Source organism: Hydrogenophaga sp. PBL-H3, assembly GCF_010104355.1.
Lineage (GTDB): Bacteria > Pseudomonadota > Gammaproteobacteria > Burkholderiales > Burkholderiaceae_C > Hydrogenophaga.
This window is the reverse complement of sequence record NZ_CP044972.1, coordinates 892,772-1,341,452: the sequence shown is the minus strand read 5'-3', so window position 1 is coordinate 1,341,452 and position 448,681 is coordinate 892,772. Positions and strand designations below refer to the sequence as shown.

Annotated in this window: 426 protein-coding genes, 4 tRNA genes, 3 pseudogenes and 2 riboswitches (2 of these 435 cut by a window edge); of the genes and pseudogenes, 261 read left to right on the top strand and 172 right to left on the bottom strand. The window is 65.0% G+C overall.

Features of this window, described 5'->3' with window-relative positions:
* Positions 1–599 carry the 3' portion of an SAM-dependent methyltransferase gene (locus F9Z44_RS06430; protein ID WP_159608607.1) on the top strand. It extends 136 nt beyond the left edge of the window, so 599 of the gene's 735 nt are visible here — the last part of the coding sequence; the start codon falls outside the window, past its left edge; its stop codon occupies positions 597–599.
* Between the two features lie 4 nt (positions 600–603).
* Here the strand turns inward: F9Z44_RS06430 and galU are convergent, their stop codons facing one another.
* Positions 604–1,488, bottom strand: a complete 885-nt coding sequence (gene galU / locus F9Z44_RS06425; RefSeq protein WP_159604533.1) for a UTP--glucose-1-phosphate uridylyltransferase GalU — start codon at positions 1,486–1,488, stop codon at positions 604–606.
* A 140-nt stretch (positions 1,489–1,628) separates the two neighbouring features.
* Here galU and F9Z44_RS06420 point away from each other — a divergent pair, with 140 nt between their 5' ends.
* Together F9Z44_RS06420 and galE are read left to right on the top strand one after the other, a co-directional pair.
* Positions 1,629–3,065, top strand: a complete 1,437-nt coding sequence (locus F9Z44_RS06420) for a mannose-1-phosphate guanylyltransferase/mannose-6-phosphate isomerase (RefSeq protein ID WP_159604531.1) — start codon at positions 1,629–1,631, stop codon at positions 3,063–3,065.
* A 9-nt stretch (positions 3,066–3,074) separates the two neighbouring features.
* Entirely contained in the window at positions 3,075–4,106 is a 1,032-nt protein-coding gene (galE, locus tag F9Z44_RS06415; protein ID WP_159604529.1) for a UDP-glucose 4-epimerase GalE, read from the top strand.
* On the opposite strand, the gene F9Z44_RS06410 is transcribed toward galE, so the two are convergent.
* Genes F9Z44_RS06410 through F9Z44_RS06385 form a run of 6 tightly spaced genes read right to left on the bottom strand, consistent with a single transcriptional unit; the run spans position 4,094 to position 8,583 of the window.
* A complete protein-coding gene (locus F9Z44_RS06410; RefSeq protein WP_159604527.1) occupies positions 4,094–5,077 on the bottom strand; it encodes a S49 family peptidase in 984 nt (327 codons plus the stop codon). The two genes, galE and F9Z44_RS06410, sit on opposite strands and share 13 nt — an antisense overlap.
* A gap of 13 nt (positions 5,078–5,090) precedes the next feature.
* Positions 5,091–5,471 (bottom strand): Rieske (2Fe-2S) protein, encoded by a 381-nt coding sequence (locus tag F9Z44_RS06405; RefSeq protein ID WP_159604525.1) that lies wholly within the window; start codon positions 5,469–5,471, stop codon positions 5,091–5,093.
* Between the two features lie 7 nt (positions 5,472–5,478).
* Positions 5,479–6,138 carry an HAD family hydrolase gene (locus F9Z44_RS06400; RefSeq protein WP_159604523.1) on the bottom strand — a complete coding sequence of 220 codons (660 nt, stop codon included), beginning with the start codon at positions 6,136–6,138 and terminating at the stop codon, positions 5,479–5,481.
* A gap of 3 nt (positions 6,139–6,141) precedes the next feature.
* Positions 6,142–6,987, bottom strand: a complete 846-nt coding sequence (gene fghA / locus F9Z44_RS06395) for an S-formylglutathione hydrolase (RefSeq protein ID WP_159604521.1) — start codon at positions 6,985–6,987, stop codon at positions 6,142–6,144.
* Positions 6,987–8,093: an S-(hydroxymethyl)glutathione dehydrogenase/class III alcohol dehydrogenase gene (locus F9Z44_RS06390; RefSeq protein WP_159604519.1), complete on the bottom strand. Its 1,107-nt coding sequence runs from the start codon at positions 8,091–8,093 to the stop codon at positions 6,987–6,989. Before F9Z44_RS06390 ends, fghA begins: the two co-directional genes overlap by 1 nt.
* Positions 8,094–8,139: 46 nt before the next feature.
* Positions 8,140–8,583, bottom strand: coding sequence for a MarR family winged helix-turn-helix transcriptional regulator (locus F9Z44_RS06385; RefSeq protein WP_236574279.1), 444 nt, complete (start codon positions 8,581–8,583; stop codon positions 8,140–8,142).
* Positions 8,584–8,674: 91 nt separating this feature from the next.
* Between F9Z44_RS06385 and F9Z44_RS06380 the strand changes: the two genes are divergently transcribed.
* Positions 8,675–10,384 carry an FAD-dependent oxidoreductase gene (locus tag F9Z44_RS06380; protein ID WP_236574278.1) on the top strand — a complete coding sequence of 570 codons (1,710 nt, stop codon included), beginning with the start codon at positions 8,675–8,677 and terminating at the stop codon, positions 10,382–10,384.
* Positions 10,385–10,388: 4 nt separating this feature from the next.
* Here the strand turns inward: F9Z44_RS06380 and F9Z44_RS06375 are convergent, their stop codons facing one another.
* Together F9Z44_RS06375 and xdhC are read right to left on the bottom strand one after the other, a co-directional pair.
* Positions 10,389–11,585: a urate hydroxylase PuuD gene (locus tag F9Z44_RS06375; protein WP_159604515.1), complete on the bottom strand. Its 1,197-nt coding sequence runs from the start codon at positions 11,583–11,585 to the stop codon at positions 10,389–10,391.
* 140 nt (positions 11,586–11,725) lie between these two features.
* Positions 11,726–12,586, bottom strand: coding sequence for a xanthine dehydrogenase accessory protein XdhC (xdhC, locus tag F9Z44_RS06370; RefSeq protein WP_159604513.1), 861 nt, complete (start codon positions 12,584–12,586; stop codon positions 11,726–11,728).
* A 173-nt stretch (positions 12,587–12,759) separates the two neighbouring features.
* Here xdhC and F9Z44_RS06365 point away from each other — a divergent pair, with 173 nt between their 5' ends.
* Positions 12,760–13,320: an energy transducer TonB gene (locus F9Z44_RS06365; protein ID WP_236574277.1), complete on the top strand. Its 561-nt coding sequence runs from the start codon at positions 12,760–12,762 to the stop codon at positions 13,318–13,320.
* A 117-nt stretch (positions 13,321–13,437) separates the two neighbouring features.
* Here F9Z44_RS06365 and uraH read toward each other — a convergent pair whose 3' ends face one another.
* On the bottom strand, positions 13,438–13,791 hold the full coding sequence (uraH, locus tag F9Z44_RS06360) for a hydroxyisourate hydrolase (protein WP_159604511.1): 354 nt from the start codon (positions 13,789–13,791) through the stop codon (positions 13,438–13,440).
* A 72-nt stretch (positions 13,792–13,863) separates the two neighbouring features.
* Here uraH and F9Z44_RS06355 point away from each other — a divergent pair, with 72 nt between their 5' ends.
* The 10 genes from F9Z44_RS06355 (at position 13,864) to F9Z44_RS06310 (ending at position 26,114) form a co-directional block, all read left to right on the top strand.
* The gene (locus tag F9Z44_RS06355; protein WP_159604509.1) at positions 13,864–14,529 is read left to right on the top strand and encodes a GntR family transcriptional regulator; all 666 of its coding nucleotides are present in this window, start codon (positions 13,864–13,866) and stop codon (positions 14,527–14,529) included.
* Entirely contained in the window at positions 14,526–15,473 is a 948-nt protein-coding gene (gene puuE, locus F9Z44_RS06350) for an allantoinase PuuE (RefSeq protein WP_159604507.1), read from the top strand. Before F9Z44_RS06355 ends, puuE begins: the two co-directional genes overlap by 4 nt.
* Before the next feature lie 3 nt (positions 15,474–15,476).
* Complete coding sequence (gene uraD / locus F9Z44_RS06345) at positions 15,477–17,258, top strand: 2-oxo-4-hydroxy-4-carboxy-5-ureidoimidazoline decarboxylase (RefSeq protein ID WP_159604505.1); 1,782 nt, start codon at positions 15,477–15,479, stop codon at positions 17,256–17,258.
* 107 nt (positions 17,259–17,365) lie between these two features.
* Entirely contained in the window at positions 17,366–18,613 is a 1,248-nt protein-coding gene (locus tag F9Z44_RS06340) for a M20/M25/M40 family metallo-hydrolase (RefSeq protein WP_159604503.1), read from the top strand.
* A 67-nt stretch (positions 18,614–18,680) separates the two neighbouring features.
* Positions 18,681–20,978 (top strand): NADP-dependent malic enzyme, encoded by a 2,298-nt coding sequence (locus F9Z44_RS06335; protein WP_201450018.1) that lies wholly within the window; start codon positions 18,681–18,683, stop codon positions 20,976–20,978.
* Between the two features lie 176 nt (positions 20,979–21,154).
* A complete protein-coding gene (locus F9Z44_RS06330; RefSeq protein WP_159604501.1) occupies positions 21,155–22,636 on the top strand; it encodes a nucleobase:cation symporter-2 family protein in 1,482 nt (493 codons plus the stop codon).
* A gap of 281 nt (positions 22,637–22,917) precedes the next feature.
* The gene (locus F9Z44_RS06325) at positions 22,918–23,949 is read left to right on the top strand and encodes an ABC transporter substrate-binding protein (protein WP_159604500.1); all 1,032 of its coding nucleotides are present in this window, start codon (positions 22,918–22,920) and stop codon (positions 23,947–23,949) included.
* A 69-nt stretch (positions 23,950–24,018) separates the two neighbouring features.
* Positions 24,019–24,855: an ABC transporter ATP-binding protein gene (locus tag F9Z44_RS06320; RefSeq protein ID WP_159604499.1), complete on the top strand. Its 837-nt coding sequence runs from the start codon at positions 24,019–24,021 to the stop codon at positions 24,853–24,855.
* A 12-nt stretch (positions 24,856–24,867) separates the two neighbouring features.
* Positions 24,868–25,641 carry an ABC transporter permease gene (locus F9Z44_RS06315; RefSeq protein WP_159604498.1) on the top strand — a complete coding sequence of 258 codons (774 nt, stop codon included), beginning with the start codon at positions 24,868–24,870 and terminating at the stop codon, positions 25,639–25,641.
* Positions 25,638–26,114 carry a nucleoside deaminase gene (locus tag F9Z44_RS06310; RefSeq protein ID WP_159604497.1) on the top strand — a complete coding sequence of 159 codons (477 nt, stop codon included), beginning with the start codon at positions 25,638–25,640 and terminating at the stop codon, positions 26,112–26,114. The genes F9Z44_RS06315 and F9Z44_RS06310 overlap by 4 nt, the downstream gene beginning before the upstream one ends.
* 184 nt (positions 26,115–26,298) lie before the next feature.
* On the opposite strand, the gene F9Z44_RS06305 is transcribed toward F9Z44_RS06310, so the two are convergent.
* Positions 26,299–27,318, bottom strand: a complete 1,020-nt coding sequence (locus tag F9Z44_RS06305; RefSeq protein WP_159604496.1) for an aromatic ring-hydroxylating dioxygenase subunit alpha — start codon at positions 27,316–27,318, stop codon at positions 26,299–26,301.
* A gap of 290 nt (positions 27,319–27,608) precedes the next feature.
* Between F9Z44_RS06305 and F9Z44_RS06300 the strand changes: the two genes are divergently transcribed.
* The 4 genes from F9Z44_RS06300 (at position 27,609) to F9Z44_RS06285 (ending at position 31,875) form a co-directional block, all read left to right on the top strand.
* Entirely contained in the window at positions 27,609–28,637 is a 1,029-nt protein-coding gene (locus F9Z44_RS06300) for an ABC transporter substrate-binding protein (RefSeq protein WP_159604494.1), read from the top strand.
* A 41-nt stretch (positions 28,638–28,678) separates the two neighbouring features.
* A complete protein-coding gene (locus tag F9Z44_RS06295) occupies positions 28,679–29,134 on the top strand; it encodes a nucleoside deaminase (protein WP_159608604.1) in 456 nt (151 codons plus the stop codon).
* Positions 29,135–29,252: 118 nt separating this feature from the next.
* Positions 29,253–30,080, top strand: a complete 828-nt coding sequence (locus tag F9Z44_RS06290; protein WP_159604492.1) for an urease accessory protein UreD — start codon at positions 29,253–29,255, stop codon at positions 30,078–30,080.
* Positions 30,081–30,195: 115 nt separating this feature from the next.
* Positions 30,196–31,875, top strand: a complete 1,680-nt coding sequence (locus F9Z44_RS06285) for a response regulator (protein ID WP_159604490.1) — start codon at positions 30,196–30,198, stop codon at positions 31,873–31,875.
* Between the two features lies 1 nt (position 31,876).
* On the opposite strand, the gene F9Z44_RS06280 is transcribed toward F9Z44_RS06285, so the two are convergent.
* The gene (locus F9Z44_RS06280) at positions 31,877–32,785 is read right to left on the bottom strand and encodes a LysR family transcriptional regulator (RefSeq protein WP_201450054.1); all 909 of its coding nucleotides are present in this window, start codon (positions 32,783–32,785) and stop codon (positions 31,877–31,879) included.
* Between the two features lie 110 nt (positions 32,786–32,895).
* Here F9Z44_RS06280 and F9Z44_RS06275 point away from each other — a divergent pair, with 110 nt between their 5' ends.
* Genes F9Z44_RS06275 through F9Z44_RS06265 form a run of 3 tightly spaced genes read left to right on the top strand, consistent with a single transcriptional unit; the run spans position 32,896 to position 37,720 of the window.
* Positions 32,896–35,061, top strand: a complete 2,166-nt coding sequence (locus tag F9Z44_RS06275; protein ID WP_159604486.1) for a thiamine pyrophosphate-dependent enzyme — start codon at positions 32,896–32,898, stop codon at positions 35,059–35,061.
* Positions 35,062–35,063: 2 nt separating this feature from the next.
* Positions 35,064–36,674 (top strand): indolepyruvate oxidoreductase subunit beta family protein, encoded by a 1,611-nt coding sequence (locus tag F9Z44_RS06270; RefSeq protein ID WP_159604484.1) that lies wholly within the window; start codon positions 35,064–35,066, stop codon positions 36,672–36,674.
* A 47-nt stretch (positions 36,675–36,721) separates the two neighbouring features.
* Positions 36,722–37,720, top strand: coding sequence for a Bug family tripartite tricarboxylate transporter substrate binding protein (locus F9Z44_RS06265; protein WP_159604482.1), 999 nt, complete (start codon positions 36,722–36,724; stop codon positions 37,718–37,720).
* A gap of 294 nt (positions 37,721–38,014) precedes the next feature.
* Here the strand turns inward: F9Z44_RS06265 and F9Z44_RS06260 are convergent, their stop codons facing one another.
* The 3 genes from F9Z44_RS06260 to F9Z44_RS06250 all read right to left on the bottom strand — a co-directional run bounded on the left by F9Z44_RS06260 (position 38,015) and on the right by F9Z44_RS06250 (position 40,590).
* Entirely contained in the window at positions 38,015–38,908 is an 894-nt protein-coding gene (locus tag F9Z44_RS06260; RefSeq protein WP_159604480.1) for a dienelactone hydrolase family protein, read from the bottom strand.
* 74 nt (positions 38,909–38,982) lie between these two features.
* Positions 38,983–39,444 carry a MarR family winged helix-turn-helix transcriptional regulator gene (locus F9Z44_RS06255; RefSeq protein ID WP_159604477.1) on the bottom strand — a complete coding sequence of 154 codons (462 nt, stop codon included), beginning with the start codon at positions 39,442–39,444 and terminating at the stop codon, positions 38,983–38,985.
* Between the two features lie 843 nt (positions 39,445–40,287).
* The gene (locus tag F9Z44_RS06250) at positions 40,288–40,590 is read right to left on the bottom strand and encodes a putative quinol monooxygenase (protein WP_159604475.1); all 303 of its coding nucleotides are present in this window, start codon (positions 40,588–40,590) and stop codon (positions 40,288–40,290) included.
* Between the two features lie 109 nt (positions 40,591–40,699).
* On the opposite strand from F9Z44_RS06250, the gene F9Z44_RS06245 reads away from it, so the two are divergent.
* From F9Z44_RS06245 to F9Z44_RS06230, 4 genes are all read left to right on the top strand, one after another.
* On the top strand, positions 40,700–41,662 hold the full coding sequence (locus F9Z44_RS06245; RefSeq protein ID WP_056314654.1) for a GlxA family transcriptional regulator: 963 nt from the start codon (positions 40,700–40,702) through the stop codon (positions 41,660–41,662).
* A 131-nt stretch (positions 41,663–41,793) separates the two neighbouring features.
* Positions 41,794–42,557 (top strand): IS5 family transposase gene (locus F9Z44_RS06240; protein ID WP_159604473.1). Its coding sequence is split into 2 segments (ribosomal slippage): positions 41,794–42,109 and positions 42,109–42,557, totalling 765 coding nucleotides; the frame shifts between segments, so codons are not numbered across the junction.
* A gap of 121 nt (positions 42,558–42,678) precedes the next feature.
* Positions 42,679–43,554: a tyrosine-type recombinase/integrase gene (locus F9Z44_RS06235; RefSeq protein WP_159604471.1), complete on the top strand. Its 876-nt coding sequence runs from the start codon at positions 42,679–42,681 to the stop codon at positions 43,552–43,554.
* Positions 43,555–43,572: 18 nt separating this feature from the next.
* Complete coding sequence (locus F9Z44_RS06230) at positions 43,573–44,775, top strand: IS91 family transposase (RefSeq protein ID WP_159604469.1); 1,203 nt, start codon at positions 43,573–43,575, stop codon at positions 44,773–44,775.
* Here F9Z44_RS06230 and F9Z44_RS06225 read toward each other — a convergent pair.
* Positions 44,753–44,965, bottom strand: coding sequence for a hypothetical protein (locus F9Z44_RS06225; RefSeq protein WP_159604467.1), 213 nt, complete (start codon positions 44,963–44,965; stop codon positions 44,753–44,755). The two genes, F9Z44_RS06230 and F9Z44_RS06225, sit on opposite strands and share 23 nt — an antisense overlap.
* Positions 44,966–45,202: 237 nt before the next feature.
* Between F9Z44_RS06225 and F9Z44_RS22890 the strand changes: the two genes are divergently transcribed.
* From F9Z44_RS22890 to F9Z44_RS22880, 3 genes and pseudogenes are all read left to right on the top strand, one after another.
* Positions 45,203–45,505: a dienelactone hydrolase family protein gene (locus F9Z44_RS22890; protein WP_236574276.1), complete on the top strand. Its 303-nt coding sequence runs from the start codon at positions 45,203–45,205 to the stop codon at positions 45,503–45,505.
* A gap of 208 nt (positions 45,506–45,713) precedes the next feature.
* Entirely contained in the window at positions 45,714–46,715 is a 1,002-nt protein-coding gene (locus F9Z44_RS22885) for a tyrosine-type recombinase/integrase (protein ID WP_236574275.1), read from the top strand.
* Positions 46,615–47,105, top strand: a pseudogene (locus F9Z44_RS22880) (ketopantoate reductase C-terminal domain-containing protein). The gene F9Z44_RS22885 and the pseudogene F9Z44_RS22880 overlap by 101 nt, the downstream one beginning before the upstream one ends.
* Positions 47,106–47,228: 123 nt before the next feature.
* On the opposite strand, the gene F9Z44_RS06205 reads toward F9Z44_RS22880, so the two are convergent.
* The 4 genes from F9Z44_RS06205 to F9Z44_RS23125 all read right to left on the bottom strand — a co-directional run bounded on the left by F9Z44_RS06205 (position 47,229) and on the right by F9Z44_RS23125 (position 50,517).
* Complete coding sequence (locus F9Z44_RS06205; protein ID WP_159604465.1) at positions 47,229–48,269, bottom strand: alpha/beta fold hydrolase; 1,041 nt, start codon at positions 48,267–48,269, stop codon at positions 47,229–47,231.
* A 28-nt stretch (positions 48,270–48,297) separates the two neighbouring features.
* A complete protein-coding gene (locus F9Z44_RS06200) occupies positions 48,298–48,744 on the bottom strand; it encodes a TOBE domain-containing protein (protein WP_159604464.1) in 447 nt (148 codons plus the stop codon).
* 280 nt (positions 48,745–49,024) lie between these two features.
* A complete protein-coding gene (locus F9Z44_RS23130; protein ID WP_159604463.1) occupies positions 49,025–49,798 on the bottom strand; it encodes a transposase in 774 nt (257 codons plus the stop codon).
* On the bottom strand, positions 49,765–50,517 hold the full coding sequence (locus F9Z44_RS23125) for a transposase zinc-binding domain-containing protein (protein WP_159604462.1): 753 nt from the start codon (positions 50,515–50,517) through the stop codon (positions 49,765–49,767). The genes F9Z44_RS23130 and F9Z44_RS23125 overlap by 34 nt, the downstream gene beginning before the upstream one ends.
* A gap of 509 nt (positions 50,518–51,026) precedes the next feature.
* Between F9Z44_RS23125 and F9Z44_RS06185 the strand changes: the two genes are divergently transcribed.
* Positions 51,027–51,269, top strand: coding sequence for a glutaredoxin domain-containing protein (locus F9Z44_RS06185; RefSeq protein ID WP_159604461.1), 243 nt, complete (start codon positions 51,027–51,029; stop codon positions 51,267–51,269).
* A 9-nt stretch (positions 51,270–51,278) separates the two neighbouring features.
* On the opposite strand, the gene urtE is transcribed toward F9Z44_RS06185, so the two are convergent.
* The 5 genes from urtE to urtA form a co-directional block, all read right to left on the bottom strand.
* Positions 51,279–51,971 (bottom strand): urea ABC transporter ATP-binding subunit UrtE, encoded by a 693-nt coding sequence (gene urtE, locus F9Z44_RS06180; RefSeq protein WP_159608603.1) that lies wholly within the window; start codon positions 51,969–51,971, stop codon positions 51,279–51,281.
* 16 nt (positions 51,972–51,987) lie between these two features.
* Positions 51,988–52,863: an urea ABC transporter ATP-binding protein UrtD gene (gene urtD / locus F9Z44_RS06175; protein WP_159604460.1), complete on the bottom strand. Its 876-nt coding sequence runs from the start codon at positions 52,861–52,863 to the stop codon at positions 51,988–51,990.
* Complete coding sequence (gene urtC / locus F9Z44_RS06170) at positions 52,860–54,053, bottom strand: urea ABC transporter permease subunit UrtC (protein ID WP_159604459.1); 1,194 nt, start codon at positions 54,051–54,053, stop codon at positions 52,860–52,862. The genes urtD and urtC overlap by 4 nt, the downstream gene beginning before the upstream one ends.
* Positions 54,050–55,648 carry an urea ABC transporter permease subunit UrtB gene (gene urtB, locus F9Z44_RS06165; protein ID WP_159604458.1) on the bottom strand — a complete coding sequence of 533 codons (1,599 nt, stop codon included), beginning with the start codon at positions 55,646–55,648 and terminating at the stop codon, positions 54,050–54,052. Before urtB ends, urtC begins: the two co-directional genes overlap by 4 nt.
* 160 nt (positions 55,649–55,808) lie before the next feature.
* Complete coding sequence (urtA, locus tag F9Z44_RS06160; RefSeq protein ID WP_159604457.1) at positions 55,809–57,098, bottom strand: urea ABC transporter substrate-binding protein; 1,290 nt, start codon at positions 57,096–57,098, stop codon at positions 55,809–55,811.
* Between the two features lie 187 nt (positions 57,099–57,285).
* Between urtA and F9Z44_RS06155 the strand changes: the two genes are divergently transcribed.
* Positions 57,286–58,320, top strand: a complete 1,035-nt coding sequence (locus F9Z44_RS06155) for a virulence RhuM family protein (RefSeq protein ID WP_159604455.1) — start codon at positions 57,286–57,288, stop codon at positions 58,318–58,320.
* A 77-nt stretch (positions 58,321–58,397) separates the two neighbouring features.
* Here F9Z44_RS06155 and F9Z44_RS06150 read toward each other — a convergent pair whose 3' ends face one another.
* Positions 58,398–59,357 (bottom strand): alpha-E domain-containing protein, encoded by a 960-nt coding sequence (locus F9Z44_RS06150; protein ID WP_159604453.1) that lies wholly within the window; start codon positions 59,355–59,357, stop codon positions 58,398–58,400.
* A gap of 62 nt (positions 59,358–59,419) precedes the next feature.
* Positions 59,420–60,859, bottom strand: a complete 1,440-nt coding sequence (locus F9Z44_RS06145) for a circularly permuted type 2 ATP-grasp protein (protein WP_159604451.1) — start codon at positions 60,857–60,859, stop codon at positions 59,420–59,422.
* A 193-nt stretch (positions 60,860–61,052) separates the two neighbouring features.
* Between F9Z44_RS06145 and F9Z44_RS06140 the strand changes: the two genes are divergently transcribed.
* Together F9Z44_RS06140 and F9Z44_RS06135 are read left to right on the top strand one after the other, a co-directional pair.
* A complete protein-coding gene (locus F9Z44_RS06140) occupies positions 61,053–62,972 on the top strand; it encodes a sigma-54-dependent Fis family transcriptional regulator (protein WP_159604450.1) in 1,920 nt (639 codons plus the stop codon).
* A 172-nt stretch (positions 62,973–63,144) separates the two neighbouring features.
* Positions 63,145–64,950, top strand: coding sequence for an NAD(P)/FAD-dependent oxidoreductase (locus F9Z44_RS06135; protein ID WP_159604449.1), 1,806 nt, complete (start codon positions 63,145–63,147; stop codon positions 64,948–64,950).
* Here the strand turns inward: F9Z44_RS06135 and F9Z44_RS06130 are convergent.
* The gene (locus tag F9Z44_RS06130; protein WP_159604448.1) at positions 64,883–67,369 is read right to left on the bottom strand and encodes a DNA internalization-related competence protein ComEC/Rec2; all 2,487 of its coding nucleotides are present in this window, start codon (positions 67,367–67,369) and stop codon (positions 64,883–64,885) included. The genes F9Z44_RS06135 and F9Z44_RS06130 overlap by 68 nt on opposite strands.
* 152 nt (positions 67,370–67,521) lie before the next feature.
* Here F9Z44_RS06130 and F9Z44_RS06125 point away from each other — a divergent pair, with 152 nt between their 5' ends.
* The 4 genes from F9Z44_RS06125 (at position 67,522) to F9Z44_RS06110 (ending at position 75,331) form a co-directional block, all read left to right on the top strand.
* Complete coding sequence (locus F9Z44_RS06125) at positions 67,522–71,028, top strand: transglutaminase family protein (RefSeq protein ID WP_159604447.1); 3,507 nt, start codon at positions 67,522–67,524, stop codon at positions 71,026–71,028.
* Positions 71,029–71,123: 95 nt separating this feature from the next.
* The gene (locus F9Z44_RS06120) at positions 71,124–73,724 is read left to right on the top strand and encodes a circularly permuted type 2 ATP-grasp protein (RefSeq protein ID WP_442907257.1); all 2,601 of its coding nucleotides are present in this window, start codon (positions 71,124–71,126) and stop codon (positions 73,722–73,724) included.
* Positions 73,725–73,816: 92 nt separating this feature from the next.
* Complete coding sequence (locus tag F9Z44_RS06115; RefSeq protein WP_159604446.1) at positions 73,817–74,794, top strand: transglutaminase family protein; 978 nt, start codon at positions 73,817–73,819, stop codon at positions 74,792–74,794.
* 69 nt (positions 74,795–74,863) lie between these two features.
* Positions 74,864–75,331 carry a RidA family protein gene (locus F9Z44_RS06110; protein ID WP_159604445.1) on the top strand — a complete coding sequence of 156 codons (468 nt, stop codon included), beginning with the start codon at positions 74,864–74,866 and terminating at the stop codon, positions 75,329–75,331.
* Between the two features lie 123 nt (positions 75,332–75,454).
* On the opposite strand, the gene F9Z44_RS06105 is transcribed toward F9Z44_RS06110, so the two are convergent.
* Genes F9Z44_RS06105 through F9Z44_RS06095 form a run of 3 tightly spaced genes read right to left on the bottom strand, consistent with a single transcriptional unit; the run spans position 75,455 to position 79,977 of the window.
* On the bottom strand, positions 75,455–75,634 hold the full coding sequence (locus F9Z44_RS06105) for a hypothetical protein (protein ID WP_159604444.1): 180 nt from the start codon (positions 75,632–75,634) through the stop codon (positions 75,455–75,457).
* A gap of 2 nt (positions 75,635–75,636) precedes the next feature.
* A complete protein-coding gene (gene parC / locus F9Z44_RS06100) occupies positions 75,637–77,988 on the bottom strand; it encodes a DNA topoisomerase IV subunit A (protein ID WP_159604443.1) in 2,352 nt (783 codons plus the stop codon).
* A gap of 18 nt (positions 77,989–78,006) precedes the next feature.
* Positions 78,007–79,977: a DNA topoisomerase IV subunit B gene (locus F9Z44_RS06095; RefSeq protein WP_159604441.1), complete on the bottom strand. Its 1,971-nt coding sequence runs from the start codon at positions 79,975–79,977 to the stop codon at positions 78,007–78,009.
* A 167-nt stretch (positions 79,978–80,144) separates the two neighbouring features.
* Here F9Z44_RS06095 and F9Z44_RS06090 point away from each other — a divergent pair, with 167 nt between their 5' ends.
* The 5 genes from F9Z44_RS06090 (at position 80,145) to bamC (ending at position 84,227) form a co-directional block, all read left to right on the top strand.
* Positions 80,145–81,380 (top strand): MFS transporter, encoded by a 1,236-nt coding sequence (locus F9Z44_RS06090; RefSeq protein WP_159604440.1) that lies wholly within the window; start codon positions 80,145–80,147, stop codon positions 81,378–81,380.
* Entirely contained in the window at positions 81,377–81,505 is a 129-nt protein-coding gene (locus F9Z44_RS23120; RefSeq protein WP_268894206.1) for a hypothetical protein, read from the top strand. Before F9Z44_RS06090 ends, F9Z44_RS23120 begins: the two co-directional genes overlap by 4 nt.
* Positions 81,505–82,059: a class I SAM-dependent methyltransferase gene (locus tag F9Z44_RS06085; RefSeq protein ID WP_159604439.1), complete on the top strand. Its 555-nt coding sequence runs from the start codon at positions 81,505–81,507 to the stop codon at positions 82,057–82,059. The genes F9Z44_RS23120 and F9Z44_RS06085 overlap by 1 nt, the downstream gene beginning before the upstream one ends.
* A 72-nt stretch (positions 82,060–82,131) precedes the next feature.
* On the top strand, positions 82,132–83,028 hold the full coding sequence (gene dapA, locus F9Z44_RS06080) for a 4-hydroxy-tetrahydrodipicolinate synthase (RefSeq protein WP_159604438.1): 897 nt from the start codon (positions 82,132–82,134) through the stop codon (positions 83,026–83,028).
* Between the two features lie 59 nt (positions 83,029–83,087).
* Positions 83,088–84,227: an outer membrane protein assembly factor BamC gene (gene bamC / locus F9Z44_RS06075; protein WP_159604437.1), complete on the top strand. Its 1,140-nt coding sequence runs from the start codon at positions 83,088–83,090 to the stop codon at positions 84,225–84,227.
* A gap of 57 nt (positions 84,228–84,284) precedes the next feature.
* Here bamC and F9Z44_RS06070 read toward each other — a convergent pair whose 3' ends face one another.
* Together F9Z44_RS06070 and F9Z44_RS06065 are read right to left on the bottom strand one after the other, a co-directional pair.
* Positions 84,285–84,803, bottom strand: coding sequence for a hypothetical protein (locus F9Z44_RS06070; protein ID WP_159604436.1), 519 nt, complete (start codon positions 84,801–84,803; stop codon positions 84,285–84,287).
* Positions 84,804–84,844: 41 nt separating this feature from the next.
* A complete protein-coding gene (locus tag F9Z44_RS06065) occupies positions 84,845–85,996 on the bottom strand; it encodes a cupin domain-containing protein (protein ID WP_159604435.1) in 1,152 nt (383 codons plus the stop codon).
* Between the two features lie 14 nt (positions 85,997–86,010).
* Here F9Z44_RS06065 and F9Z44_RS06060 point away from each other — a divergent pair, with 14 nt between their 5' ends.
* Positions 86,011–86,562 (top strand): FKBP-type peptidyl-prolyl cis-trans isomerase, encoded by a 552-nt coding sequence (locus F9Z44_RS06060; protein WP_159604434.1) that lies wholly within the window; start codon positions 86,011–86,013, stop codon positions 86,560–86,562.
* A gap of 45 nt (positions 86,563–86,607) precedes the next feature.
* On the opposite strand, the gene dut is transcribed toward F9Z44_RS06060, so the two are convergent.
* From dut to xseB, 7 genes are all read right to left on the bottom strand, one after another.
* On the bottom strand, positions 86,608–87,057 hold the full coding sequence (gene dut, locus F9Z44_RS06055; RefSeq protein ID WP_159604433.1) for a dUTP diphosphatase: 450 nt from the start codon (positions 87,055–87,057) through the stop codon (positions 86,608–86,610).
* Positions 87,058–87,080: 23 nt separating this feature from the next.
* On the bottom strand, positions 87,081–88,883 hold the full coding sequence (locus F9Z44_RS06050; protein WP_159604432.1) for a TRAP transporter large permease: 1,803 nt from the start codon (positions 88,881–88,883) through the stop codon (positions 87,081–87,083).
* A gap of 2 nt (positions 88,884–88,885) precedes the next feature.
* Complete coding sequence (locus F9Z44_RS06045; protein WP_159604430.1) at positions 88,886–89,485, bottom strand: TRAP transporter small permease subunit; 600 nt, start codon at positions 89,483–89,485, stop codon at positions 88,886–88,888.
* A gap of 168 nt (positions 89,486–89,653) precedes the next feature.
* Positions 89,654–90,733 (bottom strand): TRAP transporter substrate-binding protein, encoded by a 1,080-nt coding sequence (locus F9Z44_RS06040; RefSeq protein WP_159604428.1) that lies wholly within the window; start codon positions 90,731–90,733, stop codon positions 89,654–89,656.
* A 166-nt stretch (positions 90,734–90,899) separates the two neighbouring features.
* Positions 90,900–92,795, bottom strand: a complete 1,896-nt coding sequence (gene dxs / locus F9Z44_RS06035; protein WP_159604427.1) for a 1-deoxy-D-xylulose-5-phosphate synthase — start codon at positions 92,793–92,795, stop codon at positions 90,900–90,902.
* Positions 92,796–92,831: 36 nt separating this feature from the next.
* Entirely contained in the window at positions 92,832–93,743 is a 912-nt protein-coding gene (locus F9Z44_RS06030) for a polyprenyl synthetase family protein (protein WP_159604426.1), read from the bottom strand.
* Complete coding sequence (xseB, locus tag F9Z44_RS06025) at positions 93,740–94,000, bottom strand: exodeoxyribonuclease VII small subunit (protein WP_442907284.1); 261 nt, start codon at positions 93,998–94,000, stop codon at positions 93,740–93,742. The genes F9Z44_RS06030 and xseB overlap by 4 nt, the downstream gene beginning before the upstream one ends.
* A 229-nt stretch (positions 94,001–94,229) precedes the next feature.
* On the opposite strand from xseB, the gene F9Z44_RS06020 reads away from it, so the two are divergent.
* Genes F9Z44_RS06020 through F9Z44_RS06005 form a run of 4 tightly spaced genes read left to right on the top strand, consistent with a single transcriptional unit; the run spans position 94,230 to position 99,795 of the window.
* Positions 94,230–95,378, top strand: coding sequence for an aromatic ring-hydroxylating oxygenase subunit alpha (locus F9Z44_RS06020; protein ID WP_159604425.1), 1,149 nt, complete (start codon positions 94,230–94,232; stop codon positions 95,376–95,378).
* A gap of 57 nt (positions 95,379–95,435) precedes the next feature.
* Complete coding sequence (locus F9Z44_RS06015; RefSeq protein ID WP_159604424.1) at positions 95,436–96,326, top strand: DMT family transporter; 891 nt, start codon at positions 95,436–95,438, stop codon at positions 96,324–96,326.
* Positions 96,327–96,358: 32 nt separating this feature from the next.
* Positions 96,359–97,216 (top strand): sulfurtransferase, encoded by an 858-nt coding sequence (locus F9Z44_RS06010; RefSeq protein ID WP_159604423.1) that lies wholly within the window; start codon positions 96,359–96,361, stop codon positions 97,214–97,216.
* Positions 97,180–99,795: a PAS domain-containing sensor histidine kinase gene (locus F9Z44_RS06005; RefSeq protein WP_159604422.1), complete on the top strand. Its 2,616-nt coding sequence runs from the start codon at positions 97,180–97,182 to the stop codon at positions 99,793–99,795. Before F9Z44_RS06010 ends, F9Z44_RS06005 begins: the two co-directional genes overlap by 37 nt.
* 116 nt (positions 99,796–99,911) lie before the next feature.
* Here F9Z44_RS06005 and F9Z44_RS06000 read toward each other — a convergent pair whose 3' ends face one another.
* The 4 genes from F9Z44_RS06000 to polA all read right to left on the bottom strand — a co-directional run bounded on the left by F9Z44_RS06000 (position 99,912) and on the right by polA (position 105,765).
* On the bottom strand, positions 99,912–100,724 hold the full coding sequence (locus tag F9Z44_RS06000) for a ZIP family metal transporter (RefSeq protein WP_159604421.1): 813 nt from the start codon (positions 100,722–100,724) through the stop codon (positions 99,912–99,914).
* Positions 100,725–100,796: 72 nt separating this feature from the next.
* The gene (locus F9Z44_RS05995) at positions 100,797–101,696 is read right to left on the bottom strand and encodes a dienelactone hydrolase family protein (protein ID WP_159604420.1); all 900 of its coding nucleotides are present in this window, start codon (positions 101,694–101,696) and stop codon (positions 100,797–100,799) included.
* A 48-nt stretch (positions 101,697–101,744) separates the two neighbouring features.
* The gene (locus tag F9Z44_RS05990) at positions 101,745–102,938 is read right to left on the bottom strand and encodes a serine hydrolase domain-containing protein (RefSeq protein ID WP_159604418.1); all 1,194 of its coding nucleotides are present in this window, start codon (positions 102,936–102,938) and stop codon (positions 101,745–101,747) included.
* Position 102,939: 1 nt separating this feature from the next.
* Entirely contained in the window at positions 102,940–105,765 is a 2,826-nt protein-coding gene (gene polA / locus F9Z44_RS05985; protein WP_159604416.1) for a DNA polymerase I, read from the bottom strand.
* A 115-nt stretch (positions 105,766–105,880) separates the two neighbouring features.
* Between polA and F9Z44_RS05980 the strand changes: the two genes are divergently transcribed.
* The 4 genes from F9Z44_RS05980 to F9Z44_RS05965 are packed head-to-tail and all read left to right on the top strand — an operon-like array spanning position 105,881 to position 108,823.
* Positions 105,881–106,216 carry a hypothetical protein gene (locus tag F9Z44_RS05980; protein WP_159604414.1) on the top strand — a complete coding sequence of 112 codons (336 nt, stop codon included), beginning with the start codon at positions 105,881–105,883 and terminating at the stop codon, positions 106,214–106,216.
* 26 nt (positions 106,217–106,242) lie between these two features.
* Positions 106,243–107,274, top strand: coding sequence for a homoserine kinase (locus F9Z44_RS05975; protein ID WP_159604412.1), 1,032 nt, complete (start codon positions 106,243–106,245; stop codon positions 107,272–107,274).
* Positions 107,271–108,071, top strand: a complete 801-nt coding sequence (locus F9Z44_RS05970; protein WP_159604410.1) for a BPSS1780 family membrane protein — start codon at positions 107,271–107,273, stop codon at positions 108,069–108,071. Before F9Z44_RS05975 ends, F9Z44_RS05970 begins: the two co-directional genes overlap by 4 nt.
* A complete protein-coding gene (locus tag F9Z44_RS05965; protein ID WP_159604408.1) occupies positions 108,068–108,823 on the top strand; it encodes an iron dicitrate transport regulator FecR in 756 nt (251 codons plus the stop codon). The genes F9Z44_RS05970 and F9Z44_RS05965 overlap by 4 nt, the downstream gene beginning before the upstream one ends.
* 6 nt (positions 108,824–108,829) lie before the next feature.
* On the opposite strand, the gene F9Z44_RS05960 is transcribed toward F9Z44_RS05965, so the two are convergent.
* Together F9Z44_RS05960 and F9Z44_RS05955 are read right to left on the bottom strand one after the other, a co-directional pair.
* Positions 108,830–109,300 (bottom strand): tetratricopeptide repeat protein, encoded by a 471-nt coding sequence (locus F9Z44_RS05960; protein WP_159604406.1) that lies wholly within the window; start codon positions 109,298–109,300, stop codon positions 108,830–108,832.
* A 135-nt stretch (positions 109,301–109,435) separates the two neighbouring features.
* Entirely contained in the window at positions 109,436–111,667 is a 2,232-nt protein-coding gene (locus F9Z44_RS05955) for a PhoX family protein (protein ID WP_159604405.1), read from the bottom strand.
* A 213-nt stretch (positions 111,668–111,880) separates the two neighbouring features.
* On the opposite strand from F9Z44_RS05955, the gene F9Z44_RS05950 reads away from it, so the two are divergent.
* A complete protein-coding gene (locus tag F9Z44_RS05950) occupies positions 111,881–114,034 on the top strand; it encodes a PhoX family protein (protein WP_159604404.1) in 2,154 nt (717 codons plus the stop codon).
* A gap of 135 nt (positions 114,035–114,169) precedes the next feature.
* Here F9Z44_RS05950 and F9Z44_RS05945 read toward each other — a convergent pair whose 3' ends face one another.
* On the bottom strand, positions 114,170–116,644 hold the full coding sequence (locus F9Z44_RS05945; protein WP_159604403.1) for a UvrD-helicase domain-containing protein: 2,475 nt from the start codon (positions 116,642–116,644) through the stop codon (positions 114,170–114,172).
* 225 nt (positions 116,645–116,869) lie between these two features.
* On the opposite strand from F9Z44_RS05945, the gene F9Z44_RS05940 reads away from it, so the two are divergent.
* On the top strand, positions 116,870–117,847 hold the full coding sequence (locus tag F9Z44_RS05940; RefSeq protein WP_159604402.1) for a GMP reductase: 978 nt from the start codon (positions 116,870–116,872) through the stop codon (positions 117,845–117,847).
* 29 nt (positions 117,848–117,876) lie between these two features.
* On the opposite strand, the gene F9Z44_RS05935 is transcribed toward F9Z44_RS05940, so the two are convergent.
* Positions 117,877–118,761, bottom strand: a complete 885-nt coding sequence (locus F9Z44_RS05935) for an alpha/beta hydrolase (RefSeq protein WP_236574272.1) — start codon at positions 118,759–118,761, stop codon at positions 117,877–117,879.
* 210 nt (positions 118,762–118,971) lie between these two features.
* Here F9Z44_RS05935 and F9Z44_RS05930 point away from each other — a divergent pair, with 210 nt between their 5' ends.
* The gene (locus tag F9Z44_RS05930; protein WP_236574330.1) at positions 118,972–119,811 is read left to right on the top strand and encodes an NAD(P)-dependent oxidoreductase; all 840 of its coding nucleotides are present in this window, start codon (positions 118,972–118,974) and stop codon (positions 119,809–119,811) included.
* 34 nt (positions 119,812–119,845) lie between these two features.
* The gene (locus F9Z44_RS05925) at positions 119,846–120,610 is read left to right on the top strand and encodes an SDR family oxidoreductase (RefSeq protein ID WP_159604399.1); all 765 of its coding nucleotides are present in this window, start codon (positions 119,846–119,848) and stop codon (positions 120,608–120,610) included.
* A 52-nt stretch (positions 120,611–120,662) separates the two neighbouring features.
* Here F9Z44_RS05925 and F9Z44_RS05920 read toward each other — a convergent pair whose 3' ends face one another.
* Positions 120,663–122,771, bottom strand: coding sequence for a transporter substrate-binding domain-containing protein (locus F9Z44_RS05920; protein WP_159604397.1), 2,109 nt, complete (start codon positions 122,769–122,771; stop codon positions 120,663–120,665).
* A 232-nt stretch (positions 122,772–123,003) separates the two neighbouring features.
* Here F9Z44_RS05920 and F9Z44_RS05915 point away from each other — a divergent pair, with 232 nt between their 5' ends.
* On the top strand, positions 123,004–124,305 hold the full coding sequence (locus F9Z44_RS05915) for an ABC transporter transmembrane domain-containing protein (protein ID WP_201450016.1): 1,302 nt from the start codon (positions 123,004–123,006) through the stop codon (positions 124,303–124,305).
* A gap of 75 nt (positions 124,306–124,380) precedes the next feature.
* Positions 124,381–125,733: an HlyD family type I secretion periplasmic adaptor subunit gene (locus tag F9Z44_RS05910; protein WP_159604395.1), complete on the top strand. Its 1,353-nt coding sequence runs from the start codon at positions 124,381–124,383 to the stop codon at positions 125,731–125,733.
* Between the two features lie 38 nt (positions 125,734–125,771).
* Here the strand turns inward: F9Z44_RS05910 and F9Z44_RS05905 are convergent, their stop codons facing one another.
* Together F9Z44_RS05905 and F9Z44_RS05900 are read right to left on the bottom strand one after the other, a co-directional pair.
* A complete protein-coding gene (locus F9Z44_RS05905; protein ID WP_201450015.1) occupies positions 125,772–127,016 on the bottom strand; it encodes a flavin-dependent oxidoreductase in 1,245 nt (414 codons plus the stop codon).
* Between the two features lie 2 nt (positions 127,017–127,018).
* Positions 127,019–128,002: a tripartite tricarboxylate transporter substrate binding protein gene (locus F9Z44_RS05900; RefSeq protein WP_159604392.1), complete on the bottom strand. Its 984-nt coding sequence runs from the start codon at positions 128,000–128,002 to the stop codon at positions 127,019–127,021.
* A gap of 90 nt (positions 128,003–128,092) precedes the next feature.
* On the opposite strand from F9Z44_RS05900, the gene F9Z44_RS05895 reads away from it, so the two are divergent.
* The 14 genes from F9Z44_RS05895 to F9Z44_RS05830 all read left to right on the top strand — a co-directional run bounded on the left by F9Z44_RS05895 (position 128,093) and on the right by F9Z44_RS05830 (position 139,797).
* The gene (locus F9Z44_RS05895; RefSeq protein ID WP_159604391.1) at positions 128,093–128,662 is read left to right on the top strand and encodes a MarR family winged helix-turn-helix transcriptional regulator; all 570 of its coding nucleotides are present in this window, start codon (positions 128,093–128,095) and stop codon (positions 128,660–128,662) included.
* Between the two features lie 149 nt (positions 128,663–128,811).
* Positions 128,812–128,910: riboswitch (guanidine-I (ykkC/yxkD leader) on the top strand.
* A gap of 53 nt (positions 128,911–128,963) precedes the next feature.
* Positions 128,964–129,980: an ABC transporter substrate-binding protein gene (locus F9Z44_RS05890; protein WP_159604390.1), complete on the top strand. Its 1,017-nt coding sequence runs from the start codon at positions 128,964–128,966 to the stop codon at positions 129,978–129,980.
* Positions 129,981–130,054: 74 nt separating this feature from the next.
* Complete coding sequence (locus tag F9Z44_RS05885) at positions 130,055–131,065, top strand: fatty acid desaturase family protein (protein WP_159604389.1); 1,011 nt, start codon at positions 130,055–130,057, stop codon at positions 131,063–131,065.
* Position 131,066: 1 nt separating this feature from the next.
* A complete protein-coding gene (locus F9Z44_RS05880) occupies positions 131,067–131,897 on the top strand; it encodes an SDR family NAD(P)-dependent oxidoreductase (protein ID WP_159604388.1) in 831 nt (276 codons plus the stop codon).
* On the top strand, positions 131,894–132,655 hold the full coding sequence (locus tag F9Z44_RS05875; RefSeq protein ID WP_159604387.1) for an SDR family NAD(P)-dependent oxidoreductase: 762 nt from the start codon (positions 131,894–131,896) through the stop codon (positions 132,653–132,655). The genes F9Z44_RS05880 and F9Z44_RS05875 overlap by 4 nt, the downstream gene beginning before the upstream one ends.
* 9 nt (positions 132,656–132,664) lie before the next feature.
* A complete protein-coding gene (locus F9Z44_RS05870) occupies positions 132,665–133,564 on the top strand; it encodes a DMT family transporter (protein WP_159604386.1) in 900 nt (299 codons plus the stop codon).
* Entirely contained in the window at positions 133,565–134,350 is a 786-nt protein-coding gene (locus F9Z44_RS05865) for a creatininase (RefSeq protein WP_159604385.1), read from the top strand. It abuts the gene before it with no gap.
* Between the two features lie 8 nt (positions 134,351–134,358).
* The gene (locus F9Z44_RS05860) at positions 134,359–135,072 is read left to right on the top strand and encodes a cysteine hydrolase family protein (RefSeq protein ID WP_159604384.1); all 714 of its coding nucleotides are present in this window, start codon (positions 134,359–134,361) and stop codon (positions 135,070–135,072) included.
* A gap of 15 nt (positions 135,073–135,087) precedes the next feature.
* Positions 135,088–135,894, top strand: coding sequence for an N-acyl homoserine lactonase family protein (locus F9Z44_RS05855; RefSeq protein ID WP_159604382.1), 807 nt, complete (start codon positions 135,088–135,090; stop codon positions 135,892–135,894).
* Positions 135,891–136,658, top strand: coding sequence for a hypothetical protein (locus F9Z44_RS05850; protein ID WP_159604380.1), 768 nt, complete (start codon positions 135,891–135,893; stop codon positions 136,656–136,658). The genes F9Z44_RS05855 and F9Z44_RS05850 overlap by 4 nt, the downstream gene beginning before the upstream one ends.
* A 174-nt stretch (positions 136,659–136,832) precedes the next feature.
* Entirely contained in the window at positions 136,833–137,678 is an 846-nt protein-coding gene (locus tag F9Z44_RS05845) for a transporter substrate-binding domain-containing protein (RefSeq protein WP_159604378.1), read from the top strand.
* A gap of 13 nt (positions 137,679–137,691) precedes the next feature.
* Entirely contained in the window at positions 137,692–138,339 is a 648-nt protein-coding gene (locus tag F9Z44_RS05840) for an amino acid ABC transporter permease (protein WP_159604376.1), read from the top strand.
* Positions 138,336–138,992: an amino acid ABC transporter permease gene (locus tag F9Z44_RS05835; protein ID WP_159604374.1), complete on the top strand. Its 657-nt coding sequence runs from the start codon at positions 138,336–138,338 to the stop codon at positions 138,990–138,992. The genes F9Z44_RS05840 and F9Z44_RS05835 overlap by 4 nt, the downstream gene beginning before the upstream one ends.
* 19 nt (positions 138,993–139,011) lie before the next feature.
* The gene (locus F9Z44_RS05830) at positions 139,012–139,797 is read left to right on the top strand and encodes an amino acid ABC transporter ATP-binding protein (protein ID WP_159604372.1); all 786 of its coding nucleotides are present in this window, start codon (positions 139,012–139,014) and stop codon (positions 139,795–139,797) included.
* A gap of 11 nt (positions 139,798–139,808) precedes the next feature.
* Here F9Z44_RS05830 and F9Z44_RS05825 read toward each other — a convergent pair whose 3' ends face one another.
* Together F9Z44_RS05825 and F9Z44_RS05820 are read right to left on the bottom strand one after the other, a co-directional pair.
* Positions 139,809–140,735: a S8 family serine peptidase gene (locus F9Z44_RS05825; protein ID WP_159604370.1), complete on the bottom strand. Its 927-nt coding sequence runs from the start codon at positions 140,733–140,735 to the stop codon at positions 139,809–139,811.
* A gap of 30 nt (positions 140,736–140,765) precedes the next feature.
* Complete coding sequence (locus F9Z44_RS05820; protein WP_201450014.1) at positions 140,766–141,407, bottom strand: hypothetical protein; 642 nt, start codon at positions 141,405–141,407, stop codon at positions 140,766–140,768.
* A gap of 190 nt (positions 141,408–141,597) precedes the next feature.
* On the opposite strand from F9Z44_RS05820, the gene F9Z44_RS05815 reads away from it, so the two are divergent.
* Positions 141,598–142,392 carry an alpha/beta fold hydrolase gene (locus F9Z44_RS05815; RefSeq protein ID WP_159604368.1) on the top strand — a complete coding sequence of 265 codons (795 nt, stop codon included), beginning with the start codon at positions 141,598–141,600 and terminating at the stop codon, positions 142,390–142,392.
* Positions 142,393–142,436: 44 nt separating this feature from the next.
* A complete protein-coding gene (locus tag F9Z44_RS05810) occupies positions 142,437–144,467 on the top strand; it encodes a spermidine synthase (protein ID WP_159604366.1) in 2,031 nt (676 codons plus the stop codon).
* Between the two features lie 7 nt (positions 144,468–144,474).
* Here F9Z44_RS05810 and F9Z44_RS05805 read toward each other — a convergent pair whose 3' ends face one another.
* From F9Z44_RS05805 to F9Z44_RS05790, 4 genes are read right to left on the bottom strand one after another with little or no spacing between them, the layout of a single operon-like run.
* The gene (locus F9Z44_RS05805; protein WP_236574271.1) at positions 144,475–145,596 is read right to left on the bottom strand and encodes a DUF1513 domain-containing protein; all 1,122 of its coding nucleotides are present in this window, start codon (positions 145,594–145,596) and stop codon (positions 144,475–144,477) included.
* Positions 145,580–146,656 carry an imelysin family protein gene (locus F9Z44_RS05800; protein ID WP_159604362.1) on the bottom strand — a complete coding sequence of 359 codons (1,077 nt, stop codon included), beginning with the start codon at positions 146,654–146,656 and terminating at the stop codon, positions 145,580–145,582. The genes F9Z44_RS05805 and F9Z44_RS05800 overlap by 17 nt, the downstream gene beginning before the upstream one ends.
* The gene (locus tag F9Z44_RS05795) at positions 146,656–148,092 is read right to left on the bottom strand and encodes a di-heme oxidoreductase family protein (protein WP_159604360.1); all 1,437 of its coding nucleotides are present in this window, start codon (positions 148,090–148,092) and stop codon (positions 146,656–146,658) included. Before F9Z44_RS05795 ends, F9Z44_RS05800 begins: the two co-directional genes overlap by 1 nt.
* Positions 148,089–149,243: an imelysin family protein gene (locus F9Z44_RS05790; RefSeq protein WP_159604358.1), complete on the bottom strand. Its 1,155-nt coding sequence runs from the start codon at positions 149,241–149,243 to the stop codon at positions 148,089–148,091. The genes F9Z44_RS05795 and F9Z44_RS05790 overlap by 4 nt, the downstream gene beginning before the upstream one ends.
* A 120-nt stretch (positions 149,244–149,363) precedes the next feature.
* A riboswitch (TPP riboswitch) is annotated at positions 149,364–149,478 on the top strand.
* 121 nt (positions 149,479–149,599) lie between these two features.
* Between F9Z44_RS05790 and thiC the strand changes: the two genes are divergently transcribed.
* Positions 149,600–151,507 (top strand): phosphomethylpyrimidine synthase ThiC, encoded by a 1,908-nt coding sequence (gene thiC, locus F9Z44_RS05785; RefSeq protein WP_159604356.1) that lies wholly within the window; start codon positions 149,600–149,602, stop codon positions 151,505–151,507.
* 10 nt (positions 151,508–151,517) lie between these two features.
* Here thiC and F9Z44_RS05780 read toward each other — a convergent pair whose 3' ends face one another.
* The gene (locus F9Z44_RS05780) at positions 151,518–151,988 is read right to left on the bottom strand and encodes a helix-turn-helix domain-containing protein (protein ID WP_159604354.1); all 471 of its coding nucleotides are present in this window, start codon (positions 151,986–151,988) and stop codon (positions 151,518–151,520) included.
* A 69-nt stretch (positions 151,989–152,057) separates the two neighbouring features.
* On the opposite strand from F9Z44_RS05780, the gene F9Z44_RS05775 reads away from it, so the two are divergent.
* Entirely contained in the window at positions 152,058–152,456 is a 399-nt protein-coding gene (locus F9Z44_RS05775; protein ID WP_159604352.1) for a hypothetical protein, read from the top strand.
* Between the two features lie 92 nt (positions 152,457–152,548).
* Positions 152,549–153,517 carry a tripartite tricarboxylate transporter substrate binding protein gene (locus tag F9Z44_RS05770; protein ID WP_236574270.1) on the top strand — a complete coding sequence of 323 codons (969 nt, stop codon included), beginning with the start codon at positions 152,549–152,551 and terminating at the stop codon, positions 153,515–153,517.
* 25 nt (positions 153,518–153,542) lie between these two features.
* Here F9Z44_RS05770 and F9Z44_RS05765 read toward each other — a convergent pair whose 3' ends face one another.
* Together F9Z44_RS05765 and F9Z44_RS05760 are read right to left on the bottom strand one after the other, a co-directional pair.
* Positions 153,543–154,538 carry a response regulator transcription factor gene (locus F9Z44_RS05765; RefSeq protein WP_159604348.1) on the bottom strand — a complete coding sequence of 332 codons (996 nt, stop codon included), beginning with the start codon at positions 154,536–154,538 and terminating at the stop codon, positions 153,543–153,545.
* A complete protein-coding gene (locus F9Z44_RS05760) occupies positions 154,531–158,106 on the bottom strand; it encodes a hybrid sensor histidine kinase/response regulator (RefSeq protein ID WP_442907251.1) in 3,576 nt (1,191 codons plus the stop codon). The genes F9Z44_RS05765 and F9Z44_RS05760 overlap by 8 nt, the downstream gene beginning before the upstream one ends.
* Before the next feature lie 105 nt (positions 158,107–158,211).
* Between F9Z44_RS05760 and F9Z44_RS05755 the strand changes: the two genes are divergently transcribed.
* From F9Z44_RS05755 to F9Z44_RS05720, 8 genes are all read left to right on the top strand, one after another.
* Positions 158,212–158,514, top strand: coding sequence for an urease subunit gamma (locus F9Z44_RS05755; RefSeq protein WP_159604346.1), 303 nt, complete (start codon positions 158,212–158,214; stop codon positions 158,512–158,514).
* Between the two features lie 20 nt (positions 158,515–158,534).
* Complete coding sequence (locus F9Z44_RS05750) at positions 158,535–158,705, top strand: hypothetical protein (RefSeq protein ID WP_159604343.1); 171 nt, start codon at positions 158,535–158,537, stop codon at positions 158,703–158,705.
* A gap of 11 nt (positions 158,706–158,716) precedes the next feature.
* The gene (locus tag F9Z44_RS05745; protein ID WP_159604341.1) at positions 158,717–159,022 is read left to right on the top strand and encodes an urease subunit beta; all 306 of its coding nucleotides are present in this window, start codon (positions 158,717–158,719) and stop codon (positions 159,020–159,022) included.
* Positions 159,022–160,767 (top strand): urease subunit alpha, encoded by a 1,746-nt coding sequence (ureC, locus tag F9Z44_RS05740; protein WP_159604339.1) that lies wholly within the window; start codon positions 159,022–159,024, stop codon positions 160,765–160,767. The genes F9Z44_RS05745 and ureC overlap by 1 nt, the downstream gene beginning before the upstream one ends.
* An 11-nt stretch (positions 160,768–160,778) precedes the next feature.
* Positions 160,779–161,351, top strand: coding sequence for an urease accessory protein UreE (gene ureE / locus F9Z44_RS05735; protein ID WP_159604337.1), 573 nt, complete (start codon positions 160,779–160,781; stop codon positions 161,349–161,351).
* A complete protein-coding gene (locus tag F9Z44_RS05730; protein WP_159604335.1) occupies positions 161,338–162,057 on the top strand; it encodes an urease accessory protein UreF in 720 nt (239 codons plus the stop codon). Before ureE ends, F9Z44_RS05730 begins: the two co-directional genes overlap by 14 nt.
* Positions 162,054–162,737, top strand: a complete 684-nt coding sequence (gene ureG / locus F9Z44_RS05725; protein WP_159604333.1) for an urease accessory protein UreG — start codon at positions 162,054–162,056, stop codon at positions 162,735–162,737. Before F9Z44_RS05730 ends, ureG begins: the two co-directional genes overlap by 4 nt.
* A 24-nt stretch (positions 162,738–162,761) precedes the next feature.
* A tRNA-Ser gene (locus tag F9Z44_RS05720) sits at positions 162,762–162,849 on the top strand.
* Positions 162,850–162,898: 49 nt separating this feature from the next.
* Here the strand turns inward: F9Z44_RS05720 and F9Z44_RS05715 are convergent.
* A complete protein-coding gene (locus tag F9Z44_RS05715; protein ID WP_159604331.1) occupies positions 162,899–163,831 on the bottom strand; it encodes a LysR substrate-binding domain-containing protein in 933 nt (310 codons plus the stop codon).
* Positions 163,832–163,931: 100 nt separating this feature from the next.
* On the opposite strand from F9Z44_RS05715, the gene F9Z44_RS05710 reads away from it, so the two are divergent.
* From F9Z44_RS05710 to F9Z44_RS05685, 6 genes are all read left to right on the top strand, one after another.
* On the top strand, positions 163,932–164,942 hold the full coding sequence (locus F9Z44_RS05710; RefSeq protein WP_159604329.1) for a tripartite tricarboxylate transporter substrate binding protein: 1,011 nt from the start codon (positions 163,932–163,934) through the stop codon (positions 164,940–164,942).
* A gap of 4 nt (positions 164,943–164,946) precedes the next feature.
* A complete protein-coding gene (locus F9Z44_RS05705; RefSeq protein WP_159604327.1) occupies positions 164,947–166,470 on the top strand; it encodes a UxaA family hydrolase in 1,524 nt (507 codons plus the stop codon).
* Between the two features lie 41 nt (positions 166,471–166,511).
* Positions 166,512–167,996: an NAD-dependent succinate-semialdehyde dehydrogenase gene (locus F9Z44_RS05700; protein ID WP_159604325.1), complete on the top strand. Its 1,485-nt coding sequence runs from the start codon at positions 166,512–166,514 to the stop codon at positions 167,994–167,996.
* Entirely contained in the window at positions 167,993–168,790 is a 798-nt protein-coding gene (hpaI, locus tag F9Z44_RS05695) for a 4-hydroxy-2-oxoheptanedioate aldolase (protein ID WP_159604323.1), read from the top strand. The genes F9Z44_RS05700 and hpaI overlap by 4 nt, the downstream gene beginning before the upstream one ends.
* Before the next feature lie 10 nt (positions 168,791–168,800).
* A complete protein-coding gene (locus F9Z44_RS05690; protein WP_159604321.1) occupies positions 168,801–170,234 on the top strand; it encodes an FAD-binding oxidoreductase in 1,434 nt (477 codons plus the stop codon).
* 151 nt (positions 170,235–170,385) lie between these two features.
* Entirely contained in the window at positions 170,386–170,724 is a 339-nt protein-coding gene (locus F9Z44_RS05685) for a hypothetical protein (protein ID WP_159604319.1), read from the top strand.
* A 133-nt stretch (positions 170,725–170,857) separates the two neighbouring features.
* On the opposite strand, the gene F9Z44_RS05680 is transcribed toward F9Z44_RS05685, so the two are convergent.
* Entirely contained in the window at positions 170,858–171,313 is a 456-nt protein-coding gene (locus F9Z44_RS05680; RefSeq protein ID WP_159604318.1) for a DUF4148 domain-containing protein, read from the bottom strand.
* Positions 171,314–171,519: 206 nt separating this feature from the next.
* Between F9Z44_RS05680 and F9Z44_RS05675 the strand changes: the two genes are divergently transcribed.
* Together F9Z44_RS05675 and F9Z44_RS05670 are read left to right on the top strand one after the other, a co-directional pair.
* Positions 171,520–172,200, top strand: coding sequence for a heavy metal response regulator transcription factor (locus F9Z44_RS05675; protein ID WP_159604316.1), 681 nt, complete (start codon positions 171,520–171,522; stop codon positions 172,198–172,200).
* Positions 172,197–173,588 (top strand): heavy metal sensor histidine kinase, encoded by a 1,392-nt coding sequence (locus F9Z44_RS05670; RefSeq protein WP_201450013.1) that lies wholly within the window; start codon positions 172,197–172,199, stop codon positions 173,586–173,588. The genes F9Z44_RS05675 and F9Z44_RS05670 overlap by 4 nt, the downstream gene beginning before the upstream one ends.
* Before the next feature lie 12 nt (positions 173,589–173,600).
* Here the strand turns inward: F9Z44_RS05670 and hemW are convergent, their stop codons facing one another.
* From hemW to F9Z44_RS05645, 5 genes are all read right to left on the bottom strand, one after another.
* Complete coding sequence (hemW, locus tag F9Z44_RS05665) at positions 173,601–174,782, bottom strand: radical SAM family heme chaperone HemW (protein WP_236574328.1); 1,182 nt, start codon at positions 174,780–174,782, stop codon at positions 173,601–173,603.
* A gap of 89 nt (positions 174,783–174,871) precedes the next feature.
* Positions 174,872–175,477: an RdgB/HAM1 family non-canonical purine NTP pyrophosphatase gene (gene rdgB / locus F9Z44_RS05660; protein ID WP_159604312.1), complete on the bottom strand. Its 606-nt coding sequence runs from the start codon at positions 175,475–175,477 to the stop codon at positions 174,872–174,874.
* Positions 175,474–176,211 (bottom strand): ribonuclease PH, encoded by a 738-nt coding sequence (gene rph / locus F9Z44_RS05655; protein ID WP_159604310.1) that lies wholly within the window; start codon positions 176,209–176,211, stop codon positions 175,474–175,476. Before rph ends, rdgB begins: the two co-directional genes overlap by 4 nt.
* Before the next feature lie 9 nt (positions 176,212–176,220).
* Positions 176,221–177,120, bottom strand: coding sequence for a PP2C family protein-serine/threonine phosphatase (locus F9Z44_RS05650; RefSeq protein WP_056272039.1), 900 nt, complete (start codon positions 177,118–177,120; stop codon positions 176,221–176,223).
* On the bottom strand, positions 177,117–178,124 hold the full coding sequence (locus tag F9Z44_RS05645) for a serine/threonine protein kinase (RefSeq protein ID WP_056272041.1): 1,008 nt from the start codon (positions 178,122–178,124) through the stop codon (positions 177,117–177,119). The genes F9Z44_RS05650 and F9Z44_RS05645 overlap by 4 nt, the downstream gene beginning before the upstream one ends.
* A 60-nt stretch (positions 178,125–178,184) precedes the next feature.
* On the opposite strand from F9Z44_RS05645, the gene F9Z44_RS05640 reads away from it, so the two are divergent.
* From F9Z44_RS05640 to F9Z44_RS05625, 4 genes are all read left to right on the top strand, one after another.
* Complete coding sequence (locus tag F9Z44_RS05640; protein WP_159604308.1) at positions 178,185–179,117, top strand: YicC/YloC family endoribonuclease; 933 nt, start codon at positions 178,185–178,187, stop codon at positions 179,115–179,117.
* Positions 179,118–179,119: 2 nt separating this feature from the next.
* Positions 179,120–179,740, top strand: a complete 621-nt coding sequence (gene gmk, locus F9Z44_RS05635; protein WP_159604306.1) for a guanylate kinase — start codon at positions 179,120–179,122, stop codon at positions 179,738–179,740.
* A gap of 28 nt (positions 179,741–179,768) precedes the next feature.
* Positions 179,769–179,972, top strand: a complete 204-nt coding sequence (rpoZ, locus tag F9Z44_RS05630) for a DNA-directed RNA polymerase subunit omega (RefSeq protein ID WP_069047262.1) — start codon at positions 179,769–179,771, stop codon at positions 179,970–179,972.
* Between the two features lie 146 nt (positions 179,973–180,118).
* Positions 180,119–182,377, top strand: coding sequence for a RelA/SpoT family protein (locus tag F9Z44_RS05625; RefSeq protein WP_159604304.1), 2,259 nt, complete (start codon positions 180,119–180,121; stop codon positions 182,375–182,377).
* Here F9Z44_RS05625 and greB read toward each other — a convergent pair whose 3' ends face one another.
* On the bottom strand, positions 182,378–182,941 hold the full coding sequence (gene greB / locus F9Z44_RS05620) for a transcription elongation factor GreB (protein WP_159604302.1): 564 nt from the start codon (positions 182,939–182,941) through the stop codon (positions 182,378–182,380).
* A gap of 426 nt (positions 182,942–183,367) precedes the next feature.
* On the opposite strand from greB, the gene F9Z44_RS05615 reads away from it, so the two are divergent.
* The gene (locus F9Z44_RS05615) at positions 183,368–183,520 is read left to right on the top strand and encodes a DNA-binding protein (RefSeq protein ID WP_159604300.1); all 153 of its coding nucleotides are present in this window, start codon (positions 183,368–183,370) and stop codon (positions 183,518–183,520) included.
* A gap of 154 nt (positions 183,521–183,674) precedes the next feature.
* On the opposite strand, the gene F9Z44_RS05610 is transcribed toward F9Z44_RS05615, so the two are convergent.
* Positions 183,675–184,445: an IclR family transcriptional regulator domain-containing protein gene (locus tag F9Z44_RS05610; protein WP_236574269.1), complete on the bottom strand. Its 771-nt coding sequence runs from the start codon at positions 184,443–184,445 to the stop codon at positions 183,675–183,677.
* A gap of 152 nt (positions 184,446–184,597) precedes the next feature.
* On the opposite strand from F9Z44_RS05610, the gene F9Z44_RS05605 reads away from it, so the two are divergent.
* From F9Z44_RS05605 to F9Z44_RS05560, 10 genes are all read left to right on the top strand, one after another.
* Positions 184,598–185,857 (top strand): aromatic ring-hydroxylating oxygenase subunit alpha, encoded by a 1,260-nt coding sequence (locus F9Z44_RS05605; protein WP_159604298.1) that lies wholly within the window; start codon positions 184,598–184,600, stop codon positions 185,855–185,857.
* A complete protein-coding gene (locus F9Z44_RS05600) occupies positions 185,854–186,330 on the top strand; it encodes an aromatic-ring-hydroxylating dioxygenase subunit beta (RefSeq protein WP_159604296.1) in 477 nt (158 codons plus the stop codon). Before F9Z44_RS05605 ends, F9Z44_RS05600 begins: the two co-directional genes overlap by 4 nt.
* 7 nt (positions 186,331–186,337) lie before the next feature.
* Complete coding sequence (locus F9Z44_RS05595; protein WP_236574268.1) at positions 186,338–187,372, top strand: 2Fe-2S iron-sulfur cluster-binding protein; 1,035 nt, start codon at positions 186,338–186,340, stop codon at positions 187,370–187,372.
* A gap of 25 nt (positions 187,373–187,397) precedes the next feature.
* Positions 187,398–188,618 carry a cytochrome P450 gene (locus F9Z44_RS05590; RefSeq protein WP_159604294.1) on the top strand — a complete coding sequence of 407 codons (1,221 nt, stop codon included), beginning with the start codon at positions 187,398–187,400 and terminating at the stop codon, positions 188,616–188,618.
* Between the two features lie 110 nt (positions 188,619–188,728).
* Positions 188,729–188,980: a 2Fe-2S iron-sulfur cluster-binding protein gene (locus tag F9Z44_RS05585; protein ID WP_236574267.1), complete on the top strand. Its 252-nt coding sequence runs from the start codon at positions 188,729–188,731 to the stop codon at positions 188,978–188,980.
* Positions 188,980–190,155 (top strand): NAD(P)/FAD-dependent oxidoreductase, encoded by a 1,176-nt coding sequence (locus tag F9Z44_RS05580; RefSeq protein WP_159604290.1) that lies wholly within the window; start codon positions 188,980–188,982, stop codon positions 190,153–190,155. Before F9Z44_RS05585 ends, F9Z44_RS05580 begins: the two co-directional genes overlap by 1 nt.
* A gap of 52 nt (positions 190,156–190,207) precedes the next feature.
* A complete protein-coding gene (locus F9Z44_RS05575; RefSeq protein WP_056272082.1) occupies positions 190,208–190,963 on the top strand; it encodes an SDR family NAD(P)-dependent oxidoreductase in 756 nt (251 codons plus the stop codon).
* A 14-nt stretch (positions 190,964–190,977) separates the two neighbouring features.
* Positions 190,978–192,426 (top strand): NAD-dependent succinate-semialdehyde dehydrogenase, encoded by a 1,449-nt coding sequence (locus tag F9Z44_RS05570; RefSeq protein ID WP_159604288.1) that lies wholly within the window; start codon positions 190,978–190,980, stop codon positions 192,424–192,426.
* 75 nt (positions 192,427–192,501) lie between these two features.
* Positions 192,502–193,554 carry a TRAP transporter substrate-binding protein gene (locus F9Z44_RS05565; protein WP_056272088.1) on the top strand — a complete coding sequence of 351 codons (1,053 nt, stop codon included), beginning with the start codon at positions 192,502–192,504 and terminating at the stop codon, positions 193,552–193,554.
* A complete protein-coding gene (locus F9Z44_RS05560; protein WP_056272090.1) occupies positions 193,551–194,501 on the top strand; it encodes a PdxA family dehydrogenase in 951 nt (316 codons plus the stop codon). The genes F9Z44_RS05565 and F9Z44_RS05560 overlap by 4 nt, the downstream gene beginning before the upstream one ends.
* Positions 194,502–194,546: 45 nt before the next feature.
* On the opposite strand, the pseudogene F9Z44_RS05555 reads toward F9Z44_RS05560, so the two are convergent.
* A pseudogene (locus F9Z44_RS05555) lies at positions 194,547–194,849 on the bottom strand (ATP-binding protein); the annotation flags it as partial.
* 310 nt (positions 194,850–195,159) lie between these two features.
* Between F9Z44_RS05555 and F9Z44_RS05550 the strand changes: the two are divergent.
* The 9 genes from F9Z44_RS05550 to F9Z44_RS05510 all read left to right on the top strand — a co-directional run bounded on the left by F9Z44_RS05550 (position 195,160) and on the right by F9Z44_RS05510 (position 204,204).
* Entirely contained in the window at positions 195,160–196,212 is a 1,053-nt protein-coding gene (locus F9Z44_RS05550; protein WP_159604286.1) for a TRAP transporter substrate-binding protein, read from the top strand.
* Positions 196,213–196,221: 9 nt separating this feature from the next.
* Complete coding sequence (locus tag F9Z44_RS05545) at positions 196,222–197,004, top strand: SDR family NAD(P)-dependent oxidoreductase (protein ID WP_159604284.1); 783 nt, start codon at positions 196,222–196,224, stop codon at positions 197,002–197,004.
* A gap of 8 nt (positions 197,005–197,012) precedes the next feature.
* Entirely contained in the window at positions 197,013–198,479 is a 1,467-nt protein-coding gene (locus F9Z44_RS05540) for an aldehyde dehydrogenase family protein (protein ID WP_159604282.1), read from the top strand.
* A gap of 48 nt (positions 198,480–198,527) precedes the next feature.
* Positions 198,528–199,562 carry an aromatic ring-hydroxylating dioxygenase subunit alpha gene (locus F9Z44_RS05535; RefSeq protein WP_056272099.1) on the top strand — a complete coding sequence of 345 codons (1,035 nt, stop codon included), beginning with the start codon at positions 198,528–198,530 and terminating at the stop codon, positions 199,560–199,562.
* A gap of 34 nt (positions 199,563–199,596) precedes the next feature.
* Complete coding sequence (locus tag F9Z44_RS05530) at positions 199,597–200,784, top strand: ABC transporter substrate-binding protein (RefSeq protein WP_056272102.1); 1,188 nt, start codon at positions 199,597–199,599, stop codon at positions 200,782–200,784.
* Positions 200,785–200,871: 87 nt separating this feature from the next.
* Positions 200,872–201,735 (top strand): branched-chain amino acid ABC transporter permease, encoded by an 864-nt coding sequence (locus tag F9Z44_RS05525; protein ID WP_159604280.1) that lies wholly within the window; start codon positions 200,872–200,874, stop codon positions 201,733–201,735.
* A complete protein-coding gene (locus F9Z44_RS05520) occupies positions 201,732–202,724 on the top strand; it encodes a branched-chain amino acid ABC transporter permease (protein WP_159604278.1) in 993 nt (330 codons plus the stop codon). The genes F9Z44_RS05525 and F9Z44_RS05520 overlap by 4 nt, the downstream gene beginning before the upstream one ends.
* Positions 202,721–203,482 (top strand): ABC transporter ATP-binding protein, encoded by a 762-nt coding sequence (locus tag F9Z44_RS05515; protein ID WP_159604276.1) that lies wholly within the window; start codon positions 202,721–202,723, stop codon positions 203,480–203,482. The genes F9Z44_RS05520 and F9Z44_RS05515 overlap by 4 nt, the downstream gene beginning before the upstream one ends.
* Positions 203,482–204,204, top strand: coding sequence for an ABC transporter ATP-binding protein (locus F9Z44_RS05510; RefSeq protein ID WP_159604274.1), 723 nt, complete (start codon positions 203,482–203,484; stop codon positions 204,202–204,204). Before F9Z44_RS05515 ends, F9Z44_RS05510 begins: the two co-directional genes overlap by 1 nt.
* A gap of 36 nt (positions 204,205–204,240) precedes the next feature.
* Here the strand turns inward: F9Z44_RS05510 and F9Z44_RS05505 are convergent, their stop codons facing one another.
* A complete protein-coding gene (locus F9Z44_RS05505) occupies positions 204,241–204,990 on the bottom strand; it encodes an IclR family transcriptional regulator (protein WP_159604272.1) in 750 nt (249 codons plus the stop codon).
* A gap of 152 nt (positions 204,991–205,142) precedes the next feature.
* Between F9Z44_RS05505 and F9Z44_RS05500 the strand changes: the two genes are divergently transcribed.
* The 4 genes from F9Z44_RS05500 to F9Z44_RS05485 are packed head-to-tail and all read left to right on the top strand — an operon-like array spanning position 205,143 to position 209,246.
* Positions 205,143–206,417, top strand: a complete 1,275-nt coding sequence (locus tag F9Z44_RS05500) for an aromatic ring-hydroxylating dioxygenase subunit alpha (protein ID WP_056272119.1) — start codon at positions 205,143–205,145, stop codon at positions 206,415–206,417.
* A gap of 46 nt (positions 206,418–206,463) precedes the next feature.
* Positions 206,464–207,444 carry a Bug family tripartite tricarboxylate transporter substrate binding protein gene (locus F9Z44_RS05495; protein WP_069047274.1) on the top strand — a complete coding sequence of 327 codons (981 nt, stop codon included), beginning with the start codon at positions 206,464–206,466 and terminating at the stop codon, positions 207,442–207,444.
* A 6-nt stretch (positions 207,445–207,450) separates the two neighbouring features.
* Positions 207,451–208,230, top strand: coding sequence for an SDR family NAD(P)-dependent oxidoreductase (locus tag F9Z44_RS05490; RefSeq protein WP_056272130.1), 780 nt, complete (start codon positions 207,451–207,453; stop codon positions 208,228–208,230).
* A gap of 44 nt (positions 208,231–208,274) precedes the next feature.
* Complete coding sequence (locus tag F9Z44_RS05485) at positions 208,275–209,246, top strand: PDR/VanB family oxidoreductase (RefSeq protein ID WP_159604270.1); 972 nt, start codon at positions 208,275–208,277, stop codon at positions 209,244–209,246.
* Between the two features lie 319 nt (positions 209,247–209,565).
* Here the strand turns inward: F9Z44_RS05485 and F9Z44_RS23115 are convergent, their stop codons facing one another.
* Positions 209,566–209,691: a hypothetical protein gene (locus F9Z44_RS23115; RefSeq protein WP_268894205.1), complete on the bottom strand. Its 126-nt coding sequence runs from the start codon at positions 209,689–209,691 to the stop codon at positions 209,566–209,568.
* A gap of 1,368 nt (positions 209,692–211,059) precedes the next feature.
* Here F9Z44_RS23115 and F9Z44_RS05480 point away from each other — a divergent pair.
* Together F9Z44_RS05480 and F9Z44_RS05475 are read left to right on the top strand one after the other, a co-directional pair.
* Positions 211,060–211,932: an ABC transporter substrate-binding protein gene (locus tag F9Z44_RS05480; RefSeq protein WP_159604268.1), complete on the top strand. Its 873-nt coding sequence runs from the start codon at positions 211,060–211,062 to the stop codon at positions 211,930–211,932.
* Between the two features lie 243 nt (positions 211,933–212,175).
* Positions 212,176–213,189, top strand: a complete 1,014-nt coding sequence (locus F9Z44_RS05475) for an ABC transporter substrate-binding protein (protein WP_159604266.1) — start codon at positions 212,176–212,178, stop codon at positions 213,187–213,189.
* A gap of 191 nt (positions 213,190–213,380) precedes the next feature.
* Here F9Z44_RS05475 and F9Z44_RS05470 read toward each other — a convergent pair whose 3' ends face one another.
* Positions 213,381–214,634, bottom strand: a complete 1,254-nt coding sequence (locus tag F9Z44_RS05470) for a citrate synthase (protein WP_159604264.1) — start codon at positions 214,632–214,634, stop codon at positions 213,381–213,383.
* A gap of 85 nt (positions 214,635–214,719) precedes the next feature.
* Here F9Z44_RS05470 and F9Z44_RS05465 point away from each other — a divergent pair, with 85 nt between their 5' ends.
* The 5 genes from F9Z44_RS05465 to F9Z44_RS05445 all read left to right on the top strand — a co-directional run bounded on the left by F9Z44_RS05465 (position 214,720) and on the right by F9Z44_RS05445 (position 221,534).
* Entirely contained in the window at positions 214,720–215,721 is a 1,002-nt protein-coding gene (locus tag F9Z44_RS05465; protein WP_159604262.1) for a Bug family tripartite tricarboxylate transporter substrate binding protein, read from the top strand.
* Complete coding sequence (locus F9Z44_RS05460) at positions 215,721–217,550, top strand: thiamine pyrophosphate-binding protein (protein ID WP_159608594.1); 1,830 nt, start codon at positions 215,721–215,723, stop codon at positions 217,548–217,550. Before F9Z44_RS05465 ends, F9Z44_RS05460 begins: the two co-directional genes overlap by 1 nt.
* The gene (locus F9Z44_RS05455; protein WP_159604260.1) at positions 217,551–219,086 is read left to right on the top strand and encodes an aldehyde dehydrogenase family protein; all 1,536 of its coding nucleotides are present in this window, start codon (positions 217,551–217,553) and stop codon (positions 219,084–219,086) included.
* 131 nt (positions 219,087–219,217) lie between these two features.
* Complete coding sequence (locus F9Z44_RS05450; protein WP_159604258.1) at positions 219,218–220,537, top strand: Rieske 2Fe-2S domain-containing protein; 1,320 nt, start codon at positions 219,218–219,220, stop codon at positions 220,535–220,537.
* Positions 220,538–220,544: 7 nt separating this feature from the next.
* Positions 220,545–221,534, top strand: a complete 990-nt coding sequence (locus F9Z44_RS05445) for an ABC transporter substrate-binding protein (RefSeq protein WP_159604256.1) — start codon at positions 220,545–220,547, stop codon at positions 221,532–221,534.
* Here F9Z44_RS05445 and F9Z44_RS05440 read toward each other — a convergent pair.
* From F9Z44_RS05440 to F9Z44_RS05430, 3 genes are all read right to left on the bottom strand, one after another.
* Positions 221,527–222,039 carry a MarR family winged helix-turn-helix transcriptional regulator gene (locus tag F9Z44_RS05440; RefSeq protein WP_159604255.1) on the bottom strand — a complete coding sequence of 171 codons (513 nt, stop codon included), beginning with the start codon at positions 222,037–222,039 and terminating at the stop codon, positions 221,527–221,529. The two genes, F9Z44_RS05445 and F9Z44_RS05440, sit on opposite strands and share 8 nt — an antisense overlap.
* A complete protein-coding gene (locus tag F9Z44_RS05435) occupies positions 222,032–223,177 on the bottom strand; it encodes a Gfo/Idh/MocA family protein (RefSeq protein ID WP_236574265.1) in 1,146 nt (381 codons plus the stop codon). The genes F9Z44_RS05440 and F9Z44_RS05435 overlap by 8 nt, the downstream gene beginning before the upstream one ends.
* A 77-nt stretch (positions 223,178–223,254) precedes the next feature.
* Entirely contained in the window at positions 223,255–224,223 is a 969-nt protein-coding gene (locus F9Z44_RS05430) for a PDR/VanB family oxidoreductase (RefSeq protein ID WP_159604253.1), read from the bottom strand.
* 726 nt (positions 224,224–224,949) lie between these two features.
* On the opposite strand from F9Z44_RS05430, the gene F9Z44_RS05425 reads away from it, so the two are divergent.
* The 4 genes from F9Z44_RS05425 to nadC are packed head-to-tail and all read left to right on the top strand — an operon-like array spanning position 224,950 to position 228,061.
* Positions 224,950–225,924, top strand: coding sequence for a Bug family tripartite tricarboxylate transporter substrate binding protein (locus tag F9Z44_RS05425; protein ID WP_159604252.1), 975 nt, complete (start codon positions 224,950–224,952; stop codon positions 225,922–225,924).
* Between the two features lie 37 nt (positions 225,925–225,961).
* On the top strand, positions 225,962–226,693 hold the full coding sequence (locus F9Z44_RS05420; protein ID WP_159604251.1) for a sulfite exporter TauE/SafE family protein: 732 nt from the start codon (positions 225,962–225,964) through the stop codon (positions 226,691–226,693).
* Positions 226,694–226,698: 5 nt separating this feature from the next.
* A complete protein-coding gene (locus F9Z44_RS05415; protein WP_159604250.1) occupies positions 226,699–227,178 on the top strand; it encodes a bacteriohemerythrin in 480 nt (159 codons plus the stop codon).
* A gap of 7 nt (positions 227,179–227,185) precedes the next feature.
* Complete coding sequence (gene nadC / locus F9Z44_RS05410) at positions 227,186–228,061, top strand: carboxylating nicotinate-nucleotide diphosphorylase (RefSeq protein ID WP_201450012.1); 876 nt, start codon at positions 227,186–227,188, stop codon at positions 228,059–228,061.
* Here the strand turns inward: nadC and F9Z44_RS23265 are convergent.
* From F9Z44_RS23265 to F9Z44_RS05400, 3 genes are all read right to left on the bottom strand, one after another.
* A complete protein-coding gene (locus F9Z44_RS23265) occupies positions 227,997–228,353 on the bottom strand; it encodes a WYL domain-containing protein (RefSeq protein WP_442907248.1) in 357 nt (118 codons plus the stop codon). The genes nadC and F9Z44_RS23265 overlap by 65 nt on opposite strands.
* A gap of 949 nt (positions 228,354–229,302) precedes the next feature.
* Entirely contained in the window at positions 229,303–229,788 is a 486-nt protein-coding gene (locus tag F9Z44_RS05405; protein WP_159604249.1) for a hypothetical protein, read from the bottom strand.
* 229 nt (positions 229,789–230,017) lie between these two features.
* Positions 230,018–231,205: a tyrosine-type recombinase/integrase gene (locus tag F9Z44_RS05400; protein WP_159604248.1), complete on the bottom strand. Its 1,188-nt coding sequence runs from the start codon at positions 231,203–231,205 to the stop codon at positions 230,018–230,020.
* Between the two features lie 704 nt (positions 231,206–231,909).
* Between F9Z44_RS05400 and F9Z44_RS05395 the strand changes: the two genes are divergently transcribed.
* The 3 genes from F9Z44_RS05395 (at position 231,910) to F9Z44_RS05385 (ending at position 236,591) form a co-directional block, all read left to right on the top strand.
* Positions 231,910–234,162, top strand: a complete 2,253-nt coding sequence (locus tag F9Z44_RS05395) for an argonaute/piwi family protein (protein WP_159604247.1) — start codon at positions 231,910–231,912, stop codon at positions 234,160–234,162.
* Positions 234,162–235,445 (top strand): hypothetical protein, encoded by a 1,284-nt coding sequence (locus F9Z44_RS05390; protein ID WP_159604246.1) that lies wholly within the window; start codon positions 234,162–234,164, stop codon positions 235,443–235,445. The genes F9Z44_RS05395 and F9Z44_RS05390 overlap by 1 nt, the downstream gene beginning before the upstream one ends.
* Positions 235,446–235,523: 78 nt before the next feature.
* Complete coding sequence (locus tag F9Z44_RS05385) at positions 235,524–236,591, top strand: hypothetical protein (protein ID WP_159604245.1); 1,068 nt, start codon at positions 235,524–235,526, stop codon at positions 236,589–236,591.
* A 374-nt stretch (positions 236,592–236,965) separates the two neighbouring features.
* On the opposite strand, the gene F9Z44_RS05380 is transcribed toward F9Z44_RS05385, so the two are convergent.
* From F9Z44_RS05380 to F9Z44_RS05365, 4 genes are all read right to left on the bottom strand, one after another.
* Positions 236,966–238,540 carry an HNH endonuclease family protein gene (locus F9Z44_RS05380; protein WP_159604243.1) on the bottom strand — a complete coding sequence of 525 codons (1,575 nt, stop codon included), beginning with the start codon at positions 238,538–238,540 and terminating at the stop codon, positions 236,966–236,968.
* Between the two features lie 305 nt (positions 238,541–238,845).
* On the bottom strand, positions 238,846–239,694 hold the full coding sequence (locus F9Z44_RS22855; protein WP_236574264.1) for a hypothetical protein: 849 nt from the start codon (positions 239,692–239,694) through the stop codon (positions 238,846–238,848).
* 194 nt (positions 239,695–239,888) lie between these two features.
* Positions 239,889–240,320: an HU family DNA-binding protein gene (locus tag F9Z44_RS05370; protein WP_159608591.1), complete on the bottom strand. Its 432-nt coding sequence runs from the start codon at positions 240,318–240,320 to the stop codon at positions 239,889–239,891.
* Between the two features lie 299 nt (positions 240,321–240,619).
* The gene (locus F9Z44_RS05365) at positions 240,620–241,042 is read right to left on the bottom strand and encodes a Cd(II)/Pb(II)-responsive transcriptional regulator (protein ID WP_159604241.1); all 423 of its coding nucleotides are present in this window, start codon (positions 241,040–241,042) and stop codon (positions 240,620–240,622) included.
* Positions 241,043–241,122: 80 nt separating this feature from the next.
* Between F9Z44_RS05365 and F9Z44_RS05360 the strand changes: the two genes are divergently transcribed.
* The 11 genes from F9Z44_RS05360 (at position 241,123) to F9Z44_RS22850 (ending at position 247,196) form a co-directional block, all read left to right on the top strand.
* Positions 241,123–241,779 (top strand): cation transporter, encoded by a 657-nt coding sequence (locus F9Z44_RS05360; RefSeq protein ID WP_159604239.1) that lies wholly within the window; start codon positions 241,123–241,125, stop codon positions 241,777–241,779.
* A complete protein-coding gene (locus F9Z44_RS05355; RefSeq protein WP_159604237.1) occupies positions 241,763–242,140 on the top strand; it encodes a DUF3703 domain-containing protein in 378 nt (125 codons plus the stop codon). The genes F9Z44_RS05360 and F9Z44_RS05355 overlap by 17 nt, the downstream gene beginning before the upstream one ends.
* Positions 242,141–242,170: 30 nt before the next feature.
* On the top strand, positions 242,171–242,638 hold the full coding sequence (locus tag F9Z44_RS05350; protein WP_159604235.1) for a hypothetical protein: 468 nt from the start codon (positions 242,171–242,173) through the stop codon (positions 242,636–242,638).
* A gap of 46 nt (positions 242,639–242,684) precedes the next feature.
* Entirely contained in the window at positions 242,685–243,059 is a 375-nt protein-coding gene (locus F9Z44_RS05345) for a hypothetical protein (protein WP_137922102.1), read from the top strand.
* 95 nt (positions 243,060–243,154) lie between these two features.
* Positions 243,155–243,679, top strand: a complete 525-nt coding sequence (lspA, locus tag F9Z44_RS05340) for a signal peptidase II (protein ID WP_137922103.1) — start codon at positions 243,155–243,157, stop codon at positions 243,677–243,679.
* Complete coding sequence (locus tag F9Z44_RS05335; protein ID WP_137922104.1) at positions 243,676–244,092, top strand: disulfide bond formation protein B; 417 nt, start codon at positions 243,676–243,678, stop codon at positions 244,090–244,092. The genes lspA (F9Z44_RS05340) and F9Z44_RS05335 overlap by 4 nt, the downstream gene beginning before the upstream one ends.
* The gene (locus F9Z44_RS05330; RefSeq protein ID WP_159604233.1) at positions 244,089–244,745 is read left to right on the top strand and encodes a DsbA family protein; all 657 of its coding nucleotides are present in this window, start codon (positions 244,089–244,091) and stop codon (positions 244,743–244,745) included. Before F9Z44_RS05335 ends, F9Z44_RS05330 begins: the two co-directional genes overlap by 4 nt.
* On the top strand, positions 244,742–245,374 hold the full coding sequence (locus tag F9Z44_RS05325; RefSeq protein WP_159604231.1) for an SCO family protein: 633 nt from the start codon (positions 244,742–244,744) through the stop codon (positions 245,372–245,374). The genes F9Z44_RS05330 and F9Z44_RS05325 overlap by 4 nt, the downstream gene beginning before the upstream one ends.
* Positions 245,375–245,389: 15 nt before the next feature.
* Positions 245,390–245,713, top strand: coding sequence for a YnfA family protein (locus F9Z44_RS05320; protein WP_137922107.1), 324 nt, complete (start codon positions 245,390–245,392; stop codon positions 245,711–245,713).
* 85 nt (positions 245,714–245,798) lie between these two features.
* Complete coding sequence (locus tag F9Z44_RS05315; RefSeq protein WP_137922108.1) at positions 245,799–246,452, top strand: DsbA family protein; 654 nt, start codon at positions 245,799–245,801, stop codon at positions 246,450–246,452.
* A 480-nt stretch (positions 246,453–246,932) separates the two neighbouring features.
* Complete coding sequence (locus F9Z44_RS22850; RefSeq protein ID WP_236574263.1) at positions 246,933–247,196, top strand: hypothetical protein; 264 nt, start codon at positions 246,933–246,935, stop codon at positions 247,194–247,196.
* A 338-nt stretch (positions 247,197–247,534) separates the two neighbouring features.
* Here F9Z44_RS22850 and F9Z44_RS05305 read toward each other — a convergent pair whose 3' ends face one another.
* Complete coding sequence (locus tag F9Z44_RS05305; protein ID WP_274382139.1) at positions 247,535–249,730, bottom strand: heavy metal translocating P-type ATPase; 2,196 nt, start codon at positions 249,728–249,730, stop codon at positions 247,535–247,537.
* Between the two features lie 138 nt (positions 249,731–249,868).
* Between F9Z44_RS05305 and F9Z44_RS05300 the strand changes: the two genes are divergently transcribed.
* From F9Z44_RS05300 to F9Z44_RS05275, 6 genes are all read left to right on the top strand, one after another.
* Positions 249,869–250,060 (top strand): heavy-metal-associated domain-containing protein, encoded by a 192-nt coding sequence (locus tag F9Z44_RS05300; RefSeq protein ID WP_137922110.1) that lies wholly within the window; start codon positions 249,869–249,871, stop codon positions 250,058–250,060.
* 100 nt (positions 250,061–250,160) lie between these two features.
* Positions 250,161–250,808 (top strand): MerR family DNA-binding protein, encoded by a 648-nt coding sequence (locus F9Z44_RS23230; protein WP_328793965.1) that lies wholly within the window; start codon positions 250,161–250,163, stop codon positions 250,806–250,808.
* Positions 250,809–250,888: 80 nt separating this feature from the next.
* Positions 250,889–251,302, top strand: a complete 414-nt coding sequence (locus F9Z44_RS05290; RefSeq protein ID WP_159604227.1) for a hypothetical protein — start codon at positions 250,889–250,891, stop codon at positions 251,300–251,302.
* 131 nt (positions 251,303–251,433) lie between these two features.
* Positions 251,434–251,910, top strand: a complete 477-nt coding sequence (locus tag F9Z44_RS05285) for a hypothetical protein (RefSeq protein ID WP_159604225.1) — start codon at positions 251,434–251,436, stop codon at positions 251,908–251,910.
* A 103-nt stretch (positions 251,911–252,013) separates the two neighbouring features.
* Positions 252,014–252,262, top strand: a complete 249-nt coding sequence (locus F9Z44_RS05280; RefSeq protein ID WP_159604223.1) for a DUF2933 domain-containing protein — start codon at positions 252,014–252,016, stop codon at positions 252,260–252,262.
* Between the two features lie 10 nt (positions 252,263–252,272).
* On the top strand, positions 252,273–254,603 hold the full coding sequence (locus F9Z44_RS05275; protein ID WP_159604221.1) for a heavy metal translocating P-type ATPase: 2,331 nt from the start codon (positions 252,273–252,275) through the stop codon (positions 254,601–254,603).
* A 220-nt stretch (positions 254,604–254,823) separates the two neighbouring features.
* Here the strand turns inward: F9Z44_RS05275 and F9Z44_RS05270 are convergent, their stop codons facing one another.
* The 4 genes from F9Z44_RS05270 to merT all read right to left on the bottom strand — a co-directional run bounded on the left by F9Z44_RS05270 (position 254,824) and on the right by merT (position 256,143).
* A complete protein-coding gene (locus F9Z44_RS05270; protein WP_159604219.1) occupies positions 254,824–255,108 on the bottom strand; it encodes a CopK family periplasmic copper-binding protein in 285 nt (94 codons plus the stop codon).
* 128 nt (positions 255,109–255,236) lie between these two features.
* On the bottom strand, positions 255,237–255,461 hold the full coding sequence (locus F9Z44_RS22840; RefSeq protein ID WP_159604217.1) for a GDCCVxC domain-containing (seleno)protein: 225 nt from the start codon (positions 255,459–255,461) through the stop codon (positions 255,237–255,239).
* Positions 255,458–255,739 (bottom strand): mercury resistance system periplasmic binding protein MerP, encoded by a 282-nt coding sequence (gene merP, locus F9Z44_RS05260; protein WP_236574262.1) that lies wholly within the window; start codon positions 255,737–255,739, stop codon positions 255,458–255,460. Before merP ends, F9Z44_RS22840 begins: the two co-directional genes overlap by 4 nt.
* Positions 255,740–255,753: 14 nt before the next feature.
* On the bottom strand, positions 255,754–256,143 hold the full coding sequence (gene merT / locus F9Z44_RS05255; RefSeq protein WP_159604213.1) for a mercuric ion transporter MerT: 390 nt from the start codon (positions 256,141–256,143) through the stop codon (positions 255,754–255,756).
* Between the two features lie 42 nt (positions 256,144–256,185).
* On the opposite strand from merT, the gene merR reads away from it, so the two are divergent.
* The gene (gene merR / locus F9Z44_RS05250; protein ID WP_201450010.1) at positions 256,186–256,620 is read left to right on the top strand and encodes an Hg(II)-responsive transcriptional regulator; all 435 of its coding nucleotides are present in this window, start codon (positions 256,186–256,188) and stop codon (positions 256,618–256,620) included.
* 54 nt (positions 256,621–256,674) lie between these two features.
* Here the strand turns inward: merR and F9Z44_RS05245 are convergent, their stop codons facing one another.
* From F9Z44_RS05245 to F9Z44_RS05225, 5 genes are all read right to left on the bottom strand, one after another.
* Complete coding sequence (locus tag F9Z44_RS05245) at positions 256,675–257,085, bottom strand: DUF305 domain-containing protein (protein WP_236574261.1); 411 nt, start codon at positions 257,083–257,085, stop codon at positions 256,675–256,677.
* A gap of 212 nt (positions 257,086–257,297) precedes the next feature.
* Complete coding sequence (locus F9Z44_RS05240) at positions 257,298–257,660, bottom strand: copper-binding protein (RefSeq protein ID WP_201450009.1); 363 nt, start codon at positions 257,658–257,660, stop codon at positions 257,298–257,300.
* Positions 257,661–257,699: 39 nt separating this feature from the next.
* Entirely contained in the window at positions 257,700–258,191 is a 492-nt protein-coding gene (locus F9Z44_RS05235; RefSeq protein ID WP_159604211.1) for a cupredoxin domain-containing protein, read from the bottom strand.
* Between the two features lie 48 nt (positions 258,192–258,239).
* The gene (locus tag F9Z44_RS05230; RefSeq protein ID WP_159604209.1) at positions 258,240–259,628 is read right to left on the bottom strand and encodes a multicopper oxidase family protein; all 1,389 of its coding nucleotides are present in this window, start codon (positions 259,626–259,628) and stop codon (positions 258,240–258,242) included.
* 30 nt (positions 259,629–259,658) lie between these two features.
* Positions 259,659–260,702, bottom strand: a complete 1,044-nt coding sequence (locus F9Z44_RS05225) for a TolC family protein (RefSeq protein ID WP_159604207.1) — start codon at positions 260,700–260,702, stop codon at positions 259,659–259,661.
* A 206-nt stretch (positions 260,703–260,908) separates the two neighbouring features.
* Here F9Z44_RS05225 and F9Z44_RS05220 point away from each other — a divergent pair, with 206 nt between their 5' ends.
* Both F9Z44_RS05220 and F9Z44_RS05215 read left to right on the top strand, forming a co-directional pair.
* Positions 260,909–261,592 (top strand): heavy metal response regulator transcription factor, encoded by a 684-nt coding sequence (locus F9Z44_RS05220; protein ID WP_159604205.1) that lies wholly within the window; start codon positions 260,909–260,911, stop codon positions 261,590–261,592.
* Positions 261,592–263,037, top strand: coding sequence for a heavy metal sensor histidine kinase (locus F9Z44_RS05215; protein WP_159604203.1), 1,446 nt, complete (start codon positions 261,592–261,594; stop codon positions 263,035–263,037). Before F9Z44_RS05220 ends, F9Z44_RS05215 begins: the two co-directional genes overlap by 1 nt.
* Here F9Z44_RS05215 and F9Z44_RS05210 read toward each other — a convergent pair.
* Complete coding sequence (locus F9Z44_RS05210; RefSeq protein WP_201450008.1) at positions 262,974–263,510, bottom strand: hypothetical protein; 537 nt, start codon at positions 263,508–263,510, stop codon at positions 262,974–262,976. The genes F9Z44_RS05215 and F9Z44_RS05210 overlap by 64 nt on opposite strands.
* A 110-nt stretch (positions 263,511–263,620) precedes the next feature.
* Here F9Z44_RS05210 and F9Z44_RS05205 point away from each other — a divergent pair, with 110 nt between their 5' ends.
* From F9Z44_RS05205 to F9Z44_RS05190, 4 genes are all read left to right on the top strand, one after another.
* Positions 263,621–263,983 carry a hypothetical protein gene (locus tag F9Z44_RS05205; protein WP_159604201.1) on the top strand — a complete coding sequence of 121 codons (363 nt, stop codon included), beginning with the start codon at positions 263,621–263,623 and terminating at the stop codon, positions 263,981–263,983.
* 93 nt (positions 263,984–264,076) lie between these two features.
* A complete protein-coding gene (locus F9Z44_RS05200) occupies positions 264,077–265,351 on the top strand; it encodes a TolC family protein (protein ID WP_159604199.1) in 1,275 nt (424 codons plus the stop codon).
* The gene (locus tag F9Z44_RS05195) at positions 265,348–266,952 is read left to right on the top strand and encodes an efflux RND transporter periplasmic adaptor subunit (protein ID WP_159604197.1); all 1,605 of its coding nucleotides are present in this window, start codon (positions 265,348–265,350) and stop codon (positions 266,950–266,952) included. The genes F9Z44_RS05200 and F9Z44_RS05195 overlap by 4 nt, the downstream gene beginning before the upstream one ends.
* Positions 266,949–270,095 carry an efflux RND transporter permease subunit gene (locus tag F9Z44_RS05190; RefSeq protein ID WP_159604195.1) on the top strand — a complete coding sequence of 1,049 codons (3,147 nt, stop codon included), beginning with the start codon at positions 266,949–266,951 and terminating at the stop codon, positions 270,093–270,095. Before F9Z44_RS05195 ends, F9Z44_RS05190 begins: the two co-directional genes overlap by 4 nt.
* Before the next feature lie 477 nt (positions 270,096–270,572).
* Here the strand turns inward: F9Z44_RS05190 and F9Z44_RS05185 are convergent, their stop codons facing one another.
* The 5 genes from F9Z44_RS05185 to F9Z44_RS05165 all read right to left on the bottom strand — a co-directional run bounded on the left by F9Z44_RS05185 (position 270,573) and on the right by F9Z44_RS05165 (position 275,133).
* Complete coding sequence (locus F9Z44_RS05185) at positions 270,573–271,778, bottom strand: IS91 family transposase (protein ID WP_159604193.1); 1,206 nt, start codon at positions 271,776–271,778, stop codon at positions 270,573–270,575.
* A 19-nt stretch (positions 271,779–271,797) separates the two neighbouring features.
* Complete coding sequence (locus F9Z44_RS05180) at positions 271,798–272,673, bottom strand: tyrosine-type recombinase/integrase (RefSeq protein ID WP_159604191.1); 876 nt, start codon at positions 272,671–272,673, stop codon at positions 271,798–271,800.
* A 274-nt stretch (positions 272,674–272,947) separates the two neighbouring features.
* A complete protein-coding gene (locus F9Z44_RS05175) occupies positions 272,948–273,124 on the bottom strand; it encodes a hypothetical protein (protein ID WP_159604189.1) in 177 nt (58 codons plus the stop codon).
* 53 nt (positions 273,125–273,177) lie between these two features.
* A complete protein-coding gene (locus tag F9Z44_RS05170) occupies positions 273,178–274,110 on the bottom strand; it encodes a type IV toxin-antitoxin system AbiEi family antitoxin domain-containing protein (protein WP_236574260.1) in 933 nt (310 codons plus the stop codon).
* 573 nt (positions 274,111–274,683) lie between these two features.
* The gene (locus F9Z44_RS05165; protein ID WP_159604185.1) at positions 274,684–275,133 is read right to left on the bottom strand and encodes a hypothetical protein; all 450 of its coding nucleotides are present in this window, start codon (positions 275,131–275,133) and stop codon (positions 274,684–274,686) included.
* Positions 275,134–275,367: 234 nt separating this feature from the next.
* On the opposite strand from F9Z44_RS05165, the gene F9Z44_RS05160 reads away from it, so the two are divergent.
* The 3 genes from F9Z44_RS05160 to F9Z44_RS05150 all read left to right on the top strand — a co-directional run bounded on the left by F9Z44_RS05160 (position 275,368) and on the right by F9Z44_RS05150 (position 277,638).
* On the top strand, positions 275,368–275,964 hold the full coding sequence (locus tag F9Z44_RS05160; protein WP_159604183.1) for a DUF6088 family protein: 597 nt from the start codon (positions 275,368–275,370) through the stop codon (positions 275,962–275,964).
* A complete protein-coding gene (locus F9Z44_RS05155; RefSeq protein WP_159604181.1) occupies positions 275,957–276,982 on the top strand; it encodes a nucleotidyl transferase AbiEii/AbiGii toxin family protein in 1,026 nt (341 codons plus the stop codon). Before F9Z44_RS05160 ends, F9Z44_RS05155 begins: the two co-directional genes overlap by 8 nt.
* A gap of 176 nt (positions 276,983–277,158) precedes the next feature.
* The gene (locus F9Z44_RS05150; protein WP_159604179.1) at positions 277,159–277,638 is read left to right on the top strand and encodes a helix-turn-helix domain-containing protein; all 480 of its coding nucleotides are present in this window, start codon (positions 277,159–277,161) and stop codon (positions 277,636–277,638) included.
* A gap of 466 nt (positions 277,639–278,104) precedes the next feature.
* On the opposite strand, the gene F9Z44_RS05145 is transcribed toward F9Z44_RS05150, so the two are convergent.
* Both F9Z44_RS05145 and F9Z44_RS05140 read right to left on the bottom strand, forming a co-directional pair.
* Positions 278,105–278,752: a hypothetical protein gene (locus F9Z44_RS05145; protein ID WP_159604177.1), complete on the bottom strand. Its 648-nt coding sequence runs from the start codon at positions 278,750–278,752 to the stop codon at positions 278,105–278,107.
* 355 nt (positions 278,753–279,107) lie between these two features.
* Positions 279,108–280,586 (bottom strand): tyrosine-type recombinase/integrase, encoded by a 1,479-nt coding sequence (locus F9Z44_RS05140; protein WP_159604175.1) that lies wholly within the window; start codon positions 280,584–280,586, stop codon positions 279,108–279,110.
* A gap of 1,695 nt (positions 280,587–282,281) precedes the next feature.
* On the opposite strand from F9Z44_RS05140, the gene F9Z44_RS05135 reads away from it, so the two are divergent.
* The 8 genes and pseudogenes from F9Z44_RS05135 (at position 282,282) to F9Z44_RS05100 (ending at position 290,576) form a co-directional block, all read left to right on the top strand.
* Positions 282,282–283,367: a ParM/StbA family protein gene (locus tag F9Z44_RS05135; RefSeq protein ID WP_159604173.1), complete on the top strand. Its 1,086-nt coding sequence runs from the start codon at positions 282,282–282,284 to the stop codon at positions 283,365–283,367.
* Positions 283,368–283,856: 489 nt separating this feature from the next.
* Positions 283,857–284,345: pseudogene (locus F9Z44_RS05130) on the top strand (IS21 family transposase); the annotation flags it as partial.
* Positions 284,346–284,384: 39 nt separating this feature from the next.
* Positions 284,385–284,870: a hypothetical protein gene (locus F9Z44_RS05125; protein WP_159604171.1), complete on the top strand. Its 486-nt coding sequence runs from the start codon at positions 284,385–284,387 to the stop codon at positions 284,868–284,870.
* Positions 284,871–284,886: 16 nt separating this feature from the next.
* Positions 284,887–285,291 carry a hypothetical protein gene (locus F9Z44_RS05120; protein ID WP_159604169.1) on the top strand — a complete coding sequence of 135 codons (405 nt, stop codon included), beginning with the start codon at positions 284,887–284,889 and terminating at the stop codon, positions 285,289–285,291.
* A gap of 885 nt (positions 285,292–286,176) precedes the next feature.
* Positions 286,177–286,365: a hypothetical protein gene (locus tag F9Z44_RS05115; RefSeq protein WP_159604167.1), complete on the top strand. Its 189-nt coding sequence runs from the start codon at positions 286,177–286,179 to the stop codon at positions 286,363–286,365.
* A 96-nt stretch (positions 286,366–286,461) separates the two neighbouring features.
* Entirely contained in the window at positions 286,462–287,370 is a 909-nt protein-coding gene (locus F9Z44_RS05110; RefSeq protein WP_159604165.1) for a hypothetical protein, read from the top strand.
* Positions 287,367–288,647 carry a hypothetical protein gene (locus F9Z44_RS05105; protein WP_159604163.1) on the top strand — a complete coding sequence of 427 codons (1,281 nt, stop codon included), beginning with the start codon at positions 287,367–287,369 and terminating at the stop codon, positions 288,645–288,647. Before F9Z44_RS05110 ends, F9Z44_RS05105 begins: the two co-directional genes overlap by 4 nt.
* Positions 288,648–289,451: 804 nt before the next feature.
* Positions 289,452–290,576, top strand: a complete 1,125-nt coding sequence (locus F9Z44_RS05100; RefSeq protein WP_137917480.1) for a tyrosine-type recombinase/integrase — start codon at positions 289,452–289,454, stop codon at positions 290,574–290,576.
* Between the two features lie 103 nt (positions 290,577–290,679).
* On the opposite strand, the gene F9Z44_RS05095 is transcribed toward F9Z44_RS05100, so the two are convergent.
* From F9Z44_RS05095 to hrcA, 3 genes are all read right to left on the bottom strand, one after another.
* A tRNA-Arg gene (locus F9Z44_RS05095) sits at positions 290,680–290,756 on the bottom strand.
* A gap of 27 nt (positions 290,757–290,783) precedes the next feature.
* Positions 290,784–290,860: transfer RNA gene (locus tag F9Z44_RS05090), tRNA-Ile, on the bottom strand.
* Positions 290,861–290,902: 42 nt separating this feature from the next.
* Entirely contained in the window at positions 290,903–291,925 is a 1,023-nt protein-coding gene (gene hrcA / locus F9Z44_RS05085) for a heat-inducible transcriptional repressor HrcA (RefSeq protein WP_159604161.1), read from the bottom strand.
* Positions 291,926–292,019: 94 nt separating this feature from the next.
* On the opposite strand from hrcA, the gene F9Z44_RS05080 reads away from it, so the two are divergent.
* From F9Z44_RS05080 to rapZ, 3 genes are read left to right on the top strand one after another with little or no spacing between them, the layout of a single operon-like run.
* A complete protein-coding gene (locus tag F9Z44_RS05080) occupies positions 292,020–292,937 on the top strand; it encodes an NAD kinase (protein ID WP_236574259.1) in 918 nt (305 codons plus the stop codon).
* Between the two features lie 44 nt (positions 292,938–292,981).
* Complete coding sequence (gene recN / locus F9Z44_RS05075; protein ID WP_159604159.1) at positions 292,982–294,625, top strand: DNA repair protein RecN; 1,644 nt, start codon at positions 292,982–292,984, stop codon at positions 294,623–294,625.
* A gap of 14 nt (positions 294,626–294,639) precedes the next feature.
* On the top strand, positions 294,640–295,554 hold the full coding sequence (gene rapZ, locus F9Z44_RS05070) for an RNase adapter RapZ (protein ID WP_159604157.1): 915 nt from the start codon (positions 294,640–294,642) through the stop codon (positions 295,552–295,554).
* Here the strand turns inward: rapZ and mutY are convergent.
* From mutY to mutM, 3 genes are all read right to left on the bottom strand, one after another.
* Positions 295,551–296,654, bottom strand: coding sequence for an A/G-specific adenine glycosylase (mutY, locus tag F9Z44_RS05065; protein WP_159604155.1), 1,104 nt, complete (start codon positions 296,652–296,654; stop codon positions 295,551–295,553). The two genes, rapZ and mutY, sit on opposite strands and share 4 nt — an antisense overlap.
* The gene (locus F9Z44_RS05060) at positions 296,651–298,594 is read right to left on the bottom strand and encodes a dynamin family protein (RefSeq protein WP_159604152.1); all 1,944 of its coding nucleotides are present in this window, start codon (positions 298,592–298,594) and stop codon (positions 296,651–296,653) included. Before F9Z44_RS05060 ends, mutY begins: the two co-directional genes overlap by 4 nt.
* A 93-nt stretch (positions 298,595–298,687) precedes the next feature.
* The gene (gene mutM / locus F9Z44_RS05055; RefSeq protein ID WP_159604150.1) at positions 298,688–299,503 is read right to left on the bottom strand and encodes a bifunctional DNA-formamidopyrimidine glycosylase/DNA-(apurinic or apyrimidinic site) lyase; all 816 of its coding nucleotides are present in this window, start codon (positions 299,501–299,503) and stop codon (positions 298,688–298,690) included.
* A 91-nt stretch (positions 299,504–299,594) separates the two neighbouring features.
* Here mutM and F9Z44_RS05050 point away from each other — a divergent pair, with 91 nt between their 5' ends.
* The 7 genes from F9Z44_RS05050 to pth all read left to right on the top strand — a co-directional run bounded on the left by F9Z44_RS05050 (position 299,595) and on the right by pth (position 305,506).
* The gene (locus F9Z44_RS05050; protein ID WP_159604148.1) at positions 299,595–301,409 is read left to right on the top strand and encodes a tetratricopeptide repeat protein; all 1,815 of its coding nucleotides are present in this window, start codon (positions 299,595–299,597) and stop codon (positions 301,407–301,409) included.
* On the top strand, positions 301,406–301,879 hold the full coding sequence (locus tag F9Z44_RS05045) for a lipoprotein insertase outer membrane protein LolB (protein ID WP_159604146.1): 474 nt from the start codon (positions 301,406–301,408) through the stop codon (positions 301,877–301,879). The genes F9Z44_RS05050 and F9Z44_RS05045 overlap by 4 nt, the downstream gene beginning before the upstream one ends.
* A gap of 14 nt (positions 301,880–301,893) precedes the next feature.
* Positions 301,894–302,784: a 4-(cytidine 5'-diphospho)-2-C-methyl-D-erythritol kinase gene (ispE, locus tag F9Z44_RS05040; RefSeq protein ID WP_159608584.1), complete on the top strand. Its 891-nt coding sequence runs from the start codon at positions 301,894–301,896 to the stop codon at positions 302,782–302,784.
* A 96-nt stretch (positions 302,785–302,880) separates the two neighbouring features.
* Positions 302,881–302,957 (top strand) — tRNA-Gln (locus F9Z44_RS05035).
* Between the two features lie 100 nt (positions 302,958–303,057).
* Positions 303,058–304,032, top strand: coding sequence for a ribose-phosphate pyrophosphokinase (locus F9Z44_RS05030; RefSeq protein WP_056269363.1), 975 nt, complete (start codon positions 303,058–303,060; stop codon positions 304,030–304,032).
* Positions 304,033–304,132: 100 nt separating this feature from the next.
* A complete protein-coding gene (locus F9Z44_RS05025) occupies positions 304,133–304,762 on the top strand; it encodes a 50S ribosomal protein L25/general stress protein Ctc (RefSeq protein WP_159604144.1) in 630 nt (209 codons plus the stop codon).
* Between the two features lie 90 nt (positions 304,763–304,852).
* Complete coding sequence (gene pth / locus F9Z44_RS05020; RefSeq protein ID WP_159604142.1) at positions 304,853–305,506, top strand: aminoacyl-tRNA hydrolase; 654 nt, start codon at positions 304,853–304,855, stop codon at positions 305,504–305,506.
* Here pth and F9Z44_RS05015 read toward each other — a convergent pair.
* Genes F9Z44_RS05015 through F9Z44_RS04995 form a run of 5 tightly spaced genes read right to left on the bottom strand, consistent with a single transcriptional unit; the run spans position 305,461 to position 309,722 of the window.
* Positions 305,461–305,754: a YfhL family 4Fe-4S dicluster ferredoxin gene (locus tag F9Z44_RS05015; protein ID WP_159604140.1), complete on the bottom strand. Its 294-nt coding sequence runs from the start codon at positions 305,752–305,754 to the stop codon at positions 305,461–305,463. The two genes, pth and F9Z44_RS05015, sit on opposite strands and share 46 nt — an antisense overlap.
* Before the next feature lie 16 nt (positions 305,755–305,770).
* Positions 305,771–306,289, bottom strand: coding sequence for a pantetheine-phosphate adenylyltransferase (gene coaD, locus F9Z44_RS05010; RefSeq protein ID WP_159604138.1), 519 nt, complete (start codon positions 306,287–306,289; stop codon positions 305,771–305,773).
* Between the two features lie 36 nt (positions 306,290–306,325).
* Positions 306,326–306,940 carry a 16S rRNA (guanine(966)-N(2))-methyltransferase RsmD gene (rsmD, locus tag F9Z44_RS05005; protein WP_159604136.1) on the bottom strand — a complete coding sequence of 205 codons (615 nt, stop codon included), beginning with the start codon at positions 306,938–306,940 and terminating at the stop codon, positions 306,326–306,328.
* 35 nt (positions 306,941–306,975) lie between these two features.
* Complete coding sequence (locus tag F9Z44_RS05000; protein ID WP_159604134.1) at positions 306,976–308,322, bottom strand: M16 family metallopeptidase; 1,347 nt, start codon at positions 308,320–308,322, stop codon at positions 306,976–306,978.
* Positions 308,319–309,722: a M16 family metallopeptidase gene (locus F9Z44_RS04995; protein WP_159604132.1), complete on the bottom strand. Its 1,404-nt coding sequence runs from the start codon at positions 309,720–309,722 to the stop codon at positions 308,319–308,321. The genes F9Z44_RS05000 and F9Z44_RS04995 overlap by 4 nt, the downstream gene beginning before the upstream one ends.
* Before the next feature lie 29 nt (positions 309,723–309,751).
* Between F9Z44_RS04995 and ftsY the strand changes: the two genes are divergently transcribed.
* The gene (gene ftsY, locus F9Z44_RS04990) at positions 309,752–310,777 is read left to right on the top strand and encodes a signal recognition particle-docking protein FtsY (protein WP_159604130.1); all 1,026 of its coding nucleotides are present in this window, start codon (positions 309,752–309,754) and stop codon (positions 310,775–310,777) included.
* Positions 310,778–310,781: 4 nt separating this feature from the next.
* Here ftsY and F9Z44_RS04985 read toward each other — a convergent pair whose 3' ends face one another.
* Together F9Z44_RS04985 and F9Z44_RS04980 are read right to left on the bottom strand one after the other, a co-directional pair.
* Complete coding sequence (locus F9Z44_RS04985; RefSeq protein WP_159604128.1) at positions 310,782–310,991, bottom strand: zf-HC2 domain-containing protein; 210 nt, start codon at positions 310,989–310,991, stop codon at positions 310,782–310,784.
* Positions 310,988–311,572 (bottom strand): sigma-70 family RNA polymerase sigma factor, encoded by a 585-nt coding sequence (locus F9Z44_RS04980; RefSeq protein WP_159604126.1) that lies wholly within the window; start codon positions 311,570–311,572, stop codon positions 310,988–310,990. The genes F9Z44_RS04985 and F9Z44_RS04980 overlap by 4 nt, the downstream gene beginning before the upstream one ends.
* Before the next feature lie 59 nt (positions 311,573–311,631).
* On the opposite strand from F9Z44_RS04980, the gene F9Z44_RS04975 reads away from it, so the two are divergent.
* The 9 genes from F9Z44_RS04975 to F9Z44_RS04935 all read left to right on the top strand — a co-directional run bounded on the left by F9Z44_RS04975 (position 311,632) and on the right by F9Z44_RS04935 (position 318,954).
* Positions 311,632–312,156, top strand: coding sequence for a TlpA family protein disulfide reductase (locus F9Z44_RS04975; protein ID WP_159604124.1), 525 nt, complete (start codon positions 311,632–311,634; stop codon positions 312,154–312,156).
* 135 nt (positions 312,157–312,291) lie between these two features.
* Positions 312,292–312,570, top strand: a complete 279-nt coding sequence (locus F9Z44_RS04970; RefSeq protein WP_159604122.1) for a BufA1 family periplasmic bufferin-type metallophore — start codon at positions 312,292–312,294, stop codon at positions 312,568–312,570.
* A 28-nt stretch (positions 312,571–312,598) separates the two neighbouring features.
* Positions 312,599–313,510, top strand: a complete 912-nt coding sequence (locus tag F9Z44_RS04965) for a DUF692 domain-containing protein (protein ID WP_159604120.1) — start codon at positions 312,599–312,601, stop codon at positions 313,508–313,510.
* Complete coding sequence (locus tag F9Z44_RS04960) at positions 313,507–314,325, top strand: HvfC/BufC N-terminal domain-containing protein (RefSeq protein ID WP_159604118.1); 819 nt, start codon at positions 313,507–313,509, stop codon at positions 314,323–314,325. The genes F9Z44_RS04965 and F9Z44_RS04960 overlap by 4 nt, the downstream gene beginning before the upstream one ends.
* Positions 314,322–314,810 (top strand): DoxX family protein, encoded by a 489-nt coding sequence (locus tag F9Z44_RS04955; RefSeq protein ID WP_159604116.1) that lies wholly within the window; start codon positions 314,322–314,324, stop codon positions 314,808–314,810. Before F9Z44_RS04960 ends, F9Z44_RS04955 begins: the two co-directional genes overlap by 4 nt.
* 38 nt (positions 314,811–314,848) lie before the next feature.
* Positions 314,849–316,063 (top strand): ABC transporter substrate-binding protein, encoded by a 1,215-nt coding sequence (locus F9Z44_RS04950; protein ID WP_159604114.1) that lies wholly within the window; start codon positions 314,849–314,851, stop codon positions 316,061–316,063.
* 5 nt (positions 316,064–316,068) lie between these two features.
* Positions 316,069–317,712 carry an ABC transporter permease gene (locus F9Z44_RS04945; RefSeq protein WP_236574258.1) on the top strand — a complete coding sequence of 548 codons (1,644 nt, stop codon included), beginning with the start codon at positions 316,069–316,071 and terminating at the stop codon, positions 317,710–317,712.
* The gene (locus F9Z44_RS04940; protein ID WP_159604111.1) at positions 317,709–318,359 is read left to right on the top strand and encodes an ATP-binding cassette domain-containing protein; all 651 of its coding nucleotides are present in this window, start codon (positions 317,709–317,711) and stop codon (positions 318,357–318,359) included. Before F9Z44_RS04945 ends, F9Z44_RS04940 begins: the two co-directional genes overlap by 4 nt.
* Positions 318,349–318,954 (top strand): CDP-alcohol phosphatidyltransferase family protein, encoded by a 606-nt coding sequence (locus tag F9Z44_RS04935; RefSeq protein WP_159604110.1) that lies wholly within the window; start codon positions 318,349–318,351, stop codon positions 318,952–318,954. Before F9Z44_RS04940 ends, F9Z44_RS04935 begins: the two co-directional genes overlap by 11 nt.
* A 9-nt stretch (positions 318,955–318,963) precedes the next feature.
* Here the strand turns inward: F9Z44_RS04935 and F9Z44_RS04930 are convergent, their stop codons facing one another.
* On the bottom strand, positions 318,964–321,669 hold the full coding sequence (locus F9Z44_RS04930) for a cation-translocating P-type ATPase (RefSeq protein ID WP_201450007.1): 2,706 nt from the start codon (positions 321,667–321,669) through the stop codon (positions 318,964–318,966).
* A gap of 227 nt (positions 321,670–321,896) precedes the next feature.
* On the opposite strand from F9Z44_RS04930, the gene F9Z44_RS04925 reads away from it, so the two are divergent.
* Genes F9Z44_RS04925 through F9Z44_RS04915 form a run of 3 tightly spaced genes read left to right on the top strand, consistent with a single transcriptional unit; the run spans position 321,897 to position 326,058 of the window.
* Complete coding sequence (locus tag F9Z44_RS04925) at positions 321,897–324,092, top strand: FAD-dependent oxidoreductase (RefSeq protein WP_159604108.1); 2,196 nt, start codon at positions 321,897–321,899, stop codon at positions 324,090–324,092.
* Positions 324,089–324,844 (top strand): DUF3047 domain-containing protein, encoded by a 756-nt coding sequence (locus tag F9Z44_RS04920; RefSeq protein ID WP_236574257.1) that lies wholly within the window; start codon positions 324,089–324,091, stop codon positions 324,842–324,844. The genes F9Z44_RS04925 and F9Z44_RS04920 overlap by 4 nt, the downstream gene beginning before the upstream one ends.
* Before the next feature lie 23 nt (positions 324,845–324,867).
* The gene (locus tag F9Z44_RS04915) at positions 324,868–326,058 is read left to right on the top strand and encodes an FAD-dependent oxidoreductase (protein ID WP_159604106.1); all 1,191 of its coding nucleotides are present in this window, start codon (positions 324,868–324,870) and stop codon (positions 326,056–326,058) included.
* On the opposite strand, the gene F9Z44_RS04910 is transcribed toward F9Z44_RS04915, so the two are convergent.
* The 5 genes from F9Z44_RS04910 to senB all read right to left on the bottom strand — a co-directional run bounded on the left by F9Z44_RS04910 (position 326,031) and on the right by senB (position 329,734).
* Entirely contained in the window at positions 326,031–326,441 is a 411-nt protein-coding gene (locus F9Z44_RS04910) for a low affinity iron permease family protein (RefSeq protein ID WP_159604105.1), read from the bottom strand. The two genes, F9Z44_RS04915 and F9Z44_RS04910, sit on opposite strands and share 28 nt — an antisense overlap.
* 67 nt (positions 326,442–326,508) lie before the next feature.
* The gene (locus F9Z44_RS04905; RefSeq protein ID WP_159604104.1) at positions 326,509–327,204 is read right to left on the bottom strand and encodes a haloacid dehalogenase type II; all 696 of its coding nucleotides are present in this window, start codon (positions 327,202–327,204) and stop codon (positions 326,509–326,511) included.
* Positions 327,205–327,269: 65 nt separating this feature from the next.
* The gene (locus F9Z44_RS04900; RefSeq protein ID WP_159604103.1) at positions 327,270–327,653 is read right to left on the bottom strand and encodes a RidA family protein; all 384 of its coding nucleotides are present in this window, start codon (positions 327,651–327,653) and stop codon (positions 327,270–327,272) included.
* A gap of 3 nt (positions 327,654–327,656) precedes the next feature.
* Entirely contained in the window at positions 327,657–328,730 is a 1,074-nt protein-coding gene (gene selD, locus F9Z44_RS04895) for a selenide, water dikinase SelD (protein ID WP_159604101.1), read from the bottom strand.
* A 38-nt stretch (positions 328,731–328,768) separates the two neighbouring features.
* Positions 328,769–329,734, bottom strand: a complete 966-nt coding sequence (gene senB / locus F9Z44_RS04890) for a selenoneine biosynthesis selenosugar synthase SenB (RefSeq protein WP_159604099.1) — start codon at positions 329,732–329,734, stop codon at positions 328,769–328,771.
* On the opposite strand from senB, the gene senA reads away from it, so the two are divergent.
* Positions 329,733–330,947 carry a selenoneine synthase SenA gene (gene senA, locus F9Z44_RS04885; RefSeq protein WP_159604098.1) on the top strand — a complete coding sequence of 405 codons (1,215 nt, stop codon included), beginning with the start codon at positions 329,733–329,735 and terminating at the stop codon, positions 330,945–330,947. The two genes, senB and senA, sit on opposite strands and share 2 nt — an antisense overlap.
* Before the next feature lie 3 nt (positions 330,948–330,950).
* Here the strand turns inward: senA and F9Z44_RS04880 are convergent, their stop codons facing one another.
* Positions 330,951–331,751, bottom strand: coding sequence for an AraC family transcriptional regulator (locus F9Z44_RS04880; RefSeq protein ID WP_159604097.1), 801 nt, complete (start codon positions 331,749–331,751; stop codon positions 330,951–330,953).
* Between the two features lie 96 nt (positions 331,752–331,847).
* Between F9Z44_RS04880 and F9Z44_RS04875 the strand changes: the two genes are divergently transcribed.
* A complete protein-coding gene (locus F9Z44_RS04875; RefSeq protein ID WP_159604096.1) occupies positions 331,848–332,774 on the top strand; it encodes a DMT family transporter in 927 nt (308 codons plus the stop codon).
* 63 nt (positions 332,775–332,837) lie between these two features.
* Complete coding sequence (locus F9Z44_RS04870; RefSeq protein ID WP_159604095.1) at positions 332,838–335,867, top strand: PAS domain-containing hybrid sensor histidine kinase/response regulator; 3,030 nt, start codon at positions 332,838–332,840, stop codon at positions 335,865–335,867.
* 1 nt (position 335,868) lies between these two features.
* Here the strand turns inward: F9Z44_RS04870 and egtD are convergent, their stop codons facing one another.
* Positions 335,869–336,870 carry an L-histidine N(alpha)-methyltransferase gene (gene egtD, locus F9Z44_RS04865; protein WP_159604094.1) on the bottom strand — a complete coding sequence of 334 codons (1,002 nt, stop codon included), beginning with the start codon at positions 336,868–336,870 and terminating at the stop codon, positions 335,869–335,871.
* Positions 336,871–337,040: 170 nt separating this feature from the next.
* Here egtD and F9Z44_RS04860 point away from each other — a divergent pair, with 170 nt between their 5' ends.
* From F9Z44_RS04860 to phnE, 4 genes are read left to right on the top strand one after another with little or no spacing between them, the layout of a single operon-like run.
* Entirely contained in the window at positions 337,041–337,904 is an 864-nt protein-coding gene (locus tag F9Z44_RS04860) for a putative selenate ABC transporter substrate-binding protein (protein WP_159604093.1), read from the top strand.
* A 16-nt stretch (positions 337,905–337,920) separates the two neighbouring features.
* On the top strand, positions 337,921–338,754 hold the full coding sequence (locus F9Z44_RS04855) for a phosphonate ABC transporter ATP-binding protein (RefSeq protein WP_159604092.1): 834 nt from the start codon (positions 337,921–337,923) through the stop codon (positions 338,752–338,754).
* A 2-nt stretch (positions 338,755–338,756) separates the two neighbouring features.
* Entirely contained in the window at positions 338,757–339,599 is an 843-nt protein-coding gene (locus F9Z44_RS04850; protein WP_159604091.1) for a PhnE/PtxC family ABC transporter permease, read from the top strand.
* Entirely contained in the window at positions 339,596–340,420 is an 825-nt protein-coding gene (gene phnE, locus F9Z44_RS04845; RefSeq protein WP_159604090.1) for a phosphonate ABC transporter, permease protein PhnE, read from the top strand. Before F9Z44_RS04850 ends, phnE begins: the two co-directional genes overlap by 4 nt.
* Positions 340,421–340,423: 3 nt before the next feature.
* Here the strand turns inward: phnE and F9Z44_RS04840 are convergent, their stop codons facing one another.
* The gene (locus tag F9Z44_RS04840) at positions 340,424–341,074 is read right to left on the bottom strand and encodes a GntR family transcriptional regulator (RefSeq protein ID WP_159604088.1); all 651 of its coding nucleotides are present in this window, start codon (positions 341,072–341,074) and stop codon (positions 340,424–340,426) included.
* 125 nt (positions 341,075–341,199) lie between these two features.
* On the opposite strand from F9Z44_RS04840, the gene F9Z44_RS04835 reads away from it, so the two are divergent.
* Genes F9Z44_RS04835 through F9Z44_RS04795 form a run of 9 tightly spaced genes read left to right on the top strand, consistent with a single transcriptional unit; the run spans position 341,200 to position 349,174 of the window.
* Complete coding sequence (locus F9Z44_RS04835; protein ID WP_236574256.1) at positions 341,200–341,730, top strand: TRAP transporter small permease; 531 nt, start codon at positions 341,200–341,202, stop codon at positions 341,728–341,730.
* 16 nt (positions 341,731–341,746) lie between these two features.
* Positions 341,747–343,036, top strand: coding sequence for a TRAP transporter large permease (locus F9Z44_RS04830; RefSeq protein ID WP_159604084.1), 1,290 nt, complete (start codon positions 341,747–341,749; stop codon positions 343,034–343,036).
* A 33-nt stretch (positions 343,037–343,069) separates the two neighbouring features.
* On the top strand, positions 343,070–344,080 hold the full coding sequence (locus F9Z44_RS04825; RefSeq protein WP_236574255.1) for a TRAP transporter substrate-binding protein: 1,011 nt from the start codon (positions 343,070–343,072) through the stop codon (positions 344,078–344,080).
* Between the two features lie 8 nt (positions 344,081–344,088).
* Positions 344,089–345,045: a C-terminal binding protein gene (locus F9Z44_RS04820; RefSeq protein ID WP_159604082.1), complete on the top strand. Its 957-nt coding sequence runs from the start codon at positions 344,089–344,091 to the stop codon at positions 345,043–345,045.
* A 30-nt stretch (positions 345,046–345,075) separates the two neighbouring features.
* A complete protein-coding gene (locus F9Z44_RS04815; protein ID WP_159604080.1) occupies positions 345,076–345,723 on the top strand; it encodes an RraA family protein in 648 nt (215 codons plus the stop codon).
* The gene (locus tag F9Z44_RS04810) at positions 345,723–346,658 is read left to right on the top strand and encodes a sugar kinase (protein ID WP_159604078.1); all 936 of its coding nucleotides are present in this window, start codon (positions 345,723–345,725) and stop codon (positions 346,656–346,658) included. Before F9Z44_RS04815 ends, F9Z44_RS04810 begins: the two co-directional genes overlap by 1 nt.
* Positions 346,659–346,690: 32 nt before the next feature.
* Complete coding sequence (locus F9Z44_RS04805) at positions 346,691–347,905, top strand: L-dopachrome tautomerase-related protein (RefSeq protein ID WP_159604076.1); 1,215 nt, start codon at positions 346,691–346,693, stop codon at positions 347,903–347,905.
* Positions 347,906–347,925: 20 nt separating this feature from the next.
* Positions 347,926–348,654 (top strand): SDR family NAD(P)-dependent oxidoreductase, encoded by a 729-nt coding sequence (locus tag F9Z44_RS04800; RefSeq protein ID WP_159604074.1) that lies wholly within the window; start codon positions 347,926–347,928, stop codon positions 348,652–348,654.
* 25 nt (positions 348,655–348,679) lie between these two features.
* Complete coding sequence (locus F9Z44_RS04795; protein WP_159604072.1) at positions 348,680–349,174, top strand: 2,4'-dihydroxyacetophenone dioxygenase family protein; 495 nt, start codon at positions 348,680–348,682, stop codon at positions 349,172–349,174.
* On the opposite strand, the gene F9Z44_RS04790 is transcribed toward F9Z44_RS04795, so the two are convergent.
* From F9Z44_RS04790 to F9Z44_RS04755, 8 genes are all read right to left on the bottom strand, one after another.
* A complete protein-coding gene (locus tag F9Z44_RS04790) occupies positions 349,150–350,466 on the bottom strand; it encodes a type II toxin-antitoxin system HipA family toxin (RefSeq protein ID WP_159604070.1) in 1,317 nt (438 codons plus the stop codon). The two genes, F9Z44_RS04795 and F9Z44_RS04790, sit on opposite strands and share 25 nt — an antisense overlap.
* Positions 350,463–350,759, bottom strand: a complete 297-nt coding sequence (locus F9Z44_RS04785; RefSeq protein ID WP_159604068.1) for a helix-turn-helix domain-containing protein — start codon at positions 350,757–350,759, stop codon at positions 350,463–350,465. The genes F9Z44_RS04790 and F9Z44_RS04785 overlap by 4 nt, the downstream gene beginning before the upstream one ends.
* A gap of 92 nt (positions 350,760–350,851) precedes the next feature.
* Positions 350,852–352,147 (bottom strand): ergothioneine biosynthesis protein EgtB, encoded by a 1,296-nt coding sequence (egtB, locus tag F9Z44_RS04780; protein ID WP_159608582.1) that lies wholly within the window; start codon positions 352,145–352,147, stop codon positions 350,852–350,854.
* Positions 352,148–352,187: 40 nt separating this feature from the next.
* Complete coding sequence (locus tag F9Z44_RS04775) at positions 352,188–353,315, bottom strand: PQQ-dependent sugar dehydrogenase (RefSeq protein ID WP_159604066.1); 1,128 nt, start codon at positions 353,313–353,315, stop codon at positions 352,188–352,190.
* 1 nt (position 353,316) lies between these two features.
* Entirely contained in the window at positions 353,317–353,904 is a 588-nt protein-coding gene (locus F9Z44_RS04770; protein WP_159604064.1) for an NnrU family protein, read from the bottom strand.
* Positions 353,905–354,000: 96 nt separating this feature from the next.
* The gene (locus F9Z44_RS04765) at positions 354,001–354,978 is read right to left on the bottom strand and encodes a DMT family transporter (RefSeq protein WP_236574254.1); all 978 of its coding nucleotides are present in this window, start codon (positions 354,976–354,978) and stop codon (positions 354,001–354,003) included.
* The gene (locus tag F9Z44_RS04760) at positions 354,945–356,417 is read right to left on the bottom strand and encodes an aldehyde dehydrogenase (NADP(+)) (protein WP_159604062.1); all 1,473 of its coding nucleotides are present in this window, start codon (positions 356,415–356,417) and stop codon (positions 354,945–354,947) included. Before F9Z44_RS04760 ends, F9Z44_RS04765 begins: the two co-directional genes overlap by 34 nt.
* Positions 356,414–357,184, bottom strand: coding sequence for a FadR/GntR family transcriptional regulator (locus F9Z44_RS04755; RefSeq protein ID WP_159604060.1), 771 nt, complete (start codon positions 357,182–357,184; stop codon positions 356,414–356,416). Before F9Z44_RS04755 ends, F9Z44_RS04760 begins: the two co-directional genes overlap by 4 nt.
* Before the next feature lie 168 nt (positions 357,185–357,352).
* Between F9Z44_RS04755 and F9Z44_RS04750 the strand changes: the two genes are divergently transcribed.
* The 8 genes from F9Z44_RS04750 (at position 357,353) to F9Z44_RS04715 (ending at position 364,957) form a co-directional block, all read left to right on the top strand.
* Positions 357,353–358,162 carry an NAD-dependent epimerase/dehydratase family protein gene (locus F9Z44_RS04750; protein WP_159604058.1) on the top strand — a complete coding sequence of 270 codons (810 nt, stop codon included), beginning with the start codon at positions 357,353–357,355 and terminating at the stop codon, positions 358,160–358,162.
* A 5-nt stretch (positions 358,163–358,167) separates the two neighbouring features.
* The gene (locus tag F9Z44_RS04745; RefSeq protein ID WP_159604056.1) at positions 358,168–359,070 is read left to right on the top strand and encodes an SMP-30/gluconolactonase/LRE family protein; all 903 of its coding nucleotides are present in this window, start codon (positions 358,168–358,170) and stop codon (positions 359,068–359,070) included.
* Between the two features lie 73 nt (positions 359,071–359,143).
* Positions 359,144–360,106 carry a TRAP transporter substrate-binding protein gene (locus F9Z44_RS04740; protein WP_159604054.1) on the top strand — a complete coding sequence of 321 codons (963 nt, stop codon included), beginning with the start codon at positions 359,144–359,146 and terminating at the stop codon, positions 360,104–360,106.
* A gap of 69 nt (positions 360,107–360,175) precedes the next feature.
* A complete protein-coding gene (locus F9Z44_RS04735; RefSeq protein WP_159604052.1) occupies positions 360,176–360,664 on the top strand; it encodes a TRAP transporter small permease in 489 nt (162 codons plus the stop codon).
* Entirely contained in the window at positions 360,655–361,944 is a 1,290-nt protein-coding gene (locus F9Z44_RS04730; protein WP_159604050.1) for a TRAP transporter large permease, read from the top strand. The genes F9Z44_RS04735 and F9Z44_RS04730 overlap by 10 nt, the downstream gene beginning before the upstream one ends.
* A 19-nt stretch (positions 361,945–361,963) precedes the next feature.
* Positions 361,964–362,941, top strand: a complete 978-nt coding sequence (locus F9Z44_RS04725; RefSeq protein ID WP_159604048.1) for a Bug family tripartite tricarboxylate transporter substrate binding protein — start codon at positions 361,964–361,966, stop codon at positions 362,939–362,941.
* Positions 362,942–362,978: 37 nt separating this feature from the next.
* Positions 362,979–363,890: a 5-dehydro-4-deoxyglucarate dehydratase gene (kdgD, locus tag F9Z44_RS04720; RefSeq protein WP_159604046.1), complete on the top strand. Its 912-nt coding sequence runs from the start codon at positions 362,979–362,981 to the stop codon at positions 363,888–363,890.
* Between the two features lie 5 nt (positions 363,891–363,895).
* Positions 363,896–364,957, top strand: coding sequence for an aldose epimerase family protein (locus tag F9Z44_RS04715; protein WP_159604044.1), 1,062 nt, complete (start codon positions 363,896–363,898; stop codon positions 364,955–364,957).
* Positions 364,958–365,071: 114 nt separating this feature from the next.
* On the opposite strand, the gene F9Z44_RS04710 is transcribed toward F9Z44_RS04715, so the two are convergent.
* The 5 genes from F9Z44_RS04710 to F9Z44_RS04690 form a co-directional block, all read right to left on the bottom strand.
* Complete coding sequence (locus F9Z44_RS04710; RefSeq protein WP_159604042.1) at positions 365,072–366,328, bottom strand: Hsp70 family protein; 1,257 nt, start codon at positions 366,326–366,328, stop codon at positions 365,072–365,074.
* Positions 366,329–366,483: 155 nt separating this feature from the next.
* Positions 366,484–366,975, bottom strand: coding sequence for a VOC family protein (locus F9Z44_RS04705; RefSeq protein WP_159604040.1), 492 nt, complete (start codon positions 366,973–366,975; stop codon positions 366,484–366,486).
* Positions 366,976–367,112: 137 nt separating this feature from the next.
* Positions 367,113–367,355: a DUF2789 domain-containing protein gene (locus tag F9Z44_RS04700; protein ID WP_159604038.1), complete on the bottom strand. Its 243-nt coding sequence runs from the start codon at positions 367,353–367,355 to the stop codon at positions 367,113–367,115.
* Positions 367,356–367,411: 56 nt separating this feature from the next.
* Positions 367,412–367,786, bottom strand: coding sequence for a hypothetical protein (locus F9Z44_RS04695; RefSeq protein WP_159604036.1), 375 nt, complete (start codon positions 367,784–367,786; stop codon positions 367,412–367,414).
* Entirely contained in the window at positions 367,783–368,151 is a 369-nt protein-coding gene (locus F9Z44_RS04690; RefSeq protein WP_159604034.1) for a glutaredoxin domain-containing protein, read from the bottom strand. Before F9Z44_RS04690 ends, F9Z44_RS04695 begins: the two co-directional genes overlap by 4 nt.
* A gap of 140 nt (positions 368,152–368,291) precedes the next feature.
* Between F9Z44_RS04690 and rpoH the strand changes: the two genes are divergently transcribed.
* Both rpoH and F9Z44_RS04680 read left to right on the top strand, forming a co-directional pair.
* A complete protein-coding gene (gene rpoH, locus F9Z44_RS04685; protein WP_159604032.1) occupies positions 368,292–369,239 on the top strand; it encodes an RNA polymerase sigma factor RpoH in 948 nt (315 codons plus the stop codon).
* Positions 369,240–369,357: 118 nt separating this feature from the next.
* On the top strand, positions 369,358–371,142 hold the full coding sequence (locus F9Z44_RS04680; RefSeq protein WP_159604030.1) for a sensor domain-containing diguanylate cyclase: 1,785 nt from the start codon (positions 369,358–369,360) through the stop codon (positions 371,140–371,142).
* Positions 371,143–371,233: 91 nt separating this feature from the next.
* Here F9Z44_RS04680 and lysS read toward each other — a convergent pair whose 3' ends face one another.
* From lysS to F9Z44_RS04635, 9 genes are all read right to left on the bottom strand, one after another.
* Positions 371,234–372,787: a lysine--tRNA ligase gene (gene lysS, locus F9Z44_RS04675; protein WP_159604028.1), complete on the bottom strand. Its 1,554-nt coding sequence runs from the start codon at positions 372,785–372,787 to the stop codon at positions 371,234–371,236.
* A gap of 145 nt (positions 372,788–372,932) precedes the next feature.
* Positions 372,933–373,649 carry an ABC transporter ATP-binding protein gene (locus F9Z44_RS04670; protein WP_159604026.1) on the bottom strand — a complete coding sequence of 239 codons (717 nt, stop codon included), beginning with the start codon at positions 373,647–373,649 and terminating at the stop codon, positions 372,933–372,935.
* A gap of 16 nt (positions 373,650–373,665) precedes the next feature.
* Positions 373,666–374,436: an ABC transporter ATP-binding protein gene (locus F9Z44_RS04665; RefSeq protein WP_159604024.1), complete on the bottom strand. Its 771-nt coding sequence runs from the start codon at positions 374,434–374,436 to the stop codon at positions 373,666–373,668.
* Between the two features lie 14 nt (positions 374,437–374,450).
* Positions 374,451–375,536, bottom strand: coding sequence for a branched-chain amino acid ABC transporter permease (locus F9Z44_RS04660; RefSeq protein WP_159604022.1), 1,086 nt, complete (start codon positions 375,534–375,536; stop codon positions 374,451–374,453).
* Positions 375,537–375,553: 17 nt separating this feature from the next.
* A complete protein-coding gene (locus F9Z44_RS04655) occupies positions 375,554–376,483 on the bottom strand; it encodes a branched-chain amino acid ABC transporter permease (RefSeq protein ID WP_159604020.1) in 930 nt (309 codons plus the stop codon).
* Positions 376,484–376,714: 231 nt separating this feature from the next.
* A complete protein-coding gene (locus tag F9Z44_RS04650; RefSeq protein ID WP_159608579.1) occupies positions 376,715–378,016 on the bottom strand; it encodes a replication-associated recombination protein A in 1,302 nt (433 codons plus the stop codon).
* Complete coding sequence (lolA, locus tag F9Z44_RS04645; protein WP_159608580.1) at positions 378,013–378,648, bottom strand: outer membrane lipoprotein chaperone LolA; 636 nt, start codon at positions 378,646–378,648, stop codon at positions 378,013–378,015. The genes F9Z44_RS04650 and lolA overlap by 4 nt, the downstream gene beginning before the upstream one ends.
* A 44-nt stretch (positions 378,649–378,692) precedes the next feature.
* On the bottom strand, positions 378,693–381,041 hold the full coding sequence (locus F9Z44_RS04640; protein ID WP_159604018.1) for a DNA translocase FtsK: 2,349 nt from the start codon (positions 381,039–381,041) through the stop codon (positions 378,693–378,695).
* 79 nt (positions 381,042–381,120) lie between these two features.
* Positions 381,121–381,795 (bottom strand): Crp/Fnr family transcriptional regulator, encoded by a 675-nt coding sequence (locus F9Z44_RS04635; RefSeq protein ID WP_159604016.1) that lies wholly within the window; start codon positions 381,793–381,795, stop codon positions 381,121–381,123.
* A gap of 152 nt (positions 381,796–381,947) precedes the next feature.
* On the opposite strand from F9Z44_RS04635, the gene trxB reads away from it, so the two are divergent.
* From trxB to rpmG, 3 genes are all read left to right on the top strand, one after another.
* Positions 381,948–382,895, top strand: coding sequence for a thioredoxin-disulfide reductase (trxB, locus tag F9Z44_RS04630; RefSeq protein WP_159604014.1), 948 nt, complete (start codon positions 381,948–381,950; stop codon positions 382,893–382,895).
* A 189-nt stretch (positions 382,896–383,084) separates the two neighbouring features.
* On the top strand, positions 383,085–383,318 hold the full coding sequence (rpmB, locus tag F9Z44_RS04625; protein WP_056269541.1) for a 50S ribosomal protein L28: 234 nt from the start codon (positions 383,085–383,087) through the stop codon (positions 383,316–383,318).
* Positions 383,319–383,330: 12 nt separating this feature from the next.
* Positions 383,331–383,501: a 50S ribosomal protein L33 gene (gene rpmG / locus F9Z44_RS04620; RefSeq protein ID WP_056269543.1), complete on the top strand. Its 171-nt coding sequence runs from the start codon at positions 383,331–383,333 to the stop codon at positions 383,499–383,501.
* Positions 383,502–383,619: 118 nt separating this feature from the next.
* On the opposite strand, the gene F9Z44_RS04615 is transcribed toward rpmG, so the two are convergent.
* Positions 383,620–384,846, bottom strand: a complete 1,227-nt coding sequence (locus tag F9Z44_RS04615; RefSeq protein WP_159604012.1) for a DesA family fatty acid desaturase — start codon at positions 384,844–384,846, stop codon at positions 383,620–383,622.
* Between the two features lie 167 nt (positions 384,847–385,013).
* Positions 385,014–386,282, bottom strand: coding sequence for an RsmB/NOP family class I SAM-dependent RNA methyltransferase (locus tag F9Z44_RS04610; RefSeq protein WP_159604009.1), 1,269 nt, complete (start codon positions 386,280–386,282; stop codon positions 385,014–385,016).
* 148 nt (positions 386,283–386,430) lie between these two features.
* Between F9Z44_RS04610 and F9Z44_RS04605 the strand changes: the two genes are divergently transcribed.
* The gene (locus F9Z44_RS04605) at positions 386,431–388,050 is read left to right on the top strand and encodes a peptide chain release factor 3 (protein WP_159604007.1); all 1,620 of its coding nucleotides are present in this window, start codon (positions 386,431–386,433) and stop codon (positions 388,048–388,050) included.
* Here the strand turns inward: F9Z44_RS04605 and purN are convergent, their stop codons facing one another.
* Positions 388,051–388,641 carry a phosphoribosylglycinamide formyltransferase gene (gene purN, locus F9Z44_RS04600; RefSeq protein ID WP_159604005.1) on the bottom strand — a complete coding sequence of 197 codons (591 nt, stop codon included), beginning with the start codon at positions 388,639–388,641 and terminating at the stop codon, positions 388,051–388,053.
* Positions 388,642–388,655: 14 nt separating this feature from the next.
* Between purN and F9Z44_RS04595 the strand changes: the two genes are divergently transcribed.
* From F9Z44_RS04595 to F9Z44_RS04580, 4 genes are all read left to right on the top strand, one after another.
* Positions 388,656–389,387, top strand: a complete 732-nt coding sequence (locus tag F9Z44_RS04595) for a YceH family protein (RefSeq protein ID WP_159604003.1) — start codon at positions 388,656–388,658, stop codon at positions 389,385–389,387.
* Positions 389,388–389,465: 78 nt separating this feature from the next.
* A complete protein-coding gene (locus F9Z44_RS04590; protein ID WP_159604001.1) occupies positions 389,466–390,647 on the top strand; it encodes an acyl-CoA dehydrogenase family protein in 1,182 nt (393 codons plus the stop codon).
* Positions 390,648–390,659: 12 nt separating this feature from the next.
* A complete protein-coding gene (locus F9Z44_RS04585; RefSeq protein WP_159603999.1) occupies positions 390,660–391,775 on the top strand; it encodes an acyl-CoA dehydrogenase family protein in 1,116 nt (371 codons plus the stop codon).
* A gap of 76 nt (positions 391,776–391,851) precedes the next feature.
* Positions 391,852–393,228 carry an alpha/beta fold hydrolase gene (locus F9Z44_RS04580; protein ID WP_159603997.1) on the top strand — a complete coding sequence of 459 codons (1,377 nt, stop codon included), beginning with the start codon at positions 391,852–391,854 and terminating at the stop codon, positions 393,226–393,228.
* Positions 393,229–393,303: 75 nt separating this feature from the next.
* Here the strand turns inward: F9Z44_RS04580 and F9Z44_RS04575 are convergent, their stop codons facing one another.
* Positions 393,304–393,861, bottom strand: a complete 558-nt coding sequence (locus F9Z44_RS04575) for an HNH endonuclease (protein WP_159603995.1) — start codon at positions 393,859–393,861, stop codon at positions 393,304–393,306.
* 191 nt (positions 393,862–394,052) lie between these two features.
* Between F9Z44_RS04575 and F9Z44_RS04570 the strand changes: the two genes are divergently transcribed.
* From F9Z44_RS04570 to F9Z44_RS04550, 5 genes are all read left to right on the top strand, one after another.
* Positions 394,053–395,132, top strand: a complete 1,080-nt coding sequence (locus F9Z44_RS04570; protein WP_159603993.1) for a bifunctional riboflavin kinase/FAD synthetase — start codon at positions 394,053–394,055, stop codon at positions 395,130–395,132.
* 119 nt (positions 395,133–395,251) lie between these two features.
* On the top strand, positions 395,252–398,119 hold the full coding sequence (gene ileS / locus F9Z44_RS04565; RefSeq protein WP_159603991.1) for an isoleucine--tRNA ligase: 2,868 nt from the start codon (positions 395,252–395,254) through the stop codon (positions 398,117–398,119).
* Positions 398,119–398,628 carry a signal peptidase II gene (lspA, locus tag F9Z44_RS04560; protein WP_159603989.1) on the top strand — a complete coding sequence of 170 codons (510 nt, stop codon included), beginning with the start codon at positions 398,119–398,121 and terminating at the stop codon, positions 398,626–398,628. Before ileS ends, lspA (F9Z44_RS04560) begins: the two co-directional genes overlap by 1 nt.
* A gap of 70 nt (positions 398,629–398,698) precedes the next feature.
* Positions 398,699–400,360, top strand: a complete 1,662-nt coding sequence (locus F9Z44_RS04555; protein WP_159603986.1) for a Na/Pi cotransporter family protein — start codon at positions 398,699–398,701, stop codon at positions 400,358–400,360.
* 92 nt (positions 400,361–400,452) lie between these two features.
* The gene (locus F9Z44_RS04550) at positions 400,453–401,601 is read left to right on the top strand and encodes an aminotransferase class V-fold PLP-dependent enzyme (RefSeq protein ID WP_159603984.1); all 1,149 of its coding nucleotides are present in this window, start codon (positions 400,453–400,455) and stop codon (positions 401,599–401,601) included.
* 92 nt (positions 401,602–401,693) lie between these two features.
* Here the strand turns inward: F9Z44_RS04550 and F9Z44_RS04545 are convergent, their stop codons facing one another.
* Entirely contained in the window at positions 401,694–402,617 is a 924-nt protein-coding gene (locus F9Z44_RS04545) for a quinone oxidoreductase family protein (RefSeq protein WP_442907283.1), read from the bottom strand.
* Between F9Z44_RS04545 and F9Z44_RS23260 the strand changes: the two genes are divergently transcribed.
* The 7 genes from F9Z44_RS23260 to F9Z44_RS04515 all read left to right on the top strand — a co-directional run bounded on the left by F9Z44_RS23260 (position 402,570) and on the right by F9Z44_RS04515 (position 409,125).
* Positions 402,570–402,755, top strand: a complete 186-nt coding sequence (locus tag F9Z44_RS23260) for a DUF3093 family protein (protein WP_442907244.1) — start codon at positions 402,570–402,572, stop codon at positions 402,753–402,755. The two genes, F9Z44_RS04545 and F9Z44_RS23260, sit on opposite strands and share 48 nt — an antisense overlap.
* A 60-nt stretch (positions 402,756–402,815) precedes the next feature.
* Positions 402,816–403,751 carry a DMT family transporter gene (locus F9Z44_RS04540; RefSeq protein WP_159603980.1) on the top strand — a complete coding sequence of 312 codons (936 nt, stop codon included), beginning with the start codon at positions 402,816–402,818 and terminating at the stop codon, positions 403,749–403,751.
* 71 nt (positions 403,752–403,822) lie between these two features.
* Positions 403,823–404,491, top strand: a complete 669-nt coding sequence (locus F9Z44_RS04535) for a response regulator (RefSeq protein WP_159603978.1) — start codon at positions 403,823–403,825, stop codon at positions 404,489–404,491.
* Positions 404,488–405,984 carry a sensor histidine kinase gene (locus F9Z44_RS04530; RefSeq protein ID WP_159603976.1) on the top strand — a complete coding sequence of 499 codons (1,497 nt, stop codon included), beginning with the start codon at positions 404,488–404,490 and terminating at the stop codon, positions 405,982–405,984. The genes F9Z44_RS04535 and F9Z44_RS04530 overlap by 4 nt, the downstream gene beginning before the upstream one ends.
* Positions 405,985–406,090: 106 nt before the next feature.
* Entirely contained in the window at positions 406,091–407,080 is a 990-nt protein-coding gene (locus F9Z44_RS04525; RefSeq protein WP_159603974.1) for a Bug family tripartite tricarboxylate transporter substrate binding protein, read from the top strand.
* Between the two features lie 88 nt (positions 407,081–407,168).
* Entirely contained in the window at positions 407,169–407,615 is a 447-nt protein-coding gene (locus F9Z44_RS04520; RefSeq protein WP_159603972.1) for a tripartite tricarboxylate transporter TctB family protein, read from the top strand.
* Position 407,616: 1 nt separating this feature from the next.
* Positions 407,617–409,125: a tripartite tricarboxylate transporter permease gene (locus F9Z44_RS04515; RefSeq protein WP_159603970.1), complete on the top strand. Its 1,509-nt coding sequence runs from the start codon at positions 407,617–407,619 to the stop codon at positions 409,123–409,125.
* A gap of 25 nt (positions 409,126–409,150) precedes the next feature.
* On the opposite strand, the gene F9Z44_RS04510 is transcribed toward F9Z44_RS04515, so the two are convergent.
* Together F9Z44_RS04510 and F9Z44_RS04505 are read right to left on the bottom strand one after the other, a co-directional pair.
* Complete coding sequence (locus F9Z44_RS04510) at positions 409,151–409,948, bottom strand: SDR family oxidoreductase (RefSeq protein ID WP_159603968.1); 798 nt, start codon at positions 409,946–409,948, stop codon at positions 409,151–409,153.
* A gap of 22 nt (positions 409,949–409,970) precedes the next feature.
* Positions 409,971–410,888, bottom strand: a complete 918-nt coding sequence (locus F9Z44_RS04505; RefSeq protein WP_159603966.1) for a DMT family transporter — start codon at positions 410,886–410,888, stop codon at positions 409,971–409,973.
* Positions 410,889–411,096: 208 nt separating this feature from the next.
* Between F9Z44_RS04505 and F9Z44_RS04500 the strand changes: the two genes are divergently transcribed.
* The gene (locus F9Z44_RS04500; protein WP_159603964.1) at positions 411,097–411,489 is read left to right on the top strand and encodes a type III secretion system chaperone; all 393 of its coding nucleotides are present in this window, start codon (positions 411,097–411,099) and stop codon (positions 411,487–411,489) included.
* Between the two features lie 15 nt (positions 411,490–411,504).
* On the opposite strand, the gene F9Z44_RS04495 is transcribed toward F9Z44_RS04500, so the two are convergent.
* Positions 411,505–413,322, bottom strand: coding sequence for a GspE/PulE family protein (locus tag F9Z44_RS04495; RefSeq protein WP_159603962.1), 1,818 nt, complete (start codon positions 413,320–413,322; stop codon positions 411,505–411,507).
* A 1-nt stretch (position 413,323) separates the two neighbouring features.
* Positions 413,324–414,106 carry a spermidine synthase gene (locus F9Z44_RS04490; RefSeq protein WP_159603960.1) on the bottom strand — a complete coding sequence of 261 codons (783 nt, stop codon included), beginning with the start codon at positions 414,104–414,106 and terminating at the stop codon, positions 413,324–413,326.
* A 140-nt stretch (positions 414,107–414,246) separates the two neighbouring features.
* Here F9Z44_RS04490 and F9Z44_RS04485 point away from each other — a divergent pair, with 140 nt between their 5' ends.
* A complete protein-coding gene (locus tag F9Z44_RS04485) occupies positions 414,247–415,062 on the top strand; it encodes a mechanosensitive ion channel family protein (RefSeq protein ID WP_159603958.1) in 816 nt (271 codons plus the stop codon).
* A 78-nt stretch (positions 415,063–415,140) separates the two neighbouring features.
* Here the strand turns inward: F9Z44_RS04485 and F9Z44_RS04480 are convergent, their stop codons facing one another.
* Both F9Z44_RS04480 and F9Z44_RS04475 read right to left on the bottom strand, forming a co-directional pair.
* Positions 415,141–415,638, bottom strand: coding sequence for a DNA-deoxyinosine glycosylase (locus F9Z44_RS04480; RefSeq protein WP_159603956.1), 498 nt, complete (start codon positions 415,636–415,638; stop codon positions 415,141–415,143).
* Positions 415,635–416,498 carry a TatD family hydrolase gene (locus tag F9Z44_RS04475; RefSeq protein ID WP_236574253.1) on the bottom strand — a complete coding sequence of 288 codons (864 nt, stop codon included), beginning with the start codon at positions 416,496–416,498 and terminating at the stop codon, positions 415,635–415,637. The genes F9Z44_RS04480 and F9Z44_RS04475 overlap by 4 nt, the downstream gene beginning before the upstream one ends.
* Positions 416,499–416,548: 50 nt before the next feature.
* Between F9Z44_RS04475 and F9Z44_RS04470 the strand changes: the two genes are divergently transcribed.
* Positions 416,549–416,965, top strand: a complete 417-nt coding sequence (locus F9Z44_RS04470) for an META domain-containing protein (RefSeq protein WP_159603954.1) — start codon at positions 416,549–416,551, stop codon at positions 416,963–416,965.
* A gap of 82 nt (positions 416,966–417,047) precedes the next feature.
* Here the strand turns inward: F9Z44_RS04470 and lolD are convergent, their stop codons facing one another.
* Positions 417,048–417,722 (bottom strand): lipoprotein-releasing ABC transporter ATP-binding protein LolD, encoded by a 675-nt coding sequence (gene lolD / locus F9Z44_RS04465; RefSeq protein WP_159603952.1) that lies wholly within the window; start codon positions 417,720–417,722, stop codon positions 417,048–417,050.
* On the bottom strand, positions 417,715–418,971 hold the full coding sequence (locus F9Z44_RS04460; protein WP_159603950.1) for a lipoprotein-releasing ABC transporter permease subunit: 1,257 nt from the start codon (positions 418,969–418,971) through the stop codon (positions 417,715–417,717). Before F9Z44_RS04460 ends, lolD begins: the two co-directional genes overlap by 8 nt.
* Positions 418,972–419,013: 42 nt before the next feature.
* Here F9Z44_RS04460 and F9Z44_RS04455 point away from each other — a divergent pair, with 42 nt between their 5' ends.
* The gene (locus F9Z44_RS04455; protein WP_159603948.1) at positions 419,014–420,009 is read left to right on the top strand and encodes a phosphoglycerate mutase; all 996 of its coding nucleotides are present in this window, start codon (positions 419,014–419,016) and stop codon (positions 420,007–420,009) included.
* Positions 420,006–421,742: a single-stranded-DNA-specific exonuclease RecJ gene (gene recJ, locus F9Z44_RS04450; protein ID WP_159603946.1), complete on the top strand. Its 1,737-nt coding sequence runs from the start codon at positions 420,006–420,008 to the stop codon at positions 421,740–421,742. Before F9Z44_RS04455 ends, recJ begins: the two co-directional genes overlap by 4 nt.
* Before the next feature lie 103 nt (positions 421,743–421,845).
* Here the strand turns inward: recJ and F9Z44_RS04445 are convergent, their stop codons facing one another.
* Both F9Z44_RS04445 and F9Z44_RS04440 read right to left on the bottom strand, forming a co-directional pair.
* Complete coding sequence (locus F9Z44_RS04445; protein WP_159603944.1) at positions 421,846–422,580, bottom strand: LytR/AlgR family response regulator transcription factor; 735 nt, start codon at positions 422,578–422,580, stop codon at positions 421,846–421,848.
* A gap of 35 nt (positions 422,581–422,615) precedes the next feature.
* Positions 422,616–423,677 (bottom strand): sensor histidine kinase, encoded by a 1,062-nt coding sequence (locus F9Z44_RS04440; RefSeq protein ID WP_159603942.1) that lies wholly within the window; start codon positions 423,675–423,677, stop codon positions 422,616–422,618.
* 174 nt (positions 423,678–423,851) lie between these two features.
* Between F9Z44_RS04440 and argH the strand changes: the two genes are divergently transcribed.
* The 4 genes from argH to F9Z44_RS04420 all read left to right on the top strand — a co-directional run bounded on the left by argH (position 423,852) and on the right by F9Z44_RS04420 (position 428,632).
* Positions 423,852–425,303 (top strand): argininosuccinate lyase, encoded by a 1,452-nt coding sequence (argH, locus tag F9Z44_RS04435; protein ID WP_159603940.1) that lies wholly within the window; start codon positions 423,852–423,854, stop codon positions 425,301–425,303.
* A gap of 6 nt (positions 425,304–425,309) precedes the next feature.
* A complete protein-coding gene (locus F9Z44_RS04430) occupies positions 425,310–426,854 on the top strand; it encodes a bifunctional aminoglycoside phosphotransferase/ATP-binding protein (RefSeq protein WP_236574252.1) in 1,545 nt (514 codons plus the stop codon).
* Positions 426,855–426,962: 108 nt separating this feature from the next.
* Positions 426,963–428,123 carry an alpha-hydroxy acid oxidase gene (locus tag F9Z44_RS04425; RefSeq protein ID WP_159603938.1) on the top strand — a complete coding sequence of 387 codons (1,161 nt, stop codon included), beginning with the start codon at positions 426,963–426,965 and terminating at the stop codon, positions 428,121–428,123.
* Positions 428,120–428,632, top strand: a complete 513-nt coding sequence (locus tag F9Z44_RS04420) for an anti-sigma factor domain-containing protein (protein ID WP_159603936.1) — start codon at positions 428,120–428,122, stop codon at positions 428,630–428,632. Before F9Z44_RS04425 ends, F9Z44_RS04420 begins: the two co-directional genes overlap by 4 nt.
* Before the next feature lie 7 nt (positions 428,633–428,639).
* Here the strand turns inward: F9Z44_RS04420 and F9Z44_RS04415 are convergent, their stop codons facing one another.
* A complete protein-coding gene (locus F9Z44_RS04415; RefSeq protein WP_159603934.1) occupies positions 428,640–429,365 on the bottom strand; it encodes an SIMPL domain-containing protein in 726 nt (241 codons plus the stop codon).
* A gap of 64 nt (positions 429,366–429,429) precedes the next feature.
* On the opposite strand from F9Z44_RS04415, the gene F9Z44_RS04410 reads away from it, so the two are divergent.
* Both F9Z44_RS04410 and F9Z44_RS04405 read left to right on the top strand, forming a co-directional pair.
* Entirely contained in the window at positions 429,430–430,737 is a 1,308-nt protein-coding gene (locus F9Z44_RS04410) for a Y-family DNA polymerase (protein WP_159603932.1), read from the top strand.
* Entirely contained in the window at positions 430,697–431,539 is an 843-nt protein-coding gene (locus F9Z44_RS04405; protein ID WP_159603930.1) for an enoyl-CoA hydratase-related protein, read from the top strand. Before F9Z44_RS04410 ends, F9Z44_RS04405 begins: the two co-directional genes overlap by 41 nt.
* Before the next feature lie 9 nt (positions 431,540–431,548).
* On the opposite strand, the gene F9Z44_RS04400 is transcribed toward F9Z44_RS04405, so the two are convergent.
* Genes F9Z44_RS04400 through F9Z44_RS04390 form a run of 3 tightly spaced genes read right to left on the bottom strand, consistent with a single transcriptional unit; the run spans position 431,549 to position 432,886 of the window.
* Positions 431,549–431,962, bottom strand: a complete 414-nt coding sequence (locus F9Z44_RS04400) for an isochorismatase family protein (protein WP_236574326.1) — start codon at positions 431,960–431,962, stop codon at positions 431,549–431,551.
* A gap of 34 nt (positions 431,963–431,996) precedes the next feature.
* Positions 431,997–432,482 (bottom strand): GNAT family N-acetyltransferase, encoded by a 486-nt coding sequence (locus tag F9Z44_RS04395; RefSeq protein WP_159603926.1) that lies wholly within the window; start codon positions 432,480–432,482, stop codon positions 431,997–431,999.
* Entirely contained in the window at positions 432,479–432,886 is a 408-nt protein-coding gene (locus F9Z44_RS04390; protein WP_159603924.1) for a PPC domain-containing DNA-binding protein, read from the bottom strand. Before F9Z44_RS04390 ends, F9Z44_RS04395 begins: the two co-directional genes overlap by 4 nt.
* 83 nt (positions 432,887–432,969) lie before the next feature.
* On the opposite strand from F9Z44_RS04390, the gene F9Z44_RS04385 reads away from it, so the two are divergent.
* From F9Z44_RS04385 to F9Z44_RS04375, 3 genes are read left to right on the top strand one after another with little or no spacing between them, the layout of a single operon-like run.
* The gene (locus tag F9Z44_RS04385; RefSeq protein WP_159603922.1) at positions 432,970–433,221 is read left to right on the top strand and encodes a type II toxin-antitoxin system Phd/YefM family antitoxin; all 252 of its coding nucleotides are present in this window, start codon (positions 432,970–432,972) and stop codon (positions 433,219–433,221) included.
* Positions 433,218–433,472, top strand: coding sequence for a Txe/YoeB family addiction module toxin (locus F9Z44_RS04380; RefSeq protein WP_159603920.1), 255 nt, complete (start codon positions 433,218–433,220; stop codon positions 433,470–433,472). Before F9Z44_RS04385 ends, F9Z44_RS04380 begins: the two co-directional genes overlap by 4 nt.
* Positions 433,473–433,505: 33 nt before the next feature.
* The gene (locus F9Z44_RS04375; RefSeq protein ID WP_159603918.1) at positions 433,506–434,567 is read left to right on the top strand and encodes a histone deacetylase family protein; all 1,062 of its coding nucleotides are present in this window, start codon (positions 433,506–433,508) and stop codon (positions 434,565–434,567) included.
* Between the two features lie 45 nt (positions 434,568–434,612).
* Here the strand turns inward: F9Z44_RS04375 and F9Z44_RS04370 are convergent, their stop codons facing one another.
* Positions 434,613–435,212: a ferritin-like domain-containing protein gene (locus F9Z44_RS04370; protein WP_159603916.1), complete on the bottom strand. Its 600-nt coding sequence runs from the start codon at positions 435,210–435,212 to the stop codon at positions 434,613–434,615.
* A gap of 226 nt (positions 435,213–435,438) precedes the next feature.
* On the opposite strand from F9Z44_RS04370, the gene F9Z44_RS04365 reads away from it, so the two are divergent.
* From F9Z44_RS04365 to F9Z44_RS04345, 5 genes are all read left to right on the top strand, one after another.
* Positions 435,439–436,386, top strand: a complete 948-nt coding sequence (locus F9Z44_RS04365) for a DUF3034 family protein (protein ID WP_159603914.1) — start codon at positions 435,439–435,441, stop codon at positions 436,384–436,386.
* Between the two features lie 23 nt (positions 436,387–436,409).
* Positions 436,410–436,892, top strand: a complete 483-nt coding sequence (locus F9Z44_RS04360; RefSeq protein WP_159603912.1) for a group I truncated hemoglobin — start codon at positions 436,410–436,412, stop codon at positions 436,890–436,892.
* 20 nt (positions 436,893–436,912) lie between these two features.
* Positions 436,913–437,572 (top strand): cupredoxin domain-containing protein, encoded by a 660-nt coding sequence (locus tag F9Z44_RS04355; RefSeq protein ID WP_236574251.1) that lies wholly within the window; start codon positions 436,913–436,915, stop codon positions 437,570–437,572.
* Between the two features lie 68 nt (positions 437,573–437,640).
* Complete coding sequence (locus F9Z44_RS04350) at positions 437,641–438,213, top strand: RNA polymerase sigma factor (protein WP_159608575.1); 573 nt, start codon at positions 437,641–437,643, stop codon at positions 438,211–438,213.
* Between the two features lie 9 nt (positions 438,214–438,222).
* The gene (locus F9Z44_RS04345; RefSeq protein ID WP_159603910.1) at positions 438,223–439,002 is read left to right on the top strand and encodes an anti-sigma factor; all 780 of its coding nucleotides are present in this window, start codon (positions 438,223–438,225) and stop codon (positions 439,000–439,002) included.
* Between the two features lie 18 nt (positions 439,003–439,020).
* On the opposite strand, the gene queF is transcribed toward F9Z44_RS04345, so the two are convergent.
* The 7 genes from queF to F9Z44_RS04310 all read right to left on the bottom strand — a co-directional run bounded on the left by queF (position 439,021) and on the right by F9Z44_RS04310 (position 445,006).
* Complete coding sequence (gene queF, locus F9Z44_RS04340) at positions 439,021–439,872, bottom strand: NADPH-dependent 7-cyano-7-deazaguanine reductase QueF (RefSeq protein WP_159603908.1); 852 nt, start codon at positions 439,870–439,872, stop codon at positions 439,021–439,023.
* On the bottom strand, positions 439,869–440,762 hold the full coding sequence (locus tag F9Z44_RS04335) for an alpha/beta fold hydrolase (RefSeq protein WP_159603906.1): 894 nt from the start codon (positions 440,760–440,762) through the stop codon (positions 439,869–439,871). The genes queF and F9Z44_RS04335 overlap by 4 nt, the downstream gene beginning before the upstream one ends.
* Positions 440,763–440,772: 10 nt before the next feature.
* The gene (locus F9Z44_RS04330; protein WP_236574250.1) at positions 440,773–441,639 is read right to left on the bottom strand and encodes a 2OG-Fe(II) oxygenase; all 867 of its coding nucleotides are present in this window, start codon (positions 441,637–441,639) and stop codon (positions 440,773–440,775) included.
* A 10-nt stretch (positions 441,640–441,649) separates the two neighbouring features.
* Positions 441,650–442,426 (bottom strand): peroxide stress protein YaaA, encoded by a 777-nt coding sequence (gene yaaA / locus F9Z44_RS04325; RefSeq protein WP_159603904.1) that lies wholly within the window; start codon positions 442,424–442,426, stop codon positions 441,650–441,652.
* 92 nt (positions 442,427–442,518) lie between these two features.
* Positions 442,519–443,109: a DUF3501 family protein gene (locus F9Z44_RS04320; RefSeq protein WP_159603902.1), complete on the bottom strand. Its 591-nt coding sequence runs from the start codon at positions 443,107–443,109 to the stop codon at positions 442,519–442,521.
* Between the two features lie 11 nt (positions 443,110–443,120).
* Positions 443,121–444,470, bottom strand: a complete 1,350-nt coding sequence (locus F9Z44_RS04315; RefSeq protein WP_159603900.1) for a (Fe-S)-binding protein — start codon at positions 444,468–444,470, stop codon at positions 443,121–443,123.
* A 113-nt stretch (positions 444,471–444,583) separates the two neighbouring features.
* On the bottom strand, positions 444,584–445,006 hold the full coding sequence (locus F9Z44_RS04310; RefSeq protein WP_056269717.1) for a rubrerythrin family protein: 423 nt from the start codon (positions 445,004–445,006) through the stop codon (positions 444,584–444,586).
* 289 nt (positions 445,007–445,295) lie between these two features.
* On the opposite strand from F9Z44_RS04310, the gene F9Z44_RS04305 reads away from it, so the two are divergent.
* The 4 genes from F9Z44_RS04305 to F9Z44_RS04290 form a co-directional block, all read left to right on the top strand.
* Entirely contained in the window at positions 445,296–445,907 is a 612-nt protein-coding gene (locus tag F9Z44_RS04305; RefSeq protein WP_159603898.1) for a VOC family protein, read from the top strand.
* Between the two features lie 70 nt (positions 445,908–445,977).
* Positions 445,978–447,714, top strand: a complete 1,737-nt coding sequence (locus F9Z44_RS04300) for an FAD-dependent oxidoreductase (RefSeq protein WP_159603896.1) — start codon at positions 445,978–445,980, stop codon at positions 447,712–447,714.
* A complete protein-coding gene (locus F9Z44_RS04295; RefSeq protein ID WP_159603894.1) occupies positions 447,711–447,923 on the top strand; it encodes a DUF2783 domain-containing protein in 213 nt (70 codons plus the stop codon). Before F9Z44_RS04300 ends, F9Z44_RS04295 begins: the two co-directional genes overlap by 4 nt.
* Positions 447,924–447,992: 69 nt before the next feature.
* Positions 447,993–448,681: the 5' end (the start) of a valine--tRNA ligase gene (locus F9Z44_RS04290; protein ID WP_159603892.1), read on the top strand. The gene runs 2,272 nt beyond the window's last position; 689 of the gene's 2,961 nt are visible here — the first part of the coding sequence; it begins with the start codon at positions 447,993–447,995; its stop codon lies off the right edge, out of view.

Here is a 448,681-nt window from a genome sequence, read left to right as displayed (position 1 = left end):
GCATCGCAGCTCCGGTGCAGGGTCACCACATCACCGAGCTGCCACGCGCAGCACACAAGAAGGGTGACCACACACCGCAAGCCGACAGTGACGCTCAGGCGCGCGAGCTGCTTGCGCCTGCCTTGCACGGTCACGACATCGGGCTGGTGAGTGAAGCCGGAATGCCGGCCATCGCCGACCCGGGCAGCGCGGTGGTGCGGGCTGCACACGCAATGGGATTGCGGGTGGTGCCGCTCACGGGTCCGGTGTCGTTGATGCTGGCGCTGGCGGCCAGCGGCCTCAACGGGCAGAACTTTGCGTTTGTCGGCTATGTGCCGCAAGAGGCCACGGAACGGGGAAAGCGTGTGCGCGAACTGGAAGCCCTGGCCTTGAAGACCGGCCAGACGCAAATACTGATCGAGACGCCCTACCGCAACACCGCGCTGCTGCAGGCGTTGCTGCAGAACTTGCACCCGCACACCCGGCTGGCAGTGTGCTGCGCGATGTCGCTGCCTCACCAAGTCAGCCGCAGCGCGCTGGTGAGCGATTGGAAACGCGCTCAGGGCCTGCTCAGCGGCTTGCCGCTGGACGCGCCTGCGGTGTTTCTGCTCGGTCGCTGAAGCCTCAGCCCATCACGCGCTTGAGGTGGGCGCGCACCGAGGCGCCGAGCTCGACGTTGGCCAGCGCCAGATCGATCGTGGCTTCCAGGAAGCCCTCCTTGCTGCCGCAGTCGTAGCGTTTGCCGTCGTAGCGAAACGCCTGGACCTTTTCGGTGCCGATCAAGGCGGCAATGCCATCGGTGAGCTGAATCTCGCCCCCCGCGCCGCGCGGCTGGCGCCGGATGCTCTCGAACACCGCCGGCGTGAGGACATAGCGGCCGGCCACGGCCAGGGTGGACGGCGCCACATCGGGCGCCGGCTTCTCGACCATGGCGAACACCTCGGCCAATCCAGCGCTGACACCATGCACATCGACCACGCCGTAGCGACGGGTGTCTGCACGCGGCACGTCCTGCACGGCCAGCACGGTTCCAGGACTCGATGCATACGCCTGCACCATCTGCTGCAACACGGTCGGGCCACCCTCGCCCTGGCGAGCACCCATCATCAGGTCATCGGCCAGCAGCACGGCGAACGGCTCGTCACCCACCAGACGCTCGGCGCACAGCACCGCGTGACCCAGGCCAAGAGCACGAGGCTGTCGCACATAGACGCAATCCATGTCGTCGGGCTTGATGGAATGCACCAGTTCGAGCAGCGCCGACTTGCCGGCCGCTTCAAGCTCCATCTCCAGTTCATAGGCGGTGTCGAAGTGATCTTCGATGGCCCGCTTGTGGCGCCCGGTCACGAAGATCATTTCGCGAATGCCGGCGGCGTAGGCCTCCTCCACTGCGTACTGGATCAAAGGCTTGTCCACCACCGGCAGCATTTCCTTGGGAATGGCCTTGGTGGCAGGAAGAAATCGGGTGCCCAGGCCACCCACGGGGAAAACAGCTTTTCGAATCGTCATGGCTTGTCTTTGATGAATGCGTTGTTGACCGCTGATAGCACATGGTAACGGCGCATGATGACGACACATTCAAGGGCTAAACTGCGGCGGTCTTCAAGGCAGGTCTCCCCTCTCACAGCCCACCTCACACACTCCAGAGCATGAGCATCACCCCCGTCATCCTTTGCGGAGGCTCCGGCACCCGCCTGTGGCCCCTGAGCCGCCAGAGCTTCCCGAAGCAGTTCGTGCCGCTGGTGGGCGACCAGAGCCTGCTGCAACTGACGCTGGCACGCCTGGCCTGGTGCGACAACCCGCCCGTGTGTGTCGCCTCGGAAGACCACCGCTTCCTGGTGGCCGATGCCATGGAATCACAGGGGTCGGCGGGCCAGGTGCTGCTGGAGCCGGCCGCGCGCAACACGGCTGCGGCCATGGCGCTGGCTGCCCTGCTGGCCACCAGCCCGCAAGATGCCGATCCGCTGTTGCTGTTCTGCCCGTCCGACCACCACATCCCCGATGTCGAGGCTTTCGCGCACACCATCCGCCAGGGCGTGCCGGCGGCCGAGGCTGGTGCCATCGTCACCTTTGGTGTGGTGCCCAGTTTCCCCAGCACGGCCTATGGCTACATTGAGCAAGGCGATGCCCGAGCCGACGGCAGCCGCCGCGTGGCGCGCTTCATCGAAAAGCCCGCCCCCGCTGCCGCCCAGGCTCTGCTGCTGCAGGGCAACGTGCTGTGGAATGCCGGTATCTTCCTGACCCGCGCCAGCACGCTGCTGGCGGCACTCGGTCAACACGCCGACGACATCCTGCAATCGTGTCGCCAGGCCATGACCGGCCCGAAGCAGGACACCGTGGGCCAGATCGATTTCGTGCGGCCCGACGCCGTGCCTTTCCTGGCCTGTCGCTCGCAGAGCATCGACTATGCCGTCATGGAGCGCCATGCCGATGTGGCCGTGGTGCCGTTCCAGGGCCAGTGGAGCGATGTGGGTAGCTGGAATGCGGTGGCCGAACTCAGCCCGGCCGACGACGACGGCAACCGCATCACCGGACAGGGCCACACCCTGCACGCGAGCAACACCTTCATCCACGCGCCAGGGCGCACCGTGGTGGCCCTGGGCACACGCGATCTGCTCATCATCGATACGCCCGACGCGCTGCTGGTGGCCCAACGAGACCACGCGGAACAGGTCAAGGACGTGGTGGCTCACCTTACCCGCCTCCAGGTGCCGCAAGCCGCCATGCACCGCCGCGTCGCCCGCCCCTGGGGCTGGTACGACAGCGTCGACATGGGCGAGCGGTTCCAGGTCAAGCGCATCGGCGTCAAGCCCGGCGCATCCCTCAGCCTGCAGAAGCACCACCACCGTGCCGAACACTGGATCGTCGTCAAGGGCACGGCCGAGGTCACGCGCGGGCAAGAGGTCTATCTGCTGTCCGAGAACCAGTCCACCTACATTCCCATCGGTGAAGTGCACCGCCTGCACAACCCTGGCAAGCTGCCGCTGGAGATGATCGAGGTGCAGTCGGGAAGCTACCTGGGTGAAGACGACATCGTTCGCCTGGAAGACAAGTACGGCCGCCAGCCCGATGCCGCCAAACCCTGAGAATCCGACATGAAAATCCTGCTCACCGGCGGTGCCGGTTACATCGGCAGCCACACCGCCGTGGCCCTGGTTGCGGCTGGGTTCGACCCGGTCGTTCTGGACAACTTCGCCAACAGCCATCCGGTGGTGATGGACCGCCTGGCCACGATCACCGGCAAGCGCATTGCGCTGGAACGCGGGGATGTGCTGGACACACCCTGGGTCGAAGATGTGCTGCGTCGCCACCTGCCGGCGGGCGTGGTGCATTTCGCGGGCGACAAGGCGGTGGGCGAGAGCGTGGCGTTGCCACTCAAGTATTTCCACAACAACATTGGCGGTGCGGTGAGCCTGCTGCGCGCCATGGAAACGGTGCGCGCACAAAACCCGGACGCCGCGCCCACGCTGGTGTTCTCCAGCAGCGCCACGGTGTACGGGGACCCCGCCACTGTGCCGATCACCGAAGACTTTCCGCGCAGCCACACCAACCCGTATGGGCACAGCAAGCTGGTGATCGAGGACATGCTCTCAGCCTTGCGCACGGCCCATCCGGCCTGGCGCGTGGGCGTGCTGCGCTACTTCAACCCGGTGGGAGCGCACCCCAGCGGGCTGATCGGCGAGGACCCGGCCGGCATTCCCAACAACCTCATGCCCTTTGTTGCGCAAGTGGCCGTGGGCCAGCGTGAGCACCTCAATGTGTATGGCAACGACTACCCCACGCCCGATGGCACCGGTGTGCGCGACTACATCCACGTGCAGGACCTGGCAGCGGGCCACGTGGCCGCCATCCAGGCGCTGCTGGGCCGCGGTGAGAGCTTCACGGTGAACCTGGGCACCGGCCGCGGCCACAGCGTGCTGGACGTGGTGAAGGCCTTTGAAGCCGCCAGCGGCAACCCGGTGCCTTACCGAATAGCGTCGCGCCGCGCGGGCGATGTGGCGCAGTGCTGGGCCGACCCCGCGTTGGCCCTGCGGCTGCTGGGCTGGCAGGCCCTGCATACGCTGGACGACATGTGCGCCGATGCGTGGCGCTGGCAGAGCGCCAACCCCAACGGTTACCGGAGCTGAACACCCGCTGAGCGCGCCGCGAGGAACATGCCCTCGCCCACGCTCGCGCCGAAACGTTTGGCCAGTCGCAGACCCACGTTTTCCCGGCGGGTGTAGTCCACCAGCTCCTCGGCCTTGACGATCTCGCGCGCTACATAGTCGAGGTTGCCCAGGCCATCGGCCAGGCCCAAGGTCACGGCTTGCTGGCCGTTCCAGACCAGGCCACTGAAGGTGTCGGGCGTTTCCTTGAGGCGGTCGCCACGGCCCTTCTTCACCACCTCGATGAACTGGGTATGGATCTCGCCCAGCAAGTTCTGCATGAACTGGCGCTGCGACTCGTCCTGCGGGCTGAATGGATCAAGCAGGCCCTTGTTGGCACCCGCCGTCATGAGGCGGCGCTCAATGCCCAGCTTCTCCATCAAGCCCGTGAAGCCGAAGCCGTCCATCAGCACGCCGATGCTGCCGACCAGGCTGGCCTTGTCCACATAGATGTTGTCGGCAGCCGCCGCGATGTAGTAAGCGGCCGATGCGCAGGTCTCCTCAACCACCGCATAGACCTTCTTCTCGTGCAAACCCTTGAGGCGCGTGATCTCGTCGTTGATGATGCCGGCCTGCACCGGGCTGCCGCCGGGAGAGTTGATCAGCAGCACCACCGCCTGGGCGCCCTCGTCGTCAAAGGCCGAGCGCAACGCGGCCACCACGTTCTCGGCACTGGCTTCGGCGCCGGATGCGATCTCGCCCTTGATTTCCACCACGGCTGTGTGCGGCGTGCTGGTGGCCGACGAAACGCTGTCGCTGGTGTAGACAAACCAGACCAACGCACCCAGGATAGCCAGCCACATGAAGCGGGTGAACATCTTCCAGCGGCGCGCCGCCTGCTGCTCGCGGATGGTGGCGAACACCAGCTTCTCCAGCGTGGCACGCTCCCAGGCCCCGCCATTGTTGCGGTCGTTGCCGGCGGGCGTGGTCGCGCCCAGGTTGTCGTCGTTCATGGTGCGTGTGTTCTCAGAATTCAACGGGTTTGAGGTGGTATTGTGACCGCCAGTGAATCACCCCATCGAGCTCCAGCAGTTCGATCTTGAACAGTCCGCCGCGGCACGGTCCGCCCCGGCATTCGCCAGTGGAGGGTTCGTACACCGCTCCGTGCGTGGCACACATCAGCCAGCGGCCCGTGTCGTCGAAAAAGCGGTCGGGCTGCCAGTCGAGTTCCATCGCCACATGCGCACAGCGGTTCAGGTAAGCGTGCGGCTGGCCCTGGAAACGCACCGCAAACGCGCGGCAGGTCTGGCCCGCGTAGTTCACATCAAACGAGACCGCCCTCCCCCCGTCGACCAGATCGCGGCTGTTGCACAGCGGGTGGATCGGATCAAGGGGCTGCGATGTCATGGTGGACTCAGGCGTGTTCGGTGAGCCAGTCGTGCAGTTCGCGCACCGAATGCGCCACGTGCAGGGGCTTGAGTTCGTGGAAGGCGTCGGGCTCGTGCGCGCCGTAGCTCACACCCACGCTCGCACAGCCCGCGTTCAGAGCCATCTGCAGGTCGTGCGTGGTGTCGCCGATCATGAGCGTGCGCTCGGGCGCCACACCGAACTCGCGCATCAGCTCAAGCAGCATCAGCGGGTGGGGCTTGCCCGCGGTTTCATCGGCGGTGCGCGAGCCGTCGAACAGGCCGGCCAGCTCCACCGTCTGCAGCACCTCGTCGAGCCCGCGGCGGCTCTTGCCAGTGGCCACGGTCAGCCAGTGCTGGCGGCCCTTGAGCTCGGCCAGCAGAGGCAAAACACCATCGAACAGGCTCAGGTCGTGTTGGCGCGTCGTGTAGTGATGGCGGTAGCGCTCGCCCAGCTGCGGGTATTTCTCGGGAGGCACGTCGGGCGCGGCGTGGGCCAGGGCCTGCATCAGCCCCATGCCGATCACGTAGCTGGCGGCCTGGGTGGTGGGCGTTGCCCCTCCCACGTCGGTCACCGCCAGCTGGATGCAGCGGGCGATGAGCGCCGTGGAATCAAACAGGGTTCCATCCCAGTCGAAGGCAATGAGGTCGTATTGGCGCGCGTGCATGGTTCAGTGATTCGCCAGTGCCTGCGCGTGGTGGCGCAGGTGGTCGTCGATGAAGCTGTTGATGAAGTAGTAGCCATGGTCGTAGCCAGTGTGGCGGCGCAACGTGAGCGGCTGGCCGGCTTGCTGGCAAGCGGCTTCGAACAGGTGCGGATGCAACTGCGACACGAGGAAGTTGTCGGCCAGACCCTGGTCGATCAGCAACGGAGGCAGCTTGCCACCGGCCTTCAACAGCTCGGTGGCGTCGTGAGCGGCCCAGGCCGCGTGGTCCGCGCCCAGGTACCCCGTGAACGCCTTCTCACCCCAGGGGCACTGGCTCGGTGCTGCGATCGGTGCGAAGGCCGACACACTCTGATAGAGCTCCGGGTGGCGCAGCGCCAGCGTGAACGCGCCGTGGCCACCCATGGAATGGCCGAAGATGCCCACGCGATCAGGCCGCGCCGCAAAGCTCGTCAACACCAGCGCACGCAGCTCCCGGGTGATCCAGCTTTCCATGCGGAAGTGCTTGGCCCAGGGTGCCTCTGTGGCGTCGAGGTAGAAGCCGGCACCATGGCCGAAATCCCATGCGGCGTTCGCGCCTTCGATGCCGGTGTCGCGCGGGCTGGTGTCGGGCGTGACGATCATCAAACCGAGTTCGGCCGCCACGCGTTGGGCACCGGCCTTGATGGCAAACGTCTCCTCGGTGCACGTCAGTCCCGCCAGGAAAAACAGCACCGGCACCGGCCCAAGAGCCGCTTGCGGCGGCACGAACACGCCGAACTTCATCGGCAGCCCGACCTCTGTGGATGCGTGGCGGTAAAAGCCCTGCACGCCGCCGAAGCAGCGGTGCTCGCTGAGCGTCTCCACCGCCATCAGAACTCCACGACCGCTCGGATCGATTCGCCGCGCTTCATCAGCGCAAAGCCCTCGTTGATGTCGGCCAGCTTGAGCTTGTGGGTGATGAGGTCGTCGATGTTGATCTTGCCTTCCATGTACCAGTCCACGATCTTGGGCACATCGGTGCGGCCACGCGCGCCGCCGAAGGCCGAGCCTTCCCACTTGCGACCGGTGACCAGCTGGAACGGGCGCGTGCTGATCTCGGCACCCGCCTCGGCCACGCCGATGATGATGCTGCGGCCCCAGCCCTTGTGCGTGCACTCCAGTGCGTCGCGCATCACCTTGGTGTTGCCGATGCACTCGAAGCTGTAGTCGGCGCCGCCGTCGGTGAGCTGGACGATGGCGTCCACCACATTCGGCACTTCTTTCGGATTGATGAAGTGCGTCATGCCGAACTTGCGCGCCATGGCTTCACGCGCGGGGTTGAGGTCGACACCGATGATCTTGTCGGCACCCACCATCTTCGCGCCCTGGATCACGTTCAGGCCGATGCCGCCCAGGCCGAACACGACCACGTTGGCGCCTGCCTCGACCTTGGCCGAGAAGATCACCGCGCCGATGCCGGTGGTGACACCACAGCCGATGTAGCAGACCTTGTCAAACGGTGCGTCTTCGCGGATCTTGGCCAGCGAAATTTCAGGCGCCACGGTGTAGTTGCTGAAGGTGCTGGTGCCCATGTAATGAAAGATGGGCTGACCATCCAGGCTGAAGCGGCTGGTGGCGTCGGGCATCAGACCCTTGCCTTGCGTGCCGCGGATCAGCTGGCACAAATTGGTCTTGCGGCTCAGGCAGAACTTGCACTGGCGGCACTCAGGCGTGTAGAGCGGGATGACGTGGTCGCCCTTCTTGAGCGAGGTCACGCCAGGGCCGACGTCCACCACGATGCCCGCGCCTTCATGGCCCAGGATGGCGGGAAAGATGCCTTCGGGGTCGGCGCCCGAGAGCGTGTAGTAGTCGGTGTGGCAGATGCCAGTGGCCTTGATTTCCACCAGCACTTCGCCGAACTTCGGGCCCTCGAGATCGACAGTTTCAATGGTGAGGGGCTGGCCTGCTTTCCAGGCGACGGCGGCTTGCGTTTTCATGGTGTTTTCGGTGGATTGATTCGATCGGCGTCGAGGGTACCGCAGATCAGTTCGTGCCGTCCTGCGCACCGAGGGATTCCACCACGCCCGCATACCCTGCCAGCGCGTTGAGCAGCGTTGCTGCAGCGTCTTCACCGATCTCCTCAAAAAGCTCCCGCTCGGCTTTCTTCAAAGCCCTGGCAAACGCGGCCAGCCACAGCCGGCCCGCATCGGTGAAGCTCACGATGCGCACCCGCCGGTCTGACGGATCGGCGAGCCGAACCACCAGCCCGAGGCCCTCGCACTGGTCGATCAGCTCGGTCATGGCCGCGTTCGTCATGTTCGCGCGCTGGGCCAGCACGGTGATGCGGGTGCCCTCCAGGTCGAGGTGGCGGGTGAGGTTGATGTGGGGCAGCCGCGTCTGGGCATGACCCGACTGGGCCATCAACGCCAGCACCCGGGCCTCGAAGCGCGTCAGCGCATTGCCCAGAACACGACCTGCGTTGTGCATGCGCCAGGCGTCTGTCGCACGGCGAGGTCTGGACGCTGTCTTGTTTTTCGGTACACTCAAAGTATTTAGGCAACCTAAGCAAATAACCGACATGGCTGGTCAATTATCGATGAGCGCGGCGGATGAGCCGGGCGAGAAAGTCCGGACCGACGTGCTCATTGTGGGCGGCGGGCCCTGCGGCCTCATGCTGGCCAACGAGCTCGGGCGACGCGGCGTGCGCACACTGCTGGTGGAGCCCAAGCCTGGAACCGCCTTCAACCCGCAGGCCAACGCGACACAGGCTCGCACCATGGAGCATTTCCGCCGGCATGGCTTTGCGGCCGAGATCCGGGAACAAGGTCTGCCAGCCGATCACCCAACCGACATCGCCTACTTCACGCGGTTCAGCCAACACGAACTGGCGAGGCTTCGCTTGCCGACAGCCCGAAATGCCGCAACAACCATCAAGGGCCTGAGCGGCTCGTGGAGCGCGGCGGAGCTGCCCCACCGCGTGTCGCAGAAGTTCGTCGAGGCGACCCTGCTGCGCCACGCCAACCGCTGGCCCGGCATCGGCATCAGGCACGGCTGGAAACTTCTCGAGTTCACCGACAAAGGTCACGAGGTGGAGGCGCACATCACCTCGGTGGATGGCGCAGCCTCCTGCACGGTGACGGCGAGTTACCTCATCGGCGTCGACGGCGCCCGCAGCACGGTGCGCCAACAACTCGGCATCGGGTATGGCGGCACCACCGGCTTCAAGCGCGATTTCATGGGCGGGAAGATGTTCGCCGTGTACTGCCGTGCGCCCACGTTCTATGACGCGCTGCCCCATGACAAGGCCTGGATGTACGTGTCCGTGAATTCGCAGCGACGCGCCTTCATGGCCTCCGTTGATGGTCAGAGCGAATTCGCCTTCCACGCCGCCATTCACGAGGGCGAAGACGCCGACGCCTGGACCGAGGACGATGCCCGGCGCATCTTCTCGCAGGCCATGGGATGCGAGCTTCCCATCGACGTGTTGTCCATGCTCACGTGGACGGCTGGGCATGCGCTGGTCGCGGAGAAATTCCAGCACGGCCGGGTCTTCCTCGGCGGCGACGCGGCGCATCTGTTCACGCCGACCGGAGGCCTGGGCTACAACACGGCGGTGGAAGACGCCGTCAACCTGGGCTGGAAGCTGGCCCATGTCCTGCAAGGGCGCGCGCCCGCATCGCTGCTCGACACCTACGAAACCGAGCGCAAGCCGCTGGCGCAGCGCAACACCGGCTACGCCCGACACTTTGCCGACTCCATCGGTCTGTTCCAGGTCACGCCAGAACTCGAACAGGACACAGCTGGCGGTGAAATGGCCCGCCAGGCCGCCGCAGTGCACCTCAACGCGCACGTGCGGCTGGAATTCAACATTCCAGGCGTGACCTTCGGTGGTCGCTACGACGGGTCGCCCATCATCGTCCCCGATGGATCAATACCGCCAGTGGACAAGCCCAACGAGTACGTGGCCACGGCCTGCCCGGGCGGACGCCCACCACACGCATGGCTGGAAGACGGGCGATCGCTCTACGACACGTTCCACTTCGAATGGACCTTGCTGGCGCTGGGGCCAGACGCACCCGACACGTTCGCCTTCGAGCAAGAGGCCCTGCGGGCGGGGCTGGACCTGCGGGTGGTGCGCCACGCCGCACCGGAACTGCTGGCGCTGTACGAGGCGCCGCTCGCGCTGATACGGCCTGACCAGATGGTCGCCTGGCGCGGAGAGGATGCCACACAGGCCTCTCGGGTGCTGGGCACCTGCACTGGCCGGCTCGCCAGTGCGCCGTCCTGAACGCTCAATCGACCTTGGCGCCACCCTTGAACCACTGACCCACCAGCGCGCGCTCCGCCTCGGTGATGCCCGTGGCGTTGTTCATCGGCATGATGCGCGTCACCACCACCTGCTGGTGGATCGCCTGCGCGTGCTGCTTCACCGACTCGGCTGAATCGAGCCGCACGTTCTTGGACTGCAGGGCTTCGCCATGGCACATGACGCAGCGCTGCTCGATCACCGGCTTGAGCAGCGCGTAAGTCACGGTGTCGGGCACCGCCACCACCTGCACCGGCGCAGGCTTGAGCCACACGATGAGCGCGACCAGCACCACCACACCCGCTGCCGCATAGGGCCAGGGATGCGGATTGCGGCCCAGCTTGAAGCCGTGGCGCATGACGAAGAACTGGCGGATCGCCGCGCCCGCGAACATCATGCCGATCAAGATCAGCCAGTTCTGCGGGTGCGTGTAAGTGAAGCTGTAGTGGTTGCTCAGCATCGCGAACAACACCGGCAATGTGAAGTAGGTGTTGTGCACGCTGCGCTGCTTGCCACGCTTGCCGTGGATCGGGTCGACCGGCCGGCCCGCCTTGAGGTCGGCCACCACGGTGCGCTGGCCCGGGATGATCCAGAAGAACACGTTGGCGCTCATGGCGGTGGCGATCATCGCGCCCATCAGCAAAAAGGCCGCGCGCCCGGCGAACAGCTGCGTGGCCAGCCAGGCCGCCACGCACACCAGCACCAACACCAGCGCGCCCACCTTGGCGTCACCGTTGTCGCTTTGCCCGAGCGTGCGGCAGATCGCGTCGTACAGCAGCCAGAACACCACCAGAAAGGCCAGCGCACCGGCGATGGCAGCGCCCGGACTCCAGACAAACACGTTGGGATCAATCAGGTAGACGCTGGGACTCCAGAGATACGAGATGAGGAACAGCGCAAAGCCCGAGAGCCAGGTGGAGTAACTCTCCCAGTAGAACCAGTGCAGGTGCTCCGGCAGCTTGGGCGGCGACACAGCGAACTTCACCGGGTGGTAGAAGCCACCGCCGTGCACGGCCCAGAGTTCACCGCTGACACCGTCCTTCTTCAGCTGTTCGTCCTCGGGCGGCGTGAGGCTGCTGTCCAGAAAAACGAAGTAAAAAGATGAACCGATCCAGGCAATGGCCACGATCACGTGCAGCCAGCGCAGCAGCAAGTTGGCCCAATCAAGCAGGTAGGTTTCCATGGCACCTCAAGGCAACGTCAAGGGTTGCGACTCACCACCGCGGGCGCTCTGAGCCGACTGAGGGCCGCGATTGGGTGGGCTTGCACCCACCTGCTCCGCTGCGACCAAGTTGGCAAAGTGTATACAACTCTTGAAGACAATCAAGCTGTTTTCGGGGTGGCTGCATTGCCACCCACGACTAGCAACAACTGCGCCACGACCGACGCGGCGATCACCGCCGGCACCTTGCTTTCAATGCCCGGCAGGCCGATCGGGCAGGTCACGCGGCCCAGCTCCTCGGCCGAGAAACCACGCTCGATCAACCGATGACCAAAGGTCGCCCACTTGGTGCGGCTGCCAATCAGACCGATGAAAGCCAGGTCGTTGCGCGCCCGCTGGCGCAGCAGGCAGGTGGCCACCACGTCCAGGTCTTCGGCGTGCGAGAAGCTCATGATCAGCACGCAGGACCCTGCCGGCACATCGCGCACGGCGGCATGCACAGGGTCGGAATGTTCGGTGATCACAGGCGCCGGCAGGTACTCGGGAAACACGCCATCGCGGCTGTCGATCCAGTGCACGTCGAAAGGCAGCGGCTCCAGCGCCCGCACGATGGCCCGCCCGACATGGCCGCCACCGAACAGCGCCAGCGGCGTGTGCGCGGACCGCAGACGGGTGCGCAGCCCATCGCCGTGCGATGCACTCACCGGCTCGAAGCGCAACACCAAAGAACCACCACAACATTGGCCCAGGCTGGGCCCGAGCGTGACCCGCTCCCGCCAGGCCGGGGGAGCCGCGTGGGGATGTGCAGCCCAGCGCGCCAGAGCTTCGCGGGCCTGCTGTGTGGCTTTCCACTCAAGGTGCCCGCCGCCGATCGTGCCCACTTCGCCGCGTGTCGCGTCTGCGAAGACCGCCATCCACGCACCCGCCTCGCGAGGAACGGAGCCCCGTGTTTCCTCAACGGTGACGAGCACAGCCGGAAGGTGCGCCAGATTCAGCAGAAAGGTTTCAAGTTCGCTGGCCATGTGTGGCGTCGGGGTCAAAAAATGTGTATGCAGAAGTAAGGGCAAAGCAGGCACGTCAGTATCGAACGTACTGTGCGAAACGTCGCAGTCGATCCACAATACAGCCCATCCACCCGTTCGTATGCGCCCGCTTGGCCACACCGGGTTCCAGACAGATCAAACAGGTTTGCCCCATGAGAGACATCGAACCCGCACCCCGCTCAGATGCAACCGCCGCGCGCGACCCGGTCGATCGTGGCTTGTGGGCCTGGATCGGCGTGGCGAGCGCCGCGTTGCTGGCCTCATGCTCCACCCCTGTGCCCCCACCCGCTGTGCCCGCGCCACCCATCGCCGTGGTGCCGGCACCCGCACCTCCACCCGTGAGCGCCCTGCCTGCACCCAGTCTCATCTCGCAGGCGGGCTCGCCACTGGAATACCGCAAGGACGGTGCGCGGCACATTTACGAGCGCAACAGCGCCCGCATCTACAAGGGCCAGCTGCCACCGCTCATGCACGCGGTGGGCGTGTTGCAGGTGGACGTGGACAGCCGCGGCAATGTGCGCAACGTGAACTGGATGCGCGCACCCAGCCATGTGCCCGATGTGATGCGCGAGATCGAGCGCACCGTGCGAGATGCCGCACCCTTCCCGGCGCCGGTGCGCATGGGTGGCGTGACCTACACCGATATCTGGCTGTGGGACAAGAGCGGCAACTTCCAGCTCGACACGCTGACCGAAGGCCAGCGCAGCAAGTAACACCCCCGCGCCGCCTGCGGCGTCACCCCCTCAAGGGGGCAACGCGGTGCGGCCTGGCGAAGCCAGTTCCGCCGCGTTCTGGGTTCAGGCACGCTCTCCTGCGAGGGAGGTGCAACGTCAACTCCCCCGATACGTCGAATAGCTCCACGGGCTCACCAGCAGCGGCACGTGGTAGTGCTGGTCGGTGTGCGCCACGCCGAAATCCAGTGAAACGCGGTTGAGGAAATTCGGCTCGGGCAGTGTCACGCCCCTGGCCGCAAAGTAGCCCTTCACGTCGAACACCAGCCGGTAGGTACCCACCTTCAGGCTAGCGTTGTCGTACAGCGGCCCGTCCGGGTTGCGGCCGTCCTGGTTCAACACAAAGCGCTTGACCAGCGTGGCTTGGTCGCCTTGCGTGGTGTGCAGTTCCACCTGCATGCCGGCAGCGGGACAGCCGTGCATGGTGTCCAGAACGTGTGTACTCAAGCCCATGGTCGTCCTTTGAAAGATGGTCAGTCGACCGAAATTGTATACACTTTTTGTTTTTCTGGATATGATGATTCCATGGAAACATCCAGCACCCTGCACATCGTCGAATCGCTCACCCGGGCCATCGTCGAGCACCGTCTGCACCCGGGCACCAAACTGGCCGAGCAAAAGCTCGCCGACCATTTCGGGGTGTCGCGCACCCTGGTACGCCAGGCGCTGTTTCAGCTCTCGCAGAACCGGCTGATCCGGTTGGAGCCCGCGCGCGGCGCCTTTGTGGCCGCGCCCTCGGTGGAAGAAGCGCAGCAGGTGTTTGCGGTGCGGCGCATGCTGGAAGCAGAAATGACCCGCGCCTTCGTCAAGACCGTGACCAACGCCAAGATCAAGGCGTTGCGCGAGCACGTGGCCCAGGAAAAGCTCGCGGTGAACAACGAAGACGTGGCCGGGCGCACCGAGCTGCTGGGTGACTTTCACGTGCGCATGGCCGAGCTCATGGGCAACCAGGTGCTGGCCGAACTGCTGCGCGAACTCATCTCTCGCTGCGCGCTGATCACGCTCATGTACCAGAGCAACCAGGCCGCCGAACACTCCAACGACGAACACGCCGACATCGTGAAGGCGCTGGCCGCGCGCGACGAAGAACTGGCCGTGCGCCTGATGAACGAGCACCTGCAGCACGTCGAGGAAAACCTCACTTTCGACCGCAAGCTGCCCACCAACGACATATCGATGGCCCTGTCATGACCTACGACGCCACCCTTCCCTACCCGCGCGACCTGGCCGGCCACGGCCGCAACCCGCCGCACGCGCGCTGGCCCAACGGTGCGCGCATCGCCGTGCAGTTCGTGCTGAACTTCGAAGAGGGCGGCGAAAACAGCGTGCTGCACGGCGACGACGCATCCGAGCAGTTCCTCTCCGAGATGTTCAACCCGGCGGCCTACCCGGCGCGGCACATGAGCATGGAAGGCATCTACGAATACGGCTCGCGCGCCGGCGTGTGGCGCCTGCTGCGCGAGTTCGAGCAGCGCGGCCTGCCGCTCACGGTGTTTGGCGTGGCCACCGCGCTGCAGCGCTGCCCCGATGTGACAGCCGCCTTTGTCGAGCTCGGGCACGACATCGCCTGCCATGGCCTGAGGTGGATCCACTACCAGCACGTCGACGAGGCCACCGAACGTGCCCACATGGCCCAGGCCATGCAGATCATCCAGGACCTCACCGGCAGCCGGCCACTGGGCTGGTACACCGGGCGCGACAGCCCCAACACGCACCGCCTGGTGGCCGACTTTGGCGGCTTCGAATACGACAGCGACTACTACGGTGACGACCTGCCGTTCTGGATGAAGGTGAAGAAGACCGACGGCAGCAACACCCACCAGCTCGTCGTGCCCTACACGCTGGACTGCAACGACATGCGCTTCGCGCTGCCTCAGGGCTTCTCGCACGCCGACCCGTTCTTCCAGTACCTCAAGGACAGCTTCGATGTTCTCTACAAAGAGGGCGACCCCGCTGGCCTGGACTGCCCCAAGATGATGAGCATCGGCATGCACTGCCGGCTGCTCGGCAAGCCCGGGCGCATGGCAGCGCTGCAGCGCTTCCTGGATCACATCGCGCAGCACGACCATGTGTGGGTGGCGCGGCGCATCGACATTGCCCGCCACTGGCGGCAACACCACCCGGCACCCATCTGACCCATGACACTCAACCTGCAACATCTCAACAGCGCCCCGCCAGCCGATGCGCTGAACCTGCTCGACGGCCTGTACGAACACTCGCCGTGGATCGCCGAGCAGGCGCTGGCGCAACGACCTTTTGCCTCGCTGGCTGCGCTCAAACACGCGATGGTGACCGTGCTGGCCCAGGCCAGCGTGGACGCGCAGCTGGCCCTCATCCGCGCCCACCCCGAACTCGCCGGCAAGGCCATGGTGAGCCAGTCGCTCACCGCAGAGTCCACCAACGAGCAGACCAGAGCCGGCCTCACGAACTGCACGCCCGAGGAGTTCGCGCACATCCAGCAGCTCAACGCGCAGTACAACGCGAAGTTCGGTTTTCCCTTCATCCTGGCCGTGCGCGGCCCGCGCGGCACCGGCCTGGCCAAGCGCGAGATCATCGCCACGTTTGAGCGCCGCCTGGGCAACCCGGTGGACTTCGAGCGCGCCGAGTGCCTGCGCCACATCCACCGCATCGCCGAGATCCGGCTCAACGACAAGTTCGGCTTCGAGCCAGCGCTCGGCAACGCCGTGTGGGACTGGCACGAGAACCTGGCCCGCCACAGCGACCCCGAGTTCGCCGAGCGCGGCGAGCTCACCGTGACGTACCTCACCGATGCGCACCGCGCCTGCGCCGCCGACCTGGTGATGCGCATGCGGGAGTGCGGGTTTGACGAGGTGACGATCGATGCGGTGGGCAACGTGGTGGGGCGCTACCACGGCAGCGCCGCCGATGCACCCGCCCTGCTCACAGGAAGCCACTTCGACACCGTGCGCAACGGCGGCAAGTACGACGGGCGCCTGGGCATCTTCGTGCCCATGGCCTGTGTGAAGCAGCTCCATGCGGCTGGCAGACGCCTGCCGTTCGCCATCGAGGTGGTGGGCTTTGCCGAAGAAGAAGGCCAGCGCTACAAGGCCACCTTTCTCGGCTCGGGCGCGCTCACCGGCCACTTCAACCCGGCCTGGCTCGACCAGCAAGACGCGGACGGTGTGACCATGCGCGCAGCCATGCAGCACGCCGGCCTGCCGGCCACGCTGGAGGCCATCAAGGCGCTCAAGCGTGATCCTTCCAGGTACCTCGGCTTCGTCGAGGTGCACATCGAACAGGGCCCGGTGCTCAACGAGATGGACCTGCCGCTGGGCGTGGTCACCTCCATCAACGCCAGCGTGCGTTACCTGTGTGAAACCATCGGCATGGCCAGCCACGCCGGCACCACCCCCATGAACCGAAGGCGTGACGCGGCCAGCGCGGTGGCCGAGCTCGCGCTCTACGCCGAGCAACGCGCCACCGCCGACGGTGACTCGGTCGCCACCATCGGCATGCTGCAAGTGCCTGGCGGCTCGATCAACGTGGTGCCCGGGCGCTGCCGCTTTTCGCTGGATTTGCGCGCGCCCAGCAACGCGCAGCGCGATGCGCTGGAGCGCGACATCCTGGCGCAGCTGCGCGCCATCTGCGAGCGCCGGGGGATCGGCCTCAGCCTTGAAGAAACGATGCGCGCAGCCGCCGCGCCCAGCGCACCCGCCTGGCAGGTCCGCTGGGAACAAGCGGTGAACGCCCTGGGCGTGCCGCTGCACCGCATGCCCAGCGGCGCCGGCCACGATGCCATGAAGCTGCACGAGGTGATGCCGCAGGCCATGCTCTTCGTGCGTGGCCTCAACAGCGGCATCAGCCACAACCCGCTGGAGTCCACCACCAGCGACGACATGGAGTTGTGCGTCAACGCCTTCTCGCACCTGCTCGACCAACTCGCCATCGGACAGCGCTGAAAAACCACCGTGCCTGCGAGCCCTTCGACAGGCTCAGGGCGAACGGACACCACCTTCCACAACAACCTCCTCCGTTCGGGCTGAGCTTGTCAAAGCCCTCACCAACCATGACCCTTCATACCCAACTCGACGCCTGGATCGACGCCCACTTCGACGAGGAAGTGCGCTTCCTGCAGGAGCTCGTGCGCGTGCCTACCGACACGCCGCCAGGCAACAACGCACCGCACGCTGAACGCACCGCCGAGCTGCTCGCCGCCATGGGCCTGAACGCCGAGAAGCACGCGGTGCCCGCCGCCGAGGTGCAGGCCGCCGGCCTGCAGAGCATCACCAACCTCATCGTGCGCCGCCCCTATGCACCGGGCAATACGATCGCGCTCAACGCACACGGCGACGTGGTGCCGCCCGGCGAAGGCTGGACGCACGACCCCTACGGTGGCGAGATCGTGGACGGCAAGATTTACGGCCGCGCCACCGCGGTGAGCAAGTGCGACATCGCCAGTTTCACCTTCGCGATCCGTGCGCTTGAATCGCTGGGCACGAAGCTGGCCGGTGGCGTGGAACTGCACGTGACTTACGACGAGGAGTACGGCGGCGAGGTCGGCCCCGACTGGCTGCTCAAGAAAGGCCTCACCAAGCCCGATCTGATGATTGCCGCCGGTTTCAGCTACCAGGTGGTGGTGGCGCACAACGGCTGCCTGCAGCTGGAGGTGACGGTGCACGGCGACATGGCGCACGCCGCCATTCCGGACAGTGGCACCGACGCGCTGCAAGGGGCCACGCACATCCTCAACGCGCTGTACGCGCTCAACACCGACTACCTGTTGGTCACCTCCAGCGTCGAGGGCATCACCCACCCCTACCTCAACGTGGGCCAGATCAGCGGCGGGACCAACACCAACGTGATCCCCGGCAAGGTTGTGCTCAAGATCGACCGCCGCATGATCCCCGAGGAAGACCCGACCGAGGTGGAAGCGGCGCTGCGCCGCACCATTGCCGATGCCGCTGCCAGCTTCAACCCACCACGCGGGGGACGCGCGATCCGCGTGGACGTGAAGCGTATTCTGTTGGCGCGCGCACTAAAGCCCCTGCCCGGCAACCGGCCGCTGGTCGATGCGATCCAGAAGCACGGCCAGGCGGTCTTCGGCGAAACCATTCCCGCTGTGGGAACGCCGCTCTACACCGATGTGCGCATCTACGGCGAGCACGGCATTCCCGGCGTGATCTATGGCGCAGGCCCACGAACGGTGCGCGAGTCGAACGCCAAACGCGCTGACGAAAACCTGGTGCTTGAAGACCTGCGTCGCGCCACCAAGGTGATCGCGCGCACGCTGTTCGACCTCTTGCAACCCAGCTGAAACCCGAATGGCGCGAGCCCCTGCCGAGGGCACAATGAAATCCACAAAAACGGCCACAGGAGACAACATGACACCCGCTGAAGAAGCCCTGCGCGACGCCGCGTTCGAATACCACCGCCTGCCGCGCCGCGGCAAGATCTCCGTCAACCCCATCAAACCGCTGTCCAACCAGCGCGATCTCTCGCTGGCCTACTCGCCCGGCGTGGCCTACCCCTGCCTGGCCATCGAGGCCGACCCCACGCTCGCGGCCGAATACACCAGCCGCGGCAACCTGGTCGGCGTGGTCACCAACGGCACCGCCGTGCTCGGCCTGGGCGACATCGGACCGCTGGCCAGCAAGCCGGTGATGGAGGGCAAGGGCTGCCTGTTCAAGAAGTTCGCCGGCATTGATGTGTTCGACATCGAGCTGGCCGAGAAGGACCCTGACAAGCTGGTCGAGATCATTGCCGCGCTGGAGCCCACGCTGGGCGGCATCAATCTGGAGGACATCAAGGCGCCCGAGTGCTTCTACATCGAGAAGAAGCTGCGCGAACGCATGGGCATTCCCGTGTTCCACGACGACCAGCACGGCACCGCCATCATCTCGGCTGCCGCGCTGCTCAACGGCCTGGAGCTGGTGGGCAAAGACATCGGCACGGTCAAGCTCGCCGTCAGCGGCGCGGGCGCTGCCGCCATTGCGTGCCTGGACGTGATGGTCGGCCTGGGCGTGGCGCGCGAGAACATCTTTGTGTGCGACTCCAAGGGCGTGATCCATGAAGGCCGCCCAGGCGGCTATGACGAATCGAAGGCGCGCTACGCGCAGAAGACAGACAAGCGCACGCTGGCCGATGCGGTCAGTGGCGCCGATGTGTTCCTCGGCTGCTCGGCCCCGGGCGTGCTCACCGCCGAGATGATGAAGACCATGGGCCCCAAGCCCATCGTGCTCGCGCTGGCCAACCCGGAGCCCGAGATCCGGCCCGAGCTGGCCAAGTCCGTGCGGCCCGACTGCATCATCGCCACCGGTCGCAGCGACTACCCCAACCAGGTCAACAACGTCCTGTGTTTCCCCTACATCTTCCGGGGCGCGCTGGACTGCGGCGCCACCAGGATCACCGAGGAAATGAAGCTCGCCTGCGTGCGCCAGATCGCCGATCTGGTGAAGAGCGAGACCAGCGAGGAAGTGGCCAACGCCTACGCCGGTCAAGACCTCTCCTTCGGACCCGACTACATCATCCCCAAGCCGTTTGACTCGCGCCTGATCCTGCGCATTGCGCCCGCCGTGGCGCAGGCCGCCGCCGACTCCGGCGTGGCCACGCGGCCCATCCAGGACATGGAGGCCTACCGGCAGGAACTCAGCCGCTTTGTCTACCAGACCGGCCTGCTGATGCAGCCGGTGTTCAACACGGCGCGCGCCATCGCATCCAACGCCAAGCGCGTGGCCTACGCCGACGGTGAAGACGAGCGTGCGCTGCGGGCGGCGCAGATGGTGATCGACGAAGGCCTGGCCACACCGATCCTGATCGGGCGCCCTGCGGTCATCAAGATGCGCATCGAAAAAGCCGGCTTGCGCATCCGCCTGGGCACCGACGTTGAGAACGTCAACCCCGAGGAAGATCCCCGCTTTCGCACCTACTGGGAGCACTACCACGCGCGCATGGGACGCGACGGCGTCACGCCCGAGATGGCCAAGGCCGCCGTGCGGCGTTCCAACACGCTGATCGCGGCCCTCATGGTCTCGCTGGGCGACGCAGATGCCATGCTGTGCGGCCTGGTGGGCAGCTTTGACACCCACCTGGAGCGCGTGCGCAACGTGATCGGCCTGCGCACAGGCGCGAGCACCTTTGCCACCCTCAACGCCATCATGACCGAGCAGAGCACGCTCTTCATCGCCGACACCTTCGTCAATGACGATCCCGACGCCGAGCAGCTCGCCGAGATCGCGGCCATGGCCGCGCAGCAGGTACAACGCTTCGGCCTGCCGCCCAAGGTGGCCTTCCTCTCTCACTCCAGCTACGGCTCGTCCGCTCGGGCTTCCGCCCGCAAGATGCGCCGTGCGCGCGACCTGTTCGTGGCGGCGCACCCCGAGATCGAATGCGACGGCGAGATGCATGGCGATGCGGCCCTGTCGGAAGACGTGCGCAAGGCATACCTGCCCGCCACCGCGCTTCACGGCTCGGCCAACCTGCTGATCTGCCCCAATCTTGACGCGGCCAACATCCTGTTCAACGTGCTCAAGACCACCAACAGCCACGGCGTGACAGTGGGCCCCATGCTGCTGGGCGCGGCTGCACCGGTGCACATCCTCACACCCTCGGCCACCGTGCGCCGGGTGCTCAACATGACGGCGCTGGCGGCGGCCAGTGCACAAGGTGCCAGCAGGACCTGAGCGCTCGCGCTCATGACGACAAAGGGACGCTGCGGCGTCCCTTTTTTTGGCCTGCACCCAACGACCAGACGCCGACGAGGCTATCCACCCGTCAGAAACCGGGTTTCCCCTAGCTATCTCCATAAAAACGTACACATAAACTGTATACACATTTGCATGCATCAAAGGAAGAATCCATGTCCACCGCTGTCCACCCCGTTGATGAAGTCCTGCCCGCGGGCAAGCTCACCGCCCTCGGCCTGCAACACGTGCTGGTGATGTACGCCGGCGCGGTGGCGGTGCCGCTGATCGTGGGTCGCGCGCTCAAGCTCAGCCCCGAGCAGGTCGCCATGCTCATCTCTGCCGACCTGTTCTGCTGCGGCCTGGTCACGCTGATCCAGGCGCTGGGTGCCACGCAGTGGTTCGGCATCAAGCTGCCGGTGATGATGGGCGTGACCTTCGCCTCCGTCGCGCCCATGGTGGCCATGGCCAACAGCAACCCCGGCATGCAGGGCGCGGGCCTGATCTTCGGCTCCATCATCGGCGCGGGCGTGGTCTCCATCGCCATCGCGCCCGTCGTCAGCCGCATGCTGCGTTTCTTCCCGCCCGTGGTCACCGGCACCATCATCGCGGTCATCGGCATCAGCCTCATGCGCATCGGCATCAACTGGATCTTCGGCAATCCTGTGGGTCCCACCGCGCCCAGCATCACCAGCCCCGAACACCTGCAGTGGCTCGACGCGGTCAGGCAGGCCGCCGCCAGCGGCGCCGTGCCCGAGCTGCCCAAAGGCCTGGCCATCGTGGGCAGCGTGCCCAACCCTGCCTACGCGCAGATGCCCCACATCGCCATCGCTGCCGTCGTGCTGGCCGCCATCCTGCTGATTGCCAAGTTCGCGCGCGGCTTCATCGCCAACATCTCGGTGCTGCTGGGCATCGTCATCGGCGGCGTCATCGCCACCGCCGCCGGTCTCATGAATTTCGACAAGGTGGGCAAGGCCAACTGGTTCGACCTCGTGCTGCCGTTCGAGATTGCCGCGCCGGTCTTCGACCCCATCCTCATTCTCACCATGAGCCTGGTGATGATCGTGGTCATGATCGAATCCACCGGCATGTTTCTCGCGCTGGGCGACATGACCGACCGCAAGATCGACCAGAGAGCGCTCACCGCAGGTCTGCGCACCGACGGCCTGGGCACGCTCATCGGGGGCATCTTCAACACCTTCCCCTACACCAGCTTTTCGCAGAACGTCGGCCTGGTCGGCGTGACCGGCGTCAAGAGCCGCTTCGTCTGCGTGGCCGGCGGCGCCATCCTCATCGTGCTGGGCCTGCTGCCCAAGATGGCGGCGCTGGTCGAGTCGCTGCCGACCTTTGTGCTCGGTGGCGCGGGGCTGGTGATGTTCGGCATGGTGGCCGCCACCGGCATCCGCATCCTGGCCGGCGTGGACTACAAGGGCAACCGCAACAACCTCTTCATCGTGGCCGTGTCCATCGGCTTCGGCATGATCCCGCTGGTCGCCCCGAGCTTCAAGCAGTGGATGCCGCACGCCATCCACCCGCTCATCGAATCGGGCATCCTGCTCGCATCCCTCAGCGCCGTGGCGCTCAATCTGTTCTTCAACGGCAGCCAGGGCGACATGGCGGCGACCGTCCACGCGGCCCGGCAGGCCGAAGCGCACTGACCGTCGCCAGCACATCCCACCAGGCCCCGATCGGGGCCTTTTTCATGGGCAGCGATGCCTCATCATGGTGCACACCAAACCGGTGCGCACCATTCAGGGTTACCCATGTAGACGCAGGCAGCCTGCGAAACCAGAATCTGTATACACATTCTGTGTTCAAACGGCTCCCCGGCATCTGTTTCCAAGGGTAAGCACGGCTGGCACCCTTATTGCTGATGAACAACCATGCCCGGGCGCTCCATCCACGGACCCTTGCAACCCTTCACCCCTCAGGAGAACCCATGAACAAACGCCATTTCCTCCAGACCGCCGCCGCCCTGGCCACCCTGGCCGCCATGGGAACCGCCCAGGCCCAGACCGCCGTGAAATTCCAGCTCGACTGGCGCTTCGAAGGCCCGGCCGCGCTGTTCCTGCAGCCGGCCGCCAAGGGTTACTTCAAGGCCGCCGGTCTGGACGTGACGATCGACTCCGGCAACGGCTCGGGCGGCACTGTCACCCGCGTGGCCTCGGGCACCTACGACATGGGCTTTGCCGACATGGCCGCACTCATGGAGTTCCACGCCAACAACCCGGACGCCCCCAACAAGCCGGTGGCCGTGATGATGGTCTACAACAACACGCCAGCCGCCGTGCTCGCACTCAAGAAGAGCGGCATCGCCAAGCCGGCCGACCTGAGCGGAAAGAAACTCGGCGCCCCGGTGTTCGACGCTGGCCGCAAGGCATTCCCGATTTTCCAGAAGGCCAACAGCGTGAGCAACGTGGCCTGGACCTCGATGGATCCACCGCTGCGTGAAACCATGCTGGTGCGCGGCGACATCGACGCCATCACCGGCTTCTCGTTCACCTCGCTGCTCAACCTGGAAGCGCGTGGCGTGAAGGCCGAAGACGTGATCATCCTGCCCTACGCGGACTACGGCGTGAAGCTGTACGGCAACGCCATCATCGCCAGCCCCAAGATGATCAAGGAGAACCCGGCTGCCGTGAAAGCCTTCCTCACGGCGTTCGCCAAGGGCGCCAAGGAGGTCATGGCCAACCCGGCTGCCAGCATCGAGAGCGTGAAGGCGCGCGACGGCATCATCAACGTGCCACTGGAGACCCGCCGCCTGCAACTCGCCATCGACTCGGTGGTGGCCAGCCCCGACGCGCGCAAGGAAGGTTTCGGCCTCATCAACCCCGGCCGCATGAGCCTGATGGCCTCGCAGGTGTCTGACGCCTACGCCACCAAGACCCGCATCGACCCGACCGCCATCTGGAACGGCTCCATGATGCCGGCCGCCGCCGACCTCAACGTGCTGCCACCCATCAAGAAGTAAGGCTGGCCCGGCACCTCTGGCCCAGGCCAGCCACCCCACGGCGGCTGGCCTTTTTTTCAGGAATTTTTCATGCAAACCGACCCGAGTTCCGACGCTGCCAGCGACAAACCCTTTGTGGATTTCGACCAGGTCTGGCTGGCCTACAACGACGATCTGCTGGCGAAGAACCTCTTTGCGGTCGAAGACATCAACCTCAAGGTCAAGCGCGGTGAGTTCATCGCCATCGTCGGCCCCTCGGGTTGCGGCAAGTCCACCTTCATGAAGCTCACCACCGGGCTGAAGATGCCCAGCATGGGCAAGATCCGCATCGACGGCCAGCCCGTGACCGGTCCGCTGAAGATCTCGGGCATGGCGTTTCAGGCGCCCTCGCTGCTGCCCTGGCGCACCACGCTCGACAACGTGCTGCTCCCGCTGGAAATCGTCGAGCCCTACCGCAGCCAGTTCAAGGACCGGCGCAAGGAATATGTGGAACGCGCAGGCCGCCTGCTGGCCAGCGTGGGCCTGGGCGGCATGGAGAAGAAGTTTCCCTGGGAACTCTCCGGCGGCATGCAGCAGCGCGCCAGCATCTGCCGCGCCCTGATCCACGAGCCCAAGATGCTGCTGCTCGACGAGCCCTTCGGCGCGCTCGACGCCTTCACCCGCGAAGAACTCTGGTGCACGCTGCGCGACCTGTGGGAGGCGCAGCGCTTCAACGTCATCCTGGTCACGCACGACCTGCGCGAGTCGGTGTTTCTGGCCGACACGGTGTATTGCATGAGCAAGAGTCCCGGGCGCTTCGTGGTGCAGCGCGAGATCCCGATTCCGCGCACGCGCGACCTGGAGGTGACCTACACCAAGGAGTTCTCCGACATCGTGCTGGAACTGCGCGGCCACATCGGTGCCATGCGCACGCCAGTCAACCAATAACGGAGCCACACCATGAGCCTGAACAAGAAACAGATGGAGCGCTGGTCGCCGTTTTTGCTGCTGCTGGCCATCGTCGTCATCTGGGAAGTCATCACCAGCGGTTTCGGGGTCTCCGAATTCATCTTTCCCAGCCCCTCGCGCATCTGGGAACAGACCGTGGAGCACAAGACCACCATCCTGGGTCATGCCTGGCGCACCTACTGGGTGACCATGGCCGGCTTCGGCATTGCCATCGTGGTGGGCGTGTTGCTGGGCTTTCTCATCGGCAGCTCGCGCCTGGCCTATGCGGCGGTCTACCCGCTCATGACGGCCTTCAACGCCCTGCCCAAGGCGGCGTTTGTGCCGATCCTGGTGGTGTGGTTCGGCATCGGCGTGGGCCCGGCCATCCTCACGGCGTTTCTCATCAGCTTCTTCCCGATCATGGTGAACATCGCCACGGGTCTGGCCACACTGGAGCCCGAGCTGGAAGACGTGTTGCGCGTGCTGGGTGCCAAGCGCTGGGACGTGCTGACCAAGGTTGGCCTGCCGCGCTCCATGCCCTACTTCTTCGGCTCGCTCAAGGTCGCGATCACGCTGGCGTTTGTGGGCACCACGGTGTCGGAGATGACGGCCTCCAACGAAGGCATCGGCTACCTGTTGATCTCGGCCGGATCGTCCATGCAGATGGGTCTGGCCTTCAGTGGTCTGCTGGTGGTGGGTGCGATGGCGATGGTGATGTACGAGCTGTTCAGCTGGATCGAAAAACACACCACGGGCTGGGCACACCGGGGTTCGCAGAACGCATGAACGCGGACCAGGTCGCCAAACACCTGCGCCGCGCCAACGAGGTGGCACGGCGCGCGGCGAGCATGGGACGCCATCCGTTCGGTGCCTTGCTGGTCGCGCCCGATGGTGAGACGGTGCTGGCCGAGCAGGGCAACATCGACACGGTGAACCACGCGGAGTCGACGCTCGCGCGCACGGCGGCGGGCAACTGGCCGGGTGAGTACCTGGCGCGTTGCACCTTGGTGACCACTTTCGAGCCGTGTGCCATGTGCACCGGCACGATTTACTGGGCCAACATCGGGCGGGTGGTGTACGGGGCCAGTGAAGAAGTCCTGCTCGCGCTCACCGGCAGCCACGAAGAAAACCCCACTCTGTCCTTGCCTTGTCGTGAGGTGTTGGCTCGGGGGCAGAAGGTGGTTGAGGTCATTGGGCCTGTGGCTTCTTTGGAGGCTGAGATGTTGGAGCCGCATCTCGGGTTTTGGTCTTTGCGCTGAGTTGTTTTCGCCGGTGAGTCCGGTCGCTCGTCAAGGCTCACTCCAACATCACTTCAGCTCGCGGGCGCGGTGTGCGCTGCGCAGCGGCATCAAGGAGGAGGCGGCACCAGCCGCCGGGGGACAGCCGCGGAGCAGCGCACACCGCGTCCGCGAGCCCACGAAATGCAGGCGTGCAGCGCAACGATCAGCGATGAACTTCCACCTCACCCGCGGACGACAACAGCGCCATCAGCTTGCGACGAATCAGGATCCCCGGCCGATCCGAGTCCATCGAATACTCAACCCCACGTCGACGCAAATCCACCACCGCATCCGGGTCGGTCGATTCCAGGATGTCCTTGTCTTCCCGCGTGATCTCGTCGTCGAAATCGATCAGCATCTGCGCCGGGCAATCAGCTTCGGTGTCGTTGCGGAACAGCCATTGGCACAATTGCATGCGACCGTCGTCGATGGGCGTGAAGGCGTTGATGATGATGTGGCGAATGCCGCTCGGATATTCAATATCAAGCCGGCGTGAAAACGGCTGGTAATACGCGTTGCGCATGTGCCGCTGCGTGATCGCATCCTTCACCCCGCTGATGCGCTGGAAGCGCTCCGGATTCGCCGCATCGATCACCGTCTCGGCGTAGAAGCCCGCATCGTTCTCCACCAGCTCGTACTTGCTCGGCGCCGGCGACGCAGCCACTCCAAAGGTGGCGCGGTGCACGAAGCTGAAGTGCGAGTTGTCGAAGGAGTTTTCCAGCGCGCGCACCGGGCTGGTGTTCCACGTTTCGTAAAACTGGAAGATGGTGCGCCAGCCCTCGGCCTCGAATTCCGGAATCACCGGGATCTCGGCCACCGGGTCTTCAAGGGCCACCCAGGCATAACCGTAGCGCGCCGTGCAGTGGTAGGCCGTGGTGCCGTAGTCCTTGGGAATTTCGCGCTCGGGTGGGTACTGCGGAATCATGATCACGCGGCCGCTGCGGTTATAGACCCAGCCGTGGTAGCCGCACTGGATGTTGCCGTCCTTGCACCAGCCTTTGCTGAGTCTGGCGGTGCGGTGGCAACAGCGGTCCTTGAGCGCAGCGGGCTCGCCGTGTTCGTCGAGAAAGAGAACGATGTTTTCACCCAGCAGGGTGAAAGGCTTGGGGCCGTCGGCCAGCAGACTCAGCGGCATGACGGCGTGCCAGTAGCGGCGGAAGACGGGCTGTTGGGTGACCAGCATGGAAGCGCTCCTGAATGAAATGGCTTGAGGAATCTCAAGAGCAATTTCCTGCCCCGCATGGCGCGGGACTGAACGCTTCTACTCTGGGCAAGGATGCTAGCAAAACGCAGGCCATGGTGGCGCACCGCTTTGGAGAATCCCGGTTGGCATGCGTCGTGCGTACAGACCCTTCGCAGAGTAGAAGCGTTCAGCGGATGCCCCGTCACCCGCCCGGAAATTGCTCTTGTACGTCCCCTGTGGCCAAGCGGCCCAAGGGGTTGAAACAAGCCCATTTTTTCTGGAGCCACGCCATGCAACGCCGCCTCTTCATCGCATCTTCCGCCGCCCTCGCCTCACTGGGCGCGCCCACCGTGTGGAGCCAGTCGGCCCCCAAGCTCATCCCCATCAAGTTCACGCTGGATTTCCGCATCACCGGCCAGACCTCGCCCTTCTTTCTGGCGCAGCAGCGCGGTTACTACAAGGACGAAGGCCTGGACGTGAGCATCGATGTGGGCGCGGGATCGGTCGCGTCCATCACGCGCATCGCCAGCGGCGTCTACCAGATGGGTCTGGGCGACATCAGCTCGCTGATCGAGTTCCAGGCCAGCCAGAGCGGCACGCCTTTGGTGCAGGCGGTCTACCAGTACTACAACCGCGCACCGTTTGCGATCATTGGTCGCAAGGACCGTGGGATCACCAGCGACTGGCGCAGCCTGGAGGGCAAGAAGATCGCCGCCGCAGCGGTGGAATCCACGCGCCGCGCCTGGCCCATGGTGGCGCGCAAGCTGCGCGTGAAAGACGACTATTTCCAGTGGGCCACCACCGATTTTTCCTCGCGCGACAACGTGGTGGTGCGCGGCGACGTGGACGGCGCCACCTACTTCCACGACTCGGCCGTCTCGCTGTTCGCGCGCATGAAGCTCGACGACCTGTCCATCCTGCAGTACCAGCAGGCTGGCGTGAACCTCTATGGCAACGCCATCCTGGCGAGCAACGCCATGACCACGCAGAACCCGGCCGCCGTGGCCGGTTTCCTGCGCGCGACCAACCGGGCCATTCTGGAGAGCATGGTCGACCCGGCCGCTGCGATTGCCTCCACCAAGGTGCGCGAGCCCATCCTGAATGAAACGGTGGAGCTGGAGCGCTGGCGCATCACGCAGCAGTACATCGCCGCGGCCGACACCAAGGGCCATGGCCTGGGCGATGTGCTCAAGCGCACGCTCGAAGAACAGGTGGACGAGGTGGTCAGCGTGTACGGGTTGAAGACACGCCCCGGCGTGGAAGGCGTGTTCAACCGCGCCATGCTGCCGGCAGCGAACCAGAGAATGGTGAAGGCGTGAAGGACGCACAAACGCCCATCGACGAACGCGATGGCCTGTACATGCGCCAGGCCATTGCCTGGTCGCGCGTGGCGCGCGATCGTGGCAACCGGCCGTTTGGCGCGGTGGTGGTGGCCGACGACGGTCGCGTGCTCGCCGAGGCGTGGTGCAACACCAGCGAAACAGGCGACTGCACCGGCCATGCCGAGACCAACGCGGTACGCCAGGTGAGTCCGGTGGTGGACCGCGAGACGCTCGCGCGGGCCACGCTGTACTCGTCGGCCGAGCCGTGTGTGATGTGTGCCGGCGCGATCTTCTGGAGCAACATCGGGCGCGTGGTGTTCGGCATCGATGCGGTGCGACTGCGGGTATTTCGCGGTGAAGTTGCGGCACAGCGCGATGCGGCGTTGTCGTGTCGCGATGTGTTCCATGCGTCACCGCATCCGATCGAATGCATTGGGCCGGTGTTGATCGAGGAAGCGAGTGAACCGCATCTTGGTTTCTGGGCTTCTCGGTAGGTTTTCTCTGGTTGGTTTTCGCCGGCTGCTCCGGTCATGGGCGAGCAAACATCACTTCAGGCTCGCGGGCGCGGTCCAAGCCAGAAATCCCCCCTACCCAAGCCCCTAAACTCAAAGCATGCCCTGGCACGCCCAACTCGACCTCCATTACCGCCGCGACCACCAGCGCACCGTGCTGCAGCACCGCCACACCGGCCCGCTGCGCATCTTCAAAAGCCTCTACCCCGAGGGCGACGGCATCTGCCACAACGTCATCATTCATCCGCCGGGTGGGCTGGTGGGCGGTGACGTGCTGGAAGTCAACGTGCACGCGGCAGCGCAGTCCCACGGTCTGCTCGCAACGCCCGGGGCCACGCGTTTTTACCGGTCCGACGGACCCGCCACCACACAGCAGGTGACGCTCACGCTGGACGAAGGCGCCCGGCTCGAATGGCTGCCCCTGGAAGCCATCGCCTACCCCGGTTGCCTGGCGCACAACACACTGGCGGCCACGCTGGCAGACGGCGCCGAGATGATCGGCTGGGACGTGTGCGCACTTGGTTTGCCCAACGCCAACCAGCCATTCGATCGGGGCAGCCTCACGCAGCACCTGGAAATTCCAGGCCTCTGGCTGGAGCGCTCGCGCATCGACGCGGCCGACACACGGCTGCTCGAATCACCCTTGGGACTGGGCGGGCACAAGTGCATGGGCACGCTCTGGCTGGCCTGCGGCACACCGATCACGCGCGAACGCCGCGAACACCTGCTGGAGACGGTGCGCGCGGTGCTGGGCAGCGGGCACGGCGTTCAGGTGGGGGCTACCTGCCCCAACCCGCGCATGCTGGTGGTGCGCGCCGTGGCACCGCTGGTGGAGCCGCTCATGGCGCTGTTCCAGCAGGTCTGGGCCACCCTCAGGACCGAAGCCTGGGGCCTGGGCCACACGCCGCCGCGCATCTGGAACGTCTGAAGGGCACCAAACTGGGGTGGAAACACCCCGCTGATCGGCGCACCAACCGCACGCCTCCCTGCGCAGAATGGGAAAGCCATTGATGGGCGAGCAAACCGCGCGCCCTGAAGCACCCATGCCCATTGCCGCGAACCACCTGCAAGACGCCCACGCACTCGTGATCGAGGGCAACGTGCAGTCGCGCTCGATCCTGGTGTCGCAACTGCGCGAGCTCGGCGTGGGCACGGTCTCGCAGTGCTCGCGGCTTGTGGACGCCCGGCGCAAGCTGGAGGTGAACCGCTACGACGTGGTGATCTGCGAACAGCACTTCGACCGCGACTCGATGTCGGGACAGGACCTGCTGGACGACCTGCGGCGCAACCAGCTGCTGCCCTTCTACACGGTGTTCATCATGGTCACCGCCGAGGCCTCTTACGCCAAGGTGGCCGAAGCCGCCGAGTCCGCGCTCGACGCCTACCTGCTCAAGCCCCACACCGGCGCGCGCCTGTTCGAACGCATCAGGATGGCACGCGAGCGCAAGAAATCGCTGGAAGCCATCTTCACCGCCATCGACGCCGAGCAGTTCGCTCAGGCCGCGCTGCTGTGCCTGGAGCGGTTCGAGACCCGCGGCACCTACTGGCTCTATGCCGCGCGCATCGGCGCCGAGCTGTTGCTGCGCAACGGCGAGATTGGTGACGCCCAGAAGCTCTACGAAGCCGTGATCGCCGCCAAGACCCTGCCCTGGGCGCGCCTAGGCGTGGCGCGCGCGCAGCTCGAAGGTGGCCAGCCCGCCAAGGCCGTGACAACGCTGGAGAGCCTGATACAGGACGACAACACCTACGCCGATGCCTACGACGTGATGGGCCGCGCGCAGTTCGAGCTGGGCAATTTCCAGAGCGCGCTGACCACCTACCAGATGGCCACCAAGCTCACGCCCTCCTCCATCAGCCGCCTGCTCAAACACGGCATGCTGGCTTACTACACCGGGGAAAAAAGCGAAGGCGTGGAGCTGCTCGACCGCGCCACGCGCCTGGGGCTGGACTCCAAGATGTTCGATGCCCAGGCCCTGCTGCTGCTGGCCTTTGCGCGCCTGGACAACAACGACCTGCGCGGCCTGGCGCGCACGGTGGACCAGCTCACCCGCCTGCGCGATCGCAGCCACGCGCCGGCCCGGCCCCACCGCCTGCTGGCCATTGCCGAGAGCCTGCTCGCATTGCAGCAGCAAAACACCTCGCGAGCACTCGACGACGTGCGCCGCATGACCAAGGACATCCTCAGCCCCGACTTCGACTTCGAGACCGCCTGCAACCTGCTCGCCCTCATGTGCCGGCTGCAGATGCGCTCGATCGCGCTCGACGAAGCCGATGGCGTGGTGGACGCGCTGGCGCTGCGCTTCTGCACCAGCAAGGCCATGAGCGAGCTGATGGCCTGTGCCGCGTCGGGTAGCCAGGGCATTGCCGATCGTGTGCGCAGCGCGCACGGCCAGATTCTGAAGATGACCGAACAGGCGATGACGTTGAGCATCAAGGGCGATCCGCAGGGCACGGTGGTGAAGCTGCTGGACGACGGAGAGCGCACGCTCAACGCCAAGCTGATCGAGTCGGCCCACCAGGTGCTGCAGCGCTACACCGTGCGCATCGCCGACTACACCGCCCTGAGCGAGCGCACCGAGGCGCTGCGCGAGCGCTACCGCACCTCCGTACAGCACTCCCGCCTGGGCGAACACACCGGCGCCGTGGCCTCGCCAGGTGGCGTCTCGCTGCCGGCGGGCTACAAGCCACCAAGCGCCGACGGCCTGCTCAGCAGCGCCGCCTGACTCAACGGGCCGCGAACAGCGAGAGCACCTGCTCGCGAAACCAGCGGTTGTCCGGGTCGCCCTCAAAGCGGTGGCTCCAGTGCAGCGACACGGGAAAGTCCCGGTCAAGAAACGGCGGCTGCACGATCACGCAGCCACCTGTTTCCACGAACCCCTGCGCAATGTTGCCCGGCATCACCACGCACAGGTCGGTGGCCTGCACGATGGAAGGCAGCACCATGAAGTGCTCGGTGGTCAGGCGCAGGCGCTCCTGCAGGCCGGCCTGCGCCAGGATGCGCAAGGTGTCGCTGTGCGTGCGCACCGCCACAAAGTCGAGCTGGTGCAGGGCTTTCAGCAAGGCCGCGCCGCGCAGGCGCTCCAGCGCCTCGTGCATGGGGTGGCCGCTGCGCATGAGCACCACATAGCGGTCTTGCAGCAGCTCGGTGCGCTGGGTGTCCTTCACCTGCGGCAGAAAGCCAAACGCAAAGTCGATCACGCCGCTGTCCAGGGCATCCGTCAGCCCGGCGTGGGGCACTGGCCGCGTGGCCACGCGCACACCGGGCGAACTCTGCTGCAGGTGGGCCATGAGCTCGGGCAAAAAACGGCTCTCGCCGATATCGCTCATGTGCAGGCGGAACAGGCGGCGCGAGCTGCCCGGGTCGAAGCCGCTCGATTCGCTCAGCGCACTGGCCAGCGTGGCCAGCGCGCCCTGCACCGCCTCGGCCAGCGCCACCGCCTTGGGCGTGGGCTTCACACCACCGGGTGCGCGCACGAACAGCGGATCCTTCACCAGCAGGCGCAGGCGCGTGAGGCCGTGGCTCACCGCCGGCTGGGTCAGGCCCAGGTGTTCAGCGGCCCGGCTCACGCTGCCGGCGCGGTACACCTCGTTGAAGAGGCGCAGCAGATTCAGGTCCAGATCTTTGATATGCATGACGTTCATGTCGCTTAGTCCGTTCATTGTATTGATCGATGACGCCGCGATCCCGATACTCCATGGCAAAGCCGGGCCCGGGAGGCCACGGCGCACCGGAGACAAACACCTTGGAAGTTTCATTCACCCAGGAAATCGAGTCCCTGCGGCTCGGCGACGGCCAGACCTTTCACGGCGAGGGCATCCTCGCCATCACCAAGGCCTTGCTGCAATCGGGCGTGGCCTACGTGGGTGGCTACCAGGGCGCGCCGGTCTCGCACCTGCTCGACGTGATGGTGCAGGCCAAGCCCTACATGGACGAGCTTGGCGTGCACGTGGAAGCGTGCTCGAACGAAGCTTCCGCCGCGGCCATGCTGGGCGCTTCCATCCACTACCCGCTGCGTGGCGCTGTCACCTGGAAATCCATCGTCGGCACCAACGTGGCGGCCGATGCGCTGTCCAACCTCGCCTCGCCCGGTGTCACCGGCGGCGTGCTGGTGGTCGTGGGCGAGGACTACGGCGAGGGTGCCAGCGTGATCCAGGAGCGCACCCACGCCTACGCGCTCAAGTCGAGCATGGTGCTGCTCGATCCCCGGCCCGACCTGGGGCGCATGGTGCACATGGTCGAGCAGGGGTTCCGCTTGTCCGAAGCGTCGAACATGCCCGCACTCATGGAGCTGAGGATTCGCGCCTGCCACGTGCGCGGCAGTTTTGTGGCCAAGGACAACGTCAAGCCCGCGCTCTCGCGGCACAACCTCATCGACGAGCCCGCCAGCTTCGACTACAACCGCCTGGCCCACCCGCCGGTGACCTTCCGCCACGAGAAGCTCAAGGGCGACGAGCGCATCCCGGCCGCGCGGCGCTACATCGTGGAGAACGAACTCAACGAGTTCTTCGACGGCGAGCACCAGGACCTCGGCCTCATCGTGCAGGGCGGTCTGTACAACACCCTCATCCGCGCGCTGCAGCAGTTCGGCCTGGCCGACGCGTTTGGCGAAACCGCCATTCCCATGCTGGTGCTCAACGTGACCTGCCCGCTGGTGCCCGAGCAGCTCACCAACTTCTGCCTGGGCAAACGCGCAGTGCTGCTGCTCGAAGAAGGCCAGCCCGAGTACATCGAACAGGAGCTCGCCACGCTGCTGCGCCGGCTGGACATCCAGACCCCGCTGCACGGCAAGGACATGCTGCCCAACGCGGGCGAGTACACGGCCGAGGTGATGGCCAACGGCCTGGCCAAGTTTGTGGGCCGGTACCTGCAGGACCCGGCCACACAGGGCATTGTTGATACCGCCCGCGCCTGGCTGCAGGGCAATCAGACACGGCGCGCCGAATCGGTGCAGCAGCTCTCTGCTCCGCTGCCCGCGCGCCCGCCCGGCATGTGCATCGGCTGCCCGGAGCGCCCGGTGTTCTCGGCCCTCAAGCTCGCGCAGCAGGACACCGGGCCGGTGCACATTGCCGGTGACATCGGCTGCCACGCGCTGGCCACCTTCGAGCCGTTTTCCTTCGGCCACTCCATCCTCGGCTACGGCATGAGCCTGGCAAGCCGTGCGGGCGTGTCGCCGGTGATGAAGCGGCGCGTGTTGTCGGTCATGGGCGACGGCGGCTTCTGGCACAACGGCCTGCTCACCGGCGTGCAGAGCGCGCTCTTCAACGGCGACGACGCGGTGCTGCTGATCTTCAAGAACGGCTACACGTCGGCCACCGGCACGCAGGACATCATCTCCACCCCCGGCGAGGCCGCCAAGGACGCGGCGCACGACAAGGCCCAGAGCCTGGCCCACACCGACCAGACCATCGAGAGCACGCTCAAAGGCCTGGGCGTGAAGTGGATGCGCACCGTGAACACCTACGAGGTGGACACCATGCGCGCCACGCTCACCGAGGCTTTCGGTACCGAGTTCCAGGGCCTCAAAGTGATCGTGGCCGAAGGCGAGTGCCAGCTGGAGCGCCAGCGCCGCATCAAGCCCTGGATTGCGAACCTGCTCAAAAAGGGCAAGCGTGTGGTGCGCGTGAAATACGGGGTGGACGAAGACGTGTGCAACGGCGACCACGCGTGCATCCGCCTCTCGGGCTGCCCCACGCTCACGCTGAAAGACAATCCCGACCCACTCAAGGTCGACCCGGTGGCCACCGTCATCGACGGCTGCGTGGGTTGTGGCCTGTGCGGTGCCAACGCGCACGCGGCCACGCTGTGCCCATCGTTCTACCGCGCCGAGGTGGTGCAGAACCCCAAGTGGCACGAGCGTTTGATCCATTCCCTGCGCGCGAGCGTCGTCCGCATGCTGCAACCGGCTTGATCATGGCAACAAACCAACAACCCATCTCCCTGCTGCTCTGCGCCCTCGGCGGCGAAGGCGGCGGCATCCTGACCGACTGGCTGGTGGAGGCCGCGCGCCACGCGGGCTTTGCGGCGCAGGCCACCTCCATCCCCGGCGTGGCGCAGCGCACGGGCGCCACCACCTACTACATGGAGGTGTTCCCGGTGCCCATGGCCCAGCTGGGTGGGCGCAAGCCGGTGTTCGGCCTGAACCCATTGCCCGGCCGGCTGGATGCGCTGGTGTCGTCGGAGCTGCTGGAGACCGGCCGCCAGATCACCAACGGCCTGGCCTCGGACTCGCACACGCTGGTCATCACCTCGTCGGCCCGGGCGCTGACCACCGGCGAGAAGATGGTGATGGGCGACGGCCGGCGCGACGCGGCCGAGCTGATCGACCTGGTGAACACCCACAGCCGCGCGCGCCACGTGCTCGACATGGCCGCGCTCACAAAGCAAGCCGGCACCGTGGTGAGCGCGGTGATGCTGGGCGCCATTGCGGGCAGCGGCCTGCTGCCGTTTGCACGGCAAGACTTTGAAACCGTCATCGGCACCGGCGGCGCCAGCGCCAAGGCCAGCCTGCGCGGATTTGCGCTCGCGTTCGACGCGGTGCAGGCGCAGCGCGCGCAGGCTGCGTATGTGGAGCAGGTGCTCGCACCCGCGCCCATCTCCGCCGGTCCAAGCCTGCATGCGGCCCTGGCGCGTGAGTTCCCACCCGAAGTGCACCCGCTCATGGCGCTGGGCCATGCCCGGGTGTGCGAGTACCAGAACACAGCCTACGGCGTGCACTACGCGGCGCGGCTGCGCCGCGTGCTCGAAGCCGAGAAACGCACCGACCCACAAGGCGAGCACGGCTGGAGCACCACGGTGGAAATGGCGCGCTGGGTCGCGCTGTGGATGGCGTTCGACGACATCGTGCTCGTGGCCGACCTCAAGAGCCGCGCCAGCCGCCAGACCCGCGTGCGCCTTGAGGCGAAAGCCGGCAACGACGACCTGCTGCGGGTGTATGACCATTTCAAGCCCGGCGCCCCCGAGTTCGCCGCCATGCTGCCCACCGGCATGGCACAGCGGGTGCTGGCCTGGGACCGCAAGCGCGTGGCCGCCGGCAAAGCGCCCTGGGCGCTGCCGCTGAAGATCGGCACCCACTCGGTGCTGGGCATGCTGGCGCTGCGCGGCCTGGCCGCGGCCAAACGCCTGCGCCCCATGGGCAGCCGCTTCCAGGCCGAACAGGCGCTGATCGACCGCTGGCTCGCCGCCGTGGTGCAGCTCACCTCCATCCACTGGCAGCTGGGCCACGAGGTGGCGCTGTGCGGCCGGCTCATCAAGGGCTATGGCAGCACCAACGAGCGCGGCAAGGACAACCTGCTGCACATCATCGACCACCTGGCCCTGCCCGCGCTGAACGACCCCGCCAGCGCCGCACAACGCTGCCGCGCCGTGGCCGCGGCCCGCACCGCCGCGCTGAGCGACGAAGCCGGCAAGGCACTCGACCTCGCCCTGCAGCAACACGGCGCACCCGCGCGCCCCGTGAAGGCCCAGCCGATCCGGTGGCAGCACAACCCCCGATTGAAAGTGAAGGCGGTTGCGCCACACTGACCACGTCCTTTCACCGCTGATTTGCCCATACCTACAAGGAGACAGACATGACCCGAACCCCCGCCAACCCTTCCCGCCGCTGGCACCTGGCCGGTGCCGCCGCCCTGGGCCTGATGACCCTGGCCGCCGTGCCCACTGCCCTCGCGCAGGCCTGGCCCGACAAACCGCTCAAGATCGTGGTGGGCTTCCCCCCCGGCGGTGCTGCCGACCAGATTGCGCGCCTGGTGTCCACACCCCTGGCCACCGCGCTGGGCCAGCCCGTGGTGGTGGAAAACCGCGCGGGCGCCAACGGCAACATCGCCGGTGACGCGGTGGCCAAGGCACCCGCCGACGGCTACACCCTGCTCATGGGCTCGGGCGGCATGGTGTCGGTGAACCCGCACATCTACCCGCGCATGCCCTTCGACCCGGCGAAAGACCTGGTGCCCGTGGCCTCGGCCGCTCGCGTGCTGGTGTACCTCATGGGCAAGCCCACGCTGGAAGCCAACAACGTGCAGGACCTCATCAAACTCATCAAGGCCAACCCCGGCCGCCTGGTGTATGGCTCGGCCGGCAACGGCAGCTCGCCGCACCTGGCGGGCGAAATGTTCAAGAGCCAGGCCGGCCTGTTTGCCGTGCACGTGCCCTACCGCGGCGCCGCCCCCGCGCTCACCGACCTCATGGGCAACCAGATCGACTACTACTTCGACCCGGGCATCGGCCTGGCACACGCCAAGGCCGGGCGCACCAAGCTGCTGGCCGTGGGCAGCATGAAACGCTCGCCCCTGTTCCCCGACGTGCCCACGCTCGATGAAGCCGGCCTGAAGGGTTTTGACGCCGACTCCGTGTTCGGCTTCTACGCCCCCGCCGCCACGCCGCAGAGCGTGATCACCAAGCTCAACACCGAGATCAACAAGATCCTGGCCACGGCCGCTGTGAAGGACCGCATCACGGCGCTGGGTGGCGAAGCGCTGGCGCTCACGCCGGCCGAGTTCGGCAAGCGCGGTGCGGACGATTCGCAGCGGTTTGGCGCGATCATCAGGGAGCGCAAGATCACGGCGGAGTGAGGGGGTACGGCGAGATGCGATGTCTCGCCCACCGTGTGCAGGGACGACTTTCGAGAGGTCGTCGTCAACTGACCGCTGGAGGCCGCGGGCAGCCATACCGAGCGACCGCTTGAATCCGCCACTGATCTCGGACGTTCGTAGCAAGAGCTCCATGCGTCCCGCTGAGGACCAGTATTCGATGCGGGAGCCTGCCCTCAAGCGACCGCAGTGCCACCGAAACCGGCCGCACCCTCGTCTTTTTGCCACTGCACGGTCCGCGGCCTGGTTGCAGTGGCAGCCGCATCGGCCGAGACCTCAGACCTTGTGCTTTTTCAGCCAGTCGTTGGCCAGCTTCTGGGCGTACGTGGCAGCCGACTTGTCGTAGCTGGGTCGGTAGTCGGCGTTGAAGCCGTGGTCGACGTTGGGAAACACCACGATCTCCGAGCCGCTTCCGCCCTTGTTGATCAGGCCGCGCATCTTGGCGATGGTCTCCTGCTTGACGAAGGCATCGATGCCGGAATACAGGCCCAGCACCGGCACCTTGATCTGGTCGGCAAAGTCGATCGGATCTTCAGGACGCAGGTCGGGCGTCTTCAGACCTTCGAGCAAACCGTAGTACGCCACCGCAGCGTTCAGCTTGCTGTTGTGCCGCGCGTAGACCCACGCCGTGCGGCCACCCCAGCAGTAACCCACCAGACCCGTGCGCTTGGCATCGGCCTTGCCGCTGGCGCGTGCGAAGGCCAGGGTGGCATCGAGGTCGGCGCACACCTGGGCGTCCGGCACTTTGGAGACCACCTGCGAGAGGATCGACTGAATGTCGGTCATCTTCGACACGTCGCCCTGGCGTGCAAACATTTCCGGGGCAATGGCGTAGTAGCCCTGCTTGGCGTAACGCCGGCACATGTCTTTGATGTGCTCGTGCACGCCAAAGATTTCCTGCACCACGAGGATCACCGGGAACTTGCCAGGCCCTGCGGGCATGGCCCGGTAGGCGGGCATCTTGCCGTCGGCCACAGGCACGCTGACCTCGCCAGCCACCAAGCCCTTGCTGTCGGTGACGATGGCCTGGGCCAGCACCGGATTGGATGCCAGGGCGAAACCCGATGCGAGGGAGGTCATGACGAATCCACGGCGCGAGGGGTGGACGGATGCGGCTTGAGGGGGGTTCTGGAAGTCGATTGGCTTGAGGCCGTAGTCCATCAGTTTCATGAAAGCTCCTTGGGTTGCTGGCGGTTGCGGGTTGGAAAATCTTGGTGCATGGAACGCGGTGCGTGCCATGCACTTCAGGGGGATTGGGTCAGCGCCGCACGCAATACCTGGAGCTGAGCGGTCAACGCTTGGCGTTGCTGGAGCGAGCACTGCGTTGCGCATGCGGCCTGGGCATACACGGCATGGGCACGTTTCTGGAGCGCTTTGCCTGCGGGTGTGAGGGAAATGATCACCGAGCGATCGTCTTCCGTGCTGCGTTCCCGCTGCAGTAGACCCTGGACGACCAGCTTGCGCACCAGTGGGACCAATGTGCCGGCGTCCAGTGCCACTGTTTGTGCCAGTGCGCCGGCAGTGAGTTGTTTGTGCTCCCAAAGCGCCATCATGACGACGTATTGAGGGAAGGTGAGACCCAGGGGCGCCAACAGCGGCCGGTAGGTCTTGCTCATGGCCAAGGACGCGGCATACAGCGCAAAGCACAGCTGGTTGCCGAGGAACAGAGCGGAATCTTCTGGGGCAGCTGACTTGGTCTTGGTCATGGGAAAAAGCTTGCACACATGTTTGATCCAATTATATTGGATCAAAGATATTTGTCCATTGAATTCGAAACCAGTTCGATCAGTCTGGCAATCATTGATGTGGAGAAGAGCCAGAAAGTCGCGTCCATGGAGGTGACATGCTGGGCTTTTCGGACCATTCATTCCAGTGAGACTGGACAGGGCGGCAATCGTTGGTGGTGCCGCTCGTGCTGCTTGAACTCATGAGGGGACATGTTGAACTGCCCCGGGAACTGTGGAGGTCGGCTTGATGGCGCATACCGTGGGTACCCTCGGCCGCGGCGCCCTGGTCCTGGCGCTGCAAAGACGCAGACCCGGTTGAGAGGCAATTGAAGACTGGGTGTGGTCACTCAGACTCGAAGCTCGAGCGGCGGCTTTGGCCGCAAGCGTCCATACGCTGGCAGGCAACACCGATGACTTCAAAGTGCTCGTGACCGGTCACTCGCTCGATGCCACGGGCCCTGCAGCGGCCGAATGACTGCTGCTGTGCTGAGCGACGGGCAGAACCCGACCCTGAACCGACATCCACGGCCCTGAATCCGGCGTCACGAAGCGGTCGGATCGGTACGCCGGCCGCCCCGTGGACGGCACACGCGGGTAGACGGTAGTCAGCGCGATGGAGGCGCAACGCGCGGGTTAAGACGGTGCGGCCTAGCCGCCCTCTCCCAGAGGCGGTTTGTGGCAGCGACGACTTGGTTGCGACCACCGCCGGCAAGAGCGGTTCAATCGGGATCGGTTTGAAGGAGCGGCGCACGAGGACAGGACCTCTTCATCCCGATCACTCAAGCCATGTGGAGCTTCACATTTGCCGCCGCGGACAGCTCGTCAGCCAGGCAATTTCGCCGCCAGCAGCTCGATCTTCTCGATGTTAGGCGGTGTACTGAGCAAGGCGGCTGCGTTCGCCATCAACGCGGCGGCGATCGGGCCGTGCAGGTGAGCCTCGCGGCCGGCCTCGTCCGCAAAAGCGTCAAAGACGCCGAACGTCGATGGGCCGAACTTCAATGCGAACCAGGCGGTGGTGCCCGATTCGGCGTTGGCGAGCGGCAACGCGCTTCCCAGAAAATCGGCAACGGCGGCTTCCTGGCCAGGCTTGGCTTCGAGGCGGACGAACAGGGCGAACTTGGTCATGGAGTGATCCTCTGGTTGAACGGGTGAAAGCTTTGGCGAGTCCGAAGTCTCAGGTGCCACGGCAGTTTTTGCTAGTGGCAGGAATGACAACATTGATATCATTTCCGCCATGAATCTGCACCTTCTTGTTCTCGATGGCGTGTTCGACCTGGGTCTTGCTGCACTCATGGACACACTGAGCACGGCCAATGAACTGGCAGGCTCGCTCGCACAGGCGCCGCCGCCCATCAACGTCACGTTGGTCGGCGTTCGGCGTCGCGTGCGCACCGCGCACGGTCTGGCGGTACCGGTCGTGCCAGTGCACCGCGTGCAAAACCCTGACGTTGTTCTGGTGCCCGCACTCGGCGCCAAGATGCCAGACGCACTCGCCGCGCGTCTCGCGCATGCGGACGTGGCCGACGCGGTCGTCGCGTTGCAGCAATGGTCAAGCGCCCGCGCGGCCGCTGGCGCCGCCTGCACTGGCACGTTCTTGCTGGCGGAAAGCGCGCTGCTAGATGGCCAGCGCGCCACAACTTCGTGGTGGCTGGCGCCAATGTTTCGGCAGCGCTATCCGCACGTGGTGCTCGACGAGTCCCGCATGCTTGTGAATTCGGCCGGCTTCACCACGGCCGGCGCCGCCTTGGCTCATCTCGACCTGGCATTGAGCGTCGTGCGCAGCCGTAGCCCAGCGCTGGCGGCTCTGGCGGCGCGATACCTGCTGGTAGAGGCCCGCGGCTCGCAAGCTGAGTTCGTGATCCCCGATCACCTGGCCCATGCCGACCCGGTGGTCGAGCGCTTTGAGGGCTGGGCCAGGCAGCAACTCGCGCACGGGTTCTCTCTCGCCGATGCGGCCATCGCAGCGGGCGCCAGTGAACGCACCTTGGCGCGGCGCGTGCAAAGCGTATTGGGCAAGACACCCCTCTCGTACTTCCAGGATCTGCGCGTCGAGCGTGCGGTGCATCTGCTGCGAACCGGCAGCGAGAGCGTCGACCAAATCGCCGCACAGATCGGCTATTCCGACGGTGTGACCCTTCGCAACCTGTTGCGACGCAAGCTGGGCCGCGGCGTGAGGGAGTTGCGTGCACGTGCCTGATCGGCGCCGCGTGGTGCAGCTCAATGAAGTGCCCGAATGCTGCCGGTACTGAACGTCTGCAGATGGCCGACTGGACTAGGGCGTGTTAACACTAATAGCGATCGTGTCGTTTGCGCTGGACAATATCCGGCATGGAGATCACGCCCGCACAATTCGCCACCATTGAGCACTGCCTGCCCAAGCAGCGTGGCAACGTAAGCCTGAGTAACCTGCAGGTGGTCAATGCGATCCTTTATGTGGCCGAGCATGGCTGCAAGTGGCGCGGACTGCCCAAGCGCTTTGGCAACTGGCACACGATTTACACCCGCATGAACCGCTGGACCAAAGCCGGCGTCCTGGATCGCATGTTCGAGGAGTTGCAGCGTGCACAGGTCGTGCGAATCAAGATCGAAGCGGTCTCTCTGGACTCCACAAGCATCAAGGTCCACCCTGACGGCACGGGGGCACTAAAAAAAACGGCCCACAAGCCATCGGAAAATCCCGAGGCGGATGGAACACCAAGATTCATATGGTTGCCGCGGATGCTCGAACGGCCGTGACGTTCTGCCTCTCGCCTGGACAGGCGCACGACGCGCCTGAAGGCCGGCGCCTGCTCAGCAGTCTTGGGCCGACCAGTAGACCAGTGCACTTGTTGATGGACCGTGCCTACGAGGGCAATGAGACACGGCAGTTGGCATTGGATCTGGGTTTCATTCCAGTGGTGCCACCAATGAAGACGCGCATTGAGCCTTGGGAGTACGACCGCGAGATGTACAAGCGTCGCAACGAGGTCGAGCGCTTGTTCCGTCGGCTCAAAGGCTATCGGCGCATCTTCTCGCGGTTCGAGAAACTCGACCTCATGTTCCTGGGCTTCATCAGTTTCGTACTCGTCGCTGATGGTCTGCGATTGTGTTAACAGGCCCTAAACCGCTCGCGCGGTAACCCTCCGACGGGCGCCGTGGCGTACCGGCACACCGTGAGTTCTGCGAAGTTGATCGACGAGGCAATCCGCCTCGTTCATCAACGGAGCTGCAACCATGGACACCATCACCCCGGCGGTCTCGCCGCTGCGTCAACGCATGACCGAAGACATGCGCATGCGCAAGCTGGAGCCCCGAACCCAGGAAGCCTACATCCGCGCCGTCCGCAAGCTGACTGTCTATCTGAAGCGCCCGCCCGACACCGCCACAGTCGAGGACCTGCGCAACTTCCAGCTGCACCTGGTCGACACCGGCACCTCGCCCATCACGCTCAACGCGACGCTGACCGGGCTGAAGTTCTTCTTCGACATCACCCTGTGCCGCGGCGAACTGATGGCGCGCATGCAGCCGGTGAAGCTGCCGCGCACGGTGCCGGTCGTGCTCAGCGTGCAGGAGGCTGCGGCATTGCTGGCGGCCACCCGCAACATCAAGCACCAGGCGGCGCCGTCGGTGGCCTACGGCGCGGGTCTGCGCGCCAGCGAGGTGTGCAGGCTCAAGGTCGGTGACGTCGACAGCCAGCGCATGGCGCTGCGTGTCGAGCAGGGCAAGGGCGCCAAGGACCGCTACGCCATGCTCAGCCCGGTGGTTCTGGCTCGGCTGCGCAGTTGGTGGCGGGTGGGTCGCGCCCAGGGCAAGATGCTGCCCGGGGGCTGGCTGTTCCCGGGCATGGACCCGATGGATCCGCTGACGATCCGCCAGCTCAACCGCGCGGTGCACGATGCCGCATCGGCTGCCGGCATCGCCAAGCGCGTGACGACGCACACCCTGCGCCACTCGTTCGCCACCCACCTGCTGGAGCGCAAGGTCGACATCCGCGTGATCCAGGTGCTGCTCGGGCACAAGAAGCTGGAGACCACGTCGATCTACGCCCACGTGGCCACTGACTTGCTGCGCGAGGTCATCGGGCCGCTGGAGGAACTGCCGCCGTCCTGAAGCACGCCGGGGTTGTCGATGAAGGGGCGGCCCGCCCTGGAGGTCGCCGACATCTTCCGCGTGCACGGCCCGGCCTGGCGCGAGGCGCAGCGAGGCCACCTGAGCCTGGGCCAGCTCAAGGTGATGTCGGCCATCACCCAGTGCCGCACGGCGGCACTGGGTGGCCATGTGCTGCGCTGCGATGGCTGCGGCACCGACGCTGTGTCCTACAACTCCTGCCGCAACCGGCACTGCCCGAAGTGCCAGAGCACGGCCGCGCAGCGCTGGCTCGACGCCCGGCAGGCCGACCTGCTGCCGGTGGAGTACTTCCACGTCGTCTTCACCCTGCCGGCGCCCATCGCCGACATCGCCTACACGCACAAGGCCGCCATCTATGGCCTGCTGTTCGACATGGCCGCAGAGGTGCTGCAGACCATCGCGATGGACCCCAAGCACCTGGGCGCCCGCATCGGCGCGACGCTGGTGCTGCACACCTGGGGCTCGGCGCTGACGCACCACCCGCACGTGCACGGCATCGTGCCCGGCGGCGGGCTGGCGCCGGACGGCACGACCTGGGTGGCCTGCCGGCCGGGCTTCTTCCTGCCGGTGCGCGTGCTCTCGCGGCTGTTCCGGCGCCGGTTCCTCGAAGAACTGCAGCGGCTGCACCAGGCCAGCCGGTTGCAGTTCTTCGGCGAGCATGCCGGCCTGGCGGACGCAGCGCAGTTCAAGGCCTGGCTGGCGCCGCTGCGCAAGGCCGAGTGGGTGGTCTACGCCAAGCCACCGTTCGCCGGGCCGAAGGCGGTGCTGGCCTACCTGTCGCGCTACACGCACAGGGTGGCGATCTCCAACAGCCGGCTCGTGGCGATGGACGACCAGGGCGTGTGCTTCCGGTGGAAGGACTACCGGGCGGACAAGGGAGATCATGCAGGGCGCACGCGCTACAAGACCATGACGCTCGCGCCGCAGGAGTTCATGCGCCGCTTCCTGCTGCACGTGCTGCCCGGTGGCTTCCACCGTATCCGGCACTACGGGCTGCTGGCCAACGGCAGCCGCCGCGCCGACCTCGCGCGGGTTCGCGAGGCATTGCAGGTCGAAGTCAAGCCGCCGTCCGTGGACGCCGAAGCTACGCCATCTGCCATGCAGCAGGCACCGGTCTTCGTCTGCCACCACTGCGGTCGGGCGCTGCTCGTCGTGCAGACGATCCTGCGCGGCGAGGTCATCAGGGGGCCACCGGCATCGTGAGTGCGTCCACCACCAACATCGCCGTGATGTCGACAGGCCACGTGGGCACGTCGGCTGGGGATGCCTGCGTCTCGATGCGTCCAAGGCCCTCGCCGGCCCACCTTGAGCTGGCGAGCACGGGCATCGAGACAGGCAGCAGCGCCGATGTCAGCGCCACGCGGCCAGCCGACCGCCGCGATCGGTGCAGCATGGGCCGTCTGGCCAACCGGCAATCGCCATAGGCATCCGAGCGTCAAACCTGCCGCAGTGGCCTTCGCCGCGGTTTCCTCCCTCGAGGCTTGTGCGACACCTGCCCTCAGGTTGCCGCCGCTCGGCGCATTGCCGCTGTCGCGGGCAGGTGTCCCACAACCCTAAACAGTCTGAGCCGTTCGTAGCCCGGCCAGCAAGCGGTCACCGGGTTCGAGGCGGTGGGACGTCAAAGACCGCTGTGGAGCGCAAGCCCAGCCGACTCAGTTCGCCCGAGCTCCGTCCACAGGATCCGATCGACTTTGCCAGTGAGATCAAGGTGCCGGTTCTGGGGCTTTATTCCGGGATAGACGCCTTCGTCAAGCAGGAGACCATCGCGAAGATGCGTGGCCTGATGAACCAAGGCGGTAGTGGTTCGGAGATCGTGGTCTTCCCGAACGTCGACCACGGCTTTAATGCCGACTACCGGCCCAGCTACGACAAGGCTGCGGCAACTTACGCGCAGAAACTGGCGAGCGACTGGTTCAAGAAGCACCGCGTCTGAGACCAAGTCGCCCGGCCCCGCCCGGCGGGAGTGCGGCCGGCGGCTTCAGGGCAGATAGGTCAGGACGGCCTATGTCTCTTCTGGGTCGCAGGACTAAACCGCTCGCGCGGTAGGCGCCTCGGTAACGCTGTGGTGGTTCGTTGCGGGCGCGGTTCTGCGAAGTTGGCGAGCGAGGCAATCCGCCTCGTTCACCAACGGAGCTGCAACCATGGAAACGATCACCCGAGTGGGTACGCCGCTGCGTCAACGCATGATCGAAGACATGCGCATGCGCAAGCTGGAGCCGAAGACCCAGGACGCCTACGTCCGCGCCGTCCGCAAGCCGACCGTCTTCCTCCAGCGCTCGCCCGACACCGCCACCTTCGAGGACCTGCGCAACTTCCAACTGCACCTGGTCGACACCGGCACCTCGCCCATCACGCTCAACGCGACGCTGTCCGGGCTGAAGTTCTTCTTCGACACGACCTTGGGGCGGGGCGAGCTGATGGCGCGCATGCAGCCGGTGAAGATGCCGCGCACCGTGCCGGTGGTGCTGAGCGTGCAGGAGGCCGCCGCGCTGATCGCGGCAGCTCGCGATATCAAGCACCAGGCGGCGCTGTCGGTGGCCTACGGTTCGGGCCTGCGCGCCAGCGAGGTCTGCCGGCTGAAGGTCGGTGACGTCGACAGCCAGCGCATGGCCCTTCGGGTCGAGCAAGGCAAGGGCGCCAAGGACCGCTACGCCATGCTCAGTCCGGTCGTGCTGCAGCGGCTAGCCGAGCCAGTGCACGATCGTGTGTTCGTCTTCGGCGATGTCGGTGTCGCGCGCTGTCATGGACGGGGGCGGTGGCTTCAAGGCCGGAAGGCGGCCGGACGGACGGCATCGGCCTGCGCAAGCCAACGCGCCAGGACGAACGGCTGCTTGGGAGGGTGCCCCTTGTGGGGCGCAGGGCGTCGGCGTCCGCTGTTCGTGGCCTGCCGCGGCTGGCACCTAAACTGCGGCATCGGTGGACCCCGGCGATGCCCAGTGGAATGCCTTTGGTCCCGACCGCATGCTGGGCTGTGTCGTCTATCCTGCGGCAGAGGTCAGCGAACCCGGCACCATCACCCATGTCGAGGGCAACCGGTTCTCGGTGGGCGAGCCCTCGGGCGAAAAAAGCCCGCGCGCCGAAGCCTTGTCCAAGGCGCTGTCCACCGCCGGCCTGAGGGCGCCCGTCAGGCCCCGCCTGCGTGACGAGATCTGGGTGAAACTCCGGGGCAACCTGTCGTTCAACCCGATCTCTGCCCTCACCCACGCCACGCTGGACGTGCTGTGCACCGACCCCGGCACCCGCGCCGTCGCCCGCGCAATGATGGTCGAGGCGCAGACCATCGCCGAAAGCTGGGCGTCACCTTTCCCATCGACGTCGACCGCCGCATCGACGGCGGGGCCGCCGTGGGCGCGCACCGCGCGTCGATGTTGCAGGACCTGCTGGCGGGCCGCCCGCTGGAGATTCACGCGCTGATAGGGTCGGTTGCCGAACTGGGCCGCCTGACCGCCACCCCCACCCCCAGCATCGACGCCGTTCTGGCACTGTTGCGGTTGCGGGCACGCGTGGCGGGGCAGGGTCAGGGCAAGGGGTAAGACAGCGATCCCGGTGCAGGTCGATCCGGTCAGGCAGGCAAACGGTGCGGGTGACAAAAGGCGGCCTCGCGGCTGGTCACTGCTTGGCGCGACCGCCACGCAGGCCAGGGACAGGTGCGCGGGCTACGCCGGTTCGGCCAGCAACCCGCCAAGCGCCGCGTTGATCTGCGGCATATAGTCGGCCTCGACCGCGAACAGCCCCAGATGCCCCGCGTTGCCCGCAATGACGGTCACACGGGCACCGGGGATAAGCGCAGCCTCGTCGCGGCATGTCGCCACCGGAAAGATCTGGTCGGACGCAATGGGCATCAGCACCACCTTCGACGTGACCCGCGCATAGGCCGCCTTTGCGTCGCCCCCGGCATTGCCGCCCACATCCGCGCGCTGCCACTTGCCGACCTGCGCCAGCAGGTTGTTGGCGTCCATCGGCGCAAAGTAGCCTTGCATGAACTCGGTCAGGAAAGCATCCAGCGACGCAAAGCCCAAAGGCTCCCACCCCTTGCGGTCCAGGAAATCGGGGCACCAGGCCAGGTTGGTCCAGTACAGGGCGTGCTGGCGCAGGGCCGCGTCCATGTCGCCGGGGCCGTAATTCCCGCCGTTGAACCTGTGCGCCGAGGTCAGGATGTCCTGCACGATCCTGCCGATCACCACGGCATGCGGGCGCGTGGTGCCCACCCCCGCCAGTGCCGCCACCCGCCGCGCGAAACCGGGGAACCGGCAGGCCCATTCCAGCGCCTGCCCCGCCCCCATCGACCCGCCGAACACCAGTGCCAGATGATCGAGGCCGAACGCCTCGGTCAGCAGCCGGTGCTGCGCATTCACATCGTCACCCATCGACAGCGCCGGAAACGCCGCCCCGCCTTGGGTGGCGGAGTTGGAGGGCGAGGATGACAGCCCCGACCCCAGCTGATTGGCCAGGATGATGAAGTACTTCGCCGGGTCCAGTGCGTGGCCCGCACCGACATAGATCTGTTCCATGATCTTGGTGGTGCCGGTGTACCAGGTGGTCACCAGCACGGCATTGTCGCGGGCCGCGTTCAGGGTGCCTTGCGTGGCATAGGCGATCTGCGCATCGCGCAGCACCTGTCCCGATGTCAGGGTGAAATCCCCGAGGGCATGGGTCTGGTACGGCCCGTGGTTTTCCTGGCTGTAATAGTCGGTCACCGCGATCTTCCCTTTACTGTCATGGATATCAGGACACAAAGCGGCCCCGATTGTACAGGCGCAGACGGTCCTCGGGCACGCCGAAGGCCACCGTCGCCCCCGCGGCATCCGCCCCTGCCGCAACCCTGATGCGCAGCGTGCCCGCCCCCAGCGATAGCGCCAACACCTGATCCGCGCCCTCGTACCACACGCGGGTGACGGTGCCGGTCAGGCCGCCGCCGCGCACCGCGTGTTCGGGGCGAAAGCCCAGCGTCAGGCCGTCGGTCGGGGCATCGCCGGGCAAGGCGCGCGACAGGCCGGTGCCCGGCACGCCGCCCCGGTCGCCGTCACGCACGGCGGGCAGAAAGTTCATGGCGGGCGACCCGATGAAGTACCCGACATAGTCGGTCGCCGGGCGGTCGAACAAATCCTGCTGACTGCCCGCCTGAATCACCTCGCCGTGGTTCATCACGATCACGGTCTTCGCAAAGGTCATCGCCTCGTTCTGGACATGGGTGAGGATAGTCTTTTCAAACGCTCATTTCCTTACCTGCGGCACCCCGAACGCGGCGCCCGACGCGCTCGAGTCGGTGTTTGAAGGTGGCAGAGATCCGCTGAGCGTTGACGGCGCAGCCGAAACCCGTCTCTCTTGGGCGTCGTCTGCGGGTTATGCCTTGTCACCAGGCCGATTCCATCGGTCTCGCAAACCTCAGGCGCAGCCCATCCCCACGGCTCGTGGAGCCGGGGGCCGCTCGATCGATGGTGGTTGACTTCGCTCAGGCCGCTTGAAGCGCCTGGCCACGAGCTGGCGCCCGAGGGGGTGCCCGGGCCTGCAGGCCCAAGTGCGTGAGGATCTTCTCGATAACCGGTTGCTCCAGGATGGCCGCAATGATCTTGAGTTGACCGCCGCAGTTCGGGCAGGGCCCCATATCTATCTCGAACACGCGCTTGAGCAGCTTGGCCCAGCTCAGCCGCACCGGTCGGTGGTGCGCACAGTTCGCCTCGCACTCGGCGGGCTTTGCTTCCTGTGCGGGCGCTTTGGCCTCTTGCGGCACCACCAGCGCGCGCAGCTTGGCTTTGGGCGCCAGCACACCATGGAATCGGATCAGGTGTAGACGTGGCCGTGGCACAAGCGCGGCGAGCCGCTGCATGAACTCCAGCGGCGACATGACCAGATGCGTGGTGCCGTCGCGCCAGGCTGTCTTGAGCTTCAACACCACCTGTCCGACGGCGTTGGTCTGCACGCGCTCGTAAGCCAGCGCCGGGCGGGTGATGTAGCGGCAAAGTTGTTCCAGTGCCTGGCGGTCGTCGGCGCCGCAGCGCACGGCAGCGTGCAGGCTGAAACCGCTGATGTCGGCGCACAGCGATTGCTTGAAGTCCGTCTCCCTGGGCATGGCGCCCTGCACAGTCAGCACCTTCTGGCCGGCGCGAGGGCCGAAGGCGATGCGATAAGGACAGGCCGCAACCTGCAGCGGCCTGAGCGCACGGGCCTCGTCCGAATCGCTGTCGTTGTCGGCTATGTAAGTCGAACCCTCCTCTTCGACCAACACCCCCGACAGGTGAGCAGCTTCATCATGCGCATGATGACTTTGTGCAACACCGTCTGCAGCGCTTCGTCGGTCGGCGCTGGTACTTCGACGAACTCCGGCGCACCGTCGGTGCCGCGCCGGAACACGCCATCCAGCACCAGGCAGTGAAGGTGGATGTTGAGATTGGCCGCGGACCCAAATCGTTGAACCAGCATGACCGCGCCGCTGTCGGCCTCGTCTGTCTTTACGCCGGCCTGTTTGAGCAGGAACCGCGTGATCACGCGGTGCACGACCTGCAGCACGGGTGTCACCCGCTTGGGCTGTGCGGCCAGCAGCAGGCGCAGCGGGAGCGGCAGCGACAGCACCCACTGCCGCACCGGCACATGGGGAATGACATGGTCCAGCAAGTGCGCCGCGGTCTGCGACATCCGCCGGGCCCCGCACGAGGGGCAAAAGCCGCGCCGCTTGCAGCTGAAGGCGACCAGCTTGTCGTGGCCGCAGTCGCCGAAGCGCAGGCGCAGGAAGCCGTGGGCCAAGATGCCGCATTCTAGGAAGGCGTCGAACTCGTCCTTGACGAGTTGCGGCAGGTCGGCGCCCGCAGCATCTTCGGCCTGGGCGAAGAAGGTTGCGGCGTGCTGCTGCACCAGGCGGTACAGCGTGGTCAGTTCCGGGCGGTGCCGCTCGTAGTGGACCGGGGCGCCATCCGGCGCCCGCTGGGGCTGCCGGCTGATGGCTTGCACGAAGGGCCCCGAAGTGGTGAGCGCGCACGGTCTCAAGCCGTGCGCCGCGCCTCAATCGCCCTGAGTGCCGCCTACCTGTGTGTGCCCACCATTACGGGGTCATCTTCGGGGGCCGCGGTGCATGTGCGACCGACCGCTTCGAGGCGACGGGTTCACGGCAGCGTATGTCGCTGAAGGGTCGGTAGTACCTGTTCGAGCCATGCCGAAGCGGTCGTCGACATCTTGAACTGCGCCGAACCGGCCGAGGACCGCTGTGCCTCGAAAGGCAGCCTTTCATGGTGGAGCCAGCCACCGCGGCCAACGGCAGCTTGGTGTCAGTCAGCGTGAGTTCGGCGCCGGGCGTCCACTGACGGCACTCGCTGCAACGCCGCCACTCACTGGACCTTGCAGGATTCACACATCGGGTCCGAGCAGCTGATGTCGGCGTCTTGTAACGCGGAACTCAGCCCATACGTTCCATCACAGAAGCGCCGGGATGATGCCAGCGCCCGGCCCCGTAAACTGCGCTCATGCAACCCAAAATCACCGTCTACTCCAAGTCCGCCTGCCCGCAATGCGAGTCGGCCAAGATGCTGCTCAAGTCCCGTTCGCTCGGGTTTGAGGAGATCCAGATTGATGACGAGACCGAGCGCCTCGCGTTCTACGAGCGCTGCGGCCCGTCGGTGCGGCAGATGCCGCAGATCTTCATCAACGACCAGCGCGTGGGTGGCCTGTCGGGCTTGCAGGCGGCGCTGGCTCAGCTGGGCCAGTAGTCCACGCGTTCAGATCGCCACGAGCTGGCGCACGCCCTTGGCCTGCATCTCGCTGCCGGGACCACTCGCAATCACTTCACCGCGCTCCATGACCACGTAGCGGTCGGCCAGGGCTTCGGCGAAGTCGTAGTACTGCTCCACCAGCACGATCGCCATGTTGCCGCGGTCGGCGAGCATGCGGATGACGCGGCCGATGTCCTTGATGATGTTGGGCTGGATGCCTTCGGTGGGCTCGTCCAATATCAGGAGCTTCGGCCCGGCCGCGAGCGCGCGCGCAATCGCCAGCTGCTGCTGCTGACCGCCCGACAAGTCCCCGCCGCGCCGGCCCAGCATTTGTTTGAGCACCGGGAACAACTCGAACAGCTCGGGCGGGATGGGCGTGTTGCCCTTCTTGTAGGCCAGGCCCATCAGCAGGTTCTCCTGCACGGTGAGGCGGCCGAAGATCTCGCGCCCTTGCGGCACGAAACCCATGCCCATGCGGGCACGCTCGTAGGGTGTGGCGCCTGCAATGGGCACGCCGTCAAGCGTGATGCTGCCGCTCTTGATGGGCACCAGGCCCATGAGCGATTTGAGCAAGGTGGTCTTGCCAACGCCGTTGCGGCCCAGCACCACGGTGACCTGGCCGAGTTCGGCAGAGAGGTTCACGTTGCGCAGGATGTGGCTGCCGCCGTAGTACTGGTTGATGTCTTTGACTTCGAGCAGGCTCATGTGTTTGTCCTCAACGACCCAGATAGACCTCGATCACCCGTTCATCCGCCTGCACCTCGTCCAGCGTCCCCTCGGCCAACACCGCCCCGTCACACAACACCGTGACCTTCTCCGAGATCGTGCGGATGAAGCTCATGTCGTGCTCCACCACCATCAGCGAATGTTTGCCCTTGAGCGTGAGGAACAGCTGTGCGGTGCGCTCGGTTTCTTCGTCGGTCATGCCGGCCACGGGTTCGTCGAGCAGCAGCAGCTTCGGGTCCTGCATCAAGAGCATGCCGATCTCCAGCCATTGCTTTTGCCCGTGACTCAGGTTGCCGGCCAGACGCGCCGCACTGTCGGCCAGGTGGATGGTCTGCAGCACCTCGCCCAGGCGGTCTTTCTCCTGCCCGGTGAGGCGGAACACCATGGAGCGGCGAACGCCCTTGTCGGTGGCCAGCGCCAGTTCGAGGTTTTGAAACACGGTGAGGTATTCGAACACCGTGGGCTTCTGGAACTTGCGGCCGATCCCCATGGCCGCGATCTCGGCTTCGCGGTAGCGCAGCAGGTCGATGGTGCTGCCAAAGAACACGCTGCCCGAGTCGGGCCGGGTCTTGCCAGTGATGATGTCCATCATCGTGGTCTTGCCCGCGCCGTTGGGGCCGATGATGCAGCGCAGTTCGCCGGGTGCAATGTCCAGGCTGAGGTTGTTGATGGCCTTGAAGCCGTCAAAGCTGACGTTCACACCGTCGAGGTACAGGATGCGGCCGTGGGTGGTGTCCACCTGCCCCGGGGTCACCAACCGCGAGAAGCCCGCCGCGCGGCCACCCGATTCGGTGTTGCCGCTCGCGCCGGCGGCTGCAATCTTCTCCAGGCGCCGCGCGCCCTCTTCCATCAGGTCGGGTGTCATGCCTGGCCCCCTTTCTGACCACGCAGTTTTTTCACCAGACCCACCACGCCTTGCGGCATGAAGAGTGTGACCACGATGAACAGCACGCCCAGGAAATACAGCCAGTACTCGGGGAAGCTCACCGTGAGCCAGCTCTTGGCGCCGTTGACGATGAAGGCGCCAACGATGGGGCCGATGAGTGTGGCGCGGCCACCCACCGCCGCCCAGATCGCGATCTCGATGCTGTTGGCCGTGCTCATCTCGCCGGGGTTGATGATGCCGACCTGAGGCACATACAGCGCGCCGGCAATGCCGCACATCACGGCCGAGATGGTCCAGATGGTGAGCTTGTAGGGCAGCGGGTTGTAGCCGCAAAACATGACGCGGCTCTCGGCATCGCGCACAGCCTGCAGCACGCGGCCAAACTTGCTGTTGACCAGCCAGCGCGCCCACAGAAAGAAGCCCAGCAGCGTGAGGCCGGTGATGATGAACAGCGTCATGCGCATGCTGGGCGTGGCCAGCGGAATGCCGAGGATGCGCTTGAAATCGGTGAAGCCGTTGTTGCCACCAAAGCCGGTCTCGTTGCGAAAGAACAGCAGCAGCGCGGCGAAGGTGAGCGCCTGCGTGATGATGGAGAAATACACACCCTTGATGCGCGAGCGAAACGCGAAGTAGCCGAACACAAACGCCACCACACCGGGCACCAGCACGATCAGCAGCAGCGTGGCGATGAAGCTGTCGGAGAGCGCCCAGTGCCAGGGCAGTTCCTTCCAGTCGAGGAAGACCATGAAGTCGGGCAGTTCGCTTTTGTAGTTGCCGTCCAGCCCGATCTGGCGCATGAGGTACATGCCCATCACGTAACCACCGAGCGCGAAGAACAGGCCGTGGCCCAGGCTCAGGATGCCGGTGTAGCCCCAGATCAGGTCCATGGCCAGCGCGCAGATGGCGTAACACATGATCTTGCCGAGCAGGCCGACCATGTAGTCGCTCAGGTGGAAGGTGCTGCCTTCGGGCGCGAACAAATTCAGCAGCGGCGCCACGGCGCAGACCACCAGCAGGGCGACGACAAACGCGCCCCAGCCGGTGCGGGTGAGCAGCGGGCCTGGCGAGGGCAAGACGATCTCCGTTCGCCCTGAGCCTGTCGAAGGGCTCACCAACACCTTGGCCGGGGCTTCGACAAGCTCAGCCCGAACGGCATTTTGGATACTCATGTGGCCTCCCTGCCTTTCATGGCGAAGATGCCCTGGGGCCGTTTCTGGATGAAGACGATGATGAAGACCAGCACCGCGATCTTGGCCAGCACGGCGCCGGCCCAGCCTTCGATGAACTTGTTGAGCAGGCCCAGGCCGAGTGCGGCGTACACCGTGCCCGCAATCTGCCCCACACCACCGAGCACCACCACCATGAACGAGTCCACGATGTAGCTCTGGCCGAGGTCGGGGCCGACGTTGCCGATCTGGCTGAGCGCGCAACCGGCCAGGCCGGCAATGCCCGAGCCGAGTGCAAACGCATAGGTGTCGATGCGCGCGGTGTTGACGCCCATGCACGACGCAATAGGCCGGTTTTGTGTGACGCCGCGCACGAAGAGACCCAAGCGCGTTTTGGTGATCATGAGCGTCACACCCACCAGCACCGCCACCGCAAAGCCGATGATGATGATGCGGTTCCACGGCAGGTTGAGGTTGCCCAGAAAGGTGACGCCGCCGCTCATCCAGCTCGGGTTTTCAACACCCACGTTTTGCGCGCCGAAGAGGCTGCGAACGGCCTGCATCAACACGAGACTGATGCCCCAGGTGGCCAGCAGCGTCTCCAACGGTCGGCCGTACAGAAAACGAATCACCGAGCGCTCCATCGCCGCGCCCACCAGGGCAGACGCGGTGAACGCGATCGGCAGGGCGGCCAGCAGGTACCAGTCGAAGTACTCGGGCAGCGACTGGCGAAAGAACACCTGCACCAGCCAGGTGGCGTAGGCGCCGATCATGATGAGCTCGCCATGGGCCATGTTGATCACGCCCATGAGCCCGTAGGTGATGGCCAGGCCAAGTGCTGCCAGCAGCAGGATGGAGCCCAGGCTGATGCCGGTGAAGGCCTGGGCCAGCGTGTTGCCCAGGGCCAGCATGCGGTCGATGCCCTTGAGCGAATCGGCCAGCGCGGCCTTCACGCCGGCGTCGGTCTCTTTCTCCATCTGTTGCAACAGCAGCGGACGCACGATGGGCTGTTTGGCCTCGCCCAGTTTTTGTGCAGCGGCCAGACGTTGGGCGGGGTCTTCACTTGCGAGCAAGACCGCAGCCTGTGCGAGCTCCAGGCTCTGGCGCGCTTGAGCATCCAGGTTGCCCGCCAGCGCCTTGTCGATCAGCGCGAGCTGGCTGATGTCGGGTTCTTCAAACGCACTGCGCTGCAGGGTGCGTGCGGCTTCGCGCTGGCGTTCGGGCGGCGCGCCCACCAGCTCCATGCCGGCCAGCGCGCTCTCCATGGCGCTGCGCAGGCGGTTGTTGATCATGATGTCGGCGGCCTCGTCGGGCAGCGCCGCCAGTTTCTCGCCCGTGACGGCGTCGATGGCACCCTCGCCCTCGACGATCAGCACACGTTCGCCCTGCACACGCACGGACTCGTCAGACATCGCCTTGATCAGCGCAGAAGCCTTGTCGTCAGGCTCTGCCGCGAGGCGGTTCAAGGTGTCGATGCGCACATCGGTGTCGCCATCCACCAGCGCCAAGGCATCGGCCGGCGTGAGCGCGTGGGCCGTGCTCAGCGACATCCACAGCACCAACCCCAGCCCCAACCAGCGGAGCCACCAAGTCTTCATATCAATCCCTACCGAAGTAAACAGCCACCATGGCGCACCAGGCACGCCCATACCAGAGACATCAAGGGTCCGGCTCCGCCGGCCCGAGATGTCGTCCCCCCTCGAAGCGCCGAAGGAGCGCCACAGAGGGGGGAAGCCGCGTCAGCGGCGCAGGGGGGTGTTACTTTTTCTCAGGAACGTTCTTCTTGCCCTTGTTCTCGGCGATGTAGTCGCTCCACGGATCGGCAACCACCGGGCCAGGCGTCTTCCACACCACGTTGAACTGGCCGTCGGCCTTGATCTCGCCGATGAACACCGGCTTGTGCAGGTGGTGGTTTTCCTTGTCCATGGTGCTGGTGAAGCCACCCGGTGCCTTGAAGGTCTGGCCGGCCATGGCGGCGATCACCTTGTCGGTGTCGGTGGACTTGGCCTTGGTCACGGCCTGCGCCCACATGTTCACGCCGATGTAGGTGGCTTCCATCGGGTCGTTGGTGAGCGGCTTGTCCTTGTGGCCGGGGATGTTCTTGGCCTTGGCGTATGCGGCCCATTTCTTGGTGAACTCGGTGTTGGCCGGGCTCTTCACGCTCATGAAGTAGTTCCAGGCGGCCAGGTGGCCCACGAGCGGCTTGGTGTCCACGCCGCGCAGCTCTTCTTCGCCCACCGAGAAGGCGACCACAGGCACGTCCTTGGCGGACAGGCCGGCGTTGCCCAGCTCTTTGTAGAAGGGCACGTTGGAGTCGCCGTTGATGGTCGAGACCACGGCCGTCTTCTTGCCTTCGGACGAGAACTTCTTGATCTTGGCAATGATGGTCTGGTAGTCGGAGTGACCGAACGGGGTGTACTCCTCCATGATGTCGGCATCGGCCACGCCCTTGGCCTTCAGGAAGGCGCGCAGGATCTTGTTGGTCGTGCGGGGGTACACATAGTCGGTGCCCAGCAGCACCCAGCGCTTGGCCGAACCGCCGTCCTTGCTCATCAGGTACTCCACCGCAGGAATGGCCTGCTGGTTGGGCGCGGCACCGGTGTAGAACACGTTCTTGCTCAGCTCTTCGCCTTCGTATTGCACGGGGTAGAACAGCAGGCCGTTGGCCTCTTCCACCACCGGCAACACCGACTTGCGCGACACCGAGGTCCAGCAGCCGAAGATCACGGCGGCTTTGTCCTGCGTCAGCAGCTGTTTGGTTTTTTCAGCGAACAGTGGCCAGTTGGAAGCCGGGTCCACCACCACGGGTTCGAGCTTCTTGCCCAGCAGGCCACCCTTGGCGTTGATCTCGTCAATCGCCATCAGCACCGTGTCCTTGAGCACGGTTTCCGAAATGGCCATGGTGCCCGAGAGGCTGTGCAGCACGCCGACCTTGATGGTCTCCTGGGCGTGGGCCGGCAAGGCCGAGAGGCCACCGAGCGTGGCGACCACGGCAGCGGCCGAGAGGGTCTTGAGGGTAAAACGGCGGGCGTTCTGGGTTGTCGACATGGCGCTTCTCCTGAGTTCCTGGGGTCCCGTGAGGGGTTGGTGTTGGCGCCGCCGGCTGCCCTCTTCGGGCGTGGCTCAGCGGACAACTGGATGCTAGGGAAGACTCCCGGGGGCGTATGTACGCCGGGTGGCGTACGTGGGTGGCGCGGGGTGGCCTTCGCTATCATGGCGCGCAACCATTCCAGCCATGAGCAACAACCACAAACTCATCCGCAACAGCACCGCCGAGTTCCTGATCTTCACGGGCCAGGCCGGAGAGAAGAGCATTGAGGCGCGGTATGAAGATGAAACCGTCTGGCTGACGCAAAAACTGATGGCCGAGCTGTTTGCCGTGGATGTGCGCACGGTCAGCGAGCACCTGAAGAACATCTACGAATCGGAGGAACTGGCGCGTGAGGCAACCCTCCGGAAATTCCGGACAGTTCAAATCGAAGGCATCCGGGAGGTGGCGAGGAACGTGGATTTCTTCAACCTCGACGCCATCATCTCGGTGGGCTACCGGGTCAACTCGGTACGGGCCACACAGTTTCGCCAGTGGGCCACGGGTGTGCTGCGCGAATTCGCCATCAAGGGCTTTGTGCTCGACAGGAAGCGCCTGGAGAACGGCAGCTTTCTGGGAGTGGACTACTTCGAGCAGTTGCTGGCCGAGATACGCGAGATTCGACTCTCGGAGCGCAAGTTCTACCAGAAGGTGACGGACATCTACGCCACGGCGGTGGACTACAACCGCGATGCGCCGACCACCCAGGCCTTTTTCGCCAAAGTTCAGAACAAGCTGCACTTTGCCATTCACGGCCACACGGCGGCTGAGCTGATCGTGCAGCGCGCCGATGCCGACAAGCCCCACATGGGGCTGACCAGTTGGGAGAAGGCACCTGACGGCAAAATTGTCAGAACCGATGTGGCGGTGGCCAAGAACTACCTGAATCAGGACGAGCTTGCATCGCTAGGCCGTTTGGTCAACAGCTACCTGGACATCGCCGAAGACCGCGCTCTTCGCAAGATTCCGATGACGATGGAAGACTGGGCTCAGCGGCTGGATGCATTTCTGGAGTTGACTGATCGCGACATTTTGCGGGATGGGGGCAAGGTGTCGACGGACATGGCCAAGGCGCATGCGGAAACCGAGTTTGAACGCTATCGAATCGTTCAGGACCGTCTGTTTGAAAGTGACTTTGACCTGATGGTCAAGCAGATTGAGCGAGACGACAAACCAGATTGAGGTTCTGACGACTCGGTCAAGCCTCAAATACAAAGGCCAGCACGAAGCTGGCCTTTGTTCTTGGAGTCAGAGGCCCCTCAGCCCGCCGGCACCAGAAAGTCCTGGCTGATGCGCCCGCCCAGTTCGTTCACCCGGTCCAGGAACTGCGTGAGGAAGGCGTGCAGGCCGGTGGAGAGGATCTCGTCGATGCGGGCGTACTGCAGATCGGCCTTGAGCTTGCCGGCGCGGCGCAGGGTTTCGGTGGAGAGGTCGTTGGACACCACCTCGAGGTTGTTGACCACTTCGTTCAAGCTGGCGGCCAGGCTGCGCGGCATGTCGGCGCGCAGGATCAGCAGCTCGGCCACGCGCTCGGGCGAGATCACGTCGCGGTAGACCTTGCGGTAAACCTCGAAGCCGCTCACGCTGCGCAGGATGGCGCTCCAGTGGTAGAAGTCGTACTCCTGATCGAGCTCGCTGGCGTTGCCGAAGAAGTCGCTGTGCACGGCGTGAAACTTCACATCGAGCAGGCGCGCGGTGTTGTCGGCCCGCTCCAGGAAGGTGCCCATGCGGTAGAAATGGAAGGCTTCATCCTGCAGCATGGTGCCGATGGCCACGCCGCGCGAGAGGTGCGAGCGGAACTTGACCCACTCGAAGAACTGGCTCGGGTCGCGCTCGAACTCCTTGCCCTTGAGCATGCGGCTGAGTTCCAGCCAGGTCTGGTTTTGTGTTTCCCAGAACTCGGTGGTGAGCGCGCCGCGCACGGCACGGGCGTTTTCACGCGCGGCCTTCAGGCAGGTGGCAATGCTCGACGGGTTGGACTCGTCGCGCACCATGAAGTCGAGCACATTGCGTGGCGTGATTTCCTGGCCGTATTTCTTGTTGTAGGCGGGCATGAGCTCGCTGATGACGAGCAGACCTTCCCAGCCGACCTGGGCCACGGCGGCGGACTGCGGCAGCAGCGAGGTCTGGTAGTTCACGTCGAGCATGCGGGCGGTGTTCTCCGCGCGCTCGGTGTAGCGGGACATCCAGAAGAGGTGGTCGGCGGTGCGTGACAGCATATGGGGTCCCTATGTTCAGATGGGGTCAGAGCTGAAGATCCGACCCCAGGTCAATTCGATGTTCAGTCTTCGAGCACCCAGGTGTCCTTGGTCCCGCCACCCTGTGAAGAGTTGACAACCAAAGATCCATCCTTCAGCGCCACGCGCGTGAGGCCGCCGGGCACCATCTGCACCTCCTTGCCGCTGAGCACGAAGGGGCGCAGGTCGATGTGGCGCGGGGCCACGCCGCTTTGCACATAGGTGGGGCAGGTGGACAGCGAAAGCGTGGGCTGGGCGATGTAGCCGCTGGGGTTGGCCTGCACGGCCTGGCGGAAGTCCTCGATCTCGGCCTGGGTCGACGCCGGGCCGACCAGCATGCCGTAGCCCCCGGCGCCATGCACTTCCTTGACCACCAGATCCTTCATGTTGGCCAGCATGTACTTGAGGTCTTCGGCGTCGCGTCCCATGAAGGTGGGCACGTTGTTCAGGATGGGTTTCTGGCCCAGGTAGAACTCGATCATCTTGGGCACGTAGGGGTAGATCGACTTGTCGTCGGCAACGCCGGTGCCCACCGCGTTGCAGATGGCCACGTTGCCGCTGCGGTACACGCCCAGCAGGCCAGCGCAGCCGAGCGTGGAGGTGGGGCGGAACACCAGCGGGTCGAGGAAGTCGTCGTCGACGCGGCGGTAGATCACGTCCACCCGCTTGGGGCCGCGCGTGGTGCGCATGTAGACGAAGTTGTCCTTGACGAACAGGTCTTGCCCCTCGACGAGTTCCACGCCCATCTGCTGCGCGAGGAAGGCGTGTTCGAAGTAGGCGCTGTTGTACATGCCGGGCGTGAGCACCACCACCGTGGGCTCGGCCGTGGTGGCCGGGCTGCTGGCGCGCAGGGTCTCCAGCAGCAGGTCGGGGTAGTGGGCCACCGGGGCCACGCGGTTGGAGCCGAAGAGTTCGGGGAAGAGCCGCATCATCATCTTGCGGTCTTCGAGCATGTAGCTCACGCCGCTGGGCACGCGCAGGTTGTCCTCCAGCACGTAGTACTCGCCCACGCCGTCGGCGTTGGGGGCGCGCACGATGTCGATGCCCGCGATGTGCGAATAGATCTGGTGCGGCACGTCCACGCCCATCATCTCGGGGCGGAACTGCGCGTTCTGGAAGATCTGCTCGGCCGGCACGATGCCGGCCTTGATGATTTCCTGCCCGTGGTAGACGTCGTGGATGAAGCGGTTGAGCGCGGTGACGCGCTGCACCAGGCCTTCTTCCATGCTGTGCCACTCGTGCGCCGGAATGATGCGCGGGATGAGGTCGAAGGGGATGAGGCGCTCGGTGCCGGAGCCGTCCTCGTCCTTGGCGCCATACACCGCGAAGGTGATGCCGACGCGGCGGAAGATCATTTCCGCCTCTTCGCGCCGGGAGGCCATGACCTCCTCGGGCTGCTGAGCGAGCCAGCGAGCGTAGTTCTCGTAATGGGCCCGAACCTCGCTGGGCGAGGCGTTCATTTCGTCAAACATCGGTCTGCTCATGGGCTGTTTTCTCCTGATCACAGCATAGCAAGGAGTGGGCCAGCATTGGCCAATGCTGGGGGTTTCCAGCGTGTTTCCTGCCTCCGGGCACTAACGGAAAACCCTGAGAACCGGGGCGCCCGGGTCGGCATTTAATCGAAAGTCGCGTTGGCCCGGTCCAACTTCTGCAACTGGCCGAACCGGGAGCCCGACCATGAATGCAAGCCAGCATCAACACATTGCAGCGGTGATGCAGGTCGCTGAAAACGGCCTGGGCGCGCCGGTGGCTGCGGGCAACGAGCAGGTCATCCGCGAGTCCTGGCACCGCTGCGTGCACGAACACCAGCTCGACCCCACCCGCATGCAGGAGGCGGTGATCCTGCCGCAGGCCCGTCTGCGGGAACACCAGGACCAGATGGAGGCCTTCCTGCACATCGCGCGCCACGGTCTGGAATCGCTCTACACCAAGGTGGCGGGCCTGGGCTATGTGGTGCTGCTGACCGACGCGCGCGGCGTCACGGTCGATTTCCTGGGCGACCTCGTGTTCGAGCCCAGCCTGCGCAAGGCCGGCCTGTACCTGGGCGCCGACTGGAGCGAACAACGCGCCGGCACCTGCGGGGTGGGCACCTGCATCACCACCGGCCAGGCACTCACCGTGCACCTGGACGATCACTTCGACGCCACCCACATTCCGCTGACCTGCACCACCGCGCCCATCTTCGACAGCCGGGGCGTTCTCAGCGCGGTGCTCGACATCTCTCAGCTGAGCTCGCTGCAGCCCAAGGCCAGCCAGCACCTGGCGCTGCAGCTGGTGCAGATGTATGCGCACGACATTGAAAACGCCGCGTTTCTTCACCAGCACCGCCGCGACTGGATCCTGCGGCTGTCGGCTGCTCCCCAGTTCCTGGATGTGCAGCCCGAGTACATGCTGGCGCTGGACGCCAACGGCCGCGTCATCGGGCACAACCGCCGAGGCCAGCTGGCCTTCCAGCGCCACGCGGGTCAGCCCCTGACCGGCCTGCACTTCGAGGACCTGTTCGATGTGCCGTTTTCCCGCATCGGGGACTTCGTGCAGGCGCGCCCCTCGGACCAGCGCGCGCTCATGCCCATTGGCAAGCGCCAGCTGCTGTTTCTCTCCGCATCGCCCCCGCCCTCGCGCCTGGCCACCGCCCAGACCACCCCGCCCTCGCCACTGCCGCATCCGCTGCGCGCCCTGTCGGCGGGCGACGCCGCGCTCGAACGCCAGATCCACCGCGCCGCGCGGCTGGTGAACTCGCCCATCAGCCTGCTGGTGACCGGCGAGACGGGGGTGGGCAAGGAGTATTTCGCCAAGGCGGTGCACGCCAGCAGCGAGCGGCGCCACCGCCCATTCGTGGCGGTCAACTGCGCCGCCATCCCGGAGAGCCTGATCGAGAGCGAGTTGTTCGGCCACCTGCCGGGCAGCTTCTCCGGTGCCGCGCCCAAGGGCAAGCGGGGCCTGATCCCCGAGGCCGACGGCGGCACCTTGTTCCTGGACGAGATCGGTGACATGCCCCTGCCCTTGCAGGCCCGCCTGTTGCGGGTGCTCTCGGAGCGCGAGGTGCTGCCGGTCGGCGCGCTCAAGCCCGTTCCCGTGAACATCCGCGTGATCGCCGCGACCCACGCGCCGCTGGAGGCGCTGGTGAAGGCCGGGCGCTTCCGCGACGACCTCTACTACCGCCTCAACGGGGCCCACATCGACCTGCCGCCCCTGCGCGAACGCTCGGACCTCGGCGCCATGATCGACCGCATGCTTGACGGCAAGACGCTGACACCAGGTGCGCGCGCCCGGTTGCTGGCCCACCCCTGGCCCGGCAACCTGCGCGAACTGCGCAACGCGCTGGACTTCGCGGTGAGCGTGAGCCGCACGCACACCATCGAGCTGGACGACCTGCCCGAGCTGAGAACACGGGAACCCTTGTCAGGCACCACCGGCTCGGCTGTGCGCCCCACCGCAGACCCGACCTCGGACGAGGCCCTGCTGGAAGCGCTCAGCCTGGCGCAGTGGAACGTCAGTGCCGTGGCGCGGCAACTGGGGCTCTCGCGCATGACGATGTACCGGCGGATGAAGCGCGCGGGCATCGTCTCGCCCAACCGGCAGACCACGCTGCAGTGACACCTGTCACTGGCAAGGTGTCACACCGAGACAGGTGCAACACCCCCGCAATGTTGAAAATATCCCGTTGAATCAACGACTTGAGATCGCCGCCGCCCTGGCACGGGTCTTGTGATGTCTGCACCGGTCGAACCTTCATGTTGAAGGCGACCCACAACAGGAGACAAGACACATGACCCCAACCCCTTCTCAAAGGGCTTCGAGCTGGCTGTCCGATTTCGAGACCGCCTTGTCCACTGGCGACGTCGACGGAGCCACGTCCGCTTTTGCCGAAGACGGTTTCTGGCGCGACCTCGTGGCCTTCACCTGGAACATCCGCACCCAGGAGGGCCGCCCCGCGATCGCGGCCATGCTGCGCGATCGCCTCGCCGACACGGCGCCCAGCCACTTTGCGCTGGAAGGCGAGGCCACCGAGGCCGATGGCATCGTCGATGCCTGGTTCACCTTCGAGACGAAGGTGGCCCGGGGCCGCGGGCACCTGCGCCTGAAGGCCACGCCCGCTGGCGACCAGGCCTGGACCTTCCTCACCACCATGACCGAGCTCAAAGGCTTCGAGGAAAAGCGCGGCGAGAACCGCATCAAGGGCGCCGAGCACGGCTCGAAAAAAGCGCGCAAGAGCTGGCTGGAACTGCGGCAGGACGAAGAGGCGACGCTGGGTTACGAGGAACAGCCGTATGTGGTGATCATCGGCGGCGGCCAGGGCGGCATCATCCTCGCGGCGCGGCTGAAAAAACTGGGTGTGCCCACCATCGTGGTGGAGAAAAACGCACGGGCCGGCGACAGCTGGCGCAACCGCTACAAATCGCTCTGCCTGCACGACCCGGTGTGGTACGACCACCTGCCCTACATGCCCTTTCCGGACGACTGGCCAGTGTTCGCGCCCAAGGACAAGGTGGGCGACTGGCTGGAGATGTACACCAAGGTCATGGAGATCAACTACTGGGGCTCGACCACCGCCAAAAAGGCGCAGTTCAACGAGGCCAAGGGCGAGTGGGAAGTGGTGGTGGTGCGCGACGGCCAGGAAGTGACCTTGCGACCCAAGCAGCTGGTGTTTGCACTCGGTGTGTCGGGCTACGCCAACGTGCCGAAGATCGCGGGCGCCGAGACCTTTCTGGGCGACCAGCACCACTCCAGCAAACACCCCGGGCCCGAGGCCTGCCAGGGCAAGAAGGTCGTGGTGCTGGGCTCCAACAACTCGGCGCACGACATCTGCGCGGCGCTGTGGGAGAACGATGTCGATGTGACCATGGTCCAGCGCAGCAGCACGCACATCGCGCCCTCGAATTCGCTGATGGAGCTGGCCCTGGGCGGGCTGTATTCGGAGCAGGCGGTCAAGAGCGGCATCGACCACCACAAGGCCGACCTGATCTTCGCCAGCGTGCCCTACAAAATCATGCACAGCTTCCACATCCCTGTGTACGACGAGATGAAGAAGCGCGATGCCGACCTGTATGGACGCCTGGAGAAGGCCGGCTTCATGCTCGATTTCGGCGACGACGGATCGGGCCTGTTCATGAAGTACCTGCGCCGGGGTTCGGGCTACTACATCGACGTGGGCGCCTGCGAACTGGTGGCCGACGGCAGCATCAAGCTCAAGAGCGGCGTCAACATCGAACGCATCAACCCCAAGTCGGTCACCCTGACCGATGGCACGGAGTTGCCCGCCGATGTGCTGGTCTACGCCACGGGTTTCGGATCGATGAACCACTGGCTGGCCGACCTGGTCTCGCCCGAGGTGGCGGACCGCGTGGGCAAGGTCTGGGGCCTGGGCTCGGCCACCACCAAGGACCCGGGCCCATGGGAAGGTGAGTTGCGCAACATGTGGAAGCCCACGAACCAGCCGCAGCTGTGGATCCACGGTGGCAACCTGCACCAGAGCCGCCACTACTCGCAGTTCCTCTCGCTGCAGCTCAAGGCTCGCTACGAGGGCTTGTCAACTCCGGTGTACGAGCAGGCGGCGGTGCACCACCTGCGCTGAGCCCGGCGGCCGCAGCAGGACCGGTGTGGTGCCAGTACCGCCGGTCTTGCTCCCGGTGGCAGCGCACGGCATCGGGCTCGGCGCTGCGCCAGGTGGCCGCGCCGCAGTCGGGTGAAGTCACCCAGCGCATGCCGCGCTGCTGGTAGCGCTCCAGCACCGCGGGCGCGGGGTGACCAAAGCGGTTGCGGTAACCCGACTGCACCAGCACCCAGCGCGGTTGCAAGGTATTGAGCAACACCGGGCTGCTGGACGTGAGGCTGCCGTGGTGAGGCGCGAGCAGCACAGTGGCACGGTCATCGGGCCGTGCCAGCGCGAGTTGCACTTCGCGCGCGGCGTCGATGTCGCCACCGAGCCAGGCGCTGTGCTGCGCGCTGGCCACACGCAGCACGCACGACATGGCGTTCGTGCTCAGCAGGCCTTGCCCTTCGGGGCCGTAATCTTCTGGCAGGGGACGCAGCACCTCGAAGCGCACGCCATCCCAGGTCCAGCGCTGACCCGCCAGGCAGCGTTCTGCCGCTTCGGTGCTGTAGGAAGAAAGCCACCGCGCCTGCGGGTGCGCCGCGCGCACCGCCTCGGCGCCACCGGCGTGGTCGCTGTCGCGGTGACTCACCACCACCGCGTCCAGCCGCTCGCCCAGCGCGCGCAGCAGCGGCAGCACCACGCGCTCGCCAGCATCGCTGTCGGGGCCGTAGCTCGGGCCGGTGTCAAACAGCAGGCTGTGCGCTTCGGTGCGCACCAGCACCGCGCTGCCCTGCCCCACGTCCAGTGCGATCAGCTCGAACTGCCCCGGCGCCGGGCGCGGCGGCGCGTACAGCAGCGCGGGCGCCAGCAGCAACAGGCCCGCCGAACGCACCACCCACGGCAGGCGCAGCACCAGCAGCGCACCGCCAGCCACCGCCGCCACGGCCAGGGGCCAGGGCGCGGCGGGGCGGAACACAGCCGCCCAGGACCATTGCCCCAGCCACTGCAGGCCGACCGACATGCCCTGCACCACCCACGCCGCAGCGTCCCACAGCGGCGGCAGCGCCACGCCCAGCAAGGCCAGCGGCGTGATCAGCAGCGTCACCAGCGGAATGGCCCCCAGGTTGGCCAGCAAGCCCACCACCGAAAACTGCCCGAACAGCAGCAGCGTCAGCGGCGCCAGGGCCAGCGTGACCACGCCCTGTTCACGCAGCAGGTTCACCAGCGCCCGCACCGCCCGCCGATGCAGTGGCCCACCCGGCGCAGTGCCCCGCGAACGGCCGGGGTCGGTGGCAAACAGAATGCCCACCGCCACAAAACTGAGCCAGAAGCCCGGTTGCATGAGCGCCCAGGGGTCGAGCAGCAACACCGCCGACATGGCCAGCAGCCACACCACCGGCCACGGCCAGTGCCGCACACCCAGGCGCAGGCCCACCACCACGGCCAGCATGACCACGGTGCGCTGCGCCGGCACGCCCCAGCCGGAAAACAGGGCATAGGCCACCGCCAGCACCACCCCGCCCAGGCCGGCCACCACCGGCACGGGCACCGACAGCAGCGCCTGCGGCCACACCGGCGCCAGGCGACGCCAACCCCAGGCGAGCAGGGCCGTGGCCAGCCAGGCGAACATGGTCACGTGCAGGCCCGAGATGCTCATGAGGTGGGCCACACCGGTGGTGCGGAACAGCGTCCAGTCGGCCCGGTCGATCGCGGACTGGTCGCCCACCACCAGGGCGGCCAGCACACCGGCGCTGCGCGGGTCGTCCACGCGTTCGTCGATGCGCTCGCTCACACTCTGGCGCAGGGCGTCCATGGGATGCAACCCGCTGGCGCCCAGCCGCTGGGGCGCCGGGTCGCGCGGCCCAAGCTTCACATGGCCGGTGGCCTGGAGGCCCTGCTCCCAGAGCCAGCGCTCCCGGTCGAAACCGTGGGGGTTGGACAAGCCGTGCGGGCTGCGCAGGCGCACCGTGAAGCGCCAGCGGTCCCCGGCGCGCACGCCCGGGCCCTGGCGGGTGAACTCCCGCGGCGGCTCACCGGCGGCTGACCCAAAGCCGCTGATCCAGCCCAGCTGGACGCGCTCGGGCAGGTGCACCGGCGCCCCTGCGCGCGCAGCCGACTCCACGATGAAGTCGAACCGCTCGCCCTGCCCCAGGCGCTGCGGCAACGAGGCCACGCGCCCGGTCAGCTCGATGTCGGCCCCTTGCTGGGCCGGGTCCAGCGCCTGGCTGGCGAAGTGCACGGCACGCGCGCCGGTAAGCCCAAAACCGATCAGGCCACCCGCAAGAACAGCCAGTGCCAGGCCCTGGGCACGACCCCTGAAGCGAGAAACAGCCCACAGCGCCATGGGCGCGCACAACAGCAAGGCATACGCCCACCAGGGCCACAACGCCGCCTGCTGCAACTGCAGCGCCACGCCCAGCACCCAGCCCGGCAAGCCCGCCAGCCAAGCCCAACGCATGGTCAGCGCAGCGAGCGCGGCAGCGCCGCAAACGCAGCGCTGGCGCTGCCTTCATCGTTCTTTGGCGCAAGACTTGCTAGGATGAGATCCAGCGCCCACGGTCCCGCCGGTGTCCGACGATTCATTGTTTCCTCCCCGTTGAAAGCCCCCACATGGCCATTCATGTCGCTCTGAGCCACATCACGCATTATCGATACGACCGGCTGGTCAAACTGGGCCCGCAAGTGGTTCGCCTGCGGCCCGCGCCGCACAGCCGCACCAAGGTGCTGTCGTACTCCCAGCGAATCGAGCCCGAAGGCCATTTCATCAATTGGCAACAGGACCCGTTCGCCAACTACCAGGCCCGCCTGGTGTTCCCCGAGCCCACCACCGAATTCAAGGTCACCATCGACCTGGTGGTGGAAATGGCGGTCTACAACCCGTTCGACTTTTTCCTGGAGCCGCGCGCCGAAAACTTCCCGTTCAGCTACGACGAAGAGCAGAAAAAGGAACTCGCGCCCTACCTCGTCACCGCGCCGGTGACCCCGCTGCTCAAGGCCTACCTCGCCACGGTGGACCGCAAGGAGCGCCGCACGATCGATTTCCTGGTCGACGTGAACCAGAAGCTGCAGCACGCCATTGCGTACACCATCCGCATGGAGCCGGGCGTGCAGGCGCCTGAGGAAACGCTCAAGCTGGGCAGCGGCTCCTGCCGCGACACGGGCTGGCTGCTGGTGCAGATCCTGCGCCACATGGGCCTGGCCGCGCGCTTCGTCTCGGGCTACCTGATCCAGCTCAAGTCGGACGTGAAATCGGTCGACGGCCCCAATGGCCCCGAGCAGGACTTCACCGACCTGCACGCCTGGTGCGAGGTGTTCCTGCCCGGCGCTGGCTGGATCGGCCTGGACCCGACCTCGGGCCTGCTCGCCGGTGAAGGCCACATACCGCTGGCCTGCACGCCGCAGCCCTCCAGCGCGGCGCCGGTGGAAGGCGCCATGGACAAATGCGAGGCGGAGTTCAGCCACCACATGGGCGTGACCCGCGTCTACGAATCGCCCCGCGTGACCCTGCCCTACACCGACGACCAGTGGGCCGGCGTGGTGGCGCTGGGCGAGAAGGTTGACGTGGACCTGAAGAAACACGACGTGCGCCTGACCATGGGCGGTGAGCCCACGTTTGTCGCCACCAGCGACCGCGACGCGGGCGAATGGAACACCGACGCGCTCGGTCCGACCAAACGCGGTTACGCCACCGAACTGCTGGACCGCCTGCGGGTGGAATACGGCACCGGCGGCTTCGTGCACATGGGCCAGGGCAAGTGGTACCCGGGCGAACAGCTGCCGCGCTGGGCGCTCTCGATGTTCTGGCGCGCCGATGGCGAAACCATCTGGAGCAACCCCGCGCTGCTGGCCGACGAGCGCGACGAGAAGCACTACACCAGCGACGATGCGCGCCGCTTCACGCAGGCCCTCGCGCGCAAGCTCGGCCTGTCCACGCAGTACATCACCCCCGGTTTCGAGGACACCTGGTACTACCTCTGGCGCGAGCGCCGGCTGCCGGTCAACGTGGATCCTTTCGACGCCAAGCTCGACGACGAACTGGAGCGCGCTCGCCTGCGCCGCGTGTTCACCCGGGGCCTGGAGGCCACGGTGGGCTATGTGTTGCCGCTGCAGGCCTCGGGCCCCAACGGCGCCTTGTCCAACAACGGCAAGAGCAACTACGCGCGCATCTCGGGCACGGTGTGGTCCACCGGGCCCTGGTTCTTCCGTGATGAGCGCATGTACCTGGTGCCGGGCGACTCGCCCATGGGCTACCGCCTGCCGCTGGACTCCCTGCCCTGGGTCTCGGCCGGCGACTACCCGTACCACATCGAACAAGACCCGCACACCGCGCGCGACCCACTGCCACGCGGCGCCGCCGTGAAGCACCAGGTGTCACCGCACCAGGTGGGCGGTGGCTTTGCCGAGGGCGGCACGGTGTCGATGCAGGGCATGGATTTCGATCCCGACAGCGAGACCGTGGAAGGCCTGCGCCCGGGTCAGCCAGGCCCCGGCGCAGCACCGGCGCAGGCCTTGTCGGCACGCTTTCCGCAACGCGCCGAATCGGCCGCCTGGCTCACCCGCACCGCGCTGTGCGTGGAAGCCCGCGACCCGCACCGCGCCAACGGCCCCAAGGCCGAGAAGGCCGGCGGCGGCAAGATTCAGCACCTCTACATCTTCATGCCGCCCATGGCGCACCTGGAGGACTACCTCGATCTGCTGGCTGCGGTGGAAGCCACGGCAGAGCGCCTGGGCGTGACCGTGGTGCTGGAAGGCTACCCGCCACCGCGCGACCCGCGCCTGAAGATGTTGCAGATCACGCCCGACCCGGGCGTGGTGGAGGTCAACATCCACCCCGCCCACACCTGGGGCGAACTGGTGGAGCACACCGAGTTTTTGTACGAAGCCGCGCACCAGACCAAGCTGTGCGCCGAGAAGTTCATGACCGATGGCCGCCACACCGGCACCGGTGGCGGCAACCACTTCGTGATGGGCGGCGCCACGCCGGCAGACTCGCCGTTCCTGCGCAAGCCCGAGCTGCTCGGCAGCCTGATTGCCTACTGGCACAACCACCCCTCGCTGTCGTATTTGTTCAGCGGCCTCTTCATCGGCCCGACCAGCCAGGCGCCGCGCGTGGACGAAGCGCGCAACGACCAGCTGTACGAGCTAGAGATCGCGCTGGCCCAGATCGAGAAAAACCGCACCACGTATGGCGACCACATGCCGCCGTGGATGGTCGACCGCACGCTGCGCAACATCCTGATCGATGTGACGGGCAACACGCACCGCAGCGAGTTCTGCATCGACAAGCTGTACTCGCCCGACACACCCACCGGCCGCCTCGGCCTTCTGGAACTGCGCGCGTTTGAAATGCCGCCGCATGCGCGCATGAGCATCGCGCAGCAGCTGCTGCTGCGCGCCCTGGTCTCGCGCTTCTGGCAGCAGCCCTGGCACGGCCGCCTCACCCGGTGGGGCACCGAACTGCACGACCGCTACCTGCTGCCCACCTATGTGCGCATGGACTTCGAGGACGTGCTCACCGACCTGGCCGACTTTGGCTACAAGTTCGATATGGCCTGGTTCGACCCGCACTTCGAGTTCCGCTTCCCCATGGTCGGCCAGGTCGCCGCGCGCGGCATCGAACTCACCTTGCGCAGCGCGCTGGAGCCCTGGCACGTGATGGGCGAAGAAGGCGCACCGGGCGGCACCGTGCGCTATGTGGACTCGTCGCTGGAGCGCATCGAAGTGCGCGTGAACGGCTGGAACGACAGCCGCCACGTGATCACCTGCAACGGCCGCGCCATTCCCATGCAGACCACCGGCACCGCCGGCGAGTATGTGGCCGGTGTGCGCTACAAGGCGTGGAGCCCACCCTCGGCGCTGCACCCGTCCATTCCGTCGCACGCACCGCTCACGTTCGACATCGTCGACACCTGGATGAAGCGCTCCATGGGCGGATGCCAGTACTTTGTTGCCCATCCGGGCGGACGCAACTACGACACCTTCCCGATCAATGCCTACGAGGCCGAGAGCCGCCGCATGTCGCGCTTCTTCCAGATGGGCCACACGCCCGGCCACATGGATGTGAAACCGGCCAGCAGCAGCCGCGAGTTCCCGACCACGCTGGACCTGCGTTACTGACCGGGCACCGGGTGAAATGCCCTGTGTGACGCAAGCAACAAGGCGGTCACCCGGGCGGGGTACCGCCTGCGGGCCAGCGGGCATACTCGGGTGCAGTGAACAACGACGCCTCCGACTCCCTGTTTGACGAGTTCAGTCCCGACCATCCCGGCGACTGGGCTTTGTCGTTGTCGGTCCCGGCCGATATGGGTCACCGAGACGAGTTGCGCGCTGGTGGCAAGCCCGGGAGCGATGAACTGGCGCCGCACTGGGCCAGCTTCTTCGAGCACATCGGTACCGACGGATTCAAGGACCTGAATCGCCGCAGCGACAACCTGCAACGCCAGATCCGTGACAACGGCGTCACCTACAACGTCTATGCCGACGCGTCGGCCGGCCTGCAGCGCCCCTGGGCGCTCGATCTTTTCCCCACACTGATCGGCCCCCAGGACTGGGCACAGATCGAAGCCGGCGTGTTGCAGCGCACGCGCCTGCTCAACGCCATCATGGCCGACCTGTACGGCGAGCGCGAACTGCTCAGGCGCGCGCTGCTGCCCGCCGCGCTCGTGCAGGGCCACCCCGGTTATCTGCGCTCCATGCAGGGCGTGAAGCCGCCGGGCGACACCTGGCTGCACATCGTGGGCTTCGATCTGGCCCATGGGCCCGATGGCCGCTGGTGGGTGGTGGGCCAGCGCACCCAGGCGCCCTCGGGCCTGGGTTACCTGCTGGAAAACCGCATCGCCATCGCGCGCCAGTTCCCCAAGGCCTTTGCGGGCATGAAAGTGCAGCGCCTGGCCGCAAGCTACCGCGCGCTCATGGACGGCATCAAGCGCATGGCGCCCGAAGGCGAAAACGCGCGCATCGCGCTGCTCACGCCCGGCCCCTACAACGAAACCTATTTCGAACACGCCTACCTGGCGCGCTACCTCGGCCTCACGCTGGTCGAGGGCAGTGACCTCACCGTGCGCGACCAGCGCCTGTACCTCAAGACGCTCAGCGGCCTGGAGCCGGTGCACGCGCTGATCAAGCGGCTGGACGACGAGTGGCTCGACCCGCTGGAGCTGCGCTCCGACTCGCGCCTGGGCGTGCCCGGCTTGCTGCAGGTGCTGCGCGCGGGCAATGTGCTGCTGGCCAACGCGCCGGGCTCGGCGCCACTTGAATCGAGCGCCATGCTCGGCTTCCTGCCGGCCATCAGCCGCCACCTGCTGGGCGAGGAGCTGGCCATGCCTTCCCTGGCCACCTGGTGGTGCGGCGAAGATGCGGCCTTGCGCGAGGTGCTGCCCCTCATCAAGAGCAGCGTGATCAAGCCAACCTACCCACGCTCGGGCCTGGACACCGCCATGGGACAAAGCCTGAGCGAGCGTGAACTGGACGAGTGGTCCGGGCGCATGGCGCGCCACCCCGACAACTACACCGTGCAGTCGTGGTTGCCGTTGTCGCAAACGCCCACTTGGTCGGGCGAGCGGCTCATGCCGCGCTCGTCCATGCTGCGGGTGTTCGCGCTGGCCGATGGCGCCGGCTCCTGGCGCGTGCTGCCCGGTGGCCTGGTGCGCCTGGCTCAGCGCGGTGAACTCATCGCCGCCATGCAGCGCGGTGGCAGCAGCGCCGATTGCTGGGTGCTCACCGAAGGCCCGGTGGACCACACCAGCCTGCTGCAGTCGGCCCCCAGCACGCTGGCGCTGGCACAACAAAAACGCCCTGTGACGAGCCGAGCCGCTGAAAACCTGTTCTGGCTGGGCCGCTACACCGAGCGCGCGGAAAACAGCGTGCGCCTTGCGCAGATCGTGCTCAACCACCTCGGTGGCGAAGAACCGAATTCACGCCCGCTCATGGCCTGGCTCACGGCCACCGCCACCGAAAACGCACTGGTCCTCTCCGAAGCCCCGGCCGCCACCGTCTCACCGCGCGTGTTTGCGCGCAGCCTGATCGCCGCCCTCGCTCCCAAGGCCTCCGACCCCCTTGCCGCCAGGTCGCACAGCGTGGGCTTCAACCTGCGCGCGCTCAAGGCAGCGGCGGCACAGGTGCGCGAGCGCCTGTCGCAGGAACACTGGCACCTGATCGAACGCACCGAAACCGGCTTTGCCCGCGATTGCGCAGCCCTCTCGGCCGAGGCCGAATACACAACTGCAGAAGCCCTGACCGCACTGCAGAACGCCAGCGAACTGCTCGCCGCCATCACCGGATCGCAGACCGACCGCATGGTGCGCGACGACGGCTGGCGCCTGCTCTCCATGGGCCGCCACATCGAACGCCTGGTCACGCTGTCGCGCGCGCTGTCGCTGGCGCTCGAACATGGCTGCGTGCACGACCAGGCGGGCTTCGAGGCCGTGGTGGCGCTGTTCGACAGCACCATCACCTTCCATGCGCAGTACCAGCAGCGGCGTGACATGGTGGCGCTGATCGACCTGCTTGTGATGGACCGCGACAACCCACGTTCGCTGGCCTGGGTGGTGCAGACGCTGCGCTCGCGCCTGGCCAAGCTGGCCAACAGCGCCACGCCGCAAGACGCCGTGCTGGCGCAGGGCCTGCCCAACCCCGACACCTGGGTGCTGCAAGACCTGAGCAACTGGCAACGCAGCCCAGAAGGCTTGCGCACCTGGAGCGAGCTTGCCGAGCTGCTGGACGGCTGTGAGATCGCGGCGGTGGAACTCTCCAACGAACTCAGCCGCCTGCATTTCAGCCACGCCGATCTGCGCAATCAGTCCCTCGGAGTCTAGGAACATGAGCCCCCGCGCTCCGCACTTCGTGTCGTCGCTGCCCCCCGAGGGGGCGCTGGCCCTCCTTGGGACGGCCCGGCGGAGGTCCTGACATGCTCCTGCGCATCCTCCACCGCACCCGCTACCGCTACCACGGCTCGATCGACCTGGCGCAGCACATGGTGCACCTGTGCCCGTTGAGCACGCCGAGCCAGCGCCTGATCGAGAACGAACTGCGCATCGATCCGATGCCCGCCGCGCGCAGCCAGACCACCGACGTGTTCGGCAACCAGCGCACCTTCTTTTCGCTGCAGGCCGCGCACAACGTGCTCACCGTTGAGGCCGACAGCCTGGTGGAGACCCGCGCGCACCAGCCGCTGCCCCAGGCACCGCCCTGGCGTGGCATGACCTGGGAACGTGTGCGCGAGCATTTCCGCTACCGGGCCAACGCCCCCTTTGATCCGGCCGCCGAGTTCCTGTTCGCCTCGCCTTACGTGCCGCGCGACGATGCCTTTGCGGCCTTCGCACGCCCCGCGTTCAAACCTGGCTTGCCCGCGCTGGCCGCGGCCCAGGCGCTGATGGAGCTCATCCACACCGAATTGACTTACGAGACCGCCAGCACCGAGGTCAACACACCCGCACTCGTTGCCCTGGCCCAAGGCAAGGGCGTGTGCCAGGACTTCGCCCACATCATGCTGGGCTGCCTGCGCACGCTCGGCCTGCCGGCTCGCTATGTGAGCGGCTATCTGCTCACGCGCCCGGCCCCCGGCAAGGTGCGCCTGATCGGTGCCGATGCCTCGCATGCCTGGGTCTCGGTCTACGTGCCCGTGGTCAACGAGCTGGATGAAGGCGAAGAACACGTGACCAGCGGCGCCTGGTTCGACTTTGACCCCACCAACAACCGCTGCGGCTGGGGCAGCCCCGGCGAGGACTACGTGACGCTGGCCACCGGGCGCGATTTTGGCGACGTCTCGCCCATGCGTGGCGTGATCCAGAGCGGCGCAGAGCACACGCTTCAGGTGGCGGTGACCGTCGCACCGCCTGACGAACTGAAAGTGCTTGAAGCGCGAGAGACGGAACCCAAAGCCTGAGTCCCGCGCAGACTGCCCCGCACGGGGGTCGTCATTAGAATGGGCCGCTCATTCTTCTGGAGCCTTCCCATGAGCATTTACGACAAGCTGTCCCAACTCGGCATCGTGCTGCCGCCCGTCTCGGTGCCCGCAGCGGCCTACGTGCCCTTCGTGCAGACCGGCAACCTCATCTTCCTGAGCGGCCACATCGCCAAACAAGATGGCAAGCCCTGGGTCGGCCAGCTCGGTCTGACCATGACCACCGATGAAGCCAAGCCCGCTGCTCGCGCCGTGGCCATCGACCTGCTCGGCACCCTGGCCGCAGCCTGCCTGGCCGCCGGCAAGACGCTTGACGACGTCAAGCGCATCGTCAAGGTGCTCAGCCTTGTGAACTCCACCGCCACCTACACCGAGCAGCACCTGGTCACCAACGGCTGCAGCGAACTCATCGGTCAAGTCTTCGGCCCGGTCGGCGCGCACGCGCGCAGCGCGTTTGGCGTGGCGCAGCTGCCCATGGGCGCTTGTGTGGAGATCGAGCTGATCGCAGAGCTCGGTTGACCCCAAGAACTTGTTGCCCCCCGCGCGCCTCACGGCGCTCCCCCCTGAAGGGGGGCGGCATCTGGGGCCGGCGGAGCCGGACCCGCGATGCCCTTTGGCGGGGCCAATTCACTCGAACAGCGCTTACCGCTTCCTGCGTTCGCTGGCTCGCCGCACCTGACGGCTCTGGGTGACTTGTGCAGCGACCTCATCCTGGGTTGCACGCTTTCGCGCAAAGTGGCGCACCGCCATTCGGGTGACGCCGAACGCGAGCACCGCCACGGCGGCGGCGATCACGATCCCGGTCAGTTCTCCGCTGCTCATGGTCACTCCACCCGCGTGACGCGGCTGGGTTTGAAACCCAGGTCGGCAGCCTTGCCTTTGCGACCGCGCGCCGCACGTGCGTTGTTCAGACTGCGGATTTCCAGCGTTTCGTCGCGTTCCTTGCCGCCGCGTCCGATGCCTTCGATCTTCACGCTGCGGGTGTAGGCCGCCGCACCGGCCAGCGTGTCCTTGGGTTCGAGGTCGATCAGCATCAGCCCGCGGCCACCCTTCTCCATCAGCTTGAGTTCGCCGATCTCGAAAGTGAGGATGCGCCCGCCCGTAGAAGCGCAACACACGTGTGTAGCGGCATTCAGCGGTTGACTGCCTGAGGTGAACGCCGCGTGAGACGGCGCGCAGGGCGTTTCACCCTCGCCCAGGTTCAGGAAGGTCTTGCCGCCGCGCTGGCGCGAAACCATGTTCTCCACCGTCGCCAGGAAGCCGTAACCCCCCGAGCCGGAAAGCAGCAGCGCGGCGTTGGCCGGGCCGGCGAAGTAGTGCAACGGCTGCGTGCCACTTTCCAGTTCGATCAGGGTGGTGATGGGCTGACCATCGCCGCGTGCGCCGGGCAGGCTGGCCACCGGCACGCTGTAAACGCGGCCGTTGCTGCCGAAGACGATCATCGTGTCCACCGTGCGGCATTCAAAGGTGCCGTACAGGCCGTCGCCGGCCTTGAACGCGAAGCTGCCGGCCTCGTGGCCATGGCCGGTGCGTGCGCGCACCCAGCCCTTGCTCGACACCACCACCGTCACCGGCTCGTCCACCACCTTGATCTCGGCCACGGCCTTCTTCTCGGTCTGGATCAGCGTGCGGCGCGCGTCGGCGAAGGTCTTCGCATCGGCCTCGATCTCTTTCACCATCAGTCGCTTCAGACTGCCGGGGTTGCCCAGAATGTCTTCGAGCTTGCCCTGCTCTTCCTTGAGCGACTTGAGCTCCTGCTCGATCTTGATGGCCTCCAACCGCGCGAGCTGGCGCAAGCGGATTTCAAGAATGTCCTCGGCCTGCCGGTCGCTCAGCTTGAAGCGTTCGATCAGCGCAGCCTTGGGATCGTCCGCCTGGCGGATGATCGCGATCACCTCGTCGATGTTGAGCAGCACGAGCTGCCGGCCCTCCAGGATGTGGATGCGGTCCAGCACCTTGGTCAGGCGGTGCTGCGAACGGCGCGTGATCGTGCCCTGGCGGAACTCGATCCACTCGCCCAGCATCTGCCGCAGCGACTTCTGCGTCGGCCGGCCATCGATGCCGATCATGGTGAGGTTGATCGGCGTGGAGCTTTCCAGGCTGGTGTGGGCCAGCAGCGCCGTGATGAGTTCCTGCTGCTCGATGCGGCTGCTCTTGGGCTCGAACAGCAGGCGCACCGGCGCATCCTTGCTCGACTCGTCGCGCACGCCGTCCAGCACCATCAGGATGCTGGCCTTGAGCTGTGTCTGCTCCTGCGTCAGCGCCTTCTTGCCGGCCTTCACCTTGGGGTTGGTGAGCTCTTCAATTTCTTCCAGCACGCGCTGCGTGCTCACGCCGGGCGGCAGCTCGGTCACGACCAACTGCCATTGGCCGCGCGCAAGTTCTTCGATCTTCCAGCGCGCGCGCACCTTGAGGCTGCCGCGCCCGGTGCGATAGGCGTCCACGATGTCGCTGGCCGGGCTGATGATCTGGCCGCCGCCGGGGTAGTCGGGTCCGGGCAGGATGGCGAAGAGTTCGTCGTCGGTGAGCTTCGGCGCCTTGATCAGCGCCACGCAGGCGTCGGCCACCTCGCGCAGGTTGTGGCTGGGGATCTCGGTGGCCAGGCCGACCGCAATACCCGAAGCGCCGTTGAGCAGGTTGAACGGCAGGCGCGCCGGCAGCTGCTTGGGCTCCACTGTGGAGCCGTCGTAGTTGGGCACGAAGTCCACCGTGCCCTCGTCGATCTCGTCGAGCAGCAGCGTGGTGATCTTGGCCAGCCGCGCTTCGGTGTAGCGCATGGCGGCGGCACCATCGCCGTCGCGCGAACCGAAGTTGCCCTGCCCGTCGATCAGCGGGTAGCGCTGCGCAAAATCCTGCGCCATGCGCACCAGCGCGTCGTAGGCGGCCTGGTCGCCGTGCGGGTGGAAGCGGCCGAGCACATCACCGACCACGCGCGCACTTTTCACCGGGCGCGCGGCCGTGTTGTTGTTGGGTCCGCTGAAGCCCAGGCCCATGCGGTCCATGCTGTAGAGGATGCGCCGCTGCACCGGCTTCTGGCCGTCGCACACGTCGGGCAGCGCGCGGCCCTTGACCACCGACAGCGCGTACTCGAGATAGGCGCGCTGCGCGTAGTTCGCGAGGTTCAGGCCGTCGTCCGGTTCGGACAAGGGCAGTTCAGGATTCAGGATGTCGGACATGCGTCGGTTCTAAAAGGGTCAGATGTCCACGTCGACCGAGTCGCCGTGCAGTTCCATGAGCTCGCGGCGCGAAGCGGCTTCGCCCTTGCCCATGAGTTTGGTGATGAGGGCTTCGGTGTCCGCGAAGTTGATCGCTCCCAGCACCACCGGCATGAGGCGGCGTGTGTCGGGGTTGAGCGTGGTGTCCCAGAGCTGTTCGGCGTTCATTTCGCCCAGGCCCTTGAAGCGGCTGATCTGGCATTTGTCGCGCGCCACGCCGTCCTTTTCGGCCTTGTCGAGGATGGCGTGCAGCTCGCCGTCGTCCAGCGCGTATTGCTTGAGCGCAGGCTTCTTGCCGCGCGCAGGCACGTCCACACGGAACAGCGGCGGGCGCGCCACGAACACGTGGCCGGCTTCGATGAGCTTGGGGAAATGGCGGAAGAAAAGCGTGAGCAGCAGCACCTGGATGTGCGAGCCGTCCACGTCGGCATCCGACAGGATGCAGACCTTGCCGTAGCGCAGGCCACTCAGGTCGGGCGTGTCGTTGGGGCCGTGCGGGTCGACGCCGATGGCCACCGAGATGTCGTGGATTTCGTTGTTGGCAAACAGCCGGTCGCGCTCGACCTCCCAGGTGTTGAGCACCTTGCCGCGCAGCGGCAGCACGGCCTGGCATTCCTTGTCGCGGCCCATCTTGGCGCTGCCGCCGGCCGAATCGCCCTCGACCAGAAACACTTCGTTGTGCGCCAGGTCCTTGCTCTCGCAGTCGGTCAGCTTGCCGGGCAGCACGGCCACGCCCGAGCCTTTGCGCTTCTCCACCTTCTGGCCCGCCTTCTGGCGCGTTTGTGCGGCCTTGATGGCCAGTTCGGCGAGCTTCTTGCCGTAGTCCACGTGCTGGTTGAGCCAGAGCTCCAGCGTGGGCCGAACGAAGCTGCCGACCAGGCGCACCGCGTCGCGCGAGTTCAGGCGCTCCTTGATCTGGCCCTGGAACTGCGGGTCGAGCACCTTGGCGGAGAGCACGTAGGAGGCGCGCACGAACACGTCTTCCGGCAGCAGCTTCACGCCCTTGGGCAGCAGCGCGTGCAGTTCGATGAAGCCCTTGACCGCCTGGAACAGGCCGTCGCGCAAACCGCTTTCGTGCGTGCCACCCGCGCTGGTGGGGATCAGGTTCACATAGCTCTCGCGCACGGGCTGTCCGTCTTCGGTGAAAGCCACGCACCAGGCCGCGCCCTCGCCTTCGGCAAAGCTGTCGTGCGCGCTGTCGGCGAAACCTTCGCCTTCAAACAGCGGGATCACCGGATCGCCGTTGAGCGTCTGCTGCAGGTAGTCGCGCAGGCCGCCTTTGTAGAGCCACGTTTGAACGTCCTTGGTTTTTTCGTTCACCAGGGTCACCGTCACGCCGGGCATCAGCACCGCCTTGCTGCGCAGCAGGTGGGTGAGCTCGGCCATGGGAAGGGTGGCGGATTCGAAATATTTGGCGTCGGGCCAGGCGCGCACCGTGGTGCCCTGCTTGCGGTCACCTTCGCCTTTGGGGCTGATGACCAGGGCCTCGATGACGTCGCCGGCCGAAAACGCGAGCTTCGCCACCTGACCTTCGCGGTAGCTGACCACTTCCAGCCGGGTCGAGAGCGCGTTGGTCACGCTCACACCCACGCCGTGCAGGCCGCCCGAAAAACTGTAGGCGCCGCCCTTGCCCTTGTCGAACTTGCCACCGGCGTGCAGGCGGGTGAACACGAGTTCGACCACCGGCGCCTTTTCTTCGGGGTGCAGACCGAACGGGATGCCGCGGCCGTCGTCTTCTACACTCACCGATCCGTCGGTGTGCAAGGTGACCTTGATTTTCTTGCCATGCCCGGCCAGGGCCTCGTCGGCCGCGTTGTCGAGCACCTCCTGGATGATGTGCAGCGGGTTGTCGGTCCGGGTGTACATGCCCGGCCGTTGCTTGACAGGCTCCAGGCCCTTGAGGACACGGATCGAACCTTCGGAATAAACAGGGGGAGTTTGGGTGGCCATGGGGGCGGATTGTAAGCACGGCGGCCTCGAAAGACTGTATGAAAATACAGATACCCGTTCACCGTATGGCCAGCAATTCCGCAACGGCATCAATCGAGCAGACCGATATCAAGAGCGGATGCCACGGGCGACAGGCAAGCCAAGGGCTTCTTCGCTACAGTCGCCGCATGTCTTCTGCCCCACCCCCCCGCGCTCCGCTCTCCACCTTCCAGGTCCTGGCCTGTGGCGCCATGATCGTCACCCTGTCCATGGGCATTCGCCACGGTTTCGGCCTGTGGCTGCAGCCCATCATCCAGGCGCAAAGCTGGACCCGCGAAAACTTTGCTTTCGCGCTCGCCATTCAAAACCTCTCATGGGGCCTGTTCGGCATCTTCGCCGGCATGGCGGCCGACCGCTTCGGCGCGTTTCGTGTGCTGGTCGGTGGCGCGGTGCTCTATGGACTGGGCCTCACCGGCATGGCCCTGACCACCACGCCCATGACGTTTGCGCTCACCGCCGGCGTGCTGATCGGCGCCGCGCAGGCGGGCACCACCTACGCGGTGATCTACGGCGTGATCGGGCGGCAGATTTCGGCCGAGAAGCGATCCTGGGCCATGGGGGTGGCCGCCGCTGCGGGCTCGTTCGGCCAATTCCTCATGGTGCCGGTGGAAGGCTGGCTCATCAGCAGCTTCGGCTGGCAGGAGGCGCTGCTGGTTCTGAGCGCCGCGGTCCTGCTGATCGTGCCGCTGGCCTGGGGGCTGCGCGAACCCGGTTTTGCAGGCGGTACCGCGCCAGCGCGCGAGCAGACCATCTTGCAGGCGCTGCGCGAGGCCTTCCGCTACCGCAGCTTCCAGTTGCTCATGGCGGGTTACTTTGTGTGCGGCTTCCAGGTGGTGTTCATCGGCGTGCACATGCCCAGCTACCTGAAAGACCATGGCCTCTCGCCTCAGGTGGCCAGCTATGCGCTGGCACTCATAGGGCTCTTCAACGTGTTCGGTACCTACGCGGCTGGCGTGCTCGGGCAGCGTCTGGCCAAGCGGCACATCCTGTCGTTCATCTATTTCGCGCGCGCCGTGGTCATTGCCATCTTCCTCATCGTGCCGCTGTCGCCCATGAGCGTGTACGTGTTCGCCAGCGTCATGGGCCTGCTGTGGCTCTCCACCATCCCACCGACCAACGCAGTGGTGGCGCAGATCTTCGGTGTGGCCCACATGTCCATGCTGGGCGGCTTCGTGTTCTTCAGCCACCAGATCGGCAGCTTCATGGGCGTGTGGCTGGGCGGCGTTTTGTACGACCGCACCGGCAGCTACGACATCGTCTGGTACATCTCGATTGCGCTGGGCGTGTTCGCCGGCCTCATCAACCTGCCGGTGCGCGAGACGCCCATCGTGCGCGGCCCTCAGCGCATGGAGATGACCGCATGAAACCGCTGGCGATCCGCGCGCTGGTGTGGACTGGCGTCTTTGCAGTGCTGCTGGGCACGCTGACGCTGTACAACCGCCCGGGTTTCCTGGTGAGCCTGGCCGACCAGCTCTGGAGCTGTTTCTGATGCACGGCACGGAAGCGCCATCGGCGTGGGTGCAGCGATGGTCGCACCTTGTAGCCCCCCGCGGCTCGGTGCTGGACGTGGCCTGCGGCCAGGGTCGCCACCTGAAATGGTTCGCGCAGCGCGGCAACACCGTCACCGGGGTCGACCGCTCGCCGGAGGCCATCGATTCCGTGAAGCCGTGGGGCCGGGCGGTGCTCGCAGACATCGAGAACGGGCCCTGGCCGCTGGAGGGTGAGACCTTCGACGCGGTGGTGGTGACCAACTACCTCTGGCGAGCGCTGCTGCCCGTGATCACGCGCAGCGTGGCGCCGGGCGGCGTGCTCATCTACGAAACCTTTGCCACCGGCAACGAAAGCGTGGGCAAGCCCTCGCGGCCCGATTTCCTGCTGCAGCCCGGCGAACTGCTGCGCGCCTGCGAGGGCCTGCGGGTGGTGGCGTATGAAGACGGTTTCTGCGACCGCCCGGAGCGCTTCGTGCAGCGCATCGCGGCGGTGCGAAAACACCCGGGAACACCCGACTCGCCGCCCCGGTATCCGCTGGATGCCACTGGGTAGAATGCACGATCCGCGCAGATGCCGCGCCCCACGGGGCGGCCCAGACAAGCGCCCCCAATTGAGCCTGCAGCAATGAACACCATCACCGGCAGCATCGTGGCCCTGGCCACCCCCCTGCATGAAGACGGCAGCGTGGACTACCCCACCCTGCGCAAACTCATCGACTGGCACATCACCGAAGGCACCGACTGCATCGGTGTGGTCGGCACCACCGGCGAATCGCCCACCGTCACGGTCGAAGAGCACTGCGAGATCATCCGCGTCTCGGTCGAGCAGGCCAAGACGCACGGTGCCAAGCGTGTGCCCATCATGGCCGGCTGCGGCGCCAATTCCACCCGCGAAGCCATCGAGCTCGCCCGCTTCGCGCAGAGCGTGGGTGCCGACTGCCAGCTGCAGGTCGTGCCTTACTACAACAAGCCCACGCAAGAAGGCCAATACCAGCACTTCAAGGCGATTGCCGAAGCCGTGGGCGACCTGCCCACCGTGCTGTACAACGTGCCCGGCCGCAGCGTGGCCGACATGCACCACGAAACCGTGCTGCGCCTGGCGCAGGTGCCCGGCATCGTCGGCATCAAGGAAGCCACGGGCAACATCGAGCGGGCGCAGTGGCTGATCCGCGAAGCACCCAAGGGGTTTGCCATCTACTCGGGCGACGACCCCACCGCCGTGGCCCTCATGCTGTGCGGCGGCCATGGCAACGTGAGCGTGACGGCCAACATCGCGCCACGCCTGATGCACGAACTCTGCGTGGCGGCCATCGCGGGTGATGTCAAGCGCGCCATGGACATCCAGTTTCGTCTGATGCCGGTGCACAAGCAGCTGTTCTGCGAAGCCAATCCGATTCCCTTGAAATGGGCCATGGCCCGCATGGGTCTTTGCCGTGAGACCATGCGCCTGCCGCTCACGCCCATGTCGCGCCACCTGGTGCCGGTTGTCGAGGGCGCGCTGCAACAAAGCGGTCTGATCTGACTCCCACCGAACCGCCTTCTGTCCACCCCACACATTCCCGGTACCGACCGAGCTCCTTCATGTTCAATTCCACCCTGAATCAGACCTCCCGCCCCCAGACCTGGGTCGGTGCTGCCGCGTGGTCCCGCCTGGGCCTGTTGACCGCTGCCGCCCTCATCGTCTCGGGCTGCTCCATGCTCCAGGAAGACAAGATCGACTACAAGAGCGCCCAGCGCGGCAGCACGCTGGACGTGCCGCCCGACCTGACCCAGCTCAGCCGCGACTCACGCTACAACGTGCCGGGCACCACGGTGACGGCCAGCGGCTACCAGGCAGCCCAGCCGACCCAGGCCACCGCAGCCACCACGGCCATGGGCAAGGTGGGCGACGTGCGCATCGAACGCGCTGGCAACCAGCGCTGGCTGGTGATCGACCGCCCGGCCGACAAGCTCTGGAGCCCCGTGCGCGACTTCTGGCAGGAAAACGGCTTCCTGCTCGACATCGACCAGGAAACGCTGGGCATCATGGAAACCGACTGGGCCGAAAACCGCGCCAAGCTGCCACAGGATTTCATCCGCTCCACCATCGGCAAAGTGTTCGAGAACCTGTACTCCACGGGCGAACGCGACCGTTTCCGCACCCGCCTGGAGCGCACCGCCAACGGCGGCACCGAGGTCTACATCAGCCACCGCGGCATGGTCGAGGTGTATTCCACCAAGGAGAAAGACCAGACCGTCTGGCAACCCCGGCCGGCCGACGTGGAACTCGAGACCGAGTTCCTGCGCCGCCTGATGGTCAAGCTCGGCGTGACCGAAGCCCAGGCCAAGGCCGTGACCGCATCTGCTCCGGTGCAGGCGGCGGCCAAGGTGGTCATGGTGAACAACACGCCCGTGGTGCAATTTGAAGACAACTTCGACCGCGCCTGGCGACGTGTCGGCCTCTCGCTGGACCGCACCGGTTTCACGGTGGAGGACCGCGATCGCACCAAGGGCATCTACTTCGTGCGTTACGTTGAACCAGTGACCGACGCCAAGGAGCCCGGCTTCTTCGGCAAGCTGTTCGGCGGCGCCAAGAAAGAGGCGGCCACCGAGCGCTACCAGGTGGTGGTGCGCAGCGCCGACACCGCCACCACAGTCTCGGTGCTGGGTGCGCAAGGTCAACCGGACAGCTCGGCCAACGCCCGTCGCATCACCCAACTGCTGGCCGACGACCTGAAGTAAGGTCCGGGTCGCTGCTCATCGATCGGCCGCCCTCGGGCGGCCTTTCTCATGGGAAGACTACAGCCCCAGCTGGCTGGCCGGGAACGCTGGCGTGCTCCTGAGCCAGCACTCGTTCACACGCTCCCGCAGCGCCACACGCCGCTCGGCATCCACACTGGCCACCAACGTGTTGCGCAGCGGGTCCAGACGCTCCAGCGTCCAGACCGGTGAGGTGATTGCGCTGGGCAGCTCGGCACCCGCCGCACCGTGGCAGGCGTGCGCCTCGATCAGGTGCGACCACGTCACCCGCCATTGCACAAAACGCGGATGCAGCAGGCGCAACTGGTCGTAGTTGCGAGCCAGCATTTTCAGCGTGCGCCCCCGGTGTGCCCAACGGTTGAGCGCATCCACCACGACACGTTCACCCAGAGGCCAGTCGGCAAAGTCGGGGTCGCTCAAGGTGATGTGGTTCCAGCCTTGTTCGGCAGCCGCAGCGAACGCCTGACGCACGGTGTCAAGAAAGACCTGACGGCCCTGCAAGCGCCCGGTGGGCAAGGACGGCAGCGGCGCGGGGTCTGCAGCCTGGGGGTCGGTCATGGCGAGCTCCTGAAAGGGTGATCAACAAGACCACGATGGCTTCACACGCGGTGCAGCCAGCCGGCCTCGAACCAGTCCTGCAACAGCGACTGCGCTCCATCGCTGGCGCGCTGCACCTGCCTTGCCTCCAGGCCGCGCTGATCCGCCAGCCGCTGCATCAGGCGCGCATCGGCGCCCCCGGCTCGAAAGCTTTCACCATTGATGAACACATGGCGGGGGTCGTACATCATGCGGGTGCGGCGGTCCAGCCGCACGGCGCCCGCCACCCAGTCCGTTTGCGCCTCGTCAAAAAAGATGCGCGGCTTGGGTTCGGTCATGACCTCGCCCAGGGCACAGGCCAGTGACTGCCGCTCGGCCAGCAGCCGCTGCAGCGCATCCACGGCAAACGCTTCAAGTCCGGTGGGCATGGCGCCCGGGTGGGCTGTCGCAACCTGGCCCGGGTCGCGGTAGAGCGTCTCATCGTCGAGTTCATCGGCCATGCGCTGCAGCAATTCACCCGCCAACCCGCCGCGCTGCGGCGCACGAAAGCCGATGGAGTAGGTCATGCAGTCTTCGCCCATCGCATCTCCGTCGTGCGCCCAGCGGGGCGGCAGGTAGAGCATGTCGCCCGCTTCGAGCACGTGCTCTTCCTCGGGCTCGAAGTTCTGCAGAATCTTCAGCGGCACATCGGGCTGCAGGGTGAGGTCTTTCTGGCGACCAATGCGCCAACGCCGCTGACCACTGGCCTGCAGCAGGAACACGTCGTAGCTGTCGAAATGCGGGCCCACGCCGCCCCCCTCGCTGGCCCATGAAATCATCAGATCGTCCAGACGCGCGTCGGGCACGAAACGAAAGCGCTGCAAGAGTTCGTGCACGGCATCAATGTGTTGATCGACACCTTGCACCAGCAGGGTCCAGCCGGGCTGCCTGAGCGGCGGCAAGCCGCTGCGCTTGAACGGACCTGGCTTGAGCGTCCAGCCTTGAGGCTTGCGCACGATCAAACGCGATTCCACAGCCTCACGGCCAGCCAGCTCAAACAGCTGCGCTCGGCTCAGGAGCGGTTGGAAGCCGGGAATGGCCTGGCGGATCAGCAAAGGTTTCTTCTGCCAGTGACGGCGCATGAACTGCGCTGGCGACAGACCGCCCAGCAGGCTCACGGGGGTTTCGGGGGCGCCGGTCGTGGCCTGGAGCCCAAGGGTTTCGGGTTTGAACATGGGACAATTGTCGGATGAAAATCACCCAACAATGCGTCGTGGCGCTGACCTGGACCCTGAAGGACACGCTGGGCGAGACGCTCGATGTGCTCGAAGAACCCGTGGAGTTTCTGGTGGGCGGCAGCGACCTGCTGGCCAAGATCGAAGAAGGCCTGCTCAACCATTCACCAGGCGACACGATCGAGCTGCACCTGGAGCCGGTGGACGGCTTTGGGGACTACGACGACACGCTGCTCTTCCTGGAGCCGCGCCACCTGTTTCCCGACGAGCTTGAAGAGGGCATGGGCTTCGAAGGCCTGCCCCCCGGCTGCAACCCGGCCGCACCGCGCGGTCGGCTCTACTTCGTGAGCGACATCTATCCCGAGCACGTGGTGCTCGACGGCAACCACCCGCTCGCGGGGATTGCGCTGCGCATCTCGATGAAGGTGCATGCGGTGCGCGAAGCGACCGAAGCCGAGGTCGGCAAGGGCTCGATGGGCACTGGCTTCTTCCGCATGCAGGTGGACGAACCCGACGAACTGCAAGGACCGGGCATCACACCGCCCGGCCCGCGGACATTGCACTGAAGTGATGATGCTCGCGCGCTCCGCCGCTGCGCGGGTCGCCGAGGATCACCCCCGTCCGGTGGAGCCGTAGCCCCCAGCGCCGCGCTCGCTCGCGGAACCGAAGTCGTCCACCACGTTGAACTGTGCCTGCACCACCGGCACGATCACCATTTGCGCGATGCGCTCCAGGGGCTCGATCGTGAATGGCACGCCGCTGCGGTTCCAGGCACTGACCATGAGTTGGCCCTGGTAGTCGCTGTCGATCAGGCCCACCAGGTTGCCCAGCACGATGCCGTGTTTGTGGCCCAGCCCCGAGCGCGGAAGGATCATGGCGGCAAAGCCTGGGTCGGCGAGGTGGATGGCCAGCCCGGTGGGCACCAGTTGCCAGGCGTTGGGCGCGAGGGTCAGCGGGGCGTCGAGGCAGGCGCGCAAATCAAGACCCGCACTGCCATCGGTGGCATACGCCGGCAGCTGATCCGCCATGCGCGGGTCCAGCACTTTCACATCGATGCGCATTCAGCAAACTCCTGTCTGGCGGCTCATGGTTTTTTCTTCATCGACTCTTCGAGCGCTTTGCCGGGATCGAGCTCGGGCTCCGGTGGAGGCGGCTCCAGGCCGGGTGGCGAGGCAGGCGCACCTTCTTCAGCCGCAGGCTCGGTGCTCTCCGGCTCGGGCACCCCGGGCTCTTCTTCCATGTCGGGCATGTTGCGCAGCATGTCGGTCACGGCGGCGTCGTCCACCACCACCTTGGCGCCCAGGCTGCCCGTGACGAGCGTGGGGTACGCGATCACCACCACCACCATGATCAGCTGCAGGACGATGAAGGCGATGGAGCCTTTGTAGATCTGCGCGGTGGTCACGGCCGGAATGCGCTGCTGGGTCACGTGGTCGGTGTAATCGCTCCGCGCGGCCACGCTGCGCAGGTAGAACAGCGCAAAACCAAACGGCGGCGTGAGGAACGAGGTCTGCAGGTTCATGGCCAGGATCACACCGAACCAGATCAGGTCGATGCCCAGCTTGTCGGCCACTGGCGCCAGCAGCGGGATCACAATGAAAGCGATCTCGAAGAAGTCGATGAACATGCCCAGCACAAACACCAGCAGGTTCACCACCAGCAAGAAGCCCATCTGGCCGCCGGGCATCTTGTCGAACAGGTGCTCAACCCAGATATGGCCGTCGGCTGCGTTGAAGGTGAAACTGAAGACGGTGGAGCCGATCAGGATGAACAGCACGAAGATGGCGAGCTTGGTGGTGCTCTCCAGCGCCTGCTTGAGCAGGTCGATCGTCAAGGCGCGGCGCGCGCTGGCCATGATCAAGGCGCCCAAGGCACCCATGGCGCCGCCTTCGGTGGGCGTGGCGATGCCCAAAAAGATCGTGCCCAGCACGAGGAAGATCAGCACCAGCGGCGGGATCAGCACAAAGGTGACCTGCTCGGCCAGCCGGGACAACAGGCCCAGGCGGAACAGTCGGTTGAGCAGGGCCAGCGTCAGCGCCAGGATGGACCCCACCGTGATGGACATGATCACCACCTCGTCACCCGCCGGGCTCATCTCGCGGCCAATCAGCGGGTTGATGATGGACTCATGCACCTGCGACCACGCCACGCTGGCGGCCGCGCACAGCACCAGCAATACCAGCAGCGACCTGTGGCCGCTGCTGCCGTCGGGCTCGTTGTAGATGCGCGCCTCTACCGGCAAAGCCGGCACCCATTTGGGTTTAACGATCGCCACCACGGCGATGAACACGAGGTAGAGACCCACCAGCAGCAGGCCGGGGATCAGCGCACCGGCGTACATGTCTCCGACCGAACGGCCCAGTTGGTCGGCCAGCACGATCAGCACCAGAGACGGCGGGATGGCCTGCGCCAGAGTGCCCGAGGCGGTGATGGTGCCGGTGGCAATGGTGCGGTTGTAGCCGTAGCGCAGCATGATGGGCAGCGAGATCAGGCCCATGGAGATCACGGCGGCAGCGACCACGCCGGTGGTGGCCGCCAGCAAGGCGCCCACCAGGATCACCGCCACCGCCAGGCCACCGCGCACCGGACCGAACACCTGCGCCACGGTGGAGAGCAAGTCCTCGGCCATGCGGCTTCGCTCCAGGATGATGCCCATGAGCGTGAAGAAGGGAATGGCCAGCAGCGTGTCGTTCTGCATGATGCCGAACACCCGCAGCGGCAAGGCCTGGAACAGGTTGGACGGGAACAGCCCGGCTTCCATACCGATGAAGCCGAAGAACAGGCCGGTGGCCGCGAGCGCAAAGGCCACGGGAAAGCCGGACAGCAGGAACACCAGCAGGCCCGCGAACATCAGCGGGACAAAATTGGCAGCAATGAAGGCGGTCATGATCAGTGGGCTCCCTTGAGGCGCTTGTCGGCTTCTTCGAGCAGCTGCTGGGCCAGCAACTCTTCATCGCTCGGGCCGCCCTGGGCCAACACGTCAGGTCCGTTGCCAGTGAGGAAGGCGATGCGTTTGATGAGCTCACTCACGCCTTGCAAAGACAAGATGGCGAATCCCAAGGGAATCAGGCCATACACCGGCCAGCGGATGAGTCCGCCAGCGTTGGACGACATCTCGCCAGTGCTCCACGCCCGCTCGAACAGCGGCCAGCCCAGCGTTGCCATCATGTAGCACAGCGGGAACAGGAAGATCAGGATGCCGACCACGTCGACCCAGTTGCGTCCGCGCGGGCTGAACTTGGATGAGATGAAGTCGATGCGCACGTGCGCGTTGCGCAGAAAGGCGTAGCCGCTGCCCAGCATGAAGACCGCAGCGAACAGGTACCACTGGATCTCCAGCAGGGCGTTGGAGCTGTTGTCGAAGAGCTTGCGCACGATGGCGTTGCCGGCGCTGATGAGGGTGGTGGCCAGAACGAACCACATGACCAGCTTGCCTATCAGATCGCTCATGGCGTCGATCAGGCGAGAGATTTTCAACAGGAATGACATGAAGTTTCCCCTGAGGGAGTGAACGCAAAAAGAGTCGCAGAGTCTACCGAACCGGCACGCGCGGCATCCGGGAGATGCCGACCCAGCGCGGGCAACCGGGGAGGCACATCACGATCCGAGCAAAAAACCCCGCCAGGGCGGGGCTTCTTGCTCGGATCGCAATGCCGTTCACAGCTTGGCCGCTTGCATGTAGCGATCAAACTGGGCTTCGGTGAAACGGAACCAGAGGTTCTGCTCCTTGCGGAAAGCCGAGTAGTCCGAGTAGATCTTTTTCCACTTCGGGTTCTTCCCACTGATGTCCGCGTAAAGCTCCATGGAATTCTTGAATGCGGCATCCAGCACGGGCTTGGGGAAAGCCAGCACTCGGGTGCCTGCGGCCACCAGTTGCTTGAGGGCGGCGGGATTCAGCGCGTCGTAGCGGGCCTGCATGGTTGTGTGGGCGATGGCCGCGGCGCATTCCACGATGGCCTTGTTCTCGGGCGACAGCGAGCTGTAGGCCTTGTTGTTGACGTACAGCGAGAGCTGTGGACCACCCTCCCACCAGCCGGGGTAGTAGTAGTTCTTCGCCACTTTGTTGAAGCCCAGCTTCTGATCATCGTAGGGGCCAACCCACTCGGTGGCGTCGATGGTGCCTTTCTCCAGCGCCTGGTAGATCTCGCCAGCGGGGATGTTCTGCGGCACGCCTCCCATGGTGCCAAACACCTTCCCGGCAAAGCCGCCAATGCGCATCTTCAGGCCTTTGATGTCGGCCAATGTCTTGATGTCCTTGCGGTACCAGCCGCCCATCTGGGCGCCGGTGTTGCCCATGGGGAAGTTCACGATGTTGTAGTCCGCGTAGAACTCGCGGAACAGCTTCATGCCGTTGCCTTCGTACATCCAGGCTGTCATCTGCCGGCTGTTGAGGCCGAAGGGGATCGCGCAGTCCAGCGCAAAGGTGTCGTCCTTGCCGAAGAAGTAATAGGGCGCGGTGTGCGCGCATTCCACGGTGCCTTCCTGCACACCATCCACCACGCCGAAGGCGGGCATGAGCTCACCCCCGGGATGCACCGAAATCGAGAATTTGCCGCCCGACATCTCGCCCACCTTTTTGGCAAACACATCGGCCGCACCATAGATGGTGTCGAGCGCTTTGGGGAAGCTGGAGGCCAGCCGCCAGCGGATGGCTGCCTGGGCATGTACCGCGGGCGCGGCACCAGCTGCCAGCACGCCAGCCACGCCGGCGTGCTTGATCATTGAACGACGATCCATTTTGTTTGACTCCATGGTTGATGGGGGGACATCCGACCCGACAGAACCGAACAAGGCCTTGTCAAGTCCATGGGAATTGTAGGAACGGCCCCTCGACAAAGCCCCGGGGTTTTCCCTCGAACAACGGCCCTCGCCCGGGACCGCGTTCAGAAGCAGACCAACCTGCTCAGCCCACCGCCTTCAGGCCAGGCGTTGCACGCAGCAGACTTTCGAACCTCACACGGATCGACGCCTCGATGCCGGCAGCGTCCAGGCCCAGCGCGCTGAGCAACTTGGCAGGATCGCCATGCTCCGAGAATTCGTCAGGCAGACCCAGCGACAGCACCGGCACCTGCAGGCCTTCGGACTGCAAGGCTTCCATCACTGCACTGCCGGCGCCACCGGGCAGGCAGCCCTCTTCCACCGTCACCAGTGCCTCGTGCGTGCCAGCGAGTTCGCGCAGCAGGTCCAGATCGAGTGGCTTGGCCCAGCGCATGTTGGCCACGCTGGCGCCCAGCTTCTCACCGGCGGCCAGCGCCGGATGGAGCAGCGTGCCGAAGGCCAGGATCGCAATGCCCTTGCCCTGGCGACGCAGCTCGCCCTTGCCAAAGGGCAAGCCATCCAGGCTGGCCGGGATGGCAGCGCCCACACCCGCGCCGCGCGGGTAGCGCACGGCCACCGGCTGGTTCTGGGCATGTGCGGTCGACAGCAGTTGGCGGCACTCGGCCTCGTCGGCCGGGCAGGCAATGGCCATGTTGGGAATGCAGCGAAGGTAGGCGATGTCGTAGGCCCCCGCGTGGGTGGCGCCATCGGCCCCCACCAGACCTGCTCGGTCCAGGGCGAAAACCATGGGCAGGTTCTGCAGCGCCACGTCGTGGATGAGCTGGTCGTAGCCGCGCTGCAGAAAGGTGGAGTAGATCGCCACCACCGGCTTGAGGCCTTCGCAGGCCAGGCCGGCCGCGAAGGTCACGGCGTGCTGCTCGGCAATGCCGACATCGAAATACCGCTTGGGAAAACGGCGCTCGAACTCGACCATGCCAGAGCCCTCACGCATGGCGGGCGTGATGCCCACCAGACGTTCATCGGCCGCGGCCATGTCGCACAGCCACTGGCCAAACACCTGGGTGAACGTGGTCTTGGGGGCCGAAGCCGCCTTGACAATGCCCACGGCTGGATCGAACGTACCTGGGCCGTGGTAAGCAATCGGGTCGTTTTCGGCCAGCTTGTAGCCCTGGCCTTTTTTGGTCACCACATGCAGGAACTGCGGCCCGCTGTCGGTCTCGAGCAGGTGGCGGATGTTCTCCAGCGTGGGGATCAGCGAGTTCAGGTCGTGCCCGTCAATGGGGCCGATGTAGTTGAAGCCGAACTTCTCGAACAGAGTGGCCGGCACCACCATGCCCTTGGCCTGTTCTTCAAGCCGCTTGGCCAGTTCAAACAAGGGCGGCGCCCCTTTGAGCACCTGCTTGCCCACGTTCTTCGCTGCAGCGTAGAACTGCCCGCTCATGAGCTGGGCGAGGTAGCGGTTGAGCGCACCCACTGGCGGCGAGATCGACATGTCGTTGTCGTTGAGCACCACCAGCAGGCGACCTTCGGCCACACCAGCGTTGTTGAGCGCTTCAAAGGCCATGCCGGCGGTCATGGCGCCATCGCCAATGATCGCCACGGAATTGCGGCTTTCACCTTTGATCTTGGCCCCCATGGCCATGCCGAGCGCGGCCGAAATGCTGGTGGACGAGTGGGCCGTGCCGAAAGTGTCGTATTCGCTCTCGGATCGGCGCGGGAAGCCGCTGATGCCGCCCAGCTGGCGCAGGGTGCTCATGCGGTCGCGGCGACCGGTCAGGATTTTGTGCGGGTAGGTCTGGTGGCCCACGTCCCAGACCAGGCGGTCTTCGGGTGTGTTGAAAACGTAGTGCAGCGCCAGCGTGAGCTCGACCGTACCGAGGTTGGAACTCAGGTGGCCACCGGTGCGTGCCACGCTTTGCAGCAAGTAGCTGCGCAATTCGTCGGCCAGCGGCAGGAGCTGGGCGCGGGTGAGGCGGCGCACATCGGCTGGGGACTCGATGGATGAGAGCAAGGAACTCATGGGCAGGGTCGCTCGGGTCATGAATGAAGGGGCACCTCAGGAGGCGCGACGACCGACCCAGTCGGCCAGGGCATGCAAGGTATCGGGTCGCTCGATGCCACTGCGTCGCAAAGCTTCGTGAGCCTGGTCCAGCACACGGTCCGCATAGGCTTGTGCGGATGCCAGCCCCATGAGGGACACGAAAGTGGGTTTGTCCGCTGCAGCGTCTTTGCCTGCTGTCTTGCCCAGGGTAGCCGAATCGGCAGTCACGTCAAGGATGTCGTCCACGACCTGAAAGGCCAGGCCCACGCTGGCGCCGTACTCGGACAGTCGTGCTTCTGTGCCTGCAGACACCTGCGTGGTGGCTGCCCCCATCATCACGCTGGCCTGGAGCAGCGCGCCTGTCTTGTGCCGGTGCATGGCCTCCAGCGCCGGCTGGTCCAGCGCATGGCCCACGCTGGCCAGATCGATGGCCTGGCCCCCGGCCATGCCACCGGCTCCCGCCGCCAGGGCCAGCTGCCTGCACAGCCGGGCGGCCATGGCGGGCTGCACGCTGCCGTCGTCGGGCACCAGCAGCTCGAAAGCCAGCGCCTGCAGCGCATCACCGGCAAGCAGCGCCTGGGCTTCACCGAACCGCACATGCACCGTGGGCTTGCCACGGCGCAACACGTCGTTGTCCATGCAAGGCATGTCGTCGTGCACCAGCGAATACGCGTGGATCAGCTCCACCGCGCAGGCCGCGCGCATGGCCGCGTCAGGCTGTCCACCCACGGCCTCGCAAGTGGCGAGCACGAGCAAGGGGCGCAGCCGCTTGCCTCCATCAAGCACCGCGTAGCGCATGGCGTCACCCAGGCCGGCGGGCGCCTCGGACGGAACCCACCGCGACAGCGCGTTCTCGACCGCGCTCTGCCGCGATTCACGCCAGTTGACGAAACCCGCTGTGATTTCAGAGCCCAGCACAGCGTTCATGTCGCGTCCCAAGGTTTGAGTTCGCCACCTTCAAGCACCTTGATCTGGTTTTCCACCGCTTCCAGCCGGGCGCGACAGAACGCCAGCAACTCGGCTCCGCGCTGGTAGCGCGTGAGCAACTGGTCCAGCGGCAATTGGCCCGCGTCGAGCTGGGACACGAGCTGTTCCAGTTCCTGCAGCGCGGCTTCGTAGCTGGCGGCGATGGACGGTGTATCGGCCGTGGAAGCGGCTGCGGTGTTTTTGGGGGTACGGGGCACGGCGGGGATTGGATCGTTCACGTCGTTCATTCTAAAGTGGGCACGCTTTTGCACACCGGCGCTGGCCAGCGGGTACTGCCCTGGGGGGTAGAATTCGCCCCTTTTCATCACTGACGGGCCACCAACGCCCGGAGGGACGCACCACTCCACCCATCCCGCGCGAATTCGTCTCACGAGCACAGCGCTTACCCTGCCCCTTCATAGGGGGAGTCTCTAGGTCAGGACCACGATGTCTGATTTAAGTCTTCAACTGCAGCAGGCCGCAAGCCAACTTCAGGTTTCCAGTTACTTCGACGAAGCGCTGTTCCAGCGCGAAAAGGAAGTCCTCTTCCAGCGCGGGCCCCGGTATGTGGGGCACCAACTCGCCGTTCCCCATGTGGGGGACTACCACGCCCTCCCGCAAGAAGCCGGCGGGCGTGCTCTGGTGCGCACCGCCAGCGGTGTTGAACTGGTGTCCAACGTCTGCCGCCACCGCCAGGCCATCATCCTCAAGGACCGTGGCAACCTGCAGGAAACCCGCAGCGGCAGCGCAGGCGGCAACATCGTGTGCCCTCTGCACCGCTGGACCTACAGCGGCATCCAGGGCGGACACGCTGGCCAGTTGCTGGGCGCGCCCCACTTCGACAAAGACCCCTGCCTGAACCTCAACAACTACCCGCTGCGCGAGTGGAACGGCCTGCTGTTTGAAGACAACGGCCGCGACGTCCAGGCCGACCTGGCGAACATGGGCCCGCGCGCCGCGCTTGATTTCGACGGCATGGTGCTCGATCACGTGGAGTTGCACGAGTGCAACTACAACTGGAAGACCTTCATCGAGGTTTACCTGGAGGACTACCACGTGGCGCCCTTCCACCCGGGGCTGGGCGGCTTCGTCACTTGCGAGGACCTGCGCTGGGAGTTCAAGCCCGAGTACTCCGTGCAGACGGTCGGCCCGGCCAACCTGCTGGGCAAGGCCGGCAGCCCGGTCTACCAGCGCTGGCACGAACAGCTCATGCAGTACCGCCAGGGCCGGATGCCCGAACACGGCGCGATCTGGCTGACCTACTACCCGCACATCATGGTGGAGTGGTACCCGCACGTGCTCACCGTCTCGACCCTGCACCCGGTGAGCGTGGACAAGACCATCAACATGGTCGAGTTCTACTACCCCGAAGAGATCGTCGCCTTCGAGCGCGAGTTCGTCGAAGCGCAGCGCGCGGCCTACATGGAGACCTGCCTGGAGGACGACGAGATCGCCGAACGCATGGACGCCGGGCGCAAAGCGCTGCTGGCACGCGGAGACAACGAAGTGGGCCCCTACCAGAGCCCGATGGAAGACGGCATGCAGCACTTCCACGAGTGGTACCGCCGCCGGATGGCGGCGGATCTCGCGGGCTGACGGGTGCGCGCCATCGACCTGCTGATCCACCGCCAGCGCACCTCGGGAGCCTGATACGTGCAAGCTCTGTGGATGGTGCTCGCGTCGCTGTTTTTTGCCACCATGGGCGTGTGCATCAAGTTTGCCTCGACCCACTTCAACAGTTTCGAGATCGTTTTCTACCGCGGACTGGTGGGTGTCGTCTTCCTGATCGGCCTCACCCGCTTGCAAGGCGTCTCGTTGCGCACGCGTCTGCCCATGATGCATGTCTGGCGCAGTGTGGTGGGCGTGACCGCGCTCACCGCCTGGTTCTACGCCATCGCCATCCTGCCGCTGGCCACGGCCATGACGCTGAACTACATGAGCAGCGTGTGGATCGCCGCTTTCCTGCTTGGTGGTTCGCTGCTGGTGCAGGGCCGCAACGCGCCCGTCCGCCAGCAAGCGCCGCTGTTTCTCGCCGTGCTGGCAGGCTTTGGTGGCGTGGCCATGATGCTGCGGCCGTCGCTGGGCGAAGACCAGGTGGTCGGCGCGTTCGTGGGCCTGATGTCGGGCATCTTCTCGGCATTCGCGTACCTGCAGGTGGCGGCCCTGGCGCGTGCCGGTGAGCCCGAGAGCCGCACGGTCTTCTATTTCTCCATTGGCGCGGTGTTGGCGGGCGCCCTGGGCATGCTTTTCGTGGGCGCCAGCGAATGGCGCTGGCCCAGCGCGCTGTGGTTGCTGCCGATCGGCTTGCTGGCGGTGTTCGGGCAGCTGTGCATGACGCGCGCCTACTCCAGTGGCGCCACCATGGTGGTGGCCAACCTGCAGTACTCGGGCATTGTCTTTGCCGGCCTCTACAGCCTCATCATCTTCGGCGACCAGCTGCCCTTGATCGGCTGGCTGGGCATGGGCCTGATCATTGTCAGCGGCGTCATTGCAACGGCGTTGCGCACCCGGGCCGTACCCAATGCGCCCGCCGAGGAACACTGACACCCCTCGTCCCCCTGAAGCACAATGCGCGCATGTTCACCACCCTGATCTCAGCCTCCGAACTGCAGCAACTCATGTCCTCCGGCACGCCGCTGCGGGTGTTCGACTGCAGCTTCGAGCTCATGAAGCCCGACGCGGGCGCCACGCAGTTTGCCGACGAGCACATCGCAGGTTCGGTGTACGTGCACCTGGATCAACACCTCAGCGACAAAACGGGCACCGACCGCGCCAGCGGCGGACGCCACCCCTTGCCCTCGCGCGAGACATTCGCCCGCCGCATGGCCGCGCTGGGCCTGTCCGACGGCGTGCAGGTGGTGGTGCTGGATCGCCAGGGCGCCAATTACTGCGGGCGCCTTTGGTGGATGCTGAAGTGGTGCGGACACGAAGCGGTGGCCGTGCTGGACGGCGGGTTGGCGGCCTGGAAAGCGGCCGGTGGTGCGGTGGTCGGTGGACCATCGCCACAGCCCGAACCCGGGCACTTCACGCTCAAGCCGACAGCTGCCGCCACCGCGTCCACCAGCGCCATCATGCAGTCGCTCGGCCGCCCCGCACAAACGTTGATCGACGCACGGGCTGCTGCCCGCTTTCGAGGCGAGGTCGAGCCGCTCGACCCGGTGGCCGGCCACATCCCGGGTGCATTGAACAGGCCATTCGCCGAGAACATCGGACCCGACGGCCTGTTCAAGCCCGCTGCGCAATTGCGCGCCGAGTTTGAGCACCTGCTTGCCGGTCGCGACCCCGCCAGTGTGGTGCACCACTGCGGCAGCGGTGTCAGCGCCATCCCCAACCTGCTGGCCATGGAAATTGCCGGCCTGGGCCGCACAGCGCTCTACCCTGGCAGCTGGAGCGAGTGGTGCAACACGCCCGACGCGCCCTGCGCCGCTGGCTGACGGACCACTCGCCATCCCATCCCAGCCCTTGCTCCATGCAGCAGTACGACGACGCAGCCTTCAGCATTCTGGGTAACCAGGACCGCACCGCCGCACTGGCCTTGACATCGCTCGTGATCGGCATCGCGGGTCTGCTGATGCTGTTGATGGAACTGGTTCTCCAAGCTCCGGGCAAGCACGAGACCTGGGTCGCGGCTGGGCTGACGGTCGTGGCCTGGTTCTGCTACGGCCTCGCTCGCACCGGTCGCACGCGCTATGTGGCGCATGTCATCGTGGCGGCGGTGCTGGCCGCCGCCATCTTCTCGGCCCTTGCCTACGGTTCGGTGCGCACCGCCGTCGGCTTCCTGTTCATGGGTTCGGTGGTGGGCGCCGGCATCTTCCTGGGGCGCACGGCGCTCATTGTCACCACGGTCGCCAGCATCGGATCGCTGGGTGTGCTGACCTGGGCGGAAGCCACCGGCCTGCTCACAGCCCAGCCGGATTTCAATGTCAGCCTGCGCGTGTGGATCACGCACTCGGCCACGGTCCTGGGAGTCGCACTGATGGTGCACCACAGCCGGCTGAGGACCAACCGGGCGCTGCAACTGCAGGCCCAGGAATTCGAACGCCGCAAGGCCACCGAGCAGGAGCGCGACCGCAGCCTGGAGCGGTTTGCCCGAATTTTTCGCACCAGCCCCAGCCCCATGCTGGCCCAGTCAGCACGCACTGGCTCCATCCTCGATGTGAACCCGGCGTTCGAGCGCGCCTACGGCTACGCACGTGACCAGGTGCTCGGTCGCCAGGAAGGCTTCCTGTGGGCAGACGCGGCCCAGCGCGACACCTACCTGCAGCAGCTCTATGCACAGCGCCACATGGATCAGTTTGCCTGCCAGGGCCGACGCGCCGACGGCAGCGTGTTCCAGGCGCTCATTTCCAGCGAAATGGGCACCGACCGCGAAGACAAGCTCATCATCACCAGCATCACCGACGTGAGTGCACAAGCCCAGGCCATGGAGCGGCTGCGGCGCTCCGAAGAGCGGTTTGCCAAGGCTTTCAACTTCAGTCCGCTGAACCTCACCATCACCCGCCTGGCAGACGGCAGCCTGGTGGAGATCAACCAGGCACAGAGCTTTCGACTCGAAGATCAGCTGGGCAAAACATCCATCGACACCGGTGTCTGGCTCACGCCCGCCGACCGCGAACAGTTTGTGGCGCAGCTGCTGCGCGACGGCCGGATCGACCACTACGACACCCGCCTGCGCCACAAAGATGGTGGCGTGGTTGATGCCCGGCTGTGGGCCGAACTCATCGAAATCGACGCAGAGGCCTGCATCCTGTCCTGCACGGTGAACATCACGGCCGAGAAAAGACGCGAGGCCCTGCTGCTCCAGGTGGCCAAAGGCGTGGCGGCGGAAACCGGGGAAGCCTTCTTCAGCGCGCTCACCCGCCACCTCAGTGACACCATTGGCTGCGACATGGTGATGATCGGGGAGTGCAGCACGCCAGAGCGCGTGCGTGCACTCTCCATCTGGAGAGACTCGCAAGAGACTCCCACGTTCAGTTTCGACACGGTGGGCACACCCTGCGCCGAAACCCTGAAGCAGAAAGACGTGTTCCTGTGTCCGCAAGGCTTGCCCCTTGAGTTTCCGCAAGCCAGGGGCATCAACCGGGAAGGCTTCCAGGCCTACCTCGGACAGGCCTTGCGCGATGCCGATGGCACACCCATCGGCATCCTGTATGCCATGTGGCGCAAGCCCCTGACACCGCGCGACGACATGCTCGCGCTCGTCTCCATCTTTGCCAGCCGCGCCACCGCCGAGCTTGTGCGCCTGCGACGCGATCGCGAGATCCAGCGCTTGAACGAAACGCTGGAGCAACGGGTGCGCGAACGCACGGCTGATCTGCAAAAACTCAACGCCGAGCTCGACTCCTTTGCCTACACCGTGTCGCACGACCTGAAGTCGCCCCTGCGCTCCATCGACGGCTTCACCCGCCTGCTCGACGAACAGCTCGGTGAGCGCATGAGTGCAGACGAACGCGAGATGTTCGACCGTGTGTTGTCGTCCACCGCGCGCATGGGCTCGCTCATCTCCGCGCTGCTGGCGCTGGCCCGCGTGAGCCAGGCGCCGCTGGCGCGCCAGAGCGTTGACTTGAGCGAACTCGTGCGCAGCATCCTGGCCGAGCAGCTCGGCAAACAGCCCGAACGCCTGGTGCAATGCCACGTCGCCGAAGGGCTGCATGTGGAATGCGACCCGCAGCTCGCGCGCATTGCTCTGGAGAACTTGCTGGGCAATGCCTTGAAGTACAGCCGCGACCAGCCGCAGACTGTGATCGAATTCGGGCACTCCGGGCCCGGGAGGAGCACGGCACCGCGGTATTTCGTGCGGGACAACGGCGTGGGCTTCAACATGGCCTACGCCGCCAAGCTGTTCAAACCCTTCCAGCGACTGCACTTGCCCAGCGAGTTCGAAGGTACGGGCATCGGCCTGGCCACGGTGCGCCGCATCATCGAGCGCCACGGCGGCGACATCACCGCCAACAGTGCGCCCGGCGCAGGGGCCACATTCAGCTTCTCGCTCGGCGAAACAGCTGGGTCGTAGTGCCCAGCGTGCCTTGACCAGAAATACCGCAGAACCGGCTCTGCCGGGGCGCAGGTGTTGCCCCCTTGAGGGGAGATGCGGCTACACGCAGTGAGCAAGCGACGGGGATGGGCGTTTCAATGCGCCAGGCTGCTCACCAGGGTGACCAGTGCGATACCCGCCAGCAACCACGCCACTTGCGACACCGTGTCCCGAAAGCCCAGCTGCTTCTGCAGTTGCGGGATCAGGTCGGCCAGCGCCACATAAACAAAGCTGCTGGACGCAGCCACCAGGAAGAACGGCAGGTAGTCCTGCAACTGCGTGACAAGGAAATAGCCCACCACGCCACCCAGCGCGGTGACAGTACCCGCCATGGAGACCTTGACCAGCGCCGCGCGCGAGGTGCGCGATGTGTGGCGCAGCACCACCAGGTCGCCGATGTGGTGCGGCACCTCGTGCGCCAGCACCGCCAGCGAGGTGATCACGCCCAGACGCATGTCGGCCAGGAAGGCCGAAGCGATCAGGATGCCGTCGCCAAAGGCATGCACGCTGTCGCCAGCCAGCACGGCCCAGCCGCCCGAACGTGGGCCGTGGTCATGGTGGGCATGGCCATGCCCATGACCGTGGTGGTGGGCATGATCCGCTAGCGCCCCTTCCTGCGCAGGCCCGTGGTTGTGCTCGTGTCCGTGGTGCCACAGCTCGGCCTTGTCGAGCAGGAAAAAAAACACCAGGCCACCCAGCAGCATGGCAAAGAGCTCGTGCGCGCCGGCTTCGCTCTCGAACGCCTCGGGCAGCAGATGCATGAAGGCCGTGGCCATGAGCGCGCCCGCGGCCAAGCTGAGCATGTGCTGTGTGAAGCGCGCCAGCATTGCAAACGCCATCAACGCGGCCAGCCAGACACTGCCCACGCCCGCCGCCACCGTACCCATCAAGATCGCCAACAAGGTCATGTCGTTCTTTTTTCAGTTTGTCCACAAAAAAGGCCGCTTTGCAGCGGCCTGGGGTCCCCGGAACAGCGCGGCTCAGGCCACGCCGTGCCGCTTGAGCCACGCCAGTGCACGGTTCCAGCCATCTTCGGCCGGCTCCTTGCGGTAGCTCGGACGGTAGTCGGCATGGAAGGCGTGGGGTGCCTCGGGGTAGACCACAAAAGTCGAGGCCCTGGCAGCCGGACTGCCCGCTGCCAATGCAGATTTCATCTTAGCAACCGTGTCAAGGGGGATGCCGGTGTCGGCACCGCCATACAGACCCAGCACCGGCGCCTTGAGCCGGGCGGCCACGTCCAACGGGTGCCGGGGGTTGAGCGGCGTGGCATCGCCCAGCAGGCGGCCGTACCAGGCCACGCCGGCCTTGACCGCCGGGTTGTGGGCCGCGTAAAGCCACACATGGCGCCCGCCCCAGCAAAAGCCGGTCACACCCACCCGGGAGCCGTTGCCGCCGTTGGCTGCGGCCCACTTCACCGTGGCATCCAGATCGGTCATCACCTGCGCGTCGGGCACCTTGGTGACCACTTCATCGATCAGCTTGGCCAGCTCGCCATAGCTCTGTGCGTCACCCTGACGCACGAACAGCTCGGGCGCGATCGCCAGGTACCCCGCCCTGGCGAAGCGGCGCGTGGTGTCAGCGATGTACTCATGCACGCCGAAAATTTCCGAGAGCACCAGCACGACCGGCAGCCCTGTTTTTCCAGCAGGCGCCGCGCGGTAAGCGGGCATGTTGTACCCGTTGACGTCGATCATCACCTCGCCCACGGTCAGACCATCGGACGGCGTTCTGATCGCTGTCTGAGCCGCCAGGGGCAAGGCCGACGCGGCATAACCCACGCCGAGTGCGGCCTTGAGGGCGGTTCGGCGGGTGGTGCCGTTTTCACTCGACTGGCCGGGCAGCAATGCGCCGAGGTCCAGGGCGTGCTGGTCGTTGAGCATGCAGGCGTCTCCTGATCTGGATGATGTCAGGCCAGTCTGCCACGGGCATCAAACCCGCGTGGCGGCGTCGAACATGTCCAGCAGTTCCTGCTCCCACTGCCCCTGCTGGTCCACAGCCGTCTGCACGAGCACAGTGCGGGTGGGCAGGTCGATCAGCACGCGCTGGCCATGGTGTCCGTGCATGGCGGGTCGCGAGCCATCCGCGCGCGAATGCCAGAACAAGGCCTTGTAGCCCACCGCCGGCCGCGCCCAGCCGTAGCGCACCGCATCATCGCCACGGCCCCACGAGGTGCATTCGTTGATCCATGCTTCGCTGACGATGATTTGGCCGTCGGGGCCTCGGCCCCGCTGCGCGACCAGCTGGCCCAGTCGCGCCCAGTCTCGCAGCCGCGCGGCAAAGCCGATGCAGTTGAACTCGGCGCCACGCGCGTCGGTGAACCAGGTGGCCGGCGCCTCGGTGCCCAGGGGCCTCCACAGGGCCTGTTCGGCCAACGCCGAGAGCGATCCCCCGGTGACACGGCGCATCACCATGCCAAGCGCCAGCGGGCACAGTTCGTTGTAGTTGAAGCGAGCCCCTGCAGGCTCGCGGCGCTGGTTCCAGCCCGTCACCGTGCGCGCGATGTCCGGGTCCCGGCCCAACAGTGCGTCGGGGTAAAGGATGGCGTTGTCCCGCGCGTGCATCACGTCGGCGCCGCTGCACATGTTGGCCAGCTGGCGCAGCGTGGTCTCGCCGTGCAGGGTGCCCTCCAGCTCGGGTAGGTATCGGGCGGCCAAGTCGTCCAGCGACGCGATGAGTCCACGGTCCAGGCAGATGCCCAGCAGCAGCGAGCTCACGCTTTTGGCCATGGACCAGCTCTGCAGGCGCATGGAGGACTGGCGGGCGAAGCCGTAGCGCTCCAGCAGGATGTGGCCATCCCGCGCGATCAGCAGACCGGTGACGGGCCACTGCGCCAGATACTCGTCGGGCGTCTTGCGAAACGGCCCCCAGCGGTAGTGGAAATCGTTCAGGGGCGACTCGCGCCAGGGAGAGGCAGCGGTCCCTGCGCGAATCACATGGTGGCGAATCGATTGTTCGTGACCCCCCGAGTAATTGCCCACCCGGTATTCGGGTGCGCGCTCGAAGCTGGACATGCTGCTGGGGTAAGCGCGCAGCGCCCCCCATTTGTCGTTGGTCTGTGCCCATGCCGGACCACCCGCCGCCGCCAGACCTGCGCACAGGAATGCGCGTCGGGAGCGCTGCATGTCAGTGCGCCTGATCCCAGTTCGGACCGACACCCACCTCAGCCAGCAGCGGCACCTTGAGTTCGGCCACGCCCGCCATCAGGCGCGGGATCTCGACCTTGAGCCAGTCCACCTCGCCCTCGGGCACCTCGAACACCAGTTCGTCGTGCACCTGCATGATCATCTTGGTGCCGCGCTGCTGCGCGTCCAGCGCCCTCTGCACCACCACCATGCTGAGCTTGATCAGGTCGGCCGCCGTGCCCTGCATGGGCGCGTTGACGGCCTGCCGCTCCAGCGAAGACAACAGCGCACCTTTCGCCGACTGGATGCTCGGAAGCACCAGACGCCGACCGAACACTGTCTCCACGTAGCCTTGCGCTTTGGCGCTCTTGCGCGTGTCGTCCATGTAGCGCTTCACGCCCTCGAAGCGCTCGAAGTAACGGGTGATGTAGTTCTTGGCCGCCGTGTTGTCGATGGCCAGTGCCTTGGCCAGCCCGAACGCGCTCATGCCATAGATCAGGCCGAAGTTGATCACCTTGGCGTAGCGGCGCTGCTCGTTGCTCACCTGGGCGGCCTCCACGCCGAACACCTCGGCGGCGGTGGCGCGGTGCACGTCGATGCCTTCGTGAAAGGCGCGCAAGAGCGCTTCGTCCCCGCTGATGTGGGCCATGATGCGCAGCTCGATCTGCGAGTAGTCGGCGCTCGCGATCACATGGCCGGCCGGTGCCACGAAGGCCTCGCGCACGCGCCGGCCTTCGGGCGTGCGGATCGGGATGTTCTGCAGGTTGGGGTCGTTGCTGGACAGGCGCCCCGTGACGGCCACGGCCTGTGCGTAGTGGGTGTGCACCCGCCCGGTTTTCGGGTGCGCCAGCTGCGCGAGCTTGTCGGTGTAGGTGCCCTTGAGCTTGGAGAGGCCCCGGTGCTCGAGGATCTTGGCTGGCAGGGGGTAGTCCTCGGCGAGCTTCTCCAGCACCTCTTCGTCGGTGCTGCGCGCGCCGGTGGCGGTTTTCTTGATCACCGGCAGGCCGAGCTTGTCGAAGAAGATCTCGCCGAGTTGTTTCGGGCTGCTCAGGTTGAACGGCTGGCCCGCAATCTCATAGGCCTCCTGCTCCAGCGCGTGGATGCGCGATCCCAGCTCGTGGCTTTGCCTGGCCAGCGTGGGCGCGTCGATCAGCACGCCGTTGCGCTCGATGCGGTAGAGCGCTTCGCTGCTCGCGATCTCGAGTTCGTAGATGAACTTCAGTTTGTCGTCGGCCTGCAGTTGCGGCCACAGCACCCGGTGCACATCCAGCGTCTGGTCGCTGTCTTCACACGAATACTCGGCCGCCTTGGCCACGTCGACCTGCGCAAACGGGATCTGGTGCGCGCCCTTGCCACACAGGTCTTCGTAATTGATGCCCTGGCGGCCCAGGTGGCGCTCGGCCAGACTGGCCAGACCATGCGGTTTGTGCACTTCCAACACGTAGCTCTGCAGCATGGTGTCGTGTACATAGCCTTGCACCTCGATGCCGTGGTTGGCGAACACGTGGCGGTCGTACTTCACGTGCTGGCCGAGTTTGGCGTGTTTCGGGTTCTCGAGCCAGGGCTTGAGTCTGGCCAGCACTTCGTCGAACGGCAGCTGCTCGGGCGCGTCGGGCCCGCTGTGGCGCAGCGGGATGTAGGCCGCCTCGCCCGGCTTCACACTGAAGCTGATGCCCACGATCTCGGCGCGCATCTCGTCGAGCGAGGTGGTTTCGGTGTCCAGCGCCACCAGGTCGGCCGCCAGCAGGCGGGCCAGCCAGGTGTCGAAAGCGTCCCAGCTGAGGAGCGTGTCGTAGTTCAGGTTGCTGGTGCGCTGCGTGCTTCCGCTGAGGTCGGGTTCGTCGAACAGACCGGGCGAACCATCGCCGGTCGTGCCCTTGCCATTCGCCTTGGCCGGGTGCGCCTCGATGCGCTCCGGCGGCACTTCGTGCTGCACCAGGGAGCGCACCAAACCCTTGAAGCCGTACTTTTCGCCGAACGCCTTGAGGGCCTCGGAATCCTGCCCGCTGATCGTGATGGCCTCCAGCGAGGGCAGCCCCTCAATGTGATCCTTCAGGTCGCAATCGGTCTTGATGGTGAGCAGCTCGCGACCCTTGGGCAGCCACTCGAGCGCGTTGCGCAGGTTCTCGCCCGCCACACCCTTGATCTCTCCGGCGCGCGCCACCAACGCCTCCAGCGAGCCGTATTCCTGCAGCCACTTCACGGCGGTCTTCGGACCCACCTTGGGCACACCGGGCACGTTGTCCACCTGGTCGCCCACCAGGGTCTGGTAGTCCAGCATCAGGGTGGGGGGCACGCCGAATTCGGCCGTCACGCCAGCCACATCACGCCTGCGGTCGTTCATGGTGTCGATCACCGTGATGTGTTCGTTGACGAGCTGGCTCAGGTCCTTGTCGCCGCTGGAGATGATGCACGTGATGCCCTGCTGCGCGGCGGTGTGCGCCAGGGTGCCGATCACGTCGTCGGCCTCCACACCGGGCACGTCCAGCACCTTCCAGCCCAGCAACTTCACCACCTCGTGGATGGGCGGTATCTGCGCGCGCAGGTCGTCGGGCATGGGCGAGCGGTTGGCCTTGTAGTCCGGATACAGCGCATCCCGGAAGGTCGGCCCCTTGGCGTCGAACACGCAGGCGGCGTAATCGGCCCGGACGTCCTTGCGCAGCTTCTGCATCATGTTGATCATGATGCGGATGGCCCCGGTCTTCAGGACGGTGCCATCGGGCAAGGTCGTGCTCAGGGATTCGCCGCCGGCAAAGAACGCGCGGTACAGGTAACTGGAGCCGTCGACCAGCAACAGGGTGGGGGCAGGGGATGAAACGTCGGACATGCGCGCATTGTCGGGGAGATCGCGCCACATCCGCTGGCCCGTGGGCTGCGTATCCAGTGGCAAGGTGCATCTCCCTGCGTGCACCCCATGGAGCCCTCCCTGCCTACAATGACGCATGACCGCCCATACCCCACGCCTGCTGTCCGCCCTCGCCCTGGTGGCGGGTATCACCCTGGCCTCGGCCGCCCGCAGCCAGACAGCCCCGGTGGAGCAAGCTCCCCAGCCCGCTTCACCGCGCGACCGCATCGAGCGCATCACCAACGAGGACGCCCTCACCCGGATCGACGAGGTGCGCGTGGGCGGCGAGACGAAAAGCATCGAGGTGCAGCCCAAGAACGGCGCACCGGCCTACCAGATCAACCCCGAGACGAACGGTTCGACCACCGGCGAGGTGGGTGGCAAACGCACCGGCAACGCCGGTCGCAGCAGCTGGCGCATCCTGAATTTCTGATTGTTTCCTTCCTGATTGCCCGCCTCATGGCCGTTTACACCGAAGTCGCGTTTGCGGAAGCCTCTGCCCTGCTGCACACCCTGGATCTGGGAGATCTCACCGACCTGCGGGGCATCCAGGGCGGCATTGAAAACACCAACTACTTCGTGACCAGCGAGCGCGATGGCGCCACGCTGGAACACGTGCTCACCGTGTTCGAGCGGCTGGGCTTCGAGCAGTTGCCGTTTTATTTGCACCTCATGAAGCATCTGGCGGGCAAAGGCATCCCGGTACCCGACCCGGCCGCCACCGCCAGCGGCGAGATCCTGCACACGCTGCAGGGCAAACCCGCTGCCGTGGTGGACAAGCTGCGGGGAAAGAGCGAACTGGCCCCCGGTGTGGCGCACTGCGAAGCGGTGGGTGCCATGCTGGGGCGCATGCACCTGGCCGGGCGCGACTTCCCGCTGAACCAGCCCAACCTGCGCGGTCTGCCGTGGTGGAACGAGACCGTGCCGGTGGTGCTGCCCTTTCTGAGTGCTGAGCAGTCCGACCTGATCCGCACCGAACTGGCCTACCAGAACCACGTGGCGGCCAGCCCGGCTTTCACCGCCCTGCCCCGTGGACCCATCCACGCCGACCTGTTCCGCGACAACGTGATGTTCGAAGCCGGTGAACTCACCGGCTTCTTTGACTTCTACTTCGCCGGCTGCGACACCTTTCTGTTTGACATCGCGGTCTGCCTCAACGACTGGTGCGTGCACCACAGCCTTGATGCCACCGACGGAAGCCACGATGCTCAGCGCGCCCAGGCGCTGCTGGCGGCCTACCAGGCGGTGCGGCCGCTGAGCGCTGCCGAGCGCAGCCTTCTGCCGGCCATGCTGCGCGCCGGTGCACTGCGTTTCTGGATCTCCCGCCTGTGGGACCTGCACCTGCCGCGCGAGGCCGCCATGCTGCAAGCCCACGACCCCGCCCATTTCGAACGCGTGCTGCGCGACCGCGCCACCCACGCTGGCCAACTGTCAATGCAGCTTCTGGACGCTGCAGCCCCGGCAGCAGCGCCCCAACCCGTGACCGCATGAAACTCCATCTCGTTCCCGCCAGAGTCGGCCTGCATTGGGTCAAGCTGGGCGTGAAGACCTTCTTTCGCCAGCCGCTGGCCATGTCCGGCCTGTTCTTCATGTTCATGGCCACCGTCTCGGTGCTCTCGCTCATCCCGCTGCTGGGCACGGTGATCTCGCTGGTGCTGGTGCCGGCCGCCACGCTGGGCCTGATGGCGGCCACGCGCGAAGCCGTGCAGGGTCGCTTTCCCATGCCCTCCGCGCTGATCTCGGGCCTGCGGGGCAAACCCGTGCAGACCCGCAACATGCTCATCCTCGGCGCCCTGTATGCCGCTGGCCTGCTGCTGGTGCTGGGCGTGGCCACACTGTTTGGCGGCGAGGCACCACCGCCGGTGGACCCGAACGCCGCCGACGTCACGGCCGAGATGGTGCGCGCCTCGCTGGCCAACCAGGGCCTGCTGGCCGGCCTGGTGATCTACCTGCCGGTGCTCATGGCCTTCTGGCATGCGCCTGCCCTGGTGCACTGGCACGGCGTGAGTCCGGGCAAGAGCCTGTTTTTCAGCTTCATGGCTTGCTGGGGCAACAAAGGCGCCATGCTGTTCTACACACTGGGCTGGGTCGGCGTGTTCATGCTGGTGGGACTGTTCATGAGCTTGCTCGGCGCCCTGTTCGGCGGCGCGGGCGCACTCAATATCGTGCTGTACCCGGCCGTGCTTTTCATGGCCTCCATGTTTCACACCTCGATTTATTTCACCTTTGTTGACAGTTTTGACCCCGCCGAGCGACTCGCCCCCACCACCACCGGAGAAGATGCATGAGCCAACACACCCTGCAAGGCCGCGTCGAGAGCGAAGTGACCTGGTTTCAGCGCCGCGACACCCTCAAGGCCGCTGCGGCGTGGGTGGCCATGGGCGGTCTGCCGGCTGCCATGGCGCAGCAACGCAGCAACGTGGTGGAGCTGGTCGGCGACGTGCTGCTCAACGGCCGGCGCATGCTGCCGGAGCAGACCATCCAGACCGGTGACGAGATCTTCACCGGCCCGGCGTCGCGACTGATCTTCGTGTTGGGCAATGCCTCGTTCAACGTGCGCCAAAACTCGCGCATGACGGTGGAGCGTGGCGCCACCCTGCACACCGTGAGCCTGCTGCGACTGCTCACGGGCGCGGTGGTCAGCGCGTTTGGCCGTGGCAGCAACCGCGCCATCGTCACCCCCACGCTGACCGCCGGCATCCGCGGCACCGGCGTCTACACCGAGGTGTTTGCCGAACAGGCCAACCGCAGCTATTTCTGCAACTGCTACGGCACGGTGGACATGCAGGCTGGCGGCAACAAGGCGCTGTCGGTGTCGAGCTACCACCAGTCGTTCTGGGGCGAAGCCGAACCCAAGGCCGGGCGCTTCCTCACGCCGGCACCGGCCCTGAACCACACCGACGAAGAGCTGGAGTTCCTGGCCCGCCTGATCAACCAGCGCACCGCCTGGCAGATCGCCGGGCGCACCGGCGTGAAGGACGGACGCGGCTACATGGAGCAGCGCCCACCCGAAGCGCACCCAGCCGTGCCGCGAAGCTGATCGGATTCAGCCCGGTGCCCTGGCCTTGTAGGCCGCGATTGCCTTGGCCAGGTCCGCGTATTCCTCGCAAGTCTGGTTGCCACAGATCCGGGCCAGTTCGGCCAGGTGTTTCTCGGCATCGGCGGGTCGCTTGTCCATGAGATAGGCCTCGCCGATGTACTCGTGTGCGCCCTTGTGCCCGGGGTCGATCTGAAGCGCCAGCTTGTAGTGCTCGAACGCCTTGGCCAGATCGGGCCTGGCCTGTTTGCGGTGGCTGTAGCCCAACAGGTTGTGCGCGTCGGCGTTGCGCGGCTCGGTCTTCACCGCAGCGTTGAGTTCGGCAATCGCCTTGGTCCAGTTCTTCGCTGCCATGGCAGCGCGCGCCGCGACCATGTGCTCTTGCGCGTTGGGCCCCATGTTGCTGGGTGTGTCTGCGGCCCAGGCCACCGGCAGGGCACACACGAGGGCCAGCAGTCCGGTCATGGCGGTGTTTTTCATGGCGTCTCCAAGGTTCGGGTGTCGGATTGGAGCACGGCGACAGCGCAAGGAGCGCCATCTCCCGAGGGTTTGCGTCAACCAAACACAAAGGCCTCTGCCGACTTGCGCCGGCAGAGGCCCTGGATGCTCAGTGGATCAGAGGCCGATCACGCCGCCGTCTTCCCGGGTGATCACGATGGTTGCCGAGCGCGGACGGCCGGCTGGGCCATGGCCTTCGTTGCCTGGCCACTGGCTCTGGAACTTGAACGGGCCCGCACCCAGTGCCGGGGTGTTTTCACCCGGGTGCTGGATGTTCACGAACAAGGTCCGACCGTCGTCCGTTTCGGTCAAGCCGGTGATCTCGGCGCCTTTGGGGCCCACCAGGAACCGGCGCAGGCGCGCTTCGCCCAGCGTGGCGCCGATGAAGGTGTTCTTGCTGCCAGAGGCACCGCCCAGGCTGTTGTTCACCGTGATCGCTCCGCCATCGCCCACCTGACCGGGGAGCGCCGCCAGCAACATGCAATTGGTCTCGTCGGTGTAGGCACCGTCGTCGGTCTGGATCCAGCAGATGCCGGTGGCCTGGCTGAACCACAGACCATCGGGTGACGAGAAGTCGTTCTTGTCGGTCAGCTCGGAAAGGTTGATGCCGGCGCCCGCGTCTTCTTCGGCGCCGAAGAGGAAGATGTCCCAGGTGAACTGGACGGCGGTGGCAACGCTGCCGAGTTCGCGGAACCGGATGATGTGGCCATTGGGGTTGCCCGAGCGGGTCAGACCGTCGTTGTCGGCGTAGGCGCGTGGGTTGGCTCCGTCGGTATTGGCCACGGTGCGGCTGCTGTTGTTCGTCATGGTGAAGTAAACCTCACCGTTCTTGGGATTGATCGCGCCCCACTCCGGGCGGTCCATGCGGGTGGCGCCCACGGCGGTGGCCGCGTGGCGGGTGTTGACCAGCACGTCGGCCTGGTTGGCAAACGTGTAGGTGGCGGCATAACCCGGGTTCAATGCGGAGACGTTGGCGGTGTTGAGCTCGATCCAGACGCCACTGCCGTCATCGTTGAACTTGGCCACATACAGCGTGCCTTCGTTCAGGTACTTGTCGCCAGCGGCCATGCCGCGGCCCTCGTCGCGTGGGTCCCACACGGCCGTGGTGACGAACTTGTAGATGTACTCGTTCTGCGAATCGCAGCCCATGTAGAAAGCCAGCGGCTTGCCCTTGACGGGGATGCTGCAGACGGCTGCTTCGTGCGCGAAACGGCCCATGGCCACGCGCTTGGCGGGCACGGCATCCGGGTTCAGCGGATCGATCTCGACGTTGAAGCCGAAGGTGTTGGGTTCGTTGCGGAAGTCTTGCGCCGCGCTGGCTCCCGGTGCTGACACATCCCAGCGGGCAAAGCGGTCGTCCGTGGCCTTGGTGGCCACCGCCGACCAGCCCTGGCCAGGTGCGCCGGTGGTGCCGGTGAACGGGGCACGGATCACGCCGTAGCGCTGGCGCGAGGCCTTGGTTTTCGCATCCACGTCGACCGAACCATTGGGCATGTAGAAGTAGGTGGCCCAGTTTTCCTCGCAGGCCAGGTAGGTGCCCCAGGGCGTCTTGCCGTGGCCGCAGTTGTTCAAGGTGCCGCGCGAAGTCTTGCCGGTGGTGTCGTACCGGGTGACCATGAAGCGGTGAATGTCGGCCAGGTGGGCGTCCGGGCCGGCCATGCGCACCGGCGTCTGTCCGTTCACGCGGCGGTTGAGTTCGGAGTCCACCACATATTCCCAGCGACCATCACGACCGCGGCGCACTTCAACGATCGACACCCCGTGGTGGTTGATTTCCTTGAACACTTCGGATTCCAGGCGCGTGCCCAGATCCCAGCCACCCGACGACGCCGAGAACTGGGAGAACTTCTTGCCCGACACACCGTTGGTGGTCTGACCTTTTTCGTGGAAAAAGTGGGCATCGGCCGAGCTCTCGTGGTTGACCACCAGCACGGCGCGGCGGGTGTCGCGCTCGGTGTAACGGCCACGTGGGCCGACATGGAAGATGTCCATGCCATCGTGGTGGTCGCCGATGCGCAGGCTCCAGTCATCGGCTTCCGTGCCCTGGTTGCTGTAGTCCGGAACGTCGCTGGAGATGCGGTCGCCAGTGGCGTGCAACACCGTGAAGGTGAAGCCGGCAGGCAGCACGATCTGGTCGGCGATGCTTTTGGCAACGGCGTCGAAGTCCAGCTCGGCTGGTTTTTGCTCGGCCCGGGCTTCGGACATGCCCATGAGAGGGATGCTGGAGACAGCAACCAGCCCCAGGCCACCCTGGATCAGGTGCCGGCGCGACAGGCGGCCGCGTGCCAGCACCTCCTGGAAATGCTCGGCGTCGGAATGGTTGCAATCGTCAATGGGGTGGTGGGCCATGGGGCGTCCTGTGGGTGGGTTATATGAGCCACCCAGTGTCCAAAGGCTGCGTGACCGTTCCTTGACGAACGAGCCACACGGCATGGTCCGTTTGGATGTCCCTCTGTCATCAACGCTTCACGCAAATTCTTTCCGCGCGCCTGCGGGGTTGTCACGCAACGGTCACGCGACTTGCACATCATCGGCTGCGACCAACAACCCGAGCACGAGCCCATGACCACAAACTCCCAGCGCCCCAGCGACATCTTTCACGACGAAGACTCCAACACCAGCAACAACCCCAGTTTCGACAGCGTGCTGTCCACGCGCCTGAGCCGCCGCAGCCTGCTGGGCGCCGCCGGCGTTGCCACGCTGGGCGGCACGGCGCTGACCGGGTGCGCCACCAGTGGCCCCGCAGCGCCGGTGAGCAGCCTGGGCTTCAAGCCCGTGGCCAAGTCCACGGCCGACCAGGTGACCGTGCCCGAGGGCTACACCGCGCGCGTCATTTACGCCCTGGGTGATCCGCTCAATGCCGCGACGCCGGCCTTCAAGAACGACGGCACCGACGCCGAGTTCGGCAACCGCGCGGGCGACCACCACGACGGTATCGAGTGGTTCGGCCTGGACGCATCGGGCAAGCCCTCGGACAGCTTCAACTCGCGTGGCCTGCTGGCCATGAACCACGAAGCCACCACCGACGAAAAACTCAGCTCCTTCTTCATCCACGCCAACGGCGGCACGGCCACCCTGCCCCGCCCGGCGGCCGAAGTGGACAAGGAACTCATGATCCACGGCCTGTCGGTCGTGGAAGTGCAGACCGACGGCAAGGCCTGGGCCACGAAGCCAGCCTCGGCCTTCAACCGCCGTGTGACCACGATGACGCCGGTGACCATCCACGGTCCGGCGCGCGGCAGCGAACACCTGGTCACCAAGTACAGCCCCGACGGCACGCAGGCGCGCGGCACGCTCAACAACTGCGGCACCGGCCGCACACCCTGGGGCACCTTCATCTCGGGCGAAGAGAACTGGTTCGGCTACTTCTTCCGCGACGCCAAGGACGACGACGCGCGCAAGAAGGACAAACAGGTGCAAGCCCTCAACCGCTACGGCCGCAAGGCGGGCACGGCCAGCCGTCACGGCTGGGAATCGGGCGGCAGCGCCGACACCTACACGCGCTGGAACAACGGCGCTGTGGCCGCCAGCGCGAAGGACGACTTCCGCAACGAGATGAACACGTTCGGCTACATCGTCGAGCTTGACCCCTACGACAAGACCACCACGCTGCGCAAGCGCACCGCCCTGGGCCGCATGGGTCACGAAAACGCCACCTTCGCCCGCGCCGTGGCCGGCCAGCCGGTGGTGGCCTACATGGGCGACGACGCGCGCGGCGAGTACATCTACAAGTTCGTCTCCGCAGCCAAGTGGGACCCGGCAGACGCCAACCCCGCCAACCGCCTGGCCGCGGGCGACAAGTACCTGGACAAGGGCACCCTGTTCACCGCCCGCTTCAAGGGCGACGGCACCGGCGAGTGGCTGGAACTCTCGATGGACAACCCGGTGATCGCCGGCAGTTCGTACTTCGAGTTCAAGAGCGAGGCCGACGTGGCCGTGTTCACCCGCCTGGCAGCCGACGCGGTGGGTGCCACGCGCATGGACCGACCCGAATGGGGTGGCGTGAACCCGAAAAACGGCGAGGTCTACATCACGCTGACCAACAACAGCGCGCGTACCGTGGCCACCGTGGACAGCGCCAACCCCCGCGTGTACACCGACCTGAAGGCCGGCAAGGAGCAGAAGGGCAACGTGCACGGCCACATCGTGCGCATGTCGCAAAAGAACCCGGCCGATGACGCCTTCCAGTGGGACATCTACCTTTTTGCCTCGGAAGCCGACTCCGACAAGTCGCAGGTCAACCTCTCCAGCCTGACCGACGACAACGATCTGTCATCGCCCGATGGCCTGGTGTTCAGCAAAGCAACTGGTCTCTGCTGGATCCAGACCGACGACGGCGCCTACACCGACAAGACCAATTGCATGTTGCTGGCTGCCCTGCCGGGCCAACGCGGTGACGGCGGCGCCAAGACGCTGACCCACGGCGACAAGCAGGTGACCACCCACGTGGGCAAGCCGCAGACGCCCGCCACGCTCAAGCGTTTCCTGGTCGGCCCCAAGGGTGCCGAAATCACCGGCATCACCGAAACGCCGGATGGCCGCGCGATCTTCGTGAACATCCAGCACGCGGGTGAAAACACGAAGATGGCCGATGTGAACGACCCGTCGAAATTCGAGAGCCGCTGGCCGGCGAACGCGGGTTACGGTGCGGGCCAGCGCCCACGCTCGGCCACCATCGTCATCACCAAGAACGATGGCGGAATCATTGGAAGTTGACCCCCCGCGTCGCCTTCGGCGCCTCCCCCCTTGAAAGGGGGGCGACACCTGGGGCCGGCGGAGCCGGACCCGCGGTGTCCCTGGGCTGGACCGCTTCAAGCGATCCCGGTCACGCTCCGACTGGCTTGAGCATCTTCAGACGATTTGCGTGAGTTTCGCGACGCTGAGCGCGAGCCACTTCGTACCATGGCGGCTGAAGTTCACCTGCGCGCGGGCGTCATCGCCCGCGCCCTCGATGGACAGCACCTTGCCCTCGCCGAACTTGTTGTGAAACACCGCCATGCCGGCCTTGATGTCGGTGCCGCGGTCGGGCTCGGGCGCCTGCTGGCCCAGGCCTTTGGGGTCGCCCTTGTCGTTGAAGCCGGGTGACCACGAGGGCTGCAGCGCCGGCGGCGCGCCGAAGTTGCGCCGTCCGTTCTGCCACTGGCCGCCGCCTCCGCCCGCACCACCCGGCGCACCCCAGGCCGGCTGTTGCGGCGTCAGCCACTTCAGGCAGGCTTCGGGCAGTTCGTCGAAGAAGCGGCTCTTCATGTTGTAGCGCGTCTGGCCGTGCAGCATGCGCGTCTGTGAGTGGCTGAGGTACAGGCGCTTGCGCGCACGCGTGATCGCCACGTACATCAGTCGGCGTTCTTCTTCCAGCCCGTCGCGGTCGCTCATCGAGTTCTCGTGCGGGAACAGGCCCTCTTCCATGCCGGTGATGAAGACCACATCGAATTCGAGCCCCTTGGCGGCGTGCACCGTCATGAGCTGCACCGCGTCCTGCCCGGCCTGCGCCTGGTTGTCGCCGGACTCGAGCGCGGCGTGCGTGAGGAAGGCGGCGAGTGGGCTCATGGTCTCGCCGGTGTCGGGTTCGACAACATCCGTTCGGTCTGAGCTTGTCGAAGACCCTGATTCCCGATCATCCTGAGCTTGTCGAAGGACAGGCTCAGGGCGAACGGACATCTCGGGATCCAGCCCCTGGCTCGCCGGGCTCTGCGTCAAGGCCGCACCATCCCCCGTGCGAGCCACTGCATCACGCCCAAAGCCCTCAATGCCCACGAAGCTCTTGGCCGCGCTCACCAGTTCCTCCAGGTTCTCCACCCGGTCCTGCCCTTCGCGCTCGGCGCGGTAATGCTCCACCAGGCCGCTGTGGTCGAGCACCAGCTCGATGATCTCGGCCAGCGTCATGCCCTCGGAGCGTTCACGCAGCACATCAAGCTTGGCCACAAACGCGCCGATGGCCACCCCGGCGCGCCCGGTCACCGCGCTCACGGCGTCGTGCAACGAGCAGCCCGAGGTGCGCGCGACGTCCTGCAGCTGCTCGATGCTGCGCGCGCCGATGCCGCGCGGCGGGAAGTTCACCACGCGCAGGAAGCTGGTGTCGTCGTTGGCGTTCTCCAGCAGGCGCAAATACGCCAGCGCGTGCTTGATCTCGGCGCGCTCGAAGAAGCGCAAGCCGCCGTACACGCGGTAGGGCATGGCCGCGTTGAACAGCGCGGTTTCCACCACGCGGCTTTGCGCATTGCTGCGGTAGAGGACAGCCATCTCCACCTTGGGCACACCCTCGCGCGCCAGCTGCTTCATCTCGTCGACCATCCACTGCGCTTCGGCAAAATCGCTCGTGGCTTCATGCACCCGCACCGGCTCGCCCGCGCCGGCGTCGGTGCGCAGGTTCTTGCCCAGGCGGTTCGTGTTGTGGCTGATGAGTTCGTTGGCCGAGTCGAGGATGTTGCTGCAGCTGCGGTAGTTCTGCTCCAGCTTGATCTGGTGGCGCACGTTGAACTCGCGCACGAAGTCGGCCATGTTGCCCACGCGCGCACCGCGAAACGCATAGATGCTCTGGTCGTCGTCGCCCACTGCAAACACGGCGTTGCCCGAGCCCGGCAAGCCTTCGAGCGGCGGCGCGCTGAACATCTTGATCCAGGCGTACTGCAAGCGGTTGGTGTCCTGGAACTCGTCGATCAGGATGTGGTGAAAGCGGCGTTGGTAGTGCTCGCGCACCGGATCGTTGTCGCGCAACACTTCGTAGGAGCGCAGCATGAGTTCGCCGAAGTCCACCACGCCTTCGCGCTGGCACTGCTCTTCGTACAGCGCGTACAGCTCGACCTTCTTGCGCGTCTCTTCGTCGCGCGCCACCACATCGCGCGGGCGCTGGCCGTCTTCCTTGCAACCGCTGATGAAATACTGGATCTGCTTCGGCGGATAACGCTCGTCGTCCACGTTGAACTGCTTGCACAGCCGTTTGACGGCCGAGAGCTGGTCTTGCGTGTCGAGAATCTGGAACGTGGCGGGCAGACCCGCGAGCTTGTGGTGCGCACGCAGGAAGCGGTTGCACAGGCCGTGGAAGGTGCCGATCCACATGCCACGGACGTTCACCGGCAGCATGCTGGAGAGCCGCGTCATCATTTCCTTGGCGGCCTTGTTGGTGAAGGTCACCGCCAGCACACCGCCGGGCGTGACCTGCCCGGTCTGCAGCAGCCAGGCAATGCGGGTGGTGAGCACACGGGTCTTGCCCGAGCCCGCCCCGGCCAGGATGAGCGCGTGCTCGGCCGGCAGCATCACGGCAGCGCCTTGTTCGGCATTGAGACCCGCGAGCAGCGGGGACGGAACAACGGGTTCTTCAAACAGCATGGCTCGATTGTAGGAAGCGCCCTGCGCCGCGCGCCGTATACGGTCATGCGTATGGCAGCCATACGGTGTGGCCAGCGCGCAAAGCCGCCCCCAAGAGGCCCAAGGCGCCTAGAATCAGTCACCGGGCCCAAGATTCTTGCGCCCGGTTTTTTGTGCCTGACGCACAAAGCCGGCCAAGCCAAGCGCTCTCCCTGTTCAACAACAGTTTTCTGGAGCCTGGTTCTTATGGAGATATTCGACTACGACAACGTTCTGCTGCTGCCGCGCAAGTGCCGCGTGGAGAGCCGTTCTGAATGCGACGCTGGTGTGGAGCTCGGCGGTCGCAAGTTCAGGCTGCCGGTGGTGCCGGCCAACATGAAGACGGTGGTGGACGAGTCCATCTGCGTCTGGCTGGCGAAGAACGGCTATTTCTATGTGATGCACCGCTTCGATCTGGACAACCTGAAGTTCGTGCGCGACATGCACGCGCAGGGTGTGTTTGCCTCGATCTCGCTGGGCGTGAAGGCCCCCGACTACGCCACGGTGGACCAGCTGGTGGCCGAGGGCCTGGCGCCCGAGTACATCACCATCGACATCGCGCACGGTCATGCGGACAGCGTGAAGAACATGATCGGTTATTTGAAGGAGAAGCTGCCTTCATCGTTCGTGATCGCGGGCAACGTGGCCACGCCGGAAGCCGTGATCGATCTGGAGACCTGGGGCGCGGACGCGACCAAGGTGGGCGTGGGTCCGGGCAAGGTGTGCATCACCAAGCTCAAGACGGGCTTTGGCACCGGTGGCTGGCAGTTGAGTGCGCTGAAGTGGTGCGCGCGCGTGGCGACCAAACCCATCATTGCCGACGGCGGCATCCGCAGCCATGGCGACATTGCCAAGAGCATTCGCTTCGGTGCGTCGATGGTGATGATCGGCTCGCTGTTCGCGGGCCACGAGGAGTCACCGGGCCAGACGGTGGAGGTGGATGGCGTGCTCTACAAGGAGTATTACGGCTCGGCGAGCGACTTCAACAAGGGTGAGTACAAGCACGTGGAGGGCAAGCGCATCCTGGAGCCGATCAAGGGCAAGCTGGCCGACACGCTGGTGGAGATGGAGCAGGACGTGCAGAGCTCCATCAGCTACTCGGGCGGCACGAAGCTGATGGACGTGCGCAAGGTGAACTATGTGATCCTGGGTGGGGACAATGCGGGGGAGCATTTGTTGATGTGAGGGGCTTTGGGGGCCACCGGAGAAAAACATCAACCCGAGAGCAGCCCAAGCGCCAAGCGATGCAACCGATGCTTGGGCTGCGCCAGAGCCTCGACGATGCTGAAGTGGTTGAGACCCGGCAAAGCCTCGCACACCGGCACCACTTCCGACCCCCAGGCCTGCTGGATGAGGCGGTTGTGACGCAGGAACTCGCTGCTCTCATCGGCACCCGCGGCCGCATACAACTGACCCCGGCCCTCACGCACCAGCGGCGCAGGCAAGCGCGCCGGGCTCGCCTTCTTCACCTGGGCCGGCGTCAAATTCAACGACGACTGCACGAACGGCGTGAGCCGCACCGGCTCCAGGTCGTACAGGCCCGAAATGGACAGCGCGTTCTTCACCAGCGCTTCGGGCAGATCGTCACCCACGCGCTGCCATTCACAGGCCAGCATCATGGTGGCCAGGTGCCCACCCGCCGAGTGGCCCACCACCGAAATGCGGTGCGGGTCGCCACCGTGCGCGGCGATGTGGCGAAACGTCCAGGCCAGGGCCTGCACCATCTGCATCACGATCTCGGGAATGGTCACCGCCGGACACAGCGCGTAGTTGGGCATCACCACACAGGCGCCGTGCTTCGTGAACGCGGGTGCGATGAAGGAGTGGTCGGACTTGTCCAGGCTGCGCCACCAGCCACCGTGGATGAACACCATCACCGGCGCCAGCGGCGCACCCGCCTTGCGCGGCGCGGGAAAGATGTCCAGCGTCTCACCGGGGCCGTGGCCATAGCTCACATCGAGCAGCGGACGGCTGCTCCGGCGGGCCTGCGCGGAGGTCTGCGCCCAGCGCTCGAAATGCACCGCATGTTCGGGCACCCGCGCCCGGTTGTTGTACTCCTGGTCCAGCCAGACAGGGTCGGTCGAAGGTGTTTTTTCCATGGTCGCGCATTGTGTCATGGGGGTCGTTTTCAGCGTGTCCTGACGGGCTCATCAAACGCCGTTATTCTGTATACAAATGTGCGTCGCGATGGCGGACACCGCCTCCACACAAGCTTCTTCAACGCCTCTGCAACCCACCCAGTGAACACCTCCGCCTCCTCCACCCCACCCACCCCCGCCTTGCAAGTCGCCGTGCTCGGCATCGGCCTGATGGGTTTCCCCATGGCCCGCCGCCTGTGTGAAGCCGGCTGCGCCGTCAGCGCATGGAACCGCTCGCGCAGCAAGGCCGAGCGCTTGCAGCCTTTCGGTGCGCGCGTGGCCGACACGCCCGCCGACGCCGTGGCCCAGGCCGACATCGTCATCACCCTGCTTGAAAACGGCGACATCGTGGAAGACGTGTTGTTCACCCAGGGCACCGTGGCCAGTCTGCGCCCTGGCAGCGTGGTGGTCGACATGTCGTCCATCCTGCCGCGCCAGGCGCGTGACCACGCCGCGCGCCTGGCGGCCGCCGGCCTGCACCACCTGGACGCGCCCGTCTCGGGCGGCACGGTGGGCGCCGAGGCCGGCACGCTGGCCATCATGGTGGGCGGTGAGGTGGCCGATTTCGAGCGCCTGCGCCCTGTGTTCGAGCTGCTGGGACGCCCGGTGCACGTGGGCCCGCACGGCGCGGGGCAGTTGGCCAAACTCGCCAACCAGATGATCGTGGGCATCACCATCGGCGCGGTGGCCGAAGCGCTGCTGCTGTGCGAAAAAGGCGGCGCCGACATGGGCAAGGTCAAGCAGGCCATCACCGGTGGTTTTGCCGACAGCCGCATCCTGCAGGTGCATGGTCAGCGCATGGTTGAACGCGACTTCACCAAGCGCGCTGCGGTGGCGGTGCAACTCAAGGACATGCGCAACGCACTGACCACGGCCAGCGAAATCGGCTTCGATGCGCCCATCACCGGTTTGTTCGAGCAGCTCTACGCCCAGTCGGTCGATCACGGCCTGGCCGACCTGGACCACTCGGCGCTGTTCGTCGAACTGGCCAAGCGCAACGGCATGGTCTGAGCAACTTCATTCACTCCCAGCACAAGGCGTCTTCATGGCTTCTGAACCCTCGCAACGGATTGCCCTGGTCACGGGCGCGGGCAGCGGCATTGGCCGCGCGGTGGCACTGGGCTTGCTGCAAGACGGCTTTCACGTCGTGCTCACCGGACGCCGCCCGGAACCTCTGACTGCGGTGGTCGAGACGGCAACAGCGGCCGGCCAGCACGCGCTGGCGATACCTGCTGACGTGCGCGATCCGCAGAGCGTGCAAACCCTCTTCGACGAAATTGAGAAGCGCTACGGTCGCCTGGACCTGCTGTTCAACAACGCGGGCGTCAATGCCCCGGCCGTGCCGATCGACGAGCTTCCCATCGAGCGCTGGAAAGACGTGATCGACACCAACATCACGGGCGTGTTCCTGTGCGCGCGTGCCGCCTTCGGCCTGATGCGCCGGCAGACCCCGCAGGGCGGGCGCATCATCAACAACGGCTCGATCTCGGCCCATACGCCCCGCCCCTTCAGCAGCCCCTACACAGCGAGCAAGCACGCGGTGCTGGGCCTGACCAAGACCATTGCCCTGGACGGGCGCGACTTCAACATCGTGTGCAGCCAGATCGACATCGGCAACGCGCTGACTGAGCTCTCCGCGCGCATGACGCAGGGTGTGCGCCAGGCCAACGGCACCGTGGCCACCGAACCCATGATGGACGTGCAGCACGTGGCGCAGGCCGTGCGCTACATGGCCAGCCTGCCGCTCTCCACAAACGTGCTCAACATGACCGTGATGGCCAGCCAGATGCCGTTCGTGGGCCGGGGCTGAACCTGTGCGCAGGGGCTTTGCAGCCCCCGCTTTGAGCGCAGTGCCACCGCGCTCAGGCTGACGGATCGAGCGTGAATTCGGCCACCGTGCCCACGCCGCTCTGGCTGCGCACACGCACCTTGCCACCATGGTGGCGCACGATGCGCTGCACCATGCTCAACCCGATGCCGCTGCCTTCAAACTGCGACGCCGAGTGCATGCGTCGAAACGGCTGGAACAGGGCTCGGGCGTGTGCCATGTCGAAGCCCGCGCCGTTGTCGGCGACGCGGTACCAGGTGCGCCGTCCCTCCTGAAAGCTGTCCACCCGCACGCGCGCCAGTGGCACGCGCGCGGTGTACTTCCAGGCGTTGTGCAGCAGGTTCTGCCAGACCTGCGCCACCAGATCGGCGTCGCCCTGCGCGGGTGGCAGGGGATCGAACCGAATCTCGATGGACCGCGCCATGTCACCGCTGCACACCAGCGTCCAGGTGTCCTGGGCAAGGGCGCTCATGTCGATGGTGCTGCGCCGGAGGGCGTGCTGATCGATCTGTGCCAGGTTGCACAGCGCCTCGATCATGGCGTTCATGCGCCGCGTGGCCTTGTCCACCTGCTCGCTGTACTCCAGCGCCTCTTCGGTGTGACCCAGCTTCAGACGCTCGCGCATCAGCCCCATGAACCCCTGGATGGCCAGCAACGGCGCGCGCAGATCGTGCGCCACGGCGCGGGTGAACTCACGCAGGCGGTCCTCGCCCGTGTCGCTGGGCGGCACCGACTCGGGCGCGTCACGGCGGTCTTGCGCCAGCTCATCGTTCAAGGCCTGGTAGCCCTGGCGGAACACAGGGTCCTGCGCCAGGCGCTCGGTCACGTCGCGCACGATGCACAGCACGATGGTGAGCTCGCCCACGCGCAGCTTGTCGGCGCTGATCAGGCAGGCGCGCTGCTGGCCATCGGCGCGGGTCACGGCCACCGGCATCGCGTCCAGCAGCCCGTCCAGGTCGATCGCACGCGCCATGCGCTTGAGGTTGTCCATGCCGATGTGGTGGGCCAGGGCTCGCAACGGCTGACCCACCACCTCATGCTCGGGCAAACCCAGCAGGGCCGCGACCGCCGGATTGGCGTCCTGCACGACGCCACTCGCATGGTCGATCACCAGCATCGGTTCGGGGTTGCGCTGGAAGGTGTGGTCCAACAGCTCCTCGGAGCGGCGCAACGACTGCTCGGCCGCCTGGCGACGCGCGCGCTCGGTGGCCACTGCACGCCCGCGCTGGCGCAGCAGGTACACAGCCGCGAGCAACAGCAGCGACCCACCCACGGCGATCCACCAGGTCCACTGCAGCTGCTGCGCGAGGTCGCGCTCCATCGCCTGCCGTTCGGCGTTCGCGGGCTTGTCGCTGAGCCAGCGCTCGCGCAGCGCAGGCAGGGTGCCGTTGGTCTCCAGCCGATCCAGTGCGCCCTGCAGGTGCTGCCGCAGTTCGTCGTTGTCACGCACCACCGCCAGCGAATACGTTTGCAGGCTCAGGTTGGTCAAGCCGGCGACCAGGCCCGGCACGGCACCTGAGGCCACCACCGGATCGGCATAGGCGCGTGGCAGCAAGGCCATGTCGGCAAACCCGAGTTGCACCGCCTTCAAGGCCGACAGCGCGTCGGGCGTGCGCACGTAAATGGCGTCGATGCCGGAGAGCCACTTGCGCAAGCTCTCGCGCATGGGTTCGTGGTCCAGCACGGCAATGCGCGAACCCTGCAGATCCTGCAGGGCGCGCGGCGCAGGTTTGCCCACAGGCAGGTACACCGCAAAGGCCGGCGCGGCGTGGCCTTCGAGAAATTGGGCATAGGCACGCCGCTCGGTGGTTTCCACCATCGCGATCACGTCCACCCGTCCAGCCTTGAAGGCCTCTACCGTGGCAGGCCAGGCTTGCAGGCTGATGGAGACCTCCACACCCAGCTCGCGCCCGACAGCCTGCATCAGCTCGATCTGGAAGCCCTCGGGTTGACCGCTGGCGTTGAGCGACTCGAAAGGTGCGAACGCGGCGTCACCGCCGTAGCGCAGCGTGGTCTGTGCCCCGGCCACCGGGCAGGCCGCAACCCAGGCCAGGACCAGCGCGCACAGCCAGCGCCCGGCACGCCCGCCGAGCCATGAGCCATCTCCCCTCTGGTCTGATTTCGCGTGTGTGGATCGCGGCATGCTGGGTTGCGCAGGGTGGGTGAGCGGTCCACCATGGACCACACCCTGCCAGACAGTGCCACAAATCCGCTCCTGGCAGGTGTCAGCGGCGCGGCAAGCCACCCACTTGTCAGATACCCCCCACAACTTCTCCCCCCCAAATTACTGCATCGGTGGTATTTCCGGCATCCCCTCGCCCTCCCTAGCCTCGTTCGGTCTTGCGCCAGGAGCGCGCCACGAGGGAGGACCGGAATTGTCATCACACCACGATGTGGGGCTCATGCACGCGCTGAGCACAGAAGAAGCCGTCTGGCTGCTGGGCAGCCTGGCGGGCTTGCACCGCAAGCCCTTTGACGTCGAACTGCTGATCAAGCGTTTTGCCCCGCCGTGGGATCTGCCTACGCTGATCGAAGCCCTGGCCGGTCTCGGGCTCAAGGCGCAGACCGTTCCCTGGCCAGACCCCGCGCATCCACCCCCACCTTTTCCAGTGGTTGCCTTTGCGCGCACCGCCGGCCAAGACAGCGCCGGTACGCCGCTGCTGATTGCAAGCCGAAGCGACGGGCAACTGGGCTTGTTCCGCCCGGGCGAAGCACCGAGTGAACTGGACGACCTAAACGACCTGCACGCACTGAGCCCTGAGGTCCAGCCCTGGCTCTTGCTCTGCGCCGCGCAAGACCCGGCCACCCCAGCAGGGCCAGACGAAGACGGTGCCGCCAGCCCAGGCAAACGCCCGGCCTTCGGCTTCGCCTGGTTCATCCCCGAACTGCTGCGCCACCGCCGCCTGTGGCGCGATGTACTGCTGGCCAGCCTGGCCATTCAGCTGGTGGGCCTGGCCACGCCGCTTTTCACGCAGGTCATCATCGACAAAGTGATCGCTCACCACAGCGTGAGCACGCTCTGGGTGCTGGGCTTGGCGCTGGTGGTGTTCATGCTGTTCACCAGCACCATGAGCTGGCTGCGCCAATACCTGGTGCTGCACACCGGCAGCCGCATGGACGCGGTGCTGGGCGAGCAGGTGATGCGCCACCTGCTGCGCCTGCCCCTGCCCTACTTTGAAGCGCGCCCCACCGGCACGCTGGTGGCGCGGCTGCAGGGGGTGGACCCACCACCACCGGGGCACGACACCAACCTCAATGACGGTGCGCAGACCGGAACTCTGCAAAGCGGAGGTGACCTGCGAACCACGCAGATCCTCAGCGACCTGGCTTCGCCGCAACCAGTCCCGTTTGCGCCGGTGGACTGGTCCGCATGGAACGCCCGCCAGGCAACGCCGCCCTCCGCCCCCGAAATGGCGTCGATCCACGCGGGCGCCCAGATCGAACGGCACTGGCAACAACTGTTCGCCACCTTGCAGCAGATGGACGCTGAGCGAAGTGCCAACGACCTGTGGAGCGATTCGAGCCTGGGCACGGGTCACGCTCTGGCGGGTCTGACGGCGGGAGGCCAACAGGTCGATCTGGCGGGCGCCAGTGTCATCGGACTCGCGGTGGGCTCGGGCACGCACCTGGCCAGCTTCCATGGACTCAAGGAGGGGCTGGCCAGTCTGGCCGCCTGATGCCCATGACAACGGTGACCCGGAGGCAATGCCCGGGTCATCGTGGCCGTGCCCCCACCTTGAAGCAACAACACGATGACCGACACCCGCCACCCCGACCCCGCCCACCTCGCCTTCCACCCACCCCTGATCCGCCTGCAGCAACAAGCCCCCTCCCCCATCGGCCGGCGCGTGCTGTGTTGCCTGCTGGCTCTGCTGGTGTTCCTCATCGTCTGGGCTTCGGTAGGTCGGCTCGACATCGTGGCCGTGGCCGAAGGCAAACTGGTGCCCGAGGACTACCTCAAGATCGTGCAGCCCTCAGAGGCGGGCATCGTCAGCGCCATCCTCGTGCGTGAAGGGCAAACGGTACACAAAGATCAAGTGCTCATGCGCATGGACGCGCTCACCACCGAAACCGATCTCAACGCGCTGACCACCGAGCGTGGGCGCAAGCGGCTTGCGCTGCGCCGCCTGGACGCTGAACTGGCCGAGCAACGGCTGACCATCGACGCAGATGAACCGCAACCCCTGGCGCAAGAGGCCGTAGCCCAACAACTGGCGAACGAAGCGGCACTGGCCAGCGCACTGGCCGAAGAACGCAGCCGCATGCTCAAGGCGCAGCAAGAGCTGGCTGCCGCTCAGCAGCAAAGCCAGCGGCTGCAGGCGGTGCTGCCCCACTTCCAGGCCCAGGAAACCGCCTACGCACAGCTCGCCGACCAGGGGTTCACCGGCCAACTCATGGTCAGCGACAAGCGCCGCGAGCGCATCGAAAAAGAACAGGAACTCGCCACCCAGCAGCACGTGATCGCCTCAGCGCGGGCGAGCATCGACCAGTCGCTGAAAAAGCTGGAGCAAATCAAGGCCGAGCACCGCCAGCGCCTGCACACCGAGCGCGCGGAGACCCGTTCGCAGCTGGAACGGCTGGAGGCGGACTGGCAGAAACAGCAGCACCGCCGCGCCCTGATGGAGCTGCGCGCGCCACACGAGGGAATCGTGAAGGAGTTGGCCACGCACACCGTGGGCACAGTGGTGCAACCCGGCACCGTGCTGGCCACGCTGGTGCCGCAGCAGGCACCGCTGAAAGTGGAGGTGTGGGTGTCCAACGAAGACGTTGGTTTTGTGCGGCCGGGTCAGCCGGTCAAGCTCAAGTTCGCCGCATATCCGTTCCAGAAGTACGGCATGGCGCACGGCGAGTTGCAGTGGGTGAACGCCGATGCACAAACCGAAGAGCCGGGTCGATCGACCGCACCCGACGGCGCCCTGCCACCCCCGCGCTACAAGGCCACGGTGAGCCTGCGCGACGCGGCGCTGGTGCGCGACGATCGACGCCACGAACTCACCGCAGGCATGCAGGCCCAAGCCGAAATCCTGCTGGGACAACGCACCGTCTTGCAGTACCTGCTGTCGCCCGTGCAGCGGGCTTGGCACGAGGCTGCGCGCGAGCGTTGAAACGATAGCGCCTGAAAGTCAGGCCTGAACTCTGACGATCAACCCTTCAACGCAAAGCCCGCGATCTGCTTGTAGTTGTCCGAAATGGCGCGCAGTTCGTCCTGGCTGATCAGGTCATCGATGTTGTCGAATGGCTGTCCACCGCTGAGTTCGTCGGCCTTCATGATGATGAAATCCGGCGGCAGGGTGCGGTTGGTTTCCACCACGCGGGAGGTAGCGGGCAGGCGCGCGGCCTGGTAGCGCTGCAGGGCGGCGCGCAAGTCGCCACCCGCAGCGCGCTCGGTGGCGATCTCGTCGGCCAGCGTGCGGGCATCGATCAGCGCCTGGGCTGAACCATTGGAGCCGCGCGGGTACATCGGGTGGGCGGCGTCGCCCATCAAGGTCACACGCTCGAAGCTCCAGCGCGGCAGGGGGTCCTTGTCGACCATGGGGTACTCGAACACGTGCTCGGCCGAGCTGATGAGCGCGGGCACGTCGAGCCAGTCGAACCGCCAGTCGGCAAAGGTGGGGAGGAAGTCCTCGGTGCGGCCGGGCCGGTTCCAGTCGTTCATGCGGGCTTCGCTGTCGCGGATCTCGGCCACCCAATTGATGAGCTGGTTGCCCTGGGCGTCCACGTTGTCCACGATGGGATAGATCACCATCTTGCCGGTGTCGATGGAGCCAATGCGGATGTAGCTCTGGCCGCCCAGGATCGGTTTGTGCACCGAGGTGCCGCGCCAGGTGTTGATGCCGCCGTAGCAGACGCGGTCCTGCGGATAGAAGTGCTTGCGAACGCCCGAGTTCACGCCGTCGCAGGCCACGACCCAGGGCGCGCGCACCGGCGCTACAGGGCCTTGGGCGTTGTCGGCAAACGAGAGCGTGACGCCGCCGGCGTCTTGCGCCAGACCGTTGCAGCGGTGGCCGGTGTGCACATGCTCCGGGCCCAGGCGCTGGAGCGCCGCTTCAAACAGAATCCGGTGCAGCTTGCCGCGGTGGATGCCGAGCTCGGGCAGCTCGTAGCCCGCGTGGCGCCCACGCGCCTCGCTGTACACGCGCTGTCCGAAACGGTTGAAGAACACGCTCTCGCGGTTCTCGATGCCCACCGCCTCCAGCTGAGGCAGCAAGCCCAGCGCGGTCAACTCCCGCATGCCGTGCGGCAGCAGCGTGATGCCCACACCCAGCTCCTTGACCTCGGGCACGCCCTCATACACGTCGCAGGCGATGCCACGCTGGTGCAGCGCCAGTGCGAAGGCCAGCCCGGCGATGCCGCCACCCACCACCGCGATCGCGGTCTGATCTGCCATGGTCATTCCGCTTTGATGTTCTGCGCCTTGATCAGCGTGGCCCAACGCTCGGCGTCTTTCTGCACCAGCTGGCCAAACGCCTCGGGCGTGCCGGTGCTCGGGTCCATGCCCTGGGTGGAGAACGCTTTCTTCACGTCGTCGCTGTCCAGGATGCTGTTGATCTCGCGGTTGAGCGTGGCCACCATGGCCGGCGCCATCCCCTTGGGGGCAAACACGCCGTACCACATGTCCACGTTCACGTCGGCGGTGCGCGACTCGGTGAGCGTGGGCACATCGGGCAGCAGGGCATGGCGCTTGTCGCTGCCGATGGCCAGGGCCACCAGGCGCCCGCTGCGGATCTGCGGCAGCGCCACATGGATCGGCAGGAACATCGCATCCACCTGGCCACCCAGCATGTCGGTGAGCGCCGGGCCGGTGCCGCGGTAAGGAATGTGGGTGATGAAGGTCTTGCTGGTGTTCTTGAACAGCTCCATCGACAGGTGGTGCGGCGTGCCCACGCCGGGGGATGCGTAGTTGAACTTGCCGGGGGCCTTGCGGGCGGCGTCCACCAGGTCGGCAGCGGTCTTGAAGCCTGTCCTGGGATGCGTCACCAGGAGAAGCTGGCCCCAGCTGGTGAGGCTCACCGGCGTGAGGTCGCGCAGCGGATCGAACGGCACGGCGGGATAGAGGCTGCGGTTCATCACCAGGGTGTTCACGCTCACCAGCAGGGTGTTGCCGTCGGGCGCGGCGCGCACCACCGCCTCGGTGCCGATGTTGCCCGAGGCGCCGGCCCGGTTGTCCACCACCACCGGGCGCTTCAGGCGCTCGGACAGCTTGGGTCCGATGGTGCGTGCGATGAGGTCGATGCCGGTGCCCGGGGTGAAGGGCACGATCAGGCGCAACGGCGTGTCCGTCGGCTGTGCATGGCTCAGGCCGGTGCCGGCGAACACCACCAGGGCCAGCAATCCGCGACGCGCGCGGCAGGCGAGGGTTTTCGAGCGTGTCATCCGTTGTCTCCTATCGTTAGCATGCGAACCATTATGGAAGTCACACTTGGTTGGCCGCCATTCGTAGAATCCCGAGTTTGCCGACCATTCATGACCCTGAACGACCTGTACCAGCGCCCGGGCTTTTTGCTGCGCCGCACCCACCAGATTTCGGCGGCGGTGTTCGAGAACGCCTGTGCCAGCGTGGGACTGACCCCGGCGCAGTACGGCGTGCTCACGGTACTGGCCAACGAGCCCGGCCTGGACCAGACCCGACTGGCACGCGCGCTGGCCTTCGACAAGGTCACCGTGATGCGGGTGTGCAAGGGGCTGGAGGAGCGCGGCATGATCGAACGGCGGGTCTCCGAGCACAGCCGCCGGCAAATGGCCGTGGTGCTCACGCCGGCCGGCAAGAAGCTGCTGCTGCAGGCACGGGGCCCGGCGGAACAGGCCTACCAGCGCCTGCTCTCTCCGTTGACGCTCCCACAGCGGCAACAGCTGATCGAGATCCTTGAAACCCTCACCCAGGGCCTGGCCGACGACGCGCGCGCACCGTTTGTGCCACTGCTGCCCCCGCCGGCCACCGACAAACCGGTCGAATCGGCTGCCGCACCCCAGGCGCGAGCGCCGCGCAAACCCCGCACCAACACAGGGCGCAGCGCGCCGGCCAAGCGCGGCTGAGCGTCCCGCCGCCATCTGCTTTTGGTGCAGAACCCGCGCCCGGGCGGCGCGAAAGAGGGCGTGTCACCGGCAAACAGGCTGGCACGCTTTCTGCTGATACCCCACTTGCAAGAAGAGCGATCTGGGGTCCGCCCCCGAGACGGCTCAGCACTCAGGTGCACTAGGGTTCCGACCGCGTTCGCGGTGTCTGGTCCGAGAGTGTGCCGGCCTCATCGCAGGCTCCACGGAGGGACAAAAGCCCGGGAGAACGATCACAGATCGGTTCTTCCTGCGCGTCCTTTCAACCCATGGAGCCTCAATGATGAAAACCTCTGCCCCCACCCCGACGAGCCGGCGCAACCACTTCCTCAAGCCGGCCCTGGGCCTGGCGCTGTCGCTGGCAACACTCACCTCGTTCGCCCAGAGCGCCCCGTCCATGAAGATCGCCACTGTGGTGTGGATCGGCTATGGCCCGTTCTATGTGGCCGAGGCGCTGGACCTCTACAAAAAATACAACCTCAAGGTCTCGCTGCAGGTCTTCAACGACCCGGCGCTGATCCCCGCGGCCATCGCCTCGGGCGCGGTGGATGGCGGCATGCTGACCTACGACCAGGTGGTCGGGCAAGTCGCGGCCGGCCGCAACATGAAGGTGGTCATGCCCATCGACTACTCCAACGGTGGCGACGCCATCGTGGCCGACAGCAGCATCACCAAGGTCGCGGATTTCAAGGGCAAGAAGATCGGCTACAACCCGCTCTCCCCTTCGGACTTCCTGCTGTCTTACGCGCTCAAGACGGTGAACCTGAGCGAGAAGGACATCACGCCCGTGAGCATGACGCCCGAGGCGGTGCCCGCGGCCATGGCCTCGGGTCAGTTGCCCATCGGCGTGACCTATGAGCCCAGCCTGTCGCAGATCCTTGGCCAGGGCGGCGGCAAAAAATTCAAGGTGGTGTTCTCCTCGAAGAACGCGCCCGGCCTGATCGCCGACGTGCTGGTGTTCGACGACAAGGTCATCAAGGCCAAGCCGGCCGAGATCACCAACATCATGAAGGCGTACCTGGACGGCATGGCCTACATGAAGGCCAAGCCGGCCGAGGCGCACAAGATCATCGGCAAGTTCATGGGTGTGTCCGCCGCCGAGGTGAAGGAACAACTCACCGGCGTCTACAACATCCCGCTGGCCGAGATGCCCAAGGCCTTCGCGCCCGCGAAGGAAACCACCTCGTACTACGCCAGCGGCGACATCATCGGCCAGTTGCTCAAGGCCAAGGGTCAGATCACCACGGTCCCGGCGATTGAAGCCACTTTCGACGCCAGCCTGGTCAAGGGCCTGAAGTAATCCCCCGGGTGGCCGCACCGGTGCCCGCGCGGGCACCGGTGCGGTGGCAACCGCACTCCATTGAAGGCAACTCCATGAAACCGGTTTTCCGATATGAGGACGGCGTGTGGCCGAACGTGGCCGCCCTCGGCTTCACCCTGCTCGGCTGGCCAGCTGGCATCGCCCTGCTCGGGCAAGCGAGCTGGCTGCTGAATGCGCTGGGCGTGCTGCTGGTGGCGCAGACGCTGGTGTGGTCGGCCTACTTCATCCACGAGTTCGCGCACAACGCCATCTTTCGCACCGCGCAGGCCAACGACCGCTGGGGCACGCTCATGAGCTGGATCAACGGCAGCTGTTACGCCAGCTTCGCCGACATGCGCCGCAAACACATGCGCCACCACGTCGAGCGCGCCGACGTGATCACCTTCGACGCGCAGGCCTTCCTGCGCGCCCACCCCGCCGTGCGCCGCGTGGTGCTGGCGCTGGAGTGGGCCTACGTCCCGGCGGTGGAGTTCGTGATGCGCGGCTTCGTCATGGCCATGCCTTTCATGGGCGAGAAAAAGAAGGAAGCGCGCGCCCGCGTGATCGGCGTGGCGCTGGTGCGCGTGGCCGCGCTCGCGCTGCTGGGCTGGTGGTCACTCAAGGCGCTCGCCTTGTACTTCGTGGCGTTCCTGACCTTCATCACGGTGCTGCGCTTTGCCGACTGCTTCCAGCACACCTACGACGCCTACCCCATCCTGGACGACACACCGATTCCGAAGGACAAACTGCGCGACCGGGCCTACGAACAGGCCAACACCTACAGCGACGTGGTGAGCCTGGACGCCAAGTGGTTCAACCTGGTCTGGCTCAACTTCGGTTTCCACAACGCGCACCACGAACGCCCCACCGCGCCCTGGTACCGACTGCCCGCGTTCCACCGCGAGCTCTACCCCGACAACTACGCGCAGGTGATCACCGTGAGCGAGCTGCTGAAGAGTTTCCACGTCAACCGCGTCAAGCGCGTACTGGCCAGCAACTACGGCGCGGTGCAACCACCGGGCACGCCGGGGCGCGCGGATGGTTTCCTCGGCGCCGTCGGCGTTTCCTTCCTGACGGCCGTTTGACATGGCCACCGACCACGGCCTGCGGGGCAAGACCGTGCTCATCACCGGCGCGGCCGGTGGCATCGGCCAGGCGCTGGCGCGGGCCTTTGCGGCGCAGGGGGTGCGCTTGATGCTGCTGGACCGCGTGGATGCAACCAACACCCTGGATCTGATCCGGCAAAACCAGACCAACGCCGTTCGGACTGCGCCCACCACCGTTCGGGCTGAGCCTGCCGAAGCCCTCAGTGCGATCTGCGACCTCGGTGACGCCTCGCAAGTGGCCGCCATCGCCGAGCAAGTGCGCCAACACTGGGGAGCACTCGACGTGCTGGTGAACAACGCCGGCACCGAATACCCCACGCCACTGGACGACAACGCGCCCGATGCCATGGACCGCTGGGCCAGCCTGCTCGACAACAACGTCACCTCCATGGTGCGGCTCACGCAGGCGCTGCTGCCCCTGCTGCCGCGTGGCGCCAGTGTCATCAACCAGTCGTCCATCTGGGGCCGCATCGGCGTGGCCGGCTTCTCGGCCTACGCGGCGAGCAAACACGCCGTGGTGGGCCTCACGCGCTCGCTGGCGCTGGAGCTCGGGCCGCGCGGCATCCGCGTGAACGCGGTCTGCCCGGGCTGGATCCGCACCGAGGCCGCGCTGCGCTCGCTCACCGCCTTGGCCCTTGAGCAAGGCCTCAGCGAGGCCGAGGTGGAGCGCGAGATCCTCTCGCGCCAGGCCGTGCCCGAGATGCTTACACCGGCCGACATCGCCGGCGTGTTCCTGTTTCTCGCCAGCACCGATGCCCGCTCGCTCACCGGCCAGTGCCTCGTGGCCAGCCACGGCGAGGTGATGGCATGAACGCAGCGATCTCTCTGGAAGGCCAGACCGCCCTCGTCACGGGCGCGGCCACCGGCATCGGCCGCGCCATCGCGCTGACGCTCGCGCAAGCCGGCGCCCGCGTGGTCGTCAACCACCTGAACCAGCCGCAACAGGCCGCCACCCTGGTGCAGACCATCAGGAGCGCAGGCGGGCATGCCGTGGCGATCAGCGCCGACGTGAGCGACGGCGCGGCGGTGCAGCGCCTGGTGGACGAAGCCCTGCACGCCGTGGGCGACCTCCACATCCTCGTCAACAACGCCGGCATCATCCAGGAGAAGCCCTTCCTGGACACCACCGAAACCGATTGGGACCGCATGCTGGCCACCGACCTCAAGTCGGTTTTTCTGGTATCGCGCGCCGTGCTGCCGGGCATGGTGGCGCGCGGCAGTGGTGTCATCGTCAACCTCGCGTCCGACCTCGGCATCCTGGGCCGCGAGAACTACGCACCCTACTGCGCGGCCAAGGCCGGCGTGATCGGCCTGACCAAGTCGCTGGCGCGGGAGTTCGCGCCGCACGGTATCCGCGTCAATGCCATCGCGCCCGGCCCGGTCAACACCGCCATGGTCTCGCTGGAGAGCATGAGCCCCGAGTGGATGGAGAAGGAGCTGGCGATCCCGCAACACCGCGTGGCCGAGCCCGAGGAAATCGCCGCCACCGCGCTCTTCCTCGCCAGCGACTTGTCGCGCTTCTACTGCGGCCAGATCCTGGGGCCCAATGGCGGCTCCGTCATGCCCTGATCACCCGCCATGTCCCTGCTCACCCAACCGTCCAACCGTGTCGCCACCGGCGTGCTGCTGTTTTCCGCCTCGCTCTGGGGCTTGTCGTGGATGCCGCTGAAGTGGTTCATCGCGCAGGGGCTCACCGGTCCCATGGTGTCGCTTTTGTCCTACGGCGTGGTGGGCTTGTTCACCAGCGTCTTCATCTGGCGCCAGCGCGCCGCGTGGCGCCCCCAGTGGGGCCTGCTGCTGGCGCTGGCCGTGGTGGGTGGCTGGGCGAACACCTCGTTTGTCAATGCGCTGATGCTGGGCGACGTGGTGCGGGTGATGTTTTTGTTTTACCTCTCGCCCGTGTGGTCGGTGCTGGGGGGCTGGCTGTTTTTGAAAGAGCGCATCCCGCCTCTGCGCTGGGCTGCTGTGGTGGTGGCGCTGCTGGGCCTGTGGCTCTTTCTCGGCGGCCCGGGTGGGCTCGATCTGTCCTTCACCTTCGTTGACTTTCTCGCGCTCTCGGCGGGCTTCTGCTTCCCGGCCAACAACGTGATCGCGCGCGCCTCGCAGCAGGTGCCCATGGTGAGCAAGACCTTCGCGGTGTTTGTGGGTTGCGGTGTCATCTCGCTTGCGGCCACCAGCGCGCTGGGCCACGCCGTGCCCGCGAACATGGGCATCGGCGTGTGGCTGGCCGTGCTGGCCTATGGCTTCGTCTGGCTGCTGCTGGCCACCGCCACCTGGCAGTTCGGCGTCACCCACATCGAGAGCAGCAAGGCCGGTGTGATCCTGCTGGCCGAGCTGGTGGTGGCGGTGATGAGCGCGCTGTGGTTCGGCGACGAATCCATGACCGGCCTGGAGTGGGCTGGCGGCGCGCTGATCGCCATGGCCGCGTTCGCCGAAGCGCTGGACACCTCGCCTCAACCCAAACCCCAAGGAGCCTGAATGAACCCCACCGTGTGGATGAACGAACTCTCGTGGGTGGACTACCAGTCGCGCGTCCTGCAAGACCAGCCGCCCGTGCTGCTGCCAGTGGGCGCGCTCGAACAACACGGCCCGCACCTGCCGCTGGGCACCGACGGCCTGCTGTCGAGTGCCGTGGCCGCCGACACCGCCGCGCTCGTGGGCGGGCTGGTGGCACCCACGCTGTCGTATGGCTACAAGTCGCAGCCCAAATGCGGCGGCGGCCAGCATTTCTGCGGCACCACCAGCGTGGACGCGGCCACGCTGGTGGGCCAGGTGCGCGACGCGGTGCGCGAATTCGCGCGGCACGGTCTGACGAAGCTGGTGATCGTGAACGGCCACTATGAGAACCAGTGGTTCCTGATCGAAGGCATCGACCTCGGCCTGCGCGACGCCAAGGCCGCCGACCCGACGAACCAGTTGCAGGTGATGCGCCTGGAGTACTGGGACTTCATGACGCCTGACACCCTGGGCGATGTCTTCCCCGACGGGTTTCCCGGCTTCGCGCTGGAACACGCGGCCGTGCTGGAGACCTCGATGATGTTGCACTTCCACCCGAATCTCGTGCGCATGGACCTGCTGCCCGACGACGGCCCGGCCGACTTTCCACCCTACGACATGTACCCGCCGCGCACCGACTGGGTGCCGGCCTCGGGCGTGCTCTCGTCGGCCAAGGGGTCTGACGCCATCAAGGGCCGGCTGCTTGCCGATGAGGTGGCGCGCCGCATGGCCGAGGCCATCACCACCGGCTTCACGCGACCCGCCTGAGCCTGAGCATGGACGCCGCGTTCGACCCCACCCACACCGCGCTGGTCGTGATCGACCTGCAGCGCGATTTCTGCAGCCCCGGCGGCTACGCCGACAAAGCTGGCATCGACATCGGACCCATGCAGGCGGTGGTGGCCAACACCGTGCGGCTGCTGCGGGCCGCGCGCGCCGCCGGCCTGCTGGTGGTGCACACCCGCGAAGGCCACCTGAGCGACCTGAGCGACTGCACCGCCGCCAAACTGCAACGCAGCGTGGATGCGGGTGCCCCCATCGGCAGCCTCGGGCCGCTGGGTCGCTTGCTGGTGCGTGGCGAACAAGGCCACGACTTCGTGGACGCCGTGCGCCCGGTGGCGGGCGAAGAAGTGATCGACAAGCCCGGCTACGGCGCCTTCCACCGCACGCGGCTGGCGCAGGTGCTGGCCGCGCACGACATCGAGCGCCTCATCGTCTGTGGCGTGACCACCGAGGTCTGCGTGCACTCCACGCTGCGCGAAGCGGTGGACCGGGGTTTCCTCTGCACCACCGTGGGTGACGCCACCGCCGCGAGCAACCCCGCGCTGCAGGCCAGCGCGCTGGCCATGATCTCGGTGGAAGGCGGCATCTTCGGGCGTGTGTGCGGTACCGACGAGGTGGTGGTTTCGCTCCAAGACCTGGCCACCGCCGGGCCCACGCGCCTGGACGCGAGGGTCGACACCTGGGTCAAAGCCTTCACCGGCGCCTGAATCTCGGGAACCACCATGACCCAGGCACTTCGCATCTGGCCGCTGCTCACCGCCACCCACCGCTACGACAAGGCCATCTCCACCTTCAACCGAGGCCGTGGTCAGACCATCGAGGCGCCGATCCTCGCTTACCTCATCGAAACGAAACACGGCCGCATCCTCTACGACGTGGGCTGCGACCACGCCAAGATCCACACGCCTTCGCTGCGCGAGCGCCACTACAACCCCGCGACCTTCGAGATGGGTGCGCCCGACATGCGCGAGGAGCACCGCATACCGAACCACCTCGCGCGCCTGGGGCTGAGCGCGAGCGATGTGGACGTGATCTTCATCGGCCACCTGCACTTCGACCACGCCGGTGGACTGAAGGAGTTGAAACGCTGCGGCTGCGGCGCCGAGATCCATCTGCAGCGCGACGAATGGAACGCCGCCTGCAGCGGCCTGGACGGCGCGGTGTTCGAGGACGACCTGCTCGACGACGAAGGCCGTGCCTTCCAGTTCTGCCTGAAGCACGGCGAGTACAGCGTGCTGCCCGGCGTGCAGGCCGTGGCCACACCGGGCCACACCGCCGGTCACATGTCGATGCTGATCGAACTGCCCACCGGCGCGCCGGTGCTGCTGGCGGGTGATGCGGCCGACCTGCAGGAGAACATCGACGACGAAGTGGCGCCCGGCACGCTGTGGCAGGGCCGCGAACAGCAGGCTGTGGAGAGCATCCGAAAGCTCAAGGCGCTGGCCATTGATACCGGCGCCCAGCTCTGGCCCAACCACGACATGGCCTTCTACCGGCAGTTGCCCGTCTTCCCGAACGCCATCACATGAACCTTTCCGATCCAGTTCCCGACCGCTACCACGGTGTGTGGCAACGCACCCTTTTGCAGACCCCCACGCTGCGCGACACCACCACCTGGGTGCGCTGGCTGCAGACCGGTCTGTGCCACGGCGACCTGCGCGTGCCGCTTGAGGCCGACCGCAGCACACCCGCTGGCCGCGCCGAGCAGCAGGGCTTTGGCGGCATCACGCTCATCACCCGCCCCAGCGCCGACCACGCCGAGGTCTGCACCTGGCAACGCCAGATCGACCTGCAGCCGCCACGCAGCACGCCGGACGCTGGCCACATGGTGTTCGAGTCACCCGACTGTGTGCACGAGACGGGCATCCACGGTCGGTATTTCGAGGTCTGGGAACGCTTGCCCGGCTCCACGGGCAGGCGCATCGCACTGGCAGCGCTCGACGCCAACGGTGCGCCCACCAACGATCGCTTGCTGGTGGCCGGGCGCTACCTCATGCACCTGCGGCCACGCAGCACCGCATGGCCCCTTGAGATCGCACCCGATGACACCCTGGCCGACACGGTGGCCCGCCATCCCCGGCAGGCCGAAGCCCTGCTCGACTTCGAGATCAGCTTCGGTGTGCTGGAGCATGGCGTGTGGACCGTCGAGCGCGCCACCTTGCCGTCCCTCGAAGGGCAGGCGCCAGGCTTGCATGTGGAACGCGAGAGCGAACACCTGGCTGTGGTCGAGAGCACACACCTGCCGCGGCGCTGGCAGGTGCTGGAGTGGCACGCCGCGCCCGCACCGGACTGAGGCACTCGCGCCGCACCGCTGAAGTGCGCTCGAACTCCCATGCACCGGGCTTGCGGCCGGTGGCGCCGCCGTGTCTCTCGTTCTGCGGATTTTCAGGGGCTCGACCGGGCACGCTCCTTGCGCTTTCCAGGCAGCGTTCATGTTCTTCCTCCCACCTCCTTCAGGAATCTCACCATGTCCAGACACCTTGCTTCCTCCACCCGCCGTGGCGTGCTCGCCGCGCTCCTGCTGGCCCCGGCCCTCTGGGGTGCCGCGGGCACCGCACACGCCGCCAACCTCGACGAGATCAAGAAGCGCGGCTACATGACCGTGGTCACCGAAGACGACTTCCGCCCGTTTGAGTTCGTGAAAGACGGAAAGCCCACCGGCTTCAACAACGAGATGGTCGACGCGCTGCGCAAATACGCGCCGTTCGAGATCCGCCAGGAGATCCTGCCCTGGCCCGGCATCCTGGCCGGCGTGGCCACCGGCAAGTACGACATCGCCATCACGGCCGTGCTCATGACCAAGGAGCGCACGCAATCGCTCGACTTCACCAGCCCCATTGCCGACGCCACGCACTACTACGTCAAACGCAAGGACGACAGCAGCATCAAAAGCATCAAGGACCTCAATGGCAAGACCGTGGGCGTGCAGACCGGCAGCGCGTTTTTGAGCCGCCTGCCCGAGCTGCAGGCCATGCTGGCCAAAGAAGGCGGCAAGCTCGGCAAGGTCGTGGAATACGCCTCGTACCCCGAGGCCTACCAGGACCTCGCGCTCAAGCGCACCGACTTCGTGGTCAACACCGTCATCAACCTCAAGGCGCTGGTGGCCGAGCGCCCCAACGTGTTCGAACTGGGTCAGCCAGTCTCGGGCAACTCGTACCCGGCCTGGGCAGTGAAAAAGGGCAACACCGACCTGCAGAAGTTCATGAACGACTTCATCGCCGCGCAAAAGGCCAACGGCGTGATGCCCGGCCTGCAGAAGAAGTGGTTCGGCGAAGCGTTCACGCTGCCGGTGAGCTACACGCCCGAGCAGTGACACCGTTCAGCACATGACTCATGCCGATGTCCTGTCGATCTTCAGCGGCGCACTGACCACGCTGCTGCTGTCCATCGCCGGCATCGCACTGGGCCTGCCGCTGGGGCTGGGTCTGGCGCTGGTGCGCTGGGCCCGGGTACCGCTGCTGGGCACGGTGGTGGCCATCTACGTGAGCCTGCTGCGCGCCACACCGCTGGTCACGCTGGTGCTGCTGATCTTCTTTGCGCTGCCCACCGCAGGCCTGTCGGTTGGCCCGGTGCAGGCGGGCCTGATCGCGCTGGTGCTCAACACCGCCGCCTTCAACGCCGAGGTGTGGCGCGCGGCGCTGCTCGATCTGCCCAAAGACCAGATCGAGGCCGCGCAATCGGTCGGCATGGGCCAGACGCTGCGCTTTCGGCGCATCGTGCTGCCGCAGGTCTGGCGCACCGCCCTGCCCGGCCTCATCAACGAGATGTCGCAACTGGTCAAGCTCACGCCGGTGCTGGCGGTGGTGGGCGTGGTCGACATCACGCGCGCGGCCGTGCGCATCGGCGCACAGACCTACGAACCACTGCCGCCGTTCCTGGTGGCGCTGGCGATCTACATTCCCATCGTCTATGCGCTGGTGAGCGTGCAGCGCTGGGTGGAGCGGCGCACGCTGCTGGCGGGAGCCGCCGCATGATGCGCGACTTCGCCACCGTGTGGTCCGAGCGCGGTTTGCTGCTCTCGGGCCTGGGCAACACCGTGCTGCTCTCGGTGCTGGCGGGTCTGGTGGCGCTCTTTCTGGGTGCCCTGCTGTCCATGCTGCTGATGTCGCCGAAACGCGCGCTGTCGCTGCCGGCCAAGGCGCTGGTCGATCTGGCGCGCTGCACACCCTTTCTGCTGTTCGCCTACATCGTCTACTACGGCCTGCCGTCGCTGGGCCTGCAGTTCGATGCCTGGAGCGCAGGCCTCTTTGCACTCAGCCTGTACCACGCGGCCTACATGGCCGAAATATGGCGCGCGGCCTGGGCTGCGCAACCGCGTGCGCCGATCGAGGCCGGCGTGGCGTTTGGCTACAGCGGTTTTGGCCTGTTCCGGCGCATCGTGCTGCCGCCGCTGGCACTGTCCAGCGCGCCGGTGCTGGGCAACCAGCTGATCCAGATCATCAAGGACAGCGCCTTCCTCACCATCATCACGCTGCCCGAACTCACCCACGCGGTGAGCTCGATCCAGTCGCGCCACTTCATTCCATTCGCCGCCTTCCTGAGTGCCGTGCTGCTGTACTGGGCCCTGTGCCTGGTGGTGGAAGCCGGCGTGGCCAGCGTGGGCCGCCTGGCCGAGGCGCGGCGCTGATTCACCACCTGCCCACACCATGCCCACACGCATCCCCCTCCTCAGTGTCCAGTCACTCAGCAAGAGTTTCGGCAAGCTGCGCGTGCTCGACAACATTTCGTTCTCGGTGGCACCGGGCGAAACGGTCTGCCTGCTCGGCCCTTCGGGCTCGGGCAAGTCAACGCTCTTGCGCTGCATCAACTGGCTGGAGCGCCCCGACAGCGGTCGCATCCTGATCGACAGCCAGCCCATCGGCATCACCTCGGGCGGTGTGGTCATGAACGACAAACAGCTCGCGCAGGTTCGCACGCGCATCGGCATGGTGTTCCAGCAGTTCGCACTGTGGCCCCACCTGACCGTGTTGCAGAACGTGATGGAGGCACCGGTGCACGTGCAGCGCCGCCCGAAAGACGCCGTGCGCGCCGAGGCCGAAGCGCTGCTCCAGCGCGTGGGCCTGTTCGACAAGCGCGACGTGTTTCCCGCGCGCCTCTCGGGCGGGCAGAAGCAGCGCGTGGGCATTGCGCGAGCGCTGGCCATGAAGCCCGCGCTGATGCTGTTCGACGAGCCCACCAGCGCGCTCGACCCCGAGCTGGTGGGCGAGGTGCTGGCCGTGATGCGCGACCTGGCCGCCGAGGGCATGACCATGGTGGTGGTGACGCACGAGATGGCCTTTGCCCGCGAGGCCGCTCACCGCGTGGTCTTCATGGACCACGGCGTGGTGGTGGAGACCGGCTCGCCCGATGCGTTCTTTGATGCGCCCAGCACCGAGCGCGGCCGGCAGTTCCTGCAGCGGTTCTCGGAAGGACGAACTTCCCTGCCGGCCTGATCCGCCGGGGGCTACCGGATGGCCACCGGTGCCAGCGCGCGCGTGATGCTGGCCTCACCGCGGCCATGCAACTGGGCCTGGTAACCCTTGACCGTGTCCTGTCGCGCGGTGTTGAGCAACTGGTTGGTCACCTGCAGCGGCGTGGCGCTGGTGAACTTGCTGCCCAGGATGGCGGCATAGCCCGTGATCACGGGCGCGGCGAAAGAGGTGCCGTACAGACCGGTCTTGCTGCCTTCCACGCCGACCACCAGAAACTGTTTCTGCACCGCCGCATCCAGTCCGGCGGTGTTGGAGTACGAGGCCAGGGTCGCGGGCGCGGCGGTGGTGCCGTTGGTGTTGAGCGCACCCACGTAAATGGCGGTGCCGGTGCCCTTGAGGGCCAGGTTGAGGTAGTCGGTCTGGCCACGGGCGTTCTTGCCCAGCACGGCAATGCCGTCGTTGCCCGCGGCCTTGGCAATCACCGCGCTGCCACTTTTGGCGTAGCTGATGATCGAGCTTTCCTGCGCGCTCCAGCGAATCTGGCTGGCGGTGTAGCCAGCAGCGGCCATCATCCCGTAGCTCAGGTTGAGCACGTTGAGGCCCTTGTAGAGCTTGACGGTGGTGCCGCTGTTGAAGTCCTGCGTGGCCACGCCGGCCAGCGGCGCGATCATGCCGGCCTCCAGGGTGGTCCATTGCCCGTGGCGCAACTTCTGGCTGCCCGAGCCCAGATTGCCGCCGAGCAGTGAACTGCTCTTGAAATCATCGACCACGGTGATGGTCACGCCCTTGCCTTTGTAACCTTTGGCCCAGGCATCGCCCACCTCCTTGCTCATCCAGCCGGGTGTGACGGCCGAGGCGGCCAGTGAGGAGTCGACAGTGGCCTCGCTTTCCTGGGCCAGGGACGGGACAGCGTTCAGCGCGCCACAGATGGCGAGTGCGAGGGGGGCGTGTTGTTTCATGGGCGTCTTTCGGTGGTGGACAGGAGGAAGCTAGAACGCGTGGTTCAACGACACCGACAGCTGGTGGCGTTCACTGGACTTGGCGTTGAAGAGGTAGCGCAGCGTCTCGGCGGGCTCCAGCGTGGAGGCCGCCAGGCGGCAGTTCACGGTCTGGACGCCACCGATGTCGCCGTAGTCGGCGGTGCAGGTTTTTTCGCGCAGGCGCCCACCCAGCGTGGTGGTGGCGCGCAGCGTGAGCAGGGTGCGGCGGTCGATGCGCGCCTGGTGGATGAAGCCGATCTTGAGGCTCGGCGCAATGCTGTACTTGCGGCCATGCTCGCCCGTGCCCAGGCCCCAGATGAATCCGGTGCTGGCCGAGAGCGGGGTCATCCAGGTCACGCGCATGTCGGTCCAGTTCGATTCGTACCAGGCCGAAAACGCCACCTGTTCACCGCCCGCCGATTCGAAGCCCTGGCCGCGCAGTCCCCGGACGCGGCGGGACAGGTCCGTGCCTTGCTGGACCTCGATCAGGCTGGTGGTGCCGGGTGCGGCCAGCGCGGCACCGGCCCAGCCGGGCTCGTTCCAGCCGGCGGCCTGGGTCGAACCGCACACGCCGGCGAGCAGCCAGGCACAGACCCCTGCGGCGACGGGTCGCGACGCGGGCTTCTCGGATCGGTAGCGGAAGGTGGCCATGGGCTGAAGCAGTCGACTCGCGCAAACCGGCTCTGGCGGTTCGCTTGTTGTCGTGTCTTTCGACCATCCACGGTCAGGCTTGAGCCTTGTTGAGCCGGCCCCTCCACGCAACACAGGCAGGTGTGTCGTGCTTCACGCAAACCCGCGTCGGCTCGGTACCATCGGGCAGTCCCAACGACCTGGAACACCCATGGCCCAGCCCCACACCCGCGAAGCCGGCACCGGCCCGGCCGTCGTCTGTCTGCATTCGAACGCCAGTCACGGTGGTCAGTGGCGCGCCCTCATGGCCCGGCTGGCACCCAGCCACCGCGTGCTGGCACCCGATTCGTACGGCTCGGGCTCCAGCCCCGAGTGGTCGTCGGACCGCACCATCAGCCTGGCCGACGAGGTGGCGTTTCTGGCGCCGGTGTTGGCCAGTGCTGGCGAGCCGTTCGGCATGGTCGGCCACTCTTATGGTGCGGCTGTGGCGCTGCGCGCCGCGCTGCAGCAGCCGCAGCGCGTGCGCGCCCTGGTGCTGTACGAGCCCACGATGTTCTCGTTGATCGAAGCGGACGGCCCGGCGCCCAACGAAGCCGACGGCATCCGCAACACCGTGGCGGCCGCTGCAGCCGCGCTGGACGCGGGCGACAAGAACCTGGCCGCGAAGTGCTTCATCGACTACTGGATGGGTCCCGGCAGTTGGGATGCCACGCCGCCAGAGCGGCAGCCGGCGATCGCGAACTCCACTGTCAACGTGCGCCGCTGGGGTCACGCCCTGATGACCGAGCCCACGCCACTGGCGGCCTTTGCCAGCCTTGACGTTCCGGTGCTGCTCATGACGGGCGGTCGCTCGCCAGCGTCGGCGCAGGGCGTGGCCCGCCGTCTGCTGGGCGTGTTGCCGCGGGTCGAACACCAGGTGTTCGAGAAGCTCGGCCACATGGGGCCGATCACGCACCCGGAGCCGGTGAACGAAGCGATTGAAGCGTTTCTGCAACGCCACGCCTGAGCGCGCGGCCATACTCCAGCATCCCAGGCCAGCCACGCTTTCTCATGCCCCTCTTCGCCACCACGGTTTTCCTCTCCGCCTTCCTGCTGTTCCAGATCCAGCCCGTCGTGGCCAAGATGATCCTGCCGTGGTTCGGTGGCTCGTCCTCGGTGTGGACGTTGTGCATGGTGTTCTTCCAGGTGGAGCTGCTGCTGGGCTACGCCTATGTGCACCTGCTGCACGAAAAGGTCAGCGCCCGGCGCCAGCCCTGGGTGCACGGTGTGCTGCTGCTGATCAGCCTGGCCACCCTGCCGGTGGTGGCCGACCCGTCGTGGAAGCTCGACGCGCAGGCCTACCCGACCTGGAGCGTGCTCGGTGTGCTGGCCACCACCGTGGGCGTGCCCTACCTGCTGCTCTCCACCACCGGCCCGCTCATGCAAGCCTGGTATGCGCGCAGCTTCGTGAGCCAGGGCGTTCAGCCTTACCGGCTGTATGCGCTGTCCAACCTGGCGTCCATGCTGGCCTTGCTCTCGTACCCGGTGCTGGTCGAGCCGCTGCTGGCGGTGAAGCCGCAAGCCTGGGTGTGGTCGACCGGCTATGCGCTGTTCGTGCTGGTGTGCGTGGCCACGGCGGCCTACACGGTGCGGCGGCACAGCGGTGCCTCGGCCACCCAGACCCCGCCGCTGGAAGACGCGCCCCGCCCCGGCTGGCGCGAATGCCTGATGTGGGTGGGCCTGGCCGCCACCGCCTCCATGCTGCTGCTGGCCATCACGCGCCACCTCACGCAAGACGTGGCTCCCGTGCCTTTTCTCTGGGTGCTGCCGCTGGCGCTGTATTTGCTGAGCTTCATCTTGTGTTTTGACGCACCGCGCTACTACGTGCGCCCGTTCTTTTTGTTCATCGCCCTGCCACTGGCCTTCGTGGCGCTGGACTTCGCCATGAACGAAGGCCTGGACGTGCCCGTGCTCGTGGGCCTGCTGTGCGCAGCGGTGTTTGTGTTCTGCATGGTCTGCCACGGCGAGCTCGTGCGCCGGCGCCCACCGTTGCGCCACCTCACGTTGTTCTATCTCATGCTCTCGGTGGGCGGTGCGCTGGGTGGCCTGTTCGTGGGCCTGGTGGCGCCGGTGATCTTCAACGCCTACTTCGAGCTGCCGCTGGGCCTGTTTCTCTGCGCGCTGCTGGTGGTGCTGGTGCTCTGGCCCGAGCTGCGGGCCAAGCGGCCGCGCTGGCTGCGCGGTGCCTTGCTGCTGGCGCTGCTGCTTTATGGCGCGCGCCTGTCCAGCATTTCGCTGGACTACGTGCAGGGCTACACCGAGGTGGTGCGCAACTTCTACAGCCAGACCCGCATTGAAGACAGCGTGGACGAAGACGGCCTGGGCCCTGTGCGCAGCATGGTGCACGGCAGCATCACGCACGGCGAGCAATACCTCAACCACCCGAAACGCGCCACCGCCTACTACTGCGAACGCACCGGCATCGGTCGCGCGCTGCAAAGCCTGCCCACCGACCGCCCACGCCAGCTCGGCGTGGTGGGCCTGGGCGCGGGCACGCTTGCGGTGTACGGCCGCGCGGGCGACGAGATGCGCATGTACGAGATCAACGACCAGGTGCTCGACCTGGCGCGCAAGCACTTCACCTACCTGAAGGAGAGCGCAGCCACCATCGTGCCGGTGCTGGGCGACGGCCGCCTCATGCTGGAGCGCGAGGCACCGCAAGCCTTTGATCTGCTGGCCATGGACGCGTTTTCGGGCGACTCCATTCCCACCCACCTGCTCACGCTGGAAGCGTTCGACGCCTACATGCGCCACATGCGCCCCGACGGTCTGCTGGCGGTGCACATCACCAACACCTACCTTGACCTGCGCCCGGTCATGGCCGCAGCCGCGCAACACGTGGGCAAGGTGGCGCTGCTGCTCGAATTGCCCAGCGGCCACGGCGACCCGTTCTGCCGGCGCTCCACCTGGGTGGTGTTTGTGAATGCAGCGCAAGCCGCTGCGCTGCCGCCTTCGCTGCAAGGCGCTCAGGTGTTGCAGCCACGGCCTGGCTTCCGGCCCTGGACGGACACGTTCTCGAACCTGTTCGACATCCTGATCTGAACGTGGACTAAACGAACGCCTGCCAGTGGTTGTCGATGCGGCAACCCGCCGGCAGCCCGGTCGTCTGGCGGGTGCCATCAAGTTCGGCGCCGCCCAGGGCGCTCGAACGCCCGGCGGCCCACCACCGGCCCGCCACCTCACCCAGCGCACACGCCTCATCGAGTGCGATGCTGCTCTGCCACTGGCCGCTGCCTCCAAACAGCGCCACCTGATGGGCACGCGTGCAGCTCACCAGAAACCCACCAACGGCGCGCGCGCAGATGTCTCCGCCATAGCCGGCGAGCGCGGGTTGTGCCTGGCCGGCTCGCAGCTCACGGCCGTTCCACACCGCGAGCACCGGAGCGGCCTGGCGCGCTGGCACGTCATCGTGTTCGGCCTGCAAGGCGATGCCCACGCAGGCCGAAACCGGGTCCCACGCGAGGTGGCGGATGCTCAAGCGCGGATCGCCCAGGCGCCACTGGCCCAGCACCCGCCCGCTGGCGCCGTCCAGCGCCACCAGCGAGGGATCCATGCGCTCCAGTTCGCGCTTGGCGCGCCCGGTTTCGGGTCGCGATGCGATTCCGCCGTTGGCCACCAGCAGGCTGCCGGCCGGCACCACGCCCACCGCGCGGGGCAACACCAGCATCTCGTGTGGGTCCATGCCGTGGGTGGCGAACTCGCCGGTCTTGGCCAGGGTGCGGGCGTCGCGCACCGCCAGCCGTCCCTCCCCGGTGTCCAGATCGGTCTCGGTGGTCCACAAGGTCTCGCCGTCGGGACTGGCCATCACATGGCCGTTGAAGCGGCGGTCGTCCTCGATCCAGCGCCACTGCGTGGCGCCGCTGGCAGGGTGCCACCGCACCAGCCAGTCGCCCGGGCGGCGCGCCATCGCCAGGACGCTGCCGCCGCGCTCGACGCACAGGCCGTGCGCCCGGGTGGGCACGGGCAGTTCACGATGCACCCAGGCCTGTCCATCGGCGAGATCGATCAGCCCGATGCGGTGTTCGTCGCCGCTCTGCCACGCCGCGATCAACTGCGCTGCGCCTGGTTCCGACCCGGCGGCACGGCCCAGCGCGGGCAGCAAGCCGCCCAACGCCAGGGCACCCAGCCAGCGGCGGCGCTGGTGGTCCACCGCTTCAGTCGCCGTCGGCACTGGAAAAGCCCAGTGAGATGTCCAGCGAGCTGACCACATCGCCCTGCAGCAGCTTCTCAAGCGACTTGAGCGACTGCGCGGCGGTCAAAACACCGGCCGGACGGGCGGGGTCCGCGTCCGCCATGGCAAGATTGGCCTGGTCCAGTGCCTTGCTCCAGCGGGCCGCGAGCGCCAGGTGTCCCTTGCCGATCAACAAGGCCTCGATCGACACCAACGACTGGCCCGGCACTGGCGGCGCACGGTATTGCTCGGGCGTGAGGCCGGCGTGTTCGCGCAGCGTGCGCCACTGGGTCTTCCAGCTCGCCGCGTCGCTGCCACTGGCGCTGCGGGCGTAGACCGGGCGTTCGCCCGGCGCAGCGGCCTTCACCGGCTTCTGCATCTGCTCCCAGCTCAGCCGCTCCAGCGCACCGATCCATTGGTTCACCCATTCGGCCAGGCCTTTGCTGGCTGCCGCTTCGTCTTCGGCCCAGTCCAGGGCGGCTGCGCCGGTCTCGGCCTGCAGCAGGGCGCTGGCTTCGCGCACGATGTCCTGGGCCACCTCACCGGCGTAGGCACAGGCGGGTGTGCCGGGCCGCACCGGCTGGGTCCACAGCAGCCATTCCAGCGCGGGCAGGCCCTTGGCCGGCGTGCCCACCAGTTCCATCGCCTTCTCGCCCTGCGGTTCGCGCGCGATCGCCCGCTGGATCAGCGAAGGACGCACCGGCCAGAAGTCGATCTGGCGCTGCGAGCGCCGTTCCAGCACCGGGCCGGTGGCCACGGTGGAGAAGGCTTCCCAGGTTTGCAAGGTGGCCTGCCACTGCTGGCGCACGGCCGCCAGCGGGGGAGCGCTGCCGGCGGCCGAGCAGTGGGCGTCGGTCTGGCGGGCCAGCGCCTGCGATGCATCGACAAAGGCTTGCGCGCGGGGCAGCAGGACCCGCTGGTGCAGGCCCTGCATGGCGTGCGCCGCGTTGTAGTAAGGAAAGGCCACCACGGGCTCGGCGGGTGGGGTGGTCTGGGCCATGGCCGTGGAAACCAGCGCGTGCGCGATGGTCAGGCCGATCAGGATTCGGTGCTTGCTCATCAGAGTGACTCCACAAATTCAACCAGCGCCTGGCGCTCGGGCTTCTTCATCTGCAGCACTTGCTGGCGGCTGGCCTCGGCCTCGCCGCCGTGCCACAGGATGGCTTCCAGAACGCCGTTGGCGCGCCCGTCGTGCATCAACCGCGTGTGTCCGTTGACGTCCTTGAACAGGCCGATGCCCCACAGCGCGGGCGTCTTCCACTGGCGGCCGCTGGCGAGGAAGTCGGGACGTCCATCGGCCAGGCGCTCGCCCATGTCGTGCAGCAGCAGATCGGTGTACGGCCAGATGGTCTGGCCTTGAAGGGCCTTGCTGGTGAGCCTGGGAAACGGCCCTTCGGCCGTGGTGTACGAAGGCCGGTGGCAGGCGGCGCATTGCGCCTGCGCAAACAGCTGCTGACCCTGCAGCACCCGCGGATCGCGCGCGTTGCGGCGGGCGGGCGGTGCCAGCGTGGCCTGGTAGAAAACGACCTGCCCCAGGGTCTCGTCGTCCACCTCCGGCTGGCCCGCCTTCGAGCCCTTGGGCGCCTGCAGGCAGTCGGTCTGCGCTGGTGTGCAGGTCTCGCTGGGGAACTGGCGCGAGGTGATGCCGATGTCGCCGTTGAACGCACCGGCGGTCTGGTGCGCCAGCGTGGCCACATTGGCCTTCCAGCCGAAGCGCCCGACCATGACACGTTCCGCGAAGGCGTCCCAAACCTGGTTGGGCTGGCCTTTGATGGGGCCGGGCTGGGCGGCCTGGCGTTCTGCATTGGCCAGGATGTCGGCCTCGGCGATCGATTCCAGCAGGCCCACACCCATCACCTGCGGTGCCACGCGCGGGCTCGTCATCGTCCGGGGGTCCAGCGCACCGTGGGCGAGCTGGCGCAGCTCGTAGTGGGGCTGCTGCAAGGTGTAGCGCGTGCCGTCGGCAAAGTGGCCGGGGACCGGCGTCCAGCGCATGCGCACCTCGCCTTCGGGCCGTACGTTCTGGACGGCGGCGGTGTTGAACTGCTCGCCATACACCGGCTCGTGTTTCGGTTCGCCGTGCGCGCCGGTGCCCGGCACGGACAGGCGGATCAGCAGCGCCAGGGGCTGTTCGGCCGACAAGCCCCTGCTGAAAGCCGGCGGCGCACCACGGCCGTCGAACAGGTGGCAGCCAGCGCAGGAACGCGCCAGAAAGTGCGGACCCAAACCATCGCGCGCCGTGGTGGAGGCCGGTGCCTCGACCCAGTTGCGCTTGAAGAACGAATTGCCGATGACAAACCGGGTGCGTTCCTCGTCCGACAGGTTGGCGGCGGGGAATGAGAACGCGTTCTTGCCGTTGGCCTGCACGGTGGTGTCGCCTCCGGGTTTCTCGCCCAGCGGATCACCAGGCCCGGGCGCCGCCTGCAAGCGGGCATGCACTGCGAACAGCAACGCGGCGCCTCCGAGCGCCAGCGCCCACCACCCAGCGCGCTTCATGGTTTGGCCAGGTTGAGTTTGGTGATGCCCACCGCGGTGGCGGCTGCCACGAGGTCGTTGGTCTGGGCGATCAGGCTGGCAATGGTCTTCTCGATGCTCTGGCGACCCGGCGAGTTCTTCGCACCCACGATGGCGCGGTCGAACGGCGCGGGAATGGCCTCGGCGGCCGTCAGCGAGCGGTTGATCTGCTGGGTGGTCTTCTCCGCCAGCGCCGGGTCTTTCGCGGCCACCAGATCGCGCAGGCCGGGGCCCTGCAGCGTGCTGCCGTCCAAACGGGTGAAGCGGCCCAGCCACACGTTTTCGATGCCTTTGGCGTTGGTCACGGCGTCGCGGTGCGTGTTGTCCGAGAAGCAGCTGTGTTCGTCCTCCTGGTCCTGGCTGGCCAGGGCCACTTCGAGCCGTTCACCAGCGAGTTCGCCTCGCGAGAGCGAGCCCAGCGAGACAAACATCTTGCGCAGCGACTCGTTGCCGCCTTTTTCAAACCCGGCGCGGTAGTTCGCTTTCTGGCCCGGCGCCCAGGCCTTGACCAGGCTGGCGAGGTCGTCCACCAGCAGCTCGGTGATCACCGTGAGGTACTGGCGGCGGCGGTCCGCGTTGGGTGCCTTGCCGTCCACGAAGTCTTCAAAACTGCGGTTGCCCGGGCCGGATTCCGACAGGTCCTGGCCCCAGAGCATGAATTCGATGGCGTGCCAGCCGGTGGCGATGTTCTCCTCACCGCCGCGCTCGTTGAGGGCGGCAAGGGCCTTTTTGGTCAGGGGCTGCTTGCGGTTGTTGACGATGCCGGCGGTCTTCTTGCCGTTGATGTAGTCCACGTACGACTCGTCCATCGGCCAGGCATTCATGCGGCCTTCGGGACCGTTGTCGCTGTCGATCGGGCCGCCGTAGAAGCGAAAGGCGTCGGTCTGGCCGTAAAACTCGCGTGCCATCAGCCAGGCCTTGCGCGCAGCGGCCTGCGTGTCGGCCGAGGGCGCGGCGGTGAACGCCCGGATCGCGTCCTGCATCGTGCGCGCCGAGGTCAGCACGTCCTCGTAGTTGGCGTGCACCAGCGTGGCGTAGTGCGAGGCCACGGTGCTCGGAGTGGCTGCAGTCTGGGCTTGTGCGGACAAGGCGAGGGTGAGAACGGCAACGGCCAGGGTGGCTTTGAGGTGCATGGGAGGGGCTCGCGTGGTGGGGTCAAAAGGATTGTTCGCGAGATTATCGCAAATGCGAATGATTTGCATAAATACTTGAGCCCGTGGCAAGGATGGACCAGGCTCACGCCGCATACACTCCCCCCTGCTCCGGGGTGCACCGGCCTGAAAAGGCCGGGCGCTGAGATGGCTGACCAGCCAAACCCGTGAACTTGATCCGGTTAGTACCGGCGAAAGAAGAGCGCATGCCCCACGCGGCATGTGGGTGAGACCCTCCCTCCGTTGACTCGGAGGCGGAGCTTCACCTGCCTTCGCGGTCCATGGGGCGGTCCTCCGGAGCAATCACTGCCCATCCACCGGAACCGGAGACCGCCACCATGAATGCCCCCGATCAACTCCCCGTCTCGACGCTGGCCCTCAGCCGCGAGCCTTTCCCAGCCTCCCGCAAGCTCTACGTGCCCGGCCAGCAGCCCGGTGTGCAGGTGCCCATGCGCGAGATCGCGCTCACCAACGGCGAACGCGTGGTGGTCTACGACACCTCGGGCCCGTACTCGGAGCCCACGGCCATGATCGACGTGACGCGGGGCCTGCCCGATGTGCGCGGCGCGTGGATCGACGCGCGCGGCGACACCGAGGCCTACACCGGTCGCGCCCGCCAGGCGCTGGACGACGGTGTGAAGGACGAAGCGCGCCAGAACGGCACCACCATCGAACGCATCGAGGCGCTGCGCGCCCAGGCCGCCGGCCTGCAGCGCACACCACGCCGAGCGCGCAATGGCATGAACGTGACGCAGATGCACTACGCGCGCCGCGGCATCGTCACGCCGGAGATGGAATATGTGGCGGTGCGCGAGAACGGCAAACGCGAATGGATGGCCGAGTACCTGGGTGACGCGGCGCGCGAAACCCGCCTGCGCGGCAACCCCATGGGTGCGCGCATCCCGGCGCTGATCACGCCCGAGTTCGTGCGCGACGAGGTGGCCCGCGGGCGCGCCATCATCCCGGCCAACATCAACCACCCCGAGGTCGAGCCGATGGCGATCGGGCGCAACTTCCTGGTGAAAGTGAATGCCAACATCGGCAACTCGGCCGTGACCTCCAGCATCGAAGAAGAGGTGGACAAGCTGGTCTGGGCGATCCGCTGGGGCGCGGACAACGTGATGGACCTCTCCACCGGCCGCAACATCCACACCACGCGCGACTGGATCGTGCGCAACTCGCCGGTGCCCATCGGCACGGTGCCGATCTACCAGGCGCTGGAGAAGGTGGGTGGCGTGGCTGAAGACCTGACCTGGGCGATCTACCGCGACACCCTGATCGAACAGGCCGAACAAGGCGTGGACTACTTCACCATCCACGCCGGCGTGCGCCTGCCCTTCATCCACCTCACCGCCAACCGGCGCACGGGCATCGTCTCGCGCGGTGGATCGATCATGGCCAAGTGGTGCATCACGCACCACCGCGAGAGTTTTCTCTACACGCACTTCGACGAGATCTGCGAGATCATGAAAGCGTATGACGTGAGCTTCTCGCTCGGCGACGGCCTGCGCCCCGGTAGTGCGGCGGATGCCAACGACGAGGCGCAGTTCGCCGAACTCAAGACACTCGGTGAACTCACGCAAACCGCGTGGAAGCACGACGTGCAGACCATGATCGAAGGGCCGGGCCACGTGCCCATGCACCTGATCCAGGCCAACATGGACGAGCAGCTGAAGCACTGCCAGGAGGCACCCTTCTACACACTGGGCCCGCTCACCATCGACATCGCACCGGGCTACGACCACATTGCCTCGGCCATCGGCGCGGCCATGATCGGCTGGATGGGCACGGCCATGCTCTGCTACGTGACGCCCAAGGAACACCTGGGCCTGCCCGACCGCGACGACGTGAAGCAAGGCCTGATCGCCTACAAGATCGCGGCCCACGCGGCCGACATCGCCAAAGGCCACCCGGGCGCCCGCGCGCGCGACGACGCCATGAGCAAGGCGCGCTTCGAGTTCCGCTGGCACGACCAGTTCAACCTCGGCCTGGACCCGGACACCGCGCGCGAATTCCACGACGAGACCTTGCCCAAGGACAGCAGCAAGGAGGCGCACTTCTGCAGCATGTGCGGGCCGAAGTTTTGCTCGATGAAGATCACGCAGGACGTGCGCGACTACGCGGAGAAACAGGGATTGAGCGAGGCCGACGCGCTCGCTCGGGGCATGGCCGCGAAGTCGGCCGAGTTCAAGGCCGCGGGCAGCGAGTTCTATGTGCCGGTGGTCACCTTGACCCGCAAGGTCTGAGGTCCGTGCCTCAAGAAGCGTCGGGCGCCACCCGTGCCAACGCTTCGCGCTTGCCCAGGGCCAGGAGCTCCAGGATCCTGGGCACCCGGGAGGCGCGAGGCACGGCGCCGCCCGACTCCCACTTCCAGAGGGAGAGCGACGAGACGCCCAGCAACCTGGCCATCTGTTCTTGCGTGAGGCCGAGCCGGGCGCGCTGCGTTTTCAGACGCTCCGCGGTGAACACCACCTTGCGCCCGGGTTTGCCACGGGGAACCACCACGCTCTCGGCGCTGGCCGGGCGCGGTGCTTCCCGTGCGGGCTCGACACGCGCCTTGGCCAGGTGGTTCAGCTGGGACTGCAGGGCCTTGAGCTGCTTCTTCAGGGCCGCGATGTCGGCGCGCTGCTGCAAGGACACCTTGCGCAAGGCGCCGATCTCGTCGCGCAGTTCCTTGCGCGCCACGCGGGCGATTTCTTTCTTGAGGGAATCGGCAAAGGTGGTCATGCGGTCATGGTACGGCATCAAACACCGCTTGAGCGACCGGGCGCTGCCGCCTCCAGTAGCATCCAGCGCATGCCCACCCCTACCGATCTCCCACGCCTGACCCCCGAAGCGGTGACCGCGATCGCCCAGGAACACACCGCCCCCGCTCCTTGCCCCACTTGCCGGCCTTACGCCAGCCCGGGCTGGGAATCGTTCCCCGCCTCGCAAGACGGCGCGGCGCTGCGGCCGCTCGGTGCGCTGTGGCTGCCGGGCGACGACGAGCCCACGCTGGAAGAGCACCGCCCCACCGGCGTGGATGCATGGTCGGCCGATGCGCCGATTTCATTGGCCCACCATCCTTACAACCGGTGCGAAGTGTGGGCCTGCAAGGCCTGCGGCTTTCCATTCCTGCGCTACACCGAGTACGGCGGCTACTACATTGACCAGCGCATCCGCGAGCTGCGTGCCGGACTGTTGGTGAGATCCTGAGCACCCAAAGTCCACTAGGGTTAGCGATCTGACAAGACCCTCGTGCGCATGCTTACCATCGGGTGCACAACAACCCGATGGAGACAAAAAACATGCTGAAAAAACTGGTGGTGGGCGCCTTGGCGTCCACGGTGATGCTCACTTCGGCCTCGGTGGCCCTGGCCCAGGAATGGCCCTCGGCCAAACCCATCCGCGTGATCGCCGTCTTCCCACCGGGTGGCTCGGTCGACCAGGTTGCGCGCATTCTGGGCGAGGCCCTGCGCGTGCAGCTCAACCAGTCGGTGATCGTGGAGAACATCGGTGGTGCCTCGGGCGTGATCGGCACGGCGGCCGTGGCCAAGGCCGCGCCCGACGGCTACACCATCGGCGTGGTGTTCGACACCCACGCGGTGAACCCGGCGCTCAAGCCCGGCATTGCCTTCGACACCCTGAAAGACCTGGAGCACATCACCCTGATCGGCACCGCGCCCATGGTGCTGGCCGCATCCAAAGGCTCGCCCATCAAGAGTTTTGCCCAGCTCGTGACCGAGGCCAAAGCCAAAAAGAGCAACAGCTACGGCACCATCGGCACCGGCAGCCTGGGGCACCTGGCCATCGCACAAATGGCCAAGAACGCCGGCTTCGACTGGACCCACGTGCCCTACAAGGGCGGCGGCCCGCTGATGAACGACGCCATCGGTGGCCACGTGCCGCTGGCCGTGGGTTCGCTGTTCTTGATCAAGCCCCACGCTGATTCGGGCAACGTGACGCCGCTGGCGGTGAGCACGAGCAAACGGTCCAAGGACATGCCCAACGTGCCGACCATTGCCGAGAGTGGCTTCCCTGGCTTCGACGCCCCCGCCTGGTGGGGTGTGATCGGCCCGGCCAAGATGCCGCCAGCCATCATCAGCCGCATTCACGCCGCCGTGGCCGCCGCGCTCAAAAGCCCGGACGTGGCCAAAAAACTCGACGAACAGGGCATCGACGTGGTGGGCGGTGGCCCCGAGGTGTTCAAGCCCTTCGTGGAAAAGCAGATGACCACCTGGTCGGCCTTCATCAAGGCCAACAACATCACGGAGTGAGCAGCGAGCCCGGCTGTGCCCGGGCTCAGCCGCCGTGCTGCGGCTGCAGCAGCGGCACGCGGTTGATGGCCATGGCGGCCGCCGCCGTGCGGGTCTCCACGCCGAGCTTGGCGTAGATGCGCTCCAGGTGTTTCTTCACCGTGGCCGGGCTGGCGCCCAGGATGTCGCCGATGTCGCGGTTGATCTTGCCCTTGACCACCCAGTACAAGACCTCGGCCTCGCGTGCGGTGAGGCCAAACGCGCCGGCCACGCTGGAGAGCACGCTGGCGTCCGAGGTTTCCTGCATCACGATGAGCCAGTCGCCACCGGCATCTCCGTCACCATCCTCGTCGCCCACGCGCTGGTGCAGCCGGAAGGTGAGGCGGCGCGGGCCGTTCTCCAGCGTGAGGCGTGGTGGCTCGCGCTGTTCGCTCGCTTCACCCAGATGGCGGCGCAGCCACTGCAGCACGGCCGGTGGCGTGGTGGGTGATTCGGTGCCGCAGTAGTTGCGCAGCAGGTCGCGCGCCAGCGGCGTCTGCCACATCAGGCGGCCGTCGCTCTCGCGCACGGTGATGGTGGCGTAGCCAAACGCGTCCAGTGCGTTGCGCGCCTGGCTGCGCTCCACCGCACCCTGGCGCACATGGCGCGCGGTGCGCAGGTGCACGCCCATGCGCGCCATGACCTCGCGCGGCTTGATGGGCTTGGTCACGTAGTCGGCGCCGCCCGCGTCGAGCGCGGCCACCAGGTGTTCGGTCTCGGTCAGGCCGGTCATGAAGATGATGGGAATGTGCGCGGTGGCCGGCTGTGCCTTGAGGCGGCGCGCCACCTCGAAGCCGTCGATACCCGGCATCACGGCGTCGAGCAGCACCACGTCGGGCAGGGCCTGGGTGGCGCGGCGGATGGCGCTCTCGCCGTCCAGCGCCACCAGCACCGTGTAGCCCGCATCGTCCAGCGCGTCGTGCAGCAGCGCCACGTTGTCGGGCACGTCGTCCACGATCAGCACGATGAGCTGGTCGGTCTGTTGCAGCGTGAACTCAGACATGGCGCTGCAGCAGTTGCTGCTCGATCGCGTCAAAGCGGAACTCGCGCGCCAGTGTGCGCAGCTGCTGTGCAAAGCCCGCCTGCTCGGGGTGGTCCTGCACCCACTCGTCGAGCCACTGCACGATGCCCTTGTAGTAACCCAGGCGCACGAGTTCGAGCAGGGGTTCGAACTCGCGGCCGCGGGTGATGTCCAGCCCCGGGCCTTGGCTCGGTGCCGGCGCTGGTGCTGCGGCTTCCGACGCAGCCACCTCGATCCACACCAGTTGCAGCCGCTGGCCCAGCCAGCCGAGCAGGTCGTCGCGGCGCACCGGCTTCACAAAGAAGTCTTGGGGTCGATGGCCCAGATCGTTGTCGAGTCCCTTGTCGAACGCGTTGGCCGACACGATGGCCAGCGGCACTGCGCTCCAGCCACTGGCGCGCAGCCGGCGCATGGTTTCCCAGCCGTCGATGCCGGGCATGGCCAGGTCCATGAACACGGCGTCGGGCGCACTGGCGTCGCCTGGGTGCAGACCTTCCAGCAAGGCCAGCGCGTCCAGCCCGCTGGTGGCCAGCATCACATCGAACCCCAGCGGTGCCAGCCAGCGCTGGATCAGTTCGCGGTCGGCTTCCTCGTTGTCGACCACCAGCACGCGCCGGCGTGCGCCTTCGTAACCAATGTGCCCGGGCAGGGCCAGCGGACGCGGCAGCACCGCGCCGTGCACCTCCGGCAGAAACAGGCGCACGGTGAACACCGATCCCTCGCCGGGTGCGCTGCGCACCGTCATCTCGCCGCCCATGAGGTCGGTGAGCATCTTGGCAATGGTGAGGCCCAGGCCGGTGCCGGTGGACGGCCCGGGCGCGGCGGCTTCGTTCTGCCCGCGCGCGAACGGCTCGAACACCCGCTCCAGGTCTTGCGCGCGCATGCCGGGGCCGGTGTCGTGCACCTCGAACTGCGCCATCTCGCGCGCGTGCGTGACGCGCAGGCGCACCTGCCCGGCGCGCGTGAACTTCACCGCGTTGCCCAGCAGGTTGATGAGGATCTGGCGCAGGCGTTTCTCGTCGGCGCGCACCGTGTCGGGCAGGCGGCTGCCGGTCTCGAACACGAACTGCAGGCCTTTGGCGCTGGCCTGCAGCTCGAACATGCCCGCCACCTCCTGCATGGCGCCGGCAAAGGCCATGGGCCGCACGTCCAGCGCGAGCTTGCCGGACTCGATGCGCGCGATGTCCAGCGTGCCTTCGATCAGCGAGAGCAGGTGTTCACCGCCCCGGTTGATCACGCGGATGGCCTGCGCGCGGTGCGGTGCCATGCCGGTGTCTTCCTGCAAGAGCTGCGCGTAGCCCAGGATGCTGTTGAGCGGCGTGCGCAGCTCGTGGCTGATGGTGCTGATGTAGCGCGTCTTGGCCTGGTTGGCGTGCTCGGCGGCCAGGCGCGCCTGCTGCAGGGCTTCGTCGGTGAGGCGGTGCGACTCGATCTCCTGCATCAGCAGGCGCGTCTGCCGGTTCGACTCTTCCTGCGCCACCTCGCGGCTCTTGTGCGCCAGCACCAGCCACCAGGCCACGGTGGCAGTGATCAGCAGCAGCACGGCGTACACCCGCACAAAGCCCGAGCGCAACGCAGCGTCAAGCAAGCCGGCGTTGGCCGACAGCCCCATGCGCAGCGCCAGGGCCTGCACCTCCTGGCGGTAGAGCAGGCCGAGCACCGCTGCCAACACCGGCGCCATCACCAGCATGAGCAGCAGGTAGTGGGCGAGACCGGCTTCCAGGTAGGGCCAGATGGAGCGCGGCAACACGCGGCGCAGCGCACCCATCCACTGCTCGGAGAGTTTGGCGTGGGGTTTGCAGAGGTCGCCACAGCGCGCGTCGAGCGTGCAGCAGAGCGAACAGATGGCGCCTTGGTAGGCCGGGCAGTGGGCCATGTCTGGCCCCTCATATTCACGCTCACAAATCACACACTTTTGAACACCCCCCGCGCCGCCTGCGGCGTCACCCCCCTTGAGGGGGGCAACACCAGCGGCCTGGCCAAGCCAGTTCCGCGGTGTTTCTGCGACGGGGCCTCCTTGTACGCCACCACTCCTTGCGATGTAGTAACGCCCCTGCGTGGCCCAGGCAATCAGCGGCGCCGTCACCAGAGCCGTGACCATCGCAATCACCGCCGAAAACGCCTGCGCGCCCTCGCCCATCAGCCCCATGTGGGCCCCGATGGACAACACCGAAGCCAGGCCCATGGCTCCCACGCCCACCGGGTTGATGTCGTACAGGTACGCCCGCTTGAACTCGATGCCCTTGGGGCTCCAGCCCAGCGGCTTGTTGATGACCAGATCGGCCACCACGGCCATGATCCAGGCGATGGCGATGTTGCTGTACACGCCGAGCACCTGCCCCAGCGCCTGGAACACGTTCATCTCCATCAGCATGAAAGCGATGAAGGTGTTGAACACCACCCACACCACACGCCCAGGATGGCTGTGCGTGATGCGCGAGAAGAAGTTGCTCCAGGCCAGCGAGCCGGCGTAGGCGTTGGTCACATTGATCTTGAGCTGCGAGATCACCACGAAGAACGCCGTGGCCGCCACCGCCCAGCCGTAATCGGAGAACACGTATTCGTAGGCCGCGAGGTACATCTGGTTGGGGTCCACAGCGCGGTCCGGCGGCACCATGTGGCTGATGGCAAGAAACGCCAGCAGCGCGCCGCCCAGCATCTTCACCACGCCCAGCAGCACCCAGCCCGGCCCACCGGCCAGCACCCCCGCCCACCAGCGCAGCCCCTTGCCGGGCTCCTTGGCGGGCATGAAGCGCAGGTAGTCGGCCTGCTCCCCCATCTGGGTGATGAGCGCGATGCCCACGGTGAGCGCCGCACCAAACAGGTGCCAGTCAAACAACGCGCCCGCACCGGATTCACCGCCATACCGCACCACGTTGGTGAACGTTTCGGGCGCCATGACCGCCACCGCCCCAAAAGGCACCACCATCATCACCAGCCACAGCGGCTGGGTCCACACCTGAAAGCGGCTGATCACCGAGACCCCGTGCGTCACCAGCGGAATGACCACCACCGCGCAGATGAGGTAACCCCAGGCGGGCGGGATGTCGAGCGCAAGCTCCAGCGCGTAGGCCATGACCGCCGCTTCGAGCGCGAAGAAAATGAAAGTGAAGGTGGCGTAGATCAGCGAGGTGATGGTGGAGCCGATGTAGCCAAAGCCCGCGCCGCGCGTGAGCAAGTCCATGTCGACCCCGTAGCGCGCGGCGTACACGCTGATGGGCAGGCCCGCAAAAAAGATGATCAAGCCGGTGCACAGGATGGCCAGCGCGGCGTTCACAAAGCCGTATTGCACCAGCAGCGTGGCGCCCACGGCCTCCAGGATCAGGAAAGACGCCGCACCAAACGCGGTGTTGGCCACGCGCCATTCGCTCCATTTGCGAAAGCGCTGCGGCGTGTAGCGCAGCGCGTAGTCTTCCATCGTCTCGCTGCCGACCCAGCTGTTGTAGTCGCGGCGCACGCGGGTGATGCGCTGGGGCGCGTCCAGCCCGGGCTCCTGCCCTGCGGTGGGCGCGGTAGCGGTTCTGATGGGGACGATGGGTATGGTTGTCACACTGCGTTTCTGCAGCTTTCGTGCCACGCTGCCGATGGAGCCGGCTCGGGGCACGGGAATTGCTGACCAAGTCACTCAAGCACCACCGAGAACGCACGCACCACCATGGAACTCACGCCCCGAGAGAAAGACAAGCTGCTGATCTTCACCGCTGCCCTGCTGGCCGAGCGGCGCCAGGCGCGCGGCTTGAAGCTCAACTACCCCGAGGCCGTGGCGCTGATCAGCGCGGCCGTGATGGAGGGCGCGCGCGACGGCAAGACCGTGGCCCAGCTCATGAGCGACGGGCGCAACGTGCTGACCCGCGCCGACGTGATGGAGGGCATCGCCGAGATGATCCCGGACATCCAGGTGGAAGCCACGTTCCCCGACGGCACCAAGCTCGTGACCGTGCACCAACCCATTCCCTGATTCATTCACCGAAAGCACCCATGCGCCTTGCCACCGCCCTCTTCAGCGCCGCTGCCTTCTGCGCGCCCGCCCTCGCCCACGAAGGCCACGGCCTGCCCGGCTCCCACTGGCATTCCACCGACACGCTGGGATTTGTCGGTGTGGTGGTGGCCATTGCCGTGGCGCTGTGGTGGTCCAGCGGCAAACACTGAGGGACGTGCCCATGACTCCCGGCGAACTTGTCACCGACGAGGGCGTGCACACCCTCAACCCCGGCCGGCGCACGCTCACCCTGGTGGTGAAGAACGGCGCCGACCGCCCGATCCAGGTCGGCTCGCACTACCACTTTGCCGAGGTCAATGGCGCGCTCGACTTCGACCGCAGCGCGGCGCGCGGCATGCGGCTGAACATAGCCAGCGGCACCGCCGTTCGCTTCGAGCCCGGCCAGCAGCGCACGGTGGAGTTGGTGGACTACGCGGGCGACCGCATCGTCCACGGCTTCCGTGGTTTGACACAAGGGAAGCTCTGATGAGCACGATTTCAAGAAGCGCCTACGCCAACATGTTCGGCCCCACCGTGGGAGACCGACTGCGCCTGGCAGACACCGGCCTGATGATCGAGATCGAGAAAGACTTCACCCTGGCCGCCGGCGGCTACGGCGAAGAGGTCAAGTTCGGCGGCGGCAAGACCATCCGCGACGGCATGGCGCAGTCGCAAAGAACCCGCGCCGAAGGCGCCGTGGATACGGTGATGACCAACGCGGTGATCATCGACCACTGGGGCATCGTCAAGGCTGACATCGGCCTAAAAGACGGGCGCATCGTCGCCATTGGCAAGGCCGGCAACCCGGACACGCAGCCCGGTGTGGACATCGTCATCGGCCCGGGCACCGAGGTCATCAGCTGCGAAGGCAACATCGTCACCGCCGGCGGCATCGACAGCCACATTCACTTCATCTGCCCGCAGCAGGTGGACGAGGCGCTGACCTCCGGCATCACCACCATGCTCGGCGGCGGCACCGGTCCGGCCACCGGCACCTTTGCCACCACCTGCACGCCCGGCCCCTGGCACATCGAACGCATGCTGCAGGCCGCCGACGGCCTGCCCATGAACCTGGGCTTTCTGGGCAAGGGCAACGCCAGCCTGCCCGCCCCGCTGCACGAGCAGATCAACGCCGGCGTGATGGGCCTCAAGCTGCACGAAGACTGGGGCACCACGCCCAGCGCCATCAGCAACTGCCTTGATGTCGCCGACGAAACAGACACCCAGGTCGCGATCCACTCCGACACGCTCAACGAGTCGGGTTTCGTGGAAGACACCATCGCCGCCACCAAAGGCAGAAGCCTCTGCGCCTTCCACACCGAAGGCGCGGGCGGTGGCCACGCGCCCGACATCCTGCGCGTGGTGGGCGAGGCCAACTTCCTGCCCAGCTCCACCAACCCGACCATGCCCTACACGGTGAACACGCTCGACGAGCATGTGGACATGCTCATGGTGTGCCACCACCTGGACGCCGGCATTCCCGAAGACCTGGCCTTTGCCGAGAGCCGCATCCGCCGCGAGACCATCGCGGCCGAGGACATCCTGCACGACATGGGTGCCATCAGCATGATGAGCAGCGACAGCCAGGCGATGGGCCGCGTGGGGGAGGTCATCATCCGCACCTGGCAAGCGGCCGACAAGATGAAGAGCCAGCGTGGCTGGCTCGCCAATCCCTCCGTTCGGGCTGAGCCTGTCGAAGCCCTCACACGCAACGACAACTTCCGCGTCAAGCGCTACATCGCCAAGTACACGATCAACCCGGCCATTGCCCACGGCATCTCGCACATCGTGGGTTCGCTCGAAGTCGGCAAATGGGCCGACCTGGTGGTGTGGAAACCCGCTTTCTTCGGTGTGAAGCCCGCGCTCATCCTGAAGGGCGGCAGCATCGCGCTGGCCGCCATGGGCGACCCCAACGCCTCCATTCCCACGCCCCAACCCGTGCACTACCGGCCCATGTTCGCCAGCCTCGGCAGCGCCATGGCGCACAGCAGCCTGACCTTCGTTTCGCAAGCGGCCCTGGCCGCCGGCGTGGGCCAGCGCTACGGCCTGCGCAAGACGCTGGACGCGGTGCGCGACTGCCGCGGCGTGACCAAGGCCAGCATGGTGCACAACAGCCTGTTGCCCAAGATGGAGATCGACCCGCAGACCTACGCGGTGCGTGCCGACGGCGTGCTGCTCACCTGCGAGCCGGCCACACGCCTGCCCCTGGCACAGCGCTACTTTTTGTTCTGAACCACGATCCCATGTTGCAAGCCTCCAAACTCATCCCCCAGGGCCAGGGCCTGGCGCGCAGCATGGTGCAGCGCTCCGCGCACCTGGAACTGGACTGGGACATTCGTCAGAAGAGCCGCTTCGACACCGTGGCCTCCGACGAGCGCCACGTGGGCGTGTTCCTGCCGCGTGGCACCGTGGTGCGCGGGGGCGACGTGCTGATCACGCAAGACGGCTCGCTTTTGCGCGTGGTGGCGGCCCACCAGCCGGTGCTGCGCATCACCGCCTGCCCCGACCACCCGGCGCACGAGCAGGCCTTCGACCTCATGCGCGCGGCCTACCACCTGGGCAACCGGCACGTGCCCATCGAGCTGCGCCCCGACCACCTGAAGATCGAGCCCGACCACGTGTTGGCCGACATGCTGCGTGCCATGCACCTCACGGTGGTGGAGGTGCGCGAGCCCTTCGAACCCGAGGCGGGCGCCTATGGCGGTCATGGTGGCCATGCCAGTCATGGCGCCGGTGACGTTCACGCGCACGCTGCCCACGAGGCTCACGGCCACCACGGACACGACCATCCTCACCACGGTCATGACCACGGCTGACAGGGTCGACGCGCCGCCCCGATCGGCCGCCAGCCTGCTGCAGATCCTCTGGCTCGCCTCACCCGCCCTGCCGGTGGGCGGCTTCTCGTACTCCGAAGGACTGGAGGCCGGCGTCGAGGCCGGCCTGGTGCACGACGAGGCGAGTGCGGCCGCGTGGCTTACCGACCAGTTGCACCTGGGCCTGGCCCGAAGCGATCTGGCCGTGGTGGCGCAAGCCATCCCCGCCTGGCGCGCGAACGACCTGGTGCGCATCACCACGCTCAACCACTGGGTGCTGCAGACCCGCGAGACGCTGGAGTTCCGCCTGCAGAGCGAGCAGATGGGGCGCTCGCTGCTGGAGTGGGCGCGCCAGCTCGGCGAACTGGGCACGGGCGTGTTCGAACAACTGCACAGCGCCCGCCTGGACCCGCCCACCTACCCCGTGGCGTGCGCCTGTGCCGCGGCCAGCACCGCCGCCAGCGTGCACGACAGCCTGGTCGGCTACGCCTTCGGCTGGTGCGAGAACATGGTGCAGGCGTCCATCAAGTCGGTGCCGCTGGGCCAGAGCGCCGGCCAGCGCATGCTGGCCCGCCTGGCGCTGCAGATACCGGCCGCGGTGGACCACGCCATCACCCTGCACGACAATGACCGCCAGGCCTTCACGCCGCTGCTGGCCATCCACTCCGCCCGCCACGAAACCCAGTACTCACGCCTGTTCCGCTCATGACCCCCCTGCACCACATTCCCCGCCGCACCAAGCACCTGCCCCCCCTGCGCGTGGGCATCGGCGGCCCGGTGGGCTCTGGCAAGACCACGCTGCTGGAGATGCTGTGCAAGGCCATGCGCGAGCGCTACGACCTCATCGCCATCACCAACGACATCTACACCAAGGAAGACCAGCGCATCCTCACTGTGAGCGGCGCGCTGCCGGCCGAACGCATCATGGGCGTGGAAACGGGCGGCTGCCCGCACACCGCCATTCGGGAAGACGCTTCCATCAACCTGGAGGCCATCGACCGCATGCTCGGTGAGTTCCCCGACGCCGACGTGGTGTTCATCGAGAGCGGCGGTGACAACCTCGCCGCCACCTTCAGCCCCGAACTCAGCGACCTCACCATCTACGTGATCGACGTGGCCGCAGGCGAGAAAATCCCGCGCAAGGGCGGCCCCGGCATCACCAAGAGCGACCTCTTCGTCATCAACAAGACCGACCTGGCCCCGCACGTGGGCGCCGACCTGGAAGTGATGAAGGCCGACACCGCCCGCATGCGCCCCGACAGCGCGCGCCGGCCCTGGGTGATGACCAACCTCAAGACGCTGGCCGGCGTGGACGAGGTGGTGCGCTTCATCGAGACGCGCGGCATGCTGCCCCAGGCGCAGCCCGAGGCCACCGCCATCGCAGGCTAAAATCGCTGCATTGCCGACGCATCCGGAGACTTGGGTGAGCGGTTTAAACCAGCAGTCTTGAAAACTGCCGACTCGCAAGGGTCCGTGAGTTCGAATCTCACAGTCTCCGCCAACGAATTCAAGGGCCTTGAGAAATCAAGGCCCTTTTTTCTGGCCAGGCGTCAACGCTCGGCGGCCACGCGGCGCAGGCATTCCATCAGCTGTTCGGTGATGCGGGTCGGCGGGCGCCCGCGCACCGTGATCAGGCCCACCGGCGGCAGGTCCACAGGCACCGGCAGCTTGAGCACCTTGAACAGGCCTTCGCGCTCGAAATGCTCGCCCACCGACCGCGCCACAAAGGCCGCCGCCCCGCGCTGCTGCACGAAGGTGCTGATGGCCAGAAACGAGGCCGTTTCGATGATGTCTGCCGGGGGTTGCAGCTTGTGCTTGAAGAACTGCTGCTCCAGCTTCACCCGCAGCGAAGCCCAGGGCGGCGGCAGCACACAGGGCATGGCGGCGAGGTCGGCCCAGGTGGTTTGCTTCTTGCGCGAGAGGGGATGCCCCGAGCCCACCACCGCGACCATCGGCTCGTTGAAGAGTTTCTCGGTCACCAGGTCCGGCGCCGCGTAACCCGGCTCCAGCCGGCCCACGAACAGATCGATCTCACCGAGCCGCAGCTTGGGCAGCAACTGGGTCAGATCGCCCTCTTCCACCAACACCGTGGCCCCGGGCGCGAGCTGCTTGAACTGCGCCACCGCCTGGGCCAGCAACACCGGCAGCGTCACCACCATGGAGCCCACGCGCGTGCGGCCTGCAGCGCCGCTTTCCACCGCCGCGATCTCGCCGCGCGTGCGCTCGAAGTCGGCCAGCACGGACCTGGCGAAGCGCACCAGCGAACGGCCGGCGGAGGTGGGCTCTGTGCCGCGCGTCGAGCGTTCGAACAGGGTGGAGCCCAGCATGCTCTCCACCTCGGTGAGCATCTTGGACACGGCCGGCTGGCTCACGGCCATGAACTCGGCGGTGCGCCCGAGGTGGCGAAACTGATCGAGCGCCACCAGCAACTGCAGGTGGCGCAACTTGATGTTGGAACGCAGGACACGGTCGATGGAAGCCATGGTTTCATCATAACCAACCACTCATGAAGCGATTCCGTTTAACGATTGGATTGTTATGGCCGTATGTCGAACAATCTCGGCTCCACCACAGAGGACGACAATGAAACTCCAACCCCACACCCCGATCTCCCGCCGCCAGCTGCTGGTGGGTGGCAGCGCCACCGCTGCCGGCATCCTCGTGCCATCACTGGCCCTGGCCTCGGAATCGGCCAACTACCCCGAGCGCCCCATCAGCTTCATCTGCCCCTGGCCCGCTGGCGGCACCGCCGATCAGTCGATGCGCGCGATCTGCCTGGTGGCCGCCGGTGTGCTCAAGCAACCCATCGCCGTGGAAAACAAGGCGGGTGCGGCCGGCATGATCGGCGCGAAGGCCATTGCCAGCGCCCGGCCCGACGGCTACACCATCGGCCAGATCCCGATCTCGGTGACCCGCTTCTCCCAGCTCGGCACCCTGCAGGCCGACCCGCGCACCGACTTCACCTACCTCGCCCGCACCTCCGGCCAGACCTTCGGGATCGCGGTGCAGGCCAACTCGAAATTCGCCACGCTCAAGGACATGGTCGCCTTCGCCAAGGCCAACCCCGGGATCGTGACCTACGGCCACGCCGGCATCGGCGGCGCCACCCACGTGGGCATGGAAGAGTTCGCGCTGGCTGCGGGCATCTCGCTCAACGCCATTGCCTACAAGGGCGGCGCGCAGGCACTGTCCGACACGCTCGGTGGTCAGGTCGACCTGCTGGCCGACTCAAGCTCGTGGGCACCACACGTCGAGGCCGGCAAGCTGCGCCTGCTGGCCACCTGGGGCGAGCAGCGCACGCCACGCTTCAAAGACACGCCCACACTCAAGGATCTCGGGTACAAGGTCGTGGTCGACGCGCCCAACGGCATCGGCGCCCCCAAGGGTCTGGACCCGGCGATCGAGAAGAAACTGCGCGACGCCTTCCGCTTCGCCGTCAACAGCACCGAGTTCAAGACCGTGGCCGAGAAGATCGACGCGCCGCTCATGTACCTGGACGGCCCCGACTACAAGAAGTACGTGCAGGTGATGTACGACCGCGAAACACAACTGATCGAGCGCCTCAAGCTCAAAGAACTGCTCAAGAAGGGTTGATCCCATGACGCTCAGCCCCCTGATCCGCCTGCACGCCAACGACAACGTGCTCGTCGCCCGGTCGCCGCTGGCCCTGGGCCAGGACCTGCCCGAGTTCGGCGTCCGGGTGCGCGCGCAGGTGCCGGCCGGCCACAAGATCGCGGCCAGCCGCATTGCGCAGGGGGAGCGCGTGCGCAAGTACGACACCGTCATCGGTGTGGCCGAGCGCGACATCGAGGCGGGTGAATACGTGCACACGCACAACCTGGCCATGTTGGAGTTCGACCGCGACCCCGGCTTCGGCCTGGACGTGAAGCCGGTGGACTACGTGCCCGAGGCCGAGCGCGCGACCTTCATGGGCTTTGTGCGCGAAGACGGCCGCGTGGGCACACGCAACTTCATCGGCATCCTGTCCTCGGTCAACTGCTCGGCCACGGTGATCAAGAACATCGCCGCGCACTTCACGCCCGAGCGCCTGGCGGCCTACCCCAACGTCGACGGCGTGGCGGCCTTTGCCCAGACCAGCGGCTGCGGCATGTCGTCGCCCAGCGAACACTTCGACGTGCTGCGCCGGACCATCGCCGGTTATGCGCGCCACCCCAACATGGCCGGTGTGCTGATCGTCGGCCTGGGTTGCGAGCGCAACCAGGTCGCGGGCCTGGTGGAATCGCAAGGCCTGGAAAGCGGCCGCCTGATGCGCACCATGGTGATGCAGGAGGTGGGCGGCACCCGCGTGACCATCGAAGCGGGCATCAAGGCCATCGAAGACATGCTGCCGCTGGCCAACAGCTACCAGCGCCAGAGCGTGCCGGCGAGCCACATCAAGATCGGCCTGGAATGCGGCGGCTCCGACGGCTTCTCGGGCATCACCGCCAACCCCGCGCTGGGCGCGGCCATGGACATCCTGGTGCGCCACGGCGGCACGGCCATCCTGTCGGAAACGCCCGAGATCCACGGCGTGGAATACATGCTCACGCGCCGTGCGGTGAGCCCCGAGGTCGGCCAGAAACTGCTGGACCGCCTGACCTGGTGGGAGCACTACACGCGCGGCCACAACGGCCAGTTCAACGGCGTGGTCGGCCCGGGCAACCAGGCCGGTGGCCTGGCGAACATCTTCGAGAAATCGCTCGGCTCGGCCATGAAAGGCGGCACCACGCCGCTGCAGGCGGTGTACGAGTACGCCGAGCCAATCGACCAGGCGGGCTTCGTGTTCATGGATTCACCGGGCTACGACCCGGTGGCCTGCACCGGCCAGATCGCCAGCGGCGCCAACCTGATCTGCTTCACCACCGGCCGGGGTTCGATGTTCGGTTCCAAGCCGGCGCCCACCATCAAGCTGGCCAGCAACTCGGTGATGTACCGCAAGCTGGAAGAAGACATGGACGTGAACTGCGGCGCCATCCTCGACGGCGAGGTGGACGTGCCGCAAATGGGCCAGCGCATCTTTGAAGCGATCTTGCGGCACGCCTCGGGCGAGCCGACCAAGAGCGAAGCCCTGGGCCTGGGCGACCATGAATTCGTGCCCTGGCACCTGGGCATCGTGAGCTGAAGCCGCTCACTCCCTTCTCTCTCAAACACACTGGAGTCTTCATGCTGGGCGAACTTGTTCGCGGCGAACTGCTGCGCACGCACAACTTCATCGCAGGCCGCTGGTTGCCTGCTCAGGCGGGCGCCTTGCTCGACGTGGTGGACCCCGCCACGCTGGCCACCATCGCGCAGGTGGCCGACAGCACCGCGGTTGATGCGCAGGCCGCGGCCGACGCGGCACACGCGGCTTTTCCGGCCTGGCGCGACCAGAGCGGGCGCGAACGCGCGCAGTTGCTCAAGCGCTGGCACGCCCTGATCCTGGAACACCGCGAAGACCTGGCGCGCATCATCTCGGCCGAACAGGGCAAGCCCCTGGCCGAGGCGCGCGGCGAGGTGCTCTACGGCGCGTCGTACGTGGAATGGTTCGCCGAGGAAGCCACGCGCACGCACGGCGACATCATTCCCGAGCCGGTGCGCGGTCGAAAAATGATGGCGGTGAAGGAGCCCGTGGGTGTGGTGGCCGCCATCACGCCGTGGAACTTTCCGCTGGCCATGATCGCGCGCAAGATCGCGCCGGCCCTGGCCGCCGGTTGCACGGTGGTGGCCAAGCCCGCGGAAGACACGCCGCTGACCGCCGCCGCCCTGGTGGAACTCGCCCACCGCGCGGGCTTTCCCGCCGGCACGATCAACCTGGTGTGCGCCTCGCGCGAGCACACGCCCGAGGTGGTCGACGCCTGGCTGGCGGACCCACGGGTGCGCAAGATCACCTTCACCGGCTCCACACCGGTGGGCAAGCACCTGGCGCGTGAATCCGCCGGCACGCTCAAGAAACTCTCGCTCGAACTCGGCGGCAACGCGCCCTTCATCGTGTTCGAGGACGCCGACCTGGACGCTGCGGTCGAAGGCCTGATGGTCTCCAAGTTCCGCAACGGCGGGCAGACCTGCGTCTGCCCCAACCGCGTGTTCGTGCACGACACGGTGCACGACCGCTTCGTCGAGAAACTCGCGACCCGCGTTGGCGCCCTGCATGTGGGCCCCGCGAGCGACGAGCGTTCGCAGATCGGCCCCATGATCAACCAGCGGGCGGTCGACAAGATCGAGCGCCACGTGGTGGATGCTGTGGCGCACGGCGCGCGAGTGGTCACCGGCGGACGCCGCCTCAGCGCGTCGGATGCCGGCAGCGCTGGCCACTACTACGCACCCACCGTGCTGGCGGGCGCCAACATGGCGATGGTGCTGGCGCAAGAGGAAACCTTCGGCCCGGTGGTGCCCGTGTTCCGCTTCTCCACCGAAGACGAAGTGGTCGGCCTGGCCAACGACACACCGTTTGGCCTGGCGGCCTACTTCTACACACAGGATGCCAAGCGCATCTGGCGCGTGGCCGACCAGCTGGAGACCGGCATCGTCGGCATCAACGAAGGTGCGCTGGCGGCCGAGGCCGCGCCGTTTGGCGGCGTGAAGGAGTCGGGCTACGGCCGCGAAGGCTCGCGCGATGGCCTGGACGACTACATGCACGTCAAGTACCTCTGCCAAGGGGGCCTGCGATGAGCGGCAACCCCTTCAAGGCCGCGCTGGCGGCACAGCGTCCACAGGTCGGCCTGTGGCTCTCGATGGCCGACCCCTACCTCGCGGAAGTCAGCGCCACCGCCGGTTTCGACTGGCTGCTGATCGACGGCGAGCACGCACCGAACGACCTGCGCACCACGCTGGGCGCCCTGCAGACCGTGGCGCCCTACCCGACGCACCCGGTGGTGCGCGTGGTGTCGGGTGAAGTGCACCTGGTCAAGCAGTTGCTCGACATCGGCGCGCAGACCCTGCTGGTGCCCATGGTGGACACGCCCGAGCAAGCCGCCGCCCTGGTGCAGGCCACGCGCTACCCGCCGCTGGGCATTCGCGGCGTGGGCAGCGCGGTGGGGCGGGTGTCGCGCTGGAGCGCGCGCACCGACTACCTCGACGTTGCCGACAGCGAGGTCTGCCTGCTGGTGCAGGCCGAGACCGTCAAGGCCTTGCAGAACCTGGCCGCCATCTGTGCGGTGGACGGTGTGGACGGTGTCTTCATCGGCCCGGCCGACCTAGCGGCCTCGATGGGCCACCGCGGCAAGCCCGGTCACCCCGAGGTGCAGGCCGCGATCGAGCAGGCCATGAAAACCATCGTGGCCAGCGGCAAGGCCGCCGGCACGCTCACCTCGGACCCGGCCCTGGCGCGGCGCTACCTGGCGCTGGGCTGCACCTTCGTTGCCACCGGTGTGGACGTGCTGCTGTTCGCCAACGCAGCGCGCAAGCTCGCCACCGACTTCGGGCGCGGCACCGCGGCCCCGGCCGAGCGCTCGGCCGCCTACTGATCGCCTTCGCATGACCACCCCAGCATCGCCCACCATCGTCGTCGCGCTCACCGCCATCGTGGGCGAACGAGCCTGCCTGAGCGGCGCCGACACCGACGCCTTCACCACCGACTACCGACGCCTCTACCTCGGCAAGGCGGTCGCTGTGGTGCTGCCCGCCAGCACCGACGAACTCAGCCGCGTGATGGCTTGGTGTTACACCCACGGCGTGCCGGTGGTGCCGCAGGGTGGCAACACCTCGCTGATGGGCGGCTCGGTGCCCGACGACAGCGGCACGGCGGTGGTGGTGAGCCTCAAGCGCATGAACCAGGTGGTCGAGGTCGATGCGGTGAACGACACGCTCACCGTGCAGGCCGGCGTCACCCTGAGTGCCGCGCGCAGCGCCGCCGAAGCGGCGGGTCGGCTGTTTCCGCTGCGCATCGGCTCCGAAGGCTCCTGCCAGATCGGTGGCAACCTCTCCACCAACGCGGGTGGCACCGCCGTGCTGCGCTACGGCAACATGCGCGACCTGGTGCTCGGCGTGGAAGCGGTGCTGCCCGACGGTCGCGTGTACTCGGGCCTGCGCGCGCTGCGCAAGGACAACACCGGCTACGACCTCAAGCAACTCTTCGTGGGCTCCGAAGGAACGCTGGGCATCATCACGGCCGCCGTGCTCAAGCTGATGCCACTGCCCCGCTCCTCGTCGGTGGCCTTCGTGGCCGTGGCCTCACCCGCCGCCGCCGTGGCCCTGCTCGGCGAAGCCAAGCGCACGGCAGGCCAGGCCGTCACCGCGTTCGAGCTCGTGTCACGGCCCGCGCTGGACCTGGTGCTGGCCTACCTCGGTGGCGAGAAGTCGCCACTGGCCGGGTCACACGACTGGATGGTGCTGATCGAACTCACCGCCGGCACCGACGCCGACAGCCTGGACCAGACCATGGTGCAGCTGCTCGAAGCCGGCCTGGAGGCGGGTCTGGTGCTCGACGCTGCGGTCGCCGCCAGCGGCACCGACGCGCTGGCGTTCTGGCGCATCCGCGAAGAGATCTCGGACGCGCAGACGCGCACCGGCGGCAGCATCAAGTGCGACGTGTCCGTGCCGCTCTCGCGCATCGCCGGCTTCATCGAGGAAGCCACCGCCGCCGTGCTCGCGCTGGAGCCGCGCACACGCATGGTGGTCTATGGCCACATGGGCGACGGCAATGTGCACTTCAACCCTTTGCGCCCGGCCGACACCAGCGCGGCCGACTACATGGCCGCCTGCTACACACAGGTCTCGCACGCGGTGGATGCACTGGCCCACGCGGCGGGTGGTTCGATCTCGGCGGAGCACGGCATCGGGGTGGCCAAGCGCGACGACCTGACGCTGTACAAATCGCCGGTCGAGCTTGAGCTGATGTGGCAGGTGAAGAAGGCGCTGGACCCGAAGAACCTGCTCAACCCCGCGAAAGTGCTGCCCGCGCCGCATTGAGTGCGGGCATCGCCCCACTTCAAATAAGATCAATTCTCATTTAAGATGGCATCGCAAGCCACCTGAAGTCCTTCGTCACCGTCGAATCCGGACCGGCAGCCAGCACCGCTCGCACCTTGTTGCGTTGTCAGAAACCTGCCTGGAGACCGCTGTGAACGACCCCACCGAACCGACCGCCGACGAAGAACATGTATTGCCCTGCACCGAGGCCATGCTGGCCGGCACGCTGGCCCTGATGACGGGACACGCCCAGAGCGCCTGCGCCACGCAGCGCGATCTCATGGGCAGGAAGATCCGATCCAACCTGTTTTTCCTGGGCCAACACCCAGGGCTCACGCCGAGCTTTCGGACCGTGCTTCAGCGCATGCACCAGCACTGGGACACGCTGGTGAAGGCCTGCGACGCGACGATCACGTCTTCCGCGCTGTGCAACGAAGACCTCTTGCCGGAGCGGCGCCTCTGGCACACCACGGTGTCCACGGTGCAATGAGCGTCAAGCGAACCTCGATGCTGTTGCGCATGAGGTGACTGAAGTCAACGATGACCGAAGACCTGTTTCAAACCCGGGCGGGGCGCGGCCATCCCTCTGACAGTTGCGCGCCCCGCCACACAGGTCGCCCGCATCACTGCTGATTCAGTTGACCCACTTTCACGCCGCCGACAGCACGCAGACCGGCCTGGCGAATCTGTTCGGCTTGCTCGGGCGTGGCCACCACGGGGTACTTGTTGTCGGCGAAGTCCACCAGACCCAGGCGCTGGGCTTCGTTGAGCTCGGCCAGCACCTGTGCGCGAGTCTTGCCGGGGCCGGTGGGCACCTTGAACGTCACGATGTCCGGGTCACCCAGCTGGCCCAGGCGACGGGCTTCGGCGAGTTCGGCCAGCACCTGTGCGCGGGTGACGGTGGAGCCGGCAGGCACTTCAAATTTCACGATGGTGCCGTCGGGCAACTGGCCTGCATCGCGGGCGGCGATGGCCTGGGCTTGCACCTCGGCGCGGGTCAGCGGGGCGTTCTGGGCCATGGCGGTACCGGCGGTGGCAACGAGGATCAGGGGAAGGAGGATGCTGGTCGAGCGATTCATGATGATTCCTTGTGAGAGCGTTGGGGAGGAGACTGGTGTGCCGCTTTGTGTTCGGCACAGAGAGAACTTTAAAAACCGAGGTTGTCGTTTCCCGAACGCCAGAATGACAAATTCGTAATGCAGCAAAAAGCCCGTTTCCACGACAATCGGGTGTACTCCCCAGGGGTGTCACGCCCCTGCCTTGCAACCCCGGTTGGATTCCTGCCATGCGCGTGCTGGTCATTGAAGACGAAGCCAAGATCGCTGACTACGTCAAGCGCGGCCTGTCCGAGGCCGGCTATACGGTGGACGTGGCGCGCGATGGCATCGAAGGCCGCTACCTCGCGCTCGAAGGCGACTACCAGCTGGTGGTGCTCGACATCATGTTGCCGGGCATCGACGGATTTGGCGTGCTGGCGGCCTTGCGTGAGAAGCGCGGTACGCCGGTGCTGATGCTCACCGCGCGCGATCGCGTGGAAGACCGCGTGCAGGGCCTGCAGGCCGGTGCTGATGACTACCTCGTCAAGCCGTTTGCCTTCTCAGAACTGCTGGCCCGCGTGGGCGCGCTGCTGCGCCGCGGCCCGGCGGCGTCGGAGTCAGCCAACACCCGAATGGCGGTGAGCGACCTGGAGATGGACCTGCTCAGCCGCAAGGCCTGGCGCGCAGGGCAGCGGCTGGAGCTCACCGCCAAGGAGTTCTCGTTGCTCGCGCTGCTGGCGCGGCGCAAGGGCCAGATCCTGTCGCGCACCACGATTGCCGAGCAGGTGTGGGACATGAACTTCGATTCCGACACCAACGTGGTGGAAGTGGCCGTGCGTCGTCTGCGCTCCAAGATGGACGACCCTTTCAAACCCAAGTTGCTGCACAACGTGCGCGGCATGGGCTATGTGCTGGAGGAGCGCGCGTGAACACCACAACGCTGGACACCCCACGGGTGGGCGACGCACCAACGGCAGCGCCCTGCACCTATTCCATCGGCCGGCGGCTCTCGCTGCTGCTGGCGATCCAGACCGTCATCGGTCTGGGTGTGCTGCTGGCCTTCATCTACGGCGCGACCTCCATGCTTTTTGTGGCCAAGCACGAGGAGGAGCTGCGCAGCTACTCGAGCGTGCTGGTCGATGTCGTGCGCGAGGCCGAATTCAAAGGGGGCGAAGCCGAGGTCAGGGCCAAGCTCGCCTGGCTGGCCGAGCGGCGCCCGGGCACGTTCGTGCGGATGCAGCGTGCCGACGGCAGCGAGCTCTACCGTGACGCCGAGCCCACCTTCGACGTGACCCAGCCCAGCGCCCGTGGCAAGGGCTTCACCGTGCCCACCAAGGACGGCAGCGCGCTGCAGGGCCGGCTGGTGCTGGACTGCTCGCAGGACGCCAAGACCGCCAGGCGCATGGCCCTGCTGCTGGTGGGCGCCGTGCTCGCCGGTGCAGCCCTGGTGGGCTGGGGCACCTTCTGGCGCGTGCGCTGCAGCCTGCGCCCCCTGCTCGACCTTGCCGCCCAGACCAAGGCCATCGACGCGCGGCGCCTGGGGCAGCGGCTCTCGCTGGACGAGACGGCAGAAGAACTGCAGCCGCTGATCGACCAGTTCAATGGCCTGATGCAGCGCGTGGAGCGCACCTACGTGCAACTCGAAGGCTTCAACGCCGACGTGGCCCACGAACTGCGCACGCCCCTGGCCAACCTGATCGGTCAAACCGAGGTGGCGCTCAGCCGCGAACGCAGCGTTGGCGAGCTCGAAGACACGCTGCACTCCAACCTGGAAGAGCTGCACCGCATGGCGGCCATCGTCAACGACATGCTGTTCCTCGCGCAGGCCGACCGCGGCGTGAAGGCGCGGCGCGGCGCGGCGGTGAGCCTGGCCGGGCTGGTGCAGCAGGTGGTGGAGTTCCACGAAGCGCCGATGGAGGAGCGTGGTCTGACCGTGACCATTGACGGCGACACCGCGTTGTCGGTGGATGAGCCGCTGGTCAAGCGCGCCCTGTCCAACCTGCTGGGCAACGCGATCCGCTACGCCAACCCAGGCTCGACGCTGTGCGTGCGCATCGCCCGTGAGTCGGGTGACAGCGTGCGGCTGTGGGTGGAAAACGCAGGGCCGTCGATCGAGCCCGAACACCTGCCGCGTCTGTTTGACCGCTTCTTCCGCGCCGACATCTCGCGCTGCGAAATGGAGAAACCGCACCACGGATTGGGCCTGTCCATCGTGGCGGCCATCGCGCGCATGCACGACGGTTTTCCCGCCGCCGAGTCCAGCGGGGGCACCACCCGCGTGGGCTTCAGCCTGCACGCCGCCAGCGCGGCAGCCTGAGGCCGCGAGGCATCAATCCGCCAGAAACAGGGCCTGCAGGTCGCTGAGGAAATCGAAGCCGCGATCGGTGGGCCACACCCGAGCCGCATCGCGCGCAATCAAGCCTTTTTGCACCGCCTGCGCCAGGCAGGGTTCGATGCTGGAAAGTGGCAAGCCAGTGCGCTCCATGAACTGCTGCAGGGAAAAACCTTCCTTCAACCGCATGGCGTTGAGCATGAATTCAAACGGCAACTCGGTGCGCGAGACTTCATCGGCACTGACCACGGCGTTGCCCGCCATCGCCCGCTCCATGTACAGGCGCGGCTCGCGCACGCGCACCGGGCGCGCCACGCGGTGGGCAAAACTCAGCTTGCTGTGAGCGCCCGCTCCAATGCCCAGGTAGTCACCGAACTGCCAGTAGTTGGTGTTGTGCCAGCAACGGTGCCCCGCGCGCGCATAGGCCGACACCTCGTAACGCTCCAGCCCTGCCGCGCCGGTGATCTCCGTGATGCGGTCGAGCATGTCCCAGGCCTCGTCTTCGGGCGGCAAGGCCGGCGGGTACTTGGCGAAGTAGGTGTTGGGCTCCAGCGTGAGGTGGTAGATGGAGATGTGTGGCGGAGAAAAGCCCAGCGCGGTGCGCACGTCCGTCTCACAATCGGCCAGCGTCTGCCCGGGCAACGCATACATGAGGTCGAGGTTGAAGGTATCAAAGGCCTGCGCGGCTTCTTCCACCGCAGCCATGGCTTGGTCTCGATCGTGCACGCGGCCCAGCGCCTTGAGGTGTGCGTCGTTGAAGCTCTGCACGCCAACGGACAAGCGCGTCACACCCGCAGCGCGAAACGCGCGGAAACGGTCTTTCTCGAATGTGCCCGGGTTGGCTTCGAGCGTGATCTCGGCATCGGCGTCGAGTCTCAACAGGGCGCGCACATCGCACAGCAACCGGTCGATGGACGCCGGTGAAAACAGGCTGGGCGTGCCGCCACCAATGAACACGCTGTGCACCGTGCGGCCCCAGATCAGCGGCAACGATGCCTCCAGATCGGCGCGCAAGGCATCCAGGTAACGCGATTCGGGCAGAGGCTGGTCGGGCTGGGATGTGGCGGTCCACTCGTGCGAATTGAAATCGCAATACGGACACTTCTTCAGGCACCAAGGCAGGTGGATGTAGAGAGACAGCGGAGGCAGGCTTTGCAGCTGCAGCGTGCCAGGGCGCATCCAGTGACGCACATCGTTCCACGGCACCTCGGGCTTGACCGCCTTGCGGCCAGGCAGGCCGCCGGGCCAGGACACCGGCTTGTCTGCACTCATGGTGCGAACCAGCGCTCGCGCATCAGCTCCAGCATCTGCTGGGCCGCACGTCCGCGATGGCTGTTGGCGTTCTTCACCTCGGTGGGCAGCTCGGCAAAGGTCTTGCCGAAGGCCGGCAGGTACATCACCGGGTCGAAGCCAAAACCGTTCTCGCCAATGGGCTCCTGCGTGATGAGACCGGGCGCTCGGCCCGTGGCCACCAGAGGCTCGGGGTCGTCGGCGCTGCGCAGGGCCACCAGCGTGCTGACCAGCGCGGCGCGGCGGTCCTGAATGCCCTGCATCTGTTCGAGCAACGCACGAACGTTGTTGTCGTCGCCTTTCGCGTACCCAAACTGCGTGGCGTAGTACGCCGTGTCGACCCCGGGCAGCCCACCGAACACCTCGACACACAGCCCGGCATCGTCAGCCAGCGCTGGCAGACCGCTGAGCCGTGCCGCGTGGCGCGCCTTGGCGAGTGCGTTTTCCACAAAAGTGCGGTGCGGCTCGGGCGCCTCGGGAATGTTCAGGTCGGCCTGGCGCACCAACTCGATGCCCAGCGGCGCAAAGAGCGCTTGCAGCTCGGCCAGCTTGCCCTTGTTGTTCGACGCCAGGACCAGTTTCATGCCTTGTTAAGACCCAGGCAGCTGCGTTGCAGTGCCACCAGTTCGTCGATGCCTTTTTCAGCCAGTGCCAGCAGCGCGTCCATCTCGCGGCGTGTGAAGGCCACGCCCTCAGCCGTGCCCTGCACTTCCACGAAGTGCCCGGCGCCGGTCATCACCACATTCATGTCGGTGTCGCAAGCCGAGTCTTCCACGTACTCCAGATCGAGCAGCGGCACGCCATCCAGAATGCCGACCGAGATCGCGGCCACGTGGTCCTTGATGGGCGACGCTGCGATCTTGCCCTCGGTGATCAACCTGGAGACCGCATCGTGCGCGGCCACGAAAGCACCGGTGATGCTCGCCGTGCGGGTGCCACCATCGGCCTGGATCACGTCGCAATCGAGCGAGATGGTGCGCTCGCCCAGCGCCTTGAGGTCGAACACAGCGCGCAGCGAGCGGCCGATCAGGCGCTGGATCTCCTGTGTGCGCCCGCTCTGCTTGCCCTTGGCCGCCTCGCGGTCGCTGCGTGTATGGGTGGCGCGCGGCAACATGCCGTACTCGGCTGTCACCCAGCCTTCACCACTGCCGCGCTTGTGCGGCGGCACCTTCTCTTCGACCGAAGCGGTGCACAGCACCTTGGTGTGGCCAAACTCGATCAGCACCGAACCTTCGGCGTGCATGGTGTAGCTGCGGGTGATGCGCACAGGGCGCAAGGCATCAACGGCCCGTTGGCCGGGTCGGGAAACGTCGCTCATGGGGAAACCTCAGGTGTTGCGTTCGGCCGTGCGGCGAATCGCTTCGTTGATCTCGGCGATCGATTGTTCGATCGCCGCGTCGTCCAGATCTTCCATGGTCGAGTCGGGCGTGCCCGACTGGATGGTGGAGGCGAACACGCCGTCTTCGATGTCCTCGGTGGACACGCGGGTGCTCTGGAACTCGTCGGCCGTCTCCCATTCCATGGCGAGCACAGTCACGTTGTCGCAGCGCGGGCCGCCCCGCTTGAGGGCGAGTTCCACCAACTCGGGCACCGCCTGCTCCAGAGGCCGCTTGGACAACTCGGAGGTGATTTCCTCGTCGGTCACCGTGCCCCAGAGGCCGTCGGAGCACAGCAGCACACGATCGCCCTGCAGCAATTGCACCGGACCCGACAGGTCGAACACGGGCTTGGCGGGTGAGCCCAGGCAAGTGAACAGGATGTTGCGGTTGATGTGCTCGGTGGCGCGCCCCAGATGCGCCTGCTGTTCCATGTAGGAGTGGTCGCGCGTGCGGGTGAGCATCTCACCGTTGCGCACCACGTACAGCCGCGAGTCACCGCAGTGCACCCAGTACACGTGGCCCCGCTCCATGACGGACGCGACCAGCGTGGTGCGCGGCGTGTCGAGCATGCCTTTTTCAGCGGCGTAACGAATGATCTGGTGGTGCGCGGCCATCAACGCGCTGGAGAGGAACTCGGGCACTTCCCTCACCGTGGGATTCGCCGCTTTTTGAAAGTAGGCCGAGAAGGTCTGCAGGGCCAGTTGGGCAGCCATCGCGCCCTCGGGGTGCCCCCCCATGCCGTCGGCCAGCACGAAAAGCCCGGATTCACGGGTGTAGGCATAGCCCATGCGGTCTTCATTGCGCTCGCGCCCACCTTGGCGGCTGATCTGGTAGACCGAAAATTTCATCGAAACTTGGTGCCGGCGTTGGTGGATTTGCGCATGACCTTCTTGTTGTCCGAGACGATGTTGTCAAACTGCAGACGCATCTTTTCGGCCACCGTGAGCTTGGTGTAACTGCGCTCGGTTTCGCGGCTGAGTTCCTTCTGCAACGCAAACACCGATTGCGGACGCGACAAGGGATCCAGCGACATGCACCATTCGACCACCTCGATCAGGTTGTCGGAGTAGACGCCGCGCAGGCGGGACAACGCCAGCGACAGGCGGTCTTTCTCCAGGCGTTGCGGCGCGTCGTTCGGTGGATAGCCTTGCATGCTGGCGTAGATGCAGGCGCCGATCGCGTAGATGTCGGTCCACGGGCCCATGCTTGAGTCACGGCGGTACATCTCGGGTGCGGCAAAACCGGGGGTGTACATCGGACGAATGAAGTTGCCCTCTTTGCTCAGCACCTCGCGGGCGGCGCCGAAGTCAATCAGCACCGAGCGGTTGTCGTCGGTCACGAAGATGTTGGCCGGCTTGATGTCCAGGTGCAGCATCTTGTGCTGGTGCACGATGCGCAGGCCGCGCAACACCTCGTCGTACAGTGAGCGGATGGTCGATTCGCGGAAGACCTTTTGTTTTTTCTGCTCGCGCGCCGTGATGATGAATTCCTGCAGCGAGGCGCCTTCCAGGAAGTTCATGACCATGTACACGGTCTCGTTCTCGCGGAAGAAGTTCAACACGCTGACCACCGAGGCGTGTGAAATCTGTGCCAGCGCCCGACCTTCCTCGAAGAAGCTTTTCAATCCCAGGCGGTACAGAGAGAGCTTTTCGGGCTGCACCTGGGGCAGCAACTCGCCGGGGCCACGCGAGGCGAGCGACGAAGGCAGGTATTCCTTGACCGCGACCTGCTGGCCTTCGGTGTCCACAGCAAGGTAAACAACACCAAATCCACCAGCTGCCAGTTTGCGAACGATGCGGTAGCCACCGATCACGGTGTCCGGCGGAAGCGGAGCGGGTTTGACCTTTGACATAATTCGGATGGTTTCCGGAACGCCTCGTTTTGGACCACTCAACCTGACGGGCAAAGTGCAATGGCAGTTTACAGCATGACCGGCTATGCAACGGCCCACCTGGGCGGGCCTGCGACGGCCGCCAGCGCAGAGCCAGCGCGCGATGCCAAGCCTGGTCTGGGCCTGGAAATTCGTTCGGTCAACAGCCGTTTTCTCGACCTCACCTTCAAGCTCCCGGACGACTTGCGCGGATCGGAGCCTGCCCTGCGCGAGCTCCTTACTTCACGCCTGAAACGCGGCAAGGTCGAGGTGCGCGCCTGGATTGAAGGTCGCAGCGACGCCATGCCGCGCTCGCCCAGCCCGCTCGAACTGCAAAAACTGGTTGGCCTCCAGGACAACGTGCGCGCCTGGTTGCCTACCGCAAGCCCTCTGTCGGTGGCCGAAGTGCTGCAACTCACCTCGCGCCAGCAAGGCAATCCGGGCGAGCTCAACGAGGGGCTGCAGTCGTTGGCCGACATGGCCATCAACAACCTCATGGAGGCACGCGAGCGCGAGGGCAAGCGCCTGGCAGCCATGCTGCTGGACCGCCTGGTTCAACTCAGGCAACTGGCCAAAGACGCGCAGCCGCTCATTCCACAACTGGTGGCCCAACAGCGCCAGCGCTTCATCGACCGCTGGAACGAGGCATTGGCGGCCGGCGGACCGTCGGCCACAGGCAACGCGGTCACGTCCGACATGGCCAACGACCGCGCCCTGACCGAAGCCACGGCATTCGCCATCCGCATCGATGTGGCGGAAGAGCTCACCCGGCTTGACTCGCACCTGACCGAAATCGAGCGGTTGATCAAGAAGGGGGCCGAAGTGGGCAAACGACTGGATTTCCTGATCCAGGAATTGCACCGCGAGGCCAATACGCTGGGATCGAAGTCGTCCAACCTGGAACTCACGCGCATCTCGGTGGACATGAAGGTGCTCATCGAGCAGATGCGCGAGCAGGTACAGAACATAGAGTGAGCATGGAATACCCCGGAAACCTGTTTGTCGTCGCAGCCCCCAGCGGGGCCGGCAAGTCCAGTTTGGTGAAAGCCTTGATGGAACTCGACTCGCGCGTCGTGCCCTCGGTCTCGCACACCACCCGCCCACCCCGGGGCCAGGAACTGCACGGCCGCGAGTACTACTTTGTCAGCAAGGAAACCTTCGACCAGATGGTCATCCAGGGGTCGTTCCTGGAGTGGGCCATGGTGCATGGCAACCGCTACGGCACGTCCAAGATGGCCATCGAGCAGCGCATGGCGCAGGGTGCCGACGTGGTGCTTGAGATCGATTTCCAGGGTGCGATCCAGGTCAAGCGCATCTTTCCCAACGCGGTGCTGATCTTCATCCTGCCACCCAGTTGGGAGGAGTTGCGCTCGCGGCTGGAGCGTCGGGCAGAGGACACGGCCGATGTGATCGAGTTGCGCCTGGAAAACGCAGCCACCGAGGTGGCGCACGCCCAGGAATTCGACTTCGTTATAATCAACGAGTTGTTCGAGCGGGCCCTGTTTGACCTCAAGGCCATCGTCCATGCCCAGCGGCTCAAGTTCGCCGCCCAGCGTATCGCCCGCGGCGATACCTTCAAAGCGCTCAACATCCTCTGATCTCAAGCCCGTTTACTGGAGCCCGCCCATGGCACGCATCACCGTCGAAGACTGTCTGGAAAAAATCCCCAACCGCTTCCAGCTCGTGCTGGCTGCCACCTACCGCGCGCGCATGCTGAGCCAGGGCCATGCCCCCAAGATCGAGAGCAAGAACAAGCCTGGCGTGACCGCCCTGCGTGAAATTGCCGAAGGCAAGGTCGGCCTGGAAATGCTCAAGAAGGTGCCGCTCTGACCTGAGCTGCAGCCTCCTCGAAAAGACACCGCAACGCGGTGTTTTTTTTCGCCCCGACACCGTTCTGCCAATTCGCTATCTCCGACATTGGCGAAGCGGGGATCAGCCCCTCGGCAGTGGATGTGATCTCACGCTAAAGTACCGGGATGATCACCATGGCCGACAGTGGCTCCTCTTTCTCTGCGGACGACCAGGCGCATCCAGCCGCCAGCGCAGCCGCAGCCAGCTTCGCCGGCTTGCTCGCGAAACTGGATTACCTGAGCCCAGGCGACATCGAGAGCATCCGGCAGGCCTACCGTTTTGCGGACGAAGCGCACCTCGGCCAGCTGCGCAAGAACGGTGATCCCTACATCACCCACCCGATTGCGGTGGCCGCCCAGTGTGCCGAGTGGAAGCTTGACGCGCAGGCACTCATGTCGGCCTTGATGCACGACGCCATCGAAGACTGCGGCGTGACCAAGGAAGAATTGGTCGAGCGCTTTGGCGCACCGGTGGCCGAACTGGTGGACGGCCTCACCAAGCTGGAGAAGCTGGAATTCGACACCCGCGAGCAAAACCAGGCCGAGTCGTTTCGCAAGATGCTGTTGGCCATGGCCAAGGACGTGCGCGTCATCCTGATCAAGCTGGCGGATCGCACGCACAACATGCGCACCATGGGGGACATGCCCCGCAGCAAGTGGCAACGCATCAGCAGCGAAACACTGGAGATCTATGCGCCGATCGCCCACCGCCTCGGTCTGAACTTTACTTACCGGGAGCTGCAGGACCTGGCTTTCCGTTTTCTGCACCCCTGGCGTTACGAGGTGCTGTCCAAGGCGCTCAACAAGTCGCGCAACCGCCGCCGCGACCTGATTTCACGCGTACAGAAGGAGGTGGAGAGCGTGTTTGCTCGCCAGGGCATGAGCGTGCGCATCATGGGCCGCGAGAAGACGCTCTATTCGGTCTACCGCAAGATGGACAACAAGCACCTGTCGTTCTCGCAGGTGACCGATGTCTATGGCTTTCGCATCGTGGTACCCGAGCTGACCGATTGCTACACCGGGCTCGGCGTGCTGCACCAGCTCTACAAACCGCTGCCGGGCAAATTCCGCGACTATGTTGCAATTCCCAAGGTCAATGGCTACCAGTCGTTGCACACCACCTTGATCGGCCCGTTCGGCACCAACATCGAATTTCAGCTGCGCACGCACGCCATGGATGTGGTGGCCGAATCCGGCGTCGCCGCGCACTGGCTGTACAAAGCCAGCGAGCCCGGCAGCGACATGTCGCAGCGTCTGGGCACGCAGTGGTTGCAGTCACTGCTGGACATCCAGCAGGAAACCCACGATGCGGGTGAGTTCTGGGACCACATCAAGATCGATCTCTTCCCCGACGCGGTCTACGTGTTCACGCCCAAGAGCAAGATCATGGCGCTGCCACGCGGCGCCACGGTGATGGACTTTGCCTACGCCATCCACAGCGACGTGGGCAACCGAACCGTGTCGGCCCGCATCAATGGCGAGCAGCGCCCGCTGCGCACCGAACTGGCCAACGGCGACGTGGTGGAGATCATCACCGCCGAGAATGCCGAACCCAATCCAACCTGGCTTTCGTTCGTCAAGACCGGCCGCGCCCGCTCCAAGATCCGCCACCACCTCAAGACAGTGGCGCAGGAGAAGTCGCACGAACTGGGCGAGCGCATGCTGAGCCAGGCGCTGAGATCTGAAGGCATTGCAGCCCTGCCCGCCGAAAACGGCGAGTACCAGAGCACCTGGGAAAAATTGCTCCGGTTCACCGGCAACAAAACGCGAGACGAGCTGCTCTCCGACATCGGCATGGGCAAGCGTATCGCCAGCATGGTGGGCAAGAAGCTCGCCGTGCTCCTGTCCGAAATGGGGCTCAAACCCGATGCATTGCTGATCAGCACCGAGCGCTACGCCAGCGGTCGCGACGAATCGGCCTCGCAGGGCGTGGTCACGCTCGACGGCAGCGAAGGTCTGTCTGTGCAGTACGCCCCGTGCTGCAAGCCCATCCCGGGCGACCGCATCGTGGGCTACCTGGGCCGCGGAGAGGGTCTGGTGGTCCACGCAGAGGAATGTCCGACCGGCAAACGCCTGCTGCTGCGCGACAGCGAGCGCTTCCTGGAAGTGGAATGGGCCGACGAGCCCGTGCGCTCGTTTGAAACAACGGTGATCGTCACCGTCACCAACGGCAAAGGCGTTCTGGCGCGCGTGGCGTCCAGCATCGCGTCGGCCGAGGCCGACATCACCCACGTGGACATGGGCGACGAGCCCGCCCAGACCGCGACCGACATCCGCTTCTCAGTCTCGGTGCGCGACCGCCAGCACCTGGCCGATGTGCTGCGCAGCCTCAAACGCACGACCTCGGTGATCAAGGCGCAGCGCTTCAAGCCCGTCAAGGCCTGATCAGGTGCCGCCGGACGGCGCAGGGTAGCTCACCGCCAGGACTTCGAGTTCTTGCGCCCCACCGGGCACGATCAGGCGAACCACGTCACCCACCTTCGCCTTGAGCAGCGCACGCGCCACGGGGGACACCCAGCTGATCTGAGCTTGCGCGCTGTCCGCCTCGTCGACGCCCAGGATGGTGACGGTGGTTTCAGTGCCTGCGTCGTCGGCGTAGGTCACGGTGACCCCAAAGAAAACCTGGTCGCCTCCGAAGTGCTGCGACGCATCGACCACCTCGGCAATCTCCAGCCGGCGCGTGAGAAACCGGATGCGCCGGTCGATCTCGCGCAGGCGCTTCTTGCCGTAAAGGTAGTCACCGTTTTCCGATCGGTCGCCGTTGCTGGCGGCCCAGTGGACGATCTCGACGATCTTGGGGCGCTCGTCGTCGATCAGCGTGAACAGCTCGGCGCGCAGGCGGTCGTATCCGGCGCGGGTGATGTAGTTCTTGCCGCCGGGCACCGGTGCCACTGGCGAAAGATCGTCATCCTCGTCCTGGTCGGACTCCTTGGTGAATGCCTTGCTCATGGTGACCCTTCGCCGCCGGCTTGCGTTTTCAGCGGCAGAAATGAAAAAACCCGCAGCTTGTGGCTGCGGGTTTTTTGTTTGGTGCGGCTGGCAGGAATTGAACCCACGACCCCTTGGTTCGTAGCTACCAGATCATCTGTAAGATGTTGATTTATATAGACTCTGTGACCGCTCATTGTACCAAAACTACCCTGTTTAGACATGTATTTCAGAGCCCAGTCCCGCAAAAGTCCCGCAGAGAAATTGCGTGCGAAGTCACATCGATCAGTTTCTGCGACCGGGGCGCAAACGTTTTCTGTAGCGTGAGCAGGCGCCCGGTGAGTGTTGTGAAGCGACAAAAATCCGCCCGCTCCTTGTGAGCTGTCAGGGAGATAGGTGTCGATAAATATATCTTATCGTGAGTAATTTACAGCACGGAGCAGGGCGATGCCAACGAAAAGTACGAGAGCCTCCCGGGGCGTCCAAGTCGATGACGTTTGGGCCGTGGCCGACGGCGTGCTCGCCCAACGCGAGCGGCCCACGATCGAGCGCGTGCGCACGCACCTCGGTCGCGGATCCGCGCCGGCGCCGCCGCCTTGAAGACTTCACCATTCACGTGCCGCAAGGTCGGTCAGAGCCCCTTTCTGCGCAAGTTGATCATTCCATTTGGACGATCTGGATACGTCGTGTTGAGTTCGACTGATCTCTGCCGCTCTACAGGGCGTCAGTTTTCAACGGAAGCCAACAGGCGGCTCTACAACTGCAGTGCAAACGTCCTTCGTGCCACTTCAAGTTCTGGCATCAACTTGTTCACGACATCGTCGCGTGACATGCGCGAAGTGGCCACGGAAAGACTCATAGCCCCCAGCAACTCACCCTTTCCATTGCGCACCGGCACGGCAATGGAACGCAAGCCAATTTCCAGCTCTTCGTCACTCATCGAATAACCGCACTCGCGCGCAGCCTGCACCTCCTTCATCAGTGCCGCCACGTCAGTCTTTGTTTTCGGCGTAATCGCCTGGCGACTCATTCGCTCAAGGCGGAATTCAACCTCCTCGTCTGACATACCCGCGAGAAGCACTCGCCCGGTTGCAGAACAATAGGCGGGCAATCGCGCGCCGATACCGAGACCGAAAGACAAGCTGCGCCGCTGAGTTGAACGTGCAACGAAAACGACAAACTGCGAGTCCAGCACCGCCAGCGACGCGGACTCGCGCGTGCGCTCACTCGTGATCTCCAGGATGGGCTGCGCCACCTTGGTCAGGGGCGTAGAGTTCACGTAGGCGTGCACCAGCCGCAAGGTGCGCGGCTCGAGAAAAAAATGCCGCCCCGATGCTCGCGCGTAGCCTAGCTTGACGAGGGTAAGCAGGGCGCGGCGAGTCGAGGCCTTGCTGTGGCCTGTGATATCGGCCGCTTCAGTCAGCGTCAGAGGCGAATTGCTGACGCCGAAGGCCTCGATCAGGAGTAGGCCCTTCTCCAGACCCATGACGTATTCCTTGTCAACTGCACGCGCTTCATCGTCCATTTGCGGCCCCACTCGAAGTTGAATAAGTTCGGTATTCGAACATTTTGCCGGATTTTGTTGACCTTCATCAACTCAAAAAATACAGTCGCGGTTCACCAAACGGTCAAAAGTTCGTTATCCGAATTCTTCCAAGGCAAGAACCCCACTGCATCATGAGCGTCACCGCCCCTGCGAATAACGCACCCCTCACCTTCTGGCCACCTGGGAACCTCACCCGCGTGCCATACCACCTGTACCAGGAACCGGCCGTGCTCGACGCCGAGCAACAGCGCATCTTCGAAGGCGCGACCTGGAACTACCTGTGTCTCGAAGCCGAGTTGCCACAACCCGGCGGCTACCGCACGACGTTCCTCGGCCGCATGCCGGTGGTGGTGGCGCGCGACAGCGACGGCGAGGTGTACGCGTTCGAGAACCGCTGCTCGCACCGCGGCGCACTGATCGTCCTGGACGACGGCGGCACCGCGCGTGACTTCCAGTGCGTGTACCACGCATGGCGTTATGACCGCCAGGGCAACCTCAAGGGCATCGCGTTCCAGAACGGCGTAAACGGAGAAGGCGGCATGGACCCTGCTTTCTGCATGAAGAGTCATGGTCCGCGCAAATTGAGAACGAGTGTGTTTTGTGGCCTGGTATTTGGCAGCCTGAGCGACGACGTGCCCGACCTGGAGGACTACCTCGGCCCGGAAATCGCGCGCGGCATCTCGCGCGTGCTGCACAAGCCGGTGCAGATCCTCGGCCGCTTCAAGCAGACGCTGCCCAACAACTGGAAGCTCTACGTGGAGAACGTGCGCGACACGTACCACGCGAGCCTGCTGCACGTGTTCTTCACCACGTTCCGGCTCAACCGCCTTTCGCAGAAGGGCGGCGTGGTGGTGAGCGAATGTGGCGGCAACCACATCAGCTTCTCCGCCATCGACCCCATCGCCGAAAATGGCGAGGACTACAAGACCGAGGAACTGCGTTCGGAGAAGGACGACTTCAAGCTCGAGGACGCCACGCTGTTGAAAGGAATAGACGAGTTCGGCGATGGCGTGACGCTGCAGATCCTCTCGGTATTTCCGGGCTTCGTGCTGGCGCAGATACAGAACACCATCGCGGTACGCCAGGTGCTGCCCGAAGGCCTGGAGACCACCGCCCTGAACTGGGTGTACCTCGGCTTCCAGGACGACACACCCGAGCTGCGCACCATGCGCCACAAGCAGTCCAACCTGATCGGGCCGGCCGGCTTCGTATCGATGGAGGACGGCGCTGTGGGCGGCTTTGTGCAACGCGGCATTGCCTCCGCTGGCGCGCAGGAAGCCATCGTCGAGATGGGCGGCGACAGCGTGCGCTCGCAGAGCAGCCGCACCACGGAAGCCTCGGTGCGCGGCTTCTGGAAGGCCTACCGCTTCCACATGGGGGCGGATTCATGAGCGTGGCCATCGACACCACGGGCGCGTTGGCGCTCAACGCGCACTGTGCGCGCTGCATCGACAACGACGAGCTCGAAGCCTGGACGCAGCTCTTCACCGAACACTGCCTCTACCGCGTGACCACCGCCGACAACCATGCGCAAGGCATGGAAGCCAGCCTGATCTACGCCGACTCGCGCGCCATGCTCAACGACCGCGTGCTCTCACTGCGCACCGCCAACGTCTACGAGAAACAACGTTACCGCCACCTGGTGGGCCTGCCCTCCCTGCTGGAGGACACGCCGCGCGGGCGCCGCAGCGAAACCCCGTTTGTGGTGGTGCGCATCATGCGTGGCGGCGAGACCAGCCTCTTCGCCACCGGGCGCTACCTCGACGAGCTGGTGATCGATGGAGGCGATACCCTGCGCCTGGCCAGCCGTGTGGTGGTCTGCGACAGCCACAACATCGACACGCTGCTGGCCATTCCCCTGTGAGCAAGCCGTGAGCACCCCGCACCTCATACGCATCGCCGGGATGGCCACCGCCATCCCCTGCGCCGCTGGTCAGACAGTGCTCGACGCAGTGCGACAGGCCGGCTACGAGATGCCGTTCTCGTGCAACTCGGGCGTGTGCGCGAGCTGCAAGGGCCGCGTCGTCTCGGGCCGGGTGAACCCCGGCGCGGCGGGTGAGCACACGCTCACGGCGGACGAGATCGCGCACGGACAGGTGCTGTTCTGCCAGGCGCGCCCGCTCACCGACATCGAGATCGAACCGCGCCAGATCGAGAAAACCGATCCGAACGCGCGCCGCCAGCTCGCCGCCAGGGTCATGCGCATCGACTTTCTGGCCAGCGACGTGGCGCGCCTCAAGCTGCGTTTTCCGGCGGGCGAGAAGGTGAAGTTCAAGGCCGGCCAGTACCTGCAGGTGCTGCTGCCCGACGGCCAGCGCCGCAGCTTCTCCATGGCCAACCCGCCGCACCAGAACGATGGCGCCGAGCTGCATATCCGCATGCTGGAAGGCGGCGCGTTCTCGCATTGGCTCGCGCACGACCTCAAGGTGGGTGACCACCTCCGGGTCGAACTGCCGCATGGCGACTTTCACCTGCGCGAGGGCAGCACCGCGCCCATCGTGATGCTCGCCAGCGGCACCGGCTTCGCACCCATCAAGTCGATGGTCGAGGACGGCCTGCGCCGGGGCCAGGCACGCGAGATCGCACTCTACTGGGGCGCGCGCACCGAGAAGGACCTGTACCTGCTCGACCTGGCGCGCGGCTGGGGAGAGCAGGCCGGCCTGCGCTTCGTGCCCGTGATCTCCGAACCCGAGGCCGGCTGGAGCGGTCGCACCGGCTTCGTGCACCAGGCCGTGCTGCAAGACCACGACAGTCTTGCCGGCCACCAGGTCTACGCCTGCGGCGCGCCTGCCATGGTGAGCGCGGCGCGCAGCGATTTCGTCGAAACCCGCGGCCTGCCGCCCGATGCGTTCTTCTGCGACGCGTTCGTGGTGGCCCAGCCCCGCACCTCCGCGCTGACCGACTGAAGCACACCCGAAGAAGAGCCATTCCATGACCCATCCCAACCCCTACGACAACGTTCCCACCAGCGACTTCGACCCGTACGCCACCGAGGTGCTGGCCAACCCCTATCCCCACTACGAGCAGCTGCGCGAACTCGGCCCCTGGGCCTGGCTGGAGCGCTACGGCGTGCTTGCGGTCGCACGCCACGACGAAGTGCAGCGCATCCTGTCTCAGCCCGACATCTTCTGTTCCAGCGCGGGCGTGGGCCTTACCAACTTCCACACCGAGACGCCCTGGCGCAAGCCCAGCATCATTCTCGAAGCAGACCCGCCCCACCACAGCCGCACCCGCAAGGTGGTGGCGCGCGTGCTCTCGCCCGCATCGATCGGACGCCTGCGCGCCACTTTCGAGGACGTGGCCGCGCGCATGGTCGACGAGCTCGTGGAACGCGGCTCGTTCGACGCCGCCAAAGAACTGTGCGAGGCCTTTCCCATCAAGGCCTTCGGCGACGCGGTGGGCCTGCCCGCCGAGGGGCGCGAGCACCTGCTGCCCTACGGTGACATGGTGTTCAATGGATTCGGCCCGATCAACGAGCGTTTCCAAGACCGAATGAACAGCTCGGGCGAAGCGGTGAACTGGATCGCCAAGGTCTGCCAGCGCGACGCGCTCACGCCCGACGGCCTGGGCGCCCAGCTGTTCGCCGCCGCCGACGCGGGCGAGATAGGCCACGACGAGGCCGGCATGCTGGTTCGCACCCTGCTCTCCGCCGGGCTGGACACCACCGTGTTCACCCTGTGCAACGCCTTCACCAGCTTCGCGCGCAACCCCGGTCAATGGGCCCTGCTGCGCGACGACCCCTCGCTGGCGCGCCAGGCACTCGAAGAGGTACTGCGCTACGACAGCACCTTCCACTCTTTCTACCGCACCAGCACCCAGGACGTGGAACTCGGCGGCATCACCGTGAAGCAGGGCCAGAAGATCGTGGTGTTCATCGCCTCGGCCAACCGCGACCCGCGCCGCTGGCCCGAAGCCGACCGCTTCGACATCACCCGCCGCGCCACCGGCCACATGGCCTTCGGCACGGGCATTCACGGCTGCGCCGGCCAGATGATGGCGCGCCTCGAAGGCGAGATCGTGCTCACCGCACTGGCCCGCCGCGTGGCCTCGATCCGCCTCGACGGCGAACCGGTCCAGCACTTCAACAACACGGTGCGCGGGCTCAAGAGCATGCCCGTGACGGTCGAGCCGCTGCTGGCCGCCGTGCACTGACATCCCGCCCCATTCGAACTAGAAGAGAGAAACCCACGATGCCCCAGATCGTCTACGTACAACCCGACGGCTCCCGAGAAGCCGTGCCCGCCAGTCCCGGCGCTACCGTCATGATGACCGCTGTCGGCCACGGCATTCCCGGCATCGTCGCCGAGTGCGGCGGCTCCGCCATGTGCGCCACCTGCCACGTGTACGTGGACCCGGCCTCGATCGGCTTCCTGCCGCCCATCAGCGACGTCGAGGACGAAATGCTGGCCAGCGCCGCGGGCGAGCGCCGCGAACACAGCCGGTTGGGCTGCCAGCTCGCGCTGGCGCCCGGCGTGGACCAACTGATCATGCACATCCCGGAGCGGCAGGTCTGATGGCCCACGGCACCGTCATCGTCGGCACCGGGCAGGGCGGCTTCCAGCTCGCGGCCTCGCTGCGCGATTCGGGTTATGCCGATCCCATCACCCTGGTCGGCGACGAGCCCGGCCTGCCTTACCAGCGCCCCCCGCTGTCCAAGGCCTTCCTTCAAGGCAAGGTGGACGACACCGGCCTGCTGCTGCGCCCGCCCCCGTTCTACCAGCGCATCGATGCCCGCGTGCTCGGCGGCACGCGCGTGGCGCGCATCGACCGCGCGGCGCGTGGCGTGCACCTCTCCAGCGGCCAGACCCTGCCCTACGACCACCTGGTGCTGGCCACCGGCGCGACCGCGCGCACCCTGTGCGTGCCCGGAGCGGGGTTGTCCGGCGTGCACGTGCTGCGCGGTCTGGAGGACGCGCGGCGCATCCGAGAGCAACTGGCCCGCGCGCGCTCGGTGGCCGTGGTCGGCGCCGGCTTCATTGGCTTGGAACTCGCGGCCGTGGCGCGCGGCCAGGGCCTGCCGATGCAGGTGATCGAGGCCACGGCACGGCCCCTGCTGCGCGCCCTCTCCGAGCCCATGGCGCGACACCTGCAAGCCTTCCACGAAGCCCAGGGCACGCAATTCCACCTGAACACGCAGCTCGACGCCATCGAAGGCGAGGACGGCCGCGCCACCGGCCTGCGCCTGCACGGCGGTGGCCGCATCGTCGCCGACCTCATCGTGATCGCGGTAGGCGTCACGCCCAACGACCAGCTGGCGCGCGACGCCGGGCTGGCGGTGGGCAATGGCATCGAGGTCGACGAGCTGCTGCTCACCAGCGACGCCGCCATCTCCGCGCTCGGCGACTGCGCGAACTTTCCGTTCGCGGCCGATGGCGGCTCCCGCGTGCGCATCGAGTCGGTACAGAACGCCGTTGACCAGGCGCGCTGCATCGCCGCGCGCCTGTGCGGTCAACCCCTGCCGTACGCCAAGGTGCCCTGGTTCTGGAGCGAGCAAGGCCCTTGCCGGCTGCAGATGGCCGGCCTGGCCGCGCCGGGCGACCGCAGCGACATCGAGGGCGATCCGGCCAGCGGCCGCTTTTCGGTGCTGCGCTACCGCGGCGATCAACTCAGCGCCGTCGAATCCCTCAACGACCCTGCCGCCCACATGCGCGCGCGCACGGCCCTCGCGCCGGTGCTAGCACCGACCTGAGCTCCCTCAGTCCCATTCGACATCCACACCTTCCCACAGAAAGAGACAACACATGACAGCAGCATCCCGGGTCATCGCGGTCACTGGCGGCGCCAGCGGCATCGGTTTCGCCTTCTCCGAAGCCCTCGCGCGCGCGGGCCACCAGGTCGTCATCGCCGACCTGCGCGGTGCCGTCGAAGCGGCCGAACGCCTCAGTGCCCAGGGCCTGAAGGCCATCGGCACGCAGACCGATGTGGTCAAGCCCGCCGACGTGGCGGGCATGGTCGAACAGGCCGTGAAGGCGTTCGGCCGGCTCGACGTGCTGGTGAACAACGCCGGCCTGTTCACCACGCTCACGCTCAAACCGTTCGACCAGATCAGCGACGCCGAGTGGATGCGGGTGATGGAGGTCAACACCCTGGGGCCTTTCGTGTGCGCCAAAGCGGTCGTGCCCGAAATGCGCAAGAACGGGTTCGGCCGCATCGTGAACATCGCGTCCACCACGCCGATCAAGGGCACGCCCAACATGCTGCACTACGTGGCCAGCAAGGGCGCGGTGATCGCGTTCACGCGCTCGCTAGCCCGCGAACTCGGCAAGGACGACATCACCGTCAACGCCATTGCCCCGGGCTTCACGCTGAGCGACGGTGTGCTCGACAACGACCTGCACAGCAAGATGGGCGACGTGGTGCGCAAGACCAGCCGCTCGCTGCAGCGCGACCAGGTGCCTGAAGACCTGGTGGGCGCCCTGCTCTTCCTAGCCAGCGACGGCGCGGGCTTCATCACCGGCCAGACCATCGCCGTCGACGGTGGCTCGGTATTCATCTGATCGGTTGACTCACCATGACCGACACCGCATACGGCAAGCCTTTCCTCTACATCGATGGCGAATTCATCGAAGGCGGCGACCGCCAACACCAGGACATCATCAACCCCGCCAACGGCGAGGTGATCGGCTCGCTGCCGCACGCGCGCCGCGACGACCTTGACCGCGCACTGAACGCGGCGCAACGCGCCTTCGAGAGCTGGCGCAAGAGTTCGCCGCTCGAGCGCTCGAAGGTGCTGCGCCGCGTGGCCGAGCTCACGCGCGAACGCGCACCGCAGATCGCCCGCCAGATCACTCTCGACCAGGGCAAGCCGCTGAGCGAGGCGCTGCTGGAGGTGACCACCTGTGCCGAACACGCAGAGTGGCACGCCGAAGAATGCCGCCGCATCTATGGCCGCGTGATCCCCGCACGCCTGCCCCACGTGCGCCAGCTGGTGCTGCGCGAGCCCGTGGGCGTGTGCGTGGCCTTCACGCCCTGGAACTTTCCGTTTAACCAGGCCATCCGCAAGATGGTGGCGGCGATCGGCGCGGGTTGCACGCTTGTGCTGAAGGGGCCAGAGGATTCGCCGGGCGCGGTGATCGCGCTCGCGCGCATGTTCCACGACGCGGGTCTGCCCCCGGGCGTGCTCAACGTGGTGTGGGGTGTGCCGGCCGAGGTGTCGGACCACCTGATCCGCTCGCCGATCTCGCGCAAGGTATCGTTCACCGGCTCGGTGCCGGTGGGCAAGCAGCTGGCGTCGCTCGCCGGCCTGCACATGAAGCGCATCAGCATGGAGCTGGGCGGGCACTCGCCGGTGGTGGTGTTCGACGACGCCGACGTGGACGACGCGGCCCATCTGCTGGCGCGTTTCAAGGCGCGCAACGCGGGGCAGCTGTGCATTGCACCCAGCCGCTTCTTCGTGCAGGAGAAGGTGTACGACCGCTTTCTCGACACCTTCACGAAAGCCTACGGTGGCTTGAAGGTGGGCGACGGCATGGACAAGGACACGCAGATGGGCCCCCTGGCGCACCTGCGCAGGGTCGATGCCATGGAAGGCTTGGTGGCCGATGCGCTGGAGCGTGGCGCGAAGCTGGCCAGCGGCGGCACGCGGCTCGCTGGCCCTGGCTACTTCTACCCGCCCACCATCCTCACCGACATTCCCGACGACGCGCGCCTGATGGTCGAAGAACCCTTCGGTCCGGTCGCGCCGATCACGCGCTTCAAGGACACCGACGAGGTATTGAAGCGCGCCAACGCCCTGCCCTTCGGCCTCACCGGTTTCGTTTTCACCGGCTCCATCAAGACCTCGGAGCGCATGGTCAACGGCCTCGAGGTGGGCATGGTCAACGTGAACCATTTCGGCATCACGCTGGCCGAGACGCCGTTCGGTGGCGTGAAGGACAGCGGCATCGGCAGCGAAGGCGGCAGCGAAACCTTCGACGGCTACCTCGTCACTAAATTCGTTTCGCAGGCAAGCCCTGCTTGATCACCAGTACTACAAGAAGCCAGCACCGCCCGGGGGGCCGGACCCGCCTTTCCCTTCAATCCAGGAGACAACCTCATGATGCAACGCAGAACCCTCATCAAATCGGCGGCGGCAGCCGCTTCCCTTGGAGCCCCCACCCTTGGCGTCTTCGCCCAGCAAGTGGTAACCCTGAAGTTCCATACCTTCATGGCGCCGACCTCGAATGTCTATCTCAATGCACACAAGGCATGGATGTCGAAAGTGGAGAACGACTCGGGCGGACGTATCCGCTTCGAGGGCTTTCCTGCCATGCAGCTGGGGGGCTCACCAAGTCAACTTTTCGACCAGGCACGGGATGGTGTTGTCGATATCGTATGGACTTTGGCTGGACTTACCCCCGGTCGATTCCCTCGGACCGAAGTGTTCGAACTGCCGTTCATGACCATGGACGGCATCGGAGCGTCGCGTGCCGCCTGGGAGTACCTCGAAACCCACGCCAGCGATGAGTTCAAGGACGTCCAACCACTCGCTTTTCATACCCATGGTCCAGGAGTGCTGCACTCGAAAAGCAAGGCCATCAACAGCGCTTCCGACCTGCGCGGCCTGAAGATGCGAGGGCCGACCCGCCAAGCGACTAAGTTGCTCGCAGCAGCAGGAGCATCCGCGGTAGGCATGCCGCTGCCACAGATTCCAGACGCGCTGTCCAAAGGCGTCATTGACGGCGCAGCCTTGCCTTGGGAAGTGATTCCTTCGGTCAAGGTGCATGAGCTTGTTCAGCACCACAGCGAGTTCGCGCCCGGCAAGCCAGCTCTTTACAACACGGCGTTTGTGATGGTGATGAACAAAAGAAAATATACATCGTTGCCTCCGGATATCAAAAAGGTGATCGACGACAACTCGGGCCTGGAAACCTCGGCTTGGTTCGGCAAGGTGCAACAAGATCATGACCCCATCAGTCGCAAGATGGCGACCGATCGAGGCAACAAGGTACACGTGTTCAGCGAATCGGAAACCAGCGAGTTTGTCAAACTGACTGGCACCATCGCCAGCGAATGGGTCCAGGAGATGGACAAGCGCGGGCAGGACGGTGCCAAGCTCTTGGCTGGCGCAAAGGCGCTCATTGCCAAACATAAACCAAAGGCTGCATGAGCGGCCTTGCGCGCCTGGCCATCTCGATCGGCGATCCGAACGGCATCGGACCGGAGATCACGCTAAAGGCACTTGCCACTCTGACAGAGTCTGAGCGCGACCGTATTACGCTGTTCGGCCCGAATTCGGTGCTGCGCCGCTGCGCCGAGCAATTGAACCTTAGCGGGATGCTAGATGGTGTTCGTTGCAACGAGGTAGGCGCCCTCGATCCGGCTGCAGCTGTACCTGGTCGCATCGACGCGGCCGCTGGCGCCTCGTCGGTGGCCAGCGCTACGGCGGCCATTCAGGCTGCGCAGGCTGGCGAGTTCGACGCCGTGATCGCCTGTCCTCACCACGAGACAGCGATCACGCAGGCAGGTATAGCGTTCAGCGGGTACCCCTCTCTTGTGGCGCGTGTGTGCGGCCAATCTGCCGACTCCGTTTTCTTGATGCTGGTGGGGGCGGGCTTACGCATCGTGCACGTCACGCTCCACGAGAGCGTTCAAACAGCACTTGATCGTCTGAGCACCGACCTGATCGTGCGCGCCACTCAGGCAGGCATCGTCGCGTGTCAGCGGCTGGGCGTGGAAACGCCTCGCATCGGCATGTTCGGTATCAATCCACACGCATCCGAAGGTGAGCTTTTCGGACCGGAGGACGCTCGCTTGATGGTGCCTGCGGTGGCGCAGCTGCGCTCAGCAGGCCACCATGTCAGTGGGCCCACAGGCGCAGACACGCTGTTGGCAAACAGGCAGCACGATCTCTATGTGGCCGTCTTCCACGACCAGGGTCACATTCCAATCAAGTTGCTGGCGCCCCACGCCGCAAGTGCCCTCAGCGTGGGAGGCAACGTCGTGCTGTCCAGTGTCGGGCATGGAAGTGCCATGGACATCGCCGGCAAGGGAATTGCCAGTCCCGAGGCCTTGCTTCGCACGATTTACCTGCTGAACTCCACGCTGAGCGAGTGACTTCTTAAATTTGACAGTCTCCTCCTATGGTCAACCCAAACTGCGCTAACAAAGTCGTTCGAATTCCGACTGTTCGGGTGCGATCGCGATTCGTGAGGCGGACTGCTTCAGACGGTAGCTCTTGCCTTCGAACCCCAGCGTCGAGCAGCGGTGTATCAGTCGATCAAGGATGGTGGTGGCCATGGTGACGTCGGCCAGGTACTTGCTCAGGTCCTGCACCAAAAGATTTGAGGTGATGACGATGGCGCGGCGCAGGTTGTAGCGCTGGTGAACGATGGCATAGAGGAGTTCGTCGCTGATGTCGGCGATGCGCCGGGCCAGAGACTGGTCATCTAGCACGAGCAGGTCCGAGGACTCCACACATCCCACGGCCTGCACGCTGGTGCTTGGCTGTGGCGCACATGAGGACTCGGTCCTTGCGGTTCTCGTCGTGATCTTGTGGATTTGGCGATAGCGCCGGATGTTTCGTGCCGACCCAGCCTAACAACATCGAAGGTCATTTAGGTAACCGCTCACGACGCCCCCAGTGTTTACCCTGATTTCGTGGAGTGAACATAACCGTAGAATGTACAACATAATCACCAGACGGACAATTCGGATTGCGGACTGGATCAAGTCTCACTTCCTAGGTACTCACGCCTTCTCCTCAATTCACCAAATGATCAACCGCAGAACCATCGTTCAGTTGGCAGTAGGGATGGCCTTGGGCGCTCCCTCGCTGACAGGCTTTGCTCAGCAGTCGATCACTTTGCGATTTCACACTTTCATATCTCCCATGTCCAACGTATGGGTCAGCATGAACAAGGTATGGATGGAAAAGGTGCAACGGGAATCAGATGGGCGCATCCGGTTTGAGGCGTACCCCGCGATGCAGCTTGATGGCGCGCCTGTGCAGCCATACGACCAGGCACGGGATGGCGTGGCTGACATCGTTTGGACACTGACCGGCTATTCACCTGGAGGCTTTCCTTGCAGCGAGGTGTTTGTCCTGCCGTTCATGACGACCAACGCCGAGGCTACTTCCAAGGCTTTCTGGGAGTTCATCAAGACAAAAGCGTCCAACGAACACAAGGAAGTGCATCCCATTGCAGTGCAGGTTCATAGGCCGGGGATGCTCCACACCCGCGACCGCCTCTTTGAGGCTCCGTACGACTTGCGCGGCCTGAAAATTCGCGGTCCAACCAGACAAACTACGAAGATGCTGGGATACCTCGGCGCCAATGCTGTGGGCATGCCGCTGCCCAAGATTCCCGACGCACTGCAAAAGGGGCCTCTCGACGGTTGCGTGATCCCTTGGGATGTCGTTCCCTCCGTAAAGGTGCACGAATTAACGAAGTTTCACAGTCAGTTCGATCCAGCCAGTGGCGCGCTCTACACCACGACATTCGTGACGGCAACAAACAAACGGAAGTACGAGTCCCTGCCGCCAGATGTCCGGAAGGTGCTGGACCCCAACTCGGGCATAACCGCTTCTGCGTCCTTGGGGCGCGCCCACCAATGTGGCGACGACCCTGCCCGCAAGTTGGTGGAGGCACGCGGCAACGTCACCCATAACTTCGGGCAGGTCGAAGCCCAAGAGTTCAGGCGCGCAGCAAGCCAGGTAGAGGTCGAATGGGTCAAGGACATGGAGAGCCGCGGCTTCGATGGTCGCGATCTTTTGTCAACAGCCCGGGCCTTGATCGAAAAGCACACAAAAACTACCAAGACATAAAGACACTCCATGAATCAACTGCCCAAAGAAAACACCCCACGGCTGGCCAACCGGGTTGCGATCGTGACCGGCGCGGCGCAAGGTATCGGAGAGACATACGCTCGTGCATTGGCTCAAGAAGGTGCCTCCGTGGTCTGTGCCGATGTGCTGGACGCCACCGGGGTGGTCAACCAGATCATTGAGAAGGGTGGCCGGGCGGTGTTTGTCCACACAGACGTGACGTCCCGCGAATCGGTGGAGAAGATGGTTGGGTCCGCACTTCAGGCGTTCGGCCGCATTGACGTGCTGGTCAACAACGCCGCAATTTTCGGCAACCTTGCCCTCAAGCCGTTCGAGCAGATCGAGTCGGCCGAGTGGGACAAGGTGATGTCCGTCAACGTGCGCGGCTCCTTCGAGTGCGCCAGAGCGGTCAGCCCCGTGATGCGTCAGCAGCGCTACGGCAAGATCATCAACATCGCCTCCGGCACGGTTTTCAAGGGCACGCCGCTCTTCCTGCACTACGTCACCTCCAAGGGCGCCGTGGTGGCGATGGCGCGCTGTCTGGCGCGTGAATTGGGTAACGACAATATCTGCGTCAATACACTGGCGCCGGGCCTGACCCTGAGCGCCAATGTCAGCGCAAATCCCGACTGGCAAGGCTCAATCGCTTCAGGCATCGTTTCGTCCCGCTGCATCAAGCGTGATCAGGTACCCGACGACCTGACCGGCACCTTGATCTACCTCGCCAGCGCCGACAGTGACTTTGTCACCGGTCAGGTGATTGTGGTTGATGGCGGATCGGTCACACATTGAGCACTCCTATGCACGCCACAGCAGAACTCTTGATCGATGGCCGGTGGATGCCCGCCAGCCAGGGCCTCGAAGTGCCCAGCCTGGACCCGGCCAACGGCAGCCAGATCGGTTGCTTCAGCGCTGCCACCCGGGCAGACGCAGAGGCGGCCATTTCGGCTGCACGCAGAGCCTTTGAAAAGCCCACGTGGGCCCAGTCGCCGCGGCTGCGGCAGAACGTGATGAACGAATGGGCAAGCCGGCTAGAGCACAAGGCTGAAGCACTGGCCCAACTGCTAACGCAAGAGAATGGCAAGGTGATCGCGCAATCGCGGGGTGAGCTGATGGGAGCCATCTCGGAGATCCGTTACTACGCGGGTCTGGCCCGGCACATACCAGGCCACGTGCTCGAGGTGGAACCCGGCGTATTTTCCACGATGCTGAAAGAGCCGGCCGGCGTCGCCGGCATCATCGTCCCTTGGAACGCTCCCGTGATCCTGCTTATCCGGTCGATCACCCCCGCGTTGGCCGCTGGCTGTACTTGCGTGGTCAAGCCTGCACCGCAGTCCGCACTCATCACCGCTGCGGTGATCAGGGAACTGGCCGACGTGACTGGACTGCCGCCCGGTGTGGTGAACCTGGTGAGTGAGCAAGGCCACGACGTGGCGCAGTTGCTCACCTCCTCGCCAGAGGTGGATGTGGTCAGCTTCACGGGCTCCAACCTGACGGGGCAGCGCATCATGGCCGCCGCTGCTCCCACTATGAAGAAACTGTCGCTCGAACTGGGTGGCAAGTCATGCTGCCTGGTTTTTGAAGATGCCGATATCGACCACATCGCGCCTCAACTGGCTGCCGCTGCGACGGTCATCTCTGGTCAGCAATGCACGGCGGCGCGCCGGGTGTTGGTTCACGCGTCACGCTATGAGGCGATGAAAAAAGCGCTGGCCAGTGCACTGGCGGCAATCAAAGTGGCGCCCGGAAATACCCCGGGCGCCCAGATGGGTCCCTTGATCGATCTCTCTACCACTGAGTTGGTGCAACGTCGCATCGAGCAGGCGATGGACGACGCAGACGAAGTGATCCTGCGCGGTCAGCGTCTCGGCGGAAACCTGCGGCTTGGCGGGTTTGTCTCGCCCACCTTGGTCGCGCACCGGGATGCCAGTGCATCTTTTGTCCAAGAGGAGATTTTCGGCCCCTTGGTCGTGCTGGAAAAGTTTGAAACCGAAACCGAAGCGGTGGCGCGGGCCAATCACACCGAGTTCGGGTTGTCCGCGAGTGTCTGGACCGAGCAGGGCGCGCGCGCCTGGCGTATCGCTCGAGCGCTGCGCAACGGCACCGTTTGGATCAACGACCACAACAAGCTGTGCGCTGAAGCGGAGACCGGCGGCTATCGCCGCAGTGGCTTGGGCCGTCTCCACGGCTTTGACGCGTTGATCGATTTCACCGAGATCAAACACATCTATCAGAACGTAGGTGTGCTTGATCCACCCAAGGGCTGACTCCACAAGCCTGCCCGAATCCTTAGTACTTATAGGAGAGAACGAATCATGTTTCCCAAAAACACGTGGTATGTAGGCGCTACGCCCAGCGAACTCGATGGAAAGCCCCTTGGCCGCAAGATTTGCGGCGAGTCCATCGTGTTTTTCCGTGGCCCCGACAACAAGGTGGCCGCTGTCGAAGACTTTTGCCCCCACCGCGGTGCTCCGTTGTCGCTGGGCAAGGTTGAAAACGGCAAACTGGTTTGTGGCTACCACGGTCTGGAGATGGGTTGCGATGGCAAGACGGTTGCCATGCCATGCCAACGCGTGGGCGGCTTCCCCGCCGTGCGGACGTATCCCGTAGTGGAGCGCTACGGGTTCATCTGGGTCTGGCCTGGCGATGCGCAAGAGGCCGACCCCTCCAAGATCCACCATCTGGCCTGGGCCGATGACCCCGAGTGGGCCTACAGCGGTGGGCTGTACCACGTCAAATGCGATTACCGGCTCATGATCGACAACCTCATGGACCTGACTCACGAGACTTACTTGCACCCGAACTCAATTGGTCAAAAGGAAATCGATGAGTCGCCGCCCAAGACGCGGATGGATGGAGACTGCGCCATCACCGAGCGTTACATGGAAGGCATCATGGCGCCGCCATTCTGGCGTGCGGGCTTGCGCGGAAACAACCTGGCAGACGATGTTCCAGTGGACCGGTGGCAAATCTGCCGCTTCTATCCGCCAAGCCATGTGCTGATCGATGTGGGTGTGGCGCACGCGGGCAAGGGCGGCTTCAATGCAGACCCCAAGGTCAAAGCCTCCAGCACAGTCATCGACTTCATCACACCTGAAACCGAGTCCTCGACCTGGTACTTTTGGGGCATGGCCAGGAACTTCAATGCGCAGGACCAGGCGTTGAGCGAGCAGATCCGCACCAGCCTGAGCAAGGTTTTCTCCGAGGACCTCCAGATGCTGGAGATGCAGCAGCAGAACCTGGAGCGCAACGCCGGGCGCAAGCTACTGAGCCTGAACATCGATGGCGGTGGCGTGCAAGCCCGCCGCATCATCGATCGGTTGCTGGTTGCGGAAAAATCCGCTGCCTGATGTTTTCCCGATCCCACCACAACAGGAGACACAGATGAACTCACGGCGCTTTGTTTTGACACGAGGAGCCGCGCTGATCGGCGCGGCCTCCAGCGGCATTTTGTTGCCCCGGTGGGCGCAGGCGCAAACCAGCAATCTGCGGGTTGGCCTGATGCTGCCGTTCACAGGTACCTTTGCCCAGCCCGGTATCGCCGTCGAAAACGGCTTCCGGCTGGCGCTGGCGCAAAACGGCGGCAAGCTCGGTGGCCGCGAGGTGGAGTTCTTCAAGGTCGATGACGAATCCAATCCGGCCAAGGGCATCGAGAACGCGACCCGCCTGGTAATGCGTGACAAGGTCGACGTGCTGGTGGGTTCGGTGCACTCGGGCGTGCAGATGGGCATTCACAAGGTCGCACGCGATACAGGAGTTCTCAACATCATTCCCAATGCCGGCGTGCACGTGGCCACCCGGGCCCAGTGTGCGCCCAATGTGTTTCGAACCAGCTTCACCAACGCCCAGCCTACCCTGGCTTTGGGCAAGGCCATGGTCGACCGAGGCCACAAGAAGGCGGTGTGGATCACCTGGAACTACGCCGCAGGCGACGAGGCCTTTGAGGGTTTCGAAAAGAGCTACACCGAAGCCGGTGGCACCATCATCAAGAAGCTCGGCCTGCCCTTTCCCAACGTGGAGTTTCAGTCGCTGTTGACCGAGATTGCGTCTTACAAGCCCGACGCCGTGGCTTGCTTCTTCGCCGGTGGCGGTGCAGCCAAGTTCCTGCGCGACTACGCTGCGGCCGGCCTGAACAAGACGATCCCACTGTACGGCTCGGGCTTCCTGACCGAGGGCGTGCTCGATGCAGCAGGCGAAGCTGCCGAGGGCGTTCTCACCACGCTGCACTACAGCGACTCGCTGGATATCCCGCGCAACAAGCAGTTCCGCCTCGACTATGTAAAGGCGTTCAAGGCGCAGCCCGATGTGTATGCCGTTCAGGGATACGACGCGGGCTTGCTGCTCGTCAAGGGTGCCAACGCAGTCAAAGGCGACTTGTCGAACAAACCGGCACTGTACGCAGCGCTGGAAGGCGCCACTATCGACAGTCCGCGCGGGAAATGGACCATGAGCAAGGCCCACAACCCGATCCAGGACATCTACCTGCGCCAGGTGGTCAACAAGGACAACAAGGTGATCGGCATTGCTCAGAAGGCTGTGGCCGATCCCGCCACGGGTTGCCGCATGGGTTGAGTCTTTCGCGCCCCGGTTGTCCTCCAGCGGCGGAGTTCGTCCAAAAGATGTTCCGCCGCTTTTCTTCGTCCTTTTGTTCCTTAACTCATGGATTTCGCCAACTTCCTGATCCAGTTGCTCAACAGCCTGCAATACGGCCTGTTGCTGTTCATGCTGGCCGCCGGCCTCACGCTGATCTTCGGGATCATGGGGGTGGTCAACTTGGCACACGGCAGCTTCTACATGCTGGGCGCCTACCTCGCATGGTTCCTGGTCGGCCAGCTGGACAGCCTGGTGCTCGCCATCGTGCTGGGCACAGTGATCGCCGTGGCGCTGGGCTGGTTGCTGGAGTGGTCGCTGTTCCGGCACTTCTACCACCGCGATCACCTCGACCAGGTATTGCTCACCTTCGGCCTGATCTACATCTTTGAAGAGGTGCGCTCCATCCTCTGGGGTGACGACGTGCACGCGGTGCAGGTGCCCGAGGTGCTGAACTGGTCGATACCGCTGACCGACAACCTCTCGTACCCGGTGTACCGGCTGGTGATGTCGGGCGTGTGCATCGCACTCGCCCTTGGCCTGTACCTGTTGATCTCCAAAACCCGCTTGGGCATGAAGATCCGCGCCGGTGCCTTCAACCGCGAGATGACCGAGTCGCTGGGCATCAACATCCGCCTGATCCACGGCGTGGTGTTCGCGCTGGGCGTGGCACTGGCCGCCATTGCCGGCATGATCGCCTCGCCCATCGCGAGCGTTTACCCCGGCATGGGCAGTTCGGTGCTGATCATGTGTTTTGTGGTGGTGGTCATCGGTGGCATCGGCTCGGTGCGCGGTGCGCTCGTCGCAGCCCTGCTCGTGGGTCTGGTGGACACATTCGGCAAGGTGCTGGTGCCCCAGATCGCGGGCATGGCGGTCTACATGCTGATGGCACTCGTGCTGCTCTACAAGCCCGAAGGGCTCTTCAAACAATGAGCTCCCCCAAAGCACAACTCGAAAAACTGCCGCGCAGCATCCAGGCCATCCTGGTGCTGGGTGCCATCGCGCTCGCCGCGTTTCCGCTCATTCCCTTGACCGGTGGCGAGTTCTACCTGCAGATGCTTTCTCAAATGATGATCCTGGCGATCTTCGCCATGAGCCTGGACCTGCTGCAGGGTGTGAGCGGCCTGGTGTCGCTCGGCCACGCGGCCTACTTTGGTCTGGCCGGCTACGCGCTGGCGTTCCTCACGCCGGCCGACACACCGATCAGCCTGTGGTGGGCCCTGCCCGCCTCGGCGCTGGGCGCGGGCCTGGCCGCGCTCATCATCGGCTTCTTCGTGGTGCGCACCCACGGCATCTACTTCATCATGGTCACCATGGCGTTCGCGCAGATGGTGTTCTTCCTGTTCTTCGACAACAAGGCGCTTGGCGGGTCGGACGGCGTGTACGTGAACTTCCGTCCCGACGCTTCGGTGTTCGGCTGGGCCGGCATAGACCTCGAGAACAAGACCACCTTCTATTACTTCACGCTGTTGCTGCTGGTGCTGGTTTACGCCTTCCTGCGCCGCCTGCTGTTCTCGCCCTTCGGACGCGTGCTCGCCGGCATCCGCGTGAACGAGCACCGCATGCGCGCGGTGGGTTACGGCACTTTCGGCTACAAGCTCGCGGCCTTCACGCTGGCCGGTGCGCTCGCCGGCGTGGCGGGCTTTCTGTGGGCTGCGCAAACCGGCTATGTGAACCCCGAGCTGATGGGTTTTCACATGAGCGCACACGCGATCATGATGGTCATCCTCGGCGGCATGGGCAACTTCGCCGGGGCCATCGTGGGCGCCTTCGCGTTCGAGTACGTGATGCACTTTTTCAAGGACCTCACCAAACACTGGCAGCTGCTCATGGGCACATTCATCGTGCTGGTGGTGGTGTTTGCACCGCGCGGTTTGCTGGGCTTGGTGGAACGCTTCAGCAGCAAACGGGGGAAGGCATGAGCGAACTTCTCCTGTCGGCCCACAACCTCACCAAACGCTTTGGTGGACTGGCCGCTGTCAACGACGTGTCGGTCGACCTGCACCGCGGACGCATCCACGCGGTGATCGGCCCCAACGGCGCGGGCAAGTCCACGCTGACCAACCTGCTCTCGGGCGATCTGCCGCCCACCTCGGGCCGCATCACGCTCAACGGTGTGGAGACCGCCGGCAAGAGCCCCGAAAAAATCTCGCGCCTGGGCCTGGGCCGCAGCTACCAGAAGACCAACATCTTCCTGCCCTTCACCGTGTGGGACAACGTGCGCCTGGCCGCCCAATCGCGCGAGCGGCACGCGCCGTGGAACCCGCTGCGCTGGGTGTCTTCGGCCAGCGCCATGGGTGCGGTCAACGAGCGCTGCGAACGTGCGCTCGAACTCGCCGGCCTCACGAACCGCGCCAGCGTGGTCGCAGGCACCACCAGCCACGGCGAACAGCGCCAACTGGAGATCGCCATGACCTTGGCCACCGAGCCCACCGTGCTGCTGCTCGACGAGCCCCTGGCCGGCATGGGCCAGGCCGAGGCCGAGAGCATGGTCGCGCTGCTGCTGCGTTTGAAAAAAAACCACGCGATCATGCTGGTGGAACACGACATGGACGCCGTCTTCACGCTGGCCGACCAGCTCACCGTGATGGTGAACGGCCAGGTGATCGCCAGCGGCACGCCCGCGCAGGTGCGCGCCGATGCTTCCGTGCAAGCAGCCTACCTGGGTGAGGAACACTGATGAGCGCAGCGACCAACGCATTGGTGGAGGCCAAAGGTCTCAACACCCACTACGGCGCCAGCCACATCCTGCGCGGCATCGACTTCACCGTGGGCCAGGGCCAGACGATCGGTCTGATGGGCCGCAACGGCATGGGCAAGTCCACGCTGCTCAAATCCATCATGGGCATCGTCAAGCCCAGCGGCGGCAAAGTGCATGTGAAGGGCCGCGACATGACCGGCGCGCCCACCTTCGAGATCGCGCGACAAGGCCTGGCTTATGTGCCCGAAGGCCGCGGCATCTTCGGCAACCTGAGCGTGCGCGAGAACTTGGTGATGTCGGCACGTGCCGGCACGAAGGGTCAGCGCGACTGGACGTACGACCGCGTGCTGGAGACCTTCCCGCGCCTGGCCGAGCGCCTGAACCACGGTGGGCAGCAGCTCAGCGGCGGCGAGCAGCAGATGCTCACCATCGGCCGTGCGCTCATGACCAACCCCGACCTGCTCATCCTCGACGAAGCCACCGAGGGCCTGGCGCCGTTGATTGCGCGCGAGATCTGGCGCATCTGCGGCCTGATCCGCGAGAGCGGCATCAGCAGCATCATCGTGGACAAGAACTGGAAACACGTCACCCAGATCACCGACCGCAACGTGATTCTGGTCAAGGGCGAGGTCGTGTTTGAAGGCAGTTCCGAAGAGCTCCTGTCGAAGCCCGAACTGCTGGAGCAGCACTTGGGTGTATGAGAATCAGTGTCGCCCCGGCCGGCCCCTTGAAGCTAGCTAGCGCTGCCCAAGTGCTTGCGAGAGTTTCCGTGCTTCTTCCTTGAGGAGCGTAACAAATACGCTGACACGCGCTTGGTCCACGCGCACACCAGGACCGAAAACGGCCAAAGACCCCATGACTTTGTCGTTCCCCAGAAAAAACGGCACAGCAACCGCCACCGCGCCCTGGATCAATTCGTCCCGGCTTATCGCATACCCCTGTTCCCGGATCTGCTGCAGCCTGTCGAGATAGGCCGACACATTGACGGTTTCTCCGCTCTTGTTCAGATAGCTTTCGGGTATGGGAACATGGGCAAGGATGGCACGCCCGCTAGCGCCCAACGTCACGTCTTCCCGATAGCCCAAGCCGCGTTTGAAACTGAGCGGCTGTGCGCTGGGCAATTCGGCCACACAGATTCGACTGTTGCCCTGGTGAACAAGCAAGGCAACAGTCTCGCCCGTCTGGTCCCACAAGCGGCGCAGCATCGGTTGCGCCAGGGTCGCTATGTCAAGACTGGAGCTCCACACGTGTGCAAGGTGCGCCACCGAGGGACCTAATTCGAAGCGCTGAGGATCACCGGACGACACGATGAACCCGCTGTGTTCCAGCGTGCGCAACAGCCTGTACAGGGTTGGACGGCTCAGGTCTACCCGCTTGAGCAGCTCACCCGCTGTCAGTTGGTGGTCGGTTGCCGTGAACGCCATGAGGATTTCCAGCGCTCTGTCCACGGCCCGGACACTCTCGCCCGGTTTTTCAGTTGGTCCCATAACTCCACCCAAGGTTGCACTTCTATCATGGTACCCGCCCACCAGTCCACTTGATGGACTGACTATTCAAAACTTGACAGAGCTCAATCGATCCGTAAAATGGACTGTAATGTCATGCAGTGGACATGTCGATCAATTTTGGAAACCTGACTATGAACAAGGAAATGTCTGAAGCGCTCACCCGCGTCGGTCCCGGCACGCGCATGGGCAACCTGATGCGCCGCTACTGGGTGCCGGCACTGGCGTCGAGCGAAATCCCCGAAGCCGACGGGCCGCAGGTGCGCGTGCAACTGCTGGGCGAGAAGCTGCTCGCCTTTCGCAATAGCGATGGCAAGGCTTGCCTGATCGGCGAATTTTGCTCGCACCGAGGCGTGTCGCTGTACTTCGGCCGCAACGAGCACAACGGCATCCGCTGCGCCTACCACGGCGTGAAGTTCGACGGCATGGGGCAATGTGTGGACGTGCCGTCCGCGCCTCAGGCTTGCGCGCGCATGCACATCAAGGGCTACCCTTGCGTGGAGCGCGGTGGCATCGTGTGGACCTACATGGGCCCGGCCGATCAGCAGCCCGCACCGCCCGAGCTGGAGTGGTGCACGCTGCCGCCCGAACATGTGTATGTCTCCAAGCGCCTGCAGTACAGCAACTGGCTGCAGGCCATGGAAGGCGGCATCGACACCGCACACGTCTCTTACGTGCACCGCTACGAGGTGGATACCGACCCGATGCACCAGGGAGTGAAGGCGCTGGACTACATCAAGGCCGACGGCAACGTGAAGTTCGAGATCGAGCAGACGCCCTTCGGCCTGAGTCTGTTCGGCCGCCGCAACGGCGAACCCGATTCGTATTACTGGCGCATCACGCAGTGGCTGTTCCCCTGGTTCACGCTGATCGCGCCGTTTGGCGAGCATGCGCTGGGCGGGCATGTGTGGGTGCCGATCGACGACCATAGCTGCTGGGCTTGGAGCATCAACTGGCAGCCTGCCCATCCCCTCACCGACGAAGAACGCACCGCGATGGAAGAAGGTAAGGGCATTCATGTCGAATACGAAGCGCCCGGCAGCTTCATCCCCAAGCAAAACCGCGACAACGACTACTGCATGGACCGCGTGGCGCAACGCGAAGACCGCTCTTACAGCGGCGTGTTCGGCTTCTCCGCGCAGGACTATTCGCTGCAGGAAAGCATGGGCACGATCCAGAATCACGAGGCCGAAAAGCTACTGCCCACTGACAAGGCTATCGTGATGGCGCGCCGCATGTTGCATGAGGCGGCGCTCGGCTTGGCAGATGGCCAGACCCCGCCCGCGCTGGACCCAAGCGCACAGCACGTGCGCCCCGCCGGAGTGCTGCTGCCCAAGGAACAGGACCCCGTTGCGTGGGCACGCGAGCAGCTCGCCGACGCGACGAAAAAACCGGTCTTCAGCCTTTGAGCGACTTCACTTTTCCACCCCACGACAGACAGCACCGGAGACACCTATGAAAACCCACCTGAAACTCGCGGCGGCTGTCGCGCTCGCGGCCTGCGCGGCCACTGCCGCCTGGGCGCAAGGCGCGTCCGACTGGAAGCCCAGCAAGCCGGTGCGCATCATCGTGCCCATCGTCGGCAGCACCAACGACGTGCTCGCTCGCCTGATCGGGCCGAAGCTGCAGGAGGCGCTCGGCCAGCCATTTGTGGTCGAGAACAAACCTGGTGCGGGGGGCAACATCGGTGCATACGAGGTGAGCCGCGCCGCGCCGGACGGCCACACCCTGCTGATCGGCTACAACGGGCCGCTGGCGATCAACGTCACCCTGTTCGACAAGATGCCGTACGACCCTACCAAGGATCTCGCGCCCATCACGCTGGCGGTGAAGTCGCCGCAATACCTGGTGGTGAACCCGGCCACCGGCATCACCGATGTGAAGGACTTCATCGCCAAGGCCAGGGCCAACCCGACCAAGTATGCCTACGGCTCGGTGGCCATGGGCAGCGCCTCGCACCTCACCATGGAAATGATGAAGTCGGGGGCGAACTTCCGCATGACGCATATTCCCTACCGCGGCGCTGGGCCAGCCGTGGCCGATCTAATCGCGGGCAACATCCAGGCCGGCTTCTTCGTGCCCGGCAACGTGCAGGGCTTCGTGAAGGAGGGGCGTCTCAAGCTGCTGGCCTCCACCGGCCCGAAACGTTTTCCGAGTACGCCGGACATCCCGACTCTCAGCGAGTCGGGGCTGAAGGACTTCGAGGCCACCTCGTGGATCGGTCTGCTCGCGCCTGCCGGCACGCCGCCGGCCATCATCAACCGCTACCACGAGGAGATGGTGCGCATTCTCAACTCGCCCGACATCCAGAAGCGCCTGCACGAGATGGAGTTCGAAATCGTCGCGAGCTCGCCCAAGCAGTTCAGCGACTGGATCGGCACCGAGATCGTGCGCTGGGGCAAGGTCATCAAGGACACCGGCGCCAAGGCGGAGTGAGCCGACATGAGCGCACCCCGACTCGCTGAGAAGACCGCGCTGATCACGGGCGGCGGTGCCGGCATTGGCGCCGCGGCGGCCACGCTGTTCTGTCGCGAAGGCGCGGCCGTGCTGCTGGTGGATGCCGACGCCCAGGCGCTGGAGCGCACCCGCCAAGCCATCGTGCAGGCCCTGCCGGGCGCGCGCGTGCTGTGCGTGGCGGCCAACGTGGCCGACGAGGTCGCCGCGCGCGCCGCCGTGCAGCAATGCAACGCGCAGCTCGGTGGCCTGGACATCCTGGTAAACAACGCCGCCATGCGCAACTACTCGGCCGCCGCCGACGCCACGCCCGCCGAGTGGCAGGCCATGGTGGGCGTGAACCTGGTGGGCATGTCCAACTACTGCGCCGCGGCCTTGCCGGCGCTGCGGCAATCGGGCGCGGGCAGCATCGTCAACGTCTCGTCGTGTTACGCGGTCACCGGCCGCAAGGGCATGGCGCTGTACGACGCGACCAAGGCCGCGCAACTGGCCTACACGCGCAGCCTCGCGTTCGAGGAGTCGTCGCACGGCGTGCGCGCCAACGCGGTGTGCCCCGGTTCCACGCTGACGGATTTTCACGTCGGCCGCGCGCAGGGCTCGGGCAAGAGCGTCGAGCAGCTCAGGACCGAACGCAAGGATACTTCGCTGATCGGGCGCTGGGCCTCGCCGGAAGAGATTGCCTGGCCCATCGTGTGGCTAGCGTCCAGCGAGGCATCCTTCATCACCGGGACCACGCTGATGGTCGACGGTGGCTTGCACATCATGTAGCTATTGGGGACATGTTCCCCAAGGTTCTTGTCTAGAACTCCGCAATGTCAACATCCAAGCTTTCTGCACTTGTCTACAACATGAGGCTTGAAGCACCCGGCGTTGTTAGTGTCGAATTTAGGCCAGCCACACCAGACACTGTCTTCCCACCTCATGCCGCTGGCTCACATATCGACCTTCATCTGGGAAACGGCTTGGTTCGCAGCTACTCGCTGATGAACCCGATCACCGATAAGCAACGCTACGTGGTGGGCGTTCTACAGGATCGTCAGAGCCGTGGGGGGTCGAAGTATGTCCACGAGAAGGTTCGCGTGGGCGATGTTCTGGACATCTCGGTGCCTCGCAACAATTTCCCGCTGGAAGAACGTGCTCAGCACTCCGTGCTGGTTGCAGGTGGCATCGGCATCACACCTATGCTGTGCATGCTCAATCGACTGGCTTCGCTGGGTCGATCTGCCGAGCTGTTCTATTTCGCTCGTTCCCGCCGGGATGCTGCGTTCTTGCAAGTGCTGGAATCGATGGAGTCAGGCCAGCTCAAAGTGCGGTACCACTTCGATGACGAAGTCGGTGCGTCTCCCGACCTGCCAACACTGCTGGCAGCGTATCCGGCCGATACCCATTTCTATGGCTGCGGCCCTGGCCCCATGCTGGACGCGTTCCAGAAGGCTTGCGACGGTCTGGGATACACCCACGTGCATCTGGAACGGTTCGCCGCCGTGGAACCTGTGGGGACGCCGACCTTCAACGCCAATGGCTGCACCGTAGAACTGCGCCGGAGTCAGAGGATCATTCAAGTGCCGGCTGGTTCGACCATTCTCGACGCCATGATGGATGCAGGCATCATTCCTAGCTACAGCTGCAAGGAGGGGATCTGCGGTGCCTGCGAAACCAAAGTTCTGGCTGGCGAGGTGGATCACCGGGACAGCATCCTGACACAGCAAGAGCGAGCTGCCAACAAGTCGATGATGATCTGTGTGTCGGGTTGTCGTTCCAATTTGTTGGTACTGGATCTCTAAGACCGGTGTTGTTTGGATAGGTTGCGCGCTTGGCCGGTTTGAACACACCGCCGAGCAGGTCACGAAATCGGGTCAACTCCAACTCCAAGGTGCCAGTTTTGGTGGTGATTCCAATGGTCCGACGCAGCGGTGTGCTCGCTGGAGTTCTGGTAAGCGAAGCCATAGGCCCATTCGCTCAGATCCGACTGGATGAAGCGCTCGACCTTGCCGCTGGTTTGGGACCGCCACGAGCTGGGAATCGGTCACAAATACCCAAATCTTGGCAGGCCTGTGCGAAGTCTCTTAAGCGGAAGGCCGCTCCGTTGTCGATGAGCGGGAGCTAGATGCGCACACCCAGACTGGCGTAGTAGGCGTGGGCGTTGCACGAGAACTGCACCGCGTTGAGCGCCGTCTGGTCGGGGTGGATGTCGATGAACGCGATACGGGCAGGGTCATCAATGGTCAAAAAAGCATCTTCCAGCCCGCTTCATCAACGCTATCCATGCATTTGCCCATCCACGGAATTGGGGCCCAACGCGCTGACCAGTCGAGTCGCGTTTGATGCCGGAAGCCTCATTCTGACACCTCCGCATCGGCGAGGAGTGGAACCGCTGCGCCACCGACCAGCAAGGACGCCAGCGCAACTGCATCAAAGCCGCATTCGCGCAGCACCGATTCGGTTGCTCCCCCAATCGCGGCGCGGGTGCCAGCTTGCTGACGTCGTAACCCACCCAGCGCGCTGGCGCGCCAAAGATACGCATCGCTCCTTCGCTCGGGTGCTCGACCTGACGGAAGAAGCCCACCGCCGCCAAGTGTGGGCCCAGCTTGGAAAGCGTGTTCGTGATCGAGGTTGCAAACGGGGAATTTTTGTACGAGGGCGCAGGTCCGGTGAATGTCTATCGCTCGCCAATGCCGCTTTGATGCTTCGCACATACCGGGCACGTTGAATGGCTGGGTGGCTGTTCCAGACTGGTTGCGGTCGGTCGCTTCGCGACGGTGGGTGGCGGAGGCTGCCGGAGCCGGTCATTCACCCGCCGCCACTGCGTGTGACCGCGGTGACCTCGATGCGTGCCTCAAGCCGTGCTTACAAAGTCAGCCAGGATATTCCAACCGGGTGGACGACCTCGTCCGCTTTCTGAGAACACCAGGTAGTAACTGTCCTGTTGAGACGCATGCTGGCGCTATGAATCAGGCCGACCCGGCGGCGGCGTTCGGGGCCAAGCTTAATGCGGTTGATGGGACTCTCGTCTCTGCCCTGCCGGGGGCCCGTCGCATCGCGGGTGGGTTCACCGGCGCGCGCAGCGGCGACATAACCGTCAAGAACGAGGTGGCAGTTCGCGAAGTTCGAGTTTTTTACCTCGCGATTCACCAGCTATGCTGTCGGCATAGTACCGATTCAGATCTGGTGAAGCGCGACGCATCGTCCGCCTCGAATACCCGCCTGCTCGTGGCACCCTCGTCACGGTCGACGATACGCGCCACTTCCTGTTCACATCTGGCTTCGTCCCAGAGCTTGGTACCTACCCGGGTCCGCACATTCCGATCCCGGTGGAGTTGGTCGTTCATGGCGATGCAGCAATGCATGACGTCAGGGAATGCGCCATGGACGCCCTCGGCCTCGGTTGGTTGAACTGGAATACCTCTGATCTCCGGAGTAGTCAACCAGTGACCTTGGGTTTCGCAAGGCGCGTAGGAGGCATCAACCGCGGGCGCAACCAAATGAATCGACGCCAAGACGGTCCAGCTTGTTGACCTCACGAGAGTCCTCGATTGTTCCGATGCGCCAGACCGCGTGTGGCCAGTCAGTGACGCGCAGTAAGTTCGCGGCGTACCGATGATCATCCTCATGGCACTTCAGAGCCGCATCGCGGCAACCGATGTTCCGTTCGTAGGATCTGTGGCAGGACCATCGCCAACCGCAGGTGCGCAATGCAAGCCCAACCTGTTAGTTACCTCCTGGCAGAGCGATGTCCCAGCCGAAGCGATGGGCAAGTATCTGCAGGACAAGGGCATCAAGCGCTTGAGCACGCTCACACCCAATTTCGTGGGCGGAAAAGACAAGATTTCAGGCCTCAAGCGGTTCTACAAGGGCGAGATCGTGGACGAGATCTACACCCCGCTGAACCAGCTCGACTTTTCTGCAGAACTCACCCAGCTCAATGCGAGCAAGCCGGACGCAGCTTTCGCCTTCTACCCGGGTGCCCTTGGTGTGACGTTCGTGCGTCAGTTTCAACAGGCCGGGCTCCTCGGGAAAATGCCCTTGGCGACGACCAACACCATTGAAGGCACGGCCATCGATGCGATGGGCGCGGCCACCATTGGGGCCACTGTCGCGGACACTTGGACGCCGGGCATGCCCAATCCGGAGTCGCGCCGGTTCGTCGCAGCGTTCGAGAAGAGGTTCAACCGCATGCCCTCCGCGTACGCCGCCTTCAGCTACGACGCAGCCATGCTGCTTGATGCCGCCGTCAAGACAACAGGCGGCAAAACCGATGACCGCAAAGCCTTGTCCAAGGCGATTGCCTCAGCGAAGTTCAAGTCGCTTCGCGGCGATTTCCGCTTTGGTCCAAACCACTACCCGGTGCAGAACTACCACGTTTTCCAGGTGGTGACCGGGGCTGCGGGCAAGCCCGAGTTCAAGCTGGTCGCCGAAAACGTTCTGAAGTCTCACGCCGACGCCTACGTGGCGCAATGCCCCCTCAAGTGATGTTGCTTGTGTTCGCCTTCTAGCGAGGTGCGGACGTTCCCTGCACCTTGATCATCGGAGCTGCTCGATCAAGGCTTCTTTTCGATATATGGAGACAAAAATGAAACTGCGACTTCTGTTCACCCGTGGCCTGCTGGCTGCGACAGCGCCTGCTGCTGGCGCTCATTCTTCCGTTGGCCTGTGCCTCCCTGTGGATACAGGTGTGGAGCACTTGACCAACCTGGGTGCTGGTGGGCATTCATCATGAAACGAAGGACAGCAATCGCAGTCGCAGTGGCGATGCTCGGCGCCGGCTGCGCGGGGCTTCCGGTGCCAGTGCCTGCAACACCGGAGCCGCTGCGCGTCATCGTGTTCCCTGGTGGGTTCAATTGGCCCATCTGGGTGGCTCAGCAACGCGGGTATTTTGGCCAGCAAGGTTTGGCAGTTCAGGTAACGCCAACGCCAAACTCGACCTTCCAGCTCAAAGGCCTGATCCATGGGGAGTTCGATCTCGCCATGACCGCTATCGATAACGTTATCGCTTACCGTGAAGGACAGGGTGAAGCGGGAGTTGATGGACCAGACCTTGTCGCAGTGATGGGGGCGGACAACGGGTTTCTTCGTCTGGTGGGCGCACCAGACATTGCCAGCATCGCTGATTTGCGCGGCAAGACCCTTTCGGTGGACGCGTTGACCACCGGCTATGCGTTCGTGCTTCTCGAAATGCTCGACCGAAACGGACTCAAACTGGACCGTGATTATCGAACCGAGCGTGCGGGCGGCGTGTCGCAACGCTACCAGGCGCTTCTTCAACGCAAGCACGCGGGAACGATGCTGATCACACCGTTTGATGTCAATGCCGCGGAGCAGGGGTTCAAGACACTGGGACGCGCCAATGAGGTGTTGGGCGAGTATCAGGGTTTGGTCGCTGCCGTGCGGCAGAGCTGGGCACGCGAAAATCCACGCCGTGTTTCTGCCTACATCCGTGCATTCACTGATTCGGTAGAGTGGCTGTACGACCCCAAGAACAAGGACGAGGCGATTCGTATCTACCTGGGCAATATGCCGCAAGGCACAAGTGCTCAGTCCGCCGAGGTTGCCTATCGTGTTTTGTTGGATGTCAAGGATGGTTTCTACCGACAAGGCCGATTGAACATGCAAGGTGTCGAAAAGGTTGTGCAACTGCGAGCGAAGTTCGGCCCACAAGGAAAGACGCTGCGACCAGCAGCGGCTTATGTGGACAACTCGTTTCTCAATGCAGCGATGAAACGACGGTAATTGCCACAGGCACCGGTTTCTGCTGATCGCACCGGTGTGTGCGCAGGGCATCACGAAGAATGCAGAAGCGCATCCCGAGTGACGTGCGGCCTGCGTGCAGGATGTTGCCTACCAGACACTACTGCTTCGGGGATTTCTCAGAGGGTTCAGTGGACCGTATGTATGGTGAGTTCATTTGTGCCCGGTGGGATTCAAATCTTCGACGAATATTTCGCTCGCGGACGGAGCATCGTGTTTGAAAGCCGCTGCTCAAGAATATGTGCCACCCATCCAGCTGTGCGTGCCAGCACGAAAAGTGCCGAGGGGGCGCCGTCCGGAAGCCCCATGGATTTGCATGCCAAAACGACAGCAAGTTCGTGTCTCGGCTGCATGTCGTATTCCATGCGAAGGTGGTCCACGAGTGCCAATACGTGCTTGACAGGCGTTGGACGTGAAGATCGTTGCCTCACCAAGTCCATCAGCACTGTCGCTCTTGGATCACCCGCTGGGTACAGCGGGTGATTAAAGCCGGGTAGCTGTTGGCCCGAAGAGAGCGTTTTCCGGGCCTTGGAAATCAGTGCTGGGGTGCTTTTCGCAGACTTTTGAAATTCGTCCAGCCACTCGTAGCGCTCCGCAATTTCCGTGCCGGAGCTTGCAGCAATGGCCGCTGCGATGCAGCTGTGTACAGAGGTTCCGGCAGAGGCCGCAATTCGCGCTGCAAAGGTTCCGGGGGACAGTTCATGGTCCGCGAGCAGCACCAGAATTGCGTCCAGCAGTCGACGGTCTTCTTGGCTGACCGGCTTGCTCATCGCCACGAGCAGACTGTGTGAGACGCTGCGTCCGCCTTTTGCCTCTTCATATCGGCCGCCTTCTCCCAAAAACCCAAAGCAGCCGATGAGTCCGTGGACAACTCCTCGCGCGGCATCGAGGGGGCGGCCAGAGCGCAAACGATCTTTCAGCGGACCTCGGCCGATGGCAAGCTGCATGGCGACCAGCGAAAGAATCTCGATCAGCTGGTGGCGCGCATCCTCTGCGGGAATGGATCGCAACAATGCTTTGTCCCTCGGTGTAATGGGCGACGCCTTCCACAGCAGATCGGTCTCGTGCCAAAGACCGGTCCACAGAAGCTCTGCAACTTGTTCGAACGTCGCGCCTTTCAGGGCGAGATCGGTCGCGAGCTGTCCACGATAACTGGGCCCTTGCGGTGTTATCTCTGTGATGCTCGTCGGGACGATGGGGGGGCCCAGATTCATTGCCGATGCAGCGACCGCCACTTGTCCCGCTTGCGCCATCGTTCGAAGGCGGATCCGCTGGACATCTTCTCGTGAGTACAGCTTGGCTCTGGTGCCTTTGCCCGAAAAACTTCGAACCATTCCTCTGCTGACATAAGCGTACAGCGTTTGCATTTTTATGCCCAGCAGTTCGGTCGCCTCCTTGGCGCTCAGATAGTCTTTTTCCGGTTGCATAAACATTGATTCCAAAATCAAGATTGATCAATCTAAACATCAAAGATAGCATGCCTTCTTCGTTTTTTCTTAGGAGACAAAGCAAATGGATGCTCAATACAAGATAAGTCGCCGAACGGTCCTGCAAGCTGCGGGCGTCACCGCCCTGGCCCCGATCTCCGCGCGGGCTCAAACGGTCTCGGCGGGAGCTTTTCCATCCAGGCAAGTGCGCATCGTCGTGCCCTACACGCCTGGAGGTACGAACGATGTCATGGCGAGGGCCATTGCACAAAAGCTTCAAGAGATGTGGCCTCACCCGGTGATCGTTGAAAACAAGCCAGGCGCAGCGGGGAATATTGGCGCGTCCGATGTGGTGCGTGCCGAAGCAGACGGACACACCCTGTTGTTGACCAATATCAACATCAACTCGATGAACCCAGCCTTGATTGATCGCATGCCATTCGATCCACAAAAGGACTTGGCGCCCATTTCTCTGCTGGGGACGACTGCGCTTGCCCTGGTGGTCCACCCCAGCGTCCCGGCGAACAACACTCAGGAGCTCATCGCATATTTGAAGAAGCGACCTGGTCAGTTGAGCTACGCATCCAGTGGAAATGGGAGCCCTCAGCATTTGTCGGCCGAGATGTTCAAGGCCCTGACAGGCACCAGGGTGTTGCACATTCCTTACCGAGGTGCCGCACCTGGAGTGGCGGATGTCGTCGCAGGTCAGTTGGAGATGACCGTTGGAGTCGTCAACCAACTGATCCCTCACATTCGATCCGGGCGGCTGAAGGCGATCGGAGTGACCAGCAAGAAGCGTCAACCCAGCCTGCCGGATGTGCCAACCCTTGACGAGTCTGGCGTGCCTGGATACGAGAGCGAGATTTGGCTAGGGCTCTGTGCTCCAGCGGCCACGCCAGCACCGGTCATTCGACAGATCAACGCAGCGGTCCACAAGATTCTGACGATGCCCGACGTCGTAACACGTCTGAATGGACAGGGCTTGGAGGTGTTGACGAGTACGCCCGATCAAATGCGCCAGCGTGCCGCCGACGACTTGGTTCGTTGGACCAAGATCATCAAGACTGCTGGCATCAAAGCGGAGTAATGAACGTGAAGCAGGAACATATTGAAGTGAACGACTCCCGACCGCGAAGGGACGAACCTGTGTCTCATAAACCGAATGGTGTGGTCTGGGGCAGCGATGCAATCGCCGACGTTGTGCGCGCTTTGGGAATACCGTATGTGCTGCTGAATCCGGGCGCAAGCTTTCGTGGTTTGCATGACAGTCTGGTCAATCATCTTGGCAACGCCGACCCGCAGATGATTCTGGTGCTGCACGAGGAGCACGCCGTGGCCATTGCGCATGGCTTTGCCAAAGTGACGGGGCAACCACTGGCCGCCATCTTGCACAGCAACGTCGGCCTGATGCACGGCTCCATGGCTATTTTCAACGCATGGGCGGACAGGACGCCCGTGATCATTCTGGGTGCGACTGGACCAGTGGATGCAGCGCGCAGGAGGCCTTGGATCGATTGGCTGCACACGGCTGCGGATCAAGGCGCTCTGGTTCGACATTTCGTCAAATGGGATGCGCAACCTGCTTCGGTTCCCGCTGCTCAAGAGGCCTTGTTAAGGGCATACCAAATTGCCGACACGGCGCCCCGTGGTCCGGTGTACGTTTGCTTTGACGCCGCATTGCAGGAGTCGCGGTTGAACAGGAAGCCAGACGTGCCGGAAACATCACGCTATGCCCCTCCATCGCCCGTGGTACCCACAGCTCAATCTGTTCAACGGGCAACTCGGCTCCTGTCTGAAGCGAAGCGGGTCGTGATTCTGGCTGGGCGGGTCTCCAGGTCAACGCGGGCATGGCAAGAGCGCGTGCAGCTTGCAGAAGCGCTGGGTGCTCGGGTCATCACGGATCTCAAACTGGGTGCGGCGTTTCCAACGGCGCACCCCTTGCACGCTGGGCCTTCTGGAATGTTCCTTTCGCCTGCGAGTGCAGAGGTGCTCCGTTCGGCCGATGTTGTGTTGAGCCTGGATTGGCTTGATCTGGCGGGTACTTTGAAACAGGCGTGGGGCGAAGAGCATGCTGCCTGCCAAGTCATACAGATCTCTGTCGACCATCACATTCACAACGGTTGGAGCATGGACCACCAAGCTCTGCCACCAGCAGACGTGTTTTTTCCTTGCGAACCTGACACCGTGGTGCCGCTGCTGCTGGAGGAGTTGGAGGGTGCTGCCACGCTCGGTCAAGACGCAGCGCCAGCGGCCGAGGGCGTACTCCCGCCGGCTGTCTCTGCATCCGATGGAGACGGCCCTTTGATGGTCAAGGACGTAGCTGCCATCTTGAGGCGGCTCACTCAAGGAGAGCGCGTCTCCTTGCTCCGGCTTCCCCTCAGCTGGTCTGGTGAGATGTGGGACCTGGACAGTCCTCTGGACTTTTTGGGCTACGACGGCGGCGGTGGTATTGGGTCAGGTCCGGGCATGATCGTTGGCAGTGCACTGGCTTTAAAAGGTACCGATCGATTGCCGATAGGCATCATTGGCGATGGCGACTTCCTCATGGGCGTCTCTGCTTTCTGGACAGCAGCGCACGCCAGAATTCCTCTGCTTGCCGTGGTGGTAAACAACCGGTCGTTCTTTAACGACGAGCTTCACCAGGAGCGGGTTGCAAAAGAGCGCGAACGGCCAGTGGAGAACCGGTGGATCGGGCAAAGAATTGACGACCCCGCACCCGACCTCGCCATGATGGCGCGGGCTCAAGGGCTGACCGCGTTTGGTCCAGTGACGAGCGCGCGCGAACTGGAACAAGTCTTGACGCAGGCTATCCAGGCATTGAAGACCGGAGCATCCGTGGTGGTCGAGGCGATTGTGGCTCCCGGGTACGCACCCGCGATGTCCCAGGGCATGACGCGATCACATGGAGATGAATAAATGACCAAGTTCGATGACGCTTTGAAGCGCCTTGCCCCACAAGAACTGCAGAAGCAGGACTTGACGGGTTTGGTCGATGCCGCTCTGCCGACCAAAACCGGTCATTACTGGGACGGGAAATGGCAGAACGGAAGTGGCTCCACGGTGGCCACGAGCATCAACCCCAGCACCGAAGAGGACCTTCGTGCTTACTCGGTCGCGTCAGTTGGCGATGTCGAGCTTGCTATTGCGTCGGCACGGAAGGCTTTTCCCGCTTGGGAAGAGACCCCGCCTTTGACCCGTGGGAAGTTGATGCGCAAAGCTGCAGACATCATTCGATCTCATGCGCTCGAGCTTGCACTAGTGGACGCCGCCGATTGTGGAAACCCCGTGAACGCCATGCAAATGGACGCCGAGATTGCGGCGACCCAACTGGAATACTTCGCTGGGCTGGTACTTGAAAACAAGGGCGAGACCATCCCCACGGGCAATGAGTCGTTGAACTACACATTGAGAGAGCCGCTTGGGGTCGTTGCTCGCATCTTTCCGTTCAATCACCCATTCATGTTCGCCGCAGGGAAAATGGCAGCACCACTGGCAGCCGGCAATACCGTGCTGCTGAAACCGCCCGAACAAGCACCGCTTTCGACTCTGCGGTTGATGGAACTGCTGGACGGTGTGTTTCCCCCTGGCGTGTTGAACTGTGTGGTGGGTGGAAGGGAGGTGGGAGCGGCGCTCGCTCAGCACGCTGACGTGGATGCCGTTGGACTGATTGGCAGTGTTCAGGCGGGGAAAGCCGTCCTGCGTTCTTCTGCTGACACCATGAAACACTGCCTCTTGGAGTTGGGTGGCAAAAATGCCATGGTGATCTATCCGGACGCGGACCTGGAAGAGGCTGTGTACGGCGCGGTGCGTGGCATGAACTTCACCTGGTGTGGGCAATCCTGCGGCTCCACGAGCAGGCTCCTCATCCATGACAGTGTTTACAAAAAATTTCTGGAGGCGCTGTCGGTCGAACTCACCAAGCGGCACAAGCCTGGGATTGCAACGCACATGCAGACAACAATGGGCGCGCTGGTCGATAAGGCGCAGTACGAGAAAATCTTGTTCTACATTGCCAAGGGACGCAGCGAAGGGGCGCGCGTTCTGCACGGGGGCGGGCGACCGGTCGATCTGGAGCGTGGATATTTCATTGAGCCCACCGTCCTTTGCGACGTACTGCCCCATCACACCGTGGCGCGCGAAGAGATCTTCGGGCCCGTGCTTTCCGCCATGAAGTGGAGCCGCGAAGACGAGATGATGGCGATCGTCAATGGTGTCGAGTTTGGCCTGACCGCGTCCATCTGGACCCGGGATCTTGTGACGGCTCACCGGGCGGCGAAGAGGATCCAGGCCGGATATATCTGGATCAATGATGCTTCCATTCATATTCCTGGTGCGCCCTTCGGCGGGTACAAGAGCTCGGGCATCGGCCGTGAGGAATGTCTTCAGGAGCTGCATGAATTTTCACAGACCAAGAATGTGAATGTGTCTTTACGCAACCCACGCCGCCTGTGAGGCAATGCAATCCAGTTAGAAGTCCACGAAGTGCTTGCAAAACGCGTTGGTCGGCAATATACTTAGACGACTAACCAAATGCGATCCTGGGTAACTTGGCTCTGGTCGCGTATTCCTTAAGAGGCATGCACATGATCACTCCTGAAGAGAACGAACTGCTCTGTCGTGTTGTTGGCGACGCCCCCATGGGCCAGTTGATGAGGCGCCATTGGACCCCGGTGTGTCTGATCGAAGAAGTTTCAGAGGCTGACGGGCCACCGGTCAAAGCGCGTGTGTACGGCGAAGATCTGGTGGTGTTTCGAGATACGGATGGGAGAGTGGGCGTTCTCGACGAAAAGTGTCCGCACAGGCGTGTCTCCCTCGTCTATGGCCGCAACGAAGAAGGTGGCCTTAGGTGTCTGTACCACGGCTGGAAGATGGATGTCGCGGGCAATGTTCTCGAAATGGTGTCAGAGCCTGCGGCAAGCGGATTCGCGGAGAAGGTGAAGCACAAGGCATACCCCGTCAAGGAATGGGGTGGGTTTGTTTGGTCATGGTTTGGCCCCGCGGAAAGCGTGCCCGAGTTCGTACCCCCTCCATGGGCGCCGACGCAAGACACTCGGGTGTCAATCGCAAAGGTCATCCTTCCTTGCAACTGGGCTCAGATTCTTGAGGGAGCCATCGACTCGGCGCACAGCTCCAGTTTGCATTCGTCGGATATGGTTCCCGCTCGCGTTTCCGGTGCTGCGGCTACCGACAAAGCCTGGTTGCGCCCTTCGACGGACAAGGCGCCGCGCATGCAGGTGCAGCGATCTGGCTACGGTTTCCGTTATGCGGCGATCCGCAGGCCCATTCAGAATGCCAGCTCACACGACTACGTGCGCTCCACGGTTTTCGTTGCACCCGCGTCTGCGCTCATCCCCCCCAACAACTTGTACAACGTGGCGAACGTGAACGTCCCGATGGACGACACCAACACCGCCTTCTACTTTTTGGCCTGGGGGCACCCTGCTCAAACGCCCGAGACCGAAACCTGGCGAAAATTTCTCGGTCAGACAGTGGGGGTTGATCTCGACGACAGGTACCGGCCGTTGCGTAACGAAGAAAACCGCTTCTGGCAGGATCGGCAAGCCATGAAGGCCGGAAACTTTACCGGCATCAAAGGCTTTCCCAATCAGGACGTAGCGATGTGGGTGACGATGGGGCCCATTGCCGACCGCACCAACGACCGGTTGGGTGCCAGTGACATCGCCGTGGTGGAATTTCGCAAGCAGATGCTGGATGCGGTTCGTGCTTTCCAAAATGGTGAGCCAGCAATTGGAACCGGTGACGCTGCTATCCCGGCCAGCGTTTGTTCATTCCAGGCAGTGGTGCCAAAGACGACTGACTGGCGAGAATACGCTGCAACTTATGTGTGGGCAGACGGCATTGAACGCCCCGAACTCGAACCTTCTTATTCTGTCAATACCTGAGTCCACCATGAGCAAGCTTCAACTCTCGGTCGCGATGGGCGACTACGACCGTACCCGCGCTTTGCTGGATGGGCGAGTTCAGATCGACGGCGTCGACCCCGTCTTCATGAATCTGAACCCGGAAGAAATGTTTTTCCGGGCCATGCGAAGTCAAGATTTCGATATTTCAGAACTTTCGTTCTCGAGCTATGCCGTCAAAACCGCGAAGGGGGATTGCCCCTACGTTGCCATTCCCGTGTTCTTGTCGAGAGCTTTTCGGCACACATCGATTTATGTGCGGAAGGACAGAATCAAGCGTCCTGAAGACCTTAAAGGTAAGCGTATCGGGCTGCCTGAGTACCAGTTGAGTGCGAACGTGTGGGCTAGAGCGCTCTTGCAGGATGACTATGGCGTCGCACCAGAGGATGTGACATGGGTGCGAGGGGGCATTGAAACCGCTGGCCGACCTGAAAAAATTGCTCTGTCTCTTCCGGACGGCGTGAAGTTGGAAAGCGCTCGGGAAGGCTCGACCATTTCTGAGCTTCTAGATCTTGGTGAAATTGATGGGTTCATGGCCCCAAGGCCTCCCAGCGCCAAGGTGCTCGACAATCCCAACGTGGGTTGGCTTTTCGATGATCCAACCTCAGTGGCGAAAGATTATTTCCGCCGCACCGGGATCTTCCCCATCATGCATGTCGTGGGTATCAGAAAGAGATTGGCGGAACAGCATCCGTGGCTACCGGGTGCTGTCTACAAAGCATTCATGCACGCAAAAGCTGCGGCTCTGGAGGCTTTGTCGGATACCTCTGCAACGAAGGTCACTCTTCCTTTTGTGGAAGAGCAATTGAAAGCGGCTCGCGAGACGATGGGCAACGACTACTGGTCTTATGGCGTGACAAAGAACAAAGCCACCATTGATACCTTCCTGCGTCACCACCACTCTCAAGGCCTTTCAGCGCGGCGGTTGGCAGTCGAAGAGATTTTCCACCCGGCTACGTACGAAACCTACGCTATTTGACGTTTGGAACTTGCGGGTCGGAGGAGGCGGCCTCATCGGCGGCCAGATTTTCGATCATTGAAAGAAGGCATTTCCGCACGATGGCAAGTGAACGGTCGGATAAACCTTGAACGCTGACGCTGTTGACCTCCTCGGCCAGCGGCACCAGCGCTTTTTCAAGCGAACGTCCTGCAGGCAGCAAAAAAACATGCATGTTCTTTCTGTTGCCAGCCAACTGCCGTCGCTCGATGAAGCCCATGCTCTCCATGGCCTTGACTGCGCTGAACGTGGTGGGCTCCATGACGCCAGCCAAGTCGCTCAGCTCGCGCTGCGTCAAGCCGTCTTGTATCCAAAGAATTCGCAAAAATGTCCAATGCCCAAACGAAACCCCGTGGGCGGCCAGGCGAAGTTGCAGGGCCCGCATCTGCGCACGGGAGACATCTCGAATCAAGTGTGCCAAGCGGTCTTGCGGAACTGCTTCGCGCCAGTGTCGCAAAAGATATCGTGTGTGTTCGGAATCAGGCATGTGGAGGTGGAAGGTAACCAACTTGAAGCTTTGGCATGATATCCACTGATCGACGACTGGACTCGAGCATTGCGAGGCACACCTCCAAGGTCGCCCGGGACCAAGGTCCGCTGTGGAGCGGGGCACGGCCTTCGCGCGCAACGCCCCACAGCTCGTCCACCACTTCACCTCTGGGAACCGAGGGAACTGTGGCTTTGACGAATCGGGAGCCGGACTTGTCGAACACATGAACGCCATTCGGTGTCAGCCGCAAGTCACCGCCTTCGCAGCTCACTAGCACCGGGCCGAAATGCTGACAAGCTTCGGGGGAGGCCTCCGGAGGAGCCGTATACAGACTGCCGCCGAAGTTCCGCTCCGCCTTCAACATCGCCTCCTGAAGTTCGTCCTCAACTTTTGCGAGCCGTTGCTTTGTCTGGTGATGAGCAGCAGGGTCCTTTGGCCGACCCATCTCGCCGATGCCATCCATGAGCGCGTCCGTGTCGTAGAAACCGTAGCCGTTGTAGGTCACGCTCGCGAAAGCCCCATTGGCGAAGTTCAGCAGTGCCGAGAACGCACCCTCCGTCGGTCTGGCCGGATCCCACGCTCCTGTCACTGCTCTCACCTGTGTGGTCAGTCCACCGGCCAGCAATCGGACAATGTCAATCTGGTGCGCCGCTTGACTGAACACAACCCCGCCTCCGCGCGATGTGTCCAGTTCTTCAGGACGCCGCGGCCGGTACAAAAAATCGGTGTACTGCATCGCATGCACAAGACGAGCCGCGCCGAAATCGCCCGAATCGATCAGTCGGCGGGCCAGAAGCACTGGCGCATTGAAGCTGTGGCTGTGTCCGATGATCAGTTGCGCACCTGACTGTTCACATGCTTCAATCATGCGGGTGCAGTCGTCGATGTGGATCGCCATGGGCTTTTCGACCAATGCGGATTTTCCGTGCCTCACTGCGAGCGCCACATGCTCTGCATGCATTTGATGCGGAGTCGCGATGTAGACCCATTCGACACTGGAGTCTGCACACAGCGCCTCGGGCGAAAGATGCGCAATCCCGCCGAACGTTTGTTCAAACGCGGTCCGCGCTCCTGGCCTTGGATCGAACGCTGCAACGAGCTTCACCCTTCGATCGCCAAGGAATGTCGGGAGCATCAATGTGAATGCTCTGCCCAGCCCAAGAACGCCAAGCCGTATGGGCGCGGCAGATTCTGATGGTGACCGAACGTTGTTCATAGATCCAGCAACAAGGATGGGGACTTGGCTCTTGAGACGCAGACCATGATGTGATCTGACTTCTCCTCTTCCAGCAATACCAGATCTCGATGATCGGCTTCGCCCTGAAGAAGCCGTGTCTTGCACGAGCCACAAGTACCGCTTTCACACGAGCTGGGAACGTGAATCCCATCAGCGCGGAGCGTGTCGAGAATGGACTTTCCTACCGGTACTGTGAATTTCTGACCACTGCTTTTAAGCTCCACCTCAAACGGCTGGTCATCGGCGTGGGGCTTCGTGTCCCCACCAAAACTTTCGGAGTGCACGGTGCTGCTGGGCCAATGACCCGTCATGTCCTTGATGGCATCCATCAGTGGCTTGGGACCGCAGAAATAAACGTGACGGCCCGTCGCTGCTCCAGCTTTCTCCAGCACCGGCCAAAGATCGAACGCATTGGCCGGATCTCCAAGGTCGTGGTGCACCACGACACTGGAAGAAAAGTCTGCGCCTCGCAACTCTTCAAGGAAGGCGCTTCCTGCGGGGTCTCGTGTCAGGTAGTACAACTTGAAGGGACGATCCCCCTGCGTACTGAGGTGCTGCGACATGGCCATCATGGGCGTGATGCCAATTCCGCCGGCGATCAGCACGAAGCTGCGCGCCTTGGGATCCAGCTCGAAGAGATTCTCGGGGAGACCCACCTCCACGGTGTGACCGATTTTGACGGTGTCAACCAAGCTCCTTGAGCCGCCTCTGCCATCGCGTTCGCGCTTGACGGCAATGACATAACGGTGGCGCTCTTCAGGGTCGTTGCTCAGGGAATATTGGCGAATGACGCCGATGGGTGTCTTGATGCGTATGTGTGCGCCAGCTGTGAAGGGGGGTAGAGACTCCCCGTCGGGGTGAACCAGCTCAAAACGCTGGATGTCTCGAGCAGCCGGCTCAGCACTCGCTACCACGAGGTTTAAAAAAACAGGATCGGATGACATGGGTATTCCTTGAGTTTTCCCTCTCGACACAAGGAGGGCTTTCGGTGCCAACAAGTGTTAGCCGGCTCGCGAGGATGCATTATCTTAGCTGGCTAAGTAAAATGCAAGAGGTGCACTAAGGCATCGCTCATGGCAGTTTTCCGTAAACGCGCGGCACGGGCAGGCCTGCCATCACATCGCGCATTTGGGCGTAAGGATCATGTCCATTCATTTTCGCCGCCTGGATCCGGTTCGTCACGGCCGCTACCCGCTGACCCGCGGGTCGCCCGAGCGCGATTCCCAGAAGTCGTGGACGACCGCCTTGGTTGTCTTGAAGTCGCGCGTGGCCATCTGTTGCGATGCCGTTTTGCCTATCCATTCCGCAGTCAAGCAGCCACGTCACGTTAAGTGCGACCGACACAACCAGGCTGCTCGGCGCGGTGCCCAGCTTGCGCAGTTTGCAGGCTGCGTACGCGGTTAGTACGGCGGTCTAAACGTACGAGGCGCTCTTGCGAACCAGGCCATCGGCTTGCTACGCACCCAGCTGACCAGCGACGAGAAGAGGGTTTTCAGTGTTGACAACGATCCAGCGGTTTGCAAGAATGCACAAGCTTAGGCCTCTAAGTAAACTACACGAAGCGCTCACGTCGGGTGCTCGCAGCCGATTCGTGACGGTATTGCCGGCGTCATGGGTCTTTTCTTCGATCCGGCTCGGTTCACGCCAAAAACCACATCAGGAGACATCAAATGCAACGAAGAACCCTAGCGGCAACTGCAGCGCTTGCCTTTTGCCTGGCGCCCCTGACTTCGCTGGCCCAACAAGCCTACCCATCCAAGGCTGTGAAATTCATCGTGCCATATGCGCCTGGCGGTCTCCCAGATTCAGTCGCGCGGGTTGTGGCGAAGCAGCTTGGTGATCGACTGGGCCAGTCAGTCGTGGTCGATAACCGACCTGGCGGGAATGGGGTGGTCGCGTACCAGACACTTTTGCAAAGCACGCCAAGTGACGGTCACGCTTTCATCGTTACAGACGGCTCGATGCTCTCGATCACGCCCTTGATCAACAAATCAGCCACTTATCAGGTAGGCAAGGACATCTTTCCCGTCTCATTGATTGCTCGCTCCCCCTTGTTCGTCGTGGCTCATCCCAGAACGGGGGTGAATACATTTGCAGAGTTTGTGAGCCTCGTAAAAAGCAAGCCCGATCAACTCACATACGGTTCATCAGGGATTGGAAGCACTCACCACTTGACGATGGAAGCGTTGAAAGCTGCATTGAACATCGACGTGCGTCATGTCCCGTACCGCGGGTCAGGTCAATCCACTCCCGCACTTGTTGGGGGCCAAGTTGACTTTTCCATCGCCGCACTTCCTTCCGTTCTGGGCTTCATCAAGAGCAATCAAGTGCGACTGCTGGCAAGCAACGCGCCGAAGCGCTCACCGCAAGCCCCGGACGTGCCGGCCATCGCGGAAACGGTCCCAGGATTCGACTTTTCGGTCGTGGTCGGTGTACTTGCGGCACCTGGTACGCCTCAGGCGGCCATCGATCGAATCAGCAAGGAGATAGCAGAGGTGGTGAAGTTGCCCGAAGTGGTGAAGACCTTCGAGGCCGCCGTGATTGAGCCGGTGGGTGCTGGCCCAGCAGAGTACGGGCGAGTGATTGCACTTGAAAACGAGTTGATGTCAAAGGCGGGCAAAGCGGCAAACTTGAAGTCTGAATGACTCTCTGTGCACCCGGGGCACTGCGAGTGAGTCTTTGATGGTGCCCGACTACACCTGGCTATTCATTCTTGGCGCGTTTGTACTGGGCGGAACTGTCAAGGGTGCGCTAGGCGTCGGGCTACCATTGGTGACAGTTCCAATGCTCTCGCTGTGGCTGCCCATTGGTCAAGCAATCGGCTTGATGGTGATGCCAGTTCTGCTGTCGAACCTGATTCAATCGCGGGAAGGGGCTGGGCTACGAGGCAACTTGCACCGCTTTGCGGGCATGATCGCAACGCAGTTTGCAGTCACAATCATCGCGGTGAGATTGACACTGGCAATGTCTCCTTCGGAGCTTGAAACCATGGTTGCTGTTTCCCTGCTGATCGCAGTGGGGTTGATGGCCTTTAGCCCGCAATTCACAGTCCACCCGCGGCACGAAGGCGCAGCTGGCATCGGAGTCGGAGCGTTGTCGGGTTTGCTTGGGGGTATCTCCTCGCTGACGGGGCCTTTGGTGATCGCCTACCTCATGGCTCTGCGACTGAACAGGGAGGCCTTCGTAGGCAGCATCAGTGTCATTTACTTGTGCGGCGCCATCCCTCTGTATGCCGCCATGCTTTACTTTGGCCGGATCGGCCTCGGAGATATTGGACTTTCCATTCTTGCCTTGGCTCCGATGGGGGCTGGCCTCTTGATTGGAAGAGCGTTGCGAACCCGCGTCAATGAAGCATTTTTTCGAAAACTTCTTCTGCTCTTCCTTACGGTGATCGCCATCCTTCTCCTGAGCTGAGCCACATGCAGACCGCATCCCATTTGCCCGCAATTCCACTGGTTTGGAATGATTCGCTGTTGTTGGGCTACGACCCAATGGACGCTTCACATCGCGAATTTGTTGAGGTCGTGACCGCACTTATGAACGCGACTGATGACCAACTCGGAGCGAGCCTTGAGTTGGTCGAACGGCACTTGCTCGAACACTTCAATACAGAAGACCGTTGGATGGCTGAAACCGATTACCCAGCGCGTGAATGCCATGTGAACGAACATGCTGCTGTACTTCGTTCTCTCCTACAAGTTAAGGAGCTTTGGTCGGAGGGAGATGCGGCGATCGTGCGCAGGTTCGGCAGCGAACTCTGCCAATGGTTTCCTGGGCATGCCGACTACCTGGACTCAGCCCTTTCGCACTGGATGAGCAAGATACGCATGGGTGGGAAACCCGTTGTAGTTCGCCGCAAACTCTCTTTTGCAGAGCACTCAATTTCTGAAACCAAGTGAGGCATTCTTGCTAGATACAGCCAACGATACTTCTGCTCAAGTCCAAATCGATGTAGAACGCGCCCTGCAAGAGGACGTTGGCTCTGGCGACGTGACCGCGGCTCTTGTACCAGAACTGCAGATGGTCACAGCCGCGATCATCTGCCGGGAAGAGGCAATCATTTGCGGCCGACCGTGGGTAGATGAAATTCTGCGCCGTGTGGCACCAACTTCGGTCGCTCAATGGTTCGTCGAAGATGGAGAGGCCTGCACATCTCGCCAGACCGTCGTGGAAATATCCGGACCCGCACGCGATCTGCTGACAGCAGAGCGGGCGTGCCTCAACTTTCTCCAAACACTGAGCGCGGTGGCTACGAAGACCGCCAAGTATGTGGAAGCCGTTTCAGGCACCAATTCTGTAGTTCTCGACACACGAAAGACGATTCCCGGACTGCGAGTCGCGCAGAAGTACGCGGTGCGTTGTGGCGGTGGATCCAACCACAGAATGGGGCTCTATGACGCGATCCTCATCAAAGAGAACCACATCGCCGCTTGCGGTGGGCTGACGGCCGCCTATGCAGCGGCCAAAAGGCTTTCCGACAAGGTTTCGTTCATCCAGGTTGAGGTGGAGACATTGACGCAGCTTCAAGAGGCCATCGACGCCGGAGTCAACATGGTTTTGCTCGACAACATGTCGCTTGAGCAAACGAAAGAGGCTGTTACGTTGGCAGCGGGACGATGCAGCTTGGAAGTCTCCGGAGGAGTTTCCCTCGACACAATTCGCCAGTGCGCCGAGACGGGGGTGGATCGAATTTCCGTCGGGGCTCTGATCAAAGACATTACGGCCATCGATTTTTCGATGCGCTTCTCGGAGAGGCCTGTGGAGGCGCTGCGCGCGAAGTAATGTGGAGGGTGTTGTCGAAGTAGACGATCGCCAGCGGCCAGATGATGCGTTCGGTGTACTCCCCGTTTCTGTCGGTGTACTGAACCAGCAGAGCTTCTTCGCGCCAATACGCTTCCCGGATGAGCGTGCGCGCCCACGGATTGGTGAACGATCCATTGCGTTCACTTCGTTCAAAACTGACCGACTGCAGTGGCTTTTTACTGGCAGTCCAGGTGATTCGGAAACGGACGTTGGATCGGCGTCGGCAAGCTTGCGGTGGCACTACAACTGCAGCACCTCCAGCAGCGGTCATTGGAGCCGGTGTCTTTTCGCCCTAGCCAACAGCCGCTTCATGGCCATCAGCGTGAAATCGCGTTGCAGCATCGAACGACGGCAGTCGCTGCACAGCCGTCTTTAGTATCTCGATGCCTTTTTGCTGACCCCGTCTCGGGAGTGAGGTAGCTGAGTGACGCATTTGGGTGCGGGCTGGCGCCTTGAAGATACCCCGCCAACATTTCATAAAACAGGGTAGTCGCCATCGCTTGCAAGGAATCGGGCGGGCGCTGAATCTCTCGCCTGTGAGTTGAAGCAACAACGACATATCACATCGGCCTCTGTCGACAACCACTCCCAGAGCGTCGGTACCAAGCCGCCGCTCACAGCCACCCAGGTGGCTATTCGCTGACCCGCTTTTGGCTTTTCGCTCGCCGCCACGACTTGTAGGGTCGGCACAACCTGTTCATGACGCTTCTGCCAAGACCGGTTGGGGTTTGTCTGTGGCCATTACACAGGTGACGAGTTTGGATGCACACACAAGGAAACATCCTGTGATTCCACCCTCCTCAACCCACGCCTGCTTCCAATGCGCAAAACCCCTTGGTCTGATCCCCTTCGCTGGCGCCAGACTGATCGGCTGGACACCTGGCCAACTGGACAAGACCTTTCGCTGCGGCCAGTCGGGTGACATGCCCCAACCCATCCGGTTTGGCAAGACCCGCTACTTTCGCACCGTTGAGCTTTTGCGCTGGCTTGACGGTCAAGCGAACGGCGCGAGCTCGGTTGCGCCAGCCAATGCTCCCGGTGAAGGCTGTGCAGTATCAGCGCCGCATCGCAAACGCAGAGGAAGCCCACCCAACACGCCTTGAACTGCAACCCCATGTTGATGCGCGCCTCTGCACCATCCGAGGTTCCGCGAGATTGTCTGCCTGGTGTCTGCGCGTGGAGCCAGAGGGCGTGGCATCTGACGATTGCGCAGACGACCCTCAGCTGGCACTGAGGGATTCGCCAACTGCATCGCTGGCGAGCCACTCAAGGAAGCGACGCTGAACCATGTCATGGGTGTTCACATTGTTCGAGCGGCCCTCAAAGGGTGCGTGAATGTGAACGTAAAGGGTGTGTTGGCGAGCGTACGACTCGCCGCCATGCCGCTCGCTGCGGCGAACACTGCGCCATGGCAGCTCTTGCGGGTATGGGATGAGGGCACGCACCTTGGCCGGGTCAACGAGTTGACCCACCCACGAATAGAGCGTGCAGAGCTCACCTGCGTCCATGCTGCGCAATTCGATGATGAGGCGCTCGGTGGCCAGCGTATGGATGCCGACATCGATGCGGTGCACGAGCCCAACTTGGCGCATGTACGGTAACACCGGCTTCTGTGACGCGTGCTGGGCTGAAGGTCGCGTGGGTGAGATCTGTTTCGAGCCCATTGGCTCACGGCGGTAAATTGGTTGGGTCGCAAGGGTTGGCATGTGGTGATCTCCTTGCCAACAAGCTCTCACGAATCGCTTCCAAGTCAAGCCCTGAGATTGCGCTTCTTGCGAGTGCACTGGTCCTGACGGTGATACGGCCCATCGACAGGGACGTCGGCCGGGCGTCAGTTGCAGCAGCGTTGGTGCATGACCGCACACCAGCCAACTCTGACCAACGCCGCCAGCAAACGGTCGGCGCTCAACCTTCTGCAACTCACGTTCGGATGCCTCAGACAAAAGGAAGCACCAGGCCCACGGGCCGACCCGCATCGCTCCAACGCCGGTCATATGCGGTGGTGGTCGTGATGCAGGCGTGCCCCAGGAAATGCCGGACCTCGTTGAGATCCGCGCGTTCGCGCAAGGCCAGCGTGGCAGCCGTCACCCGCAACGCGTGCGCAGAAAACCGCTCACCCACCACCCCGATCTGCGCCAGGTACGGCTGCACGATGCGCTGGGCCACCGCCCCGGCGGTGAGCGCGGCAGGCCTCCCGGTGGTTTTGTGCGAGGCGCTGGTGCCAGGTGCCGCTGTGTTGGTTGTGGCCGCGCCAGGTGAGTCAGAGCGCGGCCCGCTGCATCGCGGGACAAGCTGCCCCTGCGCCTCAGCGCTCCTCGCAGGACCTGGGGCGCCGCCCGCGGGACGGCCCACCGCCGGGGCGCGGGTGGGCTTGGTGGTGCGCCGGCGCATGACCACTTCCCCACCACCCACACCCCGGCCCACCCCCCTGCCCTCCTCTGCGCCGCAGTGTCTTGCAGCGTCGCCATCGTGCGAAGTCTCGGACTTGCGCTCTCCAGCCTGCATCCGCACGAACAAGCGCGCCTCGCTATGGGACGATGCGCCCCGCATGGCCAGGTAGTCCAGCACCCGTTGACGCAGCAGCGGCGCCACCGCGATGAAGCGCGTCTTGCCGCCCTTGCCCATCACGCGCAGGTGCGGTACGCCAGCTCGCTGCACATCACAATCCCGCACCCTGAGGGCCACCACCTCCGCGCGGCGCAGGCCGCCCAGCAGCATGACGGCCAGGATCGCACGGTCCCGCAGACCTTTGAGCGTGTTCGCGTCGGGCGCCTCCAGCAGGGCCTGCGCCTGCTCCAGCGACAGCGCCGGGGTCTTGCCCTCATGGCTCTCCAGGCGCGGCCTGCGCACGCCGCGCGCCGGGTTCGTGGGGATGAGCTGCTCATCGACCAGATGCTCCAGCAGCGAGGACAGGGCTGCGAGCTTTCGCCGCTGCGTGCTCGGCGACAGGCCCTGGGCCTGCAGGTGGTGGCGCCAGGCCAGCACATGGGAGCGTGCGACCTGCAGCAACTCGGACGGGGTCTGCAACCCCGAGAACGCCGCAAAGTCCCGCACGTCGGCGGCGTAGGCGCGCCGGGTGCAGGCGCTGGCGAAGTTGGCCAGCCACTGGGTCTCGATGGTCATGAGGCCCAGCTGTGCGAAACGTCTGGCGCCTGCGGCAAGCTCGGGCCAGCACGGGGGCCTGTGGATTTGAGAGGCAATGGAATCGGAGGGGTGTTCGTGAGAGTGCATTGACGGTGGGTGTCTCCCCTTCCCTGCACGCTGCAGAAAATCTGGGGGTCCCTGTATCGATAACATGTGTTTCCGATACGTCAAGGGCAGGAGCCAAGGCGGCTGAAGTTTTCAGCGACACAACGGAGGTCATGTGTGCAGCGCGAGCCGTCCTTTACTTTGCTGAACTTCGCGCCCGCAAGTGGTCGTTCAACTTTAGGGCGAGGGGACGACAAGGACTGGCGTTACATTCTGGAACAGAGGCTGGAGGAACAGCCTGACGGACCAAGGGAGGACGCAGTGCACATCGAATGCATTTTTCTCAGGAGCATTCGCTGCTTCGGACCACTAGGGGCTGAGTTCAAGCCAGAAGACTGCGTTCAGCTGAAGGCCGGGGACCGCGATCGCGTCCAGTTCATCTATCTGCTTGCGCCTCGCGATGGGGAGTCGCTGGTGGCGTCATTTCTAAGGGCAGACTCTGGCGAGCAATCCAATGGTCGGACAAGGTCAAGACTACGCTATCAGCTTAGTCAACGGCCTCTGTGCCCACGACGAGGCACGACTGGCCGGTCAGACTGTCAAAGAGCCAATCGGATTTTGAACCCAGGACCGGAAACATGCTTCTGAACCATCTCCCGATTGAGTTTTCCTCCGCCCAGTTCACGGGCTATCGAATTCGGTACGTAGACAAGGGGCAGCTTCGTGCGCTTCGCGAGAAGCTGACGCGAACGCATTTCGTGCTGCGCGAAGGGGACGACGTGCTTCTCTTCCCATACGAGGAGAACACGCCGACTGATGGAACGTGCAGCCTCTTCGACACAGGCACCGACTTCTCCGTCGCGAACGCGCTTGCACGAAACGGCCTGCTGCTCCGCTTCTACAATCAGAACAGGAGCATCTCAGGCGTCCGACCGGTCAGTTTCGTAAGGGACAACGAGAACCTGCTTAAGGGCGACGCTGGGCGCTTCTTCGCTATCTACCCTGAGTACTCATTCGACATTCGGCCGCTGGCGCCACAAGACGGCTCGTTTGTAAACGGCGTCCTCGTCAACTTCAATGCCCGTTTCCTCATCAAGCCGTCGTTGGATGACCTCATAGCGCAAGGCCTGGACCCCCGCGGCCTTTATGTGATGAAGCAGGCAGAGCGCGAGAATCCGTACATCCTGCCCATGTTCAACCGACGTTTGGTTGGTCGGGTTCAGGAGATTGTTGGGGGCCTCGCAAAGCTGGTTGACGAGCGCGAACAGGATGTACCTGCGCAGCAGCTGCATGTCGAGGCGAACCTGGCGAACTTCGAACGAGTCGGACGGGCGCTCTTGGGCCGCGACTACGATATGGTTTCTCGGCAAGTCATCCCGACGTTGTTTGCGGTCTCCGGCGCGGAGAAGCAGCTGGCGAGACTTCAGCAGCTGCTGGGATCGTTCAAGGACCTGCAGGGCGATATCCCATGCTGTGCCGGCATGACCGTCAAACTTGCGGGAGGCTTGACTGAGGTGCCCTACGGCGACCAGGTGGGTCATTTTAGAAGGCTCAGTTCCCCACAGTGCAGCCTCAAGCCTGGCGGCACCATCACCGTGTCGTGGCCAGTCGACGGCAAGCTGAACACCAACGGTCCCTTCGACACCGACTCGTTCTCACGAAAGGAGCCAAAGATTGGCATCCTGTTCCCCGAAGAGAACAAGGGGCGCGTTGAGGAGCTAGCGGCAAAGCTTCGCGACGGCGTCCCATCAGACGGTCCGAAGGAGTCCGCCTTTCCGCAGGGCATGCCTCGGAAGTACCGGCTGAGGCGCATGACCTACGCGCCGACGACCATCAGATTGGCTGGAGACCGGGCGGCGGCCTATAAGGCTGCTTCACTAGAAGCGGCGCAGCAAGACCTGGACTTGGCACTTGTCGTCATTTCCGAGAGCGACAAGAAGCTGTTGGGCCCTGCAAGCCCGTACTACACCGCCAAAGCGACCTTGATGTCCCAGGGGGTGCCCGTGCAGGCCATCACGATGGAGACCATCAACAAGCTCAATCCATACATGCTGAACAATCTTGCGCTGTCGCTCTACGCCAAGCTAGGCGGCATACCCTGGACGCTCTCCGTGCAGCAGCGGCTAGTGCACGAAATCATCGTGGGCATCGGGAGCGCGCGAGTCGGGTTTGACAGGCTTTCTGAACGGGAGCGGCTCGTCGGCATAACGACGGTTTTCAGCGGTGACGGCAGCTATCTGCTCGGCAACGCGACCACCGAGGCCAGCTCCGAGGATTACAAGATTCGCTTACTAGAGTCGCTCCGTGGGACCCTCTCGGAGCTTCGAAGGAGGTTCGGGTGGCAAAGCGGCGACAAGCTGCGAATCATCTTTCACCAGTCCTTCAAACGGTACAAGGAGACCGAGGCCGCTGCGGTATCTGACCTCATCTCTGAACTTGACGAGTTTGAGGTCGAGTTTGCTTTCGTCCAGGTGAGCAGTGACCACGACTGGAAACTGTTCGATGAAGGTGCGCAGGGTGCGAGGTACCAGTCGTCGAGGTTGAAGGGCGCCAAGGTGCCCGACCGCGGCGTCATCGTTCCCCTCGGCCCCCGTGCAGCCCTGGTGACCTTGGTGGGGCCACAGCAGCTCAAAACCGACTTGCAAGGGTGTCCGAGTCCTATCCTCGTGAGCATCCATCCCAGTTCCACGTTCAGGGACCTCGCGTATGTGACGAAACAGGTGTTCGACCTTACGTTCATGTCCTGGCGCTCATTCAACCCGTCGACCCAGCCGGTGTCGGTGTCCTATCCCAACATGGTGGTCGACCTGCTTGGGAACCTGCGCCAAGTCCCGAACTTCAATCCGGACATCCTGACCACCAAGCTCAGGGAGAGCAGGTGGTTCCTGTGATGGAAGCCCTCATCGCACCGGTACTTGAGAGGCTGAGAACCGATATCTCAGCCGCCAACGTGGCAGGCAACATCGAAGGCCTGTTGGCTCGCCATCTGCTTGGTGACGACCCAAGGCTTGGGTTCGACTGGAGTGTTGACTGCGGCCCGGTCTGGCTGGAAAGCAGCTATGACCCGAGCAGCCTCCCGAGCGTCGCGGCCCTGGCATTCACCGTTGCCCGGCGCTCGAACGAGACGATGCTGACGAGTCTCGAAACCGGGTTAAAGAGGGCCATAGGACGAGATGCATCGGCGGCGGCCAGCAGCGTGGCACTGCACAGCCCACCGGTGCTGGTTGGACTCATACTCGCCGCGGAGCATTTCAAGGAGCGTAAGCCGCACTACCTGAGTTGGTGCCGCGACGTCATTCAAGCGCTGCGAGTGACGTCGAGCGGCAAGGTGGATGCGTTGGTCGTGTACGCGGGGGTCCTTGCAGGGGTGGCGATGCCCACGTCCGTCAATGTCGAAGGCAGTAGTGCATCTGAACTGGCTGCACAAGAATGGCTGCTATCGCTCCCGAGTGCGGAGGCGAGGCCAGCAGCACAACGAAAAGCGCTCAAACAGGCCCTTGTCGAGCAAGCGATGCGAGAGGACATAGGCAACCGTACCGCGCACGATGCCGCTCTTATTTGGCACGCCGTGCAATGCGCAATCTCCGAGGCCACCAGCGACCTGCTGCGCTCCCCTGCGACCGTGGTGCATATGCTGGAGCAGTTCGAGTCGAGCATGAAGCGCTGGCGCTGGGACCCATCGGCGTTGAAGACTCCCATACGCTGGCCGTTGCTGAGCGAGCGCGAGGTCCAAGACATCCTGTACCTGATGCTTCGGCCAGTATTTCTCGACCTTGAAGATGAAGACACGCTGCCGAAGTTTGGGCACTCGACCTACCGCGCAGACTTCGGTATCCCAAGTCTCGGTCTCTTGGTCGAAGCGAAGTACTCGCGGTCGGCTGCAGACTTCAAGGCCATCGAGAAAGAGGTGTTGGAGGATATCGTTCCCTACCTTCAGACGCCAGAGCGGTACAGCCGAATCGTCGTATTTATCTACGACCATTCGGCCAGCGTCCAAGTTCACGAGACTACTGCCCGCGCCCTTCGTCGCGCACCTGGCATCGAGGGCGTTGTCATCGCCAGTCGCCCGTCTCACCTCCCAGTTGAGCAGTTGACCGTAGCCTCGGAGACAAAGCCTACCGGCAGGGCGAAGGGCCCTGCCAAGCCTGCTTCGAAGAAGTCCCTCAAAAGTTAGGCATGAGCAGCGGCAGCGGCACTACGCAGTAAGCAGTAAGCAGTAAGCAGTAAGCAACCCTGCATTAAAGGACCTACCTTGGATGACCTAACCGAGTCTGCCTACCTCGAGCACTGGCGTGAGATGCGTCCGAATGTCGTTGATGGCTTCATCAAGCTAAAGCTTGTGCATGCGGAGGGCGCGTCACTGCTCGTCCCCGATCTGTTGGCGGTGGACCTTGGCGGGATGCGCTGGTTTCAGCCTAAGTACTTCTACGCTCCATTGCTGTCCTTCTGGGACGACTATGCGGCAGTTGACATTCAACTCGAGGTGAGCGGCGGTCCCGAGGTAAGCGTTGGGTTCACTTCTGCCGGGTTCGTCGCATCGCTAAGCGACTCATCGCAGGTATACCGCTGCTTGATATCCGGCCATGCCGACCTTGCGCAGACGGCCGACGGGACATGCTCGATGGACGCGACCGGCGACATTCGGCTTGACCTCTTTCATCACACCACCGACCAAGCAGCGGCTGCGATACGGGCTTCCGGCCACTTTCGCGGATCCTACTGGAACGTGCAGGGCACGCGGGAACTCAAGAACGTCGCGTATGCGTACTTCACCAGCCTTCAGCGGATTGCGTCGGAGGCGGACCTGGTCAGGATTGCCATGGCGTCCGCCGGTCATATCGGTCTCCTCCGGACAAACGCGGTGTCGAGGAGAGAGGCCATCCCGCTCAAGGTCTATCGCCAGTCAACCTCGGACCGAACAGCGACCGTTCCTGTCTCGATACCGGCGAGCTTGGTGGCGCCGCAGCACATCTATCGACATGCGCCGCGGAGTCAGGCGGTGTACTTCGAGGCCTGCAGCCCCGACATCTACCGGGTGGGGCTGCAGCCAGAGAAGGTCGCGCCATTCGCGGACGGCTTGCTCACTGTGCCTGAGGCGGACCGGAAGCGCTTTGAGTTCATGGTGCTGGGCGATGCAGACACCGAGGTCGGGCTGATTGCACCGTTCGATGAGGAGGAGACCAAGTCGCTCCTGCACATCGAGGCCTGCACGGAGCATTCTCTCTTCGACTTCTGGCGTGGACATTCCAACCGCGACCTGGTCACGGGTCGTGCGCCAGAGCTGCTGGTGTTCAAAGACGGTGGCAAGACCGAAACCTGAGTGGCAAACAGCAAGCGTAACGTATCCCCGCAATGACATTGAAGCGTAGAAGAAGCCGGGAAGATGTCAGCGGGAGACGCGGCCTGGTCTTCCGAATCCTGAACTTTTCTGACCATTCCGGAGAAGAGCGCCGCGACTTTGTCGTGGCACAAGGCGACGTCGGGGAGTCAACGCCAGTGCGAGCCTCGACATCCAGGGTCGGAGCCGTTCCTCGCGCTTGCCGTCGTGGAGAGCTAAACGGCGGGATTAAAGCAGTCAGATTTCCTTCTACTCTGAGATGTCGATGGCGTCACCCGATCAATCCGAAGTCCCGGGTGCTGACGCGAAATGACTAGCATTTTCGCTTGCCCCGTACCTATGACACCCGGGACTCTTTAGGCAGGGCTTGCGATCGTTGGAAGTGGCCTTCCGATCTGCGCAAAGTGCTCCTTAAACCCGTGGTTGCAGTAGTGGTGGGTTAGTTGTGCATTACCCGGACCCGAATGCCCGCCGTCGGAGCGGCGCTCTATGTGGTCATCACTCGCGTGAGCGAGAACTAGTCGCGCCTTGCAAATTCCGCACCGCGGTGCAGTAGCCAGACTCGCTTTTATTCGCGCGGCGCTGCGCGTCTCCTTCCAAGCGTCAGGACGCTCTGTGGCGTCCCTTAAAGCCTCCGGCAACGCAGACGAAAATTCGCCAAGTATTTCTGCCTCTGTCTTGCCTGCGTCCAGGCCATCCAGAATTTTTCGCAGAAGTGCCTTGATCGGTTCGAGACTGCGCTTCCAGCCGCCATACCGCGTCAAGATCTGTTGACCGAGATTGCCTCGGCCGATCAGCATTTCCTCCAAGTCTGCCCTGTGTAGGGTGAACTTCGCCAGTTCGTTCGACGCGATCAGGTCTTGAACAAATGACACCACTGCCAGGAACATGCTAGGGCGATGGTTTCCGGTGGTCCCCCAAAAGTAGATGGCCGGATGCAAGCTTAGGGAGGCCGGTTCATCTCCAGCGACGTACTTGACTACACCCCATACCTTCGCAAGGACTCGTGACGTTTGGCTGCCGTCGTGGTCAGGAGGTATGTTTTTTGACCCTCCCTTCATCCCCGTGGCGATGTTAACCAACTCGAGCGCCATACGTAGGCCATTAGCCGTCTGTGCCATACCCGCAGGTTGTAGTTCAGCATGCGTATGTGGCTGTGCGCTTTCTGGCTCGAAGATTGCGTCGTAGATGCGCGTTGCATATCGCTCAATCTCCTCAACATACTGCGGCTCGAAAGCCCCCCAATAGGCATGGCCACGTCCGGCGCTTACCAAGGCTCGGGCAGCCACCACGTTTGGTGCTTTGCGCTCCTCGATCATGTAGCGCTCTGTGGGATCAATCTCGACTGACCGCTGGTTAATATCGAGGAACGACTGCAGCGCAACATCCGCATCGCCGACAACCCACTGTGTTTCAACAGGCTGAGCGATGTTCGTACTCCATTCGAGTTGCTCAGGGGTTCGGGTCGGCAACTTGGTCAGTTTCTGCAACTCTGCATATTCCAGGCCCTCGGCTTTAATTTGTACGCGACATTTGTGTGCTGCTTCTCGCTGAGACTTCGGAATTTGGTGCTTGAAAAAGGCTTGAGACAGTGACCCGTCACCGTAGTCGTCGTTGACCCACGCGACGAAGACGCTCAACCGGTGAGCACCATCAATGACAAACGTGGAACCATCCGCAGACCACAGAATGACCGCCGGAATCAGGTGGCCGTTGCGGAAGCTGCGGACCAACGAAACTACGTTGTCAACTCCCCAGTCGTTCGTCTCGCGCTGAAACAAAGGTTTGCGAAGCAGCCCGTAGAAGTGACGGCCCAACTCCAGCTCGGTCACCTGAATGACGCCCTTCCCAGACTTGGGCTTCTTCGCCTCTACGTCATCTCTCGGGATCAGTGCGTCGAGGTTGACGGTCTCCCTTTGCTTTGCTGCCATATCTTTCCTTAAACATGCGATTCAACTGGGAAATCGTAGCAGTCCAAGCATTGGCCAAAGGTGCCGGCAGCGCGAAGGAGCGAACGTCGCCGCTTCAAGGACGAACCGCTCATTCCAGCAACCGTCGGTGGGTGGTATCACTGGTCATTCTCGACATCTTGGTCCTTACGGTGCTCGTCTTCACCGACCTGATCGCATCCATCTCGTCACAGCGGTGTTCGACTCGCTACCAATGTCCTGGCGGAACATTCGGTCAGCATGGTCGCTACGCCAAAGCCTGCGGCCTAGTCAGCTCTGTCAAACGTTTAGCGGCTCCGAAGCGTTTCAAGACGCGCCGCCACTTGGGTCGCGAGGGTCGCATATCCTTCGGCGTTCGGAAGATACCGAATGTGCCGAATCGCTGCTACGTCGAAGGGGACGTCAGTCGCAGACTGAGCGATTAAGATTACGTCACGGCCGAGCGTGTGTGCGATCCCCGTCTCGTAAAAGACGTTGGGATTTCGGCCAGTGAGGTCGCAGATCACCACCTTGGCCTTGCCAATCAATGACACCACGTCCTGAATGATGTGGTCGTGGTCCCAAATGTCGTCCCCGCGTTGGCACGTCATTCGCAGCCCTGTTGCGGCGCCTTGCAGAGCGGCATAAACCGGGTTAAATCGAGCGTCGAAGGGCATCATCACGGCAACGAGGCTCTCGTCGACAGGATCGTCGGTCAGATCAAAAACCTTCGGTTTCAGGCGCTGACCGTGCCCTGCACGCAATAGAACCCTGAAGAGGTCAATGTCTTTGATCGCCCAGTGGGTTCGAGAGAATTCGAACTCTTCGATGCCAAGCTCGTGCCGAAGCTCCGCGAGCTTTGCGTTCGGAATCGGCGGAATGTCTGGGTCATACGTGTATTCAAGCTGGTAGTCAAACCCGGGGCCAGTGCTTCTAATCCGCGTTAGCGTTCCGATGTGCGCCGATCCTTGGCTGTTGTCGTAGCTTGTCTCGGCAACGAATAGCGCAGGTAGTTGAGCAACCGCAGTAGTGTCCATTGCACCGTTCGGCATGAACCGGGTGACTATGTCGGCTTCTGTGTACTCAAGCGTCCGGCCGCGACCAAACGCCCGCCTGTTCGGCTCCCACCCGTTCCCGGACACCAGCAGATTGAACATGCACCGCCTTCGATTTTTTAGTGGCGGTCAGTATATTCGCCGCTCTCCAAACTGCTCGGCGCAAGTGAACTCGCACATGTGCGGTTGCGACGCTGGTCTTTGGCTTCTACCACCGTGGCGAGACCGACAGTTTGGAGTACCTCACCGAGCTGCCGATCTGGGCGCTCAGCTTGCGGCCGAGCGCCCGGGAGACCTTAAAGGGAGGCGTCCTTGATCTTCTTCAGGGGGCGAACCTTCACACGCACGGTGGCGGGCTTGGCCGCGAACTCGCGCTCAACCTTGGTGAAGGGGTCGATGCCACGGCGTTTCTTCTTGGCGGGGATCGCTTGCGCGGTGATCTTGAGCAGACCTGGCAGCGTGAACTCGCCCAGGCCCTTCTTGCTCATGGAGGCCACGATCGTGGCTTCCAGCGCAGCCAACACAGCTTTGGCGGCCTTCGGCTCGACACCGGCGACCTCAGCCAGGTGAACCTGGAGCGTGGTCTTATTGAAGGCCGTCTTGATCGGCTTCAGTGTCGCCACGCTTGCCGCCGGCTTCTTGGCCACGGTGGCCTTGGGAGCCACAACTGGCTTTTTCGCGGCGGGAGCTGCCTTCTTCGCAGCGATGGTCTTCTTTGCAGTTGCCATGGATTTATCTACTTTCGATTGATGAAGATGCGCAAAACGCGCAACGCGATTGTAGAAACCATGAGCGCGCACGCGAACGCTAAGAACCGTGGTGTCTGATTGCTGGAAAGCGTTGAACTTCGCCCTGCGTGTCAGGCGACTATCTGCCACGTAGAAGTGCGCACGTGGGAAGGCAGCTCCAGACTGGTTGCGGAAGTTCGCAGAAGAAATAGGGGCAATGAGAATCCAGCACGATGCAGCCGTTCAGGATTCCGAAGGCAATGACTGGTTTTCAGTTCTTACCGATCCTTGACGTGGCTTTATCCTGAATGGCTGGCGCACGCCTCGCCATGCGCCGCAGACACCAGCTCGTCCAGAATGCCGCAGTGCCCTTCGTGCGAGCCCGAGCAGCGCGCCCGCAACTGCAGCAACTGTTTCTCCAGCGCCCGCATGCTCTTGAGCCGTGCGCGCACCCGCGCCAGCTGTTCATCCACCAGCATGTCCACGTCGCTGCAATCAGCCAGCGGCGCATCTACAAAACCCAGCAAACGGTTCACATCGGCCAGCGGCATGTCCAACGCCCGGCAGTGCCGGATAAAGGACAGACGCTCTAGATGCTGCGCAGCGTAGTCTCGGTAACCGTTGTCTCGCCGCGCCGGCTCGGGCAGAAGACCCTGCTTTTCGTAGTAGCGGATGGTTTCAACATCCACGCCCGTGGCGCGGGAAAGGTCCTTGATCTGCATGTTGAAGCCCTCAGTTCAAACAAGTGATTGACACTGTAGCGACTCCAGGGTTTCCAATGCAGGCATCGAAAGGAAAAACCATGTCCGCCCATTGCTGTGAACACGACACCCCCAAGGCCGAGTCCCTCGTCAACCTGCCGCGCTACCGCAAGATCCTCTGGATCGCGTTGATCGTCAACGCCGCCATGTTTCTGGTGGAGATTGGCGCCGGCTTCCAGTCGGGCTCGCTCTCGCTGCTGGCCGATGCGGTGGACTTTGCGGGCGACGCGCTCAACTACGCCGTGTCGCTCGCCGTGCTGGCGTCTGCCCTGGCCTGGCGCGCCCGCGCGGCCATGCTCAAGGCCGTGAGCATGATGGGCTTTGGCCTATATGTGCTGGGCGCTGCGGTGTGGTCGGTGTGGCACGGCGGGGTCCCGCAAGCCACGACCATGGGTGCGGTGGCGCTGCTGGCACTCGTGGCCAACGTGGCCGTGGCCTGGATGCTCTACGCGTTTCGCGAGGGCGACGCCAACATGCGCAGCGTGTGGCTGTGCTCGCGCAACGACGCCATCGGTAACGTGGCGGTGTTCATGGCCGCGCTCGGTGTGTTCGGCACCGGCTCTGCCTGGCCCGACCTGTTGGTGGCCAGTCTCATGGCGGCTCTGGCGTTACACGGCGGTTGGACCGTGTTGCGGCAGGCCAGGGGTGAGCTTGGCGAGAGCAAAAACGAGGGAGGCGGCCATGGCCACGTCCACTGAAACGATGTCAGACCGTCAATGCGACAAAGACACCTTTGCTCGACTAGTCCATGCGGCGAAGATCGCTGAGTCCCCTCAGCAGGCGTGGCTGTACCTTGAGGCTGCGCATGTCGCGGGGCAGCTCCACGTTAAGCCGCATCTGCAGACGCACGCCCTGATGCTGCGGTTGGCATGGCGCACCCGCGACTGGGCAGAAGCTGCTGGGCAGGTACTCAGACTGGCTTTGGTGCCTTTGGGGCATTTGAGCGGGCGCTTGCCCTTGGGCAACCCGGGTAGATCAACCGTGAGCGCCTTCGAGCCGCTTCCCGTGCGTCAGGAACTGGCCGAGCTGATTGCTCAAGCAGCCCAGCCGCTGCGTTGAAGATCGTCCCGCGAAACCGCCGGCCAAAACGTGCGAATCGATGTTTCCACATTGCTTGACTGCTCGGTTGAGCAAGCGGTCGCCAATGCCAAGACAACGCAACTGCTCAAGTTCGTTGCCCATCCGTTGGTTCACTTCGCACCGATCAACCCAAGCTCTTGGCCCGTGGAATGGTCCGAGGGCACCTTCTGGGTCGCAGTGCGACTACTGGGCTTCCTGCCTTTTGGCAAACAAGCCATCGTGATCTCCTTTCCTCAGTCTGGGGGAGGATTCCTGCTCCGTGACAACGGCCACAGCGCCCTGGTCAAGGTTTGGGACCACACCATCTCGATCACATCAAACGCCGGGCGAACCCGCTACAAGGATTCGGTAATCATCGATGCGGGCCTGCTCACGCTCCCAGTCTGGTTGTTTGCACAAGCGTTTTACCGGCACCGACAGCGCCGTTGGCGCCTGCTCGCTAGGCGGTTATCGATGGGCGAAGTGCTCCCGCCGTGAACTGCCACACATCAACTGGTCTATCCCACGGCCCTAAAATTCAACTATGCGTCTGTTCTTGGCTCTTTTGATGCTCACACTGCTGCCGTTGCAGTTCTCTGCCGCAGCGGATGCTGACTGCTGCGGCCATGGGGCGGCCTTCGAGCAATCTCCAACCAATCACCACCAGCCCATCCACCAGCCGGTGATTTCCGGCACGGACGGCATGGGCTCCGACGTTTTTGGGTTCGATCTTGACTGTGGCACCTGTCACGCCAACTGCACGGCCGCCGTGATGGCAACGACCGAGACCGTTGTGGACCCAGCTGGCATCGAGCGAGGTGAGCACCTCGTTGAACTTGTCTTGTTGCCCTGGCACGAGCAACCCTACAGGCCCCAATGGTCCGCCCCGCAAGGCTCGGGGATGAACGTTTTCGCCTGATGCGCTGACAGGCACCTCTTCCCCGATCCGCTGGCATCAAGTGGCCATCACCTCATGCGGTGGTCATCCCCGGATCGTTTTGGAAGGACTCTCTCATGAATACTCGCTGGACCCAGCGAAACCCGCGATGGACTTGGCTTGCTGCCGTCGCGGCTCTCTTGTTTGTTGATCAACTCAGCAAATCGTATTTCTCCACCATCCTCGAACTGGGTGAAGCGGTTCGGGTCACCGACTGGTTCAACTTCGTGCATGTGCTCAACGCAGGTGCGGCATTCTCGTTTTTGGCGGATGCCGGTGGCTGGCAACGCTGGTTTTTCATCGGCGTTTCGGTGCTGGTGGTGGGCTTCGTTTCAGTGGTAAGCCTCGCGCGGCAAGCCGAACCGATGGACCGCTGGCTGGGCGCCTTTGTGGCTGGCGGTGGTGGCGGCAACCTCGTGGACCGCGTCCAGATCGGCGCTGTGGTGGATTTCCTCGACTTTCACTGGCGCAACATCCATTGGCCGGCCTTCAATCTCGCCGATGTCTTCATCGTCTGCGCCGCGCTGACCTGGTGCCTTGCTTCATTGAAAGCGCCACCGCGCCAACCGACCCGCAAAACCCCTGAGGAGCTTCCTTCATGAAGCGTGGATGGTTCTGGATCCTGGGCGCCTGGGCCTTCGCTCTTGCGTCCACTCTCGGGGCGCTTTTTATCGGTGAAGTCATGGGCATGACGCCCTGTCTGCTCTGCTGGTATCAGCGCATCTGCATGTTCCCGTTGGCCATCATCCTGGGCATGGCCGCGTTCGCCGAAGACCGCCGCGGTGCGGTGTACGCGTTGCCGCTGGCCTTGGGTGGTGCCGCCATCGCGGGCTACCACACCGCGCTGATCGCTGGGTGGGTGCCCCAGTGGTGGGTGCCCTGCGGCGCCGGGCCTTCGTGCAGCGAACAGAGCCTAGAGATCCTGAACGGCATCCAGATTCCCTGGTTGTCTCTCCTGGCCTTCATCGCCATCGCCTTCCTGCTTTTTGTCTATTTGAGAAAGTCCCGTTCATGAACGCCAAAAAATTCACCGTCATCGGCCTGGTGGCCATCGTTGCCTTGTTCTTCTACCTGGGCATGAACGCCTATCAATCGCGGGTGCAGACCGCGCAGGACGTGCAGGTCAAGGCCGAGCAGACCCGCCTGGTGCGCATGCACTCACCGGTGTTCGGCCCGCAGAACGCACCCGTCACCATCGTCGAGTTCTTTGACCCCGCCTGCGAGACCTGCCGCGCGTTTTATCCCATCGTCAAGAACCTCATGGCCCAGTACCCCAACGACGTGCGGCTCGTGATCCGGTACGCGCCGTTTCACCAGGGTTCGGACGTGGTGGTCAAGCTGCTGGAGTCGGCCAAGAGCCAGGCCAAGTACCAGCCGGTGCTGGAATCGTTGTTGGCCGCGCAGCCCGCCTGGGCCGACCACGGTCAACCCAGCATCGAGACCGCATTCAAGGTAGCCGAGCAGGCCGGGCTGGACCTCGTCAAGGCGCGGCAGGACATGGAAAAACCCGGTATGCAGGCAGTCCTGCAGCAGGACATAGAAGACCTTACCGCGCTGCAAGTCACCAAGACGCCCACCTTCTTCGTCAACGGCCGCAGCCTGTCCAGTTTCGGGCCCGATCAGCTTGCCGCACTGGTAGCAGAAGAATTGGCCAAGGTGAAGAAATGAGAGAGATGGCTCCCGTACGTCCTTTCAACCGACGCAAGGTGTTGGTGTTGAGCGCTTCGTGGTTTGCGTCAGGTGGTCTCCTGGCGGGCTGTTCGCCCCAGGCGCCCACCTTCAAGAGCACCGACATCACAGGGGCTGCTTTTGCACAGGACCTAAAGCTCACCGACCACACCGGGCAGGTGCGCACCATGGCCGATTTCCGCGGTAAGGCTGTGGTGGTGTTTTTCGGCTTCACGCAGTGCCCCGATGTGTGCCCCACCTCCATGACCACCCTGGCCGAGGTAAAACGCCTCATGGGCGATCAAGGCAAGCAGTTGCAGGTGCTCTTCATCACAGTGGACCCGGAGCGCGATACGTTGCCCTTACTCAAGGAGTACATGACCAACTTCGACCCGAGCTTTCTGGCGCTGCGCCCTGAACCGACCGAGCTCAAGGCCGTCGCTGACAGCTTCAAGATCTACTACCGAAAAGCCGAGGGCTCGACACCCACCTCGTACACGATGGACCATTCGGCGGGTAAGTACGTGTTCGACACCAACGGAGCCGTGCGCCTGTTTTCGAGTTACGGGACCGAGCCCGCCGTGATCGCCCAATACATCCTGGCCCTGCTGAAATCCATGGACGCCTGACTACCCGTTGCCGGTATGAAAACACTGCTGCTCTACCTGGCCACCGCCATCGCCGAGATCGTGGGTTGCTACTTGCCGTTGTTGTGGCTGCGCGGTCAGGGGTCGGGCTGGCTGTTGTTGCCCGCAGCGGCCGTGAGCCTGGCCACCTTCGCCTGGCTGCTGACCCTCCACGCCGCGCCCTCGGGGCGGGTATACGCGGCCTACGGCGGGGTCTATGTGGCGGTTGCGCTGGCATGGCTCTGGTCGGTCGATGGCGTTCGCCCGTCGATCTGGGATGGGGTGGGCGTGGCGGTCACGCTGGCGGGCATGGCGATCATTGCGTACCAACCCCGAGCATGAAACAAGAGGGCCTGCTGACCATGAAAGAAGCCAATGCGTCTGTCTCTCACCGAGCGTCGGTATCAAACGCGTTGGGTGCCACTGCATGACCCGCCGCCACATTGTTTTCCTCTCGGCGCTGGCCGCCCTCGCGGTGTTTGCTGCCGCCGTCTTTCTTTATCAGCGACACACGCTGCAGCTTGCGGCGTTGCAGGCTTCAGAGCAGGCCGGCGCGATGGTGCGACCGCACTCGCCGATCATTGGTGCCGAGGATGCGCCGGTCACCATCGTCGAGTTCTTCGATCCCGCCTGTGAGGCGTGCAAGGCCTTCCATCCTCGCGTGAAACAGATCCTGGCGGCGTTTCCGCGTGAGACGCGCTTGGTGATTCGGTACACGCCGTTTCATAGGGAGGCGTCTGTGGAAGCGGTGAGGATTCTTGAAGCAGCGCGTGCACAGCGGAAATTTGAACCTGTGCTTGACGCCTTGCTGGACGGGCAGCGGGCGTGGACGGGTCAACGCACGAACGCCTCCTTGCGAGCGTGGGCCATTGCGCAATCGGTCGGCCTGGACGTGGAGCAGGCACGCCAGTACATCGCCGCTGGTTCGGTGGATGCCTTGCTGGCGCAAGACGTCGTGGATCTGAAGGCGATCGGGGTTCGAGCCACCCCGACCTTCTTCGTCAACGGTAAGCCGCTGTCTTCGACCGATCCGGATCAGCTCTTCGAGCTGGTCAAGAGAGAGGTGGAGCGCCTTCGGTAGTCGCCGTGAGCATGAGCGATTGCCTCGTGACTTTGGTGCGAGGGCGCAGCACTTGACGGCGATTTCTCGCGCATGGCGACGCATTGGACAGCGCACGTTGGTTCTCAGCGCCTTTGGTCGCGCGCCAGTGCGATGAACCCTGTCTCTCGGAACACCACGCCGTCTTTTTTCAGCGTGGCAAAAGTGGGGTAAAGCGCCTAGTGGGTCACGGCCAGTTCGGTTACCACGGACTTCAGACCGGACCCGATGCGCAGGTGATCTCGACCTCGTGTATGCGCTGCACGAATAGTTTGACGCCCAACTCGCCGATCACGGCAAGGACGCCATGGCTGGCCATGCTGGGCACGGCGATATGAAGAAGCAGTGAGGCTGCTTCAGATCCGCAGGAGCCTCGCCTTCAACCCGAGCTCAAGCAGCTCCCCTAACCACCACACCAACATCCTCGCCGCCGTGGCTGCAATTGTTCTTCTGGTAGCCGTCGTGCTGCCAGCCGAATACGGCGTCGATCCCACCGACATCGGCCGCGTCTTGCGCATGACCGAGATGGGCGAGATCAAGCAGCAACTGGCGGCAGAAGCTGCTGCCGACGCTGCTGCTGTTCCAGCATCTCCCGCGCAGGCAGACGGCGCCGATGGCATAGCCACGGCCGGCGCTGCCCAGCCTTCGACTCCAGCACCCGCACCAGCGCCAGTAGCTGCCGCAGCCCCCAAGATTGATTGGCGCGACGAAGTGCCCGCACCTTGACGCCTGGAGAGGGCACTGAGATCAAGCTGAAGATGGTCCAGGGTGCCAAAGCCGAGTATTCGTGGGTGGTCGAAGGTGGAGAGGTGAACTTCGACACGCACTGAGATGCATCGGGCAAATCGATCAGCTACGAAAAAGGCCGTGGGGTTGCGGCCGATAAAGGCGTGCTGGAAGCGGCATTCACGGGCAACCACGGCTGGTACTGGCGCAACCGGGGCCAGGCCAACGTCAAGGTCATCCTGCGCACGCGCGGTGACTACACCGACATCAAGCAAATGAAGTGAATGCAGGGCGCTGCGACTTTTGTTACAGCGCCCACTTCGAACACGCTTCAGGACTTACCCTCGGCGTTTCCAACCCCGCAGCAGCAGCGCGTTGCTCACCACACTCACGCTGCTCAGCGCCATGGCAGCACCCGCCACCACTGGGTTGAGCAGACCGGCCACCGCCAGCGGGATGCCGATCACGTTGTAGGCGAAGGCCCAGAACAGGTTCTGGCGGATCTTGCGGTAGGTGCGGCGCGAGATGTCGATCGCGTCGGCCACCAGCGCGGGGTCGCCCCGCATCAGGGTGATCCCGGCGGCGTGCATGGCCACGTCGGTGCCAGTGGACATGGCAATGCCCACGTCGGCCGAGGCCAGCGCAGGGGCATCGTTGATGCCGTCGCCCACCATGGCCACAGAGCGGCCTCCTCCCTTGAGCTGGTTCACGATGGCTGCCTTGTCTGCCGGCAACACCTGGGCTTCGATCTGGTCAATGCCCAGAGCACTCCCGACGGCCATCGCGCTTCCCAGGTTGTCGCCAGTGACCATCACCGTGCGAATGCCCAGAGCTTGCAGGCTCCGAATGGCGATGATGGCGCTGGCCTTGGGCGCATCGCCAAAAGCCAGCATGCCCACCAGAACAGGTGCTTGCGTCACGTCGGCGAGCCATGAGACCGTGCGTCCTTCGTCTTCGAGCTGGCGGGCGGGTCCGGCCAGTGCCGAAGTGTCCACGCCCAGTTCCTGCATGTATCGCGGACTGCCCAGACGCAATGCACGACCCTGCACCTCGGCCGACATGCCGCGTCCCGGCACGGCGCTCACCTTGGCGGCTGAGAGCAGCTCAAGGCCGGCCTCTTCAGCGGCGTTCATCACTGCGCGTGCCAGCGGGTGCTCGCTACCCGCCTGGATCGCGGCACTCCAGGACAGCAACTCATCGTCGTGGCCGGGGGCCGGCACCGCCGCGACCAGCGTCGGCTTGCCTTCGGTGAGCGTGCCCGTCTTGTCGAACGCGACGGTGTCAATGCGGTGCGCGACCTCCAGCGCTTCGGCATCCTTGATCAGGATGCCCTGGCGAGCGGCCACCCCGGTGCCCGCCATGATGGCAGTCGGTGTCGCCAGGCCCAGTGCACAAGGACAGGCGATCACCAGCACCGCCACCGCGTTCAAAATGGCCTGCTCCCAGTTTCCGGTGGTCAGGCCCCAGCCCAGCAGGGTGAGTGCGGCGATCAGCAGCACCACCGGCACAAAGATGGCGCTCACCTGGTCCACGATTCGCTGGATCGGGGCTTTCTTCGCCTGCGCCGATTCGACCATGCGCACAATGCGCGAGAGCGTTGACTCGGCACCCACCGCAGTGGTCTCCACCAGCAGCAGTCCTTCGGCGTTGACAGCACCGCCGGTGACCTTGTCGCCCGCGTGTTTGGCCACCGGCAGACTCTCGCCCGTGATCAGCGATTCGTCCACCTGGCTGGAGCCGATGGTGATGACACCGTCCACCGGAACGCGCTCACCCGGGCGAATCACCACGGTGTCACCCACCTTCACCTGCGAAATGGCGACGTCCACGTCGCCATAAGGCATGCGCACCCGCGCCACCTCGGGCTTGAGGGCGTTGAGGGCGGCGATGGCGGCCGTGGTCTGGCGTTTGGCGCGCGACTCCAGCCATTTGCCCAGCAGCACCAGCGTGATGATCACCGCCGAAGCCTCGAAGTACAGGTGCGGCATGCCGTGTTCGGCGTGCTTGAACAGCAGATACACGCTCAGGCCGTATCCGGCGCTGGTGCCCAGCGCCACCAGCAGGTCCATGTTGCCAGCGCCGGCACGCACCGCCTTCCAGCCCGCGCGGTAGAAGCGCGCACCCAGCCAGAATTGAACGGGTGTGGCCAATGCGAGCTGCAACCAGCCATTGATCGTCCAATCGCTGCCCAAGAGCATGGCGAACATGGGCAGCACCAAAGGCAGCGACAGCGCAGCGGCCAGCGCCACCGGCCACCAGGGTTCGCCCTTGCGTTTTGCGGGCTCGGCACCCGGCTCCGCACTGGTTTCTTCGCCCACGCTGTAACCGGCCTTTTGCACCGCAGCCACCAGGCTGGCAGCCAGCGTGGAAGAGGCCGCGTTCACCGTGGCCCGTTCGGTGGTCAGGTTGACGCTGACCTCCTTCACGCCAGCAACGGCCTTCAAGGCTCTTTCGACGCGGCCGACGCACGAGGCGCAGGTCATGCCTTCGATGGGAAACTGATGCTCGATGAGCGACAAGGTGGCGGTGTTCATGAGGCACTCCAAGGGTTGAGGGTGGAGCGAATGGTTGGCCTTGCCACGGTGGCAAGCGCAACGGCAGATGCGACTTGACATTGCCACCGTGGCAATACCCACAGTGCGGGTTCCCTCAACCCTCTTACGGAGTCATCCATGCACGAATTCCACCTCCCCGACATGACCTGCGGCCACTGCGCTTCCAAGGTGAACGTCACCCTGAAACTGGTTGATCCAGCATGCGAGATCCAGGTCGATCTGCCGCGGCGTTTGATCACCGTGAAAAGCGGTGAAGACCGCGATGTTCTGGTCGAAGCGCTGGCTGACGCTGGCTATCCAACCCTTTGAACCCCGCTCCTCAGGGCTCTCCCGGTGAGGGCCTTGACCTTCCCACCATGACAAGCTACATCCTTCGACCGTTGGAGTCATTCAAACCCCGGATCGCACTATGACCACTCTGATGAACATTGGCGAGGCGGCTGCCGCCGCAGGCGTCTCCGCCAAGATGATTCGCCACTATGAACAGATCGGCCTGCTGCCTGAGGCAGAGCGCAGCGATGCGGGTTACCGTCTGTATGGTGATCGTGAAGTCTCGGTACTGCGATTCGTCCGGCAGTCGCGCCATCTGGGGTTTTCGGTGGCCCAGATCGCCGAGCTCATCGGCCTGTGGAGCGATTCACAGCGCACGAGCCGCGAGGTGAAGGCCGTGGCGCAACGGCACCTGGCGGACCTGGAAGAGAAGCGGCGTGAAATCGAACAGATGATGGACGGGCTCTCGGTCTTGGTGAAGGCCTGCCATGGCAACGAACTGCCTCACTGCGCGATCCTGGACAAGCTATCGCGCGGCAGCCTGACCCAACACCAACCTCATCAAAAGCCGCAGCTCAAGAAGTCCCGTGCTCAGGCAGAGGCAACCAGCGCTGGCACCTCCAGCCCGATCGACCTCATGGCCTGGATGCGGGGCGTGCACGTTCACCATGACGCTCACTTAGAGGACAAGCCGTCACTGCCAAGGCAGCGAGCCGGTGTGTTCGGTGACGAACCGACCGACGTAGCGCCCAGTCGCACACTCTTTCGACGTGGGAGCCTGCCTTGACCTGCTTTCTTGATCTGCGTCAAGGCTGCTCAAGCGTCCAGGGTTAGCCTTGGATCGTTGCCTCTGTTCACCTGACTGATATGCACCTGTATCGCCACTCGCTGCGCCATGCCACCTGGATGATTTTGGCGGTGTGGCTGTTTGCGTTGGGAGCAGGTGTGGCCAATGCATGCCTTTTGAACGAATCGAACAACGGTAGTCAATCTTTGTTCGCGGCGATGCCACAGGATGTACCCGTCGCCCAAACCCATCACGGCGAACAATCCGATCCCGACGATGCCGGATGCTTGAAGTTTTGTGATGAAGCCGCTCTGGCCGTCACCAAGGTGGATCAGCCCATCGCCGATGTCAGTCCAGGGTTGGTGGGCTTGCCACACCAGGCATGGGGGCCATCCATGACCTCGGCCATCGCCACACGAGTCCGGGTGCAGGCCACCAGACCCGTGCATCTGACTGTGCCCACCGCAGCCCGCCCGCATCGGTTGACGTTGTAGGCCGCATTGCAGTCCATTGCGAAGAGTGCTTCCGCACTCTGGTCTGGCCAGATGGCCCCCGTCCCGTTTTTAGCTTCCGCCACCTTGTCGCCGCATGAGGCGGCTCTCATATTCATTCACAGAACACCACCATGAAAACTCTCCACACCATCTTCGCGATCTCTGCCGCCTTCTTGCTGACGGCATGCGCAAACCCAAGCGCACCGGGAACCGGCGCAATGTCGGTAGCCATAGCCGACGAACACAACGCCCATCAAGCGGCTGCGGCATCTTCTGCAGCACCTGCTGCCATGCCAAACGGCATGAAGGACATGCAGGCCATGCGCGACAAGATGATGAATGCCAAGACCCCAGCCGAACGGCAGGCCCTGATGAACGAGCACATGAAAACCATGCAAGAAGGCATGGCGATGATGAAAGGCATGAAGGGAACGGGCGGCATGCATGGCAAGGAAGGCATGCCAGGTATGTCCGGCATGAAGGAGATGCCCGTGGACATGGGCAAGCACCATCAGATGATGGAGATGCGCATGGACATGATGCAGACCATGATGGAAATGATGATGCAGCGCATGCCGGGTGCAGCCACCGCGCCCGTCAGCAAGTGACAAGCCATCAACGCTCAACCGGGTGCGATGGAACTGCGCATTGATCGCCAGGGGTGACACGTTCTCCCTCAACTTTCGCAGTCAACCCTGGCGGAGCGATTCAATGAACCCAGCCAACGACGAATCCAACGGGTCAACGTTCTGGCGCCGGCCTGCAGGCATGGTGCTGCTCACGGTTGCCTTGATCGCCGGCTTCTTTTTGCTGCGAGAGCACTGGGGTCATGTGCTGGGTTACTGGCCCTATCTGCTGCTGCTCGCTTGTCCGCTGATGCACTTGATGCACGGGAACGGCCACGGGGGGCATGGCAGCCATTCACAGGACTCCGGGCGTACCCACAACGACGAAAAATAGGCAGACGAACATGAATGCACACCAACATCACGGCAGCAGTGCCCCGTCGGAATCGGCCTCACCAACGGACCTGAAGGATCCCGTGTGTGGCATGACCGTCACGGCGCAGTCTGGTCATATGTTGACCCACGAGGGCCGGACCTTCTATTTCTGCAGTGCCAAGTGCCAGGGCAAGTTTGCTGCGAACCCGCTGCAATACCTCGCACCCGAGCCACCCGCAGAAACCAGTCCAGCTGTGACCGGTGCGATCTACACCTGCCCGATGCACCCGGAGATTCGCCAGGACCATCCAGGGAACTGTCCCAAGTGCGGTATGACGCTCGAGCCCTTGCTGCCCGACCTTGACGACGATGACAACCCTGAACTGCGCGACTTCCAGCGCCGCTTTTGGTGGACCTTGCCGCTCACGGGGGTGGTGTTCGTGCTCGCGATGTTTGGTCACCGATTGCAGTGGTTCGACATGGGTACCCAAAGCTGGATTGAACTCGTGCTGGCGGTACCCATCGTGCTCTGGGCCGGGTGGCCATTCTTTGTGCGCGGCGCGCAGTCGGTGGTGAACCGCAGCCCGAACATGTGGACCCTGATCGGCCTGGGCACCGGCGCCGCTTTCGTCTACAGCGTGGTGGCCACCGTCGCCCCGCAGGTGTTCCCGGACTCGTTCATCTCCATGGGCCGCGTGGCCGTTTACTTTGAAGCCGCCGCCGTGATCATCTCGCTTACGCTGCTGGGGCAGGTGCTCGAACTAAAGGCCCGTTCTCAGACCTCGGCGGCCATCAAGTCGCTGCTTCGTCTGGCGCCAAAGACCGCCCGGCGCATCCGGGAAGACGGCACCGAAGAGGATGTGCCACTGACCCATGTGCATGTAGGCGACTTGCTGCGCGTGCGCCCAGGCGAAAAAGTACCGGTGGACGGCGAGGTGACGGAGGGCGGCAGCTCGATCGATGAATCCATGCTCACGGGCGAGCCGATGCCCGTCACCAAACGCGTGGGCGACATGGTGATCGGCGCCACGCTGAACACCAGTGGCGCGCTGGTGATGCGATCTGAGCGCGTCGGCGCGTCCACCATGCTGTCGCAGATCGTGCAGATGGTGGCCCAGGCACAGCGTTCCCGTGCGCCCATGCAACGCATGGCCGATGTGGTGGCGGGTTACTTCGTCCTCGCTGTGGTGGGCATTGCGTTGTTGACCTTCTTTGGCTGGGGTCTGTTCGGTCCCGAGCCAAGCTGGGTGTTCGGCCTGATCAACGCGGTGGCCGTGCTGATCATTGCCTGTCCTTGCGCGCTGGGCCTGGCCACGCCCATGTCCATCATGGTCGCCACCGGTCGCGGCGCCACACACGGCGTGTTGTTCCGGGACGCAGCGGCCATAGAGAACATGCGCAAGATCGACACCCTCATCATCGACAAGACCGGAACGCTTACCGAAGGCCGTCCCACGTTTGAGCGCGCCGTTCCCGCGCCAGGCTTTGACGCCGATGAGGTGCTGCGCCTAGCCGCCAGCCTGGACCAGGGCAGCGAACACCCTTTGGCCGAGACCATCGTGCGCGCCGCCCGCGAGCGCAGCATGTCTTTGGACAAACCCGAGAACTTTGAATCTGGCTCGGGCATTGGCGTGCGTGGGCAAGTGGGAGGTCGTCAGCTGGCTCTGGGCAACACCACGCTGATGGAGCAGATCGGTGTAGCGGTTGGTGCGCTGGTGCCGCAGGCCGAGGCCCTGCGCGCAGAAGGTGCCAGCGTGATGTACCTGGCCGTTGATGGACAGCTGATGGGCCTGTTGGCGGTGTCCGATCCGGTCAAGGCAAGCACGCCGGAGGCCTTGGCGACGCTCAAGGCCTCCGGCCTGCGCATCGTGATGGCAACCGGGGACGGACTGACCACAGCCAAGGCTGTTGCAGCCCGCTTGGGCATCGATGAGGTGCACGGCGAAGTCAAGCCGGCCGACAAACTGCAGTTGGTGGAAAAGCTGCAAAAGGAAGGCCGTGTGGTGGCCATGGCAGGCGACGGCATCAACGATGCACCGGCACTGGCCAAGGCCGATGTGGGTGTGGCCATGGGCACCGGGACCGACGTGGCGATGAACAGCGCACAGATCACGCTGGTCAAGGGCGATCTGCGCGGAATCGTGATTGCGCGCGCCCTGTCCGAAGCGACTGTGGGCAACATGAAGCAAAACCTGGTGTTTGCTTTTTTGTACAACGCGCTGGGCATTCCGATTGCGGCCGGCGTGCTGTATCCACTGACGGGGTGGCTGCTGTCGCCGTTGATTGCCGCGCTGGCCATGAGCTTGAGCTCGGTGTCGGTAATTGGCAATGCGCTGCGTTTGCGGCGCGGCAAGCCATAACGCGTCGGTTCTGCGAGCCTCGGCCAACTCCACTTGACCGGTTTCTTCCGTGATTACAGGCCGTAGCAATTGAGTGGCGTTTTGCTCAGACGAAGGGGTTGCAGTGCGACCTGCGTCCAGATCGCTGACCAAAAAAAGCAGCCCTCGCACCGATGTCGGCGGGAGGGCTGCGTGGTCAGAGACTTTTCGATCGTCCCCGTTTGGATAAATCGCCTGAAGGTCAGTTCCCGTGCCCCTTGTTCAACAGGGAACTCAGACGCGCAACTTCGTTACCCATCGTCGTGATGCTTTTGCCATCGACGGTCTGGACGACTTGACCCTTGCTAAGGTGAGTCACGCTTCCAAACTTGCTTTCCTTGGCCATCAGTCCGTCTTTGAAGACGTAGAGCGTTTCACCGTTCTGCAGTGCGATGACCTGCTTGGCCTCGGATCTGGCTGCGTCCATCGCGAATGCCGGGGCCAATGCTGCCATTGAGATGACGAGGATGCTGAGCTTGCGAATCATGGGGTTTCTCCTTCAAGAACAAATCACATTGTTCGACTGAATCAATGTGGTACGAAGTACAGATTCAATGTAGCGAGGCACCCATGACCGGCAGCTTGCGAACGCATTACATCTTGGTCAGCGCAAAGTCAGCAGGCCTTCTTGCAACCCGATTGGTCTCCTCCTTGAATCGGTGGACATGGCACCGTTCCGTAACTGCAGAACACGCAGCAGTCACCCGTCTTCGGCCGAAGAATAGCGTGGCAGTCTTCGCATTCATAGAACCATTGGCAAGCATCGGTGGGCATGACTTCAGTCCTTGCTTGTCCACACTCAGGACAGGTCAACACCGACGTCAGGAGCACTTCGGTCAAGGCTCAACTCCCGTGACGGTTGACGGGAAGCCAGCGTCCTTGGTCGCCCGGGTCAGAGCGTCCAATGAAACCTGGGTGTCGTCGTAAACCACCGAGGTCTCCCGCCTGCCGAGATTGGACTCCACGTCGACCACGCCAACCAGTTTCGTCAACGCCTTCTTGACCGTGATCGGGCAGGTGGCGCAGGACATACCGGGGACGGAAAGAGTGACGGTTCTCTGCGCTGCCCATGCAAGCGGACTCAGCACAAATCCGACAGCAATCAAGATGTGTTTCACAGCCAGGCCTTTCATCAATAGAACCAGTGAGCTATCAGCGGGAATGCCATTGCGGTGGTGAGCAGCAGCACCACGACACCGAACAGCAGTTTGTAGATGCGGTTGATGCGGGGAATCGCACACACCTGACCTGGTTCGCAGGCAGCCGCTGGCCTCCAGATGCTTCTTGCCGCAAAGAACAGCGCCGCCAGCGATACACCCATGAACAGCGGTTGATAGGGCTCCAAGGCCGTGAGATGGCTGATCCAGGCGCCCGAGATGCCCACCAGGATCAACACCAGTGGGCCCAGGCAGCAGGCCGATGCAAAGAGGGCTGCAAGACCACCGGCCAGCAGGGCTTTGCCGCCCTGTTCGGTAGCGGGACTGGAGATGGGTGTGTTCGGGGTGGTGGAGTGCGCTGGCATGAGATAACCTTAAAGCCGTACCCAAGTACGGAGTCAAGCGACATGAGCGATATCCACACACCTTCCGCCTCCAACATGACGATTGGCGGATTGGCCAAGGCAGCCGAAGTCAATGTGGAGACCATTCGCTTCTACCAGCGGAGGGGATTGATGCCTGAGCCGCTCCGCCCATCCGGCGGGATTCGCCGCTACGCAGAAGCTGACCGTTCTCGCCTTCATTTCATCAAGTCGGCGCAGCGCCTCGGATTCAGCCTGGACGAGATAGCCGAGCTGCTGCAACTCGACGATGGCGCCAGCTGTGTCCAAGCCCGAACCAAAGCACAGACCAAGCTCGCGGATGTGAAGAGCAGGCTTGAGGACCTGCACCGGATTGAAGGAGTGCTTGAGGGATTGATTCGACTCTGCGGAGCATCCAGGGGCAAGGTGCGATGCCCGCTGATTGCAGCCTTGAAGACCGACGCTTCGTTGAGTGCCTGAGCCAGCGCTTATGCGTATGTCAGCAGCACCGCCGCTTTGCCCCTGCCATACAGATCACTTCTGCTTGGCAAGCCACTTGTCGAACTGAGCAATCTCTTTCTTTTGCGCCACGATGATCTGCTTTGCCATGGCCTTCATCTCGGGTGACTTGCCGGTTTTGAGCTGCATCTCGGCCATGTTCAAAGCTTGCTGGTGATGAATTTTCATCATCATCGCGAAGTCCTTGTCGGTATTGCCTGACATGGGCATCTTTTGCATTTCCTCCATGCCCATCATCATGGAACCTTTCATGTCGTGTGCACCTGTGGCGCCTTTGTGCATATCGGACATGGGCATCGTCGCTGGGCCTGTGGCTGGCGTGGACTGGGCATGCGCCGATAGCGACATGAGCACAGTCAGCGAAACGGCGCACAGAGCTTTGGCAGGCACAGTGGTAAAGCGTTTTGCGGTGGATTGATGGTTCATGTGAGTTCCTATAAATTGCCCGAAGACGGGTTCACCATCATTGACAACGACGCTCGGATTGACTGTGCGCCAACGTACGCCTGCTCATTGGTTGCGAGACTGTGTCGGACCGGTTTCACATAGCAGGGAGGACGTCGCCCATGCAAAAAAGGGATCGGTCATCACAACCGATCCCTTGACCACAACCGACCCATAGGGTCGGATTGGTTAAATCACTTCATCGCTTTGATATCGGTGACCACCATCTTGCCGGCGTCCTGAATGACGATGAACTGGATCTTCTCGCCCACCTGGACTTTGTCCAGCATGGCCTTGTCCTTGACGTTGAATACCATGGACATCGGAGGCATGTCCATGTGCTTGATCTCGCCATGCTTGATCGTGACCTTGCCGTTTTCCTTGTCGATCTTGCGAATTTCGCCGTCGGTCATGCCTGGTGTGGCTGTCATGGTCATCTTGCTGTGATCCATTCCCATTTTGCTGTGGTCTGCACCCGCTTGCGCCATCGAAGGCAAGGACAGGGAGAGCGCGGCAGCGGTGAGGAGTTGCGCAACGGTTTGGGTGTATTTGTTCATGATGTGTTTCCTTGATTGAGATCTCGTGATCGGGGAGGCTTATTTGGCAACGACTTTGATTTTGCCGACCATGCCCGCTTCGTAGTGGCCTGGCAGCAGGCAGGCGAAGTCGAACTCACCGACCTTGTTGAAGTTCCAGACGATTTCTCCTTTTTTGCCAGGACCTACGTGGGCCATGTAGGGCTCATCGTGCTCCATATTGGGAAACTTCTTCATCAGTGCAGCGTGCTCATCGAGCTCTTTCTTGGTTCCCAAGACGAACTCGTGCATCACCTTGCCACCGTTGACGTGCACGAACCTGATTGTTTCGCCCTGTTTGACCTCAACGAGATCGGGTGTGAAGCGCATGTTGTCGGTCATACTGATTTCCACGGTGCGCTTGACGGCGTTCGAGTGACCGCCGATGCCCCAATCTTTTTGTTCCATTTTCATGGGCGCTGCTCCTTTGGCGTGTTCCTTGTCGCCATGAGCAAATGAAGACGTTGCGGCCGCCAGCATGGCGGACACGATCAGGGTTTTGGTGATGTGCATGTGGAGATTCCTTGTCGATGGTTGAGTTGAGGGGCGCGAATGATTTGATCAATGCTTCATGGCGGAGCCGCTGGGCTTGACCGCCTTTGCTGTGGCGGGTGCCGTGTCTGCACTGACCTTGGGCCTGACGGCGGGCAACGGCGCACCGGTCCATTCGTGCGCAACAGTGCCTTCGGGGAACTTGTACGGACCCGGGTCCTTGTAGTCGCCTGGTTTCTGGTCCTTGCGAACCTTGAACACGGTGAACATGCCACCCATCTCCAGCGGACCGAACTGGCCCGTTCCCGTCATCATGGGAGCGGTGTTGTCCGGAATGGGCATCTGCATTTCACCCATGTCGGCCATGCCGCGCTCGCCCATCAGCATGTAGTCGGGCACCACCTTCTGGATCTTGTTGACAAGGCCTCGGTGGTCCACACCGATCATGGTGGGCACGTCGTGGCCCATGGCGTTCATGGTGTGGTGGCTCTTGTGGCAGTGCATGGCCCAATCGCCTTCCTCGTCGGCAATCAGCTCGATCTGGCGCATCTGTCCCACGGCCACGTCGGTGGTCACTTCATACCAGCGCGTGCTCGGTGGCGTCGGGCCACCGTCGGTGCCAGTCACCAAAAACTCGTGACCGTGAAGGTGGATCGGGTGGTTGGTCATGGTGAGATTGCCGACACGAATGCGCACGCGATCGTTCAGTCGCACGTTCAACGTGTCGATGGCGGGGAACACCCGGCTGTTCCAGCACCAGATGTTGAAGTCGGTCATCGTGGCGATCTTGGGCGTCTTGCTGCCGGGCTCGATGTCGAACGCGTTGAGCAGGAAGCAGAAGTCACGATCCACCTCACTGATGTGGGGATGCTTGCCCTTGGGGTGGGTGACCCACATGCCCATCATGCCCATGGCCATCTGGACCATTTCGTCCGCATGCGGGTGGTACATGAAGGTGCCCGGGCGGCGCGCTTCAAATTCGTAGACGAAGGTCTTGCCCACGGGGATGGCAGGCTGGTTGAGGCCACCCACACCGTCCATGCCGCTTGGCAGGCGCTGGCCGTGCCAGTGGATGGTGGTGTGCTCGGGCAGCTTGTTGGTGACGAAAATGCGCACGCGGTCGCCCTCGACCACCTCGATGGTCGGGCCCGGGCTCTGGCCGTTGTAACCCCACATATTGACCTTGAAGCCCGGCGAGACCTCGCGCACCACGGGTTCTGCCACCAGATGGAATTCCTTGACGCCGTTGTTCATCTTCCACGGCAGGGTCCAGCCGTTGAGCGTGACCACCGGGTTGTAGGGTCGACCGGTGGTGGGCACCAATGGAGGCGCTGTGTCCACAGACGTTTGGTAGACAGGCTCGGGCAAAGCGGCCATGGCAGATCGCGCAACCGCCAGCCCAGCCACCGAAGCGGCAGCACCCGCGAAAAACTGACGACGTGAATTGAGGAGACTCATGTTGGTTTTCTTTCTATGCGTTCGATGCGATCAGTGGCCAGCGGCGGCAGCGGGCTCACCGCCGCCGCCGCCCAGAGAGACAAAGCTGTCGGGCGCACCGCCTTGAAGGACCCACTGCAGATCGGTCTCTGCAATCCAGAAGTCCCGCTGCGCCTCGATGGCGCTGGCCACCGCTTGTGACTGGCTGGAAACCTCACCCAACAAGTCCCACACACTTTTGAGCATGCCGTTGTAGTGAAGAACGGTTTCTTCGGTGATGAACTCTCGAACTTTCAGCACTTCTTCGCGCGCACTCACAGCCAGGGCGTGGCTGGAGAGGTAGGCCTGGCGAGCGAGGCGGGCGTTGGCGCCATTGCGCATGCCCTCGGCGCGCGGCAGTTGTGCAGCAATGGCCGCAGCGCGCTCGTCCAGCACTTGCGGCGACAAGGCTTGGACCGGCACATCGGGCAAACGGTCAGGCAGCGCAACAGCGCTGTGCATGCCGGTGAGGCCCAACGTTTTGATGAGTGAGGCTTCGGCCTGCGCGGCGGCGTTCTGTGCGCGTCGCACGTTCATCTTGGCGGATGACTGAGCCAGTTGAACCTGGGCCTGCTGGAGCTTGCTCCAATTGCCCACACTCACCATGCGGCGACCCAGCTCGTTGCCGGCCTCGGCGGCGTCGAGCGCATCGCGGTGCTGTTTGAGAACCTGGCGCGCAGCCACTGCCTGAAACCACGCCTTGCGACCTTGAGCGGCGACTTCCAGCAGCTCGTCCATGTCGTCTACCCTGCGCTGATGGATGGGATCAAGCTCGGCCCACTGGCCTTTGGCAATCAAATCCACGTTGGCCGTACCGATCCTGTTCATGGGTTTGACCAAATCCAGGTGGGCCCGCCAGGCCTGACGCACGGCGTCTTCCGCCGTCATGAGGCTCAGGCTGGGAGACGCCAACTCCTGACCTGCTGCAGCGGGAACGTTCTCTTTTTCCCACTTGAGGATGTCGGCATGGCCGCGTTTGAACTGCCCAACGGCGTCGTTGGCTTCGCGCCAGTTTTTCTCAGGAGGGGCCGGTGCGATCTGGGCGGAAACGACCATGGGGAGCGCCAGCACGCCCAGAACGATGGCCCGCAGTGCGGAGGAAGGGTAACGTCGATGAATCACTGATTTGCTCCTGTTCAACTGTTTCAAGCAGGAGGCAGTGTGCAAAAGGCCACCCGTCACGAACCTGTCGGTTTCATTACAAAGTTGTCAGGTTCGGTTGCAGATGGCCGCTGGCAGTCAAAATCGCCGCAGGAGTGAACGTGAAAATCTTGATTGTTGAAGACGAACGCAAAACGGGTGAGTACCTGTGCATGGGACTGCGCGAGGCGGGCTACGCGGTAGAGCTGCTCAACAACGGTGTGGACGGATTGCACCAGGCGCTGGAGGGCGACCACGACCTCATCATTCTGGACGTCATGCTGCCCGGCATGGACGGCTGGCAGGTGCTCAGAGGTCTGCGTGCCCAAGGCCGGGAGATGCCGGTGCTGTTCTTGACCGCCAAGGACCATGTGGACGACCGCGTCAAGGGTCTGGAGCTCGGAGCGGACGACTACCTGGTCAAGCCGTTTTCGTTCTCTGAGCTGTTGGCCAGGGTGCGCACCATCTTGCGCCGTGGGCGCTCGGGTATGGAGCCCACCACCCTGCAGGTCGCGGATCTGGAGCTGGACTTGCTGCGCCGTCGGGTCACCCGCGCGGGCAAGCGCATCGACCTGACCGCCAAGGAGTTCGGATTGCTCGAATTGCTGATGCGCCGCAAGGGTGAGGTGTTGCCACGCTCGCTGATCGCCTCCCAGGTGTGGGACGTCAACTTCGACAGCGACACCAACGTCATCGAGGTGGCCATGCGCAGGCTACGTGTCAAGGTGGACGACGGGTTTGAGTGCCGCCTGTTGCAGACGGTGCGAGGCATGGGTTACGTGCTGGAAGTGCCGGAGCACCCCTGATGATCCGGCGCTTGACCCTCACCGCACGACTCACCTTTCTGTACACCCTGGTATCGGCTGTAGTGTTGCTGGGCCTTGGTGTCCTGGTGGCGTGGTCCACCCATTTGCACTTCATTGACCTTGACCGCGACTACCTGCTGGACAAGGTGCAGCTCATCGAGAAGATCGTCGATGAAACGCCAGAGCCAGCTGAACTCGCGGCCAAGCTGGATGAATCGCTCAACAGCCACCAAGGCCTTTTCATCTCAATCACGCGCGGTGACGAACAGCTGTTTGGAAAAGGCGGCATCACATTTCCAGCAGAACTCGCTGCACGAAGCGCCGCAGATCAGCCCATGGACTGGACCGATGGTGAGCGACAACTACGAGGTATGAGCACGCAGCTTTCCACAGCGCAGATGCCCGGCGGATTGAGCAGTCCAGGTCAGACCATGCGCCTGACACTTGCGCTGGATACGCAACACCACACCCATTTCATGCAGATGCTGCGTCAGCAGTTGGCGATCTATGTCGTCCTGGCCACCCTGCTCAGCGGCCTCCTGGGGTGGTGGGCAGCCCGCAGCGGTCTGGCCCCGCTGCGGACCATGAGAGAGCGCGCGCTCAAGGTCACGGCCCACAAGCTCGACGAGCGCATGCCGATCGACGCTGTGCCTGTGGAGATGGCGGAGCTGGCCCACAGCCTCAACGCCATGCTGGAGCGGCTGCAGCAGGATTTTGCGAAGCTAATGGAATTCTCAAGCGACATCGCCCACGAACTGCGTACGCCCATCAGTAACCTGCTGACGCAGACCCAGGTGTCGCTTTCGCAGCATCGCGATCCAGAAACCTACCGCGACATCCTCGCCTCCAACGCCGAGGAATTTCAGCGCTTGGCGCGCATGGTGTCCGACATGCTGTTTCTTGCCAAGACGGACCACGGCATCCAGCTTCCGAATCGCGAGGACGTCGCACTCGAAGACGAGGCGAAGAGCCTTCTGGATTTCTACGATGCGGTTGCCGAGGACAAAGAACTTCGCCTTCGGGTGGTGGGAGCGGGTAGCGTGGTGGGTGATCGACTGATGATTCGGCGAGCCATCAGCAACTTGCTGTCCAATGCGCTGCGGCACGCCCACCCTCGTACCGATGTTGCGCTGACTGTCGAGACCCAGATGAATGGCACCAGCTTTTGTGTCACCAACACGGGCGATCCGATCGATGCCGCCGACCTGCCGCGCCTGTTTGATCGCTTCTATCGCGTGGACAAGGCGCGCGCGCATCCCTCATCCGATGGTGCTGGCCTGGGTCTGGCCATTACCAAGGCCATCATGCTTGCTCACGGCGGAAGCGCGTCGGTTACTTCGTCGGAGGGAACAACGCGGTTCTGCCTGCAGTTTCCGGGCTCTCATGGGTCTCGTTCTCTTCGCGTCGCCAACAGCCAAACACAGACGAGCGCGAGCGCCGAGTAGTTGGCGACGACAAACCAAGGCGTGTTCCAGGCAACGCCATCAAATCCTCGGTAGGTGAGCGGGTAGAGGACTGGAGACGGAAAGAAGTCGTCCGAGTGGGTGAACACATCAATGAGGATGTGCGACCACCATCCAGCCAACGGCAGCCAGAAGACACGAGACCATCGCCAAGCGACCAACGTCACTGCCATGGCGATCACCCCGCTGTGAAAGATGCAGTGGAGATGGTGCGACCACAGTTCCACGCTCTCGGGTAAAGGCTGCACCCTTTCCTGCAGCGCTCGGACATAGGTTATGAACTCGGCCGGCAGCCCGTTGAAGAGAGCCCACGCCGCCACAGGCAACATGTGCATCAGATCCGGCAACGCCGCCATTGCGGCAGTGGCAAGACCAGTTGCAACGGGTATTGGCCGATGGCGTAACAGCAGGACGACGCCCGCTCCCGCCCACAGCGCATGTGCAGCAATGTCCACGTTGGCCTCCAAGCACAGATTGGCTCTCGCTGAACAGTCTACGGTGCCTTGTTTGGGCAGGCTCTCCAATCAGGCAAGCGCAGTCAGTCTGCGCGCCATAGAATCCAGCTATGCGCCGCTTGCTCGCCCTCGTCCTGTGTCTGCTGTTTCCCCTGCAGGGATTTGCGGCAGTGCAGGGCGTTGCCGCGCCATGCCCCATGCAGGGCATGATGGCCATGGCGGATGAAGTTGACGGGATGGCAGAGTCCCTGGCCGAGGCCATGGACGATTGCTGCAACGACATGGCCACCTTTGAGAGCACGGGCCAGCCCTGCAAGAGTATTCAGAGTTGCGTCGTGCCCGCCGCAGCCTTGCCGTCTTTCCCATCCCTCGTGGCCCAGACCTCGGTCACCCAGGACCCTGAAGCGCCGGCCTGGCGCAGCCTTCCCCCGGGCGCGACTTCGCGCCTCTGGCGCCCCCCAACTTCCGTCTGATTCCCCGCACTGCGCAGCCCACCCGGCGGTGGCGCTGCTGTCGCGCGCTGTCAGGGCTTTTGAGCCCGGGCGTGCCTGCTCCGGAGCTCAGACATGGAACACCCTTCGCTTTTTCTTGCACGCGCCGTGCTGGCCCTCGCTGGCCTGCTTGTGCTGGTCACACCCGCTGCCGCCGATGAACCCCTGAGCCTGAGCGCTGCGGTGAGCGCAGCCCTGGCCCACTCGCGCAGCCTCGACGCATCAACCGCCGCCGCGCAAGGCGCACGCGAGATGGCGGTGGCGGCAGCGCAGCGGCCCGACCCAGTGCTGCGCCTGTCGCTGGACAACCTGCCGGTGGACGGACCTGAGCGCTTCAGCACCACACGCGATTTCATGACCATGCGCTCCATCGCGCTCATGCAGACCCTGCCCAACGCGGACAAGCGCCGCGCCCGGGGTGAGCGATTCGAGCGCGAGGCCGACGTGGCGTTGAGCGAACGAGCACAGCGTGTAGCCGTGCTGCAGACCGAAGCGGCGCAGGCCTGGCTGGAGCGGCGCATGCAAGAGCAACGCATTGGGTTGCTGCAGGCGCAGATCACCGAGGCGCGCGTGCTGGTGCAGACAACCGAGGCAGCCCTGCGGGGTGGGCGAGGCTCCACGGCCGATGCCTTCAGCGCGCGCGAGGCGCTGGCCCAGCTGGAGCAAGGCCTGATCGGCGCGCAGGCCGAGCGCGCCAACGCCCGCCTCACGCTGGCGCGCTTCACCGGTGGGCCGCCGGACCAGCCGCTGGCCGATCCACCGCCCATGCGGCAGATCACCGCAGCGGTGGGTGAAGCGGACCCATTGCGCAACCTGCCCGATCTCGTTGCGCTGCAGGCTCGCGAAGCCGTGGCCCGCGCCGAGGCCGAAGTGGCCCGCCAGGACCTCAAGCCCGACTGGAGCGCCGAGATCATGTTCAGCCAGCGCGGCTCGGCGTTCTCCAACATGGTGTCGATCGGCGTGTCGGTGCCGCTGCAGTGGGACAAGCCGCAGCGCCAGCAGCGCGAGCTCGCCGCGCGCCTGGCGCGCGTGAACGAACTGGAGGCAGAGCGCGAAGAGCAGACGCGCGAGCGTGTGCTGCAAGTGCAGCGCTGGCAGCAGGACTGGCGCGCCGGGCTGGACCGGCTGGCCTACCTGGATGCGCAGCGCCAGCCGCTGGCCACACAGCGCGTGGATGCCGCACTGGCGGCGTACCGGGGCGGGCGCGAAGGCCTGGGCCCGGTGCTGCAGGCGCGACGCGACGCACTGAACCTCGCGCTCGAACGCCTGGCGCTGGAGCGTGAAACCTCTGGCCTGTGGGCTCAACTCGAATACCTCATCCCCGACAGCTCCACTGGAGTGAAGCCATGAACAAAAAAACATCTTTCGTCGCACTTGCTGCTGTGGCCGCGCTTATTGCTGTGGGCGCTGGCGCGTGGTGGTTGGGCATGCGGCAGGGCATGGGAACCACCTCGCAAGCAGGCGGGTCGTCTGCGTCAACGCCAACCAGCACCAGCGACGACCCTTCGCTGTGGACCATCCCGCAAGGCGAAGAAGCCACGCGCCGGCACATCCGCGAATCGCTCAAGGCGGGGGACGTGGACCCGGCCACGGGCCGGCAAATCCTGAACTACCACGACCCCATGGTGCCGGGCAAGAACTTCGAGGCACCGGCCAAGTCGCCGTTCATGGACATGATGCTGGTGCCGCGCTACGCCGGCAGCGGTGCGGCGGATGCCAGCAGCGTCAGCGTGAGCCCGCGCATCCAGCAGAACCTGGGGCTGCGCACGGCGCCGGTGGTTGAAGGCTCGCTGGTGTCCGAGGTGACGGCGGTCGGCAACGTGGCCTGGAACGAGCGCGAACAGGTGGTGTTGAGTTCGCGCGCCATGGGTTTTGTGGAGAAGCTGCATGTGAAAGCCGCCCTGGACCGCGTGGCTGTCGGCGCGCCGCTGGCCGAGCTGTACGTGCCCGACTGGGTGGCCGCGCAGGAGGAATACCTGGCGCTGGCGCGCCTGAGCGGTGAAGGCACCGACTCACTGCAGGATGCGGCGCGCCAGCGCATGCGCCAGGCCGGCATGACGCCCGCGCACATTGAGCGCGTGGTGGCATCGAGCGTGGTTCAGCCGCGCTTCACGCTCACCGCGCCCATCGCCGGCATCGTGAGCGAGCTCATGGTGCGCGAGGGCGCCACCGTGATGCCGAGCATGACGCTGATGCGCCTGCAGGGCACGCGCACGGTGTGGGCCGAGGGAGCGGTGCCCGAGAGCCAGGCCGCGCTGTTGCAATCCGGTGCACGCGTGCGCACCACCAGCCCAGGCGCGCCGGGGCAGACCTTCGAGGGCCAGGTGCAGGCGTTGCTGCCCGAGGTGGATGCGGTCACGCGCACCATCCGCGCGCGGGTCGAGCTGGCCAACCCACAGGGGCGGCTGGTGCCAGGCATGCTGGTGAGCATGCGGCTGGACCGCCCCAAGGCCGCGGCCACGCTGCTGGTGCCCAGCGACGCTGTGATTCACACCGGGCGGCGCAGTGTGGTGATGGTGGCCGAAGACGGCGGACGTTTCCGCCCGGTGGAGGTGACTGCAGGCCTGGAGGTGGGCGGCCAGACCGAAATCAGCGCGGGGCTTCAGATGGGGCAGCGCGTGGTGCTCTCAGGCCAGTTTTTGATTGACTCCGAAGCCAGCCTGCGCGGGCTGGAGGCGCGGCTCAACCAGGAGCCTGCGTCCACAGCTCAGCGCTACACCACCGACGCGGTGATCGACGCGCTCAGCGGCGACACGGTCACGCTCACGCACCCGCCCATTGCGGCGCTGAAATGGCCGCAGATGCAGATGGACTTCAAACTGCCGCCCCGCGCGCAGCAGCCACGCAACCTGGAAGCCGGTGACCGCCTGCAGATCGAGTTCGAGATGCAGGAGGGCGATTTTCCGCGCATCACCAGCCTGCAGCGCGTGGCGCCGGAGGTCGGCAAATGATCGCCGGCCTGATCCGCTGGAGCATTGCCAACCGATTCCTGGTGCTGCTGGCCACCGCACTGCTGAGCGCCTGGGGCGTGGTGGCCCTGCAGCGCACGCCGCTGGACGCATTGCCCGACCTCTCCGACACGCAGGTCATCATCCGCACCACCTGGCCCGGTCAGGCGCCACAGATCGTGGAGAACCAGGTCACCTACCCGCTGACCACCACCATGCTCTCGGTGCCGGGCGCGCGCGCGGTGCGCGGCTTCTCGATGTTTGGCGACAGCTTCGTCTATGTGCTGTTTGAAGATGATGTGGACCCGTACTGGGCGCGCTCGCGCGTACTGGAGTACCTCAACCAAGTGCAGGCGCGCCTGCCGCGCGGCGCCACCTCCAGCATCGGGCCCGACGCCACCGGCGTGGGCTGGATCTACCAATACGCCCTGATCGACCGAACGGGCGGGCAGGACGTGGCGCAGCTGCGGGCCCTGCAAGACTGGTTCGTGCGCTTCGAGCTCAAGACCGTGCCCGACGTGGCCGAGGTGGCGAGCGTGGGCGGCATGGTCAAGCAGTACCAGATCGTGCTGGACCCCGACCAGATGGCCGCCTACCGTGTGACGCAAGCGATGGTGGCCGAGGCGGTGGCGCGCGGCAACCAGGAGGCCGGTGGCTCGGTGCTGGAGCTGGGCGAGGCCGAGTACGCGGTGCGCGCCAGCGGCTACCTGAAAACGCTGGACGACTTCCGCGCCATCCCGCTCATCACCAGCAGCGCTGGTGTGTCGGTGCGCCTGGGCGACGTGGCGCGGGTGCAGACCGGGCCCGAGATGCGGCGAGGCATCGGCGAGCTCAACGGCGAGGGCGAGGCCGTGGGCGGCGTGGTGGTCATGCGATCCGGCAAGAACGCGCTGCAGACCATCGAAGCGGTGAAGACGCGGCTGGCCGAGCTGCAGCGCAGCCTGCCGGCGGGCGTGGAGATCGTGCCGGTGTACGACCGTTCAGGCCTGATCGAACGCGCGGTGAAGAACCTCGGTGAAAAGCTGCTGGAGGAGTTCATCGTCGTGGCGCTGGTGTGTCTGGCCTTTTTGTTTCACCTGCGCAGTGCGCTGGTGGCCAGCGTGTCGCTGCCGCTGGGCGTGTTGATGGCCTTCATCGTGATGCAGCAGCAGGGCATCAATGCCAACGTGATGTCGCTGGGCGGCATCGCCATCGCCATCGGCGCCATGGTGGACGCAGCCATCGTGATGATCGAGAACGCCCACAAGCATCTGGAGCGCTGGGCGCACCAGCACCCGGGCCAGACACTGCAGGGTGAGCCGCGCTGGCGTGTGATCGGCGACGCCGCGGCCGAAGTGGGGCCGGCGCTGTTTTTCTCGCTGCTGATCATCACGTTGAGCTTCATTCCGGTGTTCACGCTGGAGGCGCAAGAGGGCCGTTTGTTTGCGCCGCTGGCCTTCACCAAGACCTACGCCATGGCGGCGTCTGCCGGCCTGGCCGTGACGCTGATCCCGGTGCTCATGGGCTATTTGATTCGCGGGCGCATACCGGCGGAGACGGCCAACCCGCTGAACCGTTTTCTCATCGCCTTGTACCGCCCGGTGCTGGATGCTGTGCTGAAAGCACCGAAGCTCACGCTGGTGGTGGCAGCGCTGGTGCTGGTGGTCAGCATCTGGCCGCTGCGCCAGCTGGGCAGCGAGTTCATGCCGCCGCTGGACGAGGGCGACCTGCTCTACATGCCCACCGCGCTGCCTGGGCTCTCTGCGTCCAAGGCGGCCGAGCTGTTGCAGCAGACCGACCGCCTGATCAAGACCATTCCGGAGGTGCAGAGCGTGTACGGCAAGGCCGGACGCGCCGAGACCGCCACCGACCCGGCGCCGCTGGAGATGTTCGAGACCACGATCCAGTTCAAACCGCGAGACGAGTGGCGCACTGGCCTTACGCCCGAGGCCCTGATCGAAGAGCTCGACCGCACGGTGCGTGTGCCTGGCCTCTCCAACATCTGGGTGCCCCCGATCCGCAACCGCATCGACATGCTGGCCACCGGCATCAAGAGCCCCGTGGGCGTGAAGGTGGCCGGGCCCGACCTGACCACCATCGACCGCCTCACCGGCGAGATCGAGAGAGCCGTGAAGGACGTGCCCGGCGTGAGCAGCGCACTGGCCGAGCGCCTCACGGGCGGGCGCTACATCGACGTGGAGATCCGCCGCGCGGACGCTGCGCGCTACGGCCTGAACATCGCCGACGTGCAGGACATCGTGGCTGGCGGCGTGGGTGGCATGAACATCGGCGAGACGGTGGAGGGCCTGCAACGTTTCCCGATCAACCTGCGTTACCCGCGCGAGCTGCGCGACTCACTCCCTGAGCTGCGCGCACTGCCCATCGTGGCGCCCGGCGGCCAGCGCCTGGTGTTGTCTGATGTCGCCGACCTTCGCATTTCTGATGGGCCGCCCATGCTGCGCAGCGAGAACGCGCGCCTGGCCGGGTTTGTGTACGTGGACATTCGCGGGCGCGACCTGCGCGGCGCGGTGCTGGACATGCAGCGCGCGGTGGCGCAGCAGGTGGTGTTGCCCGCCGGGTACTCGGTGTCGTGGTCGGGCCAGTTTGAGTTCCTCGAGCGCGCCACGGCCAAGCTCAAGCTGGTGGTGCCGGTCACGCTGCTGATCATCTTCGTGCTGCTGTATCTGATCTTTCGCCGCTTCGACGAAGCGCTGCTGATCATGGCGACGCTGCCGTTCGCGCTGGTGGGTGGGGTGTGGTTCCTCTGGCTGCTCGGGCACAACCTGTCGGTGGCCAGCGTGGTGGGCTTCATTGCGCTGGCCGGTGTGGCGGCCGAGTTCGGCGTGATCATGCTGATCTACCTCAAGCAGGCCTGGCAGGAGCGGCTGGACGCCGGGCGCAATGACGAGCCTTCGCTGCTGGAGGCGATCCGCGAAGGCGCGGTGCTTCGCGTGCGGCCCAAGGCCATGACGGTGGCCACCATCGTGGCCGGGTTGTTGCCCCTGTTCTGGGGCATGGGCACCGGCAGCGAGGTCATGCAGCGCATTGCCGCCCCAATGATCGGCGGGATGATCAGCGCGCCGTTGCTCTCCTTGTTGGTGGTGCCGGTGGTTTACCGATTGATGCGACGACCGCGCATACCCTCCAAGGTTCAGGAGTCAACTTGACCCACCCAGAAATCTCAATGCAACGGATCGCCTTTTACGACAGCTTTGTCCGCAAGCAGCCGTCCAGAAGACGCTGAAGAGTGACCGCTTTTGGCATGGAGTGCGTTTGAAACCCGACTGAGCCAAAGGCAGCAATCGTTTAGGTTTGTTCGACACCTGCCCGCGAGCCACACACACCACGATGCGCCAGGATGAAGGGCGGGTGTTGAACAAGCCTCGAGGGAGGAAACCGCGGCGAACGCGACGGTGCCCGCTCACGCTATGGCGATTGCATGCGTGCGGTGGCGCGGTGATGGTGCTTTTGAATGGCGCGCTGCCTCCCAACGACCGGGCTCATACGGGCAAGGAGGCGCAAGGTCGTCATCGACGAGGCCTTGTGCGGGCGCGGACGTGAGCGTGTGGAGCGCCGAACACGAGCTGACCGTGCCGACGTTTGAAGCGTCAACAAACATGGGTTGCCGAGGCAGCGAGGAACGTTCATGGCGGCGCCTGAAGAGGTGGCGCACGGATCGTCTCGCCGCGCGTGAAGGTCAGCACGATGGTCATCGCGTGGCCACAGTGCGGGCAGACGAAGGTTGGGCGCACGGTGTCCTGCGGATCGTCGCAGGGTGGCGGAACCTGTGGATCCTGCAGAGGCACTTGCAGCAGCTGGCGTGCAAGCGCCAGGCAGGCTGCTCGGTTGCAGTTGGCCAGCAGCCCGTAGTGGCGGATGCGGTGGAAGCCTCCGGGCAGCACGTGCAACAGAAAGCGGCGCATGAACTCGCCGGCATCGAGCGTCATCGTCTTGTGGCGTGTCTTGCCTTGGACATGGCCCTTGTCGCGGTAGTCCTTCCACCGCAAGGTCACGCCGCGCTCATCAAGTGCCACGAGTCGGCTGTTGGAGATGGCCACCCGGTGCGTGTAGCGCGACAGGTAAGCCAGCACCGCCTCGGGTCCGGCGAACGGGCGCTTGGCGTAGACCACCCACTCGCATTGGCGCAGCGGTGCCAGCCAGCGGGCGAACGCGGCAGCGTCCGCCAGCGTTGCGTGTTCACCAAAGAACTGCAACCGGGCATCCCGGTGTGCCTGTTGCAGCGCTTCGAGGAAACGCCGGCGGAACAACCGGGAGAGCACGCGCACCGGCAGGAAGAACCCGCGCCGGCAGGCGATCCAGTGTTCGCCGTCGCTCGCCAGGCCGCCACCGGGGACGATGCCGTGCACGTGCGGGTGGTGTGTGAGCGCCGAGCCCCAGGTGTGCAGCACCAGCGTCACACCCAGTCGAGCGCCCAGGTGCTTCGGATCACCTCCGATGGTCAAAAGAGTCTCAGCGGCGATGTCGAACAGCAAGCCATAGACCACCGCCTTGTTGCAGTACGCGATCTCGGCGATGGGTGCTGGCAACGTGAAGACCACGTGGAAGTACTCCACCGGCAACAGGTCGGCGTTGCGCGCCTGCAGCCAACGCCGGGCCGCGCTGGCCTGGCACTTGGGGCAGTGCCGGTTGCGGCAGGAGTTGTAGGCGATCTGGTCGGTGCCACACCCCTCGCAGCGCAAGACATGCCCACCCAATGCCGCGCTGCGGCACTGCTCGATGGCCGACATGACCTTGAGTTGGGCCAGGCTCAGGTGGCCACGCTGAGCCTGACGCCAGGCGGGTCCATGAATGCGGAAGATGTCGGCGACTTCCAGGGCTGCGCGCCCCATGACCGCAGAGACCGCAGACTCACGACGAGGGCAGCGTCTCCAGCGGGCTGATCACCGCGCGCAGCACTTCGGTGGCCACGTGCGTGTACAGCGCGGTGGTCTCCAGTCGCTTGTGGCCCAGCAGCACCTGGATCACGCGGATATCGACCTTCTGCTCCAGCAGGTGCGTTGCAAAGCTGTGGCGCAGCGTGTGCATCGACACGCGCTTGTCGATCTGGGCGGCGTCGGCGGCCAGGTGAATCGCGCGGTTGAGCTGCCGGGTGGACAGCGAGTCCAAGGGGTTGAGCCCCGGAAACAGCCAGCCGTTGGGCAGGATCTTGCCTTGCGCGTGACCCACCCGCCACCATGCCCGCAGCCGCTCGAGCAGCACGGGCGAGAGCAAGGCATAGCGGTCCTTGCGGCCTTTGCCTTGCTCCACACGCAGCGTCATGCGCTCACTGTCGATATCGGTGACCTTCAACGCGCAGACTTCGCTGGCGCGCAGCCCGGCCCCATAGGCCACGGACAGCGCCGCCTGGTACTTGGGGTTTGGTGCAGCGGCGATCAGACGGGCGACCTCGTCGCAGCTCAGCACCACAGGCAGCGGGCGTGGCTGGTGCACAGGTTGCACCTTGACCAGCAGCTCGGCGTGGCCCAGCGTCACATCGAAGAAGAACTTCAGGCCACTGAGCGTGGAGTTGATGGTCGGCGGTGCCGTGCCGGTCTCGACCATGTGCAGCTGGAAGGCCCGAAGGTCCTCGGCGGTGGCGGTGTCCGGCGATCGCTTGAGATAGGCGGCGAGCCTGCGAACGGCGCGGATGTAGTGGATCTGGGTCTTGCCGTTGAACTTGCGCATCCGCATGTCGTCGATCATGCGCTGGCGCAACGGGGAGACGGAGGGCGTCAATGAGTTCATGGTTCAACTCCTGTCGAAGAGCGAGGCGGATTGCCTCACCCGTCAACATGGCAGAACCAGCGGTGGAACGAATAACCACGATGCTGCCGGAGCGATTACCGCGAAAGCGGTTTAGTCCATCGCTGCACAACCGCCCTACAGCGAGGAAATTGTGTGCCTGAGCTGCTGGCCGAAATCGGTCGAACACCCCAATCTCGGCCTTGCCAGCCTGGTCTCGATAATCGGTGTTTTCAACACCATCGACCACATGAACGGCGACCCTTCACCAGGTGCTCTACTTCCACGGCAGTGAGCGGTACAGCCCCTGCACCCGGGTCATGGCCTCTTCAAAGTCCGGGAGGTCGCCGGCGTCATCGTCCTTGAGCCCTTCGATGCTCTCCAGGATGATGTGCACCGCCTCCTGAAAACCTCTCTGGGGTTTGTCGGGGGCCTGCTGCACCCAGGCCTCCATGTCCACCTCGTTCAAATGCCTGAACTGCCCTCCCCGTCCAGTTCTTCTCCATTTTAATTTTCCCCGTCGCGGCCATCAGTCAACAACGAAGGAACATTGATCGACAGTTTCCAGGTCTCAGAGAACGTCGGGGCGTATTCGCCCTGGGGATCGAGCCTGCGCGAGCCGCCGCGCTGTGCATAGTCCTTCCAGCCGTCGATGCGCGGGTGTTGGATCCTGCAAACGGCCTCTAGTAGGTAGCCAGCTCGCACCTTCTCGATGGGCTTGCCATGACGATCGATCTCATCCAGGATGAGGGACAGGTACTGAGAGCCGTACTCGCGGTAGGCATCCACCACGTGCTGTATGCCCCCGCAGTTGTCGGGCTCGCGCACCATGTCCAGAAACACCCTGCCGACCATGGCGACCCTGATCGCAGGAGACTTGATGGCCTTGAATGCCCCGCGGCTGGAGCGTCGCATCACCTCGACACGCACACCCTCGACCCGCTCGAACCCCAAGTAGCGCAACATCGGCAACTTGGCGGCTCGGTGCACCGCAAGGTGTTGGCCGAGATCCCTGGCCATCCTCTCGTGAGCCTGCTCTCTCCACTCCTTGTCTGGGGGCGTCGTCAGGTAAAGGATTTTGGAGAAGCGATCCGTGAGACCGTGAAACTCCATCGCACTGAGGTGGGTCACACAGGCAAATGGATCTACCGCACACGCGACCTCCATGGCCGAGGGCTTGGCTCGGCCAAACAACTGGAATACAGCCCCAGGCTTGAGGTCCCTGGCCGGCGAGATCAGGTGAAAGGATCTCAACCGGTACACGATGGCCTTGTACAAGCCAGGCTCGATGACGGCATCTGTGTCTGGCTGGGTTGCACATAGCAGAGCTCCCAGCTCATAGTCGGTGACGACCGGGCGCTCCCACGTCGCCAATCGTTCTGCAATGCCCTCTGCAGCACCAATGGCGGCTTCTGAGAATTTTGGTTTTGTGGTCTCCAAGTGCAACATTGCATGTTTTTGATGGTCACGTGATTGGCCTAAAATCTGTCCTGAGGACAGATTTTAGGCCAATCACACGATACCTTGCTGGCCAATCAAATCTTGGGGATGCTTCACCAGGATTCTCAACAGCCCTCGCTGTCAGAGGTGCTGACAGCATGCCCTGCACCATCAAGTGAAAGCGCCACCATTCGTGGCCCATAGGCCTGCAGGCATGTTCTGCAAATAGGGAGCGATCAAACGATTGCCCCTCTTCGCCAGCCCCGAGCTACTAATACTTTCTCAAAATCAGCTTCACTTCGGTCTTGGCAGCGTGATGCTCAGCGCGACTCAAAGCGGGCGGCCCCAGCCCCTCGTCTCCGTCTACATACATCGGCCCGCCGAAATCGCTGTCGTGAACTGCCCATCCTGCCGACCACCGTCATGGTGAGTCGCCATGGTTGAGCGGGTGGGATCGACCCCATGCTCGAGAGCCAGGTAATGCCAGGTCCATGCACGTATCGCATCATCGATCTCGACCGCTCCCTCTGCGTCCATCCGAAGTCAGGACGAACCTTGCAGCAAAGAACCCGGTCACCCCGCAGACTTTGGAAGCCGACGTGTACTGCCCTGCCACTCGAAGCCGTCGCCATTGGGCACACGCATGAACCCTTGGTTCTTGAGCTTGAGACTATTCACCTCGTAACCGTTCGTCTTGAGAAACGGCGTGTCAACTCCGCTGAACGAGGCGTTGACTGTGTAGCTGCACTTGACGGCCCCTTTGATCGCCTCTTCAGCCTTTGTGCCCATGAAGGCAGCCGCGCGGGTCAGTTGCTCCATCTCCCTCCTCGATGGGGTTGTGCAGTCGAGATCGGTGATCTCAACCGTGCGCAGCTTAAAGTAGCTATTACTGGCCGTCTTGGTATGCCACGCCTTGACGTCTTCTGAAGAGGGGTAACTGTTCGACCCAGCGCCACATGCGCTCAGCAAAGCTGCGACGCCCAATGTGGTCAGGCTCGCGCGGCAGGAGAAGATGATTTTCATGGGTCAATTACTTCGGTTGGTTTATGAACAGAGACGCACTGGCTGCCTCTCTTCAGAATCTCAAACAAAGCACCGGAGTCAAGAGATCCAAGACAGATTTCTTCTTCAGTGATCGTTGGCCAAACGACTGCACCGCCTGGACACGATCACCCCAAAGCCGGCAACTTTTCCGGACAACAAAAGACGTTGTAGATGTCAGAAACTAGAGTCTGCTTCTGATAATATTGCCCAACCATGGTCACCCTCCCTGAGTTCATCCTGCTTCACGCAAAGTCCCTGCCCGAGGGAGGCGTGTTGTCGCCCAAGGAATTTCTGCACATGGGAAGCCGCGATGCGGTCGACCAGGCTTTGTCTCGCCTCACCAAAGAGGGCAAGCTGCTGCGTGTAGCGCGGGGCACCTACGTCATGCCTGTATCCAGCCGGTTCGGAACGCGTGCGCCATCACCTGAAAAAGTGGTCCAGGCCCTGGCCGCCCAACATGGCGAGATCGTCTCGCCTCACGGAGCCAACGCGGCCAATGCACTGGGGCTGACCCAACAGGTGCCGATTCGCGAGGTGTACCTGACCTCGGGCCGCACCCGCCATCTCAAGCTCGGCCGCTCCGAGGTCATGGTGAAACACGCACCTCGCTGGATGCTGGCGCTTGGTCCAGGTCCAGCCGGCTCCGCCGTGCGCGCTTTGGCCTGGATGGGGCCCTCCCACGTGAGCGAATCGCTGAGCACCCTGCATCGCACGCTGCCGCCCGCCGAGTGGCAGGCACTGACTGCGGCCCGAGCGGCGTTGCCCTCCTGGATGGCCAGGGCCATCGGCGAAGAGACGCTGCGTGGCTGAGCGCTACTTCGACTTGAACGAGGAGGACCAGAACGAAGTTCTGGAGCAGGCCCGGGCGAGGACGGGCAGACCTGCCCATCTGCTGGAGAAGGACCTGTGGGTCGTCTGGACACTCGGCGTCTTGTTTGAATCGCCGTTTGCAGCCGACCTCACCTTCAAGGGTGGCACATCGCTGTCCAAGGCGTACAAGATCATCGAGCGGTTCTCCGAGGACATCGACCTCACCTACGACATCCGCAAACTGATCCCGGATCTCACCAATGACGGGTACTTTCTCCCGGCAAGCCACAGCCAGGCCAGCAAATGGAGCAAGGCCGTCAGGGATCGGCTCCCCGACTGGATCGGATCGACCGTACAGCCTCATCTGCAGGCAGCGCTTGAGCGCGAGCGACTTCGGGCAACGCTGGAAATCGCAGGCGCGGAGCACGACACACTCCAACTGCACTACCCGGCAATCAAGCAGGGCACGGGGTACGTCTCACCCGTCATCACGCTGGAGTTTGGTGGCCGCGCCACCGGCGAGCCGCATGGCGTGCTCCCCGTCACCTGCGACATGGCCGGTCATGTCGATGGCGTGTCGTTCCCCCAGGCATTGCCCCAAGTGATGAGCGTGGCGCGAACGTTCTGGGAGAAGGCGACAGCGACACACGTCTACTGCGCGCAGGGACGCATCCGGGGTGAGCGGTACGCGCGCCATTGGCACGACCTGGCGGCCATCATGCGCAGTGAACACTTTGATGCTGTCATTGCTGATCGCGCCGTGGCCCGGGAGGTAGCGGAACACAAGTCCTGGTTCTTCAGCGAGAAGGCCGCGGACAACAAGACCATCAACTACACCTTCGCGGTCCTGGGCGCGTTGCGGATCGTGCCCGAGGGGGCCGCACGGGACGCGCTGGCCGCTGACTACGCCAAGATGCTGGAGGACGAGGTCCTGGTGGGTGATGCACTGCCCTTCGATCAACTGATGCAGGCCTGCGCCCAAGTGCAGGCTCGGGCCAACGCTGCCGCTCGGACCTAAGTCGAGTCGATCGATAGCGGCACACAACGCAGATACGACCAAGGTGCAGATTCAGGGCGCCCAAACGAATTGGTGTTGAAAACACCCATTATCAATACCGCCTCACCAGCCAGAGAAATACGCCGGCTTTCATACAAGTATAGGATGCGGCGCGGGCGATGTCGTACGATGCGAACATGACTACCTTTGCCGAAACCCTCAAAAAAGAGATCGCTCGCGTGGCCCGCAAGGAGCTGCGCGAGGAGATCACGGCGCTGCGCAAGCTCGGCGCGACACAGCGAGCCGACATTTCAGCATTGAAGAAGGAGGTCAATTCCCTTCAGTCGAGTTTGAACCGGCTGGAGAAGATACGGGCGGCGCCCTCCTCTCCTGGCTCCATGGCCAAACCTTCGCCGACGGCCAAACCCACTCCCGTTACACCCCGAGGAAAACCAGGCCGTAAAGTGACGTTCACTGCGGAGCGTCTGAAAGCCCAACGCGCCCGACTCGGCTTCACCCAGGAACAAATGGCCCAACTGCTGGGCGTCTCCGGTTTGTCCATCTGGAAATGGGAGACAGGCGGTGCTGTTCCCAGGGCCTCTCGAGTGCCTCAGATTCTTGACAGGCTCGCAATGAGCAAGCGCGATGCGTTGGCATTGATAAGCCAGAGCGCCTGAGGCCCTCAACCTTGGCACGGGGCCGACTGGATCGACAGCTGACAGTCCGAACCTGTATTTGACTTGGTCGATCGTTCCATGCTCACCTGAGGAGTTCAAACAGAAGCCCTGACTCTACGGGCTGCACGATGGGCCAAGAAAATTTCCCTCCTTCCGGGCGGAGGTACGCCAGCCACTTCAATTGATTTTTTGCATACAGCTTTCGTCACTGCGGGCTGGCACTGCATTGACAGTTCCCGGATGTGACTTCTTCTATCTGTGAGGAGGTTGAGGATCATGGCCCGAGTGATTTTTGTTTCCACTGCCACTCGGGAAGCTGGCCCCGCGTACATCACGTCCGAATCTTGAAGTTCTGGGAAGTCTTCAAAGGATGCTCGCGTCAACGTGAACACTGCCCAGAATCGTGAGTTCATCGACTCAATAACTTTGGGAAGGGCTCGCAAACAGGAACGGAAATGTGCATGGCCTAGTGACCCATCGCTCGAATCACCAGTTGGATGGACGCCTTCACCAGCAAAGAATGCTCTTCCGTTGATGCAAGCGAGTAGCTACCTTTAGTAGGGTGAGAGTACCCCATGCAGTCCTCGAACATCATGCGTGCATAAGCAATGCGCAAATGGTGATCTGTGATGCTCAATCCACTCAATTGACGATGGAAGGCCAGCACACGTTGGAACCGACAAACTCTCCGCTCTATCGACAAGCCTTCGAGGAACAGGTTGCGCTGATTGCTGTTCGTTGTCTGGCGCAACCAACATTCGTACACGAGGCGCTGCCGTTGCGCCAAGTGTGGCGACTTTGCATTGGGGATGAAACGTGTCCGTCCATCCATTGTTCCCTGTGAAATATGTAATCCGTCATGCTGAATCGAATCGTGCGGCTTGAAAGCCAGTGCCTCTGAAAGCTGAAGACCAGAGACAAACATCAGGTTGCATAACAATGCATCATGAGGGTTCGTCTTCGCCAACCTCTCTATAAAGTTTTTACATATTGCCTCAAGGTTTCTTGACCGGGCTACGACCAGAACCTCATGGAAGGAAGCACTTGGACTTGCAACGTTCAGCCTGCGAAAAGCCCTTTCTTGCCTGGGGTTCTTGGGAAGATCGTCTTGCATTTAATCTGTTCCAGTTTCAGTTGGGGATGTAAAGAGCAATGGCCCTTGGAAGCAGGCACAGTGTGCTGACACACGATGCCGACGCCTCAACGTTAATGCCATTCCTTGATCATGGTCCCCCTGCTATCGCAGGGAAACCCCCTCGTTATCGACCCCTTGCGGGCTGAATGAGGTGGCGATGTGGTTTCCCGATGCAAAGACGTTGTGCAAGAGCGAACTTTGGTGTCTGCGCTGGTACCAAGCAAAAGCATTGACCTGCTTCTGGCCAGTTCTGAACCGACCGATGGGTGCGCAGTCAATCCGCAAACCGCGTCCACGCCCATGTTTCCACACATGGGCGCGAACGACTCTTCGGCTACGCTTTGAAGAAAACCTCAGCACCGCCATCAGGTTGGTTTTCACCGTGAAGCAAGACGAGCAAAACGCGCCCGCTCAACAACGAATCAAGAACACCCATGGAGACACCGAGCTCGACGCGATCAAAGTCCGGCTTGATCTGGACGGTCAAATGCACCTGTTCCTCGGGGTGAATATCGAGACCCTTGGCAGCACGACCCGTCAGCCATGCGCGCTCCACGCCGGCGCGCATCAGCGCTTGCGCCACACCCGGCGTTGTCTCTACCAACTGCACCCAACGCTCAACACGCTCTTTCTGGAGCTTGCTCATCTTCGTGACCGAACCCAGGTAAGCGGACGAAATGTCGGGCCGGGTGTGACCCAGTGCCCGCGAGACACGCTTGTAAGCATCCTCCACCAGCTGGCGGTTTGCCTTGAACCAGTCTGGCGGTTCATTGCCCTCAGCGGGCGGGCGGTGCCCGGTGATGTCATTGAACAAGTTGGCAGCAAACTCATGGCGCAAACCATGGGGCGTCACACCCAGTCCTTCCAAAGTAATGCCGAGCTTTTCCATGGTGTTGTAGAACTTCTTGCGGGCAGCCTCCATCGTCAGATTCCGGTAGCCCATACCCAGCTTTGGGAATGCCTTGGACCAGCCGAGGCAACGATCCAGGAGGTCACGCTGCAACGTTGCAATCGAGGGATCAGTCATGTAAGGAACCATCCGCGCGCGACCGCCTTTTGTCCCTCGGGTCACCTCCAACTCGCTACCGATGTCGGAGTCCTGCGGGCGCAAGCTCAGCGCCTCGGATACGCGCAGTCCCCAGTACAACATCAGTTCGAGCAACAGGGCCTCATGCGGGTGTTCGATTGCGATCTGCGCAATGATCGATTTGGGATCAACAGACACCGAGCTCCAGTTCTTGCTTCCTGGCGTGACCTGCTCGCGAGTCAGCGCAGAGCGGTCGACGCCTACAGCTTCCAGCAGCGCATACAAATCCTCCCTCATCGGGATGGCATCAGGTTTACCGATCAGCACGCAAAACTTGCGGAGTTGGCTCAGCTTCGTGGTCAGCGTCGCGGCAGATTGACCCTTCTCAAGCGCCCAATACGCCACCAGCGCGACGGCTTGCTTTCGTCCGATTTGATCAATCTGCTGAATCGGCATACGCAGCTTCTTCAAATCAGCGATCGCGAGCATCAGGGTCTTGCCGAAGCTAGTTCGCGTCGTTTCTGACACCGAACGGCGGCGTCCAGTGTGCGCCTGAAGATCACCTTTCCCCAACACGTAAGTCGTTTGCTTGAAAGGGTCGGTGGGAAATTTTTCCTTCGCTTCTTTGATCAAGACCACATAGCTACCAGGCCCCCCGGTAGCCAGGGTATCAGCGCGAGTCAAAGCACGCTTGTTCTTACAGGACTTTCCCGTTACGCCGACATGAGCATGCACTGCGTGATTGATACGGGTCAGACCCATTGGACGATTAGAGGCTTTCTTCATATTTGCTTTCTGAAAGGTTTCAAACCTCAAGATGAGGGGCTTGATCTGCAGGCACCATGCCTGCAGATGAAGCCCTACGAACGAGGGACTACATGCCAGATCGCTCTAACAACTCGGCTTTGCTACTGATTGCCCGATACATCGCCTCGGACAGGCCACTCAAAGTCTTGAAATCCCGGCTTCTTTAGCAAGCTGTCCTGTCGGCGCAGTAGGGCAGCTGCGCGACCACCGTCATTGGTTGACGGGCACCCCAGCGCGGAAATGGCGGTCGGGGGGGTACTGTCTTTTTCGGACAGGGCCGTATGTGATTGGCCAGATCGAGGTAGTTCGTCACTACCCAGGTGAACTCACTTCACCGCATGACTTTTATGCGGCGTTGTCCTTCGCTGTCTTGTCCAAACTTCTCAATTTCAAGCCCGGAAGGCTCCCGGCGCAGTTGCCGGGCGAGGAGGTTTTGTGACACCGCGCCCGAGGGCTGGCGTCAGAGCAAAGTCAAAACGTAAGTTGAAAGGTGCGCTCGCGCGCACATTCATGCTCCGTAGCTCAGAGCGTTGAATGGATCCCTCGAAGGAGACTTGTTGGAATTGCACGGAGCAACCCTGTGCGGGGTTGTCCTGCCTGAGCCACGGGGCGAACTCAGTTGCCAGGTCTTGGTGACCTGCTGGTACGACGCTCAGAAAACGAAGCGTCCGAGGCAACCTCCCCAAGCAGCGAGGGTTGCCTTCACATTGACGTCTACGAAGGAACGTCTTTCAAAGTTTTGCTCGCTAGGAGCATGACATCACAGGGATTAATCAGGATGTCCGAAGTACAAAGTACAGCGAGACGGATAGTAGTTGGTTTTTTTGTGGATGTCGCGCAATGCAGGCCAGTTGCGAAGTTTATGAGACCGCAGCTCTCGCCAGTTCCGGGTTGTCCATCGCCAAGAAAAATTCTTCAGATCTCAAATCTCGCACCCGAAAACTCACATTTTTTACTTAAGAATCAATGATTTGTGTATCTCTCTGCCTCTTCTCTCCATTCAGAAATTCGACTAAGCCATGCGTCGCCAAAAAGCGACAGCGGCTCGACCGTGATGCTCAACCTGTCAGTTCATCGGCCAGCGACAAGCGTCCAAACTCCTGCAGGACCTAGGTCATACAGCCGAATAAGTTGATGGACATCATTACTTGGACGCTCACCGCAGCGTTGCTGCAGATGACGAAATGCTGAGACTGCGGTGCAACCCTCCAGCAGGTTCGATTGGGTGGGTGCAGACAAGAAAGGTGGCATACAACCGCGAACTCGCGACCCTCCCGGAAAATTCGACCGCTCGACAAACCGAGGAATGTGAACAACTCTCGTTTTCTCCTGGGGGGCCACTAGTGACCGACATCCAAACGGACCAGATGCTCAGACCGGCTCGATGGCCTCAAGTGGCCAGTTCAGGCCGCTAGCGCCCTCTGCACATCGGGATCATGAACACGTTGAGGCTGTCCTGGCCGTTAGCGGTCGCATCCAGGCTACTGGTGTCAGGCTCGACGTCGAAATCTTTCAATACTCCCTGCGCAGGAACCCGGCCTTCACAGCTAGACCGGATCCGTCGCGTGCCAACAGTGTCTACGAGCTGGTCGCCAACGCTTGCAGCCTTGCAGATCCGCATACAGACTTCGGTTCCAGCACATGTTCGTGCTTTGAATCAATGTGGAGAAACCTATGAAGCGCGAAGCGCAAATGATCACCGTACCTGCAAGAGCCATCGACGTAGGGTACGCAAACACCAAATTCACATGTGAGCGCAAGCGTGTTCAAGGACAGAACATCATCCGAGCGGGACTCTTTCCTTCGATCACTGGGCAGCTCCAGCCAGGCGCCTCGTTCTTACACGCTCCTGGAACCTTGGGCGCTGATGGCTGCATCACCGATGTGGATGGCGTTCAACACTTCGCCGGCCTTGGTGTGACGATGCATCTGCGTGGGATTCAGCCACGACATGTCATGGCGGACTATTGCACTTCACCGCCCTACCTTGCGCTCGTTCACGGCGCCTTGCACTACATGTTGGAGGACGAAGGAAATCCCAAGGAAATGGAGATCGAACATCTCACGGTTGGGCTTCCTCTCAACAACTTCGATACGTACCGTGCGCGTCTCATAGACGTAGTACGGGGTCGCCACGCGATTTTCAGCCCCGACCCGAACGTCGGTCTTCGGCATGTCACCGTCATGGATGCGAGTGTCATCGTCCAGCCTTTGGGATCCCTCTACTACTATGGTCTAGTGAACTCAGACTTTGACACAAGTGGGTGGAATCTTGTGATAGACGTGGGTGGCGGAACCATCGACTTTCTTGTTGCGTTTGACAAGGCCCCTAACTACGTTCGCTCTGGCGCACACCCTGAATCGATGCTTGCCTGCTCGACCGCCGTGGCGAAGGCAATCAACCCCAACCTTCAGAGTCAGTTCGGCGTTGTTCAAGCAATCGACACGGCCATTCGCGATGGCAGTGAATCGGTTCTCATCGCGGGCGAGGAGTTTGAAATGGCGAACTACAAAGGGGTGATCACAGAGGTCCTGCGCCGTGGATACGAGGCAATGCTCAACACGGTCGGAGCTTTGGAGGATTTTCAGAACATTCTGATCTGCGGTGGTGGTGGTGCCGTTTTCTATGATTTCCTGTGTGAGCACTATCCCGCTCTGCGTCGACGCTTGCGCAACGGCGCTGACTCCACTTTCTCAAATGTGCGCGGCTTTCACGTTGTGTCGGAGTTCATGCGCGAACAGACAACTGCTGCGCGATAAGCAGTTGGGATTTTCAGATGCCCAGACGCAAGAACACTGCCGAGTCTGCTCCACCACTGCGAACTCGACTGACCATCTATCCCGACGGCGACGGAATGATGGAGTACCTGAACAACATCAACGTCGCCGGTCTCCATTCAGAAATCCTGCATCTCATGCGAATGGGGTTCCATTTTAGAAACGCATTGGCTCGGAGGGATGGTGAGATGGCACTCAACCTCGCCCCATTCAATCAGGCAGTAACGATGCATGCAATGACGGCCGACACACAATCACCAGCAAACCTGGACCCAAAATCTGGGCAAGCTCCGAGGCGAGAGGACAGTTCTCCAGAAGACGTTGCCGGCGTGGAGCAGTTCAGCAGGATCTTCGGTGCAGCTCATCGCCGTACCGCAGGGTTGTAGTGCTCCACCCAGGTGAAGGCTCACTCAACGGGTTAGCAAACACTGGCTTTTTTTGGACAACTGCACTTCAGAGGAAAAGTCCCCAGATCTGCGCACCCAAGCCTTGCTGCGCACCCACACCCGGGTGGAGCGCCCCGGCACCGTGGTGCTGCCATTGGCAGAGCGGGTGTTCAACCCCTCGCGCGAGACCCGCTTCATCCTCAGCCAGGCCCGAGCCATCGGCCCTCAGGCGGCCCGGCTGTGCGAGATGCTGTTTGCCATCGAGGGCCGCGTGGGCCAGCGCAAGCTCTGGGGCATCGTCAACCTGGCGCGGCGCTACCCGCACAGGATCATCGACGCGGCCTGTGCCGCCGCCATGGAGCAAGGGGTGCACAGCTACGGCCACGTCAAGGCGCTGACCGAGCGGCTGGTGGCCGATGCCTTGGCTGCCTTGGACGCTGACTCACCAACACCGTTGGCGTCGCCTTCAACGCTGACCCAGCAGCACGCGCTCATCCGCAGCGCCGATAAATATGGCGATCTGTTTGACCACGTCGCCACCGCCACCCAATCCTCCGAGAGCACCCAGTCATGAACATGATCGAGATCGAACGCGCGCTGCGTCTGGAATCTCGTGGTCGACGTGGGCAGCGGAACGATTGACTTTCTGGCGGCCTACGACAAGGTCCCCAACTACGGACGGTCGGGTGCTCATCCAGAGTCGATGATGGCGTGCGCGTACGAAGTGGCCAAAGCGATCAATCCGGAGCTCAAGAATCAATACGGTGTGATTCAGGCGATTGACCTGGCCATCCGCGACAACCGGGAAACCGTTCGCATTGGCGGCGAGGACTACGAAATGGCCCGATACAGGGGTGCCATCAACGAGGTCCTGCGCAGGGGTTACGAGGCAATGCTAAACACGGTGGGCGCCTTGAATGACTTTGACAACATCTTGGTCTGCGGTGGTGGAGGTGCGGTGTTCTTTGAATTTCTCCGTGAACACGCACCCGGACTGCGGCGCCGCCTGAAGATGGATGGTGGCTCAACCTACTCCAACGTGCGCGGCTTCCAAGTAGTCGCCGACTACGCTGCGAATGAAGCCTACAAGAACGGTTGATCAAAGGGAGCACACCATGGTGCAACGAAAACGATCACAGAATCCAGACGAAGCTCTGCGGGTCCGAGTCACGATTCCCCCCGATGGAGTTGGAGTCCTGGACTATCTCAAGGGGATCAGCCCTGCAGGTCTCAACATGGAGATCCTGCAGTTGGTCCACTTGGGCTACCAGTTCCGAATGGCCATGGGCCGCTGGAGCTTGCCGCCTTTCGGCCAACTGCATCCCACGCCAACTGCAGTTGAAGCGTCAGTCGCTCCCCTGAATCTATCGGTTCCCACTGGCGTACCTGAAAACATCCAAGTCAATGCTGCCGATCCCTTGGAGGAAGGAGCATCCGTTGCCAGTCCGTTCGATGCAAGCTTTAAGAGCATATTCGGGCCCGCGTACGAACGAACAAGGAACCGAAAGGCGTCGGCCTGACTTGGCCAGGAGTGGGATGAAGTGACGCAGTCACCATCAACTCGATCAACAACAGATCGTGGTGAGGTGAATACTTCAGGGCGACTCTTCACTGCAATTCATACAAGCACGCTTGCGCCGATTCTCCTCGGCAAGCCTTGCAATTTCTCTGTTCAACCAACGGATTCCACAAATGGCCAACAGGATTCCAACAAGCATGAATACCTTGAGCAGATCTGGCGCCGACATTTGAACTCCTGGTTGAACACAATCATTGAAAAATATTCTAGGCGTCCATGCTCAGAAAGCAAGCTGAGCGCAGCGGAAAAGCGTGCTCCTGCGAATGTCAACGCAACTTGGTTTGTTGAGCGTTGGCAACGGGCCCCTAGATTTTTCATTCACCCGATGTACTCCGCTTGCCAGCGGCCTGCAGGGCGAGCTGCAGTCGACGAAACATTGACCGCGCGGCCTTGACATCAGGGCCTCTTGTGCGAACTTGGTCTGACCAATCCACACGCAAGAGGAACGAATGACTCCCACTCTCCAAGAAGCGATTCGAGCCACAGCCTGGCGCCAACCCCTGAGACAGCACTTCGACGTTGCCGCGCTGAATCGATCTATCACCGGGGCGCCCCACTGGCTCTTGAAGTCGGTGTGCGGACGCAACCTGCTCATGCAGAAGCTGCGTCAAGTGCGACCCGGCCTGGGATTCTCGCTCTGGGCAACCCGCAGTGCATTGGATCCCCTGCTCGAGGCCATGGTCGACGAGCTTGGGCTGCGCACGATGCCGGAACCTAGCAACCTGCAAGAGCAGATCTGCTTTCTGCGTTGGGCCGCTGCACGAATTATCTCGAGGGAGCCACTGCGCTTGCTTGGCCGAGGTTCCCTCCTCACAGGAGCTCGAGCATGAACTCCACCACCTGGCTGATGCTCGGATTCTTGATTTTTGTTGTCTGGATCGCGTTTCAAGGTAACAGCAGCGCGAGAGGCCGATCATCACACTCTGATGACGACGATGACGACCCCTACAAGCAGATTCAGGATCAGATGGAGGAGGACCACTTGTACCGCCTCTGGCAGGACAGCGACTACTGATTCAGCCATGACAAAACCATCACACATCAGCACAAACCAGGTGACATCTGACTTGGTTCCTGCGAAACAGGCCACCGTCCGGACCGCAGGGATGCCATGAAAGAAGAACGGCAATCGCTGCTCGTGAAGTGTTTAAGCGAGATGCAACAGGGAAGCCAGACCAGGGGTGCAGGGCGCACATCCCTTCAAACAGGCGAGAACGCGATGGATCCCGGCGTACAAACCGCAGAGGATCTGGACCAACTTGCCGTCACGGCGACCCGGCTGGCCTACCGGCACCGCCAAAAAGTCACTTTCAATGAACTCCTGGCCATTCCCGTGCTGTTCTGCGAGATGGACCATGTGGTCGTTAATAACGGCCCAGCTCTGCGGCCGCGCTCAACACATTGGGGCATGGTTCAGGAGGCCCTGCAAAATTGGGCACCCGAAGGCGTACGCACAAGTGTCCTGCACCGGCTACCGTGGATAACCGATCTTGAGCACTGGGAACCTGAGACCACCCGCTTCTTGCTGGAACACGCGCTGCCCGGAGGTGCGACGTTTCAGCATGAGCTCGCACTACCAGCACATCAACCTGCACACAGCCCAGCATCGCGCCTTGGCTTCTTCCTGTTGATGGCAAGCAGTGAACGAGGCTGGCCAACGCGATGGCTCCGCCGTGAGCAGGAGGGCGCGCGTCTCAAAGCTGTCCTGAAATTTTTGCTCGAAATCGAAGTGGCATGTGTCGCGCAAGTGGGTGCGGTGTTACCCGCATCGGAAGCACTGACACAGGGAATCTGCGACTGGTTGACGCTGGAGGTCAAGCTCTCAGGCCACAACGCCTGGGACCTTCATCTCGACCGATACGACGCGGATCGCAGGTGGATCCATCTCGCGCGAGCAGGCGAGCCAGCGTCCCAGCTTCGCGTCCCCCTCCGGTCCCATCTGGTTGGCTCGACGGGCCTGTCACGAATCGCCTCCCACATGGGCCTACTAGCCCCACGCCACCCAGAGGTACGGCAGTGAAGCGCAGTCTTGAGATGTATCTGCTTGCGCTTGGCGTCTGTGGACTTGCGCTTGGCTATGTGGCTTGGCCGGGGACCACATGGGGAGGTGCCCTCAGCATCGTGCTGCCTTTCATGTGTGGACTTCAGCCAACGCGTCTGCGAGCTTTGGCAATCTCCGCTGGCTATTACCTTGGCGCGCTCGGACCGTACGCTATCGGTGAACTCCTGGTCACACAGGGCACCGATGGATGGGAAAGGCTGATGACCGCTTGCCTGGTTCTGGCTTTCTCCGCATCGGCATGGGCGCTCACTGGTGGCCACCACCCAACTACATTTAGGCGGTTCATCACCATGCTGGGCGCGTGGTTCGTGACACTCGTCACACCAATGGGTGGATGGGGTTTGGCACATCCCGCCCTGGGTTGGCTCTTCATCGGCAAGGGGGGAATGGGCGCGCTGACCCTTGTCGCTGCTGGCGTGTTGACCTCGCTACTGCTCACCGCCATTCGCAGAGAACGTGAGCAGCAGGCACCGGTGAGCGTGATCTCCGGGCGATCGCTCGCAGTTGCCATCTCCGCCGCTGTGATTCTTGGCGGAACCTTCAATCAGACGGCTGCGCCGAGCCATTTAGGTCCTGTCGCAGTAGTGTCGGCCAATCGAGTTGAGGGAGAGCTGCATAGCCCCGACGAGCAGCGTGAAAAAGCCCTGCGGCTTGAGGCTTTGCTCGGCAAGCTCGCCCTGGTCAACCAGCAGCATGAACCGATCCTGCTGGTGTTCACACCTCAGCGGCACTTCGGGGTGAATCTGCTCACAGAGCGGGCGGTCGTTCTACACGAACTTCGTACGGCGGTGACGCGCCACAAGATCGGATTGGTCGTGAACATTGCGACTGCGAACTTGGGGAGCTCGGGACCGGCTACTTCGGAGTGCATAGCCATGCTCCCGAGCACGCTGGCAAACACAGTCAAGTTCCGGAGCCCAACCTGCAACGTCGAGGTGATTGCGATGGACCCATCTGCTCCTGCTCCCGGTAGCAGGGCTGATGAGCACGGGCGACCAGCACAACTTGAAGTTGCTTATCAACATTGGCCCCGCGATGACTTGAAACCCTTTCTGGAACTCTGGCATGCAAGCGCGGCAGCAACCCATCCAGCGCGGATCGTCGTTTTGAGTATTGCGGACGGCACTCCTCAGATGACTCACGCCAGCCGTTTCATGGCAAAACACGTCCTGTCGCTTGCCTGGGCCACACGCAGTGGCGTTGTCGCCGAAACCATGAGACGCGGGCCAGCGTGAAACGCGATGGACAGTTGGGGCAGGCGTGCGAGCACTGACAAGCTCCAGCCGCAGGACTGGTCGTGATCGATTGACCAGGTTCGGTCAGCACAATACATTTCTAGTCACCGTACGACAGTACGTGAAGGCACATGCCTTCCTTCAACTTGAGTTCACTGATTTTTATGAGTGAACTCCGCCCAGATCAGCGTTGTGACAAGTCTCGAATGAAAAGACTGGTCATGGTCGGCTGGTTGATTCTGATCTGACCCAGATGCCCGGGTCGGCGCACGCAAGTGCGTGAAGGCGAAATCCTTCAATCACCGCGAGCTAGCAGCCATTCACGCGCCAGCTTCGCACCGGCCGCCTTCTGCGTAGGCCACACAGGTATTTTCCGTTCCGCTCTTCGCAAAGCGGGCTCTTCATTTTTTTCCTTTTCATCAATTGGGCAAGTTGTCTGTGCCCAGGCTCGGCTTTGCCTCACTGGGGCGCTTGCGTACTGCCGTGCTCTTGACAAGTGACTGACCTATGCAATCTTGATCAGAGAGAACTACACATGAAAGAAAAACCACGGCCCGACTTAGACGATGAGCTCCCTAGGTATTGCATGAACCGCCAACACGCCATTCAAGCACTTTGCGTCAAGCCAAACTACTTCGACACGCACATCAGGCCGCGCCTGAGAACAACAAAGCAAGGCACTTCTCTCCTGTTCCTTTGCGAAGAAGTGAAGGCGATCGCATACGAAATGTTCAATGCACCCGGCACTGAGATCGCTCGCGCCGACGACATGCAGACAAAACCAGAAAAAACGAGTGCAACACCATGGGAAAAAAATCAACCGGCATCTACAAACGGCAAAACGGCAGCTGGGTCGTCGATAAGTTCGTCGAAGGAGTTCGGGTTTACCAAAGCTTTGGATCGTATGAAGACGCAGAAGCGTGGCTCACCCGGGAACTAGAGGCACTACGGCAGACGCGCGTCCATGGTGTCACCCCCCAGATTACCTTTGACCAAGCTGCTGGGCGCTTCATTGAAGAGAATGCGCATATGGCGTCAGTGGAGTCATCTGGCTATCACCTGAAGGCCGTGATGCCCTACATTGGCGACCTTCTGCTTGAGCAAGTTCATTCAGGAACACTGCAGCCTTTCATTGATGCTCGACGCAAGGCAAAGATCTCACACAAATCGATCAATTTGAGCCTGGGCGCGGTGCGTCGAGTCCTCAATCTGGCAGCGGGAACTTGGCGCGATCCCGAGTCGGGCAAACCTTGGCTGGTCTCTGCCCCCCTGATCACCATGTTGCCTTTGACAGGTCATCAGCGTCCTCCACGGCCGATCACTTGGGACGAGCAGGCGCTTTTGCTGAAGGAGTTGCCGAAGCATCTTCACGACATGGCGCTGTTTACTCTGCACAGTGGCGTGCGAGATGATGTGGTTTGCAATCTCCAATGGGCTTGGGAGATCCCAGTGCCGGAGCTCAACATCTCTGTTTTCGAGACCCCGCCAGAAAACGTCAAGGGGCGCCGCACTTCAAAGCTGGTGGTGTGCAACAGCATTTCCCAGGCCGTGATTGAGGAAGCGCGGGGGCACCACCCGACCCACGTTTTCGCGATGTCTTGGCGCCACCGTGAACTTGGACCAATCAAGGCCATGAACAACAGCGCGTGGCAAGCAGCGCGCTCAAGGGCGGGTCTGGGCGATCTGCATGTCCACGACCTTCGCCATACGGTGGGCATGCGACTGCGTGAGGCTGGCGTCAGTGAGTCGACCCGGCGGGACGTCCTGTGGCACAGCAATCGCTCCGTCACGGACCACTACTCCATGGCCCAGATCCGAGAGATTCACGAAGCTCTGGAGAAGATCACAAAGCCGACCAACGGCTGGAACAAGAGCCTCCAGGCGCTGAAAGCGGAGCATGCGCTGCGGAAAGCCGGCACACGGACTTGAGCCTCGGATGCTGATGATCAATTCCGAGTCCCGCAAAAGTCCCGCAGCAAAGAAAAACGGGCTAGCTCTTTTGGAGCTAACCCGTTGTTCTAGAACGATGTTCTGGTGCGGCTGGCAGGAATTGAACCCACGACCCCTTGGTTCGTAGCCAAGTACTCTATCCAACTGAGCTACAGCCGCGAAGCCTTGAATTATAGCAGGGTTTTTTGGTAGGCCGTGTTGGACTTGAACCAACGACCAAAGGATTATGAGTCCTCTGCTCTAACCAACTGAGCTAACGGCCCGACAACAGGCGGGATTGTAGGGGTCAGACCCCGGGCAAACCTCTACTTGTTGTGGCTCAGTGCATTGCCCACCAGCTTGGCCGTCACATCCACGATCTGGATCATGCGTTCGTAAGGCATGCGCTGGGGCCCGATCACGCCCAGCGTGCCGACGATCTGGCCATCGACCTCGTAGGGAGCCGTCACGACAGACAGATCTTCGTATGGCACGACCTGACTCTCGCCGCCGATGTAGATGCGCACGCCGTCAGCTTGGGCCGAGACGTCCAGCAAGCGGATCAGCTGCGTCTTCTGCTCAAACAAATCGAACATGCGGCGCAGGTTGCCCATGTCGCTGGAGAACTCGCTCACCGACAGCAGGTTGCGCTCACCGGACACCACCACCTCGTCTTGTGCAGCGTCGCCTTCAGCGCCAATGTCCACCGCCGCCTTCATGAGGTCGGCAATCTCGCCGCGCAAGGCGTCAACCTCGTTTTTCAAACGCTCACGCACGGCTTCCATGGTCAAGCCGGAGTAATGGCTGTTGAGGAAGTTGGCGGCTTCTAGCAGCTGCGACTGGGTGAACGTGGCCTGCGTGTGAATGATGCGGTTCTGCACCTCTCCCTCCGGCGAGACGATGATCACCAGAACCCGGCGATCGGACAGGCTCAGGAACTCGATGTGGCGAAACACCGAGGCGCGGCGCGGGGCGGTGATGACGCCCACGAACTGCGACAGGCTGGACAGCATGTTGGCCGCATGGCTGATGACGCGGTGCGGCTGGCCTGCTTCGATGCCCGGCGGTGTCGTCATATCGCTCACAGGCGAAAGGCCTTCGCGGCGCACGGTGAGCATGGTGTCGACAAACAGGCGGTACCCGCGTGCTGTGGGGATGCGCCCGGCCGAGGTGTGCGGACTGGCGATCAGGCCGAGCTCTTCCAGATCGCTCATGACGTTGCGGATGGTCGCGGGTGAAAGCTCCATGCCGGCGGCTCGCGCCAGGGTGCGAGAGCCCACGGGCTGGCCGTCGGCGATGTATCGCTCGACAAGGGTTTTGAGCAGCAGCTTCGCGCGGTCGTCCAACATCACTTCATTTTACGGAGAGAGCATTGCCCGGTACCGTTCGCAGTCGAGGGTTTTCGGGCAATCCACCACAGACGGCCTATGTTGTAATTTGTAGATGATCATGCCCCCCGACACACGGTCCAATCCCACCCGATCGGACCGACCCTTGCGCTTCTCGCACGTGGCCATCGTCGGCAAATACCACGCACCCGGGTCGAGAGATGCGGTCGACGAGATCGCGCATTTCCTGCACGACGAAGGCTGTGACGTATCGCTGGAGCAAGAGACTTCGCTCAACACAGGCCTGAACCAATACCCGGCGCTCTCGGTACCCGAGATGGGCCAGCACTGCGATCTGGCTCTGGTGGTGGGCGGCGACGGCACCATGCTGGGCATAGGCCGCCAACTGGCGCGCTACGGCGTGCCGCTGGTGGGCATCAACCAGGGGCGCCTGGGCTTCATCACCGACATCCCTTTTGAAGACTTTCGGGACAAGCTGCGCCCGATCCTGCGCGGCTCGTTCGAGGACGATCCGCGCTCCCTCATGGCCGCCAGCGTGTGGCGCGATGGCCGCTGCGTGTTCGAGGCCACCGCGCTCAACGACGTGGTGGTCAATCGGGGGGGGGCTGCGAGCATGATCGAGCTGCGGGTGGAGGTGGATGGGCATTTCGTGGCCAATCAACGGGCCGACGGTTTGATCATTGCTTCCCCAACCGGCTCCACTGCTTATGCCCTGTCTGCCGGGGGGCCGCTGCTGCACCCGGCCATCGGTGGTTGGCTGATGGTGCCAATCGCGCCGCATACCTTGTCGAACCGGCCTGTGGTGCTTCCCGGGCACAGCGAGATCGCGATGGAGATCGTCTCGGGCAAAGAGGCCAGCGCCAATTTCGACATGCAGTCCTTCACCAGCCTGTTGCACGGCGACCGCATCGTGGTGCGTCGCTCCGAACATGCTTTGCGCCTGTTGCATCCGGTGGGATGGAGTTACTTCGACACCTTGCGCAAGAAGCTGCACTGGAACGAAGGGGTCTGAGGACCCTTCAGAATCCCGCCTGTTCACACCGCCCCATATCCATCATGAGTCTCCGCCGCATCGCCCTGCGCGACTTCGTCATCGTGCAATCCCTCGACCTGGACCTGGACCAGGGCTTTGGTGTACTCACGGGCGAGACTGGTGCGGGCAAATCGATCCTGATCGACGCATTGCAGCTGGCGCTGGGCGCCCGGGCCGAGAGTGGCGTGGTGCGTGAAGGCGCTCTGCGCTGCGAGATCGCTGCCGAGTTCGATGCCCCCGCGTCGCTCACCCCATGGCTGGAAGAACAAGGTTTCCCGGTCGAAGATGGCCTGCTGCTGCGCCGCACGGTCGATACCGAAGGGCGCAGCAGGGCCTGGATCAATGGCAGCGCTGCCACGATGGCACAGCTCAAGGCCCTGGCCGACGGTCTGGTCGATATTCACGGTCAACATGCCTGGCAAAGCCTCACACGCGCAGAGGCGGTGCGCGACCTGCTGGACGCCTACGCCGGGATCGACACCTCCAGCGCCACCCAGGCCTGGGCCCAGTGGCGCCAAAAACGCAAGGCACTGGACAACGCGACCGAAAAGCAGAACACGCTAAAGCAGGAAAGCGAGCGCCTCTCATGGCAGATCGCGGAGCTCGACAAACTCGCGCCTCTGCCCGGCGAATGGGAAGAATTGAATGCACAGCACGGCCGCCTGGCCAACGCGCAAGGTCTGCTGGACGCAGCGCAGGCCGCGGTCACCGCCCTGGACGATGAGGAGTCCAATGCGGCGGCACTGATCCACCGAGCGCTCTCGGCGCTGCAGGCGCAGGCGCACATCGAGCCCCGGTTTGCGGATGCCATCGCCGCGCTGGAAGCCGCACTGGCTCAGGTGCAGGACACCGTACACAACCTGCACCAGTACGCCCGCCACACCGACCAGGACCCCGCCAGCCTGGAGGCGCTGGACCAGCGTCTGGCGCAGTGGGTATCGCTGGCCAGGCGCTACCGCCGCAGTCCCGACGAAGTGGCCGAGGTGCTGGCGCAATGGAAACACGAACTGGCCGCGATCGATCAGGCGCTGGACCTCGAAGCACTGCAACAAGCCGAACGCTCGGCCTGGAAAGCCTTCAACGCCGAGTTGCAAACCATCACCAAGGAACGCCAGAAGGCCGCGCCCAAACTGTCGAAAGCGGTCACGCAGAGCATGCAGGCGCTGGGCATGCAGGGCGGCGTTTTTGAAGTGGCCTTGCAACGCCTCGACGAGCCCCAGGCCCATGGTTGGGAACAGGTCGAATTTCGCGTGGCGGGCCACGCCGGCGCCACGCCCAAGCCGGTGGGCAAGGTGGCCTCGGGCGGTGAGCTCTCTCGCATCGCGCTGGCGATCTCGGTGGTCACCAGCCGGCTGGGGCAAGCGCCCACGCTCATCTTCGACGAGGTGGACTCGGGCATCGGCGGTGCCGTGGCGCACACGGTGGGCCAGTTGCTGCGCCAGCTTGGACAGGACCGCCAGGTGCTCGCCGTGACCCACCTGCCCCAGGTGGCGGCCTGCGCCGACCACCACCTGCTGGTGAGCAAGCAGATGGTCGGGCGACAAACCTTGAGCACAGTGGCACCCATTGAGCACGAAGCCCGCGTGATCGAACTCGCGCGCATGCTCGGCGGCAGCGAAAAATCGGAAATCTCGCTGGCCCACGCCCGCGAACTCCTCTCCGCCTGACCGCTACAACGGCCATGTCCTCAACCAACGAAACCCCCATCCACCTGGTGCTCATCACCGGCATGTCTGGCTCGGGCAAGTCGGTGGCACTTACCGCGCTGGAAGACGTGGGCTTCTACTGCGTGGACAACCTGCCACCCGAGTTGCTCGAATCCTTCATCGAGCTGGAACAAAGCCACAAGGCCAGCAAAGTGGCCATTGCCATGGATGTGCGCAGTGCGGGCTCGCTGCCAGGCCTGCCCAAGCGACTGGCGCAGCTGCAACGCCATGCCCAGCGCCCGGTCAACCTCACCACCGTGTTTCTCGATGCAACCACCGACACGCTGGTGCGCCGGTTTTCGGAGACGCGGCGATCGCACCCGCTTTCACTCAAGCAGTTCAACGACCAGCACCGTGCGCTGACCGAGGCGATCGAGCAGGAACGAGAACTGCTGGCGGAGCTGCGCGACCAGGCACTGGTGCTCGACACCAGCCTGATCCGCCCCACACATCTGCGCAGCCAGATCAAGGACCTGCTGGGCGCCACGCAGGCACCGCTCACGCTGGTGTTCGAATCGTTCGCCTTCAAGCGCGGCATCCCCATGGACGCCGACTTTGTCTTTGATGTGCGCATGCTCGCCAACCCGCACTACGAGCCCGACCTCAAGCCGCTGACCGGGCGCGACGCACCGGTGGCGGCCTACCTGGTTGCGCAGCCCGAGGTTCGGCAGATGGAGCAGCAAATCACCGTGTTCCTGAGTCACTGGCTGCCTCAGATGCTGCGCGACCACCGCAGCTATGTGACCGTGGCCATTGGCTGCACGGGCGGGCAGCACCGGTCGGTTTACCTGGTGGAGCAGCTCGCGCGTGCGTTCGGCCTGGACTGGTCCACGCGCGTGAGGCACCGCGAGGCCGACAGCTGGCCGACACCGCTGGTGCCCGGCGTTTAAGTCCGCGAAAACAGATCGGACACCAGCAAGGCTTGCAACAGCAGCTTCACGGGCGCAGGCAGGCCGTGCTGACCCAGCATCTGGGCATCGACCCATTGACCCTCCGGCAATTCCCCAAGGTTGGGCTGCGACCTGAGTTCCAGCAGCAAGGGGTGTAGCCGCAACTCCCGGTGGGTGAGGCTGTGCGACACCGCGTCCAGCGCGATCAAAGAATCCAGCCAGGCCGGCGGCAGGCCCGCGTGGGCCGCCTGTTCGCTCTCGAACACAGGCGGGCAATACAGGCCTGCCCAGATGCCGCTGGCGGGCCGACGCTGCAGCCAGAAGCGATCCGGTCCATCGACCAGCTTCACGAGCAGCAACCACCAACTTTCATGGCGGCGCTTGAGGGTCCGCGTCTTGACAGGAAACCGCTGCGGCTCACCCGACAGGTAGCCCCTGCAAATGCCATTCATGGGACACTGCCCGCAGGCCGGGCGACTGCGCGTGCACACCGTCGCCCCCAGATCCATCAGCCCCTGCGTGTAGGCCGTAATGTCGTCTGCAGCAGGGTCGATCGGCAACAAGGCCTGCGCCAGGTTCCACAACTCGCGCTGAGGTGCTGCCTGCGCAAGGTCGCCCTCAAACGCGAGCAATCGCGTCAGCACCCTTCGCACATTGCCATCAACGATGGACACGCGTTCGCCAAAACAGAACGATGCGATGGCAGCCGCGGTGGAGGCCCCGATACCGGGCAGCGTTTCAAGCCCCGCGGCTGTTGCAGGAAATTCACCACCGTGGCTGTTCACCACCGCTTGGGCGCAACGGTGCAAGTTGCGCGCACGGCTGTAGTAACCCAGGCCGCTCCACAGGGCCATCACCTCGTCAGTGTGTGCGGCGGCCAGGGCACGGACGTCGGGGAACCGATCCAGGAAACGCGTGTAGTAGCCCAGCACAGTGCTCACCTGGGTCTGCTGCAGCATGACCTCGGACAGCCACACGCGGTAGGGGTCTCGGCTGCCCTGCCAAGGCATGCCGCTGCGCCCGGCGCGGCGTTGCCATTCGATCAGCAGGGGAGCAAAGGTGAAGGGCAGATCGGCGCGCGTGCCGACGACGCCGCTCATGCCGCCAGGGCTTCGGCGGGTTCTTCGTCGGGCGCGGCCAGCAGGTGATCGGTCAGCTCGGCCAGCTTGGCATCGAGCAGGTTGAGCTTGGCCTGGTGAGTCTGCAGTTCGCGAATGCGCTCGTCCAGGCCGCCTGCGGCCTGCTGGATGCGCGAGACCGCTTCAATGCGCCGGGTGAAGTTGCGGCGGCGCTCACGCAACTGGGCATCGAGTTGGGCAGCTGCCGACTTGTTCCACAGTTCCACCTCATTGACCGCCGTGTCGTACACCACCCGCAAGCGGCTCATGAGCGCTCGCGCCAGGCGCTCAGCGAATTCGGGATTCGCCAGCTTGAGCGCATTGCCCAGACTCAGGTATTGCAGGTGGCTTTTCTCGATCAGGTCGAGGTCCTTGACATACTGGGCCAGTTGCGGCGGTGTGGGAGCCTGCAAAGAGAAGCCGTACTCGGCGTTCAGGCTCTTGAAACTGCCTTCCAGCATGGACTGGATATCACCTGCCATGCCATCGGCTTTGGCCATGTCGGCACGCAAGCGGTCAAACGTGTGGTCGTATGCACGGCGCACACCCAGCTTGATGCCCGGCTGCCGAAGCGCCTTGGACAACACCGACACCTCGGATTTGAGGTGCGTGGCGCTCAACATGGCGAAGAGGTCTTTGAGCAGGCGCAGGTGGACCGAACGAACCGCCTGGATCTTGGCGCCACTGGCGTCGAAGTCGGCTTGCTCCTGCTCGATGCGCAGGCGCATTTGTTTGATCACGCTGGCGTTTTTGCCGCGCAACCCGTCCAGCTCTTGAATCTGCTCGACCAGATCGCGCGAGCGGGTGTGCACCATGCGCGTGGTCTCCACCCGCAACGACTGGATGCCTGTGGCCACGGCCGCACTCAGGATCTTGCGGCGCTGGCCCAGCAGGTCCACGCCCAGCGCCGTTTCCAGCTCCATGAGGTTGCTCGCTTCGAGCAGTTTCTTGTCGCGATTGACCTTGGCCAGCAGGCCCTTCTGGGCAGACACCGCCAGCACCTGACGCGGCGAGAGCCCGAGAATCTCGGCAGAGTCGGTGCGCTGAGATGCGATCTGCAGTTGCACTTGCTCGGGCGAGCTCAATGCATCCCACATTGTGTCGATCTTGTTGAGCACGACCAGACGCGACTCCTTGCCCTCGCCCAGCACCGACAGATGCTGACGCCAGATGGTGAGATCGGACTTCGTCACGCCGGTGTCTGCCGCCAGGATGAACACCACCGCCTGCGCCTGGGGCAGCAGGCTCACCGTGAGTTCGGGTTCGGCACCAATCGCATTGAGCCCGGGGGTGTCCAGGATCACCAAGCCTTGCTTGAGCAGCGGATGCGCCATATTGATCAGGGCGTGGCGCCACCTCGGCACCTCCACCGTGCCGTCGGCGGCGACCAGCGGGTTGTCTTCGGGCGCTTCATCGCTCCAGAAACCCAGGCCACGCGCTTCATCCAGGGTGACCCGGCGAACCTCTGCCACTTTTTGAATGGCACGCGCCAACTGCTTGGGATCGTTCACATCCAGATCCACACGCTCCCACTTGTCTGGAGCATTGCGCCAATCCAGCAGCGACAAGGGTTGCAGGCGGGTCTCGATGGGCAACAGGCGAAGGCAAGGGGGCACTTCGGCGTCGTAGCCCAGCTCGGTGGGACACATCGTGGTACGCCCCGCGCTCGCCGGCATGATGCGACGCCCATAGCCGGCAAAAAACACCGCGTTGATCAGCTCGGATTTGCCCCGCGAGAACTCGGCCACGAAGGCCACCATGATCTTGTCGTTCTTGACCTGGGCATGCAGTCCATCCAGACGCTCGCGAATGCCCGGCTCCATCAGGTCATGGTCGGTCAGCCACTCGGCGAGCAGACGCAGACGCAAGGCAAACTGCTTGCGCCAAACACCGTGTTGGTCAAATTCCTGATTGAAACTCATAGGTCTGATGTTGCATCCATCGGTCAATATAGCATCGGGCTCCTGCGCAAAACTGGGCGGCCGACATGCCCGACGGCCGGGTTGGCCTGGCGATCAAATTTTCTGGCAAATGGTGCAAAAAAACGTCGATCGTTGCCCTTGGCGAATGGCCTTGACGGGTGTACCACATACCCTGCAGGGTTGCCCTTCGCGCCCATAGACCATCGCATCCAGCTGGAAGTAGCCCGACTGACCTTCTGCGCTGGAGAAATCGCGCAGCGTGCTGCCGCCCAGCGCCACGGCGCGGGTGAGCACCTGAACGATCGCGGCGTGCAGACGCAAAGCGCGTGGCTTGCTCAGCCGATCGGCTCGCAAGGTCGGGCGGATGCCCGCCAGGAACAAGGCCTCCGATGCATAGATATTGCCAACGCCCACCACGATGTCCCCAGCCAGCAACACCTGCTTGATCGCCGAGCGGCGCAGCTGCAGGGCGCGGTGAAACGCCAAGGGATCAAATCCCGCTTCCAGCGGCTCCACGCCCAGGCTGCCCAGCAGCTTGGCCGCCGGCTCGACGTCCAGCGCAGGTGCATAGACGACTGCGCCAAAACGCCGTGGATCGTGCAGGCGCAACGTTCCCCGGCTGGTCGACAACTCAACATGATCGTGTTTGCCCCGGGAAGGCAGCGCCTGCGCAAACTGCAGGCTGCCCGACATGCCCAGGTGCAGCAGCAGATGGCCCTGGTCAAGGTTGAGCAACAAGTACTTGCCCCGGCGGGTGACCGACTGGACCGACCGCCCTTCCAGCATGGCTGCCTCACAGCCCAGTGGCCAGCGCAAGGGCTTGCCCAGCTCCAGACGCAGGATGGAAGCACCGGCAATGCGGTCGGCAAAGCTGCGCCGGGTGACTTCAACTTCGGGGAGTTCGGGCATGGATCGGTATTTTCTTCAAGGCATCCGGAACGCTTGTGCGGTCTTCCGATCAGACCCCTGCACCCCGAAAACCTTCCATTATCATGACCCGATGAATACCTTGCACCGCATCGCAGGCCCGTCCACCCAGCCTGCAGGCCTCGTGCGCAAGTCGGCGCTGGCCGTCGCCCTGGCCACCTGCTTCTGGGGAGCCTCGGCTCAAACCACCCCGGCAGCGCCTGCGCAAGCGCAAGCCACGGCATCGGACGCCGGGGAGATCGTCAACTCGGCATTGAACGCTCCGCTGTTCTACCAACTGCTGCTGGGTGAACTCAACGTGCGAGCGGGCGAACCCGGAACGGGCTACTCCTTCATCCTGGATGCGGCCCGCAAGCAACGTGATCCGCTTCTTTACCGCCGCGCGGTTGAAGTGGCGCTGCAAGCCCGATCGGGCGAGGCTGCTCTTGCAGCGGCGCGGGCGTGGTCGCAGGAAATTCCCGGCAGCTCCGAAGCCAACCGGTTTGTGCTGCAGATCCTGCTGGCCCTCAACCGCGTCAATGAAACCGGGCCGGTGTTGCAATCCATCCTCAAGGACGTCAGCGCTGCGGAGCGCAACGACACCATCAATGCCGTTCCGCAGACATTTTCCCGCGTGACAGACAAGGCGCAGGCCGCTGCGGTGGTCCGCGAAGCCCTGGGTCCGTACCTCAAGCAACCCGCACACGCAGCCGCTGCATTCACCTCGGTGGGCCGCATGTATCTGGCGCAGGACCAGTTGCCCGAAGCGCTGGTCTCGGCCCGCCTGGGCCACACCGCAGAGCCGGCTTCTCCCTTCCCGGCGCTGCTCGCCCTCGAACTCATGGAACGTGGTGAGCAGGCGGCTGAGCCCATCGTGCATCAACAGCTCGCCGCCAGCAGCATCGCCACATCGGCCGACACCGCCGTCGCCCTGGCTTATGCACGCATTTTGCTGGACACGCAGCGCAACCAGGAAGCGCGTGCTCAGCTTGAAAAACTGACGACACGGCAACCCGATCAGGCCGAACCCTGGCTGCTGCTCGGCTCGTTGCAGCTGCAGGAAAACGCACTGCCGGCCGCCGCGGCGTCGCTGGAAAAGTACATGGCATTGGCCCGGCAGGCGGGTGATGAGCGTTCGGCCAGAGGACTCACGCAGTCTTATTTGATGATGGCGCAGATCGCGGAAAAGCGGCAGGATTTCGCGGCTGCCAACGCCTGGCTGGACCGCATTGAAAACGCCGACGATGTCATGGCCGCACAGATCCGGCGTGCCTCGCTGCTGGCGCGGCAGGGGCGGATGGCCCAGGCTCGCGCCTTGTTGCGCAGCCAGCCCGAGCGCCGCCCCGATGATGCCCGCCTGAAACTGGTGGCTGAAGCGCAGTTGCTGCGCGACTTCAAGGCCTGGAGGGAAGCCTATGAGGTCTATGGCGAAGCGGTGGCCCGCTTCCCCGACGTGGCTGATTTGAGATACGACCAGGCCATGATGGCGGAGAAGGCCGGCAAGCCGGCCGACATGGAAGTGCTGCTGCGCGCCCTGATCGCGGCCAAGCCCGACTTCCACCACGCCTACAACGCACTGGGCTATTCCCTGGCCGAGCGCAATGTGCGTTTGCCCGAGGCCAAGAAGCTGATCGAGAAAGCCGTGGAGCTGGCGCCGGGCGATGCTTACATTCAAGACAGCCTGGGCTGGGTTGAGTTCCGTCTGGGCAACACGGCGCGTGCACTCGACATCCTGCAGGCGGCCTACGGGAAACGTCCCGATCCGGAAATCGCGGCGCACCTGGGCGAGGTGTTGTGGTCACAAGGACAACGAGAACAGGCGCTGAAGATCTGGCGCGAAGGCCTGCTCCTGTCAGCGGACAACGAGACCCTGCAGACCACGCTCAAGCGCCTGCGCGTCAAGCCATGAGGTGGGCAGCGCTGCTGCTCACCGTGGCCCTGCTGTCGGCCTGCGCCACGCCGCAGCGCACCGTTCTGCCCGGTGAGGAGCTCTGGAGTGGCCGTCTGGCAATGACCGTGCAGAGCGATCCACCACAGTCCTTTTCAGCCAACTTCGATCTGCGCGGCACGCCGGCGGCTGGCGAACTGCAGCTCACCACACCTCTGGGCACCTCGCTGGCCACGGTGGTGTGGTCGCCCGGCAGCGCCGAACTGCGCCAGGGTGGCCAGGTCACGCGACGCGGCAGCCTGGACGAACTGACCGCCGAACTCAGCGGCACGCCAGTGCCGGTGGCAGCCCTCTTCGGCTGGCTGCGCGGACAAACAGGCGACGTGCCCGGCTGGCAGGCCGACCTCGCCAGACAACCCGAAGGCCGCATCACGGCACGCCGGCTGTCGCCGCCACCCGCAGCCGAACTTCGGGTTGTCGTGCAACCATGAGCCGGGAGACATGCTTGCGGCGCTTGCTCGACGTGCCGGCACCCGCCAAGCTCAACCTGTTTCTGCACATCACCGGGCGGCGCGACGACGGTTACCACCTGCTGCAATCCATCTTCATGCTGATCGACTGGTGCGACCGCCTCCACTTTGAACGGCGATCGAACGGCGCCATCAGCCGGGAAGACCTCACGCCAATGACCCTGCCGGCTGACGACCTCTCGGTGCGTGCGGCCAGGGCCCTGCAAGCCGCCACCGGCTGCGCCCACGGCGTGCACATCGGCCTGGAGAAACACCTGCCCGCCGAAGCCGGCATGGGCGGTGGATCGTCGGATGCCGCCACGACATTGCTGGCGCTCAACCGCCTCTGGGGCCTGGGATTGAATCGCCACCAGCTCGCCACCATCGGCTTGAAGCTGGGCGCCGACGTGCCTTTTTTCATCGGCGGGCACCATGCCTGGGTCGAGGGCGTGGGCGAGCAACTCACGCCCGTGCAACTTCCCAAGGCTCGGTTTGTGGTGGTCAAACCGCCGGGCGGCGCAGCGACACAGCGCATCTTCAACGCGCCCGAACTCAAACGCGACACAAAAACTGCTACAATCCAAGGCTTTGCTGCAAACGACTCGCGAGAAGATGCCCAAGCGATTGGGGTGGTCGAATCCCAGAAAATTCTGGCTTTCGGACACAACGATCTTCAACCCGTGGCGCAGGCGCTGTGTCCCGATGTGGGGCACTGCATTCAGTGGTTGCAAGACCAGGGTTTGCAGGGGCGCATGACCGGATCGGGCACGGCGGTGTTTGCGCAGATGCCGCAGGCCATGCAACTGACCACCGCCCCGAGCGACTGGACGGTTCGTGAATGCAGCAACATGGATGTCCATCCATTGCTCGACTGGTGCTCCGATTAGAATCGGCAAGCGTTCAGCCCAGGCAGTGGTTGCGCAACCTGCGACAAGGTTTTTTCGGTGGTTTGTCCGGCTTCACGCTGAACAGATCTCCTGCGTAGGGGAGTCGCCAAGTTGGTAAAGGCACTGGATTTTGATTCCAGCATGCGAGGGTTCGAGTCCTTCCTCCCCTGCCACCCGGTTTTCATCACATCACGTACCCATCCGGCCGTTCCACGAACGGCCATTTTTTGACGGCGATCCTTTTGGGCCGTCGCTCAAACAGCTGGGAACCCCATGCAAGTTCAGCCGCCCGATTTCATGATCTTCACCGGCAACGCCAATCCGGTGTTGGCCGCGGAGATCGCACAGCATCTGGGCACCCAGCTCGGTGCGGCCAACGTGGGTCGCTTCTCCGACGGTGAAGTCACGGTAGAGATCACGCAAAACGTGCGCGCACGCCACGTGTTCGTGATCCAGTCCACTTGCTCGCCGACCAACGAGAACCTGATGGAACTCATCATCATGGTCGACGCGCTCAAGCGTGCATCGGCCGTGAGCATCTCCGCCGTCATCCCCTATTTCGGCTATGCCCGCCAGGACCGCCGCCCGCGCTCCGGCCGCGTGCCGATCTCGGCCAAGGTCGTGGCCAACATGCTGACCGCCGTGGGTGTGAACCGCGTGCTGACCATGGATCTTCACGCCGACCAGATCCAGGGCTTCTTCGACATCCCGGTGGACAACATCTACGCCTCGCCCGTGCTGCTAGGCGACCTGCGTCAGAAAAATTACCCCGACTTGCTGGTGGTCTCGCCCGACGTGGGTGGCGTGGTGCGCGCCCGCGCGCTGGCCAAGCAGCTCAACTGCGACATGGCCATCATCGACAAACGCCGGCCCAAGGCCAACGTGTCGGAAGTCATGCACGTGATCGGCGACATCGATGGCCGCAACTGCGTGATCATGGACGACATGATCGACACCGCCGGCACGCTGGTCAAAGCGGCCGAGGTGCTCAAGGAGCGCGGCGCCAAACACGTTTACGCGTATTGCACGCACCCGATCTTCTCTGGCCCTGCCATCGAACGCATCGCCAAGGGCAGTGCCCTCGACGAGGTGGTGGTCACCAACACGATTCCCCTGTCGCAAGCCGCCCAGGCTTGCGCCAAGATCCGCCAACTTTCCGTGGCACCGCTGATGGCTGAGACCATCGCGCGCATTGCCTCGGGTGAGTCGGTGATGAGTTTGTTTGCCGATCAGGACAACCTCTTCTAAGAGGCACTGAAGGCAGCAAAAGCGGGTGGCCTCCATGGTGGGGGTCGCTCTTTTGAAACAGAGGCGTTCTGGTCGCGGAACCCCTCCTCAGGAGAAATGTATGCAATTCGTCGCTTTTGAGCGCGCCAAGCAGGGTACGGGTGCGAGCCGCCGTCTCCGCAACACCGGCCGCACGCCCGGTATCGTCTTTGGTGGTGAAACACCCGCCGCCACGATCGAACTCGATCACAACGCCCTGTGGCATGCGCTGAAGAAGGAAACCTTCCACTCGTCGATCCTCGACATGGAAGTCGCCGGCACCGTACAAAAAGTGCTGTTGCGCGATGTGCAGTACCACCCCTACAAGCCGCTCGTGCTGCACGTGGACTTCCAGCGCGTGGACGACAAGACCCGTCTGCACAAGAAAGTGCCGCTGCACTTCATCAACGAAGAAAACGCGCCTGCGGTCAAGACCGACAAGTGCGTGATCAACCACGTGATGACCGAGATCGAAATCGAGTGCCTGGCCACCCAGTTGCCCGAGAACATCACGGTTGACCTGGGCGAAGTCGTCAAGGGCGGCACCGTCCACACGGGCGACATCAAGCTGCCCAAGGGCATCAAGCTCGTCATGCACGGCCGCAAGAATCTGACCATCGCCACCGTGGTGGAGCCGGTTGAAGAAGTCGTGGCCGCTCCCGTGGCCGCTGCTGCCGACGACAAAAAAGGCGCCAAAGGCAAGAAGAAATAATCTGTCCCCGGACCGATGACCTTCTCAAAACGGCCCGCTCACGCGGGCCGTTTTGCTTTCAGCTCCCACACCTGTCGATAATCCGACCCCATGATCAAACTCATCGCCGGCCTGGGCAATCCGGGTCCGGAATACGAACACACGCGCCACAACGCCGGCTTCTGGTGGGTGGACGAGGCCGCGCGCCTGCTCAAGACCTCGCTGCAGATGGAGCGTGGACATTTCGGACTGGTGGCGCGCGCCAATGTTCAAGGCCAGAGTGTCTGGCTGGTCGAGCCGCAGACCTTCATGAACCTCTCGGGAAAATCGGTGGCGTCGGTGGCACGTTTTTTCAAAATTGCACCCGAAGAAGTGCTGGTGGTTCACGACGAGCTGGACTTGCCGCCAGGAGAAGTCAAACTCAAGAAGGGGGGCGGGTATGCCGGTCACAACGGGCTTCGTGACATCCACGCCCAGCTCGGCAGCGCCGACTACTGGCGCCTGCGGGTGGGCATTGGCCACCCGGGCAACAAGAACGAAGTGGCGAACTGGGTGTTGAAGAAGCCGTCACCCGACGACCGCATTGCGATCGCCCAGGCGCTGGACCGCAGCCTCAAGGCCTTGCCACATTTGATCGCAGGGGAAATGGACAAGGCCACAGGGCTCATCCACACCAGCAAGCCGCCGCGACCCAAACCGCCCCGGCCGGCGAAGGCAGATCAGGTACCCGCCGAAGGCGCGTCACCAGCAGCCGACAAAGGCTGACCGGCCTTTTGCAGACGCTGGTATTTCTGCCAGAGCGTCTCGCGCGATTCGATGTGGTCGGGGTGGATGGGAATGCAGCTCACCGGGCAGACCTGCACACACTGCGGCTCGTCAAAATGGCCCACGCATTCGGTGCAACGCGCAGGATCGATCTCGTAGATTTCCTCGCCCATGTAAATGGCCTGGTTCGGGCATTCGGGTTCGCACACATCGCAGTTGATGCATTCGTCGGTGATCAGCAGGGCCATGGTGGTCGCTCCCGGTTCAGGCCCGCAGCGGCGCCGGCTTGAGGTTTGCGCCCACGTTGGCGTTCACCATCTGCGACACGTCGCCGCCCAGCTGCGAAATTTCACGAACCAGGGTGCTGGAAATGCACTGCAACTCGGCCTGCGGCAGCAGGAACACCGTTTCCACCGCCGGGTTGAGCTTGCGGTTCATCGCCGCCATCTGGGCCTCGTAGTCGAAGTCGGTGAGATTGCGGATGCCACGCACCACAGCGCAGGCGCCTTGCTGGCGGCAGAAGTCCATGATGAGACCGTCGAACGGCAGCACACGCACCAGACCAGGCAAACGCGACGCGGCCTCGGCCGCCATGTCCAGACGCTGCTGCAAGGCAAAGCGGGTCTTCTTGTGGTGCGCGATGGCCACTGCGATGACCACCTCGTCAAACAAGAGCGCGGCACGGCGCGCCACATCTTCATGACCGAGCGTGAGCGGGTCGAAGGTGCCGCTGTACACCGCCACGCGGGGCTGTTTCGATGGCACGGAAAGGTCGGAACTCATGGCCGGAATTATGCGCGCGGGGCTGTCAGCGCCCGCTCACTGCGCGGGCAATGGCCGCAACAGGTGAAAGGCCACCGCGCCCGCCTTGCCTTGGCGGTGCACCTGCAGACCCAGCGTCGCCAGTTCATCGTCGAGCCAAGGGCGCGGGGCCTCCAGGTACACGAGGCCATCGGCGCCGATGGCCTGCCGCGCGGCGGCCAGCGCGGAGAGCACCAGGGTTTCGTTCTGCGCGTCGGCGAATGGCGGGTCGAGAAACACCACGTCAAAGCCCTGCCCGGCGCGCTGGCGCAACGCGGCCACACCGTCACCGCGCTCCACGCGCACGGCGGTTGCCTTGAGTTTGGTCACGGTGCGGCTGAGGTTGGCGAGCAAGGCGCTGTCCTGCTCCACCAGCACCACCTCCACCGCGCCGCGCGAGGCGGCTTCAAGGCCCAGCGCGCCGGTACCGGCAAAGGCGTCCACGCAGCGCAGACCGGTGAGGTCCTGCCCCAGCCAGTTGAACAAGGTCTCGCGCACGCGCGAGGGCGTGGGGCGCAGGCCAGGACGGTCGGCCACCGGCAGCAGGGTGCGTTTCCAGAGGCCGCCGATGATGCGGATTTCGTGCGGGGCACTGGCCGCAGCGCGTGCCGCGGAGACAGGAGGTTTTTTCATGCCACCGAGCTTACGCGACCCGAACGCGCAGGCGTTCAGGGCTGGGCGCCGACCACGACGGTGACCATGCGGTCCGGCTGCAACACCCGCGCAAACGAGCGCCGGATGTCGGCCACGCTCACGCGCTCAATCTGCTGGGTCCAGGTGTCCAGATAATCCAGCGGCAGGCCGCTCCAACCGATGTTGGCCACGTTGTCGAGCAGCTTGCGGTTGCTGTCGATGCGCAGCGAAAAGCCGTTCACCAGAAACGCCTTGGCCGCCTTGAGTTCGTCCTCGGTCGGCCCTTGCTCGACGAACTGCTTCACCACGTTGCGCGACACCTCCACGGCTTGTGCGGCCTGGTCGGGACGCGTGGTGAGGCCGATCTGGAAAGCCCCCGCGTGACGACCGGGCGCGAAGTAGCTGGACACGCTGTAACTCAGGCCGCGCTTCTCGCGCACCTCGGTGGTCAGCCGCGACACGAAGCCGCCGCCACCCAGGATGTAGTTGCCCACGAACAGCGGGAAGAAGTCGGGGTCGTTGCGGGCGATGCCGGGCTGGCCAATCGACACCTGGGCTTGGGCGGCGGCAAACGGCAGGCGCTCGTCGATCGCGCGCTCCAGGGGCTGCACCGGCGCCACAGCGGGCAAAGGTTCGCAACCGCGCGACGTCAGTGGCGCCATGAACTGGCCCACCATGGCGTCGGCCTGAGCGCGGTCGATCGCGCCCACCAGCGTCACCTGTGCGCGGCAGGCCACCACATGGCGGCGGTAGAAGGCTTGCATGTCGACCACGTTGATCGCATTGAAGGTGGCGGCATCGGGCTGGAAACCATACGGATGCGTACCGTAGACCGCGCGCGCAAAGGCGCGGCCGGCCTGCGTGCCGGGGCGGTTTTCGGCTTCCTTGAGCGACGCCAGCAGGCGCTCGCGGTCGCGCTGCCACACGGCTTGTGGCCAGGCGGGCGCGCCGATCTGGCGGGCGGCCAGGGCCACGGCGCGCTGCAGCAGATCGGGCTCGGTCAGCGTTCGCAGAGACAGGGTGAAGCGGTCGGCGCTGGCCTGGGCGCCAAACTGAGCGCCGAGGTCCACCCAGGCTTCGCTGAGCTGGTTCTCGTCCAGCGCGGGCAGGCCCGGCTGCGCGGCCACGCCGTCGGACAGCAGGCCCGCCGTCGCGCCGGCCAGTCCGGCCTGGGCCGGTGGGTCGCGCCGACTGCCACCATCGAAGTCGAGTTGCACATCCAGCATGGGGATGGACGGGCTGGACACCAGGTAGACACGCGCGCCGCTGGCATGGATCCAGTGCTCGATGGGAATGGCCGCCTGGGCGGCGCCGGACAGGCCAGCGAGCAAGACCGCCGACACGGCGACACAGCGGATGGATGGTTTCAGAAATACCCTCATTTCTGGTTCCCCTCAGGCACCAGCACCGCGGTGGTGAGCTGCTCTTCGGCGAAATAGCGCTGAGCCACCGACTGCACCTGCGCGGCCGTCACCGCGCGCAGCCGCCCCATCAGGCGGTCTCCCGTGTGGATGTCCAGGCCATTGACCCAGTAGCTGCCGAGTTCCTGCGCCTGGTTGAAGACCGAGTCGAGTTTGTAGACCTCACCCGCCGTCCACTGCGTCTTGACGCGACGCAGCTCGGCCTCGCTGATGCCTTCGCGCGCGACACGCTGCACCTCGGACTTCAGCGCGGCGGCGGCCATGTCTGCGCTCACGCCGCGGGCCGGTACCGCGCTGAGCGAAAAAAGCTGCGGGCCGCGGCCCATGAGGCCGTAGGACGCGCCCGCACTGTCGGCAATGCGTTTGCCACCCGTGCCCTGGCCCTGCACCAGAGCGCGGTCAAGCCGGGCGCCGGCGTAACCATCGAGCACGGCTGCGAGCACCGTCAGGGCCAGCGCGTCCTGGCTGGCCGCATCTTGCTCGGCGGCACCGCTCCAGCGCGGCACCTTGTAGGCCAAGGCCACCACAGCCTGATCGGCCACGGCGCGGTACTCCATGCGACGCGGGCCCGCCTGGGGCGGCTCTTCGCGCGGCTTGCGTGCGGGCACGGCCCGGGCCGCAATGGGACCGAAGTATTTCTCGGCCAGCGCTCGGGTCTGGGCCACGTCCACGTCACCCGCGATCACCACGGCAGCGTTGGCCGGGGTATACCAGCGCTGGTGGAACTCGCGCGCGTCCGCGGGTGTCATCGACTCGATGTCGTTCATCCAGCCAATGATGGGCCGACGGTACGGACTGGCCTGGTAGACCATCGCGTTCATCGCTTCAAACATGCGCGCGCGCGGTGACTCTTCGGTGCGCTGGCGGCGTTCCTCCTTCACCACCTCGATCTCGCGCTTGAACTCGTCGTCGCTCCACTGGTTGCGCGCGAAGCGGTCGGCTTCGAGCTTCATCACGGCCTCCAGCGCCTGCGCTGGCACCTGCTGGTGGTAGGCCGTGGCGTCGCGGCTGGTGAAGGCGTTGTCGCGCCCGCCCAAGGCCGCGATGCGGCGCGAAAACTCACCCGGCTTGAGGTCGGGTGTGCCTTTGAACATCATGTGTTCGAGCACATGGGCCACGCCCGAGGTGCCATCAACCTCGTCGATGGAGCCCACCCGCACCCACAACATGTGGGCCACGGTGGGGGCGCGCCGGTCGGGCCGCACGATCAGCGTCATGCCGTTGGAGAGCGTGAAGCTCTGGGCCACCGGGGCAGGAGAAGCAGGGGTTGGGGTCTGTGCAAACGACCCGAAGGCCGTGAAAGCCAGTGCGATGGACAGTGCGCCACGGCGCAAGTCAGGCAGGTTCGGAGTGCGTTTCATAGAATGCAATGGATTCTAGAGATGGACAAATGTTCTCGTTCTTTCGCAAAAAAGCCCCCACTGCGCCCTCACCGGCCACCCCCACGACCTCCGCAGCCCCCCCTGCGGTGGCCCCTGCCGTCGAACTGGCGCAGCAGCCACCCACCGCCGCACCCGTGCGCCAGGGCTGGCTGGACAAGCTCAAGAACGGTCTGCGCAAGACCGGATCGAGCATCACCACGGTCTTCACCGGCACCCAGATCGACGATGCCCTGTACGAAGAGCTCGAAGCCGCGCTGCTGATGGCCGACACCGGCGTGAAGGCCACCACCCACCTGCTGGCCGATCTCAAGCGCCGGGTCAAGGAGAACAAGACCACCGATCCCGCCGCCGTCAAGGGTCTGCTGGCCGATGCCATCACCGAGTTGCTGACCCCGTTGCAGAAGCCGCTGGTGATTGGCGAGCACAAGCCCACCGTGATCATGGTGGCCGGCGTCAACGGCGCCGGCAAGACCACTTCCATCGGCAAGCTCACGCGCCACCTGGCGCAAAGCGGCGCCAGCGTGCTGCTGGCCGCCGCCGACACCTTTCGCGCTGCCGCGCGCGAACAGCTCGCGGTGTGGGCCGACCGGAACACGGTGGAGATCATCACGCAGCAGGGCGGCGACCCGGCCGCGGTGAGCTTTGATGCCGTGACCGCCGGGCGCGCACGCGGACGCGACGTGGTGCTGGTGGACACCGCCGGGCGCCTGCCGACCCAGCTGCATCTGATGGAAGAGCTGCGCAAGATCAAACGCGTGGTGCAGAAGGCCGATCCGACCGCGCCCCATGAAGTCTTGCTCGTCATCGATGGCAACACCGGCCAGAACGCGCTGATGCAGGTGAGGGCTTTCGACGAGGCGCTGGGCCTCACGGGTCTGGTCATCACCAAGCTCGACGGCACGGCCAAGGGTGGCGTGATCTGTGCGATCGCACGCGAAAAGCCTGTGCCGATCTACTTCATCGGCGTGGGTGAAAAGCTGGAAGACCTGGAAACCTTCAACGCGCGTGAATTTGCGCAGGCGCTGCTGTCCTGAACGCTCAGTTCTCGTTGTCCGAGTAGTTGCGCCACTGGCCCATGGCGTTGCGCATGGTGAGCAGCTGACGTTCAAAGCGCGGACAGGCCTGGCACATGGCCAGGTGAAGCCGCAGCGCCATGCGCTCGACCAGCGGCAGGGCGCGGTCTTCGCGGGCGATGAGCAACGCGGAAACCTCCTTGCAGGTGCGGCGCAGCGGGTAGATGGGCTTCATGGCGTTCTCGGGCGTGCAAACCAGTTGAGTTCCAGACATTCTCGCAACCTCAGCCGGGCGCGGTGCAGTTGAACGTAGAGGTTCGTCGGGGTCAGCGACAGTTCCTTACAGATCTCCTCGCTGGAGAGCTCCAGCCACTCACGCATGAGGAACAGGCGCCCCTGCACGGGGGGCAGCTTGTCGGTGCAAGCCTCCAGCACCTCGAAGAACTGCCGGCTGTTCAGCTCCTGTTCCGGGTTGCCCCATTCAGCAGGTTTCTCGGCAAAGTGTCCATCGGCCTTGAAGGCCATGTGCTCCAGCGGGTCGGCACCCTCGTCGTCGTCGCTGCTGGACAGACACACCTCGCGGCTGTTCTGCCGAATCGCATCAATGATCTTGTGCTTGAGGATGCCGACCAGCCAGGTCTTGAGCTGGGAACGCTGCTCGAAGCCTTGCGGGCGCGAGATCGCGGCCAGCAGGGTTTCCGACACCGCGTCTTCGGCCCAGGCGTCGTTGCGCAGCTGCAGGCGCGCGAATTTGAGCAGGTACACGCGCAGATCCGCCACTTGATGCTCGAATGAAGGCGTGATGGGCTGCGACATGGGGGCCGAGTGTAATGAAAGCAGCGGGGTGGCGACGAAAGGGCTAACAGGAGATTCCCATGTCCATGGTCCCCGCCCGTTTCACCCAGCGTTTCCAAACTTTGCTGATCGCCGCCTCCTTGAGCCCGCTGACGCTCATGGCCCAAACCTTTCCTCCACCTGAAGCGCAACCGGCGCTGCGCGGCAGCACGCTTGAGGGAAAGGCCTTTGACCTGCAGGCTCTGCGCGGCAAGGTGGTGATGGTGGTGTTCTGGTCGACCGACTGCGCGGTCTGCCGCGACAAGATGCCCGAACTGCGCGCCAATGTGAAAGGCTGGATGGGCCAGCCGTTTCAACTCATCAGCGTGAGCACCGACCGCCAGCGCAGCAGCGCCGAGTCCTACACCCAACTGATCAACATCACAGTGCCGGCCAACCAGCGCTTCACCACGCTGTGGAGCAGGGATGTGCGGTACCACGACACCTTCGGGCCCACCGGTCACCTGCCCGCCGCCTTCCTGCTGGACAAGAGCGGTCGGCTGGTGGAGCAGTACCACGGCCGCATTCCGGCCGAGGCCTGGGACCGCATCGCCGACCTGCTCTGAAAAATTTTTTCAAGGCTGCGTAAGAAAGCCGCCCACCGCCAGACCAATCCCCAACCTGCTGACGATGCCTACGCGAGAGCACCGCACGGCAGCAGGTTGTCCTTCAACCTTGTTCCACCTTTTCAGGAGCTTCCCATGAACCAACGCACCATGATCGCCGCCGCCGCCACCTCGCTGATGTCGCTGGCCTTGCTGTCATCCCCAGCCTTCGCACAGACCGCTGCCAAAGAAAAGTGCTTCGGCATTGCCAAGGCTGGCCAGAATGATTGCGCCAGCGTCAGCGGCGTGCATTCTTGCGCCGGTCAGGCCAAGGTCGACAACGACAAGGGCGAATGGAAATACGTGGCCACCGGCACCTGCAAGCAAATGGGTGGTCTCAGTCTCGACCAGGCCAAGATGGAAAAGAAGTCCTGATCGACATCCTCGTTTTCAGGACATCCCCATGACCGCCGCCGACCCTTCGCTGCCGACCCGCCCGGTCGCGCCCGTGGGCATCGGCTGGCGGCACCCCCATTACGCCGAGCTGCTGCGGCGGCGGCCGGCACTGGACTTCATCGAGGTCCATTCCGAAAACTTCCTGGCCCCCGGAGGTGCTGCGCGCGCGGTGCTGCGCCAGGGGCGCGAGTCCTACCCCGTCAGCCTGCACGGCGTGGGCCTGTCGCTCGGCTCGGCCGCCGGCATTGACGAGGTGCACCTCGATCAGCTCGCGGCGCTCGTGGCCGAGATCGAGCCCGTGCGCGTGAGCGACCACGCCTGCTTTGCGCGCGGCCCGCTGTCGCAGCAGCCCGGGCAATCGGTGCATGCCTGCGACTTGCTGCCGCCCCCCTTCACCCGCGAAGCACTGGACACGATGTGCGCCAACGTGCAACGTGTTCAGGACCGCCTGCGCCGACCAATCGCGGTGGAAAACCTGTCTGCCTACGTGCGCTGGCAGGCCAACGAATTCGACGAGCCCACCTTCCTCAACACACTCGCACAACGCACCGGTTGCGGCCTGCTGGTGGACGTGAACAACCTACTCGTCAACGCCCTCAACGACCACCTGCAAGACGGATCGATCGATCCGCTCGCACAGTGCAGGCGCTGGCTCGACGCCATCCATCCCGGGGTGGCGGCCGAACTGCACCTGGCTGGCCACGTGCACTGCGGCGACATCGTGATCGACGACCATGGCAGCCGCGTGGTGCCCGAGGTGTGGGCGCTGTACCGCCACGCACTGGTGCGTTTTGACGCCGTGCCCACACTGATCGAATGGGACACCGGCCTGCCCGACCTGGCGGTGCTGCTTGACGAGGTGGATATCGCGCGAGCACAGGCACGGCAGGCCATGAAGCTGGACATGGTGGCCGCATGAATGCACTGGCCGTGCAGCAACAAACCCTGCTTGACGGGCTGTTCGCCCGGCCCGGCAGCGCGGGCTGCACCCGTGCCCTGCAGCAACTCCATGCGCTGCTCAAACCCCAGGCCGCGCGGGGCCTCATGGCCTACCGGGCCAACAGCCACGACCTCGCCGAACGCAGCCTGCACGCGGCCTACCCCGTGATCGCGCAACTCATCGGCATCGACAACTTCAACGCACTGGCTCGCGACCTCTGGCACAGCCACCCGCCGCAATGCGGTGATCTGGCGCACTGGGGCGACACCCTGCCCGCCTTTCTGGCGGCCAACGACCAACTGCGGGAACTGCCTTACCTGCCCGACGTGGCCCGCGTGGAGTGGGCGCTGCACCGAGCCGCCGGTGCGCCGGACGCGGACACCGATCTGCCGAGCTTTGCGCGGCTGTCCATCGACGACCCGAGCACCCTCACCCTGACCCTGGCACCCGGCACGGCGCTCATCACCAGCCCCTGGCCGGTGGCCAGCCTGATCACCGCGCACACCGAGGGCCAGCCCGGCATGGACGGCGTGGGCCAGCAGCTGCGCAGCCGCGTGGGCGAGACCGCCCTGGTCTGGCGACAAGGCTTTCGGCCTTGTGTGGCGCTGTGTCCGCCTCACGCCGCTGGCGTGCTGCAGGCCTTGCTCGCTGCAGAGGCCTTGCCCGACGCCCTCGCGCGTGCCGGCACCGATTTCGATTTTTCCGCCTGGCTCACCCAAGCCGTTCACAGCGGCGTGGTGACTGGCGTGGTCAGTGCATCTATCCAGCCCCAACCTCACGAGGAATCCCCATGAACCCACCCACCCTGCTGCAGCGTGGCCTCTCGCTGTGGTCCATCGTCACCAACACACTGGACGGTGCGCGTCCCCTGGCCGCACTCGCCACGCGCGCCTACCTCGCCCAGGCGTTCTTTCTCTCGGGCCTGACCAAGCTGCGCGACTGGGAGACCACCCTCCTGCTGTTCACCGAGGAATACAAGGTGCCCCTGTTAACCCCTCAGCTCGCCGCCATCTCGGGCACAGCGGGCGAGCTGGTGCTGCCGGTCCTGCTGCTGCTGGGTCTGGCCGGCCGCTTCTCGGCGCTGGGTCTGTCGGTGGTGAACGTGGTGGCCGTCCTCAGCCTGGCCGACATCGCACCCGCCGCGCTGCAGCAGCACATCACCTGGGGTGTGCTGCTGGCCACGCTGGCCTTGTACGGCGTGGGCAAGTGGTCGATCGATGCCCTGTGGCTCGGTCCGCGGCTCAACCGCACGGCTGCAACGGGCATGGCATTGAACTAAGCTGCAGCGCTGAACTTGCCATTGCCGGAGAAACCGACTTGCCTCAACACTTCGCCGCTGTCCTCTTTTCCCGCCGTCAACTGCTGTTGGCCGCCGCCAGCGCATCCCTGCAGCCGGCCTGGGCCCAGTCGAACTGGTCGGCCATCGAGCAGAAGGCGCGCGGCCAGACCGTGTTCTGGAACGCCTGGGCCGGCAGCGAGCAGGTCAACGCCTACCTGCGCTGGGTGGCGCAGCAGGTGCAGGCCACACACGGCATCCAACTGCAACACGTGAAGATCACGGACACGGCCGATGTGGTCAAGCGCGTGCGTGCTGAAAAAGCTGCGGGTCGCACGGCCACGGAGGGCACGGTCGATCTGGTGTGGATCAACGGAGAGAACTTTGCCGTCATGAAGCGCGAGGGCCTGCTGTTTGGCCCCTGGGCCGAAAGCCTGCCCCACTTCCGCTGGGTCGACGTGGAAGGCAAGCCCACCACGCTGACCGATTTTTCCGTGCCCACCGAGGGCATGGAGTCGCCCTGGGGCATGGCGCAATTCACCCTGTTTGCCGACAGCAAACGCCTGCCGCAGTTGCCGCAAAACATGCAGGCCGTGCTGACGCTGGCCCGCGCCCAGCCAGGGCGCATCACCCACCCGCGCCTGCCCGACTTTCACGGCACCACCTTCGTCAAGCAGGCCCTGGTTGAATTCGCGCCCGATGCGAAAGCGCTCGCGCGGCCGGTGACCGACGCAGCCTTCGCCACGCAGACCGCCCAGCTGTGGCCTTTTCTCGATGCGCTGCGCCCGCACCTGTGGCGCGCGGGCCAACAGTTTCCGCAGAACGCCGCCGCTGTGCGCCAGATGATGGCCGACGGTGAACTGCTGCTGGCCCTGACCTTCAACCCCAATGAAGCGGCCAACGAGATCGCCGCCAGGCGCCTGCCCGCCACCGTGGTGAGCTGGCAGTTTGAAAAAGGCACGATCGGCAACACGCACTTTGTGGCCATTCCGTACAACGCACGCGCCAAGGCCGGCGCGCAGGTGGTGGCCAACTTCCTGCTCTCGCCAGCCGCCCAGGCGCGCAAGGCCGACATCGCCCACTGGGGCGACCCGACCGTGCTCGATGTGCCGCGCCTGTCCCCCGCGGATCGTGCGCTGTTCCAGACCGGCCAACTGCCCGGCCTGGTGAGCAAGGGCGCACCCACGCTGCCCGAGCCCCACGCCTCGTGGGTCGCGCCGCTGGAGAAGGAGTGGGCGCGCCGCTACGGCGTGTGAGCGCCTTGCCACACCACGCCTCGCTCCGCCGCCTCGGTGCCGTCGCCCTGCTGGCGCTGGCGGCCGTGCCGCTGCTGTGGACCGCACTGGAAGCGTTGCGCAGCGGCAGCCACCCGGCCGCCTGGCGCAGCCTGGCGCAAGACCCGACGCTGATTCCCGCCCTGCTGCTCACGTTGTGGACCGGCCTGGCCTCCACCTTGCTGGCGTGGTGGGGCGCGGCCGCGCTGCTGGCGCGTGGCTTCGTGCGCTTTCGCCTGGCGCGCCTGCTGCGCGGACTGCCGCTGATGCTGGCCACGCCCCACGCCGCGCTGGCCATCGGCCTGCTCTTTCTGCTGGCACCCAGCGGCTGGCTGCTGCGCGCGCTCTCGCCCTGGCTCACCGGCTTTGACAGCCCGCCGCCCTGGCTCACCACGCAAGATCCCTGGGGCCTGGGTCTGATCGCTGCTTTGGTGGTCAAGGAGATTCCGTTTTTGCTCTGGACCGCCGCCACGCAACTCCAGCGCGACGACGTGCGCCAGCGCTGGCGCACCGAGCACGCACTGGCGCAAACCCTGGGCTATGCGCCACGCCGCGCCTTCTGGCTGGTGCTGTGGCCGCAGCTCGCCACCCGCTTGCGCTGGCCCTTGCTCGCGGTGCTGGCCTACGGACTCACCGGGGTCGACATGGCGCTCGTCATCGGCCCGGCCACCCCGCCCACGCTGGCCGTGCTGGCCTGGCAGTGGCTGCAGGACGCCGACCCCGCCAACCACACACAAGGTGCGGCCGCCGGCGTGTTGCTCGCGCTGATGGTGTTGGCCTGCAGCGCGCTGTGGCTGGGCCTGCAGCGGCTGCAACGCAAGGCGCTGGCGCATGGCCACGGCGTGCGTGGCTCCAGCGAGCAAGCACCGGGCCGTGACATCGGCCTGTGGCTGCTGGCGGGTGTGTACGCCACCGTGCTGCTGGCACTCGCCGTGGGCAGCGTCAGCGGCGTGTGGGCCTTTCCAGCGGTGTGGCCCCAAAGTTTCACCACCACCGCCTGGCAGCAGGTCGCGCAGAGCAGCGGCACCGTGTTCACCACGCTGTGGCTGGCCACCGGCAGCAGCGTCGTCGCACTGATGTGGAGCGTGGCCTGGCTGGAACTGGCACCGCGCCGTTGGGACGAAACGCTGCGCCCGCTGCTTTACTTGCCGCTGGTGCTGCCCGCCGTGTTGTGGGTGGTGGGGCTGTACGGCGTGGGCCTGCAATGGCGGCTGGAAGGCCAGGCCAGCGGCCTGTTGATCGCCCACACGCTCATGGCGCTGCCTTATGTGCTGCTCTCGCTCAGCCCGGCCTACCTCGGGTTCGATCCGCGCTACGCGCAGCTCACCGCGAGTCTGGGCCGCTCGGAACGGGCCTTCCTGCTGCGCGTGAAATGGCCACTGCTCAAGCGCTCGCTGGCCTCGGCCGCAGCCGTGGGATTTGCGGTCAGCGTGGCGCAGTACCTGCCCACGCTGTACATGGGCGCGGGGCGTTTTGCCAGCGTCACCACCGAAGCCGTCACACTGGCCTCGGGCGGGCAGCGTTCGCTCACCAGCGCCTACGCCGGCCTGCAGCTCGCCTTGCCGATGCTGGCCTTTGCGCTGGCCGCCTGGCTGGGCCGTCCCCGCCGATTCACCAACGCCGCTGCATGACCCTCTCCGTTCACATCCGCCGCCTCGCCACCCGGGACCACACGCTGCTGCAAGACCTGCACATCGAGGTGGCGCCGGGCCGCATCCTCACGCTCATGGGGCCCAGTGGCAGCGGCAAAAGCTCGGTGCTCGCCGCCATCGCCGGCACGCTGCACAGCGTGGCCGAGGGCAGCGAAGCCCTGCGCTTCGAAGGCACAGTGCAGCTGGGCGGGCGCGACCTCACGCGCTTGCCCACCGCACAGCGCGGCATCGGCCTGCTGTTTCAAGACGACCTGCTGTTCGCCCACATGACGGTGGCCGAAAACCTGCTGTTCGCCGTGCCCGCCGGCCCCAGACGCGAGCGCCTGGCCGAGGTGGAACGTGCGCTGCACGAGGCCAGCCTGAGTGGCCTGGGCGCACGCGACCCAGCCACGCTCTCGGGTGGACAGCGCGCGCGCGTGGCCCTCATGCGCGCCCTGCTCGCGCGCCCTCAGGCGCTGCTGCTCGACGAGCCGTTCTCCAGGCTCGACGCCACGCTTCGCGACCAGTTCCGCGCCTTCGTGTTCGACCACCTGCGTGGCAGTGGCGTGCCGGCCGTGCTGGTGACGCACGACGCGGCGGACGTGGCCGACCCGTCCCTCGTTGTGGAGCTCGACCATGCTGGATAGGGTGATCCAGCAGGCACTCAAGCCGGTGCTCAACCGCCTGGCCCGTACCCTGGTGCGCGCGGGCGTGGGCGCCGATGCGCTCAGCTTCATCGGCTTTGCGCTCGGCATGGCCGCGGCCCTGTCCATCGTCTTCCAGCACTTCGCGGCGGGTCTGGTGCTGCTGCTGCTCTCGCGGCTCATGGACGGACTCGACGGCGCGGTGGCGCGCGCCACCACGCCCACCGACCGCGGCGGCTTCCTGGACATCACACTCGACTTCCTGTTCTACGCCTCGATTCCGCTGGCGTTTGCCGTGGGCGACCCGGTGCACAACGCCCTGCCCGCCGCCGTGCTGCTGGCCAGCTTCATCGGCACCGGCAGCAGCTTCCTGGCGTTTGCCATCGTGGCCGCCCAGCGCGGCCTGACATCAACCGCGCTGCCCGACAAAAGCTTCTACTTCCTGGGCGGTCTCACCGAAGCCACCGAGACCATCGCCGCCTTCGTGGCCATGTGCCTGTGGCCGCAGTGGTTTGCGCCGATCGCCTATGGCTTTGCGGCACTGTGCGCCATCACCACCGTGCTGCGCATCGGCTGGGGCTGGCAACGCTTCAAATGACCCGCCGCCTCAGATGCAGTGCACGTCGCGGCGCCGCAGCCACGCCTTTTCAATCTCCACCGCCACGAACAGGCCCACGGCCAGCGCGGCGATGACAACCCAGCTTGTGGCGTCCAGCGCGGCCGTGCCGAACAGCTGCTGCATCGGTGGCGCGTAGGTCAGCAGCAGCTGGAGCACGAGCGTGATCACGCCGGTCCACACCGCCACCGGGTTGCCCAGCAGGGTCTCGCGAGTAAAGCCGCTGGCGGTGAAATGCCGCACATTGAAAAGGTAGAGGATTTCACCCACCACCATCGTGTTGATGACGGTGGTGCGCGCCATCTCCAGGCTGCCGGAGCGCTCCAGCTGCCAGTTGAAGACAAAGAAACACGCGCCCATGAGCAGCAGGCTCACGAACACCACGCGGCCCAGCAGCCAGCGCGTGATGAGCGGCTCGTTCGCGGGTCGCGGCGGGCGCTGCATCGCACCACGCTCGGCCGGCTCGAAGGCCAGCGACATGTCCAGCGTGATGCTGGTGACCATGTTGATCCACAAAATCTGCGCGGCCGTCACCGGCATGGCCAGGCCGGCAAACACCGCCAGCAGGATCAGCCCGGCCTCGCCGCCGTTGGTGGGCAGCACGAAGAGCAGCGATTTCTTGATGTTGTCGAACACGGTGCGACCCTCGCGCACGGCGGCGGCGATGGTGGCGAAGTTGTCGTCGGTGAGCACCAGGTCGGCTGCCTCGCGCGCCGCGTCGGTACCACGCTGGCCCATGGCCACACCGATGTCGGCGGCCTTGAGCGCTGGTGCGTCGTTCACGCCGTCGCCGGTCATGGCGACCAGCCTGCCCCCGGCCTGCAGCGTGGCCACCAGGCGCAGCTTGTGCTCGGGGCTCGCGCGCGCCACCACGTCGGTCTGCGCCAGCCTTGCGTTCAACGCTGCGTCGTCGAGCTGGTCGATCTCGGCGCCGGTCAGTGGCTGGCCATCGCGCAGACCGATCTCGCGGCCGATGGCCGCGGCCGTCACGGCGTGGTCGCCGGTGATCATCACCACGCGGATGCCGGCGCGCTGGCACTCGGCCACCGCCGCCACGGCCTCATCGCGCGGTGGGTCCATCAGACCCACCAGACCCAGCAACGTGAAGCGTGGCGTGATGTCGTCCATGGTGAGCGCCAGCGTGCCCGCCGGCAGTTCGCACTCGGCCAGGGCCAACACCCGCTGGCCCTGCGAGGCGGCCTCATCCATGCGTGCGTGCCAGACCGCAGCATCCATGGGTGCGCCCCCGTTGTCGTGCGTGCACAGCGCCAGCACCCGCTCGGGTGCGCCCTTGAGCAACGCAAACACATGGCCCGCGTGGTCGTGGTGCAGCGTGGCCATGAAGCGGTGTTCGGACTCGAACGGGATCTCGTCCAGGCGCGGTGTGGCAGCAGCCTCTTGCGCCGGGTCCAGGCCGGCCTTGAGCGCCATGGACAGCAACGCGCCTTCGGTGGGGTCACCCGCCAGCGTCCAGCCCGCGCGGGTGGTGTGGTGCAGCTGGGCGTCGTTGCACAGCAGCGCGCAGCGGGCCAGGCGTTGCAGACCGGCGTGGTTCGCCGGGTCCTGCGCCACGCCTGCGCGGTGAAACCCGCCTTCGGGCGCGTAGCCCGCGCCGGTGACCGCCAGCGTGCCGTCGGCCAGCACCGCGCTCACCGCCGTCATCTCGTTGCGGGTCAGGGTGCCGGTCTTGTCGGTGCAGATCACGCTGACCGAACCCAGCGTTTCCACCGCCGGCAAGCGCCGCACCACCGCGCGCTGGCGCGCCATGGCCGCCGTGCCGATGGCCAGGGTGATGGTGACGATGGCGGGCAGGCCCTCGGGAATGGCCGCCACGGCCAGGCCCACCACCGCGAGAAAGAGCGCCAGCGGCGGCAGCCCGCCGATGAAGATGCCGTAGGCGAAGGTGAAGACGCTCACCACCCCGATCACCAGCGTGATCTGGCGCGCGAACTGGTCGAGCCGGCGCGTGAGTGGCGTGGCCAGGATGCCCACATCCGAGACCAACGCGCCGATCCGGCCGATCTCGGTCTGGCTGGCCGTGGCCACCACCACGCCGCTGGCCTGCCCCACGGCCACCGTGGTGCCGGCAAAGGCCATGCACAGGCGGTCACCCACCTGCGCGGCCACATCCACCGGCGCGGCGTCTTTGTCGGCAGGCACCGACTCACCGGTGAGCGCGGACTCGTCGATGCGCAGGTTGCGGGTGCGCAGCAGCCGCAGGTCGGCCGGCACGCGCGCACCCGATTCCAGCAGCACCACGTCGCCCGGCACCAGGTCGGAGGCGTCGATCTCGTGGCGGTCGCCGCCGCGCAACACCGTGGCGCGACTGGCCAGCATGGCTCGCACGGCATCCAGCGCCCGCTCGGCTTTGCCTTCCTGAACGAAACCGATGGCGGCGTTGATCAGCACCACCCCGAGGATCACCGCGGCGTCGAGGTGGTCGCGCAGCCAGAGTGTGACCAGCGCGGCCACGAGCAGCACGTGGATCAACAGGTTGTTGAACTGGCGCAGCCAGCGCACCCACAGACGGGTGGGTGCGCCTTGCTCGATGCGGTTGGGACCGTGCTGCGCCAGGCGCTCGGCGGCCTGGGCGGTCGTGAGGCCGGTTTCGGTGCTGTGCAGGTTCGCGAGCGCGTCCGCGCTTGCGAGTGCGTGCCAAGGCATCGCCACGACAGCACCGGGTTCGAGGTTTGGCATGGGATCGGGCATCGAACCACCTTAACCGGGTCGGCGTGGCGTGGCGATGACTCACGTCAAAAAGTGCAACAGGACATGCCCGAGCAGCCCGTTTGCGGGCTCAACCGTGTCTCGGTGTTTCACGGCAGACCGGGATACCCCGCAGGCGACGGCATGGGAGCGTGGGTTGGTGTAAGAATGCCTTGGCCCCGGCGACCGACAAGTTGCCCACCCACACTGGACATGCCGTGACCTTTCGAAAAATCCTTCTGCTGGCCGTGGTTCTGCTGGGCGTGGCGGCCTTCTTCTTTTTTGATCTGGGACGTTTCCTCAGCCTGGACTACCTCAAGCAGAGCCAGGCGAACTTCGAGGCGCTCTTTGCCGCCGAGCCGCTCAAGGTCTCGCTGGCGTACTTCGCCCTCTACGTGGCGGCCACCGCGCTCTCGTTCCCGGGCGCGACCATCATCACGCTGGCCGGCGGCGCCATCTTCGGCCTTTGGTGGGGCACGCTGCTGGTGTCGTTCGCCTCCAGCCTGGGCGCCACGCTGGCGTTTCTGGTCTCGCGCTTCGTGCTGCGCGACAGCATCGAGGTCAGGTTCGGCAACCGCCTGGCCGAGATCAACCGGGGCATCGAGAAGGACGGTGCGTTCTACCTCTTCACCTTGCGGCTGATCCCGGTGGTGCCGTTCTTCGTGATCAACCTCGTGATGGGCCTGACTCAGATGAAGGCGCTGACCTTCTACGCGGTGAGCCAGATCGGCATGCTGGCCGGCACGCTGGTGTATGTGAACGCAGGCACGCAGCTGGCGCGGATCGATTCGCTCCAGGGCATCCTGAGCCCGGCGCTGCTGGGCTCGTTCGTGCTGCTGGGCCTGTTCCCGCTGATCGCCAAGTGGGTCGTGGGCCTGCTTCAGGGGCGCAAGGTGTACGCGCGCTGGGCCAGCGTTAAGCCCAGGCGCTTCGACCGCAACCTGATCGTGATCGGTGCCGGCGCGGGCGGCCTTGTGTCGGCCTACATCGCGGCGGTGGTGAAGGCCAAGGTCACGCTGGTCGAATCGCACAAGATGGGCGGCGACTGCCTGAACTACGGCTGCGTGCCGAGCAAGGCGCTCATCAAAAGCGCAAAACTGGCCCACCAGATGCGCCATGGCCAGACCTACGGACTGGACAACACCTCGCCCACCTTCAGCTTCAAAGCGGTGATGCAGCGGGTGCAGGACATCGTGCGCGCCATCGAGCCGCACGACAGCGTGGAGCGCTATACCAGCCTGGGCGTGGAGGTGTTGCAGGGCCACGCGAAGCTGGTGAATCCGTGGACGGTGGAGATCGCGCTCAACGACGGCAGCACGCAGACCCTCACCACACGCAGCGTCGTGATCGCCGCGGGCGCGCGCCCCTTCGTGCCGCCCTTGCCCGGGCTGGAAGACAGCGGCTATGTGACCAGCGACACGATGTGGGACCGGTTCGGCGAACTCGACGAGGTACCGAAACGGCTGGTGGTGCTGGGCGGCGGGCCGATCGGCTGCGAACTCGCGCAGAGCTTTGCACGCCTGGGCTCACAGGTGACTCAGGTGGAAATGGGGCCGCGCGTGATGGCGCGCGAAGACGAAGAGGTGAGCGAGCTGGCGCGCCAGGCGCTCATGAAAGACGGCGTGGACGTGCGCACCGGCCACAAGGCCTTGCGCGTGGAAAAAGGAGCCGTTCGGCCTGAGCCTGTCGAAGGCCCCGCGCGCAAGGGCGGCGTTCTCGTGGTCGAACACGCCGGCGTCGAGCAGCGCATCGAATTCGACGAACTGCTCTGCGCGGTGGGTCGCAGCGCGCGCCTCACCGGCTACGGCCTGGAAGAACTGGGCATTCCAATGAACAAGACGGTGGAGACCAACGAGTACCTGCAGACGCTCTACCCCAACATTTACGCCGCCGGCGACGTGGCCGGGCCCTACCAGTTCACCCACGTGGCAGCGCACCAGGCCTGGTACGCAGCGGTCAACGCACTCTTCGGCGACTTCAAGAAGTTCAAGGCCGACTACCGCGTGATCCCCTGGGCCACCTTCATCGACCCCGAGGTGGCGCGCGTGGGTCTGAACGAGCAGGAGGCGAACGAAAAAGGTATTGCCGTGGAAGTGACCAAGTACGGCATCGACGACCTCGACCGCGCGATCGCCGACAGCGAAGCCCACGGCTTCGTGAAGGTGCTCACCGTGCCGGGCAAGGACACCATCCTGGGCGTGACCATCGTCGGCACGCACGCAGGGGACTTGCTGGCCGAGTACGTGCTGGCCATGAAACACGGCCTGGGCCTCAACAAGATCCTGGGCACCATCCACACCTACCCCACGCTCTCGGAAGCCAACAAGTACGCCGCGGGCGAATGGAAGCGCGCGCACGCACCGCAGAAGCTGCTGGTCTGGGTGGGCAGGTTCCACGACTGGCGGCGCGGTTGAAAGCGCCGGTTCAAACGCTCGCCTCGCTGCTGCTGGCCACCAGCGTCGCCGCCTTGGCGCAGACTTCGCTGCCCACCCTGGTGCAGGCCGATGGCACGCTGAACCCCGCCTGGCGCTTCGTTGGGTTCCCCAAGGCCAAGGCCGACATCTCACCCACCCGCTTTGAAGCGGGCCGTGTGGACGGCGTGGCTGCGGTGCAGGTGGTCACGGCGTCGAGCTATGGCACGCTGGTGCACGAGGGCAGCGGGCCCGCACCGGTCTGGCTGCGGTGGCGCTGGCGCCTGGACACACCGCTGTCGGGTGGAACGGCGCAGCCCGACATCCTCACCAAGGCCGGCGATGACGCGGCGCTCAAGGTCTGCGTGATGTTCGAACACGCGCTGGACCGTGTGCCCTTTGTGGAACGCACCATTCTGCGTATCGCGCGCCGTGTGAGCGGCGAAGCCCTGCCGGCGGCCACCGTGTGCTACGTGTGGGACAGCACCCACCCCGCCCTCACGCAGGGCCCCAACCCCTACACCAAGCGGGTGCGCTTCATCAGCCTGCAAGGCCGGGGTGCGCCGCTGGCACGCTGGGCGCAAGAGTCCCGCGACGTGGCTGCGGACTTCGCCACACTCTTCGCTGACGAGTTGCCAGAGGGTGCTGCCCTGCCCCGCGTCACCCGCGTGCTGCTGGGCGCGGACAGCGACAACACCACAAGCACCAGCAGCGGCTGGGTGGCCGACCTGCACTGGACCGAGCGCGGTCCTTGACACGCCACGTACCATCGGAACCCATGCACCACGGCATCAAAAAACTCCTCCTCCTCGGTGCAGGCCATGCCCACCTGCATGTGCTGGCCAGCTTGGCGCAGCACCGCCCCGCCGATCTGGACGTGACGGTGCTCAGCCCATTCGCGCAGCTGACCTACAGCGGCATGATCCCCGGCTTCGTGGCTGGCCATTACGCCGAGGCCGACTGCCGCATCGCGCTGGAGCCGCTGGTGCGCGCGGCCGGGGCGCGCTGGGTGCAGGGACGCTGCAACGGCATCGATCCGGTGGGCAACGCGGTGAGCGTGACGGCGGCCGGGGGCGCGCAGGGCGTGCCCGCCACGCTGGGTTTCGACACCCTCTCGATCGACACGGGCGCGGTGATCGACCGTGCCCGCCTGGAAGTCGACATGCCGGGAGCGGCCACCCACGCACTCGCCGTGCGTCCCATCGAAGCCTTTGCCCAGCTCTGGCCCCAGGTGCTGCAGCTGGCCCAGCGCCAGCCGGTGTCGCTCGCGGTGGTGGGCGCGGGTGCGGCGGGCATCGAACTCGTGCTGGCGGCAGAGCAAAGCATTCGCCAGCAGGGCATGCCCGGTGCGCGATTCACGCTCGTCACCGGTGGACCCGAGGTGGCCGACAGCTACCGCCCCGCGGTGCGGCACAAGGTGTTGCGCCAGCTCAAGCGGCGCGGCATCACGGTGCTGCGCGAGGCCTGCGTGGGCATCAGCGCCGGCGAGGTGCTGCTCAGCAACGGCGCGCGACTGGCCTGCGACGTGCCGCTGCTGGCCATCGGCACCCACGCACCACCCTGGCTTCAAGGCAGCGGTCTGGCCTTGTCGGACGCTGGGCATGTGCTGGTCAACGCGTTTCAGCAAAGCACCAGCCACCCCCACGTGTTTGCCGCCGGTGACGTGGCCTGCCGCGCCGACACGCCGCACGCCAGCAGTGGTGTCCATGCGGTGCGCGCCGGCCCGCCGCTGGCGCACAACCTGCTGGCGGTTCACCAGCGCAAACCCCTGAAATCCCACCAGCCGCCAACCAACACACTCAACCTGCTGTCGTGCGGCACCGGCCATGCCATTGCGAGTTACGGCGCGTGGAGTGTGGAGGGCGCCTGGGCCTGGCGCTGGAAAGACCGCATCGACCGCGGCTTCATCGAGCGCTACCGGATCGGACCGCGCCCAGCCGCTCAGGCCTCGGGTGAACCGGTGTCCTGAGCACCGCGCTCCAGATCGCTGCGGGCCTCACGAGCCAGCAGCTGGTAACGACGCCGGAATTCGTCCAGGTTGTCCTGTTCCAGCTCCTCCAGGTCCAGCAGCGCGTTGTGTGCGCCCCTGGTCGCGCGGATCAGTTCGTCGATCTTGATCTGCAAGGCCTCGGCGTCGCGGTTCTGGGTGTTCTGTATGAGGAACACCATGAGAAAGGTGACGATGGTGGTACCGGTGTTGATCACCAGCTGCCAGGTGTCGCTGTAGCCAAACAGCGGCCCGGTGACCAGCCAGACAACGATGACCGCCGCCGCCAGCACAAAGGTCTTGGGGCGACCGCTCAGCCTTGCGATCTGGTTGGCGAACTGTGAATACCCGATTCGTCTGCCCATGCGCGTTCTCCTCAATACCATGTGTGAACCATGCTACCCGCCCCGGTACGGCGAAGGCACACGGCCTTCAGCAGCCGAGTTGCTCGGCCAGGTGCACCAGGCTCTTCGCGTGAAAGGTGTTGGCCGCATCGGCCGACACGTCCTTGGGGTGGTTCGCGCCGAACTCCAGCGGCCGCTCGATGTAGGCCGTGCGCAAGCCGCAGGCCCGCGCGGCAGCCAGATCGTCCTGGTGGGCGGCCACCAGCATCACATCAGACGGCGGCACGTCAAACACGCGCGCCACACCGAGGTAGGTGGCCGGATCGGGTTTGTAGGCACGGAACACCTCGGCCGAGAGCACGCAGTCCCACGGCAGGCCGGCGCGTTTGGCCATGTTGGTGAGCAGGCCGATGTTGCCGTTGGACAGGCTGCAGATCGTGTGGCGTGTCTTCAGGCGCGTGAGCCCGGCCACCGTGTCGGGCCAGGGGTCCAGCCGGTGCCAGACCTTGTTGAGGTGCTGCTTCTGGGCCTCGGTCAGCGAACTCAATCCGAACCGCGGTAAGAGCTCGTCGAGGATGAGCCGGTGCAGGTCATCGATCAGTGTCCAGCCCAGTTCGCCAGAGCGCACCCGCTGCATGGCCGGCTGGTAACCCGAGCGCCAGGCGAGTGCAAAGGCATCGGCGTCCACCTGCGGGTAGAGCGCCGCCACCTCGCGTGTGATGCTGCCGTGCCAGTCGACCACGGTGCCAAAGATGTCGAAAGCGAGGATGGGGGTGGAGGTCATGGGCGGTGGGTGACATGGTTTTTTGCAGATTCACGAAAATTTCATGAATTTGCAAAAAATGGGATTCAGCGCTGTTTGAGCGCCGTGACCTCGATCTCGATCTTCATGCGGGGATCGAGCAAACCCGCCGTGATCATCATGGCCGCGGGGCGGGCGGTGCCCAGGTGTTTGCGCAGCACCGGCCAGCAGGCTTCGAAGTCGGCGCCGTCGGGCAGCACGTAGTTCACGCGCACCACGTCGTCCAGGCTGGCACCGGCCTGCCGGAGCGCGGCGGCAATGTTCTGCATGCACTGCTCGGCCTGCTCCACCACGTTGTCCGAAATGGTCATGGCGGTGTAGTCAAAGCCGGTGGTGCCCGAGACGAACACCCAGTCACCCGCGACCACGGCGCGGGAGTAACCAATCTGCGCCTCAAACGGCGAACCGGAGCTGATGTGCCGTCGCTCCATGGCTCAGCGCACTTCCAGCCGCACGCCGTCGGCTGCGGGCGCCACGATCTCGCCGATGTCGGCCGCGGCAGCAAAGCCATGCTGCTCAAAGATCGCCAGCACCGCGTCCACCGCCTCGGGCGCGCAGGCCACCAGCAGACCGCCGCTGGTCTGCGGGTCGGACAGCAAGGCCTGGTCCACCGGCTGCAGGCCAGCACCCAGGCGCACTTCGTGGCCGTAGGCGGCCCAGTTGCGACCCGAAGCCCCGGTGACCATGCCGGCGGCCGCCAGTTCGCGCACGCCCGCGATCAGCGGCACGCTCGCCATGTCGATGCGCACCGTGGTGTTGGCGCCGCGCGCCATTTCCATCACATGGCCGGCAAGGCCAAAGCCGGTGATGTCGGTGAGCGCGTGCACGCCGTCCAGTGCCGCAAGGTCGGGGCCGGGCGTGTTGAGCTTGGTGGTGTTGGCGATCATCTGCGCGTAGCCCTCGGTGCTCAGCGCGTCCTTCTTCAGTGCGGCCGAGAGCACGCCCACGCCGATCGGCTTGCCCAGGATCAGGCGGTCGCCCACCTTCGCGTCGGCGTTGCGCTTCACGCGTTTGGGGTGCACCAGGCCCAGGGCCACGAGGCCGTAGATGGGTTCGACCGAGTCGATGGTGTGACCACCCGCGATCGGAATGCCGGCGGCACGGCACACGTCCTGCCCACCCTGGAGGATCTTGCCGATGGTCTCGGTCGACAGCACGTTGATGGGCATGCCGACCAGGGCCAGCGCCATGATGGGTGTGCCGCCCATGGCGTACACGTCGCTGATGGCGTTGGTGGCGGCGATGCGGCCAAAGTCGTACGGATCGTCCACGATGGGCATGAAGAAATCGGTGGTGGCGATCAGCGCCTGCTCGTCATTGAGCTGGTACACCGCCGCGTCGTCCGCCGTCTCGATGCCGACCAGCAGTTCCTTGGGGATCGGCATGGCGGCCGTGCCCTTCAAGATTTCGCTGAGCACGCCGGGCGCGATCTTGCAGCCGCAGCCGCCACCGTGCGAGAGACTGGTGAGGCGGGGCTGGGTGGCAGCGGTGGGTGTGGGTGCGTTCATGGGGGGTCTCCAGGAGAAAAGAAATCGGTCGCGCCGGTTCAGCGCAGCTCGTCAAGCAGGGCCAGCAAGGTGGCCTGTTCGGTGCGCGGATCGAACAACGGCGCTCGGGCCTCACATTGTGCTTGCAGGGTGGCGAGCCTGCCAGCGGGTGCGCCCAGGCCCGCGCGGCAGGCGCGCAAGGACTGCACCAGCGCGGGCGCATCGCCCGGCGGGAAATAGCCGCCATAGCCGGTGCCCAGCATGCCCACGTTGCCCGGAATGTGCGATGCCAGCACCGGCGTGCCACACAGCAGTGCCTCCATCAGCACGTGGGCCCCGCCCTCCATGCGGCTGGTGTGCACCAGCAGGTGCGCGCGCTGCATGCGAGCGCGGGTCGCGCCATGCGGCAGGCCGCCAAGCCAGCGGTAGTGCGGGCAGGCCTGCGCGGTGGCCTGCGCTGCCGCGCCCAGCGCGGGGTCGATCGCGGCACCGATGTGGTCGATGTGGATGCCTTCGTCGGGTGCCAGCAGGCGCGCGGCTTCAAACAAGGTCTGGGGCCATTTTTCATCGCGCAGGTGGCCCACCATCACCGCCCGCAGGTGGGCCGTGGTCTTGGGCAGCGTCTGACGCCGCGTGCCCGACTGGAAGACCACCCGGCACTTGCCGCGCAGGGCCTCGGGCAGTGCCAGAGGACCCTGCTCCTGCAGCACGATGAGCCGGTGCGCCAGCGCCAGCGAACGCTGGGCGCTCGCGTCGGTGGCGATGTCGCGGTAGAGGTCGGTGCCGGTCAGTGCCAGCACCAACGGGCGGCCGGGATGGGTCTCGGCCCAGGCCGCCACCGACGCGGCCGAGCGGCGCGCGTGCAGGGCGAGCAACACATCGGCATCGGTGCCCGTCCATGCCTTCACCACCGTCACCCGATAATGACCCGCGAGCAAACGCGCCCAGCGGCGAGCGGTTTGCCAGTTGCCGTTGTTGGCATCGGCCAGGGCCGGCGTGACGATACAGAGTGAGGGTTTGTTCATGGGCTTGAGCGAGTCGTCGATTGTGAGCGAGGCCCCGTCGGGCGGGCAGCGTGTCGCCGACATGGCCCGCCATGCGGGAAGGGAACCACTGGCCGCCGCGCTGGTGGACGCGCGCGATCGCACGCTGCACCAGTTCGCAGCCTTCGAAGCGGCACTCGGCGCCGGTCTGCGCGTGCCCTGCCAACCCGAGCTCAACCTGCCGCTGTGGGAGCTCGGCCACATCGGCTGGTTTGCCGACTGGTGGATCGCCCGCAACCCCCAGCTGAACCGCGGCGCGCAGGCCAACCCCCACGCCATGCGGCACCAGGCGCGCCAGGCCGCCCACGGCATCGACGCGGATGCGCTCTACGACTCCAGTGCGGTGTCGCACGACCGGCGCTGGCAACTCGACTTGCCGGATGCCGACAGCACACGTGCCAGCCTGGCGGCGGGTCTGGACGACACGCTGGAGCGCCTGCAGGACGCCACCGACGACGACAACGGGCTGTACTTCTTCCGGCTCGCCCTCTTCCACGAAGACATGCACGCCGAAGCCGGCGTGTACATGGCGCAGGCGCTGGGCATCGCTGCGGGCCAGCCCTTGCCGCCCGTTCGGACGGAGCACGTCCAGGTGCCCACCCGCATGGCCACGGTCCGCGTGCCGGCCACCCGCTGGACACTGGGCTGGACCGGCCCCGGCTTTGCCTTTGACAACGAACTCGACGCGCATCCGGTGGAGGTGGCCACCGCCGAGATCGATGCCCGTGCCGTCACCTGGGCGCGTTACCTGCCGATGGTGGACGCCGGCCTGGCCGATGTGCCGCGTTACTTGCGGCGCACACCCAGCGGCTGGGAAGCACAGCGCTTCGGCACCTGGCAGGCGCTGGACCTGCAGGCCGTGGCCTGCCACCTCAGCGCGAACGAGGCGCAGGCCTGGTGCCGCTGGGCCGGGCGGCGCCTGCCGACCGAAGCCGAGTGGGAAGTGGCGGCGCACAACGCACCGGGCTTTGCCTGGGGCGAGGTGTGGGAGTGGACCGCCAGCCCCTTCGCGCCCTTTCCCGGCTTCAAGCCCCATCCTTATGTGGACTACTCGCAGCCCTGGTTCGATGGCCGCCCGGTGCTCAAGGGCGCCAGCGCCGCCACCCACCCGCGCATGCGCCACCCCCGCTACCGCAACTACTTTGCCGCAGAACGCAACGACATCTTTGCCGGCTTTCGCAGCGTGCGCGCCTGAGCGTCACCGACCCTTCCGGTGGCCATCGGGCGTGGCGCCAGTCAGTCGGCGGAACATCGCAATGAAGGCCGAGGTGGACGCGTAGCCCAGGTCTTGCGCGATGTGCTCCACCTTCTCGCCGGCTTCCAGCAGGGCCATGGCCTTCACGGTGCGCAGCCGCTGCCGCCATTCGGCCAGCGTCATGCCCAGCTGGCTCTGGCAACGGCGCATGAGCGTGCGCTCGGTGGTGTGCGCAAAAGCCGCCCATTCGGCCACCGATCGCGGATCACCAGGTGCAGCTTCCAGCGCCTGCAGCACCGGCGCGAGCAGTGGGTCGCTGGACGTGGGCAGGTAGCTGCCGCTCACCGGGGCCACCTCCAGCTGGTCCAGCACCACCTGCAGCAGCCGCTCGTGCGACGCGCCCTGCGCGAGCGCGGGCGGCGTCTGGCGCAGGTGCTCCAGCAGGCCGTGCAGCAAAGGGCTCACCGTGAGCGCGCACACCTGCGCCGGCATGCGCACCGCGCGCTGGGGCATCACGTAGACCGAACAGAAAGAGGCCTCCTGGCGGTTCATGCCGGTGTGGTCCACGTCGGGTGGCAGCCACAGGCCGTATTGCGGCGGGATGAGGTAGTGCTCGGTGGCGAGCCGCACCTCCATCACGCCGCTGAAGGCGTAGACAAACTCGCCCCATTGGTGGCGGTGGTGCGGATAGGCCGCGTCGGCGGGCATCTGCGCAGCGCGAAAGACGACTTCGGCAGGCAGCGCGTCGGTGAACGGCGCGGTCTGCAGGTGCTGGGTGCGAGGGCGGGCCTGGGGGCGGGGCATTTTGACGGTCCGGGGGGATGGCTTGTCTGATTCTCGTTATCTGACGCACAACAGTCAAAGGGACAATCACCACCCAAGCAACCAACGAATGCCTTTGTGGACACCCGACAAGCCCTCGACGCCCGAGCCATCGGCCTGATGGTCGTGCTCTGCCTGACCTGGAGCATGCAGCAGATCGCCCTGAAGGCCACTGCCCAGGACTTCTCTCCCATCCTGCAGATAGCGGTGCGCTCGGGCATGGCTGCGGCCCTGGTGGGTCTGCTCATGTGGCACCGTGGCGAGGCATCGTTGTTCACCGATGGCGCCTGGAAGCCCGGCGCGGTGGCGGGCGCCCTGTTTGGCCTGGAGTTCCTGCTTGTGGGCGAAGGGCTGGGCCACACCTCGGCCGCCCACATCGTGGTGTTTCTGTACACCGCGCCGATCTTCGCGGCCCTGGGCCTGCAGTGGAAACTGCCCTCCGAGCGGCTGGCCCCCATGCAGTGGCTGGGCATCCTGATGGCCTTCGCGGGCATCGCCATTGCCTTCCTGCTGCGCGGCACACAGGGCAACCACGACTGGTCGCGCATGCTCTGGGGCGACCTGCTGGGTCTGCTGGGCGGAGCGGCCTGGGGCGCCACCACGGTGGTCATCCGCACCACCCGCCTGAGCAGCCTGCCGGCCACGCAGACGCTGATCTACCAGTTGCTCGGCGCGTTTGTGCTGCTGCTGCCGGCGGCGTTCCTGATGGGGCACACCACCTTCAACCCGACCCCGGTGGTCTGGGTCAGCCTGGCGTTCCAGTCGGTGGTGGTGGCCTTCGTCAGCTTCCTGGTGTGGGTCTGGCTGATGCGCCACTACCTGGCCTCCAGGCTGGGCGTGCTGTCCTTCCTCACACCCTTGTTCGGCGTGGTGCTGGGCGCCTGGCTGCTCAACGAGCCCATCGAGTCGGGTTTCCTGACGGGCGCCTTGCTGGTACTGGCCGGTGTGGTGCTGGTGAGCGGCCATGCCTGGTTCAGCCAGATGTGGCGGCGATTTCGCGACTGAGGGGTCAGGCGGGCGGTGTTCCCGCTCTTGACTTTCGCACCAATGGCGTCCGAAATGGCGTCCATGCACACAGCACAGCACATCGACAGCGCAGAGGAACAACGCCAAAAGAACCAGCTGCTGCTGAAGATGGCGGGCCACGCGGCCCGGCTGGGCGGCTGGACCTTTGACGCGGTGTCGCAAGAGCTGGTGTGGTCCGACGAGACCTGCGAGATTCACGACCGCCCCGCACGGCACCGACCGACACTCGACGAAGGCATTGCGTACTACCTGCCCGACTACAGGGACATGGTGGTTCACATGGTTGACCGGTGCCTTGACGAGGGTGTGTCATTCGACTTCGAGGCCGAGCTGTTGACGGCCACACAGCGCACGATCTGGGTGCGCGCCATCGGCGAAGCCGTGCGAGATGCCAGCGGAACGGTGACCGGCTTGCAGGGCGCGTTGCAGGACATCACAACGCAGCGACGCAACGAGCTGGAGCGCAACGCGCTGGCGACCAAGCTCAGCGCCACGCTGGCCGACATGTCCGATGCGTTCTTCACACTGGACAGGAACTGGGTCATCACCTATGTCAACGAGGAGATGACACGTTCGGTGAACCGCACACGCGAGGAGATGCTGCACAGGTTGCTGTGGGATGTTTTCCCCGGCACCAAGGACAGCCGCTTTCATGCCTGCTACCTGCGGGCCATCGAGACGGGCAAGGTCGCCACCGAAGTGGAGTTCTACGAGCCGCTGGGCAAGTGGTTCGAGTTGCGATCGCATCCGACCGACGATGGCGTGGCGGTCTACTTCCAGGACGTCACGCAACGGCGCAAGGACGAAGAACAGCTGCGCTTGCTGCAGGCCTGCGTGGAACGCATGAACGACATCATCGTCGTCACCGATGCGGAGCCCGTGGAAGGTCTTTGGCCCCGGGTGATCTATGTCAACCAGGCCTTCGAGCGCAACACCGGCTACCGGCCCGACGAGATCATCGGCAAGACGCCTCGCATCCTGCAGGGACCGCGCACGCAGCGCGACGTGCTGGACCGCATTCGCGCCAGCCTGCAGCGGTGGGAGCCGGTGCGCGAGGAAATCCTCAACTACAAGAAAAACGGCGACGAAATCTGGCTGGAGCTCGACATCGTTCCGATTGCCGATGCCGCTGGCCACTACACGCACTGGATCTCGATCGAGCGCAACATCACCGAGCGCAAACGCGCCACCGATGCGCTGCGCCAGCGAGACAACCTGCTCAGGGTGGGTGGCCGGGTCGGCAAGATCGGGGGCTGGACTGCCCTGCCGGCGGTCAACGCGGTGCAGTGGTCCGACGAGATCTACCTCATGCTGGACTGGCCCCGGTCTTCGCCCCCCACCCTGGGCGAATTCCTGTCGATCTTTTCCCCCGATTCGCGCGCGGCATTCAAGGCTGCGCTCGACGAGTGCATGGCCCAGGGCGCGAGCTTTGATCGCGAATTTCAGGTGACCACCTGCGCGGGCCACCTGAAGTGGGTGCGTGTGGCCGCGGAGCCGGCCTTGGCCGAAGGGGGCGAGGTGAGCGGCGTGCATGGCGCGCTGCAGGACACCACGTCGATGAAGCAGGTGGAGGAACGCCTGCGGGAACAGGCTGCGCTGCTCGACAAGGCCCAGGACGCCATCTGGGTGCTGGACCTGGACGGCAACGTGGCTTTCTGGAACCCGAGCGCCGAACGCATTTACGGCTGGACGGCGGAAGAGGTCGGGCGCCGGGGGGCGCGGGAGCTGCTGTTTCAGGACACGGGCGTGTTCGACCGTTGCCGGCAGGCGGTGCTGGAACAGGGCGAGTGGGTCGGCGAGATCGAGCACAAGACGCAGGACGACAAACCCTTGCTGCTGGTTTCGCGCTGGACGCTGGTGAGGGACGAAGCGGGACAGCCCCGCTCCATTCTCGCCATCAACACCGATGTGACGCACCAGAAACTGCTGGAGCAGCAGTTCCTGCGCGCACAGCGCATGGAGAGCATCGGCACGCTGGCCGGTGGCATCGCCCACGACCTGAACAACGTGCTGGCGCCGATCATGATGTCGATCGAGCTGCTCAAGGGCTCGCTCCCCGATCCGGACGACCAGGCGGTGCTCAAGACCATCGAGGTGAGCGCGCGGCGCGGCGCCGACATGATCCGGCAGGTGCTGTCGTTCGCCCGCGGCGTCGAGGGCAAACGGCACGAGGTGAGGATCGCCGACGTGCTGCACGACCTCGACCAGATCCTGAGCGAGACCATCTCCAAGAACATCTCCATCGTCATCCGCGTGGCGCCCGATCTCTGGCAGGTGCAGGCCGACCCGACGCAGCTGCAGCAGGTGCTGCTGAACCTGTGCGTGAATGCGCGCGATGCCATGGTCAATGGCGGGCGCATCGCCATTTCGGCCGAGAACATGATGGTGGACGAACACTACGCAGCGATGAACATCGAGTCGCGCGTGGGCGCCTACGTGAAGATCGAGGTGGAGGACAACGGCGCCGGCATCCCCTCCGACATCCAGGAGCGTGTCTTCGATCCCTTCTTCACCACCAAGCCCATGGGCGAAGGCACGGGCCTGGGTCTGGCCACCACACTGGCCATCGTCAAGAGCCACGGGGGTTTCATTCGCCTCTACAGCGAGGTGGACAAAGGCACGCGCTTTCGCATCTACCTGCCCGCCGACCCGCACGCCTTGGGCGCACCGAGCGGCCCCGCGCAAACCGCCGTGCCGCGTGGCCATGGCGAACTGATCATGGTGGTGGACGATGAAGCCGCCATCCGGCAGGTCACGCGCCAGACCCTGGAGGCCTATGGCTACCGCGTGGTCGTGGCGTCCAACGGAGCGGAAGCGGTGGCGCTGTACGCGCAGAACATCCAGGGCATTGACCTCGTGCTGACCGACATGATGATGCCGGTGATGGACGGCCCTGCCACCGTCCAGGCGCTGCGGCAGATCAACCCGGCGGTCAGGCTCATCGGTGCCAGCGGCATCTCCCAGGACGGCAAGGTGGCCCGGGCCGCTGGCGCGGGCCTCAACCACTTCCTGCCCAAGCCTTACACCGCCGAGGCCATGCTCCGGCTGATCGACACGGTGCTCAAGACATAGCTCAGACCGGCGCCCAGAACACGCTGAACCAGCCCTGGTCGTCGCTCCAGTGGCGCGCCGGGCCGAAGCCCGCGTCCCGCAACAAGCCTTCAAAGGCCTCGGGTTGCCACTTGTACGAACTCTCGGTGTGCAGGCGCTCACCCGCAGCAAAGATCCGCTGCCCACCTGGCCAGCGCACGGTCTGCGGCGCCGTGGTCTCCAGGTGCATCTCGATGCGCGACAGCGCCGTGTTGAACAGCCCCACGTGGCGCCAGGCGGCCGGTGCGAAGTCGGTGCCGAGCACGCGGTTCACGTTGAGCAGCAGGTTGCGGTTGAAGGCAGCGGTGACGCCCAGCGCGTCGTCGTAAGCGGGCTCCAGCACGGCGGCTGGCTTGACGCGGTCCACACCGATCAGCAGCCCACCGCCCGCGCCGCCCGAGCGGCACACTGCATGGGCCTGCCTGAGCAGGGCGAGCGCCTCGGCGGGGTTGAAATTGCCGATGCTGGAGCCGGGGTAGAAGACCACGCGCGGCGCCAGCGCTGCCGGGCCCTCGGCCAGCCAGTCGGCCACGTCGGCACCGAGCGCGAAACGGCTTGAGAAATCCATGCCCAGGCCCAGCATGGCCAGCGCGGGGTGCTGCTTCTGCAGTTGCTGCAAGGTGTCGCGCAAGTACTCCACCGAGATGTCGATCGCCACATACGCCGAAGGACGCAGCACCGGGAACAGGCGCGCGGCCTTGGCGCAACTGCCGGCACCCAGGTCGAGCAGGATGGAGCCACCCGGCACGGCGCGCGCCATGTCGGCGCCGTGCTGCTGAAAGATCGCCGCTTCGGTGCGTGTGGGGTAGTACTCGGGCAGCTCGGTGATGGCATCAAACAGGCGCGAGCCCAGCGCGTCGTACAAGAACTTCGGCGCAATGTTCGCCGGCGTCTCCAGAAGACCGGTCACGAGTTCGGCGCGCAGCGCGGCGCGGTCCTCGTGGTGCAGCTGGATGAAGGGCGGGGCTTCGGTCGGGTGGTGCATGGGGGCTTTCGGGAAGGGTCTTTATAGCGGAGCGGCTTTCAAAAGTCGGGGCTGTGACCCACTTTCTTACAGGGTCTTGCAAAGCTGACGGTCTTGGCCCGGTGCGCCAGCGGGTTGAAACATGTCGGGTCTAATACGCCCTCCCCCAATCCCTCTTCACTGGATTACCCATGTTCACAGCCTCCTCACGCACCCTGCGCGCACTCTTCACCTGCGCCGTGCTCAGCCTCACAGCCGCCGCCCACGCGCAAACCGTGTTCCGCGTCACCACCATCCCCGAAGAAGCCGCCACCGAGCAGATCCGCAAGTTCACGCCCCTGGCCGCGTACCTGGAGAAGGAACTCGGCGTGAAAGTCGAATTCACCCCGGTGAGCGACTACCCCGCCGCCGTGGAGGCGCTGGTCAACAAGAAGGTCGATCTGGTCTGGTTCGGTGGTTTCACGTTTGTGCAGGCCAACATCCGCTCGGGCGGCAAGGTCGTGCCACTGGCCCAGCGCGAAGAAGACACGCGCTTCCAGTCGGTCTTCATCGCCAAGACCGATTCGGGCATCAAGAGCCTGGCCGACATGAAGGGCAAGCAGGTGTCGTTCGGTTCGCAGAGCAGCACTTCGGGCCACCTGATGCCGCGCAGCTTCCTGCTGGCCGCCAGCATCGAACCTGAGAAAGACTTCCGCCGCATCGCCTACAGCGGCGCGCACGACGCCACCATCGCGTCCGTGGTCAGCGGCAAGGTCGACGCCGCCGCGCTCGACATCACCGTGTGGAAAAAATTCGTCGCCGAGAACAAGGTCGACACCAAAGCGGTGGACGTGTTCTTCACCACGCCGGGTTACTTCAACTACAACTGGTCGGTGCACGCCGACACACCAGCGGCGATGCAGCAGAAGATCAAGGCCGCGCTGATCGGCCTGTCGCCGGCCAACCCCGAGCACGCCGAGATCCTCAAGCTCAACCGCGCCACGCGCTACATCGAAACCAGGCCCGAGAACTACAAGGGCCTGGAAGCCGCTGCGCGCAGCGCTGGCCTGCTCTGATTCGCCGGGCGGTCGGTTGAACATCACACTGCAAGGCGTCTCGGCACGCCACCCGGCCGCGCGCGTGGGCCACGCACCCGCGCTGCGTGCGCTCGATCTGCAGATCGCCTCGGGCGAGCAGGTCGCCGTGATCGGACCCTCGGGCGCGGGCAAGACCACGCTGCTGCAGGTCATGGCCTGCGCGCTGCCACCCACCGAAGGCCAGTTCACGCTCGACGGCCACAACCCCTGGGCGCTGCCGCGCGCCGCTCTGCAGCGCCAGCGCGGCCAGCTCTTCCTGGCCCCGCAGGTACCGCCGCTGCCACCGCGCCAGCGCGTGGTCACCTCGGTGCTGGCGGCCCGCCTGCCCGCCATGGGTTTGCTGAGCAGCCTGCGCTCGCTCTACTACCCCAGCGACATCCCGGCCGCCTTCGAAGCGCTGGACCACTTCGACCTGGCCGACAAGCTCTTCGAGCGGGTGGACCGGCTCTCGGGCGGCGAGCGCCAGCGCGTGGGCCTGGCGCGCGCACTGCTCGCGCCGGCCAGGCTCTGGCTGATCGACGAGCCCTTGTCCGCCCTGGACCCCACGCGCTCGAAACAGGCCGTGGCCGCGCTGCAGGACGGCGCCCGCGAGCGCGGTGTGACACTGGTGGCCACGCTGCACCAGGTGGATGTGGCGCTCGCGCACTTCCCGCGCATCGTCGGTTTGAGAGACGGCCAGCTGGCTTTTGACCTGCCGGCCGCCGAGGTGACGCAGGAACGCCTGGCGCGCCTGTACGACCAGTTCGAACACGAGCTGCGTGGCGAGGTGCCGGTGGTGCCGGCGGTTGAGCCCACCGCCCCGCAACCCGCCGTGATGCATTGCCGCTGAGCATGAGCGCAGCAGCTCCCTTCTTGCGCAGCGCCCCCGCGCGCGACCCTGCGTGGACGGGCCGCGTGTTCTGGCTCGGCCTGGGCGCCGTGCTGCTGTGGCCGCTGATGCTGGCCACCGAGTTCAAGCCCTGGATCTTTCTGGAGCCCGACAACCTCAAGATCACCCGCCAGTTCATCGCCACGTTCTGGCCTTTGGTGGTCAACGCGGAGTTCATGGGCATGGTGGCGCGCGAGACCTGGCGCACCGTGGCCATGGCCACCGCCGGGGTCACGCTGGCGCTGGTGGTGGCGATCCCGCTGGCGCTGATGTCGGTGCGCCTGCTCTCGGTGTCGGCGCTATCAGGCCGCATGGCGCGCGGGCCGTTCTGGTTCCGCCAGCTCGTCCGGTGGCTGCTGATCGTGCTGCGCAGCGTGCCCGAGCTGGTGTGGGCGCTGGTGTTCGTGCGCGTGGTGGGCCTGGGCCCCACCGCCGGCGTGCTGGCCATCGCGCTCACCTACGGCGGCATGCTGGGCAAGGTGTACGGCGAGATTCTGGAGAGCGGCGAATCGCACGCCACCGAAACCCTGCTGCGCAACGGCAGTGGCCGCCTGCAGACCTTCTTTTACGGCCTGCTGCCGACCAACGCGGCCGAGCTCACCAGCTACACGGTGTACCGCTGGGAGTGCGCGATCCGCTCGTCGGTGGTGCTGGGCTTCGTGGGCGCCGGTGGCCTGGGCCAGCAACTCGACAACTCGATGAAGATGTTCAACGGCGGTGAAGTCGCCACCATGCTGCTGGTGTTTGTGCTCCTGGTGGCGCTGGCGGACCGGGTGAGTTCGTGGCTTCGGAAATCGCTCGGATGAAACCCGCCGCCGCCAACCCACCCTACAAGCTGCCCACGCGCATCTTCGACGCGCGCTGCAAGGCCTGCTGGTTCATGGCCGGCCTCATCGTGCTGGTGGTCGCCAGCTTCGCCTCGCTGGATTTGCAGTGGGCGCAGTTCCTGTCGTTTGAAGCCGCGCGCAGCATGGGCCGATTCGTGGCCGAGTTCTTCCCGCCCGACCTCTCGCCGGTGTTCGTGAAGAAGGTCGCCATCGGCGCATGGGAAACGCTGGCCATGTCGGCGCTGGGCACGGCGCTGGCCGCCGCAGCCGGCCTGGCGCTCGCCCTGCCTGCGAGCCGCCTGCACTCGGGCGACGCCGCGTGGAGCCGAACCCCCACGCGCTGGGTGCTCAACGCGCTGCGCAGCATCCCCGAGCTGGTGTGGGCAGCACTCCTGCTCATCTCGGCCGGCCTTGGCCCGTTTGCCGGCACGCTCGCGCTGGCCTTTCACACCACCGGCGTGCTGGGCCGCCTGTTTGCCGAAGCGATCGAGAACGCACCGCCCGGCCCGGGCGCCGCATTGCGCGTGCAAGGTGTGGGCAATGGCCGTGTGTTCCTCTACGCCACGCTGCCTCAGGTGCTACCGCAGCTCATGAGCTACACGCTGTACCGCTGGGAAAACAACATCCGCGCCGCCGCCGTGCTGGGCGTGGTGGGCGCGGGCGGCCTGGGCCAGCTGCTGGCGTTTCACATGGGTCTGTTCCAGATGAACAAGACCGCCACCATCCTGGGTGCCATGCTGCTCATGGTGGCGGTGGTGGACGCGGCCAGCCACGGCGCGCGGCGGCGGCTCACGCGCTAGCGTTCAGGCCGACTCGCAGGCATTGCGGTAGCGGGTTTCGTTTTCCAGGATGTGCTCGGTCAGCATCGCGCACGCGGCATCCACATCGCCATCGCCGATCGCGTCCACCAGCACCTGGTGGCTGCTGACGGCGTTGGTGATCGGTGAGCGGTAGCGCAGCGCCGTGAGCTGCGAGCGCAGCAGCTCGTAGGCCGAGCGCAAGTACTGGCTCGGGCAGGCCTCGAAGGTGTTCCAGTGAAACGCCATGTCGATGCGGGCCAGGGCCGGCAGGTCTTGCGCTGCCTCGGCGGCCTTCATCTCCTTCACACACTGCCTGAAGCCCTTGAGCAGGCGCACCGGTTCGCTGGCCATGGCGCCGCGCAGCGCTTCGGTTTCCACCATCACGCGGAAGCGGCAGAGGTGCGTGACCTCCTCGGGTGAGAGGCGAAACACGAAGGTGCCGCGCTGCGGATGGATCTGCACCAGGCCCTGGCCCTGCAGCCGCACCAGCGCCTCGCGCACCGGCGTCTTGCTCACGCCCATGAGCGCTGCCAGCTGGGCCTCCGAGACCTGTTCACCCAGCTTGAGGTCGCCTTTGACGATGGCCTCACGGATGCGTTCACCCACCACCTCGGTGAGCAGGCGGGGTCGTTCCAACTCAAGTTGTTTTGTCATCGTGGGGCGCAGTGTGTGGCAGGCATGAATTCGAACGCAGTGTAAGGGTTTCCCAGCATGTCAGATCTGAGATATCAGATACGATGCGTGTCTTCAAGTCAAGCACGAAACACCGGAGAGACCCCGTGACCGCAGCCCCACCGCAGAACCCACCGCATGTCCTGGAAGAGGCCTTCGTGGGCTTGAACCGTTGGGCCTTGATCCTCCTGCTGGGCACCATGGCCGCGCTGGTGATCGGCAACGTGATCTCGCGCTATGTCTTCGGGCATTCGTTCTCCTGGGTCGAGGAAGCCACGCGCTACATGATGATCTGGGCCGCCCTGCTCGGCGCCGGCCCGGCGCTTCGGGTGGGTGGGCACATCGCCATCGACACCCTGCACGTCGCGTTGCCCGACACCGGGGCGCGCCTGCTGCGCGGCCTCATCGTGGCCATCATGGCGGCCACCCTGGTCGTGCTGGTGTGGCTGGGCATTGACTACGCCAGCTTCGCCTGGGAGCAGGAGTCACCGGTGCTGGGTTGGTCGCTGGGCAAGGTCTACCTGGCCTTGCCGGTGGGTGCGGCGCTGATGCTGGTGCATCTGCTGCTCATTGCACGCCGGTGGGTGGTGTGGGGCGAATGGGACCGCATCGAGGGTTTCGACCCGCAGGCGCTGTGATCAAGGAAACGACGTCATGAGCGCCATTCTCGGTTTCGTTTTTGTCGGCTTGATGGTCATCGGTGCGCCGATCGCCTTTGCCATGTTGATTGCCGGCCTGGTGGCCGTGTGGCTCAAGCCGGGCATGCCGGCGCTGGTCGTGATGCAGAACCTGTTCAGTGGCCTGGACAGCTTTCCGTTGCTGGCCATCCCGTTCTTCATCCTGGCGGCGGAATTGATGTCCGGCGGCGCGCTGACCGATGTGCTGCTGAAGTTCGCCGCCCGCCTGGTGGGCATGCGGCGCGGCGGCCTGGGCCACGCCAACATCCTCACGCTGACCTTCTTCTCCGGCATCAGCGGCTCGGCCCTGGCGGACGCGGCCGGCCCGGGCGCGATGCTGATCAAGATGATGCGCAAGGCCGGCTACAAGGACGCCTACGCAGCAGCGCTCACGGCCAGCACCGCCATCGTGGGGCCCATCATCCCGCCGTCGATCATCATGATCGTCTACGCGCTGACCGACAACAGCGTCACCATCACCGGCCTGTTCCTCGCGGGTGTCATCCCGGGCCTGCTGATCGCTGTGTCGCTGGCCATCGTGAACCACTGGGTGAGCGTGCGGCGCGATTACAGGTCGTCTCCCGAGATGCTGGACCCGTCGCCGATGTGGCTGCTGTTCTGGCGCGCGCTGCCGGCGTTGCTGCTGCCCGGCATCATCCTGGGCGGTATCCACCTGGGCATATTCACGCCCACCGAAGCGTCCGCGGCTGCCGTGCTGTACGCCCTGCTGGTGGGACGTTTTGTGTACGGCACGCTGCGCTGGGACATGCTGCCCGCCATCCTGTTCCGCACCGCGCTCATGACGGCGTCCATCCTGTTCATCGTGGCCACCTCGGCGGTGTTCGCCTGGGTGCTCACGGTCGGGCAGATTCCCCAGGAGGTCGCGGGCTGGATCGCCGGCATGAACCTCAGTCCGGTGGAATTGCTCATCGCCATCAACGTGCTGTTGCTGCTGGTGGGCATCTTCATCGAGCCGCTGCCGGGCGTGATGATCATGGTGCCCATCCTGGCGCCGCTGGCCGAAGCCGCCGGCTTTCATCCCCTGCACTTCGCCATCGTCGTCATCGTGAACCTCACGCTGGGCATGGTCACGCCGCCCGTGGGCGGCCTGCTGTTCGTCACCTCCGTGGTGTCGGGCGTGAAGATGGGCCCGATGGTGCGCGAGATGCGGCCCATGCTGCTGGCCCTCTTCATCGTGCTGATGCTGCTCACCTTCGTCCCCTTGATTTCCACCTGGCTGCCCGGCGTGCTGGGCTACCGCAACTGAGTGTTTTTCCACCACCCGAGAAGGAGACTTTCCGTGAAACTGAACCGCAAACAATTCCTGACCGCGCTCGCGGCCGCCGCCATGGCCCTGGGCGCAAGCCCCGCCATGGCCCAGAAGGTCATGAAGTACACCCACTTCCAGCCGGCCAAGAACGACCAGCCCAAACACGTGGCCGCGCTGGCCTTCAAGGAACACGTCGAGAAAGCCACCAACGGTTCGATCAAGGTCGAGATCTACCCGGCCGGCCAGCTGGGCCCGGCCCAGCAGATCATGGAAGGCCTGCGCCTGGGCACGGTGGAGCTCGGTGTGGTGCACGACGGCGGCATCCCCGGCGTCTACAAGACCTTCAACATCTTCGGCATGCCCTTCGTGTTCAACGACCATGCCCACGCCTACTCGGTGCTGGACGGCAAGTTCGGCCAGGAGCTGGCCGAAGACATGCGCAAGAAGACCGGCATCCGCCTGATGGGCTACGCCGACAACGGCATCCGCCACTTCACCAACAGCAAGCGCGCCATCAAGACCCCGGACGACATGAAGGGCCTGAAGATGCGCGTGCAGCCCAGCCCGGTGTTCGTCAAACTGGTGGAATCGCTGGGCGCCAGCCCGACCGCGATCGACTGGGGCGAACTGCCCGCCGCGCTGGCCCAGGGCACGGCCGACGGCCAGGAAAACGGCGTCACCAACATCATGGCCGCCAGCCTCTACCAGCACCAGAAACACGTCACGCTGGACGGTCACGTCTACAGCCTGCACGCCTACCTGGTGAGCGACCGTTTCTTCAACACCCTGACCGATGTGGAGAAAAAGGCCGTGACCGAAGGCGTCGACAAGGCCAAGAAGATCCACCGCGACATGACGCGCGAGCAGGACCTCTCGGCCAAGAAGGTGTTGTCCGAAAAAGGCATGACGGTGACCGAGCTCACCCCGGCCGAGATCGACCGTTTCCGCAAGGCCTCGCAGCCCGCCGTGCGTGCCTACCTGGACGCCGAGGTCAGCAAGGAGTGGACCGACAAGCTGCTCGCCGCCACCGCCGCCAAGTGAGCGCCGTGATGTCAAACGAGCGCCTGGTGGTGGCGCTGGACGACGGCTACGCCGCGTACGACCAGGAGGAAGCCCTCCTGGCCGCGGCGGGTGCCCGCTTCTCCCTGCGGCCCTGCCGGCGCAACGAGGACGCAGCGTTGGACGCCGTGCGCGATGCCGATGTGGTGCTGGTGCGTGAATCGCCGGTGACCCGGCGCGTCATCGAGGCCATGACGAACTGCCAGGCCATCATCCGCTACGGCATCGGCGTCGACAACATCGACCAGGTCGCCGCGCGCGAGCAGCGCATCCGCGTGGTCAATGTGCCGGACTACGGCACCGACGAGGTGAGCTCGCACGCGGTGGCGCTGGCGCTGTCGGTCGGGCGCCGCATCGGCCTGCACGACGCCGAGGTGCGCGCGGGGCGCTGGTCCACCGGGGTGCTGCAACCCATGGTGCGCTGGCGCGGTCGCACGCTCGGCCTGGTGGGGTTCGGCCGCATCGCGCGCATGACGCTGGACAAGTTGAGCGGCTTCGGTTTTGGCCGCGTGCTGGTGTGCGACCCGGGCGCCGACCTGCCCCCGGGCGTGGAGCGCGCCGACATCGACACGCTGTGCGCCGAGGCCGACGTGATCTCGCTGCACGCGCCGCTGAACGACCACACCCGCCACCTCATCAACGCCCGACGCCTGGCCCTGATGCGGCCGACCGCCATCCTGGTCAACACCGCGCGCGGCGGGCTGGTGGACACCGACGCGCTGTTTGAGACGCTCAAGGCGCGCCGCATTCTCGGCGCGGGCCTGGACGTCTTCGAGCAGGAACCGCCGGGCGCGCATCCGCTGTTCGGCCTGGACAACGTGACCGTGACCAACCACATGGGTTGGTACAGCGAGGAGTCCATGCGCGAACTGCAACGAAAGACCGCCGAGGAAGCCGTGCGCGTGCTTCGCGGCGAAACACCCCTGCACTGGCTCAACCGCTGGTGACTCCCTGCCCCCCCTGACGAAAGCAATTGCATGAAAGACCTGATCGAAGCCTTCAACCAAGTCGCCGTGGCCTCCGTGGCCGACGCCGTGGACAAGGTGTGTGGCCACCGCGGCTACATGGAGTGCGCCATCAAGCCGCAGATCAACGACAAGCGCATCTGCGGCCCGGCCGCCACCGTGCTGGAAACCGCTACCGACGAATTCGTGCCGCCGCAACACGCACTCGACCTGATCGACGAAGCCCCTGCGGGCAGCGTGATCGTGATCAGCATCGACGGCGGCGAGCCCGACGTGGCGGTGTGGGGCGGCCTCATGACCGCTGGCGCCGTGGCCAACGGCCACGCGGGCGCGGTGCTCGACGGCGGCGTGCGCGACCTCACCGAGATCCGCCGCGATTACGCCTTCCCGGTGTACGCGCGGGCCGTGAGCCCGGGCACCACGCTGGGCCGTTTCCGCACTGTGGCCTCGCAGGTGCCGGTGCGCGTGGGCGGCATCATGGTGCACCCCGGTGACATCGTGGTCGGCGACGTGGACGGCGTGGTGGTGGTGCCGCACGCGCGCGCCGCCGAGGTGCTGGCGATGGCGCAGGAAATCGACGTGCGCGAACTGGAGCAGGCCAAGCTCATCATCGCGGAGAAGTCGCTGCGCAAGGGCCTGGCCAAGTACGGGCGCATCTGATGACCGTGGCGACCCAGGCCGACATCGTCTCGCTGGGCGAGGCGATGGTCGAGTTCAACCAGACCGGTGAAGGCGATGGCCGCCTGTACCTGCAGGGCTTCGGCGGCGACACCTCCAACTTCGCCATCGCCGCGGCGCGCCAGGGCGCGCGCGTGGCCTACCTGAGTGCGCTGGGCGACGACCCCTACGGCCGCTTGCTGCGCCGGCTGTGGGACGACGAAGGCGTGGACCACACCGATGTGGCCACGAACCCGGATGCCTTCACCGCCATCTACTTCGTCACCCACGGCGAAGCGGGCCACCAGTTCAGCTTCTTCCGCAGCGGTTCGGCCGCCTCGCGCATGAGCCCGCTGCAGTTGCCGCGCGAGCGCATCACCAGCGCACGCGTGCTGCACCTCTCGGGCATTTCGCTGGCGATCTCGCCCGCGGCCTGCGACACCGCCTACGCCGCCATCGACACCGCGCGCCAGGCGGGCGTGAAGGTGAGCTTTGACACCAACCTGCGGCTCAAGCTCTGGTCCATCGACCGGGCTCGCGCCGTCATGAGCGACGTGATCGCGCGCAGCGACCTCTGCCTGCCGAGCTACGACGACGTGGTGGCCATCACCGGCCTCACCGACCCCGACGCGCTGGTGGACCACTGCCTGCGCCTGGGCGCGAAGGTGGTGGCGCTCAAGCTGGGCGAGCAGGGTGCGCTGATTGCGGACGGCCACCAGCGCCACCGCATCGCGCCCCACCCCTGCCAGCCGGTGGACGCCACCGGCGCGGGCGACACCTTCGGCGGCGCCTTCGTGCACCGCTGGTTGCAAGGCGACGGCCTGGCACAGGCCGGGCGCTACGCCGCCGCGGCCGCGGCCCTGTCCACACAAGGCTATGGCGCGGTCGCGCCGATTCCCACCGCCGCGCAGGTGCTCGACGCCCTGCGGCCAGCGTGAGCAGATTCCACCCCCAACAACGAGGAGACACCATGAAGAACCCCTGGATCCAGCGCATCGCCGCCATCGCCTTCGGCACCTTGACCTGTGCAGCGCTGGCCACCCCGCCGAAGCTCGACGTCGTCGCGGAATGGACGCGCCTGTCTTACGACCTGAGCGACCCGGCGGCCGAGAAGGCCTATGAAGACCAGCAGGTCTGGAAGAAGGTGCTGATGCAGGGCGCCAAGGTGGATTCCAAAGGCAACATCTACGTGAGCACGGCGCGCTGGGGTGGCAAGGAGATTCCCGCAACGCTGTCGAAGCTGGTGAAGAAGGGCAAGGAATGGAAGCTGCAGCCCTTTCCGAACAAGGCCCTGAACGATGTGGCCAACCCCAAGGGCCTGAAGGCCGTGCTGGGTTTCGAGATCGACCGCAACGACGTGATGTGGATCCTGGACCAGGGGCATGTGGCCGGCGCACCCTCGGGTCCTGGCGACGAGAAGCTGGTGGGCTGGGACCTCAAGACCGGCAAGGAAGTGGCGCGCTACGAGTTCAACGACGCCGACACCGACAAGAAGTGCTCGTTTCTCAACGACGTGGCGATCGACAACGACGCCGGCGTGGTCTACATCAGCGACTCGGGCATCTTCTGCAACCCGCTCAAGGGCGGCATCCTGGTCTACGACATCAAGACCAACAAGGCCAAGCGCGTGCTGTCGGCACCGGAGTGGGTGAACAACGAAAACTTCAGCTTCAAGATCCACGGCCGCGACGTGCTCAAGCCCAAGGACGGCAAGCCCAACGGCATGCAGACCGGCGCCGACGGCATCGCACTCTCGGGTGACAAGAAGACGCTCTACTGGACCAACCTCACCGGCAACCGCCTGCTCTCGCTGCCCACCGCGCTCATCCGCGATTTCTCGAAAAACGAGGACGAGGTGAAGAAGGCCGTGAAGGTGGAAGCCACCTTGCCCTCCAACACCGACGGCATGACGGCCGACCGCGCGGGCAACCTCTACATGACGGCCCTCGGCCTCAACGGCGTGATGAAGCGCGATGCGAAAACCGGCGTGGTCTCCACGCTGGTCACCAGCGACGACATCTCGTGGCCCGACACCCTGGCCTGGGGACCGCGCGGCGACCTGTACCTGGTGAGCAACCACCTGCACCTCTGGGTAGACGGCGACATGGACTTCGACAAGCCCAAGGTGCCGAACTTCCGCATCTACCGCATGAAGCTGGGCGCCACGCCCTACCACGCGAAGTGATGGTCGAGAAAGGCCCCTCCATGACCGACGCCCATTTCAAGGACCGCCACGTGGTGGTGGTCGGCGGCACCAGCGGCATTGGCCGCGGCATCGCCGAGGCCTTTGCCGCTGCCGGGGCCAGCGTGTGCGCCACCGGCGCCACCGAAGCGGAGGTGGCGCGCGCGAGCGAAGGCGCTCCACCAAACCTCCGGTTCGTGTCACTCGACGTGCGCAGCGATGACGCCGTGCTGGCCCATTTCGCCGCACTCGGCCAGTTGCATGTGCTGGTCAACTGCGCCGGCATCATCAAGCGCGGTGAAGAGCACGACCCTCGGGTGTTCGCGCAGGTGCTCGACATCAACCTCAACGGCACCATGCGCACCTGCTCGGCGGCGCGCGCGCTGTTGAAGGCCTCGGGTGGCTGCATCGTCAACACCGCCTCCATGCTCAGCTTCTTCGGCGGCGGTCTGGTGCCCGGCTACAGCGCCAGCAAGGGCGCCGTGGCGCAACTCACCAAGTCGCTGGCCATCGCCTATGCGGCCGACGGCATTCGTGTGAACGCAGTCGCGCCCGGCTGGATCGCCACACCCTTGACGCAGGCCTTGCAGGACGATCCGGCGCGCGCCGCGCCCATCCTCGCGCGCACGCCCCTGGGCCGCTGGGGCACACCGGCCGATGTGGCCGGTCCCGTCATGTTCCTGTGCGGCCCACAAGCCGGCTTCATCACGGGCACCGTGCTGCCGGTCGATGGCGGCTACCTGATCGCCTGAAACCCCCACCCTTCCGAGGAACCCCATGCTGATCACCCAACTCCCCGGCATCCAGCCCGAGATCGCCGTGCAGGCCATTCCGGACGACGAGCGCGTCTGGGCCCCGCAGGCCGAGAACGTGTGGTTCCGGCCCTTGCTGCTCAACACCGTCACCGGCAGCTGGTGCAACCTGCTGCGCGTGCGCAAGTCGGGCGTGCTCTCGCGCCACATCCATCCCTCGGTGGTGGTGGGCTACGTCATCAAGGGCTCGTGGCGCTACCTCGAACACGACTGGGTGGCGCGTGCCGGCTCGTTCGTGTACGAGCCGCCCGGCGAGATCCACACCCTGGTGGTCGACGAAGCCTCGGGCCCGGACAACGAGATGATCACCTTCTTCAACATCTCGGGCGCCATGGTGTACGTGGACGCGGCCGGTCAGCCCAGCGGCTACGAAGACGTGTTCACGAAGCTCGAGATGTGCCGCCGGCACTACACGCAGGTCGGGCTGGGTGCGGACTACGTGGACCAGTTCGTTCGCTGACCTGGTCGCCGCGACCGTTTGCCGCGCCGGCCCTGGGCTTCCACCTTCTCGGCCGCTGTGGCCAGTTGTTCAGGATGTTCGGCCAGCTCAGTGGCCATGACAAAGGCGGGCTGGAACCGCGCTACGTAACCGTCTTGCACACCCTGATCCCGCAGGCGCGGCTGCCAATGGCCTGCCACATGCTGGGCCGCGTTGCCGAGCCACGCCACGGCTTCGGGCAATTCAACACCGAAATGCGAACAGACCGACAACAGGTTGTGAGCCGAGCAAGCCTGGGAACCGTCAGGCAGCACGCTCAAGGCCAGCAAGCCCGCGAAGCCGGGCAATGGCGTCACGTCAAACACCGGTGACAGGCGCCAACCCTCGCCCGTGTGCAGCAGTCCATGGTTGCGCGGATGGTCGTCGTGGTTGCCGACCAGGGCGTTGTAGGCCATGCGCCGCCACAGCTCGCTGAGGTCTTGCCGGCAATGCTGCTCGTCCGCGATCCAGCGCCGCAGGCGGTCGGCCAACACCAGATAGGAGCGGCGGGCGTCGCCCGGCATCGCTCCGGCGTCAAGACCAAGTACCGTGCGGGCGCTGGCGTACAGGTGCCTTTGCGGGCGACGCGGGTCGCCCGCGCGGTCAAAGCGCTCGATCAGAAAAACCTCGTGCTGATCGTGACGGATGAAGCGGATCCTGGGGACGTTCAGCCCCAGCTCGGCCGCCATCTGCATCACCACAAATTCGCGCGCTGGCAAGTGCGGCGCATCGCCCCGGTCTTGCAGTTTGGCCAACCACAGCGAGCCTTCGTCTTCAATCGTGGCTTTGGGCCGTTCACCGCCGGCGCTCGTGCCACCGTCGTCGTTCATGCGGCGGATGGCGCGACTCGATGGAGCATCCTCATCCAGCAATTGCACCTGCTCAATCAACTCGTGCAGGGTGTGCGGCGTCCAGCGCAGCTTGATCTCGATGTCACGGCACACCTCGATGGCGCCCACGCCGTCGGGTGGACCCAAAGAGAGCAATTCCAGCGGGCCCAGCTCGCGAGCGTGCCGGGCCTGCAGGCGGTCTCGGCCATAACCGTCGGGCATGGCGTCCTGGATCACACCGGGCAGCGCGTGTTCGCCGGGCAGTTTGATGGCCGCTGCGCCCCGGCCCAAGCGCAGGTGCATCGGGTCCAGCGGGAGCGCGCTCTGCCTCCTTTTGTAGTCGGCCTCGTACACGAAACGGCCACCGCCAGCGTCCACGTCGACGTGCGCGGCCAACACGGGTTCGTTCGACCCCGGCAACCAGGTCCACACCGGCGTGCTCATCGTGGCCTCCGCAGTTGGTTCGTGGCGAACGTGGTGAGCGCCGGGTCGCGCTGCGGTGCCAGCAGTTCGTCGATCTCGGCCAGCAGCCCCAGGGCATCCAGCGCGCGGGCCAGGGTGCCCAGGGCCACCCCGGGATGGCCTTTTTCCAGCGCCACGATGGAGCTGACGCCCACACCTGCGAGGTGCGCGAGGTCGCGTTGCGTGAGACCCCGGGCGCGGCGCGCGAGCGCCACGCGCTCCCCCAGATCTTGCAGGGATCGGCTCGGGAGAATGGGAAACGGCGCGGTGTTCATTGCTGCAATTTCAATCCAAAATTTACATAATGGACTGATTTTCCAGCACTTTTGTGTTTTGTCCAGACAAAACGTCTGGCTGCCCTGAAGCGCTACAGGCTGCGCGCCAACCGCAACCCGCTGAACTGCCAGCGCGCGTCGGTGGGAAAGAAGTTGCGGTAGCTCGCGCGCAGGTGCGACGCCGGGGTGGCGCAGGAGCCGCCGCGCAGCACGGTCTGGTTGACCATGAACTTGCCGTTGTATTCGCCCACCGCGCCTTCGGTGGGCTGGTAGCCCGGGTAGGGGCTGTAGCTGCTCGCGGTCCATTCCCACACGTCGCCAAACATCTGCATCAAACCCTCGCTCGAAGCGCGCGCGGGCATGGGGTGCAGGGCACCGGCGTCCTGCAGGTTGCCCTGCACCGGCAACGTGGGCGCGGCGGCCTCCCACTCGGCTTCGGTGGGCAGGCGGGCACCCAGCTGGTCGGCGTGGGTGGCCGCGGTCCAGCGGGCAAACGCATCGGCTTCAAAGTAGCTCACGTGCACCACGGGCGTGTGCGGGTCCAGCGGCATGTCGCCGTGCAGGGTGAACACGGTGGGCAGGGCGTGGGTGTCCTGGGGGAGCGTCCAGTACAGCGGTGCGCGAATGCCTTGCGTGCGCACCCAGTCCCAGCCGGCGGCGAGCCACCAGCGCGGGTCGGTGTAGCCGCCGTCGCGCACGAAGTCCAGCCACTCGCCGTGCGTCACCAGGCGGTTCATGAGCGCGTGCGGCTCCAGCCACTGGCGGTGGCGCGGGGCTTCGTTGTCGAACGCAAAGCCCTCACCCACGTGCCCGATCTCGACCAGACCACCGTCGCGCTCGACCCAGCGCGCGGGCACGGGCGCCACCGAGACCAGCGGCCAGGCGCGCTGGTAGGCCGGGCGCAGCGGGTTGATGGAGAGCAGGTGCTTGATGTCGGTGAGCAGCAGCTCCTGGTGCTGCTGTTCGTGGTGCAGGCCCATCTCGATCAGCCGCAGAGCGTTGAGGCTGTCGGTGTGCGCGATCAGTTGCGCGATGCGTTCGTCCACCTGCTCGCGCCAGCGCCACACCTCGGCCAGGTCGGGCCGCGTGACCAGCCCGCGCTGCGGCCGCGCGAACTGCTCACCCACGCCGTTGTAGTAGCTGTTGTAGAGCACGCGAAAGGCGGGGTTGAAGGGCTTGAAGCCGGGCTCGAAGGGCTCCAGCACGAAGGTCTCGAAGAACCAGGTCACGTGGGCCAGGTGCCATTTGGTCGGGCTGGCGTCGGGCATCGACTGCGCCTGGCAATCTTCGGGCGAGAGTGGCGCCGCAAGTGCACGCGTCTGGTCGCGCACCGCCTGGTAGCGCCGCGCCAGGGTCGCGCGATCGGCTTCGGGGCGCATGCCGGTCATGGCATGGGCCTGAGGCGAGGTGTGTTGCATGGTGGGCCTTTCAGCGCCCGGGCAGCAGGCGCAACAGCTGGCCATTGCGCTCGTCGGTCAGCAGATAGATGAAGCCGTCGGGGCCTTCGCGCACATCGCGCACGCGCTGGTTGAGGTCGGGCAGCAGTTTGTCCTCGCGCACCACCCGATCACCCTCGATGACCAGACGCGAAAGGTATCGGAACTTGAGCGATCCCGCCAGCAGGCTGCCTTGCCACGCCTTGCCATAGCGTTCGCTGCGGATGAAGGCCAGGCCCGAGGGCGCGATGGAGGGTGTCCACTGGTGCAGTGGCTGCTCCAGCCCCGGCTTGCTCGTGATGCCCTCGCCGATGGCACCGCCGCCATAGTTCTCACCAAAGGTGATGACGGGCCAACCGTGGTTCTTGCCGGCCTGCGGGCGGTTGATCTCGTCGCCGCCCTGCGGGCCGTGCTCCGAGGTCCAGAGCCGGCCGTCGATCCCGATCGCGGCGCCCTGCGGATTGCGGTGACCGAGGCTCCAGATCTCGGGCAAGGCACCTGCGCGGCCCACAAAGGGGTTGTCGGGGTGGGCACCGCCGGTGGCGCGCACGCGCACCACTTTGCCGTGGTGGTTGTCCAGCGTCTGCGCATCGTTCATGCGCGAGTAGCGGTCGCCGAGCGCCAGGAACAGGCTGCCGTCACCGGCTTGCGCGATACGGCAGCCGAAGTGCAGGCGGCTGCTGACCTTGGGGGTCTGGCTGAAGATCACCCGCACGTCGTCGAGCCGCGTGGAGTCGCTGGAGAGCCGGGCCGAGGCCATGGCGGTGGAGTTGCCACCGCCACTGGCCGCCACTTCCGAGTAGCAGAAGTACAGGATGCGGTTGCGGTGGAAATCGCGGTCGGTGATCACATCGAGCAGGCCGCCCTGCCCGCCCGCTTCCACCGACGGCAAACCCAGCAGCGGCACGCCCAGGCGGCCATCAGCACCCACCACGCGCATGCGTCCGGGCCGCTCCGTCACGAGCATGCGGCCCTCGCCGATGAACGCCAGTCCCCAGGGGTTCTGAAGCCCGCTGGCCACCAACTCGGTGGTGACTTGCGCGTGCGCGGTGGTGAACGTGAAGGTGCCCACGGCGAGCCACGCGGCGAACGCCCGGGCCGGCGAACGTGTCAAGCCCATGTCATGCACCGAAGGGGCGAACGCCGATGAGCCAGGCGTGTGCCCAGACGACAAACAGCACATAGAGACCCAGGCCGCCGACCAGCGCGATGGCGTCGTTGGCCTGGCTGCCGGGCAACACGGGGCCAGCACGAAGCAGGCCGGCAGCGGCGCGCTTCTTCACCGAGATGCGGTCCACCACCGCCCAGGCGAGGAAACCACCGAACAGCAGCACGTCGGCCAGCGTGCCGTTGGCCAGCAGGTGGGCCAGCGCCCACAGCTTCACCGCCAGCAGCATGGGGTGTTTGGCCGTGCGCTGGATGCGCCCGGGCAGGTACGCCGCGAGCAACAACACGAACACCGGCAGCATCAACACGGCCGCGAGGTGCCTGAAGCCATTGGGCAAGGTGTAGAGGACCACCGGCGCTTCACGCGCCGCGCCATAGCCCACGACGATGAGCACGAAGCCCGCCAGCGAGGCCAGCGAATACAGGCCCTTCCATGGTCCTTCGCCCAAGCGCTGCGCCAGGCGGTTGCGCCCGTCGGGGGACACGATGGACACCGAGTGCACACCGAGAAACAACACCAGACCCAGGATCAGCAGCAGCATGAAGGCACCCCCGGCGCAGTCGGTGGCGGACCATCCGGCCACTCGCGCGCATGGCGGCACTGTAGCCCCGAAGTGGCACGCCCGCGTCGCTCGGGGTCAAGCGGATCGGGGAGCGGCGGCGGGCGCAGCGGTCACGAGCCAGATGCCACCGCAGACCAGCAGCAAGGCCACGGCGTTGCGCCAGGCCAGGATCTCTTCACCCAGGAACAGCGCGGAGAGCAAGGCGCCGAACACCGGGATGAGGAAGTTGAACACCGACACCATGCCCACGCGGTTGTGCTTGAGCAGCGCAGCCCACAGCGCAAACGCCACGGCCGAGAGGATGGCCATGTAGAGCAGCAACGCCGCCGCCGCCACGCCCATGCCCTGCAACACGCCGCCCGTGGCATGGCCCACCAGCGCCAGGGCCACGCCGCCAATGCCGAGCTGCCAGCCCGTCATGACCATGGCGTCGATCTGCTGCGACAGGCGCTTGCCGAAAATACTGGCGGCCGAGAGCACGAAGGCGGCGATCACGATGAAGCCGTCGCCCAGCAAGGTGAACGCCGCGTCCAGCGCCTGGCCACTGCGCAGGTTCACCGCCATCACGCCCGCGAAGCCCACCAGGCAGCCGATCGTCTTGCGCCGGTCAAGGCGGTCGTTGGTGTAGATGAAGTGAGCGAGCAGCACGCTGAAGAAGGTGCCGGTGGCATTGAGGATGGAGGCCTTCACGCCAGTGGTGTGGGCCAGGCCGACGTAGAAGAACACGTACTGCAACGAGGTCTGCACCAGGCCCAGCAGGCCGATGCGGCCCAGGTCGGCTCGCGAGAGCGCGAACACCGGTCGCCCCATGGCCTGCGCCATGCCCAGCAGCAGCACGCCCGCCAGCACGAAGCGCCAGCCGGCAAACACCAGCTGCGAGGCGGTGTCGTCGCGGCCGATGGCCAGCAGCGCGTAGCCGCTCTTGATGGCCGGGTAGGCGCTGCCCCAGAGCAGGCAGCACAGCGTGGCCAGCAGGACCACGTTGCGCGGGCGGGTGAAGAAGGCCGCGCTGCCGCCGCTCAGCACGGTCGACCCTGGCGGGCCAGCAGCCACGCGGGTGCGTCCTGCAGGCTCACCGGGCGCAAGAAACGATTCAACGCGGCGTCGCCCACCGAAGTGGTCATGGGCGCGGTGGACGCGGGCCAGGGGCCGCCGTGCTGCTGCGCGGCCGTCACGGCCACGCCCGTGGGCACGCCGGCAAACAGCACGCGGCCCGCGATGGCCATGGCACCGCGCACCAGCGCGCGGGTGTCGTCGGACTCGGCGTCTGCGCCCCAGAGCGTGACGGTGAGGCTGCCGCCCACGGCGGCCAGCACCGCGAGCACCTCGGCCTGCGAAGCCGCGCGCACCACCAGGCTGGACGGGCCGAACACCTCGTCGTGCAGCGCGCTCTGCTGCAGGAACTGCGCACCACTCACCTGCAACAGCTGCGGGCCGGGCGCCTGTGTGCTGCCGGGCTGCTGCACCAGCGGCTGCGCGCCGTGTTCGACGAAACGCGCCACACCCGCGTCAAAAGCACGGCGCATGCCGCTGGTGAGCATGGCATGCGGCTGTTGCGCAGCGAGCGCCGTGGCGAGCTGCGCCACAAAAGCGTCGGCCTCGGCACCATCGATCAGCACGATCAGGCCGGGGTTGGTGCAGAACTGACCGCAGCCCTGCACGATGGAGCCCGCCAGCGTGGTGGCGAGCTCGGCGCCCCTGGCCTGGAGCGCGGCGGGCAAAGCAACGACCGGGTTGATGGAGCCGAGTTCGCCGTAAAACGGGATCGGGCGCGGGCGCGCGTTGGCCTCAGCCTGCAGCGCCGCGCCACCGCGCGTGGAGCCGGTGAAGGCACCAGCGGCGATCAGCGGATGGCGCACCAGCGCCACGCCCACCTCGACCCCCGCGCCCTGCACCAGGCCGATGAGACCGGCGGGCAGGCCCTGCGCCTTCAGCACGTTCTGGATCAGAGCGAACACGCGCTGCGACAGCAGCGGGTGGCCGGGGTGCGCCTTCACCACCACCGGGCAGCCAGCGGCCATGGCCGAGGCGGTGTCGCCACCGAGCACCGAAAAGGCGAACGGAAAGTTGCTCGCGGCAAACATGGCCACCGGGCCCAGCGGCACGCGCTGCAACACCATGGCCGGGTGGCCCACGGGCGGCGCGCCGGCCACGGCCGGGTCGTCCAGCCGCTCGAAGGGCAAGCCGCGCGTCGCGATGCTGGCGAAGCGGCGCAGCTGGAACGCCGTGCGGTCGAGCTCGCCGTTGAGGCGCGCAGTGCCCAGCGCGGTCTCCACGTCGGCCAGCGCCACCAGGGCTTCGCGGTCGGCTTCGAGCGCAGCGGCCAACGCATCCAGCAACGCGGCGCGCTGCGCGCCGGTGCTGCTGCCCCAGGTTTCGAAAGCGTCAGCGGCGGCCTGGGCGGCGGCGTTGATGTCGTCGGCAGTGGAAGCGAGCAGGGGTTCACCGTGCGCGGCGCCGGAGCGCGCGTCAAAAGATTGCAGATCGTTCATGTGGGGGAATCGGGTTGTGCGCGGCGCAAGCGTTCGCGGCTGTTGGAGAGATGGGTGCGCATCGCGGTGCGCGCGGTGTCGGCGTCGCGCAGGCGGATCGCGTTGTAGATGTTCTGGTGTTCGGTGTGCACGCGCCGCAGGTAGGCCAGCCGGCCTTCGGGCGCGCTGCTGGCGGTGTTGATGCGGGTGCGCGGAATGATCATGGTGCCCAGATACGTCATGAGGTCGGCAAAGTGGCGGTTGCCGGTGGCGCGCGCCACCTCCATGTGGAACTGGAAGTCCGAGGGCACGGCGTCGGACGACTCGGCAATCGACGCTTCGAAGGCGGCGAGCGCGGCGGCCATGTTCTGCAGGTGGCTGTCGTCGCGGCGCTGCGCGGCGAGACTCGCGGCTTCGCTCTCCAGGCTGATGCGCAGCTCCAGCAGCGAAATCACGTCGGCCACGGTGGCGAAATCTTCGGGTGCGATGCGGAAGTTGCTCTGCTCTTGCGGCGCCATCACGAAGGTGCCGATGCCGTGGCGCGTCTCCACCAGACCCGAGGCCTGCAGGCGCGAGATGGCCTCGCGCACCACCGTGCGGCTGACCTCGAAGCGGCCCATCAGTTCGGACTCGGTGGGCAGCTTGTCGCCGGTCTGCAGCCGGCCTTCGCGCATGTCGGCGGCCAGGGTGTCGACGATCTCGGGCACCAGGCCGCGAGGGCGGCGCGGACGTGTCAACACGGCATCGGCCGAGCCCGATTCGGAACCTAGGGTTTTCACGGAGAGCATTGTTTTTTCCTTGACACCCCACCTCGGGGTTCACACAATTCGCCCAGTTGTCTGACAACCGACAACAGACAACACAAGATGTGCGGACTGTAGCAAAGCACCTGCGATAAGTCCAAGGCCTTCGCAAAAATGCCTCCGAAAAACCCCAGACACGACGGCACGAGTTCCATGGAAAACACCCTGAAAACCCACCACCGCCTGCTGCTCACCGGCGCCGCCGGCGGCCTGGGCACCGCGCTGCGCGAACGCCTCAAGGGCAACTGCGAGGTGCTGCGCCTGTCCGACAAGGCGGGTCTGGGCGATGCGAAGGCCGGCGAGGAAATCGTGCTGGCCGACCTGTCCAACGCCGACGAGGTCGACGCCATGGTCGCCGGCTGCAATGCCATCGTGCACATGGGCGGCATCTCGGTGGAAGCGCCGTTCGCGTCCATCCTGCAGGCCAACATCGTGGGGGCCTACAACCTCTACGAGGCCGCGCGCCAACACGGCGTCAAGCGCGTGGTGTTCGCCAGCTCCAACCACGTGACCGGTTTCTACAAGCAGAGCGAGACCATCCACGCCGACCACCCGGCCCGCCCCGACGGCTTCTACGGCCTGAGCAAAGCCTTCGGCGAAGACCTCGCCCGCCTGTACTTCGACCGCCACGGCATCGAGACCGCCTGCGTGCGCATCGGCTCCTCGTTCCCCGAACCCAAAGACCGCCGCATGCTCGCCACCTGGCTGAGCTTCGACGACCTGCACCGCCTCATCACCGCCTGCCTGAGCACGCCTGTGCTCGGCCACAGCATCGTCTTCGGCATGTCCAACAACGCCGTGACCTGGTGGGACAACAGCCGCGCGCGCCACGTCGGCTTCGTCGCCAAGGACAGCTCCGACGTGTTCCGCGAAGCGGTGTTCGCCCGCACCAGCGCACCCGACCTGAACGACCCGGCCGCGATCTACCAAGGTGGTGGCTTCGTCAAGGCTGGCCCGTTCTGAACGCCATGAACGCCACCGCCGAACTGCTGGTCGACGCGCGCAACGGCGTGGGCGAAAGCCCCGTCTGGGACGCGCAGCGCCAGTGCCTGTTCTGGGTCGACATTCCCGGCCGCGCGCTCTGGTCCTGGAACGCCGGCACCGGCGAGGCGCGCCAGTGGCCCACGCCCGAAATGACCGGCTGCATCGCACTGGCCGCAGGCAGCGAGGCCTCACCGCACGGCCGCTGGGTCGCCGCGATGGAAACCGGCGTGGCGCTGCTGGTACCGCATGACGACGGCACGCTCACGCACGAACCAAGGGCCAGCGTGCAGCACCCACGCAGTGGCATGCGCTTCAACGACGGTCGCTGCGACCGCCAGGGCCGGCTGCGCGCCGGCACCATGGTGATGGACATGTCGCTCGCGGCCGCAGCGGGCAGCGTCTACGCGCTCGACGGCGCGCAGCCGCGCGTTTTGCTGGGCGGCCTCATCACGCCCAACGGCATGGCCTTCAGCCCAGACGGAAAAACGATGTACCTCTCGGACTCGCACCCCGACGTGCAGACCGTGTGGGCCTTCGACTACGACACGGACACCGGCACGCCACACCGCCAACGCGTGTTCATCGACATGAAGCCCCTGCCCGGCCGGCCCGACGGCGCGGCGGTGGATGAGGACGGCGCCTACTGGATCTGCGGCAACGACGCCGGCCTGGTGCACCGCTTCACACCCGACGGCCGGCTCGACCGTTCGATCGCCGTGCCGGTGAAGAAGCCCGCCATGTGCGCCTTCGGCGGCAGCGGCCTCGACACCTTGTTCGTCACCTCCATCCGGCCCGGTGGCGATCTGTCCGACCAGCCGCTGGCCGGTGGCGTGTTCGCGCTGCGCCCCGGCGTGCGCGGACTGCCCGAGCCCCACTGCAAAACCTGATCACCCCATTCCGACAAGAGGCCCCAGGCCCCCACCCTGTTCCTTCCACCCAACCGACGACACCGAGGACGACATGAACTTCAAACCCCTGCTCACCATCGTGGCTGCTTGCGCCGCCTTCTCCGTCCAAGCCACCGAGTTCCGCTCGGCCGACACCCACAACGCCGACGACTACCCCACCGTGGCCGCGGTGAAATACATGAGCGAGTTGCTGGAGAAGAAAAGCGGCGGCAAACACAAGATCAAGGTCTTCAACAAACAGGCCCTGGGCAGCGAGAAGGAGACCATCGACCAGGTGAAGATCGGCGCGCTCGATTTCACCCGCGTCAACGTGGGCCCGATGAACGCCATCTGCCCGCTCACGCAGGTGCCGACCATGCCCTTCCTGTTCAGCTCGATTGCGCACATGCGCAAGTCGCTGGACGGCCCGGTGGGTGACGAGATCCTCAAGAGCTGCGAGTCGGCCGGTTTCATCGGCCTGGCGTTCTACGACAGCGGGGCGCGTTCGATCTACGCGAAGAAACCCATCAAGACGGTGGCCGATGCCAAGGGTCTGAAGATCCGCGTGCAGCAGTCCGACCTGTGGGTCGCGCTGGTCAGCGCCATGGGCGCCAACGCCACGCCCATGCCCTACGGCGAGGTCTACACCGGCCTGAAGACCGGTCTGATCGACGCGGCTGAAAACAACATCCCATCGTTCGACACCGCCAAGCACGTCGAGGCCGTGAAGATCTACTCCAAGACCGAGCACTCCATGGCGCCCGAGATCCTGGTGATGTCCAAGGTGATCTACGACAAATTGCCCAAGGCCGAGCAGGACATGATCCGCGCCGCCGCCAAGGAGTCGGTTGCGTTCGAGCGCCAGAAGTGGGACGAGCAGGAAGCCAAGTCGCTGGCCAACGTGAAGGCCGCTGGCGCCGAGATCGTCGAAGTGGACAAAGCCTCGTTCCAGGCCGTGATGGGTCCGGTGTACGACAAGTTCATGACCACGCCCGACATGAAGCGCCTGGTCAAGGCCGTGCAAGACACCAAGTAAGCGCCGCCTTCATTTCTCACCTCACTCCAGCCCTCTTCCGCCCCGGCGGGAGAGGGAGCAAGGCTGCCCATGTTTACGAAATTCTGTGCCGCGCTGTCCAAGCTGTGCCTGATGCTCGCCGTGATCGGACTGATCGCGGTCGTGCTCTGTGTGCAGTGGCAGGTCATTGGCCGATACATCTTCAACGACACGCCCACCTGGGCCGAAGCGCTCGCCATGTTGCTGGTGCTGTTCGTCACCGCCTTCGGCCTGGCCGTGGGCGTGCGAGACGCCGGCCACATCGGCCTGGAATCGCTGGTCAGCCTGCTGCCCGAGCGCTGGCAGCACCGCATTGAAATCCTGATCCACGCGCTGGTGGGCACCTTCGGCGCGCTCATGGTGCAAAGCGGCTGGATGTGGATGGCCGCCAAGTGGGGCGAGAAGAAACCCATGCTGCCGGTGCCCGACGGCATCGACTATTTGCCCATCGTGATCGCCGGCGCGCTCATCGTGCTGTTCTCGATCGAACACATCATCGCGCTGCTGCGCGGCACCGTCGTGGAGCCAGCATGGAACTGACCGTCTTGGGGTTGAGCTTCACCCTGTTTCTGATCCTGGGCGTGCCGGTGGCGTTCGCTATCGGCCTGTCTTCGGTGGCCACGATCCTGGTGGCGGGCCTGCCGGTGGCGGTGGTGTTCCAGAAGATGGTGGGCGGCATGCAGGTGTTCAGTTTCCTGGCCATTCCCTTCTTCGTGTTCGCCGGCGAGCTCATGCTCTACGGCGGCATCGCCGACCGAATCGTGCGCTTTGCCAACAGCCTGGTGGGCCATGTGCGCGGCGGTCTGGGCATGAGCAACGTGGTGGGCTGCACGCTGTTTGGCGGCGTGGCCGGCTCGCCGCTGGCCGACGTCTCGGCCATCGGCTCGGTGATGATCCCGCTGATGAAGAAGGAGGGTTACGACGCGGACTACGCGGTCAACGTGACCACCCACGCCTCGCTGGTCGGCGCCATCATGCCGACCTCGCACAACATGATCATCTTCACGCTGGCCACCTCGGGCATCGCGTCGGTGAGCGTGCTCAGCCTGATCCTCGCCGGCCTGGTCCCGGCGCTGATCCTCACGCTGTGCAACCTGGGCGCGGCCTACTACGTGGCGGTCAAGCGCGGCTACCCCACACGCGGCAAGTTCCAGGGCTGGGGCGAGGTGATGCGCTCGTTCGGCGCGGCGCTGCCCGGCCTGCTGGTGATCGTGATCATCCTCGCCGGCATCCTCTCGGGCGCGTTCACCGCCACCGAGTCGGCGTCCATCGCGGTGGCCTGGGCACTGGCCATCACGGTGCTGGTGTACCGCACGCTGTCGTGGAGCAACTTCCTCAAGGCCTGCGCCAAAGCCTGCAAAACCACCGGCGTGGTGCTGCTGCTGATCGGCATCTCGGCCGCCTTCGGCTACTTCATGGCGCTGTACGAGGTGCCCCAGCTCACCGGCGAGCTGATGAAGTCGGTGTCGGACAAGCCCTGGGTGATCTTCCTCATGATCAACGTGCTGCTGTTCGTGCTGGGCACCTTCCTCGACATGGCGGCCACCATCCTGATCTGCACACCGATCTTCCTGCCGATCGCCATGCAGTTCGGCATGGACCCGACGCAGTTCGGCATCGTGATGCTCATCAACTGCGCGCTCGGCCTGAACACCCCGCCGGTGGGTTCGGTGCAGTTTGTCGGCTGCGCCATCGGCGGCATTTCGGTGGGCCAGGTGATGCGCACCATCGCCCCGTTTTACGGCGCACTCGGCGTGTGCCTGCTGCTCGTCACCTACGTGCCGGCTTTCTCGTTGTGGCTGCCCGGCCTCGTCAAATAACCCCCCCAAGGAGCTCACCATGTCATTGAACCGTCGGCAAGTCATTGCCGCTTCCGCAGCTTCCGCCGCCCTGGCCACCGTGGGCTTGCCGGCGCATGCGCAGAGCTTTCCCAGCAAGCCGGTGCGGCTCATCGTGCCCTACCCACCGGGCGGCTCGTCCGACATCATCGCGCGCGCCATCAGCCAGTTGCTCTCGGAGAGCCTGGGCCAGCCGGTGGTGGTGGAGAACCGGGCCGGCGCCAACGGCAACATCGGTGCCGACCTGGTGGCCAAGTCCGCGCCCGACGGCCACACCCTGCTGCTGTGCGACGTGGGCGCGCTGGCCATCAGCCCGTCGGTCTACACCAAGCTGGCGTTCAACCCCAGCAAAGACCTGCGCGGTGTGACCATGCTGGCCTACTCGCCGCACATGCTGGCCGTGCACCCCTCGGTCAAGGCCAACAACCTCAAGGAGCTGGTCGAGCTGTCCAAGACCTCCGACCTGAACTTCGCGGTGACGGCTGTGGGCAGCGCACCGCATGTGGCCGGCGTGGCGGTGCAGCGCGCCACCGGCGCCAAGTGGATCTACGTGCCTTACAAGGGTGGCTCGCAGGCCGTGACCGACACCGTGGCCGGCCAGACCCAGGTGATCATGAACGGCATGCTGGCCACGCTGCCGCATGTGCAGAGCGGGCGCCTCAAGGTGCTGGGCATCTCCAAGAAAACGCGCATGCCGCTGGTGGGCAACGTACCCACGCTGGCCGAGCAGGGCGTGACCGGTTTCGAGTCCGGCACCTGGCAGGGTGTGCTGGTGGCCAACGGCACGCCGCCAGCCGTCATCGCGCGGCTCAACGCCGAGCTGATCAAGATCATCCGCAGCCCCGACGTGCGCGCGCGCCTCACCGGCCAGGGCGCCGAAGTGATCACCATGCAGCCCACCGAGCAGGACACCTTCTTCGAGCGCGAGCGCAAGCGCTGGGGCGAGGTGGTGGCCGAAGCCGACATCAAGCTCGATTGATTTTCTTCAGCCGATTTTTCAACCAGAGGACCCCTCCGTGAATCCCCAGGATCTCAAATCCATTGTCAGCAGCGGACTGCTGTCGTTTCCTGTGACCGACTTCGACGCCCAGGGCGAGTTCAACGCCAAGGGCTACGCCGCGCGGCTGGAGTGGCTGGCGCCCTACGGTGCCAGCGCCCTGTTCGCCGCCGGTGGCACCGGCGAGTACTTCTCGCTCTCGGGCGCCGAATACGGCCAGGTGATCAAGACCGCGGTGGACACCTGCCGCGGCAAGGTGCCCATCATTGCCGGCGCCGGTGGACCCACCCGCACCGCCATCGCCCATGCACAGGAAGCCGAGCGCCTGGGCGCGCACGGCGTGCTGCTGCTGCCGCACTACCTCACCGAAGCCGGCCAGGAAGGCCTGATCGCGCACGTGGAGCAGGTCTGCAAGAGCGTGAAGTTCGGTGTGATCGTCTACAACCGCAACGTCTGCAAGCTCACACCCGAGTCGCTCGCGATCCTGGCCGATCGCTGCCCCAACCTGATCGGCTTCAAGGACGGCGTGGGCGACATCGAGATGATGATGTCGATCTACCTCAAGATGGGCGAGCGCTTCTCCTACCTGGGCGGCCTGCCCACGGCCGAGGTGTACGCCGCGGCCTACAAGGCGCTGGGCACGCCGGTGTATTCGTCGGCGGTGTTCAACTTCATCCCGAAGACCGCGATGCAGTTCTATGAAGCCGTGCGCACCGACGACCACGCCACGCAGCACCGCTTGCTCAAGGACTTCTTCATGCCCTACCTCGACATCCGCAACAGGGGCCAGGGCTATGCGGTGAGCATCGTGAAAGCGGGTGCCCACCTGGTCGGCCACGGCGCAGGTCCGGTGCGCGCGCCACTCACCGACCTGAAGCTTGCGGAGATGGAACAGCTCGACCGGCTCATCAGCGCGCTCGGCCCACAATAAGGGCGATGAGCCCTTCTGCCTTTCCCCATCTGCTCGATCCGGCGCGCTTCGAAGGCGCAGTGGACGGCCGGCCCACCGCCCTGTTCCTGCTGCGCAATGCGCGTGGCGCGGTGGTGGCCATCACCAACCTGGGTGCCAAGGTGCTGCAGATCGTGGTGCCGGACCGTCATGGGGTGCTGGACGACGTGGCGCTGGGATACGGATGCCTGGATGACGTGCTCGCCGGTTCGCCGTCCATGGGTGCGTTCGTGGGCCGCTACGCCGGGCGCATCGGCGGCGCGCGGTTCACGCAGGGCGGCACCGAGCACCGTCTCACGCCCAATGCGGGTGCGCACTGCATCCACGGCGGGCCGCGCGGCGCGCGGCACCGCGCGTTTGAAGCCCGGCAGATCGACGCGCAGACGCTGGAACTGCACCACCGCTTCCTCACCGCCGAGGACGACTTCCCCGGCACGCTGGACCTGCGGCTCACCTACCGACTGTCCGACGACAACGCACTGGTGATCGAACACCTGGCCACCGCGCTGGACGACCCTGGCCCGGCGAGTTTCACCAGCCACATCTACTTCAATCTCGATGGTGTGAACAGTGAAGCCCAGCGCATCGACGGCCATGTGCTTCAGGTGCCGCAGGCGCACACGGTGCTGGCCACCGGGGCCGACGGCATCGCCACCGGCGGCCTGGTGTCGCTGGAAGGCCATGTGCACGACCTGCGTTCAGCCAGGCGTCTGGGCGACCTGCCCGACATCGACCTGAGCTACCCGCTGGAGCACAAGGCCACAGGCGCCGCACGCCTGTGCGCGCACCTGCGCAGCGAAACCAGCGGCCGCACGCTCGATGTGTGGACCACGGAGCCCTTGCTGCAGGTGTACACCGCCGGCCAGCTGGGCACCGCCGAGCAGCCCGATGTGGGCAAACGGGGAGTGCGGCACCGCCCGCGTTCGGCCGTCTGCCTGGAGCCGCAGTGGTTTCCCAACGCGCCCAACTGCCCCGCGCTGCCACAGAACGTGGTGACGCCCGGGCAGCCCTACCGGGCCACCACGGTTTACCGCTTTGGTGTGAACTGAACCCAGCCGCGCCTGCGCGCACCGACAAAACGGGTTCATGCAGCGGTAGGCCCGGACAACGCCGCTGGAACGTGCCTGCCCTTTCACCTCACCCGGACGACCCAGCTCCAGCGTTCACGATCGGCTGTACGCCAGCCCCGAGGCCACGCCGCCGAACAGATCCCCCTCGACCATGGCCACACCGGGAAACTCGGCCTGCAGCGCGCGCTGAAACGGCCGCAGCGCCGATGAACCACCAGTGAGGTAAATGGCGTCCAGCGTGCCATCCGTCAGGCCGGCGCGCAGCACGCATTCGCGTGCGCAAGCCACGGTGCGGGCGAGCAAGCTGCCCAGGTGGTCGCGCATGGCATCGGCGTCCATGGCCGCGCCCAGCCCACGCTCCACGTCCGACAGGTCCACCTGGGTGGCGCCGTCCTGCTCCGAGCAGCGGATCTTGGCCTGCTCCACCTCGTGGGCAATGCGGTGGCCGTCGCGGTGCTTGAGCACCTTCATCAAACGCTCGTGCAGCGCGACGTTGGTGTAGTTCACGCGCAGCTGCTGCGCCTGGCTGAGGGCGCGCGGCTGGTACAGCCACTGGATCAGGTGCCAGGTGGAGAGATCGAAGAACACGCGGCTGGGCACCTCGCGCTGCTGCGGCCCCAGGTGCTTGTAGCCCAGCAGGGGCATGACCTGTTCCAGGCTGAGCTTGTGGTCGAAGTCGGTGCCACCGATGTGCACGCCGGTGGTGGCCAGCACGTCGTCCGCGCGCTCGGTCAGCTTCATGCGCTGCGGACCCAGCCGCACGACGGTGAAATCGGAGGTGCCACCGCCCAGGTCCACCACCAGCACCACGCTCTCGCGCTCCAGCCGCCGCTCGTAGTCCAGCGCAGCCGCAATCGGCTCCAGCTGGAACGACACCTGCCGAAAACCCACCGCCTGCGCGGCCTGCAACAGGGAGTCTTGCGCCAGCGCGTCGCGCTCCAGATCGTCGTCGACAAAATGCACTGGTCGGCCCATGACCACCTTGGTGGGTGCCACGCCCAGCGACTGCGCGGCGCGCTCGCGCAGCGCGGCCAGGAAGGTGGCCACGATCTCCTGGAAACTGATCTGCTGGTGGTTGACCACCGTGGTCTCCAGCAACAGCGGACTGCCCAGCAGGCTCTTGAGCGAGCGCATCAGCCGGCCCTCGGTGCCGGCCAGGTACTGCGCCACCGCGTCGCGGCCGAAATGTGTGCTGCTGTCTTCCGAGTTGTAGAACACCGCCGTGGGCATGGAGACCGCCGCGCCCTCCAGCGGAATCAGCCGCGCCGTGCCCCGCACATCGGCCCAGGCCATGGCCGAATTGGATGTGCCGAAATCAATGCCGAGCGTGCCGTGGAGCGGAGGAGTCATGGGGGAGCAGGTGGGGAGCGGTATAGAAGAGGCCCCCGAGGCACGAACGCAAGCGCCGGCTCATGGGGAGCGCGGATTCTGCCACCGTTGTGTGGCAGGCTCGGTGTGGCTCGATCCGGCTTCTTGCCGCGTCCACCGGACGCAAGCCTAGCGGCTCAACCAGGGGCTTGTGCGCGCCGCGCCGCTTCGATCGCGGCGATGTCGATCTTTCTCATCGTCATCATGGCGTTGAAGGCGCGCTGGGCCGCCGCGGGGTCGGGGTCGGCGATCGCCGCCATGAGGGCGCGCGGGGTGATCTGCCATGACACCCCCCAGCGGTCCTTGCACCAGCCGCACTCGCTTTCCTGCCCCCCATTGCCGACGACTGCGTTCCACAAGCGGTCGGTCTCGTCCTGGTCGTCGGTGGCGATCTGAAACGAGAAAGCTTCGTTGTGCCTGAAATGCGGTCCGCCGTTGAGCCCGACGCACGGGATGCCGGCGACGGTGAACTCGACCGTGAGGACATCGCCCTGTTTGCCGTCGGGATAGTCGCCCGGCGCCCGGTAGATGGCACCCACCGCGCTGTCGGGGAAGGTCTCGGCATAGAACCTGGCGGCATCAAGGGCGGTGCCGTCGTACCAGAGGCAGATCGTGTTCTTGCTGGCCATTTCGGGTCTCCTCAAAAATCGAAGTGTCCACGATCACCTCGGCAAGCGTGCATCGGCGTCCCCGTGGATGGCACTGCGCCCACCTTGCGAAGATCTGCAGGCCCCAGCGATGTCCCTTTGCGTCAAAGACCGTCAGCTCATGCCGCCGGCCCCCGCAGCGCCCCGTTCAGTTGATCCACCACCTCCGCCCAGTCGGCGTCCTCCAGGAGCTCCTCGCGCAACAAGGCGCTTTGAGCATCCGTCCAGAACGGCGCATCGGCCAGGCGCACATCGTCTGCCAACGGTGAGTGGGTGCGCAGGAACGCAGCGATGGAGGCGGGGTCGGACGACAGGCCGAGCTGGGCGAACAGGTCAGAGAAGCGGTGGAACGACGTTTCCATGGCGGTTACCTTGTGGACAAATGAGTGGCCTACAGGTTACTCCCCACAACGCACCATCAACGAGCCGGGAGTTCTTCCCGTGCTTCCACCGCCAGCTGGCGCACGACCGAGCCGGAGGCTGCGGCCACCGCGCGCACGCGCAGCGCCCGACCGGTGGGCAGTTCGATGCGGCAGTGGTAGTCCAGCCCGTCGGTCTGGCCGGGGCTGCTGCTGGCAATGCGGCGCGACCACTTCTGTTTGCCGTCCAGCTCGACCGTCAGGGCATGCCAGGCACCCGCCAGCGGCTGGGGCACCCGCACAAGGAGGGCAATATCCACGTCGAACGTGCGGTGCCGCTCCAGCGAGCCCGGAATGTCGAGCACCGCCACCGACGCTCCGCCCACATCGCAGCGCCACACCTCGGGCTTGGGGGGTCGGGATGCCGGAATCATGCGGCCAGAAGCTGCTTCAGTTCACCCGTCTCGGCGAGCCGTTGCACGTCTTGTGCACCACCCACCAGCACACCACGCACGAACACCATGGGGAATGTTGGCCAGCCAGTCCACATCTTGAGGGCATTGCGCCGGCGCCACTGCGAAAAGTAGCTGCCGATCTCCAGGTAACCATGCGCCACACCGGCGGCATCCAGCGTCTTGCGGGCCTTGCCCACCCAGGGGTTGCCCGCCATGCCGAACACCATCACAGCGTTGGAGGCCACCTCGGCCTGGACCTGGCGCAGCAACTCGTTGTTGAGGTTGGCCACTTTTTGCTGAATGGCGGGGTGGATGGCGGCTTCGTCGAGAACGGGGCGTGGCATGGTTTTGTCCTGGTGGGTTGGCGCCCCGAACTGTAGTGGCATCGGGAAGGCCTTGTGGGCCCGGGTTTGTGGAACTTCGTCCTTAGCACTCAGTCACAGAGAGTGCTAATATTCTTCCAACAGTCCTGAGGAGGTTCTGCATGTCCCACTCACTTGCCCCCATTTCCGCCGCCACCAGTGGTCAGGTCGCCGTGGCGAATCCCTGGGCTCTGGTGCCGCCCCTGGGCAACCTGGATGCCTATATTTCCGCGGTCAACCGCCTGCCGCTGCTCACGCTGGACGAAGAGCAGAAGGCCGCGCGCCGCCTGCGCGACGACAACGACCTGGAAGCCGCGGGCCAACTGGTGATGTCGCACCTGCGCCTGGTGGTGTCCATCGCGCGCCAGTACCTGGGCTATGGCTTGCCCCACGGCGACCTGATCCAGGAAGGCAACGTCGGCCTGATGAAGGCGGTCAAGCGCTTCGACCCCGACCAGGGCGTGCGCCTGGTGAGCTACGCCATGCACTGGATCAAGGCCGAGATCCACGAATACGTCTTGAAGAACTGCCGCATGGTCAAGCTGGCCACGACCAAGGCGCAGCGCAAGCTGTTTTTCAACCTGCGCTCGCGCAAGCAGGGCTTTCGCTCCGACGCGCTGGACGGCGACACCCACCGCGAGGTGTTGAGCGACGTTGAGGTGGGCATCATGGCCAAAGAGCTCAACGTGAAGCCGGAAGAAGTGCGCGAAATGGAAACGCGCCTCTCGGGTGGTGACGTGGTGCTGGACCCGACGCCGGGCGACGATGGTGAAGACGCCTTCGGCCCCATTGCCTATCTGGCGGACGCCACCCACGAGCCCACCGCCGTGCTGGAATCGGCCGAGCGCGATGCCTTGGCCACCGAGGGTGTGGCGCTGGCCATGAGCGAACTCGACGACCGTTCGCGTCGCATCGTGAGCGAGCGCTGGCTCAAGGTGAACGACGACGGCTCTGGCGGCATGACGCTGCATGAGCTGGCGGCCGAATACGGGGTGAGTGCCGAGCGGGTGCGCCAGATTGAAGTGGCGGCCATGAAAAAGATGCGCAAGGCGCTGGCCGCCTACGCTTGAGCGCGGACGCCACCGTCTGCGTCCACCCCGGTTGCCTTGGCGTCCGGGGTTTTTTTTCGCCTGTCGCGCACCGGCGTCGGGCATGAGCGGAAGCCGGCCTTCATCCTCACGAGACACAATGAACGCCTTCCTGCTTTCGCGCATCTGGCGCATCGACCCGCTTGTGACTCCATTTCTCCGCCTGTGCGCCTTCATCGGCCTGACGTTGTACGCACTCAACTCGGCCTGGGCTCAACCGGCGCCTCTGCCCCGCCCCCTGATGCTGGACGGGAGCCAGAACACCCTGTCTCTGGCCGGGCGCAGCACCTTCTGGGTGGACGCCAGTGGCGCGATGACACCCCAACAACTGGAAGCCCGGTACAACGACCTGCCCTTTGGCGTGCGGGCGCCAGGCAGCCGCGTGCAACTGACTCAAGGTGCCGTGCTGTGGGTTCGCTTTGACGCCGAGGTCAAGGACAACAGCGCGCACTGGGAGCTGGAGCTCACCCACTCGGGCACCGACCGGGTGAGCCTGTTTCACCGCCGGGCCGACGGGGGCTGGCACGCGCAGCACGCAGGCGACCGCCTCGCCGTGCGCGACTGGGCCTACCCCGACCGCTACCCGGTGTTCGCGCTCGATCCACGCGTCGACCAGCCCGTGACCTACTGGGTGCGCATCGAACACGCCCGCGTGCCGTTCTCGGGTGAACTGCTGGTCCACAACCACAACACCCTGCGCGAACTGCGCATCCACCAGCAGTTTCTGCTGGGTGCGTACTTCGGCATGGCGGCGCTGCTGGTCGCCACCGCCGTGGCCAACGCCCTGGTGTTCCGCGACACCAGCTTTGCAGCCTACGCGGTGTACGTCACCGTGCTGGGCCTGGCGCTGGCCGCGTCGCTGGGCGTGGGCGGACAGTTCGTGTGGCCGGCCTGGCCCCGCTGGAACGGCCTGGCCGAGTTCGTGCTGCTGCCGCTCACGGCCGTCTCGGGCCTGCTGTTCGTGCGACATGTGGTGCAGCCACGGCGCATTGGTCGTGGTCTGGACCGGCTGGCCCTGAGCCTGGCGGGCGTGTTCCTGGTGCTGACCGCCTGGGACGTGGTGCGCCCCACCGCCTCCAGTCTGCAAGCCGTGACCGCCGCCGGAGCGCTGACCATGGTGCTGGTGTACGCGATGCTGTGGGCGGCCTGGCGCACGGGAGACCGCTGGGTGCGCTGGATCGCGCTGGGCATCCTGCCGGTGCTCATCGCCGGCACGTTGCCGGTGTTGCGCAACTTCGGTCTGGTGTCCTCGGGCTTCCTGTCGCAATACGGCATGGTGATGGCTGCGGCCATCGAAGCGCCCTTGCTCATCTACGGCCTGCTGCAACGGTCGTCCATGCAACACGAGGCGCAAACGCGCGCCCGTGCGCTGGCGCTGACCGAACCGCTCACAGGACTGACCAACCGCCACAACTTCATGCTGCGCCTGCACGAAAGCCTGGTGCGTGCCCAGCGCTACCAGCACCGCAGCGCGCTGCTGCTGATCGATCTGGACAACCACGCCTGGTTTGCCGACACCCACGGACGTGAGGTGGCCGACCGGGCTCTGGTGCTCACGGGTTCGTTGTTGAGATCGGTGGCACGCGACGTGGACACGGCCGGTCGGGTCAACGACAGCACACTGGCCCTGCTGATGGAAGGCCCGGTGCGTGAAGCCCAGGTGGTGGCCGCAGCCACGAGCATCGTGGCAGGGGGCTTGCGCCCGTCCAGCCAGTTGCCGGTGGGTGCCACGTTGAAGTTCAAGGTGGTGCTGGCATTGCTGCCCGACGCAGCCAGCGGCTCCGATCTGGAGAGCAACGCACAAGCCCACCTGGACTGGCTGGGCACGGGCCTGGGCACGCTGCGTCAGGACGGCCGCAGGACCATCCTGAAACTCAACTTCTGATCAGGGCGAGGATTCGCCGCCGGGCCGCTCCCAAGGCGAATCAGCCCCCGTGGGGGGCAGCGGACCTCGCGCAGCGGGTGAGCGTGAGGGCTCAGTGTTCTCGCCTCAGGGCGGGGAAGAGGATCACATCGCGGATGCTGGCGCTGTCGGTCAGCAGCATCATCAGGCGGTCAATGCCGATGCCACACCCACCGGCCGGGGGCATGCCGTATTCGAGCGCACGGATGTAGTCGGCGTCGAAATGCATGGCCTCATCGTCGCCGCCGTCCTTGGCCGACACCTGCGCGTGGAAGCGCGCGGCCTGGTCTTCGGCGTCGTTGAGCTCCGAGAAGGCATTGCCGAATTCACGCCCGGTGATGTAGAGCTCGAAGCGCTCGGTCACCTCGGGCTTGGCATCGTTGGCGCGGGCCAGCGGCGAAATCTCGGTGGGGTGGTCCATGATGAAGGTCGGGTTCCAGAGCTTGTCTTCGACCTTTTCTTCAAAGTACATCACCTGCAGGCTGGCGAGGCTGCGCGTGGAGAGCTGGTGTTTGGCCTCGGTCAAGCCGAGCTTCTTCAACTGGTTCAGCAACCACTCCATGCTGTCCACGTTGTCGCCGGCCTCGGTGTGCTTGAGGATGGCTTCGCGGATGGTGAGGCGCTCAAAGGGTGAGGTCACGTCCACCGGCTGGCCCTGGTAGGTCAGCGGCACGTCGCCGCGCACCTCGCGCACCACATGGCGGATGAGGTCTTCGGTGAAGCTCATCAGGTCCTGGTAATTCCAGTACGCCGCGTAGAACTCCATCATGGTGAACTCGGGGTTGTGGCGCACGCTGATGCCTTCGTTGCGGAAGTTGCGGTTGATCTCGAACACGCGGTCGAATCCACCCACCAGCAGCCGCTTCAGGTACAGCTCGGGCGCGATGCGCAGAAACATCTCCTGGTCCAGCGCGTTGTGGTGGGTCTTGAACGGCTTGGCGTTGGCGCCGCCCGGGATCGGGTGCAGCATCGGCGTCTCGACTTCGAGAAAACCGTGGCTGACCATGAAGCCGCGCAGGCTGGAGATGCCGCGGCTGCGGTTGACGAAACGCTGGCGCGCGCTCTCGTCGGTCATCAGGTCCACATAACGCTGGCGGTACTTGATCTCCTGATCGGCGATGCCGTGGAACTTGTCGGGCAGCGGACGCAGGCTCTTGGTGATGAGGCGAACGCTGTCGGCGTGGATGGTCAGCTCACCGGTGCGGGTGCGGAACAGCACGCCCTCGGCCGCCACGATGTCGCCCAGGTCCCAGTGCTTGAACGCGTTGTGCAGGGCCTCACCCACGCTGTCGTTGTTCATGTAGATCTGGATGCGGCCGCCGCTGGGGCCGAACGAGGCGTCCTGCAGCGTGGCAAAGCTGGCCTTGCCCATCACGCGCTTGAGCATCATTCGCCCTGCCACGCAGGCACGCACCGGGTTGGCTTCGAGCGCTTCCTTGGTGGTCTCGCCGTGCACCGCGAACAGCTCGGCCGCCTTGTCGGACGGTTTGAAGTCGTTAGGGAAGGCCACGCCCTCGCCCCGCTGCTGCGCTTCGCGCATCACCTTGAGCTTCTCGCGGCGCTCCGCGATCAGCTGGTTGTCGTCGTGCGCGGGGGCGCTGGCATCGGGGGTGTGGACTTGGGTCATGAATGAAAAGAGGGTTGAGCACCGGTGTGCGCAACCCTCAATTGTAGGTTTGGACAAGAGGCCCGATTCGCCGCCGGGCCGCCCCAAGGCGAATCAGCCCCCTTGGGGGGCAGCGACCCGCGGAGCGGCGAAGCGTGGGGGCGCTTTACTCGCCCAAATACGCTGCGCGCACTTTCGGGTCATCCAGCATGTCGCGGCCCTTGCCGGTCATGATGATTTCGCCAGAGTCCATCACGTAGCCCCGGTCGGCAATCTGCAGCGCGCGGCGGGCGTTCTGCTCCACCAGCAGGATGGTCACGCCCTGCTTGGACACGTCGCGCACCACCTCGAAGATCTTGTCGACCATGATGGGCGACAGGCCCATGGAGGGCTCGTCGAGCAGCAGCACCTTGGGCTGGCTCATGAGTGCGCGCGCCATGGCCAGCATCTGCTGTTCGCCGCCGCTCATGGTGCCGGCAAGCTGGTCCTTGCGCTCACGCAGGCGCGGGAAGATGCCGAACATCTTCTCGATGTCCTGTGCAATGCCAGGCTTGTCGTTGCGGATGTAGGCGCCCATCTGCAGGTTTTCAGTGATGGTCATGCGCGTGAACACGCCACGACCTTCGGGCACCATGGCCAGGCCCTGTTTCACCAGATCCCAGGCGCCTCTGCCCTTGATGCTCTGGCCCATGTACTCGATGTCGCCGGCTTCAAAGGCGAGCGAACCGGTCACGGCCTTCATGGTGGTGGTCTTGCCCGCGCCGTTGGAACCGATCAGCGAGATCAACTCGCCTTCGTTCACTTCGAGGTCGATGCCCTTGACGGCCTTGATGCCGCCGTAAGCGACCTTCAGGCCGCTGACTTTGAGGAGAGTGTTTGCCATGTGTGTGCGTCCTGGTTCAGTGGCCACCGGTGCCGAGGTAGGCCTCGATCACCTTGGGGTCGCGCTGCACATCGGCCGGCGAGCCCGACGAGAGCTGCTTGCCGTAGTCAAGCACGGTCACGCGGTCGCACAGGCCCATGACCAGCTTCACGTCGTGTTCGATCAGCAGGATGGTGCGGTTGTCGTTGCGGATCTGGTCGATCAGCTCGCGCAGTTGCACCTTTTCGGTGGCGTTCATGCCGGCGGCGGGCTCGTCCAGGGCAATCAACTGGGGATCGGTGGCCAGCGCGCGCGCGATCTCCAGACGACGCTGGTCACCGTAGCTGAGCGTGCGCGACTTGTAGTCAGCGAAGCGCTCGATGCCGACATAGGCCAGGAGTTCGCGAGCTCGCGCCGTGATCTCGGCTTCTTCGCGCTTGAATCCGGGCGTGCGCAACACCGCGCCGATCAGGCCCGAGTGCGTGCGCACGTGGCGCCCGACCATCACGTTTTCCAGCGCGGTCATTTCGGCGAAGAGGCGGATGTTCTGAAAGGTTCGCGCGATGCCAGCCTTGGCCACCTCGTGCACGGCACTGGGCGTGTAGGGCTTGCCGGCGAGTTCGAAAGAACCGCTGTCGGGCGTGTACAGGCCGGTCAGCACGTTGAAGAAGGTCGTTTTGCCGGCCCCGTTGGGGCCGATCAGGCCATAAACCTGGCCGCGTTTGATTTCCATGCCCACATCGCTGAGGGCTTGCAGGCCACCGAAGCGTTTGGAGACATTGGCAACTTTGAGAATCGTGTCGGTCATTGAAGTTGCTCCGCTCACTTGGACAAGGACTTGCCATGCTCGGGCGCGGGCCACAAGCCTTTGGGACGGATCAGCATCACGATCACCATGGCCAGTGCGATGAGCAACTGGCGCAGGATTTCGGGTGCCAGGCGGCCGTCGGTCATGGCGGTGAGCGGATGTGCCACGTGACGCAACAGCTCGGGCAGGCCGGCCAGCAGCAAGGCGCCGAGCACCACGCCGGGAATGTGGCCGATACCGCCCAGCACGACCATGGCCACCACCATCACCGACTCCATGAGCGAGAACGACTCGGGCGACACGAAGCGCTGGAACGAGGCGAACAGCACACCAGACACACCGCCAAACGAAGCGCCCATGCCAAAGGCGAGCAGCTTGAGGTTGCGGGTGTTCAGGCCCATGGCCTTGGCGGCTATCTCGTCCTCGCGAATGGCCATCCAGGCGCGGCCGATGCGCGAGTCCTGCAGGCGGTACGAAATGACGATGGCCATCACCACGAAGAAAAGGAACAGGTAGTAGTACAGCGTGACTGGCTGGAAGGAGTAGTCACCGATGGTCAGCCGCTTGCCGAGATCGAGACCAAAGACCGAAATGGTGTCGATCTGGCTGATGCCCTTGGGACCGTTGGTGATGTTCACCGGACGGTCCATGTTGAGCAGGAAGATGCGAATGATCTCGCCGAAGCCCAAGGTGATGATGGCCAGGTAGTCACCGCGCAGCTTGAGCGTGGGCGCCCCCAGGATCATGCCGACGACACCGGCCACCAACGCGGCCAGGATCATCACGATCCAGATGCTGTAGTGGATGCCCTGCGGGAACATGGCCTTGATGGCAGGGAAGGTGTCGGCAAGGTGGGGCGAGCCCAGCAGCGCAAACACATAGGCACCCACCGCGAAGAACGCGATGTAGCCCAGGTCAAGCAGGCCGGCGTAGCCCACCACAATGTTCAGGCCCAAGGCCAGCAACACATAGAGCAGGGCGATGTCGAGAATGCGCACCCAGGAGTTGCTGCCGGTGGACTGCAGCAGGATGGGCAGCAACAGCAGGACAGCGCCCGCGATCAGGAAGACGGCCAGCTTGCCGGTTTTGGTGTTCATCATGTGATGTCTCCTGGCGGTCAGGCGCGGTCGGCCACACGTTCACCCAGCAGGCCCGAGGGGCGCAGCGTGAGCACGACGGCCAGCACGATGAAGGCAAAGATGTCGGTGTACTGGCTGCCCAGCACCCCCCCGGTGAGCTTGCCGAGGTAGCCGGCGCCCAGGGATTCGATCAGGCCCAGGGCAATACCGCCGACCACCGCGCCGGCGAGGTTGCCAATGCCACCCATCACCGCAGCCACAAAGGCCTTGAGACCGGGCATGAAGCCCATGGCGTGCTGCACCGTGCCGTAATTGGAGGCCCACATCACGCCAGCGATGGCCGCGAGCATGGCGCCAATGATGAAGGTGGCGGAAATCACCACGTCGGGCTTGATGCCCATGAGGGCCGCCACGCGCGGGTTCTCGGCGGTGGCGCGCATGGCGCGCCCCAGGTTGGTGCGGTTGACCAGCCACATGAGGAAAGCCAGCGTGATGACAGTGGTGGCCAGGATGGTGATCTGGGTGATGGAAATCACCGCGCCGCCGAAGTGAAGCGGCTCGGTCGGCAGCATGTTCGGGTACGACTTGGGATTGGGTTTCCAGATGATCATGGCAAACGTCTGCAGAAGCAGCGACATGCCGATGGCCGTGATCAGTGGGGCCAGTCGGGACGAGTTGCGCAGCGGGCGGTAGGCCAGCTTTTCAATCGTGAAGTTGAGGGAAGCGCAAACCACCATGGCAATGATCACCGCCAGCAGGAGCACGAGCCAGCCAGGCATGCCGGGTGTGGCGTCCTGCATCACGCCGATGATGGTCCAACTGGTGAGTGCGCCCACCATGAGCACGTCGCCGTGGGCGAAATTGATCAGCCCGATGATGCCGTAGACCATGGTGTAACCCAGAGCCACCAGCGCATACATGCTGCCCAGCACCAGACCGTTGATGATCTGCTGTAGCAAAACTTCCATGAAGATTCTCCGTGTGTGTGACAGGCCGAGGGACGCTTGTGGCGCTGGCCTGTTTCAACCTAGCAAAAAACCCGCCAGACATGACCTTGGAACAGGACAGACTGCGGGTTGGTGGACGGATTGTAATGAGGCGCTTTTGGGGGCCACATGCGTGTAAGCCCTTAGCGCACAAGGGTTTACCCGGGATTTTGCTGACACCCCGCCGCTTGCATCAGCGCGAATGGGAATGCATTAGTTATTTTGATTGTTGCGATTCTTGAGTTCACGCAGCTTATCGGCGATGCGCAACTCCAGACCACGCTCCACCGGCCGGTAGAAGCCCGGCTCGGCCATGCCCTCGGGCAGGTAGCGCTCGCCCGCGGCAAAACCGCCCTCTTCATCGTGCGCATACCGGTAGCCCTTGCCGTAGTCGAGCTCTTTCATGAGCTTGGTGGGCGCGTTGCGCAAGTGCATGGGCACCGGGCGCGTGCCGTCCTTCTTCACGAAGGCCTTGGCCTCGTTGAAGGCCTTGTAGACCGCGTTGGACTTGGGCGCCACGGCCAGATAGATCACGCACTCGGCCAGTGCCAGTTCGCCCTCGGGGCTGCCCAGGCGCTCGTACACCTCGGCGGCGTCCAGCGCCAGACGCAGCGCGCGCGGGTCGGCCAGGCCGATGTCTTCGGCCGCCATCCGGATGAAGCGCCGCGCCATGTAGCGCGGGTCGGCGCCGCCGTCGAGCATGCGCACGAACCAATAAAGCGCCGCGTCCGGGTCGGAGCCGCGCACGCTTTTGTGCAAGGCACTGATGGTGTCGTAGAACTGCTCACCTCCCTTGTCGTAACGGCGCATGCGCTCGCCCAGCACCTTGAGCAGCCAGGCGTCGGTGATCTCGGTGAGCCTTTCACGACCAGCCGCCACGGCCAGTGTCTCCAGCGTGTTGAGCAGGCGTCGGGCATCACCGTCGGCGTAGGCAATCAGGCGGTCGGTGGCGGCGGCTTCCATGGCCGGCACCGCGTCGATGCCCTGCGCCTTGGCCACGATCAGCTTCAGGTCGTCTTCCGACAGCGGCTGCAGCACATAGACGGCCGCGCGCGAGAGCAAGGCCGAGTTGACTTCGAACGACGGGTTTTCGGTGGTGGCGCCGATGAAGGTGAACAGGCCGCTTTCCACGTGCGGCAAAAAGGCGTCCTGCTGGCTCTTGTTGAAGCGGTGAACCTCATCGACGAACAGGATGGTGCGTTGCGGCGAGAGCCCGCTGCGAGCGGCCTCGGCCCGCTCCACCGCCTCGCGGATGTCCTTCACCCCGCCGAGCACCGCGCTGATGGTGAGGAACTGCGCGTCGAAGGCGTCGGCCATGAGACGCGCGATCGTGGTCTTGCCCACACCGGGAGGCCCCCACAGGATGCAGCTGTGCGGTTGGCCCGATTCAAAGGCCAGGCGCAATGCCATGCCTTCGCCCAGCATGTGCTGCTGGCCGATGACTTCGCCCAGGGTGCGTGGACGAAGCCGCTCGGCCAGGGGCGCGTGGGGACTGGGAGAGGCCACGGATGTCAGGGCCGCATGACAGAGGCGCCTGCCGGCGGCTGGAACTTGAAGTCGGTCGCTTTCAACGGGGCGTTGGACTGCCAGTCGTTGAAGGTGAGCACCGAACGCTGGCCCAGGCTGTCTTCAATGTCGAGCACCGAGAGCTGGCCTTGCTTGAAGCCCACACGCACCAGTTGCAGCTGGCCGTTGCGGTCCTTCGGCTTCGCCTCCAGCCACTCCAGGCCGTCTTTGGCCGCGCCAGGCTTGAGCTCAAACGCGTCCGACAAACCTTTGATGTCAGCGCCCGCCGCAATCAAGGCCGCGGGCGTGCTGCCCAGCACCTCTTTCTGGCCGCGCGCCGTGACCTGATTCAGGTCCACGTCATACAGCCACAGCGTCTGGCCATCGGCCACGATGGTCTGCTCAAACGGCTTGGTGTACTCAAACCGGAAACGGTTGGGCCGCAGGAATTCGAAGCGCCCGGTGGAGGTCTTGCTGCGCGCCACGGTTTCGGTGGCGCGCTTGGGCGACGTCACCACCTGGGTGAAGCTGGATTTGCCGCTGCCCACTTCACGCAGGAACTTTTCCAGGTCCTGCAGGCCATCGGCCCAAGCGCCCAGGGTCGCAAGGCTCAGGGCGGTCGCGATCGTCAATTTCTTCATCATGGGGTTCTGATCCGGTTGGGCCGGCTCGGTTCAAGCCAGCGTCATTCGCCGCGCGCGGGCACCAGAATGTCGCGCTGCCCGCTCGATGTGAGGGCACTCACCAGACCAGCGTTTTCCATGTCTTCGAGCAAGCGGGCGGCACGGTTGTAGCCGATCTTGAGTTTGCGCTGCACATAGGAAATGCTGGCCTTGCGGTCCTTGATGACGATCTCCACCGCCTGGTCGTACAGGGCATCCTTCTCGCCGCCGCCCTCACCGCCGCCTTCGCCGAACAGATCGCCTCCCTCGCCATCGGCCACGCCGCCTTCCAGCACGCCGTCGATGTAGTTGGGTTCGCCACCCTGTTCCTTGAGGTAGGCCACCACGCGGTGCACTTCGTCATCGCTCACAAACGCACCATGCACCCGGATCGGGAATCCTGTACCCGACGGCATGTAAAGCATGTCACCCATGCCCAGCAGGCTCTCGGCACCCATCTGGTCGAGGATGGTGCGGCTGTCGATCTTGCTGCTGACCTGGAACGACAGGCGCGTGGGAATGTTGGCCTTGATCAGGCCGGTGATCACGTCCACGCTGGGGCGCTGGGTGGCCAGGATCAAATGGATGCCGGCCGCGCGCGCCTTCTGCGCCAGGCGTGCAATGAGCTCCTCGATCTTCTTGCCCACCACCATCATCAGGTCGGCCAGTTCGTCGATCACCACCACGATATAAGGCAGGCGCTCCAGCGGCTCAGGCTGTTCGGGCGTGAGGCTGAACGGGTTTCCGATGATCTCGCCGCGGGCCTTGGCCTCGTCGATCTTCACGTTGTAGCCCGCGAGGTTGCGCACGCCCAGCTTGCTCATCAGCTTGTAGCGCTTCTCCATCTCGGCAACGCACCAGTTCAGGCCGTTGGCCGCGTGTTTCATGTCGGTCACCACAGGCGCCAGCAGGTGCGGGATGCCCTCGTAGACGCTCATCTCCAGCATCTTGGGGTCGATCAGCAGCAGGCGCACGTCGCGTGCGTCGGCCTTGTACAAAAGCGACAGGATCATCGCGTTGATGCCGACCGACTTGCCCGAGCCGGTGGTACCAGCCACCAGGCAATGCGGCATCTTGGCCAGATCGGCCACGATGGGTTGGCCTCCGATGTCCTTGCCCAGGCCCATGGTCAGCATCGATTTGGCATCGTTGTAGACGGCCGAGCCCAGGATCTCACTGAGCTTGATGGTCTGGCGCTTCGCGTTGGGCAGCTCCAACGCCATCAGGTTCTTGCCCGGAATGGTTTCAATCACGCGGATGGAGACCAGCGAGAGCGAACGCGCCAGGTCGCGCCCGAGGTTGACGATCTGCGAGCCCTTCACGCCGGTCGCTGGCTCGATCTCGTAGCGCGTGATGACAGGGCCCGGTGCTGCGGCGACCACGCGCACATCCACGCCAAAGTCCTTGAGCTTCTTCTCGATCAGGCGGCTGGTCATCTCCAGCGTCTGACTGTCCACACCCGCCTGGTGCGCTGGCGCGCTGTCGAGCAGATCCACCTGCGGCAGCTTGCTGTCGGGCAGCTCGGTGAACAGCGGCTTCTGGCGCTCCTTGGCCACACGCTCGCTTTTGGGCACATCGACCAGCGTGGGCTCGATCACCACCGGCGTGGGGTGGTGCTCCTCGATCTCCACCCGCTCGACCTTCACCACTTCTTCGCGTTCGCGCGCCGCCTTCTCGCCGATGCGATGGTCTTCCACCGCTTCGCGCTTCTCGCGGCGCGCTTCGAACCAGCCGTCCAGTGTGTGCCCGACCTCCTCGGCCCAATGGCCCCAGGAAAAGCGGAAAACGCGCGGCAGGCACACCAGCAACAGCGCCAGCATGACCAGCGCCGAGCCAGTGAACCCCAGCCAGCGCATGGAAAACGCGCCGAGACCATGCCCGAGCACACCACCCGCATGGCCCGGCAACAGCGCTTCCAGTCGGTACAGCCGACTCCATTCCAGCACGGTGCTGGCGGCCATCAGGGTAACGAGCGACAGCCAGAACAGGCTGCGCCGCGCCCAGGGGCGTTGCCAGAGTCGGTCATCCTGTCCGTCACCTACTTCGGCCCGTGTACCGCGAATCCATCCGGCCAGGGCGGACAACCACGCCCTGACACCGACCAGGAAACACCACCAGACCGAGAAGCCGAAGAGGTAGTAGCTCCAGTCAGCCACCAGTGCGCCCAGTCGGCCACCCCAGTTGCCCACTTCCATTGCGGTTCCGGTGGTGCTCCAGGCCGGGTCGACCAGCGAGTGGCTCATCAAGGCGAGCAGCCAGAAGGCCAATGCAGCCGCCCCCAGCACCAGGCCGATTTCCTGGGCAAAACGAGAAACGCCGACCTGCGGTTGGCCCGCACGGTCGGCGTTGAGGGTGTTCAGTGAGTAGGTCATGGGCTGTTCAAATGTCCAGCAGCTAGCTTACCCCAAGCCCATGCCCGAATGACCGGCCGCGCGTGCACGGCCGTGGGGTTCAGCCCAGGGAATTCAACCGTTCCTTGATGACGGTGCTGCCGTCTTCGGTCATCTCGATGAAGCCCCTGTCTTCCAGGTCTTTCATGACGCGGCTGACCATCTCACGCGAGGCGCCGATCATCTTCGCCACGTCCTGGCGCGACACGCGGTCCTTGATCGTCAGCACACCATCTTTGTCGGGCTGGGCAAACTCAAGCAGCGCACGCGCCACCCGGCCATACACATCCATCAGCGCGAGCGATTCGATCTTGCGGTCGGCGTGGCGCAGGCGCTGCACCAGGCCCTTCATGACGGCGTAGGCCATGGAACTGTTCTCGGGCAGACAGCGAGCGAACTCGGCACGCCCCAGAATCAGCACATCGGTCTGCACCTCGGCCTTGACCGTGGCCGAGTGCGGCTGGTTGTCGATCAGGCTCATCTCGCCCACATAGTCACCCGGGTTCATGGTGGCCAGGATCACCTCCCGTCCGCGCGTATCGGTGGTCACAACACGTGCCCGCCCCGTCAGCACGATGGCCAGGCAGTTGGACTTCTTGCCTTGCTCGACGATGCACTCTCCACGCTTGAAGCGCCGCTTGATCACGGAGTCGGCCACCGACTCGGCCTGGGCCTGGGTCAAGGTGGAGAACAACGGAACCCGGCGGATCAGATCGAGATTGGACAGGAGAGACATGCGTGTATTCCTTGTTCTGGGAAGCGCTGGCGGCGCCGTTTCATACAATGACCTGAAGTCAAGGCCCCTGCACCGCAGGCTGCTGACCTGACGCTCCAATATAACCGCCGACTCTAAACCACTTGCCCCTGAATGCGATGGGGACTTGCACCATGAAACACGCCAAAGTACTGATCCTCGGCTCGGGGCCCGCTGGCTACACCGCCGCCGTCTACGCCGCTCGCGCCAACCTCAACCCGGTGCTCATCACCGGCATCGCGCAAGGCGGCCAGCTCATGACCACCACCGACGTGGACAACTGGCCAGCCGATGCCGACGGCGTGCAGGGCCCTGACCTCATGCAGCGGTTTCAGGCGCATGCCGAGCGATTCAAGACCGAGATGATCTTTGACCACATCAACGCGGTTGACTTCAGCAAACGCCCCTTCGTGCTCAAGGGCGACAGCGGCGAATACAGCTGCGACGCGCTCATCATCGCCACCGGCGCATCGGCCAAATACCTCGGCTTGCCCTCCGAAGAAGCTTTCATGGGCAAGGGCGTGTCGGGTTGCGCGACCTGCGACGGCTTCTTCTATCGCGGGCAAGAAGTCAGCGTCGTGGGCGGTGGCAACACAGCCGTGGAAGAGGCGCTGTACCTGTCCAACATTGCCAGCAAGGTCACGCTGGTGCACCGCCGCGACACTTTCAAGGCCGAGGCGATCCTGATCGACAAACTGATGGAAAAGGTCGCAGCCGGCAAGATCGAACTCAAGCTGCACAGCACGCTCGACGAGGTGCTCGGCGACCAGACCGGCGTGACCGGTGTGCGCCTGAAAAACGTGCAGACCGGCGCCAGCGAAGATCTCACCCTCAAGGGCTGCTTCATCGCCATCGGCCACCAGCCCAACACCGACATCTTCAAGGGCCAACTCGACATGAAAGACGGCTACATCACCACCCGCTCGGGCCTGCAGGGCATGGCCACCATGACCAGCGTACCGGGTGTGTTTGCAGCAGGTGACGTTCAGGACCACGTGTACCGCCAGGCCATCACCAGCGCCGGCACAGGCTGCATGGCCGCACTGGACGCCCAGCGGTTCCTTGAGCAAAACGCGTCCTGAAGACTGGCTTGTCCGGCCAGATCGCCGATTGGCTATAATCGCGGGCTTTGCTGAGTTTAATGGTCCGACCGGGGCCACAGCAGATTCGGGTTACCGCCACCCTTTCCTGGCGAGGTGAGGCTGCATGGGCCAGGCACGGAACAACTTCCGGTCGCGGGCAGCAGCTGTTTGAATGATCGGAGTGTCCTCATGGCACGCGTCTGCGACGTCACGGGCAAGAAGCCCATGGTCGGGAACAATGTTTCCCACGCCAACAACAAAACCAAGCGCCGGTTCCTCCCGAACCTGCAATACCGCCGTTTCTGGGTCGAGAGCGAAAACCGCTGGGTGCGTCTGCGCGTCTCCGGTGCCGCCCTGCGCCTGATCGACAAAAACGGCATTGACGCCGTGCTCGCCGACCTGCGCGCACGCGGTCAAGCTTAAGGAGAACCGAACATGGCAACCAAAGGCGCACGCGAGAAGATCAAGCTGGAATCCACCGCTGGAACCGGCCACTTCTACACCACCACCAAGAACAAGAAGACCACGCCCGAGAAGATGCTGATCAAAAAGTTTGATCCAAAAGCTCGCAAGCACGTGGACTACAAAGAAATCAAGCTGAAATAAGCGGGGTTTCTTCCAGCAAAAAAGCCGCTGCCATCAGCGGCTTTTTTGCGGGCCATCGATCATCATCTGCCCATGAAAAAACCACCCCGCGGGGTGGTTTCTTCTGGACGAGTCAAGTTCAGGCGTGAGCGGAGCGTAGACGAATGGAGAAGTCGCGCAGTGCGGCAATACCGCTTTCTTCAGCCCGGCGGCACCACGCCTGCAGGTCGGTGGCGAGTTGTTCGCGGGTGGCTGTGGTGCTGGACCACAGGGCACGCAGTTCTTCGCGCATGGTCACCATCTTGTCGAGCACAGGATGCTCGGCGCGCACTTGGGCCAGCTGGGGCTTGACGTTGGCCGGCACCTTGTCGTCGTCGCGGTGCAGCCACTGGCGGGCAGACTGCAACACGGTGGCATCGCCCCGGCGGTGTTGCAGGGCCTCGATCTCTCGCTTGCAGGCCGCGCGCATTTCGCGAGCGTAGCCAGCCATCACTTCGTAGCGGTTAGCAATGATCGCTTCCAACGTTTTTTCGTCGGCCACCGGCTTCACGTCGCCGAACGCCATCTTGGGAGGGAGCTTCTTGACCGAAGCCAGGCCCACCGAGCGCAGCATGCTGATGTACATCCAGCCAATGTCGAACTCGTAGGGCTTGACCGAGAGCTTGGCCGACGTGGGGTAGGTGTGGTGGTTGTTGTGCAGCTCTTCGCCGCCGATGATGATGCCCCAGGGCGACACGTTGGTACTGGCGTCGGTCGCCTCGAAATTGCGATAACCCCACCAGTGGCCAATGCCGTTGATGATGCCGGCTGCGGTGATCGGGATCCAGATCATCTGGATCGCCCAGACGGTCACGCCCAACACGCCGAACAGCGCCACGTTGATGATCATCATGAGGCTCACACCCAGGCGCGAACGGCCGGTGTAGAACTCGCGCTCGACCCAGTCGTTGGGCGTGTTGTGGCCGTAACGGTCAAGGGTTTCCTGGTTCTTGGCTTCGGCGCGATACAGCTCGCTGCCTTCAAAGAAAACCTTCTTGATGCCGAACACCACCGGGCTGTGCGGGTCACCTTCGTGTTCGCACTTGGCGTGGTGTTTGCGGTGGATGGCCGTCCATTCCTTGGTGACCATGCCGGTGGTCATCCAGAGCCAGAAGCGGAAGAAGTGCGATGCGATCGGGTGCAGGTCCAGCGAGCGGTGAGCTTGGTGGCGGTGCAGGTAGATGGTGACGCTGGCGATGGTGATGTGGGTGAACACCAGGGCCACGATCATGGTTTGCCACCAGGTCGCGCCGGTCAGGCCGTGTGCGAGGAACTGGATGAGGCCGTCCCAGATGGACGCAAAAATACCGAAGTCGGAAGAGGACATTGATTTCCCAATAGACCGCCCCGGGGGAGCGGATGGATACCGAGTGGGCTCCAGGGCACCCGGAGCAGTAACGCCCACAATTTTAAGGGCGAGGGTGATATTCACCAACCCATATCCCGCCCTTAATGTGGAAACTACTGCCCCAGATCAAGTGAATTGACGGCTTTTCAAGGCCTTTTCCGCCAGACGGCGGCAAAAAAGCCGTCCGTAGCATGCCGATGCGGCCACAGACGCAACCACCGCCCTTCGTCGCCCTGGCACAGGGAGGCCGCATTCTGGACTTGGGCGGTGTCCAGCAAACCGGCGGCGGGCACCACCTCGAATTCGGCATGGGCCGCCTCGAAAGCGGCACAGACCTCCTCGTTTTCCTGCTTCAGCAAGCTGCAGGTGGCATACACCAGGCGCCCGCCTGGCTTGAGCAGACGTGCCGCGCTGTTCAAGATGGCGAGCTGCAGTTCGGCCTGGGCGGCCACGGTCTGGGGGGTCTGGCGCCACTTCAGGTCGGGGCTGCGGCGCAATGTGCCCAGGCCCGAACACGGTGCATCGACCAGCACCCGATCGATCTTGCCGGCCAGCCGTTTGATGCGGTCATCGCGCTCGTGGGCAATGGCCACCGGGTGCACGTTGGACAGGCCGCTGCGTGCCAGGCGCGGTTTGAGCGCGTCCAATCGGTGGCCGGAGGTGTCGAAGGCGTAGAGACGACCGCTGTTGCGCATGGCGGCGCCGATGGCCAGGGTCTTGCCCCCGGCACCGGCGCAGAAGTCCACCACCATCTCTCCGCGCTTGGCGTCCAGCAACAGGGCCAGCAGCTGAGAGCCCTCGTCCTGCACCTCGACCTCGCCTTCGGTGAACGCGGGCAGTTTGGCCAATGACGGTTTGCCCTGCAGGCGGATGCCCAAGGGCGAATACGGCGTGGCGGCCCCTGACAGACCCGCTTTTTGCAGCGAGGCCAGCACCGCTTCGCGCTTGGCCTTGAGCACGTTGACACGCAGGTCCAGAGACGCGGGCAGGTTCAGGCTGGCAACCAGCGCATCAAATTCGTCACCCACCTGCTCGCGCAGGGCGGTGGCGAGCCACTCGGGCAGGTTGTGGCGGTGAGGCGCCATCAGGTCGGCGTCGGTGACGGCGTCGCAGTGGTCAAGCCAGGTCTTCTCGGACTCGGTGAGCGCGCTCTTGATGAAATCGCGGTCACCCGGAAACGCCAGGATCGCCAGCCGGCGCCACTTGGAGCCGCTGCCCGAGCGGGCGAGCCATTCGAACTTGAGGCGTTGACGCAGGATGGAATAGACCGTGTCGGACAGCGTGGCGCGCTCGCGGGAACCGAGCGAACGGTTCTCGCGAAAATGGCGGGCAACGACGGCGTCGGCAGGGTGTTCGAACTTGAAAACCTGTTCGATCAGGATGGCGCTTTCGTCCAGGAGGGCTTTTGGATGCATGGCACGTATTGTCTCCCTCCCTGCGCCGCTGACGCGGCTTCGCCCGGAGGGGGACGATGCCTGGGACCGGGGGAGCCGGATCCGCGGCATCTCTGCAATGGGGCACGCACTCCGGCAACGGTTGCTGTGCCGGGGATAATCACAGGCTATGTCCGAACTTTCCCAACAGGTGCGCCGCCGCCGCACCTTCGCCATCATTTCCCACCCCGACGCGGGCAAAACCACACTCACCGAGAAGCTGCTGCTGTTCTCCGGCGCGATCAACATCGCCGGCAGCGTGAAGGCGCGCAAGGCTGCGCGCCACGCCACCAGCGACTGGATGGAGATCGAGAAACAGCGGGGCATTTCGGTGGCGTCGTCGGTGATGCAGATGGAATACCGCGACTGCGTGATCAACCTGCTGGACACCCCCGGCCACCAGGACTTTTCTGAAGACACCTACCGTGTGCTGACCGCCGTGGACGCCGCCTTGATGGTGATCGACGCGGGCAACGGCGTGGAGCCGCAGACGCGGCGCCTGCTGCAGGTTTGCCGCGCGCGCAACACGCCCATCCTGACTTTCGTGAACAAGATGGACCGTGAGGTGCAGGCACCGCTGGACCTGATGGACGAGCTCGAACGCGAACTGGGCATGACGGTGGTGCCCTTCACTTGGCCCGTGGGCATGGGCAAGACCTTCCGCGGCGTTTTCGACCGCCGCACCGACCAGATGCGCGTGTTCGCGGCCGGCGAAGACCGCCGCGGCGGTGACGAGGACGTGCTGGTCGGCCTGAACAACCCAGAAAGCGTGCGGCGCTTCGGATCGGAGTTTGAACAGGCGCGCGACGAGCTGGAACTGGTCGCTGGCGCCTCACCCGCCTTCGACGAAGCGCAGTTCCTGGCGGGCAAGCAGACGCCCATGCTGTTCGGCTCGGCGGTCAACAACTTCGGCGTGCGCGAGGTGCTCGACGCGCTGGTTGACCTGGCACCGCCGCCCGGCGACCGCCCTGCTATCCAGCGCACCGTGCACCCCGACGAACCGAAATTCAGCGGTGTGGTGTTCAAGATCCAGGCCAACATGGACCCGGCGCACCGCGACCGCATCGCCTTCGTGCGTGTGGCCAGCGGGCATTTCGAGCGCGGCATGAAGCTCAAGGTGGTGCGCTCAGGCAAGGACCTGCGCCCCAACACCGTCGTGAGTTTCCTCTCGCAGCGCCGCGAACTGCTGGACGAGGCCTTTGCCGGCGACATCATCGGCATTCCCAACCATGGCGTGCTGCAACTGGGCGACACGCTCACCGAAGGCGAGAGCCTGCAGTTCACTGGCCTGCCCTTCTTCGCGCCAGAAATCATCCGCAGCGTCGAAGTGGCCGACCCGCTGCGCAGCAAGCAGCTGCGCTCGGGTTTGACGCAACTCGGCGAAGAGGGTGCGATCCAGGTGTTTCGTCCGGTGGCCGGCTCGGTGCTGCTGCTGGGTGCCGTGGGCCAGCTGCAGTTCGAGGTGGTCGCACACCGCCTGGAGCATGAATACGGTGTAAAGGCCCGCATCATGAACAGCCCCTACCAGGTGGCGCGCTGGGTCACCTGCGCGCCCGAAGACGGCGGGGAGATCGAGCTCAAAAAATTCATCGACGCCAACAGCCACCGCGTGGCGCTGGACGCGGTGGACGCACCCACGCTACTGGTGGACCACGCGGCCACGCTGCGCGCGGTGGAGGCGAACTGGCCGAAGATCAAGTTCCACGCGATGCGGGAGCATGCGGGGCTGGTGTTCGCCAAAGGCGTCTGATCAAGCCGAGAGCAACCGCTCCAAAGCCCGCGGGTAAATGACGTGCTCCTGCGTCAGCACCCGCGCGGCCAGCGATTCGGCCGTGTCGCCCGGCAGCACCGGCACCACCGCCTGCTCCAGGATTTCGCCGTGGTCCAGCTCGGACGTCACGCGGTGCACGCTGGCGCCCGCGACGCGACAGCCCATCTCGATCGCGCGCTGGTGTGTCTTCAGGCCGGGGAACGCGGGCAGCAGGCTGGGGTGGATGTTGACGAGGCGCCCCTCGTAGTGCTGCACGAAGCCGGGCGTGAGGATGCGCATGAAGCCGGCCAGCACCACCAGGGTGGGTTCATGGCGATCGATCTCGGCCATGAGCGCGGCGTCAAAGGCCTCGCGGCTGGCGTAGGCGGTGTGGTCCAGCGAGGCCGTTGCGATGCCCTGCTCTTGGGCCCAGGCCAGCCCCTGCGCACCGGCCTTGTTGCTGACCACGGCCACAACCCGCGCGCCCAACCGGGCTTGCCAGCGTTGTTGGAGGGATGTCTCCACGATGGCGGCCATGTTGGAGCCGCTTCCGGAGATCAGAATCACGATGTTTTTGTTCACGCCAGACATGGCCCGGAAGTGTAATGACCTCAGACCTGCAAACATCGTCAACCGGCCGCCCGCGCGGCCACGATTTTCAACAGCGCCCGCTCTCGCTAACCGAGGCCCGCGTACTCGGCACGCTCATGGAAAAAGCGCGCACCGTGCCCGACAGCTACCCGCTCACGCTCAACACGCTGGTGACCGGCTGCAACCAGAAGTCCAGCCGCGATCCGGTGATGAACCTGGCGGACGCCGCCGTGCTCGAAGCGCTGGACGCCCTGCGCGCCCTGAACCTGGTGCTGGAGAGCAGCGGCAGCCGCGTGACCCGCTACGAACACAACTTCATGCGCGCCGTGGCCGTACCGGAGCAATCGGCCGTGTTGCTGGGCATGCTGGTGCTGCGCGGGCCGCAGACGGCGGGAGAGCTGCGCCTGAACACCGAGCGCTGGTACAAGTTTCTCGACATCGCCTCGGTTGATGGCTTTCTGGAAGAACTGCAAGACCGCAGCGACGACAAGGGCGGCGCGTTGGTGGTGAAGCTGCCGCGGGCACCGGGCGCGCGCGAGCAGCGCTGGGCGCACCTGCTCTGCGGGCCGGTGGATGCGTCTTTGCTGGTCCACAACCCAGCATCCGGCCACAGCGCGGCCACCGAAGACGAGCTGATCCACCTCACGCGCCGTTTGGCCACGCTGGAAAACACCGTGGCCGCGCTGCAGGATCAGCTTCAAAATCTGAACGAACAACTCGGCTTGTCGCAGCCCGGACAGCCATAAAACGAACGGTCGTGCCAAACTGCCCGGCGTTGTTCAATTTGCCGGCACATTTCCGTGGCGGCCACCAGGAGACACCCCATGGATTTGGCATTCACGCCCGAAGAGCAGGCGTTTCGCGAGGAGATCCGCGGCTGGGTCAAGGCCAACCTGCCCGCCGAGATCGCCCACAAGGTTCACAACGCGCTGCGCCTGACGCGCGACGACATGCAGCGCTGGGCCAAGATCCTCGGCAAGAAGGGCTGGCTCGGCTGGGGCTGGCCCAAAGAGTTCGGCGGCCCGGGCTGGAACGCGGTGCAGAAGCACCTGTTCGAAGAGGAATGCGCCCTGGCCGGCGCACCGCGCGTGGTGCCCTTCGGCCCCGTCATGGTGGCGCCGGTGATCATGGCCTTCGGCAACAAGGCACAGCAAGAGCGCTTCCTGCCGGGCATCGCCAGCGGTGAAGTCTGGTGGAGCCAGGGCTACAGCGAACCGGGCTCGGGCTCGGACCTGGCCTCGGTGAAATGCCGCGCCGAGCGCCAGGGCGACAAGTACATCGTCAACGGCCAGAAAACCTGGACCACGCTCGGCCAGTACGGCGAGTGGATCTTCTGCCTGGTGCGCACCAGCACCGAGGGCAAGCCGCAAACCGGCATCTCCTTCTTGCTGATCGACATGAAAACACCCGGCGTCTCGGTGCGCCCGATCAAACTGCTCGACGGCGAGTGCGAGGTCAATGAAGTGTGGTTCGACAACGTCGAAGTGCCAGCCGAGAACCTGATCGGTGAAGAGAACAAGGGCTGGACCTACGCCAAGCACCTGCTGAGCCACGAGCGCACCAACATCGCCGACGTGAACCGCGCCAAGCGCGAGCTGGAGCGCTTGAAGCGCATCGCCAAGGCCGAAGGCGTGTGGGACGACCTGCGTTTCCGCGACCAGATCGCCCTGCTAGAAGTCGACGTGGTCGCGCTTGAGATGATGGTGCTGCGCGTGCTGTCGGCCGAAAAATCGGGCAAGAATTCGCTCGACATCGCCGGCCTGCTCAAGATCAAGGGCAGCGAGATCCAGCAGCGCTACAGCGAGCTCATGATGCTGGCCGCCGGCCCCTACAGCCTGCCCTTCATCGAAGAAGCCATGGAAGCCGGCTGGCAGGGCAGCTTCCCCGGTGGCGTCAACGCCAACGCGCCGCTCGCATCGACCTACTTCAACATGCGCAAGACCACCATCTACGGTGGCAGCAACGAAGTGCAACGCAACATCGTCGCGCAAACCGTGCTCGGCTGAGGAGATCAACACATGGACTTCGATTTTTCCGACGACCAAAGCGCGCTGCGCGACGCGGTTCAAAAGTGGGTGGAGAAGGCCTACACCTTCGAGCGCCACACCGCCATCGTGGCCGCAGGCGGCTTCGACCGCGCGGCCTACAACGAACTCGCCGAACTCGGCCTGGCCGGCCTGTATGTGAGCGAAGACGACGGCGGCATGGGCATGGGCCCCATCGAGGGCATGGTGGTGATGGAACAGCTGGGCAGTGGCATCGTGCTGGAGCCGCTGGCGCAGACCCTGATCACCTCGGGTGTGCTTGGCGGCTACGCCCCGGCCGAACTCAAGGCCGCCTGGCTGCCCCGCATCGCATCGGGCGAAGCGCTGGTGGTGCTCGCGCATCAGGAACGCAAGGCCCGCTACAAGCTCGATGTGTGCGCCACCACCGCCACCTCGTCCGGCGCGGGCTGGTCGCTCTCGGGCACCAAGAACGTGGTGCCCGCCGCGGACCAGGCCGACGCTTTCGTTGTGCCCGCCATGGCCGCCGGCAAGCTCGCCCTGTTCCTGGTGGAGCGCACCGCCTCGGGCGTGAGCACCAGTGGCCATCACACACAAGATGGCGGTCGTGCCAGTGACCTGACGTTGAAAGACGCACCAGCCCAGCTCGTCACCCTTGATGGCCTGACCGCGCTCGAACACGGTGTGGACATCGGCATCGCGGCCACCTGCGCCGAAGCCGTGGGCGTGATGGACAAGACCCTGGCCATCACGGTCGAGTACATGAACACGCGCAAACAGTTCGGCGTGGCGATTGCCACTTTCCAGGCGCTGCGTCACCGCGTGGCCGACATGAAGATGCAGCTGGAACTGGCGCGCTCCATGAGCTACTACGCCAGCCTCAAGCTCAACGCGCCGGCGCCCGAGCGCCGCGCGGCCATGGCGCGCGCCAAGGTCCAACTGGGCACGTCCATGCGCTTCGTGGGCCAGCAGGCGGTGCAACTGCACGGCGGCATCGGCGTGACCGACGAGTACATCGTGAGTCACTACTTCAAGAAGCTCACCCAGATGGAGATGACCTTCGGCGACACCCTGCACCACCTGGGTGAGGTGTCCAGCCGAATGCAGGACACGGCAGGGGTGTTCGCCTGATCCCTGGTACCCCGGCGGCCCGCTCCTCGCGGGCCGCTCTGTTTTCGGCTCCCACAAGTACACCCTGGAGACACGCATGACCACCCGCCGCCACCTCCTTGCACTGGTCGCCAGCAGTTTGCTGCTGGGCGCCTGCGCCACCGCGCCGCAAGGTGCCGACCAGCAGCCGATTGTCTTCGTGCACGGCAACGGCGACTCGGCTTCCATCTGGCAGAGCACGGTATGGCGCTTCGAGTCCAACGGCTGGCCACGCGAACGCCTGCATGCGATCGACCTGCCCTACCCGCTGGCGCGTGACGAAGACGGCAAGGCACAACCTGGCCGCTCTTCCACCGCCGAGCACATGACGTTCCTGAAATCCGAGGTGGAGAAGGTGATGAAGGCCACGGGTGCCAGGCAGGTGGTGCTGGTCGCCAACTCGCGCGGTGGCAACGCGGTGCGCAACTACATCCAGAACGGCGGCGGCGACAAGACCGTGAGCCACGCGGTGCTGGGCGGCACACCCAACCACGGTGTGTGGGCCACCAAGGGCTTTCGCGAAGCCAACGAATTCTCGGGCACAGGGCCTTTTCTGAGCGCACTGAACGCGCCGAAAAACGCCGCGGGCGACGAGGTCACCGGCCCGGTGAAGTGGATGACCATCCGCTCGGACAACAACGACAAGTTCGCCCAGCCCGACGGCCTGTGGATCGGCGCCAAGGGCACGCCGACCAACGTGACATTCGAAGGCCCGGCGCTCAAGGGAGCCAACAACGTGGTGCTGCCGCGCGCGGACCACCGCGAGACATCGTTCTCGCCAGCGGCCTTTGACGCCACCCACCGCTTCATCACCGGCCAAGCGCCCGCCACGCTGGCCCCGACGCCGCAAGCGCCAGTGGTGCTCAACGGCAAGATCACCGGCCTGGGCCTCGTGCCCACCGACCCGGCCAGCGGCAGCTACTCGAACAACCTGCCACTCCCAGGCGCGCAGCTGATGGTCTACGCCACCGACCCCGCCACTGGCGAACGCAAGGGCGCAGCGGTGCACAGCAAAACCGTGGGCGTCGACGGCCTGTGGGGTCCGTTCACCGCGCAAGCCGGCGTGCCCTACGAGTTCGTGATCAGCGCGCCGGGTTACGCCACCACGCACATCTACCGCAGCCCGTTCCCGCGCGGCAGTGAGCTGATCCACCTGCGCGCCGAGCGCGTCCCGGCGGCTGACAAGGATGCGAAATCCACCGCCACCTTCACGCGGCCGCGCGGCTATTTCGACGCCGAGCGCGACAAGATGGCGTTTGACGGCAAGGCCCTGCCGGGCGTGCCACCCACGGGCGCGGGCGTATCGAGCTCGAAGATCAAGCTGATGGAAGACGGCGTGCGAGCGATTGCAGCGGAGTTCAATGGCGAAAAGATCACCGGACGCACCTGGCCGGTGGCCGACAACCATGTCGTCATCCTCGAACTGAGCTACTGAAAGACCCCACGCTGCGCTGCTCCCCCGAGGGAGCTGGCCCAGCCTGGGGCCGTCCGCCACCGGGGCACTGAAACTTCAGGCGTGCAGACGCGAGGTCTTGGGCAGGTGCGACATCAAAAACTCCATCTGGTCCGCCAGGATGCGGCGGTTGCGCAGGATGAAGTCTTCCCACAGGCTGGGCACATACGGCGCATACAGCAGCCCCATGTGGGCTTGCTCCGGCGTGCGGTTGCCCTTGCGGTGGTTGCACGACTTGCACGCCGTCACCACGTTCATCCACAGATCGCGCCCGTTCTGGCCCAACGGCACGATGTGCTCGCGGGTCAGTTCTTCCTCGACAAAATGTTCGCCGCAGTAAGCACACACGTTGCGGTCGCGCGCAAACAGCTTGCTGTTGGTCAGCGTGGGGCGCAGGTCGAACGGGTTGATGCGCGGCACGCCCTGGGTGCCGATGATGGAGTTGACGTTGATGATGGACTGGCGCCCGGTAAGTGCGTTGTGTCCGCCGTGAAACACCGCGATTTCGGCACCCATCTCCCAGCGCACTTCGTCCGCGGCGTAGTGCAGCACGGCTTCTTCAAGGGTGATCCACGACTGTGGCAGACCCTGGGCTGAGAGCTTCAAGACCTTCAAGACGGACTCCTTTGTGCGGTGGCATCAGCGGAAAACAGGCCCCGGGAGGCCCGACATCGCCGGCGGGCAGGGCCTGCGGGCGTGTATCGTCGTGTGTCAATATAGCGCGCTTTGATGACGCAACCCGTCGCGCCATCACATTCCCCACCGAAGCCCGGCTTCCAACGGCTCCTTCACCCCTTCGACCCGGCATGAAAATCTTCCGCGGCTTGCGCAGCCGCCTCACCAGCGACCCCGACACAGCCCCCGGTGGCTGCGCGCTCACCATCGGCAATTTCGACGGTGTGCACCGCGGTCACCAGGCCATGCTGGCGCTGCTCAACAACGAAGCGAAGCACCGCAGCGTGCCCAGCTGCGTGATGACCTTCGAGCCGCACCCGCGCGACTACTTCGCCGCCCTGCACCACCAGCCCGAACTGGCACCGGCCCGCATCGCCACCCTGCGTGACAAGCTGCAGGAACTCGAACGCTGCGGTGTCGACCAGTGCGTGGTGCTGCCGTTCAACGCCAAGCTCGCTGCACAGACACCACAGGCCTTCATCGAAGACATCCTGGTCGCCTCGCTGGGCGTGAAATACGTGCTGGTGGGCGACGACTTCCGCTTCGGCGCCAAACGCGCCGGCGACTACGGCATGCTGGACGCCGCCGCCAACCGGCTGGGCTTTGATGTGGCCCGCATGCAAAGCTACGAGGTGCACGGCCTGCGTGTGTCCAGTTCGGCCGTGCGCCAGGCCCTGGCAGCGGGTCGCATGGACGACGTGGCGGCCCTGCTGGGCCGGCCATACAGCATCAGCGGTCATGTGGTGCACGGGCGCAAACTCGGTCGCCAACTCGCCGAAAGTGGCCCCGGCCGGGGCGACGGCTTTCGCACACTCAATCTGCGGTTTTCACACTGGAAACCTGCAGCCAGCGGCATCTTCGCGGTGCTGGTGCACGGCCTCGGCCCACAAGCCGATTCAGCGCCCCTGCCCGGTGTGGCCAACCTCGGTGTGCGGCCCTCACTGGACCCCGATGACGTGAACGGCGGGCGCGTGCTGCTCGAAACCCATTGCCTCGACTGGCCCGGCGCTCTGGCCGAGAGCCTGCCCGGCGGGGAGGCCTACGGTAAAATCGTGCGCGTGGAACTGCTGCACAAACTGCATGACGAGCTGAAGTACGCCAGTCTGGACGCCCTGACCCAGGGCATCGCGCGCGACTGCGACGACGCACGCGCCTTTTTCGCCTCGCTGCACACCCAAACCCACCGCCAGACCACGCGCGACCGAATTTAGACCTCGCGTCTATCCGGTCGCTGCCCTTCGACAGGCTCAGGGCGAACGGTGTCACCCTCTGTTTCTTCTCACTCCCCCGTTCGGGCTGAGCTTGTCGAAGCCACCACGGAATCCTCGCCATGTCTGAATCCACCTCCGCTGCCCCCGACTACCGCAGCACCCTGAACCTGCCCGACACCCCGTTCCCCATGCGCGGTGACTTGCCCAAGCGCGAGCCGGGCTGGGTCGACAACTGGAACGAAGGCGGTCTGTACAAACGCCTGCGCGATGCGCGCCAGGGCGCACCGCTGTTCGTGCTGCACGACGGCCCGCCCTATGCCAACGGCAAGCTGCACATCGGCCATGCGCTGAACAAGGTGCTCAAGGACATGATCGTCAAGAGTCGCCAGCTCTCGGGTTTTGACGCGCAGTACATCCCCGGCTGGGACTGCCACGGTCTGCCCATCGAAAACGCGATCGAGAAGCTGCACGGCCGCAACCTGAGTCGAGACGACATGCAGGCCAAGAGCCGGGCATTCGCCACCGAGCAGATTGGCCAGCAGCGCGAAGACTTCAAGCGCCTGGGCGTGCTGGGTGACTGGGAGCGCCCTTACCGCACCATGGACCCGGCCAACGAGGCGGGTGAAATCCGCGCCTTCAAGCGCGTGATCGAGCGCGGCTTCGTCTACCGAGGCCTCAAGCCCGTTTACTGGTGCTTTGATTGCGGCTCGTCGCTGGCCGAGTTCGAGATCGAATACGCCGACAAGAAGAGCGAAACGCTGGACGTGGCCTTCGAAACCGATGACGCTGCGAAGCTCGCGGCCGCCTTCGGCCTGGGCGCCCTGCCTGCGCAGAAGACCGCCTTCGCCGTCATCTGGACCACCACCGCCTGGACCATCCCGGCCAACCAGGCGCTCAACGCCCACCCCGAGTTCATCTACGCCCTGGTTGACACGCCCATGGGCTGCCTGGTGCTGGCCGAAACCTTGGTGGAGAAATGCCTGGAGCGCTTCGGCCTCACCGGCACCGTGATCGCCACCGCGCCGGGCAAAGCACTCGGCGGTCTGAACTTCCGCCACCCGCTGTTCGACGTGGACGCTGGCTACCGCCGCCTTTCACCCATGTACCTGGCCGAGTACGTGAGCGATGCCGACGGCACCGGCATCGTGCACTCCTCGCCCGCCTACGGCCTGGACGACTTCAACTCCTGCGTGGCACATGGCATGTCGGTCGACGACATCCTCAACCCGGTGCAAGGCAATGGCGCTTACGCAGCCGACTTCCCCCTCTTTGGCGGTCTTCACATCTGGAAAGCCGTGCCGGTGATCCTGGAGGCGCTCAAGAGCGCCGGGCGCCTGATGGCCACGCAGACCATCACCCACAGCTACCCGCACTGCTGGCGCCACAAGACGCCGGTGATCTACCGCGCGGCGGCGCAGTGGTTCGTGCGCATGGACGAGGGCGTGGGCGTGTTCACAAAGGACAAGGCGTCCAAGACCTTGCGACAGCTCGCGCTCGACGCCATCGAGGCCACCCGTTTCTACCCCGAGAACGGCCGCACCCGCCTGCGCGACATGATCGCCAACCGGCCCGACTGGTGCATCAGCCGCCAGCGCAGCTGGGGCGTGCCGGTGCCGTTCTTCCTGCACAAGGACAGTGGTGAGTTGCACCCGCGCACCATGGACATCCTCGACCAGGCGGCGGACATCGTCGAGAAGGGCGGCATCGAGGCCTGGAGCCGAGTGACGACTGAGGAGATCCTGGGCCCCACCGACGCACCGCACTACACCAAGAGCACCGACATCCTGGAGGTGTGGTTCGACTCCGGTTCGACCTTCTGGCACGTGCTGCGCGGCAGCCATGCCCACGCCTATCCCAACGGCGCGTTTCACACCCAGGGCCCCGAGGCCGACCTGTACCTCGAAGGCCACGACCAGCACCGTGGCTGGTTCCACAGCTCGCTGCTGCTGGGCTGTGCGCTCCATGACCGCGCGCCTTACAAAGGCCTGCTGACCCACGGCTTCGCCACCGACGGCCAGGGCCGCAAGATGAGCAAGAGCCTGGGCAACACGGTGGAGCCGCAGAGCGTCACGAGCAAGCTCGGCGCCGAGATCGTGCGCCTGTGGGTGGCCAGCACCGACTATTCGGGCGACCTCAACATCGACGACAAGATCCTCGCCCGCGTGGTTGACGCCTACCGCCGCATCCGCAACACGCTGCGCTTCCTGCTGGCGAACGTGAGTGACTTCAACCCGGCCACGGACGCCGTGCCGCTGGAGCAGATGCTGGAGATCGACCGCTACGCCCTGGCGCGCGCGGCCCAGTTCCAGGCCGAGGTGCTGGCGCATTACGCCGTGTACGAGTTCCACCCGGTGGTGGCCAAGCTGCAGGTGTACTGCTCCGAAGACCTGGGCGCGTTCTACCTCGACGTGCTCAAGGACCGGCTCTACACCACCGCACCGGGGAGTCTTGCGCGGCGCAGCGCGCAAACCGCGCTGCACCAGATCACCCACGCCATGCTGCGCTGGATGGCGCCCTTCCTCAGCTTCACGGCCGAGGAAGCCTGGCCCGTGCTGGCCGGCGCGCAGAACCAGGGTTCGATCTTTTTCGAGACCTTTGCCAAGTTGCCCACCAGGGATGAAGCACTGTTGGCCAAGTGGTCGCGCATCCGCGCGGTGCGCGAGACGGTGAACAAGGAAATCGAGACGGTGCGCACCGCTGGCGGCGTGGGCTCGTCCCTGCAGGCCACGGTGAAGCTCACCGTACCGGCCGATGACCACGCCCTGCTGGCCTCGCTCGGCGACGACCTCAAGTTCGTGCTGATCGTCTCGCAGGTCGAGTTGCAAGAGGGTGACGCCCGGGTGGACGTGATTCCTGCCACCGCCGCCAAGTGCGAGCGCTGCTGGCACTACCGCGACGACGTGGGCGTGGACACGTCGCACCCCACGCTGTGCGGCCGCTGCACCAGCAACCTGTTCGGCGCGGGTGAAGCCCGTTCCGTGGCCTGATGGCACGGGCGAACCGCGACGGCATCTGGCCCTGGCTGGGCCTGGCCGCTTTGCTCGTGGTGGCAGACCAGATCACCAAGGTCCTGATCCTGGACAACTACCAGCTGGGCGAGAGCACCTTCATCACCGGCTTCTTCAACATCGTGCGCGTGCACAACCTGGGCGCCGCTTTCTCGTTCCTCGCCGATGCGGGTGGCTGGCAGCGCTGGTTTTTCACCGCCGTGGGTGCGGCCGCCGCCGTGTTCATCGTGTGGATGCTGCGTTCGCATCCGGGCCAGAAGCTGTTTGCCTTTGCGCTGGCCTGCATCCTGGGCGGCGCCATCGGCAACGTGGTGGACCGTCTGCTGCATGGCTATGTGGTCGACTGGCTGGACTTCCACTGGGGGTTTCTCGGCGGCCTGTTCCCGGGCGGGCACTTTCCCGCCTTCAACATTGCAGATGCCGCCATCACCGTGGGTGCGGTGTCATTGATCCTCGACGAGATCCTGCGCTTGCGCCGCCCCCATTGACCCGAGCGCGCGCGCCGGGTGACCACAACGCCCTGGCGCGGCAGTGCCCGGGCGTATAGTTTCTTCGTCCATGAAACACCTGTTGGATCTCCTGGCGGCCATCGCCCTCCTCGTCTGGGGCACGCACCTGGTGCGCAACGGCGTGCTGCGCGTCTTCGGCAGCAACCTGCGCCAGATCCTCGCCGCCAGCATGGGCAACCGCTTCACGGCGGCCCTCTCGGGTCTGGGTGTCACGGCCGTCGTGCAGTCCAGCACCGCCACCGCGCTCATCACCGCCTCCTTCGTTGGCCGTGGGCTGATCGCCCTGCCCGCCGCGCTGGCCGTGATGCTGGGTGCCGACATCGGCACCAGCTTGATGGCGGTGGTGTTCTCATTCGACCTGTCTTGGCTGTCGCCACTGTTCATCTTCCTGGGCGTCACGCTGTTCATCTCGCGCCAGGGCACGTCCGCGGGCGACTTCGGGCGCGTGCTCATCGGCCTGGGCCTCATGCTGCTGGCCTTGCGCCTTATTTCCGGCGCCACCAGCGTGCTGACGCAGAACCCTGCGGTGCAGCTGATGCTGGAGTCGCTCACCAGCGACCGGCTGCTCGAAATCCTGCTGGGTGCCGCGCTCGCGGTGGTGGCGTATTCGAGCCTGGCCGTGGTGCTGCTGGCCTCCACGCTGGCGCTGCAGGTGGTGGGGCTCGATGTGGCGCTGGGCATCGTGCTGGGCGCCAACCTGGGCAGCGGCTTGCTGGCCGTCATCACCACCGCCAAGTCAGGTGTCAGCACGCGCCAGGTGCCGCTGGGCAACCTGCTCTTCAAGGTGTTCGGTGTGGCCATCGCCATCTGGGTGATTCCCGCCTGGCTGCGCTTCATGCAGCCGCTGGTGCACGACCCGGCCACGCTCACCGTGCTGTTTCACCTGTGCTTCAACCTGATGGTGGGCGCGGTGTTCATCGGCCTCACCCGGCCGGTGGCCCGGCTGGTGGCGCGGCTGTTGCCGTTGCAGGCGAACAAGGGCCCGCTGGACCGGCCCAACCACCTCGACCCTTCGGCCCTGGCCACGCCGTCGCTGGCCATCTCGTGCGCAGCGCGCGAAGCCATGCACCAGGCCGACGTGGTGGAGACCATGCTGCGAGGCGTGGTCACCGTGATCAAGACCAACGACCTTCAGCTCGCACGCGATCTGCGCAAGCTCGACGACACGGTGGACAGCCTGTACTCGTCCATCAAGTACTACCTCACCAAGATCTCGCGCCAGCAGCTCAGCGAGGCCGAGAGCCGGCGCTGGACCGACATCATCAGTTTCACCATCAACATGGAGCAGATCGGCGACACGGTCGAGCGCGTGTTGCTCGACATCGAAGACAAGAAGATCCGCAAAGGGCGCGACTTCTCCGAGGCCGGCATGGCCGAGATCACCGAACTGCATGCGCGTCTGATCGACAACCTGCGCCTGGGCATGAGCGTGTTTCTCAATGGCAACGTGCGCGACGCACAGCGCCTGCTCGAAGAGAAGGTGCGCTTTCGCGACATGGAGCGTGAGTACGCTGCCACCCACCTCGACCGACTCGCGGGCCTGAGCCAGCAGAGCATGGACACCAGCGCGCTGCACCTGGACCTGATCAGCGACCTCAAGCGCATCAACTCGCACATCTGCTCGATCGCCTACCCCATCCTGGACAGTGCCGGCGTGCTCGCGCCCAGCCGGCTTCGCGAGCCCCCCGCTGCAGACGTCAGCCGCCTCTGACAGCGTGCGGGCCTTGTGTGGCGCAGCGGCGAAATTGCAGGTGCTGTGCTACGCTGAATCTCCTTTTCGCGACCCGCCCAGGAGACACCAACATGCCCGGACTGCTGCCCCACATCGACCCCGACGGCCTGCTCGAGTTCTCGGTGGTCTACACCGACCGCGCGCTCAACCACATGTCCAAGCGCTTCCAGGGCGTGATGACCGACATCTCGGCCATGCTCAAGCGCGTGTACGGCGCGCACTCGGCGGTGCTGGTGCCTGGCAGCGGCACCTTCGGCATGGAGTCGGTAGCGCGGCAGTTTGCCCACGGCAAACATGTGCTGGTCATCCGCAACGGCTGGTTCAGCTACCGCTGGACACAGATCTTCGACATGGGGAACATCCCCGCCAGCCACACGGTGATGAAGGCGCGGCGCACCAGCGCCGGGGCACAAGCCGCCTGGGCGCCGGCACCGATTGAAGAGGTGATGGCCACCATCGCGCGCGAGAAGCCCGCGCTGGTGTTCGCGCCCCACGTGGAAACCGCCGCCGGCATGATCCTGCCCGACGAGTACCTGAAGGCCGTGGCTGATGCGGTGCACGCGGTGGGCGGCCTGTTCGTGCTGGACTGCATCGCCTCCGGCGCGATGTGGGTGGACATGAAGGCCACGGGTGTGGACATCCTGATCTCGGCGCCGCAAAAAGGCTGGAGCAGCTCCCCCTGCTGCGCCATGGTGATGCTGAGCGAACGCGCCCGAGGCGCCATCGACGCCACACAGAGCACCACCTTCGCCATGGACCTGAAGAAGTGGCTGCAGATCATGGAAACCTACGAAGGCGGCGGGCACGCGTACCACACCACCCTGCCCACCGACGCGCTCACACGCCTGCGCGAGACCATGGTGGAGACCGAAGCCTATGGCGTTGAGCGGGTGCGCCAGGAGCAGATCGCTCTTGGCGCGCAGGTGCGAGCGCTGCTGGAGTGCCATGGTTTCCCCAGCGTGGCAGCCAGTGGTTTCCAGGCACCCGGTGTGGTGGTGAGCTACACCACCGACCCCGAGATCCAGTCGAGCAAGAAGTTTCTGGCAGTGGGCCTGCAGACGGCAGCGGGTGTGCCTTTGCAGTGCGACGAAGGTCCTGAGTTCAAGACCTTCCGCATCGGCCTCTTCGGGCTGGACAAGTGGCACGATGTGCCAGCCACCCTGCAGCACCTGGAGAGGGCGCTGGCTGAAGTGGCGCCTCGGCAGGTGCAGCCTGCTTGAATTGAGGTTGTCGCTCGCTGAGCGTTGCTTTCGCCTGCCTCGCGGGATCGCCCTGTGCTCCCAGGCAACCAACCCCGCAGGCACGAAAAGACTCAGGGCAACAGGATGGTGCAACCCGTCGTGGCACGCGCCTCAAGACTCTCATGCGCCTTGCGCACATCGGTCAGCGCAAAACGCTGATCGATGCGGATCTTCACCTGACCGGCTTCGACCACGGCGAACAGGTCGTCGGCCATGGCCTGTGTGCGTTCGCGGCTGGTGATGTGCGAGAACAGGGTCTGGCGCGTCACATACAGCGAGCCCTTGGGGCCGAGGATGCCAGGCGCGAACGGCGCCACCGGGCCCGATGCGTTGCCGAAGCTGGCCATCAGGCCGAAAGGTCGCAGGCAGTCGAGCGACTTGTCGAACGTGTCCTTGCCCACCGAGTCGTAGACCACCTTCACGCCCTGGCCGCCGGTGATTTCCTTGACCCGTGCGGCAAAGTCTTCCGTGCGGTAGTTGATGGCGTGGCTGGCGCCATGCTCCAGAGCCAGCTTGCATTTTTCGTCGGAGCCCGCCGTGCCGATGAGCTGCAGGCCCAGCGCCTTGGCCCACTGGCAGGCGATCAGGCCCACACCGCCAGCGGCGGCGTGGAACAACACGAAATCGCCGGGCTCCAGGCCTTCGACCGGGCGGCAGCGCTTGAGCAGGTACTGCGCGGTCAGGCCCTTGAGCATCATGGCCGCGCCGGTCTCGAAATCGATCGCGTCGGGCAACTGGCACACATTCATGGCCGGCATCACACGCACGTCGCAGTAGCTGCCGGGCGGGTTGGCCGCGTAAGCAGCACGGTCACCGGCCTTCAGATGCGTCACGCCCTCGCCCACCGCCTCGATCACGCCGGCGCCTTCCATGCCCAGCGCCAGTGGCATGGGGAAGGGATACAGGCCGCTGCGCTGGTACACGTCGATGTAGTTCAGGCCGATGGCGTGGTGGCGGATGCGCACCTGGCCCGGGCCGGGGTCGCCCACAGTCAGGGTGTCGACGACGAGTTGTTCCGGGCCGCCAGCGGCGTGGATGCGGACTGCGCGGGTTTCTTGTGTGCTCATGGGTGGGTCTCCTCGTTGGTGAAACTGATCGGGCGAATGCTGCCACGAATGCACAGGATCGCCTGAGCGACGCCACATCGCCCCCACGCAGCGGGCGGACAAGCGCGGGTTGATACAGTCCAGCCGATGCCTGCCTCACCCAAGTCCCGCTTCACCCCCGCCACCATCGCCCTGCTGCTGATTCCACCGCTCATGTGGGCCGGCAATGCCGTGGTGGGCCGCCTGATGCAGGGCGTGGTGCCTCCGGTCACGCTCAACTTCCTGCGCTGGTTGCTCGCGCTGGTGATGCTGCTGCCGCTGGCGGGCTGGGTGCTGCGACCGGGCAGCGGGCTGTGGCCCCACTGGCGGCGCTTCGCTCTGCTGGGGCTGCTCGGGGTGGGCATGTACAACTCGCTGCAATACATGGCGCTGAAGACATCGACCCCGCTGAACGTGACGCTCGTGGCGTCGAGCATTCCGGTGTGGATGCTGATCCTGGGGCGCGTCCTCTACGGCGTGCCCATCTCGCGCCGCGCGGCGCTGGGTGCCTTTATGTCGCTCTGCGGTGTGGCGGTCGTGTTGACGCGCGGCGACGTCACCGGCCTGATGTCGGTGCAGCTGGTGCCGGGCGATCTGCTGGTGCTGCTGGCTGCCCTGGCCTGGGCCTGGTACAGCTGGTTGCTGGCGCGCCCGCCGGCCAACGAGCCCCCGGCCATCAAGGCCGACTGGGCCGCCTTTCTGTTGGCCCAGGTGGTGTTCGGCCTGCTGTGGTCGGGCACGTTCACCGCGGGTGAATGGCTCACCTTGCCAGCGCAGCCCGAAGGTTCAAGCGCCATCCAGTGGGGTTGGCCACTGGCGGCCGGCCTGGTGTTCGTGGCAGTGGGGCCCTCGCTGCTGGCCTACCGCAGCTGGGGCGCGGCCGTGGGCCGCGTGGGTCCGGCCACCGCAGCCATCTTCTCCAACCTCACGCCGCTGTTCGCCGCGCTGCTGTCGGCCACGCTGCTGCGTGAGCCCCCGCAGCTCTACCACCTCGCCGGATTCGTGCTGATCGTGGGCGGGATTCTGGTCAGCTCGCGGCGCTGAGGCCGGTCCGGTTCAGCCCGACAATGTGAGGCCGGGCGAGACACCCGCGCCACCCACACGAGGGCATGCCCATGAGAATCCTGCTGGCAGAAGACGAAACCGACCTGGGCAACTGGCTGACCAAGGCCCTGGCCCAGAGTGACTTCCAGGTCGACTGGGTGAACGACGGCCGTCTGGTGCGCCGCAGCCTCAAGGCCACGAAATACGACGCGCTCATCCTCGACCTGGGCCTGCCCGGTCTGGGCGGGCACGATGTGCTGTCGGACCTGCGCGAGGCCGACGAGCGCTTGCCGGTGCTCATCCTGACCGCGCGCGACTCGCTCATGGAGCGCGTCAGTTGCCTGCACGGCGGGGCCGACGATTTCCTGGCCAAGCCGTTTGAACTCAGCGAACTCGAAGCACGGCTGACCGCCTTGATCCGCCGCTCGCGTGGACAGGAACATCCGCGCTTTGCCTGCGGCCCTCTGAGCTACGACAGCGCCGCCAGACAGTTCCGGCTGCTGCACGAGGTCCTGGCGCTCACGCCACGCGAACACGCGGTGTTGCGAGCGCTCATCCAGCACAGCGGCGAGGCGTTGTCCAAGCGCGAACTGGTTGAGCGCGTGTTCTCCGACGAGCAGGACGTGAACCCCGAAGCCATCGAGGTGCTGGTGCACCGCCTGCGCAAGCGGCTGGAGGCCTCACCCGTGCGCATCACCACGCTGCGCGGCATGGGTTACCTGCTGGAGTGCCCACCATGAGCGCCGCGCCGGGCCACCCCCAGGCCGGTTCGCTCCGCAGCCCGCGTGGCGAAGGTATTGCGTTGGGTCCGCTTGCGCGCTGGCTGGGCGGCAGCATCCGCCGCATGCTGCTGGTGGTGCTGGTACCGGGAATGCTGCTGGTGTTTTCGGCCGAGCTCTGGCTGGCCTGGCGCACCGCCAGCGAAGCGGCCGACGCGGCCTACGATCGATCCCTGCTGGGCGCGGTGAAGTCCATCGATTCCAGCATTTCCACCGCCAGCGGTGGCCTGGGTGTGGAGCTGCCCTACCGCATGCTGGAGTTCTTTGAGCTCACGGCCAACGGGCAGGTGTATTACAGGGTGGCCACCGAAGACGGGTTGGTCGAAATCGGCAGCTCCGACCTGCCCCCGCCACCCAGTCCGCTGCAATCGGGCAAGCCACAGTTTCACGAGGGCGTGTACTTTGGAGAGCCGGTGCGCGTGGGCAGCTACGCGCGTGAACTTTCCGCACCGCTGGCGGGCCAGCCCGGCCCGCAGCGCGTGGTGATCCAGGTGGCTGAAACGCTGGAGGCCCGCACCGACTTCCGGCGCGGCCTGGTGCTGCAGTCGGTGGCGCGCGACTTCCTGCTGGTCGCGGTGGCCAGCACCTTGTTCGGTCTGGCCATCGCCTGGGCCATGCGCCCACTGGCGCGCCTGCGCCAGGACGTGGAAGCCCGTGCGCCGCAAGACCTCACCCCGATGGACAGCGAAGGTGTGCCCGCCGAGGTGCTGCCGCTGGTGGGCGCGATCAACCACCACATCGGGCGTAACCGCGAACAGGCCGAAGCCCGCCGGCGCTTCATCGACGACGCCTCGCACCAGCTGCGCACGCCACTGACCACGCTGGCCACGCAGGTGGCCTTTGCCCAGCGCGAAGAAGACTCCGCCGCGCTGCGCGAGGTGATGGACAACATCCGCCAGCAACTGGATGAGACCATCCGCCAGACCAACCAGATGCTCTCGCTCGCCAAGGCAGACAGCGCGGCGCCCGAACCCGAGCCGGTGGACGCGGTGGTCCTGGCCGAAGACCTGGTGCGCCGCTGGTGGCCCATGGCGCGCGAACAGGGGGTGGACCTGGGCCTTCACGCGCCCATGGCCTCGCTGCCCTTCCACGGCGAGCCTGGCCTGTTGAAGGAAGCCCTGTCCAATCTGCTGCACAACGCCATCCGCCACGGTGGCGCGGGCTGCCATGTGACGCTCGCCGTGGAACACAGCGGCGAGCGCGTGCGCTTCAGCGTGGTCGACAACGGGCCCGGCCTGCCGCCAGACGAACTCGCGCGCGCCGGCGAACGGTTCTTTCGAGGCAGCCAGGGCCAGCTGCCCGGCTCCGGCCTGGGCCTGGCGATTGCGCGCACCGTGGCCCAGCGCCATGGCGGAGAGATGCGGGTGAGTGCCGGGCCACAGGGGCTTGGGCTGGAAGTCACGATGGCCCTGGCCAGCATCGGCGTCCCACCGACATTTGCGGGTAAACCCTGAAGAATCGGCCCGATCGCTGAAAGCGGCCTGAAAGTGCGCTTTTTCTACAGTGCCCTCATCGCAACAGATCCGTTGCGAGCGTTTCACCCCCAGAGGAGACACCTTCATGAGCATCACATCCCGTTTGTTGGCCGTGGCCATCTCGGCCAGCTCCGTCACCGCCTTCGCCGCTGGCGCACTGGACAAGACCGAGTGCATCGCCCCCGCCAAGCCCGGCGGCGGCTTCGACCTCACTTGCAAACTCGTGCAAAGCGCACTGCAGGAGGGCAAGTTCATCGCCGACCCGATGCGCGTGACCTACATGCCCGGCGGCATCGGCGCCGTGGCCTACAACACCGTGATCGCGCAAAAGCCCGACGCGGCCAACGCCATCGTCGCCTTCTCGGGCGGCTCGCTGCTCAACCTGGCCCAGGGCAAGTTCGGCCGCTACACCGAGAACGACGTGCGCTGGCTCGCCGCCATCGGCACCGACTACGGCGCCGTGGTGGTGGCCGAGAACTCTCCGTTCAAATCGCTCAAGGACGTGATGACCGCCATCAAGGCCGATCCCACCAAGGTGGTGCTGGGCGCCGGGGGCACCGTGGGCAGCCAGGACTGGATGAAGGCCGCGCTGACCGCGCGTGCCGCCGGCGTGAACCCCAAGACCATGCGTTACGTGGCCTTTGAAGGCGGCGGCGAAGCGCTGACCGCGCTGCAGGGTGGTCACATCCATGTCTTCACCGGCGACGCGGCCGAGGCCGGACAGCAGATCAAGGCGGGTGCCAAGGTCCGCATCCTGGCGGTGATGAACGACAAGCGCCTCTCGGGCGACATGGCCGCCATTCCCACCGCCGCCGAACAAGGCTATGACGTGGAATGGCCCATCGTGCGCGGCTTCTACCTCGGCCCCAAGGTGAGCGACGCCGACTACAAGGTGTGGGCCGACACCTTCACCAAACTGATGGCCACGCCCGCCTACGACAAGCTGCGCAACGAACGCGGCCTGTTCCCCCTGGCCCTCACGGGCGCGCCACTGGACGCCTACGTCAAGAAACAGGTGGCCGACTACCGCAAGCTGGCCGAAGAGTTTGGCCTGAACGTCGTGCCGGCCAAATAAGCCCCGGCAGGGCCGCAACGGCCCTGCACCGCGGTGCCACCCAGGCGGTGGCCCGCGCTCCTCTCCCCCCGTTTCACCGGAGTCCCCCATGAGTGACCGCATCCTTGGTGCGGTGTGTGTTGTCGCGTCCGCCGCCATGGCGTGGGCCGCGCAAGACTACGCCGCCGCCATTTCCTACGAACCCGTCGGCCCGCGCGCCTTCCCGCTGTTGCTGGCCAGCTGCCTGGGCCTCTCGGGCCTGTGGCTGGTGCTGCGCCCCAGCGCCGGCACCGAAACCTTTCGTGACGTGCCCTGGAAGCCCACCGGTCTCTGCGCGGTCGCCGTGCTCATCTACGCGCTGCTGTTCCAGTGGCTGGGTTTTGCACTGGCCACGGCCCTGATGGCGCTGCCGGTGGGCATGGCATTTGGCGGCAGCTGGAAACAGTCGCTGGCCGGCGGCGCCGCGCTGGGACTGGTGCTGTACCTGCTGTTCGACAAGCTGCTCGACGTGGTGCTGCCCACCGGCCCGCTGGCCGCGCTGCTGGGAGGAAACTGACATGGACACCTTGCAACACCTGGTGATGGGCTTTGGCGTGGCGCTGAGCCCGACCAACCTGCTGATCGCCGCGCTGGGCTGCTTCATCGGCACCATCGTCGGCCTGCTGCCGGGCCTGGGGCCCATCAACGGCGTGGCCATCCTGATGCCACTGGCCTTTGCCATGAAGTTGCCACCCGAGAGCTCGCTCATCTTGCTGGCGGCGGTGTACATCGGCTGCGAGTACGGCGGGCGCATCTCGTCCATCCTGCTCAATGTGCCGGGCGACGCCGGCGCGATCATGACCGCGCTGGACGGCTACCCCATGGCGCGCAATGGCCAGGGCGGCGTGGCACTGTCCATCTCGGCCTGGAGCTCCTTCGTGGGCTCGCTCATTGCCACCATCGGCATCGTGCTGTTCGCACCGCTGCTGGCGGGCTGGGCGCTGTCGTTCGGCCCGGCTGAGTACTTCGCGCTCATGTGTTTTGCATTCGCCTGCATCGCCGGTCTGATGGGCGAGGCGCCGGTCAAGGCGGGGCTGGCGGCGCTCATCGGCCTGTCCATGTCGTGCGTGGGGCTGGACTCCAACTCGGGCGTCTACCGCTTCACCGGCGGCGACATCCACCTCTCTGACGGCATCCAGTTCGTGGTGGTGGTGATCGGCGTGTTCTCGATCAGCGAACTGCTGCTGATGCTTCAGCAACACCACAGCAGCACCGGTATGGTCACGCAGACCGGCCGCATGCTCTTCAACTGGAAGGAACTCAAGGCCACCTGGTGGGGCACGCTGCGCTCCAGCGTGGTGGGTTTCGGCGTGGGCGTGCTGCCCGGGGCTGGCGCCACCATTGCCAGCGCCATGACGTATTCCATGGAGAAAAGCCTGACCGACAAGGAAGGCACGTTTGGCAAAGGCGACATCCGCGGCGTGGCTGCGCCGGAAGCGGCCAACAATTCGGCCGCCACGGGCTCCTTCGTGCCCATGCTCACGCTGGGTGTGCCCGGCTCGGGCACCACGGCGGTGATGGTCGGCGCGCTCTCGCTCTACAACATCACGCCCGGCCCGGCGCTGTTCTCCCAGCAGCCCGATCTGGTGTGGGGCCTGATCGCCTCGCTGTTCGTGGCCAACGTGATCCTGCTGGTGCTCAACATCCCGCTGGTAGGCGTGTTCACCAAGGTGCTGAGCGTGCCCAACTGGCTGCTGGTGCCCGGCATCGTGGCCGTCAGCAGCGTGGGCGTGTACGCGGTGCACGCCACCACCTTCGACCTGGTCCTGATGACCGGCCTGGGCTTCGCGGCCTACCTGCTGCGCAAGCAGGGCATCCCCATGGCGCCGCTGATCCTGGGCTTTGTGCTGGGCGACATGATGGAACAGAACCTGCGCCGGGCACTGTCCATCAGCAACGGCGACGCCGCGATTCTGGTGGCCAGCCCGATCTCGATCGGGCTGTGGGCTGCTGCGGCCCTGATGCTGCTGGTGCCGCTCGCCCCCCGCCTGTTTGCCGCCTTCAAGCCCCGTGCCGTGAGCGCCTGATGGCGCTCCAGCTCGACACGCCCGTTCAGAACGTGCCCGGGTAGGCCCCGCCATCGGCCAGCACGTTCTGGCCGGTGATGTAACCCGCGTGCACGCTGCAGAGAAACGCGCAGATGGCACCGAATTCTTCCGAGGTGCCGAAGCGCTTGGCCGGGATGTTCTTGCGCCGGGCATCGGCGATCGCGTCCACCGACTGACCGGTTTTTTCGGCAGCACCAGCCAGCGTGGTCTTGAGGCGGTCGGTGTCGAAGGCGCCAGGCAGCAGGTTGTTGACCGTGACGCCCTGGGCTGCGAGCGGACTGCGGGCCACACCCGCCACAAAGCCGGTGAGGCCGCTGCGCGCGCCGTTGGACAAGCCCAGGATGTCGATCGGTGCCTTCACGGCGCCCGAGGTGATGTTGATGATGCGACCGAAGCCGCGTTGCGCCATGCCGTCCACCGTGGCCTTGATCAGTTCGATGGGCGTGAGCATGTTGGCGTCGATGGCCTTGATCCAGACGTCGCGGTCCCAGGCGCGGAAATCACCGGGGGGTGGCCCGCCCGCGTTGTTGACCACGATGTCGAACGCCGTGCCGGGACCACCCGCCACGGAGAGCGCCGCCGCGCGGCCCTCGGGCGTGGTGATGTCGGCCGCCACCGCCAGCACCGTCACACCCGGTGTCGCGGCCTGCAGCGCCTGCGCAGCAGCTTCGAGGTCGCGCGCACCGCGCGCCACCAGCACCACATGCACGCCCTCGGCCGCCAGCGCCTGCGCGCAGCCCAGCCCCAGGCCCTTGCTCGCGCCACACACCAGCGCCCATTTGCCCTTGATACCCAGATCCATGAAAAGTCTCCTGAAAAAACGATCAGCTGGCACGGCCGAAGCGCGTGACCAGAAACACACCCGAGAGCACGAGCACCGTGCCCACCACGATCCAGCCGTTGAACGGCTCACCCAGAATCACCACGCCCATGACGATGGTCGACATCGGGCCGACCATGCCGGTCTGCGCCGCCAGGCCCGAGCCGATGCGCTCGATCGCCATCATCACCATGAGCACCGGCGCAAACGTGCACAGCGTGGCGTTGAGCACCGAGAGCCAGATCACCTCGGGCGCCACCAGCGCCGCGCTCAGGGGACGCAACAGAACGAACTGCACCAGGCACAGCACGCACGCCACGCTGGTGGCCAGCCCGACCAGCCGCAAGGAACCCAGACGCTGCACCAGCTCGCCGCTGTACACGAGGTAGATGGCGTAGCTGATGGCACTGCCAAACACCAGGGCTGCGCCCAGCAGTGCGTTGGGCCCCTGCCGGCCGGCCTCGTGGCCAAACACCAGCAGCACACCGCCGTAGCTCACGGCCATGGCGAGTGCCTGCAGCCGCGTGATGCGGCGCTTGTAAATCACCCAGCCCAGCACCAGCACCAGCGTGGGGTTGAGGTACAGGATGAGCCGCTCCAGGCTGGCGGTGATGTACTGCAGGCCCCAGAAATCCAGAAAGCTGGCGAGGTAATAACCGGTCACCCCGAGCCCCAGGATGCCCATCCAGTCCGTGCGGGTGAGCGCTGGCCGGGTGCCTCCCTGTTGCCGGTAGGTGGCCCACCAGGCCAGCGCCAGAAACAGTGGCAGCGCGAACAGCATGCGGAACATGATCAGCGTGACCGCATCCACACCGTGGCGATAGGCCAGCTTCACGATGATGGCCTTGCCGCTGAAGGCGATGGAGCCTGCTGCCGCGAGCAGCAATCCGGTGGCGAGATGAGGTGAAGGTGCGGCGCGCATCGTTCGATTATCGGCATCGCACGATGACAGACGGCACAGCGGGACTTGCCTCGTGCCGAGGACCCAGGCTTTCCTGTCGCACGCATGACTTCCATTTGATGAAGCCCTGCGCGCCCGCCACACACACCGGCAACTCCCTAACCTGTTCAACAGCCCGCTTCGCGCCTCGCCTGCGGTTGTTCTGAACACGTCTCACAGGGTCTGCCACATGCCGTCTTCTCTTCATCCCGCGCCCCCCGTCGAACGCATCGACACCTTGCTGAAAGCCTTGACCGATTCGAGCCGGGGCTCGACCGTGCTGCACGTCAACGACACCCGGGTGGTGCTGCGCCCGCGCGACAACGAACCCGCCCTGGTGATGCAGGCCCACATCTGCGCCCTGCCCCGCCACAGTGGCCCGCGCGCGGCCTTGTGCGAGGCCTTGTTGATGGGCAACACGCGACTCGGGGACAGTGACCGCCTGGGCATAGAACCTGCCGAGAACGCGGCGGTGTACCAGCGCGTGGTGGGCATCGAACTCGATGCCGAAGCACTGGGTCACGAACTGTGGGACCTGATCGATGCCGCCGAGCAGTTCAGACACGGCCTCGGCCACGACTGAGGCCCGCGGCCGACCTCACTGGACCGGTGGCGTGCAGGCCAGCACCTCGTCCATGGTGGTCAGGCCCTCGGCCACGCGCATGGCGCCGGCCAGCCGCAAAGGGCGCATGCCGTCGGCCACGGCCTGCTTGCGCAGTACCTCCAGGCGCGGCTCGCGGCTGACCTTGTCCTTGAACGATTCGGTGACCGTGAGCAGTTCGTACAGACCCATGCGTCCGCGAAAGCCGGTCATGCGGCAATCGACACAGCCCACCGGCTGGTAAGGCCGGTAGCTGCCACTGATCTGCCAGGGCTTGACCAGCTCGGTCAGTGCCTCGCGCGACGTGGCGGCAGTGGCTTTGTCCTGCTGCGTCCTGCAGGCCTGGCACAGCGTGCGCACCAGGCGCTGGGCCAGCACGCCCAGCACGGTGGCGTTGATCAGGTAGGGCGGGATGCCCAGCTCCATCAGCCGCATGATGGCCGAGGGCGCGTCGTTGGTGTGCAGCGTGGTGAACACCAGGTGGCCGGTTAGCGCGGCCTGAACCGCCATCTCGGCGGTGGCGAGATCGCGCACCTCGCCCACCATGATGATGTCCGGGTCCTGGCGCATGAGCGCGCGCAAGCCCTGTGCAAAGTCCAGGTCCAGGTGGGCCTGCACCTGGGTCTGGTTGAAGGCCGGCTCGATCATTTCGATCGGATCCTCCACCGTGCTCACGTTGACCTCTTCGGTCGCCAGGCGCTTGAGCGTGGCGTAGAGCGTGGTGGTCTTGCCCGAGCCGGTGGGTCCGGTCACCAGCACGATGCCGTGCGGGTGTTTGGTAAGGGCCTCCCAGCGCTGCGCGTCGTGGGCGGCGAAGCCCAGCGCGCTCAGGTCCTTCACCGTCGATTCGGGATCGAAGATGCGCATGACGAGCTTTTCGCCGAAGGCGGTGGGCAGCGTCGACAGGCGCATCTCCACCTCTTCGCCGCGCACACCAGCCACGCCGGGCCGCAGCGTCTTGATGCGCCCGTCTTGCGGGCGGCGGCGCTCCACCACGTCCATGCGACCCAGCAACTTGATGCGCGCGGTCATGGCGTTGAGCACGCCGATCGGCATCTGGTAGACCGGGTGCAGCACGCCGTCGATGCGAAAGCGGATCACGCCCTGCTCGCGCCGCGGCTCCAGGTGGATGTCGCTGGCGCGCTGGTCAAAGGCGTACTGCCACAACCAGTCGACCACCTGCACCACGCCCTGGTCGTTGGCGTCGAGCTGCTTGTTGGCCTTGCCCAGCTCCACCAGCTGCTCGAAACTGCCAAAACCGCCCTGCCCGCCGCTCTTGCTGGCGGCGCGCACCGACTTGGCGAGCGCAAAAAACTCGGCGGTGAAGCTGCTGATGGCCTGCGGGCTGGCCAGCACCAGGCGCACGTTCTTGCGCGTCTGACGCTGCACCTCGGGCACCCAGTCGCGAATGAAGGGTTCGGCCGTGGCCACCACCACCTCGATCGGGCTCACCAGCACCGGCAACACCTTGTGGCGCTCGGCGTAGGCCGCGCTCATCACGTCGGCCACCTTGCCCACGTCCACCTTGAGCGGATCGATGCGCATGTAGTCCAGCCCGCTGCGCTGGGCCAGCCACTGGGTGAGCAGCTCCACATCGAGCACATGGCTGTCGGACTTGCGCGCCATGCCCACCACCGAGAGGCGCTGCAGCGGATGCTGCGCGCTGTGCGCCGAGGCGCAGCGTGCCACGGTGCGTTCGGCCTCGATGCTGGAGATCACGCCGTCGTCCAGCAACCACTGCACCAGCGTGCGCCAGTCCAGCGGGCCGATGGGGTCTGCCGCTCCGGGCGTCTTGCTGGAAGGTTTCACGGGCATGTCAGGCCACCGGCTTGAACAGTTTGAGCCACTTGACCGCGGGCAGACCCCAGCGCTCCTGCACCGCCTCGGCGCGGGCCAGCAGCTGCATGCGCGTGGGCCGGTGGGGCGTGCGCTGGGCCAGCACCACGGTGTTGCCTTCGCGCGTGGGCTTGAAGGCCCACACGGCGTCTGCTCCGAATGCGGCGCACAGGCTTTGCAGCGAGCGCTCGTAGCTGGCATCTCGTCCGAACAGGTTGACCGTGAGGCAGCCTTCGTCGGTCAGGGCGTTGCGGCAGTCGGCGTAAAAGTCAGGGCTGTCGAGCACGGGCGCGGCGGCCTCGTGGTCGTACAGGTCCACCTGCAGCGCGTCATACGCACCCAGGTGGTCGGCCCGGCGGATTTCCTCGCCCGCATCGGCCAGCACCACCCGCAGCTTGGGGCCATCGGCCGGCAGCTTGAACCAGCTGCGACACACCACCACCACCTGCGGGTTGATCTCGATGGCGGTGGTGTCCATGCGCAGTTTCTTGAAGCAGAACTTGGTGAGCGCGGCCGATCCCAGGCCGAGCTGGAGGGCTCGGCGTTTGCCCACGGAATCGGGCTCCACGAACAGCAGCCAGGCCATCATGCGCTGGACGTAGTCGAGCTCGATGTCGAACGGGGCGTCCAGCAGCATGGAGCCCTGTATCCACTCGGTGCCCAGGTGCAGGAAGCGCACCTCGCTGTCTTCGGAGATGGTCACTTCGGGCAGGGTCTGCGGTGCGCGGCGCTGGCGCGCGGCGGCGTTGGCGCCGGCCTTCATGCCGGGACCCCGCTACCGCAAATGCGTGGCGGCGAGCACAATCCATCGGCCTGTGGGACTGGGGTTTCGGCGGTGGCTGGGTGCCCGCTGGGGCGTGATGGGTTCGGCATCGTGGTGTGTGAACTTCAGGAGGAATCATTATGAACACGGAAGTCATCTGGAATTTCCTGGTCACCCAGGGCGCCGACTTCGGCCTCAAGGTGCTGGGCGCGATCGTGGCCTGGGTGGTGGGCCGCTGGCTGATCGGCATCGCGGTGGGCCTGATCGGTCGGGGCATGGAGCGTGGACGCAAGCTCGACGAGACCCTGATCCGCTACCTCAAATCCATCATCTCGGTGCTGCTGACCCTCATCCTGATCCTCGCGATCCTGGACATCTTCGGTGTGCGCACGACCTCGTTCGCGGCTCTGCTGGCCGGCGCAGGCCTGGCGATCGGCGCGGCCTGGAGCGGGCTGCTGGCGCATTTCGCGGCGGGCATCTTCCTGCAGGTGTTGCGGCCCTACAAAGTGGGCGACTTCATCAGCGCCGGCGGCGTGACCGGCACGGTGAAGGAGCTGGGCCTGTTCACCACCGCCATCCTCACGCCGGACAACGTGATGACCATCGTGGGCAACAGCAAGGCACTGTCGGACAACATCCAGAATTTCAGCCAGGAGCCGTTCCGCCGCGTGGACTGTCTGGCGAAGGTGGCGAACAGCGTGGACGTGACCGACGCCATGGCGCGGCTTCGGGTTGCAGTGGCGGCGATCCCCAACGTGATCGCGTCGCCCGCGCCCGATGTGGAGATCCTGCAGTTCACGCCCGAGGGGCCATTGCTCTGCGTGCGCCCCTACACGCACACGGACCACTACTGGCAGGTCTACTTCGACACGCACAAGGCGGTGGTGAGCACCTTTGGCGCGGCGGGGTACCCCGTGCCCGAGACGCCTGTGTTGCATCGCACCGTATCCGCCTGAGGGTTTTTTCTGGCCACCTGCGGCTGCCACGGGGCGGGCTGACCGACTCCGCGAGGTCGTCGTCAGAAGATCAACGACTCAGGCCGCCACCCCATGTCGCCGCAACACTTCGGCCCATGCGGAGAGCTTGCGGTCAAAGCTCCAGCTCGCGTTGGCCGGGCTGGTGGACGGCAGCTTGTAGACCGGCACACCCAGCCGCTCCGTGTGCCGCGCGTGGCGGTAACTCTCACCGCCGTTGTGTGCAATCGCCTCCAGCCGCGGACAGGCGCGCAGCACCGCCGCGACATCGTTGAGCTCCGCGTGCTGGATGTTCGCGTCCAGGCTGCCTTCGCGCTCGCAGGTGCCGTACACATCCCACACGCCCAGACCATGTTCGCGCAGCGAGGCCACACGCTGGGCATAGTCCATCGCCAGCAAGGGTTGCGCCCACAAGGCACCGAGGATTCTCCAGAAGTGGTTTTGCGGATGGCCGTAGTACTGCTGCGCACGCAGCGAGGCCACGCCCGGAAAACTGCCCAGTACCAGCACGCGCGTGTTCGCGTCCAGCACCGGCGCGAGGCCCTGCAGTCGGCTCATGCCGATCGGACCAATGCCGCCAGGCGGGGCAGCACGGCCAGCGCGTTGGCGGTGGTGGCACACATCAGGTCCCCGGCGGACAAGCCGCGCAGCTCTGACACCACCGCACCGATGCGCGGCAACTCGGCCGGGCTGTTGACGCCCTGCGCCTGGCCCGCTGCGCGCTCGGCGGCCGTGGCGTAAAGCCAGTGCGGTGGAATGTCGGGTGCGTCGGTCTCCAGCACCAGAGCCGACAGCGGCAGCTCGGTGGCCAGGCGGCGCAACTGCCGCGCCGGCTCGAAGGTGACAGCACCGCCAAAACCCAGCTTGAAGCCCAGACCCAGAAACGCCTGCGCCTGCTGCTCACTGCCATTGAACGCGTGAGCGATACCGCCGCCCGTGGGCAGCTCGCGCAGGTGCTTGAGCAGCATGTCGGCGCTGCGCCGCACATGCACGATCACCGGCAATCCGTGTTGGCGCGCCAGGCGCAGCTGGGCGCGATAAAAGAAAGACTGGCGCTCGCGCATCTCGGGCGTGCACAGGGCCGGCACAAAAAAATCGAGTCCGATCTCGCCCACGGCCACCAGGCGCGGATCGTTGCGGTGTTCTGTGAGCGCGGCGTCCAGCGCGTGCAGATCGGTGTCCTGGGCTCGCGGCACGCACAGCGGGTGGATGCCCAGCGCGTAGGCGTCACCCAGCCGGTGCGCGAGCTGGCGCACGGTACCGAAGTTGGCGCGCTCCACCGCCGGGATCACGCACCGGCCCACGCCGAGCGCGGCCGCGCGCTCGCGCAGGTTCAGCGCAAGTGCGTGGTCGGCGCCGAACTCGGGCGCGTCCAGATGGCAGTGTGTGTCGATCCACATGGCGGTATAACGAACCATTGTGCCGACAAGCCTGTTCGAAGGCCCGCTCCACCCCGAAAGGACACGCCATGCCACGTCGCTTCTGGTTCGCCGCTCCCGTGCTGCTCGCCCTCACCGCCTGCGCCCTGCCGGGCGCGCCGGCCGCCGCACCGCTGGTGGGCAGCGAGTGGCGGCTTGAAGACCTCGGCGGGCGCGGCGTGCTCGAACGCGTGCAAGCCACGCTGACTTTTCCCGAAGCCGGACGCGTGGCCGGCAACAGCTCGTGCAACCGCTTTGTGGGCTCCTACACGCTGATGCAGGACCGCATTGCGCTGGGTCAGCTGGGTGGCACGCGCATGGCCTGCGCGGAAGCCGTGGCCGATCAGGAAACGCGTTACCTGGCCGCGCTGCAAAAGGCGCAACGGCTGGAGGTGAATGGCACGACGATGCTGATGCACGTGCAGGGGCTGGACAAACCCCTGCGTTTTCTTCGCACCAAGCCGTGAGCCCCCACGCTCCGCCGCTGCGCGGGTCGCTGCCCCCCGAGGGGGCTGATCCGCCTTGGGAGCGGCCCGGCGGCGGATCGCTCTAAGTCAGGACCCCGGTCGTCAACCGCAGCACGCGATTGCAACGCGCGGCCAGTGTCTCGTCGTGGGTGACCACGATGAAGGCGGTCCCCTGGTCGCGGGCCAGCTCCAGCATGAGCTGGAACACGCCTTCGGCGGTGTTGCGATCGAGGTTGCCGGTGGGCTCGTCGGCCAGCACGCAGGCGGGCTGTGTGACCAGTGCCCGCGCGATGGCCACACGCTGGCGCTCGCCGCCCGAGAGCTCGGCCGGGCGGTGACCCAGGCGCTCGGCAAGACCCACCCGCGTGAGGATCTTGCGGGCCTGCTCGGCCGCCTCTGCGCGCGGCAGGCGGCGGATCCACAGCGGCATGGCCACGTTGTCGCGCGCGCTGAACTCGGGCAGCAGGTGGTGGAACTGGTAGACAAAACCCAGGTGCTGGTTGCGCAACACGCCTTGCTGCGTGGCGCTCAAGCCAGACATCGTCTGGCCCATGAGCTGCACGCTGCCACTGGTGGGCGCGTCCAGCCCGCCGAGCAGGTGCAGCAAGGTGCTCTTGCCCGAACCCGAAGCACCGACGATGGCCACGGTTTCGCCCGCGCGCACCGTGAGGTCCACGCCGGTGAGCACGGTGACGTCGAGGCGGCCTTCGGTGAAGCGTTTGGTGAGGCCGTTGGCCTGGAGAACGATTTCACTCATAGCGGAGGGCTTCGGCAGGGTTGACGCGGCTTGCGCGCCAGCTCGGGTAAATCGTGGCCAGGAAGGACAGCACCAGCGAGATCACCGCCACCGGCAGGATGTCGGTCTGCTGCGGGTCGCTGGGCATGCGGCTGATGAGGTAGATGTCCTGCGGCAGGAAGCTCGCGCCCAGCAGGCGTTCGAGTGCGGGCACCAGGGTGTCGATGTTGAAGGCGATGCCCAGGCCGAGCAGCAGGCCCGCGCCGGTGCCGATCACACCCACCATGGCGCCCTGCACCATGAACACACCCATGATGCTCTGCGGGCTCGCACCCAGTGTGCGCAGGATGGCGATGTCGGCGCGTTTGTCGGTCACCGTCATCACCAGCGTGGACACGAGGTTGAACGCCGCCACCGCCACGATCAGCGTGAGGATGATGAACATCATGCGTTTCTCCAACTGCACGGCCGCGAACCAGGTGCGGTTCTGACGCGTCCAGTCGCGCACCAGCAGGCCGGGGTCAAGATCGGCGGCGATGGACACGGCCACCTCGCGCGCGGCGTGCAGGTCCTTGATCTTCACGCGCACGCCGGTTGGGCCTTCCACGCGGAAGATGCGCGCGGCGTCTTCCTGGTGCAGCAGGGCCAGCGCCGAGTCGTATTCGTAATGGCCCGAATCAAAGGTGCCCACCACCGTCATCTGGCGGATGCGTGGCACCACGCCGGCCGGGGTCACTTGCCCGCTGGGCGCGATCAGCGTGACGCTGTCACCGGCGACCACACCCAGGCTGCGCGCCAGCTCACCACCCAGGATCACGCCGAATTCACCGGGCACCAGGCGCGGCAGCACCGTGTCGGCCAACTGGGCTGCGAGGTCGGTGACCTTGGGCTCCAGCGCCGGGTCGATGCCGCGCACCAGCGCGCCCTTCATGTCTTCGCCGCGCGCGATCAGCGCCTGTGCGCCCACGAACGGCGCAGCGCCCAACACCTCGGGGTGGCGCTCGATCTTCGCCAGCGTGTCGGCCAGGTTGGGAATGGCCTGGCCACCGGGCTCGAACACCTCGATGTGCGACAGCACACCGAGCATGCGGTCGCGCACTTCCTTCTGGAAGCCGTTCATGACCGAGAGCACGATGATCAGCGCGGCCACGCCCAGCGCGATGCCCAGCATGGACACGCCAGAGATGAAGGAGATGAAGCCGTTGCGCCGGGTGGCGCGGCCGGCGCGTGTGTAGCGCCAGCCGAGGATGAGTTCGTAGGGAGTTTGCATGTGAGGTCCAGCGGGCATTGTGGCATCCCCGACAATCGCGTCATGCCCGTTTCCCACATGGCCTCTGAGCCCGCTGACCACCTGCTGGTTCCTTTTGCCAGCGCCAGCGATCCCGCCTGCCGGGCGGTGCTGCAAGGGCTGCCACTGCCCCAGCTCACCGCTTTGCTGGCCGAGCTGCAACCCGCGCACACCGACAGCGACACCGACCACAGCCTGAGTGCGCCGCACGAGCGCGCGCTGGCGCGGGCCATCGGCCTGGTGCGCGCCGACGGCTCGGCCTACCCCGACGGCCTGCTGCCCTGGGCCGCGGCCGCGAGCACGCAGCCCCACACGCCCCAAGCCTGGCTCTCGCCCTGTCACTTTCAGGTCGGCATGGAGCAGGTGACGCTGCTGCCGGGGGAACAACTGGGCCTGACCGACGAACACGCCCGCCCTTTGTTCGATGCACTTGCGCCCTACTGCGCCGAGGACGGCATCACCCTGCGCTACGAGTCCGCCACGCGCTGGCACGCCAGCGGCGAGGTGCTGCGCGGCATCGCCTGCGCCAGCCTGGACCGTGTGAGCGGGCGCTCGGTCGAAGCCTGGATGACCGACAGCTCGGCCAACCCGGCGGGCGGTCAACTGCTCAAGCGGCTGCAAAGCGAAGCGCAGATGCTGTTCTACACACACCCCGCGTTTGATGCGCGCGAGGCGCTTCGACTGCACCCCGTCAACGGCTTCTGGCTCAGCGGGGCAGGAGCGATTGACCACGCAACCGTCTTGCAGCCGACCCCGACCCTGCCGAACGAATTGCGCAACGCCGCCCTGCAGGCCGACTGGACACGCTGGAAGGACGCGTGGATAGCCCTGGACAGCGGCAACATCAAAAACCTCCTGGAGCTTGTGCGCCGTGGCCTGCCGGTCACACTCACCCTGTGCGGCGAGCGCAGCGCGCAGTGCTTCACAAATGCGCCGCGCGGCGCCGTGGCGCGCGCTGGCCGCCTCATCAAGAACTGGCTGGGCAACGCCCCGGCCTGGAAGACCCTGGAAACCCTATGAAGATCATCACCCGCGACGTGCCGCCCCGCGCCGCTTGGGCGCTCGAGCAAGGCGGCCTGCACCCGCTGCTGGCGCGCCTGTTTGCCGCACGCGGCATCACCAGCACCGACGAACTCGACGACGCGCTGGCCCGCCTGATCCCGCCTTCGCAGATGTGGGGCGCACAGGACGCCGCGCGTGCCCTGGCCGATGCCATGGCCGCCAACCAGGCCATCTGCATCGTGGCCGACTACGACTGCGACGGCGCCACCGCCTGCGCGGTGGGCCTGCGTGGCCTGCGCCTGCTGGGCGCACCCATGGGCTTCGACCGTGTGAACTACCTCGTGCCCGACCGCGTGACCGACGGCTACGGCCTCACGCCCTCCATATCGAAGCGCGTGAAGGCGCAGGGTGCCGACGTGCTGGTGACGGTGGACAACGGCATCGCCAGCGTGGACGGTGTGCGTGCAGCGCGCGAACTCGGCCTGCAGGTGATCGTGACCGACCACCACCTGCCGGCCATCAAAGACGGCGAGGTGGTGTTGCCGCAGGACTGCATCATCGTGAATCCCAACCAACCCGGCTGCACCTTCGAGAGCAAGTCGATCGCCGGCGTGGGCGTGATGTTTTATGTGCTGCTGGCGCTGCGCGCGGAACTCCGCGAACGCGGTGTGTTCACCGCCCAGACCCAGCCCAAGATCGACGCACTGCTGCCGCTCGTGGCACTCGGCACGGTGGCCGATGTGGTCAAGCTCGACGCCAACAACCGCCGCCTTGTCGCCCAGGGCTTGAAGCGCGTGCGCGCCGGGGCCATGCCGCCGGGCATGACGGCGCTGTTCAACGTGGCCGCGCGCAAGCCCGAGGCGGCCACCGGATTCGATTTCGGCTTCGCACTCGGCCCACGTCTGAACGCGGCCGGGCGCCTGGCCGACATGACGCTGGGCATCGAGTGCCTGACCACCGACGACGCGCTGCGCGCCGACGAACTCGCGCGCACGCTGGACGGCATCAACCGCGAGCGCAAGGCCATCGAGGGCGACATGCGCGACCAGGCCTTGCAGATGGCCGAGGAGATGTTCGACGAGTCCGAGGAGCCGCCACCAGCACTCATCGTGTTCGACCCTGATTTCCACGAGGGCGTGGTCGGCATCGTGGCCTCGCGCCTCAAAGACAAGCTGCACCGCCCCACCTTCGTGTTTGCAGCCAGCGGTGCCGAGGGCAAGGAGAACGAGCTCAAGGGATCGGGGCGCTCGATCGCGGGCTTCCATCTGCGCGACGCGCTCGACCTGGTGGCCAAGCGCCACCCGGGCGTGTTGCTGCGCTTCGGAGGCCACGCCATGGCGGCCGGTTGCACCATCGACGAGGAGCACCTGGAGACGTTCGAAGCCGCGCTGCAGCAAGTGGCCCACGAGTGGCTGGACGCGGCCACGCTGCAGCGCCGCATGGAGGCAGACGGTGCGCTGGACACGAAGTACCGCCGCGCCGATCTGGTGGACACGCTGCACAAGGAGGTGTGGGGCCAGGGGTTTGCGCCGCCGGTGTTCTGCGAAGAGGTGCAGGTGGTGTCGCAGCGGCTGGTGGGCGAGAAGCACCTGGCGCTCAAACTCAAGCACCAGGGGGAGCCGGTGGACGGGATCTGGTTCGGCCACACCGAGCCTTTGCCGGCCCGCGTGAAAATCGCGTTTCGCCTGGATGCGGACGAGTGGCAGGGCCAGCGGCGGGTGCGGTTCCTGGTCGAAGCTGCAGAAACTTGAGCACTCCCGCGCCGCCTGCGGCGTCACCTCCTCAAGGGGGCAATACCTGCGGCCAGGCAAAGCCAGTTCCGCGGTGTTCCGTGCTGGTGGCGCGCCGAAACAATCAGCTCATCAGCGCTTCACGAACCGCAGCCAATTGACGGCGCGACACCGCAAGGCGCTCCTCGACCCCGTCCAGCCGCACCGTCCAGCCCTCACCCTCGACCGGGTCGTTGTGCTTCTCCACCGCCCGCACGGCGCGGCGCGACACCAGGGCGTTGCGGTGAACGCGCACGAAGAGGTGCGCATAACGTTGCTCCAGATCGCTCAGCGCACCGTCAAAGATGTGTTCCTTGTCGGCCGTGCGAACCGTGATGTACTTCAGCTCGGCCTTGAGGTAGATCACGTCGGCCAGTGCCACGCGCTCGCTGCGACCACGCTCCTGGATGATCAGGCTCTCGGGCAGCCCCACGTCAACGGTGGATTCGGCGCGCAGGCGCTGCACCTTCTGCAGGGCTTGCTGAAGACGCTCGCGGCGCACCGGCTTGGTCAGGTAGTCCACCGCCTCCAGGTCAAAGGCCTGCACCGCGTGCTCGGCATAGGCGGTGATGAACACCACGGCCGGTGGCGCCGCCAGTTCGCGCAGGGTCTTGGCCAGGGTCATGCCGTCCACGCCGGGCATGTGGATGTCCAGCAGCACCAGATCACACCCGGTGCGCTGGATCAGCTCCATCGCCTGCACGGCGTTGGCCGCCTCACCCACCACGTCCGCGCGCGGCTCGCTGCATTCGCCGAGCAGGGTGCGCAGCCTTGACCGCGCCAATGCTTCATCGTCAACGATCAGTACCTTCAGTGTCATGTCACGCTCCGTAGCCAGACCTGTTCAATACCCGCTTATACCGGTATTTCAAGTCGAACCTGAAACACCCCATTGACCAATGCGCTCTGGAAGCGCCCCTGCACATCGTGCAACAGCGCCAGACGCTGTCGAACGTTGTCCAGCGCCAGCCCGTTGCCGCGCCGCCCGCTGCCCGCCGGCACGGTGTTGGTGACCTTGATCACCACCAGACCACCGCGCCGCTGGGTGCTGATGCGCACCACCGCCCCCGAAGGACTGGGCTCCACGCCATGCTTCACCGCATTTTCCACCAGCGGCTGCAGGATGAGGGGAGGTAATTTGGCCTTGGAGGCCGCGTCGTCCACGCTCCATTCCACCTTCAGCCGGTCACCAAAACGCACCTGCTCGATGGCCGGGTAGTGCTCGGCCAGCTCCAGTTCCTGCCACAGGGGCACCGCCTCCTGGGCATCGGCCAGGGCATGGCGAAACAGCTCGCTCAAGTCTTCCAGCAGGCTCTCGGCCTTGGCGGGCTCCTCGCGCACCAGAGCAATGGCGCTGTTGAGCGTGTTGAACAGGAAATGCGGCCGGATGCGCGCCTGCAGCTCGGCCAGCCGCGCGGTGGTGCCCGCGGGCATGCGGGCCTTGGCGCGCCACACCAGCGCACCCACCAGCACCGCCGACACCAGCGCGCCAGAAGCCCCGCTGGCCACCCAGGGCGCCCCGTTGGCCAGCCCCATGAGCACCAGCAAGCCACAACCGTACAGGCCGGCCAGCGCACCCAGCCCGATGCACGCCATCCATTGGGCCCGGACCTCCATGCGTCCGAGCTTGCGCTTGAAAGCACACACACACAGCAACCAGGCCAGCACGGCGGGCAGCGCGGCACCCGTGAGCACCGCCATCTGGGTGATCCAGCCCACCGGACTCGACGCACCAAAGAGTGCGGCCACCGACACGATGGCCTGCACAAACAGCACGGCGCGAAGCACCACGCCCACCTGGCAGGTGTCAAACACCCGGTCGCGCGCACGGACGTGCTCGGGCATCTCCTCCAGCGACTGCGTGCCCAGGGTGCTGGGCAGATCCTGGAAGGTCGATAAAATTCGGGAGTCTTTCATGGGGCGTGCGTCAATGCTCGGGTCGGTCGACGTGGGATTGTGCGTTGATCCGGGTCCTGCGCCCGGCAATCGCACAGGGTTGCGATCGAAAGATCATTCAAACCCTCTTTGCCCGCCCTGTGTCCTGCGGTCCTCCGCTCCTTACGTTCCCTCAAAAGCCGCTGGCAACACCGTATGTCCACCAACCAATTCGACAAGAAATCCGAAGCCTGGTCCGCCCTATTCTCGGAGCCCATGAGCGAGTTGGTCAAGCGATACACGGCCAGCGTCTTCTTCGACAAACGCCTCTGGCAAGCCGACATCACAGGCAGCCTCGCCCACGCCGAGATGCTGGCCGCGCAAGGCATCATCGGCGCGGCCGACCTGGCCTCCATCCAGCAGGGCATGGCCCAGATCACCACCGAGATCGAGGCCGGCAACTTCGAGTGGAAACTCGACCTCGAAGACGTACACCTCAACATCGAGGCCCGCCTGACCCAGCTGGTGGGTGATGCGGGCAAGCGCCTGCACACCGGCCGCAGCCGCAACGACCAGGTGGCCACCGACGTTCGCCTGTGGCTGCGCAGCGAGATCGATCTCATCGTCCCGCTGCTGGGCGAGTTGCAGGGCGCGCTGGTGGACGTGGCGGAGAAAAACGTGGAGGTGATCCTGCCGGGCTTCACCCACCTGCAGGTGGCGCAGCCAGTGAGCTTTGCGCACCACCTGCTGGCCTATGTGGAGATGTTCTCGCGCGACGCCGAGCGCATGGTCGACGTGCGCCGCCGCACCAACCGCCTGCCGCTGGGTTCGGCCGCGCTGGCCGGCACCACCTACCCGCTGGACCGCGAGCGCGTGGCGCGCAGCCTGGGCATGGTGAATGAGCGCGGTGAGCCGCAGGTGTGCCAGAACAGCCTGGACGGCGTGAGCGACCGCGACTTCGCCATCGAGTTCACCGCCGCGGCCTCGCTGTGCATGGTGCACATCAGCCGCTTCAGCGAAGAGCTGATCCTGTGGATGAGCCAGAACTTCGGTTTCGTGAAGATCGCCGACCGCTTCACCACCGGCTCGTCGATCATGCCGCAGAAGAAGAACCCCGACGTGCCCGAACTCGCGCGAGGCAAGACCGGCCGCGTGGTCGGCCACCTCATGGGTCTGATCACGCTCATGAAGGGCCAGCCGCTGGCCTACAACAAGGACAACCAGGAAGACAAGGAGCCGCTGTTCGACACCGTGGACACCCTGAAGGACACGCTGCGCATCTTCGTGGAGATGGTGGGTGGACAGCCCAACCCTGCCACGGGTGCGAAGGAAGGCGGCATCACGGTGAATGCCGTGGCCATGGAAGAAGCGGCCAAGAAGGGCTACGCCACCGCCACCGACCTGGCCGACTACCTGGTGAAGAAGGGCCTGCCGTTTCGCGACGCGCACGAGACCGTGGCCCATGCGGTCAAGGCCGCCGTCACGCACAACTGCGACCTGTCGGAACTGCCCCTGGCGGTGCTGCAGGGCTTCAACGCCAGCATCGAAAAGGACGTGTACGAATGCCTGAGCCTGCGCGGCAGCCTCAATGCGCGCAACACACTGGGCGGCACGGCGCCCGCCCAGGTGCGCGCGCAGATCGCGCGCCACCGCGCCCGCCTGGCCTGAGCGCCCGTGACGCCCCCGGCATCCGCTCTCATCACGGCACTGCTGGACCCGGCGCGTTACCCGCACCCGGTGCAACGCGTGGAACTCATGGAAACCCACGGCGCCTGGGTGCTGCTGGCGGGTGGGCACGCCTACAAGATCAAGAAGCCGGTGCGCCTGCCCTTCATGGACTTCGGCACGCTCGCGCTGCGGCGCGCGGCCTGTCAAGCCGAGGTGCGGCTCAACCGGCGCTTCGAGACCACCGACCCGGCCTCGCACCTCTACCTGGGCGCGCTGCCCATCGCCGGCCCTGCCCACCAGCCCCGTTGGGGCGATGCGGGCACGGACGACGACCAGGTCATCGAATGGGCGGTGCACATGCGCCGCTTCGACGAGGCCCACCGCCTCGACCACCTGTGCGCGCGCGGCGCCCTGCGGCCCGAACACCTCACCTCGCTGGCGCAGCGCATGGCCGCGTTCCAGGCCACCGCTGCGGTGGCGCCCGCGAACGGCTCTTGGGGCCGGGCCGAGGACACCCTGGCCTTCGCACGCGACAACATCGCCACCCTGCGCAAGGGCTTGACCGCCGACCGCGATGCGGCACTGATCGAACAACTGGCCCGGTGGACCGAATCGGGCTTCACGCACCTCGCCCCGCTGATGGTGCAGCGCCTGGGCGAAGGCCGGGTGCGCGAGGGCCACGGCGACCTGCACCTGGCCAATCTCGTGCTCATTGGCAACGAGGTCGTGCCCTTCGACGGCATCGAGTTCAACGACGCGCTGCGCTGGATCGACGTGGCCAGCGACATGGCCTTCGCCTGGATGGATCTGCTCGACCACGGCCAGCCCGGGCTGGCCAACGGCCTGCTCAGCGACTGGCTGGACGCCAGCGGCGACACCACCGCCCCCGACGTGCTGCCCTTTTTCGCGGTGTACCGCGCCCTGGTGCGCGCCAAGGTGGCGGTGATCCGCAGCACGCAGGCCGGCGCCGACGTGGCCGTCTCGTTGCAGGAAGCGCGCGGATATACAGCGCTGGCACAGCGCATCGCGCACCCACCCGAGCCGCAACTCGTCATCACGCACGGCCTCTCGGGCAGCGGCAAGACCTGGGCTTCCACCCGCTGGCTGCAGGCCGAGACCAGTGGCCGGGCCATCCGCCTGCGCTCCGACGTGGAACGCAAGCGCCTGCACGGCCTGAGCGCCACGCAGGCCAGCGGCTCGGGCCTGAACAGCGGCCTGTACAGCCCGCAGGCGCACACCGACACCTACGCCCACCTGCTGGCCCGTGCGCAGCACCTGCTGCAAGAGGGCTGGTCGGTGCTGGTGGACGCAGCCTTTCTGCGCCACCACGAGCGCGAGGCCTTCTGTGCGCTGGCACGGTCGTTGGCCTGTCCTTTTCACATCCTGGCCACCGAGGCGCCGCTGGCCGTGCTGCGCGAGCGCATCACCGCTCGGCAGGCCCACGGCGCCGATGCTTCGGAAGCCACGGTGGCGGTGCTGGAGCAGCAATTGGGCTGGCTGGAACCCCTGGGTGCGGACGAGCGCGCGCAGTGCCTGCCAGTGGCGCCCTGAAGTGCACCACCAAAAATTTCAATCCGCACTGTCCCGCTTTCACAAGCCATCGGCCAGGGTGACCGCTACCATGGTCGCCACACCTGCCCCAACAACACTGGAGACCCCATGACCGTCATCACCACCGTGGAAGACCTGCGCGTGCTCGCCCAGCAGCGCGTACCGCGCATGTTCTACGACTACGCCGATTCCGGCTCATGGACCGAGAGCACCTACCGCGCCAACAACGAGGACTTCCAGAAGATCAAGCTGCGCCAGCGCGTGGCGGTGAACATGGAAAACCGCAGCACGCGCACGACCATGATCGGGCAGGACGTGGCCATGCCGGTGGCGATTGCGCCCACGGGTCTCACCGGCATGCAGCACGCCGACGGCGAGATCCTGGCCGCGCGCGCGGCGAAGAAGATGGGCATTCCGTTCACGCTGTCCACCATGAGCATCTGCTCCATCGAAGACGTGGCCCAGCACGCGGGCGAGGGTTTCTGGTTCCAGCTGTATGTGATGAAGGACCGCGCGTTCATCGAGCGCCTGATCGACCGCGCCAAGGCCGCCAAGTGCGCAGCCCTGGTGCTCACGCTCGATCTGCAGATCCTCGGCCAGCGCCACAAAGACCTGAAGAACGGTCTGTCGGCCCCGCCCAAGCTCACCATCGCCAACATGATCAACATCGCCAGCAAGCCGCGCTGGGCGCTGGGCATGCTGGGCACGAAGCGCAAACAGTTCGGCAACATCGTTGGCCATGTGAGCGGCGTGGACAACATGGGCAGCCTGAGCGAATGGACCGCCAAGCAGTTCGACCCGGCGCTCAACTGGGGCGACGTGGAGTGGATCAAGAAGCGCTGGGGCGGCAAGCTCATCCTCAAGGGCATTCAGGACGTGGAAGACGCGAAGCTGTCGGTGGCCTCGGGCGCCGACGCGCTGATCGTGAGCAACCACGGCGGGCGCCAGCTCGATGGGGCGCAGAGCAGCATCGAGGCGCTGCCAACGATCCTGGACGCGGTGGGCGGCCAGATCGAGGTGCACATGGACGGTGGCATCCGCAGCGGGCAGGACGTGCTCAAGGCCCGCGCCCTGGGTGCGCAGGGTGTCTACATCGGCAGGCCCATGCTCTACGGCCTGGGCGCCATGGGCGAGGCCGGCGTGAGCAAGTGCCTGGAGATCATCCACCGCGAGCTCGACCTCACCATGGCCTTCTGCGGCCACACCAACATCGAGACGGTGGACAAAAGTATCCTGCTGCCCGGCTCCTTCCCCACCGCCACGCCATGAACCCCGTTGAGCCGGTGGCGCGGCCCCGCACCTCCAAGCTGTGGCTGGGCATCAGCGTGGTGCTGGCGCTGGTGCTGCTGGTGGGCGCGGCCACCATGGCCAGCATGTACGAACAACTCAAGGCGCAGATCGTGCACCTGCAGGAACGCCTGGCGGTCACGCCGCAGGTGCGCTATGTGTCGGTGATGCTGGACGCCCAGGAACTGCCGGCCCTGCTGGTGACCATGGACCCACAGGCCGGCGTGTTGCAGGTGCAGCGGCTCAACGAAGTGAAGGAAGGCCGCGAGGACAGCATGCAGCTCTGGGCGATCGCTGGCGACCAGCCGCCGCGTTCGCTGGGCGTGATCCAGAGCAAGTTCAAGACACTGCAACTGCCTGCGAAAGACACCGCGCTGGCCGGTGTGACGAAGCTTGCGATCAGCGTGGAAGACAAGGGCGGCGTGCCCGAGGCAGCGGGTCCGCGCTTGCCTTACCTGTTTCAGGGTTGGCTGATCCAGAAGGCGATCTGACGCGCGCTCACTTCAGCTCATATTCAAACGTGCTCACCACGCGCAGGCGCTTCATGCGCGAACTGCCGTCGTCGAAGTCATTGCCGTCGTCACCGGTGATTCGGATCACGCCCTGGTTGGCGTTCTTCAGCGGGCCGAGCTGTGCGCCCGCTTCGGCAGCAAACTTGTCGGCCTGCTCGCGCGCGTTGCGTGTGGCCTCGGCCAGCAGCGGTGCCTTGATGTCGTTGAAGCCGCGCAGCTGAAAGCGCGGGCCGTTGCGGCCTCCCTCGCCCTCACCACCGAGCTGCACACCGGCCTGGATCAGCGGGTCCACCGCGCGGGCGGCACCCTCCACCTCGGTCACGCGGGCCGATTTCACCAGCACCTGACCGGTGCCATTGAAGCGAAACGGCTGATTGCCCTGCGCGTATTCGCGGGTGAACAGGTCTTGCACCTGCAGCGGCTTGGCCTCCATCTCGGCATCGGTGAAACCCCGCTGCTTCAGAAAGGCCGCCACCTTGTCGCGGTCACCCGCCAGGGCCTGCTGCACACCACCGAAATCGTTGCCCGCGCGGCGGAACGAGAGCGTCCAGACTGCGAAGTCGCTCTCCACGTCTTTTTCGGCCAGCCCCTTGACCGTGACCGAGCGGTCGGACATGCGAAAACGCTCCAGTCCCTGGCTCACGGCGAAGCCGGCGATGGCGATGCCGGCGGCGATCAACAGGGCGGTGACGAGGCGGGCGATGGTGTTCATGAACGGTCCTCCTGATGCGGGGTGCCAGCCGGTGGCCAGCGGCTCGCGCCATGGTAATCCCGCTATGCTCGACCGCGTGGACGCCCCAACCGATCAGACCCTGCCGCGGCGCATTGCCCACCTCGACATGGACGCGTTTTTCGCGTCGGTCGAGTTGCTGCGTTACCCGCAGCTCAAGGGACTGCCGGTGGTCATTGGCGGAGGCCGACGGCGCGAGGACGACCTGCTGCAATCCCTGCGCGAAGCCTACCCCGACCGCGAATGGGCCACCAACAGCCTGGACCACATCCCGGTCGATTTCTTTCCGCGCCTGGCTGGCTACACCGGGCGAGGCGTGGCCACCACCGCCACCTACGCGGCGCGCCAGTTCGGCGTGGGCTCGGCCATGGGCCTCATGAAGGCCGCCAAGCTGTGCCCCCAGGCCATCCTGCTGCCGGTGGACTTTGACGAAGTGCGCCGCATCTCGCGCCTGTTCAAGAGCACCATCCGCGAGATCGCGCCGGTGGTGGAAGACCGGGGCGTGGACGAGGTCTACATCGACTTCACGCACGTGCCCGGCGGCCAGCGCGAGGGCGGGCGCGTGCTGGCTCGTCTGATCCAGAAGAGCATCTTCCAGGCCACAGGCCTCACCTGCTCCATCGGCGTGGCGCCCAACAAACTCATCGCGAAGATGGCGAGCGAATTCAACAAGCCCAATGGCATCAGCATCGTGCAGCCCGACGACCTGCAAGGCCTCATCTGGCCACTGCCCTGCCGCAAGATCAATGGCGTGGGCCCCAAGGCCGACGCCAAGCTGCAGGGCCACGGCATCCACACCATCGGCGAGCTCGCTCAGCGCGAGCGGGGCTGGCTGGTTCAACACTTCGGCAAGAGCTATGGCGCGTGGCTGTTTGATGTGTCCTGGGGCCGCGACGAGCGGCCGGTGCAGACAGAGAGCGAGCCGGTGAGCATGAGCCGCGAAACCACCTTCGACCGCGACCTGCACGCAGTGCGCGACCGCGCCGAGCTTGGCGCCATCTTCACCCGGCTGTGCGAGCAGGTGGCGGGCGACCTGAGCGCCAAGGGTTATGCGGGCAAGACCATCGGCATCAAGCTGCGCTACGACAACTTCCAGAGCGTCACGCGCGACGTGACCATCGACCACTTCACCGCCGACCCCACCACCATCCGCCGCCAGGCCGGCCTGTGTCTCAAGCGGGTGGACCTCACCCGGCGCATCCGCCTGCTCGGCGTGCGTGTGGGCAAGCTCGTCAAGCCCGGGACAGACGAGGCCGCAACTCAGGCCTACAGTGAGCCGGCTTCACCACCCCCTCCACGAGACCAGACCCGCCATGACCGCAACGACCTGCTTTTCCCTGAGCTCGACGGATGACGTCGCCCACCTGGTGATGAGCCGCCCCGCCGAGCTCAACACCATGAACCCCACCTTCTGGCGCGAGCTCGACGAGGTGCTGACCACGATCCACGCGCAGGGCACAGCGCGCGCGCTGGTGATCAGCAGCACCGGCAAACACTTCAGTGCCGGCATGTCGCTGGACACCTTTGCGGGCGGCATCCAGATGGACGACCAGAGTGCCGAGGGCCGCGCAGCCATCTTTGATGTGCTGATGGACATCCAGGCCACCTTCACCAAGATCGAGAACCTGCGCATCCCGGTGATCTGTGCCATCCAGGGCGGCTGCATCGGGGGCGCGGTCGACATGGTCACCGCCGCCTGCATCCGCTATGCAAGTGCCGACGCCTTCTTCTGCATCCAGGAAATCAACATCGGCATGGTGGCCGACGTGGGTACGCTGCAGCGCCTGCCCAAGCTGATCCCGATGGCCGTGGTGAAAGAACTGGCCTACACCGGCCGCCGCCTGAGCGCGAGCAAGGCACAGGCCTACGGCCTGGTCAACGAGGTGTTCGACTCGCACGAGGCCACGGTGGCCGCCGCGCTGCAGTGCGCGAAGGAGATCGCGTCCAAACCGCCGGTGGCCATCTGGGGCACCAAACAGGCTGTGAACTACGCGCGCGACCACTCGGTGGAAGACAGCCTGCGACAGATGGGCTGGCTGCAGGGCGCGGTGTGGAGCAACGCGCATGTGCGCGAAGCAATCACGGCCATGAAGGACAAACGCGCGGGTGCATTCGCGCCGCTCCCGGCCTTGCAGTCGTTCAAGTCGCTGGGCTGAGCTGGCGCCTCAGGCGCCGCGCTGCACATCGGCGCTGGCCATGGCCAGCACGCGTGGCCCGAAGCTGGAGACGTTCGTCAACGTCGCGTTGTGGTGATCGATCACCTGGCGCGACGTGAGCACGGCGTTTCCAGCCGAGGTGTGGGCATCGGCCACCAGCGTCACCGGGTAGCCCAGTGCGAGCGCACGGCGGGTGGTGGTGTCGACACAAAACTCGCTGCGCATGCCGCAGACGATCAGCCTGGTCACGCCGTGCGCATTGAGCAGCGCGTCAAGGTCGGTGCCCTGAAAGGCGTCCGGCGTGGTCTTGCGCACGATCACAGCGTCGGACTCGAATGCCAGACCCTCGCCTTCGCACAGGCCTTGTTGAACATCGATGATGAGCAGGGCGGTTTTCGTGGGGTTGGGTTTGACGTATCGAATGCTCCCCGCGCTGCGCAGGCGTTGGGGACGGGGATCATGGCCTTTCAAGTATGAAAAGCTGCTCGTTGACTTCCTTGCCCCACTGCGATCCCCGCTGCGTGCGCGCCAGTACAAAGCCGTGCTTCTCATACAGGTGACGCGCCGCGTGCAGTTCGTCGAAGGTCCACAGGTACACCTTGCGGTGACCGCGTGCGCGGCAGAAGTCCATGGCGGCGCCGAGCAGCTGGGCGCCCAGGCCCTGGCCGCGCGACGCATCCGAGGTGATGAACCAGCGCAGGTGTGCGCCCGCCTCCCCGTGGTGCGAGCCATCGATCACCACCGAGCCTTGAATGCCCGCAGTGTCTTGCGCGAGCCAGAGGCCATCGCGTTCGGGATCGAAGCGCAGGCAGAACTCGGACAACTCGGTGGCCACCTTGGCCTCGAACGGTGCGCCGAAACCCACGGTGCGGGCGTAGAAGCTTGCATGTATCTCCACTACACGACCGATGCAGCCGGGGAGATAGCCCGCGTGGATGTTCATGGCATTCCCCGTCCGGACCGGACCACCAGTTCGTTGAACCCGGTTGCCGCGTCGTGCTCCCGAGTTAGCGTGCCTGGCGGCAACAACGCCAGCAAGACCTCCGCCGTGGTCCTCACCGTGCTGCCCAGGCCCAGATGCCCACCGAACACGCGGCCCGATGCATCGGACACCGACACGTGCAGGTGCGCGCCCGCCGCACCCAGACTCCCGGACAAACTCAACATCTCCAGCGGCCCGGCAAGCAAGGTGGTTTCGGTTGCGTCTGCGTACCGCAGGCCGACCTGCACCAGGCTGCCGATGCCGGCCACCACAAAAGCGGAGTCCGTGCCATGGCTGCCCGGGAGTGCTTCCAGAGCGCGCCGAAGGTCGGTGCCGGGGGAGAGTCGCAGGGGCAGGAGGGGCATGGCGGCTGATCTGGAACAAAGTGGACGTTGAGCGCTTTCGGGAGACCGAGTTGTACAATAAAACGTACTTATTGGAGATCATCATGGATGCCATCACTTACTCATCTGCCCGCGCCAACCTGGCCCGCACCATGGACCGCGTGTGCAACGACCACGAAGCACTGATCATCACGCGCAATGGCGAACAGTCGGTGGTGATGCTCTCGCTCGAAGACTACCAAGCTCTGGAAGAAACCGCCTACCTTTTGCGCAACCCGACGAATGCCAAACGACTGCTCTCCGCAGTGGCGCAGTTGTCCGCCGGCAAGGGTGTGGAAAGAAAGCTCGCGCCGTGAAGCTGGTCTTTGCCGACGAAGCCTGGGAAGACTACGTGTACTGGCAGAAGCAAGACCGAAAGATGGTGGATCGGATCAACAAGCTGATCGCCGAAGTCAAGCGCGATCCGTTCGCCGGCGTGGGGAAACCGGAGCCGCTCAAACATGCCCTGTCGGGCTTCTGGTCGCGGCGCATCAACGACGAGCACCGCATGGTCTACAAGGTCGAAGGGGGTTCACTGTTGATTGCCCAGCTTCGGTACCACTACTGAAACCCGAACTGCCCCGTTCCGAACTGCACATCCATGAAAACCTTCCACAACCCCCACCATGCCGCCCACGCCGGCCAGCAAGAGATGTTTCGCGGCCGCATGGTGCCCTGCCACGAGGTGCCCGCGCGGCTGGACTTTGTGTTGGCCGAGCTGCAGCGGCGCCCGCTGGGCGCGCTGCAGACGCCCGAGGTGGATGAGGCCGCACTGGATGCGGCGATTGGCCGGGTGCACAGCGCACGGTATGTGGACTTCTTGCGCGGCGCCTGGGCCGAGTGGGTCGCCATGGACCCGGCCAATGCAGAGCGCGATGCCCTGCCCTCGGTGTGGCCGCTGCCCAACCGCCATGGCTTTCGCAACGATGTGCTGCCCACCAACTTTGCAGCGCGCCTCGGCCTCTTCAGCTTCGATTCGGGTTCACCGCTCACGGTGGGCACCTGGGCGGCGGCGCGCGGTGGCGCTGCCTGCGCGCTGGCGGCGGCAGGGGACGTGGCAGCGGGTGCGCGCAGCGCGTTCGCGCTCTCGCGCCCGCCGGGCCACCACGCGGGCCCCGACTTTCTGGGGGGTTACTGCTTTCTGAACAACGCAGCGATTGCCGCACAGGCGCTGCGCGATGCGGGCCACTCGAAGGTGGCGGTGCTCGACGTGGACTACCACCACGGCAACGGCACGCAGACCATCTTTTACGAGCGCGCCGACGTGTTCACGGTCTCCATCCACGGTGACCCGGCGACCGAGTACCCGTTTTTCCTGGGCCATGCCGACGAGCGCGGTGCGGGTGCGGGCGAGGGCTTCAACCTGAACCTGCCGCTGCCGCGCGGCACCGGCTTTGACACCTGGCGCGAGTCGCTGACCATCGCCCTGCAAGCGGTCCAGCGCTTTGGTGCCACGGCCCTGGTGGTGCCCATGGGGCTGGACACGTTTGAGGGCGACCCGATCTCGGGCTTCACCTTGCAAAGCGCCGACTACTTCGCCGTGGGTGAGGCCCTGGCCGGTGCCGGGCTGCCCACCGTGTTCACGTTTGAAGGTGGCTACGCGGTGGACGCCGTGGGCACCAACGCGGTGAACCTGCTCGAGGGCTTCCAGCGGTCGCTCTGATCAGGCGCCAACCCTTCGACAAGCTCAGGGCGATCGGCTTTCGGTTCAGGCGCCGAACGAGAGGGCGCCGGGGGGCAGGGGACGGCCCAGGGCGCTGGCGAGCACGGTGTAGTGCATGGTTTCGTCTGCGGCCAGGCGGGCGGCCACCTTGGCCAGCTCGCGGTCACCCAGAGCAGGAATCACGCTCAGGTAGGCGTTGGTGGCGCCCAGCTCCAGGCGGGCGGCGAGGTCCAGCACATCGGCCTGGCTCTTGAGCGAAGCGGCGTTGAGCGACTTGGCGTAGTCCTCCAGCTTCATCTCGGCCACAGGCTTGCCGCCGAGCTTCTGGATGGTGGCGATCAGCGCGTCGCGGTGGGTCTTGTGGTGGCCCTGGAACTGCACCGCCACATCAAGCACCGGCTTTTGCAGCAGTCCACTGCCGGCACCGAGCTGGTAAGCGTTGATGGCTTCGTGCTCCAGCGTGAGCGCCACGTTCAAGATGCCCACGTCCTTGGACATGTCCATCTTCTGGGCGTGTGAGGCGGCCAGCACGTCATTGCCGGCCAGCAGCGCCACGGCGGCAGCGGAGAGCACGCCTCCACTGCGCATGAAGCCGCGGCGCGAGGCGGGGGAGATCAGGGAGTCGGGGGTCTGGGTGGTGTTCATGGGGAGTCCTGGTTGGGGTGGAGTGATCGGCTGTTCATCGGCACCAGGCCTTGTGACAACCGTCACGCTGAATACGCGGCCCGCACCACCCATGGATTCACAAAGCCCTTTGACGGCGCCGGGTCACGGCCGGTTGAATCCAGTTGATGAGGTGCTGCGTATCCAGTGGGTCAGGCAACACCGCCCCTCACCAGGGCTCCCGTCAACAACCCACGGCCCATTCAACATGCCCAACTTGAACACCCTCTTTGCCAGCCAGGCCGCGCGCCTGCTGCCCCTGGCCGCAGCCGCCGCGCTGCTGACCGCCAACCCCGTGCACGCCGACACCGGCAAGCTGCTGCTCACCGGCGGCGTGAGCAGCGTCGAAGGCGCGGCCGGTGGCGGCATTTCGCCCTGGGCCGTGATCGGCAGCCAGGCCACCGAAGGCGAGGTGGGTGTGTCGGCCTACCTCAGCCGCGCCGTGACGAAGGATTACGGCCTGACCGCCTATGGCGTGGCGGTGGGCATCCACGACCGCGTCGAACTCTCGCTGGGTCGGCAGGACTTCAACACCGGCGTCACCGGCACCCTGCTGGGTCTGCCGGGCCTGCACCTGAAGCAGGACATCGTGGGCGCCAAGGTGCGCGTGGCCGGCGACGCCGTGCTCGACAGCGACAGCCTGATGCCGCAGATCGCCGTGGGTGTGCAGTTCAAACGCCTGCAGTCCTCGGGCCTGGACGGCACGCTCAATGCGCTGGGTGCCAAACGCAGCGGCGCCGACGTGTACGTCAGCGCCACCAAGCTGTTCCTCGCGCAAGGCATCCTGGTCAATGGCACGCTGCGCGCCACCAAGGCCAACCAGGGCGGCCTGCTGGGCTTCGGCGCCACGCTGGGCGGTGCCGACAACAGCTACGAACTGCAGCCCGAGATCTCGGTGGCGTACCTGATCAACAGCAAGCTGGCCGTGGGCGTTGAATACCGCGCCATGCCCAACAAGCTGCAGCGCGCCGGCCAGGCCGCTGGCCTGGGCGATGGCCTGCGCGCCGACGACTGGAAGGACATCTTCATCGCCTACGCGCCGAGCAAGAACGTCTCACTCACCGCAGCCTATGTGGACCTGGGCCGCATCGTGCCCGCCACCACCGGCGGCCGCAAACAGACCGGCGTGTACGTCTCGGCCCAGATCGCGTTCTGAACTCTTCACCTTCGAGCCTCAACATGAAACACCTCATCACCACCACCGCCCTCACCCTGCTGGCCCTGGCCAGCGGCGCCGCGTTCGCCCAGTCCATGCAGCCCGCAGCCGCGCCATCGGCCGCAAGCGCTTACCCCATGGCGCCCGCCGCAGGCTTGTACCAGGCGTTCGGTGAAGAAGCCGGCATCCGCAGCCTCATGGACGATTTCGTGGTTCGCCTCAAGGCCGACCCGCGCATCGGCAACCAGTTCAAGGACACCAACCTGGCCAACCTGTCGAAGTCGCTGGGCGATCAGCTCTGTCAGCTCTCGGGCGGCCCCTGCGTCTACAAGGGTCCGGACATGAAGGCCGCACACGCCAGCATGGACATCAACAAGGGCCATTTCAACGCCCTGGTGGAAGTGCTGCAGCAAAGCATGAACGCGCGTGGCATTGCGTTCAACCGCCAGAACCAGATGCTCGCGCTGCTGGCCCCGATGAACCGCGACGTGATCACGGTTCGCTGAACCTGCGTCCAGGCACAACCATGAAACGCACGAACACATCGGCCTGGCTGATGGCAGCAGCCACCCTGCTGCCGCTGGCCGCACAGGCCGCCACGGTTCAGGTGACCGTGCTCGGGCGCGACGGCAAGCCCCTGGCCGACGCGGTGGTGGTCATCGAGCCCGCCTCGGGGGCCAAGCCGGCGGAGCCCACGCCGGTCTCGGCCGTCATCAGCCAGCAGAAGATGCAGTTCGTGCCCGCCACCAGCGTGTTGCCCGTGGGCTCACGGGTGACCTTCACCAACCTCGACACCTGGGAACACCATGTGCGCGGCGTGCCGGCGGGCCTGGCTTCCCTCAACCCGGGCACCCAGCCGGGCTTCGAGCTGCGCCTGGACGGCAGGGCCGAAGGCAAGAGCCCGGCCAGCGCCGAGGTGACCCTCGACAAGGCCGGCGCCGTGCAACTGGGCTGCCACCTGCACGGCTCGATGCGTGGCTTCATCTTCGTGGCCGATTCCCCCTGGACGGTGGTGACCGATGCCAACGGCACGGCCACGATGCAGGGACTGCCCGAAGGGGCCGCCAAGGTGCGCGTGGTGCACGCCGACCAGCTCCTGGAAGTCACGCCGGTCGCGGTCAACATCACGCCCGTGACCGCTTTGAGCCTTCCCACGCAGGTGCAGCCCCGCCGGCGCCGGCCATGAACGCACTGCCTGCTTTCTTCCATGCCCCGGTGTGGGCATGGGTCAAGCCGGTGCCCCACAATGCCCGCATGAGCGCACAACCCGACGAACTTCTCATGGCCTTGCTCGACCGCGTGGCCCAGCGCGACGAGGCTGCCCTCAAGGCCCTCTACGACACGACCTCCTCCAAGCTGTATGGCCTGGCCATGCGCGTGGTCGGCAAGAGCGAGTGGGCCGAAGACGCGTTGCAGGAAACCTTTCTGCACATCTGGCGCTGCGCGGGCGACTACCGCGCCTCGCTCAGCCCGCCCATGGCGTGGCTCGGCCTGATCGTGCGCAGCCGCTCACTGGACTACCTGCGCCGGCGCACCGCCGATCGCACCCACCTCACCGACGAGATCGACGACGCAATGTCCGACACCCTGGAGGGCGATTCGCCCAACCCGATGGACACCACCCTGGCCAGCCAACAGGCCTGGGCGCTGCACCAGTGCCTGGCCAAGCTGGAGAACCGCCAGCGCGAGGTGGTGAGCCTGGCCTACCTGCGCGACCTCAGCCACAGCGAACTGTCCGAGCAACTCAGCCTGCCCCTGGGCACCGTGAAGACCTGGATCCGCCGCGGGCTGGACCAGCTGCGCACCTGCATGGCGCGCTTCGCCTGAGGACACAACGTGAACCTCATCCAACACCCCGAACTGCTCGACAAACTCGCCGCTGCGCACGCGCTGGGCACCTTGCGCGGTGGCGCCCGCCGCCGCTTTGAAGCCATGGCGCGTGAACAAGCCCCGGTGCGCGCCGCCGCGTTGGTGTGGCAAAGCCGCGTGGCTAGCATGAACGAACTGCAGACCCCGCAGCAGCCGGCGCCCGCCGTGTGGACACGCATTGAAAACCTGGTGCAGGGCGACAACCAGCAGCAGGCCATGGCCGCCGCCCGCAGCCCAGCGGCCAAACCGCTGGCCAGCGGCTGGCTGCGCAGCCTGGCGCTGTGGCGCGGCGCCACCGCTGCCGGTGCGCTCGCCACCGTGTTCGCACTCGTCACCGCCGTGGGCCTGCGCGACAACCTGGGCGCGCAGATCAACGAACTGCAGGCCAGGCTCTCGGCCACACCGCAGATCGAATACGTGGCGGTGCTCAACGATGACCAGGCCAGCGCCTCGATGCTGGTGACCTTCGACCCGAAGAACGGCAAGCTCACGCTTCAACGCGTGGGCGGCTTCCAGGAAGCCAGCGACAAGTCGCTGCAGCTCTGGGCCCTGCCGCCTTCGGGCGGTCCGCGCTCTCTGGGCGTGCTGAGTCAGGAACGCCTGCTGCAGCTCACGGCTGGCGCGGGTGACGTGCGCGAAGTGCCGGCACTGGCCATCAGCCTGGAACCCAAGGGCGGTGTTCCAAGCGAACGCGGCCCGACCGGGCCGGTGTTGTTCAAGGGCGCGCTGATCCAGAAGATGATCTGAACCTGCTGCGCAAGGCAGTTACTGCCGCGCAGTGCGCACGTTGGCCGGCGGCGACTGCGGGTGGCTGGTGCGCCAGGGATTGATGTCCAGCCCACCGCGGCGCGTGTAGCGCGCGTACACCGCCAGCTTGGTCGGCTTGCAGCGCGCCAGCACGTCCATGTAGATGCGCTCCACGCACTGCTCGTGGAATTCGTTGTGGTTGCGAAAACTCACGATGTATTGCAGCAGCCCGGCCTGGTCGATCTGCGGGCCGCTGTAGCTGATCTGCACGCTGCCCCAGTCGGGTTGGCCGGTCACGAGGCAGTTGCTCTTGAGCAAATGGCTCACCAGAATTTCGTCCACCGGCTTTTCGTCAAACGCCGCGGTGAGCAGCTCGGGCGCGGGCTGGTAGCGCGTGCACTCCACATCGAGCCGGTCGACACACAAGCCTTCGAGTTCCTGCACCTTCTCGCGCTCCAGCTGCTCGGGCAGCAGCAGCTTCACGCCCGCGCTGGACTGCAGGGGGCCACCGTGCCAGATGGCGGCGCTCACGTCGGCGCGGATGCAATCTCGCACCGCGTCCGCGCTGGCGAACGCGGTGTTGTTGAAGCTGTTGAGGTAGAGCTTGAACGACTTGCTCTCCACGATGTGCGTGCTCTCGCAGGGCACGGTGATGTGGGCCAGGGCCACCTGCGGCTTGCCGCGCGGGTTGAGCCAGCTGAGTTCAAACGCGGTCCACAGGTCGGCACCCAGAAACGGCACGCTGCCGGTGATGCCGATCTCGCGGCGCTTGGTCTCGCGCGGCAGGGGAAACAGCAGGCCGGCGTCGTACCGGTCCACGTAGGCCGAGGTCTGGCCAAGTTGGGATTGTTCGGGGGTGTTCTGGTTCATGTCGGGGTCTGCGCTGCCTGGATGTGCGGAACGATGTGGCCAGCCAGCAGCGCAGCCACGCCGGGCGGCCAGTCGTGGCCCATGCCTTCTATGGATTCAAAGCGCGCGCCGGCAATGCGCGCAGCGGTGTCCTGCCCACAGGCCAGCGGCACCAGCGGGTCGGCCGTGCCGTGCACCACGAGCGTGGGGCAGGCGATGCCTTGCAGCACGGTGTGGCGCCGGGTGTCGGACACCACGGCGAGCAATTGGCGCGAAACGCCATGAGGCCGATAACTGCGCACTGCGTCGGCCAGCACACGCTGCTCGAAAGCGGGCATGTCCTGGGGGAAGGCGGGGCTGCCGATCAGGCGGAACATCTCCAGTGCATGGGCAGCCACGTCTTCGGGGCGCTGGCTGCGCGGACGCTTGAGCAGGGCGCGAGTCACGTCCGGGCGCGGGCCGGGCAAACCCGGCGCGCCGCTGGAGCTCATCACGCTGGTCAGGCTCAACACGCGGCCGGGCACGGTGGCCGCAACGCGCTGCGAAATCATGCCGCCCATGGACACACCCACCAGGTGGGCGCGTTGCACCCCCAGCGCGTCGAGCAGGCCGATGGCATCGAGGGCCATGTCTTGCACGCTGTAGGGCGACCGGACGGCCAGGCCCAGGCGGGATCGGACGGCCTGCCAGGCGATGTTGGGCACGCCGAGGTGGTCGAGCCCGCCGGAGAGGCCGATGTCGCGGTTGTCGAAACGGATCACGCGGTACCCGGCCTGCACGATGGCCTGCACCAGTGGGGTGGGCCACGCGGTGAGTTGCATGCCCAGGCCCATGGTCAACAGCACGGCGGGGGCGTGCTCGTCACCGTCGCTCTCGAATTCGATCCGCAAGCCGTTGTGGGTGATGTTCATGCCGGATGCTTCAAATGAACTCGCGTGCGCGCAGCCACTTGGTGGCCACCCACTTGTCGCCCTCGATCACCGGCGCGCCGCCGTGCAGCGAGCGGGTCGATGGGTGGGGCCGGTCGTAGCTGAAGAACACGGCGTTGCCGCGCACAGGGGCCACCTCCAGCCCGGCGTCGGGAAAGGTGGTGCCACCGCCGCGCGCGGGTTCGCTCAGGTACATCACCAGCGTGGCCAGACGCTGCCCGCCACGCTGGAGGATGGTGGCCGTGCCGGGTTCGTCGGGGTCGAAGTAGTCGTAATGCGGCTTGTACTCGGCGCCCGGGCGGTAGTGCAGCACCTGCAGACCTTCGCCGTTTTCAATGGGCCAGTTCAGCAGGCGGGCGATGCGCGCCTCGATGCGCGCGACCTCGGGCGTTTGACCGCGCGCAAAAAAGGTGCCACTGCTGGTGCGGTCGGGGTTGAGCTCCTCGCCACCGGTCTTGGTGGCCACGGTGAGCGAGCGCGCCAGCTGGGGGCGGGCCGATTCGATCAGCGCGTCGCACTCTTCGGCACTCAGCAGGTTGCCCAGCACTACCACGCGCGGCTGGTTGAGCGAGGCGATCACGTCGACCATGCGGTCACCCGCGTCGATCTGGCGCGGCGAGAGGCTCAGGTCCAGGTCGGGCAGATGGCGGGTGGTCGTGGCGCCTTCGCGGCGCACGGCCTGCGTGGGTCGGGCCAGTACCGGCGCGGGCTCCTTCCACGTGGCCTCCAGCGCCTTGAGCGCCACGGACTCCTGCCACCCCGAGGCCACCATGGAGGCCATCACCGCCTCGCGCGAGAACCCGGCCGCGGCCTGCTCCGCGATCCACTGGCGCAACTCGATGGTGACGGACTGGTTCACGGCAGCCCCCTCAGGCGCGGGCCTCGCGGCGAAACACCAGTCGGTCGGGCCCGGAGGCGGCGTTGTTGAAGCGGTAGCCCTCCAGGTTGAACTGTTTGAGGTGCTCGGGCGTGCTGGCGCGGTGTTGCACGGCGTAGCGCACCATGAGGCCGCGCGCGCGCTTGGCCATGAAGCTGATGATCTTGTAGCCATCGGCCTTGCGCTCTTCAAACACGCAGGTGACCACGCGCGGCAGCAACACCTTGCGGTCGACCACCTTGAAATACTCCTCGCTGGCCAGGTTGATCACCACCGGGCTCACGTCGGCCTGGGCTCGCTCGTTCAGGTGGTCGGCAATCTGGCGGCCCCAGAACGCGTAGAGGTTCTTGCCCCGGCCGGTGACCAGGCGCGTGCCCATCTCCAGCCGGTAGGGCTGCATGAGGTCGAGCGGGCGCAACACGCCGTAGAGGCCGCTCAGGATGCACAGGTGCTGCTGCAGCCAGTCGAGGTCGGGTTCGGCGAGCGTCTTCGCGTCGAGCCCGCCGTACACGTCGCCGTCAAAGGCCAGCACCGCCTGCTTGGCGTTCTTGACGGTGAACTTCGGACGCCAGGCCTGGTAGCGCGCCACGTTCAGGCCCGAGAGCGTGTCCGAGAGGCTCATGAGGTCGGCGATCTGCTGGGGCGACCGATCGCGCAGCACGTCGATGAGCTCGGTGGCCTGCTTCACGAACAGCGGCTGTGTGTGGGTGGCCACATGGGGCGGGGTCTCAAAGTCGAGCGCTTTGGCGGGGGACAGGAGGAACAGCATGTTGATGGGGGCCAGGCAGGTTCGCGGGTGTGCGGTCGAACAATGAAAAAGGGCTTCCCGGGGGAAGCCCTGATTATCGCCACCGCACCGGTTTATTTCAGGTCGCCCGCCAGAGACGCCAGCGTTTCGGGGGACACCTGCGCGTGCGCCGGGTAGTGCGTGTGATCGCAACCGATCTTCACTGCGGCACCGGCCTGGATGGCCGCGCGCATGGGGGGCGTGAATTCAAAGCGCACGAAGTGCACGGCCGAGGTTTTCACATCGTTTTCGCGGTCCAGGTCTTCGTCGGCAATGGCGTACACACGCGCATACCCCTCGACCTCGACGAACAGGCGGTCCTCCACACCGATCAGGCGCGCGAGCTCGCGCTTGCGCTCGTTGACATCGGTGTACTCGATCATCATCGTGGCCTTCCAGTTGTGGCCGTCGGGCACCAGCGGCGCATAAGCCTCGATCTCCTGCTGGATGCCCTCTTCCTCGAACACCTTCTCGATGCGCAGCATCTCCTGAATCTGATAGCGGATGGTGGTCTCGCTCTCGAACTGCAGGTTGATGTGCTCGCCCAGCCGCACACTGCGAAGCTTGCGGTGCGCAATCACGTCGGGCTTGTGCACCTTGCGCCACTTGGTGTAAGCCTCCAGGCTCATGAGGGATTCGGCGGTGATGTGGCCGGTGAGTTGCATGGGGTATCTCCTTACTTCAGTCCGTAGGCGCGCGCCACCAGGCTCAGCGGGTGCTGCAGCTCGGGCGCACCGAGGCCGTTCACTTCAAACCCCTGGGCGATGTGGTGGCCGCCGAGCGGGCAGTCCGAGCTGATGTAGTCGGGCCTGGCGCCGTCCTTCATCGTGGCCATGGCCTTGAACACCGGCTTGCCGATCTTCATCGCGGTCTGGTGATAGGCCTTCTTCACGCCGAAGGTGCCGGCGTGGCCCGAGCAGCGCTCGATGGTGTTGAGGGTGGTGTCCGGAATCATCTTGAGCATCTCCTCGGTCTTGCGGCCGATGTTCTGCACCCGGCCATGGCAGGGAATCTGGTAGCTCACATTGCCCAGCTTCTGCGGGAACTCGGTCTTGAGCAGGCCGTCGCGCTTGCGCGCCATGAAGTACTCGAACGGGTCCCACAGGTGCTCCTTCACCAGCTGGGTGTCGGCGTCGCCGGGGAACATGAGCGGAATCTCCTGCTTGAACATCAGCGCGCAGCTCGGCACCGCCGCCAGAATGGCAAAACCGTCCTTCGCGTACTTGGCCAACACCGGGATGTTGGCCTCCTTGCTCGCCTGCACCGAGTCCAGGTCACCCAGCTCCAGCTTGGGCATGCCGCAGCATTTTTCCTTCTCCACGATCACGTAGGGAATCTCGTTGTGGTCAAGGATCTTCAGAAGATCCAGGCCGATGCCGGGCTCGTTGTAGTTGATGTAGCAGGTGGCGAAGATGGCGACCTTGCCCGGTGTTTTTTCACCGTCCTTCACTGCGGTGGCCTTCGCCTGCGGCGTGCCGGAGCGGAACTTCTTCGTCGCGAACTCGGGTAACCACGCGTTCTTGTCGACACCGGCCACGTTTTCCATCACGCTGCGCGCCACCTTCGTCCGGTTCACGGCATTGATGGTCTGCACCACGATGGGAATGCCGGCGAATTGGCCGTGCACGTCGGTGGAGGCGAGGAATTTCTCAGCCAGGCCGACCTCCCCTTTCTTGAACTTGATGGCCTTGGCACGCAACATGGTGTGTGGGAAGTCCAGGTTCCATTCGTGCGGCGGCGTGTACGGGCACTTGGTCATGTAGCAGAGGTCGCACATGTAGCACTGGTCGACCACCTTCCAGTAGTCCTGCTTCGCAACCCCATCCACCTCCATCGTCTTGCTCTCGTCGACCAGGTCGAACAACGTGGGAAACGCCCCGCAAAGGCTCACGCAGCGGCGGCAGCCGTGGCAGATGTCGAAGATGCGCTCCAGCTCGTGAAAGCACTTCTCTTCGTCATGGAAGTCGGGGTTCTTCCAGTCGAGTGCGTGCCGGGTGGGCGCTTGCAGGTTGCCTTCGGTGGCCATCGTTGTCGTCCTCGTCTGATGCGGGTTGTGTCGCGGGTTCCTGAAAGGGCTCGTCGGCGCAAGCCCTTTCAGGAACGCTGCGCCTCGCGGCGCAGCGTCTTAAACAACAACGGTCAGTCCACCAGTTCGTTCAACGCCTTGGTGTAGCGGTTGGCGTGCGAACGCTCGGCCTTGGCCAAGGTTTCGAACCAGTCGGCGACTTCGTCGAAGCCCTCTTCGCGCGCGGTCTTGGCCATGCCGGGGTACATGTCGGTGTACTCGTGGGTTTCACCGGCCACGGCCGAGGCCAGGTTCAGGCGGGTCGCGCCGATCGGCATGCCGGTGGCGGGGTCGCCGGACTGCTCCAGAAATTCAAGATGGCCGTGCGCATGGCCAGTCTCGCCTTCGGCGGTCGAGCGGAACAGCGCTGCCACATCGTTCTGGCCCTCCACGTCGGCCTTGTTCGCGAAGTACAGGTAACGGCGGTTGGCCTGGGATTCGCCGGCGAAGGCGTCCTTCAGGCATTGCTCGGTTTTCGAGCCTTTCAATGCGGGCATGTAGATCTCCTTGCGTGGGTTGAAGAAGCGCTCGGCGGCCGCAGCAACATGCCTGCAACCGCAGAGACCGCCAAACGTTACCCCCAGCGGGGCCGCACGGTCTAATAGTTCGAGGCTATGTGACGAATCGTTTGTGGCTATCGGGCCAAGTCGGGTGATAACCACTCTCAGCGCCGTCGACAGGGCACGGGGAAAGCTTCAAACTGGGTTTGTCACAAGGGGTAAATGATTACGATAAGGGAAATGCGTTGCATAATGTTGAATCCCAACCGATCTTGAGGAGACATCCATGAACCCAGCCGCCCTGCCCGCCCCGGCACCGATCCAGCAGTTGCACCACTTCGCCTACCGGGCGAAGGACGCGGAAGAAACGCGCCGCTTCTACGAGGACATCCTGGGCCTGCCGCTCTACCACATCATCCAGAGCGACCACGTGCCCAGCACGGGCGAGTACTGCCCGTACACCCACTTCTTTTTCCGCCTGCAAGACGGCTCGTTCATCGCCTTCTTTGACCTGGGCGACGACGAGGCGGCGCTGCCCAGTCCGAACACGCCGAAGTGGGTCAACCACATCAGCTTTCGCGTGAACACAGAGCAGGAGCTGGAGAACACGAAGGCGCGTTTGCAGGCCAGTGGCGTGGAGGTGCTGGGGGTGACCGATCACCACATCTTCAAGAGCATTTACTTCTTCGACCCCAACGGCATCCGTCTGGAACTCACAGCGCAGCTGGCGGACGAGTTCGAGATGCTGGAAGAGAGCAAGACCGCGCACGCCCGACTGGCCGAATGGAACGCACGCAAAGAGCAGTGGCGCCGTGAACGTGCCGAAGGCAAGACGGCAGCGCCGCTGAAGCCGCAGCAGAACGATCGGCCCGAGGTTGGCGAGCGTGTGAAGGCCTGAGGTTTTTGGCGCTTGCGTGGCTCCGGTCGGCGATGACGGGGCGAAACGAAACAAGAGGAGCGAAGAGTCCATGACCACGTACCGCGAAACAGCACTCACCAACAGCTACGAGTTCACCGCCGGCGCAGGCTACGAGCTGCCCGAGTACCCGTTTGTCGAGCCCCCCGAACTGCACGCCACTACCCCGGTGCGCCACCCCGTGGTCATCGTGGGAGGTGGCATCACCGGCCTCACACTCGCCTGCTCGCTGGCACGCCTGGGCGTGCGTGCGGTGTTGATTGACGAGGACAACACCGTCGGCGTGAAGGGAGCCTCCTCGCGCGGTATCTGCTATACGCAGAAATCGCTCGAGATCTTCGAGCGCCTGGGCATCTTTGAACGGATCGCAGCCAAAGGCGTGCAATGGAGCGTGGGCCGCACCTTCGCTGGCGACGACGAGGTCTACAGTTTTGATCTGCGCCAGCAAGGGCAATACCACCTCTCGCAGCAACCACCCTTCATCAACATCCAGCAGTTCTACATCGAAGGCTTTCTGGTCGAGCGCATCCAGGAGCTCGGCCCAGTCGATCTGCGCTGGCAGAACCGCCTGACCGGCTTCGAGCAAAACGCAGACTTCGCCACGCTCACCATCGAAACGCCCGCCGGCACCTACCGGCTGGAAGCCGAACACGTGATCGACGCCACCGGCTCGCACAGCCCGCTGCGCAAGTGGCTCAACGTGCCCTTCGACTCGCGCCGCGGCGACGACCGCTGGTGCATCGCAGACGTGCGCTTCTCCACCCACCCGCCGCAGGAGCGCCACACCTGGATCGAAGCCCCCTTCAACGAAAACCGCGCCGTCTGGCAGCACCTCATGGCCGACGACGTCTGGCGCATCGACTACCAGATGGCGCCCAACGCCGACCCCGAGTACGTGAGCCGCGAGGACGTGGTGCGCGAGCGCCTGGCGCGCCAGTTCGGCCCCGACGTGCAGGTCGAAATCGTCTGGGTCGGGCCCTACGCCTACCGCAGCGAATGCGTGCACGCCATGCGCCACGGGCGCGTGTTCCTCATGGGCGACTCGGCCAAGGTGGTCAGCCCGTTTGGCGCGCGTGGTGGCAACACCGGCGTGGCCGACGCCGACAACCTGGCCTGGAAGCTGGCGGCCGTGCTCGGTGGCAAGGCCGATGCCACGCTGCTGGAGAGCTACAACGACGAGCGCCTGGACGCCGCGCGGCAGAACGTCTGCGTCACCAACCGCACCGCGCGTTTCCTGCGACCAGCCGACGGCACCGAGCGCCTCTTCCGCCAAGCCGCCATCGGACTGGCCAAGCAGCACCCCTTTGCCCGCGCGCTCATCAACACCGGCCGCATGGCCGTGGCCAACCCCTACGCCCGCTCGCGCGCCTGCACCTACGCAGCGGCCAGTGCCGCAGGCCAGTCGGTGCAGAACGTGGGATTTGAATGGGCCGACGGCGCACAAGGTGACGTGAACGATCTGCTCAACTGGGCCGGTGGGGACTTGCTGGTGCTGGTGTTTGGCGACCTGCCGGCCGCCGCGCTGCAACGGTTGCGCCGCCTGTGCCTGGACGCACCGGTGCGCAGCGTGCAGGTGCTCGGCACGAACGGCGCGGCGCAGGCGCTGGAACATGTGCGCGACCCCCAGGGCCATTTGCGGGGAGCCTGCCATGTTCTGGGCCAGGAGCCCGACCATGCCTGGGCGCTGGTGCGCCCGGACGGCTACCTCGCCGCCACGGGAGAAACCATCAACGCCCAACTGGTGGCCGCCATTGAACGATCGCTGGGCCTGCGCGGAAACCAACCATGAAAACCAACCCCCACTTTCAAGACGCCGACGCCTTCTACGAACAACTGCTTGATGCCCACGTGGGCCTCGGCCGTGAAGACTCCGAACTGCTCAACGCGCGCCTGATCCTGCTGCTGGCCAACCAGATCGGGGACGCGCGCGTGCTCAAGGCGTGCGTGGACGCCGCGCGGGAACTGCCCACCGCCCGGTCCGAGGGACCTGTCGAATAAAATTCGCGGGTTCCCCCATTTCCCCTGACGGCATCCTGCGGGATGCCGTTTCTACTTCTGGCGCGCCCCATGACCGACACCCTGAACCAACCCGGCCTGCAATCCCTGGCCAAATCGTTCGAACCCGCTCCGCTGGAAGCCCGCTGGGGCCCCGAGTGGGAACAGCGCGGCTACGGCGTGGCGGGTTTCCGCGGCACGGGCGCACCCCAGGCCGACGCACCGTCGTTCGCGATCCAGCTCCCGCCGCCCAACGTGACGGGCACGCTGCACATGGGCCACGCGTTCAACCAGACCATCATGGACAGCCTCACGCGCTACCACCGCATGGCGGGCGCCAACACGGTCTGGGTGCCGGGCACCGACCACGCCGGCATCGCCACGCAGATCGTGGTGGAACGCCAGCTGCAGGCGCAGGGCATCAGCCGCCACGACATGGGCCCCACACCGGCCGAGGCGCGCAAGAACTTCGTGGCGAAGGTGTGGGAGTGGAAGGAAGAAAGCGGCAACACCATCACCACGCAGATGCGCCGCATGGGCGACAGCGTGGACTGGAGCCGCGAGTACTTCACCATGGACCCGAAGCTCTCGACCGTGGTGACCGAGACCTTTGTTCGCCTGTACGAACAGGGTCTGATCTACCGCGGCAAGCGCCTGGTGAACTGGGACCCGGTGCTGATGTCGGCCGTCTCCGACCTGGAAGTGGAGAGCGAGGAAGAGGACGGTTCGCTCTGGCACATCGCGTATCCACTGTCTGATGG

What these genes read in the sequence shown, in the direction of transcription:
- F9Z44_RS05180 (WP_159604191.1), bottom strand. Translation starts at nt 272,673, where the DNA reads ATGAACTCATTGACGCCCTCCGTCTCCCCGTTGCGCCAGCGCATGATC.
- F9Z44_RS22855 (WP_236574264.1), bottom strand. Translation starts at nt 239,694, where the DNA reads ATGTTCAATCTGCTGGTGTCCGGGAACGGGTGGGAGCCGAACAGGCGG.
- hrcA (WP_159604161.1), bottom strand. Translation starts at nt 291,925, where the DNA reads ATGTTGGACGACCGCGCGAAGCTGCTGCTCAAAACCCTTGTCGAGCGA.
- F9Z44_RS05405 (WP_159604249.1), bottom strand. Translation starts at nt 229,788, where the DNA reads ATGCCAACCCTTGCGACCCAACCAATTTACCGCCGTGAGCCAATGGGC.
- F9Z44_RS04880 (WP_159604097.1), bottom strand. Translation starts at nt 331,751, where the DNA reads ATGCCCCGCCCCCAGGCCCGCCCTCGCACCCAGCACCTGCAGACCGCG.
- dapA (WP_159604438.1), top strand. Translation starts at nt 82,132, where the DNA reads ATGAACACCATCACCGGCAGCATCGTGGCCCTGGCCACCCCCCTGCAT.
- F9Z44_RS05790 (WP_159604358.1), bottom strand. Translation starts at nt 149,243, where the DNA reads ATGCACCTCAAAGCCACCCTGGCCGTTGCCGTTCTCACCCTCGCCTTG.
- F9Z44_RS04500 (WP_159603964.1), top strand. Translation starts at nt 411,097, where the DNA reads ATGCCGTCTTCTCTTCATCCCGCGCCCCCCGTCGAACGCATCGACACC.
- F9Z44_RS04980 (WP_159604126.1), bottom strand. Translation starts at nt 311,572, where the DNA reads ATGTCGCAGCCCATCACGCCTTCATTCGAGCATCAAGTGGCGGATCTG.
- F9Z44_RS05045 (WP_159604146.1), top strand. Translation starts at nt 301,406, where the DNA reads ATGAGGTGGGCAGCGCTGCTGCTCACCGTGGCCCTGCTGTCGGCCTGC.
- F9Z44_RS05480 (WP_159604268.1), top strand. Translation starts at nt 211,060, where the DNA reads ATGATCATCCTCATGGCACTTCAGAGCCGCATCGCGGCAACCGATGTT.
- bamC (WP_159604437.1), top strand. Translation starts at nt 83,088, where the DNA reads ATGTTCAATTCCACCCTGAATCAGACCTCCCGCCCCCAGACCTGGGTC.
- F9Z44_RS04655 (WP_159604020.1), bottom strand. Translation starts at nt 376,483, where the DNA reads ATGGAAGTTTTGCTACAGCAGATCATCAACGGTCTGGTGCTGGGCAGC.
- F9Z44_RS04445 (WP_159603944.1), bottom strand. Translation starts at nt 422,580, where the DNA reads ATGACACTGAAGGTACTGATCGTTGACGATGAAGCATTGGCGCGGTCA.
- F9Z44_RS04755 (WP_159604060.1), bottom strand. Translation starts at nt 357,184, where the DNA reads ATGCTCTCCGTGAAAACCCTAGGTTCCGAATCGGGCTCGGCCGATGCC.
- F9Z44_RS05645 (WP_056272041.1), bottom strand. Translation starts at nt 178,124, where the DNA reads ATGTCAAAGGTCAAACCCGCTCCGCTTCCGCCGGACACCGTGATCGGT.
- F9Z44_RS05230 (WP_159604209.1), bottom strand. Translation starts at nt 259,628, where the DNA reads ATGAGTCTCCTCAATTCACGTCGTCAGTTTTTCGCGGGTGCTGCCGCT.
- F9Z44_RS04615 (WP_159604012.1), bottom strand. Translation starts at nt 384,846, where the DNA reads ATGTCCTCTTCCGACTTCGGTATTTTTGCGTCCATCTGGGACGGCCTC.
- mutY (WP_159604155.1), bottom strand. Translation starts at nt 296,654, where the DNA reads ATGAGCGGCGTCGTCGGCACGCGCGCCGATCTGCCCTTCACCTTTGCT.
- F9Z44_RS05875 (WP_159604387.1), top strand. Translation starts at nt 131,894, where the DNA reads ATGAACGCAGCGATCTCTCTGGAAGGCCAGACCGCCCTCGTCACGGGC.
- F9Z44_RS04470 (WP_159603954.1), top strand. Translation starts at nt 416,549, where the DNA reads ATGCCACGTCGCTTCTGGTTCGCCGCTCCCGTGCTGCTCGCCCTCACC.
- F9Z44_RS04730 (WP_159604050.1), top strand. Translation starts at nt 360,655, where the DNA reads ATGGAACTGACCGTCTTGGGGTTGAGCTTCACCCTGTTTCTGATCCTG.
- F9Z44_RS04570 (WP_159603993.1), top strand. Translation starts at nt 394,053, where the DNA reads ATGAAAATCTTCCGCGGCTTGCGCAGCCGCCTCACCAGCGACCCCGAC.
- F9Z44_RS06000 (WP_159604421.1), bottom strand. Translation starts at nt 100,724, where the DNA reads ATGACCTTGTTGGCGATCTTGATGGGTACGGTGGCGGCGGGCGTGGGC.
- F9Z44_RS04715 (WP_159604044.1), top strand. Translation starts at nt 363,896, where the DNA reads ATGAGCCCTTCTGCCTTTCCCCATCTGCTCGATCCGGCGCGCTTCGAA.
- F9Z44_RS05950 (WP_159604404.1), top strand. Translation starts at nt 111,881, where the DNA reads ATGACCACAAACTCCCAGCGCCCCAGCGACATCTTTCACGACGAAGAC.
- F9Z44_RS05880 (WP_159604388.1), top strand. Translation starts at nt 131,067, where the DNA reads ATGGCCACCGACCACGGCCTGCGGGGCAAGACCGTGCTCATCACCGGC.
- F9Z44_RS04775 (WP_159604066.1), bottom strand. Translation starts at nt 353,315, where the DNA reads ATGGGCTTGACACGTTCGCCGGCCCGGGCGTTCGCCGCGTGGCTCGCC.
- F9Z44_RS05025 (WP_159604144.1), top strand. Translation starts at nt 304,133, where the DNA reads ATGCAATTCGTCGCTTTTGAGCGCGCCAAGCAGGGTACGGGTGCGAGC.
- F9Z44_RS04975 (WP_159604124.1), top strand. Translation starts at nt 311,632, where the DNA reads ATGTCCATGGTCCCCGCCCGTTTCACCCAGCGTTTCCAAACTTTGCTG.
- F9Z44_RS04740 (WP_159604054.1), top strand. Translation starts at nt 359,144, where the DNA reads ATGAACTTCAAACCCCTGCTCACCATCGTGGCTGCTTGCGCCGCCTTC.
- F9Z44_RS04800 (WP_159604074.1), top strand. Translation starts at nt 347,926, where the DNA reads ATGACCGACGCCCATTTCAAGGACCGCCACGTGGTGGTGGTCGGCGGC.
- F9Z44_RS04635 (WP_159604016.1), bottom strand. Translation starts at nt 381,795, where the DNA reads ATGTCTCTCCTGTCCAATCTCGATCTGATCCGCCGGGTTCCGTTGTTC.
- F9Z44_RS04515 (WP_159603970.1), top strand. Translation starts at nt 407,617, where the DNA reads ATGGACACCTTGCAACACCTGGTGATGGGCTTTGGCGTGGCGCTGAGC.
- F9Z44_RS05885 (WP_159604389.1), top strand. Translation starts at nt 130,055, where the DNA reads ATGAAACCGGTTTTCCGATATGAGGACGGCGTGTGGCCGAACGTGGCC.
- F9Z44_RS05460 (WP_159608594.1), top strand. Translation starts at nt 215,721, where the DNA reads ATGAACGTGAAGCAGGAACATATTGAAGTGAACGACTCCCGACCGCGA.
- F9Z44_RS06340 (WP_159604503.1), top strand. Translation starts at nt 17,366, where the DNA reads ATGACCCTTCATACCCAACTCGACGCCTGGATCGACGCCCACTTCGAC.
- F9Z44_RS05030 (WP_056269363.1), top strand. Translation starts at nt 303,058, where the DNA reads ATGCAAGTTCAGCCGCCCGATTTCATGATCTTCACCGGCAACGCCAAT.
- F9Z44_RS05570 (WP_159604288.1), top strand. Translation starts at nt 190,978, where the DNA reads ATGACCGACACCGCATACGGCAAGCCTTTCCTCTACATCGATGGCGAA.
- F9Z44_RS06185 (WP_159604461.1), top strand. Translation starts at nt 51,027, where the DNA reads ATGCAACCCAAAATCACCGTCTACTCCAAGTCCGCCTGCCCGCAATGC.
- F9Z44_RS05895 (WP_159604391.1), top strand. Translation starts at nt 128,093, where the DNA reads ATGACCCTGAACGACCTGTACCAGCGCCCGGGCTTTTTGCTGCGCCGC.
- F9Z44_RS04365 (WP_159603914.1), top strand. Translation starts at nt 435,439, where the DNA reads ATGCCCAACTTGAACACCCTCTTTGCCAGCCAGGCCGCGCGCCTGCTG.
- F9Z44_RS06295 (WP_159608604.1), top strand. Translation starts at nt 28,679, where the DNA reads ATGCGCCAGGCCATTGCCTGGTCGCGCGTGGCGCGCGATCGTGGCAAC.
- merT (WP_159604213.1), bottom strand. Translation starts at nt 256,143, where the DNA reads ATGCCAGCGCACTCCACCACCCCGAACACACCCATCTCCAGTCCCGCT.
- F9Z44_RS06225 (WP_159604467.1), bottom strand. Translation starts at nt 44,965, where the DNA reads ATGCTGCACCGATCGCGGCGGTCGGCTGGCCGCGTGGCGCTGACATCG.
- F9Z44_RS04930 (WP_201450007.1), bottom strand. Translation starts at nt 321,669, where the DNA reads ATGCCAAACCTCGAACCCGGTGCTGTCGTGGCGATGCCTTGGCACGCA.
- F9Z44_RS06255 (WP_159604477.1), bottom strand. Translation starts at nt 39,444, where the DNA reads ATGACCAAGACCAAGTCAGCTGCCCCAGAAGATTCCGCTCTGTTCCTC.
- F9Z44_RS04955 (WP_159604116.1), top strand. Translation starts at nt 314,322, where the DNA reads ATGAACCCACCCACCCTGCTGCAGCGTGGCCTCTCGCTGTGGTCCATC.
- F9Z44_RS06200 (WP_159604464.1), bottom strand. Translation starts at nt 48,744, where the DNA reads ATGACCTTTGCGAAGACCGTGATCGTGATGAACCACGGCGAGGTGATT.
- F9Z44_RS05455 (WP_159604260.1), top strand. Translation starts at nt 217,551, where the DNA reads ATGACCAAGTTCGATGACGCTTTGAAGCGCCTTGCCCCACAAGAACTG.
- F9Z44_RS05335 (WP_137922104.1), top strand. Translation starts at nt 243,676, where the DNA reads ATGAAGCGTGGATGGTTCTGGATCCTGGGCGCCTGGGCCTTCGCTCTT.
- F9Z44_RS05445 (WP_159604256.1), top strand. Translation starts at nt 220,545, where the DNA reads ATGAGCAAGCTTCAACTCTCGGTCGCGATGGGCGACTACGACCGTACC.
- F9Z44_RS06040 (WP_159604428.1), bottom strand. Translation starts at nt 90,733, where the DNA reads ATGGATCGTCGTTCAATGATCAAGCACGCCGGCGTGGCTGGCGTGCTG.
- F9Z44_RS05795 (WP_159604360.1), bottom strand. Translation starts at nt 148,092, where the DNA reads ATGAAGCGCGCTGGGTGGTGGGCGCTGGCGCTCGGAGGCGCCGCGTTG.
- F9Z44_RS06325 (WP_159604500.1), top strand. Translation starts at nt 22,918, where the DNA reads ATGAACAAACGCCATTTCCTCCAGACCGCCGCCGCCCTGGCCACCCTG.
- F9Z44_RS05550 (WP_159604286.1), top strand. Translation starts at nt 195,160, where the DNA reads ATGATCAACCGCAGAACCATCGTTCAGTTGGCAGTAGGGATGGCCTTG.
- F9Z44_RS04940 (WP_159604111.1), top strand. Translation starts at nt 317,709, where the DNA reads ATGACCCTCTCCGTTCACATCCGCCGCCTCGCCACCCGGGACCACACG.
- F9Z44_RS06250 (WP_159604475.1), bottom strand. Translation starts at nt 40,590, where the DNA reads ATGACCAAGTTCGCCCTGTTCGTCCGCCTCGAAGCCAAGCCTGGCCAG.
- F9Z44_RS06145 (WP_159604451.1), bottom strand. Translation starts at nt 60,859, where the DNA reads ATGAGCAGACCGATGTTTGACGAAATGAACGCCTCGCCCAGCGAGGTT.
- F9Z44_RS06135 (WP_159604449.1), top strand. Translation starts at nt 63,145, where the DNA reads ATGACCCCAACCCCTTCTCAAAGGGCTTCGAGCTGGCTGTCCGATTTC.
- F9Z44_RS05765 (WP_159604348.1), bottom strand. Translation starts at nt 154,538, where the DNA reads ATGTCTGAGTTCACGCTGCAACAGACCGACCAGCTCATCGTGCTGATC.
- F9Z44_RS05600 (WP_159604296.1), top strand. Translation starts at nt 185,854, where the DNA reads ATGAGCGTGGCCATCGACACCACGGGCGCGTTGGCGCTCAACGCGCAC.
- F9Z44_RS06390 (WP_159604519.1), bottom strand. Translation starts at nt 8,093, where the DNA reads ATGAAAACGCAAGCCGCCGTCGCCTGGAAAGCAGGCCAGCCCCTCACC.
- F9Z44_RS04410 (WP_159603932.1), top strand. Translation starts at nt 429,430, where the DNA reads ATGCTCGACCGCGTGGACGCCCCAACCGATCAGACCCTGCCGCGGCGC.
- ureC (WP_159604339.1), top strand. Translation starts at nt 159,022, where the DNA reads ATGAGCACGATTTCAAGAAGCGCCTACGCCAACATGTTCGGCCCCACC.
- F9Z44_RS05225 (WP_159604207.1), bottom strand. Translation starts at nt 260,702, where the DNA reads ATGGTCGTTTCCGCCCAGATCGCACCGGCCCCTCCTGAGAAAAACTGG.
- F9Z44_RS05195 (WP_159604197.1), top strand. Translation starts at nt 265,348, where the DNA reads ATGAACAAAAAAACATCTTTCGTCGCACTTGCTGCTGTGGCCGCGCTT.
- F9Z44_RS05100 (WP_137917480.1), top strand. Translation starts at nt 289,452, where the DNA reads ATGGGAAAAAAATCAACCGGCATCTACAAACGGCAAAACGGCAGCTGG.
- urtD (WP_159604460.1), bottom strand. Translation starts at nt 52,863, where the DNA reads ATGACACCCGACCTGATGGAAGAGGGCGCGCGGCGCCTGGAGAAGATT.
- recN (WP_159604159.1), top strand. Translation starts at nt 292,982, where the DNA reads ATGAGTCTCCGCCGCATCGCCCTGCGCGACTTCGTCATCGTGCAATCC.
- F9Z44_RS05820 (WP_201450014.1), bottom strand. Translation starts at nt 141,407, where the DNA reads ATGGCCACCTTCCGCTACCGATCCGAGAAGCCCGCGTCGCGACCCGTC.
- F9Z44_RS05365 (WP_159604241.1), bottom strand. Translation starts at nt 241,042, where the DNA reads ATGCAGATCAAGGACCTTTCCCGCGCCACGGGCGTGGATGTTGAAACC.
- rpoH (WP_159604032.1), top strand. Translation starts at nt 368,292, where the DNA reads ATGTCCCACTCACTTGCCCCCATTTCCGCCGCCACCAGTGGTCAGGTC.
- F9Z44_RS05175 (WP_159604189.1), bottom strand. Translation starts at nt 273,124, where the DNA reads ATGGAGGCCTGGGTGCAGCAGGCCCCCGACAAACCCCAGAGAGGTTTT.
- rdgB (WP_159604312.1), bottom strand. Translation starts at nt 175,477, where the DNA reads ATGAAACTGGTCCTGGCGTCGAACAACAAGGGCAAGCTGGCCGAGCTG.
- dxs (WP_159604427.1), bottom strand. Translation starts at nt 92,795, where the DNA reads ATGAGTTCCTTGCTCTCATCCATCGAGTCCCCAGCCGATGTGCGCCGC.
- F9Z44_RS05775 (WP_159604352.1), top strand. Translation starts at nt 152,058, where the DNA reads ATGCCCACCCCTACCGATCTCCCACGCCTGACCCCCGAAGCGGTGACC.
- F9Z44_RS04915 (WP_159604106.1), top strand. Translation starts at nt 324,868, where the DNA reads ATGCACCACGGCATCAAAAAACTCCTCCTCCTCGGTGCAGGCCATGCC.
- senB (WP_159604099.1), bottom strand. Translation starts at nt 329,734, where the DNA reads ATGAACAAACCCTCACTCTGTATCGTCACGCCGGCCCTGGCCGATGCC.
- merR (WP_201450010.1), top strand. Translation starts at nt 256,186, where the DNA reads ATGAGCGATATCCACACACCTTCCGCCTCCAACATGACGATTGGCGGA.
- F9Z44_RS06230 (WP_159604469.1), top strand. Translation starts at nt 43,573, where the DNA reads ATGAAGGGGCGGCCCGCCCTGGAGGTCGCCGACATCTTCCGCGTGCAC.
- rapZ (WP_159604157.1), top strand. Translation starts at nt 294,640, where the DNA reads ATGTCCTCAACCAACGAAACCCCCATCCACCTGGTGCTCATCACCGGC.
- phnE (WP_159604090.1), top strand. Translation starts at nt 339,596, where the DNA reads ATGAAACCCGCCGCCGCCAACCCACCCTACAAGCTGCCCACGCGCATC.
- F9Z44_RS04555 (WP_159603986.1), top strand. Translation starts at nt 398,699, where the DNA reads ATGAAACACCTGTTGGATCTCCTGGCGGCCATCGCCCTCCTCGTCTGG.
- F9Z44_RS04360 (WP_159603912.1), top strand. Translation starts at nt 436,410, where the DNA reads ATGAAACACCTCATCACCACCACCGCCCTCACCCTGCTGGCCCTGGCC.
- F9Z44_RS05955 (WP_159604405.1), bottom strand. Translation starts at nt 111,667, where the DNA reads ATGGCCCACCACCCCATTGACGATTGCAACCATTCCGACGCCGAGCAT.
- F9Z44_RS06110 (WP_159604445.1), top strand. Translation starts at nt 74,864, where the DNA reads ATGAGCATTTACGACAAGCTGTCCCAACTCGGCATCGTGCTGCCGCCC.
- F9Z44_RS05510 (WP_159604274.1), top strand. Translation starts at nt 203,482, where the DNA reads ATGAGCGCAGCGACCAACGCATTGGTGGAGGCCAAAGGTCTCAACACC.
- F9Z44_RS04995 (WP_159604132.1), bottom strand. Translation starts at nt 309,722, where the DNA reads ATGAAACGCACTCCGAACCTGCCTGACTTGCGCCGTGGCGCACTGTCC.
- F9Z44_RS05920 (WP_159604397.1), bottom strand. Translation starts at nt 122,771, where the DNA reads ATGCCGCGATCCACACACGCGAAATCAGACCAGAGGGGAGATGGCTCA.
- F9Z44_RS04520 (WP_159603972.1), top strand. Translation starts at nt 407,169, where the DNA reads ATGAGTGACCGCATCCTTGGTGCGGTGTGTGTTGTCGCGTCCGCCGCC.
- F9Z44_RS04690 (WP_159604034.1), bottom strand. Translation starts at nt 368,151, where the DNA reads ATGCCACGCCCCGTTCTCGACGAAGCCGCCATCCACCCCGCCATTCAG.
- F9Z44_RS05540 (WP_159604282.1), top strand. Translation starts at nt 197,013, where the DNA reads ATGCACGCCACAGCAGAACTCTTGATCGATGGCCGGTGGATGCCCGCC.
- F9Z44_RS04420 (WP_159603936.1), top strand. Translation starts at nt 428,120, where the DNA reads ATGAACCCCGTTGAGCCGGTGGCGCGGCCCCGCACCTCCAAGCTGTGG.
- F9Z44_RS04710 (WP_159604042.1), bottom strand. Translation starts at nt 366,328, where the DNA reads ATGACTCCTCCGCTCCACGGCACGCTCGGCATTGATTTCGGCACATCC.
- F9Z44_RS05470 (WP_159604264.1), bottom strand. Translation starts at nt 214,634, where the DNA reads ATGCAACCGGAAAAAGACTATCTGAGCGCCAAGGAGGCGACCGAACTG.
- F9Z44_RS06010 (WP_159604423.1), top strand. Translation starts at nt 96,359, where the DNA reads ATGTTCACCACCCTGATCTCAGCCTCCGAACTGCAGCAACTCATGTCC.
- F9Z44_RS23120 (WP_268894206.1), top strand. Translation starts at nt 81,377, where the DNA reads ATGAAACCGCTGGCGATCCGCGCGCTGGTGTGGACTGGCGTCTTTGCA.
- argH (WP_159603940.1), top strand. Translation starts at nt 423,852, where the DNA reads ATGTCCACCAACCAATTCGACAAGAAATCCGAAGCCTGGTCCGCCCTA.
- F9Z44_RS23230 (WP_328793965.1), top strand. Translation starts at nt 250,161, where the DNA reads ATGACCACTCTGATGAACATTGGCGAGGCGGCTGCCGCCGCAGGCGTC.
- F9Z44_RS23265 (WP_442907248.1), bottom strand. Translation starts at nt 228,353, where the DNA reads ATGACCGCTGCTGGAGGTGCTGCAGTTGTAGTGCCACCGCAAGCTTGC.
- F9Z44_RS05285 (WP_159604225.1), top strand. Translation starts at nt 251,434, where the DNA reads ATGAAAACTCTCCACACCATCTTCGCGATCTCTGCCGCCTTCTTGCTG.
- F9Z44_RS05200 (WP_159604199.1), top strand. Translation starts at nt 264,077, where the DNA reads ATGGAACACCCTTCGCTTTTTCTTGCACGCGCCGTGCTGGCCCTCGCT.
- gmk (WP_159604306.1), top strand. Translation starts at nt 179,120, where the DNA reads ATGGAATACCCCGGAAACCTGTTTGTCGTCGCAGCCCCCAGCGGGGCC.
- F9Z44_RS05575 (WP_056272082.1), top strand. Translation starts at nt 190,208, where the DNA reads ATGACAGCAGCATCCCGGGTCATCGCGGTCACTGGCGGCGCCAGCGGC.
- F9Z44_RS04455 (WP_159603948.1), top strand. Translation starts at nt 419,014, where the DNA reads ATGCCCGTTTCCCACATGGCCTCTGAGCCCGCTGACCACCTGCTGGTT.
- pth (WP_159604142.1), top strand. Translation starts at nt 304,853, where the DNA reads ATGATCAAACTCATCGCCGGCCTGGGCAATCCGGGTCCGGAATACGAA.
- F9Z44_RS04375 (WP_159603918.1), top strand. Translation starts at nt 433,506, where the DNA reads ATGAAAACCTTCCACAACCCCCACCATGCCGCCCACGCCGGCCAGCAA.
- F9Z44_RS06330 (WP_159604501.1), top strand. Translation starts at nt 21,155, where the DNA reads ATGTCCACCGCTGTCCACCCCGTTGATGAAGTCCTGCCCGCGGGCAAG.
- F9Z44_RS06335 (WP_201450018.1), top strand. Translation starts at nt 18,681, where the DNA reads ATGACACCCGCTGAAGAAGCCCTGCGCGACGCCGCGTTCGAATACCAC.
- F9Z44_RS04745 (WP_159604056.1), top strand. Translation starts at nt 358,168, where the DNA reads ATGAACGCCACCGCCGAACTGCTGGTCGACGCGCGCAACGGCGTGGGC.
- rpmG (WP_056269543.1), top strand. Translation starts at nt 383,331, where the DNA reads ATGGCAACCAAAGGCGCACGCGAGAAGATCAAGCTGGAATCCACCGCT.
- F9Z44_RS05145 (WP_159604177.1), bottom strand. Translation starts at nt 278,752, where the DNA reads ATGCAAGACGATCTTCCCAAGAACCCCAGGCAAGAAAGGGCTTTTCGC.
- F9Z44_RS06070 (WP_159604436.1), bottom strand. Translation starts at nt 84,803, where the DNA reads ATGACCGACCCCCAGGCTGCAGACCCCGCGCCGCTGCCGTCCTTGCCC.
- dut (WP_159604433.1), bottom strand. Translation starts at nt 87,057, where the DNA reads ATGCGCATCGATGTGAAAGTGCTGGACCCGCGCATGGCGGATCAGCTG.
- F9Z44_RS04900 (WP_159604103.1), bottom strand. Translation starts at nt 327,653, where the DNA reads ATGGAGCGACGGCACATCAGCTCCGGTTCGCCGTTTGAGGCGCAGATT.
- F9Z44_RS06045 (WP_159604430.1), bottom strand. Translation starts at nt 89,485, where the DNA reads ATGTCATTCCTGTTGAAAATCTCTCGCCTGATCGACGCCATGAGCGAT.
- F9Z44_RS05705 (WP_159604327.1), top strand. Translation starts at nt 164,947, where the DNA reads ATGACGCTCAGCCCCCTGATCCGCCTGCACGCCAACGACAACGTGCTC.
- F9Z44_RS05475 (WP_159604266.1), top strand. Translation starts at nt 212,176, where the DNA reads ATGAAACGAAGGACAGCAATCGCAGTCGCAGTGGCGATGCTCGGCGCC.
- F9Z44_RS04370 (WP_159603916.1), bottom strand. Translation starts at nt 435,212, where the DNA reads ATGAACACCACCCAGACCCCCGACTCCCTGATCTCCCCCGCCTCGCGC.
- F9Z44_RS05300 (WP_137922110.1), top strand. Translation starts at nt 249,869, where the DNA reads ATGCACGAATTCCACCTCCCCGACATGACCTGCGGCCACTGCGCTTCC.
- F9Z44_RS05015 (WP_159604140.1), bottom strand. Translation starts at nt 305,754, where the DNA reads ATGGCCCTGCTGATCACCGACGAATGCATCAACTGCGATGTGTGCGAA.
- F9Z44_RS04910 (WP_159604105.1), bottom strand. Translation starts at nt 326,441, where the DNA reads ATGGGCAGACGAATCGGGTATTCACAGTTCGCCAACCAGATCGCAAGG.
- F9Z44_RS04460 (WP_159603950.1), bottom strand. Translation starts at nt 418,971, where the DNA reads ATGCAAACTCCCTACGAACTCATCCTCGGCTGGCGCTACACACGCGCC.
- F9Z44_RS04820 (WP_159604082.1), top strand. Translation starts at nt 344,089, where the DNA reads ATGTCAAACGAGCGCCTGGTGGTGGCGCTGGACGACGGCTACGCCGCG.
- F9Z44_RS06090 (WP_159604440.1), top strand. Translation starts at nt 80,145, where the DNA reads ATGTCTTCTGCCCCACCCCCCCGCGCTCCGCTCTCCACCTTCCAGGTC.
- F9Z44_RS04415 (WP_159603934.1), bottom strand. Translation starts at nt 429,365, where the DNA reads ATGAACACCATCGCCCGCCTCGTCACCGCCCTGTTGATCGCCGCCGGC.
- F9Z44_RS04795 (WP_159604072.1), top strand. Translation starts at nt 348,680, where the DNA reads ATGCTGATCACCCAACTCCCCGGCATCCAGCCCGAGATCGCCGTGCAG.
- F9Z44_RS22885 (WP_236574275.1), top strand. Translation starts at nt 45,714, where the DNA reads ATGGAAACGATCACCCGAGTGGGTACGCCGCTGCGTCAACGCATGATC.
- F9Z44_RS06405 (WP_159604525.1), bottom strand. Translation starts at nt 5,471, where the DNA reads ATGACATCGCAGCCCCTTGATCCGATCCACCCGCTGTGCAACAGCCGC.
- senA (WP_159604098.1), top strand. Translation starts at nt 329,733, where the DNA reads ATGGGCTTGAGCGAGTCGTCGATTGTGAGCGAGGCCCCGTCGGGCGGG.
- F9Z44_RS04580 (WP_159603997.1), top strand. Translation starts at nt 391,852, where the DNA reads ATGACCACCCGCCGCCACCTCCTTGCACTGGTCGCCAGCAGTTTGCTG.
- F9Z44_RS05910 (WP_159604395.1), top strand. Translation starts at nt 124,381, where the DNA reads ATGACCGACACCCGCCACCCCGACCCCGCCCACCTCGCCTTCCACCCA.
- F9Z44_RS05415 (WP_159604250.1), top strand. Translation starts at nt 226,699, where the DNA reads ATGCAGACCGCATCCCATTTGCCCGCAATTCCACTGGTTTGGAATGAT.
- F9Z44_RS04475 (WP_236574253.1), bottom strand. Translation starts at nt 416,498, where the DNA reads ATGGTTCGTTATACCGCCATGTGGATCGACACACACTGCCATCTGGAC.
- F9Z44_RS06410 (WP_159604527.1), bottom strand. Translation starts at nt 5,077, where the DNA reads ATGAACGACGACAACCTGGGCGCGACCACGCCCGCCGGCAACGACCGC.
- F9Z44_RS06375 (WP_159604515.1), bottom strand. Translation starts at nt 11,585, where the DNA reads ATGGAAACCTACCTGCTTGATTGGGCCAACTTGCTGCTGCGCTGGCTG.
- F9Z44_RS05545 (WP_159604284.1), top strand. Translation starts at nt 196,222, where the DNA reads ATGAATCAACTGCCCAAAGAAAACACCCCACGGCTGGCCAACCGGGTT.
- F9Z44_RS05935 (WP_236574272.1), bottom strand. Translation starts at nt 118,761, where the DNA reads ATGGAAAAAACACCTTCGACCGACCCTGTCTGGCTGGACCAGGAGTAC.
- F9Z44_RS04785 (WP_159604068.1), bottom strand. Translation starts at nt 350,759, where the DNA reads ATGAACACCGCGCCGTTTCCCATTCTCCCGAGCCGATCCCTGCAAGAT.
- F9Z44_RS06115 (WP_159604446.1), top strand. Translation starts at nt 73,817, where the DNA reads ATGCTCCTGCGCATCCTCCACCGCACCCGCTACCGCTACCACGGCTCG.
- F9Z44_RS04550 (WP_159603984.1), top strand. Translation starts at nt 400,453, where the DNA reads ATGCCCGGACTGCTGCCCCACATCGACCCCGACGGCCTGCTCGAGTTC.
- F9Z44_RS06385 (WP_236574279.1), bottom strand. Translation starts at nt 8,583, where the DNA reads ATGCACAACGCAGGTCGTGTTCTGGGCAATGCGCTGACGCGCTTCGAG.
- F9Z44_RS04640 (WP_159604018.1), bottom strand. Translation starts at nt 381,041, where the DNA reads ATGACCTACTCACTGAACACCCTCAACGCCGACCGTGCGGGCCAACCG.
- F9Z44_RS06270 (WP_159604484.1), top strand. Translation starts at nt 35,064, where the DNA reads ATGGCAACAAACCAACAACCCATCTCCCTGCTGCTCTGCGCCCTCGGC.
- F9Z44_RS05970 (WP_159604410.1), top strand. Translation starts at nt 107,271, where the DNA reads ATGAAACTCCATCTCGTTCCCGCCAGAGTCGGCCTGCATTGGGTCAAG.
- F9Z44_RS04860 (WP_159604093.1), top strand. Translation starts at nt 337,041, where the DNA reads ATGTTCACAGCCTCCTCACGCACCCTGCGCGCACTCTTCACCTGCGCC.
- lspA (WP_159603989.1), top strand. Translation starts at nt 398,119, where the DNA reads ATGGCACGGGCGAACCGCGACGGCATCTGGCCCTGGCTGGGCCTGGCC.
- F9Z44_RS06050 (WP_159604432.1), bottom strand. Translation starts at nt 88,883, where the DNA reads ATGACCGCCTTCATTGCTGCCAATTTTGTCCCGCTGATGTTCGCGGGC.
- ileS (WP_159603991.1), top strand. Translation starts at nt 395,252, where the DNA reads ATGTCTGAATCCACCTCCGCTGCCCCCGACTACCGCAGCACCCTGAAC.
- lspA (WP_137922103.1), top strand. Translation starts at nt 243,155, where the DNA reads ATGAATACTCGCTGGACCCAGCGAAACCCGCGATGGACTTGGCTTGCT.
- F9Z44_RS04485 (WP_159603958.1), top strand. Translation starts at nt 414,247, where the DNA reads ATGAACACGGAAGTCATCTGGAATTTCCTGGTCACCCAGGGCGCCGAC.
- F9Z44_RS04960 (WP_159604118.1), top strand. Translation starts at nt 313,507, where the DNA reads ATGAATGCACTGGCCGTGCAGCAACAAACCCTGCTTGACGGGCTGTTC.
- F9Z44_RS05580 (WP_159604290.1), top strand. Translation starts at nt 188,980, where the DNA reads ATGGCCCACGGCACCGTCATCGTCGGCACCGGGCAGGGCGGCTTCCAG.
- F9Z44_RS04505 (WP_159603966.1), bottom strand. Translation starts at nt 410,888, where the DNA reads ATGCGCGCCGCACCTTCACCTCATCTCGCCACCGGATTGCTGCTCGCG.
- F9Z44_RS05325 (WP_159604231.1), top strand. Translation starts at nt 244,742, where the DNA reads ATGAGAGAGATGGCTCCCGTACGTCCTTTCAACCGACGCAAGGTGTTG.
- F9Z44_RS04495 (WP_159603962.1), bottom strand. Translation starts at nt 413,322, where the DNA reads ATGCCCGTGAAACCTTCCAGCAAGACGCCCGGAGCGGCAGACCCCATC.
- F9Z44_RS05400 (WP_159604248.1), bottom strand. Translation starts at nt 231,205, where the DNA reads ATGACCATCGAGACCCAGTGGCTGGCCAACTTCGCCAGCGCCTGCACC.
- F9Z44_RS04525 (WP_159603974.1), top strand. Translation starts at nt 406,091, where the DNA reads ATGAGCATCACATCCCGTTTGTTGGCCGTGGCCATCTCGGCCAGCTCC.
- F9Z44_RS06290 (WP_159604492.1), top strand. Translation starts at nt 29,253, where the DNA reads ATGCCCTGGCACGCCCAACTCGACCTCCATTACCGCCGCGACCACCAG.
- ureE (WP_159604337.1), top strand. Translation starts at nt 160,779, where the DNA reads ATGTTGCAAGCCTCCAAACTCATCCCCCAGGGCCAGGGCCTGGCGCGC.
- F9Z44_RS06420 (WP_159604531.1), top strand. Translation starts at nt 1,629, where the DNA reads ATGAGCATCACCCCCGTCATCCTTTGCGGAGGCTCCGGCACCCGCCTG.
- hpaI (WP_159604323.1), top strand. Translation starts at nt 167,993, where the DNA reads ATGAGCGGCAACCCCTTCAAGGCCGCGCTGGCGGCACAGCGTCCACAG.
- F9Z44_RS05625 (WP_159604304.1), top strand. Translation starts at nt 180,119, where the DNA reads ATGATCACCATGGCCGACAGTGGCTCCTCTTTCTCTGCGGACGACCAG.
- F9Z44_RS05150 (WP_159604179.1), top strand. Translation starts at nt 277,159, where the DNA reads ATGACTACCTTTGCCGAAACCCTCAAAAAAGAGATCGCTCGCGTGGCC.
- F9Z44_RS04335 (WP_159603906.1), bottom strand. Translation starts at nt 440,762, where the DNA reads ATGAACATCACCCACAACGGCTTGCGGATCGAATTCGAGAGCGACGGT.
- F9Z44_RS04850 (WP_159604091.1), top strand. Translation starts at nt 338,757, where the DNA reads ATGAGCGCAGCAGCTCCCTTCTTGCGCAGCGCCCCCGCGCGCGACCCT.
- F9Z44_RS05440 (WP_159604255.1), bottom strand. Translation starts at nt 222,039, where the DNA reads ATGCCTGATTCCGAACACACACGATATCTTTTGCGACACTGGCGCGAA.
- rpmB (WP_056269541.1), top strand. Translation starts at nt 383,085, where the DNA reads ATGGCACGCGTCTGCGACGTCACGGGCAAGAAGCCCATGGTCGGGAAC.
- F9Z44_RS05565 (WP_056272088.1), top strand. Translation starts at nt 192,502, where the DNA reads ATGATGCAACGCAGAACCCTCATCAAATCGGCGGCGGCAGCCGCTTCC.
- F9Z44_RS05185 (WP_159604193.1), bottom strand. Translation starts at nt 271,778, where the DNA reads ATGGGGCGCGCAGCCCTGGAAGTCGCCGACATCTTCCGCATTCATGGA.
- F9Z44_RS05280 (WP_159604223.1), top strand. Translation starts at nt 252,014, where the DNA reads ATGAACCCAGCCAACGACGAATCCAACGGGTCAACGTTCTGGCGCCGG.
- F9Z44_RS05900 (WP_159604392.1), bottom strand. Translation starts at nt 128,002, where the DNA reads ATGACACGCTCGAAAACCCTCGCCTGCCGCGCGCGTCGCGGATTGCTG.
- F9Z44_RS06265 (WP_159604482.1), top strand. Translation starts at nt 36,722, where the DNA reads ATGACCCGAACCCCCGCCAACCCTTCCCGCCGCTGGCACCTGGCCGGT.
- F9Z44_RS05430 (WP_159604253.1), bottom strand. Translation starts at nt 224,223, where the DNA reads ATGTCATCCGATCCTGTTTTTTTAAACCTCGTGGTAGCGAGTGCTGAG.
- F9Z44_RS04905 (WP_159604104.1), bottom strand. Translation starts at nt 327,204, where the DNA reads ATGACCTCCACCCCCATCCTCGCTTTCGACATCTTTGGCACCGTGGTC.
- F9Z44_RS04750 (WP_159604058.1), top strand. Translation starts at nt 357,353, where the DNA reads ATGGAAAACACCCTGAAAACCCACCACCGCCTGCTGCTCACCGGCGCC.
- F9Z44_RS06125 (WP_159604447.1), top strand. Translation starts at nt 67,522, where the DNA reads ATGGCCATTCATGTCGCTCTGAGCCACATCACGCATTATCGATACGAC.
- lysS (WP_159604028.1), bottom strand. Translation starts at nt 372,787, where the DNA reads ATGACCCAAGTCCACACCCCCGATGCCAGCGCCCCCGCGCACGACGAC.
- F9Z44_RS06105 (WP_159604444.1), bottom strand. Translation starts at nt 75,634, where the DNA reads ATGAGCAGCGGAGAACTGACCGGGATCGTGATCGCCGCCGCCGTGGCG.
- F9Z44_RS05330 (WP_159604233.1), top strand. Translation starts at nt 244,089, where the DNA reads ATGAACGCCAAAAAATTCACCGTCATCGGCCTGGTGGCCATCGTTGCC.
- F9Z44_RS04970 (WP_159604122.1), top strand. Translation starts at nt 312,292, where the DNA reads ATGAACCAACGCACCATGATCGCCGCCGCCGCCACCTCGCTGATGTCG.
- F9Z44_RS05420 (WP_159604251.1), top strand. Translation starts at nt 225,962, where the DNA reads ATGGTGCCCGACTACACCTGGCTATTCATTCTTGGCGCGTTTGTACTG.
- egtB (WP_159608582.1), bottom strand. Translation starts at nt 352,147, where the DNA reads ATGACCGGCATGCGCCCCGAAGCCGATCGCGCGACCCTGGCGCGGCGC.
- F9Z44_RS05320 (WP_137922107.1), top strand. Translation starts at nt 245,390, where the DNA reads ATGAAAACACTGCTGCTCTACCTGGCCACCGCCATCGCCGAGATCGTG.
- F9Z44_RS06150 (WP_159604453.1), bottom strand. Translation starts at nt 59,357, where the DNA reads ATGCTGTCACGCACCGCCGACCACCTCTTCTGGATGTCCCGCTACACC.
- urtA (WP_159604457.1), bottom strand. Translation starts at nt 57,098, where the DNA reads ATGTCGACAACCCAGAACGCCCGCCGTTTTACCCTCAAGACCCTCTCG.
- F9Z44_RS05905 (WP_201450015.1), bottom strand. Translation starts at nt 127,016, where the DNA reads ATGGCAGATCAGACCGCGATCGCGGTGGTGGGTGGCGGCATCGCCGGG.
- F9Z44_RS05515 (WP_159604276.1), top strand. Translation starts at nt 202,721, where the DNA reads ATGAGCGAACTTCTCCTGTCGGCCCACAACCTCACCAAACGCTTTGGT.
- hemW (WP_236574328.1), bottom strand. Translation starts at nt 174,782, where the DNA reads ATGCGCCCTGGCACGCTGCAGCTGCAAAGCCTGCCTCCGCTGTCTCTC.
- F9Z44_RS06140 (WP_159604450.1), top strand. Translation starts at nt 61,053, where the DNA reads ATGAATGCAAGCCAGCATCAACACATTGCAGCGGTGATGCAGGTCGCT.
- F9Z44_RS05960 (WP_159604406.1), bottom strand. Translation starts at nt 109,300, where the DNA reads ATGAAAAACACCGCCATGACCGGACTGCTGGCCCTCGTGTGTGCCCTG.
- F9Z44_RS04660 (WP_159604022.1), bottom strand. Translation starts at nt 375,536, where the DNA reads ATGATGAACACCAAAACCGGCAAGCTGGCCGTCTTCCTGATCGCGGGC.
- F9Z44_RS04735 (WP_159604052.1), top strand. Translation starts at nt 360,176, where the DNA reads ATGTTTACGAAATTCTGTGCCGCGCTGTCCAAGCTGTGCCTGATGCTC.
- F9Z44_RS06065 (WP_159604435.1), bottom strand. Translation starts at nt 85,996, where the DNA reads ATGTTCAAACCCGAAACCCTTGGGCTCCAGGCCACGACCGGCGCCCCC.
- F9Z44_RS04965 (WP_159604120.1), top strand. Translation starts at nt 312,599, where the DNA reads ATGACCGCCGCCGACCCTTCGCTGCCGACCCGCCCGGTCGCGCCCGTG.
- F9Z44_RS05860 (WP_159604384.1), top strand. Translation starts at nt 134,359, where the DNA reads ATGGACGCCGCGTTCGACCCCACCCACACCGCGCTGGTCGTGATCGAC.
- F9Z44_RS06130 (WP_159604448.1), bottom strand. Translation starts at nt 67,369, where the DNA reads ATGCGTTGGGCTTGGCTGGCGGGCTTGCCGGGCTGGGTGCTGGGCGTG.
- galE (WP_159604529.1), top strand. Translation starts at nt 3,075, where the DNA reads ATGAAAATCCTGCTCACCGGCGGTGCCGGTTACATCGGCAGCCACACC.
- F9Z44_RS05060 (WP_159604152.1), bottom strand. Translation starts at nt 298,594, where the DNA reads ATGAGTTTCAATCAGGAATTTGACCAACACGGTGTTTGGCGCAAGCAG.
- purN (WP_159604005.1), bottom strand. Translation starts at nt 388,641, where the DNA reads ATGTCTGGCGTGAACAAAAACATCGTGATTCTGATCTCCGGAAGCGGC.
- F9Z44_RS05650 (WP_056272039.1), bottom strand. Translation starts at nt 177,120, where the DNA reads ATGAAATTTTCGGTCTACCAGATCAGCCGCCAAGGTGGGCGCGAGCGC.
- F9Z44_RS04310 (WP_056269717.1), bottom strand. Translation starts at nt 445,006, where the DNA reads ATGCCCGCATTGAAAGGCTCGAAAACCGAGCAATGCCTGAAGGACGCC.
- F9Z44_RS05425 (WP_159604252.1), top strand. Translation starts at nt 224,950, where the DNA reads ATGCAACGAAGAACCCTAGCGGCAACTGCAGCGCTTGCCTTTTGCCTG.
- F9Z44_RS04595 (WP_159604003.1), top strand. Translation starts at nt 388,656, where the DNA reads ATGACCTCAGACCTGCAAACATCGTCAACCGGCCGCCCGCGCGGCCAC.
- F9Z44_RS05770 (WP_236574270.1), top strand. Translation starts at nt 152,549, where the DNA reads ATGCTGAAAAAACTGGTGGTGGGCGCCTTGGCGTCCACGGTGATGCTC.
- F9Z44_RS05165 (WP_159604185.1), bottom strand. Translation starts at nt 275,133, where the DNA reads ATGAAAATCATCTTCTCCTGCCGCGCGAGCCTGACCACATTGGGCGTC.
- F9Z44_RS05890 (WP_159604390.1), top strand. Translation starts at nt 128,964, where the DNA reads ATGAAAACCTCTGCCCCCACCCCGACGAGCCGGCGCAACCACTTCCTC.
- F9Z44_RS05945 (WP_159604403.1), bottom strand. Translation starts at nt 116,644, where the DNA reads ATGCTGTTTGAAGAACCCGTTGTTCCGTCCCCGCTGCTCGCGGGTCTC.
- F9Z44_RS04320 (WP_159603902.1), bottom strand. Translation starts at nt 443,109, where the DNA reads ATGCAACTCACCGGCCACATCACCGCCGAATCCCTCATGAGCCTGGAG.
- F9Z44_RS05940 (WP_159604402.1), top strand. Translation starts at nt 116,870, where the DNA reads ATGGAGATATTCGACTACGACAACGTTCTGCTGCTGCCGCGCAAGTGC.
- F9Z44_RS04355 (WP_236574251.1), top strand. Translation starts at nt 436,913, where the DNA reads ATGAAACGCACGAACACATCGGCCTGGCTGATGGCAGCAGCCACCCTG.
- urtB (WP_159604458.1), bottom strand. Translation starts at nt 55,648, where the DNA reads ATGAAGACTTGGTGGCTCCGCTGGTTGGGGCTGGGGTTGGTGCTGTGG.
- polA (WP_159604416.1), bottom strand. Translation starts at nt 105,765, where the DNA reads ATGTCCGACGTTTCATCCCCTGCCCCCACCCTGTTGCTGGTCGACGGC.
- F9Z44_RS04815 (WP_159604080.1), top strand. Translation starts at nt 345,076, where the DNA reads ATGAAAGACCTGATCGAAGCCTTCAACCAAGTCGCCGTGGCCTCCGTG.
- F9Z44_RS04805 (WP_159604076.1), top strand. Translation starts at nt 346,691, where the DNA reads ATGAAGAACCCCTGGATCCAGCGCATCGCCGCCATCGCCTTCGGCACC.
- F9Z44_RS06300 (WP_159604494.1), top strand. Translation starts at nt 27,609, where the DNA reads ATGCAACGCCGCCTCTTCATCGCATCTTCCGCCGCCCTCGCCTCACTG.
- F9Z44_RS04395 (WP_159603926.1), bottom strand. Translation starts at nt 432,482, where the DNA reads ATGAACATCCACGCGGGCTATCTCCCCGGCTGCATCGGTCGTGTAGTG.
- F9Z44_RS04770 (WP_159604064.1), bottom strand. Translation starts at nt 353,904, where the DNA reads ATGCTGCTGCTGATCCTGGGTCTGGTGTTGTTTCTCGGTGTGCACTCG.
- F9Z44_RS05525 (WP_159604280.1), top strand. Translation starts at nt 200,872, where the DNA reads ATGGATTTCGCCAACTTCCTGATCCAGTTGCTCAACAGCCTGCAATAC.
- F9Z44_RS04300 (WP_159603896.1), top strand. Translation starts at nt 445,978, where the DNA reads ATGACCACGTACCGCGAAACAGCACTCACCAACAGCTACGAGTTCACC.
- F9Z44_RS06060 (WP_159604434.1), top strand. Translation starts at nt 86,011, where the DNA reads ATGAAAATCACCCAACAATGCGTCGTGGCGCTGACCTGGACCCTGAAG.
- parC (WP_159604443.1), bottom strand. Translation starts at nt 77,988, where the DNA reads ATGTCCGACATCCTGAATCCTGAACTGCCCTTGTCCGAACCGGACGAC.
- uraH (WP_159604511.1), bottom strand. Translation starts at nt 13,791, where the DNA reads ATGGGCTTGAGTACACACGTTCTGGACACCATGCACGGCTGTCCCGCT.
- F9Z44_RS04870 (WP_159604095.1), top strand. Translation starts at nt 332,838, where the DNA reads ATGCACACAGCACAGCACATCGACAGCGCAGAGGAACAACGCCAAAAG.
- rsmD (WP_159604136.1), bottom strand. Translation starts at nt 306,940, where the DNA reads ATGAAAAAACCTCCTGTCTCCGCGGCACGCGCTGCGGCCAGTGCCCCG.
- F9Z44_RS06355 (WP_159604509.1), top strand. Translation starts at nt 13,864, where the DNA reads ATGGAAACATCCAGCACCCTGCACATCGTCGAATCGCTCACCCGGGCC.
- F9Z44_RS05690 (WP_159604321.1), top strand. Translation starts at nt 168,801, where the DNA reads ATGACCACCCCAGCATCGCCCACCATCGTCGTCGCGCTCACCGCCATC.
- rph (WP_159604310.1), bottom strand. Translation starts at nt 176,211, where the DNA reads ATGAGCGACGTTTCCCGACCCGGCCAACGGGCCGTTGATGCCTTGCGC.
- F9Z44_RS05380 (WP_159604243.1), bottom strand. Translation starts at nt 238,540, where the DNA reads ATGGCAGCAAAGCAAAGGGAGACCGTCAACCTCGACGCACTGATCCCG.
- F9Z44_RS04810 (WP_159604078.1), top strand. Translation starts at nt 345,723, where the DNA reads ATGACCGTGGCGACCCAGGCCGACATCGTCTCGCTGGGCGAGGCGATG.
- ureG (WP_159604333.1), top strand. Translation starts at nt 162,054, where the DNA reads ATGACCCCCCTGCACCACATTCCCCGCCGCACCAAGCACCTGCCCCCC.
- F9Z44_RS05975 (WP_159604412.1), top strand. Translation starts at nt 106,243, where the DNA reads ATGGCCGTTTACACCGAAGTCGCGTTTGCGGAAGCCTCTGCCCTGCTG.
- F9Z44_RS04760 (WP_159604062.1), bottom strand. Translation starts at nt 356,417, where the DNA reads ATGAACGATCTGCAATCTTTTGACGCGCGCTCCGGCGCCGCGCACGGT.
- thiC (WP_159604356.1), top strand. Translation starts at nt 149,600, where the DNA reads ATGAATGCCCCCGATCAACTCCCCGTCTCGACGCTGGCCCTCAGCCGC.
- F9Z44_RS05585 (WP_236574267.1), top strand. Translation starts at nt 188,729, where the DNA reads ATGATGACCGCTGTCGGCCACGGCATTCCCGGCATCGTCGCCGAGTGC.
- uraD (WP_159604505.1), top strand. Translation starts at nt 15,477, where the DNA reads ATGACACTCAACCTGCAACATCTCAACAGCGCCCCGCCAGCCGATGCG.
- F9Z44_RS05240 (WP_201450009.1), bottom strand. Translation starts at nt 257,660, where the DNA reads ATGAACAAATACACCCAAACCGTTGCGCAACTCCTCACCGCTGCCGCG.
- F9Z44_RS04510 (WP_159603968.1), bottom strand. Translation starts at nt 409,948, where the DNA reads ATGGATCTGGGTATCAAGGGCAAATGGGCGCTGGTGTGTGGCGCGAGC.
- F9Z44_RS06305 (WP_159604496.1), bottom strand. Translation starts at nt 27,318, where the DNA reads ATGCTGGTCACCCAACAGCCCGTCTTCCGCCGCTACTGGCACGCCGTC.
- F9Z44_RS05275 (WP_159604221.1), top strand. Translation starts at nt 252,273, where the DNA reads ATGAATGCACACCAACATCACGGCAGCAGTGCCCCGTCGGAATCGGCC.
- F9Z44_RS05290 (WP_159604227.1), top strand. Translation starts at nt 250,889, where the DNA reads ATGCACCTGTATCGCCACTCGCTGCGCCATGCCACCTGGATGATTTTG.
- mutM (WP_159604150.1), bottom strand. Translation starts at nt 299,503, where the DNA reads ATGCCCGAACTCCCCGAAGTTGAAGTCACCCGGCGCAGCTTTGCCGAC.
- F9Z44_RS06095 (WP_159604441.1), bottom strand. Translation starts at nt 79,977, where the DNA reads ATGGCCACCCAAACTCCCCCTGTTTATTCCGAAGGTTCGATCCGTGTC.
- F9Z44_RS05355 (WP_159604237.1), top strand. Translation starts at nt 241,763, where the DNA reads ATGGCCACGTCCACTGAAACGATGTCAGACCGTCAATGCGACAAAGAC.
- F9Z44_RS05345 (WP_137922102.1), top strand. Translation starts at nt 242,685, where the DNA reads ATGCGTCTGTTCTTGGCTCTTTTGATGCTCACACTGCTGCCGTTGCAG.
- F9Z44_RS04305 (WP_159603898.1), top strand. Translation starts at nt 445,296, where the DNA reads ATGAACCCAGCCGCCCTGCCCGCCCCGGCACCGATCCAGCAGTTGCAC.
- F9Z44_RS05845 (WP_159604378.1), top strand. Translation starts at nt 136,833, where the DNA reads ATGTCCAGACACCTTGCTTCCTCCACCCGCCGTGGCGTGCTCGCCGCG.
- F9Z44_RS06380 (WP_236574278.1), top strand. Translation starts at nt 8,675, where the DNA reads ATGGCTGGTCAATTATCGATGAGCGCGGCGGATGAGCCGGGCGAGAAA.
- F9Z44_RS05235 (WP_159604211.1), bottom strand. Translation starts at nt 258,191, where the DNA reads ATGCACATCACCAAAACCCTGATCGTGTCCGCCATGCTGGCGGCCGCA.
- F9Z44_RS05995 (WP_159604420.1), bottom strand. Translation starts at nt 101,696, where the DNA reads ATGCTCAACGACCAGCACGCCCTGGACCTCGGCGCATTGCTGCCCGGC.
- F9Z44_RS05435 (WP_236574265.1), bottom strand. Translation starts at nt 223,177, where the DNA reads ATGCTCCCGACATTCCTTGGCGATCGAAGGGTGAAGCTCGTTGCAGCG.
- F9Z44_RS06260 (WP_159604480.1), bottom strand. Translation starts at nt 38,908, where the DNA reads ATGAAACTGATGGACTACGGCCTCAAGCCAATCGACTTCCAGAACCCC.
- F9Z44_RS05825 (WP_159604370.1), bottom strand. Translation starts at nt 140,735, where the DNA reads ATGAAACAACACGCCCCCCTCGCACTCGCCATCTGTGGCGCGCTGAAC.
- F9Z44_RS05730 (WP_159604335.1), top strand. Translation starts at nt 161,338, where the DNA reads ATGACCACGGCTGACAGGGTCGACGCGCCGCCCCGATCGGCCGCCAGC.
- F9Z44_RS05815 (WP_159604368.1), top strand. Translation starts at nt 141,598, where the DNA reads ATGGCCCAGCCCCACACCCGCGAAGCCGGCACCGGCCCGGCCGTCGTC.
- F9Z44_RS06320 (WP_159604499.1), top strand. Translation starts at nt 24,019, where the DNA reads ATGCAAACCGACCCGAGTTCCGACGCTGCCAGCGACAAACCCTTTGTG.
- lolA (WP_159608580.1), bottom strand. Translation starts at nt 378,648, where the DNA reads ATGAAGAAATTGACGATCGCGACCGCCCTGAGCCTTGCGACCCTGGGC.
- greB (WP_159604302.1), bottom strand. Translation starts at nt 182,941, where the DNA reads ATGAGCAAGGCATTCACCAAGGAGTCCGACCAGGACGAGGATGACGAT.
- F9Z44_RS05190 (WP_159604195.1), top strand. Translation starts at nt 266,949, where the DNA reads ATGATCGCCGGCCTGATCCGCTGGAGCATTGCCAACCGATTCCTGGTG.
- F9Z44_RS05395 (WP_159604247.1), top strand. Translation starts at nt 231,910, where the DNA reads ATGCTTCTGAACCATCTCCCGATTGAGTTTTCCTCCGCCCAGTTCACG.
- F9Z44_RS06020 (WP_159604425.1), top strand. Translation starts at nt 94,230, where the DNA reads ATGTCTGATTTAAGTCTTCAACTGCAGCAGGCCGCAAGCCAACTTCAG.
- F9Z44_RS04935 (WP_159604110.1), top strand. Translation starts at nt 318,349, where the DNA reads ATGCTGGATAGGGTGATCCAGCAGGCACTCAAGCCGGTGCTCAACCGC.
- trxB (WP_159604014.1), top strand. Translation starts at nt 381,948, where the DNA reads ATGAAACACGCCAAAGTACTGATCCTCGGCTCGGGGCCCGCTGGCTAC.
- F9Z44_RS05835 (WP_159604374.1), top strand. Translation starts at nt 138,336, where the DNA reads ATGATGCGCGACTTCGCCACCGTGTGGTCCGAGCGCGGTTTGCTGCTC.
- F9Z44_RS05800 (WP_159604362.1), bottom strand. Translation starts at nt 146,656, where the DNA reads ATGAGCAAGCACCGAATCCTGATCGGCCTGACCATCGCGCACGCGCTG.
- F9Z44_RS05715 (WP_159604331.1), bottom strand. Translation starts at nt 163,831, where the DNA reads ATGGCTTCCATCGACCGTGTCCTGCGTTCCAACATCAAGTTGCGCCAC.
- F9Z44_RS05745 (WP_159604341.1), top strand. Translation starts at nt 158,717, where the DNA reads ATGACTCCCGGCGAACTTGTCACCGACGAGGGCGTGCACACCCTCAAC.
- F9Z44_RS05215 (WP_159604203.1), top strand. Translation starts at nt 261,592, where the DNA reads ATGATCCGGCGCTTGACCCTCACCGCACGACTCACCTTTCTGTACACC.
- F9Z44_RS05500 (WP_056272119.1), top strand. Translation starts at nt 205,143, where the DNA reads ATGAACAAGGAAATGTCTGAAGCGCTCACCCGCGTCGGTCCCGGCACG.
- F9Z44_RS05680 (WP_159604318.1), bottom strand. Translation starts at nt 171,313, where the DNA reads ATGAATCGCTCGACCAGCATCCTCCTTCCCCTGATCCTCGTTGCCACC.
- F9Z44_RS05465 (WP_159604262.1), top strand. Translation starts at nt 214,720, where the DNA reads ATGGATGCTCAATACAAGATAAGTCGCCGAACGGTCCTGCAAGCTGCG.
- F9Z44_RS04295 (WP_159603894.1), top strand. Translation starts at nt 447,711, where the DNA reads ATGAAAACCAACCCCCACTTTCAAGACGCCGACGCCTTCTACGAACAA.
- F9Z44_RS05850 (WP_159604380.1), top strand. Translation starts at nt 135,891, where the DNA reads ATGAACCTTTCCGATCCAGTTCCCGACCGCTACCACGGTGTGTGGCAA.
- F9Z44_RS04350 (WP_159608575.1), top strand. Translation starts at nt 437,641, where the DNA reads ATGAGCGCACAACCCGACGAACTTCTCATGGCCTTGCTCGACCGCGTG.
- F9Z44_RS04315 (WP_159603900.1), bottom strand. Translation starts at nt 444,470, where the DNA reads ATGGCCACCGAAGGCAACCTGCAAGCGCCCACCCGGCACGCACTCGAC.
- selD (WP_159604101.1), bottom strand. Translation starts at nt 328,730, where the DNA reads ATGAACGCACCCACACCCACCGCTGCCACCCAGCCCCGCCTCACCAGT.
- F9Z44_RS05530 (WP_056272102.1), top strand. Translation starts at nt 199,597, where the DNA reads ATGAACTCACGGCGCTTTGTTTTGACACGAGGAGCCGCGCTGATCGGC.
- F9Z44_RS05840 (WP_159604376.1), top strand. Translation starts at nt 137,692, where the DNA reads ATGACTCATGCCGATGTCCTGTCGATCTTCAGCGGCGCACTGACCACG.
- F9Z44_RS04725 (WP_159604048.1), top strand. Translation starts at nt 361,964, where the DNA reads ATGTCATTGAACCGTCGGCAAGTCATTGCCGCTTCCGCAGCTTCCGCC.
- F9Z44_RS06235 (WP_159604471.1), top strand. Translation starts at nt 42,679, where the DNA reads ATGGACACCATCACCCCGGCGGTCTCGCCGCTGCGTCAACGCATGACC.
- F9Z44_RS06285 (WP_159604490.1), top strand. Translation starts at nt 30,196, where the DNA reads ATGCCCATTGCCGCGAACCACCTGCAAGACGCCCACGCACTCGTGATC.
- F9Z44_RS04705 (WP_159604040.1), bottom strand. Translation starts at nt 366,975, where the DNA reads ATGGCCAGCAAGAACACGATCTGCCTCTGGTACGACGGCACCGCCCTT.
- F9Z44_RS04610 (WP_159604009.1), bottom strand. Translation starts at nt 386,282, where the DNA reads ATGCATCCAAAAGCCCTCCTGGACGAAAGCGCCATCCTGATCGAACAG.
- F9Z44_RS05205 (WP_159604201.1), top strand. Translation starts at nt 263,621, where the DNA reads ATGCGCCGCTTGCTCGCCCTCGTCCTGTGTCTGCTGTTTCCCCTGCAG.
- F9Z44_RS05080 (WP_236574259.1), top strand. Translation starts at nt 292,020, where the DNA reads ATGATCATGCCCCCCGACACACGGTCCAATCCCACCCGATCGGACCGA.
- F9Z44_RS04840 (WP_159604088.1), bottom strand. Translation starts at nt 341,074, where the DNA reads ATGACAAAACAACTTGAGTTGGAACGACCCCGCCTGCTCACCGAGGTG.
- F9Z44_RS05535 (WP_056272099.1), top strand. Translation starts at nt 198,528, where the DNA reads ATGTTTCCCAAAAACACGTGGTATGTAGGCGCTACGCCCAGCGAACTC.
- F9Z44_RS05590 (WP_159604294.1), top strand. Translation starts at nt 187,398, where the DNA reads ATGACCCATCCCAACCCCTACGACAACGTTCCCACCAGCGACTTCGAC.
- F9Z44_RS05610 (WP_236574269.1), bottom strand. Translation starts at nt 184,445, where the DNA reads ATGGACGATGAAGCGCGTGCAGTTGACAAGGAATACGTCATGGGTCTG.
- F9Z44_RS04985 (WP_159604128.1), bottom strand. Translation starts at nt 310,991, where the DNA reads ATGAAGCCCATCTACCCGCTGCGCCGCACCTGCAAGGAGGTTTCCGCG.
- F9Z44_RS04535 (WP_159603978.1), top strand. Translation starts at nt 403,823, where the DNA reads ATGAGAATCCTGCTGGCAGAAGACGAAACCGACCTGGGCAACTGGCTG.
- F9Z44_RS05520 (WP_159604278.1), top strand. Translation starts at nt 201,732, where the DNA reads ATGAGCTCCCCCAAAGCACAACTCGAAAAACTGCCGCGCAGCATCCAG.
- F9Z44_RS05710 (WP_159604329.1), top strand. Translation starts at nt 163,932, where the DNA reads ATGAAACTCCAACCCCACACCCCGATCTCCCGCCGCCAGCTGCTGGTG.
- coaD (WP_159604138.1), bottom strand. Translation starts at nt 306,289, where the DNA reads ATGAGTTCCGACCTTTCCGTGCCATCGAAACAGCCCCGCGTGGCGGTG.
- F9Z44_RS05390 (WP_159604246.1), top strand. Translation starts at nt 234,162, where the DNA reads ATGGAAGCCCTCATCGCACCGGTACTTGAGAGGCTGAGAACCGATATC.
- F9Z44_RS05305 (WP_274382139.1), bottom strand. Translation starts at nt 249,730, where the DNA reads ATGAACACCGCCACCTTGTCGCTCATCGAGCATCAGTTTCCCATCGAA.
- F9Z44_RS05490 (WP_056272130.1), top strand. Translation starts at nt 207,451, where the DNA reads ATGAGCGCACCCCGACTCGCTGAGAAGACCGCGCTGATCACGGGCGGC.
- F9Z44_RS04440 (WP_159603942.1), bottom strand. Translation starts at nt 423,677, where the DNA reads ATGAAAGACTCCCGAATTTTATCGACCTTCCAGGATCTGCCCAGCACC.
- F9Z44_RS05000 (WP_159604134.1), bottom strand. Translation starts at nt 308,322, where the DNA reads ATGAGGGTATTTCTGAAACCATCCATCCGCTGTGTCGCCGTGTCGGCG.
- F9Z44_RS05640 (WP_159604308.1), top strand. Translation starts at nt 178,185, where the DNA reads ATGGCAGTTTACAGCATGACCGGCTATGCAACGGCCCACCTGGGCGGG.
- F9Z44_RS04665 (WP_159604024.1), bottom strand. Translation starts at nt 374,436, where the DNA reads ATGACCGACACGATTCTCAAAGTTGCCAATGTCTCCAAACGCTTCGGT.
- F9Z44_RS04605 (WP_159604007.1), top strand. Translation starts at nt 386,431, where the DNA reads ATGTCCGAACTTTCCCAACAGGTGCGCCGCCGCCGCACCTTCGCCATC.
- F9Z44_RS05370 (WP_159608591.1), bottom strand. Translation starts at nt 240,320, where the DNA reads ATGGCAACTGCAAAGAAGACCATCGCTGCGAAGAAGGCAGCTCCCGCC.
- rpoZ (WP_069047262.1), top strand. Translation starts at nt 179,769, where the DNA reads ATGGCACGCATCACCGTCGAAGACTGTCTGGAAAAAATCCCCAACCGC.
- F9Z44_RS06365 (WP_236574277.1), top strand. Translation starts at nt 12,760, where the DNA reads ATGAGAGACATCGAACCCGCACCCCGCTCAGATGCAACCGCCGCGCGC.
- F9Z44_RS05120 (WP_159604169.1), top strand. Translation starts at nt 284,887, where the DNA reads ATGGTGCAACGAAAACGATCACAGAATCCAGACGAAGCTCTGCGGGTC.
- F9Z44_RS06085 (WP_159604439.1), top strand. Translation starts at nt 81,505, where the DNA reads ATGCACGGCACGGAAGCGCCATCGGCGTGGGTGCAGCGATGGTCGCAC.
- F9Z44_RS05615 (WP_159604300.1), top strand. Translation starts at nt 183,368, where the DNA reads ATGCCAACGAAAAGTACGAGAGCCTCCCGGGGCGTCCAAGTCGATGAC.
- F9Z44_RS04385 (WP_159603922.1), top strand. Translation starts at nt 432,970, where the DNA reads ATGGATGCCATCACTTACTCATCTGCCCGCGCCAACCTGGCCCGCACC.
- F9Z44_RS04490 (WP_159603960.1), bottom strand. Translation starts at nt 414,106, where the DNA reads ATGAAGGCCGGCGCCAACGCCGCCGCGCGCCAGCGCCGCGCACCGCAG.
- lolD (WP_159603952.1), bottom strand. Translation starts at nt 417,722, where the DNA reads ATGAGTGAAATCGTTCTCCAGGCCAACGGCCTCACCAAACGCTTCACC.
- F9Z44_RS05980 (WP_159604414.1), top strand. Translation starts at nt 105,881, where the DNA reads ATGACCGCCCATACCCCACGCCTGCTGTCCGCCCTCGCCCTGGTGGCG.
- F9Z44_RS04585 (WP_159603999.1), top strand. Translation starts at nt 390,660, where the DNA reads ATGGACTTCGATTTTTCCGACGACCAAAGCGCGCTGCGCGACGCGGTT.
- F9Z44_RS04680 (WP_159604030.1), top strand. Translation starts at nt 369,358, where the DNA reads ATGAACGCCTTCCTGCTTTCGCGCATCTGGCGCATCGACCCGCTTGTG.
- F9Z44_RS05830 (WP_159604372.1), top strand. Translation starts at nt 139,012, where the DNA reads ATGCCCACACGCATCCCCCTCCTCAGTGTCCAGTCACTCAGCAAGAGT.
- F9Z44_RS05855 (WP_159604382.1), top strand. Translation starts at nt 135,088, where the DNA reads ATGACCCAGGCACTTCGCATCTGGCCGCTGCTCACCGCCACCCACCGC.
- F9Z44_RS04480 (WP_159603956.1), bottom strand. Translation starts at nt 415,638, where the DNA reads ATGAGCCGACTGCAGGGCCTCGCGCCGGTGCTGGACGCGAACACGCGC.
- queF (WP_159603908.1), bottom strand. Translation starts at nt 439,872, where the DNA reads ATGAACCAGAACACCCCCGAACAATCCCAACTTGGCCAGACCTCGGCC.
- F9Z44_RS06310 (WP_159604497.1), top strand. Translation starts at nt 25,638, where the DNA reads ATGAACGCGGACCAGGTCGCCAAACACCTGCGCCGCGCCAACGAGGTG.
- ftsY (WP_159604130.1), top strand. Translation starts at nt 309,752, where the DNA reads ATGTTCTCGTTCTTTCGCAAAAAAGCCCCCACTGCGCCCTCACCGGCC.
- F9Z44_RS04530 (WP_159603976.1), top strand. Translation starts at nt 404,488, where the DNA reads ATGAGCGCCGCGCCGGGCCACCCCCAGGCCGGTTCGCTCCGCAGCCCG.
- F9Z44_RS06245 (WP_056314654.1), top strand. Translation starts at nt 40,700, where the DNA reads ATGAATCTGCACCTTCTTGTTCTCGATGGCGTGTTCGACCTGGGTCTT.
- F9Z44_RS06155 (WP_159604455.1), top strand. Translation starts at nt 57,286, where the DNA reads ATGAGCAACAACCACAAACTCATCCGCAACAGCACCGCCGAGTTCCTG.
- F9Z44_RS05135 (WP_159604173.1), top strand. Translation starts at nt 282,282, where the DNA reads ATGAAGCGCGAAGCGCAAATGATCACCGTACCTGCAAGAGCCATCGAC.
- F9Z44_RS05315 (WP_137922108.1), top strand. Translation starts at nt 245,799, where the DNA reads ATGACCCGCCGCCACATTGTTTTCCTCTCGGCGCTGGCCGCCCTCGCG.
- egtD (WP_159604094.1), bottom strand. Translation starts at nt 336,870, where the DNA reads ATGCACCACCCGACCGAAGCCCCGCCCTTCATCCAGCTGCACCACGAG.
- F9Z44_RS06030 (WP_159604426.1), bottom strand. Translation starts at nt 93,743, where the DNA reads ATGAACGCTGTGCTGGGCTCTGAAATCACAGCGGGTTTCGTCAACTGG.
- F9Z44_RS05450 (WP_159604258.1), top strand. Translation starts at nt 219,218, where the DNA reads ATGATCACTCCTGAAGAGAACGAACTGCTCTGTCGTGTTGTTGGCGAC.
- F9Z44_RS05560 (WP_056272090.1), top strand. Translation starts at nt 193,551, where the DNA reads ATGAGCGGCCTTGCGCGCCTGGCCATCTCGATCGGCGATCCGAACGGC.
- F9Z44_RS05270 (WP_159604219.1), bottom strand. Translation starts at nt 255,108, where the DNA reads ATGATTCGCAAGCTCAGCATCCTCGTCATCTCAATGGCAGCATTGGCC.
- F9Z44_RS05865 (WP_159604385.1), top strand. Translation starts at nt 133,565, where the DNA reads ATGAACCCCACCGTGTGGATGAACGAACTCTCGTGGGTGGACTACCAG.
- F9Z44_RS05755 (WP_159604346.1), top strand. Translation starts at nt 158,212, where the DNA reads ATGGAACTCACGCCCCGAGAGAAAGACAAGCTGCTGATCTTCACCGCT.
- F9Z44_RS04405 (WP_159603930.1), top strand. Translation starts at nt 430,697, where the DNA reads ATGACCGCAACGACCTGCTTTTCCCTGAGCTCGACGGATGACGTCGCC.
- F9Z44_RS05925 (WP_159604399.1), top strand. Translation starts at nt 119,846, where the DNA reads ATGGCTTCTGAACCCTCGCAACGGATTGCCCTGGTCACGGGCGCGGGC.
- F9Z44_RS06280 (WP_201450054.1), bottom strand. Translation starts at nt 32,785, where the DNA reads ATGCATATCAAAGATCTGGACCTGAATCTGCTGCGCCTCTTCAACGAG.
- F9Z44_RS05750 (WP_159604343.1), top strand. Translation starts at nt 158,535, where the DNA reads ATGCGCCTTGCCACCGCCCTCTTCAGCGCCGCTGCCTTCTGCGCGCCC.
- F9Z44_RS05115 (WP_159604167.1), top strand. Translation starts at nt 286,177, where the DNA reads ATGAACTCCACCACCTGGCTGATGCTCGGATTCTTGATTTTTGTTGTC.
- F9Z44_RS05505 (WP_159604272.1), bottom strand. Translation starts at nt 204,990, where the DNA reads ATGGGACCAACTGAAAAACCGGGCGAGAGTGTCCGGGCCGTGGACAGA.
- F9Z44_RS05605 (WP_159604298.1), top strand. Translation starts at nt 184,598, where the DNA reads ATGAGCGTCACCGCCCCTGCGAATAACGCACCCCTCACCTTCTGGCCA.
- F9Z44_RS06315 (WP_159604498.1), top strand. Translation starts at nt 24,868, where the DNA reads ATGAGCCTGAACAAGAAACAGATGGAGCGCTGGTCGCCGTTTTTGCTG.
- F9Z44_RS04425 (WP_159603938.1), top strand. Translation starts at nt 426,963, where the DNA reads ATGACCGTCATCACCACCGTGGAAGACCTGCGCGTGCTCGCCCAGCAG.
- F9Z44_RS06400 (WP_159604523.1), bottom strand. Translation starts at nt 6,138, where the DNA reads ATGCACGCGCGCCAATACGACCTCATTGCCTTCGACTGGGATGGAACC.
- F9Z44_RS05050 (WP_159604148.1), top strand. Translation starts at nt 299,595, where the DNA reads ATGAATACCTTGCACCGCATCGCAGGCCCGTCCACCCAGCCTGCAGGC.
- F9Z44_RS04590 (WP_159604001.1), top strand. Translation starts at nt 389,466, where the DNA reads ATGGATTTGGCATTCACGCCCGAAGAGCAGGCGTTTCGCGAGGAGATC.
- urtC (WP_159604459.1), bottom strand. Translation starts at nt 54,053, where the DNA reads ATGAGTATCCAAAATGCCGTTCGGGCTGAGCTTGTCGAAGCCCCGGCC.
- F9Z44_RS05675 (WP_159604316.1), top strand. Translation starts at nt 171,520, where the DNA reads ATGCGCGTGCTGGTCATTGAAGACGAAGCCAAGATCGCTGACTACGTC.
- galU (WP_159604533.1), bottom strand. Translation starts at nt 1,488, where the DNA reads ATGACGATTCGAAAAGCTGTTTTCCCCGTGGGTGGCCTGGGCACCCGA.
- F9Z44_RS04700 (WP_159604038.1), bottom strand. Translation starts at nt 367,355, where the DNA reads ATGGAAACGTCGTTCCACCGCTTCTCTGACCTGTTCGCCCAGCTCGGC.
- xdhC (WP_159604513.1), bottom strand. Translation starts at nt 12,586, where the DNA reads ATGGCCAGCGAACTTGAAACCTTTCTGCTGAATCTGGCGCACCTTCCG.
- F9Z44_RS05495 (WP_069047274.1), top strand. Translation starts at nt 206,464, where the DNA reads ATGAAAACCCACCTGAAACTCGCGGCGGCTGTCGCGCTCGCGGCCTGC.
- F9Z44_RS04540 (WP_159603980.1), top strand. Translation starts at nt 402,816, where the DNA reads ATGCCTGCCTCACCCAAGTCCCGCTTCACCCCCGCCACCATCGCCCTG.
- F9Z44_RS05930 (WP_236574330.1), top strand. Translation starts at nt 118,972, where the DNA reads ATGGGTTTCCCCATGGCCCGCCGCCTGTGTGAAGCCGGCTGCGCCGTC.
- F9Z44_RS05160 (WP_159604183.1), top strand. Translation starts at nt 275,368, where the DNA reads ATGGTCACCCTCCCTGAGTTCATCCTGCTTCACGCAAAGTCCCTGCCC.
- F9Z44_RS04390 (WP_159603924.1), bottom strand. Translation starts at nt 432,886, where the DNA reads ATGCCCCTCCTGCCCCTGCGACTCTCCCCCGGCACCGACCTTCGGCGC.
- F9Z44_RS04670 (WP_159604026.1), bottom strand. Translation starts at nt 373,649, where the DNA reads ATGGCAAACACTCTCCTCAAAGTCAGCGGCCTGAAGGTCGCTTACGGC.
- F9Z44_RS04830 (WP_159604084.1), top strand. Translation starts at nt 341,747, where the DNA reads ATGAGCGCCATTCTCGGTTTCGTTTTTGTCGGCTTGATGGTCATCGGT.
- F9Z44_RS05700 (WP_159604325.1), top strand. Translation starts at nt 166,512, where the DNA reads ATGCTGGGCGAACTTGTTCGCGGCGAACTGCTGCGCACGCACAACTTC.
- F9Z44_RS05810 (WP_159604366.1), top strand. Translation starts at nt 142,437, where the DNA reads ATGCCCCTCTTCGCCACCACGGTTTTCCTCTCCGCCTTCCTGCTGTTC.
- F9Z44_RS05110 (WP_159604165.1), top strand. Translation starts at nt 286,462, where the DNA reads ATGAAAGAAGAACGGCAATCGCTGCTCGTGAAGTGTTTAAGCGAGATG.
- puuE (WP_159604507.1), top strand. Translation starts at nt 14,526, where the DNA reads ATGACCTACGACGCCACCCTTCCCTACCCGCGCGACCTGGCCGGCCAC.
- F9Z44_RS05245 (WP_236574261.1), bottom strand. Translation starts at nt 257,085, where the DNA reads ATGAACCATCAATCCACCGCAAAACGCTTTACCACTGTGCCTGCCAAA.
- F9Z44_RS05965 (WP_159604408.1), top strand. Translation starts at nt 108,068, where the DNA reads ATGAGCCAACACACCCTGCAAGGCCGCGTCGAGAGCGAAGTGACCTGG.
- F9Z44_RS05485 (WP_159604270.1), top strand. Translation starts at nt 208,275, where the DNA reads ATGTCAACATCCAAGCTTTCTGCACTTGTCTACAACATGAGGCTTGAA.
- F9Z44_RS04695 (WP_159604036.1), bottom strand. Translation starts at nt 367,786, where the DNA reads ATGATTCCGGCATCCCGACCCCCCAAGCCCGAGGTGTGGCGCTGCGAT.
- F9Z44_RS05140 (WP_159604175.1), bottom strand. Translation starts at nt 280,586, where the DNA reads ATGAAGAAAGCCTCTAATCGTCCAATGGGTCTGACCCGTATCAATCAC.
- F9Z44_RS05990 (WP_159604418.1), bottom strand. Translation starts at nt 102,938, where the DNA reads ATGCAGCGCTCCCGACGCGCATTCCTGTGCGCAGGTCTGGCGGCGGCG.
- F9Z44_RS04790 (WP_159604070.1), bottom strand. Translation starts at nt 350,466, where the DNA reads ATGAGCACGCCGGTGTGGACCTGGTTGCCGGGGTCGAACGAACCCGTG.
- recJ (WP_159603946.1), top strand. Translation starts at nt 420,006, where the DNA reads ATGAAGATCATCACCCGCGACGTGCCGCCCCGCGCCGCTTGGGCGCTC.
- yaaA (WP_159603904.1), bottom strand. Translation starts at nt 442,426, where the DNA reads ATGCTGTTCCTCCTGTCCCCCGCCAAAGCGCTCGACTTTGAGACCCCG.
- F9Z44_RS05360 (WP_159604239.1), top strand. Translation starts at nt 241,123, where the DNA reads ATGTCCGCCCATTGCTGTGAACACGACACCCCCAAGGCCGAGTCCCTC.
- F9Z44_RS05870 (WP_159604386.1), top strand. Translation starts at nt 132,665, where the DNA reads ATGTCCCTGCTCACCCAACCGTCCAACCGTGTCGCCACCGGCGTGCTG.
- fghA (WP_159604521.1), bottom strand. Translation starts at nt 6,987, where the DNA reads ATGGCGGTGGAGACGCTCAGCGAGCACCGCTGCTTCGGCGGCGTGCAG.
- F9Z44_RS05780 (WP_159604354.1), bottom strand. Translation starts at nt 151,988, where the DNA reads ATGACCACCTTTGCCGATTCCCTCAAGAAAGAAATCGCCCGCGTGGCG.